Here is a 447,736-nt window from a genome sequence, read left to right on the forward strand (position 1 = left end):
GCCTGCGGTCAAAAAGATGCTGCCGTGGTTCGTCGGGACGGCGGGCCTTGGCCTTGCTGCCCTGACTTGGGCGCTGGTGGTGCCGGCACCGCAGCGCACGCTTTATTCCTCGCTCGGCGATGGCGAGCGGGCGGAAGTTGCCGCCGCGCTCGACCAGGCCGGGATCAACTATGAGATCGATCCGGGCACCGGCGCGGTGATGGTCGGCGAGGATGAACTCTATCGCGCCCGCATGACCGTTGCCTCGCAAGGCGCGCTCTCGATCCCTGAAAGCGGCTCGCAGATGCTCGACTCTTTGCCGATGGGGGCCAGCCGCACGCTCGAGGGCGACCGGCTGCGCGCCGCGCAAGAGCGCGAGCTGGAACTGACCATTGCCGAGATCGACGGTGTCGATACGGTGCGCGTCCATCTCGCCAAGGCCGACAAGTCGGTGTTCGTGCGCGAGAATGGTGACCCGACCGCTTCGGTGATGCTGCGCCTTGCCCGTGGCAAGTCGCTCTCTCAATCTCAGGTCGGTGCAATTGCCAACCTCGTTGCCGCCTCGGTGGTGGGCCTTACGCCCGACCGTGTGCGGATCGTCGATCAGAACGGGTCGCTGCTGTCTGACACGGCGAACCCCGATCTCGACGGGCTCGATCTTCAGGCCCGCACCGAAGCCAAGCTGCGTGAGCAGGTGATACAGTTGCTCACCCCGGTGGTGGGCGAGGGCGCCTTCTCGGCCGAAGTGCAGGTCAGCCTCGACATGAACGAGCAGACCCGCGCGCGCGAAAGCTATGAGCCCGAAGGCGTGGTTCGCTCCGAAACGGTGAGCGAGACCACCCAGGCGGAGCAGACGGCTGCCGGCGTTCCGGGCGCCACGACCAACATTCCGCCTGCCGATGATCAAGCCGCCAACCGCGCTCCCGAGGGTACCGAGGCCGCCGGTGGCGCAGTGCGCAACGGCGCCAGCAACGCCAGCCGCACATTCGATGTGGGCCGCGAGGTATCCGTCACCAGCACGCGCCCCGGCGCGATGAGCCGCTTGTCGGTTGCCGTCGCCGTCGACGAGTCGGCGCTTGGCGACAACCCCGAACAGGAATTGCAGAAGATCGAGGAACTGGTGGCCGCAGCCGTAGGCGCGGATCCCCAGCGCGGCGATATCGTGACCGTGCGTACCCGCGCGTTCAACCCCGCCGAGCTCGATGAACCCGCGTTCTGGGAAACCCCGTGGTTCGCCACGATCCTGCGCAACGTGGTGGCGCTGCTTTCGGTGCTGCTGGTGTTGTTGCTGGCCGTGCGCCCGCTGCTCAAGGCCGTGACCGGTCGGCTCGATCCTTCCCGCGCGGCCAAGGCCAGCGAAGACGGTGACGAGGCATCGGACGAGGACGAGGACAGCGATGAGGAGGGTGAGGGCGAAGCTCTGGCCAACCAGCCGAGCCCCGCACTGCTGCCCAGCGCCGCCGATTTCCCCGACACCGCGAACAACGAGGCGCTCACCCAGCAGATCGAGCTGGCGCGCCGCATCACCCGTGAACAACCCGACGATGCGCTGCAGGCGTTGCGCCGGATGCTGCGCGAAGCGCCGGCACCCGAAGCCGACGAGGCAGCAGCAGCATGACCGCAGTTACCCACCCACAGGCGGCCAACGCAGCCCTTATGGTGCTGCTGATGGACGACGACGAGGCCAGCGCCTTGCTTTCGCGGCTGACGCCGGAGGAGCTGGCGCTGCTCGGCCAGAACATGTGCGATCTCGGCGAGATTGCGGAGGATCGCGTCAGCGAGGCGATCCGCGACTTTGCCCAGGCCGCCAGCGAACGGGTCGTGTCCGCCGAGGGCCGCATGGACAAGGTCCGCTCGGTCATGACCAGCGCGGTCGGCCCGATCCGCGCGGATGGCGTGATGCGCCGCATCGTGGTCGAGGAACCGCGCGGCCTGACGGCGCTCGAGATCGCCCGCTGGCTGGAACCGGAAATCATCCTGAAGCTGATCGCTGACGAGTTTCCCCAGACCATTGCCGTGCTCCTGGTCCAGCTCGACCCGGTGGTCGCGGCGCAGGTGCTGGCGGGGCTGCCCGAAGAGGACCAGCCCGAGATCGTCCACCGCGTGGCCACGCTCGGCCCGGTTGCGCCCTCGGCACTGACCATGCTCGAAGAGCTGCTCGAAAGCCGCATCACCGAAAGCTTCGGCACCATGCCGCTGCGCCTCGGCGGGGTGCGCGAAGTGGCCGAAATCATCAACAGCGCTGGCAAGGCTGCCGAAAAGCGCATCCTTCCGGTCATCAACAAGCGCGACAAGGCGCTATACAAGCAGATCGAAAGCGAGCTGTTCAAGTTCGAGCACCTGTTCGTACTCGATCCAAAGTCGATGGGCGCGCTGCTGCGCGAGGTCGATTCGGACCTGCTTATCGACGCCCTCAAGGGCATCGACGAGACGCAGCGCGAGGTGTTCTTCGGCGCCATGTCGAGCCGTGCGGCCGATGGCCTCAAGGACGAGATCGAAACCCGTGGCCGCCTCAAGTTTGCCGAGGTGGACGCTGCGCAGAAGCGCATCATCGAGGTGGCCAAGCGGCTGATTGCCGATGGCACGATCATTCTTGGCGACGGCGACGAAGACTATGTCTAGCCGCGCCCTGCTTGCGCTCGCCTCCGATGGATTTTCGACCGATTGCCGGTTTGGCCGGGGAGCGCCGCCGCCTGTCGAAGAGACCGTTCCCGAAGAGCCTCAGCCCGATCCGCTGGAGGAAGCCTTCGCCCGTGGGGTGGAGGAGGGCGAGGCGCGTGCGCGTGCCGATTGCGAGGTCAAGCTTGCAGAACTTGAGGCACGCTACGCCGGGCTGGGTTGTGAACTGGCCGAACAGGCGATCGACGAAGGCGAACGACTGCGCTCGATGATGCGTGATACAGTGGTGGCCTTGTGCGAACAGGCAGTCGCGCCGTTCGCGCTTGACCACGAATTGCTCGCGCGCCGGGTGGAAAAGGCCGCCTCGATGCTGATGCGCGCGGCGGACGAACGGCGCATCCGCCTCAATCCGGCCGACAAGGAAGCCGTTGAAAGGCTGATCGCACCGGGGCTGGTGCTGGAGGAAGATTCCTCGCTGTTACCAGGCTGCATCCGTATCGAGACTGCCGATGGCGGGATCGAGGACGGTCCGCCGAGCTGGGCCGATGCCATTCGCGAAGCCGTGGGGCATTGCTGATTTCATGCTGAACTTGCTGGAGACGATCCGGGCTGATGGCACCGCGCTCGACCTGTCGCCGCGCCGCTATGGCAAGGTGAGCGCCTGCGATGGAACCATGATCGAGGTGACGGGGCTTTCGCTGCCGGTCGGCTCGCTGTGCACCATCGGCCACGGCCATGCCCGTTCGCACACGGCCGAGGTGATCGGTTTTCGCAACGGCCGCACACTGATGAGCCTACTGGGCGATGCGGTGCTGCTGCGCCCGGGCGCTTTTGTTCATCCGTTTGGCCGACCCGGCGCTCTGCCGGTGGGGCCGGGTTTTCTTGGCCGTGCCGTCGATGGCACCGGCCATCCGATTGACGGCCGCGATGCGGTGGCCGCGCGCGAATGGTGGCCTTCGGGCGGCGAGCGTAGCGGTGCACTCGAACGTTCGAGTGTCGAGCAACACTTCGTTACTGGCATTCGCGCTATCGACGCGACCTGCACCATGGGTGTGGGCCAGCGTATGGGCATTGTCGCGGGCTCGGGCGTGGGCAAGTCGGTGCTGATCGACATGATTGCGCAGGGCGCCAAGGCCGATGTCGTGGTGCTCGGCCTGATCGGTGAACGTGCACGCGAAGTGTCTGATTTCGTTGCCCGTCACATGCGCGGTGAGACCGCCCGGCGCACCGCGCTGGTGGCGGTTCCGGCCGATCATGCGCCTAATTTGCGGCTGCGCGGCGCGATGCTCGCCACCAGCCTTGCGGAATATTATCGCGCGCAGGGTTTGAAGGTCCTGCTGGTGCTCGACAGCCTCACGCGCGTGGCCCATGCGGCGCGCGAAATCGGCCTGTTGCTGGGCGAAAACGGCTCGGCGCGCGGCTATCCGCCCTCGGCCCTGGCGACGATCACCAAGCTGGTCGAACGCGCAGGCAATTCCGCCAAGTCGGGCGGCTCTATCACCGGGATCTACTCTGTTCTGGCCGATGGTGACGATCATAACGACCCCGTGGTCGACACCGCGCGCGCCATCCTCGACGGGCATATCGTGCTTAGCCGAGAAATCGCTCAGAACGGTCGTTATCCCGCGATCGACATATCCGCTTCACTCAGCCGCGTGATGGAAGATGTCGCGGGCGAGCAACATCGCAAGGCTGCGCGCGATCTGCGCGGGCTGGTCGCGCGCTATGAGGCGAACCGCGATCTCGTGCTGATGGGCGCCTATCAGCAGGGCCGCGATGCCGATATCGACCGCGCCATGGCCATGCACAAGCAGGTCGAGACCTTCCTTGGCCAACAGCGCGGCGAGCGGGCGGATTTCGACGAGACGGTCGGCCAGCTCATCGCGATGACCGGCCATGGGCAATAACGAGAAACGCCGCGCCAAGCTGATGGCGCGGATGCTGCGGCTGCGCGAGATCGAGCATCGGCGCGCCGCAGGCGAGGCCGCGCAAGCCCTGTCGGCAGCGCAGCGCAGCGAACAGCTCGCGGCGCGGGCGCGGGCACTGGCGGCGACCGAAATTCCGCGCGAGCAGGTGGATTACGGAGACGATCTCGCCCGGCGCCTCACCTCGGGCACGCGCCTGCGCGCCATTGCCCAGACGGTCGAGCAGCAGGCCGAACATGCGCAGAGCCACGCGCAGTTGCGCATGCAGCAAGAGCGCATCGCCAGCCGTCGCCGTGACCAGATCGAAGAGCGCCGCGCTGCGCTTGTCGAGCAGGCCGCGCAACGTCTGGCGGCGCGTGAAACGCAAAATTCTGCAAGCGGCCGCCGAATTGGCACGGATCGTGAATAGACCCTCACGGTAAACCAGAGAGGGACCATGCAGGTTTCATCGCAAATTCAAATTTCGAGCGACTCCGTCGTATCACCGTCTTCGCGGAGCAATGCTTCCGATAACGGCCAGTTCGCGGGCCTCGTATCGGCCAATTCGCCCCGCTCCGACGCGTCACGGGCGAGCACGTCCCAGCGCAATGGGCCTGAACGCGAGGCTTCGCGCCGCGACGAGCGGCCGAACAAGACGCTGGCTGACGATAGCGGAAGCACGCTGCAATCCGAACGGCCCGCAACGGCCGTGGTGCGCGCGGATTCCGAGAAGCAGTCGGAGCTTGTTGGCTCCCAGTCCCCTAACGAAAAGCAGCCTCACTTGCGGCTCCCCGTTGCCGGTGACCTGCCGCAGGGCGGCAAGGGTTTGCCGGTTGCCGGCGAGGGTGAAGCCGATCCGGCCCTCGTCCTCGATATCGACACTGGCGAAGTGCCAGAGGGCGAGGGAGAGGCAACAACCGAAGTCGTCTCTCTGGTGGCAGAGGTCGATGTCCCGCTTGTCGCTCCTGCCGCGCCGCCGGTGAAGGATCAGGTTCAGGCACCGGTGATCGCCAAGACTCCAGCCGAGGTCAGCCTCGCACTTGCTGATGGCGAGGAGGCGGCCGCATCGGGTGACGGTGCCGAGACCCCTGCAAGCCCAGCGCCCCTGCGCCAAGATGCCGCTCCGCGCCCAGGCGAATTGGAACAGTTGCGTGGTGGCCGGGCGCAGGGCCTGGCCTGGGAACAGGCGCAGCAGACGATCCTCGCCCCTGCGCGCCAATCGAACAACGCGACCGCGCAGCCCTCGCTGGGTGAAGCCGCTCTTGCGCCCGAGGCTGGCAAGGACGCGCGCGAAGGCGCCTCCACCGCCCAGCTGCTCGCCGGTGCCGATGGCGGTGAGAAGAGCGATCTGAAGTCGCTCAAGGAACTGCGCGAGGCGCGCCTCGCTGCCGCACCAGCGGCGGCGGCGGCCAAGGCCCCGGCTGCAGAACCTTCCTCCTCGCCGTTCGCCGACGCGGGCTCCGCCGTCAGGGTCGGATCGGCCCCGGTCCATCCGACCGGCGCAGCGCCGACCAGCCCGACCGATACTTCGCTCGCACAGTTGGTCGATCGGCTGATCGAAACGCGCGTCGCCGCGCGGTCCGAGCGCAGCCATATCGAATTGAGCCACCCCGACTTCGGCCGGGTCACGCTCGCAGTGGGCCTGCGCGCCGATGATCGGCTGAGCGTCGATCTGCCCGGTGCTCCGGCCGAACTGCGCCATGCCGTGGGGCAGGCGCTGGCCCAGTCGGGCGCAGCGCAAAGTTCGGGACAGAACACCGGCCAGAATACCGGCAACAACGGAAATCAGGCCTCCAGCCAACGCTCCGATGGGCAGGGGCAGGCCACCCTCGCAGGGGGCGAAAATTCGCAGAACAGCGCGGGTCATAATGGCGGATCAGGTAAAAATACGTATGAACCGGAAAATCCGCAATTATCCATATTCGCGCAATCACAGGCAGCAGGTTCTGACAGTGGGGCGGGCAGGTCTGCCGGCAGCACGGAATCGGGCAGCCGCCGCGGCGTGCTGGCATGACGGCTAAGGGAATTCGGCAATGAGCAAGGACAGGAAAGAGGGCGATGAGGGCGCCAAGAAGGGCGGCCTGATCGGCAAGATCGTTTTGCCGCTGGTCATGTTGGCGGCGGGTGGCGGCGGCGTGTTCGGCCTGATGGCGGCCGGCATCATCGGCGGCCATGCCGAGGCCCAGGAGGAAAAAGGCCCCAAGCTGGTCGAGAAGGGCGAAGAAGACCCCTATGCCAGCGCAGAGGGCGAGGGTGAGGGCGATGCCGCCTATGTGCCCGGCGAGAGCGGCAGCGAATATCGCACCGCCTACTACGACTTCGAGAACGAATTTACTTCGAACCTGCGCGGTTCTCCGGCCATGGTCCAGCTCGGCCTCGCTGCCTCCACGCGGCGTGACGGTCGTGTGCTGATGTGGCTGAAGAAGCACGAGACGGCGATCCGTTCGAAGATCCTGATCGAGCTTTCAGACACCGACGAGATGGAATTTGCCAGCCCGGTCGGCAAGGAACGGCTGCAGCAGCGCATGGTCGATGCGATCAACGATGTGCTCGAAGAGGAAGAAGGCTTCGGCGGCGTGGACAAGGTCTACTTCCGGAGCCTGATCGTCCAATGAACATGAACCAGTCCTTTGTGGCGGAACGGCGCGCGGCCATGCACTGCGCGGCGCTGGTCTCGGCGAAGCCCGATGCCGATAGCCGGCTGACCGCATTCAGCCGCCTTGGCAGCGCGCTCGAAGCCGCGCTTGCGACGCGTATGGCCACGGTTTTCAATTCCAGTGGCTGGACCTGCGAGGCGGGCGAGGCCGAGGTGATGCTGGCGCGCGACCTGGCCGAGAAGATCGACCCCGTTGCGGGCAATTTCATCCTGCCGGTTGGCGATGCGGGCGGGCGGCTGTTTGCCACCTTCGCCCTGCCGCCGATCCTCGCCCGGCTCGAAGCTATGTTCGGCGGCGACGCCGGAGCGGCCGATTTCAAGCCCGATAGGAAGCTGCCAAGCTCCATTGAATTGCTGCTCAAGCGGTTGGCGCGCGCGCTGACGCAGGCGCTCGGCACCTGTCTGGATGCCGCCGCGCTGCGTTCAGGCGAAGAGGCTACCTTCTCGACCGACTATGCCAAGCTGGCGGTGTTTCCCGGCCAGTCCGACGCGGTCGTCATGCCGCTGTCGGTTGTTGCGCCCGAGGGCCCGGCGATCACTCTGCGGCTTGCCTGCCGCCCTGGCACGGTGTCGCGCCTGCTGAATCATTTCAACGAGGGCGGGGCGCAGCCCAAGCCGGTCGTCCCGGAAATTCTGCCGGCCGCCATTGCCGATGTGCCGCTGGCGATGCGCGCGCGTCTGGCCGAGATGAAGGTGCCTGCGAGCAAGCTCATGAATCTCAAGCCCGGGCAGGTCTTGCCGATCGCCGTTGCGCGCTCGGTGCCGCTGTTCGTCGGCAAACACCGTGTCGCCAGCGGCGCCATGGGTGAACAGGACGATCGCGTCGCGCTGCAACTCGACCGCGTGATGCTGACAGGAGACAATGCGTGACCATTCCCTTTGCCAACCTTGGTATGCTGAAGGACATCGACGTTGCCGTTTCGGTCGAGCTGGGATCGTCGTCGATGCGCCTGCGCGATATCTGCGCGCTGGGCGAGGGCCAGGTGATCATGCTCGATCGGCTGATCGACGAACCGCTTGACCTGCTGGTCAACGGCAAGGTCGTGGCGCGTGGCGAGGTGGTGGCCGAGGGTAACCGGTTCGGTCTTCGCATCATCGAACTTGCGGGCGGTGAGGCGGAAGACGCGATCACTGCCACGCCCGCCGCTGACGGGCCGGTCGGAGGCCTGTGACGTGGGCTGGTATCTGCTCAAACTCGCGATCCTGCTGCCGCTGATTGCGGGTATGATCTGGGGCAGCCTCAAGCTGGCCAAGAAGCTGCAGACGCAGGTGGGCGCTGGTGGCGAGGGCCGTCAGCGCACGATCAAGGTCGTCGAGACGATGATGCTCTCGCCCGGCCAGCGGCTGGCGGTAATCGAATACAATGGGCGCGATATTCTCGTGGCCTCTTCGAAGAGCGGCTTCACCTGGCTGGCCGAATGCGCTGCGCAAAGCCGCGTTCAGGCTAAGGCCAAGGCAAAGGCCGAGCAGCAAAGCCTGGCCGACCTCGTGGAGAACGAGTTCACCCAATGACCATTTACGGTAAACGAGCGCTTGGCATTTTCGCTGCGCTCGGCGCACTGCTGACGCCCGCGCTGGCCCATGCGCAGGCGGCGACCGAGGCGGCGGTTCCCGGCGCGCTTGACCGTGCCTTTGGCGAGCTGTCGAACGGCCCGGACGGGGCGTTGAGCCTGTCGCTCCAGCTGCTGCTGGTGATGGGCCTGCTCACGGTCCTGCCCGCGCTGATCCTGATGATGACGAGCTTTACGCGCATCATCATCGTGCTGGCCATTCTGCGTCAGGCGCTGGGCCTGCAACAGTCGCCGCCTAATCAGGTGCTGATCGGGCTGTCGCTGTTTCTGTCGCTGTTCGTGATGGCGCCCACGCTGGAGCGGGTGAATGCCGAGGCGATCCAGCCTTATTCCGCTGACACCATCGGCGCCGAAGTGGCGATCGAGCGGGCAGGCAATGCCTTCCACGCCTTCATGATCCGCCAGACCCGCGAGACCGACCTCGCGATGTTCACCGACCTTGCCAAGCATCCCGGCTATACCTCCGAAGCAGAGGTGCCGTTTTCGATCCTGCTTCCGGCCTTCGTCACCAGCGAATTGAAGACTGCGTTCCAGATCGGCTTCATGCTGTTTTTGCCCTTTCTGGTGATCGATCTGGTCGTCTCCTCGGTGCTGATGAGCCTGGGCATGATGATGATGAGTCCGATGCTCGTCTCCTTGCCTTTCAAACTGTTACTGTTCGTTCTTGTCGACGGGTGGGCGCTCCTGATGGGCTCGCTCGCGGCCAGTTTCCTATAGCGCGGAGCGATGATCGATGGATGAAATGCCCGCCATGCTGGCGCTTGCCGACCGGATGCTGTGGACCACCGCGCTGATCGCCGCGCCAATCCTGATCGCCAGCCTTGCGGTCGGCCTTGTGGTCGGCCTGATCCAGGCGGCGACCTCGGTCAACGAGCAGACTTTGACCTTCGTGCCCAAGCTGGCCGCGATCTCGCTGGTGCTGGTGGTGCTCGGCGCGAGCATGATGGTGCTCCTGTCCGACTTCCTGAACGAAATCTTCAACCAGATTGCCATGATCGGGCGATGAGCGGCCTGTCGTTCGGCATCGGACCGCTCGAGGCCGAATTCTGGCGGGTGGTCTTCCTGATGACCCGGATCGGCGCGGCGATGCTCGCTGCGCCGATTTTCGGTGCGATGGCCGTGCCCGCGCAGGTGCGCGTGATCGCCGCCGGTGCCATCGCGGTGTTCGTAGCGGTATGGACCGACGTTTCCGCGCCTGCAGAGATATTCAGCCTCGCGGGCTTGCTTGCGGTTGCAGGCGAGGTGGTGCTGGGGCTGACGCTGGGCTTCGTGTTGCAGATCGCCTTTGCCGGGCCAGTGCTTGCCGCCGAGGTGATCGGCGGGGCGATGGGCCTTTCCATGGCCATGACCACCGATCCGCAGGCCGGAACGCAGATCACCGCCTTCGGCCAGTTCTTCACCATCGTGCTCACGCTTATCTTTCTAGCTCTAGGCGGACATCTCCAGTGGCTGGAGCTGGTGGTGCAGAGCTATGCCTCCTTTCCGCCCGGTGAGACCTGGCTCGGCGATGACCGCACGATGCTGATCGCCAGCTTCGGCACGCAGCTGTTCCAGTTCGGCCTGCTCATCTCGCTGCCGATCACGCTGGTGCTGCTGATGGTTCAGCTGTTGACCGGCATTCTCAGCCGCTCGGCGCCTTCGCTTAACCTGTTCGCTTTGGGCCTGCCCTCGGGCGTGCTGGCGGGGCTGGGCGCGCTGATCGTGGCCTCGCCGCTGATCTATGCCGAGTTCGAGACCATCGCCCGCACTGGCCTCGACAACGTAGCCCTGGTGATCACGCCATGAGCCAGGAGAGCAGCGGCGAAAAAACCTTTGCGCCAACCCCGCGCAAACGGCGCGAGGCGGCGAAGCAGGGCGATGTCCTGCGCAGCAAGGAGCTGGCCACCGCCGCCACCGTCATTACCGGGCTCGCCTGGATGATCGTGGCCGGGCCGTGGGTGCTCGACGAGTTGCGCAAGCTGGTCATCACCGCGCTCACCTTCGATGCCAATTCGCTGGAGCGGGGCGGGGCGGGTGACGTGCTTGCCATCATTCCCGATGTCGCAGTGCCGGTGGTGATCCTCGGCCTGATGGTGCCCGCCGCCTCGCTGGTGGCGCAGCTCTCGTTTGGCGAGGGGCGCTGGGTAACCGAGAACCTGCAGTTCAAGGGCAAGCGTATCAATCCGGTCTCCGGCCTCAAGCGCATCTTCGGACCGCAGGGCTGGATCGAGATGGGCAAGGGCCTGCTCAAGGTCGGCCTGCTGGGCACAATCGCCTATGTTTGGATGCGCATGACGCTGCCCGATATCTCCGAGCTCGGCCGCGTGACGCTGGCGCGGCAGCTCGAAATCGCGTGGAGCGCCTGTATCTCGTTGGTCGCGGCGCTGGCTGGCGGGCTCGTCATCATCGCGATGATTGACCTGCCGATCCAGTGGTTCCGGCGCGATCAACGGCTGAAAATGACGCATCAGGAAATGCGCGACGAGAACAAGGAAAGCGAAGGCTCGCCCGAGACGAAGGCCGCGCGCCGCCAGCGCCAGCGCGAGATTGCAACCGGTGCGCTTGGTCCCGCGATGAAGGACGCGCAGTTCGTCATCACCAACCCGACCCACTTCTCGGTTGCGCTGGCCTACGACCCCGAAAAGGCTTCCGCGCCGATCGTGATTGCCAAGGGGCGCGGCGAAAAGGCACTGGCGATCCGCGAAGTGGCGGCCGACATGCAGATTCCCGTGCTCGAATACCCGCCGCTGGCGCGTTCGCTGTTCTACACCACGCGTGAACGGCAGATGATCCGCGAGGAGCTTTACGCAGCAGTCGCCGCCATTGTTGCCTTCGTGCTGTCGATCCGCCGGGGCGAGACTCCGCCGATGCCGCAGGTCAGCGTTCCGGTTGACATGCAATTCGACGCCGATGGCCGTACATCGGCTTAATCGCAGCAGGGAAGGGCCGTTCTAGCAGTCATGGAAAGCACCTCAACCAGCAGTGCAAGCTCGATCATCACGACGCTTGGCGCAGGCAGCGGGATCAACATGACCCAGCTCGCCAGTGACCTGGCGGCGGCGCAGTTCGAGCAGCGCACCAACCGGCTAACCGCCAAGGGCGAGCTGCTTGAGCAGAAGATTACCGCTGCCTCGAACATCAAGAACGGCTTCTCCACCCTCGCAAGTTCGCTTGGCGACCTTGTGCGCACCGGCAATCTCGCTCCGCTGCCCAAGGTGGCGAACAGTTCGGTTGCCACGGCCAGCACCCCGCTCGGCACCATCGGCAAGGGCAGCTATTCACTGGAAGTGACGCAGCTGGCCAAGCGCCAGGTCCTCACCGGGCCGGCCATGGCCTCGGCCACCGATCCGGTTGGCGCCGGTTCGCTCACCATTCGCTTCGGCAAGATGGACGGCACGACCTTCACCGAGGATACCGGGCAGGCGGCGGTCGATATTACGATCGCCAGCGGCTCGACCCTCAACGACATCGCCAGCAGCATCAACGCGGCCGGAGCCGGTGTCTCGGCCTATGTCGCGCAGACCGTCAACGGCCCGCAACTGGTGTTCAAGGGCGCCGAGGGCGAGCAGAGCGGCTTCGTTATCGAAGCGACTGAGACGCCCGGCGAGGAAGGCCTTGCCGCGCTCGCCTGGAACCCTGCGGGCGGCGCTGCCGCGCAGCTCAAGGAAGTCTCGCAGGACGCGATGTTCACGCTCGACGGGCTGGAGATGACGAGCAAGAGCAACAGCACCGGGCAGATTGCGCCGGGCTTGCAGTTGACGCTCACCGGCACCAACATCGGCGCGCCCACGGATATTACCTTCGCCAACACCACTGGGGGCGTGCCGCAGACCATGTCCGATCTGGTCACGGCCCTGAACGAAGTGGTGTCCGAACTGAACCGCGCCACCGCCGTCCAGGGTGGTGAACTGCGCGGCGACCCGGGTGCGCGTTCGCTCAAGCTGGCGCTGTCGCAGCTGCCCGGCTCGATCGTGATGCCCAATGCCACCGGCAATGCCCCGCGCACGTTGAGCGACCTTGGCCTTGTTATCAACCGCGACGGCACCTTCAAGATCGACGATGATCGCCTCGCGGCGACGCTTGAGCGCGACCCCGATGGCGTTGCCGCGATGTTCACCACGGGCCTCTATGGCGTCTATTCGACCTTCGACAAGCTCGCCCGCAGCGCCAGCTCGACCGGCGATGCCAACTCGATTGCGTCTTCGATCAAGCGTTATCAGGGTCAGGCGGAGAAGGTCACCGAGATGACCGCCGAGATCGCCGAGAAGCAGGAAGCCCTGCGACTTCAAATGGTCTCGCGCTTCGCCAAGGCCGACGCCCGCGTCGCGGCGTCGCAGTCGACAATGTCGTTCCTGCAGCAGCAGATCGACGCCTGGAATGCGAGCAAGTAACGATGTTGATGCTCGGCCAGAACCCGCATGACGCCTATCGCAAGGTGCAGGTCAATGCCCGCATCCTCGGTTCGGACCACAAGGATCTCGTCGCGATCTGCTTCGAGCAGGTGGTGAGCGAACTGGGTCGCGCGATCCGCGCCAACGAGGCGGACGATACCACCACCCGCTCCGATGGGCTGACCCGCGCCATCGCCGCCATCACCGCACTGGAAATGGGCCTCGACCGCAGCAACCCCGTCGCTGGCGCGCTCGAGCACCTTTACACCGCCGCCCGCGAGACGATCCTCGATTGCGTGATGGCGTTCAATGCCGAGGCCTTGAGCGAAGTGCGCTCGGACTTTGCCGAGATCGGTGCTGCGCTCGCTACCTCGAACTAGCGGAACAGACGCGGCAGGAAACCCTTGAGATAGCGGCGCCAGTTGATCCAGGTGTGGCCGCCGCCGGTCTCGTTATAGTCCACGGTAATGCCCTGCTCGGCGAACATTGCGCGGGTGGGGGCAACGGTGCCGTAGAGGAAATCCTCGGTTCCCATCGCATAGTAGACCGGCTCGGACAAAGCCGCGCGGGCTTGCAGGGCATCGGTATTGGCCGCGACATAGTCCGCCACGTCAGAAGGGCCTGACAGCCCCAGACCCATCGAGAAGATGCCCACCTCGCCGAACAGGTCGGGCCGGGTCACGCCAAAGCGCAGCGTATGCGCGCCGCCCATCGACAGCCCGGCCATGGCCCGGTGATCGGCCTCGGCGATGGTGCGGAAATGGCTGTCGACAAAGGGGATCAGGTCGCGGGTGAGGTCGTCGCCGAAATCGGTGTTGGTGAGCATGTCCGCCCCCTCGCGGGCAGGCGTGTGGCCGAAGGGCATGACGATGATCATCCGCTCGGCCTCGCCCGCGGCGATCAGGTTGTCGGCGATGTAGTTGGCATGGCCGACGCTGGTCCAGCTATCGGCGCTGTCGCCCGCGCCATGGACCAGATAGAGCACGGGATAGCTGTCGCTACCGGTCATGTAACCGCTTGGCGTGTAGACGTAGGCCTCGCGCTTGGTATCGAGCGTGGACGACCAGTACTCGACGCGGCTGACCACGCCGTGCGCTATTGCCGGGTCATAGCTCTGGAATGCGCCCTCTGGGCCGATCACCTCGAAGGTAGAATTGATGCCACTGCGCTCGCGGCTGAAAGTGGTCGCGAGCGGATCGGGAACGCGCGCGCCATCGACCTCGAAATTGAAGCGATAGGTATCGGCTGGAACGGGCAGGGTGGTGGTGCCCGACCACAGTCCGCTCGCATCACGAGTCAGCGGCAAGCCGCGCGGACCGCCACCGAAGCCTGCCGGGATGATCGGATCGATGTCGGTACTGGTGACGCGAACCTCCTGCGCATCGGGCGCGCACAGGCGGAAGGTCACGCGCCCATCGGCCAGCACCTCGACCGAGGTATAGTCCATCTGCGCGAAGGGGCCTTGCGGGAGGCAAGTGGTAGGCGTCTCTGCTGTGTCCTGGGCGAATCCAGACGTCGCGGAGGCGCCGATCAATAGTGCAAGAACAATCGCGTGGTGCTTGGCCGACATTGGTTTTTCTCCCTTTGGTGAAGGGTGAAGCGTTCCGGCCGAACAAAGTCAATCGTCGGCGCAAAAACGAAAACGGGGGCCGCGCGGGCCCCCGTTCGTGTGTTCGATTGCGCTCTGGCTTAGTTGCCGGCGCGACGGGCCGCAGCGGCCACGGCCTCGGTGGTCGGGTTGCCGAGCGACAGCTCGCGACCGTTCGGGAAGCGGATTTCCGCAGCCGAAGCGCGGGTGTCGCCATCGCGCGCCTGGAAGGCGTCGACGATGATGTCGGTGCCCGCGGGCAACGAGTTTCTGTTCCAGCCACGACGCAGCAGAGCCGACGGCGCGCCACCTTCGATGCGCCAGCGTTCGGCCTTGCCATTGCGGTTCACGTCGATGTGAATCCAGGAGTGGGGATTAACCCACTCGAACATCACGACCTTGCCCGAAAGGCGGATCGGTTTGTTGCGGTCGAATTCGGTGGCGAACGAGTGGTGCGCGGCGGCGCCCACTGCGGTGATCGCCAGCACGGCGCCGATTGCGGCAGCGCTGAGCTTCTTGATCTGCATGGTTTACTCCTTGTCAAAATCCCCGGGTTTCGGACAATTTTCAAATTGACTTTGTCTACTTGCCCGACCCAACATTACTCTTCGATTAAGTCGCCGTAGAGCAGGTGCTCGGAGAACGGCACGCACTTGAATTCAAGCAGTTGCGCATTCTCTTCCATGTGGCGGTACAGCGGCATCTTGATGGTCCACGGCCGGGTGTAGATCGTCGGATCGTCGATCGTGGCTTCGTATTCGATGTGGTTCGGCCCCATTGGGGTGAAGCGTTCGGTCACCGTGGCGTGATTGGTAAGGTAGTTGCCGGTGCGATCGAGCCAAGTCACGCCGTCGATCATCTCGCCGCCGGGCAGCTTCACCAGACCCGGACCCTGCGCCAGTGTGGTGACGACGAGCGTATCGCCTTCCCACTGGCCGTAAGAGGTGCCCATCCAGGTGTCGATCGGCGGGATGCCGACTTCTTCCATGTGGATTACCCGGTTGGCCGAGGCATATTCATAAGCGATCAGGATATCGTCGCCATCGCCCTGGATGATCTGGAACGGGTGCGGCATGTAGGTCGCACGCGGAATGCCGGGCAGGTAACAGGCGGCTTCCGGATCCCAGCTGATCACGTTTTCGCGGTTCTGGTTGAGCCGCTCCAGTGCCTCGGGCTTATACGGAATCTCGCCGCCTTCGATCACGCCAAGACCGGCCGGGATCGCCCCGATTGCGCCGAGCAGGGTATCGCCTTCGGGCAGCGGATTCGGGCCGGCGCTGTGCGGCTCGAGGTTCCAGTTGGCCGAATTCATCACCTGCCACACACCGTTGATGTTCGGTGCATCGCCGATGCGCGCCGGGGCGCTGGCTTCGTGGTGCTCGGCAAGTGCCGGCGTGGCGGGCACGGTTGCGAAGCCGGTAAAGGCCAGCGCCGATGCCGCCATCAAGCTCAAATGTTTAATCCCCCGCATGACCTCTCCTGTATGCGATTACTGATTGAGTACGAAAGCCGCGATCATGCCGCCGGCATTGATTGCGACATACTGTCTGCCGTCGCGGCCCCGATAGGTCATCGGGTTCGCATTGGCGTTACCGTTAAGTACGCTCTCCCAGAGCTGCTCGCCAGTGGCAGCGTCGAAGGCGCGCAGGCGCTTATCGTTGGTGGCGCCGACGAACACAAGTCCGCCAGCGGTCACACTCGGCCCCGCGCTGCCTGAATTGCCGAGCACCTGGCGCCCTTCGGGCAGCTCCTCGAACAGACCGAGCGGCACCGCCCAGGCGATCTCACCGGTGTTGGCGTTTACGGCAGTGAGGCGCGCCCACGGCGGCTTGTAGCACGGCGCGCTGGTGCCGACCGGGCGACCGCGTTCGTCATATTTACCCGAAAGTGGAGCGCTGAAGGTAAAGAACGGGCCTTTGCCGTCGACGCTGGCACGGTCATACTCGGGCGCCGAAGTGGCGTCGAAGCTATAGGGCTTGCCGCCTTCCACTTTTTCGACCCAGCCCATCAGCGATGTGTCTTGCGCGTTCACATAGACGAGGCCGGTGGTCGGATCGGCTGCCGCGCCGCCCCAGTTCACGCCGCCGGTACCGCCCGGCAACTGGATCGTCGACAACGGCTCGGCATCGGTTTCCTTATAAAGGAAAGGCGTAAACGGGCCTGCGTTGAAAAAGCCGCCCGCCTTTTCCCACATGGCATAGCAGGCTGCCGAATGCTCGGGCGTGGTATCCTCAGGGCTGACGATGTCCTGATAGGTCATCTCGACCCGGCTCAGCGGCGGGGTGACGACCGGGAAGGGCTGGGTCGGGTGATAGTACTCACCCGGTACATTGCCAGGTGGAACGGGCCGCTCTTCGACCGGGTGCACCGGTTCGCCGGTTTCGGCATCGAGCAGGTAAAAGTAGCTGGACTTGCCGATATTGGCCAAGGCCATGTGGCCGCCCGTCTCTGTCTCGACCGGGATCAGCGGACCGGCATTGCTCATGTCGATATCCCACAGATCGTGGTGCACGGTCTGGAAATGCCACTTGTATTCACCGGTGCGCGCGTCGACCGCGACCACCGAATTGCCGTAGACGTTGGTGCCGGGGCGGTCGCCGCCGTAATAATTGTGCGCCGGGCCAGCGATGGGGAGATAGGCGATCCCGGTGCTGGCGTCGTAGGTCGCCTGGAAGCCCCACATGTTGGTGCCTCCGCGATCCTTCCAGCCATCGCCCCAGGTCTCGCTATAGGGCTGGCCTTCGTCGGGTGTGGTGTCGAACTCCCACAAGCGCTCGCCGGTGACGATGTCATAGCCGCGCGGATTGCCTGCTGGGCCTTGCGGGTTTTCGAGGGAGGCCGCACCGATGATCATGGTGTTGCCCGCTACCGTGGGCGTGCCGCCATAGCCCGGGCCGCCCATCGCAATCGAACCGCTGTCACCGAAATCGGCCACGGGCTCTCCCGTGGCGGCATCGAGCGCGTGGATACGGTCGCCCGCCGTCACCAGAATGCGCGGGCCATGGCTTGCGTCGCCCGGCCAGTAGCTGACGCCGCGCCCGGAGAATCCGTTCGGTCCGGGAGGCATGTCGCCTTCATGAGCCCAGATTTCTTCACCACTGGCGGCATCGAGCGCCACCACCCTGCTTTGCGCCGGAAAATACATCACGCCATCGATGACGATGGGGACAGCAGTGTTGAAAGCGCGCAGCGGATAGGACCAGGCCGAGGCCAGGTCGTCCACATTGCTGCGATTGATCTCGGTCAGCGGCGAATAACGGGTAGCGGCGGCGTCTCGCTGGATGCTGGGCCAGTCGCCATCGGCAGGCACGCCCTGTGCAACAAGGCCGCTGGCCGCAGTGCAGGCCAGCAAGGCAGCAGTTCCTGCCTTAAGCATTGCTCGCATAGCCATTGCTGCCGAATCACCCTCTCGCCTGATGTCGCTCTGCCGGTTCAGGCGACTTGTTGATTCTGTCCTAAACCGCAGGTCCAAGTTTGACAATGCCTTCTCGCGACGAAAAGCCGAGGCGGGACTTCGGCGCGAGGATAAACCCTCAACTGCAACGCAAAGCACGGGAAACAACGCCTTTATTCGACACGCAAACGCGTAAAAGCATAGAATACAAAAAATTGCAATTAGTAATGAAATATGGCAATTGGGCTTGGCGGAAGGACGGATGACCGCTAGCGGGTTTGCGCGAAATCAAGGTAAGGGGGCTTCGGACAGGATCAATCTGGCTGCGGCAACAAACCTTAACTACGAGCCAAAACAACGAGGGGTACAGGGCCGATGGGCGATTTACTTTTCAATATAACGGACTGGATGAGAGGCACGGTCCTTCTCGACTGGGCATTCTGGATGCAGGAAACCGCATTCAGTCTGTTCATGGTCGAGAATTTCTGGAACGTGCCTATCGCTCAGGCGATTCATATCCTTTCGATCGGCGCCGCTTTCGGGTCGGTGCTAATGATAGTGCTGCGGGTGAATGGCATGGCAGGTGCCGGACTTACCTTCGAGCAGACCGCTGCGCGCTTCGTGCCGTGGGTGCGCTGGGGGCTGGTGGTGATCGTGCTTTCCGGCCTTTCCATGATCATGGCCGAGCCGGTGCGCAACATGATTAACGCCGTGTTCTGGATAAAGATGATCGCGCTGGTCGTGATGGTCCTCGTCTCGCTTTCTTGGATAGGTTCGGTCCGCGCCGCCGCGCAGACTGCGGGCGTATCGTATGTCGGGACCGGCGGGGCGAAGGCCACCGGCTGGCTCATCATGGCGCTGTGGTGTCTGATCATCGTGTGCGGTCGCTGGATCGCCTACGTGCCGGTGTAAGGGGGAGTTTGTAAGACATGTATTATCCTGAACCGACGACGATCTGGGAATCGATCCAGTACACTCCGCTCGGCATCTTCATCGCCGAAAGCACCTGGGCCTTCCCAACAATCGAGACGATTCACGTGATCGCGCTCGTCACCGTGCTCGGCACGATCTTCGTGATGGATCTGCGCCTGCTCGGCGTCGCCTCGAAGAACTATCCGATCACCTCGATGAGCCGCGACACGCTGAAGTGGACATGGGGCGGCTTCATCCTTGCGGCGATTACCGGCACCTTGCTCTACATCTCGAAGACATCGAGCTACATGATCAACCCGTTCTTCATGGGCAAGATGGCCCTGCTGGCGATTGCTGGCCTCAACATGGCCTATTTCCACTTCGTGACGTGGAAGACGGTGGCCAACTGGGACACCTCGCCGGTCGTGCCGACGGGCGCCAAGGTGGCGGGCATTACCTCGCTGATCTTCTGGATCACCATTGTGTTCTTCGGCCGTGCGATTGGCTTCACGCTGGGTATCTACGATTGCTACATGGTGGGCCAGGGCGATGATGGCTTCATCGTCAGCATGCTGGCAGGGATCGCCTGCGCGGGCGCCTGAGCCGGATTTGAAAGCTACGAAAAAGGGGGCAGGCGGACCACGGTTCGCCTGCCCCCTTTTTCATGCTCGCGCAGATGGTTCACTCCGGCAGGGCGAAGACCGTGATGGCCGCCGATGGGACGGCGGGTGTCGCCAATTCAGGAGTGAATCCCGGTAGGCCGAACGAGAGCGGATTGCCCGCGCCCGCCACAACCGCGACATATTGCTTGCCGTCCACCGCATAGGTGATCGGCGAGCCATTTGGGACGCCGGTGAGCGCACTGCGCCACACTTGCGCGCCATTGTCCTGCCGATAGGCGAGGAAGTCGCCGTCCATCCCGCCGGTGAACAGCAACCCGCTGGCCGTGGCAAGCATCCCCATGTCGTAAGGTGCGCGGCGGCGGGTCTCCCACTTCACCTCGCCGCTTGCCATGTCGATGGCCTGGACGAAGCCGAAATTGCCGTCGGAACCTTCAGGCGCTGAATAGAACACGTTGACCCCGCTTGAGAGGAAGCCGCCTTCGGCCACCGGGCGCAGCTCCATGCAGGTGTCGCGCGCGTTGACGAACAGCGTGCCGCTGGCCTCGTTGAAGGCGGTGGGGCTCCAGTTGCGTCCGCCGCCTGCGTGCGGACACATGAAGACCGAAGGCTTGTCTCGCCCGGGCAGCTTGGTCGGATCTACGCTCTTGCGGCCCGTCACCGGATCGATGGCGGTGATGAAGTCCTGAAAGCCCATGTCGACGGTCGAGATATATTCGCCGGTCGAGGCGTCGAGCGTGTCGAACAGCCCTTCCTTGCCACCGGTCATCACCACATGGCGACGTTCGCCGTTCACGTCGAGATCGCCGATCACGCGCTCGAACACCCAGTCGAGATCGTACTGATCGTTCGGCATGTGCTGATAATACCACTTCAGCTCGCCGGTGCGCGGCACGAAAGCAAGGGTGGAATTGGTGAACAGCCCGTCGTTGTTCGCGCCGGGCAGAGCGTCGCGGTAGGGGCCGGTGTCGTAGGTCTGTGCCACACCCCAGAGCGCAAGGCCGGTTTCGGCATCATAGGTGCCGCTGGTCCAGACCGAGCCGCCGCGCCGCTCTTCATCAGGCACCCGGTTCCAGGTGTCGCCGCCCTCGGTGCCGGTCTTGGCGACGGTGTCGAAGGTCCATAGGTGCTCGCCCGTTTCGGCATCGAAAGCGGCGATTATTCCGCCGCCGGGCTCCTGTGTGGCGAGGCCTGTCATGATCACGCCATCGGCGGCCAGCGGTCCGCCGTTGCTGCGCATTCCGGCGCGGTCGGTGACTTTCACGTCCCACACCGGGCGCCCACTGCGCGCATCGAGCGCGACCAGCGCATTGTCCGAGGTCGCGACGTAGAGCTTGTCGCCATAGAGCGCGATCGCCTTCTTCGAGAGCGGCGCGACGTCGTCGGGCAAACGCCTGTCATAGCGCCACAACTGGCGGCCAGTGGCGGCATCGAACGCAAACACGCTGTCACCGAAGCCGAACACGTAGAGCACGCCGTCGCGCACCAGCGGTTCGTTCATTGTTGCGCCCGGCGGGAGCGCCTGTGACCAGGCGACTTGCATCGTGGCGATGTTCTCTGGGGTGATCTGCGCGAGCGGCGAATAGCCGTGCCCTTCATGGCCGCGACGCCAGCTCAGCCAGTTTTCCGGTGCCGGATCCGAGAGCATCGCCTCGGTCACGGGGGTGTAGTTCGCGAAGCGGTCTACCGGCTCGGGCGCAGCGGGAAAGGGATAACGGTCGGTAATGCCGCCGATGGCCAGTTCGTTGCCTTCTTCGGCAGGCGGGGCAGCGGGCAACTGCGGATCCGCGAACTGGCCACCGGCAAAGCCCAGCGCGGTTTCGCCCGTCACGCCGTTTTCCGAAAGGATCAAAGCGGTGAGGTCGAAATAGTCGCCCTCATCGAGTGCGCTGGAGCCGCCTGGCGGCATCGAACGGTGGATATAGTCGAACAGCTCGGCGGCGGGCACTTCGCCCCATTTGCCAAGGAAGGCTCCGCCCTTGAGCGCTCCGGCGAACTGGCCGCCCGCAAGATCGGCCCCGTGGCACATCGCGCATTGGGCTGCATAGGTCTGGCGCCCGCGTTCCACCTGCTCTGCGAAGCCATTGGCCGATTGTGCGGTAACCGCGCCAGCAAATCCCATCGCTGCCAAGCCAGCCGATGCCAGCAGCAGCGTCCCCATCTTACGTGTCATGCGCAGCTCTCCCAAAGCGCCTGTCCGGTTGTGCCCCCGGTTTCGTGCCGGTTGAGCGTGACCCGAACCTATCGGCGCGGTAGGGCGGGCGCAATTGCTAGTCGGCAAGGCCGAGCGGGGTTGCCACCTTGTCTTCGAACAGCTCATCGTAGAGCCGCACCTTGGCAGGTGAAATCCAGTCGCCGACGCCCGATTTCCCGGCATCGAGCACCATCACTTTGCCTTCAGGAATTTCATCGACCTCGGGCCATTGCGGCAGGCCCTCGCCGTTGGGATTGCCAGTTGCGGCGAAGTTCACCCAATACTGGCTGACGAGGTCGGCAAAGGCTTCCTCTTCCGGGTTGCCGCACATCTGCTCGACCGACGAGCCACCGGGGAAGGTGCGCGGGGCGCACAGGTTGTCGAACACGTAGGGGATTTCGCCCGTATGTGCGGCGCCGAGGTTTGCACGGCCCTCGTCATAGGGCGGATCGTGGCGGAACCAGTAGTGATAGGCCTTCTGGCCGAGTTCGGCCTGATATTCCGCGAACTGCTGGTGCAGCCAGCTCATGTTGTCGCCGAAGGGCTGGGTGGCGGTGGCCTGCGCCTCGGCATCGGTGCTGACCGGATAGGCTGCACGGCCCAGCTCGACCTGTTCGCCCCAGCGCATGGCCTCGCCCGCGTTCCAGCTTGCGAGCGTGGCGGGCGGGCCGAAGATGGCGGTGAAGCTGCCTTCGTCCTCGTTCGAGCCGGTCAGCACGTCTACCTTGAGCTGACGGCCTTCGGCAAAGGTCACCGAAAGGTCTTCGGGCACGATGTACCCGTCGATGATCATGCCCTGGCCGGGGATGGCGGTGAAAACTTCCTCGGCAGGCAATGCGCGCAGGTCTGCAAGGCTGGTAGTGCCAAGCTTCTCCTGCGCGGCGGCCATGCTGCGCTGCTCGGCTGCTTCGCGCGGGACCATGGGGGCGATGTTGAGGCCCATCCAGTTGCCGCTTTCGCTGATGACGCGGGTGATCAGGCCCTCAGCCGGAGGAGCGCCCGCCAGCGCGCCATTCATCGCCGCGCCCGCGCTTTCGCCAAAGATCGTCACGCGCGTGGGATCGCCGCCGAACGCCGCGATATTGTCGTGCACCCATTGCAGCGCGGCAATGGCATCGCCCATGGCCTGATTGCCCGAATGGCCGTTACGCGCGGTCAGCTCCGGGTGGGCGAAGAAGCCGAGTGAGCCGACGCGGTAGTTGAACGTGACCACGATCACGCCCTTCTGCGCCAGCTGGTCGCCCTGGCTGAACGGCGAAGAGCCGCCGCCTTCGTTGTAGGCTCCGCCATAGAGCCATACCATCACCGGCAAATCGGCATCGGTCTCGGTCGCAGGAGTCCAGACGTTCAGGTAAAGGCAGTCTTCCGACATTTCAGGGCTGTCGGGCATGTCGGTGGCCGAGTTGACCGGGAAGCGCTGGGGGGCGGGGTTCTGCACGCAGTTGTCGCCCCAGCTGTCTGCCTGTCGCACGCCGTCCCAATTTGCCGCTGGCTGCGGCTGCTCCCAGCGCAGATCGCCCACTGGCGGCGCGGCGAAGGGAATGCCCTTGAATACCGAGACACCGTCGAGCTTGCCTGCCGAGCCCTGCACAGCGCCGTTTTCGGTCATTGCCACTCGGTCGGCGAGCGATGCCGGCGTTTCCGAGGCGACTTGCGCAATCGCGCTGTCTGTCGTGGCACAGGCGACGAGGGCCAGACAGGCCGTGGCGGTGAGCGCGCTACGCGCAAGCGAGGTGAGCATCGGCTGGCATCCCTGTTAAGTCGCGGCCTTCTGCGGGCCGTAAAGCTGGTTGGCGGACGCCCATCCGAGCGCCCGCCAATCTCTGACGCTTAGTGCGAGGTGTTGCTCGCGGCGTCTTCTTCGCTCAGCGCCTCGAGCCCGGCGCGTGATGCGGTGATGTAGTTGCGCGGCTGCACGTTGCCTTCGTGGCAGGCATATTCGAAGAACGTGTAGTCGTTGTCCTGCGTCCAATCGAGGCGGGCGGTCCACTTGTCAGTGAAGACCTCGGGGTCATTGTAGGTCAGCTCATAAACAATGTGGCCCGGCTCGGTCATGGTGAGGCGCTCGGTCACCTTGGCGTTAACGCCGGTCGGGATGGTGTTGAACGGCGGCACGCCCATGGTCGCCATGTTGAGCGGCGAGGGCCCGCGGCTGTAGGTATCGTGCGGCACGCTGTCGCCGGCGACGATGTTGGTCGTCTCGACTACCAGCGTATTGCCTTCCCACCAGCCGATCGACTGGCCCATCCAGGCGCGCACGTCATCGGGCCAGCGCATGGCATCGGCGGCCGCCTTGTCGGCCACGATCGGAATAACGCGGGCATCGTGGATCATCTCGAGCTGGATGGTGACGAAGCCCGGCGCCTGCAGCACGCGGATGCCGTTGTTGTAGCGGAACGGGAACATCGAGGCGGGGAAGCCGCGCGTGATGCAGCGATCCCAGGTGTCGAAGTCGCCCAGCCACTCGAAGTTGGTGTTGGGCGTCCAGCTCGACCGGCCTGCCTCATAGCGCTTCTGCGCATCTTCGGTCAGCGAAGGAAGCTGGCCATTGGCGGGATGGACCAGCAGCGAAGTGCGGCGGCCCGAGGCATCCGATTCCACCCAGTGGCCCATGCCGATGGTGCCTGCTTCTTCCTCAGCAGCATAGGCAGCATCTGAGCGGCCCGCCTGCTCCTGCCGGGCAGCGAATTCCTCTTCGGTGAGGTAGAAGCGGTCGCCATACTGCGCGGGACGGTTCATCGGCAGGCTGGCGATGTTGTCGATCGGATAGGTGCCGCGCAGGTCCGGCGCGCCCCAGCTGGTCTTCGGCGGTTCATAATCGGTCGGCACCGGTGCGATGGTGGTCAGATCGTCGGGCACGACATTCTGCGCCGCAGCCGGCATCGCGAGCGCCAGCGAACTGGCTGACAGAACGAACAGCGTTCGTCCGAGCATGGTCTTCAAAGTGGTCATTGCGTTCTCTCCTGAAATCGGTTGGCGGCCGGACCCCTTTCCGGCCTCCTGGAAAATCAATCTTCGCGGCGCTTGAGGCCTCCGGCGGCCGGGTCCATCGCCGGAGGCGGCCCGGCATCTTCACCCACGGGTTCGAGCATCAGGCCACGGGCATATTCCTGCTCGCGCCGGGCGCGGTCGGAATTGATGTAGCCGCGCAGCTGCACGTTGCCTTCGTGGCAGGCGTATTCGAACATCTGGTAGTCGTCGTCGCGCGTCCAGTTGACGCGCAGGGTGAAGGGCGCGGTCCAGATCACTGGGTCTTCATAGGTCATTTCGTAGGTGATCGTGTCGGGGCCGACCATGGTGAAGCGTTCGACCACCTTGGCTTGCTCGCTGACCGGGGTGGTGTTGTTGCGCGGAACGCCAAGCGTGCCGTTCGAGAACACCGAAGCGCCGGTGGTGAGGTTGGTCGTTTCGACCTCAAGCGTGTTGTGATCGACCCAGCGACCCCGGCTCGACCCATACCAGCCGGTGACGGCCTCGGGCCAATGCCCGCCTTCGCCCACCGGAATAACGCGCGTGCCGAGCATCTCGATCACGATGGCGACCTGTCCGGGCGACTGGAAAATGCGCAGGCCATTGTTGTAGCGCGCGGGATACATGGCGGCGGGGAAGCCGCGTGTGATGCAGCGGTCGTAGGTGTCGAAGTCGTTGGTCCAGTCGTAGGTCTGCCCGATCGGCCAGCTCGACCGCATCAGCGCCGAGCGACGGCGGCCTTCGTCGGTCCAGTCGGGCAGGCGGCCATCGGTGGGTGAGACCACCATCGACGTGCGACGGACTCCGGCCTCGAACTCGATCCAGTGGCCAAGGCCGATGGTCGATTGCTCGTCCTCGACCTCATAGGCCTCTTCGAGGGCTTCGACCTTGCCCTGTTCGGCTGCCATTTCCTCTTCGGTCTTCCAGAACCGGTTACCATAACGCTCCGGACGATTGACCGGCAGGTCGGCGATGTCATTGATTGGCCAGCTGCCGCGCAGGTCAGGGTCGCCCCATGAGGTGAGGCCCGGCTGATAAGTATCGGATACCGGTGGCATCACGGTGAGGTCTTCCGGCGCGTCCTGGGCCGCGACGGGTAGCGCGAGCGCAAGGCTGGCGGCACCGATCAGAAAAAGTTTACGTGTCATTGCGCCTCTCCCCCTTCTTGCGTTTTACACGGGTTGCCCCCGCCATGATTACTGACTCTCTGGCAGGGCGAAGGTGACATACTTGCTCGGACCCGGCTCAGGCAGGCCGAGGCCACCGGCAAAGTGTCCCACGCCGCCCACAGGCACCGTGATATATTGGCGCCCGTTCAGCGAATAGATCGCCGGGACGCCCTCGGTCGCCGCATCGAAGCGGTATTCCCACAGGACTTCGCCGGTATCGGCATCGCGGGCGCGGAAGGCGCGGTCGGTCGCGGTGCCGACGAAGATCAGCCCGCCCGCCGTTGCCACCGGGCCGCCGCGCGGAGCCTGCGCGCCGACGCCGGTGATGCCCTGTTTCTCCAAAGTGAGGATCTCGCCGTTGGGCACTTCGTACAGCTTCTCACCCGTGGTCATATCATAGGCGGTGAGCAGCGAGAAAGGCGGCTCAATCGGCACCATGCCGTTGGACTGCAACCAGAAGTTGGTCGGCCAGCGGTAGGGCATGACATCGGGATCGCCGCTGTTGGGCATGGCCTCGAGCGCACTTTCGCGTTTGTCGGGCAGCAGGTTCAGCAGCAGCGGCAGCTCACGGCTGACGACATAGATGCGCTTCCTGACCGGGTCGCTCGCAACGCCGCCCCAGTTGACGCCGCCGTTGTGGCCGGGAAACGAGACCGAACCGGTGCCGAGGCTGGGCGGAGTGAACAGCCCTTCGTTGCGCGCGGTGGCAAGCTGTTCGCGCACCTTGGCCTGATCCGCCTCGGGGATATAGGGATTGATCATCGTGGCATCGAAGCGATCGCGGCCAAAGCGTTCGGGCCAGGTGGGCACGGGCTGCGTGGGCGAGCTGTGTTCGCCCGGCACGTCCGACTGCGGCACCGCGACTTCCTCGATCGGCCAGATCGGCGAGCAGTCGCGCCGGTCGAGCACGAACAGGAAGCCCTGCTTGCTCGGCTGGATCACGACTGGAACCTCGCGCCCGTCGTGCTCGATGGTCATCAGCTTGGGCGCGGTCGGCAGGTCGAAGTCCCACAGATCGTGGTGGACGGTCTGGAAGTGGCAGACGCGCTCGCCCGTTTCGGCATTGAGCGCCAGAACCGAGTTCGCGAACAGATTGTCGCCGGGGCGGTTGCCGCCGTAGAAATCATACCGCGCAGTACCGGTGGGGATATAGGCGATGCCCGTTTCCTCATCGACCGTGAATTCCGACCAGTTGTGCACGCCGCCGAATTTCTCGCGATCTTCGGTTGGCCATGTGTCCGAGCCAAACTCACCCTCGCGCGGGACGACGTGGAATACCCATTTCACCGCGCCTGTGCGCACGTCGTAGGCAGCAATATCGGCAGGAGAGGAGGCATAGTCATAATGACCGGCGGGCAAGGATATGATGATCGTATCCTTGTAGATCCGGCCAGGGTTATCGTTCATCAGCGGACCGTTGGGCGCGGTTCCGTCGGCTCGCAGGATGCCGCGCAGATCAACGCCGCCATCTTCGCCGAAGTCTTCGAAGAACGCACCCGTCTTGGCGTTGATCGCTCGCAGGCGGCCGTCGTTCTCGATCATCAGCCGCTCTTCCGTGCCATCGGCGCTGGCCCAGTAGTTGATGCCGCGCGCGCCGATGCGTCCCTCGATGTTCGAGCGCCACAGTTCGGCGCCGGTCGCGGGGTCGAGCGCGACAAGGTTACCATCGCCCGCCAGCACGATCATCCGCCCGCCGGCCACGATCGGGTTGAAGCGCGGCGGCCGGCCTTCGCCGGTGGGGAACTCCCAGACTACTTCGAGTTGATTGACGTTGTCGCGATTGACCTGATCGAGCGGAGAATACTGCGCCGAATCCTCGCCGCCGAGGTAAGCATCCCATTCCACATTGGCGAGCGAGACGGGGCGATCGTTCAGGCCTTCGCCCGGCGTGGTGGCACAGGCGCCCAAAGTTAGCGCCAGTGCGGTGCCCAGCATGAAGCCCGGTACGCGGCGCCAGCCCGGCTTGGTTTCGGTTGCCATAATCAATCCTGCTCCCACACTTCTGCGCAGCCGCTTTCGGCTGATCCCGAAAGCCTGCCTAGCCTCTTCACGGGGCATTCAACAAGGGGCAAAAAGGTAACGAGTTTGACAAAATCCGAAATAATGCCGGTCTGGCGCGAGTTGACCGTGTGCTATTGCTCGCCGCCCTCCGTCTGCATCTCATGCCCAGCCACTGTGCCCTCCGGGCTGGCCTGTGCGCCTGCCAGAGGGCGCTCGATTTCGGCATTGGCGGCGAAGATAGTTGAGTTTGTCATCCCGCCGCTAGCTTCGAGCTTCACGGTGACATTGTCCAGCGAGCGGTTTTGCCAGAACCAGCCGTGAATGCCGCTGAAAGCAGGCAGGTAGGTGCCCTGCATCCGGGTTGCATCGCCGATGCCGTAGCTCTCTGTCATTTCGGTGCCGCCATCGAACGGGTGGGCATGCATGTCGTAGTGCAGTTCGCCCGTGCCGCTCCAGCGGAAGGCGATCTTTTCGCCTTCGGGGATGGTGTACTTGAACTCCACCGATTCGAACGGGGCCAGCTCATATTCCCAGACGTCGGTCACGCCGTCGAGCGGGGCGGGTGCGGTGTCGGACAGCACCAGCACTTCCTGGTTCTCCATCCGTTCGTTGCCGCGCAGTGTTTCCTCGCCGACCGGATCGGCGATCTCGGTCAGCCCGAGCTTCGCCCCAACGCCGGTGGGGTCGTAGCCGGTTTCGGCAGGCAACACGAACAGCACCGCGATGGCGCCCACCAGCACCAGCAGGACCGCGACGATCCACGGGAGTTTCGACTTGGTGTCGGTCTGGGTCATGACGCAAGATATCCTGAAATTTGTACGAAAGTGAGAATACAGCCAACGCAGATCAGTGCCACGTTGGCTACCTTGGCGAAGGTGGCAAAGCCCGGCCGGTCACGCCAGGCGCCGAGCAGCAATACCACGAAGGTGAGCACGAGGACCTGCCCCAGCTCAACCCCGATATTGAACGATATCAGATTGATAAGCAGGCCATTGGAGGACATGTCGAGGTCTATTACCTTGGTGGCGAGACCCAGTCCGTGAAACAGCCCGAACACCAGCACCGCGATCCGGGTGTCGAAGGTCAGTCCCAGCCGGGCAAAGCCGCCGAGGTTCTCGACGCCCTTGTAGACCACCGAGAGCCCGATGATCGCGTCGATGATATAGGCGTTGCCACCGATCCCCAGCAGCACGCCGGCGAGCAAGGTGAGCGAATGGCCGATGGTGAACATCGAGACATAGAGCACCACATCCTTAAGCTGACGCAGAAAGAACACCACGCCGACGAGAAAGGCGATGTGATCGTATCCCGTCACCATATGCTTGGCGCCGAGATAGAGGAACGGCAGCGGTGCGGCACCGTCGATCGACTGGACGAAGGCCTTGTCCCCCTCGGCCACGTCATGCGCCAGCGCCGGTTCGGCCAGCATCAGGGCGACCAGCGTCAGCGCCGCAAGCGCGGCCAGCGGTGTGGTGGGGGTCTGCTCAGGAACTCTGGGCATCGCCAGCGGCCGTCTCCAGCTCGGCCGGTGGATACATCTGATGGCAGGCCGAGCATACGTTGTAGACAGTGCCGCCTACTTCGAAGACCGCATCCGGGTCTTTGTCGAGCGCGGCCTGTTCGGCTTTCTTGGAGACGTCATCGAGGCCCTTGGCAAAGACCAGCCAGTCTTCGCCGCGACCTTCGGCATAGCCTTGGGTCTGCAATTCCACGGCGAAGCTCTGGAGCTTGCGCGCAGCCTCGGCGACTTGCTCCCATTCGGCGTCGGTCTTCGGCTCGAATTCCTCCTCGGTCACCGACCCATCGGGTTCGAGCCTGCTTTCGAACCTGACCGCGCCCCAGTAGACGTCGGCGGTTGGTTGCACTTCGTTGGCCATCATCTGCTGGACGGTGCCATAGGCAAGATCGGCAGGCTCCTGCTCGCTCGAACATGCTGCAAGCGTCAGCAAAGGGAGGAGGGCGATGCGGCTCGTTCGAAAGGCTGGGAATCGGATCATGAAACGTCTTTTGTCCTCTCACTCTGTCACCAAGCTGACGGCATACGTTGACAATGTCTGTTTTTTTGCGTCAAGCCCCGTTGCGTAAATCTGCCATAAAGCTTGGATTGTCCATAGCTGGGCTTGTCAGATGCGAGGAATATTTTTATCTCGCATAATAATTACAATTAGGAAGGATTATAGGGATGGCATTCGAGACGACCGCACTTGGCAAATGGACCCGGGCCGGTATCGCGGCGATTGGGTTTGGTGCGCTGGCGGTGCCTGCCATTGGCGCGCTGGCCATGCCGAGCGACGAGACTGCGGAGCCGGTAACCACTGAGGCCACGCTGACCGAAGAGCAGATGGCTGAAAGCAAGGCCCTGTTCAGCCAGTTCGCCTGCGGCTCATGCCACGCTCTGGCCGAAGCTGGCGGCACCGGCCATATCGGCCCCGAATTCGATGGCAACGAAGGGCTCGACAAGGGCTACATCGTCAACATCGTCAACAACGGCCAGGGTGCCATGCCGAGCTTTGGCGGAATGATCGACGAAGGCCAGATCGACCAGCTTGCGGCCTATATCATTCAGGTCAAGAAGTAGGCTCGGCGCTGCAAACCCAGCACATGCGGGCCGGAAAAGCGATTGGCTTTTCCGGCCCTTCGTTTGTTCAGTCGGCCGGTGTAACCGGCGGCGTCGAGGCGCTGGTCTGGGCGAAGTAGTTGGTGACGCCATCGGGATCGTTGAGCCACACCGTGGTGAGGCCGAAGCCGGTAAGACGGTTGAGCGGGGTTTCCACCGGAATGTTGCGGTGCTTGCCACGCGCATCGACCAGAGCCGCATCGCTGACGACATATTGAATGCCGGAAGATCCGGTATCGGCAGGCAGGTTGTCGCCCATCTTGTAAAGCAGCACTACCGTCTCGCCCAGAGCATAGGGATAGATGGTGGTGCCAAGCAGAGGTGCTTCGTAAGCGGGCAGCTCTTCCAGCCCCACGAAGTCACGGTAGAACGCGCGGCTTTCCTCGATATCGGAGACGTGAATGCCAACCCCCACGCCGTCGTCGGAATGGTCGAGCGCATCGGGCGTGGCGATCAGGACGATGTCGAGCCCTGCCGGATCGCTGACCAGCGCCTGCTTCGCGCCATCGGGCCGTTCGACGAATACGGGCGCGTCGAAACCCGCCTCGATAAAGCGTTCGGCGACCAGCTCGGCATCGGGATAGCGCAACAGCAGAAAGCGAATTCCAGTGCCTCCGGCATAGCCGCCTTCGAGGTTATAGATCCGGTCGCCTTGCTGGCCGGCGGACAGCTTGATCTGCATCGAGCCAACCCCGGTCAGAATCATTTGCTGCGAGCTGGTGAGCTGGATCGGGTTCAGCGAATGCAAGGCCAGTGCTTCGGTGTAGAAGGCCACCATCCGGTCGGTCAGCTCGCGGGGGAAGCGGCGGAACACGTTCATTCCCTGAGCCGTGAAAAGCTCGGAATTGTCCGCTTCCAATTGAGCCTCGCTCAACTCGCCAGGCTTGTAGGCAAGATCCGGATCGGTATCGAGCACCGCGCCTTCTGGGGTCGTGACGACGTCCGCGTCTTGCGCCATCGCGCCACTTGTCGCGAGTGCGAGGGTGGCCACCCCCAGCAGGAATTTGCGCATCGTTCCTCTCCTAATCTTCCGGCAATGCCCAGACGATCACGCTCTCAGCATTGGCTGGAGCGCCGCTTTCGTCAAGCACCGGCGCGCCGGTGTTGCCGGTGGCGACCACCGCGAGATACTGCCGACCATCCTTGCCGAGATAGCTCATCGGGATCGTCTGCGCGGCATAGTCGAGCTGCTCGCTCCACACGAGATCGCCGGTCTGGCTGTCGAATGCGCGGAAGATACCGTCGCCAGTCGCGCCGATGAAGACCAGCCCGCCGGCGGTGACGGTGGCCCCGCCGATCCAGTTAATCGCGCCGGTCTCGCGCTTGCCCTCAGCCAGTTGCGGCGTGGTGCCGAGCGGAGTGGCCCAGGCGATTTCGCCCGTGTTGGCGTCGACCGCGATCATCCGGCCCCAGGGCGGACGGATGCAAGGCAGCCTGACATCGCGCCCGTTTGCGTCCTTGAAACTGGCGTTGAAGCCCGAATAGGCGCCCGGTCCGATCAGGCTGCCGCGATCATAGGGCTGGGTCGATCCGCGGGTGCCGTTGCCGTAGTTGCCTTCGGGATCGCGCTCCTCGATCCAGCCGATCGAACCGCCCTCGGAGATGTTGACGTAGACGTAGCCGGTAGTCGGATCAGCCGCGCTGCCGCCCCAGACAGAACCGCCATTGTGCGGCATGTTGATCGAGGCGCGGGGCGGATCGCCCTCCTTGTGCAGGAAGAACGGGGTGAACGGCCCGGCGTTAAAGAACTGGCCGCCGTAGCTATCGAGCAGGGCGCGGCAGGCGGCGGCATGTTCCTCGTTGGTGTCCTCGGCGGAAACGATATCGTCCGGGCTCCACCACATGCGCTGCAGTGGTTCCGGCTTGACCGGAATCGGCTGGGTCGGGGAGTACCATTCGCCCGGCACGTCGCCGCGCGCCACCAGCTGTTCGCGCACGCCATGGACTGGCTCACCGGTGTTGCGGTCGAGGATGTACATCAGGCCGTTCTTGCCCGTAAGCGCCAGCGCCCTGATCGGCGTGCCATCCTTCACCACATCGACCAGCACGGGCGGGGCGGGCAGGTCCCAGTCCCACAGCTCGTGGTGAATGGCCTGGAAGTGCCACTTGTATTCGCCGGTATCGATATCGACCGCGACAAGCGAATTGGCGAACAGGTTGTCGCCAGGACGGTCACCACCCCAGTAGTTCTGGCCGGGGCTGCCGAGCGTCATGTAGAGCGTGTTGGTCTCGATATCGGCGGTGGTGTACCAGATCCACATATTCGCGCCGGGGCGATCCTCCCAGCCATCGTCAAGCCAGGTGTCGTGGCCGAACTCGCCCGGATGCGGGATCGTGTTGAAAGCCCATTTGAATGCGCCGGTGACGGCATCGAAGGCGCGGGTGTCGCCGTCCGGACCCTTGTCGAGCTCGGGCGTGAACGCGCCGATCACCAGCGTATCGCGGAAGACGCTGGGCGGGTAGAGGTAGCTTGCGCCCTCGAACGGCGCCACGCCGTCGGTGCCGAAGCCTCGCGCCAGTTGCCCGTCCGAGGCATTGATTGCGACCAGCGCATTGCCGGTCGAATAAAACAGGCGTGGTTCGTGCGTTGAGTCGCCGGGCCAATAGGTGACGGCGCGGCGCACGGTTGCCCCATCCACCTGATGGCGCCAGATTTCGCGGCCTGTGTCGGCCTCAAGCGCGACCACGGCATCGCCTGTCGGAAGGTACATGCGTCCGTCGATCACCACCGGGACCGTGCCCGCCATGATCGACCCGCCACCTTGCGGGCGGATGCGGAATTCCCATGCCCGCTCAAGCTGGCCAACGGTTTCGCGCGAGATCTGGTCGAGCGGGACATAGCGCTGGCCGGAATGATCGCGAGCATAGAGTGGCCAGTCACCCGGAGCATATTCGCGCGAGATTGCCGGCAGCGGCTCCTGCGCATGCGCCGCAGCCAACCCCAAGAACGCGCTTGCCGTGACCAACGACTTCAAAACAATCCGCATATGCCCATCCCGGTTGATTATGTCTCCCGGCAATTAGTTACATTTGCTAATTATTTGTCAAGTGCTGATCTACCATCCAGTGAGAAAGGAGGGCGGCAATCTGGTCGCTGTTGCGCTCCAGTTGCATGGCGTGGCCGTTGCCTTGGATGCCGCGATCCTCCAGCCGCATGTGCTCCACCTGGCATCCAGCTTGAGCGAGAAAGTGGACGATGGCGTGGTTGTCGCCCGCCATCCAGCTTGCCTCGGCGGTGACGACGACAATCGGCATTTGCGCGAGGTTGGGGAGGCGGCGTGCCGGTTCGGCCTGCACCTTGTAGGCGACGAGGCCTTCTCCCGGTGAGGGCTGGTCGGCGCTGGCCAGAGTGTCGCCTTCGGCCAGCGGCGGGTCGAACATGAGCGGGGCATGGGTGATGCCATAGGGCAGCGCGCCGCTGATCGCGTCGAACGGAGGGCCGAGCGGCTCCACCGCTATCACGGCGCGCACCAGTTCGGGCCGCGCGTCGGCGATCAGCCAGCCGGGCGGGCCACCAGCCGAATGGGTGAGCAGCACCGCCGGGCCAATCAGGTCGAGCAGCTCGGCCCCGGCGCGCTGGGCGTCGATCTGGCTGGCGGCGTGGTCGGCGAGGGTGGGGCCGGTCCCGGCGAGGAACGAGAGGAAAGCCGGATCGCTCATCGTTCCATCGCCCGGCCACTGGCTGTGCAATTTGGCTTGCGGGTAGTTGTCGTCGAACTCACCGGGGCGGGTGAACAGCCGCTCGAGGAAATGGGTCGGGCCGGGTTTGCCCATCGCACCCTGAAACTCCGGGTTGAACGGGCTGCGGCCATGCTGTGGCCGGTCGACCAGATAGACCGCCCAGCCATGGCGCACGAACCAGTGGACCCAGCCTTCGCGCCCGTCGGCGGTGCCGAGAAAGTCCGTGCCCTGACCGCCGCCGCCGTGGATCATCACGATCGGCAGTTCGTGCTTCAGTTCGCGCGGGATCCAGTATTCGACATACTGTTGCCCGCGCATGGCCTTGCCTGCCGCCGGGTGGTCGATCAGCTCGCCGCCGGTCCAGAAGAAACCGTGCGCGGCCAGTTCGAGCGGGCTATCGGCTCCAGCCGCGTGCAGGTCGGCAGGGCGATAGGAGCGCGTCAATGAATCTGACCCTGCCGGTCACCGATGTTGATCGCGACCCGGTCGCTCGGATCGGCATCCTTCCAGCGCGAGCCGGGGCGCAGCACATCGCCGATCACCTTGTAGGCGAACAGCATCAGCAGTGCGCCGCTGTCGGGGTTGTCCTTCAGCGCCTTCACATGCTTGAGGTCTTCCTGCCGTTTGGCCGGGTCGGCCTCCTGCAGCATGCGCTTGTTCTCGGTTGCGGCGGGGGTGACCACATCCCAGAAGATGCGGCGGCGCTCGTCGGAGAAGCGATCGAGCACCTCCTCGCTCTCCTCGCCGCGCAGCACCGCGCCAAGCACGTCGGCCAGCACTACGCCCGTCCACACGCCCGAGGTCAGGCCAAGCCCGCCGCAGGGGTTGGTGGCATGGGCAGCGTCGCCGGCCAGCAACACGCGGCCCTTGTGCAGCGTTTCTGCCGCGCGCTGGTGCAGCATATAGGGGCTGGACGATCCGATTCGGTAGTCCTTGCGGCCTTGCATGAACCACTCGTAGCGCTGGTGAATACGCTCTTCGTAGCTCTCCAGGGGGAGGCTGGAGTCCTCCATATAGGTGCAGCGCCACAGGCCTTCGCGATCAAGCTGCGCGATCACCGCCATATTGACCGGGTCGCACACGAAATTGGCCTGCTGATAGCCCAGCTCGTTGAACGGGAAATAGACGTTGGTGGCGACGAACCGTTCGGGCCAGGTGTGGCCTTCGAATTCTATCCCGGCGAGTTTGCGCACCGTACTGCGGGCGCCATCGGCCCCGATCAGCCACTTGGCAGTGAACACCTGTTCGCCATCCGCGCCCGTAGTCGTGACCGACACTGTGTCGCCGTTCTCCTCAAGCGCGGCCACCTCGTGGCCGAACAGCACCTCAACGCCGAGCTTGCGGGCATGGTCCATCGCCACGCGGGCGACCTCGTGCTGGCCGACGTGGAGCTGGTAGTCGTAGGGAATACCCTCGATCTCCTCGGTCACCACCACGGCGGAATAGCCGAACTCGGGAATGTGAGTGCCGAAGGTATCGTTTGTGAAGCCGATCTTGAGCAGCTCGGGCAGCAGGCCCAGTTCTTCGAGGATGATCAGTGTGGAGGGGAAATAAACCGCCGCGCGCGGGCTGTCGATGATGTCGGCCTCCTTCTCGAGCACGCGGACGGAGGCGCCCGCCTGCGCCAGTGTGAGCGCGGTGAGCAGCCCCACCGGGCCTGCGCCGACGATCAGGACATCGGTGGGATCAGGGCTGGCCATCATTCCGCATCCTCTTCCTCTGCCGCGAGGCGTTCGGCCTCGCTCAGGACATAGGTGCGGATCGCCTCGGCCTGGTCGGCGTCGATCCACGGTGCGAAACTGATCATGCCCTTGTCCTTGAGCGCCCCGCCGATCACCACCTGCCGCCAGGCCTGAGCATTGGTGGCATAGGCGCTGCGCATCAGGTTGGGGTTGACCGGGCCATTGTGGCAGATGCTGCAAAAGGCGAAGAACTGCTTTTGCCCCTCCGCCAGTTGCGCCGGAGTGAACTCCTCATCGCTGCGGGCATAGGGGGCGGGCTTCCATTCAGGCAGCTTGGCAATCGTGCCCGTGCCGCCGATCCTGAACACCAGCAGCGTGCCGTTGGGCGGTGGGCGGCGCATCCAGTCTGTCTGCGTTGCCATACCCATCGAGCCGCCATAGCCCGCCATCACGGCAACATATTGCACGCCATCGACGCGGTAGGTGATCGGCCCGGCCATGATCCCGCGCTCGCCTTGCCAGCTCCACAGCTCTTCGCCCTTGTCGGCGCTGTAGGCCATGAAGCGGCCATCGGGCAGGCCCTGAAACACGAGGTTGCCGCCTGTCGCCAGCGTGCCGCCGTTCCACGGCCAGTCGCGGCGGATCTCCCACACCTTCTCTTGCTTGACCGGGTCCCAGGCGGTGAGCTTGCCGTAAGTGATCGAGGACAGGTAAGCGCGGCGCGCCTCGGGCGTGGTACCGGGCACAGAGCCTTCGGGCGGGGCCATGAAGGTGACGCCGGTGTTCCAGCGCCCGATATGCCGCTCGAAATCGCTATCGTCGGCATAGGCGTTGGGCACCTCCATCACCGGGATGTAAACAAGCCCGGTCTTGGGCGAATAGCTCATCGGGTGCCAGGCGTGGGCGCCGATCCCCATCGGGGTGATGAGATAGGGGCCATCGGCAAAGCGCGCCTCGGGCACTTCGACCGGGCGGCCCGTTTCAAGGTCGATCCTTTCGGCCCAGTTCTGCTCGGCATAAGGCTCGGCGCTGATCAGCTTTCCGGTCGCCCGGTCGATCACGTAGAAAAAGCCGTTCTTCGGTGCCTGCATGGCGACCTTACGCTCTTTCCCGTCGATTTCGAGCGTGGCGAGCGTGATCTGCTGGGTAGCGGTGAAGTCCCAGGTCTCGCCGGGGTTGATCTGATAGTGCCACTTGTAGGCCCCCGTATCCGGATCAAGCGCAAGAATTGAGGACAGGAACAGGTTGTCGCCCTTGCCATCGGAGCGGACGCGGTGATTCCAAGGGCTCCCGTTGCCAACCCCGATCAGCAACTGATTGAATTCGGCATCGTAAACGATCGAATCCCACACGGTGCCGCCGCCGCCCAGCTCCCAGTAGTCGCCGAACCATGTTTCGCCTGCAAATTCCGCGAAGGCTTCGTCGGAGGCTGCGCCATCGGGGCCATCGGCGGGGTTGCCGGGAACGGTGTAGAACCGCCAGACCAGCGCGCCATCGTTGGCATCGTAGGCCGAGATATAGCCGCGCACGCCCATCTCGGCACCTGAGTTGCCGATCAGCACCTTGCCGCGCACCACACGCGGCGCGCCGGTGATGGTATAGGGTTTGGACTGGTCGACCGTGACCACGTCCCACAGCTCTTCGCCGGTTTCGGCATCGAGCCCGATCAGCCGCCCGTCGATGGTGCCGACAAAGACCTTGCCATCCCATACGGCCACACCGCGATTGACCACGTCGCAGCAGGCGTCGGCACCCTTGGCGCCATCGACCTCGGGATCGTATGTCCACAGCACTTCGCCGGTGGCGGCATTCAGCGCCCAGACCTTCGACCAGGCAGTGGAGATGTACATCACCCCGTCGACGACGATGGGCGTCGCTTCCTGCCCGCGATTGGTGTCCAGCTCAACCGCATAGGCAAGGCTCAGTTCGCCGATATTGCTCTCGTTGATGTCCTCCAGCGGGCTGTAGCGCTGTTCGGCATAGGTCCGGCCATAGCTCAGCCAGTTATCGGGATCGCTTTCGGCGGCAAGCAGCCGGTCCTCGTCAATCGTGCCTGCATCGGCAGCGCTGCAACCCCATAGCATCGCCGCAGCAGAAAGGGCCACCAAACCCCTGGCAATCGCCACCATATATCACTCTCCCGATCCGGCCCGATTCTTAGCGGTGCCATCATCACAACTGTTAGGTTATCGAGCGCATTCCCTTGAGTCCATCGGGCAGGCGCAGCGGGCGCTGGTCGGAGCCGATTTCGAACAGGACATCGGCCCGTGCAGGCATTTCGGCGAGCTGGTGCCGGGTCAGCCGCTCGTAATGATCGAGGAAGCGGGTGAGGGCGGTCTCCCCCATAAGCCCCGGCGCGCCGGGATTGGCTTCGGCCAGCTTTGTCTCCTGCAAGCGGCGGTTGGCGGCGACGGCCTCGAACCCTTGTACCTTGAGCATCACCAGCAGGTCGATCTGCGCGAACAGGTCGGCATAGTCGCCCGCGAGGAAACGGTTCACGAGCCCGCGCCACACGCCGCCACGATCCTCCTCTTTTTCCAGATGATTGAGCGGCTCGGTGAGCGCGGCCTGATCCTGCGGCATAGCCCCCACGCACCAGCCTTCGAACAGCAGCACGTCGACCGGGCGGGTAATCGTCTCGCCCTCGGCCATTCGGTCGTCGATGGACTTGTCAAAGCGGGGCAGGGTGAAGCTGCGGCCCGCCTGCAAGTCCTCGATCAGACCAAGCGCCATGCTTACGTCATGCGTACCGGGCACCCCGCGTGTGGCGAACAGGGGGTGGACTTTCTCGGCCATCTCCGCCCGTTCGGCGCGGGTGCGGTAGAGGTCATCGAGCGAGAGTGTGGCGACGCGTAGCCCGCGCGGCTTTAGCAGCACCTCAAGGAAGCGGCACAAGGTGGACTTGCCAGACCCTTGCGCGCCGTTGACGCCGACGATCAGCGGCTTTTGGCGGCTGGCCTCGCGGGCGATGCGGTCGGCGAGCGGCTGCCAGAACTGCTCGACCACTTCGCGGTAGTCTTCGGGCAGCCGCTCGGCTGCGACCAGCGCCGCGACGGGATCGCTCATGCCACCGGATCGGGCAGCGACTTGCCCGCCGCAAAAGCCTCCACATTGGCGAGCGCGCGCATGCCCATCGCCTCGCGCGTCTCGGCATTGGCGCTGCCGAGGTGCGGCAGGAGCACCACGTTCTCCAGCCCGAGCAGGCATTCGGGCACCTGCGGCTCGGCGGGGTAAACATCGAGGCCTGCGCCCGCGAGCTGGCCGCTGCGCAGGGCCTCGGCCAGAGCCTCGTGATCGAGCACCCCGCCGCGCGCCGTGTTGATGAGGTAGCTGCCGCGCTTCATCGCCGCGAGAGCCGCCGCGTCTATGAGGTTGGCCGTTTCCGGCCCGCCCGGAATGTGCAGCGACACCACATCGGACACCGCCAGCAGCTGTTCGAGATCGGGATAGAACGTGCCGTCGACCTCGATCGCTTGCGGCATCTCACGGCGGGCATAATATCCCACCTTCATCCCGAACCCGTGATGCGCCCGCGCGGCGGTGGCCTGCCCGATCCGCCCGAACCCGACGCAGCCGAGCACCTTGTCCTTCAGCGCCGAGCCGACCATGTGCGTCGGACCCCAGCCGGTCCAGCGTCCGGCGCGCAGTTCGCGCTCGCCTTCGCCAGCGCGTCGTGTGGCCATCAGCATCAGCGTGAGCGCGAGATCGGCAGTGGCATCGGTCAGCACGCCGGGAGTGTTGCTGACGGCAATGCCCTTCGCCTTGGCGGCGGCGATGTCGATATGGTCAAACCCCACACCATAGTTGGCGATCAGACGCACCCGCTCGCCGCTCGCGATGACCCCGGCGTCGATGATGTCCGACACGGTGGGGCAGAGCACGTCGAACTCGCCCATGGCCGCAGCAAGATCGTTTTTAGACAAAGGTTTATCATCGCTGTTGAATGTAACGTCGAACTTGTAGGCGAGGGCCTTTTCGACCGCTTCGGGCCAGCGGCGCGTAACGAGAATGCGCAATGGGTAAGTCCTTGTTTCCACCTGTGGCAGGGGCTGGCGGTCGCCCTGTCAGGACGACGGCGATGGTCTCGCGCTCGGCCTGCTCCCCTCTCGAGCCATGTTTAGAATGCTATGGGTTCGCCGGGCAAAAGAAAAGGCGCTTGTGGAATCATCCCCACGAGCGCTCGGTTCGACTTTGCTGCGAAAATCGCAGCGGCCTCAGGAATCCGCCTTGTTGATGAACTTCGTTTCGGCCTGCGTCGACTGCGGTCCGGTGTTGCGCTTGAAAATGCCGCCAAGCCCGGCTGCGCGGTTGAACGGATCGACATCGCCTTCACGCTGTTCCAGCCCGTAAAGGTTGAACAGGCCCGGGTGCTGGCCGAGCCCGCCGAACAGGTCGCGCACGCGCTCGATCCAGTCGCGCAGCGGGTCGTCTTCCGCAAGCGGCGGGGTCTGCGCCAGCGAGGCCAGCCACAGGAAACCGCCAATGATACGATAGTCGGCATAGGTGGGCATGTCGCCGCCGAGGAACTTGTGTTCGCGCAGGCCAACGCGCAGCGGTTCAAGGCTGGCAGAGACCGCCGCCAGCCGATCCTCGCGGCCCGCCTGCAGGTCTTCCAGCTTGCCGCCCAGCATCACCTCTCGCGAGCTGGTGACATAGTCCTTGTCATGCTCGTAGCAGATATCGCGATAGTCGGCGCAATAGCTGCGCATCCACGGTCCTATCGCCGTGCTCCAGAACCAGGCGTCGAGCGTCTTGGTCATCACGGCCACGCTCTCGTGCGGGATAAGGCGCGGGCGTTCGGGGTAGGTCTCGTCGAGATATTCGACAATGCCCCAGCTATCGAGCACCCATTTGCCGTTGTCGACGATGGCAGGCAGACGCTCGGTCTTGCCGCCGGTGCGCTCGGCAATACCGGTGAAGCCGCCTTCCACCACATCGAGATCGAATCCCTTGTGGCGCACCGCGAACTTGGTAGCCCAGACGAAGGGGCTGATCGTTGCGCCGGTTGAGACCTGAAGGTCGTAAAAGGTGATTGCCTTCCTATCAGCCATGGTATCCTCTCGTTGATTTTGTCCGATGGGGTAATGCTTGCGCTGGGAAAAGGAAAGTGGGACGTGCAAAGCCGATGACACAGATCGCCACGCTTTCCTTGCGCCAGCCGCTTGACAGCCTTGCCAGCGGCCTCGGCCACTCGTTCTCCGAGACTGGGTTTGCCATCGTGCGCGACCATGGAATCGCACCCGAGACCGTCGCCCGCGCCGATGCTGCCATGCGGGCCTACTTTGCGCTGCCCGAGCCGGTGAAGCTCGCCTACCGGATCGCCGGGCAGGGCGGTGCGCGCGGATACACTCCGTTCGGCGCCGAGCATGCCAAGGATGCCGAGGTCCACGACCTCAAGGAGTTCTGGCACGTAGGGCGCGAACTGCCCGCAGGCGATCCGCTGGCGCGGTATATGCCCGAGAACGTGTGGCCCGTAGAGGTGCCCGATTTCCGCCCAGCAAGCCTCGCGCTGTTTGCCGAGTTCGAGACGGCGGGCGGGCACTTGCTGGAAGCGATTGCCGTGGCGCTGGGGCAGGAGCCGGGCTTCTTTTCCGCTTCGGTCGATCAGGGCAATTCGGTGCTGCGCTATCTGCACTATCCGCCCGTAGCGGCGGCGCGAGAGGGCGCGGTGCGCGCGGCGGCGCATGAGGATATCAACACCATCACGCTGTTGCTCGGGGCCGAGGAGGCGGGGCTAGAACTGCTCACCCGCGATGGCGAGTGGCTGGCGGTCAGCCCGCCCGAGGGTGCGCTGGTGGTGAACGTGGGCGACATGTTGCAGCGGCTGACGGCAGGGAAGCTGCGTTCGACCACGCATCGGGTGGTGAACCCCAAGGGTGAAGCGGCGGGGCGCTCGCGCTATTCGATGCCGTTCTTCCTGCACTTCCGGCCCGACTATGTGATTACGCCATTGGTTGAGGGCGGCGAGGAGCCGATTACGGCCGATGCCTATCTCCAGCAGCGGTTGCGCGAGATCGGGTTGGTTTAAAGTCTGATGACATTAGCCTGACTGACCTTGCCCCCTCCCCATGGGGAGGGGCTGGGGGTGGGGGGCTTGACGCTGGTGTGGAGCCCCATCCCAACCCTTCCCCAAGGGGAAGGGCTTTGCGGGTCAATAAGATGTCATCAGAATTTAGTCACAGCGGGGTGGGCGCTTTAAGCCAGCTTCGCCTCTTCCAGCTTCACCAGCCGCCACAAGGTCTTGAGCACCGGCGCCGAAAGGCCATTTGCCTCGGCTGCCTCGACGATCGCGCCGACGATGGCATCGACCTCGGTGCGCCTGCCGGCCTTGACGTCCTGAAGCATCGAGGCTTCGTGGTCGGCATGGTCCTTCATGCTGACTTCGGTCAGGTCGAGGATTGGCTGCGCATCGATCGTCACCCCGCTGGCGCGCGCGGCGGCGACGCCCTCGGCCACGGCTTCGCTGATAAGCGCGCGGCTTTCGGCATTGGCGCCGAGGAAACCGGGAGTGCGCAAGGTGAGCGCGCAGAGCGGGTTCATCGTCGCGTTGAATATCGCCTTGCCCCAGATAGCGGCATGAATCTGCGGATCCAGCTCGGCGGGCAGGCCGCCCTTCGTCATCGCTTCGACGACCTCGGCAGCAAAGGCGGGATCGCCCCCGAAAGCCGGGTATAGCCGCGAATAGCCCTCACCGTGGCTGCGCACTTTGCCGGGGCCAACGAGATCGCTGGGCAGCATCGAGGCACCGACCATCACGCGATCGTCGCTGACGAAGCCCGCTAGCCGCTTGTCGTTGCCGAGGCCGTTTTGCAGGCTGAGCAGATGGGTGTGCGAGCCGATGGCGGCGGTGATACCTTCCAACGCGCCCTGTGTGTGGAAAGTCTTGGTGAAGACCAGCACCAGGTCAACCGGCTCGCTTATGTCGCTGGGCAGGGCAGCGCGGATCGGCAGGTGCTCTACCCCATTGCGGTCGAGTTCGAGGCCATTGGCGTTGATCGCGTCGACATGCGCCTGATTGACGTCGCACAGGATCACCTCGTGTCCGGCACGGTGAAAGGCCGCGCCATAGAGGCAGCCCATCGCGCCCGATCCCAGAACCAGAACCTTCATCCGTTTTTCCCTCCCATAGCTGCGCCGAGCAGCAGCAGCATTTTTACGTCGATGGCCACCCCGCGCGCGCGCGCATCGGCGACGAACTGTTCAAGGTCGGCCCGGTTCACCCGGTGCACGATGATCTCCTCGTCCGCGACCCCGCCACCTTCGTCGACCTTGGTGAGTTCGCTCGCGCGCAGCAAGGTGAAGCTTTCGCTCACCATGCCGGGGCTGGAGAAATAGTCGCCCAGATTCTCCCACTTTGCAGCGGAATAGCCGGTCTCCTCGATCAACTCGCGATGGGCGGCATCGAGCGGGTCTTCGTTCTCCGAGCCGTCCTCGTCGCCGATCAGCCCGGCCGGAAGCTCGAGGCAGTTGCAGCCCAGCGGCACGCGATATTGCTCGACGAGGATCACGTCGTTGCCATCGAGCGGCAGGATCACTGCGGCCCGGATGCCGCGCGCGCGCTCGGCATATTCCCATTTGCCCCGACGCCTGGCGGTGATGAACCGGCCCGCCCACATCACCTCTTCGGGTGCATCCGCATCGTCTGGTGTCATGGCCGTGCGGACTATCTGAGAGCTACAGCTCGATCAAGCGATCGGGTAATTCGTTCACGTCGTCGTCGGCGCGGGGGAAGTGCGGGGAGAGCACCTTGCCTACATCGCGCACGCCCGCTGCGATCCCATCGGCGAGGCAGCCCTTGCGGACCTCCGCCAGCATGTCGGCCATGGCCTCGCCCCAGACTTCGGCGGGCACGAGTTCGGCAATGGCGCTGTCGGCGACAATTTCGGCGCGGTGCTCCTGCATCGACAGGTATAGCATTACGCCGGTGCGCCCATGGGTGCGGCTTTCCGCGCCGACCTTGAAGTGCCGCACCGCCGCATCGCGCACGCGGGCGCGCTTCAGCGGCCCCGGCACGAGCCGGAACTTCAGCGCGTCGATCTGCAACACCGCCCAGGTGGCGGCGAAGGCAACGACCCCCACACCCAGCATCAGCGTGGTGAATTCGCCGGTGGTCCAGTCATGCCCCCAGCCGCCGAAAGCGCCGTCCCACAGGTCAGTAATTGCCGTTGGAAAAGCAGCCATCACGCTCATCACGGTAAAAGCGATGGCGGCGCAATAGGCCAGCACGACATCGGAGTAGCTGTCCGACGCTTGGGTGAGCACGGGCACGATCTCGCCAGAGGTGGTGAGTTCGGCCTGGGCCACGGCATCGGACACGATCTTGTGCTGGGCTGGATCGAGTATCGCCATCGTTACCACCCCCCGGAGGCGCCGCCGCCCCCGAATGATCCGCCACCGCCGCCAAAGCCGCCGCCACCGCCGAAGCCGCCACCACCACCGAAGCCGCCACCGCCGCCCCAGTGATCGTCGCCCATGGCGCCGCGGGCGATTGCCTTGCCGGCTTCCCACAGCATGATGTCGCCAACCACGCCGCCGACACCGCCGCCGCGATAGCGCCGCCTGCGGCCACGCCCGAAGAAGGCGGGCAGCACGAAGAAGAACAGCAGGAACCCGAGCCAGATCAGCCCGCCCGCCGGAATGCCGCCTTCGCTCTTGCGTTGCTGGCTCGCCTCTTGCGCCACGCGCGCAGCCTCTTCCGGCGGCAGTTCGAGCTGGGAAATGATCCGCGCCGCGCCGAGCTTGATCCCCGCCGCATAGTCGCCGTCGCGGAAATAGGGCTTCATTTCCTCTACATAGTCGTAGGCTAGCCCATCGGGGATGATCCCCTCGAGCCCATAGCCGACCTCGATCCGCACCTTGCGCTCGTTCGGGGCGACGAGCAGGATGATGCCATCGTTGCGCTCGGCATCGCCCAGCGCCCATTCGCGGCCAAGCTGGTAGCCATAATCGGCAATATCGTAGCCATCGAGACTCTCGACCGTCGCGATCACGAACTGGCGCTGGTTGGCCTGCTCGAACTGGTCGAGCGCAGCGGTCAGCTCGGCTTCGGTCGCATCGTCGATGATGTTCGCCTGATCGACGACGGGCGCGGTGCCGCGTTCGGGAAAGGCGGGCTGGGCCGCAGCGGGCGCCGCCCACAGCGTTATCGCTGCGAGCAGCCCTGCAATCAGACGGAGGATGGGCATGGGTGAGATCAGTTCACGCCCATGTCGAGCGTCGGCGCAACTTCGGCGCCTTCGGTGGTCGCCTCGTAGGACACCATCGGTTCGGCGCCGTGGATGAGGTTCGCACCGATCGTATCGGGGAAGGTGCGGATCGTGGTGTTATACTGGCGCACCGCTTCGTTGTAGTCGCGGATGGCGACGCGGATGCGGTTTTCCTGCCCTTCGAACTGGGTCATGAAGCGGCCGAAGTTGTCCTGGCTGCGCAGCTCAGGGTAGGCCTCGACCGAGACCAGCAGGCGCGAAATCGCGCCGCCCAGCTCGTTCTGCGCGGCCTGATACTGCTGCATCTTGGCCGGATCGCTGAGGTCGTCGCCGTCGACCTGCACTTCGGGCCGGGTAGCTGAAGCACGGGCGGAAACTACTGCGTCGAGCGTGGCGCGTTCCTGCTCGGCAGAAGACATCACGATCTCCTGCAGATTGGGGATCAGGTTCGCGCGCTCCTGAAATGCGGCCTCGACGTCGGCCCATTTGGCCTTGGCGGTCTCCTCCGCCGCGGGGACCGAGTTGATGCCGCAGGAGGCCAGCAACAGCGTGCAGGCAACCACGAGAGCCTTGGGCAAGAATTTCATCTGACTGTTCCTCCAACAGGTGTGTTGCTCATGTAGCACGGCTATGCGTGGTTACAAGCATTGTGGCCTCGAACGCGGCGATGGGATCGAAACGGCGCCTGCCGCGTCGATGCGCGAGAAACGGTGAAGACAGCAGGGGAACGGACCATGTTCACAGAGTTCAAGAAGTTCATTGCGCGCGGCAACGTGCTCGATCTTGCGGTCGGTGTGATTATCGGCGCGGCCTTTGGCAAGATCGTGACATCGCTCAACGAAAGCATGATCATGCCGGTGATCGGCTGGATTTTCGGCGATGTCGACTTCTCGAACTGGTTCATCCTGCTCGGCGACATTCCCGCAGACTACACGGGCAGCAAGCAGAACTATGCCCAGTTGAAAGAGGCGGGCGTTCCGATGCTCGGCTATGGCGACTTTCTGACCCAGACGGTGGATTTCTTTATCGTGGCCTTCGCGCTGTTCCTGCTGCTGCGGACGGTCAACAAGCTGCTGGACGAGATGCAGGAGAAGGCCAAGGCGGCCAAGAACACCTCCGAAAGCGCCGAAGTGCCGACAGATCCCCAGCTCGACGTGCTGAAGCAAATCCTGGCCGAGATGCGCAGCCGTCCCGAGACGCGCACCGAGGCGAACATCGACTAGCAGCTGGCGAATTGCGGGAGCTTCTGCAATTGATGCCCAATTCAGGAGAACTGGGTTCAGGAAGAGCGGGAGCATCGGGAATGTTTGCAGAGTTCAAGAAATTCATCGCCAAGGGCAACGTCATGGATCTCGCGGTGGCGGTGATCATCGCGGGCGCTTTCGGCACGATCGTCACCTCGCTGACCGGCGACGTGATCATGCCGTTCGTTGGCTACATCTTCGGCGGGGCCGATTTCTCCAGCTACTTCATCCTGCTCTCCGCACCCGAAGGATACGAAGGCAGCATGACCGACTACGCTGCGCTGAAAGAGGCAGGCGCAGCCATGATCGGCTATGGCGCGCTGGTAACGGCGATCATCAATTTCGTGATCCTTGCCTTCATTATCTTCCTGCTGGTGCGCTATGCCAGCCGGATCAAGGCGCGCTATGAACAGCCGGAAGAGCCCGCCGCGCCCGCCGGGCCGAGCGAGATCGATCTGCTGATCGAGATTCGCGACGCTTTGAAGAAATAGGCGCGCAAGCGATCCATCCGCTCACTTCACATTCATTGCACAAGGCCTATATAGGGCCTGCCGGTTTCGACCGGATATGGCGATAAATGGCCTTGTGTAATAGATGCAGCGGACCCGGGGGCAGTACCCGGCGGCTCCACCAAGATCGGCGCAAATGCGCCAGTGTTGACGGGGCCGAACCAGGATCGACGTGTATTCAAAGACAAGGTTTTTGCCCGGGCTGAGTAACCCGTAAAACTGTTCAAAACCTATAAGTGCCAACGATAACGAAGCACTCGCCATCGCTGCGTAATTGATGGGCTAACGCCCTGATATTATTAGGCTATACAGCGCGGTTGGACCGACCGGGCAACAGAACGGATTCCGGGGCTCCGGGGGTAGCTAGCAACAGAAACCCCCACCTTCCAATTCACCACAGGCGTTCCTCATGCCGGCCTGCGAATGCACCTTCGCTGCGCTTCCGGTGTTCACGACCTGGAAGGTCGCTGCGCGCCGGTTCTCGCGGCTGCACATTCTCGGCTCAGCCTGAGCCAAGCCTGAGGCTAATTGCAGTACTATTCCGCCGGCAGGATCGTCGGCTTCTTCGCCGCCAGCTGGCCGCGCTCATACTTCAGGCAGTCGAGGATCTTTCCTCCGGCCATGAACACGGCGCCAGTGCAGGCGAGGAACAGCAGCTTGCCGCCCCAGCCCGGATACTGATCGAGATAGACAGCGCCGCGTTCAGTCGCGCCAAGCGCCAGGGCGTAAATGATCAGGAAGGCTTCAAGCCGCGTCTTGATGACGAACAGTCGAGAAATCTTGCGAAACATCAAAGGCCCTTTCCTTAACCTCTTCGTAAGCAACTGCCGTGCCAAGCACGCAGTTCCTTGCAGACGATGGTTAACGCTAGCGCCTCTGTAAGGCAATCCGACAGTCGGAAGGGTCAGGCAAGTTCGGTCAGGTCTAGCGCCTCAAGTAGCGCCGCTCGCGCTGAGAGCACGGTTTCGGCAAGTTCTGCCTTGCCGATGTCGGCCGGATCGATCTCATCCGGCCAATTGGCGGCGATCACCTTCTCAAGCAGGTCGGTCTTGGCTTCGGTCAGCAGGAACCGAGGGTCGATGGTCGCCGGATCGGCCACCACGCGCAACCGCAGGCAAGCCGGGCCGCCCCCATTTGCCATGCTTTCTCGCACATCGACCACCTTTACGGTGCGAATCGGGCCGTTGCTGGCGAGCATGTCGTCGAGCCAGCCTGAGACGGCTGCATTCTCGCGACACTCGCCAGGAACGACCAGCGTCATGCTGCCTTCGGGCATCGACAACAGTTGCGCATTGAACAGGTACGACGAAATCGCATCGGCAAGGCTTACACGTGCGGCGGGCACCTCGACCACCTCCAGCGCCGGGAACACCGCGCGAATGGCGTCGTAAGCACCTTCGCGATCGGCAAAGGCCTGTTCGTGGGCGAACAGCACCTGCGCATTGGCGACTGAAACCACGTCGTTATGGAAGGCACCGGCGGCGATGGCCTCGGGGCTTTGCTCGATGAACACCGCGCGGGCCGGATCAAGCCCATGGCTGCGCGCCACCACGCGGCTCGCCTGCTCGTGCTGGCGGGCGGGGAAGTGGCCCCCGGTGCGGCCGTAGACGAACACTTCGACGCCTTTGCTCTCGTGGCTTTCGCAAAAGCGCATGTGATTGGCCGCACCTTCGTCGCCAAAGCAGGGCGGGACCGGGCCGTGCACCGCAAAGTGCGCGCTGTCGGCAAAGGCGAGGCGCAGTTGGGCCAGCGTGTCGGGCCATTCCTGGCTGCGGTGCGGCATGGTGACGAGGTTTGCAACGGTGAGGTGGCAGCGCCCGTCGGCGCAATCGGGCGCGGGGCTGACGGTGGCGGCATTGGCCGTCCACATCGAACTGGCCGACCAGGCGCTGGCGACCAGCGCCGGGTCCATCGTCGCATTGACGGCAAGCGCCTCGAGCCATGCCGAATTGGGGCGGGGGAGCGGCAGGAAGACCCCCTGCGCGAGCCCTGCCGCCATATTGCCGCGCATCTTGGCGAGCCCCTGCAATGCCGCCTTGCGCGGCTGCGACACCTTGCCAGCGCTCTTAGTGGCCGCGAGGTTGCCAAGGCTCAGCCCGGCATAGTTGTGGCAGGGGCCGACGATGCCGTCGAAGTTGATCTCTTGCAGTGCCATTGTTCCCACACTCCGCTCGCCCTGAGCCTGTCGAAGGGCTGTCCTTCCTTTCAAGTGCCGCGCTTTGAAGAAAAGCAGTCCTTCGACAGGCTCAGGACATGCGGACGCAATTGCGGGACTACCGCCCGATACTCCACACGAGGTCGCCTTCGCCGACGCCGAGCAGGTCCGCCGCGTGAGCATCTATGGCGACACCGTCCGCCGTCTCGGCGCGGGCGCCATAGCAACAGCGGAAGCTGCCCAGCCTGCCGGTGGCGAGCAGCGCCTTGTCCCCCTTGTCGAGCTCGCAAGAGGTCACCGGCGCGCTCTTCGCATTGTTGATCGAGGTGACGTTATCGGTGCGCGCGGTCATGGTCGGGCCGCCGTCGAAGATGTCGACATAGCCCTCGTAGGAGAACCCCTCGCTTTCGAGCATCCGCATGGCAGCCCGGCCCGAGGGGTGGGGCAGGCCGATCACCTGCCGCGCCTGCTCGCCCAGCATCGCGAGGTAGACCGGGTGCTTGGGCATGAGGTCGGCAATGAACTGGTTGCCGTGGACGGCGTTGAACTCGTCGGCCTCCTGAAAGGCCATGTGGAAGAACTTGCCGCCAATCGCGTCCCAGAACGGTGAGCCGCCGCGCTCGTCGATGATGCCGCGCAGTTCGGCCAGTAGTTTATCGCCAAAGCGCGCGCGGTGCGCGGCGATGAACAGGTAGCGGCTGCGCGCGAGCAGCATGCCGAGCCCGCCCGCGCGCTCGCTGGGATGGAGGAACAGCCCGCCAACTTCGCTGGCGCCGCCCAGATCGTTGACCAGGCTGAGCAATTCGGCGGTGACGGTGCGCTCCAGCTCTTTCGAGTGCTGGGTGACGGTGGTGATGCGGTAGGAATAGAACGGCCACTTCTGCCCGATGGCGGAGAAGATCTGGCTGGTGCCGCGCACTTCGCCGGTCTCGACGTTTTCGAGCATCAGCACGAACAGGTCGTCGCCCAGTTCGTCATCGTCCCTGTCGCAGGCCGCTGCCGAACGTTCGAGCTTGGCCGTGAGCGAGGCGCGGTCGGGCGGCAGATTGGTGAAGCCGCCGCCAGTGAGCTTGGCCATCTCGTAAAGCGGCTGGACATCGCTGAGGCGAGCAGTGCGGATGACGAAACTCATAGCGGTGCTCCACTGGCGAGGCGATGCAGAACAAGCGCACTCAGCCGGGCGCGTTCGGTGAGCGAGGACACGATCATGAATTCCTCGATTGAATGTATTCTCCCCCCGCGAACGCCCATCGTATCGACCACCGGGACACCGCAGGCGGCAATATTGTTGCCATCGCAGACGCCGCCGCTGGGTTGCCAGCCGATGGTCTGGCCGAGATCGGCGCCGGCCTGTTTTACGATATCGAACAATTTTGCCGCCCGCGCGTCGACTGGCTTGGGCGGGCGCGAGATCCCGCCGGCGAGCGAGACTTTGACCTCATGTTCCTTGGCAATAGCGTCTGCTAAGTCATTTACGATATGTTTAAAATTGTCCGCTGCGCTGGTGGTCTTCGGGCGGATGTTGAAGCGCAACACTGCATGATCGGGCACGACGTTGTTGGCCGAGCCGCCGTCGATCTTCGCCGGATTTATCGGCAAGTCGTCATGCTGCATCCGCTTCAACGCGAGCGCGAAATCGGCAGCGGCCACCAGCGCGTTGCGACCGTCCTCAGGATTGCGTCCGGCGTGGGCAGATCGTCCTTTGAAAACAACAGCATAGTTTCCGGACCCGCCGCGTGCGTGGGCAAGCGTGCCATCGGGCAGAGCGCTCGGTTCGTAGGTGAGCGCGGCGGCTTTTCCGGCGGCAAGTTCGGCGATCAGCGCGGCGGATGAGAGCGAGCCGGTTTCCTCATCCGAATTGATCATCACGTCATAGCCGACCGACTGCGCCACATCGCTGGTCTCGAAGGCGGTCAGCGCTTCCAGAATAACCGCAATTCCGGCCTTCATGTCGGCGGTGCCCGGGCCGTTCAGCGTGTCGTCGTCGAGCCAGGTCAGCTCCTGAAACGGGTGCTCGGCGGGATAGACGGTGTCCATATGGCCGGTCAGCACGAAGCGGCGCTCGGCCTTCGGGCGCACGCTGAGGACAAGGTGGCGGCCATGTTCCAGCTCCACCTTGCGGCCTTCGGCATCGATGGCGGAAACGGGGGCGGGATCGCGCGGCGTAACCTTCCCGGGAAGCGCGGAAAACGCGTCGGCGAGCTTCTCCGCCATCGTCGCGAGACCGGCCATATTGCCCGTACCCGAATTGGTTCGAGCCCAGTCTTGCGTGCGTTCCAGCATCCGCGTCTGGTCGATGGCTTCGAACAGGGCGGCTTCGCTGGGGGAGGGCTGTTTCATCGGTAACGATCTGGCCTCTCAGCGCGGCCAAGTCAAATGCACCGCTGTCAGGACAGCGCCCGCGCCACAGCCACGAATTCGCCGATGGCCAGCGTTTCGGCTCGGCGCTGCGGATCGATCCCGCAAGCCTCCAGCGCATCGAGCGCGCCGGGCAGGCCCTTGAGGCTCTGGCGTAACATCTTGCGGCGCTGGCCGAAGGCGGCCTCGCTGAGTCGTTCGAGCATGCGCGCGGAGACGCCCTCGGGAGCCTCGGCGGGTGTAACGTGGACAATCGCGCTCATCACCTTGGGTGGCGGGGTGAAGGCGCTGCGGTGGACTTTCATCGCCAGCTTCGCGGTGCTGCGCCACTGCGCCAGCACGGCGAGGCGGCCATAGGCGCCAGAGCCCGGCGGGGCGACGATCCGTTGCGCCACCTCCTGCTGGAACATCAGCGTGAGCGACTGCCAGGCGGGCGGCCAGTTCTCGCCGCCGAGCCAGCGGGTGAACAGCACGGTGCCGACATTGTAGGGCAGGTTAGCGACCACATGGAACGGCTCACCCAGCAGCGCGGCGTGGTTCTCGGCCAGCGCATCGCCCTCGATCACGCGCAACTGGCCGGGAAAGGCGGCGGACAGCTCGGCCAGCGCGGGAATGCAGCGCGCATCGCGCTCGATGGCGGTGACGCGGGCTCCGGCGCGCAGCAGGGCGCGGGTCAGGCCACCGGGACCGGGTCCGATTTCGAGCACCGCCTTGCCCGACAGGTCGCCCGGAATGGCGGCGATGCGGCTCAGCAGTTGCTCGTCGAACAGGAAGTTCTGCCCCAGCGCTTTCGACGCGCTCAGCCCGTGGGTCGCGATCACTTCGCGCAGCGGAGGCAGATCGCTCATGCGGCGGCGGTGCGGCGGGCGGCGATCTCTCCGGCCATGCGGATCGCCGCGATCATCGCGTGCGGACGGGCCACGCCCTTGCCCGCGATGTCGAAGGCGGTGCCGTGGTCGGGCGAGGTGCGCACGATCGGCAGGCCGAGCGTGACGTTGACACCCTCGTCGAAGTCCAGCGTCTTCAGCGGGACCAGCGCCTGATCGTGATACATGGCCAGCGCCGCGTCGTAGCCGGTGCGCTTGTGCGGCGCGAACAACGTGTCTGCCGGGTGCGGGCCGGTCGCGTCGATACCCTCTGCGCGAAGCGCGGCGATGGCGGGCCTGATCGTCTCGATCTCCTCGCGGCCCATGCGCCCGTTCTCGCCTGCATGGGGGTTGAGCCCGGCGACCGCCACGTGCGGGCGGGCAATGCCATAGTCTTCTCGCAAGGCGCGCGCGAGTATGCGGCAGCGGTGGACAATCAGTTCCTGCGTCACCAGCCCCGGCACCTCGGCCAGCGCGCAGTGGACGGTGAGCGGCACGGTGCGCAGACTCGGCCCGGCGAGCATCATTACCGCGTCTTCCGCCGCAAGGCCGCAGTGTTGGGCGAGCAGTTCGGTCTGCCCGACGAAGCTGGGCTCGATACGCGCGATCTGCGCCTTGGAGACAGGTGCTGTCACCACCCCAGCAGCTTCGCCAGCCTTGGCCAGAGCAATCGCGCGTTCGAGCGAGGCGAAGGCGAGCTTGGCGCCGTCTCCGCTTGGAGCGCCCGGCTTGTAGGCACCGTCGGCCACAGCCAACACCGGCAATCCCTCGGCAAATACGCTTGCTGCGTCGGCGATCCTATCGATCTCGACCAGCGGCACATCGCTCTTTGCGCGGGAAGCAGCCGCGCGCAGCACCTCAAGCCCGCCGATGGCGGCGAAGACGGGCAAGTCCCGCTCAGCCCGCAAACGCCATGCCGCAAGGATCAGCTCAGGGCCGACGCCGGCCGGATCGCCGATCGAGACCGCGAGCGGCTTATCCATCGGCTCAGTTGTACTCGATCACCGCATCGCGGCGCAGGTCGCGCAGGTAGCGCTGGGCGCGCTTGTTGATGCGGTCGTCCTCCATCTGCGCCATCAGCTGGCGCATGTCCGGGCCTGCGGCGCTGGGCGGATCGTCGCGGCCGCACAGCATCAGCACGCGAATGCCTTCCTCCAGATCGCCGAAGGGCGGGGTGGCCTGCCCGATGTTGAGACCGAGAAGCACGTTCTGCAGCGCTTCGGGCAGGGCGCGGGCGGCGATCTCGTCGTTGTCGACCACATCAGCGCCGACCGCAGCGGCCTTGGCATTGGCATCGCCGCAGCCGTTCATCGAATCGATCGCGGCGACGAATTCGTTGCCATGCCGCTCGGCCTCGGCCTGGGTGGTGCCGGGTGCGAAGCTGATCGAAATCTGCTTGAGGCTGAGGACCGCATCGCGCGGATCGGGCATGCCGATCTGGCGCCGGTCGATCAGCAGGCCAATCCAGAGTCCTCCCGGAATCTCGACCGGCCCGACAAGTTGCCCGGGCAGCATTTCACCGACGATGCCTTCGAGCTGCGGATTCTGCAATTGCTCGACCTGAATCCAGCCGAGATCGCCGCCGACTGCGGCGGTGGTTGCCTGAGAGTACTGGCGGGCATAGGCCTGGAAGCTGCCCCCCTCGCGCAGTTGCTGCACGATCTGCTGGGCATTGGCGGCAACGGCGTCGCGGTTGGCGGGGGTCGACTGGAGGAAAATTTCGCCGAGGCGATATTCGGTCGAGCCACGCGATTCCTGCATCCGCTCAAACAGCTCGCTCACTTCCGCTTCCGAGACGTTGACGAAGGGCGCGACGTTGCGGCGCAGCAGCCGGTCCCAGGCGAGTTCGCCCTGAATCTGACGCTTGATCGTGCGCGGGCTGGATCCGATCGATTCGAGGTACTGCGCCAGTTCTTCGACCGTCATGTTGCGGCCCTGCTGGGCGAAGCGGGCATAGGCCTCGTCGACCTCGTCAGGCGTGACCGCCATGTCGAGCGCGGCGGCTTCCTGCACCTGCAAGGTCTCGTCGATCAGGTTGCGCAACACCTGCAAGCGCAGCCGCTGCAACTCGTCCTCAGGCATATCGACGCCTTCATTGGCTGCGAGAATCAGCGCCACGCGCTGATCGACGTCGGTGCCCGTGATGATGTTGCCGTTCACCCGCGCAGTGGCGCGGCGGACGTTCGGATCGCTCTGGCTGAGGAACGAGATGTCGTCCGGGATATTGAACGCGTCGCTCTGGGGGGCGATGGCCCGCGGGTTGGCAGCCTGGGCAAAGGCCCCGGTCGAGCCGGAGAGCAGCAGGGCGCTCGCAGCCGTGATATTTACGAGCTTTCGGGCAAACGCAATCACGTGATCGTTCTCTTTCATCCATGCGGCGCGAGGTCGTCTCGGGCCTGTCTGTGCATTCCGGCCATTACCCCGCCGGACTGAACCTTAGCTGAGTCAGTCGTTGCTGTGACCGCAGGGCTCTATCGAAAACGATGCGCGCTGCCAAATGCTTGAACACGGGCGGGAGGGCAAATCACCGAAAACTGAGGTTGCGCAGCGAGAAGTAGAGCTGGAACGAGTTGCCGCTGCGGGCGTCGGCCAGCTCGATGTAGTCGCGCCGCCAGGTGAAGCCCATTTCCAGGCAATCGTCGGCATAGGCAATGCCGAGGCGCGTGCGCAGCGCTTCGAACCCGTCGGACGCATTGGTCGGGTCTTCGGCGGCATCGGTCAGGTTGATCACGGCGGAACCGAACACCGACCAGTAGTTGGCAAAGGCGATGCGCCCGGCCACGCGCAATTCTTCGCGGTCCTGCAGATCCTCGAAATCGAAGTCGATGTTGCGGTTGAGGCGAAGGTAGCCCAGCTCGACATAGGTACGGTCGGAGCCGAGCGTGGCGTCGACTTCTGCGCGGCGGATGGCCAGGTTGTCCTTGTCGAGGCGGAAGCGGTGGACCAGCTTCAGGAAATCGCGATAGCGCACTTCGGTGCGCCCGACGAAGTCGGAGAAGCGCTCGGTCAGGCCGGTCCCGTCGGGGAACAGCACCGGTTCGGTGCTGAGCCGGTAGGACTGGCCGATGGTCGAGGAAATACGCCAGCCAGGGAAGTTGAGCTGCCAGTCGGCGCCGTAAGTCATGCGCGCGCCGTCTTCGACCCGGTCGTAACCCGGGAAGCGGTTAAGCGCGAAGAGGTTCGAATCCTCAAGGTCGATGGCGCGCGCATCCTCGTTGGGGATGGCGAGATTGCGGATCGAGGGCGCGGCGACCAACTGCACGCGCGGGGTGATGGTCTGCGTGCCGCCCATGAATTCGCCGATCAGCGGCCATTTTATGTCGATCGCGGCCATTGCAACGCCACGAGTCTGCCAGCCTTCGGTGCCGGCGTAGAGCGCGGTGGTGGTCAGATCGTTCTGGGCGGAATGGTAGACATCGCCGCGCACAAGAGCGGTGAATGACACTTCCTGTCCGAGCGAGGTAATCTTGCGCAGATTCCACTGGGCGCGGGCGAAGGCGCGCTGGGTGTCCTGCCCGTCGGTGCGGGTGATTGCGAGCGTGTTGCCCTGCACTTCGACCGTGCCGCCCAGCACTGGCTCTTCGATGCGCTGACGGTAGTCGATCAGGGGCAGGGCAATCGGCACCTGGCCCTGATCCTGATTGACCAGCAGCAGCTGTGTCGCCCAGCCAGCCACCGACAGATAGCTGTTATCGTCGATATGCTCGAGCGCGACCGTCGAGCGGATGCGATCCTCGCGGCTGATGTCGTAACGGCGCAGGAAGGTGCGGTCGCTGGCATAGCGCAGCGAGCCGGTCAGCGAGAGGTTCTCGTTGAACTGGAACCGACCGTTGGTGGTAAGGTAACCGCGAATGTCGTTGCGGCTTTCTCCGTTTTGCTGGCCGTTTGCGGTGAGCGGGAGTCGGCTGCCGTAGGTGCCATAGCCGGTGATCTGGAACGCGCCCTTTTCGGTCAGCTGGCGATACTTCGCGGAGACCATTGGCGCGGTGGCGGTGTAGATATAGCCGGTCAGCTCAAGGTCGCGGTTGTCCGCGATGCGCCAGTAGAAGCTGTCGGAAATCGAGACGCCGTTGGAGGCAGTCAGCTCGACTTCGGGAATGAAAAAGCCCGAATCGGCGCTGCCATCGGCGCGGATCGAGAGGCCGGGCAGCGGCAGCAGGCGGGTTCCGAACAGCTCGAGATAAGCACCGCGGAAGCGGATGCGCTGGGTCTCGCGGTCGTAATAGACGCGTTCGGCGGTGACGCGCCAGCTCGGGCTTTTGGGGCACCCGTCTTCATTCACGATCGAACAGGTGGAAAAGGCCGCCTTGTCGAGAGCGATATCGCCTTCTCCGTTGCGGCGCGCTTCGTTTGCGGCCAGCCTTGCGCCTTCGCGGAATACCAGCAGCAGGTTGCTCATCGCCGCCGCTTCGAGCTGGTCGGTCAGCACCAGTCGCTCGGTGAAAAGCTGGTTGCCGTCGGCATCGACAAAGCGGATCGACCCTTCGGCGACGATCTCGCCTGTCATCCGATTCCACACCACGCGCTCGGCACGGACCGACTGGTCGCCCGCTTCGAGAATCACGTCGCCCTGCGCGGTTACGGTGTCGGCGCCCTCGTCGTAGCGAATCTCGTCGGCCTCGAAATCGACCTCGCGCTCGCCGTCGAGCGCTTCGATCAGATCGGCGTTTGCGCCCTCGGATTCGCCTTGTTGCGCGGTGGTTTCCGGTGTGCCCTGAGCATAGGCAGGCTGCGCCGCGAACAAGGCAAACGCGGCCACGCCAAGCAGAGGCACGCTGCGCAATGAGGCCTTCGGAGGATAACGCCTGAGGGGGAGCATGGCTTGCCTATTGCACTGTGCGATCCTAATTCGCAACGCCAGCTTTGATCGCGGCGCATTCGACATGTCGGCGCTGTGCCTCAATCGCATCAGCATGACCGGAGTGACCATGAAAATTGCCTTTAGCCAAGCCTTCGACGCCAATTCGCCCCGCCTTGTTGCGCGCGTGGTCGAGCAGGGCGCTCTGCCGGGCGATCTGCCCGCGATCGTCGCCAGCGGCGCGGAATCCTCGCGCTTCAAGGGTAAGGCCGGGCAAACCTTCGAGGCGTTCTACGAGGGTGACCATGGTCCGGTGCGCCTCGCGCTGGCGGGTGCGGGCAAAAAGGACAAGGAGCGCCTGCCTTCGCTCGAAAAGGCTGGCGCTGCGTTGACCGCGAAGTTTCTCACCTCGGGCGAGACGGCGCTGGCGCTCGATTGCCGCGATGGCTTGCTGAACGCCGAGGAAGTGGCCGCCGTGCTGCTCGGCCTGAGGCTGCGGGCATGGCGCTGGGACACCTATCGCACCAAGCTGCGCGACGAGCAGAAGCCGACGCTGGCCGAAGTGGTGGTGGTTGGCGCGCCCGAGCGCACCGAAGCCGCCTGGAACGAGGCCGAGGCCCTCGCACGCGGCGTCGAATTCACCCGCGAGCTGGTCAGCGAACCGGCTAACGTGATTTACCCCGAGAGCTTCGTCGAACGCTGCCGCGAGCGGCTGAAGGGCACCGGCGTCGAGATCGAGGTGCTGGGCGAGGCCGAGATGGAAAAGCTCGGCATGGGCGCGCTGCTCGGCGTGAGCCAGGGCTCGGTGCGCGAGGGGCAACTGCTGGTCATGAAGTGGAACGGCGGTGAGGCGGATGCGGCTCCGACGGTGTTCGTCGGCAAGGGCGTGACCTTCGACACCGGCGGCATTTCACTGAAGCCCGGCGCGGGCATGGAAGACATGAAGTGGGACATGGGCGGCGCAGGCGCCGTGGCGGGCGCGATGGTGGCGCTGGCGGGCCGCAAGGCCAAGGCCAACGTGGTCGGCGTCTGCGGCCTTGTCGAGAACATGCCCGACGGCAACGCTCAGCGCCCCGGCGACGTGGTCACCACGATGAGCGGGCAGACGGTCGAGGTGATCAACACCGACGCCGAAGGTCGCCTCGTGCTGTGCGACGCGCTGACCTGGGCGCAGCGCGAGTTCAAGCCCAAGACCGTGGTCGACTTCGCTACGCTCACCGGTGCGATGCTGATTGCGCTTGGCCATGAGCACGGGGGCGTGTTCTCGAATTCGGACGAGTTGGCCGATGGCCTGCTGGCGGCGGGCAAGGAGAGCGGCGATAAACTGTGGCGCTTCCCGCTTTCGCCCGCTTACGATCGGCTGATCGACAGCCAGATCGCCGATATGAAGAATGTGGGCCCGCGCTGGGCCGGGTCGATCACCGCCGCGCAGTATCTCCAGCGTTATATCGAGGACGGCGTGAACTGGGCGCACTGCGACATTGCGGGCATGGTGTGGGCGGATAAGCCCGGCGCGACCTGGGACAAGGGCGCGACCGGCTATGGCGTGCGCCTGATCGACCGCTTCGTGCGCGATACCGCCGAGGGGTGATGCCAGGCGTGGTGCGCCCTTTGTCTTGCCCTCAGGCGGCAACGCGGTGGGGCAGAGGATCCCGCCCTCAAGCAGCAAAGCGATAGGGCGAAAAAAGCAATGCGCGTCGACTTCTACCTGCTCGAAACGGCCAGCGCTGAACAGGCCACCGCGCAACTCGCCCGCGCCACGCTTGGTGCGGGCGAGCGGCTGTTGGTGGTCGGCGCTGGTGACGACATGGACCGGGCGCTGTGGGAGGAGTTCCCGCAGCACTTCCTCGCCCATGGTCGCGCCGATGGCCCTCACGCCGAACGTCAGCCGATCCTGCTCGCGCCCGATTGCGCGGCAGCCAACGGCGCGCGTTACGTGCTGCTGGCCGATGGCCAGTGGCGCGAAGAGGCGCTTGGCTTTGCCCGCGCCTTCCTGCTGTTCGACGATACCACCCGCGCCGGCGCGCGCGATACCTGGCGCAGGTTGGGCAATGAGGCCGGGCTGGAGCGCAATTTCTGGCGACAGGAATCCGGGCGCTGGATCAAGCAGGCCTGATGGACTAGATCTCGGCCAGGATTGAGGAATTCGAGAGGGGATTTGGCAATGCGCGCACTCATGGTCATCGCCGCCACCGGGGCGCTTGCCGCCTGTGGATCAAGCGATTCGGGCACGATCGAAACCGAGGACGGCGACGTCACCTACACGGTCGATGAAAATGGCGGCGAAGCCGTTGCCACCGTGACCAATGCGGATGGCGAGACGGTGACGATGCGCAGCGGCGAAGGGGCGGCGGCGAACCTGCCCGATGGCTTCACGCTTTATCCCGGCTCCGCGGTCGTTTCGAGCACCAATGTCTCATCGGGAGGCAGCAACGGGGCGCTCGTGCAGCTCGAAAGTCCGGCGACGCCCGATGAGATCGTCGCGTTTTATCGCAAGGAGGCCGAGGCGGCGGGGATTGAGATCAAGATGGAGATGAAGGCCAACGAGGCGCAGATTGTCTCGGGGGAGAGCGCCGATGGACTGGTGTTCTCGATCAACGCCTCGCCCATCGACGACGGCGGAACCAGCGCCACGCTCACCATCGGCACGAAGAGCTGACCGCTCACCTGCTTGCCTGAGGCCGAGCTTGCGGCTAGGGGCGCGCGCGAAAGAGATATAAACCAACTTTCGCGAAGGAACTATCCATGGCGGTCACCCGCACGTTTTCGATCATCAAGCCCGATGCCACCCGCCGCAACCTGACCGGTGCGGTCACCAAGATGCTGGAAGAAGCCGGCCTGCGCGTCGTCGCTTCCAAGCGCATCCACATGACCCGCGAGCAGGCCGAAGGCTTCTACGCGGTCCACAAGGAACGCCCGTTCTTCGGCGAGCTGGTCGAGTTCATGATGAGCGAGCCGGTGGTGGTGCAGGTGCTCGAAGGCGAAGACGCCGTGACCCGCAACCGCGACATCATGGGCGCGACCAACCCGGCCGACGCCGCCGAGGGCACCATCCGCAAGGAACTGGCGCTGTCGATCGGTGAGAACACCGTTCACGGTTCGGACAGCGAAGAGAACGCCGCGATCGAGATCGCCTTTTTCTTCAAGCCGGAAGAAATCGTCGGCTGATTGTTCGCGCCGGCTATTTGCCAGCGCGTGGACAACAAGGCCCCGCCGGAGCGATCCGGCGGGGCTTTTGTTTGATCGAGAGCAAGGTATTGCCAGCGCCGCCGGGGCAAGCCCAAGCCTGCAACAACAGGAGAATGCCCCGATGAGCCACACCCCGCACGAACTCGCCGCCGAGTTTCCCGATGACGGCGAGCTGCTTCACCAGCTCAAACTGACCGACGCGCACTTTGTCCGTCTGGCCGACGAGTATCACAACGTGAACCGCGCAGTTCACCGAATCGAAAGCGAGGTCGAGGCCGCATCGGACGAGCGGGCCGAAGCGCTCAAGAAGCAGCGGCTTGGCTTGCTCGATGAGCTTTCAACGATTGTCACGAAGGCCCGCGAGGCCGCCTGAGCGATCAGGCCGAGGCCCCTACGGGCTGGTAGACGGCGCGGTGTCCGTGGTGGGGGCTGGTCTTGGCTCGCCCCTGCTCGGCCCGCATCGCCGCTATGGCTGGCTCGCTCAGCGACAGGCCTAACACGCGATAGACACCGGCGATCTCGCCCTCCCAGTCGGCGCCCAGCGCGTCGAACTCGACTTCTGCAACGTGGCCGGAGAAATCGGCCAGAGCCGCTTCCATGCGCGCCCTGCGCAGAGCCAGCTTGCGCCGCCATTCGGCTTCGATGCCATCAAGATCTACTTGGTCGGACTGGTAGGCCATCTGCCCGGCTACCACTGATAGCGTGCTTGCCAGCACATGTTCGTCGCAGCGCCGGGTGACGACCACGCGCGCCTTGGGAAACTGGGCCAGCAATGCGGGCAGATCCTCGGCATATTGCGGGCACTTGAGCACGCGCGGGCGCGCTGCGTTGCCCATCTGCGTCGCATCGGAACGCAAGACGCGGGCAAATTCGCGATAGATCGGCAAAGGGTTTCGCACCTCGCTGAACGCGACGAACGAAGGGATGCGGTACTGCGCCTCCAGCGCTGCGGGCGACAGCGCATAGGACAGCCAGGGCAGTTCCTCGTCGACCATCGTGGCACCAAATGGATGCTGCACGTCGATCCATGGGTTGATCTGGCGGGCCACCGCAATGCCGATCCGCGTCTTGACCGGCCGAAGCTCGGGTTGTTCGCGCAAGGGGTTCATCCCGCAGTAGAATGGCGTTCCGGCATGGGCAGGATCGGCCGCGAGCAGGCGGTGCATCCGCGTGGTCCCGGCGCGCATCTGGCCCACCACGATGATTGGCGGTGCTATATCGGTCTGCTCGATGCCGGGACTGGTGCGCCACAGGGCGCCAAGCCGATGCCGCATCCGGATCGCCGCGGTGATCTGGCCATAGGCCATTGTATGCCCAAGCGCGTTAAGCTGCGCCTCGCCACGCAACGATTGGCACAGGCGGTCGAGCCGAAGCCGGAAATCGGCCACGTCCTCGGCGCTACGGCCATGGTACTCGTCCGCTGGATTGCAGCCATTGGCACCGATAGCCCACAGCGCCTCAGGTTCCAGCGCGGGGCGCGGGTGCAGCCCGTTACGCCAGATCGCACCGATCGCGCGGTCGGCCAGCCGCGAGGCGCGAGAACGGGCGAGCAGATGAGGGCGGGGCGGGGGCGAACTGGCCAAGCGGTCAGGACCGGCCGACGTAGTCGGCGAACATGCGCGGGTAGAGCTGATATTCGGCGAGAATTACGCGCCGTGCCAGGCTTTCGGGCGTATCTTCGGGCAGGATCGCCACCGGCATCTGGCCAAGCAGCGGTCCGCCGTCGAGTTCGGCCGTCACCACGTGGACCGAGCAGCCCCCGAAAGCATCGCCCGCGGCGATTGCGCGGGCATGGGTGTCGAGCCCCTTGTATTTGGGCAGCAGCGAGGGGTGCGTGTTGACCATGCGGCCTTCCCACCCGGCCACGAAGTGTTCGGTCAGCACACGCATATAGCCGCACAGGGCGAGATATTCGGCACCCGATTCGCGCAGCGCCGCGTCCATCGCCTGCTCGTGTGCGGGCCGCTCCATCCCGCGATGGTCGAGCGCGAAGGTCGGTAGGCCCTCAGCGGCGGCGATCTTCAGGCCCGGCGCATCGGGCACGTTGCTCGCCACCAGCACGATCTCGTAAGGGCAGCCCGGCAGCTTCGAGGCATAGTGGAGCGCCGACATGGTCGTGCCGTTGCCCGAAAGCAGCGCCGCAACCTTGACCTTGGGCCGACTGGCCTCAGGCATCGTGACCCGCGTCCCAGTCTGCGTCTGCGCCCCATGTGCCGGCCGATCCGCGCACGGTGCAGCCGCGCTGGCCCGCCTCGATCACGCCGATCTCCAGCACGTCCTCGCCCGCCTTGGCGAGTGCTGCCTTCGCTTCGTCGAGCTTCGCTGGATCGACCGCCAGCACCATGCCGGTGCCGCAGTTGAAGGTGCGCGCCATTTCGCCGGGGGCAATGTTGCCCTCGTTCTGGAGGAAGGCCATCAGCGCAGGCTGTTCCCAGGTATCGGCATTCACCACGGCGCGCGCGCCTTCGGGCAGCACACGGGGGATGTTCTCAAGCAAACCGCCGCCGGTGATATGGGCCAGCGCGTCGATCAGGCCGGCGCGAACCGCAGGCAGCAGCGCCTTCACATAGATGCGGGTCGGCTCCATCAAAGCCTCGATCAGCGGGCGCGAGCCATCGAACGGGGCGGGGGCGTCAAGTTGCCAGCCTTTGTCCGCCGCGAGCCGCCGCACCAGCGAATAGCCGTTCGAATGGACGCCCGAACTTTTCAGCGCCAGCAGAACATGGCCCGGCGCGACCTTGTCGCCCGTCAATTGCTCGCCGCGCTCCACCGCGCCGACGCAGAAGCCTGCGAGGTCGTAGTCGCCTTCCGAATACATGCCCGGCATTTCCGCCGTTTCGCCGCCGATCAGCGCGCAGCCTGCCTGCACACAGCCCTCGGCGATTCCCGCGATCACCCGCTCGGCCACGCCGTTCTCCAGCTTGCCGGTGGCGAAGTAGTCGAGAAAGAACAGGGGTTCGGCGCCCTGCACGATCAGGTCATTCACGCACATGGCGACGAGGTCGATTCCCACCGTGTCGTGCTGTCCGCTGTCGATAGCGAGCTTGAGCTTGGTGCCCACGCCATCGTTGGCGGCGACGAGCAACGGATCGGAATAACCGGCCGCGCGCGGATCGAAGAAACCGCCGAAGCCGCCGATCTCGCCGTCGGCGCCGGGGCGGCGAGTCGCCTTGACCAGCGGCCCGATGGCCTTGACGAGGGCATTGCCCGCAGCGATGGAAACGCCCGCCTGGGCGTAGGTGTAGGAAGGCTTTTCTGAACTCATGGCTTCGACGCCATAAGCTTTCGCGCTTGGATTTCCACTCACCTTTGGGCAAAAGGCCCACGATTTCCCCCATGACCACACGCACACTCCTCCCCGCCAGCCTCACGCAGCGCCTCAATTTGCGGCTCGTGCTCGGCCTTGTTGCCGCCTTTGCCCTGGCGCTCGCTGCGGCGTTGATGGCGCAGGTTTCGGGCGATCGCGGCATTCCGCCGGTCGCCAGCTCCACCGATATCGAGGTGCGCGGGATCGAGGTGAACGTCACCGGCGACAATCCTGAAGATGCCCGCTCGAAGGGGTGGGTCGAGGCGACGCGCAAGGCATGGGAAAAGATCGACGGCCCCGAACTGCCCGATGCGCGACTCGAGTCGCTCGTCTCGGCCATCGTGGTCGAGGCGGAGAACATCGGCCCGCGTCGTTATGTTGCGCGACTGGGCGTGATTTTCGATCGTCAGCGGGCGGGGCCGCTGCTTGGTGGGGGCGGGGATCGCGCGCGGTCCGCGCCGATGCTGCTGATTCCGGTGATGATGAGCGGGGGCACAGCAACCACTTTTGAAACGCGCAATGCCTGGCAGCGCGCCTGGGCCGAATATCAGTTCGGATCGAGCGCGATCGATTATGTGCGCCCGGTTGGCTCGGGCTCCGATTCGCTGCTGCTGACCTTCGGCCAGACCGGGCGTCGCAGCCGCGCCTGGTGGAACAACCTGCTCGACCAGTTCGGCGCGGCCGACGTGCTGGTGCCGATCGCCGATCTGCGCCACGAATGGCCGGGCGGCCCCGTCGTCGGCACGTTCACGGCGCGCTACGGACCGGACGATCGCTATCTTGGCGAGTTCACAATGCGCGCCGAGAACGACGAGCAACTGCCGCGCATGTTGGTGCGCGCGGTCGAGCAGTTCAACACGATCTACACCCGCGCACTGGCGGAGGGTGCCCTGCGGCCTGATCCCACGCTTGAGCTGGACGGCTTCGAAATGACGCCCGAGATTCGCGCCCTGCTCGAAGAGGCACGCGCGGCCGAAGCTGCCGAAGCGGCGGCCGAGGCGGCGGCGGCACGGGCGCTGGCTGAAGGGGAGGTGGCTGCGCCCGAGGCGGCCGGTACTCCGGTTGCTCCGTCCACCGACACTCCCGCTGCTGCTCCGACGAGCTATACCGTCCAGATCGCCACGCCCAATGCTTCGGCCTTCGATGCGGCGCTGGGCGCGGTGCGCAGCACTCCGGGCGTGAGCGCATCGGCGGTCACCAGCACGGCCATCGGTGGCACTTCGGTGCTGCGCGTGACCTTTACGGGCAGCCTGTCGGACTTCGCTGCGGCGCTTAGGGCGCGCGGCTGGCAGGTGACCGAGGGCACGGGCGCGCTGTCGATCACGCGCTAGCCGCGCGGGAGCCCGGCCATGCAGCAGATCGCCCTTCCACTCAGCCTCCGTTCCAGCGGGCCTGCCTCCATTGTGATCGGCAATGCCAATGCGCGTGTGGCCGAAGCGCTCTCCGCGCCCGGCTCCTGGCCTTACCGCACCGCCGTGCTCACCGGCCCGCCGCGCTCGGGCAAGAGCCTGCTGGCGCGCTGGTTCGCCGACAGCGGGCAGGGCGAGGCTATCGACGATGCGCAGGAGCTGCCGGAAGATGCGATCTTCCACCGCTGGAACCGCGCGCAGGAGGCAGGCACGCAGCTGCTGATCGTGGGCGGCACCCCGCCGTGGGAGATAACCTTGCCCGACCTGCGTTCGCGGCTTGGCGCTGCCTTGCAGATCGAGATCGGCCAGCCCGACGATGCGATGGCCGCCGACCTCATCCATTCGCTGGCGCAGGAGCGCGGGCTGGCATTGGGGCCGGGCGCCGCGGACTATCTGGTGCCGCGCGCGGGCCGCTCGTGGGCCGAGCTTGAGCGGCTGGTACTGACAATCGACCGCTTGTCTCTCGAACGAAAGACCCCACCTACTCTCGGAATCTGGCGCGCCGCGCTGGAGGAAGTTAACGGTCCGCAGGAACCGCGCATGCTATGACCTTGCCCCTCGCGGGTTTTGGTGAGAAACTGGGCTGATTATGTTCGAGCGTCTGATCTCCTATCTGGACTCGGTCCGCGCGCGTGACCCGGCGCCGCGTTCGCGCTGGGAAATCCTGCTCTATCCCGGTTTCTGGGCGCTGGCGATGCACCGCGTGGCGCACTGGCTGTTTGAGGCGGAGATGTTTTTCCTCGCGCGGTTGGTGAACCATACCGCCCGCTGGATGACCGCGATCGACATCCATCCCGGTGCCACCATCGGCAAACATTTGTTTATCGATCATGGCTTCACCGTGATCGGCGAGACCGCCGTGATCGGCAACAATGTGACGATCTACCAGTGCGTGACGCTGGGCGGCACTAACCCCACCAACGGCAAGGGCGGCAAGCGCCACCCGACTCTGTCGGACAATGTCATCATCGGCGCGGGCGCGCAGATCATCGGGCCGATAACCGTGGGCGAACGCGCGCGCGTGGGCGCCAATGCAGTGGTGACCGACGACGTGCCCGAAGGGGCGACGATGATCGGGCTCAAGGCCCGCTCCACGTTGGTTCCGGCAGAGACCTGGCTGCGCGAATTCATCCCCTATGGCACCCCGTGCGAGGAGCCTTGCGAGCCCGCCCCAAGCGAGCGGGTGAAGGAGCTTGAGGACGAAGTGGCTGAACTGCGCCAGATGGTCGAGGCGATGGCGGCAGAACGCCAGCCGCACAAGGCACGCAAGAGCGGCACCGACTGCTGATGCAGCCGGGCGGCAGCGGGTCCACCATCGTTCCATTTCCGGGCGGGCGTCAGCCGCAGCAGGTCGGTTTCGACCGACTTGAACTCGCCCGCATCCTCGATCTTTATGGACGCATGGTCGCGGCGGGCGAATGGCGCGACTATGCGATGGATTTCTCGAAAGACTGCGCGAGCTTTGCCGCCTTCCGCCGCACTGCGGACGTGCCGCAGATGCGGATTGAGAAACGCCCGGCGTTGCGCCAGCGACAGGGCATGTGGGCGCTGTTTGGCGAACACGGGCAGGTGCTCAAGCGCGGCCACGAGTTGGCCGGTGTGCTTGCCCCGCTCGAACGGCGGCTGGTGAAAGCGGTGGAGAACTAGGCCAGCTTTTCGAGTGCCGGGATCAGGTGATCGAAATGCTCGATCATCACGTCGCCGCCCAGTTCGCTCACCGGCACATCGTGATAGCCGAAGCTCAGCGTCACAACCGGCACCTCGGCATTGCGTGCGGCGCGCACGTCATAAGTCGAATCGCCCACCATCGCGGCGCGAGTGCCACCGCAGTCCTTGATCGCTGCCAGCAGCATGTCGGGCTGGGGCTTGGAGCAATCAGGGCCGCAGGTGTCGCCGCCATAGATCGCGGTGAAGTGGTGCGTCATGCCGAGAGCATCGAGCAACTGGCGTGCTGGCTTCTCAAGCTTGTTGGTGCACACCGCCAGCTTGCAGCCCTTCGCGGCGAGGCCATCGAGCGTGGCGATCACTCCGTCAAACGGCACGGTGTTATCGGCGATATGCGCCCAATAATGCTTGAGCAGCACGTCGGTCAGCTCGGCCATGCGCTCTTCGCTTGGCTGCTCGCCCTTGGCTTCCAGCGCGCGCCGCAGCATCAGCGCTGCACCGCCGCCGATAAAATTGCGAATCTCGCTTTCGGCGATGGGTCCGTGCCCGGCATAGACCAGCGCGTGATTGACTGCCGGGGCAAGGTCACGGTTGGAATCGACAAGGGTGCCGTCGAGGTCGAACAGGATGGTGTCGAAAGGAAAGTGGCTCATGGGCAGGTCATGTGGCGAAGGCCGGTGGAAACCGCAATGGTTTGGTGGCATGGCCGCCGATAAGGAGAAAGCTACATGACGTCGATCGCCGCCATTGTTCTCGCCGCCGGCAAGGGCACGCGCATGAAGAGCGCGCGCCACAAGGTGCTGCACGAGATTGCCGGACGTGCGATGATCGAGCACCTGCTCGCCAGCGTCGAGGCGCTAGGACCGGAGCGGCTTGTCACCGTGGTCGGCGAGGCGCGCGAACAGGTGCGGCAGAAGCTGGGCGAGCGCTCGGCCTTCGCGGTGCAGGAGCCGCAGCTGGGCACAGGCCATGCGGTGCAACAGGCGCAAGATGCGCTGGCCGGGTTCAAGGGCATCGTGCTGGTGCTCTATGGCGACGTTCCTTTCGTGCGCACCGCCACGATGCAGGCGATGATCGCGCGGCTTGAGGCCGACGATGCCCCCGCCGCCGTGGTGCTCGGGTTCGAGCCTGACGATGCGCTGCGCTATGGCCGGGTCATTGCGGATGAGGCGGGAGCGATCTCCAAGATGGTCGAATACAAGGACGCGAGCGAGGATGAGCGCGCCTGCACCCTGTGCAATTCGGGCTTGCTTGCTGCTCGGGCGGACGAGCTGTTCGCGCTGCTCGCGCGGGTCGGCAACGACAATGCGCAGGCCGAGTTCTACCTGCCCGATATCGTCAACATTGCGATTGCCGATGGTCGCCCCTGCGCGGTCGTCACCACCGATACGCCTGACGAGGTCGCCGGGATCAACAGTCGCGCCGAACTCGCTGGCGCCGAGGCGCAGTGGCAGCAACTGAAGCGCGAGGAGGCCATGGCCGAGGGCGTGACCCTGCGCGCGCCCGAAACGGTATTCTTCAGCTGGGATACCGAGATCGCCGCCGACGTAGTGGTCGAGCAAAACGTGGTGTTTGGGCCGGGCGTGAGGATCGCCAGCGGGGCGCGCATCCGCGCTTTCTCGCACCTCGAAGGCGCCAGCGTGGGCGAGGATGTCGAGGTCGGCCCCTATGCCCGGTTGCGCCCCGGTGCCAGGCTGGAAGCGGGCAGCAAGGTGGGCAACTTCGTCGAGATCAAGAACGCGACGCTCGGTGCAGGCGCCAAGGCCAATCACCTTACCTATCTCGGCGATGCCACGGTGGGCGAGGGCGCCAACATCGGCGCGGGCACCATCACCTGCAACTATGACGGCTATTTCAAGCATCAGACTACTATCGGCCCGCGCGCCTTCGTCGGCTCGAATTCGGCGTTGATCGCTCCGGTGACGATTGGCGCGGACGCGATTGTCGCGGCGGGCAGCGCGGTCAGCCGCGATGTGGCCGACGGCGAATTGCGTATGGTCAGGGCGGAACAGTTGGTGAAGCCGGGCTGGGCGGACCGCTTCCACGACGCGATGAAGAAGAAAAAGAAGGATGCTTCGGGCAAGTAATATGGCGAGACCGGCAGGTTCGACGTTTCGGCTGGTTCTTGCAAGCAGCCTTGCGGTATTTCTGGTCGGCGCTTGCTCGGGCGAGGCGGACCAGCCTGTAGCCATTGCGTCGCAGGCTTCGTCGCATGCCGCTGCGGCTACGGCGGAGGAGGGCCCGGATGATGGCCGCGTTGCGCTTGCTGCCGATGCGAAGGCGGAGAACGCGACAACGCTGTGCAGCGCCGAGGAAGCACAGATATTCAGCTGCACGGTGCGCGGCGGCAAGATCGCATCGGTATGCCTGGCCAATGGCGCTGACGGCGAATTCGCGCAGTATCGCTTCGGGCGTCCGAGCGCCGAGCCGGAGCTGGTCTTTCCGACCGAAGCCAGCGAAAAGATCGAATGGGCCTCGGTACCCTATTCGGGGGGTGGTGAAGCGCAGTTGAGTTTCGCCGTGGGCGATGTGCGGTATGTGGTTTACAGCAAGGTCGTGCGAACAAACTTTACCGCGGGCGAAACCAACGATCCGGCGATTTCCGATGGGATCGTTGTTCTGCGTTCGGGCAAGGTCGAGAGCGCGTTTGCCTGCGATGGCACCGCGCTCAAGCCGGTTGATGTCAATGTGGCTGATGCCCATCTTGCCAAGGCGGATGATCTGTTCACCTATGATACCGAATAGGCGGCCTCGGATGAGGGCAAAATCGAAACGATTTTGCTGCTAATCTGCGTTCAGTTGCCCACTATTTCAGAGGTTTGGAGTTTTCGAATGTGCGGAATTATTGGCATCGTGGGCAATCAGCCGGTCGCCCCGCGGCTGGTCGAGGGGCTGCGGCGGATGGAGTATCGCGGCTATGACAGCGCCGGTGTATGCACCTATGACGATGGCCGACTGATCCGCCGCCGCGCCCAGGGCAAGCTTATGAACCTCGTCGCCGAGCTGGAGCGCAATCCGGCGCCGGGCACGGTCGGCATTGCCCACACCCGCTGGGCCACCCACGGCGCACCCACCGAGAGCAACGCCCATCCGCATGCCACGCCGCACGTTGCGCTGGTGCACAACGGGATTATCGAAAACTTCCGCGAACTGCGCGAGGAGCTGCGCGGCACCGGGCGCACCTTTGAGAGTGAGACCGACACCGAGGTTGTCGTTCATCTGGTCAGTCGCGAAATCGAGGCCGGCAAGACCCCGCAGGAAGCGGTGCAGACTGTCCTCCCGCGTCTGCGCGGAGCCTTCGCGCTGGCAATCCAGTTCTGCGACTACCCCGATCTGCTGATTGGCGCCCGGCTCGGGTCGCCGCTGGTGGTGGGCCATGCCGACGGCGAGACGTATCTCGGCTCCGATGCGCTGGCGCTCGCGCCGCTGACGCAGGACATCACCTATCTCGAAGAGGGCGACTGGGTGGTGGTTACCGGCGAGGGCGCGCAGATATTCGACGCCACAGGCGCTGAGGTCGAACGCGAGCAGACCCGCTCGGGCGCTTCGGCTGCCGCGATCGAGAAGGGCAACTATCGCCACTTCATGCAGAAGGAGATCTTCGAGCAGCCGACCGTGGTCGCACAGACGCTGCGGAGCTATCTGCGCCCTGTGGAGCAAAAAGTCGCCCTGCCGCAGATCGATTTCGACATTTCGGCGGTTAACCGCGTGACCATCGTCGCCTGCGGCACCTCCTACTACGCCGGGATGGTGGCGAAGTACTGGTTCGAACAGTTTGCGCGGGTGCCGGTCGATATCGATTTCGCCAGCGAGTTTCGCTACCGTGAGCCGGTGCTCGAGGATGGCGGGCTGGCGCTGTTCATTTCGCAGAGCGGCGAAACGGCCGATACGCTGGCGGCGCTCAAGCACTGCAAGGCCGAGGGGCAGGTCATCGCCGCCGTGGTCAACGTGCCGACCAGCTCGATGGCGCGCGAGGCTGATCTGTTGTTGCCGACCCACGCTGGGCCGGAAATCGGCGTCGCTTCGACCAAGGCCTTTACCTGCCAGCTGGCCGTGCTTGCCGCGCTCGCCGCGCACTTCGCGGTGAAGAAGGGACGGCTCGATGCTTCCGAAGAGGCCGAGATCGTGCGCCACCTGCTCGAAGCGCCTGCCGCGCTCAATGCCGCGCTTGACCATGACGAGACGATTGCCGCGATGGCCCACCTCGTCGCCCCGGCGCGTGACGTGCTCTATCTCGGGCGCGGGCCGGACTTCCCGCTGGCCTTGGAGGGGGCGCTAAAGCTCAAAGAGATCAGCTACATACATGCCGAGGGCTATGCTTCCGGGGAGATGAAGCACGGGCCGATAGCCCTGATCGATGACAAGGTGCCGGTAATCGTGCTGGCCCCCTCGGGTCCGCTGTTCGAGAAGACCGTTTCGAACATGCAGGAAGTGCAGGCACGTGGCGGTCAGGTGATCCTGATCTCCGACGAGGAAGGCATTGCCGAAGCTGGGGAGGGCTGCATCGCCACGATCCCGATGCCGAAGGTGCACCCGTTGATCGCTCCGCTGGTCTATGCCGTGCCGGTTCAGTTGCTTGCCTATCACGTCGCCTGTGCCAAGGGGACGGATGTCGATCAGCCGCGAAACCTCGCCAAATCGGTAACTGTCGAATAGACGCATTTTGTCTCTTCACGGGGCCAGTGCTTTACTGGGTACTAACCAATTGCCAGCTATTGGCAGGGCGTGAATGACGGGCATTCCGATTTGCCGAAACTACCGCTGCGGTTGAGTCCGCCGCAAGTTCTGGGCTTCAAGGACACCGCAGAGGGTGACTGGTCTCGCCTGCGTAGTCTGCAGTACTCCACGTTGCATAAGGAAGCGATTCTTCGTGCGGTCGCCAGCGTCGGGGCTTCGCTGGTGGCGATTTCCATCTACGCGCAACATGTAAGCATCATGCTGCTGGCCTTGTGGGGTTTCGCGCAGCTGGTTGCGACGTTGAATCTTCTCCGGATCGAGCAGAAGTTCGCTCATCTTGATGGTCGGCACATGAAGCGCAGCGAGTTTTGCGGCCACATGCTGGCCGTCGGCGCGCTGGCCAGCTTGTGGAGCTTCGCCTTGCTGGCATTCGTGCCGGCGGGACAGATGGTTGATCATTTCGCGTTGTGGGCAATCGTTGCCATGCTCGTGGCGGGCGCTTCCGCGACGTTGAATTCCGCTCCCGCCGGGCCGGCGCTGTTCGGCTTCGTGACAGGGATTGCGGGTACGATATCGTTCGCCCTGGCCGGCGAGTGGTATTTCGTGGTGGTCTGCGCGGCCTTTGCCGGAATCGCCGTCGGCAGCGCTATTTCGACGGGCAGCGTGTTCCTCGCCGCGCGAATCGCGGAGGTTGGGGTGGCGGAAAAGAGCGAGGTGGTGTCGCTGCTCTTGCGCGAGCACGAAGCCAACGACGCCGACTGGCTGTGGCAGATCGACATCAACCGCAAGGTTCGCTCTCCTTCTCCGCGCTTTGCCTATGCGCTCGGTCGCGATCGCGCAGTGGTGGAGGGCGAGAGCCTATTGCGCCTGATTGCGGGCGACATCACGGGTGACGTCAGCGAAGACGAGGGGCTACGCGAACTGGCCGAAAGCCTGAAACGACGCGCAACATTTTCCGACCTGCTGGTGCGGGTACAGGTGCCCGATGGCCGTCGCTGGTGGCAGCTCTCGGGCGCTCCCATTCTTGATGAGAAGGGCAATTTCCGCGGTTTTCGTGGCGTCGGTTCGGACGTAACGGCGCAGCGCGATCGCGACGAGAAAATCGCCTACCTTGCGCGCTACGACACGCTTTCGGGCCTCCCCAATCGCCTGATGCTGACCGAGGCGCTGGGCGATGCGTTGCGTTATTGCGAGCAGTGGAAGTCGCGCTGTGCGTTCCTGATGATCGATCTCGACCGCTTCAAGTCGATCAACGATTCGCTCGGCCACCAGATGGGCGACCGGCTGCTGGCCAAGGTTTCGCAGCGCTTGGCTTCGGTGCTGGGCGAGGGCGAGATGTGCGGCCGTCTCGGTGGCGACGAGTTCGCTGTGGTGATCCGCGATGCCGGCAAGATAGGCAATGTGGAGCGGATCTGCGAGGCGATCATCACCAGTCTTTCGAAGCCTTACAACCTCGACCACCACACGCTGTTCATCGGCGCCAGTGTCGGTTCCGCGATCGGACCGCGCGATGGATCGAGCGTTGAGACGCTGATGCGCAATGCCGACCTCGCGTTATATCGGGCGAAGGACGAGGGCGGCAATGTTCACTTCAGTTATGTGCCTTCGCTCCATGCCGAGGCCGAGGAGCGGCGGGTGCTCGAGGGCAGCCTGCGCCGGGCCATCGCCAACAACGAGTTGCAGCTCAACTTCCAGCCGGTGGTCGACGCCAACAGCGAGGATGTGGTCAGCTTCGAAGCGCTGTTGCGCTGGAACAGCGCCGAGCACGGCATGGTCAGCCCGGCCAAATTCATCCCGCTCGCCGAAGACACGCGCCTGATCGTTCCCATTGGCAACTGGGTGTTGCACAACGCCTGCCAGGAGGCGGTCAAATGGCCAGTCCAGGTCAGGATCGCCGTCAATGTTTCGGGCGAGCAGCTGCTCGAACCCGATTTTGCCGATGAAGTGGTGCGTGCACTTGCCGATTCTGGCCTGTCGCCGCAGCGGCTTGAGGTGGAGGTCACCGAAAGCGTATTCCTGCGCGACGGGCGCACCGCGCGCGAGACACTGGAGAAAATTCTGGCGCTCGGCTGCACGGTAGCGCTCGACGATTTCGGCACCGGTTACAGCTCGCTCGGCTATCTGCGTTCGCTGCGCTTCTCAACCATCAAGGTCGATCGCAGCTTCGTGCTCGGGGCGAGCGAGGGCAGCCAGGAAAGCGTGGCGATTATCAATGCCGTGGTCGCCATGGCCCGGAGCCTCAACATGACCACCACCGCCGAGGGTGTGGAGGACAAGGAACAGGCGCGCATGATCCGCGATCTTGGCTGCAACAAGATCCAGGGCTACTACTTCGGGCGACCCATGGTGGCCGAGGATGCACGCAAGTTGCTGCGGATGAAGCGCGAGGCGGCGTAGCTTGTCTTTCGATCGCCCATCCGGGCGATCGTCCTCGGTGCTGATCTCTCCACTACGTTTCGGGGCACCTGCGGGCGCGCTTGCGGCCCCGAAGGGGCCGTTTGCCGGTCGGCGGCCTGCTTGTGTTGGCGCTTAGGCGACCGCGAGGTTCGCGAAAATGCTCTCGAACATGGCGCGGCCATCGCTTCCGCCTTGCGCATCCTCGATGGCGCGCTCGGGGTGCGGCATCATGCCGAGCACGTTGCCCGCCTCGTTCAGCACGCCGGCAATATCGCGCTGCGAGCCATTGCAGGTCTCGCCATAGCGTAACGCCACCCGGCCTTCGCCTTCGATCCGGTCAAGCGTCGCGGCATCGGCGAAATAGTTGCCATCGTGGTGGGCAACCGGGATGCGGATCGTCGATCCGGCCTCATAGCCGCGGGTGAACAGGCTCTCGCCGTTCTCGACTGTGAGCGGTACGGTGCGGCAGATGAAGGTTTGCCCCGCATTGCGCATCAGCGCGCCCGGTAGCAGCCCTGCCTCGGTCAGCACCTGGAAGCCGTTGCACACGCCAAGCACAGGCACGCCGCGCCCTGCCGCCGCCGCCACGCTGCGCATGATCGGGCTGTTGGCCGCCATCGCGCCCGAGCGCAGATAGTCGCCATAGGAGAAGCCGCCGGGCAGGGCGATGAAGTCAAGCCTGTCGGGCAGCTCGGCATCGCCGTGCCAGACGCGCAGCGGCGCGGTACCCGAAACCTGTTCGATCGCCACCGCCATGTCGCGGTCGCAGTTCGAGCCGGGAAAGGTGACGACTGCGGCGCGCATCAGGCGGCAACCTTCTCAATGCGGTAGTTCTCGATCACCGTGTTGGCGAGCAGCTTCTCGCACATCTCGACCAACGCCTCGTCGGTGGTGCTATCGGCCACTTCCATCTCGATCAGGCGGCCGATGCGCACGTCCTCGATGCCGGTAAAGCCGAGGCCATCGAGCGCATGGTGCACGGCGCGACCTTGCGGATCGAGAACACCGGGCTTGAGGCTGACATGGATGCGGACTTTCATGGCTCTACTCGCGAATGGGATTTCGGACCGGGTGTGACCGGCCTATGGCTATTGCCGCGCCCGCGCACAAGAGGCGAGGTCGCTCCAGCCACAACAGTTTATTACAATTGCTCCGTTGTGCCGACAGTTCGCGGGTTCTACCACGAATGGCATCCAAACATGGAGGGTCGTATGAGCCAGTTGCACAAGAGCACCATCTCAGGGACCGGAGAGCGATTGAAGGGGCGGCCCCATCTATCGGCACGGGCTCGGCGGCAGAAGCTGTGGCTGGACGTGCACCGCTGGCTTGGCATAATCCTGCTTATCCCGATGGCGGTGCTGGGCGTGACCGGCTCGGCGCAGGTCTGGCCCGAGGAAACCGAGGCATTGCTCAACCCTGCGCGCGAGGTGACGGCCAGCGCCGATCCCGCAGCGCTGACCACGAACCACGTGGCAGCTGCACGTGCCGGTGCGAGCGACTATGGCCCGCTCACCGCAATCGAGATCGGTGATGTCGGCACTCCGCTGGTGGCGCGCACTGCGCCCTATGCCGAGCCGCTGCACGGCATTGCCGGGCCGGTTTCGCGGCTGATCTATGTCGACCCCGAGAGCGCGCAGGTGATCGACAGCGCCCCTTCTTCGGGCAGCTTCATGTGGTACATGCATTTTATCCACGGCCTGTTCCTGATCCCCGATGGTGGACGACAGGTGGTCGGCTGGATGGGTTGGTTCCTGCTGGTGTCTGCGGTGACGGGGCTGGTGGTATTCTGGCCTGGCAAGGGCCGCATCTTGGCCGCGTTGCGCTGGCGCAAGCGCGATGGCAAGGCGCTGAACCTGCACCGGCAATCTGGCTTCCTCCTGTCGTTGGTCATCATTGTCGAAGCGGTGACGGGAGCGTGGATCTCCTTTCCGCAGGCAATGGCCGCGCTGGTCGAGCCGGGTGTCGAGCAACCGCAACGCCGCCGCCCGCCGCCGCCCGGTGGCGATGGCGCACCGCTGGCGGTAAGCGACGAGGCCTGGCTGGCCGCGCTCGGCGAAGCGCAGATTGCGTTTCCCGGTCGCCCGACGGCCATCGTAGCGCCCACCAGGCGTCAGGGCGCATGGCAGGTGGAACTGACAGGCGAGGGCGTCGATGGCACGGTCAGCGTACCCGCCGATGGCGGCGAAGTGACAGTCGAGGAACGCGCGCAACGCGCAGGTCCGCCGCCGCCGAGCACTCGTGCGGGCGCGATCGCGACGGTCATGCGGCAGCTGCACTATGCCACCATTGGCGGTATCGTCTGGCAATTGCTGGTGTTCCTGAGCGGGTTCGCCCTAACCTTCCTCGCTGTCTCGGGCATCTACACCTGGGGCAAGCGCAAGCTGAACTGCTAGGGAGTCATTCGGTCGGGCGCGGCATCACTGCGATTTCAAGCCGCTCGTCGGGCATGAGGAAGCGTTGCGCCGTAGCGGTGAGATCGGCGGGCGTGAGCGCGGCAATCTTGTCGCGCCCGGTCAGGAACCGCTCGGTCCGCCAAGGCTCGGACTGGACCTCGTCGGCGATCTGCAGCCAGCCGTCGTTGGTGTCGAGCAGGTTGTCGTAGGCCTCCAGCATTGGCTGGCGCGCGCGCAGCAACAGGTCTTCGTCGGTCCCGCCATCGCGCAGCTTGGCCAGCGTTTCCAGCATGGCCTCGCGCGCTTCGTCGACATGCGCGGCATTGAGCGAGGCCGAGAAGCTGAAGGTGCCGTAGCCGGGATAGGTGCGCGACTGCTCCGCATTGGCCGAGGGCGAATAGGTCTGCCCCAGTTCCTCGCGAAGCGAATCGGTCAGTGCGATCCGCGCCACCCGCTGCAACAGTTCGAGCCGGAGGTTGGTTTCGTGATCCTTGTCGTCGGTGGTGGGCCAGATCATCGTCAGGCTGGCCTGATCGGCGGGGCCATCATGATAGACCACGCGCGGCGAACGATCCCGCGTGAAGCTGCGCGTGAGGTTCTCGGTGTAAGGCCGGAACGACGCCTCGCGCTGGGGCAGGGCGCCCAGCGTGCGAGCCACCAGCGCAATCGCGCGCTCTTCGTCGATGTCGCCGACGATGGTGAGTTCGATCGCACCGTGCTCCAGCCGGTCGGCAATATCGGCGCGCAGCTGATCGAAGGTCATGCCGAGATAAGCGTCTTCGTCCTGATAGGAGAAGCGCGGGTCGCCATCGCTGATTATGCGGCCGCGCGCGAAGCCGAGTGCTGCGGCGGGAGTGGCTGTGCGGCGCGCGAAGAAGGCGCGCACGTTCTGCCGCGACTGCGCTTCGCCTGCCGAGCGGAAGCCGGGATCGGAGATCGCGGCGGCGAACAGTTCGAGCTGCAATTCGAGATCCTCGGGCGTGGTGCCAGCACCCATCTGGAAGTGCGATTCGTTCGAGGCAAAGCCAAGCGAGACGTTGCGCCCGGCGAGGATCGAGAGCAGCTCGTCATAGCTGTGCGCGCCAAGCCCGCCCTGCGGCAGGAACGAGGCGAGCCCGGTTGCCAGCGGGTCCTCGCGGGTGTTGAGCAGGTCGCCGCCATCGAGGTTGAGCCGCAAGAGCACGCGGTCGGCCTGAAGGTCGGTGTGCTTGAGGTTGAGCATAACCCCGTTGGCGAATGTGATTTCGCGAATGCCGAGCTCGGGCACGCGCGCGTCCTTCACCACCGTGCCCGGTGTGCCGAAGTCCTGATAGGCAAACTCCGTCAGGGCTTCGTCGGCGGGCGGGCTGACCTCGCGCTCCAGGCCCTCGCTCCAGGCCGTGCGCAGCGCGTCGGCGCCGCCTTCAGGCGCGGCCTCGCCCTCGTAGCGGATCAGCGGATCGTCGAGCGGCACCACCTCGTCGCGCAAGGCCGCCAGCACCGTGTCGGGCGTGATTTCAGGGGCGTGGGCTGTGAAGCGTTCGAGCGCGCTTTCGGGCGTGGTCGGCACCTGTCCGTCGCGCAGCAGCGTGACTGCGCCGGTGACGAAGGTCGAATTGGGGCGGGTGGCCGCGCCTGCGGCATTGGCCGTGATGGCGGCACGATAGTTGGCGAGCTGCTCGGCCACTTCCGCTTCGGTGAAGCCGTAGGTCAGCGCGCGGCGATACTCTTCCTGCGCCGCCTCAAGTCCGCGCTCCCACGCACCCGAGATGGCGTAGACGGTGAGCGAGGTGGTGCGCCCTTCCTTGCCGAAGTCGCTGGTGGAGAGGCCCGCAGCGCGGAAGGGCGGATCGTCGAGCCGGGTCAGCCGTTCTAGCCGCCGGTTGATGATGTCGTAGCCGATGGCGCGCCGCAGCCGGATGCGCCGTGCCTCCTCGGTGTCGGGGCCGCCCAACCAGGGGCCATGGCGGCTGACGGTGATGCGCTGGGCGAGGGCGGGATCGAGATAGATGTCGGTCTTCCCGGCAAGGTCGAAGTCGACCGGCCCCATCGTGGCGGCTGTAGCCGGCGGTTCGGCCTGCCAGTCGCCGAAGCGCTCGCCGATCATCGCTTCGACCGTGTCGGGATCGTAGTCGCCCACCACGATCAGCGCGACGTTGTCGGGCCGATAGTTGCGGTCCCACAGCGCCCTTAACTCCGCACCAGTTGCCGCGCTTACCGTTTCAGGTAGACCGCCGGGAAAGCGCTCCGCCATGGCAGAACCGGGATAGCTGAAGGCAAGCGAATCCTTGGCCGAGCGCAGCTGATAGGTATCGCGCACCGAGATTTCGGAGAGGATGATCCCGCGTTCGCGTTCGACCGCTTCTTCATCGAAGGTAAGCTCGCTCGCAGTTTCGCGCATCAGCATCAGCGCGGTGTCGAGCAGCGCGGTGTCGTTGCGCGGGAGGTCGAGCCGGTACAGCGTGGTGTCGAACCCGGTCGAGGCATTGGTGTCGGCCCCGAAGGCCAGCCCCTCGCGCTCGAGCAGCTTGACCATCTCGCCTTCGGGAAGATTGGTCGAGCCGTTGAAGGCCATGTGCTCGATATAGTGCGCCCAGCCTTGCTGTTCCTCGGTCTCCGCGGCGGAACCGAAATCCACCCACAGCTGCACCAGCCCCTGTTCGGGCGGGGTGGCATTGGGACGGATGATGTAACGCATGCCGTTGGGTAGGACGCCGGTACGATAGGCAGGGTCTTTCGGCAGGTCGCTTGCGGCAAAGGGCCACGGGTCGGCCGCATCGATCGCCGGCGCGTCGATCGCATATTCGGGGGCCTGCGCAGCCGCCGGAGCGGTGATGGCAAGTGAGAGGGCGAGCGCGGGAGTGAGCGTCGCGAGAAGCCGCGCGCGATAGGCAGGACGTTTCATTGCCCCACCTTGTGGCGGCAATGAGCTGAACCTGCAATGATTGCCCAACGACAGCGCCAGGGGCGCTTACTTCTTCGGTTTGCCCGGTGTCGGCCGCATGCGCGAGCGCATCGCGTTCATGTCTACCACTTCGCCCGGACCGTTGTCGTCGTCCTGTAGCAGGCCGAGGCGGCGGGCGACCTCCTGATAGGCCTCCTGCTCGCCGCCCATGTCGCGGCGGAAGCGGTCCTTATCGAGCTTCTCGTTCGTCTCGAAATCCCAAAGGCGGCAGTTGTCGGGGCTGATCTCGTCGGCGAGGATCACGCGGCTGTAGTCGCCGTCGAAGATGCGCCCGAACTCGAGCTTGAAGTCGACCAGGCGGATACCGATTGCGGCGAACATCCCGCACATGAAATCGTTGATGCGGATGGCCATCGCGGCAATGTCCTGCATCTCTTCGGGGCCGGCCCAGTTGAAGCACGCGATGTGCTCCTCGGCCACCATGGGGTCGTTCAGCTCGTCGCTCTTGAGATAGTACTCGATCAAGGTGTGCGGCAGCGGCTCGCCTTCCTCGATCCCGAGGCGCTTGGAAATCGACCCGGCGGCCACGTTGCGCACCACCACCTCGAGCGGGATGATCTCCACCTGCCGCACCAGCTGCTCACGCATGTTCAGGCGGCGGATAAAATGGGTGGGAATGCCGATGTGGGCCAGCCGTGTGAACACGTGCTCGCTGATGCGGTTGTTGATCACGCCCTTGCCGTTGATCGTGCCCTTTTTGGCGGCGTTGAAGGCGGTGGCGTCATCCTTGAAGTACTGGATCAGCGTGCCCGGTTCGGGGCCTTCATAGAGGATCTTGGCCTTGCCTTCGTAGATCTGGCGGCGACGGGACATGGGGCAAACCTCGTGGTTGAAGAACAATGTCTGCGAACAAAAGCGAGCGCCCCGGCGAACGAAGACCCTTGTGTCTCCGCATCAGCCGGGGCGCGAAGCGGCACCCTATACACGCGGCTTGGCGCTCTGGCAATTGCGGCTTAGCGCCCTTGCGGCTAGGCGGCTGCGATCTATCAGGGGGTAAGCAATGAGATATTCACGCAAGGTCGCGATGGCGGCTGCTCTCTCTATCGGCCAGTTTGCCGCACCGGCGTTGGCACAGAGCGACGACACAGGCGACGGAGACGATGTCATCGTGGTCACCGTGAAGAACGAGCAGACCGCGCTGATCGACTATCCGGGTGCGGTCACCGCCATTGACCAAGGCGAGCTTCAGGCCCGCGCCATCGCCGATATCTCGCAGCTTTCTTATGCTGCACCGAACGTTGCGCTCGATACCGTGGGTACGTTCAAGGGCGTGGCGAACTTCTCGATCCGCGGGCTTGGCATCAATTCCTCGATCGCCTCGATCGACCCGGCGGTGGGCCTGATCGTCGACGGGGTCTATCTCGGCATCAATGGCGGCACGGTGTTCGATACTGTCGACCTGGCACGGGTCGATATCCTGCGCGGACCGCAGGGCGTGGCTTTCGGGCGCAACGTCACCGGCGGCGCGGTGCTGGTGGAAACCGGCGATCCGACCGACGAGTGGGAAGGGCATGCGCGCCTTGCTTACGAGGGGCCGGTCGATTCGGGCCGCGGCGCGGGCATGTGGAGCGCGCGCGGCGTGGTCTCCGGGCCGCTCACCGAAGCGGTGGCGATCCGGGTGGCCGCCCTGCACAGCGACGATGCGGGCTATTTCAAGAACCAGTTCGACGGCAGCAACTTCGGCAAGACCGAAACCACCGTGCTGCGCGGTGCGATCCGCGCCCGGCTCAGCCAGACCTTCACTCTGACCACCAAGGGCGAATATACCAAGATCATCGGTGAAGGCGCGGCGGCGCACAACAACGGCCTGTTCGCGCGCGATTCGTTCGGGCTTTCGATCGACGAGCGTGGCCGCCACGACAGCGAGACGGGCTTCGTGGTCGCGCGCGCAGAGCTTGAGCTGGGCGAGGGCAAGCTCACCAATATCTTCGGCTGGCGCTCTTACGATGTGTTCACCCGCAACGACATCGACAGCTCGCCCAATCCGATCTTCTCCTCGGACACGCTTACCACTCAGGAGCAGTTCTCGAATGAGCTGCTGTATTCGCTCGACAAGGAAGGGTGGCGCCTGTCGACGGGCGGATACTGGTTCACGCAGGATGTCGGCTACGACGAGATCCGCAATCTTGCCACGCCGCAATTCGGCGGCGGCAAGCAGACCCACGACGTGTTCGGCCTGTTCGGCCAACTGGGATTCGATCTGACCGAGCGGCTGACGCTCACCGCAGGCCTGCGCTGGTCGCGCGAGGTGAAGGATGCGCAGGTGACCTATGTCCGTCCGCGCGCCGAGTGTTCGGTGATCGCGGGCACCTGTCCTATCACCGGCCTGCGCGTGCCCGGCGAGAACAACGGCTTTGCCGACAAGCGCGCGTGGGAGAACTGGTCGCCCAAGCTCGTCGCCAGCTATGCTGCGAGCGACAACGCGCAGGTCTATGCAAGCTGGGCGCGCGGCTATCGGTCGGGCGGCTACAACTTCCGCATCACCCAGCCGGCCTCGTTCGAGGAGGTAGCCGCCGCGCTCGGCTCGCCCGCCTATGACGAGGAGCGGGTCGATACCTTCGAGCTGGGCGCAAAGTGGCAATCGCCAGACCGAGCGGTATTTGTGCAGGGTGCGCTGTTCCGTAGCGAGGTCGATAACATGCAGCGCGAAGTCGTGGTGAGCAGCCCCACTTCTGGTCTGGCGCAGTCGGTCTACAACACGGCGGATGCGCGCATTACCGGATTCGAGGGCGAAGTCACGGTCCGCGCGGCGCCGGGCTTCGATCTGGCCGCCAATGTCGGCTTTACCGATGCCGACTATGTGCGCGTGTTCTACGACATCTCGGGCGATGGCATGATCGACGCCGCCGATCTCGCGCTCGAACTGCCGCGCGCGCCGCGCTGGACTTACGGCGGCAGCCTCTCCTACGAGGCCGACCTGTGGGGCGACAAGTTCGTGCGCGCCTTCGCGACCTTCCAGCACCGCGACCGCTTCGCCTATTCGGACAACAATTTTGGCTACAACGACGCCGCCGACCGGGTTGACGCTTCGCTCGCCTTCGGGTGCCGCACCTGCGGGATCACGCTGAGCTTGTTCGGGCGCAACCTGCTCGACGAGGTGCAGTTCGGTGCCGATGCGGGTCTGCCGTTTTCGGGTGGGCCGTTTTCCGATGGCGACAACCGTCCGTTCGATCCGAGCCCGGCGCAGGGCACCTTCTCGCCGATGGCCAAGGGCCGTGTGCTGGGTGTGGCGCTCGACGCCGAGTTCTGACCGCTTCGGCTAGGTTTCAACGCAAAGAAAAACGGCGGGGAGCGATCCCCGCCGTTTTCGTATTCGGTGGCGCAGGCAGGGCCTAGAGGCCAACGATGCCGTCTGCGTCGCGCGTGACCACGACCACGGCCGAGCGCGGACGGCCCGAGGTGGTGCCGCCCTGGCTTTGCGGCCAGTTGCTGGTCGGCGCGTCGTAGGTGCCGCGCTCGCCGGGGTGCTGGATGCCGACGAACAGCGTGCGGCCATCGGGCGTGGTGTCCACACCGGTGATCTCGCACTCCACCGGCCCGACGAGGAAGCGCTTGAGCGTCGCCGCCGTGGCATCGGCACCGGCAATGGTCGTCTGCTGGGCGGTCGCGCCGGTCGAATCCATGTTGGTGATCGTGACATTGCCGCCATCGCCCACCTGGCCCGGCAGTGCGGCCAGCATCATGCAGTTGCTGCGATCGGTCATCGCGCCGTCGTCGGTCTGGATCCACAGCAACGGGTTGATCTGACCTGCCGCATTCTGCGCGCGCGAGAACCACAGGCCATCGGGGCTTGAGAAGTCGTTATCAGCGGTCAGCCCGGAAATGTTGACGTTGGCATCGGCATCGGCCGAGTCAGCGCCGAACAGATAGATATCCCAGGCAAAGCCGGTTGCCGCGCCGTCGTCACCCGCTTCGCGCAGGCGGATGATGTGGCCGTTGGGGTTGCCGTACTGGTCCTTTCCGTCCTTCGGGTCGTTGTAGTGACGCGGGTTTGCCGCATCGGTATCGTTCAGCGGACGGTTCGAGGCGTTGTTGTTGGTAAGCGTGAGGTAGACCTCGCCGGTGACCGGGTTCACCGCGGTCCACTCCGGGCGGTCCATCGGGGTTGCGCCGAGCGCGTCAGCCGCAAGGCGCGGGTTGACGAGGATGTCCGCCTGACTCTCGAACACATATTCGGGGAAGCCACCGGTCGCTGGACGGTTTGGCACCTGGCCGAAAACCAGCGGCAGCCATGCGCCGGTGCCATCGGCAGCGAACTTGGCGACATAGAGCGTGCCGTTGTCGAGATACTTGTCACCCACGGCGAGACGGTCGCTGGCGTTCTCGTCGGCGGCGTCCCAATTGGTGGCCGAGACGAACTTGTAGAGGTATTCGCGGCGCGAATCGTCACCCATGTAAACGGTGACCTTCTTGCCCGGCGTCAGCTTGCCCATCCACGCGCCTTCGTGGCCGAAGCGCCCCAGCGCGGTGCGCTTGCGGGGCGTTGAGGAGGGGCTGTAGGGATCGATCTCGACCACCCAGCCGAACTGGTTGGGCTCGTTGCGATAGTCCTCGGTCGCGGAACCGGTTCCGGCGCGGGCATCCCAACGGGTAAAGATGTCCTGCGTGGGCGTGGCGCTCGACCACGAGTAGTTGCCGTTGCTGCTGCGAACGCCGTAGCGGGCGAGCGCGGTCTGCTCGCGCGCGCTGCGGTTGGCTTCATCCGATTCCACACCCGAGTTGGGGCGCTTGAAATAGCCCGCCCAGTTTTCTTCGCAGGTCATGATCGTGCCCCAGGCGGCATAGCCGTTGGCGCAGTTGTTGATCGTGCCGCGACCGGCGGTGCCGGCGGGCGAGAACTTGGTCTTGAGGTAGTCGGTGCCGGCGACCGGGCCATTGAAGGTGGTCGGCGTGTTCGGGGTCACACGGCGGTTGAACGCGCTGTTCTGCTCGTAGGACCAGGCGCCGTTTCCATCGTCGCTCACTTCGACGAAGCTGAGGCCGTGGCACTCGATCTCCTTGATGGCTTCAGCAGCAGGGCGCGGACCGCCCGAAAGGTTGGTGGGGCCGTTGGGATGCAGGTATGTCTCGGTGATGTTCTCGTGGTTCTGCACCAGAATGCCCCTTGCGCTGGCACCGTAATCACGCTGGCCAGCGGCGTTGAGGCCGAAGAAGTGCAGTGCATCGCCATGGTCGCCGATGCGCGAGGCGAAATCGGTGTCGGTGCCGTCGTTTGCATAGGCAGGCGTGCCCGCGATGATCGGATCGCCCAGCGCGGTGAGCACGCTGACTGAATAGCCTGTGGGGACAGTGACAACGTCGTCGAGGTTCTTGGCCACCGCGTCGAAGTTGAGCGCGGCCGGGCTGACGGTGACAACGGTTTCGTCGCTCTTCAGGCCGTTCTCGGCCGAGAAACGGAAGGTGAGCGGGGTGGCCGAAGCGACGGCAGGCGCCACGAAGGTGGCCGTGTTCTGGTCGATCACAATAAGGTCGACTGCCACGCCGCTGACCTGCGACCAGCTGTTGCCACCGGTGCCGCCGGTGACATTGCCCTGCAGGGTAACATAGTTGCCCGAAGTGGTGGCGGCATCGGCACCCGCATTCACGGTGATCGCCGAGCCCTTGGGGGCGTCATCATCGTCGTCGAAGACGCAGGCCGAGAGTATCGCGGAGCCGAACACCGCGGCGGCACTGGCGCGCAGGCCCCCCAGCATGGTCTGCCGACGCGAGTAGCGTTCGTCGATGATAGCATTGAGCGAACGGTTGCCCGATTCGTTGGTATCGACGTCGCCGTCGCTGTAACCGATTGAGATATTGGACATTATGACCCCCATTCAGGATTGGTGTACCTGAATTAGGGGGGCATTTTGACGTGCCGAGGTCCGTTTGCCGGCAACTTGACGACAATTTGGTGTCCAATCGGTGTGCTCGGCTAGTTCGCGAGCTTGGCTGCCGTAGTGCCGACGCGCTTGCCCAGGTAGCGGGCACCGGCCAGTTCGGTCTCGCTCGGCTGGCGCTTGCCGTCCGGACCGGCAATGGTCGTTGCGCCATAGGGAGCGCCGCCCTTGACTTCATCGACCCCGTTCTGGCCTTCGAAGCCATAATCGAGCCCGATGATGGACATGCCGAAGTGGAGCATGTTGGTGATCATCGAGAACAGCGTGGTTTCCTGTCCGCCGTGCTGCGAGTTCGATGAGGTGAAGGCCGCGCCGGGCTTGCCGATCAGCGCGCCCGAGGCCCAGACGCCACCACATGTATCGAGGAAAGACGCCATCTGGCTCGGCAGGCGGCCGAACCGGGTAGGAGCGCCGAACACCACGCCATCGTAGCTGCCGAGCGCATCCGGCCCTTCGATCAGCGGGTGGTTCTCGTTGTGCGAGAAGCCGAAGTTTTCGACGATCTCGGTAGGGGCTGTTTCGGGCACGCGGCGAATGTCGCATTGGGCGCCGCTGTCGCGCACGCCTGCGGCGACGGCCTCAGCCATTTGCGACGTGTGACCGTAAGACGAATAATAGAGCACGAGAACGCGAGTCATGGAGTTTCCTTTGTTGGGGTTTGCCAGAGGCAATCGATGAAAGGCCATCAAGGTTCCGGCCTTGGCAAAATTTGTGGTTAGGGCAACAAAAGCGTTGGAAGGGCCTTGCCAAGCCCGCGCAGCTTCGCCATAGGGCCGCTTCCAATTTGCTCGCCGGGCGCTTCGAAGATGTCCGACGCAGGAGCAATGCCTGGGTAGCTCAGTGGTAGAGCAGACGATTGAAAATCGTCGTGTCGGTGGTTCGACTCCGCCCCCGGGCACCACTCCCTTCAGGGGAGCGGTGTGGATCAACCTTCCTTGGCGATGTCTTCAGGATCGGCCGGCGGGCCGGGTACGGCATAGCCGTCGCCGAACCACTGCGCGAGATCGCGGTCTCGGCAGCGGCTGGAGCAGAACGGGGAGAAGTCCTCGCTGCGGGGTTTCTTGCAGATCGGGCAGGGTCGTGTGCTTGCAGTCATGATGTGAGTAGCTGGGCCTGCGGGGCCTCCAGCGCAAGGGCCGGATCGGTTTCGAGGCGGACCTGCTTGCCCGTGCGCCGTGCCAGTTCGTCGAGCCATTCGGGCTTGAGCTTGGCTCTCAGCGCCGGATGGACGCGCAGGGCGAGCACAGCGCCGGTTCCCTCTGCCCTTTCGCCCACACGGCAAGCATAGCGCGCGGCAAGGCCCAAGCGGCTCGTGGCGAAGCGGTGCAGCAGCGATGGGCCTTCGAGCCGCGCCACGATATGCACGAAGCCGAAGCCGTTGATCGCGGTGCGCTCGTGCGGCCAGTCGGCCAGAGCCTGCCCCAGCGCCTCGTCGACCATCTTGCGATCGGCCTTGGCGGCGAGGGTCGGAAAGTCGATCCCGATTGAGCCGCCCAGATCGAGCAGCGGGAACGCCTGTGCCAATGCGGGAACAGCGGCCAGCGCCAGCTCGCGCGGCGGCAGGTCACCGTCGATATCGGCCAGCGTCATCGCGGGGGTGGCGCTGAACAATAGCGCGCCGCCGGGAAAGGCGATCTCGCCCGATGAGGCGCTGTGCCAGACCTCTTCCCATTGTCCGGCGGGGAAACGATGCACCTCGCGACCGGTGGAGAAGGGCGAGATGGCGATCTCCTGTCCCTCATAGAGCCGGCCCTGCGCGCGCTTCAGGCGACCACGTTCGGCGATGCGGGCGCGGGTTATGAGGACTTCGCAGGTGGAGCCTTCGGTCGCGCTGGCGGGCAGGCGGTCGACCAGCACCTCGGTGCCGCTGTCGGTGAGGGCGGTGCCGCGCCTGATCCCTGCCGCGCGGGCGACCAATTTGGCGGACACTACAGCGCCTGCCGCAAGCTCACCCGGCCATTGCATCTTTGCCGCCAGCACCCGGTCACCATCGACCAGCAATGCGCGGTCTTCGCCGATCCCGCGCTCGATCAGCCACTCAGCCAATGGCGAACCCGGCGGCCTTCAGCAAAGCGCGCGTCTCGTAAAGCGGCAGGCCCATCACGCCCGAATGGCTGCCCCTGATCCATTCGATCAGCGCTTCGGCGCGGCCCTGGATGGCATAGCCGCCCGCCTTGCCCTCCCACTCGCGGCTGGCGATGTAGGCTTCGATCTCCTCGTCGGAGAGGCGCTTGAACTTCAGCTGTGTCTCGTTCAGCCGCTCGCGCAGGCTGCCGTCGGGCGCCATCAGCGCCACGCTTGAAAGCACGCGATGGCGGCGGCCCGAGATCAGCGCCAGACACTTGCGCGCGGTCGCCTCGTCCTCGGCCTTGGGCAGGATGCGTCGTCCGCAGGAAACCACCGTATCGCCCGCGAGCACGAAGCCCGTGCCATCGTGCGCGGCCTGTGCCTTCTCGCGCGCCATCCGTTCGGCGTAGGGGCGGGGCAATTCGTCCTTCTGCGGGGTCTCGTCGATCTGCGCAGGCGCGACCGCATCGGGCGCAAGGCCAAGCCGACCCAGCAAGTCGTGCCGCCTCGGGCTGGCCGAAGCGAGGATCAGGCGCCGTTCGGGCGAGGAAGCTGGCGGGTGTGCGGCCATGCCGCGCGCCTTAGCCGGTGTAGCCGGGCGGGCCGCCGCGACCGGGCATGAAGCGATAGGTGATGCGCGCCTTCGTAAGGTCGTAAGGCGTAAGCTCGCAAAGCACCTCGTCGCCCACCAGCACGCGGATACGGTTCTTGCGCATGCGACCGGCGGTGTGCCCAAGCACCTCGTGACCGTTTTCGAGCTCTACCCGGAACATCGCGTTAGGCAGCAGTTCGACCACCTTGCCGCGCATTTCGAGGAGTTCTTCTTTGGCCATATGTCGTCCGGTGCTTTCTGTAACTCGGGAGGCGAGTGCGCGGCGCCATAGACTGCTGACGAGCAAAAGGAAAGAGGGTCGCGCAAATGCCATGCCATTCCTGCACGAGAGCTGATCGAGCGTGCAAGCCGCGATACAATTGCGACACTTTATTACCCAGCCTTGCTTGTGTCTTTTTGCACCGCAGCACATACGGCGCGACAGGGGATGGGAAACACTCTTTCAATTGCGTGAGGTAAGTTTGTCGTTCTCCCACCAAGTCAGCCTGCTGACCCTGGCCGTGGCGCTTGCTGCGGTTCCCGCAGCGCCGCTCGCGGCGCAAAGCGCGCCTTCCGCGCAGGCCGGCGACCAGCCAGAAATCGGTCCCGAACCCGAAGACCAGACCTATGACGAGAACACCATCGTCGTTAGCGGGGCGCGGGTGATCGGGCAGGTCGATGCGCCGCAGCCGCCGATCCTCGAACTCGATGCCGCCGATATCGCCGCCTATGGCGCAGGCTCGATTTCGGAGCTGATCGAGGCACTTGGCGCCGATGTTTCGAGCAGCCGTGGCCGTGGCGGCGGCGGGCCGGTGTTTCTGGTGGGCGGCATACGCATTGCCTCGTTCCGCGAAATGCGCAGTTTCCCGCCCGAAGCGATCGAAAAGGTCGAGGTGTTCAGCGAAGAAGTTGCGCAGCAATACGGCTATTCGCCCAACCAGCGCGTCGTGAACTTCATTCTGAAGGACAACTACTCCAGCTGGGAAATCGAAGTCGAATATGGCCAGCCGTTCGACGGCGGCTATTCGACGCAGGAGATCGAGGGCACCTATGTCCGCATCGACGGGCCGAGCCGTCTCAACCTGAACCTCGACTGGAACAATTCGAGCCTGCTCACCGAAGGCGAACGCGGTGTGCTGCAGGCAGAAAGCGCTGCGCCCACTCTCGCGAGCGATCCTGACCCGGCCGACTATCGCAGCCTGGTCGCTGACAGTGCGGATCTCGAGGCGACGCTCAACTGGGCGATGAGCCTTGGCGCGGGCACCTCGCTGAGCGTCAACGGCACCTTCGAGCGCGAGGATAGCTTGCGCCTGCAAGGCCTCGACGAGGTCACGCTGACCGATGGCACCGACACGGTGCGGCGTGCCTTCAATGAAGGCAATCCGATCACGGTCGACCGGCGGACGGAGACCTATTCGGGCGCGGCCACGCTCAACTTCGGGCTGGGCGACTGGGAGATGACGGGCACTGCCGATGCCACCTTTGCCCATGCGCGCAGCGTGATCGGGCAGCGGGTCGATACCACCGCTATTCAGGACGCGGCCGAAGCGGGCACGCTGGCGCTCGATGCCGACCTTGCGGGTCTGTTCGACCCTGCTGGCAGCGAGACTGCGCTGACCGACACCTACACCATCAACACGCTGCTGACCGCGCGGGGCCTGCCGCTCTATCTCCCGGCGGGCGATCTTTCGGTGACGCTCACCACTGGCTACCGCTGGAACGGCATCGACAGCGAGGATACACGCAACCCCGGCGTGACGACCGACCTCAACCGCGGGCGCTTGCAGGCAGGCGTCAACCTCGGCGTTCCTTTGACCAGCCGCGACGAGGACTTCCTTGGAGCGGTGGGCGACATCAGCCTCAACCTCAGCGCCGGGGTCGACGAGCTGACCGACTTCGGCACGCTCACCAACTGGACCGCGGGCGTGACCTGGGGGCTGACCGACAAGGTGACGCTCAACGCCAGCTACATCAACCGCGAAGACGCGCCTTCGCTCAGCGAATTGGGCAGCCCCGAGATCCGCACGCCCAATGTGCCGTTCTACGACCTTGCGCGCGAAGAGACGGTGCTTATCGAGACTATCTCGGGCGGCAACCCCAGCCTTGCCAAGCAGACGCAGAGCGACTGGAAGGTCGGCTTGCAATGGGAACTGCCCGTGTTCGACCGCTCGAACCTGACTGTCGACTACATTCGCAACCATTCTGAAAACGTCAGCGGCAGCTTCCCGACGCTGACCCCGGCAATCGAAGCTGCCTTTCCCGATCGCGTGACGCGCGACGCTATGAGCGGCCAGATCGTCAGCATTAACCAGCGCCCGGTGACTTTCGCAGAGCAAGACGTCGAGCGGATCGCGGTGGGGCTGAATTTCTCGGGCTCGATTGCTCCGCCGGAAGCGAGCCAGCCCGATAGCGCGCGCGGTGGTGCTGGCGGACCGGCACAGATGGCAGGCGGCCCGATTGGCGGCGGCGGCTTCGACCCCGCACGCATGGAGGCAATGCGAACCCAGTTCTGTGCCGCCGAGCCTGCCGATATGCTCGCGCTTCTTGACCGCGCGCTGGCCGCATCGGCCGCGGGCGAGCCCATGCCCGCCGGACCCGACGGCCAGCCGCTGACGATCCCCCCGCAGATGCTTGAGCGGCTGGCCGGGGCCGACGGCAAGGTCGATCCCGAGGGTTTTGCCCAGATGCGCGAGCGGATGTGTAACGGCGGCGGACCGGGCGGGGGCACGCAGGCGCGCGGCTCCGGTGGAGGGGGAGGCTTCCGTGGCTTCGGTCGTCCGGGAGGCGATGGCGGAGGGCGCTGGTTCTTCAACGTGAATTACCAGTTCGACCTCGCCAACACCGTGCTGATCGCGCCGGGCGTGCCCGTGCTCGACCTTCTCGACGGGGATGCGATAGCCGGCGGCGGGCAGGCCGAACATACGGTCAACCTGCGCTCGGGCGTGTTCTACAAGGGCTTCGGCCTGATCACTTTCTGGAACTATGCAAGCGCCACGCGGCTCGACGGCTCGGGTCTGCCCGGAAGCACCGACCTCTATTTCAGCGACCTGCTGACGATCAACTTCCGCGCCTTTGCCGATCTCGGTGCGCAGGAGAAGCTTGTCGCTGCCGTGCCGTTCCTCGAAAATGCGCGGGTCGGTCTCGGGGTGGATAACCTGTTCGACGCACGCCAGAGTGTGACCGATAGCAACGGCGTGGTGCCGCTGCGCTATCAGCCGCTATTGGTCGATCCGGTGGGGCGCAGCTTCGAGGTCGAGTTCCGCAAGTTGTTTTAAGGTGGACGGGCATCCTCCCGTTCGTGCCCTCCTCACCACCAACGGGGATTTGCCCTAGAGAGCCTGCGCCGCCGCGTGGGCGCTGGCCCAGGCCCACTGGAAGTTATAGCCGCCGAGCCAGCCCGTGACGTCCACCGCCTCGCCGATGGCATAGAGGCCTGGCAGCTTCTTGGCCTCCATCGACTGGCTCGAGAGTTCGGCGGTGGAAATGCCGCCGACCGTCACCTCGGCCTTGGCGAAGCCTTCGCTGCCGTTCGGGTGGAAGGTCCATCGGGCCAGCCGCGCTTCGGCTTCGGCCAGTTTGCGGTCGGGCAGATTGCCGAGATCGCCCGCCAGTGCGAGCTTTTCGGCCAGCGCATCGGCGAGCCGGGCAGGCAGGTGGCGGCGCAGCAGGGCGGCGAAGGTCAGGCTTGGTTCGGTGCGCTTGGTTTCGGTAAGCCAGCCGCTTGGCAGCTCAGGCAGGAAGTCGATCGCGATGGGCTTGCCCGGATACCAGTAGGAACTGACCTGCAGGATCGCCGGACCGGAAAGCCCCCTGTGCGTGAACAGCGCCGCCTCGCGGAACGCGGCCTTTTCGTAGGAGGCCTCGACGGGAGCGGACACGCCTGACAACTCACGGAACAGCAGGTCGTCCCCGCCCAGCGTCAGCGGAACGAGGGCAGGGCGTGGTTCGACCACCTTGAGGCCGAACTGCCGCGCCAGATCATAGGCAAAGTTCGAGGCTCCCATCTTGGGGATCGATGGCCCGCCGGTGGCGATCACGAGGCTTTGCGCCGAATACTCGCCGTCCTGCGTCGTCACCGTGAAGCGGCCCTCGGTATGGGTCACCGCGCCGACTTCCTGCCCGCACTTCACCTCCACATCGCCCTTCGCGCATTCGGCCAGCAGCATATCGACGATCTGCCGCGCCGAGCCATCGCAGAACAGCTGGCCGAGCGTCTTCTCATGCCAGGCGATGCCATAGGCCTCGACCAGATCGAGAAAGTCGCGCGGGGTGTAGCGGGCCAGCGCGCTCTTGGCGAAGTGGCGATTGGCCGAAAGATAGTTGGCTGGACCAGCGCCGATGTTGGTGAAATTGCACCGCCCCCCGCCCGAGATCAGGATTTTCTTACCCGGCTCGCTGGCCTTTTCGAGCACGCAGACACGCTTGCCGCGTTGTCCCGCCAGCCCGGCGCAGAACAGTCCCGCCGCCCCGCCGCCCAGAATGATTGTGTCGTAGTGCTCCATCGCGCCGGGGGTTAGCGCCGTGCGTCCGATTGGCAAGGGCGCTGCGCCTGCCTATCTCATGCGCCATGAGCCGCAGCGAAGCAGGAAGCCCCCACGATCCGCGTGGTGCAGGCCGATTCAACGAGGACCGTTCCGCCGCCACGGTGAAGGGCGCAAAGCTCGATCTTGAAGCGGGGCTGGCAGCGATCCGCGAGGTGCAGCGCACGCTCAAGCCCAAGCCGGGCGTTTACCGGATGCTCGATGCCAAGGGCGAGGTGCTCTATGTCGGCAAGGCGCGCAGCCTCAAGGCGCGGGTGGCGAACTATCTGCAACTGAAGGGCCTGACCAACCGGCTTCAGCGGATGATCAGCCAGACGCGCGCGATGGAGATCGTCACCACCAATTCCGAGGCCGAGGCGCTGCTGCTCGAAGCGCAGTTCATCAAGCGGTTCCGACCGCCGTTCAACGTGCTGCTGCGCGATGACAAAAGCTTCCCCTTCATCCTCCTGCGCGAGGGGCACGACTATCCGCGCATCATGAAGCACCGTGGCGCTCGGCGGCACAAGGGCAGCTATTTCGGGCCTTTTGCCAGCGCCGGTTCGGTCAACACCACGATCAACGCGCTGCAAAAACTGTTTCTGCTCAGGAGCTGCACCGACAGCTTCTTCTCCCGCCGCGACCGGCCGTGTCTGCTTTACCAGATCAAGCGCTGCTCGGCCCCTTGCGTGGGGCGGATCGACGAGGCGGGCTATGCCGAACTGGTGCGCGAGGCGAAGGATTTTCTGGGCGGCAAGTCGTCCGCCGTGCAGGCGCGGATCGAGGCGCAGATGGCGGAAGCGGCGGAAAAGCTCGACTTCGAGACCGCCGCGCTGCTGCGCGACCGGCTGCGCGCGGCGACCTTCATTCAAGGCTCGCAGGCGGTGAACGCGCAAGGGGTGGGCGATGCCGATGTGTTCGCGCTTGCTTCCAAGGGCGGCCAGATCGCGGTGCAGAGCTTCTTCGTGCGCGGCGGACAGAACTGGGGCCACCGCGCCTTCTTCCCGCGCCACATCACCGAAGTGGAGGAGGCTGAGGTGCTCGCCCGCGTACTGGCCCAGTTCTACGAAGAGGTGCCGCCACCGCCTACTATCCTGGTCGACCGCGAGCTGCCCGAACGCGCGCTGATCGAAGAAGCCTTCGCGGCACTGGCAGGCAAGAAGGTCGAGATTTCGGTCCCCCAGCGCGGCGACCGTCGCCGCCTGATGGAGCAGGCGAGCCGCAATGCCGCCGAGGCGCTCGACAGGCGGCTGGCGGAGACGGGCACCCAGGCCAAAATCCAGCGCGAAATGGCCGAATTCCTCGAACTGGCCGAGGTGCCGCAGCGGGTCGAGGTTTACGACAACAGCCATATTCAGGGCACCAAGGCGGTCGGCGCGATGATCGTTGCCGGGCCGGAGGGCTTCCTCAAGAACCAGTATCGCAAGTTCAACATCCGCGAGGCGCAGTCGAACGACGACTTCGCGATGATGCGCGAGGTGATGACCCGCCGCTTCGGCCGCGCCATGCAGGAAGACCCGGATCGCGAAGGCGGCATGTGGCCCGATCTTGTGCTGATCGATGGCGGTAAGGGCCAGATGAGCACGGTGAAGGATGCGCTGGAGGAACTCGGCGTCGAGGACGTGCCGCTGATCGCCATCGCCAAGGGGCCGCACCACGGGCGAGAGGGGCGCGAGGTGTTTCACTTCCCCGACGGGCGCGAGAAGATGCTGCCGGTCAATTCGCCGGTGTTGTTCTATCTCCAGCGGCTGCGCGATGAGGTCCACCGCTATGTGATCGGCGCCCACCGCGACAAGCGCAGCCGCGCCATTTCCGCTTCGCCATTGGATGAAATTCCCGGCATTGGCCCGGCCCGCAAGCGCGCGTTGCTGCTGCACTTCGGCACCGCGAGCAAGGTCCGCGCAGCCGCGCTCGAAGACCTCAAGCGCGCGCCCGGTGTTAGCGAAAGTGTGGCGCGCAAGATCTATGACTTTTATCACGCAAGCGGCTAATTGTTGCGCAAGGTCAAGGTCGAGAACCGCCGACCCTGACAAAAGTGACGGAAAAGGAGGATAGCCCCATGCGTTCGCTGCTGCTTCATGCTCACAACGATTCCGGTTTCGAGGCCCGCTTGCAGGTCGCGCTTGATCTTGCCCGCGCCTTCGATGCGCATCTCACCGTGCTTCAGCCGATTGCTTTCAACGTTGCCTTGCCGGGCGACGCCTATGGCATTTTCGCCGCCGAGACGGCGAGCTACGTGCGCGAACAGGCGGCGGAATTCCGCCAGAAGATCGAACCTCGGTTGCAGGCAGAAGATGTGCGGTGGGACTGGACCGACGCGGTCGGAATCGCCGAGGCCAGCCTGCTCGAATATGCGGCGCTGGCCGACCTGGCGATCATCGGTACGGGCCCGATCGAGGGCGATGCTGTCGGCCCTTCGCCGCTGGCGGGGATTCTCGCGGTGCATTGCCGCGCACCGATCCTGGTCGTGCCCGATAGTGGGAGCACAATGTTGCCGGGCGCTCCGGCGGTGGTGGCGTGGAATGGTTCGCTCGAAGCTTCGCGTGCGCTCAAGGCTGCGCTTCCGCTGCTGAAGGCGGCCGAGTCGGTCACGCTCGTGTCGGTGTCATCATCGGACGAAGAGCAAGCCGGTGAACTTCCGGCGCTTGCAGGCGCACGTTATCTCGACCGCCATGGCGTGAGCTGCGAACTGGTGGAAGTTCCGCAGGGTCAGCACAAGGTGGCCGAGGTGCTGGATGAGGTCGCCAGCGCGCGCGGAGCCGGGCTTGTGGCCATGGGCGCCTATGGCAAGCCGCGGCTGTTCGAGACGCTGTTCGGCGGGGTGACAGCCGGAATGCTGCGCAACCCGAAGGTCCCTTTGCTCCTGGCGCACTAGCGGCCCAGTACCGCGCGGTCAGTCGAGCAGGCGCAGCATGCCTTCCTGTGCCACGCTGGCCACCAACCGGCCGTCGCGGGTGAATACCTCACCCCGGCCAAAGCCGCGGCCATTGCCCGACCACGGGCTTTCGGTGACGTAAAGCAGCCACTCGTCGACCGAGAAATCGTCGTGGAACCACAAGGCGTGATCGAGGCTGGCACCTTTCACTTCGTTGCGCAGGAAGCTCTTTCCGTGCGGCTGGAGCGCCGTGGCGAGCAGCTGGAAGTCCGACACGAAGGCGAGCACCGCCCGGTGCAGTGCGGCGATCGGTGGCAGCGGCGCAACCACGCGGAACCACACGTGCGAAATCGGCTCGCGCGGCTGCGGGTGCATCCAGTCGCGCGGTTCGACCGAACGGAAATCGATCGGCTGCGGCCGCATCAGCAGCGTCTTCAGCGTCGAATCGGGCATCTGCTCGGCAGCGGCCCGGCCAAGCTTGGCGTCGGATACCAGCTCTTCGGGCGGAGGAACCTGCGGCATCTCGCGGAACTGGTGGCTGGCCCCGTCGCTCTGCCGCTGGAACGAAGCGACGAGGTTGAGGATCGGCACCCCTTCCTGGCTCGCCACGACGCGGCGATTGGAAAAGCTGCGGCCGTCGAGGTCGCGCTTCACGCGGTATTCGATCGGCAAGTCATCACTGCCGGGGCGCAGGAAATAGGCATGCAGCGAGTGGACCTCACGGTCATCCTCGATGGTGCGGCGGGCCGCGCTCAGCGCCTGGGCGATGGCCTGACCGCCGAAAACCCGGCCTGTCCCCAGCTCGCGCCGGCGGCCGATCCAGCGGTCACCACCTCGCGTTTCGAGATTGAGCAGGAGCACCAGGTCGGCGACCAACTGCTCGGGGGTGGGAGCGGAAGCGGAATCCTGCTGCATTGCTGGAGCCATGGCCTTCGCGAAGCGATCCGTCAAGAAATGCCCGGCATTCTGCGCAAGACCCGCCATGCCAATGACTTGGCGCGGTTTTTTCCCGGCCACCGCTGTGGTGGTGCCGGACGCAGGCCGATCGAGCGCAGCAACTTGTTGAACGCACGCGCATCCGACTCGGCAAAGCTCCATTCCGAGCGCCAGGTAATCGAGAGCGACAGGGAGACCGCGTTCTGATTACGCACGAAATGCGGCGCCATCACGGGCACGAATATTGCTTCGCCGGGCGCGAGGCTGAAGGTCTTTCCCGCGCGCAGAAAGGCGTCGTGCCAATGCAATTCGCGCGGGCCACCGGTGTGATAGGCCTCATGGACCTCGTCGGGGGCAAAACGCGAGTCGCCAGCGGGAAAGACGGTCATCTCCTTGGTCCCGCGCAATTGGAGCAGGATGTTGTGCTCCGGGTCGAAGTGATAGGGCGTGACCGCATTTGCGCTCGACACGAAGATGAAGCCCTGCCGCCGCATCATCTTGCCGGTGCGCTGGCAGATCGGGTCTTCGATTTCGCTCAGCAGGTCGTGCAGCAGATCGGCATAGGCGGGCACCTGCTCGATGTTCTTGAGCACGGCCCAGCTATTGGCGGTCTCGATGTTACGGATCGTCTCGCCAATCGACAGGCCGGTGGTTTCGGGCTTTCCCTCCACGCCAAGTGGCAGATCGCCGCGGTTATACTCGATGCTCTTTTCGGGCAGCGTTTCGGCCAGCTGCGCCAGTGCTTCAAGGTCGAGCAGCGGATGCGTACCGAGCGAATGTTCCAGCTTGTGCGGGCCTTCGGGATAGGACGACGCAAAGTTGGCCCGTGTCCGCATGGGGAATATGTTCGCGGGGGTGACGGTGACAGGTTGATCGTTCATGCGATGCCTTGGGGTGCACGGCCTGTTTCCAAGCGGTTGAGACAGGCGAACAGGGCGCGCCGCGCACTTCCGCCAATTGCGATGGAGTGGTGGGCGATGCGGCGCCGCTCGCGCCAGAAGTGGTCGATCATCGGGTGGTCGGCCCCCGCGCAGCTGTCGATCCAGTCGATGCCTTCGCGCTCGGCCAGGGCCAGCGCCTCGCGTTGCAACAGGACGCCAGGCGAAAAGCGGGCATAGTCCTCGGCGAAGGCAGTCTTGTACGAGAAGGCGCCCGAGGCGGCGGTAAAGGTGGCGAGCATGGCGATCGGCTGGCTGTCGAGCCGAATCGCGAGTCGCTCGAGCCGCCCCCGCGCTGCCGCTTCGGCCATCGCTTCGCGAAAGAGCGTGGCCGTTGGGCGGGCGCTGGCAAGCGCCGAGGCCGCGCGGCCTTTCCAACCGGAAGCTTCGAGCCTGAGGAACTCTTCAGTCCAGCGTTCGATATCTTCCGCGTCCTCGTGCCTGTCGACCGACAGCGTTCCCACTTCGGCGAGGCGGCGGTGCTGGCGGCGCAGCTCCTTGCGTTTCTTGGTCGAGAGCGAGGCTTCAAGATAGGCGTCGGGGGAAAGGTCGGTTTCCAGCAAGGCGCGTTCGCCCTCCAGCACGGTGCCGGCGGGGCGCGAATGATCCAATAGTTCGGCAGCGAGCGCTGTGTGGACTGGCCCGTCCGTGCCGACTTGCGGCAGGTGCGCGAACAGGGCGAACAGGGCGTGGCGATCAAGCCAGCCGAGCAGCGCATGCCAGAACGCCTGCTCGAATCCGCGCACAACCAGCGGCTGACCAAGAAAGCTGTTCTCGTGACACCAGATGCGCCAGTGCGGCAGCGGTTTGCCATAGTAGAAGGACTCCCACCTGAGCGGGATGAGGCCAAGCCACAGGCCGGACGCTTCAAGCACGGCGAGGCGCACGCTGCCAGCTGGATCGAGCGCGCGCAGCGAAGGGAGCAAGTACCAGCTTTCGAAGAAAGGATTCGGCTCGCTGGAGGTTGCGGCCAGCGCGTCCCAGGCTCGGATGTCGGCGGCATTGTCGCGTTCGCGCCAATCGCCCACCCACAGGTCCGCAGCCCCCGGAGAGGGAGAACCACTAACCTGCGCAACTGGCAATGCGTTCAAGGGTCCGGCCTTGTGCAAGAGCGTGGGTTAACCTTTGTGCCGATGCAGCCCCTCTGCACCGACATATGTTATAACCCACTGGCGGCCAAGGAACAGTTAATCGCATGAAATGAATAAGGCCCGCCCGCAGATTCTCGTTTGCGAGACTGCGGGCGGGCCCCTTGCGACCCTCCGGTACGGAGCGTGCCTTATCCGGCGAGCGCGGCCAGCAGCAGCAGCGCCACGATGTTGGTGATCTTGATCATCGGATTCACGGCGGGGCCGGCGGTGTCCTTGTAAGGATCGCCCACCGTATCGCCCGTGACGGCGGCGTGGTGAGCGTCTGAGCCCTTGCCGCCGTGGTTGCCGTCCTCGATATATTTCTTGGCGTTATCCCATGCGCCGCCACCGGCGGTCATCGAAAGCGCCACGAACAGCCCGCCCACGATCACGCCGAGCAAGAGCGCGCCAAGCGCGGCAAAGCCGTTCTGCTGGCCCGCCACCAGCGTGATCACGAAATAGACCACTATTGGAGCCAGCACGGGCAGCAGTGAGGGCACGATCATTTCCTTGATCGCGGCCTTGGTGACGAGATCGACCGTGCGCGCATAGTTGGGCTTGGATGTGCCCGCCATGATGCCCGGATCGCCCGCGAACTGGTCGCGCACATCTTTCACCACGTCGCCCGCCGCGCGGCCCACGGCGGTCATTCCCATGGCGCCGAACAGATAGGGCAGCAGCGCTCCCAGCAAGAGGCCGACGATCACGTAGGGGTTCTCCAGGCTGAAATCGACATCGAGCGTGGGGAAGAACTCCGCGAGATCGGCGGTGTAGGCGGCGAACAACACCAGCGCGGCCAGACCCGCCGAGCCGATGGCATAGCCCTTGGTCACGGCCTTGGTGGTGTTGCCCACGGCGTCGAGCAGGTCGGTCTTTTCGCGAACAGACTCGTCGAGGCCTGCCATTTCGGCGATGCCGCCTGCATTGTCGGTCACAGGGCCATAGGCGTCGAGCGCCACGACCATGCCCGCCAGCGCCAGCATCGCGGTGGCCGAATAGGCGATGCCCATGAGCCCGGCGAACTGATAGGCGATGATGATGCCTGCGACGATCACGATTGTCGGCAGCGCAGTCGCCTCAAGCGAGATCGCCAGCCCTTGGATCACATTGGTGCCATGGCCCGTTTCCGAAGCCTTGGCGATCGAGCGCACCGGGCGATACTTGGTGCCGGTGTAATACTCGGTGATCCAGATGATCAGCCCGGTGATGGCAAGGCCGAGCAGCGAGCAATAGAACAGATCCCAGCCGGTGAAGGTCGCGACCTGTTCGGACAGGCCTTCCTCGGCCAGCGGCGCGCCGCTGTCGATGCCGCTAACTGCGCCGCCGATCACGGTATCGATGCCGATGGCGTAGTCGGTTGCGAACCAGATCGCCGGGATCGCCAGCACTGCCGAGACGAGGAAGCCCTTGTACATCGCTCCCATCACGTTGGTTGCCCCAGCGCCACTGGAGCCCAGCCGCACGAAATAGGTGCCTATAATCGAGGTGACGATGCACACACCGCCGATCAGCAGCGGCAGCGCCATCAGCGGGGCGAGCACGTCTCCCGCGCTCTTCAGCAACAGCGCCGTCAGTACCATGGTTGCGCCCACGGTTACGACATAGGTCTCGAACAGGTCGGCGGCCATGCCCGCACAGTCGCCCACGTTGTCGCCCACATTGTCGGCGATCACGGCGGGGTTGCGCGGATCGTCTTCAGGAATGCCTGCCTCAACCTTGCCGACAAGATCGGCCCCGACGTCGGCGGCCTTGGTGAAGATGCCGCCTCCAAGCCGCGCGAAAATCGAGATCAGTGAGGCACCGAAGGCGAGGCCCACGAGGCCATCGACCACGGTGCGGTCAGCGCCGCCCACGCCGTGCCCGGCAATGGCAGTGAGGTAGTAATAAAACCCGGAAATCGCCAGCAGGGCGAGGCCCGCTACCAGCAGCCCGGTGATCGCGCCCGAACGGAAGGCGAGGGTGAGGCCCTGTTGCAGGCCCTTCTCGGCAGCGGCGGCGGTGCGCACATTGGCGCGGACCGAGATCTCCATGCCGGTGTAGCCTGCAACGCCCGACAGGATCGCGCCAAGCACGAAGCCGGCGGCAGGCACTAAGCCGAGGAACAGCGCCACCAGCACTGCGACGACAACGCCGACAATGGCGATGGTGGTATACTGGCGCTTCAGGTAGGCCTGCGCCCCTTCCTGAATGGCCGCAGCGATTTCCTGCATTTTGGCATTGCCGGCATCAGAGCCGAGCACCTGGCGACTGGTCACGAAGCCGTAAACAACGGCGAGCAGCCCCAGGACAATAGCGACAAGTGTTAGGTCCATAGCCCACTAGTCCTCTTCCCGTGTGAACGCGGCCCGATATTTTCCGGGTCCGCAAGGTGCCTATGGCTAACACATGTTCATCTTTGAGCAAGCCGCCTTGGTACTTAGGCCGCGAATCAGTGGCTGTAGCCGAGCCCTGCGGCGTTGAGCACCGGCTCCCTATCGAGAAACAGCGGGGCAAAGCCGCGTGGTTCGACCGTCCCGATACGGGTGGCCTGGCAGGGCGGCTCGGTGCCTTGGGGAAGGGCGGCGAGCAGCGCGTAGTCGTCGCCCCAGGTCAGGCATTCTAGACGGCGCTCGGGCGCGGCGACGGGTACCTGTGCGCCGTCGATGGCAAGCGTGACCTCAGAGGCCTCGGCCATGCGGAAGGCATCGAGCAGCAGGCCGTCGGATACATCCATCATGGCATGGGCTAGGGGGGCTAGCGCCTGACCTTCTTTGACGCGGGCGTGGGGCCGTGAGTAGGCCGCTTGGTCAGCCCCGGTGCCATCGCGCAGCGTCTCGAACCCGAGCATGGCAGCGCCGACCTCGCCGACCAGCCACAAGGTATCGCCCGGCTGCGCGCCATCGCGGGCGGGAACAGGGGTGCAGGTCGCACGACCGATGGCGGTGAGGCCGTGGGTGCGGGTGCCTTTGCCCGCCACGGTGTCGCCGCCCAGCAGCGGAACCTCGTAATGCGCGAGCACCTTGGCGAGGCCGGTCACGAAGCGCTCATCATCGCGGCCCAGCATATGGCCGATGAGGACACCCACTGGCTCCGCACCCTTGGCGGCAAGGTCGGAAAGGTTGGTGGCGACGAGCTTCCACGCGACATCGGCCATATCGGCCTCGGGCAGGTAGTGCGTGCCTTCGACCAGCATGTCGTGGGTGAGGATCAGTGTTTCACTGCCGAGGTCGAGCACGGCGCAGTCATCAGCCAGCCCGCGCGCGGCGGGGTGCGTGGGGAGCAGGCGCAGCGCTTCGATGAAGGCGGATTCGTTCATTCTTGTGGGTTCGCGGATTGGGTCACGGCCTATGGCCTAGCCGCGCAGGCCTCGGGTGCAAGACCCTATCATCACCCCCGCTCATCCTGAGCTTGTCGAAGGATCGTCCTTCCCCTTGAACCCCGCGCGCGGATCGCGAAGGAAAAGCAGCCCTTCGACAAGCTCAGGGCGAGCGGAACGAGGTCAGCGCACCTGCTTGGCCACGGCATCGAGCACGCCGTTGACAAACTTCGCCTCGCGGTCATCGAAGAAGGCCTTGGCCACGTCGACATATTCGCTGATCGCGGTGCCGGTGGAAATGTCCGACCGGGCCACCAGCTCGTAGGCCCCGCAGCGCAGGATTTGCAGCATCGTCTTGTCGAGCCGCGCCAGCGTCCAGCCCTCGGCGAGTTTGCTCACCAGCAGCGCGTCGATCTCCTCCTCGCGCGCGGCATAGCCGCTGACCACGTCGTCGAAGAACGGCACATCGGCCTCGGCGTACTGATCGTCCTCGATCTCCTTGCCGAGCCGGTGCTGGTGAAACTCGTCGAGCAGACGGGGCAGCGGGGTGCCTTCCATCTGGCGCTGATAAAGCGCCTGAACGGCGGCGAGACGCGCGGAGGAGCGGGTGCTCGAACGTTTGGATTTGCTCATTATAAACGGACCTTTACGCTTTCGCCATGGGCCGGAAGGCCCTCGATTTCGGCCAGCGTCACGGCCGCAGGGCCGATCGCGCCAAGCGCCTCTTCGTTCAGCGAAATGAAGCTCGTGCGCTTCATGAAATCGAGCACCGACAAGCCGCTGGCAAAGCGCGCGCGGCGGCCTGTGGGAAGGACGTGGTTCGGCCCGGCGACATAGTCACCGATGGCCTCAGGGGTGTGGCGGCCGAGGAAGACGCTGCCCGCATGGCGCAGGTTATCAAAAATAACCTCCGGATCGTCGGTGCTGATTTCGACGTGTTCGGCGGCAAGGCGGTTGGCCAGCGCCGGAGCCTCGGCGGCAAGGTCGCTGGCGACGATCACCACGCCGTAGTCCTGCCAGCTCCGCCGCGCCCGCTCGCCGGTGGCCAGCTTGCCGAGCAGCGCTTCGACCTCGGTCTCGACCCTGTCGGCGAAGGCCCCGTCGTCGGTGATGAGGATCGACTGCGAGCTGGGATCATGCTCGGCCTGGCTCAGCAGGTCGGCGGCGATCCACGCGGGGTTCGACTGGCCATCGGCAATCACCAGAATTTCGCTGGGCCCGGCCACCATGTCGATCCCGACCACGCCGTAAAGCTGGCGCTTGGCCTCGGCTACCCAGGCGTTGCCGGGGCCGGTGATGACGTCCACCCGCGCGATGGTCTCGGTGCCATAGGCGAGCGCGGCAATCGCCTGCGCACCGCCGATCCGCCACACCTCGTCGACCCCGCACAGGTGCGCGGCGGCCAGAACCAGCGGGTTAACCACGCCATCGGGGGTGGGGGTGGCGACCACCAGCCGCTCGACGCCCGCGACCTTGGCGGGGATCGCGTTCATCAGCAGGCTGGAGGGGTAAGCCGCATTGCCGCCGGGAACATAGAGCCCCGCCGCATCGACGGCAGACCAGCGCGCACCGAGGCGAACGCCCACATCGTCGCGATAGTCGCGGTCTTCGGGCAGTTGCGCCGCGTGATAGGCCCGGATGCGGTCCGCCGCGAGCGTAAGCGCGTTGCGCGCTTCGGGTTCGAGCGCTTCGAACGCCGCCTCGCAGTCGGCCGCGGGAATGCGCCAGTCGAGCTGGTGGCGGTCGTAAGTCTCGGTCAGCTCACGCACCGCCGCGTCGCCGCGCTGGCGCACGTCGGCGAGGATCTGCGCGACCTTGTCCGACACCCCGGCATCGCTTTCGCGCCGGTCATCGACGATGGCGGCGAACTTGCCTTCGAAATCGGCATCGCTGGTGGAAAGCCGCTGCATCAGGCGCTCGCTGTCTCTGGGCTCGCCACCTTGCGGAACCGCTCGACGAGTTCGCTCACGCGCGGGTCGGTCTTCAACGCCGCGCGGTTGACGATCAGGCGCGCCGAAATCTGCATGATCGTCTCTTTCTCGACCAGCCCGTTCGACTTCAGTGTGCTGCCGGTGGATACCAGATCGACGATCCGTCCGGCCAGCCCCAGCGAAGGCGCCAGCTCCATCGCGCCGTTCAGCTTCACGCACTCGGCCTGCACGCCCTGCTGTTCGAACCAGCGACTGGTGATGTTCGGATACTTGGTCGCCACGCGCATGTGGCTGGCGATCCCGGCGGAATAGTCGTTCGCCTCAGCAGGCTCGGCCACCGACAGACGGCAGGCGCCGATGCCGAGATCGACCGGGGCATAAAGCTCCGAATAGTCGAACTCCTCGATTACGTCGGAGCCGACAATCCCGACCTGCGCCGCGCCGAAGGCGACGAAGGTCGCCACGTCGAAAGCGCGCACGCGGATGATGCGCATCTTGCCATCTTCACTGGCAAAACTCAGCGAGCGGTCCATCTTGTCGTGGAACGCGCTTTCAGGCACGACGCCGCCGCGCGCCATCACCGGCAAGGCCTCGTCGAGAATACGCCCCTTGGGCACGGCAAATGTCAGCGGCTGGGTCATGGGCGCGCGATGTAGGGACAGCCAGGCGAAAGGGCAATCCACCAATGGCACAGACGGGCGAACAGGGGCGCGGCCTCATGGACATCACAGACGTTGCCGAGGGCATTCGCTGGCAGGCCGAACACGCGACGCGGGCGGGTGCGCCGATCACCGGCAAGATCATTCTGGCCACGCTCGCCATCGCCGAGGCTGCCGACACCGCCACCGGGCGGCGCATGGCGGCCTGGCAGGGCGCGGTGCTCGAAGATGCGATGCCGCTGCGCATCGCGGGCGCGCTGCACTTCCTCCACCTCACCGGCGAGGAGCCTCGCCTTGCACCGATCTATGGCGGGTTGGTGAGCGATCAGGGGCAGATCGACGCCATCGTGCTGGAGGCTGCCCGCAAATTCGATACCGTGCTGCTGCCGTGGCTCGACGGTCCGCCGCAGACCAATGAGGCTGGCCGCTCGGCCTCGGTGATGGGCGCGCTCTTGTGGCTGGCGCAGAAATTCGGGCCGAAGTTCCAGTTGATCGAGATCGGCGCGAGCGCGGGCATCAACACGATGATGGGGCGCTATTGCTACGATCTGGGCGGCACCACGGCGGGCCCGAGCCTTTCCAGCATGAAGATCGTGCCCGAATGGCGCGGCGACGCGCCGCCAGCGGGCGAGGTGGAGATTGTCGATGTCGCGGGCTGCGACCTCGCGCCGATCGACCTCACCGACGAGGCGCAGGCGATGCGTTTGAAGAGCTATATCTGGGCCGACGCGAAGGAGCGCATGGCGCGGATGGACACCGCCATCGCCATGGCCAAGCGCGCCGCGCCCGATCTGGTGCAGATGGACGCCGCCGAATTCGTCGCGCAGAAATTGGCGGAGCCGCAGGAAGAGGGCGTGACCCGCGTGCTGTTCCATACGGTGATGTGGCAATATCTGCCCGAAGCTTCGCGCGCCGCCATTACGGCGGCGATGGAGGAGGCGGGGGCTGCCGCGACGCCGGAACGCCCGCTGGCGTGGATCGCGGTCGAGACCAACCGGGCGACCTTCCGCCATGAGTTGAAGCTGCGGTATTGGCCCAAAAATGGCGAGCGGGGCGAGGAGGCGGTGCAGCTCGCCGAAGCGCACCCGCACGGAGCATGGGTTGAGTGGCAGGGCTAAAACCTGAAAAGCCCTTCCCCGTGGGGAAGGGTTGGGATGGGGGATCAGCCGTTGTAGCCCCCACCCTCGGCCCCTCCCCAAGGGGAGGGGAGTTGGCAAACCTAATCCTCGATCTCAAGCAGCTCGATCTCGAACCACAGCGTCGAGGCGGGCGGGATCGGACCGGCACCGCGCGGGCCATAGCCCATCTCGGCCGGCACCAGAATCTCGGCCGTGTCGCCCACGCCCATGTAGGGAATGGCGATTTGCCAGGCCTTCACCAGCCGCCCGAGCGGGAAGGTCGCCGGATCGCGACCACGGCTCGAATCGAAGGTCGTGCCGTCGGTCAGCTTGCCAGTGTAGTGCACCGTCACCGTGTCCTGCACGGTCGGCGCGGGGCCGGTGCCGTCACCGGCGGTGCGGCGGAACTTCACGCCGCCGTCGAGCGTGTACCAGCCATCGGCCTGCGTCGCTTCGGCAAGCGCCGCCTGTTGTTCGTTAAGCCAGGCGGAGGATTGGCCTTTGTTCACTGGGGTCTCCTGAGAATGTGCCGGAACGGAAATGAGGGCCGCTGCAAAGGCGGCGAAAAGGGCGGTGCGGATCATGGGATCGTGCCTTAGCCGTGGTTGCACGTCAGGGATAGCTCACGGTTTTGGGCCTTTCGGGGAGGGGTATAAACTCCTCCTCGTCGCCCGGAACCATGGGGAAGCGGCCTTCGCGCCAGTCTTCCTTGGCCTGATTGATCCGCTCGCGGTCGGAGCTGACGAAGTTCCAGAACACGTGGCGCCTTGTGGCAAAGGCCTCGCCGCCCATCAGCATGACCGTGCCGCCGGTGTCCGAGGCGAGCGTCATGGCCGCGCCAGGCTTGAGCAGCGTCAGCTCGTAAAGTCCGAGCGGTTGGCCGTCGATGGTGGCGGCGCCGCCCACCAACATCAGCGCGCGCTCGTCAGCCTCGGCGTCGATGGGGATCGAGCCGCCGCCTGCCAGCACGATCTCGGCGTTGATCGTCTCGGCATAGGTGGTGACCGGCGCGGTTCGGCCCCACAGGGAGCCCATGATCACGCGCGCCTTCACGCCGGAATCCTCGATTAGCGGCAGGTCGCTCACGGCCTCGAAGGCCGGGTCGATCTCCTCCTGCGCCTCGGGCAGGGCGAGCCAGGTCTGCATGCCGTAGAGCCCCGCGCCCTTCTGCCGCTCGTTCTGCGGGGAGCGTTCCGAATGAACGATGCCGCGTCCGGCGGTCATCAGGTTGACGGTGCCGGGGCGGATCGTGCTGAACGTGCCGAGGCTGTCGCGGTGCTCGATTGCGCCTGAAAAATTACCGGGGGCATGATCGCCGCCGAGCAGCCAGGTAACGGTCGCCAGGTTGATATGCGGGTGCGGGCGCACGTCCATCCCGTCACCGACATCGAGCCGGGCGGGGCCGAACTGGTCGATGAACACGAACGGCCCGACCATCCGGCACTGCGGGCTGGGCACGGCGCGGCGTACAGTAAAGCCGCCAAGGTCGTGGCTGACGGGGGTGACGGTCTGGATAATGCTCATCGCGGTTACTCCCCCGAGATACTGGTAGCCTGCCCGAAAATACGGGCGAGGCGATCGCTGGTTTCGCTCGGCAATGGCGGGGCGAGAATCGAAGCGACGTTCTCTTCGAGATGCGCTTCCTTGCCCGTTCCGGTCAGCACGACATGCGCGCCCGGTTCATAGCGGCAGAAGCGATAGGCGGCTTCGACCTGCGATTTGATCTCGGGATTTTCGGCGAGGAAGCCGAGAGGATCGGCCGGATCGACCAGCGCCGGGTCCACTTCGCCCAGTTCAATCAATTGTGCCACCGCTTCGGCGGCGTTTTCGGCGCTGTTGAGCGCGCGGCGTACGGCAAACATGATGAGCGTTCCGACATCCTGCTTGAGCGCAAGCGGGAAGACGGTTTTGCGAGCGCCGGCATTGATCAGGTTGAACCCCACCATCGCCACATCGAATTCCCCAGTCGGGAGCGCCTGTCGCAGCGTTTCGTGGTGCAGGTCCTCGCGGAAGGCCTCGGTGATGCCGATGAAGCGGATCTTGCCGAGATCACGCTGACGCTGCATTTCGGGCAGCAACTCGTTGTAAACATGGTCAAGCTGTTGCGGCGAGACACCGTGGACGTGCCATAGGTCGACATAGTCGGTGCCCAGTGTGCGCAGGCTCGTTTCCAGATTGGCGACGAAATCGGCCACGGGGAGCGGATCGGGGTTGCGGTTCGACAGATCGGTGCCGGCCCAGCTCTTGGTCGAGATGAACAGCTTGCTGCGATCGTGTCCGCGAATGCCGAGGCCGACCGCTTCTTCCGTGCCGTAAGACCTTGCCGTATCGAGGAAATTTACTCCCAGGTCGATAGCCTTGGCAACGATCCGGCTAGCTTCCTCGCTCGCCGCGCCATAGCTCATACCAAGCCGAGAGTGCCCGCCGCAGCCAAGCCCCGCCACGCTGACCATGGCTTCGGTGCGACCTAAGCGGACATAATCCATCAGAAATCAAGCTCCTACTGTTCGTCGAGTTCTTCGTAATGGCGGAAGATGCCATCCTCGTTGAACTCCATCCGCTGCTCGCTGGCGAGATAGGCGGTCAGGCCTTCGATATCGGGTACGGCGGCTTGCAAGGCCTCAAGATTGGCCCAGGTGCCCTGCATCTGCGCCATATAGTTGGGGAACGCGAAGTCGAGCCCCTCCATCAGCTGAAACAGACTGGTGTCGACATGGCTCCACTGCTCGCCCAGCATGAACGGGCCGCCATTGGCGGCCAGCGCATTATCGAAGTGAATCAGGTATTTGGGCAGCCGCGTGGCGCGCAGGTCGGCGGCCTTCTCGTAGGCCGCGTCCATCTGGTCGGCATAGTAGAGGCCGGGCGCGATGGGGTGGTGCGTGCCGTGGATCTCCTCGACCAGATCGGCAATGTCCATCTGCAGCTGCATCAGCTTCAGGTCGGTGGCGAGATCGCCCGAGCCGAGCCCCTCCTTGTCCGACAGATAGAGCAGGATCAGCGCGGTCTGCCCGATCACCACCTCGTCGTCGACCAGATAGGGCGGGGCGAAGGGGCGGATGCCCTCGCGTGCGTGCAGGTCTTCCACCAGCGCATCGGCGCCATCGGTGCGCGCGACGTCCTCATATTCGAGCTCGGCGGCTTCCATGAACAGGCGCACGAATTCACCGCGCCCAGGGATGCTTGGCCAGTAGAACAGCTGATAACTCATGCGGCTATTCTCCTGGCGCCGATGCCTTGATCGCGAGCGCGTGGACCCGGTCGCCGGGGATATCGCCAAGCGCCTGATTGACCATGCGCTGGCGCATCACGCGGCTCACACCGGCGAACTTGGGGCTCTCGATGATCACGGCGAAGTGCGATTCGCCGCTGCCATCGTCGCCCGAGTGGCCCGCATGGTGCGCGCTCTCGTTGATCACCTCGAGCCGGGTGGGTTGCAGGGCCTCGGTAAGGAGGGTTTCGATCTTGGATTGCATCGTTTCGGCCATGTGGCCCCATGTAGGGGGCTTTCCTTTGCCCGCCTAGGCCCCCATCATTATGCGAATGCGGCAAACGAAGTTTCATGGACGGATCGAGGACAGCGCTCGATCCTGCGACTACCCCGGATGCGAAGAACCGGGCGAATTTAGAGCACCCGGCTCGCGCGGGCACGGGTTCGACGGGCCGGGCGACTATCGCTGGTTCTGCCTCCAGCACGTGCGCGAGTTCAACGCGGGCTACGACTGGTTCGACGGCATGAGCGCCGACGAGATCTACGAAGCGCAGGCCCCGGCGGCGGGCTGGCGGCGCGAAAGCCCGAGCTTTCGCGGTGCGGCGCATTTCGCGACCCCGCGTTGGGCAGACTTCGAAGACCCGCTCGACGCTATCGGTGCGCGCGCGGAGGGCATCCGTAACGCCGCCCGTGCCCGCGGCGAGCGGGCGCAGGCCGAGGCGGCGCGCGCGGTCCGTTTCTCTGCCCGCGAACGCGAGGCGTTACAGGTGATGGGTCTCACGCAGGAGGCGGACAAACCGCAGCTTCGCCGCCGCTATTCCGAGCTGGTGCGCCGCTATCATCCCGACCGCAACGGCGGCGACCGAAGCCACGAAAACCGCCTTCAGCGCGTGGTGGAGGCCTATCAGGTGCTGCGCCGCGCGAACGGCTTTTCCTGAGCTATCAGGCGGGTATTGCGCCCATACTGCTGGCATAGGCCGGGCGCTCGCGCAGCCTTGCTGCATAGGCTTCGAGGTTCTCCCCAGCCGGGATCGAGCCGAACCGCAGCCCCCAGTCGACCTGGCTGCCGACATAGACATCCGCCATGGTGAAGCGCGCGCCGCAAACGTAGTCACGCTCGGCAAACCAGTCGTCGAGCATGGCCGCGACCCTTTCGAAGCTGCCGTAGCCAATGGTCATTTCGCCGCGTTCGCCCTCGGGCACCCAGCCTGCCGCCTTGTTCGACACTGCCGCTTCCACCGGCCCTGCGGCAAAGAACATCATGCGGAAATAGTCGGCCTTCTCGTCATCGCTCGGCAACAGCGCGGGCGCGGCCGTTTCGGCGAGATAGTGGCAGATTGCGGCACATTCGCTCACCGCAAGATCGCCCTCGGGCCGGTGGTGGAGGAGAGCGGGTACCTTACCGAGCGGATTGGCCGCGAACAGCTCGGCTGGTTTGTTGTCCCACTCAACAGGAAAAATGGCGTAATCGGCGCCTGCTTCCTCAAGCGCCCACTTGGCAATCAGTGCGCGGCTCATTGGATTGAAAAACAAAGTAAAATCGGCCATCGGACGCTCCGCGAATCAAGAAGAACAAATATGGAACAAGACTAGCGCTAGGAGGCTTCCGGTCAAGCCTGTGCCTTAGTCGCGGTCAGGCGCTCCGGGCGGGAACAGCTTGCGATAGGGGCGCGCTTCGTCGATGCAGTGGATCACCGGCTGGTACGACAGCAACTCCGCCCGCAGGCCTTTCACGCGTGCGCAGGCATCGGGAATGGGGCAGACCCAGTCGGCATAGAACAGGCTCGGTGCCGCAGCGCAACTCGCGAGCGAGAAATGCGCAGGCAGAAGGTTGCCCTCGAACCAGTTTTCGAGCCAGCCGTAAGCCCGCAACAGGCTCGCACTGGCGCCCTCGATCACCGCCGGATCGGTCGCTTCGGCCATATGGGCGAGCACGATCTCGGTCGTCGGTGCCATCACATAGTTGTCGAACACCCGGTCGAGCATGCGGGCGGCGACCGCGTCGTCCGGATCGGACGGGATCAGCGGCGCATCGCCGGGATGGGTCAGCGCCAGATATTCGATGATCGCGCTGCTCTCGATCACGATGGTGTCGCCGTCCTTGAGCACGGGGAACTTGCCCGCCGGGTGGGCAACGGCGACGAAGGCCGAATTGTCCGGATGGCCCGGATCGACCATCTTCAGGACGTGCGGCGTATTGTTGGCAAGCAGCGCAATGCGTGCTTTCCAGGTGTAGCTTGAGAAGGGGTGGCCGTAGAGTTCGAGCATCGCAAGGTCTCCGAGTGCGCCGAGTCTTTCGCTGCGACTGGCGCGACGATAGGCCGGTTGATCGGGATTTGCGTGCCAGAATTTGCCTAGGCCCCCTCGGCCACGAAAGCGAGAAGCGCGCCGCCGGGGTCTTTCGCCACAACAATGCTCTCGCTGCCCGGCACCGGGTCCGGTGCCATCACTACAGTGCCGCCGGTCGTTTCCACGGCAGTGCGGGTGGCGGCAAGATTGGCGACCCGGAAGTAGCACAGCCATGACGGCGGGAGGTCGGCAACGCCCATGGTGCTGATGGCGGCGATGCGCTGCTCGCCCGTGCCAACCATCCGATAGAAATGTCCTTCTGGCATGGGGATGGCGTCCAGCTCGGTCCAGTCGAACAGGTCGATGTAAAATGCAACCATGTTCTCGCCGGATACCTTGTTGCGCTCGTTCCAGGCACAGCGGCCGACAGCGCCGGGTGCGAACACCGTGCTTTTCGCATCGGGATCGTCAGCGGGTGGCTGGGGCTTCATGACATAGAATGGTACACCTTCAGGGTCGGACACCATGGCCATTGTTCCGACGCCCGTCATTGCCTGCACCATCCACACCTTGGCGCCCTTCGCCTCGGCCAGGTCGCACCAGGCCTGAACGTCATCGACGTCGAAATAGGGCAGCCAGCCGGGGCTTGCTCCACCCGCGAGCATTGCCTCGGTAAGAGTGAGGACCCCTCCCTGAAAGCTGCCATCGGAACGCGCAATCATGCGGTAATCGCTGCCGTTCGGCATGACATTGCCGCTAGCGGAAATGTCCCAGCCGAGTGTTGCCTTATAGAACGGCGCCACGGCGGCGGGTTCGGGAGTCATTAGTTCGTACCAGATCGGAAAGCCGACCACGATCAGCGCCCCATCGTGAAGATCGGAGTGAAACCATCGAAGATCATGCGCATCCCATCAAGTGGCAGGTCATCCATCGGTTCTTCCCAGAAGCCGTCGCTGGTCATCTTCTCGTGGCGGTATCGGCGGTCGCCTTGTCGGGCCAGACCATCCAAGAAAACACGATTTTCTCGCCCGCCTCGGCCTTCACCGATTTGCGGAAGTCGGTCACCTTGCCATCGGCGACGTCCTCCTCCCAGCACTCGGCTATCTCGGTCACGCCCAATTCGGCAAACTTGCGGCCGCTTTCTCGGCAAGCGCGAAGTAGGCCTCCTGCTTGCCTTCGGGTACGGGGATCAGGAATCCTTGGATGTACATCGATGTCCTCCCAATCAGGCCGGTGCGTTTTCGTCGGCGAAATCGGCGAGTTGCCCAGCGAGGGCACGCTGGTAGGCCGGGCGGGCCTTGCCTCGCTCGACATAGGCCACGAGGGCGGGGAAGGCTTCGATCAGCTTTCCGCCAATCGTGCGCAGGATGAAGGTCAGCATAATGTCCGCGATGCTGAACTCCTCTGCGATCCACTGATTGGCACCCAGGGCATCGGCCACGCGCGTAAGACGCTTCTCGGCAAAGGGCGCGAGCGCCTCAGAAGCGGGCGCGGCCCAATCGCTATCGCTATAAAACAGAGGAAACGTCGTGACGTTGCGCAATGGCGGTTCGACAGCGTTTACGGCGGCAAACAGCCAGCTTATTGCCTTGGCGCGACCAGCAGCATCGACGGGCAGGAACTGGCCCGATTTCTCGGCCAGATGTAGCAGGATCGCGGCCGCCTCGAAAATTTCGACCTCGTCGTCGCGATAGGCAGGCACTTGGTCGAACGGGTGCCAGCCGACGTATTCCGGACCGCGTGGAGTTTTCGCGTCGAGCAGTTCGACCTCATAGTCCCGCCCGATCTCCTCGAGCATCCAACGCACCGGAAGGTCGCGGACATTGCCACGTGCGAATTCGGGTGCCCATGAGAAGGCGGAAATGGTGATTGGGGCATTTGCAGTCTGCGGCATCGAGCGGCCTCCAAATACGTTCGTCTGATGAATGCGACCTCTCGCGAATCGTTCTGCTTGCCTTGATTGCGACCTGTGGTTACAGAATACAACTATGAAATTGGAAAAAACAAGTGATCGGTCGGAAAAGGTGCACGGGCGGTGGTACCGCGACGCCTGCGGCATGGCTATGACGCTGGAATTCCTGGGAGAACGTTGGTCGCTCCTGATTGTGCGAGAGCTGCTACTGGGGCCGCGCCGCTTCTCCGAACTGCGTGCCGACTTGCCCGCGATTTCCGCCCGGGTGCTCACCGAGCGGTTGAACGGGCTCGCGGAGACGGGTGTTTTGCAGAAAGTATCCTTGCCGCCTCCCGCCTCAACGGACGCCTACGAGCTGACCCAATGGGGCTATGAGGCCGAGCCGATCATTCGCGAGATGGTGCTGTGGGCGATGCGTTCCAGCCAGCATGACGGGCACCTCCCTATGAGCGCCACGGCCTTCGCGCTGACCTTGCCGATGACCTTCGATTCTGCTCGCGGCACGGAGTCTCGCGGGCTGACGCTGGGGCTGGAGATCGGACATCACCGTTTCATTGCCTGGGTCGCGGGGGGAACGATTATCGTCAAGCGCGGCGATACCTCGGCGCAGGACGTGATCGTGCGCGCCGAGAACGGAAATGCCATGCTCGCGCTGTTCTATGCCCGGATGCCGTTCGATGTCTGGCTCGCGGGAGCAGAAGGCAGGGCGATTTCGGGCAAGAGCGAGCAGCTTTCGCAGCTTATCGCGACGCTTGGCTGGCCCGAGAAGATCGCCGCTTGAACGTGTGCGCTGCAATAGCGTGTTGCGGCAACCATGCCGCATCGCTAGTCAACGCCACGAGATGAACGAAATCACCAAGACTCACGAAACCGACGGCACCGTGATGGCCGCTCCCGACATCGAGCTCGACGTGCGCGAGACCTTCGGGATCGATGTCGACATGAAAGTCCCGGCCTTTTCCAAGGCGGACGAGCGCGTGCCCGATACCGATCCGAACTACGTGTTCGACCCGGATACCACGCTGGCGATCCTCGCGGGCTTTGCGCATAACCGCCGGGTGATGGTGCAGGGCTATCACGGCACCGGCAAGTCGACCCATATCGAGCAGGTCGCCGCCCGCCTCAACTGGCCGTGTATCCGCATCAACCTCGATGCCCATATCAGCCGTATCGACCTCGTCGGCCGCGACGCCATCGTGTTGCGCGACGGCTTGCAGGTGACCGAATTCCGCGAGGGCCTGCTGCCTTGGGCACTCCAGCACCCGGTGGCGCTGGTGTTCGACGAGTATGATGCGGGTCGGCCTGACGTGATGTTCGTGATCCAGCGCGTGCTGGAGCAAGCGGGCAAGCTGACCCTGCTTGACCAGAATCGCGTGATCCGCCCCGATCCGAACTTTCGGCTGTTCGCCACGGCCAACACCGTGGGCTTAGGCGATACCAGCGGGCTTTATCACGGCACGCAGGCGATCAACCAGGGCCAGATGGACCGCTGGAACATTGTTGTCGGCCTGAACTATCTGCCCGCCGAGACCGAGCGCAAGATTGTTGGCGCCAAGACCAAGCTCGACGATGCGGTGGTGGCGAACATGATCCGCGTGGCCGATCTCTCGCGCCAAGGCTTCATCAACGGCGATATCTCGACCGTGATGAGCCCGCGTACCGTCATCACCTGGGCCGAGAACACCGAGATTTTCGGCAATGTCGGGCTCGCGTTCCGGCTCTCGTTCCTCAACAAGTGCGACGAGGCCGAACGGATGCTGGTGGCCGAATACTATCAGCGCGTGTTCGGCGAGGACTTGCCCGAGAGTGCGGTCCGTCAAGGCTGATCGTCCCGGGCCGTCTACGGGGCAGGGCAGTTCAGCCTTGCTTCAGACGGCGCGCGCCCATAGTGTGTTGCTGTGACAATACACTCGTCTGATCCCGATGTGGCCCTTTTCATCGTCGCGTAGGTCTGCGTCGGCGGGCGAGCGGCGCGTTCCGCGCGATCTTGCGCTCGAGGATGCGCCGTGGTCGCCCTATGCCGATCTCGACGACGATGACGATCTCGCGTATCGCCCACGCGGGCCGCGCCAACCGTCCTATCTGCCGCCGGCCCCGCCCAGACGTACGACGCTAAGAGGGCGGATCTGGGACCGGATCGCCGCGCGCGGCTGGCTCTGGTGGTTCGGACGGATCAGCGCGGCCGTGGCGCTGGTGTTCATCCTGCTGGTCGCCTGGCTCGCGATCACCGCGCCGCTCAGCAAGTCGCTGCAACCGATCGCCGCGCCGCAGGTCACGCTGCTCGCCGCTGACGGCACGCCGATTGCGCGCAAAGGCGCGGTGGTGGGCGAGCCGGTGGTGGTGGCGGATTTGCCGCCGCACGTGGTCGAAGCCTTCCTCGCCATAGAGGACCGGCGCTTCTATTCGCACTGGGGTGTCGACCCGCGTGGGATTGCCCGCGCCGCCCTCACCGGCACCGGTGGCGGCTCGACGATCACGCAGCAGCTTGCCAAGTTCACCTTCCTCAGCCCCGAGCGCACGCTCACCCGCAAGGCGCGCGAGGCGCTGATCGCGTTCTGGCTGGAGGCCTGGTTGACCAAGGACGAAATCCTCGAGCGCTACCTCTCGAACGCCTATTTCGGCGACAACATGTATGGCCTGCGCGCGGCCAGTTTGCATTATTTCTTCCGCAAGCCGGAAAACCTGAAGCCTGAGCAGGCGGCGATGCTGGCGGGCTTGCTTCAGGCGCCGAGCCGCCTTGCCCCCACGCGCAACCCCGATCTTGCCGCCGCGCGCTTCATGCTGGTGAAGAACGCGATGGTGGCCGCGGGCTATATCACGCAAGGCGAGGCTGATGCGATGAACGTGCCCAAGCTCGACGTGCGCGAGCGCGAGGAGATCCCCACCGGCACCTATTTCGCTGACTGGGCGCTGCCGCAGGCGCAGGCGAGCGGCGCGGAGGCCTATGCCAGCCGCACGATCACCACCACGCTCGATTCGCGCTTGCAGAACATCGCCCGCCGCGTCACCGAACGCGCGCCGCTCGGCTCTGCGCAGGTGGCGCTGGTGGCAATGCGGCCCAACGGCGAGGTCGTGGCGATGATCGGTGGCAAGGACTATGGGCAAAGCCCGTTCAACCGCGCCACGCAAGCGCGCCGCCAACCGGGCTCGACCTTCAAGCTGTTCGTCTATCTCGCCGCCCTTCGCGCGGGGTGGCACCCCGGCGATACCGTCGACAATACCGAGTTCACGACCGGCTCCTATCGCCCGGGCAATGCGGGTGGCCACTATTCACCGACGATCACGCTGGCCGATGCCTTTGCCCAAAGCTCGAATGTGGCGGCGGTGCGGCTGGCGCAGGAAGTGGGGATTGATGCGGTGATCGAGACTGCACGCGACCTCGGCGTGACCTCAGACCTTCCTGCTGGCGATCCGAGCCTGGCGCTGGGCACCAGCACCATGACGCTGCTCGAACTGACCAGTGCCTATGCCGGGGTGGCAGGCAATGCGTTCCCGGTCGAGGCCCATGCCTTCCCCGAGGAGGAAGAGGGCTGGTTCGACTGGTTGTGGAACGGGAAAAGCTCGCTCGGCTTCGGCGACCGTGAGGAGATGGAGACCTTGCTGCGCGGGGCGATCAACTCGGGCACGGGCCGCGCGGCGATGCTTTCCGGGCCGAACTTCGGCAAGACCGGCACCACGCAGGACAATCGCGACGCGCTGTTTGTCGGCTATGCGGGCGAGGGCGACGACCGGCTGGTGGTCGGTGTGTGGATCGGCAACGACGACAATTCGCCGCTCGACGGTGTCCACGGCGGGGGCCTGCCCGCACGCATCTGGCGCGACTTCATGACCAGCGCGATTGCAGGGCAGGGAGTGCCCGCACGCGAGATCCCGCGCCCCGATCCCTCCGGTCCGGTCCAGCCGCTCGATGTGCCGACCGATGGCGAGTTCCCGATGGGCGACGGCACCCGGCTCATTATCCGCGATGGCGAGGCGGTGATCGTGTCCGATGTCGATGGCGTGCCGGTCGAGGCGACCATCGGTGATGGCTCGCTATCGGTCGACATCGACGAGGAGGCGGTGGCCCGTCGCCTGGTCGAAGGCGCGCGCCAGCAGGCGGCGGAGCGGCTTGAAGATGCCCGTCAGCAGGGCGAGCGTGCGATAGACAACGCGCGTGAGCCTCCGGCCGAAAGCGGCGCGGGGCCTTAAGAACGCAAGCGCTGCTGCTATCGCGGCGCGCGCCTTACGAGTGCGGAACCTGGTTGCCGCCACCCGGGCGAACGGGCCGTCGGGACGGTTGCGGGGCCGGTGCGGGCTCGGCGCTGGCATTCCCTGCCATGGCCGTATCGACGGCGGACAAGCTGTCCGAAGTCTCGTCGCCAAGCGAGGACATCAGAGCGATCAGGCCGACTGCCACCAGGGCGGCAAGGGCCACATATTCGATGGCCGATGTGCCGGTCTCGTCGCACCAAATGCTGTTGTTCGTCATTGCCTTAGCTCCAGGTTGGCGTCCGTCTTGCCACAAGACGGTTAACGTTCCGCTAGGGGCTCACTCATTCAGCTTGTGGCGAAGGAGATTGGCTTGCTCGAAGCAATGCTGAGGCGGAAGGCAAGGGCTGGCGGTTTCCTCGCTTCCTTCGAACGGCGGAGCAGGCGCGAGAGAGGGAGTCTTCCGCGCCCACCCCACCTCCTGCGCTACTCGGAGCGCAAGGCGTCTATGGCATCGATTTGCTTCTGCAGTTTCCGTGCGCCCATCCTGCTGAGCAGCCACCAGCCGATAAAGGCAAGCGGTACGATGCTCACCTTGGCAAGCACGCCAAACCACTCGGACGAGCCGATCTCGGGAGACAGCGCCAGCGGCGCGAGCATCATCACCGTCAGGCCAGGCGCGAAGGGCAGCAGATACCAGAAGAAGATGTCACGCAGGGCATCGCGCTGGCGCACAAGCTGGCGGCGCTGATGATCGAGCACCGAGCTCAGGCCGCTGTCCGCGGGCGAGGCCAGCGGGTTGGTGCGACGATGCAATTGCCACAAGGCGACCACCGTCCCGACCATGAGCAGGCCAGCCCCCAGGCGAATAAGGTTGGGCGGAATGACGGTGGGCGTCCATGGAAACGGTCCGAACAGCGCTATCCAGCCAAACCACAGCAGCACGATCAGCCCGGCGATATATTCGCAAGCGTTGCGTCGGCGGATCTTGCGCTCGAACGCATCGCTCTTGGCGCGCAGGTCCTCTATCGATGGCATGGTCGTCTCTCCTCCAATTGCCTGCCAGGACTGACGAGCCGCTTCTTCGGGCGTCATGATCCGATCTCCTTGTCCGAGTAGGGTTTTGCCAGCAGCGCTTTCAGCCGGTGGACGCGGCTCGATACGGCGGTGGCGGAAAGGCCCGTGACCTCGCCGATTTCGGCAGCGGTCAGGTCTTCGAGGTACAGCAGCATGACCTGCCGGTCGGTCGGGGCGAGCCGGTGGATCGTGGCCATGAGCCGGGCGACCATTTGCGCTTCGCCGGTCTCGGCTTCGGGATCGTCGGGCGCAACCAGAGCGTCTAGCGCATCGAGCGTGATGGTGGCTGTCGCACGCGTTCTGCGGCTGCGCTGGACATGGGTGACCGCGACATTGTGCGCGATCCGATAGACTCAGCTGCGCAGCGAGCATTGCCTTTCGAAATAGGCGAAGCTGCGCCACAGGGCCGCGTGGATTTCCTGGACCAGATCACGCGCCAGTTCGCGGTCGGCTTCATAGCCGCGTGCGAGACGCTCGATCGCCGCGGCATATTGCTGCATCGCCGCGCGATACTGCTCGTCCTGTCCTGCCGCCGTCGAATGCACCGCACTCTGCCTCCTGTTTCAGGCAAGGTAGTCGCCCGGCAGCAGAGTTTGTCACAAGGTGGTGCGCAATATTTTTGGCGTGCGCTATCCGTCGATCAGATCGAGATAGGCCACGACATCGTTATCGGTGGCGAGGAACAGCGCGGCCTGCACCTCTTCGGGCTGCTGCGCGGCCATGGCCATCGCCTCTGCCAGCGTGCCGTACATCAGCGTTTCCGCCGCGCCGCCCTCTGCCTCGTGGTCGAGGTGATAGAGCCGCACCGTCGCTTCGGAATAGGTCGAGCGCATCAGTCGTCCTTCTCTCGCTTCGCCCCGTCGAGAAGATGCATGGCGCGGTCGCACTCCTGCTGGCGGAGAGCTTTCTCGGCCTTGGTCTGGCCGAACTTCGCACGGTTGGCCTCCGCCTCGCGGACCTTGTCGGCGCGCTGCTTCGCCTTGCGGGCGGTGCGCAGGTTGATCACTTCGGCCATCAGTCGCGGCCTTCGGGGTAGGAGATCGCCATCACCTCCCACTCCTTCTCGCCGCCTGGCAGGCGCACCGTCTTGAGGTCGCCCACCGCCGCACCGCGCAGCGCGCGGGCGATGGGGGTAGACCAGCCGACCAGCCCGCTCCCGGCGTCCTGCTCCTTGTCGCCGACAATGGTCAGCGTGCGTTCTTCATCGTCTTCATCGGCAATCGTAACCTTGGCACCGAAGAACACCCGGCTCTTGTCGGGCTGCTGCGCTGGATCGATCACGCGGGCATGTTTCATCACCCTGGCGAGATAGGACAGCTCGCGGTCGATCTCGCGCATGCGCTTGCGGCCATAGAGATAGTCGCCATTTTCGCTACGATCGCCGTTGCCAGCGGCCCAGCTGACGATCTCGACGATCTCGGGCCGCTCTGTGCCGAGCAGGTGATCGTAGCGCGCCTTGAGCGCGGAAAGACCGGCTGGCGTGATAGGGCTGGTCTTGTCGGGCGTCACGGCGAGCGCCTCCTTTTCTGAAGATAGCCGACTTTTTAAGCCATTATATATGCTTAGAAAACTGGGTCGGGTTTCTTAAGCTTTGTTACGCAAACCGGAAAGATGGTTTCTGTTTCGCCTCGCAAGTGTTCCGGCTGCAAAAACGGTGCGGCGTTTCCCTATGCGCTGCGAACCGCCTTTCAGCCCATCTATGATTTGAACGACGGGTCGGTCTTCGCCTATGAGGCGCTGGTGCGCGGCGAGCAAGGCCAGGGTGCGCCCGACGTACTGGCCTTGGTCGATGACGAGAATCTCTATGCTTTCGACCAAGCCTGCCGCGTCACCGCGATCAGGCAGGCCGTAGCCGCCGGGTTGCTTGATGGCGAGGCTCGGCTGTCGATCAACTTCATGCCCAACGCTGTATACTCGCCGATGGCCTGCATCCAGCTAACGCTGAAAACCGCGCGCGAGGTGGGCCTTGCCGAAGACCGTCTGATCTTCGAGCTTACCGAGAACGAACGCGTTGATACCGCTCACGTGAGTGAGATTGTCGCGGCCTATCGCGCGCTGGGCTTTGCCACCGCGATCGACGATTTTGGCGCAGGTTACGCAGGACTCAACCTGCTGGCGAATTTGCAGACCGATCTGGTCAAGCTCGACATGGAGCTCGTGCGCGGGATTGACCGTAGTGAGCCGCGTCGACAAATCGTCTACGCCATTGTGCGCCTGTGTGAACAAATGGGGCGCCAGATCATTGCCGAAGGGATTGAAACCAAGGCGGAGCTCGACGTGCTTCAGGCCATGGGGATCAACCTGGTGCAGGGCTACTATCTGGCGCGTCCGGCGCTGGGGCGCCTTGCCCCGCCACTGTCGCTGCAACCGAGGCGGCTGGCGGTCTAACGCAGGAACTCGCTCACCCCGCGCGGGTTCACATAGCTTGCCTGATCGGGATAGAGCTGCTCGTAGACCACGGCATTCTCGATCACGCGCTGGACGTAATTCTTGGTCTCGTAGAATTCGATCTTCTCGATCCATTCGAGCCAGTCGACCGCGCCGGTGCGTGGATCGCCGTTGCTGCGCAGCCACTTGTTCACGTTGCCCGGCCCGGCGTTGTAGGCAGCAATCGCCAGCGGATAGCTGCCGTTGTAATAGCGTATCAGCCGCTCGATATGGTTCGAACCGAGCTGAATCGAATACTGCGGATCGGAAATCAGCCGGTCGGCAGAGAAGGGCACTCCGGCAAAGCGGGCTTCCTCGCGCGCGGTGGCGGGCATGAACTGCATCAGGCCGCGTGCCCCGGCATGGCTGATCGCGTTCTCGGCAAACTGGCTCTCCTGCCGGGCGAGGGCATGGACCATGGTCCAGTTGACGCCCGCAGGGGTTTGCACACGCGGGTAGCCGGTGCGGGTGAAGCCCGAATAGCCGTCAGCCTGTGCGGCCTCGCCAAGGATCACGGCCAGATCGCGGCGACCGATATCGCGCGCAAGGTCCGCCACCAGCACATGGTCTTCGAGCGTTTCGGCCTGTTCGGCGATGGCGCGATAGAAGCGGATGCCAGTCGCCCAGGGCGCATCGCGCGCTACTTCAGCCACCGCCTGCGTCAGCGGCTGGGCGTTGAACCGCGCGCGCGCCTCGGGCGAGGGTGTGACAGCGGGCGTTCCGGCGAGCGTCGGGATTGGGCGCCCCATCCGCTCCAGCGCGAGCTGACCATAAAAGCGGTCGGGGTACTCCGCAGCCATCTCGTAGTAGCGCGTCGCCTCGGCGCTGTTGCCCGCCCGGCGCATCGCTTCGCCCGCCCAGAAAAAGCCTTTCGAGCGCGTCTGCGGCGTGCGCGCGGCGGCGCCATACTGGTAGAACAGCGGCGCGGAGGAAGTGCCATCGCCCAAGCGCCACAGCGCGTTGGTGCCGCCGGCCCACATCAGCGAGGTAAAGTCGTCGCGCAGGCGGTATTCGCCCTGCGAGATGTCGGTGCCCGGCGCAAAGGCTTCGAGCGCGCGGGTGGCGATCCGCACTGTGTCGCTGGACGAGGCGGCGCGACCGAGTGCGAGCAGTTCGGTGATCCAGGCGGTCTGGTCGAGCGGCAGGTGCGACAGGGCGGGGCCGTTCGCGACCATCGCGATGGCCTCCTCGGCGCGGCCTTCCTGGCGCAGTTCGCGGCTACGGTTGAACAGATAGCCCGGATCGCTGAGTGCGCCGGGCGCGTCGGTATAGCCATCGCCGCCTTGCAGGATCGCGAGGCGGGCGGCGAAAATGCGTCGTTTCGACGGAGCCACGCGGTCAAGCTGGCGTTCGGCGGCCTCCTTTTCGCGCTGCCAAAGCAGGGCATTCATGCGGCGGTCCTGATCGTCCTGCGTGAAGTGATGGCCGTTCATCGCCATCAGAGCGGCTTCGGCGGTCGCGCTCATCTCGCCGCCGCGCCATGCCTCGCGCGCCAGCATTTGCGACCGCGCCGGATCGCGCCCCATCAGCGCCAGCGCATAGTGCGCCTTGGCGAAGTTGGTGACCGGCGGATAGGTCGCGAAATATTCGAGCAGCGCCGCTTCGGGCACGAATTCGCCGCGCAGCCGCTTCTCTGCGCGTTCGCGCAGCGTTTCTTCATCAGGGAAACCGGGGTTGGCGAGCAGGAACGAGGAATATTCGGCAAAAGGCAAGTTGGCCTGCCGGTCGGCATAAAGCGCCTCCCAGCGACTGATCTGCGTGGCGATTCGCCCTGGCTGTGAGGCAACCAGCGTGGCGCGGGCACTGTCCCAGTCGGCAGCTCCCTGCGCCAGCGCCATGCCGGGGCACGAAATCGCCAGCGGGGCGATCAGCGAATAGATGGAATGTCGAACCATGCTGGACATTGTACCGGCCCTCTCCTTATCAGGCCCTGAATGACCGGCTCCGGACCTTGGTTCCGGACACCGGCCTTGATGATAACGAATTTGTGCAAGTGCGAGGAGCCAACCAATAATGTTTTCCGGATCAATTCCAGCCCTTGCCACGCCATTTGTCGACGATCGCGTCGATGAAGAGTCCTATCGCCGCTTTATCGAGTGGCAGATCGAGAGCGGCTCTTCGGCGCTGGTTCCCTGCGGCACCACTGGCGAAAGCGCCACGCTCGACAACGACGAGCATCACCGCGTGATCTCGATCTGCGCGGAAGTTGCCAACAAGCGCGTGCCGGTGATCGCCGGGGCGGGCTCGAACGACACGCAGACCGCGCTATGGCACATCAAGGAAGCCCAGCTTGCCGGGGCCGATGCGCTGCTGCTGGTCGCGCCCTATTACAACCGTCCTGGCCAGAAGGGCCTGCTTGCGCACTTCTCATATCTGGCCGAACGTGCCGACCTGCCGATCGTGCTTTATAACGTGCCGGGCCGCACCGTGACCGATATCCTGCCCGAGACAGTGATCGAACTGGCGCGGCGCTTCCCCGGCAAGATCGTGGCGCTGAAGGATGCCAGCGGCGATCTCACTCGCGTGGTGACGCAGCGGATGGGTGCAGGGCCGGACTTCTGCCAGCTTTCGGGCGACGATCCGCTGATGCTGGCGGGCTATGCGCTAGGGCAGGTCGGCTGCATCTCGGTGACGGCCAACGTCGCGCCGAAGCTGTGCGCCGATTTCCACGCGGCGGCAGCGGCAGGCGACTATGCGACCGCGCGAGAATTGAACGAGCGGCTCTATCCGCTGCACCGGGCGATGTTCGCCGATGCCAGCCCGTCGCCGGTCAAGTATGCGCTCTCCAGACTGTTCGACTGGTTCGCGCCCGAAACCCGCCTGCCGATCGCGCCGATCTCGGACGAGGCCAAGGCGGCGGTGGATGCGGCGATGGACGGGGCCGGGATCGCCTGATCCCTCGGCCCGATAGGTCGGCCTAGTCTGCGGGATTGTGCTCCTGCACGAAGGCCATGGTCTCGCTCAGCATCTGCTGCCGCGTGGCGGCGAGCGAGAGCCAGTGGTCTTCACCCTCCAGTTCGACCAGCCGGTAAGGCTTGCCTTCGTCTTTCAACGCGTCGGCCATCTTGGCGCTCTGCTCGAAATTGACGACCGTATCGTCGCGTCCGTGGATCAGAAGTACGGGCGCATCGGCCTGTGCGGCGAATTTGCGGGGGGAAATCGCGTCCCACCCGCTCGAATCGCCCAGTTCCTCGCGCAGGGAGCGCGAGAACAGGCGGTTTCGGCCCGATTCGCGGTTTTCGGTGCGGTACATCATGCCGATGTCGCCAATCCCTGCGACCGACACCGCGCAGCGATAGAGCCCCTGCTGCAAGGTCACGCCGGCAAGCGCGGCATAGCCGCCGTAGCTGGCGCCGACGATGCAGGCGCGCGCCGGGTCGACCACGCCCTGCTGCGCTAGTGCGGCAAGCGCGTCGGAGACGTCGGTCTGCATCTTGCGGCCCCATTCTCCATATCCGGCCTGCTCGAAGTCCGCCCCGTAGCCGGTGGAGCCGCGAAAATTGGGTTGGATCACCGCGTATCCGCGTGAGGCGAAGGCCTGCGCCCACCAGTCGAAGCCTTGCTCGTCGTGCGCGTGGGGGCCACCGTGCGGGAATACGATCACCGGCAGGTTCTCCGCCTCGCGGCCTGGCGGCAAAGTGACGATCGCCTCCATCTCCAGCCCGTCCTGCGCGGTATAGGCCATCGTGGAAATCGGGCCAACCTGCTCTGGCTGGATCGATGGACGGTCATACCCGATCGGATCGGCGCGGCGGGCAGCGAGGTTCACCCAGTACCAAGTGCCGGGATCGCCATTGCCATCGGTGCGCACCAGCACGACCGAGAAATCGGGTGTCCAGTCCATAAGTCGGGGGTTGCGGTCGGGAAAGGCGGCCAGAACCATGCGCGCACGCGTTTGCAGATCAGGATCGAACATGACCAGTCCGTCAGCTGCTTTGGCGTCGGCATCCTCGGCTTCATCTTCTGAGTAATAGCCGGTCAGCTGTCCAGTATCGCGGTCCCAATAGAGGCGATCAACCGATATGTCGTCGAGGAAGGGCTGAGGCTCGCCGCCGGCGAGGGGAACCGAATACCAATGGTGCTTACCCTCGTCTTGATCCTGCTCGGAATAGATGAGCGATGTGCCATCCGGCCCCAGGCCCACCAGGCCGACATCGCCCTCGCGCTCGACACCTTCGGCAATCGTGCGGTTGGCTGCGTTGCGAATGTCCCAATTGCCGCTCCGGTTCGAGATATTGAAGGTGGCGGCAACGTTGCCTTCACCATCGACGAGCCAGTCGCGGCGCGCACCTTCGGGCGGAGCCTGTGCGATACGCCGCTGTTCGCCGGTGGCAAAATCGTAGGAGTAGAGGAACGGACGGCCATGGCCGAAGCTCCACCCCGCCGTGCCGTTACGCCTGTTTTCGATCGCTCCGAAATAGCCGCGATAGCCATCGCCCGAGGGGCGGATGCCGTAGTTGCCGAAAACGGAGTTCATCAGGTTGGGGCGCTCGCCGAACACAACAGCTGCATCGCGCGCCGGATCCAGCGGCACCACCAGCGCTTGGGTGAGCTCGTAGCGGTCGGCGGCGAAGCCGAACCCCGCATCGACCGTCTGGCTGCGACTGATCAGCAGCGCGTCGTCGCCAATAAAGCTGAAGCCCCGAAACTTCATCTCGCCCACGGCGAACCTGTGAACGAATTGCTGTTCGCTGTCGAGCACCAGAACCTGCCGAAGGTCACGCAGGGTGGTGAACACGGCGAAATAGTCTCCCGAGCGCGAGATCGCCATGTCCTCGATGCCGGGCAAGTCGCCATAGGCTTCGAGCGGAGGTGCATCCTGGGCTAGCGCTGACGGAACCGCAAAAGTTGCCATGGCCAGCACGGCGAATGGCCGTGCGAGCCGGACGATTATTCTATTCATTGCGAAAGCAACCCCCGTTTCCGCCAATTGGTGAAATGTTGGACGATGATTACTTCCGATACAAGCGCTATCCATCGCTTCTGGCAGCCTCGGCCTGCATCTGCGCGAACACTTTGCAAAAGAGCCTTGCTCACCCTACATGCCACCACCTTATGGCGCGCCCTAAACCAACAGCATTCGACAAGCAGAAAATCGTCGCGGAAAACCGCAAGGCGAAGTTCAACTATCATATCGAGGATGTCTACGAGGCAGGCCTCGTGCTGAGCGGCACCGAGGTGAAGTCGTTGCGACAGGGCGAGGGCAATATTGCCGAAAGCTACGCCGAGGTGAAAGACGGAGAGGTCTGGCTGATCAACTCGAACATCCCCGAGTTCAGCCACGGCAACCGCTTCAACCATACGCCCAAGCGGCCGCGCAAGCTGCTGCTGTCGGGCCGCGAGATCGAAAAGATGTTCGGCGCGGTCGAGCGTAAGGGCATGACGCTCGTGCCGCTGAGCGTCTACTTCAATTCGCGCGGTCGGGCCAAGGTCGAGCTGGCGCTGGCCAAGGGCAAGCAGACGCATGACAAGCGCGCCGCGATCAAGGACCGCGACTGGCAGCGCGACAAGGCCCGCCTGATGCGCGAGAAGGGCTAGGCTCCGTACCCGGTCGGCTTGCGACCCGTTGGTGAGAAACACAACAGGCCCCGCAAGCGCACTCGCGGGGCCTTATTCAATCGTGCCTGGCGCGCGGTCAGCCTGCGGTGTTGGTGTAGGCGAGAGCGATGCGGCTGCGCGCTTCAAGCTGGCTCATGGCCTTTTCGGTGCCGTCGCGCACGCAGGCTTCGCGCTCGCTCGGGCGGGTTGCTTTGGCGCAGGCGGTAGCCACGGCGGCTTCGATCCGGTCGCGCATGATTGCGACATCCGACGCCTTGGAAAGGTCGAGGCCGTCGTGACTGATGGCGATCTGAACCTGGTCGGCGGCCGTGGCGGCGACCGAGGTGGTGGCAATAACAGCGGTGAGGCTGGCGATCAGGATTTTCTTCATGGTAGCGTCCTTTGCTAGGAGAAGTGATCGCCTTCCTGCATCATCTCATCTTGTCTTCTGTCCCACTGTTGTGCGGTGCATCATAATTCAACGCAAATGCGATTAGCGCACGCTAAATTGCAAACAATGCAACTTCGCCGTGATGACTTTTCAGCCTTTCGGGTACGTAGCGCGCAGGAAATAGAGCCCCTCGGGCGGCGCATTGAGACCGAGCGCCGAACGGTCTGCCGCCGCTAGCGCCTCGGCCACTTGCTCGATGCGCCATTGGCCCAGCCCCACCAGCGAGAGCGTGCCAACCATCGAGCGGACCTGATGATGGAGGAAGCTGCGCGCCTCGGCCTCGATAAGCACGTGATCGCCCTCGCGCCGCACGTCGAGCCGGTCGAGCGACTTCACGGGGCTCGCCGCCTGGCAGTGGGCGGAACGGAAGGTGGTGAAGTCATGCTGTCCGACCAGCGCCTGCGCCGCACGGTGCATGGCCTCGGCATCGAGCGGGCGGGCGACATGCCACGCGCGGTTCTTCTCCAGCGTCAGCGGTGCGCGGCGGTTGGCGATGCGGTAGACATAGGCGCGGCCCATGCACGAGAAGCGCGCGTGCCAGTCGTCCGGCACGATCTCGCAGCCGATCACCGCCACCGGGTCAGGGCGCAGGTGCGCATTCAAGGCCTCGGACAGGCGGAACGGCTCGATCTGTTTTTCGATATCGAGATGGCACCGCATGGCGAGCGCGTGGACCCCGCTGTCGGTGCGGCCGGCGCTGAAGAGCACCGGGTTTTCGCCCGTTACCTTGTGGGCGGCATCTTCGAGCGCCTGTTGCACCGTGGGGCCGTGGACCTGCCGTTGCAGGCCCATGAAGGGGGTGCCATCGAACTCGACCGTGAGCGCAAAGCGGGTCATGTAAGCACGGTGCCCTCGGCCACCGGATTGCCGCGCAGAAAATCATCGAGCGCCATGGCGGGCTTGCCTGCGCGTTGCAGCGTCACCGGGCGCAGCGCGCGGTCACCGCAGGCGATGGTCAGCCGCTCGTCAAGCACCGTGCCCGGTGCGCCGGCGCCGTCAACCACCTCGGCGCGCAGCAGCTTTATGCGGGCGTCGTCAAGCTCGAACCAGGCGCCGGGGAAGGGCGCAAAGGCGCGCACTTCGCGTTCGAGCAGGCCAGCCGGTTTGCTGAAATCGAGCCGGGCTTCGCTCTTGTCGATCTTGGCGGCATAGGTCGCGGCAACTTCGTCCTGCGGCAGCGGGGTGAGGGTGGTCAGGCGGTTGAGCGCATTCGCCATCAGCTTGGCACCCATCTGCGCGAGCTCGTCGTGCAGGTCGGCGCTGGTCTTGCCTGCGGTGGGAGTTTCGCCGCGCAGCAGCATGTCGCCGGTGTCGAGCCCACGTTCCATCTGCATGATCGTGACCCCGGTCATCGGATCGCCCGACTGGATCGCGCGCTGGATCGGCGCAGCCCCGCGCCAGCGCGGCAACAGCGAGGCGTGGACGTTCACGCAGCCAAGTCGCGGCGCGGTCAGCACCTCGACCGGCAGCAGCAGGCCATAGGCCACCACCACGGCAATATCGGCATCGAGCGCGGCGAAGGCCGTGCGATCTTCGGCGGCGGAGAAGTTCACCGGATGGCGCACCTCCAGCCCCAGTTCCTCGGCACGGGCCTGCACCGGCGAGGGGCGCAGCTTCTTTCCCCGGCCGGCCGGGCGCGGCGGCTGGGTATAGACCGCGCAGATGTCGTGTCCGGCCTCATGCAGGGCGTCGAGCACCGGAACCGAGAAATCCGGAGTCCCCATGAAAATTATGCGCACTTGTCGAATCCCGTGTGCCCCCCGATGTCCGCTCACTCTGAGCTTGTCGAAGAGTCGTATTTTCCTGAAAGGATGCGCTAGTAGAAAAGGCAAGGCTTCGACAAGCTCGGCATGAGCAGATAGTGGATTTGGAATGGCTTCCCCGGAGATCGAAAACCTTGCCTCTGCACTGGCCCGCCTGCCCGGCCTTGGGCCGCGCTCGGCGCGCCGCGCGGTGCTGTGGCTGGTCAAGCACCGGCAGACCGCGCTCGCGCAGCTGGTCGAGGCGTTGCAGGTGGTCGAGCGCAGGCTGGTCGAATGCTCCACTTGCGGCAATGTCGATACGACCGATCCGTGCAGCATCTGTGCCGATCCGCGCCGCGACGCCAAGGCAATCTGCGTGGTGGAGGACGTGGCCGACCTGTGGGCGCTCGACCGTGCCAAACTGTTCAGCGGCACGTTCCACGTGCTCGGTGGGCGACTCTCGGCGCTGGACGGGGTGCGGCCCGAAGACCTCTCCATCGACCGCCTGCTGGCGCGTGTCGAGGCGGGAGGCGTCGACGAGGTGGTGCTGGCGATGAACGCAACGCTCGAAGGGCAGACTACCGCGCATTACCTTGCCGAACGCCTTGACCAGTTCCCCGTGCGAATCACCCAGTTGGCGCACGGTTTGCCGGTCGGCGGCGAGCTGGATTATCTCGACGAGGGCACTCTGGCGCAGGCTTTGCGGGCGCGTCGCCCACTCGCTTGATTGGCGCGCATCTCGCGCCTATCTAGCGCCCATGGCTATCCGTGAGATCCTCGAAGTTCCCGATCCTGTCCTCAAGCAGGTCTCCACGCCCGTCGACAAATTCGACGACGAACTGAAGACGCTGGTCGAGGACATGTTCGAAACCATGTACGACGCCAATGGCATTGGCCTGGCCGCGATCCAGGTCGGCGTGCCGCAGCGCGTGCTGGTGATCGACCTCCAGCCCGAGGACCCGGATGCCGAGCCCGAGCCGTGCGATCACGATGGCCACCACCATCACCATCAGCCCACGAAGAAGGAACCGCGCATCTTCATCAACCCGGAGATTCTCGATCCGGCGGAAGAGCAGGCGACCTATCAGGAAGGCTGCCTCTCGGTGCCCGATATCTATGCCGATGTGGACCGTCCCAAGACGTGCCGCGTGCGCTGGCAGGATCTGGAAGGCAACACTCACGAAGAGCCGATGGACGGCCTGATGGCGATCTGCATCCAGCACGAGATGGACCATCTCAATGGCGTGCTGTTCATCGACCACCTGAGCCGCCTGAAGCGCAACATGGCGCTGAAAAAGCTCGAAAAGGCGCGCAAGGCGGCCTGATCGGCTAGTATCCTCCTGCGAGAAACGATTCGAGGAGGGGGATCATGAAGGTTCCCATGGCATTTGCTGTCGGCACGCTGGTGCTGCTTGCGGCCTGCGATCAAGCCGGCGGCGAGCCGGCGCCGGAAGTTCTCGACCAGGCTGACGAGCGCGCGCAGCTCGAAGCGAACAAGCGGCTTGTGCTCGATATGTGGCACGAGGTGCTCGACGGCCAGAACTTCGATGCAGTGCGCAGGTATATCTCGTCCGACTACATACAGCATAGCCCGGGAATCGAGGGCGGGCGCGACGGTCTTATCGAATATCTGGAAACGTCCAGGCCCGATGCCGAACCGCTTGAACCCGGCACCTATCCACTGACTGAGTTTGAATTCGTGCTGGCCGAGGGCGATCTCGTGCAATTGATGCACCAACGGCAATTGCCGAGCCGCGACGATCCCGACACGCTGGTTCCCGTCTGGTGGTACGACACTTATCGCATCGAAGACGGGATGATCGTGGAGCATTGGGATTCGATCCACCGCTAGGATCAGCGAGTGGGGAGCAGGTTGAAACTGCGATAGGGGATTGCCGCGGGCGCATTGCGCTGACGATCTGTATCCCTTGGAGTCGCATCAAGCGCAACATGGCGCTAAAAAAAGCTCGAAAGAGCCCCTGATCGTCTAGCTTTCCGCAGTCTCGGCTGTCGCTGCGTCCTCTGCGGCGGCGAGGCGTTCCAGACGTTCGCTGGCGGCCTTGGCGCGCGACTTTTCGATTTTCTTCGCCTGGTCGGCCAGTGCCCGCCAGGTTTTCTGCGACCGCAAGGCGCGTTCGCGCACATTGTCGAGCGTTGCCGCCTTGGCATCTCGCGCAGCCTCTTGGGCGCGGGCGTCGTAGAATGCAAAGGTCTGGCTCATAAGAATTTCCCTTGAAAGGGAGCGCCTCCCCCGCGCCTTGGCGGCAGGGGAGGTGAGCCCGTAAATTAGTCAGCGGGCGTGAGGTTCACAGCCGATGCCTTGCCGTTCTTGCCCTGCTCAACTTCGTAGTTGAGGCGCTGGTCGGCGTTCAGCGTGTCCATGCCGGCAGCCTGAACCGCGGTGATGTGGACGAAGCTGTCCGCCGAGCCATCGTCGGGCTGAATGAAACCATAGCCCTTGTCGGCATTGAAGAATTTGACGGAACCGGTCTTGCTCATGATTGCTTCCTTTCCAGAAGACAAAGTGCCCGGCGGCAAAAGCGCCACCGGGGTCGTGCGTCAGGTCGTGTGATGAAAGGAAGTCGTCGTCTGGCGGCGTGGCCGATTGGGTGGCCACGCTTAGTCAAAGGCCGAAGTCCGTCGCAAATGTCGACGTCAGCAAGCACCTTGTAACACGGTTGCGCGGAAAAGCTCAGCGCTTTCTTTCGTAAGGTTTACGAAAGCGCCGCTTCCTGCATTCCTTGCAGGGCCTTCACACAATCCTCGAAGCATTCACGGCACATCTTTTCGCACCGCTTGCAGTGGGCATTGTCGTGCTTGGCGCATTCTTCCGCGCAGATCTTGCAAGCGATCACGCAGGCTTCGAGCAGCGACTTGATGACCACGGTGTTGCCAGCAGTGCGGCGCGCGGCCACGCGGCTGACGGCCTGGCAAATGTCGGCGCAATCCATGCATTTGCGGATGCAGGTGGACATGTCCATCGGCTCGGCGGAGCAGGCATCGGCGCACGAATTGCAGATCGCCGCGCAATACATTGCATGCTTCACGGCTTCGGCGAGGTCTTCGTTGTAGTCGGCACCCACCTGCGGGTGCTCGCGTATCATTTCCTTGATCGACATGGGTCAGTCTCCTTCATGTGACCGACGCATGGGAGGGCGGGCTGGTTCCGACGAACTGTTCCCAGTGGGCAGGGACCAGCCCGGCAGATCAGTTGATCGCTTCCTCGCTGGTGTTGGCGACCGATTCCAGATCCTGGCCGACGCCGCGAACCGTGTTGCAGGCGGCAAGCGCCAGCGCGCAGGAGCCGATTGCGAGGGTGATCAGGGCTTTGCGGAACATCTCTTCGCTTCCTTATCAAGTGGCAGGCACGATACTGCCGCATTTCTAGTGACACTGGCATGAACGCCCGACAATCGAAAATAGCCATCTCCGCGCGGCGCAAACGAAAAGGGCCGCCCCATCGCTGGAGCGGCCCCTTCTGTCTGGCCTTAGGCCGGAAGGTTTAGAACAGGCCTTCGATCTGGCCATTCTCGTCGAGATAGATGTTCTCGGCCGAGGGGACCTTGGGCAGGCCCGGCATGGTCATGATGTCGCCCGCGATGGCGACCACGAAGCCGGCACCGGCCGACAGACGCACTTCGCGAATGGCGATCTCGTGACCTTCGGGCGCGCCCAGCGCGGTCGGGTCGGTCGAGAACGAGTACTGCGTCTTGGCCATGCAGACCGGGTAGTTGCCGTAGCCCATCTCTTCCCACTGCTTGAGCTGCTTGCGCACGGCAGAGGGGATCGCGACGTTCGCCGCACGATAGATCTCGGTGGCGACGGTCTCGATCTTCTCGGCCAGCGGCATTTCGCTGGGATAGAGCTGGTCGAAGTCGGGAGCACCGGTATCGGCCTTCTCGGCCACGATCTTCGCCAGGTCCTCGGCGCCCGCGCCGCCTTCGGCCCAGTGCTTGCAGATCACGGCATCGGCGCCATAGCTCTCGGCCATTTCCTTGATCACCGCGATCTCGGCGTCGGTGTCGAGATAGAAGTGGTTGATGGCGATCGTCGGGGTGATGCCGAACTTCTTCACGTTCTCGATGTGACGCTTGAGGTTCACGGCACCGGCGCGCACCGCTTCCACGTTCTCGCCTTCGGTCAGCTGGCCCTTGGGCACGCCGCCGTTCATCTTGAGCGAGCGCACGGTGGCCACCAGCACGATGGCATCGGGCTTGAGGCCCGCCATGCGGCACTTGATGTCCATGAACTTCTCGGCACCAAGGTCGGCACCGAAGCCCGCTTCGGTCACGACATAGTCGGCCATGCGCAGCGCGGTCTTGGTGGCGATCACCGAGTTACAGCCGTGCGCGATGTTGGCGAAGGGGCCGCCGTGGAGGAAGGCCGGACGGTTTTCCAGCGTCTGCACGAGGTTCGGCAGGATGGCGTCCTTGAGCAGCACGGTCATGGCGGGGTCCGCCTTGATGTCGCGGCAGAACACCGGGGTGCGATCGCGGCGATAGCCGATGATGATGTCGCCAAGGCGCTTCTGCAGGTCTTCGAGGTCCGAAGCCAGGCACAGGATGGCCATGATTTCCGAGGCCACGGTGATGTCGAAGCCGGTTTCGCGCGGGAAGCCGTTCGACACGCCGCCGAGCGGGCCGACGATCTGGCGCAGCGCACGGTCATTCATGTCGAGCACACGGCGCCAGGTGACGCGGCGCAGGTCGATGTCGTTCGGGTTGCCCCAGTAGATCGAGTTGTCGATCATGGCCGAGAGCAGGTTGTGCGCCGAGGTGATGGCGTGGAAATCGCCGGTGAAGTGGAGGTTGATCTCGTCCATCGGCATGACCTGCGACTTGCCGCCGCCGGCGCCGCCGCCCTTCACGCCGAAGCACGGGCCGAGCGAGGGTTCGCGCAGGCACAGCATGGTCTTCTTGCCGATGCGGTGGAGCGCATCCGAAAGGCCTACCGAGGTGGTGGTCTTGCCTTCGCCTGCCGGGGTGGGGTTGATGGCGGTGACGAGGATCAGCTTGCCGTTGCTGGTGGTGGGCAGGGTGGCGGTATCGACCTTGGCCTTGTACTTGCCATAGGGGATCAGCGCCTCGTCGGGCACGCCGGCGTTCTTCGCTACCTCGGTGATCGGAATGAGCGTCGCCTGGCGGGCGATTTCGATATCGGTGGGCATTAACCTGTCCTTTCCCGTGTTCGGCCGGCAGCGGATGTGCCGGATTTCGTAAGCGCGAATTTTTCGCGAATCTGAATTTGTAAGCAACCCATACGATTTTTTGGGCGCGATGCTCAAGCGGAAACTCGGGTGTCGTCGATGCTTTTCGCCTGAGTGGGGGATGAGCGCGTTGGGCCGCTTGTGCAAGGCGTTGTGGGCGGTTAGGTTCGTGTTTCGTTCCTTTTTCTTGCGAGTTTGTCGATGCTTGTTGAAGCGATTGTTACCGCGTTGGTCGCACTTGTGCTGGGCGCGGCGGTTGGATGGCTTGTGTGGGGGCGCGATCTCGCGCGGCTGCGTGACGAGCTGGCTGCGGCGACCTCGGCGGCCAAGGAGCTGGACGAGAAGTTCCGCCGCGCTGTCATCGATCTGGAAGGCGCGGTGGTCCGCGCCGAGCGGGCCGATGCGCTGGCGAACGAACTGGAGAAAGTCCGCGCCGAACGCGATGGCGCCTTGAACAGGCTCGCCACGCTGGAGGCGAACGAAGCCAATGCCGAAAAGCAGATCACGCTGCTCAAGGAAGCGCGTGAGGAACTGCTCCGCGAATTCAAGGTGACGGGCAGCGAGGTGCTCGGCAAGGCGCAGGAGAAGTTCATCGCCGATGCCGCCGCGCGGCTGGGCGATGCCGAGGCGAAGAACAAGGAGGCCGTCGCCAACCTGCTCAAGCCGGTGAGCGAGCGGCTGGAGAAGTACGAGCGCACGGTCGGCACTTTGGAGCAGCAGCGCGTCAATGCCTTTGGCGAGCTGAAGGGCCTGCTCGACCGGATGCACCTCAGCCAGGAGGAGGTGCGGCGCGAGGCGCAGCGGCTGGGCAATTCGCTCACCAACGCGCCCAAGGCGCGCGGGCGCTGGGGCGAGCGGGCCTTGCAGAACGTGCTCGAACAGTGCGGGCTCGCGCAGCACACCGATTTCCTGCTCGAACAGTCGATCGAGACCGATGACGGGCGTCTGCGGCCCGACGCCATCGTCAACGTGCCGGGGCAGAAGAAGCTGGTGATCGATGCCAAGGTCTCGCTCAACGCCTATCAGGCCGCGTTCGAGGCCGACGATGATGAGGAGCGCAAGCGCCACCTGAAGCTCCACGCGCAGTCAATGCGCAACCACGTGCAGACGCTGGGTACGAAGAGCTACCAGAGCCAGTTCGAGGACGCGCCGGATTATGTGGTGATGTTCGTGCCGGGCGAGCACTTCGTCGCCGCCGCGCTGGAGGCCGATCCCGAGCTGTGGGATTTCGCCTTCGAGAAGAAGGTGCTGCTGGCGACGCCGACCAACCTTGTCGCCATCGCGCGCACTGTGGCGCAGGTCTGGCGGCAGGATGCGCTTGCCAACGAGGCGCGCGAGATCGGCCGGATCGGGACCGAGCTTTACGGGCGGCTTGAGACAGCGGCTCAGCATCTGAAGCGCATGGGCGGCGGGCTCGAATCGGCGGTGAAGAACTACAACAGCTTCGTCGGCAGCTTCGAGCGCAACGTGCTCACTTCGGCGCGGCGGATGCAGGAAAAAGGCATCGAGATCGGCAAGCGCGAGATCGAGGAAGTGCCGTTCGTCGAAGGCGTTCCGCGCTATGTCGCCGCAGACCTTGCGTCAGAGCCAGAGGCAGCCCAGATTGGGGCCGACGAGCGAAGAGAGGAAGTCGAGCAATGAGGTCTGCACGTGCCCGCCGGGTTGGCTTGCTGTTGTTGGCAGGCGCCATGGTGCTGCAAGGGTGCAACCGAAACGACCCGCCTGCCAGTCAGGTCGAACAGGCGGTCGCCGATACGGTCGATCAGATCGAGGAAACGCCGCAGCCCGCCGGGCCCTATGCCCCGCGCGACGAGTGCGCCGAGGTGGCCGGTGCCTCGCCGTTCCTTGAAGATATCCGTAGCGCAGTCTCCGCCCGCGACACCGCGGCCTTCGTGGCGCTCGCAGCAGAAGACGTTAAGCTCGATTTCGGTGGCGGCGCGGGGCGCGACCAGCTCCGAAACATGCTTTCGTCCGACACGGCTCCGCTGTGGGCCAAGCTCGATGAGCTAATGACGCTCGGCTGCGCTTCCGATGGCGATGCGCTTATCACTCTGCCCTGGTATTTCGCGCAGGAAACCCGCGCCGATCCCTACCGAGGAATGATCGTTACGGGTTCGGGCGTGCCCATGCATGAAACCGCTGGCGAACAGGCTCCGGTGATCGCGGCCGTGTCGTGGGACGTGGTCGAGCTGGTCGATGGGGGCAGCGAGGATTCGGGCTTTGCCCATGTCCGCTGGCAGCGCCGCGAGTCGCCCGCGGGCAAACCGTCGGTGATCGAGGGCTATATCGATGCCAAGCGGCTGCGCAGCCTGATCGACTATCGGCTGCTGGCGGCAAGTCGCAATGGCAAGTGGCGGATCACCAGCCTGATCGCGGGCGATTAGTGGTTGAATAGACCGATCCCGGATCAAGTCCGGGATGACGTTGCGGGAGGTAAGTCGTCGTCCCGAACCTCGTCTGGGGCCGGGCTTGCAAACGCCTCAGCCCTCCAGCGAAGCCAATACCTCGTAACTGAGCACAGCCGCTGCCACCGCCGCGTTGAGACTGTCAGCGCGACCTTTCATCGGCATGGTCACGCGCAGGTCGCATGCCAGTTCATAGTCCACGGGCAGGCCGCGCGATTCGTTGCCGACCATAACGAAGCATGGCGCGGCATAAGGCGCACCGCGATAGGGCACCGCCTCGCGCAGGGAGGCTGCCACCAGTTGGCCCTCTCCCGCGCGCAGCCATGCCAAAAACTCGTCCCATCCGGCCTGCGCCAGCCCTTGCGTGAACACCGCGCCCATGCTCGCGCGCACGGCCTCGACGCTGAACGGATCGGCGCAGTCGTCGATCAGGATCAGCCCGCCGGCGCCCACCGCATCGCCGGTGCGCAACATCGTGCCGAGGTTGCCCGGATCGCGCAGCGCCTGCGCCACCAGCCAGATCTTCGCCGACGCCCGATCGAGCGCACCAAGCGAAGTGTCGAATTCGGCAAACACGCCCGCCACGCCCTGCGGATTGTCCTTGCCGGTGATCTTGGAGAGAATATCGGGGGTGGTTTCTATCACCCCGCCGCCGCTTGCCAGCACGTCGGCCTCCAGCGCTTCCAGCAGCGGGTGCGGATCGCGCGCAGTGGCCATCACCAGCATCTGCGGCAGCCGCCCACAGGCGCGCGCATCGGTCAGCAGGCGCAGCCCCTCGGCGAGGAACAGGCCTTCGCGTTTGCGGTGTTTCTTGTCGCGCAGGCTCTTCAGCAGCTTGACGGTAGGGTTGGAAAAACCTGTGATCTCGCGGCGCATCAGTCCTCGCCGAAACCGGCCTCGACCATCGCTACCAGCTCGGCGAGCCGCGCTTCGCAGTCGGCGCCCGCAACGCTGATCGTTACGGTGTCGCCCTTGGCCGCGCCGAGCATCATCAGGCTGAGGATGGAGCCGCCCGCAGCCTCATGCCCTTCCTTGTTGATCACGCTCACCTGCGTGCCTTCCATTCCCGATACGCAGGTGACGAACTTGGCGCTGGCGCGCGCGTGCAGGCCGCGCTTGTTCACGATCAGCACTTCGGCGCTAACGCTGTCGGTGGCGGTCTTGGTCATGCGTGCTGTCCGAGAAATTCGCTGGCGATGGTGATGTAGTTGCGGCCCGCCTCGCGCGCGGCTTCGGCGGCGGCATGCAGCGACAGTTCCTTGCGCGCACCGGCGAGACGGATCAGCATCGGCAGGTTGATCCCGGCGATCACTTCGGTGCGGCCCGGATCGAGCAGCGAGATTGCGAGATTTGAAGGCGTGCCGCCGAACAGATCGGTGAGGATGATTACGCCGGTGCCGGTGTCGACCTCGGCAATAGCATCTGCGATGTCCTTGCGGCGCACTTCCATATCGTCATGCGGTCCGATGCACACGGGCACCACGGCGGCCTGCTTGCCAACCACATGTTCCATCGCGGCGACGAATTCGCGGGCCAGCTGGCCGTGGGTTACCAGAATAAGCCCGATCATGCCGGAATGTCGCCTGTCGAGAAAATTTGCATAGGGTTTGCCACTAGAGTCACGGGTGTTGCGTGCCTTCGACAAGCTCGACCGCGCGCGAGCCCAGATTGCGGTGAATGACCGTGGGCGAAAAGCCAGCCTCACGCAAGACCTCCGCCAGCTTCTGCGCGCTGTATACACTGCGATGGCGGCCACCGGTGCAGCCGAAGGCGATGTTCACATAGGTCTTGCCCTGCGCCGCATAGCGCGGAAGCAGCTCGGTCACGAGGTCGGCGATCTTGGCAAAGGCGCTGGGAAAAGTCGGATCGCGCTCGATATGCTCGCCCACCGCGGCATCGAGCCCGGTGAGCGGTTTCAGCTCCTCGACCCAGTGCGGGTTGTCGATGAAGCGCATGTCGAACACCAGATCGGCAGAAGGCGGCATCCCGCGCGAAAAGCCGAAGCTGGAAACGGTGACGGTGAGCTGCTGCGATGCGGAGGGCGCGAAGCGTTCGCGCACCGCCAGCTTGAGGTCGTTGACCGTGAAATTGGTGGTGTCGATCAGCACTTCGGCCCAGCGGCGTAGCGGTGCGAGCAGCTCGCGCTCGGCGGCTATGCCCGAGGATACCGGCAGGTCGGCGGCGAGGAAGTGGCGGCGGCGCGTCTCGTTGAAACGGCGCTCCAACTCGTGCCCGGCGCAATCGAGAAAGACCGTGGTCAGTTCGATCCGGCCGTCTTCCAGCAGGGCCTTTGCCTGTTCGATAATGTCGACCGGAACGAACCCGCGCGTGCGGCAATCGCAGCCGATGGCGAGCGGGTAGCTTGCGCCGTCTGGGCCGATCAGGCGGTCGAGCAGGCGGACGGGGAAATTGTCGATCGCTTCCCAGCCAAGATCTTCCAGCTCGCGCAGAACGGTCGACTTGCCCGCGCCGAGCATGCCGGTGACCAGCAGGATACGCTGGGGATCGTCAGTTTGCGACGCGACCATCGGGCGCGCTCAATGCGCTTTTGCGACGCAAAAGGAAAGACCCTAAGCGCATGACGGGGTCGTCGTCCCATGATGGCGCAGTGCCCAGCGCGCGCGCAAGGGTACGGTGGCGGTGTCGGGATAGAGCGAAAGGCGGGGTACGGCGATGCCGCACCAGCGCGCCGTATGCGGCTCATCGGGCAGCCGCGGCGCTGCTTCGTCGAGCGCAATGGCCAGCGCCACCGGGGCGCTGGTGGTCGGCAACGAGACGAGGCCGACGCCGCGCACCTCGATCAGCCCGGCAATGTGCGGCGGCGGAGAAGCGATCAGTTGGTTGCCCTCGGCGGCAAGCGTGACCCCGTCGTCACCGATCAGCCGAGCCCCTTCTTCGATCAGGGCGAGCGCAAGGCTTGACTTGCCTGCGCCGGGCGGACCTTCGATCAACAGCGCCCGGCCATCGACGGCGACGCAGCTCACATTGGCAAGCACCATGCTCATGTGACGGGCAGCTCGAACATCAGGCAGGCCCCGCCGAGCGGGCTTTCGTCAGCGACCAGGAGCGTGCCGTCATGCGCCTCGATAATGGTGCGCGCGATCGCGAGCCCGAGCCCCGAATGGTTGCCGAAGTTCTCGTGATCGGGCCGCTGCGAATGGAACCGGCGAAACACCTTCTCGCGCTCGCCTTCGGGGATGCCTGGGCCCTGATCGCATACCAGTGTGGCAAGCCGGTTACCGTGGCGGCGGATCGTCACCGTGATGGTCCCGCCGGGCGGGGAGAACGACACGGCATTGTCGATCAGGTTTTCCGCCACCCGCTCCAGCCGCAGCGGCACACCGAGCACGCGCGCGTCATCCACTTGCTTTTCGACCGTCACCACGCAGTCGCGCACTTCGCCACGTGTCTGCTTGGTGGCGACGACATTGGCGAACAGCTCGGCCAGATCGACCAGTTCGAAAGTGGCGCGGCTCAGTTCGGCGTCGATCCGGCTGGCTTCCGAAATCTCGCTCACCAGCCGGTCGATTCGCCGCACGTCGTGCGCGGCGACTTCCTCGAGTTGCGCGCGCAGGCCGGGTTCGGTGACGCGGGGCAGCGATTCGATGGCGCTCCGCAGGCTCGCGAGCGGGTTCTTGATTTCGTGCGCGACATCGGCGGCGAAGCTCTCGACCGCGTCGATCCGGTGGCGCAGCGCGCCCGTCATGTCGGACACCGCGCGGGCGAGCAGGCCGATTTCGTCGGTGCGTTCATCCATGCGCGGCACCTCGATCTCGCGCTCGCGCCCTGCGCGCACCTTCACCGCCGCGCGTACCAGCCGCCGCAGCGGCTCGATGATCGTGGCGGCGAGATAGAGCGAGAGCACGATCGAGACCGCCAGAGCGATGAAGATGATCGTCAGAAGGCTGGTGCGGGCGCTGCGCACGGCCTGCGTGATATCGACCGCGTGGCGTGTCGTGAGCAGGCTGGCGCCGTTAAGCCCCACGGGCGCAGCGGCAGTGATCATCGGCGTGCCGTCGGGTGCGCGGCGCAGTTCGATCTGGGTGAATCCCTGCTGGCGCACGCGCGAAAGTTCGGGCCAGGCATCGGCGTTGAGATCATCGGGCTCGACATAGGGCGGGGCGGCATCGGCCCGCACCGCGAAGTTCACCGCCTGATCGGTCCACCGGGCAAGGTCATCGGTGAAGGGCGTGTCAGCGGGATCGGATAGCGTGAAGGCCGGGGCGTCGAGCGCGAAGCTATCGGCGATGAGTTTGCCCGCGGCGTCGTACATGCGCAGCCGCATGCGCTGTTCCTTGCCGATCTGCACCAGCAGTGCCTTCTGCCGCTCGGGCGTGGCCCCGGCCAGCGCCTCTGCCGTGATCTGCGCCTCGATGCGCGCGAGCTTATAGCGCTCGTCGAGCAGCTGGCGGCGGTAGGAATCGAGGAAGAACAGGCTCAGCGCGAGCACCAGCAGCGGGATCAGGTTCACCGCCAGAATGCGCGCGGTGAGCGAAGCGCCGAGCGGGAAGGCCAGCCGTTCGAGCCGACTGGCGCGCAGGTCTTCTTCAGCCATCGGAGAAGCTGTAGCCCGCGCCATAGAGCGTTTCGATGGCCGAGAACTCGGGATCGGCGGCGCGGAACTTGCGGCGCAGGCGCTTGATATGCGAATCGACCGTGCGGTCGTCGACGAAGATGTCGTCGGGGTAGGCCGCATCCATCAGCTGGTTGCGGCTTTTGATCACGCCGGGGCGCCGCGCCAGCTCTTCGAGGATCAGGAATTCGGTGACGGTGAGGCTGACCTCGCGCCCGTCCCAGGTCACCTGATGGCGCGCCGGATCCATCGCCAGCCGCCCGCGCGTGATGACGCCGCCTTCGGCCTCGGTCGGACGTTCGCGCGGCTCTTCGCCCGGCACCAGCGGCGCGGCGCGGCGCAGGATAGCGCCGATCCGGGCGAGCAGCAGGCGCTGGCTGAAGGGCTTGGCGATATAGTCGTCGGCCCCCATGGCGAGGCCGGCTGCTTCGTCCTCCTCCTCGTCCTTGCTGGTGAGGAAGATCACCGGCAGCGGCGAATGTTCGCGCAGCCGTCCGAGCAGCTCCATCCCGTCCATGCGCGGCATCTTGATATCGAACACCGCGAGGTCGGGCGGGTTGGACAGCAGCGCACCCAGGGCTGCTTCGCCATCGGAATAGACGCGGGTGGCATAGCCCTCGGCCTGCAAGGCGATGGAAAGCGTGGTGAGGATGTTGCGATCATCGTCGACCAGCGCGATCACACGTTGCGGCTCGCCCGAAGTCGGGTCTGTCACGCTTTCGCCGCCGCGCTGATCCTCTGTTGCTTCACTCATGCAATCACCTCGTTACCGGAGCGGACTACCGCGCCGGTACAACTTTCTCAATCATGCGCTGTTGCCAACTTACGCAATCGTGTAGCATTTCAGGTCAGTTGCTGCACCTTCGGCTTGCAGCAAATTGACCTTGCGAGGCGCTAGCCCTATGCGCCCTGCCAATAGCCCGGCGAACGCCCAAGAGCGCCATGACACAACCTGCGTGAGGAGACGCATGTGACACCCCTGAACGTTTCATTGTCCGAACAAGGCCTTTCGACCAAGGCGAAGATCCATCCCAACATGGGAACTGCCGCGCTGGTGGAGCATGCACTGGAACGCGGCGAGGGCAAGCTGGCGGCGCATGGCCCGCTGGTGGTCGAGACGGGGCGCTTCACCGGGCGCAGCGTGAAGGACAAGTTCGTGGTGCGCGATGCCACCACCGAGGACTCGATCAACTGGGGTGCCATCAACCAGCCGATGAGCCCCGAGCACTTCGCCAACCTCAAGGCCGATTTCCTTGCCGAACTGGAAGGCAAGGACGAGCTTTACGTGGCCGACCTGTTCGGCGGTTCGCAGCCGGAATACCGCGTGAACGTGCGCGTGATCACGCAGATGGCCTGGCACTCGCTGTTCGTGCGCACGCTGCTTGTGCGCCCGACGCAGGATGAGCTCGCCGACTTCACGCCCGAATATACGATCATCAACCTGCCCAGCTTCAAGGCCGATCCGGAACGCCACGGCTGCCGCAGTGACACCGTGATCGCGGTCAACTTCACCGAGAAGCTGATCCTGATCGGCAACACCGAATATTCGGGCGAGATGAAGAAGGGCGTGTTCGGCCTCCTGAATTATCTGCTCCCCGAACAGGGCGTGATGCCGATGCACTGCTCGGCCAACATCGGCGCCGACGGCAAGACGGCGATCTTCTTCGGCCTGTCGGGCACCGGCAAGACTACGCTTTCGGCCGATGCCAGCCGCACGCTGATCGGCGATGACGAGCATGGCTGGTCGGATTCGGCGGTCTTCAACTTCGAAGGCGGCTGTTATGCCAAGGTGATCGACCTTTCGGCCGAGGGCGAGCCGGAGATCTACGCCACCACCCGCATGTTCGGCACGATCCTCGAGAACGTCGCCATGGACGAGGGCACGCGCGAGATCGACTTCACCGACACCAGCAAGACCGAGAACACTCGCGGCGCCTATCCGATCGAGTTCATCCCGAACACCTCGGAAAAGAACCTCGGCCCGGTGCCGTCGAACGTGGTGATGCTGACCGCCGATGCCTTCGGCGTGATGCCCCCGATCGCGAAGCTGACGCCCGAGCAGGCGATGTACCACTTCCTCTCGGGCTACACTGCGAAGGTTGCCGGCACCGAGATCGGCGTGACTGAGCCCGAAGCCACCTTCTCGACCTGCTTCGGCGCCGCCTTCATGCCGCGCCACCCGTCGGTTTACGGCAACCTGCTCAAGAAGCGGATCGCCGAGGGCAATGCGCAGTGCTGGCTGTTCAACACCGGCTGGACCGGCGGCAAGTACGGCGTCGGCAACCGCATGCCACTGAAAGCGACGCGCGGGCTGCTGAACGCGGCACTCGATGGCAAGATGGACGGTGTCGAATATCGCACCGATCCGAACTTCGGTTTCGAAGTGCCGGTGTTCGTGCCCGCGCTGGAGGAACTGGGCATCGACCAGACGATCCTCGACCCGCGCTCGACCTGGGCCGACAAGGAAGCCTACGACGAAATGGCGCAGCATCTGGTGAAGCTGTTCGTCGGCAACTTCGAGCAGTTCGAGGCCTATGTCGACGACGCCGTGAAACAGGCCGCCCCGCAGCTCGCTGCGCAGCCTGCCTGAGGCAGTTCAGGACTGAAATTACGAGGTGTGACCCGGCGGCTAGGCCGGTTCGGGTTCCACCTCGGGTTCGTCGATCATGAGGGGCGGCATCCAGTGGAAGGGTGCCGCCTCTTCTGCATCCTTGGTGGCGTTCATGAAGAATTGCGCCAGTTTGCCCAGCTTCCCGCCATGCGGATCGAAGGCCAGCGGCGCGGCTAGTGTGCGGGCAAGGGCGATTCTGCCCTCGCTGGCGAGCATTGCCGCCACCTCGAGCGCAAGTGAGCGATCGAACGGCGCAAGTTGGCTCGCGCGCTCAAGCGCCTGACGGGCGAGCTCGGTCGGCTCTTTGCCTCTTTTCTGCAAGCTGCGATAGAAATGGATCAGCGGCAGCGGGTGGTCGGGCTCCCTCGCGTTTAGCGCGCTGAAAGGCGCCATGGCCGCGTGATAGGCTTCTTCGCGTTTGTTGGCAGAAGCATCTGCCGCCAGATTGAACAGCGCATAGCCTTTCTGCACGTAGGCATTTACCACCGAGGGATCGGCGGTGATGGCCGCGTCAGCCGCTGCTATCGCCTCGGCATCGTTGCCCGCGTCCAGCTCGGCTTCGGCCAGCGCGGCAAGAACACCGGCATCGTCAGGATAGGAGGCGGCGACCGCGCGCATCTCCGGCAGCAGCTCCACCGCCTGTTCGCGGGTCACCCCGCGTTTCGAGACGATCTGCAAGGGGAGAACCTCGTCCATGCCATCGCTGAGTTCGCTGACAGTGACGGCACCCGGCTCTACCATGGATGCGCGCAGGTTGAGCATCGTCAGACGGCGCCTTTGCAGATAACTGTCGAGGTCAGATTCCAGCTGATCGAGATCGCCGAACGCGTGCTCCGCAGCCGCCAGAGCGCCCATGCCGTTGCTCAGCGCATCCGTGTAGGCACGCAACTCGTCCGGGCGTTCGCCAGACAGGTTGAGATAGTGAAACAGCAGCCAGGAGCGGCCATAGAAAGCGTCGTGCCGGGTGCTCGTCCGCTGGGCGTAAAGGTCCGCGTCGAGCAATTCGCGGATCGGCACGTCGACCGCGTAAAAGAGATCTCCGGCGCGGTGCATCGCGGGGCGGCCGATCTCCACTCTGCCATCGGACGGAAAGCGGGCTGATGCGAAGAACTCCGCGCTTCCTTCGGACATCCACGGGGGCTGCGGAAACCGAGTGGCGATTGAGGCGAAATAGTGCGCATATTCGTGCAAAACGACGACGGCCGAGAAGGGCAGCTCGCCCGAGGTCGGGTAGGCATCCTGGACAAAGGCGACCGACCCTCCTGCGCGGGCGGAATAGAAGCCGGCGATTTTCTTGTCCCCGGCTAGTCGCCGCATATCTGCACTGCTGCCGACGGCATAGATGGTGACGCGGTTGGACGGGCTCGGCGTCTCGGTGGTTCTCCCCGTGATGAATTCAAGCGCCTGGTGGAACCGTTCCAGCATATTGCCGAACCGTTCGAGATCGCGCGCCGAATCGTCGGCATAGATAACAAAGTGCTCGCTTTCGGCCTTGCGCCAGCGCGCCTGCGCGGGTGTTGTTATCAGCGCGATGCAGCAGAGTGCGGCGATCAGCCTGTGCATGTTTGTCTTGTCCCCGTCCGTCCCGATTATGCGTGACGATGCCTCTCGCAGATCAAAGCTTCAAGGCGAAAGGCCAGGGCGACCATATGCAAACCCGTCCTTGTTTTTGCATCTTCGGAGGGCACTATTGGCCGCAGAGCAAAAGGAGACAGATCATGAGCATGCTTGATGGAATCCTGAAGACCATCGGGGGCGCGCCCGACGATGTGGTGAACCTCGCCGCCAAGGTCGGGATCGACCCGGCGATGGCCGAAAAGGCGATTGCCGCGCTTGGCCAGGCGCATCCCATGCAGGGCGACACCGTGGAACTCGCCTCGGCCAAGACCGGGCTCGACACTGGCACGCTGGCCCAGATCGTGGAGCAGATCGGCGGCGAAGGCTCGCTTGCCGAGTTCGCCAATGCGATCAGGAACGACCCCTCCAGCCTCGCCCACCTGCTTGACCGGGATGGTGACGGAAACCCGGTCAACGATGTGATGGGCATGGCCAAGGGCCTGTTCGGCAAGAACTGATCTTGCGCTCGCGCTATCGCGGGCGCCCGGCCTAGCCGGTCGCGCTCGCGATATAGCGGGTGATGTTGCCCGCCAGCACGTCGAGCGGGACGTTGCCGCCTTCGACCACCGTCATGTTGTAGTCCTTGAGGTCGTAACGTGGGCCGAGTGCATCGCGCGCACGGTCGCGTTGACGCAGGATTTCGAGCTTGCCCACCATGTAGCCGCAGGCCTGCCCCGGCCAGCTGCAATAGCGGTCGATCTCGCTCGCCATCTCGTCCACCCCGTCGCCGGTCTGTTCGGTGATGAAGGCGAGCGCCTCGGCGCGGCTCCAGCGCTTGGCGTGCATCCCCGAATCGACCACCAGACGGCAGGCGCGAAAGGCTGCATCCTGCAAATAGCCGAGTTGCCATGCGGGGTGGTCGGTATAGGCGCCGAGTTCGTCGGCAAGCTGTTCCGCATAAAGCGCCCAGCCTTCGCTGAAGGAATTAAAGGCGAGGATCGAACGGATCAGCGGGAGCTGGTTCGAATATTCGCCCTGCCACACGTGGCCGGGAATGGTTTCATGGTGGACCAGCGTGGGCAGGGTATATTTGCGGTGCAGAGCGGTGGTCAGCAGGTTGATCCACATCTTGCCGGGGATCGAGCCATCCTTCGAGCCCGCGCCGCCATAGGCGGTCGGTGCGCCTGGCTCTTCGGCGAGCGGCAGGCGGCGCACTTCGAGCGGGGCGGTTACGGTGCGGCTGAAGGCGCGCGGCATCTGCGCGCGGATCCAGTCGATGCGTTCGTGAATGAAGTCCATGATCTGCGCGCGGCCTTCGTCGCCCTCGGCAAACTGGAAGCGTTCGTCCTCGGAAAGCTGCTTCATGCGCTGGCCTGCCGTGCCCTCGGTATAGCCGAACGAGCGCAGGATCGGGTCCATCTCGGCGTGGATCGAGGCAAGCGTGTCGTGGCCCAGTTCGTGGACCTCTTGAGGGGTGAGGTCGGAGGTGGTGCTCGCCTTCAGTGCCCAGCGATAGTAGTCTGGCCCGCCGGGACGCGCCCACATACCGGCATCGGAGGTGGCAAGCGCGCGTTCGGCCTTCAGCTCTTCCAATTGCGCGGCGAGGGCGGGCGCAATGGCGCTCTGTGCGAGGCGCACCGCATGGGGCACTGCCGCCTTGGCTTCGGCCATGTCGGAGCGGCCGAGCGGCATCACCCAGGCGCCACCCTCCGCCGTATCGGCGATGGTCTGCTCCATCTGGCCAATGGCCTTGTCGAGCAGGAAGTCGGGCGCGACGAGGCCCATCTTGCGCGCCGACCGCATCCGGGTCAGCTCGCCCGCCAGCGCGGCGGGCACCTGCGCCAGCTTCGCCATGTAGAAATCGACATCGGCGCCATCGCGCAGCGGCTGATCCGAATCGAGGGCGCGCGGCAGGTCGAGATAGCTGCCCACGTTCTGGATCACGACATAGGGCGCATTGCGCCAGGATCCGACCGCAACGTCGCCATAGGGCTGGGCAAAGCCTTCGAGCGCGTTGGCATAGGCGCTTTTCACCACTTCAAGGCTGGTGCGGGTGGCAGGGGCTAGCCCGGCTTCGTCGACCGCGGATACGCGCGCCAGATCTTCGCGCAGGGTGGCGGCATAGGCCGCCTGGCCTTCGGGCGTCGTATCTTCTAGTTGCCCGCGCAGCGCCGCATGCACGCCGGTATCGGCCCCGAGCGACGTCGCGCGATCGGGCTCGTGCGCGAGCAGCCGCCAGGCGACATCGTCGAGCAGCGCATTGGCATCGGGAGTGGGGCTGGTGGCTGTGATGCAGCCGGGAAGCGTGGCGGCGATGGCGAGGCCCGAGGCGCCCTTCAGGGCCGCGCGGCGGGTGAGCATGGGGGTGGCGAAGCTGTGCATGACATCTGGTTACAGCCGCAACCGGGCAAGTCAAACCGCGACCATGCTCTTGGCGGCGAACGAGGCCTTGGCTAGACGGTGGTCATGTCCGACTTCGTGCTTTCACTTGTGATGCTCGCCGCCGCTGTGCTGGTAGGCGGGGCCTATTCGCTGTTCCGCAAGGGCAACACCCAGAAGGCGCTGCTGATGGCGATGCTGGCCTTCGTGATGATTGCCAATGTCGTGATCTGGGTGGTCCCCGCCAACGACGGCGGCGAAAGCCTTCAGGAAGCCGCCGCCGTCGAGGACTAGGGCTGTGCTCAGGGGATTTGCCAGGTCACCGCGCCGGTGAAGGTGCCGACCACCTGCGCGCCGCTGGTATCCTTGGCCGGTTCAAACCGCGCGCGGCGGCTGAGCAGGCGGCAAGTCTCGCCGTCGAGACCGCTGTGGCCCGAACTCTGCGTGACTTCGCAGGTCTCAACCCGGCCATTGCTCGCCACGACGAGGCGATAGCGCACCGTGCCTTCGTTGCCACGCATGAGGTCGCGGCGCGGATAGTCGTCGGTGGTGATCCAGCCGGCGGAGTTGTTGGATGCCCTCGGGCCGACGGCGGCGAAGCTCGGCGTGGGCGTGGGCAGGGCGAGGTTGTTATCGCCAACAGTGCTGCCCGGTAGCTTGGCCGGAATCGTGGGCATGATCGGTCCGTCGTCGAACCGCTCTGCCACCGAAGGGGTTTCGACCGGCAGGTCGATGATCCGGTCGGGCGCCTTGGGCGGGTTATAGGTTGGAACTATCGGGTCTTGCTCGGCTTTCTGTTCGGGTGGTGGCGGGTCGAGAGTCGGCACGGGGGTGGGTACGTTCCACGCGGTCACGATTTTCTTGGGCGGGGCGATCACACCGGTAATGGTCAAGCCGGTATAGACGCCGAGGGCCATGATCGCATGGATCGCGCCCACTCCGAGCAAGGCCCTCGCCCGGGCGCCGGGCGCGGATGTGCTGTCAACATAGGCCATATCAAACTCCCTCTTTGTAATGTTATTATGTAACACATTACCACGAGCCGAAGCCGGAGAAAAGCCACCAAATTCAGGCGCGACTTTCCGTCCGTCAAGTGACGGTCCTGGAGGGATTTACGGATGGAGAGCCGGCCAGGTTCCCGCCCGGCGCGCCGATCTGCGGTCAGCCGATCAGGTAATCGGGCAGGACGGATCGAGCCGGAAGTCGAGGTAGTTGTCGACCGAGGCCATCAGCTCGTCCATCTCGTTCTCGAAGAAGTGGTTCGCCCGCGGGATCTCGTCGTGATGGATCGTGATGTGCTTCTGCGTGCGCAGCTTGTCGACCAGCTTCTGGACGCTGTTGGGCTGCACCACCGTATCGGCCGTGCCCTGGATGAAGATGCCCGAGGCCGGGCAGGGCGCGAGGAATGAAAAATCGTACATGTTCGCGGGCGGCGCAACCGAGACGAAGCCGCGAATCTCCGGGCGGCGCATCAGCAGCTGCATCCCGATCAGCGCACCGAAGCTGACGCCGGCGACCCAGGTCACCTGCGCTTCGGGGTGGATCGACTGCACCCAGTCAAGCGCCGAGGCGGCGTCCGACAGCTCGCCAATGCCATTGTCGAAACTGCCCTGGCTCTTGCCGACGCCGCGGAAATTGAATCGCAGCGTGGCGAAGCCTCGGTCTGCGAAGGTTTTGTAGAGGCGCTGGACGATGCGGTCGTTCATGGTCCCGCCGCCCTGGCTATGCGGGTGGAGGATCATCGCCACGGGCGCGCGGGGGCGCGGGGCGGGAGAGAAGCGGCCTTCGAGACGGCCTTCGGGGCCGGGGAAAATAACGTGCGGCATGGGCGGATCGGCTCTGCTTTATTGGGTTTTGAAACCGCGCGGCTGGCGCGGGTGAAGTGGGCGGCTATATAGGGACGATGGCGTTATTCGCAATTCTTTCCGCATGACCCGTATCTATCTGGACCACGCCGCAACCTCGCCGCTGCGCCCGGAAGCGCGCACCGCGATCGACGAGGGCTTTGCGATCTGGGCCAATCCCAGCTCGCCGCACGCCGAAGGCCGCAAGGCCAAGGCGGCGCTTGAGGATGCGCGCGAACGGGTGAAAATGGTGCTCGGCTGGACTGGCGAGGTCATCTTCACATCGGGCGCAAGCGAGGCTCTGGCGCTGGGGCTGGGCCGCGCGAAAGCAAGCCGCCGCGTGGTCAGCGCGGTGGAGCACGACGCAGTGTTTCGCGCCGCGCCTGATGCGGAGGTCTATTCCGAGGATGTCACGCTTGATGGCGACACCGTGTTCGCGATCCAGCACGTCAACCCCGAGACCGGCACGATCAATCCAGTCGCGGACATGGCTGAGGTGCTGGGCGAGACAGGGGCCCTGGTGCTGTCCGACTGCTCGCAGAGCGCGGGCAAGCTGGCCTTGCCGCAGGTCGATATGGCGGTGATCTCTGCACACAAGTTTGGCGGGCCGATTGGTGTCGGCGCGCTGCTGGTGCGCGACTTAGCACTGCTTGAACCGATGGGCGGACACGAGCGCGGCTATCGCGCCGGAACCGAGAACCTGCCCGCGATCATGGGTATGGCCGCAGCGCTGGAGGCGGGCGACTGGGCGACCTCTGTGGCGGAACGCGCGGAGTTTCGCGAGGCGCTGGCGGGCGACGTTCTCGATCTGGGCGAGCAGGTGGATTACATCGTGCCGCTCACGCATCCGAGCATAAGCGCACAGGCGTTGCTGATCCGGCTCGATGCGATGGGCTTTGCGGTATCGGCTGGGAGTGCGTGCTCGTCGGGCACGCTGAAGAAGAGCCGCGTGCTCGATGCCTTCGGGTTGGAGGACGACGCGGCGCGGCGCACGATCCGGGTGTCGCTGGGGTGGAATACCACGGCGGCGGAGCTGGAGGACTTTGTGAAGGCTTGGCGGGGGCTTCAATAGCATTGACCGCTTGCCCTGAGCCGTTCGAAGGCCGTCCTTGTTTTTATGTCGGTCCACAATTCATCAAGAACAGCCGTCGTCGGGGCTTTGCCCGATCTGCAAATTCGACAGGCTCAGGGCGATGCAGACTATTCTTCCGGGGCGACAGCATTTTCGTATTCGGGATGGTCAGGCCCCACGCATTGACCCTGCACGCTGGCCTTTGAAAACAGAGGATTGTCTGACTTATGAGTTTCGCCTTGAAGAAACCGCATGTTGGGCCCCATCGAAGCGCACTGTGCGGCTAGGTCCGAGCGAGCTTCATTGGCCAGCATCGTTGAACAGCCGCTGACCGCAAGTGCCGCGATCATCAAGCATGTAATTCGCAAATTCGTATTCATTCATGCGTCCCCTGTCTGGAAATCACCTCTCCGACAGTCCTTCGAATCTGCGCTCGATTGGATTGAATGGAATATTCAACACAAGACTGTGCGGGCGCAAGCACGTTTTTATTAGGGCAACTTGGAGGCGGTATTACAAGACGATGCCGGGGGGCTCGCAATTTTTTCTTCCCCATTCTCGCCGTTTCCATTCCGCCCATGCGCTTGAAGATAAGCCCTCCCCACGCTCTCAGCCTCGAAGTGGCTTCGCACCGACTGCTGGCCTGGGCAGTTGCAGGCTCGTTCGAGCGGGGAATTCAGGTGGGCCACGCATCCGAGATGCGGGTCTTCAAGTTCGAAGCGGGCGATATCGACAATCTGCTGGCATGTCTCGAGGCGCTTCAAACAGCCCGGTAAGCGGTCAGCGCCCGCCGCGCTGAGCTTGTAATCGTCGCCCGCCGTCCCCATCTAAAACTCAGCTACCAGTCGCAATCGACGGTCACCGCTTCCACCTTCGGAAGCTCTTTCCTTCAGTTCCGCCTCCTAGTCGCAGCCGGGTCAATTCTGGCGCGCTGCACACTCGTACGAAGGAATGACAAATGTCACATTTTGGCAAGATCAAAAGCTACGACAGCAGCTCGGGCACCGGCTCGATCACCCCTGAAAAGGGTGGCGATGCACTCCGCTTCAAGAAGGCGGACCTGCAGCAGGAAGGCCAGATGCCCAAGGTCGATCAGCGCTTCAGCTATGAAACCAGCGAAGTCGATGGCGGCAAGAAGACTGCCGTGAACCTGCAGGCCCAGCAGGGCGATGGCCAGAACCAGAAGGATCAGGCCAGCGCCCAACAGGGCTGACGCCGACAAGCAGGCCGGGGGGGATCACTTCCCCCGGCTTACGCCCGCCCCCTCTTGCCAGGATTCGTTGCCATGCCGATGAACAAGTTTCTCTTCGATCACCAGCTTGCCGCGATGAAGGTCGACCGGTCGGGCACGGCTGAAGAACGCAAGGACGCCATCGATCTGTTGGGAGGGCGAGCCAAGCGGTTGGCCGAGTGGCGAAGGACGAATGGCCTGTCCGGTCAGGGCTGGCCTCGCGACGAACGTGGCCCCGCTGAGGAGGATGGATGACATGAGCATCGCACCAATCGCACCGAACCCCGATCAGCCTGGAACCGGCGCATGGGAAAGCGAAGGTGGTTCCCTGAAGCCCGATACGCCAGCCGCGCTGCCGGAAGGGATCATAGCCGTGACGTCCGTCCACTATCGCGTCGGGCAATATTCCTATGCGCGGCTTGAAGACGCTCTGGCCGAACATCGTCGCCACCACACCTAGCAGGCATTGCCGACCCTGATCGGATTTTTTGGGCAATGCTCGCCGTTTCGGCTCTGCCCAAGGTTCCTCGATAGCGCCCGGTCATCCAAACCCAAGCACCTCTCCACCGCCGCACAGTCCGGCAAGCTGACCCATGCTCCCGTCGCCGCAGTTTACTTGCGCCGATGAAGCATGTTCCGCTAGAGCTCCGCAAAAGACCAAAAGGAACTCTATCGTGCTCAAGCCTGTGCTGATTGTTGCTGGTGCGTTGCTCGTTACGGCTTGCGTAACCGATCGCGATGCGACTGGTCTTTCCGAAAGCGCCGCCAAGGGCCGGGCTTTCGCTGAGGCCAATTGTGCCAGCTGCCATGCGCTTGAAGATGGCACTTCCCCCAATCCCAACGCTCCCAGCCTCGAGGTGGCTTCGCACCGGTTGCCGGCGTGGGCGGTGGCAGGCTCGTTCGAGCGGGGAATTCAGGTTGGCCACACCTCCGAAATGCCGATCTTCAAGTTCGAAGAGGGCGATATCGAAAACTTGCTGGCCTATCTCGATGCGCTCAGGACAGCGCAGTAAGCGGCTGGCCTAGGTCGCACGCGGCTCTGCCACATCGTAGGCGCAAAGGTTGCGCTCGCCGATGCCGAGGTCCGGCCATGCCGCTCGCCATTCGGCCAGATGCGCTGTGGCGGTCGAGTGCGTGCTGATCGACCCACATCTCTTTTACATGGATCAGGCCGGGGTCGAACAGGTCTTCGGCGTAGCTGTATTCCGCGCAGCCTTCCTCGGCGCGGCTTGCCTCGGCCATGCGCTGCATGATCGGTCGGGCTGCCTCAAGGTTGTGGGCGGGCAGGCGAACGGTTCCGACGATCAGGAGCATGGCGGGACGGTATAGCAGGACGGGTGATCAAGCCATGCTCATGTCACTTGATCAAGCTTGGGCTGGGGGACGTACAGTCGGTGCTCCCACAGAAACACCGCTCGCCCTGAGCTTGTCGAAGGGCTGCTTTTCTGAATCGCGGTCTGACAAAACAAAGAAGAACGGCCCTTCGACAAGCTTAGGGCGAGCGGAAGAAGGGTCAGCCCTTTCCTACAGACGTCGAAAGCCCCACAAGGGGGCTATGAAGCGCACGGCCCACCCGGAAAAACTCCGCCAGACTGTCAACTTTACGGGCTGGCATAGAAATGGCGCAATTCTGAGGGATAACGCCGAGCAAGGACGCTTGTCGGGGTGTCAACTTCGTCATCTTATTAGCACGGCGGGCCGGGCATGATCTATCTCGACTATCAGGCCACCACCCCGCTTGCGCCCGAAGCGCGGGAGGCGATGGAGCCGTGGCTCGGCGGGCCGGGCAGCGCGCAGTTCGGCAACCCGCATTCGCCGCACCGGATGGGGCGTATGGCTGCTGCTGCGGTGAAGGTCGCGCGCGATCAGGTCGCGGCGCTGTTTCCGGCGGGTGGGCGCGTCATCTTCACCAGCGGCGCTACCGAGGCCATCAATCTGGCCATGCGCGGGGCCTTTGCTGCAAGGGCCGGGCCGGTGGCGTGCTCGGCCATCGAACATGCGGCCGTGCTCGATACGGCGCGGGCGCTGGGCCAGCACCGTGAACTGAAGGTCACGGGCGAGGGGCTTTGCGATCCGGCACAAGCGCTGCCCGAGGGAACGCGGCTGGTCGCGGTGATGCAGGCCAACAACGAGATCGGCACTGTCCAGCCGACCGCCGATTGGTTTGGCCGCGCGCAGGAGGCGGGCGCGCTCTATCTGTGCGATGCGGTGCAGGCCTATGGCAAGCTCGCCTGCGCCGAGGCCGACATGATCGCGGTCAGCGCGCACAAGCTGCACGGGCCGAAGGGCATTGGCGCCCTGTGGCTGCGCGACGGGGTGGAGCTGGCACCGATCTCTACCGGCGGCGGGCAGGAGCAGGGCCTGCGTTCGGGCACCTTGTCACCCATGCTGTGCGCCGGGTTCGGCGCGGCGGCGGCGCTGGCGGCTGATCGGATGGAGGAGGACGCGGCGCATGTCGAAGCGCTGTGGCAGCGCGCCCGCGAGCTGTTTGCCGGGTGGGCGCTGAACGGCGGCGCGGAGGAACGCTGGCACGGCAATATCAACCTGCGCCAGGAGGGGCTCGATGTCGCCCGGCTGATGAGCGACTGCCGCGATGTCATGTTCTCGGCCGGTTCGGCCTGCGCCAGCGGAAGCGGACGTTCCAGCCACGTGCTGCGCGCGATCGGGCTGAGCGGCGCGCAGGCAAAATCGTCGATCCGGCTGGGTTTCGGGCGCTACACCACGCTTTCCGAGCTTGAAGAGGCGGCTGAACGAATTATAGTTGCTGCGTCGCAACAAGGATAGACACCATCAAGGTCACCTTCATTACACGCGAGGGCGAAAAGTGCGCGGTCGAGGCCGCGCCGGGCGATAGCTTGCTCGAAGTGGGCCAGCGCGCCGGTATGCCGCTCGAAGGGACGTGCGAGGGCCAGATGGCCTGCTCGACCTGCCATGTAATCATCGCGCGCGAATGGTTCGGCCGCCTGTCCGAAGCCAGCGAGGAGGAAGAGGACATGCTCGACCTCGCCGCGGACGTGGAGGCGACCAGCCGCCTGTCATGCCAGATACTGCTCACCGAGGAGCTTGACGGGCTGGAGGTGCGCATTCCCGAGGCCAGCCACAACGCGCAAGGGTTCTAGCTCTCGGTGTCGGGTGCGGGGTTTTTCTTCGGCCTCCATCGCCTCCAGCCAAGCAGACCGAGCCATACGACAAGGCCGATCGGTATGGCAGCCGTGGCCAGCACGATCAGCGCTGCAATGACGTTGCCGAGCACCGAGCCGACCGAGCCGAATGCGTGCCGGATCGGCTCTGTGAAACCGCCGCCGGAAGGAGCACCGCTCTGATATTGCACATTGACCCGGCTGAAATCGACCCGCCCGCGCATCTCCGCAAGCCAGGAACGCGCCTGGTCGATTTCTTCGTTGACCTGGGCGACGGCGCGTTCAGCCTCGACCAGTTCAGCCACCGTCCCGCGCCGCGTCTCGAGCACTTCCATAAGCCGATCGCGCAAGGCGGTGCGCGCCCGCAGCCGCGCTTCGGTGTCGACGATTTGTTTGGAAAGATCTTCGCCGGTGATCGCGGACGATACCTGCTCGCCGCCCGCCTCACCAGCAGTCGCCGCGAGTTGCGCTCCGAATGCTCGCGCCTTGTCTGCCGCCACCGCGAGGTTGAGCGAGCCGTAGGCGTAGTCGCCCTCGTCACCCGAAGAGCGCATTTCCAGCACCCGGCATTGCTGAGGCCCCATGCTTTCGCACAGGGCTACGTGCCGCTCCTGCAAGGGCGCCATGTCGTTCGCCGCAAGGCGAAAACCATACTCATAAACGTAGGCGATCTGCGGGATAGAGACCGGAATTTCTCCGCTCGCCGCATCTTCCGCCGGAGCGGAAGGTTCGGCCATATCCATCGTCGTCAGACGCTCTTCGACCGCGCTGTACTCACCCTGCTGTCCGCAAGACGCGAGCGCCAGAGTTGCGCAACTCATTGCAAACAAACGCTTCATGATACGCTCTCCAGCCAGCTCATAGGGTGCGCCTTATTTTTGCCGTATTCTATGAGGCGACAATCCCATTTTGCAAGCGCCCATGCAAAAGGCCCCGCCGAATTGATCGACAGGGCCTATGGTTATCCGCTTCACGAACCGGCGTCAGACCATCTCGACCGCGTTCTTCAGCGCAGCAATCAGCGCATTGGTGAAGGCCGGGATATCGTCCGGGTTGCGGCTGGTGATGAGGTTGCCGTCAACGGCGGCTTCTTCGTCGACAACATTGGCGCCGGCATTGCGCAGGTCGGTCCGAATCGAGGGCCAGGAGGTAACGGTCTTGCCTTCGATCACGCCAGCTTCGACCAGCAGCCAAGGCCCGTGACAGATGGCTGCCACCGGCTTGCCGGCATCGACGAAGGTCTTCACCATCGCTACCGCATCCTTGTCCATGCGAAGGATATCGGGGTTCATTTGGCCGCCGGGCAGCAGCAGCGCATCGAAATCCCGAGCCTGGGCCTTGTCAAGCGTCAGGTCGACATTGACCGGGCTGCCCCAGTCCTTGTTGTCCCAGCCCTTGATCTGGCCGCTTTCGGGGCTGACGACCGTGGTCTTGTAACCGGCCTCTTCCAGCATCTGTTTGGGTTTCTCAAGCTCGCTTTGTTCAAAGCCGTTGGTGGCAAGAATCATAACATGTTGGGGCATCTGTCTATTCTCCGTAAAATTTTGCTCTCCCCCTTGCTACGCTTGGGGAAACCGCGCAGTTCCCTGCTGTCCCCCCAGCCGTGCCGCTGCTAGGCCGAACTGCATGTCGTCTGCCGAAACCGAAGACCACGATCCGTTCGACGCTATCGTCGATGCGCCGTTCGACAGCGCGCTGTCCGAGCGCTACCTCGTCTATGCCCTGTCGACGATCACCGCGCGGTCCTTGCCCGACCTGCGCGACGGGCTGAAGCCGGTCCACCGCCGCATCCTGTGGGGCATGCGCGGCCTGCGCCTCGGGCCGGATAGCGCGTTCAAGAAGTCGAGCCGCGTGGTCGGCGACGTGATGGGCAAATATCACCCGCACGGCGACAGCGCGCTTTACGATGCGATGGTGCGCCTCGCGCAGCCGTTCACCTTGCGCTATCCGCTGATCGAGGGGCAGGGCAACTTCGGCAATATCGACGGCGATAACGCCGCCGCCCAGCGTTACACCGAATGCCGCCTGACCAAGACCGCGCTGCAACTGATGGAAGGGCTCGACGAAGGCACGGTGGACTTCGTGCCGACCTACAACAACGAGGAGGAAGAGCCGGTCATCTTCCCCGGCCTGTTCCCCAACCTGCTCGCCAACGGGTCGAGCGGGATCGCGGTGGGCATGGCCACCAACATTCCCAGCCACAACGCCGCCGAGGTGATCGACGCCGCGCTGGAACTGATCGACAACCCGCATGTCGAGCACGCAAGGCTGATGGAGCTGGTGCAGGGGCCGGACTTTGCCACCGGCGGCCTGATTGTCGACAGCCCGGAGGCGATCTCAAATGCCTATGAGACCGGGCGCGGTTCGTTCCGGGTGCGCGGCCGCTTCCACGCCCCTGAGGCTGAGGATGCGGCTGACCGTGAGGCGGGGATAGAGCGTCACAAGGGTGGCGGCTATCAGCTTGTTATTTCGGAAATCCCCTATCAGGTTCCGAAGGGCAAGCTGATCGAGCAGATCGCCCAGGTGATCGCCGACAAGAAGCTGCCCCTGCTGGAAGATGTGCGCGACGAGAGTGATGAGAACATCCGCCTCGTGCTGGTGCCGCGCAGCCGCAATGTCGACCCCGAGATGCTCAAGGAGAGCGTCTACAAGCTGACCGATCTCGAAACGCGCTTTGGGCTGAACCTGAACGTGCTCGATTCCACCCGCACGCCTATGGTGATGGGTCTGAAGGAGCTGCTCGAAAACTGGCTGCGCCACCAGATCGAGATCCTGCAGAACCGCACCCGCCACCGGCTTGGCAAGATTGCCGACCGGCTGGAACTGGTCGAGGGCTATATCATTGCCTTCCTCAACCTCGACCGGGTGATCGAAATCATCCGCACCGAGGATGAGCCCAAGCCGATCATGATGGAGGAGTTCAATCTCACCGACCGGCAGGCCGAGGCGATCCTCAACATGCGGCTGCGCAGCTTGCGCAAGCTGGAGGAAATGCAGCTCAGGCAGGAAAAGGACGACCTGCTGGCCGAGAAGGACGAGCTGGAGAAACTGCTCGATAGCCCGGCCCGCCAGCGCACACGCCTCAAGAAAGACCTGCGCACGCTGCGCAAGGACTATGCCGAGGATACCGCGCTGGGCGCGCGCCGCACCACGATTGCCGAGGCCGCGCCGACCGTGGAGTTCGACCCCAGCGCGATGATCGAGAAAGAGCCGGTGACGGTGATCCTCAGCCAGAAGGGCTGGGTGCGCGCGGCCAAGGGCCACGTCGATCTGGGGCAGGATGGCTGCGGCGACTTCAAGTACAAGGAGGGCGATGGCCCGGCCTTCGCGGCCCACTGCCAGACCACCGACAAGTTGCTGCTTTGCGGCAGCGACGGGCGCTTCTTCACGCTCGGCGCGGACAAGCTGCCGGGCGCGCGCGGCTTTGGCGAGCCGGTACGCAACGGGCTCGATATCGATGCCGCGACGCAGATCAAGGCGATGATCGTCCACGCGCCGGGACGGCAGATCCTGCTCGCGGCCGATACCGGCAAGGGCTTTGTCGCGGTGACCGACGAGCTGCTCGCCGAAACGCGCAAAGGGCGGCAGGTGGTGAACCTGAAGGGCGATGCGAAGCTGGTGGTGGTGCGCCCGATCGCCGCCGAGCATGATCATGTCGCGGTGGTTGGCGAGAACCGCAAGCTGGTGGTGTTCAGTCTCGAAGAGATGCCGGTGATGACGCGTGGGCAGGGCGTGACACTGCAACGCTATCGCGACGGCGGGCTGTCTGATGCTACGACCTTCACGCTGGCCGAGGGGCTGAGCTGGCAGATGGGCGGCGACAGCGGGCGTACCCGTAACGAGACCGAGATCGGGATGTGGAAGGTGGCGCGCGGCGCGGCGGGCCGTCTGCCGCCGAACGGTTTTCCGAAGGATAACCGGTTCTAAACCGGTTCCGTTCGTGGTGAGGAGGGTGCGAGGTCGAAGACCGAGCACCCGTCTCGAACCACACGCGCGCAGATCTTAGAGGCCGGTCCTTCGAGACTGGCGCTCAGCCTGCGGCTTCGTGCTATCCTCAGGACGAGCGGAACGGGATTCAAAGCGGGATACGAGAAGGCCCGCGCGGACGGACATCCGCGCGGGCCTCTTGTAGTCTTGGGTTAGCCGCTTAGCTGGCCTGCGCAGCCGCGATGGCAGCGTCGAGGTCGGCCTTGGTGACCAGCACCATCAGCGAACCATCGGTGTCGAGCGCGAACATCTCGCGCGGCAGCGTCAGCGGCTCCTCGTCTTGCACCATGGTGATGCCAACGTCGGTCATCTCATCGATGGTGCCGAGCGACACGTCATCTGCCGTGGCGACTTCAGCGCCGACCACCAGGGCAGCGGCAAGCGCGGCTTGGCGGCGGGCCACCTCCTCGTCCATCATGGCGTCGAGTTCGGTCTTGGTGATGTTGAGCGTGTAGCCGTTGTCACCTTCGGCAAAGCTGTCGAGCGCCAGCGGCACCTTGTGCTTGCCGGTATCGACCACGGCGTTGGCACCGTCGTTAGCGGCGATCGTCCCGATCTGGACGCCGTCATTGCCCATCACCATCGCGCCCACTTCCTGAGCGTTGGCGGCACCAGCGCCGAAGGTGAGAGCGAGAGTGGCGGCAAGAGCGGTGAGTTTGTTAGTCATGCAAATTCCTCTTCCATCCAGCCAGCGGACAAGGCGGGGCCGGGAGCGATACAAAATCCGACAGCGCGCGATGCTGGGCCGGAAAAACGATGGAGGGCGGCACACCGCAAGGCGGCAGACACTTGTGAGGCAAAGCAGGCCTCGAACCCTTGAGAGCGATCTAGCAAGACCACTCTTAACCTTACCTGCACCAGATCGGCGGAGGATTTCAAGCGCGTTGGCGCAATTCCTCGTCGAGAAGCGCGCTCACGCGGTCTTCCGGCGGGAAATTCTCCGCGATCCAGCGCGCCTCGACTGCTTGCAGGATGCGCGCAACCTCCGGCCCCGCGCCTACGCCGCGGGCGACTATCTGCCCGCCCTTGAGCGGGAACACCGGCACGTCCCAGTCATCGAGCGCCTCGGCATCGCGCCCGGCAAGCAGCAGCAGGTCGCGTGCCATGGCCGGTCCTTCGCGATAGGCGAGGGCACGCGGGTCTGCGTCCTCGCCGCCGCGCTTTGCCATGCGGGAGAGCGCCTTCTTCTGCGCGGTGGAGAGCCGGAGCCGCGCGGCGACCTGTTCGGCAAGCTTGGGCTCGGCGGGCAGCATCGCCGCCAGCCTGCGCAGCGGCGCGGGCTTGGCGGACTGCAATGTTTCGAAAGCGATGAGCGCGGCAAGCTGCGCCATCCCTGCGGATGTCACCTCGGGCAGGACAACCGGCAGCACCCCGCGCGCGAACATCCGCTCGACCGTCGCCAGCGGCTCGGGCAGCGCGAGCAGGGCGAGCAGTTCGCCCGCCACCCGCTCGCGCGACAGGCCTTTCAGCGTCGCCGCCATATCGGCGCAGGCTTCCTCGGCCTCGCCATCCAGCATGGCCCCGAAGCGCGCCTGGAAGCGGTAGTAGCGCAGGATGCGCAGATGGTCCTCGGCGATCCGCTCATGCGCGTCGCCGATGAAGCGGACCTGGCGCGCGTCGAGGTCGGAAAGGCCCTCGAAATAGTCTGAAATTTCCAGGCTAAGTGGATGTGCATAAAGCGCATTGATGGTGAAGTCGCGGCGTGCGGCGTCTTCCGCCCAGTCTTCGGCGAAGGTGACGGTGGCGCGCCTTCCATCGGTGGCGACATCCTTGCGCAGCGTGGTGATCTCGACGTTGCCGCCCGGCAGCACGGCGGTGACGGTGCCGTGGTCGATGCCGGTGGGGATGACCTTGATCCCGGCCTCCTTCAACGCGGCCATCACCGCCTCAGGATGAAGTGTGGTGGCGGCGTCGATATCATGGACCTCGGCCCCGAGCAGGCTGTCGCGCACCGCGCCGCCGACCCAGCGCAAGTTTTCTGCGCCCAGCACCATGACCAGTCCCGCGAGGTCTTCGCGTGCGGCCCAGTCTGCCTCGAGTATCACCTGATCCATTGCCAACCCCACTAGCCAACCCCGCTCATCCTGAGCTTGTCGAAGGATCGTTCTGATTGTGGCTCCGTCGGCTAAGGGCAAAGCGACCCTTCGACAAGCTCAGGGTGAGCGGAGGGTGGGGATAGGGGCTGAGCGGAAGTTCGGCACAGGAGGAACGGCGGTGGTAGGGGGCAATGCCCTTTCGATCAATCTAGCAGGTCTTCCCAGGCCAGTCGGTGCGACAGGTTCGCCAGAATGCCTGCGGTGATCCCCCAGATGCGATAGTCCTGCCACAGGATTTCAGTGTAGTCTCTCTGGATACCGCGAAACAGGCCGCTTTTCGCCACGTGGTTGCGCTGGTCGAGCGCATAACGCAGCGGCACCTCGAACCAGCCCGCCACCTCGCGCGGGTCCGGCCGGATCGGCAGATCGTGCGGAACCAGCCCGAGCACCGGCGTTAGCTCGAAGCCCGAGCCGGTGACGAAACTCTGTGTCTGTCCGATCACGCGCACCGCGTCGGGCGCGATGGCCAGTTCTTCGTCGGCTTCGCGCAGCGCGGCGGCCACGGCGTCTTCGCCCGCTTCCAGCTTGCCGCCAGGGAAGGCCACCTGGCCGGGATGTTTGAGCATGGTGTCGGGCCGCTGGGTGAGCAGGATGCCCGGATCAGGCCGATCGGTCACCGCGATCAGAACGGCGGCGGGGCGCAGTTGGCCGCTGGTCACGTCGCTGTCGTCGCGCAGACCGGCAAAGCCGACGTCTCGGCTTTTGGCAAAGATGTGCGTGAGGCGGTCGAACAGTTCGCTCATCGCGGCACCAGCGAGAAGTTGGCGCCTGCGCTGGTGACGGCCAACTCCTCGCCGCCCTCAGCCAGCGCATGCTCGGCCAGCTGGAGCCAGGTCGCCCGGTCGAGCCGCGCCTCGGTGCCGTGGCGCACGGCCAGATAGATCGCCGGGCAATCGGAATCGCCCTCGGCGCGCAAGGGGTGGTCGGGACCAGCGACGACCAGCTCATCGGTGTTGAGGCGGAAGGCCAATGCGCCGCCTCCCACCTTCATATCGACCGCAAGGAAGGCGGCATCGTCGACCGCGATGGACTGGCGGCACTGCGGCGTCATCAGCCAATGCTGACCGCTCTCGTCCTTCACCAGCAGCGAGGAAAAGGCGCGCACCATCGCCGGGCGATTGATCGGACTGCCGTCATGAAACCATGTGCCGTCGGCAGCGATCCGCATCAGGCTGTCAATTTCCTCGCTCGGGCTCCAGCGCTCGACCGGCGGCAGGCGCCGTTCTTCCACCGCGCGGGCAATCTGTTCGAGCGAGAGAGAGGCAAGGTCGGGCGGGGCGTCGTATGGCATGGCTGTCAAAGCAGCGATGCCAGAGAGCGTCAGCCGATCCAAGGCCCCAGCGTGCCCTTTTCCGGCAATACACCCACATTGGGCGCGCGCACGAGCAGGCGGGCCTTGTCGTAAGGGCCGGGCAGGGTCCAGCCCTGCGTGGGCGCGGCGAAGAAGCCGAAGCGGCCATAGTAAGGCGCATCGCCGATCAGCACTTGCGGCAGCGCTGCGGCGGGATCGAGGCTGGAGGCCATCGCCATCATCAGCGTGGTTCCGAAACCTTCGGCCTGCCGTTCGGGCACCACGGCGACCGGGCCGACCATCAGCATGGGATGGCGACGGCCCGCCTCGTCGGTGAGGGCGATAGGATAGACCTGGATCGAGCCGACCAGCAATTCCTGCTCGTCGATCGCGGCAAAGCTCAGCGCGGGCAGCCATTCGGTTCCCTCGCGCACCTTGTAGGCGGTGCGCTCATGGCGGTCCGGCCCGAACGCACGATCGAGCAATTGCTCGACCAGAGCGGGGTCGACGGCGCTCAGCGGCACCATTGTGGCAGGGGCAAGAGAATCGGCCATGAGACGCGCGCGATTAGGAGCGCGCGCAACCGCCTGCAATCGATTTGTGTGCCTCAGCCCGCTGGCGTGAGGCGCAAAAGTCTGCCGTTGTCGCCGTCCTCGATTACCCAGATGGCGCCATCGCTCGCCTCGACGATGTCGCGCAGCCGCTTGGGGAAGGCATAGCGTGCTTCCTCGGTCGCGGCGTTGTTTGCAGCATCGAGAGCAACGCGCACGATGCTGGTGGTGGCGAGGTTGGCGATCAGGATTTGACCCTGCCAGTCGGCAAACATGTCGCCTTCGTAGAAGATCATGTCGCCAGGCGCGATGACCGGGGTCCAGAAGATCGCGGGCTTGGTGAAGCCATCGTCTGCCGTATGGTCGGGGATGTTGTCGCCGTTGTAGTTCACGCCGTTGGATCGGGCGGGCCAGCCGTAGTTCGCTCCTTCGACGACGAGGTTCAGCTCGTCACCGCCGCGCGGCCCGTGTTCAAGCTCCCACAGGTTGCCCGCCGCGTCGAACTTGAGGCCGAGGATGTTGCGCTGGCCATAGGTCCAGATCTGGTCGGTCGGGCTGCCTTCTTCGGCAAACGGGTTGCCCGCCGCCGGGGTGCCGTCGAGATTCAGGCGCAGCACAGCGCCGAGGTTGTTGGTGCGATCTTGCGCGGGGTCTTGCTGTTGGCGGTCGCCGCTGGAGAGGAACAGGTATTGTCCATCGGGCGCAAAGGCGATCTTGTGGCTGAAATGGCCGTTGCTCTCGATAGCGAGGCTTTGCTGCCAGATCTGGGTGAAGCATTCTAGCGCGCAGCTCTCCTCGCTGCAGACCAGTTTGCCCCGACCGAGCGCGGCGCGGCGCGCATCGCCTTCGTCGGCCTTGGCCCAGCTGAGGTAGACGGTGCCGCTCGTCGTATAATCCGGCGCAAAGACCACGTCGCCAAGCCCGCCCTGTCCGCCATAGGCGACCTCGGGAAGGCCGCTCGTAATCTCCAGCACGCTACCATCGGCGGGGCGGAACAGCTTGGCAGTGCCCGCCTTCTCGGTGATCAGGAGATTGCCGGTGCCCGGCTCCTCGGCAATGGCCCATGGCTCGGCAAATGTGCCGTGGCTGGTGGCGGTGAAGGGCGAGCCTTCCTCCAGCGCGACCACCTCCCCGGCGGAGAGGCCGGCGGGTTCCTGGGCGGTGCTATCCCCGGCGCCAAGCCCGCTACAGCTTGCGAGGATGAGCGACACGGTAAACAATGGGGTGGAAAGGATCGACTTGCGCATGACTTCCGGCTCTCCGTTATCAGGCTTCGAACGCCGCTTTGCCGTGCCCGGCTGCATTGCCGGGGTCGACGAGGCGGGGCGCGGGCCGCTGGCAGGGCCAGTTGTGGCCGCTGCCGTGGTCCTGTGCAAGCCTGCACCGGAAGGTTTGGGCGATTCCAAGAAGTTGACCGCCCGCCGCCGCGCCGTGCTCGAACAGGAAATCCGCCAGACCTGTGCCTTCGGGATCGGCGTGGTCGATGCCGAAACAATCGACCGGATCAACATCTTCGCCGCCACCATGCTGGCCATGGCGCAGGCGATGGAGCGGCTGTGCGCGGTGCTCGGCGCCGACCCTGCCGAGGCGCTGATCGACGGTAACCTCACGCCTGCCGGGCGCACCGAAAGCTGGCGCTGGCCAGCGCGCGCGATTGTGGGAGGCGACGGCAGCGAACCGGCCATCGGCGCGGCCTCGATCCTCGCCAAGGAATATCGCGACCGGCTCATGTGCGAAGCAGCCCTCGCGCACCCGCACTATGGGTGGGAGCGCAACAAGGGCTATGGCACGAAGGAACACAGCGAAGCGCTGCGCATTTATGGGCCAAGCCCGCTGCACCGCCGCAGCTTTGCCCCTGTCGCCCAGCTCGAAATGTTCCTGCAGGAAGCGTAACCAGATGATCTTTTCGATACTTGCCGTGCTCGGCGGTCTCGTCGCCCTCGCGCTGGGCGGCGAATTGCTGGTGCGTGGAGCCGTGGGCATTTCCCGAATGCTCGGCAATTCGCCGCTGATTACCGGCCTCGTGGTGGTCGGCGCGGCGACTTCGATGCCCGAACTGGTGGCGAGCGTGCAGGCGGCCATGCTCGGCTCTCCCGGGATCGCCTGGGGGAACATCGTTGGCTCGAACATCGCCAATTCGCTGTTGATCCTTGGCGCGGGTGCGTTGATCGCGCCGATTGCCATGCGCGGGATCGGCAAGCGCGACGCGTTGATCGGGCTGGTGGCGGGGCTGTTCCTCTGGCTGGCGACCTATGCGCAATGGGCCTCTCCCGCGCTGGGTGTGGCGCTGCTGGCGGCGCTGGTGGTCTACATCCTGTGGCGCCTGCGGCAACTGCCCGAAACCGGCGAGGACGATGGAGACGATGAGGGCGATCCGATCTGGTGGCTCGCGCTGCTGCAATTCGGTGGCGGCTTGGCCGCGCTGGTCGGCGGCGGTGACCTGCTGGTGGGCGGCGCGATCGAGCTGGCGCAGATGGCGGGCGTCTCGCAGACCGCCATCGGCCTCACCGTGGTAGCTGTCGGCACTTCACTGCCCGAACTCGCCGCCACTGCCGCAGCCGCCCTGCGCGGTCGCAGCGAACTGGCGATTGGCAATGTGGTCGGCTCCAACCTGTTCAACCTGCTGCTGATCGGCGGCGTCACCATGACCATCGCGCCGCAGCCGATTCCCTACGAACTGGTCGACATCGAATGGCCGGTGCTGGTGGCCAGCGCGGTCCTGATCCTGGGCCTGTGCCGCTATGCCAAGCGATTGGGACGCGGGCTGGGCGTGGCGCTGCTGGCCGCCTTTGCCGCCAATACCGGGCTGGTCTTCGCACTTTAGAAAAATAATTCGCGCGATTTCCGAAGCGCGAGTCTTGCTGGCCACACCCCATCATGTCGAGTCCGGCTGCCAGAGCGAGACTCAACATCTGGTGTCATTCCCCTTTCGTTCGCCCGAGTCGCACCCTGCATTTTGGGGTCTGGCCTCGCTCACGCTACCTTGACTGGCGAGTCGCAAGGACTCACAAGCCTGTGGATAAGCGAGGGATTGATTGTTCATGGGTGAATTGACGATAGTCCGGGCTCCGCGCCCGGCACGGGTAAAAGCTGCGCCGAAGGTCGAGCTGCCGCTGGGGCAGATCCTCGCGGGCGACTGCGTTTCGGAAATGCGCAAGCTGCCCGATGCGAGCATCGACCTCGTCTTCGCCGACCCGCCCTACAACCTCCAGCTCGGCGGCGACCTCAACCGCCCCGACGGCAGCCACGTCGACGCCGTCACCGACGACTGGGACCGCTTCGACAGTTTTGCGGCTTACGACGCCTTCACCCGCGAATGGCTGACCGAGTGCAAACGGATACTCAAACCCGATGGCGGGCTGTGGGTGATCGGCTCGTACCACAACATCTACCGCGTTGGCGCGATCATGCAGGACCTCGGGTTCTGGCTGCTTAACGACATCGTCTGGCGCAAGTCTAACCCGATGCCCAACTTCCGCGGCACCCGCTTCACCAATGCGCACGAGACGCTGCTGTGGGCGAGCCAGGGCGAAAAGGCGCGCTATCACTTCAACTATCGCGCGATGAAGACGCTGAACGACGAACTGCAGATGCGCAGCGACTGGGTGCTCCCGATCTGCTCGGGCGGCGAGCGGCTGAAGGGCGATGACGGCCACAAGGCCCACCCCACGCAGAAGCCCGAGAGCCTGCTGTACCGCGTGCTGCTCGCCACCACCGAGAAGGGCGATGTCGTGCTTGACCCGTTCTTCGGCACCGGCACCACCGGCGCGGTGGCCAAGCGCTTGGGCCGCGAGTGGATCGGCTGCGAGCGCGAGGCGGCCTACCGCAAAGTGGCGACGGCGCGGATCGCCAAAGAACTCCCCCTCGACGAAAGCGCGCTGACCACGATGCAGAGCGCCCGCAGCCAGCCGCGCGTGGCCTTTGGCGCGGTGGTCGAGGCGGGGCTGCTGCCGGCGGGGACCGAGGTGTTCGACAAGAAGCGCCGCTGGCGCGCGCAGGTGCGCGCCGATGGCTCGCTGCTGTGCGAGAAGGAAAGCGGCTCGATCCACCATGTCGGCAAGACACTGCAAGGCGCGCCGAGCTGCAACGGCTGGACCTTCTGGCACTACGAGCGCGATGGCGAGATCAAGCCGATCGATGCGGCGCGGCAGCTCTATTTGCTGAGCGTGGAGGATTGATCGAACACTGAAGGCGGCTCGCTCACGCGCGGGCAGGGCTGAACCCGGGGCGAACCACCCCGGCCGCCATCGCGATGGCGGCAAAGGCGATGATCGCCGTTCCCATACCGGGGCCGCCCAGCAGCAGGCCAAAGAGGGAAGCCCCGACAGTCTGCCCGATGGCAAGGGTCAGGAAACCGATCGTCAAGCCGGTTGCGGGGCGCTCCGGTAGGGCTTGCACGCCCCAGATTAGATAGACGCCGCTCAGCATGACGTAAGCGGCACCGAAAAGCGCTCCACTTGCCAGCACCAGTCCGGCCATTGCCACACCGGACCCGACTGCCGCGATGGTGGCTGCAACAGCACCGCAGAATAGCAGATGGATGCGCTGGAGGCCGAAGCGCGACACAAGGCTGCCGGCCCACGCCCCGATAATTCCTCCTGTCCCGATGCCGCTCCAAAGTATGGCCGTTCCGGTAGGGCCCCAACCCAAATTTTGCGAGACGAGTTGCCCGCCGAACGACCAGATCGCAGTGCTCGCCATGCCGATCAGGAAAGTGGCGACGATCAAGGAGCCGAGTGGCTTCGTAATCCTTGGCAGGCCGATTGAGGAAGCGCTGCCGCGGGTAGACGGCAAAGCGACGGAGGCGACAGCCGCCAGAACAACCGCCAATCCAGCGAAAATCGCAAATGTCGTTCGCCATTGCCCGTTCATGGCAAGCGCGATCGGGCCGGACAGGGCGACACCCGCGCTCGTCCCCGCATTGATAAACGTGTTCGTCGCATCTTGCCGGTCGGCTCGAACGGCGGCGACGACAGCCGCCGCCATCGGTGGAGAGGCAAGACCCGTGCTCAACCCGGCGACGATTACGGCAAATGCCAGGAAGGCAGGAGACGGAGCCAGTGCGATCCCGGCCATGCCAATCGCGGCGAGCATTGCCGCCGATATCGCCACGATACGCGCCCCAAGCCGTTCAGTGAGGGCCGCTGCAGCTATGATCGCAATACAGTAACCGGCAAACGACCCGCCCGAGATCACGCCGCTTAATGACGAGCCAAGGTCAAGCTCGGCATCGATCTGCGGCAGGAACAAGCCAAAGGCGAACCGCGCGAAGCCGTAGCACAGCGCGATCAAGCCAAATCCGGTCGCGCCTACGCGAAGCGTTGGGCTCATCGTCGCGCATCAACCAACAGACCAGCGGCGGAGCGAGCTGCCGATACTGCCGTTACGCCACGATACACTGCGGCGTGTGTTGCTCCCTCCGCGAGAATAAGAATCTGTTCGGCGAGAGCCGGATCCTCGTGGCCGAGGTCCGCAGCAACGATTTCATGAATGCGATGCCGGAACGCCGTCTTGTGAGCAGTGACAGCCGCGGCGATCTCGGGCGTATTGCCTCCGGTCTCGGCCAGTGAGCGCAGGAAAAGACACCCGCGCGCGCCCTCTGTCCGCACCCAATGCTCAACGGCGGAAAAAAGCGCATCCACGCTCTGAACCGCAATGGCTTCCATGAAGCGTCGATCACGCTCGGCCAGCACCCGGCCCATCAGCGCCGCCTTGCTGCCGACACGTTTATAGAGTGTCCGGCTCGACATACCGGCAGCCTGAGTCAAGCTGTCCATCCCGGTCGCGCTATAGCCGTTTGTGTCGAAAAGCCGCTCAGCGGCAATTGTGAGTTCATCGTTTGGCATGACCGAAAGCGTAACCGAACGCTGAAGCAATGTAAAACGCTCGTTTTACATTGCAGTCGGTGTCCACTGTGGGCGCAATTGCCGGCAATCCGATTCGCTGGTTGAGACGAGCCGCCAACCCCCTTTCCTACGCCCCGCCACCTGTGCTTGAACCGCGCGCGAACCGTCATGGGGTTACGCAGAACTGTGCACGAGAATGACCAGAGGGTTTTCTTCCCCTGTACTCTGTCACACCTGTAACACCCTTGCAGGAAAAGCCGCAGAAAGCTGAACGATGAGCCACACCGTCTACCTCCAGCCGCTGACCACCGTGACCGGGCCGCAGGCGGTCGAAGGTGATGCCGTTCGTCTCGGTGGATCAATGGTCTATGTGCGGGAGTTCGCAGTGATTGTGCGCTCTGGCGGCGCGGTGGTGTCACGTCAGGTCGTCACCCGCGAAGGCATGGACGCGGCGCTGGCGGAGCTGCCCGCTGGCCTAACAGGCGAAGGCGCGGCGCAGTGGGCCGACCTTCAGCGCGTCCACCCGCCGCTGCAATGCGGGGAGCGCACGATCCGGCTCGACCAGCCGCAGGTGATGGGCATCCTCAACGTGACGCCCGACAGCTTCTCCGACGGCGGCCAGTTCATGGACGACCCTGAGGCCATGCGAACGCAGGCCGCCACCATGCACGAGGCGGGCGCGGCCATTCTCGACATCGGCGGCGAGAGCACCCGTCCGGGCGCGGCCACCGTGTGGGAGGGCGACGAGATCAAGCGCGTCGTCCCCGCCATCGAGGTCTGCGCGGCGATGGGCGCGGCGGTGAGCGTGGACACCCGGCGACCGGCGGTGATGGAGGCGGCGCTTGGCTCTGGGGCACATGTGATCAACGATGTGTCCGCCCTGCGCCACGATCCGCGCAGCCTTGCCTATGCCGCTGCCAGCGGGGCGCCGGTGATCCTGATGCACGCGCCCGGCGCGAGCGTCGAGGCCGCCGAGGGGCTGCACAAGGATGGGAGCTATACAGCCGTCGCTTTCGACGTGTTCGACTGGCTGAAAGAGCGGCGCGATGCGGCGCTCGCGGCAGGGATTGCGCGCGAGAAGATCGTGCTCGATCCGGGCGTGGGCTTTGGCAAGACGCTGGCGGACAACCTCGCGCTGCTGAATGCGCTGCCGCTGTTCCACGCGCTCGGCCAGCCGCTGTTGCTAGGCGCGAGCCGCAAACGGATGATCGGCGCGCTGAGCAACGAGGCTGCCGCGTACCAGCGGCTGGGCGGCTCGCTGACGCTGGCGCAACTGGGGATGGACGCGGGCTATCACCTGCTGCGCGTGCACGACGTGTTCGAGACGGTGCAGGCGCGCAACGTGTGGCGCGGGCTGAGAGACGCGGCGCTCACTGACTTCAACGGGTTGGTGGCTTGACTCTGAGATCGACCCCACAGGGGTCGCAAGGGCAAGCGCCCGCCCGCAGGTGCCCCGCAGCAAAGCGGAGGGAACAGCACCGAGGACGAAAGCCCGGATGGGCTTTCGCAAAACCAATCAGGCCGCGTTGTCGATCCCGAGGTCGCTCAGCTTGCGATACAGCGTCGAGCGGCCGATCCCGAGGCGGCGCGCCACTTCGGTCATGCGGCCGCGATAGTGGCCGATGGCGAGGCGGATCACGTCGGCCTCGATCTCCTCGAGCGGGCGCAGGTTGCCGTCTTCGGTGTAAAGCATCACGCCCGCACTGTCGCGCATGGGCGAGCGCGCAACCTGCTCGATCTCGCCGACCAGTTCGCGCAGTTGCGGGAAGTCGTCCGCCGTCAGCGCATCGCCCTCGCAGAACACGGCGGCGCGGAACAGCACGGTCTGCAACTGACGGACGTTGCCCGGCCAGTCATACGCCCCGAACAGGCGTAGCGCATCGGAGGTGATGCCCAGTGGGCGCAGGCCCGGCTGCTGGCCGATCTGGTGCAGGAAATAGCGGGTCAGCGCGCCGATATCCCGGTTGCGTTCGCGCAAGGGCGGCAGATGAACGACGGTGCGCGAGATCAGTTCAAGCAGTTCCTGCCGGAAGTGGCCTGCATCGGTGAGATCGACGAGCGGGAGGTTGCTGGCCGAGATGATTCGCACGTCGATCTTGTAGGAATAGGTCGCACCGATCGGGCGGACCGAATTGTTGGTCATGACCTCGATCAGCCGGTCCTGCAGGTCAAGCGGGAGGCGGTCCACCTCGTCAAGCACGAGCGTGCCGCCGTCGCAGTTCTGCAAGGCGCCGACATGTTTGTCGAAGGCACCGGGAAAGGCGCCTTTCTCATGTCCGAACAACAGCGATTCAAGGCTGCTCGCCGAAACCCCGGCGATATTGACCATGCGGAAGGCGGTTTTCGCGCGCGGACTGGCGCTGTGCATCGCGCGCACCAGCATTTCCTTGCCTGTACCGCTCTCGCCCTCGATCAGGACCGGGCCGTGGCCGCGCGCGGCCTTGGCCGCCTTGGCCAGCGCATCGCGGAAAGTGGGCGCCGTGCCGACCATCGCGTCGAAGTCGAGGTCGGCGGGCATCTTCTCGGTGAGCGGGGTGAGTTCGTCGCGCGGGGCTTCCGCGTGGGTAGCGTTGCGCAGCGCCTGCATCATGCGGTCGGGCGCGACGGGCTTCACCAGATAGTCGGTGGCCCCCGCGCGCATGGCTTCCACCGCGAGCAGCGGCGATGTGCTGGCGGTCAGCATCAGAATGGGGAGGGCCGGGCGGCGCTTTTTCAGCTCTGCGATCAGCTCACAAGCCTCGTCGCCAGGCACCCATTGATCGAGAATAATGGCGGAAAGCTGCATGCCTTCGCGCGTGCCAAGGGTGGCGATGGCTTTTTCGGCGTCATCGACCACCAGCGTGCGCCATCCCTCGCGCGCAGCAAGCGCAGTGATAAGGCGGCTCTGCGCCGGCTCGTCGTCTATCAGCATCAACAGGCGCTGTTCAGGCTCGGCCATGGTTTCCTACTGTCCTCGCCCAAAGCGGGCCATTGTAAGAGAGCCTTTTAACCATGGCTGGTAAAAAGGCTCTTAAGCAGAGCTTGAGCACCGAGCCTTGCGGAGATAGAGCTAGGATCACAAAACATTCCATTGAGGACGAGACGAGACTATCCATGGCTCAACAACAAGACATGAACGACGCGCGTGATACCTATTCCGGCTTCATCAGCACGCTGAAGTGGACCGTGCCGCTGGTCGCGGCGCTGGTGGCGCTCGTCGTCATCCTGATCGCCTGATCGGGTCCGCGTGGAGAGGATGCGGATCGCGGTACTGAAAGAGCAGGCCGCCGGAGAGAGCCGAGTGGCCGCCTCGCCCGAGACGGTGAAAAAATTCATCGCGCTGGGGGCAACCATGGCAGTGGAGGAGGGGGCAGGAGCTTCCGCCTCCATCGCTGATTCCGCCTATCGTGAGGCCGGGGCCGAGGTGATTCCTGCCGCTGAGGCGGTGGCCGGGGCCGATATCGTGCTCGGCGTGCAGGCGCCCGACGTGGCGGCGTTGGCTGGGGCAAAGCCGGGCGCATGGGTGGCAGCAATGTTCGATCCGTTCGGTGAACGCGCGCGCATCGATGCTTATGCTGCGGGCGGATTCGAGGCGCTGGCGATGGAGTTCATGCCGCGCATCACCCGTGCGCAGAGCATGGACGTGTTGTCCAGCCAGTCGAACCTTGCCGGATACAAGGCGGTGTTGGCCGCGGCCAATCAGTATGGCCGCGCCTTTCCAATGATGATGACGGCGGCGGGCACAGTGTCTGCGGCCAAGTGCTTCGTGATGGGCGTGGGCGTCGCGGGCTTGCAGGCAATTGCGACCGCGCGCAGGCTCGGCGCGCAGGTCTCGGCGACCGATGTGCGTTCGGCCACCAAGGAGCAAATCCTCTCGCTCGGCGCGAAGCCGATCTTCGTCGAGAGCGTGGAGGGGATCGAGGGCGAGGGCTCGGGCGGCTATGCCACCGAGATGAGCGAGGAATACCAGCAGGCGCAGGCGGAGCTGGTTTCCAGCCATATCGCCAAGCAGGACATCGTGATCACCACCGCGCTGATTCCGGGGCGCGCGGCACCGCGCCTGATCTCGGACGCGCAGATCGCGACGATGAAGCCCGGCAGCGTGATTTTCGACCTTGCCGTGGCGCAGGGCGGGAACGTGGAGGGCTCGGTGCCCGATTCTGTGGTGGAGAAGCACGGCGTCTTCATCATGGGCTATGCCAACACGCCCGCGCACCTCGCGGCGGATGCCTCGGCGCTCTATGCGCGCAACCTGTTCAACTTCCTCAGCGCCTTCTGGGACAAGGACCAGGGCAAGCCCGTGCTCGACGAGGAGATTGGCGATGCCGTGCGGCTGACGCGCGGCGGCGCAGTGGTGAGCGAGAGGCTGAAGGGGTGAGCGAGGCGCGCCCGTCGCCATGGCCCGCTGCGGAAGCGCCAGAGGCCGATGGGCTGCACGATGCACCGATCATCTGGCGCAGCGATATGCCGCGCGCGGTGTTTTCCGGGATTATGGCGGTCATCTTGGCCGGGCTCGCTCTGGGCCTTGGGTTTTCCGCGGCTGTCACGCCGTTCGCCGCGATGAGCGTGATCGCCCGGATCGCGACCTTTGTGGTGCTGTTCGCCTTGTTCCTGCTGTGCGCGGGGCTTGCACAATATGTGTGGCGCAATGCGCGCGGTTTCTGGAAGGGCTGGGTGGCTGCCGATGCCGAAGGTATCGCCTACCACCTGCCGCGCGACCGGTCGCTGGTCCATCGCCCGCCCGCTGCCGAAGGGCGCTATGCCTGGGCGACGGTCGACCGGCTGGAGACGCGATTGGAAGGCTATCGCTCGCAACTGATGGCGATGGTTCAGCGCACCTACTGGCTTGTTCCGCGCGAAGGCACGAAACTGCTTTTGTTCGAAGATCGGGCGCTCGATACGCCCTATGCCATCCGCCGGGGTGAGGACGCCTTTGCCAAGCTCGCGCAGATCGGTGCGGTGCCGATGGTGGAGGCCGCCATGGTAGAAGGGCGCGGAGGTCTGCTCGGTGCTTGGTTCACTGCGCCGCCTGCCGACGACGCGCCAGCGCTTGGCCCGGACGGGGAGCGTAGCTTGTGGCGCCGCGCCGGCATGACGGGCCGCCTTGCCGGGCTGGCGCTGTTGGTGGTGCTGGTGGCGATGGCGCTGTCGAAATTGCTGTGATGATGGCTGCGAGCCAGTGAGGGGATAGGCACGAGATGGATTTCATAAGCATACTGAGCATCTTCGTGATGGCCTGCTTCGTGGGCTATTACGTCGTGTGGTCGGTCACGCCCGCGCTGCACACGCCGCTGATGGCGGTGACCAATGCGATTTCCTCGGTGATCATCGTCGGCGCGCTGATCGCTGCGGCCGAGGCCGGGAGCGGGCTGGCCAAATGGGTTGGCCTCGCCGCGGTGGTGCTGGCGAGCATCAACATCTTCGGCGGCTTTGCCGTAACCGAGCGCATGCTGGCGATGTACAAGAAGAAGGAGAAGAAGTGATGGCTCTCTCCTTCCTGACGGTCGGTGCTGCTGGCACCGGGGTGAACCCGTGGGTCGCCCTGGCCTATCTCGTGGCGGGGGTGTTCTTCATCCTCGCACTGCGCGGGCTTTCCAGCCCTGAAACGAGCCGCAAGGGCAACCGCTACAGCATGGTCGGCATGGCGATTGCCGTGGTCACCACGCTGGTCACGCACCAGATCGCGAACATCATCGAGATCGGCGTCGCGATCCTGATCGGCGCTATGATCGGCGTGACCATCGCCCGGCGCATCGCCATGACCGCTATGCCCGAACTGGTGGCAGGCTTTCACAGCCTAGTTGGCCTTGCGGCGGTGCTGGTGGGCTGGGCCGCTTATCTCAGCCCTGCGGCTTTCGGCCTGCTCGATGCGGATGGCGGGATCAACTCGGTCAGCAAGATCGAGATGGCGCTTGGCATTGCCATCGGCGCGATCACCTTCTCGGGCTCGGTCATCGCCTTTGCCAAGCTCTCTGGCCGGATGAAGGGCGCGCCGATCCTGCTGCCCGCGCGGCATGTGATCAACCTCGGCACGCTGGCTGCGATCCTCGTGCTGACCGCCATGTTCACCATGGCTGCGCCCGGTGCCACGATGCCGCTGATTGTCGGGCTGACGGTGCTCGCCTTCGTGATCGGCTTTCTGCTGATCATCCCCATCGGCGGGGCCGACATGCCGGTCGTGGTCTCGATGCTCAACTCCTACTCGGGCTGGGCGGCGGCGGCGATGGGCTTCACGCTCGGCAACACCGCGATGATCATTACCGGCGCGCTGGTCGGCGCTTCGGGGGCGATCCTGAGCTACATCATGTGCCGGGCGATGAACCGCCAGTTCCTCGCCGTGATCGCGGGTGGCTTCGGCGCCGACGCGGGCGGCGCAGGTAGCGGCGAGGCGCGCGAGCAGCGGCCCTACAAGCAAGGCAGCGCCGACGATGCCGCCTTCATGCTCAAGCAGGCCGAAAAGGTCATCGTCATTCCGGGCTACGGCATGGCTGTGGCGCAGGCGCAGCACGCGCTGCGCGAGATGACCGACCTGCTCGAAGAACAGGGCGTCGAGGTGAAGTTCGCGATCCACCCGGTGGCGGGCCGGATGCCGGGGCACATGAACGTGCTGCTCGCCGAAGCATCGGTGGACTATGACAAGGTGTTCGAGCTGGAGGACATCAACTCCGAGTTCGCCCAGTGCGACGTCGCCTTCATTATCGGCGCGAACGACGTGGTGAACCCCGCGGCGAAAACCGACAAGTCGAGCCCGATCTACGGGATGCCAGTGTTCGACGTCGACAAGGCGCGGCAGGTGTTCTTCATCAAGCGCTCGATGGGCGGCGTCGGCTATGCGGGCGTCGACAACGACGTGTTCTACATGGACCAGACCATGATGCTGCTCGCCGATGCCAAGAAGATGGTCGAGGAGATCAACAAGGCGCTGGGCGACTAATGCAGGGCACGCCGGTGGATAATCGGCGCGCGCCCAGCACGGGGTGACGAGGTTCACCAAGTGTTCCGGTTGCGGGGACAGGGCGCGCGCACTAGCGCTTGGCCCATGCCTCTTGCCCCCTATGCCGCCGATCCCGCCGCCTCGCGCGGTCGCGAATTTGCCCAGGAAGGGGACGGCGCGCGCGGTCCGCGCAGCGTGTTCCAGCGCGATCGCGACCGCATCATCCACTCGATCGCTTTCCGCCGCCTCGCGGGCAAGACGCAGGTGTTCGTTGCGCCCGATGGCGATCACTACCGGGTGCGGCTCACCCATAGCCTAGAAGTGGCGCAGATCGGCCGGGTGGTCGCGCGCCAGCTGGGGCTCGACGAGGATCTGACGGAGGCGCTGTGCCTCGCGCACGATCTCGGCCACCCGCCGTTCGGACACTCGGGCGAAGAGGCGCTCGACGCGTCGCTCGCACCACGCGGGGGCTTCGACCATAACGAACATGCGCTGCGGGTGCTGATGCGGCTCGACAGCCCCTATTGCGGGATTCCCGGGCTGAACCTTTCCTGGGAGCTGCTCGAAGGCATCGCCAAGCACAACGGCCCGGTGGCCGAGCCGCGCTGGGCCTTGCAAGAGCTGGACGCGGCCTTTCCGCTCGACCTCACCCAGTGGCCCTCGCTCGAAGCGCAGGTGGCGGCGCTGGCCGACGATATCGCCTACGACAACCACGACATCGACGACGGCTATCGCGCCGGGTTCCTCAAGCTCGACGATCTGCTGACGCTCGAATTCGTTGCCGACGAGTTCCGCGCCATCGAGCGCCGCTTTCCCGATGCCGATGAAAAGCAGCTGCTGCGCGAGCTGGTGCGCAGCCAGATCGGGCTAATGGTCAACGATCTGCTCGAAACCACGCGAGCGAACCTGCAAGGCATCGGCAGCGCCGAGGAAGTCCGCGCTGCGGGTGGGCCCATCGCGGCCTTTTCGCCCGAGATGCAGGCGCGTGAGCGTCGGCTCAAGAAGTTCATGTACGAGCGGCTCTACTACCACGAGGAGCAGACACGCACTGCCGGCCGCGCACGCGAGGTGATTGCCAAGCTCTATGCCGCTTACGATCAGGATCCCGCGCTGATGCCGCCCAGCTGGACCGACAGCCTGCCGCCGCAGGAACCGCAGCGCGCGCGGCATATCGCCGATTTCCTCGCCGGGATGACCGACCGCTATGCCATCGAGCAGTATCGCCGCATCTTCGGCGAAGTATCGGCGCGGCTGACTAATGTCTGACCCGACGCGAGTCCTGCTGGTCGGCGCGACCGGGCTGGTGGGGCGCGAAGTTATCGCGCAAGGACGCGATGTGCCGGGGCTGTCGCTGCTTGCCCTGGCGCGGCGCGAAGTGCCGCTGCCGCGCGGCGGGCGGATGGAGATGATGCTCGCGCCGGTAGAGAACTGGCCGCAGGCGATTGCCACCATTGCGCCCGATGCGGTGATCTGCGCGCTCGGCACCACGCAGGCGAAATCCGGGCGCACGGGTCTGCGCGAAGTCGACTGCGAACTCGTGCTGACTGTGGCCGAAGCAGCGCTGAAGGCGGGTGCGCGGCAGTTTGTACATCTCTCGTCGGTCGGAGCAGATCTGCATGCCAAGGCGCAGTATCTTGCCATGAAAGGCGAGGCGGAGCAGCGCTTGCGCCGACTTCGTTTCGCGCGATTGGATATTGTGCGGCCCGGTCTGTTGCGCGGCAAACGGGAGGGCGAGCGGCGCGCGCTAGAAGGGATCGGGCAACTTTTGTCGCCGCTGGCCGATCTGTTTCTGCATGGCTCGAAGCGGCGCTATCGGTCGGTTGCGGCGCGCGATGTGGCGGCTGCGTTGTTGCAGGCGACCCGCACGCCTGCACGCGGCACCTTCGAACACGATTATGGCTCGATCCAGCGCCTCGCCCGTGCTTTGGCTCAGGCGAAGACAGCGTGAAACGCTTTGCCCCTGCCACGGAGCGCAACCGCGCTCCGATTGCCGAAGTGCTGACAGGAGAACTGCCCGCCTCGGGTCTTGTGCTCGAAGTGGCGAGCGGGACGGGCGAGCACGGTGTGCACTTCGCCGGGCTTTTCCCGAAGCTCACCTGGCAACCGAGCGACCCCGATCCCGAGTCCCTCGACTCGATAGCGGCCTGGCGCGAGGACTATCCGGGCGATAACCTCCTCCCGCCAATCCAGCTCGATGCGAGCGCCACCGACTGGCCTATTGCGCGTGCCGATGCGATTTACTGCTCGAACATGGCGCATATCAGCCCGATATCCGCCACCGTAGGGCTCGTCGCGGCTGCAGGACGAATCCTTGGGCCCGGCGCGCCGCTGATCCTCTACGGCCCGTGGCGCGAAGCCGAGGTGGAGACTGCGCCGTCGAACCTCGCGTTCGATGACAGTCTGAAGGCACGCAATCCCGCCTGGGGCTTACGTAACCGGGAATGGCTTGACGACCTGTGCCGCGCGCAAGGGCTCACCCTCGCCACGCGGCACGTTATGCCTGCCAACAATCTGGTGCTCGTCTATCGCCGCGAGGGCTGACAGCGAGCACCGAGGCTTGCTCACATTTCGTCGGCGACGGTGTCAGAAGCGGACTGCAGGTCTTCGCCGGCGCCGCTCACGGTGTTGCAGGCGGTGGCGGCAAAGGCGAGCGCGGCGGTAGTAGCGGCGATGATCAGCTTGCGTGTCATGGCAATTCCTTTCCAGAAGCCCCAAGGTTCGCGGCTTTTCTGCGCCGCCGGGGTATTGCAGAAGAAACCGCCGAGCGGCCGTCAGGTTCCGGTCGCCTGCCGCTGATCGACGAAGGCGCGGCGAGACAGCACCCGTTCGCGCCATGCGATCACCAGCCCGGCCGCGATCACGATCGGCGCGCCGATAAAGGTCGTTGCGGGTGGCAGGTTGGAGAATATCAGCCACCCAAGCAGCGTTGCCCAGACGATGGCCGAATAGTCCATCACGATCACGCTCGCGACCTTGCCATAGCGTAGCGCCATGGTGATGAGGATCTGCCCCCAGGTTCCGGTCAGCCCGATGGCGAGCAACAGCAGCCAGTCCTGCCAGCCATGCGCCTTCATCGTGAAGGGCAGCAGCGGCGCGGTCAGCACGGCGCTGGTGAGCGCGAACCAGAATACGATCACGAAGGGCTTCTCGGTCTTGCCGAGATCGCGGATCTGGATCGAGATCAGGGCGATCATGAAGGCGCCGCCCAGCGCCACCAGCGCGCCTTCAAGCGCAATGTCGCTGTCGCCCGGGCGCGCGATCACGAGAATGCCGGCGAACCCCGCCAGTACTGCCGACCAGCGCCATATGCCGACTGATTCGCGCAGCAGCACCATGGAAAGGATCACGGCGAAGATCGGGGCAGAGAAGTTGATCGTCTGCGCCTCGGCCAGCGGCAGCAGGATCACCGCTCCAAAATTGCATAGCATGCCGACGATGCCGTAGAGGCTGCGCACCAGATGGGCCTTGGGCCGCTTTGTGGCGAGCAGGTGCAGACCGCCGGCATAGATCGCCCAGCCGGCAATCAGCGGCACCGAAACGAGCTGGCGCCAGAAGATGATCTCGGCAAGGTGTATCCCGCGCTGCGAAGCGAGTTTGATCAGCGCAGCCATCAGCGCAAAGCCCATGATTCCCGCCAGCCGCATGGCCAAAGCCATCATCGGCCGGTCGAGATCGCTATCGCTCATGCGCCTGCCTTAGAGACGATTGCGCCAGTGGCAAGCGATGCCCATATGGCGGCCCATGAAAGAGCCCGACTTCCTGCTTTTCGCCAGCGATGCGACCCTGATCGGGCTCGCCGGGCTGGCGATGCTGGTGCTTTCGTTCCTTGCCTTCATGGGCGAGCGCCGCCGCCGCAACCGGCGCGATATCGACGCGGTGGGCGTGCTGCCCTGGCGCGATATCGCCGCGCTGACGATGCTCCTTGGCATGATGCTGATGGCGCTGGCGATCAGCGGCTGGCTGAGGGGTTAGGCTGGGCTAGGCGGCGCTGGCACGGGCTGGCTCTACCGCCCCCGAGCCGGTCAGATAGGCCATGGTTGCCGAGGCGATCTCCGCCGTGACGCGTGCATTGTCGAACAGTTCGGGATCGTTCTGGATCGCGTGTTCGAACACCGAATGGCCGATGTTGCGGATCACGATCATGGCGACTTCGAGGTCGATACCCGGGCGCATCTCGTCGCGGTAACGCTCGAGAAAGGCGATAGTGAGCGTGGAGATACGCTCGTTCAGTTCCTGCTCCCACTCGGCGGCGTCGATCCGGGACGAGCAGTCGACTATGGCCCCGTGCCAGGTGAGGTTGTTGCGGTGGAGCTGCGCCATCGCCTCGACCGACAGGCGAATGACCTCGGCCAGCGGCAGCCCATCGGCCTGCTCCAGCACCCCGGCCATGACGGCGAAATTGTCGTCGGCGTTCTTCTGGAGCACGGCAGCGACCAGCGCCTCCTTTGAAGGAAAATACTGGTAAAGTGAGCCGATGCTGACCCCGGCTCGTTCGGCGACGTGGTTGGTGGTCATCCCTTCGTAGCCGTGCCTCAGCACAATGTGAGTGGTTGCCTCCAAAATAGCGTCCATCGTCGCGCGCGAGCGGGATTGGCGCGGATTCTTGCGTGTTTTCAAATGGCTGGGGAGGGGCACGGCGGGGCTCCGAAAGCGAGTACCAAATGCGGGCGAATGCGGCTTTTTTCTCGCAGCGCGGACGGCACGGGTGCTGGCTGCGCGATCCAAGACGAATCTGGCACGTTTTTACGGGAAATCTGCATGCGAGAATATGACAAGTTCGGTTTGCTCACAATCATGATCGGCCTTGGTGCCGCATCGCCCGCGCTGGCCGAAGACGGCGAGCGTGCTGGCACCGAAGGAGCACAACTGCACGGCTCGGTCTACGCCATGGCGGCGGCGGCACCCGACTATGTCGGTTCCGACGACTATCGTGCCGTGCCATTCGGCGGGGCCTACCTGCAATACGGGAATTTCTACTTCGTTACGGAGGGAAGCGGCGCATCGCTGAATGTCTCGCCAATCGCGCAGGTGATCGCGGGGCCTTCGGTGAACTATCGTTTCGGGCGGCAGGCCGAGGATATCGACAGCACGGCAGTGGCGGCGCTGGGCGATCTCGACGATGCCTTCGAGGCGGGCGGCTTTCTCGGCGTGCGGCTGAGCGGCTTGCTTTCTCCGCGCGACCGGTTGCAGGTCAGCGGCAAGGTGCTGTTCGATGTCAGCGACACCCACGATGGCCATGTCGGCGAGATCGCGGTGCAATACGATCTGCCCGTCAGCCGCAGCTTTTCGGTCACGGCGCAGGTCGACGGCAGCTGGGCGAGCGAGGAATTCATCGACTACCAGTTCGGGGTCGACGCGTTCAGCATCGCGGAAGCCGGTGCACCTGCTGCGGGCCTTAGCGAATACCACGGCAAGGCGGGATTCTACGAAGTGCGCAGCTCGCTGATCGGGCGTTATCTGGTGACCGACCACGTGGCCGTCATGGCCATCGGGTCTTACGGGCACTTGCTGGAGAATGCCGTCGACAGTCCGCTCGTGGAAATCGAGGGCAGCCAAAGCCAGGTCTTCGGTGGTCTTGGTCTCGCCTACATGTTCTGAGGCGAGGACAAGGGGAGGGGGCGGCTCTGGTCGCAGGTGGTCCCCTCTTCCTGTCAGAGGCAGGCCTCCAGATAGGCCTGATCGAACCCGAACTGGCGCGCCTTCTCGAGCGAGTAGGGGCGCAGGCCCGAACTGCGATATTCGCCGATGATCTTGCCGTCATCGCCCTCGTCGAGATATTCGAAGTTGAACAGCTCCTGCGTCACGATCACATCGCCCTCCATGCCTATCACCTCGGTGATGTTGGTGGTGCGGCGCGAACCGTCGCGCAGGCGCTTTACCTGCACGATCAGGTCGACCGATTCGGCGATCTGGCGGCTGATCGCTTCCTTCGGGATCTTGATGTCGCCCATCAGGATCATGTTTTCCATACGGCCAAGGCACTCGCGCGGGCTGTTGGCGTGCAGCGTACACATCGAGCCGTCGTGGCCGGTGTTCATCGCGGCGAGGAGGTCGAAACACTCCGCGCCGCGGATTTCGCCCAGGATGATCCGGTCAGGCCGCATACGCAGGGCGTTCTTCACCAGGTCACCGATGGTGATCGCGCCCTGACCTTCAAGGTTCGGCGGGCGCGTTTCCAGCGGCAGCCAGTGCGGCTGTTGCAAGCGCAGTTCGGCCGCGTCCTCGATGGTGAGAACGCGTTCGCCGGGGTCAATCATTTTCGACAATGCGTTGAGCATCGTCGTCTTACCTGAGCCCGTACCGCCCGAGATGACGATATTCATCCGGCTCGCGCCAGCAATCTTGAGTGCGGTCGCCATCTTCTCGTTCATGGAGCCGAAGCCCTTGAGCATGTCGATGGTGATCGGCTTTTCGGAAAACTTACGGATCGAGATCGCCGTGCCCTTGAGGCTGAGCGGCGGCACGATCACGTTGACACGAGAACCGTCCTTGAGGCGGGCGTCGGCCAGCGGCGTTGTCTGGTCGACGCGCCGGCCGACCTGGTTCACGATCCGCTGGGCGATCTGGAACAGGTGAGTCTCGTCGCGGAACTGGATCGGCGCAAGCTGCAGCTTGCCCTTGCGCTCGACGTAGGTCTGCTGCGGGCCGTTGACCATGATGTCCGAGATGTCGGGGTCGTTGAGCAGCTCTTCCAGCGGGCCGAAGCCGAGCAGTTCGTCGATCAGCACCTTTTCCAGCGCGAACTGTTCGCGTCGGTTAAGCGTGATCCGCAGCTCGGCCAGCACCTCCATGATGATCGGCCGGAATTCCTCCGACAGTTCCTCCTTGGTAAGCGTGGCCGCCGCTTCCGGATCAACGCGTTCGAGCAGGCGGGGAAGCACCTGTTCCTTGATCTTGTGAACCGACTGTTCGAACCCGCCGACTTCGCTGACGCCGGCCTCGCCCGAGGCGTTCACGCGATCGGCGAGGCGGCTCATTGCATCGGCGTGCGGGTTGGCCGCGGACAGGTCGTCACCAGCTTCCGCCGGCATGCCGGCGCCGGGCAACGGCGGGAATTGCTCGCCACCGGACACCTGGGTTCCGCTGCGTTCAGTCGGCGCGGGGGCGTTGCCATTGCGCATAGGCTTGGCAACTCCGAAGCTCGGGCGTGACCCGTTTCCGCCGCCCGGTCCACCGACGCCGTTTTTGCGTCCGAATGCGCTCATTGCCGTCCCTCTTGGTCTGTCCGGCCGCGCGAGAAGCGCGCCGACATCACGAAATCAGCCAGCTTTTCGGCAATCTTGGTAAAGATTTCGCAAAGGCGATGGCCGGCATCGCGGGTGGTGGCAAGAAAGGTGAACGATTGCATGGCCGCCGCCGCCCGCCTAGGCGGGTCGAACAAGCGGGGGATCAAGCCTTCATGCAAAATTCGGATCGCGCCGGCCTGCTCTATGCGCTCGCAGGTTTCTGCACGCTTTCGATTGGCGATGCCATCGTGAAGGGCATGATGGGCGCCTGGCCTGCTCCGGCGATGGCAGCAACGCGCTATGTTGTGGGCAGTGCGCTTCTGGCCGTGCTGCTGGCGCGTAGCGAGGGTCTGGGGGCGCTCGGCCTGCCGCGCGACAAGCTGCAATGGCTGCGTGGCCTGTCGATCAGCTGTTCGGCCATCGGCATGTTTTTCGCGGTATGGATCATGCCGCTGGCCGAAGCGACCACCATTGCCTTCACCCAACCGGTCATCACCGCGCTGCTGGCCATGGTGTTTCTGGGCGAGCGGGCGCGCAAGAGCACATGGATTGCCAGCGCCATGGCCTTTGTCGGCGTGATCATCGTGTTGCGGCCCAATTTCGAGGCTGCGGGCTGGGCGGTGCTGTTCCCGCTGATGGGGGCGGCGGGCATGGCAGTGACCATCATCGCCAACCGCAAGGTCCACGGGCGCGCCAGCGTGCTCGCGATGCAATATTATATGTCGATTACGGCGATGGTTTTTCTCTGCGTCGCAACATTTGCGGGCCAACTCAGCGGCATCGAGACTTTCTCGCTGTCCTGGCCGCACTGGTCGGTGCTGGCGCGGTGCGCTTTCATCGGCGTCAGCGCGACGCTGGCCCAGTGGCTGATCTACATGGGCACAGCCAAGGCGGGAGCGGGCACGATTGCGCCGATGACCTATGGCCAGCTCTTGATGGCGATCTCGCTCGGCTGGGTCTTCTTCGACGATGTTCCCGACGGGCTCGCCACATTGGGTGCGGCAATCATTATCGGCGCCGGGCTTTTCCTGTGGTATGATCGACGCACGCGATCTCCAGCCTAGCAAGGTTATTCGGAGCTCTTGCGCGCCCACGCTGTCAGCTTGCGCTTTTGCACATCGGCCGTGGCGATGGCGCGGTAGTGCGCTGCAAGCGCGGCCTCGACCAGCGCCTTAGCCTGCGGGTTCTGCGGGGTTACGGGACGATTGGCGGTCACAATGACACCCGGCCTTCTGGCGAGAATCCGGGCTACCTCGCCGGTTTGATCTACCCCGAGTGCCTCGGTTTCGAGCGCATTGTTGAGATGGTCGGGATAGACGAACCGGCTCGGTACGCAGGAGCCGGTCATCCGGTAAAGCGAGGTCGGGCCGTCGTACAGCCACAGGCAATTGGTCTGCGTGCCCACATGTGGTGCAATGGCTGCAGCGAAGCGCTGCACCTCGCCGCGCTCATGTTGCGACCGCTCGAAGCGGCCAGGCAGGTTGAGCAGGAATGCCAGGGCGCCCAAGAGGAGCAGACTGAACGTAATGCGCAGCGCGGCCCTGCTATCGAACAGCGGCACGGCCAGCAGCGCGGCCGACGCAGCGAACCCGGCGAAGTAGTATCCATAAACGGTCCCCGGCAGGAAAACCGAGCCGACCGAGCCGAGTGCGAAGAGGACGAAAAGCCGCCACACCGCCCAGTCGCGCGGAGGCGTCATGCGTAAGGCCGCGTAGATCCCCGACAGGGCGAGGATTGTTACCGGCCCGGCAAGGATGCTGTAGCCACTTTGCCAGCGACCCTGCTGCGCTGGAATACGATCAAAGAAACTTACGAAATTGGCGAAGTAGAAGGCGTCAAACCCGCCTGCGGCGAGATAGATCAGCGCCACGAGGATCGTCGGCAGCAGGCCCAGCGATACGAACAGGAGCGCGCGCTTCACGATCAAGCGCACGTCTGCCCCGCGCCGAAACTCCACCCACAGCGCATAGAGCCCGAAGACAAGGCAATGCGGAAGCACCGTATATTTCACCTGCAGGGCCAGTCCGCCGATTAGCATCGCAAAGGCGGCGCGCCGGGTGAACGCGTGGTGGTCGCGCTCGGCCAGCAGCCGCACCATAGCCAGCAGCAGCGGCGTGAAGAAGACCTCGCTCTGGCCAGAATGGCTGCCATAGGCCGCGAGCAGCATCACGGTCACCGCCCCGGCAAAGGTCGCCGCCAACCGTCCGCCGATCAGCCGGGCGTTGGCATAGGTCAGCCAACCCGCAGCAAAGGCCGCAAGCGCGCCGACAAGCTGGAAGGCAATCGGGCCCGGTCCGAACAGCGCATGAGCAAGACCGAAAATCGCGAACAGACCGAACGGCTTTCGGTCCCACCAATCGACGTAGGGCAGTTCGCCGTGTGTAAGCCGCCAGCCGATAAACGAATAGAGCTGCTCGTCGTAATCGGCGACGGGATCGCCGAACCAGATCGCGCGGGTTGCCACCACCACGGCCAGCAGCGCGAGCAGGCCGGGCCAGTTGTGGCGCAAGTAAGACATCAGTGCGAAGTCATGCGCGTCGTTTGCTGTGGCTTTGGTCAAGATCTGTGGGCTTTCCTGCTTGGCGTCGCTCGCCAATAGCGCCATGTGACGGCTCTATGGCTAAAAAATCCCTGCCACGGCCAAAGGACGCGGAGGAAGAGCAATCTGCCTGCTGGCTGTGCGGGCGTTCATTGGGGCACAAGGTGCAGCAGCATCACCTCGTCCCCAAGGCAAAGAAGGGCAAGGCGACCGTGCCTGTTCAGCCGATCTGCCACCGCGCGATACATGCCCATGCCACCAATGGCGAGCTGGCCCGCATGGAGGGCTCGCATGCCGAGCTGATGCAGCAGGAGGGCATCGCCAGGTTCGTAGGCTGGGTGGCTGACAAGCCGCCCGATTTCTATGCCCCGACGCGGCGAAGGCGGCAGGGTTAGAGGGGCAGGGTAACGCGGAGTTTACCAAGTTTTCCTAGTTCGGCAGGGGCCTTCAAATGATCCGGTGTATCCTCTGTTGTCGCAAAGCTCCTTGATCCGCGATTTTCCGCTGCGCTGGCTGGTATACTGGCTGCTGCTGCCTAATCTCGCGATTATGCTGATGTGGTTTGTCGGCGCCCCACCGATGACCCCAATGTTCGCGACCTTCGCTCTGGTAGGACTGGTCGCGGCGCAGCTGAAATGGCCCTGGGTAAAGCGCGCGATCCTCGCTGGTCTGATCCTCTATACCATCTACTATTACGTGCTGGTCCTGTTCAATCTGGGACCGGACGGGCTCTCCATGCTGTGGCCGTTCATTGTCGAGGTGAAGCCGTTGCGTTCGCCGGAATATCTGCTGGCGGCGCTTGTGCTGATGGTGTCCTGCACCATTGCCCTTTACAAGGCACCCAGCGTCAAGCCCTTCACCTCGCCGATGCCGTTCCTTCTCGCCATTTTCGCGGCCATGTTGGTGCTCGCAGTGGACTACTGGGCGACTGAATCGACCCGGAGCACTTACCGCCGCGAGGCCCCGGCAGGTGCTCCCGTGCAAGCTGCCACCTATGAGGCGCATCTCTTCCAACCGAAGGCCGGTGGACATCATCTGGTGGTGGTGATTGTCGAGGCGCTTGGCGTTCCGGTGGGCGAACAGGAAAAAGCAATCTTCGCGGCGGACTGGAACAGGGCTGCGTGGCGTCGCCGCTATGCCGTCGAGCATGGTGAGATTCCGTTCTACGGATCGACCACCAGCGGCGAGCTGCGCGAGCTGTGCCAAGTCCGCCAGAGCTACGACGATGTTACCGAGCCGATGCTGGGGTGCCTGCCCGCGCGCTATCGCAAGGCTGGCTACGAGACGCACGCCTACCACGGCTTCACCCCGAGCCTGTTTCAGCGCGACCGGTGGTATCCGTTGATTGGCTTCGATAGTTTCTTATTCCGCGATGACCTCTATGGTCTCGGGTTATCCCGCTGCAATGGCGTCTTCGCCGGAGCCTGTGACAAGCAGATACCCGGCCTGATCGCAGAGCGGCTGAAAGCGGCGACGAAGCCGCAAATGGTCTATTTCCTCACTCTGAACACGCATCTTCCGATCATGCGCGACAAGAGTATCGAGACGATGGAGTGTACGCTGGGCGATGGCAGCTGGGCGCAGGATAACCCGCAGCTTTGCCGGTTGTTCCTAATGCACCACTACCTTGCCGAGGCGATCGACGCACTGGCGATGGATCCGGATCTGCCGCCCACCGACTTTCTGATTGTCGGCGATCACTTTCCGCCATTCTTCGACCGTGTGGACCGCAACCGCTTCGTACCCGGTGTCGTCCCCTGGGTGCTGTTGCGACACAGCGACGAAGACAGTAGCTAGCGCACTTCCCGCTAACTGAGGTCAGGGGCAGGGCCGCCTACCTCGGCAGGCTTTTCATGCCTTTGGTGCGGCTGGTGAGGTGATAGTCGCGGCACAGCTGGCAGCGATAGGGGCGCAAGGTGATCTCGGCCTTGAGCGCCACGGCGATGGCTTCAGCCTCGCTGGAGAAGCGCCGTTTCCGGGCGCAGACGCCGGGGCGCGTGTTCACGCCCCGGCCTTCTGGTCAGTCGTCGACATGCTCGGCGAGCACGGTCAGACCCTTGTCGCCCACTTCGGCAAAGCCGCCGCGGACCATGATGCTTTCGGGCTGGGCGCCAGCGGTCTTGAAGACCTGCACCGCGCCGTCGGCAATCGTCGACATGAAGGGCGCGTGGCCCTCAAGCACGCCGAACTCGCCCTCGCTGCCGGGAACGACCACCATGTGGACCTCCTCGGAGCGAACCAGCTTTTCCGGCGTGACGAGTTCGAAATGCAGAGCCATTGTCTTTCCCTATACCCCCTCCCCGAGGGGAGGGGACTTAAAATCAGGCCTCTTCAGCCAGCTTCTTGGCCTTCTCGACCGCCTCGTCGATGCCGCCGACCATGTAGAAGGCTGCTTCGGGCAGGTGGTCGTATTCGCCTTCCACAACCGCCTTGAACGAGCGGATCGTGTCTTCGAGCTGCACGAACTTGCCGGGGATGTTGGTGAACACTTCGGCCACGTGGAACGGCTGCGAGAGGAAGCGCTGGATCTTGCGGGCACGGGCCACAGTCAGCTTATCTTCTTCGCTCAGCTCGTCCATGCCGAGAATGGCGATGATGTCCTGCAGGCTCTTGTACTTCTGCAGGATCTCCTGAACGCGGCGCGCGGTCTCGTAGTGCTCGGTGCCGACAACGCGCGGCTCGAGCACACGCGAGGTGGAGTCGAGCGGGTCGACCGCCGGGTAGATACCCAGCTCCGAAATCGCGCGGTTCAGCGTGGTGGTCGCGTCAAGGTGCGCGAACGAGGTGGCGGGCGCAGGGTCGGTCAAGTCGTCCGCGGGGACGTAAATGGCCTGCACCGAGGTGATCGAGCCCTTGGTGGTCGAGGTAATGCGTTCCTGCAGGTTGCCCATGTCGGTCGACAGGGTCGGCTGATAGCCCACCGCCGAAGGAATACGGCCGAGCAGCGCCGACACTTCCGAACCGGCTTGCGTGAAGCGGAAGATGTTGTCGACGAAGAACAGCACGTCCTGGCCTTCTTGGTCGCGGAAGTACTCGGCCATGGTCAGGCCCGAGAGCGCAACGCGGGCACGCGCGCCCGGCGGCTCGTTCATCTGGCCATAGACCAGCGCCACTTTCGAACCCTCGCTGGTGGCAACGCCGTTCTCGTCCTTGGCGATAACGCCGGCGTCGAGGAACTCGTGGTAGAGGTCGTTGCCCTCGCGAGTACGCTCACCCACACCGGCGAACACGGAAACGCCGCCGTGGCCCTTGGCGATGTTGTTGATCAGTTCCTGGATGAGCACGGTCTTGCCCACGCCGGCGCCGCCGAACAGGCCGATCTTGCCGCCCTTGGCGTAAGGCGCGAGCAGGTCGATGACCTTGATGCCGGTGACCAGAATGGCCGCTTCGGTCGACTGTTCGAGGAAGGGCGGGGCCTCGGCGTGGATCGGGGCGGTCATTTCCGCACCGATCGGGCCGAGTTCGTCGATCGGCGCGCCGACGACGTTCATGATGCGGCCGAGCGTCTTCGGGCCGACGGGGACCGAAATCTGCTTGCCGGTCGAGATCACTTCCTGACCGCGGGTCAGGCCGTCGGTGCCGTCCATCGCGATCGTGCGCACGGTGTTCTCGCCGAGGTGCTGGGCGACTTCGAGGACGAGCGTGGTGTCGCCGTTCTTGGTCTCCAGCGCGGAGAGGATTGAGGGCAGCTCGCCGGGGAAGGTCACGTCGACGACGGCGCCGATGACCTGGCTGATCGAGCCATTGGTGGTCTGATTGAGGACGGGTGCGGTAGCCATTGGTTTACCTCGGGTTCTTAGAGCGCTTCCGCGCCGGCAATGATTTCAACGAGTTCGGTGGTAATCGCAGCCTGGCGGCTGCGGTTGTACTGGACGGTCAGCTTGTCGATCAGCTCGCCCGCATTGCGGGTGGCGTTGTCCATCGCGGTCATCGAAGCGCCTTGCTCCGACGCTTCGCGTTCGAGCAGCGCGCCGAACAGCTGGGTCTTGATGTAGCGCGGCAGCAAGTCGGCGAGGATTTCCTCCTCGTTCGGCTCGTATTCGACCACGGCGCCGGTGTCGGTCACCTCTTCTGGTGCGGGGACGGGCACGATCTGCACGGTGGTGGGATCTTGCGCCAGCGCGCTCTTGAACACCGGGTAGATCAGCGAGGCGACGTCGAATTCGCCTTTCTCGAAGCGGCTGATGAGATCATCGGCAATCGCTTCGGCCTCGGTAAAGCCGATGTTGCGCACTTCGCTGGTGTCGAAGCCGTCGCCGATCTGGCTGGCATAGTCGCGCTTGAGCGGCGCGCGGCCCTTCTTGCCCACGAGGTAGAACGTGACCTGCTTGCCCGCTTGTTCGAGCGACCGGGCCTGCCGCTTGGCTTCCTTGACGATGTTGGCGTTCAGACCGCCGCACAGGCCCTTGTCGGTGTTGACCACGACGAGCAGATGCCGGTCGTCCTTACCGTTGCCCGCAAGCAGCAGCGGAGCATCGGCGCCGCTCACCTTGCTGGCGAGCGACCCCATCACACCGGCGAGACGCTCGGCATAGGGACGCGCGGCTTCGGCCGCAGCCTGAGCCTTGCGCAGCTTCGCCGCGGCGACCATCTGCTTCGCCTTGGTGATCTTCTGCGTCGACTTGACCGACTTGATGCGGTCTTTGAGTTCCTTGAGACTTGCCATGTTCTAGTCCCCTGATCCGTTCGCCCTGAGCTTGTCGAAGGGCTGCACTTACTTGGTCACGGTGCGCTTGAAGAAGAACGGTGCTTCGACAGGCTCAGCACGAGCGGAATGAGGGGTTAGCTCCTCTATCTCTTAGGCGAACTGCTTGGCGAAGGTGTCGAGACCGGCGACCACGGCATCCTTGTCCGCGCCTTCGAACTTGCCGCTCGAACGGATCGAGGCCAGCGTATCGGCGTGGTTCTGACGCATGAAGCTGAGCATCGCGGCTTCGTATTCGTTCACGCGGTTAACCGGGATCTTGTCGAGGTAGCCGTTGGTGCCGGCGAAGATCGACACGACCTGCTCTTCCACCGGCATCGGCGAGAACTGGGCCTGCTTCAGCAGCTCGGTCAGGCGCGCGCCGCGGTTGAGCAGCTTCTGCGTGGCCGGGTCGAGGTCCGAGCCGAACTGCGCGAAGGCCGCCATTTCGCGGTACTGCGCCAGCTCCAGCTTGATCGAGCCAGCGACCTTCTTCATCGCCTTGGTCTGCGCCGCACCGCCCACGCGCGACACAGATAGACCCACGTTAATGGCCGGACGGATGCCCTGATAGAACAGGTCGGTTTCAAGGAAGATCTGGCCGTCGGTGATCGAGATCACGTTGGTCGGAATGTAGGCCGACACGTCGCCAGCCTGCGTTTCGATGATTGGCAGCGCGGTGAGCGAGCCGCCACCGTTCTCGTCGTTCATCTTGGCCGCACGTTCGAGCAGGCGGCTGTGGAGATAGAACACGTCGCCCGGATAGGCTTCGCGGCCCGGCGGGCGGCGCAGCAGCAGCGACATCTGACGGTAGGCGACAGCCTGCTTCGACAGATCGTCATAAACGATCAGGCCATGCATGCCATTGTCGCGGAAGTATTCGCCCATCGTGGCGCCGGTGTAGGGCGCGAGGTACTGCAGCGGAGCGGGCTCCGAAGCGGTGGCGGCAACGACGATGGAATATTCCATCGCGCCGTTCTCTTCGAGCTGCTTCACGATCTGCGCCACGGTCGAGCGCTTCTGACCGATGGCGACATAGATGCAGTAGAGCTTCTTGCTCTCGTCGTCGCCGTTGTTCCAGCCCTTCTGGTTGATGAAGGTGTCAATGGCGACGGCGGACTTGCCGGTCTGGCGGTCGCCGATGATCAGCTCGCGCTGGCCACGGCCGACGGGGACGAGCGCGTCAATCGCCTTGAGGCCGGTCTGCACGGGTTCGTGCACCGACTTGCGCGGGATGATGCCGGGGGCCTTCTTCTCCACCCGCTCACGGGTAACGTCGGTGAGCGGGCCCTTGCCGTCGATCGGGTTGCCGAGCGCGTCGACCACGCGGCCAAGCAGGCCCTTGCCGACCGGAACGTCCACAATGGTGCCGGTGCGCTTGACGCTGTCGCCTTCCTTGATGTCGGCGTCCGAGCCGAAGATCACGACACCGACGTTGTCCGCTTCGAGGTTCAGGGCCATGCCCTGCGTGCCATTGGCGAAAGCGACCATTTCGCCTGCCTGCACATTGTCGAGCCCGTGGATGCGGGCGATGCCGTCACCAACCGACAGCACGGTGCCGACTTCGCTGACTTCGGCTTCGGTGCCGAAGTTGGCGATCTGGTCCTTGATGACCTTGGAGATTTCTGCGGCGCGGATTTCCATCATTGAGCCTTTCGGTAATCGGCGTTTCAGGCGCTCTTCATGGCCTGGGCAAGCGAGTTGAGACGGGTGCGGATCGAGCTATCGATGCGCTTGGAACCAATGGTGACGACAAGCCCGCCCAGAAGGTCGGGGTCGACGCGGGATTTCAGCTTCACCGTGCGGCCTTCGCGGGCGCGCAGGCGGCCTTCCAGCTCACCCAGCTGCGTATCGCTGAGGGGGTGGGCGGAGGCGACTTCGGCCTGCACTTCGCCGCGCTGGGCCGCCGCGATGGCGGCGAAGGCGCGGATCATGCCGGGCAGATCGGCCACGCGGCGATTGTTCGCCAGCACGCCGAGGAAGTTCTTGCTTAAGGCCGAAAGCTCAAGATGATCGGCAAGACCTGCCATCACATTGGCAATCTGCGACCGTTTGATCTCGGGATTGCGGATCAGTGCCCGCAGCTCGCCCGATTCGCGCAGTGCAGCATCGAGCTTGTCGACGTCGGATTCGACCGACGACACGGTGCCCGCGTCACTTGCGAGATCGAACAGGGCCGAGGCGTAACGCCCTGCCAGGCTGGCCTGAATACCGGCGGAAAGCTCCACGCGCGAAATATCCTTCAAACTGTCCGAGTAGACTGATGTGTGTTCCGCCGAAGAACAGGGCACTAGCAGCACCCTCCGGCAAACTCGGCGCGCGCCTAGCATCGGGTGGATTGGGATGCAAGGCCGGGGGGCAAGCCTTTGATGGGGAAAGTGTGTCCGCCGTCAGTCCGGGCCACTTTCGCTCAGGGTGCAGCGATAGACCAGCCGCTCGTTGGGTCGGTCGGGCAGGGCAGTCATCACCGCGCCCTGGTCGATCCCCAGTTTGCGCGCAGCCTGTTCACCGCCGCCGCATTGCGGGGCTTCGTATTGCTTGCGCAGTTCGCGTGCATTGCTCATGGCGTCACGGTCGAGCAGGTAGCGCTCGACCACATATTCGCTTGTCTCGGGATCGAACCGGTTGACGGACACCGCAGCCTCCGTCGATGGGACCAACACGCGGGTCCAGTCACCGGCGTTTAGACCATACTGGGTGCGCCCGTTGACGCAGCCTTGTGTGGACCAGTTGATTTCCAGATCCTGCTTGGGCGCGCTGGTCACACGGCTTCGCTGCTGATCGAGGACGCAGGAATAGGTCGCCTCTGACACGATCGCCCCGCTCGGTTGATTGCTGGGCTCTCCGGCGGGCAGTTCCGGGAACAGGGCAGCCGCAAGATCGCGCTCGATGTCGGCGAAGGTGGGGCGAGTGAGCCAGGCGATGGCTGCTCCCACCAACGCGACAACCGCCACGCTGCCGATAATCGCGCGCTGACGCATGTCGCCGCGCAGATGCATGAGGTAAGCTCCGCCGCCAGCGGCCAGCGCGATCACGAACAGAAGCAGGGCCAGTGCCATGCGGTTCGCGCGCGTATCGATGGTGCGATAGGTGAGATTGCGGCGCAATTCCTCCTCGCGCCTGGCCAGCTCGGCCTCGGCCTGTTCGGCGCGGCGCTGCTCGGCGGAGATCATCTGCTGGCGGCGCTCCTCGTCTTGCGCGTCCAGCTCGGCGAGCGAGCGGCACGCCAGCGCGTTGAGTTGGGGCTGGATATCGTTCGCACGCAGGAAAGGCAGCAGTTCGCGCGTGCTCACCGCGAAGAAAAACTCGGCCTCTGTCCCCTCGCTCTCGGCGCCGAACGAGTTGATCCCGATTACCCGTCCGCAATCGTCAACCAGCGGGCCACCCGAGTTGCCGCGCGCGATCGGCGCGGTGTGGAGCAGGGTGTCCATTTCGCGGCTCGGGCGGCGGCCCGAGAGGAACCCGGTGCTCATCACAGGAGGGGTGGCGCGGAACAGGTCGTTCTGATCGAGCCCCTGCGCGCGGTCGACGTTCATGGGGTAGCCGATGGCGGTGACGGCGCTTTGTCCGCTGACTGGATTGCCCGCGATGGTGAGCACGGGCAGGTTCATAGGCTTGGTGGTGGCGAGAATCGCCAAGTCGTTGCGCGGGCTCACCGAAATGGGCCGGGCATAGACCGCGTCGCCACCTTCGGGCGGGACGATCCCGATGGATAGGCGCTTGTCCTCGATGGCCGGGTTGATGACGTGGGCGTTGGTTATGATCCGCTCGTCCCCCACCACGAAGCCGGTGCCGTGGGCTATGGGGAAGATCTGATCGCCATCGCGCCCGATGATGACCACGCGCACCACACCGCGCGCGGCGGCGGCGATATCGGCCTCATCAGCTTGCGCCGGTGCCGTGACGATCATGGCGGCGAACAGAATGCTCAGCGTCAGGGCGAGCTTGCGGATTGAGTGCGCGATCATGGCCCCCTTTTGCCTGTCCTCGCTTTAAGCGCAAGATTCGGGAAGCATAGCTCACATTTCCGCCCTAGATAACGGACATGGACCTTTCGCTTGCCCAGATGGCTGAAGCCTTTGCGCGGCGCGACCGCACTTTCGACGGGCGTTTCGTGGTGGGCGTGACCTCGACGCGAATCTATTGCCGCCCCTCGTGCCCGGCGCGCAGGCCAAAGCCCGATAACTGCCGCTTCTTCAATACGGCCGCCGAAGCGGAAGGCGAGGGGTTTCGTCCCTGCAAGCGTTGCCGTCCCTGCGAAGTGGCGCGCGACGCGGCGGCGGTGGAACAGGCGCTGCTCCTGTTGCGAGCGCAGGCGCGGCCCGTGCCGTTGGCCGAGCTGGCCGAAGCCTGCGGCTATTCGCCGACGCATTTGCAGCGAGTATTCACACGCGCAACGGGGCTGTCACCGGCGGCCTTTGGCAGGGCGCTGCGGCAGGAGGCGGCGCGTGCCAGCCTGAGCGGCGAGGGCAAGGTTACAGAGGCGATTTACGCCGCTGGCTTCGAAGGGGCGAGCACCTTCTATGCTGCGATGGAGGGAACATTGGGCATGACACCAAGCGCTTGGGCGCGCGGCGGCGCGGGCGTGACGATTACCTGGGCGGTGGCCGCAACGAGCCTTGGCCCGATACTTGTGGCGGCGAGCGCGAAGGGCGTGTGCCGGATCTCATTCAACGAAGGAGAGGACGAGCTGCGCGCCCGTTTCCCGCGCGCCGAGCTGGTGAAGGGTGGGGCGGACTTTGCTGCCCTGTTGCAACAGGTGGTGGCAGCGATAGAGGAGCCGGGCACCGCGCCCGATATTCCGCTCGACGTGGCGGGCACCGCTTTCCAGCAGCGCGTGTGGGAGCAGCTGCGAGCAATCCCACCAGGCGAGACGCGCAGTTATGGCCAGATCGCCGCCGCGCTTGGCCAGCCGGGTGCCAGCCGAGCGGTGGGCAGCGCCAACGGTGCGAACCCGGTTGCCGTGCTGGTGCCGTGCCACCGGGTGGTGCAGGCCAGCGGCGCGCTGGGCGGCTATGCTTATGGCGAGGCGATCAAGCGCGAACTGCTGCGGCGCGAACGCAAGGGCTAGCGCTCTAGTAGTCGCTATTTACCGGTATCTTGAGAGCCGAGCGCAATCAGCGGAATGGTGATCGTGACCGTGGTGCCCTCGGTCCCGGTCTCGACGTCGATTGTGCCTTTGACCCGTCCGGTCAGATCGCGCACGATGCGCGCGCCAAGGTTGCCCGTGTTCGGCCAGTCGATACCATCAGGGATGCCGCTGCCGTTGTCGGCCACCTGGAGGCACGCGTGTTCGCCGCTCTCGTCGCACCATAGGCGTACGGAGACTTCGCCCGCCTCATCGTCGGCAAAGCCGTGTTGTAGCGCGTTCGTCAGCAGCTCGGAGACCAGCAGCCCCACTTGCGAGGCACTGTTGAGTGTGGCGCGCACCTCATCGGTCTCGAGGTTCATACGCACCTCGCGGTGACCGTCGATCATATTGAGCGCGCCGCACACGCGCCCCACATAGACACCGAGCGCGATCGAGCCTTCGCCCTGATCGCCCGAGCGGCTGAACTCCTCGTAGAGCATGTTCAGCGCTTCGACCCGGTTGGCGAGGACACCGAGCGCATCCTTGGTATCGGTCGTGCGGCGCGATTGGAGGCGAATAAGCGCGAGCAGCAGCGCGAGGTGATTTTTCACCCGGTGCTGCACCTCGCGCAATTGCTCATCGAGCCGGGCGGCTCGTTCGGCCAAGGCGCTGTCGGTAGGGTGCTCCGACTGGATGCCGAGGAAGTGGGTGACTGTCTCGCCATCGTGCATCGGCGAAATCAGCAGGCGATTGACGAAAGGTTCGCCATCTGCGCGATAGTTGAGGATATCGACGGTGATCTCGCGGCCTTCTTCCAGCGCATCGTGGATGAGCTGGCGATCGGCGGGGTTGGTGTCCGTGCCTTGCAGGAAGCGGCAGTTGCGTCCGATCACGAACTCCCGGCTGTAGCCGGTCACGCGTTCGAACGCACGATTGACATATACCAGCGGCATATCGGGCAATTGCGCATCGGCAATAACCAGCGAGAAGGGCAGCTCTTCCATCGTGTTGCGCGAGATGCCCTCGGGGATGGGCGGCGCATTGGTGTGGTCGAAACCTTTGGTGTTTTCGCCCAGCTGAGCGTCGTCCATGTCGTCAATTCCCGGTCGTCAGAGCAGCCTTGCTGGCTGTCTTAAAGGCACAATCGGCTGGCGACTAGATGGGTTTGCATCGGCGTGCATTAAACAAAGTTATAAGGATCGATATCTATTCCCACGCGCACGCCGGGCGGATGCTGCACCGCCGCAATCCACTGGCGGATGGTCTGTTGCAGCTGCGCGCTGCGCCGCGCGTTCACGAGCAGACGAAAGCGATAGCGGCCCCGCAGCAGAGCCATCGGTGCGGGCGCGGGGCCGTAAATTTGCAGGTCCGGAAGGCGTGGGCGCGTATCCCCGATACGGTTGGCGGCCATGCGCGCTTCGGCCTCGTCTTCCGAGGAAATGATGATGGCGGCCCAGCGCCCGAACGGCGGGGCATGGGCATGGCGGCGCGCCTCGGTTTCGGCTTCGTAGAACGCATCTCGGTCACCCGCTGCCAGGGCAGCGATGACAGGAGCGTCGGGATGGCGGGTCTGAATCAGCACCTCGCCGGGCTTGGCCCCGCGCCCGGCGCGCCCGGCAACCTGCGCGATCTGCTGATAGGTCCGCTCCGCCGCGCGCAGATCACCGCCCTCTAGGCCGAGGTCGGCGTCGATCACGCCGACCAGCGTCAACTCCGGAAAGTGGAAGCCCTTGGTGACTAGCTGGGTGCCAACGATCACGTCGATCGCGCCGTGTTCGGCCTCGGCCACGAACTGGGCGGCGCGTTCGGGTGAATTGAGCGTGTCCGAGGTGGCGACCGTCACCCGCGCATCGGGCAGGATCTGCGCGACCTCGTCCGCAATGCGTTCGACACCCGGGCCGCAGGGCACAAGGCTATCGGTCGCGCCGCATTCTGGGCAGGCTTTGGGCGGCGGCATTTCGTGGCCGCAATGGTGGCAGGCCAGCCGCGCAGAGAAGCGGTGCTCGACCATCCATGCGCTGCAATGGGGGCACTGCAACCGATGCCCGCAATCGCGGCAAAGCGTGAGCGGGGCATAGCCGCGCCGGTTGAGGAACAAGAGCGACTGCTCGCCCTTTTCGAGCCGATCGAACAGCGCGCGGCGCAGGGGCGGGGCGATCCACTCGCCGCGCTCGGGCGGTTCCTCGGTGAGGTCGATCAGCTGGATTGCGGGCATCTGCGCCCCGCCGAAGCGGCTCGGCAGCACCAGCCGCTCGTAAACCCCGCTGTCGGCCATGGCGAGGCTTTCGAGCGCGGGCGTGGCGCTGGCCAGCACCACCGGAATACGCTCGAACCGGGCGCGCATCACGGCGACGTCGCGGGCGTTGTAGCGCACGCCATCGTCCTGCTTGAAGCTGATCTCGTGCGCCTCGTCGACTACGATCAGGCCGAGATTGGCATAGGGCAGGAACAGGGCCGAGCGCGCGCCGACCACCACCTGCGCGGTGCCAGCCGCAATGGCGCGCCAGGCGCGGCGGCGCTCGGTCGCCTTGAGCGAGCTGTGCCACTGCACCGGCGCAGCGCCGAAGCGGTTCTCGAACCGGCGTAGGAAGGCCTCGGTCAGCGCGATTTCGGGCAGCAGTACCAGCACCTGCTGGCCGTGCTCGAGCGCGCTGGCGATGGCCTCGCAATAGGTCTCGGTTTTGCCCGAGCCGGTCACGCCGTCGAGCAGGAAGGGGGAGAAGCCGCCGCTCGCCGTCGCCTCGACCAGCCGCGCGGCGACCTCGGCCTGCTGCGGGCTGAGTTCGGGCACCGCATAGTCGGCGCGGGCCTGCGGGTAGGGGCGGTCGCAATCGACCTCGACCGGCTCCAGCGCGCCCTGATTGACGAGCCCGCGCAGCACCGCCTCGCTCACGCCAGCCATTTCGGCCAGTTCGCGCAGTGAGGCCTGTTCGCCCTCCAGCGCGGCCAGCGCCAGTTCGCGCTTGGCGGTCATGCGTTCGGGCATTCCGCCGGTGAGCCGGTATTCGGTCATGGTCGCCGCACCGCGCAGCGCCGCCGAGCTGGCGATCACCATCCGCGCCACCGACGCCATCGGAGCGCAATAGTAATCCGCGCACCATTCGATCAGCCGCCGCAGTTCCGCGCGGATCGGCGGCACGTCGCAGACGCCGAGCAGTGGCCGAAGCCGCGAATCGTCGATCCGCTCGGCCGGGAGGCGCTCTTCCTCCCACACGATTCCCAGCACCTGCCGCGGCCCCAGCGGCGCCACCACCACGGCGCCAGCGTTCACGTCCAGGCCATCGGGCACCCGATAGTCGAGCGGACCCAATGCGGCGTTCATCATCAGCAGGCGGACACGTCTTGCAGGCACGCAGGCAATATGGGAGCAGCCGCATAAGGCGGGCAAGGGCGAGGAGTGCGACTATGACCGATAATGTTCCTTCCACAGGTGGCCCGGGGCTTGGCAGAAGGTTGTTTCTGGGCGGTGCCGTGGGTGGCGCGGTACTGATGCTGCCGGGCTGCGCGAGCATGGGCGGCGGCTTCAGCCTCGAAGACGCGGTACGACGGTTGCTCTACCTTTCCTCCGAGAGGGCCTTTGCGAAGATGGCCGCCGAGGGCGGCTATTGGGACAATGCGGTGGACACGATCGGGCTTGAGAACCTCCTCGGTACGCGCGGCAATGTGCTGGCCTCGATCCTCACCTCCAACATCTTCAAGCAGCGGCTGAACGACAGCTTCGCCGATCTCGCTATCGATGCGGCCGACCGCGCTGCGCCGCTTGTTACCGACGCGGTGCGAACCATCGGTATCGCCAATGCGTTGGCGCTGGTGCGCGGCGGGCCGAGCGCGGCGACGAGCTACCTGCGCGGAGAGATGGGCAATGCGCTGATCGAGGCCATGGTGCCCGAGCTGGGCGAGGCCATGCGAATCGCGCAAGATCCGCTGGTGGGCGAATTGCTCACCGGGCTGACCGGGATCGATGTTGCGGGAGTGTCGCGCAATTTCTCCACCCGCATCAACGATGCGATCTGGAGCGAGATCGGCGGCGAGGAAAGCGCAATCCGTGCCAATCCGCGCGCGACCAACGACCCGCTGCTGATCGGCGTGTTCGGCGTGGGTGCGCAGATCTGACCGGCCTGCCGGTCAGGGCTTCCACGACAGCGTCAGAATGGCGACGTGGTTGAGCGTGTCGTTGCGCGTATCTCGCGGCGTGTAAATCGCGCGATAGGCCGTGCTCAGCGAAAACTCGTCGCTAAGGCGCTTTTGCAAACCGACTTCACCGCGCCACTGATCGCTCCTTTCCGTGTTCGCGCGATTCCGATTTTGCAGCGTGAAAAGTGCCTCGGCCGTGACTGAAGCCTTGATGTCTTCGGCAATCGGCTGCGAGAACTGCACATTCTGCCGCAGCCGCAGCTCGACCCGGTCGGCGCCTTCGAAAAACCGCTGCTCGAACCGCGTGCGCGCCGATATCGGCCCCGATGAATAGACCATCTGCTGGTGCGGCCGGATCTCATATCGGCCGCCCGATTCGATGTATGCACCGCCTGCGCCCAGTTTCAGACCATCGGCCGCTTGCGTTTCAAAGGTGGTCCGCAGTTGCAGAATGTCCGACCCCTCGCGCCAGCGCGGCGAAATTTCGGTGGTGTTGGTCACATTCTCGGCAATCGAAAAGCTGCCTTTGAGGTAAATGTAGAACTGCACATCCTCATCGGCCGCCACAGCAGCCGAGCTACAGATTGCAGCAGCAGCCAGGGGGACGAGCCGAAGCAGAGCAGCAGAGCGTTTCATGACAAAAAGACCTCTCGTTCGACAGGATACAAGTGCACCATTTGTGCAACCGTTCCTGTTTGTGTCCGAACTATGACAATGGCGCCCTTTAGTCGAACAGGCGCATGGGTCAAGGCGCGCGGGCGGTCTTTCCAGTGCGGCGGGCTTGGCACTTAAGCCGCGCTGCTCATATAGGCAGAAGCAATGGCTGACGAATCCCCTCTCGATCGCTTTAAGCTCGCGCTGACCGGCACCGCCCGCGCAATTGCGCGCGACCCGGAAACCGAGGTCAACTGGACCACTGACGCTCCCTTCGCGGCCGGCAAGACCATGCGCGTGCCCTCGCCGGGGCGTGAGGTCTCGCCAGCGCAAGCACGCGAGGCGCGCGGCTTTGCCGACAGTTTCTCGCTCAAGATGCGGCACCACAATGCCCGTTTGCACAAGGCGCATATGCCCGAGGATATCGAGGCGCGCGCCTGCTATGACGCGATCGAGCGCGCCCGCTACGAGGCTATCGGTGAGCGCGACTTCGCCGGAATGCGCGCGAACCTCGCCGCCATGACCGAGCAGCGCCTGTCAAGCGACGCCATCACGCGCGCCGCAGAAGCAGGTGAGGTGCCGATGCAGACCGCGCTTGCCCTGATGCTGCGCGAACAATTGACCGGGCAGCCCATTCCGGCCGCCGCGCGCGAGGGCGTGGACCTGGTGCGCGAACATATCGAAAGCCGCATCGGCGACGACTTCGAGCGGCTCACCGATGCGTTGGAAGATCAGGAGGCGTTCCAGACGCTGGCACTCGACATGCTGCGCCATCTCGACATGGTCCCGGTCGAGCAGGAGCCCGACGACGGCGGCGAGGAGGAGGAAAACCCCGACGAATCCGGTGACCAGCAGGACGAGACCGACGAGCAGGACGGCGCTGACCCGTCCGACCAGCCCGAGGTCGCCGCCGAAGGGGCTGAGGGCGAGGAAGGCGAGGGCGACGGCGAGGAGCAGGAGTCCGGCGAACAGGAGATGGGCGAGGGCGATCCCGGCGACGACGGCGAGGAGATGATGGTCCCCCAGCGCCGCAACGCGCCGTGGCAAGACCTGCCGGAGGGCTTCGACTACAAGGCCTTTACCACCTCGTTCGACGAAGTGGTCGAGGCGACCGAGCTGTGCGACTTCGACGAACTTGATCGGCTGCGCGCCTATCTCGACAGCCAGCTGGCGGGGCTTGCGGGCGTGGTGACGCGGCTCGCCAACCGGCTTCAGCGCCGCCTGATGGCGCAGCAGAACCGCAGCTGGGATTTCGATCAGGAAGAAGGCCTGCTCGACGCCGCGCGGCTGGCGCGCGTGGTAATCTCGCCGGGCCATTCGCTTAGCTACAAGGTCGAGCAGGAGCAGGAGTTCAAGGACACGGTCGTCACTCTGCTGATCGACAATTCCGGCTCGATGCGGGGCCGCCCGATCTCGATCGCCGCGATCAGCGCCGACATCATGGCGCGCACGCTGGAACGGTGCGGGGTGAAGGTCGAAATCCTCGGCTTCACCACTCGCGCATGGAAGGGCGGACAGAGCCGCGAGAAGTGGCTGGCCGATGGCAAGACGCCCAATCCGGGCCGCCTCAACGATCTGCGTCACATCATCTACAAGAAGGCCGACGAACCGATGCGCCGCGCGCGCCGCTCGCTGGGGCTGATGATGCGCGAGGGGCTGCTTAAGGAAAACATCGACGGCGAGGCGCTGCTGTGGGCACACGAGCGCTTGCTCGCCCGCCCCGAAGATCGCCGCATCCTGATGGTGATTTCCGACGGCGCGCCGGTCGATGATTCGACGCTGAGCGTGAACAGCGCGGGCTATCTCGAGCAGCACCTGCGCAAGGTGATCGACTGGATCGAGAAAAGCTCGCCTGTTCAGCTGGCCGCCATCGGTATCGGCCACGATGTTACGCGCTATTATAAGAAGTCGGTCACGATCATGGATGTGGAGCAGCTCGGCGGCACCATCATCGAGCAGCTGGCCGACCTGTTCGAGGTCGACTAGCGACCCGTTTCGCGAAAGGCACCCCCTCGATGCGTAAGCTTGTTCTGTTCATTCTCCTGGTGGCGCTAGCCTTTGGCGGCTGGTTCTATCTCTCGCCCTGGCTGGCGATGAAGGACCTTGCCGAGGCCGCCGAAGCGCGCAACACCGCCGAACTGGAAGCGTCCATCGACTTTCCTGCCCTGCGCGAGAACACCAGGGCGCAGCTCGATGCTTCGATCGCCCCTACTGGCGATGGCTTGATCGACGGTATCGGCGGGGCGATCCTCGGCACGGTCGGCGATGCGGCGGTCGATGCGCTGATCACGCCGGAGGGCATGGTGACGATCATCACCACCGGCGCGGTTGCGACCACGCTGCTCCCGCCCGCCCTGCGCAACCGGGAACTGAGCTGGAGTGTCGAGCGCGAAGACCTGTCGCATTTTCGCGGCGTAAGCACCTATGACGATGGCAGCGCTGGCCCGGTGCTGATGTTCGAACGGCGCGGGCTGGGCTGGCAGGTGGTTGCCATGGAGGTATCGCAATAGGCTGTCTGGCGATGGGCTCAGAGCGATAGAGCCCCGCCGCACGAAAGCAGCGGGGCTAAGGCGAGAAACTGGCTATTTTGCAGTCAGCTCTCAGGGTCGCATCGGTTCAACGCCTGATTGCGCGAAAAGGCTCCCAACCAAAGTGAAGAAATCTGACGGGCGGCCCTCGGCAAGCCGGCCATTGATTACTCGCCCCGCTTCGCGCATCAGGCGCGGCATATGACGCAGATGGTCCTGTTCAATTCGCTGACCCGGCAACTTGAGCCGTTTTCTCCCGTCCATGAGGGCGAGGCGCGGGTCTATACCTGCGGCCCGACCGTCTATAACTACCCGCACATCGGCAATATGCGCGCTTATGTGTTCGCCGATGTGCTGGGCCGGACGCTGAGCGCGCGCGGGCTGAAGCTCACCCATGTCATCAACATCACCGATGTGGGCCACCTCACCGACGATGCCGATGCGGGCGAGGACAAGATGGAGAAGATGGCGGCGCAGCGGGCGCAGTCGATCTGGGACATCGCCAAGCACTATACCGAGGCCTATTGGGCCGATGTGAAGGCGCTGAATATCCGCGCGCCCGCGCACTGGTCGGTGGCGACCGACTATATCGACGACATGCTCGCCTTCGCGAAGAGCATAGCCGCCGAGCATTGTTATGAGCTGGATAGCGGGCTCTATTTCGACGTTTCGACCGTGGCGGACTATGGTCGCCTTGCCCGCGCCGTGACCGAAGAGGGCGAGGGCCGGATCGAGGCGGTGGAAGGCAAGCGCAACGCCGCCGACTTCGCGATCTGGCGCAAGACCCCTCCCGGCGAGACCCGGCAGATGGAGTGGGATTCTCCCTGGGGCCGGGGCGCTCCGGGCTGGCATCTCGAATGCTCGGTGATGAGCGGAAAGCTGCTCGGCTTCCCGTTCGACATTCACACCGGCGGCATCGACCATCGCGAGATTCACCACCCCAACGAGATCGCGCAGAATCAGGCCTTCTGCGGTTGCGGCTCGCTGGCCGAGCCCGCCAACAGCGGCGCGCGGGTGTGGATGCATAACAACTTCCTCGTCGAGCGCAGCGGCAAGATGAGCAAGTCTTCGGGCGAGTTCCTGCGGCTGCAACTGCTGATCGACAAAGGCTACCACCCGCTCGCCTACCGCATGATGTGCCTGCAAGCGCACTACCGCAGCGAGCTGGAATTCTCGTGGGAGGGTCTGGAGGCCGCGCTCACCCGTCTGAAGCGGATGCTGATCGCGATCGACGTGCTGAAGGCCAAGCTCGATGCGCTGCCCGAGACGCCTGAAGGCGGCTGGACCTTTGCCGACGCGCGTGGAGAAGTGGGCGGGGCGTTCCTGCCCTTACTCGGCCGGTTTGAAAGCGCGGTGGAGGACGATCTCAATACGCCGCAGGCGCTGACCGTGCTCGAAGAGGTGCTGGGGCAGAAGAAGCTCGATCCGATGCACAAGGCGCAGGTGATCTCGGCGATGGATGCGGTCCTGGGGCTTGGCTTGCTAAGCCTCACCAGGGCAGACCTGCGCATCAGGCCGAAGCTGGCTACGATCACCGCCGCCGATATCGATGAACTGCTCGCCCGCCGCAAAGCAGCGCGCGCGGAGAAGGACTTTGCCACATCCGATGCGCTGCGCGACGAGCTCGCTGCGAAGGGCGTGGAGGTGATGGACGGAGATCCGCTGGGGTGGGAATGGAAGCTCTGAAGCGCCACTCGCAGTGACGATAAGAGAGGATAGAGAATGACAATCGCAGTTCTTCCGGGCGTTTACCGCGAGATGATCGAGCCGCATCTGCCGGACTGGATCGAGGCGCGCTTCTGGGAGGATGGCGAGGAGCTGAAGGCGCTCTCACCCGAAGCCGAGATCGGCTGGTTCGACATGTTCGATAAGACCGATGCGCTGGTGGCGCTGGAGCGGGCGGAGAAGCTCCAATGGCTCAACAGCCAGTTTGCCGGCGTGGACTGGATGCCGCTCGACATGCTCGCACAGCGCGGGGTGCGGCTCACCAATGGATCTGGCCTCAACGCCAATGCCGTAGCCGAATTCGCGGTGATGTCGATGCTCGCCGAGGCGCGCGGCTATGGCGACCTGATCCGCGCGCATGACCGCAAGGAATGGGCAAAGTGGCCCAGCTCGATGCGCGAGCTGAAGGGCAGTCGGGCGCTCATCATGGGCTATGGCGAGATCGGAAGCACCATCGGACGCATTCTCGAAGGGTTGCAAGTCGAGGTTACGCCGATGCGGCGCAGCGCACGCGATGGCGCGCTGGGCCCGGACCAGTGGCGCGCGCGATTAGGCGATTTCGACTGGGTGATCCTCGCCATGCCCGGCACGCCCGAGACTGCCGGGATGATCGGCTCGGCGGAACTCGCGGCGATGAAGCCCGAGGCGGTGCTGGTGAACTTTGCCCGCGCGGATATTATCGACCAGCGTTCACTGGCCGATGCGCTCCATGCCGGGCGCCTGGGCGGAGCGATCCTCGACCTCACCGACCCGGAGCCGATTGCTCCAGACCATTACCTGTGGGACTGCCCGAACATCCGCATCACCATGCATATGGCGGGCCTGCCCACACCGCAGATGCGCGAGGAGACCGCACGGCGCTTTCTGGCCAATTGTGAGGCCTGGAACGATGGCGCGCCGCTCGAGGCCGAGGTCGATCTCGCCCTCGGATACTAGCGGGCGGCGCTGCCACGTTGCCTGTGGAGCTGCGAGGAGTCCTAGCTCTCCTCCAACAACAGCAGTTCGCAGGTGACGCTCAGCACTGCCGGATCGAGGCAATGGTCGACCTCAATCACGGCAGCATCGGCGACCAGCTGCCCGGGTATGGCGAATTCGTGCTCGGGCAGAAGGGCGATGAAGTTCTCACCCGCTTCGATGGCTTCTGTACCGCGGAATTCCAGCGTGACACGATGGCGCGTCCCGGCAAAGGTGATGCTGGCCCAACTCGCCTCGTGGTGATGAGTCAGGCGCGACTTGTGTCGGGCAAGGTCTGCCAGCGCTGCGAGCAGCCTGCCCGAAGTGCCGGTACGGTGCTTGCGGGCAGGGCGTTGGGAGACGGCGGCATCATGCATGGCAAAAGGCTCCGAGCGAGGCTGGCTTATAGTTGTTCATGAAATGTTCCACACGTCCTGCGGTTTCGACCCGAGGACGGCGCCCATTGCGCAGATCAAGCACGAAGCGTGGGTCTTGCGCTGCCAGGCGGCCGAAGGTGGTGGGCGCCATGCGATTGAGGCGCAGGAAGATCTCTATCTCGCGAATGAGCACAGCCTGTTTCCCCTTAAAGTTCTTGTTTTGTTCTAACGTTGATCCGAATGCGATTCGGTGCCCGCCACGATAGAAAAAAATTGGCGCTTGTCTAGGAAAAATACTTCGTCTAGGAAAAATTACGCAAGGCCCGTAGGAAAATGATAATGGACCCTAGAACCCGCTTATCCGAGGCCGCCCGCCATAGGGGGTCGAGCCTGGCCGCGCTCTCGCGGATGATCGGGCGCAACCCGACCTATCTCCAGCAATATATCACAAAGGGTTCGCCGCGAAAGCTCGAAGAGGAGGATCGGCGCAAGCTTGCGCAGTTCCTTGGGCTGGACGAATCAGAGCTGGGCGGGCCGTCTGAGGTCGTGCCTGCGACGGGCAGCGACTGGGTCGAGGTCTCGCGGCTGAATATCGATGCTTCGGCAGGTCCCGGCGCGATGCATCATGTCGAGGAGGCGTTCGACTCCTTCCGCTTCAGCCGCCGCTGGCTGGCCGAGCAGGGGCTCGAAGGTGCGAAACTTTCCGCCATTCGTGTGGTTGGCGATTCGATGGAGCCGCTGCTGCGCGAGGGCGACGAGGTGCTGGTTGATTTGCGCGAGCAGCCGTTCCGTGATGGCGTTTATGTCGTCCGGCTCGATGATACGCTGCTGGTCAAGCGGCTGGCGAGCCAGGGCGGTGGGCGCTTCTCGTTATTGTCGCAGAATCTCGCCTATCCGCCGATTTCGGCCAATGCCGAGGATTTTGCGATTATCGGCCGCGTAGTGTGGAAGGGCGGGCGCGTTTAGCGCAGGCCTTGCCTATGGGCCGCCGAGGCCGCACATCGGGGCTATGACCAAAGAAGCCCCCTTGCGCGCCGCCATCGTTCCCGTGACCCCGTTCGAGCAGAACTGTTCGCTGGTCTGGTGTACGAAGACCATGAAGGGCGCGCTGATCGATCCTGGTGGCGATCTCGACAAGCTCAAGGATGCGGTGGCTCGCGCGGGCGTCACGCTTGAGAAGATCCTGATTACCCATGGCCATGCCGATCATTGCGGGCAGGCTGGAATACTCGCCGAAGAGCTGGGCCTTCCTATCGAAGGCCCGCACGAGGCAGACCGGTTCTGGATTTCGCGGCTCGACGAGGATGGCCCGCGCTTTGGGATCGCAACCAAGGTGTTCGAGCCGACCCGCTGGCTGAAGGACGGCGACACCGTCAGCGTTGGGGAGGTCACCTTCGAGGTGATCCATTGCCCCGGCCACACGCCTGGCCACGTGGTGTTCTTCCACCGCGAAACCAGTTTCGCCTTCGTTGGCGACGTGCTGTTCGCAGGATCGATCGGGCGGACTGATTTCCCCATGAGCAACCATCAGGACCTGCTTGATGCGATTACCGGCAAGCTGTGGCCCTTGGGCGACAATGTGACCTTCGTGCCTGGCCATGGCCCGCATTCGACCTTCGGGGCCGAGCGCAAGAGCAACCCTTATGTGGGCGACGCGGCTGTCAGATAAGTCCGAACGCGGCGAGCAGCGCTGCTGCAATCAGTCCGAGCAGCGGCAGGAAGGTCAGCGCCATGCCGGCCTGGCGCAAGGGGCCGGCGATGTCGGCATCCATGCCGAGCCCATGGCTGACCCGCCCGATGAGGAAAAGGCTTGCTGTCAGCGCCAGCGGCCATCCGGCATGCCCGGAAAGCTCGAGCCCCAACACGAGGAGAAGCGCGAAGGGGGTGTACTCCACGAAGTTTGCCTGGGCGCGCATGCGCTTCAGGAGAAGAGGATGTCCGCCGTCGCCGTGCATCGCCTTGGCTTCGATGCGCGCCTTGCCACAGCGGATCGCCAGCCACAGGTTAATGAGCGCGGCCACCCCAAGAGCGCCGAGCGAGATTGGAAGTTGAGCCATTGAATGCGCTTTCCCGTGAGGTGGGTATGGAATAAACCGCACAGGCCGTGCTTGCAACCTGCCCAGAAACCGCTATAGCGCGCGCCTTCGCCGCACTGCCAGGCACCTTCATTTTCTCTCACGCTTGCGTGGGCTGAACGCTTGGCCTAGTGCGCTGGCAACATTATTTGACGATTTAAGGAACAGGTGCCGCCATGGCTGTCCCTAAGAGAAAAGTTTCGCCGCATCGCCGTGGCAATCGGCGCTCTCACGATTCGCTGAAGGTCGAGGCCTTCCACGAATGCAACAACTGTGGCGAGCTCAAGCGCCCGCACAACCTTTGCCCGCACTGCGGCTTCTACAACGGTCGCGAGATCGTTTCGGTCGGGCTGTAAAGCCACCCACGAGTAACAGGGGTTTTCGGCATGAGTCTTCCGCGTATCGCGATCGATGCGATGGGCGGGGACGAGGGCGTGCGCGTGATGATCTCAGGCGCGGCGCTTGCGCGTCGCCGTCATGAGCAGTTCAAGTTCTTGCTGGTCGGCGATGAATCCCGCATCAGCAAGGCCTTGGAAGCGCACCCGAATATGCGCGAAGCCTCCGAAATCCTCCATTGCGAGGATGTGGTGGCGGGCGATGAAAAGCCCAGCCGCGCGTTGCGTCGCGCCAAGACCACCTCGATGGGCCTCGCCATTCAGGCCGTGAAAGAAGGCAAGTGTGGCGCCGCCGTCAGCGGCGGCAACACCGGCGCGTTGATGGCGATGAGCAAGCTCGCGCTGCGCACCATGCCCGGTATCGACCGGCCCGCGCTTGCAGCGCTCATGCCGACGCTCGAAGAGCACGACGTGATCATGCTCGATCTCGGGGCCAACACCGAATGCGATGCACGCAATCTCGTTCAGTTCGCGGTTATGGGCGCGGCCTATTCGCGCATCGTTTGCGCCAATGAAGCACCGCGTGTGCGCCTGCTGAACATCGGCACCGAAGACACCAAGGGCACCGACAAGCTTCAGGACGCGGCCCAGTTCCTGCGTGATGCGACTGGGCTGGCCATGCGTTTCGAGGGCTATGTCGAGGCCGACAAGATCAACCGCGGCGATGTCGACGTGGTGGTGACCGACGGCTTCTCGGGCAATATCGCCTTGAAGGCTATCGAGGGTTCGGCCCGTTTCGTGACCGACTTGCTGAAAACGGCGTTCCGCTCGTCGATTCGCTCGAAGATCGGCTTCCTTATTTCGCGCCCTGCGACCGAACTGCTGCGCCATCATCTCGACCCGAACAACCACAATGGCGGCGTCTTCCTTGGCCTCAACGGGGTTATCGTGAAGTCGCACGGCAGTGCCAATGCCCAAGGCGTGGCCAATGCCGTCGCCGTCGCTGCGCGCCTGCTCGAAGATGATCTGACCACACGCATCGCCGCCGATCTCGCCGCGCTCGACGATCGCGCGTTGAAGGGCAATGGCACCGCAGCAGCGCAGGGGCAGGGACAGCAATAATGATGCGTTCGGTTCTGATCGGCACCGGTTCGGCCTTGCCGGAGCGGTGTGTCACCAATGAAGAGCTGGCCGAGAAGGTCGACACCAGCGATGAGTGGATTCGCGAGCGCACTGGCATCCGGCAGCGCTATCTGGCAGCCGAGGGGGAAACTACCTCGAGCCTCGCGACCGCCGCTGCGCGCGCTGCGCTGGCCGATGCGGGTGTGGGCATCGACGGGATCGACCTCATCGTGCTGGCCACCTGCACGCCCGACCAGACCTTTCCCGCTACCGCCACCAAGGTCCAGCATGCGCTGGGTGGGGCCCGCTTTCCGGCCTTCGATGTCGCCGCAGTCTGTTCCGGTTTTCTTTACGCGATGAGCACTGCCGATGCCATGTTGCGCACCGGTATGGCGCGCCGGGCGCTAGTGATCGGCGCGGAAACGATGAGCCGCGTGCTCGATTGGGATGACCGTGGCACTTGCGTTCTGTTTGGCGACGGAGCGGGGGCTTTCGTACTTGAGGCGCGCGAGGTGGCAGAGGATGGTCCCGGCGTGCTTGCCAGCCGCCTTCATGCCGATGGCGCGCATAACGATCTGCTTTATGTGGATGGCGGTCCTTCGACCAGTGAGATGGTGGGCCATTTGCGGATGAAGGGGCGCGAAGTGTTCCGCCACGCAGTAAAGAACCTCGCCGAGGTGCTCGAAGAGGTGCTGGCGGAGGCGCAGGTCCCTGCCAGTGCACTTGATTGGGTGGTGCCGCATCAGGCGAACCTGCGCATTCTCGATGCCACCGCGCGCAAGCTCGGACTGGCGATGGATCAGGTGGTGGTGACCGTTGATCGCCATGCCAACACATCGGCAGCCTCGGTTCCGCTCGCCTTCGACGTCGCTCGCCGCGACGGCCGAATCCAGCCGGGACAGCTCGTCATGCTTGAGGCAATGGGGGGCGGGTTCACCTGGGGTGCAACATTGTTGCGTGTTTGACCTGTAGATAGGGGAAATTTCCTGCGCTTTTCCTTGCTATCCGTCAGTCTTTGCCCCAAGAGGCGCTCGGGGTAGTCAAACACAGCGATAGGAATGGGCGCATGGTAAATATGCGATCCGTCGGCACCCTCACCAGGGCCGATCTGGCAGAAACGATCAATCACAAGATGGGCTTTTCGCGGGCTGAAAGTCTCGCGCTGGTAGAGGAAATCCTCACCAAGATGTGCGATGCGATGGCCGATGGCGAGAACGTGAAGATTTCGGGCTTTGGCAGTTTCGTGCTGCGCGACAAGAAAGAACGGATCGGACGCAATCCGAAGACCGGCGTCGAAGTACCGATTACCCCGCGGCGCGTGCTGACCTTCCGCGCGAGCCAGAAGCTGAAGGACAGGATCGCTTCAAGCTGATGACAGAAATGCACGGACAGGTCCGTTTCAGCGACGGAAAGGCACCCGGCGCAATGCGAACCATCGGCGAAGTCTGCGAAGCGCTCGGCCTCAAGCCGCATGTACTGCGCTACTGGGAACAGCAATTCCCGATGCTCACCCCGCTCAAGCGCAGCGGCGGGCGCCGACTCTACCGCGCCGAAGATGTTGCCTTGGTTAGCCGTATCGACAAGCTCGTCAATGAAGAAGGCTATACGCTAAAGGGCGCGCGCAACGTGCTCGAGGGCAAGCAGCCTGATGCCGACAATGCTACCGCACGGCGCCGCCCATCGGCACAGAAGGCACCGACGGATGATAATCTGCTCGGGGAGTTGCAGGCCGTCCGTGCCAAGCTTGCCCGCAGCCTGGATAACTAAGCCCAGACGCCAATTGGCGTCATTCAGCTTACGCCGAGGGGACCCAGTTCGGGATCGAGGTCGCGTGGCCGCGCGAAATGCACGATGCGGCCGCAGCCCGGTGCGCAATCGGCCCAGTTGTCGATGGCGAGATCGAGCACGGCAAAGCCAGCGGTGGGGAACTTCGCGAGCACTTCGCTGAACAGCGCATTCTCGTTGGTCGCCCCGACAAGGTCGAGCGCGAGTTCCTGCAGGCCAGGGTTGTGCCCTGCCAGCATCACTGCCGCAGGATCGCCCTCGATGGCGGTGAGCATACCCATCAGCGTGGTGCTGTCAGCGAGATAGGCTGCATCGACGAATTCGACCGGCACGGCCAACGCGCTCGATTCAAGCGTAAGCCGGATGCGCTTGGCTGGGCTCGCCAGCACACGGTCCCACTTCGCTCCGTATTCGGAGATATGGCGACCCATCAGAGCCGCCCCGCGCCGGCCACGCGCATTAAGCCCGCGGTCGAAATCGCGCAGGCTCATGTCGTCCCAGTCGGACTTGGCATGGCGGAACAGGCCCAGCCGCTTCACCTTGGCCACTCTCCTTGCTCTGCCGCCGGATGCGGCATGGTTGTGTCGAGCGACAAAAGACCCTCTCCGAGCCGTTGTAAAGCGTCCTCAAGAGTCAACCGTGTGACCGGAACGCCTGGCGGAAAGGCCGTCAGCAGGCGCGAGGGGAAAGCTGGCGAAAGCACGACAAAGTGGCCGAAGTCGTCACGGCTGCGGATCAACCGTCCGAACGCCTGCGCGAGGCGGGCGCGGATCACGCGGTCGTCGTAGGCGCTGCCGCCGCCTGCCGCGCGGCGGGCGCGGTGGAGGATGCTCGGCTTGGACCAGGGCACCTGCTCCATCACCACGCAGCGCAGCGATTGCCCCGGCACGTCGACCCCGTCGCGCAGGGCATCGGTGCCGAGCAAGGAGGCGTGCGGATCGTCACGAAAGATGTCGACCAGCGTGCCGGTGTCGATTGGATCGACATGCTGGGCATAGAGCGGCAGGCCTGCGCGCGCGAGCCGGTCGGCGATGCGGCCGTGTACGCTGCGCAGGCGGCGGATCGCGGTGAACAGTCCGAGCACGCCCCCACCGCAGGTCTCGATAATCCGGGCATAGGCTCCGGCGAGCGCGGCAAGGTCGCCCTTGGGCACATCGGTGACGATCAGGATCTCGGCCCGCGCGGCATAGTCGAACGGGCTGCTGGCGGCGATGCGTTCGGTCGCGAGGCCGAGGTGGGTGGCGCCCGAGCGGGCCACGGCTTCGTCCCAGTCCGGCCCTTCGGCATCGCGGTCGCACAGGGTGGCGCTGGTCAGCATCACCCCGTGCGCGCCTTCGAGCACCGTTTGTGCGAAGGGCTGCATCGGGTCGAGGAAGTGGCGATAAAGCCCGACATCGTATTCGCGCGCATCGCCGCGCGCCACGGCGAGCCAATCGACGAATTGCGGGTCGGTCGGGCCGCCCAATCGTTCAAGCATGGCCTGCCACGAGGCCAGCGTGTCGATCCGCCAGACGAGCGAATGGCGCGCGCCCTCGATCCGCGCCCGGCCTTGCCCGTCGAGCCAGTCCGGGCCTTCTTCCAGCAGCGCCTCCAGCCGCAGGCCGAGCTTGATCAAGGGCTGCCGGATCGCGGCGAGCGCGGCCGAGCCCTCCTGTGCCAACTCCACCAGCGGGCCGTCGAGCTGGGCGGCCTCGGTTTCGATGCCGTAGCCTGCTTCCTGTCCGCCGCTTTCGTCGCGCGCATAGGTGACCGCGCGGATCGCGCCGAGCAGCGTTTCGATGGGGCCGGACGGCGCACTTTCGGCCAGCCGGTCAAGCCAGCCCGAACCGGGCAGGGCCTCGGCGGCATGGCGCGCTGCCTCTACCGCGTCTCCGGCTTCGTCGTCATAGCTCGCGACATCGGCGAGCCGCGCGGAAAGCCCGCGACGCCTGCCTTTGGAGCCGCGCTCGGGGCCGATGATCCAGCGCCGCAGTTCGATCGCCTCCATCCCGCTGAGTGCGGCGGAGAAGGTCGAATCGGCGGCGTCGAAGACGTGGTGGCCTTCGTCGAACACGATCCGCGTCGGGCGCTGCGCCGTATCGCGACCGCGCGCGGCGTTGATCATCACCAGCGCGTGGTTGGCGATCACAAGATCGGCCTGCGCCGAGGCCCGCGAGGCGCGCTCGATGAAGCATTTGCGGAAATGCGGGCACCCGGCATAGATGCATTCGCCGCGCTGGTCGGTAAGCGAGCGGATCGCGCGCTGGCGGAACAGCGTGCCGAGCCAACCGGGCAGGTCGCCGCCGATCATGTCGCCGTCCTGGCTATAGGCGGCCCAGCGCGCCACCAGTTGCGCGAGGATCGCGGGGCGGCCCGAGAAGCCGCCTTGCAGAGCGTCTTCGAGATTGAGCAAGCACAGATAGTTCTCGCGACCCTTGCGCACGACCACCGGCTGGCTGCCATCGGGCCTGCGTTCGGGCCAGGCGCGGCGGCTCTCCTCGCGCAGCTGCCGCTGTAGGTTCTTGGTGTAGGTCGAGACCCAGACCGTGCCGTGCGAGTTTTCCGACCAGAGCGAAGCGGGGGCGAGATAGCCAAGCGTCTTGCCGATGCCGGTGCCCGCCTGCGCCAGCAGCAGGTGCGGCTGTCCGCGTGCGAGCCGGGGCGCGAAGACGTGCGCGGCCTTACGTGAATAGAGGCGTTGCCCTTCGCGCCGCTCGGCCTCGCTGCCGGTCAGCACCGCAAGCCGCTGTTCGACTGCGTCCTCCGCCAGCGTGACCTGCGCCGGTTGCGGGCGTTCGGCGGCCTCTTCCCATTCGGGCAGGCGCGCGAACAGCCAGCGTTCGGCGCGTTCTGGCTTGGCCACATGTGGGGCGAGTACCGGAGCCCAGGTCCAGCGCAGCCGGACGAGCGATTGCAGCACGCTCCACGCGCCTTCGCGTTCCGCCCAGTCGGAGGCTTCGCACTGCGCGAGCAACGTGCCTGCCGCGCGCTGGAGAAATGTGGGCACCTCGGCATCGCTGGCAGGCTCTTCCAGCTCCAGCGCATGGGCGAGCCCGCGCGGGGTCGGCACACAGAAGCGCGCCGGGTGGACGAAGGCGAACAGCTCCAGCAGGTCGAGCCCGGAAAGATCAGGGTAGCCCAGCCGCGTCGCCACCAGCGGCGCGTTGAGCACCAGGTTAGGCGTATCGGCCGCCGCCATCACCGCTTGCCCGCGCCCGATCTGCGCGGTGTCGCCGCTAGCACCGCGCTGCCAGCAGCCCGAGTGGCTTGCATGCAGCGCGGGAAGGGGAAGGGGCTCGGCCATCAGCCCGACCCTAGAGGCAATCGGAACGAATGGTAAACGCCAGTGGCGCGGTTTTCGTCAGCTCTTGCGCGGCTCGCAGGTCCAGCTGGCCGGATTGTTGGTGTCACCTTCGCCCTTGTAATGCGCCACGTTGGGCCAAGCGCAATGCGGGCGGGTGAGCGAGCCATCGTCCTTTGTTCCGATCAGCCGTTCGGGCGCGGTGCCGCCGCTGGCCCACTCGTCCATCGCGCCCAGATAGTCGACCAGGTCCGCGCCCGGTCCACCCTGGCAGTGGCCGACGCCGGGGAGCAGGAAATAGCGGAACTGGTCGTTCGCCTGCGGGTTCGCGCCGAGCACCTGTAACGCGTAGTCGGTCGAGCCGACGGGGCTGGGGCCGGGATCGCTCTCGCCGTGCCACAGCATTAGCTTGCCGCCGCGTTCGAAGAAGGCCGAGAGGTCAGGGCTCTTCGCCTCGTATATTTCGGCAAAAGGGCTGGCGCGCACGGCGAGATAGTCGGAATTGTCTAAGCTGGCCAAGGTGGGGCTCTCGCCGCGCTCGAAGAACAACGGGAACAGGTTGCCGAGGCCACCACCGCCGGTGGGATCCTCGCCCGAACCGTCGGTGGCCATGAACAGCGACCATCCAGCCTCGCCGCCACGGCTCATCGGAAACATCGACCAGCTCTCGTCCGACGCGCGCTGGCCCGAATAGACCTGCTTGAGCGCGTTGACCTGCGGCCCCGAAAGGCAGCTTTCATCCTTCTCGCCCGTGCACTGCAGCTTCGCCGGATCGAAAGTGCATGCGCGCGGATCGTTGATCAGCCCATCTTCGAGCCCGTCGTTGCCGTCGCAGGCGGCGAGCGCGGCATCCTGCACCAGTTGCAGCTCGACCGGGGTGAAGCCCGCAGCGCCGTCATCCTGCGCAAAGGTCTGGTTGCGGAACACCGCGCTGGTCTGCACCTGCAAGGTATAGACGGGCGCACCGGCGATGATCGCGTCGTAATCCTCTGGGTAACGCTGCGCCTCCATCAGCGCCATGCGTCCGCCGGTGGAGCAGCCGTTGAAGTAGGCGCTCTCGTGTGCGGTGCCATAGAGGCTAGCGGCGACCTGTTTGCCCGCAACGGTCATCTCGTGGACGGCGCGGTGGCTGAAGTCTTCCGCCGCAACCGGCTTTTCGGCCACCCAGTCATTGGCCCACACATTGGTTCCGGCATTGCCGCCATTGGTCTGCATGGTGGCGAAGTTTTTGGCGAGCCCGTCTGCCGCGGCCTCGATCGTGACGTTCCCGGCCCAGCCACCACCACCGATTCCCAGAAGCTTGCCGTTCCATTCCGAGGGCAGGCGATAGACGACGCCGATGGCGGAGCCTTCGACCGGCGAGAGCGTGGCGGTGATCTCGCAATGGGCGGGCAGGCCTTCCGCCGCATCGACCCAGGTGGCCGTGCCTTCGCCGGTGCCAAGGGTGGAGACGTCGAAAGCGCTGCAGGCATCGGCGCTGGTGGCAATCAGCGCCGATGCTTCGGCCTCGGGCTCTGCTGGCGAGCAGGCCGTCAGGGCCAAGGTGGCAAGGCTGATCGATGCGGCTAGTTCTTTGATGCGGTTCACGTCCCACTCCAACTGCGGCCCCGTTGAGGCGGGGCTGTCATTCCCCCCGCGCCAGCTCGCTCGGGCAAGCTGGCGCGGAGTTTGGGTGAGGAATGGCACAGCTTTCGGCCGAGGCCAAGACAGCTAGGCCGCTTAGGTCACTTTCAATTGGTCGAGGCGGCTTTGGCGGTATCGTCGCCGGTGCTGCCCCGGTCCAGCGACAGGGCTTCGGGGAACATATTGGTGACGATAGGGAAAGGGATGTCGATCTCGGCTTCGTCCAGCTCGCGCTTGATCGCATAGATCACGTCGCGCTGGACGAGGAAATGGTTCTCGCGGTCGGTGTCGACCCACCAGCGGACCAGAAAATCGATCGAGCTGCCGCCGAATGCGCGGGGGAACGCATCGACGCTCTTCTCTTTCGAAATGCTTGCGACCGACTCGAGCGCGCGCAGGATGGCGGCCTCCGCTTCGGGCAGGCTGCAATCGTAGGATACGCCGACCATCAGGTCATACCGGCGCACCGGCTGGTCGGTGTGAATCTTCACCGCGTTCTTGAAGATCATGGAGTTGGGAAGGATCGTCAGCTCGCCCGAGAACTGGCGGATATGGGTTTCACGCAGGGTGATCTTCTCGACCGTTCCGCTCACCCCTTCGGCATCGACCCAGTCGCCGATGTTCATCTTGTCGCGCAGCATGATCAGCACGCCGGCGAGGAAATTCTCGAAGATATCCTGAAAGGCAAAACCGATGGCGAGCGCGCCCACGCCGAGCCCTGCAATAAGGCCTGCGGGAGTGAACCCGGGAACGGCCACCGCTGCCGCTATGAGCAGGCCGACAATCCAGATGAACAGCTTCACCGCAGTTGCGGTCAGTTTCTTGAGATCGGTGCGGACCTGGGTGTGGCCGACGATCCGGTCGGCGATCCGCACGGCAAACTTGGCGACCAACCAGGTCAGGATGAGTACGATGAAGGCCAGCGCGAGATTGGGGAGGATGGCGATAAATCCCATCCACATGGCTTCGACCTGATCCGTAATCGTCTTGACGTAGTTCAACTGCGGCCCCTCTTGGTGACGGTAAATTCCCTTTCCCAACGAGGCGGGCAGCGCCGGGTTCCGAAATGGCCTTCGCGCTTGCGAAAGCGCCCGTAATCCGCAAAGGGCCTAGGCCTATGTTCAGCCCCGATCTCATTGCCGCCGCCCGTTCGTCCAAAGCCTGGCCGTTTCAGGAGGCGCAGCGGCTCGCCAAACGTTTCCGTAACGGCAAGACCGGCGCGGACGGATCGCCCGAGCCCGTGGTGTTCGAAACCGGCTATGGCCCCTCGGGCCTGCCGCATATCGGCACCTTTCAGGAAGTGCTGCGCACCACGCTGGTGCGCCGGGCTTACGAGATCGTGGCCGCTGCCGAAGACGGCACGCCTGCGCCGACACGTCTGGTTGCCTTTTCGGATGACATGGACGGCCTGCGCAAGGTGCCCGACAACCTGCCCAATCAGGCGCTGCTCACGGAAAACCTAGGCAAGCCGCTGAGCCGCATTCCCGATCCCTTCGAGAAGTACGAAAGCTTCGCGCATCACAACAATGCGAAGTTGCGCGAATTCCTCGATCAGTTTGGGTTCGACTACGAGTTCATCGCCGCCTCCGACCGCTACAACTCCGGCGAGTTTGACGAGGCGCTCAAGCAGGTCTTGCGCAAGTACGACGATATTCAGGCGATCATGCTGCCCACACTACGCGAAGAGCGCCGCCAGACCTATTCGCCCGTACTCCCGATCAGCGCGAAGAGCGGGATCGTGCTGCAAGTGCCGATCGAGGTGGTCGATGCCGAGGCCGGGATCGTCCGCTTCGAGGATGAGGGCGAGATGGTTGAGCAGTCGATCCTTGGAGGCCAGTCGAAGCTGCAATGGAAGGTCGACTGGGCGATGCGCTGGTATGCGCTCGGCGTCGACTACGAGATGTGCGGCAAGGATCTGACCGACTCTGTCACCCAGTCGGGCAAGATCGTGCAGGTGCTTGGCGGGCGCAAGCCTGAGGGCATGATCTACGAGCTGTTCCTCGATGCCAATGGCGAGAAGATTTCCAAGTCCAAGGGCAACGGCCTCACCATCGAGGAATGGCTGACCTACGGCAGCGAGGAGAGCCTCGGGCACTATCTCTACGCCAACCCGAAGAGTGCCAAGCAGCTCCACGTCGGCGTGATCCCCAAGGCGGTCGACGAATACTGGCAGTTCCGCGCCGCCATCCCCGGCCAGCCGGTGGAAAAGCAGCTCGGCAACCCGGCCTGGCACCTGCTGCGCGCGGAGAGCCCCGATCAGGTTCAGCCGCCGCACGGCGCGGGCGACAGCCTACCGGTGACCTTCGGCCTGCTGCTCAACCTTGTCGGCGTTCTGGGTGCCGGGGCGACCGACGAGCAGGTCTGGTCATACCTCGGCAACTATGTCGAAGACGCCAGCGCCGAGAGCCATCCGGACCTTGCGCGGCTGGTCGCGGCGGCGCTTGCCTACAACCGCGACTTCGTGGCTCCCACGCTGTCGCGGCGGGCTCCGGCTGCGAACGAGGCAGAGGCTTTGCGCGCGCTCGATGCCTATCTGGCGGAGGTCGATCCGGCCACCAGCGCCGAGGATCTGCAAACGCAGGTCTACGAGATCGGCAAGCAGGAGCAGTACGGGTTCGAGAACCTGCGTGACTGGTTCAAGGCGCTTTACGAGACGCTGCTGGGATCGGCACAGGGACCGCGCATGGGCAGCTTCATTGCGCTTTACGGCGTGGAGAACTCGCGCAAACTGATCGCCGAGGCGCTGGCGCGCGCGTAACCTGTTTAAGAGGCCGTGCATAACCCGTTCGTCCTGAGGAGGGCACGAAGCCGCAGGCTGAGCGCCCATCTCGAAGGACCGGCGCGAAGGATCAGCGCGTGTGGTTCGAGGCGGGTACTCGGTCTTCGACCTCGTCCTCTCCTCACCACGAACGGATGGGGCGCATGACGCTATCTGCTCTCAGGTCCAAGTCTTGGTGCGATACCACTTGGTGATCACGTATTTGCAGCCCGTGATCACCGGGCGGCCCGCGTGCAGCGTATCGAGATTGGTGTGTCCGTCGGGCTTGGCGTTGTTCCAGATCAGCAGGACGCCCGGCTTGGGCTCGATGGCAATATCCAGCTCGACGAAATCGGTGGTACCGCCAGCCTCGACCTCGTTCAGGAACACCATGGTGGTGAAGCTGCGCTGCCCGCCGCGCGCCATTTCCATGTCCCAGTAGCTGGTGCCGTAATGGAACCAGTCGCAGTGCGGCTGGAACTCCTGCCCCGGCATATAGCGCTGCCCCTGGATCGTTTCGCCGAATTCGGGATCGATCCCGAGCAGGTCGTCGATCCGGCGGCTGATCTTGCGGATGAACGGATCGTTCGGATCGACATCGCCCGAATAGCTGGTGCGGTAGCCTTCCGAATAGTCGACGTCGAACACGTAGGAGGGCTTGGCCACAGCGTCGATCAGCGCCCGCATCTTCGTGCATTCCTCGGCGCTCATGAAGTCGCCCACGGCGAACAGCTCGGCCTTGTCGGTGGGCACCTTGTAGACGGCTGGGTTGGCCGCCAGTCGCTCGCGCACCTGCGCGCCGATGCGGCGCAGTGCGGGCAGGTCGGCGTTCTCGGCGTAGGGGCTCTTGGTCTGGCTCATCACGCAGCGATCTATTCCCAAGTCGCGCCACGAAGGCAAGCGCTGCGCCCATGCGGTCGAGCCCCCCACCCGAAGATGAGGGGCTCGCATCGCCGGTCACTCGCACTGGCGATGGAACGGGCGTATCACCAGAAGAAGTCGTGGATCACGTCGACCACTTCGCCGGTGTGCATGTCGACCAGCAGCACATCGTCGTAATAACGCACCCAGCGATAGGGTCCGTAAACCGAGGGCAGGCGATACTGCCACGGGTCGTTGATCCAGTAGCGGTTCGAATAGAACGGGCTATCGAGATGGATGCCGATGCTCAGGCGGCGATAGCTGTAGTTGCGATAGGGCGAATAGTAGCGGCCCAGCCGGTACAGCCTGCGGTTCTGATGGCGATAGCGGTTCCAGTCGTAACGCCGGTCACGCCGCCAGTTTTGCCGGTCCCAGCGGCGATAGTCGCGCCTCGCCTCGCGATAGTCCCGGCGATAATCGCGGTCGCTGCGATAGTCGCGGTTGCGGTTGTGGTCGCGATAGTCGCGATTGCGATCACGGTCTCGATAATCCCGGCGATCATTGTTGCGCCAGCGGTCGCGATCACGGCGGTCATTGTCACGCCAGCGATTGTCCTGCCGATCGCGCCAGCTTTGGGCGTTTTGGCCAAGCTCGCGCAGGGTTCCTACAGGCCGGTCACCCTGCCGCTCGGCGCGGTTGGCCCAGCCTTCGGAGCGCTCCTGAACGCGTGCGGCGCGGTTCTCGCCGCGGTTTTCGATCCGGGCGGCCTGGCGTTCGGCGCTTCGATCGACACGGCGCGCCTCCTGGCGGGCCTCGCGCATCGCCTGCGAGGCTTCCGTGCGCTCCTGCCGCCAGCCCGATGCGGACCGATTGCCCTGATTCCCACGATTGGCCTCGCGGCGGATGCTGCCCGAGCGGTTGGCGGCTGTGCCGCGATTGTTCGGGCGGTCTTCCCACTGCCGATCCTGCGCCGCCACGGGCGCGCTCAGCGTTGGCAGGGCGAGCGCAATGGCGACGGCGGCAAGCCCGCTCGATTTAAGAAGTCTGGCGATAAGCATGGTGTGAACTCCCGTCTGGACCATACCGCCCGAGTGCCGCGGTGAGGTTGTTTCCTTAAGCGCCGTTTTACCCATTCAGCCTGTCCGTTAACTGAACCGTGCGATAACCTTAACGTTTGTGTCGGCAAAGCGGCCCTTCGCCGGCGTGTCGGGATGCAACACGTGCCGTCTTTTTCGCCCGCAACTGGACGGCGGCCCGTGCAGGTCATAGAGCGCCATCATGCAGATATTCGGACCGCTCGCACGCTGGCTCGGCAAGAAGGTGCCGGATGATCTCGCGCGGGTTGACGACTGGACCCGCCGGGTTGCCACAATGGTCTCGGCGGTGCTGATCGGTCTGGTGGCGCTGGTCTTCGCCACGGTGGGCGACGGGGCGCAGGATCTGTTCCTCGATCTCACCGCCGAATACGGCTGGCTGCCATTGGTGCTGACGCCGGTGATGTTCGTGCTGATCGCGCTGCTCACGCGCAAGCTGGCACCCGAAGCACGCGGATCGGGCATTCCGCAGGTGATCGCAGCGGGCCGCCATCCCGATAGCGAGCAGACGCTGAAGCTGGTGTCGCTGCGCGCGGCGCTGGCGAAGATGGTGCTGACCGTGATGTCGCTGTTCGGCGGAGCTTCGGTCGGGCGCGAGGGGCCGACCGTGCAACTGGGCGCGGCGCTGATGGTGGCGGTGCACCGCGCCTTGCGCGTGAAGGTCAGCGCCGGGGTGCTGATCGCGGGAGGCGCGGCTGGCGTGGCCGCGGCTTTCAACACTCCGCTGGCGGGTATTGCCTTCGCCATCGAGGAACTGGCCGTTGCTTACGAACAGCGCGTGGCCGTACTGGTGATGGGCGCGGTGATGATTGCCGGTCTGACGGCGCAGGGGCTGGCGGGCAACTATGTCTATTTCGGCGAGATCGAAGGTTCTTTGCCGGTTACCTCGATCCTGATCGCGGCTCCGCTGGCGGGATTGGTCGGCGGCATTCTTGGCGGCCTGTTTTCGCGCCTGATGCTGGCCCTGCGCGGGCCGGACGGACGCTGGACTTCGCTGCTCGGCCAGCGTCCGCTGGTGACGGCGCTGGTCTGCGGCATCATCGTGGGCGTGCTGGGCTTCCTGACCGCCGGGCAGGTGTCGGGCACCGGATACGAAGCGACGCAGGCGCTGCTGGCGGGTGAGGAGGGCGACCTGTGGTTCGGCCCGGCCAAATTCGTCGCCGCGCTGGCGACCAGTGTGAGCGGCATTCCGGGCGGCATCTTCGCACCGTCTCTGGCGGCGGGTTCGGGCTTCGGGCACCTGCTGACGGTGCTGTTTCCGAGCGATCAGGCCGGGTTGATCGTGCTGATGGGCATGGCGGGATATTTCACCGGGGTGGTGCGAGCGCCGCTGACCACGGTGATCATTCTGAGCGAGACTACGGGCATGAGCGGAGCCATCGTGCCGCTGTTCGCCACCGCGCTGATCGGCGATTGGGCCGGATCGACGGTGTGCAAGGAGCGGCTTTATCACGCGCTGGCGAAGGATTTTCTGCCGAAGGGTGAGGCGAAGGCGGCCTGATCCGGACCCGGCACACGGCCTCCCATATCGTCGCCCCGGACTTGATCCGGGGCTGGGCTACTCTTTGGCAAACCAGACATCCCACAGGTCGCGCCAATCAGGATTCTCGTCCTCAATCAGTGCAAACTTCCATCCGCGCCGCCAGCGTTTGATCCGCTTTTCGCGGATGATGGCCTGTTCGATGTCGTCATGTCGTTCGGCGTAGACCAGCCTTGTCTTAGCCCTTTCGGCCACGTGCGCGGAACCTCCGCCGTGCCGGTGCTGGTGAACGCGTCGGACAAGGTCAGACGAGACACCAACATACACCCCGCCACGATAGCGGTTTGCCATGATATAAACCCAACCGCCCTTCTTCATGCGACAAGGGTCTCGCGGTGTCCAAGCCAAGAATAGCCCGATCCCGGCTCAAGGCCGGGATGACGAAGGCGGGTAATTGTCGCCCCGGGCCTGATCCGGAGCCGGACTTAAACTCAGCGCGTCAGCTTCTTGTACGCCACCCGGCTAGGCCGGTCGGCGGCATCGCCCAGACGGCGGCGCTTGTCTTCCTCGTAGGCTTCGAAGTTGCCCTCGAACCACTCCACGTGGCTGTTGCCCTCGAAGGCCAGAATGTGCGTCGCCAGACGGTCAAGGAAGAAGCGGTCGTGGCTGATGACCACGGCGCAGCCGGCGAAGTTCTCGATCGCCTCTTCCAGCGCGCCCAGCGTTTCCACGTCGAGGTCGTTGGTCGGTTCGTCGAGCAACAACACGTTGCCGCCCTGCTTCAGCATCTTGGCCATGTGCACGCGGTTGCGCTCGCCGCCCGACAGCTTGCCGACGTTCTTCTGCTGGTCGGCGCCCTTGAAGTTGAACGCGCCGACATAGGCACGCGTGCTCATGTCCTGGCCGTTGACCTTCATGTAGTCGAGACCGTCCGAAATCTCCTCCCACACGTTGTGCTTGGGATCGAGATGGTCGCGGCTCTGGTCGACATAGCCCAGCCGCACGGTCGAGCCCATTTCGACGGAGCCGCTGTCAGGCTCTTCCTTGCCGGTGAGGATCTTGAACAGCGTCGACTTACCCGCGCCGTTCGGCCCGATCACGCCGACAATTCCGCCCGGCGGAAGCATGAAGGAAAGGTCTTCGAACAATAGCTTGTCGCCATAGGCCTTCGAGATGTTGTTCACCTCGATCACCTTGCCGCCGAGGCGCTCGGGTACCTGAATGACGATCTGCGCCTTGCCGATGCCGCGGTTGTCCTGGCTGTTCTGTAGCTCCTCGAACTTGCGGATACGTGCCTTGCTCTTGGTCTGGCGGGCCGACGGGGTCTGCCGGATCCACTCGAGCTCGCGCGTCAGCGCCTTCTGCTTGCCGCTTTCCTCGCGGCTTTCCTGCTCGAGACGCTTGGCCTTCTTCTCGAGGTAGGTCGAGTAGTTGCCCTCGTAGGGATAGTAGGAACCGCGGTCGAGTTCGAGGATCCATTCGACCACGTTATCGAGGAAGTAGCGGTCGTGGGTGATCATCAGCACCGCGCCGGCATATTCCTTAAGGTGGTTTTCGAGCCACTTTACGCTTTCGGCGTCGAGGTGGTTGGTCGGTTCGTCGAGCAGCAGGATCGAGGGCTTCTGGATGAGCAGCCGGGTCAGCGCCACGCGGCGCTTTTCACCGCCCGACAGGTCGGTGACGGGCCAGTCGCCCGGCGGGCAGCGCAGCGCTTCCATCGCCACTTCGAGCTGATTGTCGAGCGTCCACCCGTCGACCGCGTCGATCTTGGCCTGCAACTCGCCCATTTCTTCCATCAGCGCGTCGAAATCGGTGTCGTCCTTCGGGTCGCCCATTTCAGCCGAAATGGCGTTAAAGCGCTCGACTAGGTCGGCCACTTCGCGCGCGCCGTCCTTGACGTTTTCGAGCACGGTCTTGCTCTCGTCCAGCTCCGGCTCCTGTTCGAGGTAGCCGACAGTGATGTTCTCGCCCGGCCAGGCTTCGCCGGTGAAGTCCTTGTCGATGCCGGCCATGATCTTGATCAGGGTCGACTTACCCGCGCCGTTGGGGCCGACGATGCCGATCTTGGCACCTTGGTAAAACTGGAGGTTGATATTCGAGAGCACCGGCTTTTGCGCACCGGGGAAGGTCTTGGTCATGTCCTTCATGACAAATGCGTATTGGGCGGCCATCTGGGGTCCTTCGAGCTCGGTGTTATCGGGGAATGAGTTGGGGCGCGAAATAGGCGTAGATCGGCCTCTCGGCAAGGTGCTTGCGCAGCTCGGCCTGTGCGGGCTATTGGCAGGTGGTGTCAAATGAAACTATATCACCTGCGCGCGACGAAACGCGCCACACTCTGCTCGAAGATGCCTATGCGCTGGTGACGGGCGCATGGCTGATCGCTTTCGGGCTGGTGTTGATGAAAGCGGCAGGGATCGTGACCGCGGGCGTTGCCGGGTTGGCGCTGCTGGCGAGTTATCATGTCCCGCTGGGGGTGGGGCTGCTGTTTTTCCTCATCAACATCCCGTTTTTCCTGATCGGGCTGATGAAGCTGGGCCGGGCCTTCATGGTGCGTACGATTATCGCCTGCGGGCTGATCTTCGTCTTTGCGGCCATAACCCGCACGTCGCTGGACATCGCGACAATCCACCCGGCCTTCGCCGCGCTGGGCGGAGGTACCGTGTCAGGCCTCGGCCTGCTGGCGCTGCTGCGGCACAAGACCGGGGTGGGCGGGGTGAACATCATCGCCGTGTGGATGCAGAATTCGCGCGGGTGGAGCGTGGGGCGGATGCACATGGCGCTAGATGCGATAATCCTGCTGGTAGCGCTGTCGTCGCTCGATCTCGCTTCGTTCGGCTGGTCGGTGCTGAGCATGTTGGCGATCAACATGACACTGGTCGTCTGGCACCGCCCGGGGCGCTATACCGGGCATTAGGCTTGCCTTCGCTGACCTTTGCCGTGCTAAGATGACGCTCACGGCAAAGGGAGATACAGTTTTGGGTAGAAGCGCGCTTGTTTCCACGGTCGCGATGTTGCTGGCGTCCTGCGCGAAGCAGGAGCTTCCCGCGCCCGAGCTGGAAAGCCGGGTGATACCGATCATTACCGAAGGCGGCGTAACCTTCCGCGATCTTGACCGCGACGGCGCGCTCACGCCATATGAGGACTGGCGCCTTGCCCCCGCCGAACGGGCCAAGGATCTCGCCGCGCGCATGACGCTCGAAGAAAAGGCAGGGTTGATGGTCGTCGCCACGCTCCCAGCTAACGCGCCTCCGGGCGAGCCTGCCAGCGGCTACGACATTGCCGCGCTGACCGAGGCCATGGGTAAGGCCCGCGCGACGCACTTCATTTCGCGCCTCGCCACCGAAAACCGCGCGCTGGCCGAAGCCAACAACGCGGTGCAGGAAGCCGCTGAGGGGCACCGTCTGGGCGTCCCCGCGCTGATCATGACCGATCCGCGCCACGGCTACACCGAACTGGCAGGCGCAAGCGTGGCGGGCGGCCAGTTCAGCCAGTGGCCCAACGGCGTGGCACTGGGCGCGCTTGACGATCCCGACTTCGCGCGCAGCTATGCGGAACTTGTGCGGGATGACCTGCGCGCGGTGGGCTTTGCCATGCTACTCGGCCCGCAGATCGACGTTGCGAGCGAGCCGCGCTGGCCGCGCAACTTCGATACCTTGGGGGAAGATCCGCAGGTCTCGGCGCGCGTGGGGCGGGCGCTGGTCGAAGGCTTGCAGGGCGGACCCGCCGGAGTTCAGCCGGGTGGCGTCGCTGCGACCATCAAGCATTTTGCCGGCTATTCCGCTTCGTCGACCGGGTTCGATGCGCATAACTATTATGGCCGGATGGCGAAGCTGAACATCACCGAGTGGCAGCAGGCGATCATCCCATTCACCGCCGCGCTGGAGGCAAAGCCCTCGGGCGTGATGCCTGCCTATTCGATCATCGAGGAACTGGAGCTGCGCGGGAAGAAGCTCGAGCCGGTGGGCGTCGCCTACCAGAAGGTGATCCTGACGGACATCCTGCGCGATCAGCTCCATTTCGATGGCGTGATCCTGTCCGACTGGGCAATCACCGCCGACTGCAACGAGCGCTGCATTGAGGGCGCGCCCGAGGGTGAGGAGCCCAGCTTCGCCGATATCTCCACCGGCTGGGGCGTACAGGAGCTGACCCGGCCCGAACGCTTCGCCAAGGCGCTTGATGCCGGGGTCGACCAGTTCGGCGGGGTCGACGATCCTGCACCTTTGCTTGAGGCGGTGCGGCTCGGCCTGGTGAGCGAGGAGCGGATCGACGAATCGGTCCGGCGCATCCTTACACAGAGCTTTGCCTTGGGCCTGTTCGAAGATCCCTATGTCGATCCCGCCCGCGCCGAGGCCGAGGTGGGCACGGCGGAGGAGAAGGCGCGTGGGCGCGAGGCCATGGCGCTGAGCATGGTCACGCTCGAAAACGATGGCTCGCTGCCGCTGAAGCAGGGCGCGAAGGTGCTGCTTTCCGGCCTGTCGGACGAGGCGGTGGAGGCAGCGGGGCTGGTGCCTGTGAGCGATCCCGCTGAGGCGGACTTCGCAATCCTGCGCACCCGCAGCCCGTCGGAAATGCTGCACCCCGGCTATGTGTTCGGGGCCATGCATCAGGAGGGCAGCCTTGCCTTCCCCGAAGACCACGAGGCGCTGCAATTCATGGAGAGCCTGCCCGAAGGCCTGCCGCTGGTGGCCGATGTGCAGCTAGACCGGCCCGCGATCCTCACCCCGTTCAAGCCCCGCGCCAACGTGCTGCTCGCCAGCTTCGGTGCGAGCGACGTGGCGCTGCTTGACGTGCTGATGGGAGCGGTCAGCCCACGCGGCAAGCTGCCGTTCGAACTGCCGGTGTCGATGGCAGCGGTCGAGGCGCAGCGGCCCGGTGCTCCGGCCGATAGCGAGGCTCCGCTCTATGCGCTGGGGTATCGCTGGCAGGCGCCTAGCCAGTGAAGCCGTTCTTGCGGTAAACCTCTGTACCACGGCGGAAAACTACCAGCTTTTCCAGCGTCACCGGGTGGAAGAAAGCCTCCAGCACCTGCCCCTGCTGGTTGCGAGCATAGACCTCGTAGCAATCGCCCTCGATGCGCGTCTCGATGATCTCCCAGCGTTCGAGCCAGGCGGCTTTCTTGAGGTCGTTGACCGGCTTCCAGTTCTCGCGCGGTCCGCCCGAACAGATGACATCGCCATCGGCCAGAGCGGGCTGGGCCACGCCGAGGGCGGCTCCGGCGATAGTAAGCGAGGCGGCGAGGCGGAGGTGGATGGTCATGCGAGGTGTTCCTTTTCTCTGGCCTTCTTCCGGGCGCGGCGGTTGCGTTTGATCACGCCGCGCAGTGCCCACAAGATAAGTAGCGGCGCAAGGTGAACCAGCGCTGGCCCCGCGTTGTTGTCGAGCCAGTACCAGTGCAGCGCGCCAATCAGCACCGCACCATAGACCGCATACTGCACGCGCTGCCACCACGGGCCAAGCACCTTCACCGCCCAGTCGGCGCTGATCGTGGCGGCGGCGAGCATCAGCGCGAAGCTCAGCCAGCCCGTCCAGATACCAGGCAGCCAGAACTCGTCGAGGATCGGTCCGATCGCGGCCATGTCCATCACGTAGAACACGAGGTGCAGCAGCCCGTAGATGAAGGCCGCGACCCCGATGTTGCGGCGCAGCGCCAGCCAGCCAAGCAGGAACCGGTTGCGCCCGAAAATCGCGATTAGCGGGCCGACCATCAGCGCCAGCACCATCAGCCGCAAGGCCAGCTCGCCGGTGGGGTGCAGCAACTTGAAGGCGAAGGTTTCGCCGCTCGCCAGCTGATAGAGCATCAGCAGCGCGGGCAGGGCGAGCAGGAGCCAGACCAGTGGGCGCAGCTTGCCAATCACACCTGCGCCCACTTGCGCAGGAGATTGTGATAGACGTGGATCAACCGGTCGATATCGGGATCGTCCTTGGCCTTGCCCGGCGTCAGCGCGCGGATCGAGCAATCGAGATCGTAAAGCAGCGCGCGGGCATCGGCATCGGGCACCGCGCTTTGAATCCAGGTGATCGCGCAGACGCGCTGGCCCCTTGTCACCGGGGTAACCTGATGCAGCGATGACGAAGGATAGAGCACCATATCGCCCGCCGCGAGCTTCACGGCCTGCGCGCCGAACGGCGTTTCGGCCAGCAGTTCGCCGCCGTCATAGTCATCCGGTTCGGTTAGGAAGATGGTGGCCGAAAGATCGCTGCGCACCGTCAGGTTCGCTTCGGGCAGACGCATCAGCGCGGCGTCGGAATGGGTGCCGTAGTGCCCGCCATCGCGATAGCAGTTGAACACCGGCGGCCAAATCTTCTCCGCCAAGCTCGCCGAGACGAATTCGGGATGCTGACCAAGCTTGCGCAGGATCGCATTGCCCAGTTCCTGCGCCAGCGGATCGGTGCGCGGTAATTGCAGGTTCTGCTTCACCGCCACCGAGCGTGTGCCCGCCGTGTCGGCGCCATCGAGCCAGCCCGATCCGTCGAGCTTGGTGCGCAGCGTAGCGACCTCGTCCTTGGTGAGCAGGTTTTCGATGACGATCAGCATGATGATGCCTTTAGGAAAGGAGTGGGGCGGCCGCAATCGCCGCCGCCCCACCTCGTTTGCGCTTAGTAGCGCAGGTTAAGCGTCGCCACGGCCTGGCGGGCATCGCCCTTGTAGAGGAACCCGCCCGAACGATAGACGGCGAGATAGTAGTTCTCGTCGAACACGTTGTTCACGTTCACCCGCAGGCTCATGTTGTTGCTGAAGCGATATTCGGCAAACAGGTCGGCCACAGTGTAGGCAGGTACCGGCTGGCTGTAGGCAAAGCCACCGTTCGGCAGCTCGGTGAAGCCTGCCGCCGTATCGGGCTGACCGCCATAACGCTCGCCCTTGTACTTCACTGCGCCGCCGATCGCGAAGGCGTCGGTCGCCTGATAGCGGGTCTGCAGCGAGGCTTGCCACTTGGCGGTGTTGGCCAGTTCCTTGCCCACGTTGGCAGCGTCGACCGCGCTTTCCAGCACCTCGGTATCGACGTAGGTGAGGCCGCCCTGCATCGACCATGCAGGCGTGATGTTGCCTGCTACGCCCAGTTCGAAGCCTCGGGTGCGGTTCTTGCCGGTGTTGCCGGTGCCATCGGGCGTGTAGCCGCCGCCCGAGCCTTCGAGCACGTCGCTCTTGGTGGTCTGGAACAAGGCGCCGGTGAGCAGGAACTTGTGATCGAACAGTTCGAGCTTTGTGCCCAGTTCCCAGTTTTCCGAACGCTCGGGCGAGCCGCCCCGGAATTCGCCATCGATGATGACGAGACCGCCATAGCCCGAGTTGGTGCCAAGGTCGCTTTCGCCGCCGTTGATGTCGGCTGCCGTGGCGAACGAACCATAGACCATGGCCCAGTCGTTCAGGCGGTAGGTTACACCGAGGTGGCCGTTCCAGAAGCTGTCGTCATAGGCGTAGGTTTCGAGCGTCGGCTCGGTACCGGCGGGGCTGCCCCGCGGCACGGACAATGTCGACAGCGTGAAGTCGAACGTATCCCAGCGCAGGCCGCCGAATACGGTGAGGCTTTCGGTGAGGTCGATCGTGTCCATAAGGTAGATCGAGAAAGTCTCAACCTGCCAGTCGGAGTCCCAGCGATCCTTGGTGATCTCGCGACCGAGCAAGTTGTTGAGACCCGACACCACCTGACCGTTCGGCCCAAGGCCGCAAAAGTTAGGAGCTGGGGTCGGGTTGAAGCGGTTGCCCGGAGTGATGCAGTTGGTCGCGCCGGTGTTGTTCACGTCATAGACGCCGTTTAGCACCTTGTGATCGGTATACTCGGCACCGAAAATAAGGTCGTTCTCGCCGCCCAGTGCCTCTGTTTCAATCAGCAGGTTAGCCTGGTTGGCGAAGTATTCGACATCCTGCCAGCCTTGATGGGTGGAGAGCGAGAAGGTGTCGTAGGCGCCGTTGGGATCGCTGGCATCGGTGGTGGTGCCGCGTGCGCCGGTGACGACATAGCCATTGTGGCTCTCGCCATAGCGGGCGCGGTTGGAGAAGCTGATGTTGTCGGTCAGCTGCCAGTTGAGGCGGCCGGTGACGACATCGACGTTCGACTTCTGGAAGTCCTGCTCCTGCATATAGGCCGGGGTTTCCACGGGTTCGCGGCTGTTGTCTGCGACATCGCCCGAAAGATAGTCGCCAAGGTCGGGCCGGTCTTTTGCGCGCAACAGGTAATAGTCGAGCGTGAGGTCGAAATCGTAGCTGGGCGACCAGGTGGCCGACAGCGCACCGCCCGAACGGCGGCGGTTGCCGGGTTCGCGGTCGGGGATGTCGGTGTAGCCATAAAGCCCGTTGGCGCGGATCGCGAAGGTCTCGTCGAGCGCGAGGTTCACGTCGCCGGTGAGGCGCACGAAGCGGTCGGTGCCGACGCCGATGGTGCCGTCGAAGAAGTCATAGTCGGTGGTGGCCGCCTTGGTGATGAGGTTCACCGCACCGCCTGCCGTGCCGCGACCGGCGAAGGTCGAGTTCGGGCCCTTGGTGATCTCGATCTGCTCCACCACGAAGCTTTCGCGGGTGGTCATGCCGGGATCGCGCAGGCCGTCGACGAACACATCGGAGCGCGCTTCCTGCCCGCGAATGATGTAGCGGTCGCCGAAGGCGTTGCCGTTCTCGCCGGTGCCGACGGTGATGCCGGGTTGCGCTTCGAGGATGCGCGAAAGGTCGGTGTAACCCGAATCGTCGATCTGGTTCTCGGTGAGCACCGTCATGGTGGTGGGGGTGTCGGCGATGGGCCGCGTGATGCGGATATCGCCCGAACGCTCGGCCTTATAGGGCGCGCCAGGGGTGGAATAGGGGTTCACATCGGCAGCGCGGTCTTCGATGCGCAGCGTGTCGAGCACGACCTCGCCATCGGCGTCCTGAGCCACGGCGGGGCTGGTCGCCACCACCGCGCCGAGCGCGAGGGCAGAGCCTGCGCGCCGCAGGCTGGCAGGCTTCCTTATATTGCTGGTGCGAGTCATTAACAATTTCCTCTTCTTTCTCGTCCCTGGGGCTGTGATTGGTTGGTTGGATTTCGGATCAGTCGCGGTCGAGCGAATATTCGATCGGCAAGGTGATGGTCATTGAATCGCGTTGCATCGATCGCGGCATTGCCGGGAACGGTGCGGTGCGTTGGACCAGCTCTACCGTCGCATCATCGAGCAATTGGTGCCCGCTGGAGCGGACAATCGACACGTTTGACACCCGTCCGCGCCGGTCGACGGTGAAGCGGACCGAAGGGGTGCCTTCCTGTCCTACCCGGCGCGCCTCTCGGGGGTAGCGTTTGCGACGCGCCAGGTGGCTGTTGACCAGTGATATCCAGTCGGCTTGATCGGCCTTGGCACGGGGGTTTTCGCCCGTTCCCGTTCCGGCGTTTGCACTCCCGGTGCCCGGCGTTGCCGGAGGCGGTGCGAGCTGGGCGGGAGCGGTACGAGGCGGCGCGAGCTGCGGGCGCGGTTGCACGGCAGCCCGGCTCCGCTGGACCACGGGCAACGGGGTAGGCACGGTCACCGGATCGCGCGACATCGGCGTCTCGACACGCGGAATGGGGAGCGGCGGGATCACCGTGTCGGGCAGGGTCTCTGCAACAGCTTGTTCCTGCTCCGGCTCTGCCATTGCCTGCGATGCCGGGGCCGGGGCAGCCCCAGCGGGTAGCTCGACGATCATCACCGGATCGGGCAACCGCTCACTTGGCTTTGCACGCTGCACAAGGATTGCTGCTCCCAGCGCGACATGGCCTGCCGCAGCGATAGCGAAGGCCACCTGCCAGTTGGGTATGCCCAAAGAGGAAGGGGCGGTTCTGGCCATCAGCGGACTTCCGAACCCTCCGCGCCCACCAGCGCCACACGCAGATAGCCTGCAGCGCGCAGGCCGTTCATCGCCTGCATCAGATTGTCGTATTCGACCGTCTTGTCGGCACGCAGAAAGATGCGCTGCTCGCGGTCCTCGCCGGTAATACGCAGAACCTCGGCGCCCAGTTGGGGCAGCGGCGTTTCGCGATCATTGACGGTCAGGCGGCCATTGGCCTCGATGGTAACGAACACCGGCTGATCGGGGCGCGGGGCGCTTTCGGCATTGGCGACCGGCAGGTCCACCCGCACATCAACCGTCGCGAGTGGCGCGGCGACCATGAAGATGATCAGCAACACCAGCATCACGTCGATAAAGGGCGTGACGTTGATCTCGCCGTTGAGCGGCAGGTCGTCATCGTCGGAGGTGCCGAGCTTGAAGGCCATCGCCTCAGAGATCCTTGGCGGCCACACCGCGCGACAGGTCACGCGAGGCGATGTTGAGGATCGCGGCGGCGCGATCAGCAGCGAGCGCGCGCTGTTCGGCGACCTTGCGGGCAAAGTGGTTGTAGATCACCACGGCGGGAATGGCGGCGAACAGGCCGACGCCGGTGGCCAGCAGCGCCTCGGCAATGCCGGGAGCAACTACGGCGAGGTTGGTGGTCTGCATTTCAGCGATGCCGATAAAAGCGTTCATGATGCCCCAGACTGTGCCGAACAAGCCGACGAAGGGAGCCGTCGCGCCGATCGTGGCGAGCACGTGGATGCCGCGCGCCAGCTTGCGCCCGGTCTCGGCTTCGAGCCGTGCGAAACGTGTGGCGATGCGTTCGCGGATGCCGTCCAGATCGTCCAGCGCATCGGCCGAGAGGGTGATTTCGAGCGCCGCTGCGTCAAGCAGGTCAGAGGCCTCAGGCGCTGCCTTGCGCGCATCGGCGAGGCTGCGGGCGCCGATCACCTTGGCGTTGAGCGCAAGCTGACGCTTGCCTTCCTTGCCCAGTTCCAGCCCCTTGGCGATGGCGATAGTCCAGGTGATCAGCGACGCCACGATCAGCCCGATCATGACCACTTTGACAACCCAGTCGGCTTCCATGAACATGGAGCCTACAGAAAGGCTCGCCGGAACGACGGGCTGTGCGAGAACAGGTGCTGGAATCAGCAAGGCAGACAAGCCTGCATAGAGTGCAGCCGAATGGCGTAATCGTATCATGTGTGCGTCCAACTCTTCCTTTGGGCGCCACTATGATTATTGCGAAGCGATTGCAATGCAGATTTTTCGTAGTGTTCTGTGATGTCTATGCGCCTGCGGCGTCTCCATTCTGTTCAGCGTTGGGTGTAAGCCGCGGAGGCCCAGGGGGTCGGCTGGGGAACCCTAACGGGGCCGCTCCGCTCCGCAGGGCCGGGAAGGGAAGTGCTACGGCTGTGGAGGCCTGCAAGGCAGGTGCTCACAGCCGGGCGGCAGAACTGGCTGGCGAGATCGAGGCGGTGCGGGCCGCTGGTGCCCACAGTGTCCGTGAGATTGCTGCAGCGCTGAACGAGCGGCACATTGCGGCACCTGGCACCCGTCTGGGGTCAAGCGGCTGCTGGAGCGTCTGGGGGCTTGAGGCCCTGCATTTTTCTACCTAGCATCCTCTGATCTTAAGCGCCGCATCTAAGAGCGCAATAACTGGAGGGTCTTGCCAAACGAAACTTTCAGAGCGCACTCGATTTGCGATCTCCTGCAAGTATGCCAGCTCTTCGTCAGAGTACCCGTTATCGTACCCTACTTTCAGTGGCGAACATCCATACTCGGAAGTCGCGAGGGAGGAGGCTTCAAGAGCCAGACCGGCGAAGTCGGCAGCGGCGGCAACTTCCTCTTCGGTTGGTTCGATTGGCCAAAGCATTATGCCCTTGAGCCAGCCGCCCCTACGCACCTTCGTGTTGGCCCAGTGATCATATCTAAGGGCTTTTGAAAGCGCACTTGCCCTTTGTTCTATTCCGGTTTTCGAGTCTATCGATGCGCCTAGATCGACCGCCGTGGCTACACGGGTTCCAAAGTAACCTATCAATAAGGCTGCGCCCAAGATGAATGGCAGTGCCTTAAGAAACTTCCGGGTTGATGGACTTCTACCAGCCTCCTTCTCCAGTTTTGGCAGAAGGTTCGCCTCCAAGTACTCCAAGGCCGGTATCCAAGAGGCGTCTGCGCGTTCTTTCAGGCCTTGTATCGCGGTTTGCGTTTCTCCGAGGGCGTGGGCATGCGATTCGTCGTCAACCAGAACAGCGTCGATGAACTTCGTTCTTTCCGCTGCGAACTCTTCCTGAAGTGCCTCGTACCTTCGCTTTGCTTGCTTCCACTCGCCGCTCATTTTGTGCCGGTCTTCGTTGGCCTCGAGCGACATGATCTCAGTAGCCAGATCAAGAAGGTTTTCGAAGTGAATGTTCATAAGGTTCCCCCGGCCTATCCCCATCGTTGTCCGGGCTTCGTAGTTTATCCTCCGCGCCTAAAGAAGGCCTCGGCCCAGCCAAATCTGTGTGGCGCATCCACCGCAAGACTGCTACACCTCTGCCCACAGTCACGGTAGAAAAGTTTCGCTTTTCCGCGCTTTATGGCTGGACTCCTGCAGTCCAGCCTTGTCCACTCCCACCTAGGATTTCTTACTTAGGTAGCAGTAAGGTCTTTACGCCCTAACCGTTAGTAAGTTCGCGCTGCCTACGCGCGGCTGCATCCGAACCTGCCCTACAAAGCTGCCCACACGGGACGCCTTGTGGCGATTAAGTTCATGATATTGTTAAAGTGGTCGGGGAGAGAGGATTCGAACCTCCGGCCCCTGCCTCCCGAAGACAGTGCTCTACCAGGCTGAGCTACTCCCCGACCGGAGCCAACAGACGTTGTGCTGTGAGGCAGGAGCGCGCCTATATGCAGGGCGCTCGCAGCACGCAAGGGGTTTGTTGCAATATCGCCCGAACATTTGGTCGATCTGCTCGGCAAATCTGGCCGACCATCGGCAGAACCGGTTCGATCTCGTACAGGTTTGGGCATGCCGGTTGCATTCCTCCTCGGGTTTGGCGCAAGGGGGTAAGCTATCTCACAGCCTTCGGCGCGCGGCTTTTTCCTCGCGCGGGAATATCTTTTCAGGAGCGATTATGCGGGTTTTGATCACGGGTGCGGCCGGGTTCATCGGGGCCGAACTGGCTATGCGCCTGCTGGCGCGCGGCGACGAGGTTCTCGGCATCGACAACTTCAACGACTACTACCAGACCTCGCTCAAATACGACCGGCGCGATCGCTGGCTGGCCGCGGGTGGCGAGCGCGCAAAGTGCCTCACGCTCGACTTCTCCGATCACGCCCAGCTCGAACGTGCTCTCGAAGATCAGCAATTTGATCGCATCGTACATCTGGGTGCGCAGGCAGGGGTGCGCTATTCGATCGAGAATCCGCGCGCCTATGCCCAGTCGAACCTGGTCGGGCATCTCAACATGCTGGAGATCGCGCGCCACCGGCAGCTCGACCATATGGTCTATGCCAGCTCGTCGTCGGTTTATGGCGGCAACGACAAGCTGCCCTTCGCGGTGGAGGACCGGGTAGACCACCCGCTCAGCCTCTATGCCGCCACCAAGAAAGCCGACGAACTGATGAGTGAGACCTACGCCCATCTTTATCGTCTGCCGCTGACGGGGCTGCGGTTTTTCACCGTTTATGGCCCCTGGGGTCGGCCCGACATGATGATGTGGATATTCACCCGCAAGATTCTGGCCGGAGAACCAATTCCGGTGTTCAATAACGGCGAGATGTTCCGCGACTTCACCTTCATCGACGACATCGTGTCCGGCGTTGTAGCCAGCCTCGACAATCCGCCCGCCGATGACGGCGAGGCCAAGGCCGGGGGCAGCGTGAAGCCGCATGCCCTCTACAATATCGGCAACCACCGCAGCGAGCATCTGATGAAGGTGATCGGCCTTCTCGAAGAGGCTTGCGGGCGCAAGGCCGAGATCGATATGAAGCCGATGCAGAAGGGCGATGTCGAGCGGACTTATGCCGATATTGACGCCATCCAGAACGATCTCGGCTATCAACCGACCACCAGTATCGAGACGGGCGTGCCCGCCTTCGTGCAGTGGTTCCGTGACTACCACAAGATCTGACGCGAGGAGCGCGCAATGAGTCACCCCGAGCAACAATATCTCGATCTCATGCGCCGCATCTGGACCGAGGGCGACGAGCGGATCGACCGCACCGGCATCGGCACCCGCTCGGTGTTCGGCCCGCAATTGCGGTTCGATCTTGGCGACGAGCGAGTTCCGTTGCTCACCACCAAGCGGGTGTTCTGGAAAGCCGCGGCGCGCGAGATGCTGTGGTTCCTCACTGGCGAGACGAACATTCGCCCGCTGCTCGAACAGAAGGTGACGATCTGGACCGACTGGCCCTTGGCGAAATACCGCAAGGCGACGGGCGACCAGATCACTCAGGAAGCGTTCGAGGCGCGGATCGTGGACGATGCGGAGTTTGCTGCCGAATGGGGCGATCTGGGGCCGGTCTACGGCAAGCAATGGGTCGACTGGCCGACCTATGAGGCTCAGGACGACGGGACCTATCGTGCCGGGCCGGGAATCAACCAGGTCGCCCGGCTGGTGGAGGACCTCAAGAGCAATCCCGGAAGCCGCCGTCACATCATCGAGGGCTGGAACGTTGCAGAGCTTGACCGGATGGCGCTGCCGCCGTGCCACAAGACCTACCAGTTTCACGTCGGGGCAGGGGGTACGCGGCTCAATTGCCAGCTTTACCAGCGCAGCTGCGATGTGGCGCTGGGTCTGCCGTTCAACCTGTTCGGCGCGGCGCTGCTGACTCGCATGGTGGCGCAGCAGGCGGGCTTGGAGCCGGGCGAGCTGGTGTGGACCGGGGGCGACACGCACCTTTATCTCAACCACGAGGAACTGATCGACGCGCAACTGGCGCGGCTGCCCGAGGGCGAGCCGAAGCTGGCGATCCTTCGCCGCCCAGAGAGCATTTTCGACTATCGGATCGAGGATTTCGAAGTCCGCGACTATGCGCCGCAAGGTACGCTGAGGGCGCCGGTAGCGGTCTAATTTCTTGTGTCGCGAAAAAGTGGTATGATGAGCGTTGACAGCCCCGAAACGGTGGCCTAGAGGCGCGCTTCCCAAGAGGCGCTGCCGCCGCAAAATGCGCGGGTGTAGCTCAGTTGGTTAGAGTATCGGCCTGTCACGCCGAGGGTCGCGGGTTCGAGTCCCGTCACTCGCGCCACTTGGGACTTCCCTTCGAGAGAAGGGCTATGAGGGCGACCTTCGGGTCGCCCTTTTTGCGTTGCGCTCAAGACTGGCTGAGGGCGAGGCAAGTTCGAATGCCCTTGTCGGCAAGATCAGGGTGGCAAGCGGGCGTTTCGCTGAAGCGCGGAACAACAGTTATTAAGCGGGATTTGTTCAACGTGTCCGATCTAGGCTTATGGCAATGGCTCGCAGATAACAGCGAAGTGATCAGCATTTTGCTGAGCCTGTTCATGCTCGTCGTGTGGGCGACCTATCTGCAGCTCATTCTTGTTCAGTATCGCGCCACGAGGCGGTCCTCCATCCTGATTACCCGTGCGGCGGGGAAAGGTATCCGAAGTCGGTGCCTCATCACCAACATGAGCAGTTTGCCGATCTACGTGACGAGCCTGATCGGAAAGCTGCACATTGGCGAGCGTGAGATCGAATTGCCGCTTACCGACCTTCAGGAGCACCCGGAAGATCTCGGGAACGATCCCCGTTCGAGTATGGCGCAAGGCAGTCTGAACACTGGCGAGTATCTAAACATCGGCCATTTCGACGACATCATTCGGCGCATGCTTGAGGCCAACGACGAGGGAGATATTCAGGTCACCGACGTCGACCGGATCGAGCTTACGGTTGTCGCCTTCCATGGATGGCGCGACTTGCCTGTTGGCGCCGTTCGCAACTTCAAGATCGAGCTAAGCAGTGGGGGTGTGCCCAAAATCCTCCCCCTTAGCCTTGCAACCGAGCAGATCAGCCAGCGTCACCGTCGGCGTCAATTGTCGCGGAAACTGGAAGCGCATCTATAGAGCGCAGCCAGATTGGTCGTCGTTCTCAACCCCGTCGCAGATCGAGTGCCTTCAGCCCCAACGCCCGGTTTCCATCCAAACAAGGAAGCGCTTCAAGGGCAGCAGCCAGACCAACCCCAGCACGATATATATCGGGGTTTGCAGCAAGGCATGCCAGCCGCCGATCAGTTCCGGCACATAGCGCGCCACCACCAGCGCATAGATGCCAATGGCGATGGTCAGGCCGATCACCCCCACGGGGATGCGCCAGGTTGGCTCGGTACGCATCAGAACGGCCCGTAGATGCGGGTGGAGGTGACGATGGCCTTCAGCGGCATGTCGTGGTCCTCCACCGGCAGTTGGTCTACGCGCTGGATGTCCCAGGCCATGCCGATGGCCAGCGTCTCGGGGTGCGCGGCCAGCCAGCGGTCGTAGAAGCCGCCGCCTTGCCCCAGTCGGTCGCCATCGGCGGTGAAGCCGACCAGCGGCATGAACAGCACCTCGGGCACGACGACAGGCGCATCCTCGGCCGGCTGGCGCAGGCCGAGCGGTCCGGCCACGAGGTCGCTTTCCTCGTAGGGGTCGGTGTGCAGGTGAAACTGCATCGGCGCGTCCAGCGTGGTTACGCGGGGGAGGGCGATTGGATGGCCGCGCTCGTGGAAGAACCGGATGTAGCCGCCAGCCGGCGCCTCGCCCGTATCGGCACGGTAAAGTCCGATGGTCGCGCCCTCGGGCACCATGTCTAGCACAGGGGCGGGCGGACGCGCGAAAACCAGCGCGGAGACTTCGCGCGGAAGCGCGGCGGCATGGTCCCGGCGGGCCTTACGCAGCTCTTTGCGCAGCGCGGCTTTCTGTTCGGCTACATTCGTCACAAAAGGGGCACCCGCATTATCACCTTTGTCCGCTCATCCTGAGCTTGTCGAAGGATCGTCCTTGCTCTTGCTCCTAGCGCATGAAGAAAAAGCAGCCCTTCGACAAGCTCAGGGCGCGCGCTTTCTGGATATCTTCCGCTGGAGGAGGTAGATCGAGTGGCGGAACCATCATGGGTCGTTTGCCGCGAAATCCTCTGACGCCTTCACGTCAGGTGGGCGCCGTATATCCGGAACCAGGGTTCCAGTAGGGACAGCTCCCTTGGATTGCTTATAGCCTCAGGGATGTTCATGGGCTCGTGCCGGACAGTCCCGCCAGCACCTATTTAGGAGTGCTGGTCGGCATTCTCAAGCTGTCCCGCAAGTGCTTCGAGCCGTGCAGCGGTTGCCTCGTAATCAAGCGCCTGGGCTTCTTCCATTGTTTTTGCCCGCTCGTTCGCTTCTTGCAGTTCGTCGGCGAGCAGCAAGGCGGCATAGAGCAACAGGCGCGCCTCGGACTGGCCGGAGGTGTTGCCCATGCCGGCCAGCTTGCCGTTGATCAGCGCGCCAAGCCCTTCGACATGGGCTTCCTCACCCGCGCCGCAGGCGACGGTGTACTGCCGCCCGGCAATGGCAATTGTCACATTGCTCATGGTTGGGGCCTCGTCGATGCATCGGGATCTTCGAAGTTGTCCGGATCGAGTCGCGTTATCAGCATGTCAAGTCCGGCCAACGCTTCCTCCGCCTCGGCGCGCAAGGCGTTGTAGCGCGCTTCCAGTTCCGGATCGCCGACCATCTGACGTGCGCCCGCCAATTCACCTGCGGCGGCCTCGATCCGAGCCGCTGCCGCCTCGATCCGGGCTCTGGCCCGCGAGATGCGATCACCTTCCATTAACGCTATATAGCGGCCAAAGCGCGGGCTAAGCAAAGGCGTCTCGCGCAAATGTGTGAATAATCGGAGAGGGTGCCGGGAAAGCACATCATTTCGAACACGGCCCTCCTGCGCTTGACGAGGGGCCTGTGTCTGCTCACACAGCCGCCATCCGATTCGGCCACCTTATACCTTGCGGCCAGAACCAACCGGGGAACTAGCGAATGAGCGAAAAGGAAGTCAGCTTCACGGATATGGCCAATGCCATCCGCGCGCTGTCGATGGACGCGGTCGAGGCCGCCAATATTGGTCATCCGGGGATGCCGATGGGCATGGCCGATGTCGCGACAGTGCTCTATTCCGACTTCCTGAAATATGATCCCGCCGATCCGGCCTGGCCCGACCGCGACCGCTTCGTGCTGTCGGCAGGCCACGGCTCGATGCTGATCTATTCGCTGCTCTATCTGACCGGTTACGAATCGCCGACGCTTGAGGATATCAAGAACTTCCGCCAGCTTGGCAGCCCTTGCGCCGGCCACCCGGAAAACTTCCTGATCGACGGCGTCGAATGCACCACCGGCCCGCTGGGGCAGGGCCTTGCGATGGGCGTGGGCATGGCGATTGCCGAGCGGCACCTCAACGCCAAGTTCGGCAACGAGGTGATCGACCACAAGACCTGGGTGCTGGCGGGCGACGGCTGCCTGATGGAAGGCATCAACCACGAGGCGATCGGCCTTGCGGGTCACTTGAAGCTTGGCAACCTCAACGTGCTGTGGGACGACAACAACGTCACTATCGACGGCAAGGTGGGCTTGTCCTCGTCGGAAGACGTGCTCGCGCGCTATCAGGCGACCGGCTGGCACACCACCAGCTGCGACGGCCACGATCCGGCTGACATCAAGCGCGCACTGGCCGAGGCTGCGGCCGATCCGCGTCCGTCGATCATCGCCTGCAAGACCGTGATCGGCAAGGGCGCGCCCAACAAGCAGGGCACAAGCGGCATTCACGGCTCGCCGCTCGGCGCTGACGAGATCGCCGCCGCGCGTGTCGAGCTGAACTGGCCGCACGATCCTTTCGTTATTCCCGAGGAAATCGTCTCCGCCTGGCGCAAGCTGGGTGCGCATGGCGCGGAAACGCGTCGTGCCTGGGAAGATCGCCTCGCTCAGAGCGGCGAGAAAGACGCGCTGGTAGCGCAGCTCGCCTCTGTGGCCGACAAGGCTGCACCGGCATTGCAGGATCATATCCGCGCGCTTGCCGCAGAGCCGCCCAAGGTCGCCAGCCGCAAGGCCAGCGAGATGGCGCTCGGCCCGCTGACGGAGAAGATCGAGCAGCTGATCGGCGGCTCGGCGGACCTCACCGGCTCGAACAACACCAAGACCAAGGCCACCACCCCGCTCACGGCGGAAGACTATGCCGGGCGCTATGTCTATTACGGCATTCGCGAGTTCGGCATGGCCGCAGCGATGAACGGCATGTTCCTACATGGGGGCGTGGTGCCCTATGGCGGCACCTTCCTGATCTTCTCCGACTATGCGCGCAACGCGATCCGTCTGTCGGCGCTGCAGCAGGCTGGCGTGGTCTATGTGCTGACGCATGACAGCATTGGCCTGGGCGAAGACGGGCCGACCCACCAGCCGGTCGAGCAGGTCATGAGCCTGCGCCTGATCCCGAACCTCAACGTGTTCCGCCCGGCGGACGCCATCGAGACGGCCGAATGCTGGGCGCTTGCCTTGCAGACGCCTGCCACGCCGTCGGTGCTGGCGCTGTCGCGTCAGAACCTGCCGCCGGTGCGCGGCGAAGGTGATGCCGAGTGGACCCCGGAGAGCAACCGCTCGGCCAAGGGCGCCTATCGCCTCAAGGCTGCCGAGGGCGCGCGCAAGGTTGTGCTGATCGCGACCGGTTCGGAAGTTGCCGTGGCGCTCGACACCGCCAAAGCGCTCGAAGAGCAGGGCGTTGGGGCCGACGTGGTTAGCGCGCCGTGCCTTGACCTGTTCGGCGCGCAGGACGCTGCCTACCAGGACGAACTGCTGCCCGCCGATGCGCTGATCGTCTCGATCGAGGCGGGCGTGACGCAGGGCTGGGAGCGCTTTACCGGGCGCAATGGCCTCAACATCGGGCTCGATCGCTTCGGCGCTTCGGCCCCGGCAGCGACCCTGTTCGAATATTTCGGTTTCAGCGCGGACAAGATCGTCCCGCAGATCATCAACAAATTATAAGACATAAGCAGGAGTTCTTCACATGGCGACTAAGGTTTCGATCAACGGTTTCGGACGCATCGGTCGGCTCGTTGCGCGCGCCATTCTCGAGCGCAACGACCACGATCTCGAACTGGTGGCGATCAATGATCTGTCGGACACCAATGCGAACGCACTGCTGTTCGGCTTCGACAGCACCCATGGCCGTTTCCCTGGCACCGTTTCCGTCGATGGCGACAAGCTGGTCGTGAACGGCAAGTCCATCGCCGTCACGTCCGAGCGCGATCCGGGTAAGCTTCCGCACAAGGACATGGGCATCGATATCGTGCTGGAATGCACGGGCTTCTTCCAGAGCCACGATGCCGCCAAGCCGCACCTCGATGCAGGCGCCAAGCGTGTGCTGATCTCGGCCCCGGCCACCGGCGTTTCGGCCACCGTGGTTTACGGCGTGAACCATGAGGTTCTGACCGCCGACGACATCATCGTCTCGAATGCAAGCTGCACCACCAACTGCCTCTCGCCGGTTGCCAAGGTGCTGAACGACCTCGTCGGGATCGAGCGCGGTTTCATGACCACGATCCACAGCTACACCAACGATCAGCGTATGCTCGATCAGATCCACAAGGACCTGCGCCGTGCCCGTGGCGGCGCGCAGAACATGATCCCGACCACCACCGGCGCTGCCCGTGCGGTCGGCCTGGTGCTGCCCGAGCTGAAGGGCAAGCTCGATGGCTCGTCGGTGCGCGTGCCGACGCCGAACGTCAGCCTCGTCGACCTCGTCTTCACCCCCGGCCGCGATACCACTGCCGAGGAACTGAACGAAGCGCTGAAGGCTGCTGCCGAAGGTGCGATGAAGGGCGTACTCGATTATACGGATCAGCCGCTGGTCAGCTCGGACTTCAACCACCACCCGGCCAGCTCGACTGTCGACAGCCTTGAAACCTCGGTGATGGAGGGCAAGCTCGCCCGCGTGGTGAGCTGGTACGACAACGAGTGGGGCTTCTCGAACCGCATGATCGACACTGCCAGCGTGATGGCGAAGTTCCTGTAAAAACGCCCGCTCGTCCTGAGCCGGTCGAAGGACTGCTTTTCTTCGGCACTAAGTTGCAAAGGAAGGGCGCCCCTTCGACAAGCTCAGGGTGAGCGGAGTATTTTATGGCTGATTTCAAAACCCTCGACGACCTTCCTGACGATCTTTCCGCCCAGCGCGCGCTGGTGCGGGTCGATCTCAACCTGCCGATGGCGGACGGGCTGGCGACCGACCTCACCCGCGCCCGCGCGGTCGCGCCGACGATCCTCGAACTGGCTGATCGCGGTGCCAAGGTGCTGCTACTCGCCCACTTCGGCCGCCCAAAGGGCCAGCGCAATTCGACCATGTCGATGAGCATGGTGCAGGGCGCGATCGAGGACGTGCTCGGGCGCGAGGTCATGTTTATTCCCGAGGTCGCCGGGCCAGTCGCGGCGCAGGCCATCGATATCCTCGGACCGGGCGACATCGGGATGCTCGAAAACACCCGCTTCTGGCTGGGTGAAGAGGCGAACGATGCCGAGTTCGCCAAGGCCATCGCGGAGAACGGCGACTTCTACGTCAACGATGCCTTCTCCGCCGCGCACCGCGCCCATGCCAGCACAGAAGGCCTCGCGCACCTGCTGCCCGCCTATGCCGGGCGCTCGATGCAGAAAGAGCTGGAAGCGCTCGACGCAGCGCTTGGCAACCCGGAGCCGCCGGTTGCAGCGGTGGTCGGCGGGGCCAAGGTCAGCTCGAAGCTGGCAGTGCTTGAGAACCTCTCGGCCAAGGTCCAGCACCTGATTATCGGCGGCGGCATGGCCAACACCTTCCTCGCCGCCAAGGGCGTCGATGTCGGCAAGAGCCTGTGCGAGCACGATCTGGTCGATACCGCCAATACGATCATGGAGGCCGCCGACCGTTCCGGCTGCACTATCCACCTGCCTTACGATGTGGCCGTGGCAAAGGAATTTGCCGCCAATCCCGATAGCTTCCGCGTCTGTAACGTCCACGAGGTGGCCGCAGACGAGATGATCCTCGATGTCGGGCCACAAGCGGTCGAGGCGTTGGGCGATGTGCTCAAGACCTGCCGCACGCTGGTCTGGAACGGCCCTCTGGGCGCGTTCGAGATGGAGCCGTTCGATGCGGCGACCGTGACCTTGGCGCGCACGGCAGCGGCGCTGACGCAGGAAGGCTCGCTCATTTCGGTAGCGGGCGGCGGTGATACCGTGGCTGCCATGGCCCATGCTGGCGTGACCGAGCAGGTGACCTATATCTCGACTGCGGGCGGCGCGTTCCTCGAATGGATGGAAGGCAAGGAATTGCCTGGCGTTGCGGCGCTTCAGCGCGGCTGACAGGCGTCTGCCCCGAAGTTGATTGTGTCCGCCGAACTGTCCCGTCACCACACTGGAAAGGCGGCGGTCATCTGCCCGGTTGTGCAGGCGCGAAATGCGCCATAACAGGCCCGTGCCAATTACTTGAGGAGAAGTAGGCGCAATGAATACCGATCAGATCACGCAGAAGATTGCTGCCGGGCAGGGCTTTATCGCCGCGCTCGACCAATCGGGCGGCTCCACCCCCAAGGCGCTGCGCGCTTATGGCGTGGACGATGACGAGTGGAACGGCGACGACGAGATGTTCGCCAAGATCCACGAAATGCGCTCGCGCATCATTTCGAGCCCGGCTTTCACCGGCGACAAGATTCTCGGCGCGATCCTGTTCGAAAAAACCATGGACGGTGAAGTCGGGGGCAAGCCGACACCCACCGCGCTGCTCGACAAAGGCGTCGCGCCCTTCATCAAGATCGACAAGGGCCTTGAGGACGAGGCGAGCGGCGTCCAGCTGATGAAGCCGATGCCCGATCTCGATGCGCTGCTGACCCGAGCCAAGATGCTCGGCGTCTATGGCACCAAGGAACGTTCGGTTATCAATTCCGCCAACCCCGAGGGCATTGCCGCGATCGTCGCGCAGCAGTTTGCCGTCGGCGAGCAGGTGATCGCGCACGGTATGATGCCGATCCTCGAGCCCGAATACACCATCACCGCCGACGACCGCGAGGCGGGCGAGGACATCCTCAAGGCCGAGATCCTCAAGCAGCTCGACGCGATGGACGATGGCAAGCAGGTCATGCTGAAACTGTCGATCCCGGCCAGGGCGAACCAGTACAAGGAGCTGGTCGATCACCCGAAGGTGCTCAAGGTCGTGGCGCTCTCGGGCGGGTTCACCCGCGACGAGGCCTGCGCCGAGCTGGCCAAGAACACCGGCATGATCGCAAGCTTCAGCCGCGCGCTGCTGGGCGACCTGCGTGCGCAGATGAGCGACGCTGAGTTCGACGCTGCTCTGGGCGAAGCGATCGGCTCGATCTGCGACGCTTCGATTGCCGGGTAATTACTCGGCCAGCTCGTAAGTGAAACGGTAGTCGCGTGCGGCGAGGGTGGTGTTGGTCATCCTCGTCGGCGTGACGCTCGATAGCAGCACCGGGTAGCCGAAGGCCTCCACTGTTTCGCCCAATGTGAGGTCGACCGTGCTGGTGGTGTTGCCGTCGCTGAGGCGGGTGGTGACGATGGCGTCTCCGGCGCGGATGCACCGCGCGTTCATCGGGCAGCGACTGTCTTCCACCACCTTGAGCGGAGTCGCTATAAGCGGACCCACCGTGACGCTCTCGTTCAGCGCGACATCGCTGCCTGTTGGCAACACCGGCGTGCTGGCCTGGGGGATGATCGCGCAGCCACTCATGGCGGCGGCGAGGGCGATTGGCGCCAGAAGAGTCTTGAAGGTCATTTGCCTGTCGCTGCCCGATTGCTAATGGCCTGAGGATGAACGCACCAACACCTAGCTGCTCGCTCTATCTGATTTCGCCGCTTGATGTGGCGGGAGATTTTCCCGCCCGGCTCGAACGCGCGCTCGATGCAGGCCCGGTCGCAGCCTTCCAGTTCCGGGTGAAAGATGTCGACCAGCACGAGGCGGCGCGCCTTGCCGCGCCCTTGCAGGAGATTTGCCGTGCGCGCGATGTGGCCTTCGTGGTCAATGATTCGGTGGCGCTGGCCAAGCGGATCAAGGCCGACGGCGTCCATCTGGGGCAGGGCGACGGCGACCCGCGCGAGGCCCGCGAGGAACTGGGCCGCGAGGTCCAGATCGGTGTCACCTGTCACGCCAGCCGTCACCTCGCGATGGAAGCGGGCGATGCGGGGGCCGACTATGTCGCCTTCGGCGCCTTCTTCCCCAGCACCACCAAGCAGAGCGAACACAAGCCAGACCTCGATCTCTTGCGCTGGTGGTCGAACCTGTTCGAGATTCCCTGTGTTGCCATCGGTGGGATCACGCCCGACAACGCGTCGGCGCTCATCGAGGCGGGGGCCGATTTCCTCGCCGTTTCGGGCGCGGTATGGAATGGCGACGAGGTCGAGGCCGTGAAGGCCTTCACCAAATTGCTGAAGTGACGCGCCGCTGGCTGGGCGGGCTGGCCGGCCTCGCGCTGGTCTGGCTAGCTTTGGTTTTGGGCTGGATTTGGCAGGGACCGAAGACCGTTCCCGATGCACGGGCTGATATGGCGCTGGTGCTTGGCGCGGCGGTTGACGATGATGCGCCCTCGCCGGTGTTCGCCGCGCGGATCGACCACGCCATTGCGCTGTGGAAGGATGGTCGGGTCAAACGCATCGTAATTACCGGCGGTCGCGCGGAGGGTGATCGGCTCGGCGAGGCGCAGGCAGCGCGGGCGCTGACTGTCGCAGCGGGTGTGCCCGATGACGCGATTCTCACCGAAGAGGCTTCGCAAACGACGATGGAAAACCTCGTCTTTGCGCAGCCGGGCAATATGGGCCGAACGGGTGGAAGCGTGTTGCTGGTGACCGATCCGCTGCATATGCGCCGGGCGCTGATCATGGCCCGTGATCTGGGCTATGACGCTCAGCCCGCGCCGACACCGCTTACACGCTATCGTTCGCTCGGCACCAAGGTGCCCTTCGCGCTAAGCGAGCTGTGGCTGATCCACCGTTACTGGCTTATCGGCGAGTAGGTCAGCGCCCCCGGCGAATGCAGCGCAGCTTGCCGGGCGTTCCGTCGGCATCGAGCAGGCGCAAGAAGTTGCGGCTCATCATGCGATAGGCATCGCCGTTACGCGGGCCGCTGGTCATGCGCACTTCGTCACCGCGGCGCAGATAGGTGCCTTCGCCCTGGGGGCTGGAATAGCGCGATGCGCTGATGATCGAGAAGTTCGCTTCAGGTTGCGCAATGCCAGCCGCCCCGCGCACATCGCCGGGCAGTTCGCAGATGTAGGTTCCGCGCTCGATCGTGCCGATCTCGTTCTGCGCCATGGCAGGCGCGGCGAGTATGGCCGAGGCCAGCGCCAGCGTGGTGAGCGTTCTGTGCATGAGCGGCCCTCTATGCGAATTGCGCTGAACCTGAGCTTGACGGGCCATCAATCGAACATCCAGCCGCGTTCGCCGTGGCTGGTCTGGTCGAGGCCTTCGACTTCCTCTTCAGCACTCACCCGCATCGGAATGAACAGCGAAACCGCCAGCGCGACAAGCGCGGTGACAATCGCCGAGAACAACGCCACCACGCCCACGGCAACCACCTGCACTGCCAGCATCCGGGCCATGCTCACGCCTTCGGCATAGCCGGTGCCGCCGAGATCAACCGATAGGAACAGGGCCAGCAGCACTGAACCGAGCATCCCGCCCACACCGTGGACAGCGAAGACATCGAGCGAATCGTCGATCCGGAGGCGGTTTTTGACCAGCGTGATGGCCCAGAAGCAGATCATCGCGCCCAGCGCGCCGAACAGGATCGCCGCACCGGGCGAAACGAACCCGGCGGCAGGCGTGATTGTGGCCAGCCCGGCGATGGCGCCGGTGGCAAAGCCCACTGTTGTCGGCTTCCCGAACTTGATCTTCTCGATCAGGACCCACGTCAGCGCGGCCACCGCAGCGGCGGTATGCGTGGCGATGATCGCGCTCGCCGCATCGTCGGTGGCGGTAAGCGCCGAGCCGCCGTTAAAGCCGAACCACCCGACCCACAGCAGCATCGCGCCGAGCATCGTCATCCCCGGAGCATGGGGGAGCAGCGAGGCGGTCGGGAAGCCCTGCCGCCGTCCGAGCAGCAGCGCGACGATCAGCGCCGAAACGCCTGCGGTGGTGTGAACCACAATGCCGCCGGCAAAGTCGAGCGCGCCGAGTTCGGCAAGCCAGCCGCCGCCCCAGATCCAATGGGCCACGGGCGCATAGACCAGCAGGCCCCACAGCGCGGTGAAGGCCATGACCCAGCCGAATCGCGCGCGGTCGACCCAGGCGCCGACCATCAGCGCCGGCGTGATCGCGGCGAAGGTCATCTGGAACAGCGCAAAGGTGCTTTCGGGAATAGTCAGCCCGCTGCGCACAGCGCCAAGGTCGATCAGCATCCATGCGCGACCGTTGCCGAGCACGCCGCCGGTGGTTTCACCAAAGGCCAGCGTATAGCCCACGATCACCCAGAGCACCGAGGCGAGGCCCGCTACGGCGGCGACCTGAATCAGCACCGAGAGGAAGTTCTTGGCCCGCACCAGTCCGCCGTAAAACAGGCCGAGGCCGGGCAGGCACATCAGCAGCACCAGCGCCGAGGATACGAGAATCCAGGCCGTATCACCGCTATCGCCTACGGCGGGCACGAGGTCTTGCGCCAAGGCAGCGTCGGATAGGGCCGCGAGCCACAGGCCGGTAGCAACTTTACGAAACATGTGATGATCTTCCCCTGCAATCCGCCCCGGCACGCTGCTCTGTCGGCGGTACTCTCCCGTGGACGCGCCTGTTAGAGCACAAAGGACGTTGCGGGCAAGATCGCGTAGCCTGTTGCGCCCATTGTGCGCACAGGCCTATCACGAGGGAATGTTTACAAGGCAGATCATTCCGGCGGTTTTGGCTATCGGCTGCGCGCTCGGGGCAGGGGTATCGGCCGCTGCCGTTTCGGCGCAAACCAGCGAGACGCCCTATTGGGCGAGCATCTCCGTCAGCAAAGTATACATGCGCGTCGGCCCGAGCATGAATTACCCGATCGAATGGGTCTATCAGCGCGAAGGGCTGCCGGTGAAGGTGCTGCGCGTGAACGAGGGCTGGCGCTATGTCGAAGACCCTGATGGCATGCGCGGCTGGATGGCCGCCCGCCTGCTTACGCGGACGCGCGGGGCCATCGTGATCGGCGAGGGCGCAGCGGATATAAGGGGTGAGGGCAGTGCCTCTGCGCCTTTGCGTTGGCATGTCGAGCCGGGCGTTGTTGGCGAACTGGGAGAATGCACCGGCGGCTGGTGCGAATTTTCGGTGCGCGGCCACCGCGGCTTTGTGAATGCCGAACGGCTGTGGGGCGACGGCGTGCCCTGATCCGGGCGGAGGACTGGCGAAACGAAAAAGGGCGGCACCATGGCCGCCCTTTTCCTTTTGTGCTGACGCTGGCGACTTACTCGTCGCCTGCCGTAATCGCCTCTTCAGCCGGAGCGGGGCGCACGGTCGAAACGTTGCCCTCGTCCGACGTGGTCTGCATCGAGCCGTCTTCCTGCACCGGGCCATCGGTGAAGCAGCTGTGGCCTTCCACGCCTTCGACCACGAAGCAGGTCTTGCCGTCCTGCATGAAGATCGTCCCGCCCGTGGGTGTGCCATCGGCGGCGATGCGCGAGAAGGTCATGCCGGGGTGGATGGTGATCGTATCGACGTCGCCGTTGGCACGCTCGACGGTGTAGGTGCCGGGAGCTACGGCCTCGAAGCCAGGTTCCTCGCCGGTCAGCATATCGCTGCTATCGCTGGCCGCGGCTTCTGGCGCATCGGCAGGCGCCTCTGCTTCGCTACAGGCGGCCAGTGTTAGCACCGCGACGGCGGCGAAAACGGTATTCTTCATGTCCATGCTCCCTCTGTTCGGCGGCACAATCGTTGATTATGTCCGACCGGTCAACGGATAACCCGTCAGACCAGTTCCACCGCAATCGCCGTGCCTTCGCCTCCGCCGATGCAGAGCGAGGCCACGCCGCGCTTCTTGCCCTGCTGCTTCAGCGCATTGATGAGGGTAACGATGATGCGTGCGCCGCTGGCACCGATCGGGTGCCCGAGAGCGGTGCCGCCGCCGTTCACGTTGATCTTGTCGTGCGCGATGCCGATGTCCTTCATCGCGAACATGGCGACGCAGGCAAAGGCCTCGTTCACTTCCCACAGGTCGACATCCTCGACGCTCCAGCCGGCCTTTTCGAGCACCTTGTTAATCGCGCCCACAGGGGCGGTGGTGAAGGCGGCCGGGTCTTGCGCATGGGCAGCTGTGGCGATGACGGTCGCGACGGGGCTGAGGCCCTTCTCGTCGGCCACACTCTTGCGGGTGAGCACCAGCGCTGCCGCGCCGTCGGAGATCGACGAGGAGGTGGCGGCGGTGATCGTGCCGTCCTTGGCGAAGGCGGGGCGCAGCTGCGGAATCTTGTCGGGGCGGCCATTGCCGGGGCCTTCGTCGGTATCGACCATCACCTCGCCCTTACGGGTGGTGTAGGTGACCGGGACGATCTCATCTGCAAAGGCACCGTTGGCGATGGCGGCATTGGCGCGTTCGAGCGAGGTGATCGAATAGCTGTCCATGTCCTCGCGGGTGAGTTGGTACTCGTTGGCCATGTCCTGCGCATAGGCGCCCATGGCGGTGCCCGCCTTGTAGGCATCTTCAAGCCCGTCGAGGAACATGTGGTCATAGGCGGTGTCGTGGCCGAGGCGTGCGCCGCCACGGTGCTTCTTGAGCAGGTAGGGCGCATTCGTCATGCTCTCCATGCCGCCTGTCACGATCATGTCGGCCCCGCCGGCGGCGAGCGCTTCGGAGCCCATGATCACGGTCTGCATGCCGCTGCCGCAGACCTTGTTCACGGTGGTCGCCTGTGCCGAAAGCGGCAGACCGGCCTTCAGCGCCGCTTGGCGTGCCGGTGCCTGGCCGAGACCGGCGGGCAGCACGCAGCCCATGTAGACCCGGTCCACATCCTCACCCGCAATACCCGCGCGCTCCATCGCTGCCTTGACCGCTGTCGCCCCTAGATCGGTGGCGGCAACTTCGGACAGCGCGCCCTGCATCCCGCCCATCGGGGTGCGGGCATAGGACAGGATAACGATAGGATCGGCGGAATTGAAAGTGGCCATTGGACGGTCGCTCCGTTGCGGTGAAATGCGAAAGATAAGTGGCTTTGGTAACCTCTTAACGGCTAGGCACATGGTGGCCAAGCGCCATGGTCGCAATGACTTGTCGAGCAGTGAATCCTTGCGAACGATTCGCATCATGCTGCTTTGCGGCAAGAAACGCACAGGAAGGCCTGAAATCTGGGCCTTGGGTGCCTTGCGCTTGGGCCGACCATTGCCTAGACGCGCTCAAATCGTCGCGCCGAACAACCGAGTCCGTACCCTATGGCTACACCCATTGATCTGACCGAATATCTGCCGATCCTAATCTTCCTGGGAATCGCAGTGGTTCTGTCTGCCGCCTTCGTGTTTTTGCCCATGGGCGTGGCCCGGCTGACCGGGGCTCACAAGCCGACTGCGGCCAAGCTCAGCGAATATGAATGCGGCTTTCCCGCCTTCGAAGATCCGCGCAGCCAGTTCGACGTGCGCTTCTATCTGGTCGCGATCCTGTTCATCATCTTCGATCTGGAAGCGGCCTTCCTGTTTCCGTGGGCGGTCAGCCTCGATCTCACCGGCTGGCCCGGCTGGATCACCATGATGGTGTTCCTCGGTGAACTCGCCATTGGCCTGGCCTATGCCTGGAAGAAAGGAGCTCTCGAATGGGAGTGAACGAAACGCTCGCTCCGGCGGCGGCTCAGGGCGGCGAAGTGCGCCAGCCTGATCAGGACTATTTCAATGCCCTGTCCACCGAGGTGAACGACAAGGGCTTCCTCGTCACCAGCACCGAGGACCTGTTCCAGTGGGCGCGCACCGGCTCGCTGTGGTGGATGACCTTCGGGCTCGCCTGCTGCGCGGTGGAGATGATCCACGTCAACATGCCGCGCTATGACATGGAGCGGTTCGGCGTCGCCCCGCGCGCGTCGCCGCGTCAGTCGGACGTGATGATCGTGGCGGGCACGCTGTGCAACAAGATGGCCCCGGCGCTGCGCCGGGTTTACGACCAGATGTCGAACCCGAAATATGTGATTTCGATGGGCAGCTGCGCCAATGGCGGCGGCTACTATCACTATAGCTATTCGGTGGTGCGCGGGTGTGATCGCATCGTGCCGGTCGACATTTACATTCCCGGCTGCCCGCCGACAGCCGAAGCCCTGCTTTACGGCGTGATGCAATTGCAGCGGAAGATCCGCCGCTCCGGGACGATCGAGCGTTAAGATGGCCGCTGTCCTTCACTCCGCCCCCCGCATCGCCTCCAACGAGGGTGTGCTCGACACGCTGACCGCCGCGCTTGGTGACAAGGTGGTGGCCAGCAAGGAAGAGCATGGCGAAGTCGTCCTCACCGTCGCGCGCGGCGAGATCGAGAACGCGCTGCGCGCCTTGCGCGACGAGCACGCATACCAGCAGCTGATGGAAATCGCCGGAGCGGACTATCCGGGGCGCGCCGAGCGGTTCGAAGTTGTCTATATGCTGCTGAGCCTGACCAAGAACCACCGCATCATGGTGAAGGTTCAGGCCGCCGAGGATACTCCGGTGCCGACCGTCACCACGCTGTGGCCGGTTGCCGGATGGCTCGAACGCGAGGTGTTCGACATGTACGGCGTGCTGTTCGAGGGCAACACCGACCTGCGCCGTATCCTCACCGACTATGGCTTCGAGGGACATCCCTTCCGCAAGGACTTCCCGCTCACCGGCTATCAGGAGCTGCGCTATTCCGAAGAGGAAGGGCGTGTGGTCTACGAGCCGGTCGAACTGGCGCAGGACTTCCGCAGCTTCGACTTCATGAGCCCGTGGGAAGGGGCGGAATATATCCTTCCCGGCGACGAGAAGGCGAGCGAAACCCCCGCGCCGCCGCCGGTCGACAAGCCCAAGACGACCGAAAACGCCAAGGATACCGGCGCCGGTGCCAAGGCCGAAGAGAAGGCCGCGAAGGACACCGAAGCCGATCCTCCGGCCATGAAAGACAAGAAGGAGGAGGGCAAATGAGCGGCCTCGTCCAGGAAACCTCGCCCACCACCGGCGACGAGGAAATCACCAACTACACGATCAACTTCGGCCCGCAGCACCCTGCCGCACACGGCGTGCTGCGCATGGTGATGGAGCTTGACGGCGAAATTATCGAGCGGATCGATCCGCATGTCGGCCTGCTGCATCGCGGCACCGAAAAGCTGATCGAGTACAAGACCTACCTCCAGGCGCTGCCCTATTTCGACCGGCTCGACTATTGCTCGCCGCTCGGGATGGAGCACTCCTATGTGCTCGCGATCGAGAAGCTGCTCAATCTCGAAGTGCCTCTGCGCGGTCAGTATCTGCGCGTGATGTTCGCCGAGTTGACGCGCATCTGCAACCACATGCTCAACATGGGCAGCCACGTGATGGACGTCGGTGCGATGACGCCGAACCTGTGGATGTTCGAGCTGCGCGAAGACTGCCTCAACTTCTTCGAGCGGGCTTCGGGCGCGCGCATGCATTCGGCCTGGTTCCGCCCCGGCGGCGTGCATCAGGACGTGCCGCTAAAGCTGCTGACCGACATTGCCGACTGGTGCGACAACCGTCTGCCCGAGCTGTTCGGCGATGCGATGAGCCTCGTTATCGACAACCGCATCTTCAAGCAGCGCAACGTCGATATCGCCGTGGTGAGCCAGGAAGACGCGATCGCATGGGGCTTTTCCGGCCCGATGATCCGCGCCGCCGGCATTCCGTGGGATCTGCGCAAGAGCCAGCCCTACGACGTCTATGACCGGATGGAGTTCGACATTCCCGTCGGCACCAATTCGGACTGCTATGACCGCTTCATGGTCCGCATGCAGGAAGTCTATCAGTCGGCGCGCATTATCAAGCAGTGCGTGGCCGAAATGCCCGATGGCCCGGTTGCCAGCACCGACCGCAAGATCGTTCCGCCGAAGCGCGGCGAGATGAAGCAGTCGATGGAAGCGCTGATCCACCACTTCAAGCTCTATACCGAAGGCTTCCACGTGCCCGCCGGTGAAGTTTACGTGGCGACCGAAAGCCCGAAGGGTGAGTTCGGCGTCTATCTGGTGAGCGATGGCTCGAACAAGCCCTATCGCTGCAAGATCCGCCCGACCGCGTTCAGCCACCTTCAGGCGATGGACTTCATGTGCAAGGGCCACATGCTGCCTGACGCAACCGCCATCCTCGGCGCAATCGACGTGGTGTTCGGGGAGTGTGATCGGTGAGTCGGGAATTCAATCCTTACGACGTGCTGATTGGTTTTGGCTTTGGTATCGCGATCTGCATGCTGGTCTTGCGCCTGTCTGGGGTCATTGACAGCGAAGTGAGCGTTTGGGGACAGGTCATCCTGGTTCCGACTGTGGGGTTGGCTATTGCGCGTCAGGTCCGGCAGGCGGCGCTCGCCAAGGCTGGTGAAAAAGTGGCGCAAGGAGAAGTGCGATGAGCGCCAACCTCGTAACCGCCGAAAAGATGATCGCAGCCTACAACGCGCAGGACGTGGACACCTACGTCTCGTACATGACCGACGACGCCTGCGAAGCGAACTATCGCGGCGCGGTTGTGCGCGAAGGCAAGGAGGGCACCCGCTCGGGGCTCGCCGCCGCTTTTGCCAAGTGGCCGCAGAACCATGCCGAGATCGTCGAGAAGCAGGCCATCGGCGACTTCGTGATCTTCCGCGAGCACGTCACGCGCGGCCCAGCTTCCGATGGCTCGGAGCTGGTCGAGCCGTTCGATGTGGTCGCGGTGTACAGCTTCGCGGGCGACAAGTGCAGCCGCGTGGAGTTCATCCGCTGATGCTGCGCGAGATCATCATCCTCATCGCCGCGCTGGCTGGTTTTGCCGCTGCGGTTGCGGGCTATCTCGCCGTGTTCCATGGCGAGGCGCCGCTCAAGGAAACCCTGTCCACCGCTTTTGCGGCGGTGATCGGCCTCTATGCGGGCCGCTATCTGGAACGGAGGCTGGCCGATGGCCGCGCGTAAGATCGCCCCTGATACGCCCGAACTGCGCGAGCGGTGGGGCAGCTGGACCTTCAACGAAGAGACGAAGGACAAGGCCGACAAGGCTATCGCCCGTTACCCTGAGGGTCGCCAGCGCTCGGCCACGATGCCGCTGCTCGATCTCGCCCAGCGTCAGGTCGGTGTCGAGACGAACACCCAAGGCTGGCTGCCGCTGCCGGTGATCGAATATGTCGCCGCCTATCTCGATCAGCCGGTGATCCGCGTGCTCGAAGTGGCGACGTTCTACACGATGTATAACCTCGAGCCGGTGGGCAAATACCACGTGCAGGTCTGCGGCACGACGCCGTGTATGCTGCGCGGCTCGGACGAGATCATCGCCACCTGCAAGAAGCGCGGGATGACAGCGGGGCACGTCTCGGACGATGGCCTCTGGTCGTTCACCGAGGTCGAGTGCATGGGCAACTGCGCCACCGCGCCAATGGTCCAAATCAACGACGACAACTACGAAGACCTGACCGCAGAGCGGATGGACGCCGTGCTTGATGCTCTGGCCAAGGGCGAGCAGCCCAAGACCGGCACGCAGGAGCCGGGTCGCCACACCAGCGAGCCCGCCGGCGCGCTGTCGAGCCTCAAGCAGATGGTCGAGGAAAACCACGACTATCGGGGTGAGTGGTGATGTCTGTGTTGTCGCGTGTCGGACCGTTTCTTCCGTTCCTGGCAGGAATTCTTGCAGCGATTATCATGCAAGAATTTGAAACTCCGTTTCCCGTGCGCCTGCTTGTCTATGCAGGTGTTGGTCTGACATTATTCGCTGCCTATCGCTGGACCAAAGCAAGGGCGAATGGTGAAGCCTCGTCGTCAAAGCTAAGCTGATGGATCAGGTAATTCCCATCTTGATCGCGCTCCTGCTGGTGGTGATCGCGTGGAAGGTGCTCACGGGCATCGTCAAGACGGTGGCGCTGGTGGTCATTCTGGCACTAGCCGCAGCATTTGTATTCGGAGGACTGGGCGCATGAGCCTGGCTGACAAAGATCGTATCTTCACCAATGTGTACGGGTTCCAGGACTGGGGCCTGAAAGCGGCGCAGGCGCGCGGTGACTGGGACGATACGAAGAAGCTGATGGAAGTCGGGCAAGACGCCATCATCGACGAGATCAAGGCCTCGGGCCTCCGCGGCCGGGGCGGGGCGGGCTTTCCCACCGGTATGAAGTGGAGCTTCATGCCCAAGGAAAGCAAGGACGGTCGTCCCAGCTTCCTCGTCATCAACGCCGACGAATCCGAACCCGGCTCGTGCAAGGACCGCGAGATCATCCGCCACGATCCGCACAAGCTGATCGAAGGCGCGCTGATCGCCGGTTTCGCCATGCGCGCGCGGGCTGCTTATATCTACATTCGCGGCGAATATATCCGCGAGGCCGAGACGCTGTTTGCCGCCGTTGAGCAGGCCTATGACGCGGGCCTGCTGGGCAAGAGCGCTGCTGGGTCTGGCTACGACTTCGACATCTACGTCCATCGCGGCGCGGGGGCCTACATCTGCGGCGAAGAGACCGCGATGATCGAGAGCCTCGAAGGCAAGAAGGGCCAGCCGCGTCTCAAGCCGCCGTTCCCGGCGGGTGCGGGTCTCTATGGCTGCCCGACCACGGTCAACAACGTGGAATCGATCGCGGTGGTGCCCACAATCCTGCGCCGCGGTGCCTCGTGGTTCGCGTCCTTCGGGCGCGAGAACAACAAGGGCACCAAGCTGTTCCAGATCTCGGGGCATGTGAACAAGCCCTGCGTCGTCGAAGAGGCGATGAGCATCTCGTTCGAGGAGCTGATCGAGAAGCACTGCGGCGGCATTCGCGGCGGGTGGGACAACCTGCTGGCCGTGATCCCCGGCGGCTCGTCGGTGCCGCTGGTGCCGGGCGAACAAATCCGCAATGCCTTCATGGACTTCGACGGGCTGAAAGAGCTTGGCTCGGGCCTGGGCACGGCGGGCGTGATCGTGATGGACAAGAGCACCGACGTGGTGCGCGCGATCAGTCGCCTGAGCTATTTCTACAAGCACGAGAGTTGCGGCCAGTGCACCCCCTGCCGCGAGGGCACGGGCTGGATGTGGCGCGTGATGAAGCGGCTTGAGACCGGCGATGCCGCAATCGAAGAGATCGACATGCTGCAACAGGTCACCAAGCAGGTAGAAGGCCACACGATCTGCGCGCTCGGCGATGCCGCCGCCTGGCCGATCCAGGGCCTGATCCGCCACTTCCGCCCCGAAATCGAGCGCCGCATCGTTGAGCGTGCGGGCGCTATGCAAGAGGCAGCCGAATAATGCCTAAAGTCACCGTAGACGGACAGGAAATCGAGGTTCCCGCTGGCGCCACCGTGCTCCAGGCGTGCGAGCTGGCAGGCAAGGAAATCCCGCGGTTCTGTTACCACGAACGTCTTTCCATCGCTGGCAACTGCCGCATGTGTCTCGTCGAGGTGAAGCCGGGGCCGCCCAAGCCGCAGGCGTCGTGCGCGCTGCCCGCCACCGATGGGCAGGAAATCCGCACCGATAGCGAGATGGTCAAGAAGGCGCGCGAAGGTGTGATGGAGTTTCTCCTCATCAACCACCCGCTCGACTGCCCGATCTGCGACCAAGGCGGCGAGTGCGACTTGCAGGACCAGTCGGTAGCCTATGGCCGCGGCGGTTCGCGCTATCACGAGAGCAAGCGCGCGGTGACGGCCAAGAACATGGGCCCGCTGATCAAGACGATCATGACCCGCTGCATTCACTGCACCCGCTGCGTGCGCTTCTCGGAAGAGATCGCCGGCGTGGACGAGATCGGCGCGCTCTATCGCGGCGAGGACATGCAGATCACGACCTATCTCGAACAGGCTGCCAAGCACGAGATGAGCGCCAATGTGATCGATCTGTGCCCGGTCGGTGCGCTTACCAGCAGGCCCTATGCCTACGAAGCGCGCCCGTGGGAGCTGAAGAAGACGCTCAGCATCGACGTGTCCGACGCGATCGGCGCGAACATCCGGCTCGACAGCCGTGGCCGCGAAGTGCTGCGCGCGCTGCCGCGTGTGAACGACGACGTTAACGAGGAGTGGATCAGCGACAAGGCGCGCTATCAGGTCGATGGCCTGACCCGCCGCCGCCTCGACAAGGTGTGGGTCCGCAAGGATGGCAAGCTGGCACAGGCAAGCTGGGCCGAGGCCTTCGACGCCATCGCCGCCGTTAATCCCGGTGCTTCGATTGCCGCCGTGGCTGGCGACCTGCTCGACTGCGAGACGATGTTCGCGGCCAAGGCGCTGCTGAAGGCTGCGGGTTCCTCGCTGATCGAAAGCCGTCAGACCGGCATGGACTACGATTGCGCGAACCTCGCGGCGATCAATTTCAATTCGACGCTGGCCGGGATCGAGACCGCCGACGCGGTGCTGATCATCGGTGCGAACCTGCGCTGGGAAGCGCCGCTGGTTAACGTGCGGCTGCGCAAGGCGGCCAAGCGCGGAGCCAAGGTCTTCGTGGTCGGTCCCGAGTGGGAAACGACCTATCCGGCGACCTTCCTCGGGTCCGACGCCTCGGCGCTGGGCAATCTGCCCGCCGAGCTGACCGACGCGTTCAAGGCTGCCGAGCGTCCCGCCGTGATCCTCGGCGCGGGTGGCTTTGCCGCTGGTGCCCATGCCAGGGCTTTGAGCCTCGCGCATGAGCTGGGCTGCGTGAAAGACGGCTGGAACGGCTTCAACGCGCTGCACATCGCGGCGGCGCGGATGGGCGCGGTGATGCTCGGTTTCGCGCAGAAGGGCGGCATCGCCGATCTGGTCGCGGCCAAGCCCAAGGTGCTGCTGGCGCTGGGTGCGGACGAGGTCGACTTCGCCAAGTTCGATGGCAGCCTCAAGGTCTATGTCGGCCACCATGGCGACAAGGGCGCTCATGCTGCCGACATCATCCTGCCCGCCTCGGCTTTCTCCGAGAAGGCTGGCACCTATGTGAACACCGAAGGGCGCGTGCAGATGGCCGACAAAGCCGTCTTCGCGCCGGGTGATGCGCGCGAGGACTGGACGATCCTGCGTGCTCTGGCTGACGCTTTGGGCGTTACGGTCGCTTTCGAGAACTTCGACCAGCTGCGCGCGGCAATGATCGCCGAAGTTCCGGCGCTGGGCGAGGAAGGGCTGGCCGACTATGGCGCGCTTGCCGCTTCGGTTGCTGGCGACACGTCGCCCTCGGGCGAAATCCCGAGCCCGATCAAGGATTTTTACCTCACCAACCCGATCGCCCGCGCCAGCGTGGTGATGCAGCAGTGCTCGAACGAACTGCTGGGTGACGCCCTGAAGGAGGCCGCGGAATGACGCAGTTCTTCGTCGATCTCGGCATGGACGCCGGCTGGGCGATGATCGTCTCGGCTATCATCGGCTCGCTGCTCATCGCATTGCCGCTGATGCTGGCCGTGGCCATGATCATTTATGTCGACCGCAAGGTCTGGGCTGCGATCAACTTGCGGCGCGGGCCGAACGTGGTCGGCCCCTTTGGCCTGCTGCAGAGCTTCGCCGACGGCCTCAAGGTTATGCTGCAGGAAACCATCATTCCTTCGGCAGCGAATAAGGGCATCTTCCTGATCGCTCCTATCGTCACCTTCACCGTGGCGCTGGCGGCATGGGCAGTGATCCCGTTCGACGCCGGCGTGGTGCTGGCCGATATCAACGTCGGCCTGCTCTACATCCTCGCGATCAGCTCGCTGTCGGTTTATGGCGTGGTGATGAGCGGCTGGGCGTCGAACTCGAAGTATCCGTTCTTCTCCGCCATGCGCGCCTCGGCGCAGATGATTTCCTATGAAGTTTCGATCGGCTTCATCCTCGTCTGCGTGGTGCTCTATGCTGGTTCCTTCAACCTCTCGGCCATCGTCGAGGCGCAGAAGGGCCACGGGCTTGGGATCATCAACGGCTACTGGTTCAACCTGCTGCTGTTCCCGATCTGGGTGATGTTCTTCATCTCGGCGCTGGCGGAAACGCAGCGCGTGCCGTTCGACCTCACCGAGGCCGAAAGCGAGCTGGTCGCTGGTTACCAGACCGAGTATTCGTCGATGAGCTTCGCGCTGTTCTGGCTTGGCGAATATGCGAACATCCTGCTGATGTGCTCGCTGAACACGCTGCTGTTCTGGGGTGGCTGGCTGCCGCCGCTGGATATCCCGGTGCTGTATTATGTGCCCGGCATCATCTGGTTCCTGCTGAAGACGTTCTTCTTCTTCTTCATGTTCAGCTGGGTGATGGCGACGGTTCCGCGCTACCGGTATGACCAGCTGATGCGGCTGGGCTGGAAGGTGTTCCTACCGCTGAGCCTGTTCTTCGTGGTCGCCATCTCGGGCTGGCTGATGTTTACGAGGTACGGGTGATGTTGGCTTTTGTCGCGGCAATCCTGAGCTGTCATCTTTCGCAAGGAGCGCTCGCTGCACCTGACGATCGCTTATACGCAGCGCCAAAGATACCTCTAACCGATGAACAGTTCGCAGATTTGCAACAACCTGCTCCAGCGCCTGCACCGATCTCGTTTTCTGGAGAGGAGCCGAACCAACTAGAATGGGTGGTTGGCATTCGGGACACACAGGCTGGGAAGCTGCGGGTCGTGCGACTTGTTCGTAGCGATCAGATTGTATGGGACTTTGACGCTCGGCTAGGCGATGTCGCTGTGATTAGTGATGGCGTTGTCGACTATTCTGAAATCATGACTGGTGCTTGCAGATTGGAGCACGACGGCAGGAACGAAACACAATGACCGCCGCACAACTCATCAAGAGCTTCACCCTGTGGGAATTCGTGAAGGCCCACATGCTGACGCTGAAGTATTTCTTCAAACCGAAGGTGACGATCAACTATCCCTTCGAGAAGAATCCGCTTTCCCCGCGTTTTCGGGGCGAGCACGCGCTGCGGCGTTATCCGAACGGCGAGGAGCGCTGCATCGCCTGCAAGCTGTGCGAGGCGGTCTGCCCGGCGCAGGCCATTACCATCGAGGCCGAACCGCGTGACGATGGCAGCCGCCGCACCACGCGCTACGACATCGATATGACCAAGTGCATCTACTGCGGCTTCTGTCAGGAAGCCTGCCCAGTGGACGCCATCGTCGAGGGGCCGAACTTCGAATACGCGACCGAAACGCGCGAAGAACTGCTTTACGACAAGGCAAAATTGCTGGCGAACGGGGACAAGTGGGAGCGGGCCATCGCCGCGAACCTTGAAGCCGACGCGCCCTACCGCTAACCGCGCGACCAGACTGACGGGGCACCATGCTACAGATCATCGCCTTTTACCTGTTCGCCGCGCTGGTGATCGCCAGCGGAGCGATGACCATAATGTCGCGCAACCCGGTTCATTCGGTGTTGTGGCTGATTCTCGCCTTCTTCAACGCAGCGGGCCTGATGGTGCTCGTGGGTGCCGAATTCATCGCCATGCTGCTGGTGATCGTTTATGTCGGCGCGGTCGCGGTGCTGTTTCTGTTCGTCGTGATGATGCTCAACATCGACTTTGCCGAACTGCGCGCCGGGTTCGTGAAGAATGCGCCGCTGGGCCTGGTCATCGCGCTGGTGCTTGTGTGCGAACTGGTGCTCGGCCTCGGCGCCTACCGCGCCGGCATCATTGAATTGGGTACACCTTCGGGCGAGGTTCTGCTGGGTGAGACCAACATTGCCCAGATCGGCGAGCTTCTCTATGGCCGCTACCTGTTCCTGTTCGAGAGCGCTGGCATCATCCTGCTCGTGGCGATGATCGGCGCGATCGTGTTGACACACCGCGAACAGCGCAGCCCGCGTGGCCACCAGAACATTGCCAAGCAGAACGCGCGCCGTCCTGAAGAGGCGACCGAACTCAAGCAGCCCGTCAGCGGGCAGGGGGTCGAGCTGTGATTGGAATCGAACACTATATCGTCGTCAGCTCGATCCTGTTCGTGCTGGGCGTTCTGGGGATTTTCCTCAACCGCAAGAACATCATCGTGATCCTGATGGCGATCGAGCTCATCTTGCTCAGCGTAAACATCAACCTGGTGGCCTTCAGCGCCTTCCTGGGCGACCTCACCGGGCAGATCTTCGCCATGTTTGTGCTCACCGTTGCGGCGGGCGAGGCGGCCATCGGGCTTGCCATTCTCGTTACTTACTTCCGTTCGCGCGGCACGATCGCGGTGGACGATGTCAACCGGATGAAGGGATAGACCTTTGCAGACCTCCATCCTGATAATTGTGTTTGCGCCCTTGCTGGCGGCGATCATCGCCGGGCTGGGCAACCGCAAGCTCGGCAACATGCCCGCCAAGGTGATTACCACCGGCGGCCTGTTCCTGTCGTGCGCGCTGAGCTGGCCGATTTTCCTCCAGTTCCTCGGCGGCGATGTTGCGGCGACCGTCGTGCCGGTGCTCAAGTGGGTACAGTCGGGCACGATGAGCTTCGACTGGGTGCTGCGGGTTGATACGCTGACCGCGATTATGCTGGTCGTGATCACCAGCGTTTCGGCGCTCGTCCACCTCTACAGCTGGGGCTACATGTCCGACGACCCGGACCAGCCGCGTTTCTTCGCCTACTTGTCGCTGTTCACCTTCGCGATGCTGATGCTGGTGACCGCGAACAACCTCGTGCAGATGTTCTTCGGTTGGGAGGGCGTGGGCCTCGCCTCGTATCTGCTGATCGGTTTCTGGTTCCAGAGGCCCTCGGCCGGTGCCGCCGCGATCAAGGCCTTCGTGGTCAACCGCGTGGGCGACCTTGGCTTCATGCTGGGCATCTTCGGCACGTTTCTGGTGTTCCAGACCACCTCAATCCCCGAGATCCTCGAAGCCGCGCCTGCAATGGCTGGCAGCACGATCACCTTCATGGGCGCGCGCTGGGATACGATGACGATCCTTTGCCTGCTGCTGTTCATCGGTGCGATGGGCAAGTCGGCGCAGCTCGGCCTGCACACCTGGCTGCCCGACGCCATGGAAGGCCCGACCCCTGTCTCGGCCCTGATCCACGCCGCCACCATGGTGACGGCGGGCGTGTTCATGGTCTGCCGCCTGTCGCCGATGTTCGAGGCTGCGCCTGCCGCGCTCACGGTCGTGACCGTTGTCGGCGCTGCCACCTGCTTCTTCGCCGCCACTATCGGCACCACGCAGTGGGACATCAAGCGCGTGATCGCCTATTCGACCTGCTCGCAGCTCGGCTATATGTTCTTTGCCGCCGGTGTCGGCGCCTATGGCGCGGCGATGTTCCACCTGTTCACGCACGCCTTCTTCAAGGCGCTGCTGTTCCTTGGTGCAGGCTCGGTGATCCACGCGATGCACCACGAGCAGGACATGCGCTATTATGGCGGCCTGCGTAAGCACATCCCGATCACCTTTTGGGCGATGATGGCGGGCACGCTCGCGATCACGGGGCTTGGTGTCTATCACCTCGGTGCTGGGTTTGCGGGCTTCTGGTCGAAGGACGCGATTCTCGAGGCGGCCTATGCTTCGGGCACTTCGGCGGGCAATGCCGCCTTCTGGCTCGGCACCACTGCCGCGCTGCTCACCAGCTTCTATTCGTGGCGCCTGATGTTTCTCACCTTCTGGGGCAGGCCGCGCTGGATCGAGAGTGAGCACATCCAGCACACGGTCCACAAGACGCCGGAACAGGCTGGGGCGGACACCACCGGCGGCTATCACCCGCATGAGAGCCCGTGGGTCATGCTGACCCCGTTGGTCGTGCTCAGCGTGGGTGCGGTGCTGGCCGGGCAGATGTTCCACACCCAGTTCATCGATACCGAAGCGTTCTGGAACGGTGCCATCGCCTATAACGAGCATCTGATCCACGCGATGCATGAGGTGCCGACGCTGGTGAAATATGCCGCCTTTATCGTGATGGTGCTCGGCTTCATCGGCGCCTGGTATGCCTATATCCGCAAGCCTTCGGTGCCTGCGGCGGTGGCCCAGCAGCTCGGCCCGATTTACCGCTTCGTCTACCGCAAGTGGATGTTCGACGAGCTTTACAACTACGTGTTCGTGAAGCCTGCCTTCTGGCTCGGGCGCCTGTTCTGGAAGGCCGGTGACGAGGGTACGATCAACCGCTTCGGCCCGGATGGCGCGGCATGGCTTGTCATGCGCGGCTCGGGCCTCGCCGCCCGCGTGCAATCGGGCTATCTCACCAGCTATGCGCTGATCATGCTGCTCGGCCTTGTTGCCGCCATCACCTGGGTGTTGTTCTGATGGGGGGCTTTCCGATCCTTTCCGCCATGTTGCTGGTACCGCTCGCCGGTGCCATCGCCTGCCTGTTTTCCGAGGCCAAGACGGCGCGCGTGATCGCGCTTGTCGCCACGCTGATCGACCTTGCCCTCGGCATCGTGCTGTGGATGAATTTCGACGTGGGCGGTGCCCAGTGGCAGTTCACCGAACGCGCCGCGCTGTTTGCGGGCTTCGACTATGCGCTCGGCATCGACGGCATAGCCCTGATGCTGATCATGCTCAGCGTGTTCCTGATGCCCGTCTGCATCGGGGCCAGCTGGTCTTCGATCACCAAGCGCGTGGGCGAATACATGGCCGCCTTCCTGCTGATGGAAGTGCTGATGATCGGCGTCTTTGCGGCGCAGGACATCCTGCTGTTCTACATCTTCTTCGAAGCTGGCCTCATCCCGATGTATCTGATCATCGGCATCTGGGGCGGCGACAACCGCATCTACGCTTCGTACAAGTTCTTCCTCTATACGCTGCTCGGCTCGGTGGTGATGCTGATCGCCATGCTGTGGATGGTGATCGAGGCCGGTACCACCAGCGTTCCCGCGTTGATGGTCTATGACTTCCCGCCCGCAGCGCAGACCTGGCTGTGGCTTGCCTTCTTTGCCAGTTTCGCGGTGAAGATGCCGATGTGGCCGGTCCACACCTGGCTGCCCGACGCGCACGTTCAGGCGCCCACCGCCGGCTCGGTGATCCTGGCGGGCGTGCTGCTCAAGCTTGGCGGCTACGGCATGATCCGCTTCAGCCTGCCGATGTTCCCTGAAGCGAGCGCGCAGTTCATGTGGCTGGTGCTCGGCCTTTCGATGGTGGCCGTGGTGGTCACCAGCCTCATCGCGCTCGTTCAGCACGACATGAAGAAGCTGATCGCCTATTCGTCGGTCGCGCATATGGGCATCGTGACGGCGGGCCTGTTCGCGTTCAACACCCAGGGGCTTGAAGGCGCCATGGTGATGATGCTGAGCCACGGCCTCGTCTCGGGCGCGCTGTTCCTGTGCGTGGGCGTGATCTACGACCGCCTGCACACCCGCGAGATTTCGCGCTACGGCGGCATCGCGATCAACATGCCGGCCTATGCCACCGTGTTCCTGTTCTTCACCATGGCCTCGATCGGCCTGCCGGGCACCAGCGGCTTCGTCGCCGAGTTCCTGAGCCTCGCGGGGGTTTACCAGATTTCGAGCTGGGCCGCCTTCGTGTGCACCACCGGCATCATTCTGGGCGCTGCCTACATGCTTTACCTCTATCGCCGCGTCGCCTTTGGCCCGCAGGTCAACGAAGACGCCGCAGCCATGCCCGACCTTTCGATGCGCGAATATCTCCTGCTGGTTCCGATCGCGCTCGCCGCCTTGTGGATGGGTGTTTACCCCGAGAGCTTCCTCGCCCCGATGCGGCAGGACATCGCCGTGCTCGACGCGCGCCTGTCGCGCGCCGCGCCCGAGGGTGACGCCGACTTCGCCAAGGGAGAGGGCATGCCTGCCGCCGAAGCCCATGCTGAAGGGGAGGCCCACTGATGGAACTCTCGAACTCGCTCGGCCTCGTCCTGCCCGAACTGATCCTGTCGCTGTCGGGCCTGGTCATGCTGCTGTTCGCCGCCTGGGGCGGTGATCGGCTCTCCAGTGCCATTTCGATTGCCTGCTGCGTGGCGCTTGGCGCTGCCTTTGCGCTGGTCGCGCCCTCGGTCTGTGCCGGGGCTTCGGGGCCGGATACCATTGCTTTCTTCGGCCAGTTCCGTGCCGATGCCTATGCCGGCATGGCCAAGCTGATGATCTATGCCGCGAGCGGCGCGGCCTTGATCGTCGCCCCGCGCTATTTCGACCGGCTTGGCGAGATGCGCGCCGAATATCCGGTGCTGGTGCTGTTCGCCGCGCTTGGCATGAGCATCATGGTTTCGGCCAGCGATCTGCTCACGCTGTATATCGGGCTCGAACTGAACTCGCTGTCGGCCTACGTGCTGGCGAGCTTCCTGCGCACCAACGAGAAGTCGGCCGAAGCGGGCCTCAAGTACTTCGTGCTGGGCGCGCTGGCCTCGGGCATTCTGCTGTTCGGTATGAGCCTGACCTACGGCTTCACCGGTGGCACCAGCTTCGCTGCGATCCAGGCTGCGGCTGCTGCGGGCGAGTTGAGCACGGGTATGCTGTTCGGCCTGATCTTCGTTCTGGCGGGCCTCGCCTTCAAGATCAGCGCTGTGCCGTTCCACATGTGGACGCCCGACGTCTATGAAGGCGCGCCGACGCCGGTGACGGCGTTCTTCGCCAGTGCGCCCAAGGTGGCGGCGGTGGCACTGCTCGGCCGGGTCGCGGTCGAGGCCTTTGGTTCGCAAGCCGATGCTTGGCGGCAGGTTGTGATCTTCGCTGCGCTCGCTTCGATCGTGGTCGGTGCGCTGGGCGCGATCGGACAGCAGAACCTCAAGCGCCTGCTTGCCTATTCGTCGATCAACAACGTCGGCTTCCTGCTGATCGGCCTTGCCGCCGCGACGCAAGCGGGGCTTGCTGCTATGCTCGTCTACCTTGCGATCTACGTGGTGATGACCATTGGCAGCTTTGCCGCGCTGCTGCTGCTGCGCGACGCCGAGGGCAACCAGTTGGAGACCTTCGCCGATATTGCCGGTCTTTCCACGACCCGTCCGGCGCTGGCCTGGTGCTTGCTGCTGATCATGTTCTCGCTTGCCGGTATCCCGCCGCTGATGGGCTTCTGGGGCAAGCTGGTGGTGTTCTGGGCTGCGGTCGAGGCTGACCTGCTCGCGCTTGCCGTGCTCGGCATGGCGGCCTCCGTGATTGGCGCATTCTACTACCTCAAGTTCGTGAAGGTGATGTTCTTCGACGAGCCGGCCGACCGGGTGAAGGGCGAAGCCGACACCGCGCACTGGGTGCTGCTGGCGATCTGTGCGGTGCTCATCTCGCCGATCGGCTATCTGCTCACGGGCTGGCTTGTCTCGATTGCCAACAAGGCCGCAGGATCGCTGCCGCTGGCGGGATAGGGCGCTGGTGCAAATCGACACCATCGGCGAAACCGGCAGCACCAACGCCGATCTCGCCGCGCGCCTCGCCAGCGGGGACGTGCTGGCCGAGGGCTACTGGCTGGTCGCCGACCGCCAGACCGCCGGACGCGGTCGGCAAGGGCGCCAGTGGTTCGATACGCCGGGCAATTTCATGGGCTCGACCGTGGTTGAGCTGCGCGTCAGCGATCCTCCAGCGATGCTGCTCAGCATGGTCGCCGCCTTGGCGCTGCTCGAAACGGTGTTGCAACGCTTGCCCGATCCTTTGCGGGTGCGGCTCAAGTGGCCGAACGACGTTCTGCTCGATGGTGCCAAGTTCTGCGGCATTTTGCTTGAACGAGTGAAGGGCCATGCGGTTATCGGCATGGGGGTGAACCTCGTATCCGCACCATCCATCGATGGGCGCGATACGCGGTCGCTCTCGGCGCTTGGTCCGGCTCCGCAGCGCGATGCCTTCGCGTGCGAACTGGCCGCCGCCTTTGCCAAGGAAGTTGCGCGCTGGCGCTCGCACGGCGGCGGCGATTTGCGCACCCGTTGGCAAGCTGCCGCGCACCCGCTCGGCACGGTGCTTTCCGTTCATGACGAGCACGGCGCCGTGGTTTCGGGCCAGTTCGCAGGCCTTGCCGAAGACGGCGCGCTGATCCTTCGCTTGGACGATGGCAGCCAACGTGTCATTCACGCAGGCGACGTGACCGAGGAGAAAGCCTGATGCTGCTCGCGATTGATGTGGGCAATACCAATGTCGTGTTCGCGCTGGTCGAATACGGGGAGGGCGGACACACGATCCGCACCCGCTGGCGTATCGCCACCGACGCGCGCCGCACGGCCGACGAATATGCCGTGTGGCTGGTGCAGCTGATGGCAATCGAGGGGATCGACCGTTCGCAGGTGAACGATGTGATGATCGGCTCGGTCGTGCCGCGCGCGGACCATAACCTCACCGTGCTGGCGCAGAAGTACTTTGGCGTTGAGCCGCTGTTCGCCGGGCAGGGAAAGGCCGCCTGGCAGTTCGAAATCGACGTCGAACAGCCCAGCTCGCTAGGCGCTGACCGGGCGCTCAACTGCATCGCGGCACACGCGCTGATCGGCGGTGACCTGATTGTGGTCGACTTCGGCACCGCCACCAAGTTTGAGGCGGTCGATTTCAACGGTGCCTACAAGGGCGGCATCATCGCGCCGGGCATCAACCTCTCGCTCGACGCGCTGGTTGGCAAGACCGCCAAGCTACCGCGTATTGCTATCACCGCGCCGCCAACTGACGGCGTGATCGGCCGCAACACCGAGAGCCAGATGCAGATCGGCGTCTATTGGGGCTATGTCGCGATGATGGAGGGACTGATCGGGCGTATGAAGGAAGAGATCGGGCGGCCGGTAAAGGTACTGGCCACCGGGGGGCTCGCCGTTCTGTTCGACGAACACACCCAGGTATTTGACATGATCGAGCCCGAGCTGACTCTCCACGGGCTTGCCATTCTCGCAAAGCAGGCAAAAGCCACATGAAAAAAGACTTCACCCCCGAAGACGAATTGCTGTTCCTCGCGCTCGGCGGATCGGGCGAGATCGGGATGAACCTCAACCTTTATGGGTGCCGCGGCAAGTGGCTGATGGTCGATCTCGGCATGAGTTTTGGCGCGGCGGAATATCCGGGCACCGAGCTGATGTTCCCCGATCCGGACTTCATCGAGGACCGGCTCGACGACCTTATCGGCATCGTCCTCACCCATGCGCACGAGGACCATATCGGCGCGATTCCCTATTTCGCCGCCGATTTCGGCGTGCCGCTTTATGCCACCCCGTTCACCGCCGACCTGATCCTGCGCAAGCTGGAAGAGGCGGGGCTGGTCGATGCGGTCGAGCTGAACGTGATCCCCGACGATCATGGCTCGATCACGCTCGATCCCTTCACGATCACCTATATCCCGCTCGCGCACTCGATCGCCGAGGGCAACGCGCTGCTGATCGAGACGCCTTTCGGCCACGTGTTCCACACCGGCGACTGGAAGCTAGACGACGAACCGCAGATCGGCACCCCCGCCACCGAGGACGAGCTGACCGAGATCGGTAACGAGGGTGTGTTGGCGCTCGTTTGCGATTCGACCAACGTGTTCAACGAGGCCACGTCGGGCTCGGAAGGCGAGGTCTATCGCGGGCTGCTGGAAGAGGTTTCGCTTCACCGGGGCAAGCGGGTGCTGGTCACCACCTTCGCCTCCAACGTGGCGCGGTTGCAGACGCTCGGTGCAATTGCCGAACAGACCGGGCGGCGGCTCTGCGTGGCAGGACGCTCGCTTGATCGGATCATCGAGGTCGCGCAAGACAATGGCTATCTCGAAGACCTGCCCGAACTGGTCGATTTCGACACGGCGATGGGCCTGCCGCGCGGCGAAGTGCTGATCCTTGCCACCGGCGGGCAGGGTGAACCGCGCGCAGCCCTTGCGCGGATTGCGGAGGACAACCACCCGCTGCAACTGGTGTCGGGCGACGTGGTGTTGTTCTCCAGCCGCCAGATCCCCGGGAATGAGCTGGCGATTGGGCGCGTGCAGAACATGTTGGCCGAACGCGGGATCAAGATGGTGACCGACCGCCAGAGCGAGATCCACGTTTCGGGCCATCCCGGACGGCCCGACCTGAAGGCGCTCTATGGCTGGCTGCGTCCGGAAATTCTCGTGCCCGTGCACGGAGAAATACGGCACATGCAGGAGCAGGCCCGGTTCGGCGAGCGCTGCGGCATCGAGCACAATGTGTTCCAGAAGAACGGCGATATCGTCCGCCTTGCCCCTGGTGCGCCGGGCAAGGTCGGCGAGATCCACACCGGGCGTCTCGTCCTCGATGGCGACATCCTCGTGCCCGCAGACGGCGACGCGGTCACCATGCGCCGCCGCCTTGCGCGCGACGGTATCCTGATCGTGGTGCTCGGCGATGGTGACGGAGTCCGTGTAGAGGGAATCGGCTTGCCGCTGGATGAGGACTATCCTGCCTTCGTCACCGAAGCGCGGACCGATGTGCTGGCCGCCATCGGCAAGCTGCGCGGTTCCGAGCGCAAGAGCGAGGAGGCCATTTCCGAGGCCGCGCGCCTTGCCGCGCGCCGTTGTGCACAGCGCTGGTCTGGCAAGAAGCCGCAGACGCGGGTGATCCTCGCGAAATCAGCGGAAGCATGACATGCAACTGACCTCGATAATCGCGATCTATGGCCTGTTCTGGGTACTGAGCGCCTTCCTGATGCTGCCGCTCGGCGTGAAGACTGCCGACGAGGTAGGCGCCGAGAAAGTCCCCGGTCAGGCCGACAGCGCGCCTGCGAACTTCAACGGGCGAAAAGTGGTCTGGCGCGCGACACTTCTCGCCGCCGTGCTGTGCGGGCTGTTCGTGGCCAACTACGTCGAGGAATGGATCGTCATGGACGACATCAACCTGTTTGGCCAACCGCCCGAATAGGGTGATGTCGTCCGCGCCAGATCTGGCCAGCTAGTCCCGCAGACGGTCGATTGCCTGCGCGAGCATCACGTAGAGCTTGCCGACGTCCGAAGACAGCAGCGTCACAGCCACGGCATTGCCATCGCGGGTGGACAGCACGTTGCGCAGCATCGCCTCGAAGTCGTGGATGTAGCGGTTGACCGTTTCGCGGAATTCGCTGTCGTCAGAATAAATGTCGTGGACCGAGCGCGCCTCCTGCTTGTCGAGCAGCCGCACCGCGCGCCGGGTGAAGATGCCGCGATCGCCACGCAGATATTGTGCCCACTGCGTGTCGGCGACTTCGTCTTCGAAGGCGCGCGAGATGTCGATGGCCGACGAGTTGAGCGCCTCGGTGATCGCGGCCATGCGGCGGGTGAAGTCGTGGTCGACCTTCTCCTCCGCCTTTTCGCGCGCGGTGGCGACACGTTGTTCGAGATTGCCCGTCAGTTCGTTGACCGCAGCCAGCTGATCGCGCAGCTCGCGCGCACTTTCGCGGCTGGCGTCGCTGGCGCGCTGGGCAGCCCCCTCCAGTTCGGCAATGGTCGACTGTGCCTCCCGCCCAAGCGCTTCGGCGATGGCGGTATTGCTGTCGCGGGCGATGGTTTCAGCCACCTCGCGGACGGCTTCGCCCTGTTCGGTGCGCAGGCCTTCCACCGCCGCTTGCGCGCCTGCGGTGAGCGCAGCGATGGCCTCCTGCAGCTCGCCGCGAGTCTGTTCGGCAAGCGCCTTCGAGCGCTCCGCCACTTCGGCCAGTTGCGTTTCGAGCCGCTGCAGCAGATCGACCGCGCCGCTGCCGTCATTCCGCGCGGTTGCAATATGGCGGGCGACAACAGCGCCGCGTGCCTCGGCATCCTGTAGCAGGGTTCCCAGTTGCTCGGCGTGTTCGTGGAAACCGGTTAGCCGTTCGTGAGCCTCGGCAATGGCGCCACTCAGCTCGTTCTGGGTATGGTGCTTGCTCGATTGCAGGATCTCGAGCATCCGGACGCTTTCACCGGTTAGTTCGGCAACTGCCCGGCTATTGTCGTCGAGTGTCCGGCGGCTGCTGTGGAGGCGTCCTTCGAGCTGTTCGATCGAGCTGGCGATATCGCTATTCGTTTCGCTGAAGTGAGTGCCGAGGCTGGCAATATCGGCATCAATGGCGGCCAGCCGCTCGGCAAGGTTTTCGCCCCGCTGCGCGAGTTGCTCCACATGGGCAAGGTGGGCTTCTTCTCGTCCGCCGATCTGCTCGTCGAAACGCGCGATGCGGTGCTCAAGTGCGGCGAGCGCTTCGCGTTCACGCTGTTCGGCTTCTTCGCGTCGGCGCGCGAGGTCGGTCTCGAAACTCGCGACCCCCTGGGCAAGCGAGGCATCGAGCCGCGCTGCTTCCTCGGCCAGCGCGGAGAGGCGCGAACGGGCGTTGGTCAGTGCCGTGGTGTCTGTCTCCGCTACCCGTTCGATCGCCTCGGAAAGGCGGACTTCAAGCGCGTCGATCATGTCGGAAAGCTCGGTGCCGGCCTTTTCGCGGCTGTCATTCATGCGCAGCAGAATGTTGTCGCATTCGGATGCCAGGATGTTCACCCGCTCGCGGATCTGGGCGATGTTGCGTTCTTCGATGTCGATCAGCTTGGCGTTGCGGCTTTCGAGGAACTCGGCAAACTTGTCTGCCCGCGCTTCGGTTTCGGCGAGCACCTCCTTGTCGCGCTCGAAAATCTGGCGTTGGAAGTCCTCGCTCTGGCGGTTGATGTCGGCGAAGGTCTCCAGCGCGCCGCTACCGAGATGACCAGACCGTTCTTCAAACTCGGCGATGGTTTCGGCCAGAAGAACGCTGATTTTCTCGACATGGGCCGCGCCTGCTTCGCCGTGATCCTCGAGTTTCTGCATCGCGGTGACGAGACAATCCACCTGATGGTTGGCGACGTTGCCGACGCTGCCAATCTGGTTGGTCATGTCCCGCGCCGAATTCGCAAGGACCGGGAGCTGATCGCGCAACTGCTCCATATTCGCAACCGCCGTCTCGCTGACCTTGCCGATCCGATCAACTCGGTCGCCGTTGGTTGCGATCAGTTCTTGCAAGGTATCGGCACTGCCAGACAGTCGTTCGGCAGCGACGCGTCCAAGCGCCTCGAGGTCGCGCGACTGCGAGGCGATAAAGTCGCGCGCAAGGCTGAGTTCGCGGTTGATGACGGACAGCCGTGTTTCCAGCACCGAGCTTTCGGCGGCAAGCGTGCGCGCAGTATCGGCGAAGCGGCTCTGCTCCGCGCGCCCGGTGCGCAGCAGCGCCTGCCACAACAGCGCCAGCAGCAACACCGGCACGAGCAGCTCGAACAGGCTCGACACCCAGGCAGACGGAGCGGTCGCGGCATCGAAGCTGTCGAGTCGTGCCCAGATGAACAGCCCGGTCCACCCTGCCATCAGGAGGATGAAGAGAACTGTCAGCAACCGGTCGCGGGCAGAGGCGCTGGGCAGGTCTTCTTCCATCCAGGTTTCCTCGTCGGCGGGGTGATCGTCCTGCGCGGGCTCCTCAGCTGCGTGCTCGTCGCTGGTCGTATCTGTTGTCCCGGCGGTGTCGGCCGAACTTTCGGTCATGTCTGAATCGCCTAGTACGAGGACTCGTTTTCGGTGCGTCATCGTGTCAGGTTATCACACCGGACCTGCGGAGAAACCCCGACTTAACATCTGATCCCCATATTAACTGGAATGGCTTACGAATCAGGTAGCTTCGAAGCGGCTATCGCCGCTGCCTCGGGAGAGGATGCCGATCTGCGCGCGCAGATCGTCGCCGGTTATGTCGAGAGCGTGGTTATCCAGATTGACCTGCTTGGCCGCGCCAGGTGCGACGGCAACTGGGAAGTGGCAGCTCAACGCCTGAAAGGGCTGGGCGCGAGTTTCCACGACGGCGAGCTGGTGGCGCTCGCCGAACGGGCGCTCGAAAGCGCTCCGGGCGATCCGGTGGCTGTGCGTCATCTTATGGATTACTCGGCCCGGCTCACCGCGAAGACCTAAGCAATCGGGGTGCTTGGCAGCGGCTGGGCAAGCGCCTAGCTAGGCGCGCATGAATTGCCCCGAGGCTTGTTGAATGCGTGCCGCTCTGATTATCCTCCAACCCGTGGGCGCGGAGCCCGCACCCGAAGTGCTGGGCCGCAACCTTGCCCTGCGCCAGCTGGATTTCGCGCGTCACTGCGATTGCGACGTGGTCCTGCTGCTCGCACGCGGGGTCACCGGCGAAGCCAACGAGCTGCGCCATGCGGCAGAGGATGCCGGGATGCGTGTGCAATTGCTTGGCAGTGCGGAGGCGCTATCGGGCGTTGTCCAACCGGGTGACAGCCTGCTGGTGATGCAGGACGATTTGCTGCCGTTCTGCCACGAGGCATCTTCGGCGTTGGCACAGGGCAACTGCGTTGTGATCCTCGACGCGGGGCCGGGTACGCGCGCGGGTTTCGAGCGCATCGATATCGACAGGGCCTGGGGCGGGGCGCTGGCCGTCGATGGTGCGGCGCTGCGCCGCCTGTCGGCGCTTCACGAGGACTTTGCCCCTGCCTCTGCGCTGTTGCGGATTGCCTTGCAGCAAGGTGTACGCCAGCAGCGGCTCGATGCGGGCACGCTCCGCAGCGGCGAGTGGCAACTGGTAAGAAGCGATGAGGATGCGGCAGGGATCGAGCAACTGTGGCTCGATCATATGCTCGAACGACCGAGCTTGCTGCGCCCGACGGCCTGGATCGCCCATCGCCTGCTCAGGCCCTTTGCCGCGCGGCTCGCGAGCCGTCCCTCAGCCCGCGGCGGGATTGCCGGCCTCACGCTGCTGGCGCTGCTCGCGGCGCTGGCTGCTGTGTACATGGGGCATGTTGCAGGCGGACTTGGCGCGATCCTCGCCGCCACGCTTCTGCCTGAGTTTGCGCGCCAGTTGTCGCAGATCAGCGCAAGGCCCTCCGCCCCTCCACGCACCTGGCCCTGGCTGGGCTGGCTGGTCGACGGCGCATTGGTGGGCGCGCTGGCGCTCTCGATATCGGAGCCGTGGTATCGCATGGCCTTCGCGCCCTTGATGGCGGGGGCAGCGCTGATCCTGCTCGATCGGGCTACTGGGCCGAAGTGGCTGGCATTGGCGTGCGATCGCGGCATGGTAACCGCTGTGGCCTTGATTGCGAGCCTGTTTCTTCCCGCTGAAGTGGCCGCCATGGTGCTCGCCGCACTGCTGATGGCCTTCTTGCTGGTGTCTTGCGCTCGAGAACGGGCATAACGCAGACTTAACCAAAAACGTCTAAGGCCGGTGCAATGAGCGGAGATTCCCCCTGCACGCCATCGATCGACCAGGTCGAGGACGTGATGCGCTTCGAGCTGGCGCGCGGCGATGCCTTGCTTGCGTCGGCGCAGCCTGTGCTCTCGCATCTGCTCACCAGCGGCGATCAGGTGCAGTTCGGCGATGAGATCATCGCGCGCATTCGGGGGATGGCAAACCACGCTGCCCGCCAGCTGCTCGATGCGGTGGCCGAGGCCGACGACACGCTTGACCGCGATGCCTTGCTGGCCCGCCACGCCGAAGCGCTGGCCGAGGCGATCCTTGGCGATGGCGGCTTTCTTTCTCATGCCCATGCCCTAGCGCTCGAAATACACTGGGCTGACAAGCTGCACCATCGCTGCGGGCTCGACGCGGTGCTGACGCCGTTCCTGCAGGAGCTGGCCGCTTCGCCCGATGGCGAGATCGCGAGCGCTGCCATGCACGTTATGGCGGCACAGGCGCGGTTCGTGCAGCAGCAGCGCCGCATGGAGCTGGCGCTGGGTGAATTGCCGGGTGACCTGTTCCATCGACTGTTGCTCGCCATGCGCGGCTGCGATGAGCTGCCCGAACCGGCGGGCGAACAGGCCGAAGCCCACCTGCGCAGCACGTTCGACGAGGCGAAAGGCCGGGCCGGCCACATGGCGCGCCTGCTGCTCGCGCTTGGTCACAAGGCCGACCGGGCGCTCGCCATCGATCATGCAGGGCTTGCCCTGTTCGCGAGCGCGCTGGCGCTTGCCTCCGGCCTGAGCCGTGAGCATGCAATTTATGCGCTGGGCGAGAACCAGCTCGCCCGGCTAGCCCTCGCGTTGCGCGCGGCCGGGCTGCCGCAAAGCGCGTTGGAAGCGCAGTTCCTCCTGCTTCATCCCGAGATCACCCTGCCACCCGGCTTCGACGGTCTTAGCGCAGAGCGTGCTGCTGCTCTGTTGACCCTGGCGCAGGACTGAGGCGATGGTCGGCAGCTCCACCTTGCAGACTTTTGCGCGCACCGACGGAGCTGACCGTCTTATCGCGGCGCAGGAGCCTTTGGCAGGACTGCACGCGCGCTGCGGGGGCGAACTGCCCGGTGAGATAATTGCTCCGGCCTTGCGTGAAGTGGTCCAGATGGCGCGCGAATATGGCCTCAGGCTGGCACGGCGCCTGCGCATGGCCGATGACCGCGAGGTCTTCAGCATGTGGGTGGAGGTCGAGCCCGAAGGCGAGGGGTGTCAGGTTGCGATCTCGAACTGGCGCAGCGAGGGCGCTCCGCCGTCGAGCGTGAGCGGCGATGAGCACCGGATAGCGATGGCGCGCCACATGGCCGGGCTCAGCGCCCGGCTCGGGCCACGACAGGAACTGCTCGCCATCGAGCACCATGATGCGGATCTTGCCGGACTTGCACGGGCCATGACGGCAGGGGTTGGCCGCCCTTGGACCGACTTCGTAGCTTTGGAAGGTAATGTCCACCAGCAACCGCTACACTGGCGGCTCCTTGATGGAGCGCGACTGCGCGTAGCTGGTTTGCCGCAGCTATGGACTGCGCATCTGATGCCGCTTGGCGGCGGCGATCCAGGCAGCGGCGGCTTCGAACTGTTGCTGGTCTCCGATTCGGTCCCACCCGCTACGGCAAAGCCAGCGCCCGCTCTGGAACAGCGCCTGAACGGGATCGACCGCAAGATCGCGCCCGTACTGCGGCAGCCTGTATCGCGCATCATCGCCAATGCCGAGACCATTCGCTCGCAACTCTCAGGCCCGTTGGCCGACGAATACACTGGCTATGCAGCCGATATCACGGCAGCGGGCGAACACCTGTTGGCGCTCATCGACGACCTCACCACGTTGGAGATGATCGACGACGACAGCTTTGCGCCCGCGCCCGACCAGATTGACCTCGCTGACGTTGCGCGCCGCGCTGCGGGTATCCTCGGGATGCGCGCAAGCGAGCGGCAGATTGCGGTCGATGCACCGAAGCATGGAGAGAGCGTCCCGGCCATTGGCGAGTTCCGGCGGGTCTTGCAGATCCTCCTGAACCTGCTCGGCAATGCGATCCGCTATTCGCCCGAGGGCTCGTCGATCTGGCTCCGCGCCGAAAGTGAGGGCGGCCTGGCCAGCATTACCGTCGCCGATCAGGGCGAGGGGCTGAGCGCCGAAGAGATCGCGCGCGTCTTTACCAAGTTCGAGCGGCTTGGCCGTAGCGACGACGGCGGCTCGGGGCTGGGCCTCTATATCTCGCGCCGTCTGGCCGAGGCGATGGGTGGGACCCTGACAGTCGAAAGCGCGAAGGGGCAGGGTGCCCGCTTCACGCTTTCGTTACCGGCGGACGAAGCCGCCACTTCCTGATTTTTTATGGGGCGCCGCAGCGCCCCACCGATCAGCGCTTCTCGACCGGCACGTAGTCGCGCTGCGTCGGCCCGGTGTAGAGCTGACGCGGACGGCCGATTTTCTGGCCGGGGTCGGAGATCATCTCGTTCCATTGCGCCACCCAGCCCACGGTGCGGGCGAGCGCGAAGAGCGCGGTGAACATCGTGGTCGGGAAGCCGATCGCGCTCAGGATGATGCCCGAGTAGAAGTCGACGTTCGGGAACAGCTTCTTCTCGGCGAAATAGTCGTCCGACAGCGCCAGTTCTTCCAGTCGCAGCGCGGTTTCGAACACCGGATCGGTGACCTTGAGCGCATCGAACACCTCGCGCACGGTCTTCTGCATTACCGTCGCACGCGGGTCGTAGTTCTTGTACACGCGGTGGCCGAAGCCCATCAGGCGGAACGGGTCGTTCTTGTCCTTGGCGCGCTCGATATAGTGCGGAATGCGATCGGGCGTGCCGATTTCCTTCAGCATGTTGAGCGCCGCCTCGTTGGCGCCGCCATGCGCCGGGCCCCACAGACAGGCGATGCCGGCAGCGGTACAGGCGAAAGGGTTCGCGCCCGAGGAACCGGCAAGGCGCACGGTGCTGGTCGAGGCGTTCTGCTCGTGATCGGCGTGGAGGATGAAGATCCGGTCCATCGCCTTTTCGACCGCCGGGATCACCTCGTATTCCTCGGCCGGAACGCCGAAGGTCATCTTGAGGAAGTTGCCGGTGTAGCTCAACGAGTTGTCCGGGTAGAGGAAGGGCTGACCGACCGAATACTTGTAAGCCATGGCGGCGATCGTTGGCATCTTGGCGATCAGGCGATGGCTCGAAATCCGGCGGTGAACCGGGTCGGAGATGTCGGTGCTGTCGTGATAGAAGGCCGAAAGCGCGCCGACCACTCCGCACATGATTGCCATCGGGTGCGCATCGCGACGGAAGCCACGATAGAAGGTCATCAGCTGCTCGTGCAGCATGGTGTGGTGGGTGATCGTGTCTTCGAAGGTTTCCAGCTCGCCCTTGCTCGGCAGTTCGCCATTCAGCAGCAGGTAGGAAACTTCCATGAAGCTGGAATGCTCGGCCAGCTGGCCGATCGGATAGCCCCGGTGCAGCAGCACGCCTTCTTCGCCATCGATGAAGGTCAGTGCGCTTTCGCAGCTGGCGGTCGAGGTGAAGCCGGGATCGTATGTGAAGGCACCCGTGGTGCCATAGAGCTTGCGGATATCGACGACGTCGGGTCCGCAGCTTCCCTGCAGCACCGGAAGTTCGAGCGAGTTGCCGCCGAGTTCGAGGTTCGCTTGCTTGTCCGCCAAAGCCTGTACTCCTGTGTTAATAGTTGCGACCCTGCCGTCAGGACCGGGCCTGCGCGTCGATCCGCGCGAGGCTTTCGTCCCTGCCGAGCAGGACCAGCACATCGAAAATTCCGGGCGAAGTCGTTTGTCCCGTCAAAGCAGCGCGCAACGGCTGCGCCAGCTTGCCGAGGCCGAGCCCCAAGTCTTCTGCGTAGGCCTTGAGATTGGCCTCCAGAGCCTCGGTTGTCCAGTCCTTCTCGGCGCTCAAACGCTGTGAAATTGTGGCCAGACGGCCGCGTGCCTCGTCGTCGAGAAGTTGTGTTGCTTTTTCGGTCAGTTCGAGCGGGCGCTGCACAAACAGGAAGCGCGCGCCATCGGCCAGCTCACCCAGATCGCGCGCACGTGTTTTCAGCACGGGCATGGCCTCGGTCAGCAGCTTTTCGTCGGCCTCCGACCCGATCCGCCCGGCCACCAGACCGGCGAGGCGCGCATCGTCGGCCTCGCGAATGAAGTTGCCGTTCATATTGGCAAGCTTCTTCATGTCGAACCGGCTCGGCCCCTTGTTAACACCGCTGAGGTTGAACAGCGCGATGGCTTCCTCGCGGGTGAACTCTTCCTTGTCGCCGTGACCCCAGCCGAGGCGCAGAAGGTAATTGAACAGCGTTTCAGGCAGGATGCCCAGCTCGTCGCGATAGGCATCGACGCCGAGCGCGCCATGCCGCTTGGAAAGCTTGGCGCCATCGTTGCCGTGGATCAGCGGGATATGGGCATAGACGGGCTCGTCCCAGCCTTCCTCAATCCCCTGCATCGCCCGGATCAGCTGGATCTGGCGGAAAGCATTGTTGAGGTGATCGTCGCCTCGGATGATGTGGGTGACGCCCATATCGACATCGTCAACCACCACGGCCAGCATATAGGTGGGGGTGCCATCGGCGCGCAGGAGGATGAAGTCGTCGATCTCCTTGTTGGCGACCTTGACGCGGCCCTGCACGGCATCCTCGATCACAGTGTCACCGCCTGTCTCCGCCTTCAGGCGGATCACGAAGGGGGCGCCCTCGGGTGCTTCTGAGGGATCGCGATCGCGCCAGCGCCCGTCATAGCGCATCGGCTGCTTGTTCGCCCGCTGCTGCTCGCGCATTTCGGCGAGTTCTTCGGGCGAAGCGAAGCACTTGTAGGCCTTGCCCGCTTCGAGCAGCTTCATAGCCACTTCGGCATGGCGCGGCGCGCGCTCGGACTGGAACACCGGCTCGCCGTCGAACTCAAGCCCTAGCCAGTTCAGACCGTCGAAGATGACGTCGATGGCTTCCTGGGTGCTGCGCTGCTTGTCGGTATCCTCGATCCTCAGCAATGCCTTGCCGCCGCAATGGCGGGCATAGAGCCATGAGAACAACCCGGTGCGGGCGTTGCCGATGTGGAGAAAGCCGGTCGGGCTGGGCGCGAAGCGGGTGACGACCGGACGGTCTGCCGTGCTGCCTGCGCTTGCCATATTCACGTAATCCTGTCCTAATCTCATTGATGGCCACGCATTCGCCACCGCCGGTCCCGATGGGGGACGACACGGGCAATGCTGCGACGCAGCAGCCGCATTGGCTCAGCCGTGTCTCTTTGTCCAGTCTTGGCGACGGGGCCGAGGAATTCCTTGCCGATGCAGGCTTCGATCGCGGACCGTGGCTGGCAGTGGCCTTTGCCGGGGGCGTGGCCGCCTGGTTCGTGCTGCCAGGGCCTGCCGCCTGGATTGGCGCGATGGCGGCGGGAGCCATGGCGGCGCTGGGAGCGCTTGCCGCATGGCGCGGGCGCGAGGACCGGGCGCGGCTTTTGCTCGCGATTGTCACTGTCGGTCTGCTGATCGCGGCCGGGGTGGCGACGGGGTGGGCGCGCTCGGCATTGGTCGGGACGGAGGCGTTCGAACGCCCGCTGTCGGCCGACCTCGAGGGGCGGGTGCTCGAAAGGATCGAACAACCGGCGGACGAACGGGTGCGGCTTGTGCTCGCCATCCGCGATCCCGACACAGGCGAACCCGCCAAGGTGCGCATCAACGTCCCGCTTGCCGACGACGACCCGGCCTATCGCGAAGGCGCTCTGATCGCTTTCACGGCGCGCCTGATGCCGCCAGCCTCGCCGATGTTGCCTGGCGGCTACGACTTCGCGCGCAGCGCCTGGTTCACCGGCTATGCAGCCACCGGCAGCGTGCAGGGTGACATCGCGCTGGTCGAACCGGCAACCGGCGGAGAGGGCTGGCTGGCCGAAGTGCAGCGACGCCTCTCGGCCCATGTGCGTGGGCAGCTTGGCGGAGCCTCGGGCACCATCGCTGCCGCCTTTGCCAGCGGCGATCGCGGCGCAATTGGCGCGGCCGACGAGATTGCGATGCGCGATGCCGGGCTTACCCATCTGCTTTCGATCAGCGGGCTTCACGTCAGCGCTGTGATCGCGGGGACTTACTTGCTCGCCATTCGCCTGCTGGCGCTGTGGCCCTGGCTGACCTTGCGGATGCGACTTCCGGTGGGCGCTGCTGCGCTCGCAGCGTTGGCGGGGGCCGGGTACACGCTGCTGACCGGCGCTCAGGTCCCCACCGTCCGCAGCTGCGTGGCCGCATTGCTGGTGCTGGGCGCGCTGGCCTTGGGCCGGGCGCCGCTGTCGCTGCGGATGGTGGCGGTGGCGGCGGTGATCGTGCTTCTGCTGTGGCCCGAATCCATAGTCGGACCCAGCTTCCAGATGAGTTTTGCCGCCGTGATCGCGATTGTCGCGCTGCACAACTGCGGCTGGGCCAAGGCCTTCCTCGCCCCGCGCGAGGAGCGACGCCTGACGCGGCTCGGGCGGCAGACCGCGATGTTGCTCATCACCGGCTTCGTCATCGAACTGGCGCTGATGCCGATCGTGCTGTTCCACTTCCATCGGGCCGGGGTCTACGGCGCGCTGGCCAATGTGATCGCCATTCCCCTGGTCACCTTCGTCTCCATGCCACTCATCGCGCTGGCTCTCGTGCTCGACCTGATCGGGGCGGGGGCGCCCGTGTGGTGGCTGGCCGGCCAGTCGCTTGACCTCATGCTTGCCATCGCCCACTTCACCGCCGCTCAGCCCGGTGCGGTGAAGCTGTTTCCGCATCCCGGTGCCTGGACCATGGCACTGTTCGTCGCCGGCGGGCTTTGGCTCGCTCTTTGGCAGGGCCGGGCGCGCGCCTGGGGCCTTGCGCCGGTGGCGCTTGCGACCGTGTTGATGCTCGCCACGCGCGTTCCCGACGTACTCGTTTCGAGCGACGGGCGACATGTGGGCATCACCACCGCCGACCGGCGGCTCATCATGCTGCGCGACACCGACAGCGCCTATACCCGCGACAACCTGATGCAACTGGCCGGGGTCGAGGCAGAGCCGGTGGCGCTGGCTGATTGGCCCGGCGCACGGTGCAGCCCCGAGTTCTGCTCGGTCACGCTCGAACGCGCAGGGCGGGCCTGGCATTTGCTGCTCGCGCGCAGCGACCTCATCGTGGAGGAGCGGGCGCTGGCTGCGGCATGCCAGCGCGCCGATATCGTCGTCGCTGACCGGTGGTTGCCGCGCTCATGCCAGCCGCGCTGGCTCAAGGCCGACCGGCGGATGCTCGCGGCAAGCGGTGGCCTTGCCATCCTGCTCGATCCGCCCGAAGTCACCACCGTAGCGCAGGGGCAGGGCGAACACGGATGGTGGCGCGGCGAGGCCGAGGATTAATCGGCCCGCCAACGCCACCAAACTGGTCAATTAGTGGTAACGCCGCAGGAGCCCGGCGAGCTTACCCTGCACTTCGACTTCGGTATCGGCATAGACCTGCGGTTGCAGAGCCGAGTTTGCCGGATCGAGCCGGATCTTGCCACCATCGTGATGCAAGTACTTGAGCGTTGCCTCTTCACCGCGAATAAGCGCGACCACGATCTCACCATCGCGCGCGGTGTTGGTCTTCTTCACGAGAGCGAAGTCGCCATCGAAGATGCCCGCTTCGATCATCGAATCGCCCGATACTTCCAGCGCATAGTGATCGCCCGAGCCGAGCAGAGCGGCGGGGACGGGCAGACTACGGCTATCCTCCAGCGCTTCAATCGGTTGCCCCGCGGCGATCTTGCCGTGAAGCGGAATCTCGATCACGTCGTTTGCCGGAGCAGGCGCGGCAGCTGGCGGTGTGGTCGCCTTGGCCACGGCATCCTTAGCGGTGCGACCGGCAGCCATGTTCTCAGGCATCTTCACCACTTCGAGCGCACGCGCGCGGTTGGCGAGACGCTGGATGAAGCCGCGCTCTTCCAGAGCTGAGATCAGTCGGTGTACGCCCGACTTGCTCTTCAGGTCGAGCGCCTCCTTCATCTCTTCGAAACTGGGCGAAATGCCCGTTTCCTCAAGCCGGTGGTGGATGAATAGCAAAAGCTCGTGCTGTTTCGCGGTCAACATGGGCCACTCCGTCAAACAGTCCCAAATCGGGAACCAATGCGGAACATCTATGGAACGATTGCGGCCAAGTCAAGTCCATCCGCCACCGCTCAGCAGATAGACGGCGACCATGTCGCCCGCCTTTGCTTCGCCCGCATGGGCAGGGCGCGCAATCAGCGCCTCACTCGCGGCGAGCGCGCGCAGCGCCGAGGAGTCCTGCTGGCCGAGCAGCGTCACGCCGCCATCGCCCATCCTGGCACGCACGAGCTCGGCGCGTCCGCCCGTCGCGGGCAGAGCATCAAGCGTGGGGAGGGTGATCGCACGCGGCAGAGGTTGGGCCGCGCCCGCAAGGCGTCGCAGCAGAGGGAGCAGGAACAGGTAGGCCGTGACCATGCTGGAGACCGGATTGCCCGGCAGGCCCACCACGAACTGCGCGCCCTTGCGCGCGATCAGCAGCGGCTTGCCCGGCTTCATCGCGATCCGCCAGAAAGCGATTTCCGCTTCCCATTCCTCCAGCGCCGGGCGGACGAGGTCGTGGTCGCCCACCGAGGCTCCGCCGCTGGTGACGAGCACATCGGCGGCATCCGCCTGTGCCAGCGCGGCGCGCATCGCCTCCATCGTGTCGGGCACGGGGCCGAGCCGGTCGATCTCGCTGACCAGCCCCTTGCACATGGCCGCAAGCATTGCACCGTTGCTGGCGGGGATCTGGTGCGGAGCGACGGATTCCGGATCGGCGGCAAGCTCGTCGCCGCTATCGAGTACGGCGATGCGGGGAAGGCGGCCCACGTCAAGGGTGCCATGTCCGCCGGACAGCGCCAGCGCCACGGCTGCGGGCGAGAGCCTTGTGCCTGCGTCCAGCAGTGCGTCGCCTTGCGCGAAGTCGAGCCCGTTGCGGCGCACGTGGCGCGGCGTTGCCGCGTCCTCGCCGTTCAGACGCAGGGCATTACCCTCGCGCTCAGCGTTCTCCTGCAACAGCACCGCCGCCTCTCCCTGAGGCATCAGCGCTCCGGTCGATATGCGGATAGCCTCGCCCGGGGCCAAGGCCCTGTCGAACGGATGGCCCGCCGCGCTTTCGCCCACCACCTGCCACGGGCCGGTCAGCTCGTCGGCACGCACGGCATAGCCGTCCATCGCCGACAGGTCCGCAGGGGGTTGTGTGCGGCGCGCCAGCAGCGGGGCGGCGAGATAGCGCCCCGCAGTGTCGCCCGTGGGCCGACGTTCGCTGCCGAGCGGCGCGGCCATGGCGAGCAGCCGTGCTTGCGCCTCCTCGTGCGGGATGGGCGGGGGGAGGCTCACTCGGCGTACCAGTCGCCGCTCTTGCCGCCAGTCTTGGCGAGCAGGCGGATTTCGGAGATGATCATGCCCTTCTCGAGTGCCTTGGCCATGTCGTAGATCGTCAGCAGCGCTACCGAGACGGCGGTGAGCGCCTCCATCTCGACGCCGGTCTTGCCGGTCAGCGCGGCGCGCGCGGTGACCGCGATGCCGTCGTCTTCGAAAGCGAAGTCAACGCTCACCGTATCGAGCGCGAGCGGGTGGCACAGCGGGATCAGCTCTCCGGTCTTCTTGGCCGCCATGATCCCGGCGATCCGCGCGGCGGCCAGCACGTCGCCCTTGGGGCCGGAGCCATCGCGCACCGCCTGAAGCGTTGCGGGTTGCATTTCGATGAAGCCGCTTGCCGTAGCCGAGCGAACGGTTGGTGCCTTGTGGCCGACATCGACCATCCGCGCCGCGCCAGTTTCGTCGAGGTGGGTGAGCTTGCTCATCGGCTTGCGGCCTTCATCGCTGTTGCATTCGGTGCAAGGTGGTACAGGTGTGACACCGTCCTGGAGAGAAATTTCCTGCCGCGCGCAAGAGGGCTGTAGCGCGATCCTGCGAGCAGCTTATGAAAGGCGTTCGTCATACCACTGTCGTGGCACAGGATAGCAATGTAGGACAGGGCACTGTCGTTCGCCGGATATCGAGCGCCAGTACGGCTCTTGCTAGATCAGGCGCGCGATGAAATAGCCGACAGCTCCGACCAGCAGCCAGGTGGTAACGGTGAGGCCGCCAAGGATTACTACGCGCGTCCGGCGGCTCAACTTTCCCACGTCGGGTTCAGGGATCGCCTCATCCTGCAACACCGGATTGGCAAGCGCCGGGGCGGCGAGCAAGGCCGCGCTGACGGCGGCCTGGGTAATCGGCACGTGAAACTCGGCACCGTACTCGGTTTCGTGATCGACCCGCGCGCTGCGCACGATTGTCGCGGACACGGTTCCGGCCTCGGGGAGCGCAACCTCGAAGGTTTCGCCCATGGCAAGCTTGGCCGACGACCGGATGCGCAAGCCTGTCTGCGAGAGGTCCAGAATGACGACAGGCGTCGTTCCCGGCCCGTCGGATGCGTCGAAGCTGAGCGTGAAGGTCCGGCGACTGGCACTTCTCCGGTCAAGAAAAGGCGTCGGGTGAGAAAGGGCGGCAACTCTGGGCAGCATGATAGACCTCCATGCCCGCCATCCACGATTATGTTTGAGAAGCGGTAAAGGCGAGCAGAAAGATTGCCACGTAGCCGGGGTAAATCTGCGTCAGGCCTTCTGCTAGAACAGCCGCGCCCCGTTCGCCACGGGCTTGTCAGGCGCGAACAACGCCACCTCGCCATCGGCATCGGGAAAGCCGAGCACCAGCACTTCGCTCATCATCGGGCCGATCTGGCGCGGCGGGAAGTTGACCACGGCGGCGACCTGCCGCCCCACCAGTTCCTCGCACGTGTAGTTGACGGTGATCTGCGCCGAGCTTTTCTTCTCGCCAATGACGGGGCCGAAATCGAGCGTGAGCCGGAAAGCAGGCTTGCGCGCCTTTTCGAAAGGCTCGGCTGCGATGATCGTGCCCACGCGGATATCGACGGCGAGGAACTGGTCGAAGCCGATCTGTTCGGCAATCGGGGCATCGGCATCGTGCAGCAGGTGCATGGCCCTATCCCTCGAGCAACTTGTGTGTTGCCGCCGCCACATCATCCTGTCGCATCAGGCTTTCACCGACGAGGAAGCAGCGCACCCCCGCTGCGGCGAGGCGCTGGCAGTCGGCATGATCGCGGATGCCGCTTTCGCCCACCAGCAGCGAGCCCTCCGGCGCCAGCGCGGCGAGTCGCTCGGTCGTGGCGAGATCGGTGCTGAAGGTCTTCAGGTTGCGGTTGTTGACCCCGATCAGGCGCGAGGTGAGGTGCTTGGCCGCGCGCTCCATCTCGGCCTCGTCGTGAACTTCGATCAGAACGTCCATCTGATGCGCCAGCGCGGCTTGTTCGATGTCGGCCATCAGCCCATCGTCCAGCGCGGCGACGATGATCAGGATCGCGTCGGCCCCGATGCTGCGCGCCTCGGTCACCTGCCAGGGGTCGACCATGAAATCCTTGCGCAGGACGGGCAGGTCGCAGGCAGCACGGGCTTCCTTGAGATAGTCTTCGTGGCCCTGGAAATAGGGCGCGTCGGTCAGCACCGAGAGGCAGGCCGCGCCGCCAGCGGCATAGTCGCGCGCGTGAGTAGCGGGGTGGAAATCCTCGCGGATGAGGCCTTTCGACGGGCTCGCCTTCTTGACCTCGGCGATGAGGCCGAAACCGCTTTCGGCCTTGGTACGCAATGCCCGTTCAAACCCGCGCGGGGCTGTTTGCTGTGCCGCGGCTTCCTCCAGCGTGGCAAGGCTCATGTCTGCCTTGCGGGCGGCGACTTCGTCGCGCTTGGTGGCGCAGATTTCCTGTAACTTGTCCAAAACCAGTCTCCGGCTAGGCCTAACCCTTGCTCGCGGCAATCCAGCAGTCGAGCAGCGCCTTGGCCAGCCCCTTGTCGATCGCTTCGGCGGCCTCTTCCACGCCGTCGCGCAGGCTCGCCACGTCGCCCGCCACGACCAGCGCGGCAGCCGCGTTAAGCAGCACGGCATCGCGATAGGCACCCTCTTCGCCTTGCAACAGGCGGGTCAGCGCAGCCGCGTTATGGTCCGCATCGCCGCCCCGGATCGCTTCGAGCGAGTGGCGCGGCAGACCTGCATCCTCGGGCGTGATTTCCTCGCCGATGCCCTCGATCCCGAGCGTCGCTACGCGGCTGGGGCCAGCGATGGAAAGCTCGTCGAGCCCCTCCAGCCCGGAAACGATCATCACCTTGTCCATGCCCAGCAGCTGCATCGCGTCACGGTAAATCGGCACATAGTCGGGCCGGGCGATGCCGATAAGCTGGCGCTGCACACCTGCCGGGTTGGCGATGGGGCCAATCAGGTTGAAGATCGTCCGCCGACCCAGCGCCTTGCGGATCGGCATCACGTATTTCATCGCCGGGTGGTGCGTCTGTGCGAAGAGGAAGGCGATCCCGATCTCGTTCAGCGTCAGCTCGGCATGGTGGCCCGCGCCATCGAGATCGAGTCCAAGCGCCTCCAGCGTGTCGGCCGCACCCGCCTTCGAGCTGGCCGCGCGGTTGCCGTGCTTGGCGACCGGCACTTCGCAGGCCGCGACCACGATGGCGACGGCGGTGGAGATGTTGAGCGAATGCTGTCCGTCGCCGCCGGTGCCGCAGACATCGATGGCGTTGGCCGGAGCTTTCACGCGCCGCATGGTTTCGCGCATGGCCTGCGCGGCCCCGGCGATTTCCTCGGCAGTCTCGCCGCGTTCGGTCAGCGTGAGCAGCACATCGCGAATCTCATTGTCGCCCAGCTCGCCGTTCAACATGCGCGTGAACAGCGCGTGGCTTTCGGGCATCGTCATGCTCATGAGCCGGCGTCGTTTCTGGCCTTCGGCTCCAGCCCCGCGATGCGCAGGAAATTCGCCAGCAGCGCGTGGCCGTGTTCGGTGGCGATGCTCTCGGGGTGGAACTGCACACCGTGGATCGGCAGGTTCTCGTGGCGGAAACCCATCACTGCCGTGCCGTCGATCCCTGGCGTCTCACTGGTCGCATTGATCAGCAGGCACTCGGGAATGTCTTCCACGATCAGTGAATGATAGCGGGTAGCGATGTATGGCGAGGGCAGGCCTGCAAACAGGCCGCTGCCGTCATGCGTGACGGCGCTGGTCTTGCCGTGCATAAGCCCGCCGCGCGTTACCGTGCCGCCAAAGTGCTGACCGATCGACTGGTGGCCAAGGCACACGCCCATCAGCGGGCGCGCCGCATCGGCGCAGGCCGCGACGAGATCGAGCGAGATGCCCGCTTCGTTCGGCGTGCAGGGGCCGGGCGAGATCAGGATGCCTTTGGCCCCCGTCGCCAGCGCCTTGGCGGCGGTGAGCGCATCGTTGCGCACCACTTCGACCTTCGCCCCCAGTTCCATCACGTAGTGGACAAGGTTGAAGGTGAAGCTGTCGTAGTTGTCGACAACGAGGATGTCGGGCTGGCTCATGGTTGTGCTCTTGCCTTGTTTTTCACCACGATCAAGGGGCCGAGCGGGGCGCGTTGGTCCATGCGGTCGGCCACCGGGTCCCACAAGCTCGATACCGAGCCATCGAGGAACAGCGCGTTGGGCGTCTTGAGCCGATCACGATAGAGGCGCGCGATCACGCCGAAGCTGATCGGGCCTTGCGAGATGACGAAGTGCGCGCGGCCCTGCCCGTCGACGCCGACCGCGTTGCGCAGCAGGCGGCTGGGGCCGTTCTCTGTGATCTCGGGGTGAATCTCGCCGTCGATCACCAGCATCGGGCCGCTCTGGGTGCCGAACTGCGGGCGTTCAAGCACGGTGCTGTAGAATTCTTCTGTGTCGAGCACCTGCCAGGTGCTACCGCTGCCGAAGAACACGCCGTTGGGTTTCAGGTGGAAGTTGCCCACTCCATTGGCGCGGCTCAGCTCTTTCAGCCTTTCGCCATTTTCCACGAAGTATCCGACCGGCATGCCCGCATCGTCGAACATGCCGCCGTTCATGGCGAAGGCGACATCGGCTTGCGGGTTCGCCTTGCGGAAGGCCGCGAAGGAGCGGAACGGCGCGCCGCCCGACGGGCTGAGCGCGGTGGCGATGGTGTGATCCGCAGGATCGGCGATGCAGTCGACGAACCGCTGCTTCTCGAAGGTGATGACCTCGCAGGCATCGAACGCCGCGGCTGATGACGATGCGCTGGGCGAGGCCGCCCCGCCATCCTCGCTGCCGCCATCGAGCGCGATGCGCACCACGGGCTCGCCGCCTTGCGGTGCATCGCCACAGCCTGCCAGCAGCAGGAGCGCGGCCAGCAGTGGCGCGCGGGTCACTGGCCGAAGCCCGGTTCGCTCGCGACCCGCACGGCCTCGCGCGCAGCGGCAATCAGGGCACCGGCCTTGTGGCGGCACTCGGCCGCTTCATAGGCCGGATCGCTGTCGGCGACGATCCCGGCGCCCGCCTGCACGTTCATCACCCCGTCCTTGATGACGGCGGTGCGCAGAACGATGCAGCTATCGACCGAGCCATCGGGCGCAAAGTAGCCGACGCCGCCAGCATAGGGCCCGCGCGTTTCGGGTTCGAGTTCGGCGATCACCTGACAGGCGCGAATCTTCGGCGCGCCCGATACAGTTCCGGCAGGGAAGCCTGCGAACATCGCGTCGATAGCGTCGTGATCGGGCGAGAGCTTGCCCACCACGTTCGAGACGATGTGCATCACATGGCTGTAACGCTCGACAATAGAGCGGGCCGTGACCCGCACCGAATCCGCCGCCGCCACCCGGCCAACGTCGTTGCGGCCCAGGTCGAGCAGCATCAGGTGCTCGGCGCATTCCTTCGGGTCGGCGAGCAGGCTTTGCTCATTGGCCACATCCTCTTCGGGCGTCTTGCCGCGCGGACGGGTGCCCGCGATGGGCCGGATCGTCACTTCGCCATCGCGCACCCGCACGAGGATTTCCGGGCTCGATCCGACCACGGCGAAGCCGGGCAGGTCGAGGAAATAGAGGAACGGCGAGGGGTTCACCCGCCTCAGCGAGCGATAGAGCGCAATCGGTGGTACCGGCAGCGGGCAGGTGAAGCGCTGCGCCAGCACGACCTGGAAGATGTCGCCCGCCGAGATGTATTCCTTCGCGGCCAGCACGATCCGTTCGTACTCGGCCTCGTCCATTACCGGCTCAAGCTCGAGATCGGGCGGCACGGCCAACTGCCGCGAGGGCGGTACCGCGCCCGAAAGCTGGCGCAGGGCCTCGTCGATCCGCTCGCCCGCGCGCTCGATCAGCATATCGGGCTCGCCGGCACCCGCCCACAGCGGGGCGATCACGAACAGCGCGTCGGTCAGCGAATCGAACACCAGCACCAGCGTGGGGCGCGCAAACAGCATGTCGGGCAGGGCCAGCTCGCTCTGCGGCGCGCGCGGGAGTTTCTCCACCAGCCCGATGGTCTCGTAGCCGAAATAGCCCACCACGCAGGCAAGCGCAGGCGGCAGCTCGGCAGGAACGTCGATCCGGCAGCAAGCGACCAGATTGCGCAGCTCGCTCAGCGCATCGCCCGAAAGCGGTGTATAGGCCTCGCGGTCATGCTGCCACTTGCGGTTGACCTCGGCGCTATGCCCGGTGGCGCGGAACATCAGATCGGGATCGAGCCCGAGCAGCGAATAGCGCCCGCGCACCTCGCCACCTTCGACCGATTCGAGCAGGAAGTCGCCCCGGCCCGGCTCGATCAGCTTGAGCGCGGCCCCGATCGGGGTCTCGGTATCGGCCACGACCCGGCGCCAGACGAGCGCATTCTCGCCAGCGGCAAGACTGGCGCGCGCCTGCGCAGCGTTGAGCGGCTGTGCGCCCAAATTCACCTCCCTTACTACTGGTTCTGGCCGGTGAGCTGCGCAATCACAGCGTCGACCGCCGACTGGTTGGTCTCGACTTCGAGGCTCCGTTCGATCGCGCGCACCAGCTGCTCGGTATATTCCTCGCCCGCATTGCCCGAGAGCTGCTGGCGGGTCGCGCCGACCAGCGGATCGTCCGCCGCGATTTCGGGAGTCTCGATCTTGTCGAGCGACACGACGAACCACGCCGACGAGGGCGCCTGTTCGATGCGCTTGGTGGTGCCTTCGGCCATCGAGAAGAACAGCATGGTCGTGGGCGTTACCTGCTGCTGCTGGGCCAGCTCGCGACGGTTCAGGGTGACCGACTGGGGCTGAGGCAGATTTTCGGTCTCGGCGGCGACGGCGGCGGTCAGCGTGCTGCCGTCCTCGACCCGCTTGAGGATGCGCGCAGCGGCGGCGCCAGCGGCCTTCATGCCCTCGTCACGGCGCCAGGACAGCGTCACATCCTCGCGTATTTCGGCGAGCGGGGCCGGGGCCGAAGCGGTGATCTCGTTCACCTCGAACAGTACGAGGTTCTCTCCGGCAACGGTCTCGGCCAGCTGCGGATCGCTTTCGTCCACATCGAAGGCCAGTTCGAGCACGGGGGCAAGTTCGATCGGGGCCGACTCGCCGGTGCCGTAGATGCGGCCATCGGCGGTGAGCGGCTGGGTGGAAGTCAGCTCCAGATCATATTCGTCGGCGATGTCCGACAGGCTGCGGCCATCCGCGAAACCGTCGTCGATTGCTTCTGCCGCAGCGATGAAGGCCTGGCGGCGCTGCTCGGTCTTGAGCTGTTCGGCAATCTCGCCACTGACCTGCGCAAGCGGTCTCGCCGCGCGGTTGCTGACGCTGTCGACACGCATGACATACCAGCCGAGCGGCCCCTGCGCGGGGGCGGATAGCGCGCCCTGCCTTGCGGCGAAGGCGGCATTGGCGACAGCCTGCGAGGTGCGCGTGGCCAGCGCTTCCTTGCTCAGCTCCTCGACTGGCGAGACGGCAAGTCCCTTGGCCTGCACTGCCGCTTCGAGCGAGGTGCCGCCGTTGACTTCGGTAACGATGGCCTGCGCGGCGGCCTGGGTCGGCACGACGAGCTGGGTCAAGCCACGCATTTCGAGCGCGGCGTATTGATCCTCATCGCGTTCATAGCGGGCGGCAATCTGCGCCTGGGTGGGCGCGGGCAGCGTGCCAAGTGCGGCATCGTTGAAAACCGCATAGCGCAACACACGGCGCTCCGGCCGGATGAAGCGCGATTGCTTCTCGTTGTAATAGGCCTGCAATTGCTCGTCGGTCGGATCGCCATCGGGCGCGAAGGCGGCGGCGGGAATTGGAGCGATGGCGCCCGTGCGGCTTTCGCCGAGTAGCTGCGCATAGCGTTGCGCGAGCGCGGTCGGCACGCGCGAGGCAAGCGAGGCCGGGGTCACCAGCTGGCGCGCCATGAGGCCCATGGCCAGATCATCGCGCACGGCGCTTTCGCTCAGGCCCCGCTGGGTGAGGGCACCACGGAAGGCCTCCTCGGAGAACTTGCCATCCACTCCGCGAAAGGCCGGGATCGAAACGATTTCGCTATCGACCAGCCTGTCGCCCGCGCGCAGGCCCAGCTTTTCAGCGAAGTCGGCAATGCTCCAACGGCTGATCATGCGCTGGAGCACGTTTGCAACGCCGCCTTCGGCCGCAAAGCTCTGAATAGTGAGGGTCGGGTTCTGCTGGCGCAGCTGCTCGACCTCGTTGCTAACATTGGTGGACAGGTCCGAGGTGCTGATTCGCCGGTCGCCGACCCGCGCAACACGGTCGCCTCCCGATACACCGCCGAACACACCGGTGCTCGATACGTCCATGCTGGCAAAGGCCAGCGCAATCAGGCCAAGAAAGCCCAGTGTCACCACCACGCCGACCTTGGACTTGAAGAAATTACGGAAGAAAGTGAGCATGAAGCAGCTTTATCTGTGGCCTGCGATCCGAGGGATCTGTTGGGAATTGGTCGCGCCCCCCGCTTGAGGGCACACTGGCTGCGCCTTATCCCGGCTGCGACCCGCCCGCAACAGCCAGTGTGTGGATTGTCGTTCGGGGAAAAAGCGGCTTTGACAAGCTCGCCGCGTCTGACTAGCCGCTTTGAGCCTGATGGCGATGCAGCTGCTATAGCCGCCTCGCTCGACACACACAGATTACAGGAATTTCAATGGCCCAGCGCCCTTACATCGTTGGAAACTGGAAGATGCACGGCACACGTGCCATGCTCTCCGAAGCCCGCGCAATCGACCGTGCCGCCGAACGGATGGTGAAGGTCGAGGTCGCGCTGGCCCCGCCGTTCACACTTATCCACGCCACGCGCAAGGAAGCCGAACTGATAGCCGTCGGCGCGCAGGACTGCCATGCCGCGGAAGGCGGGGCGCATACCGGCGATATCTCGGCTGCCATGCTCAAGGATGCCGGGGCCGGATTCGTGATCGTCGGCCATTCCGAGCGTCGCGCCGATCACTGCGAGACGGACGAGATGGTGCGTAGCAAGGCGGATGCCGCCATCGCTGCGAATATGAACGTGATCGTCTGCGTCGGTGAAACCGAAGCTCAGCGCGATGCCGGAGAAGCTGAGGCGGTCGTGACCGCGCAACTCGCCGCCTCGCTGCCGAGTGGTGAACAGGCCGCCGAGAGGCTTACCGTAGCCTATGAGCCGGTCTGGGCGATTGGCACAGGGCGCACCCCGACGGTTGACGATGTCAGCGCCATGCACCGGGCCATCCGCGCCAAGCTGGTAGAACTGCTGGGCGAAGCGGGTGAGGCTGTTCGCATCCTCTATGGCGGCTCGGTCAAACCCGACAACGCTTCGGAGCTGCTCTCGGCTGACGAGGTTGGCGGAGCACTGGTGGGCGGCGCGAGCCTGACCGCCGAGAGCTTCCTCGGCATCATCATCGCCGCCGCAGAAGCCCAGGATAGCTAAGGTTCAGCCACAGCAGGGCGGGGCGCTCGGGGGCGGTGACTTGTGCAAACGGGTCGAAACGCCTAGATCGCCCGCTTTGATACAGGCGCGCAGGCGCCCAGCAGCAAAGAAGTCATAATGGGTCTTTTCCTCTTCCTCACCGTAGTGCAGGCCATTGTCGCCTTTGTGCTCGTGATCCTCGTGCTGATGCAGCGGTCTGAGGGCGGCGGCCTCGGCATGGGCGGCGGTGGCAGCCCCGGCGGCGTGATGAGCGCGCGCGGCGCGGCCGATTTCCTCACCCGCGCCACCAAGTGGTCGGCGGTGCTGTTTGTGGTGCTGGCGATCGTGCTGGCGGCGGTGGCGGTCGATGCCTCGGGTACGCGCACGATCGACGATTCGCTGGACCGCTCGGTGACCGAGCCGGCTGGCGGCGCGACCGAGGGTGTTCCTTCGGCGCCGTCCGCAACAGAAGAGGCCCCCGCTCAGGCTCCGTCCGACGATCCGCTGGCGGGCGTCAGCGAGTAATCCTTCACCAATCGGCGCAGTTATCCCCCGCGGGCCGGGCCTGACGGGGGATTATTGCAAGCTTTGCGCTTGCGCCGAATCCATGAGGCAGCTTAAGGCCCACCTCCCATGGCGCGGTACATTTTCATCACCGGCGGCGTGGTCTCCTCGCTCGGAAAAGGTCTCATGGCGGCAAGTCTTGCCGCCCTTTTGCAAGCGCGTGGCTACAAGGTCCGCATCCGCAAGTTCGATCCCTATCTGAACGTCGATCCGGGCACCATGAGCCCCTATCAGCACGGCGAGGTCTACGTGACCGACGACGGCGCCGAGACCGACCTCGATCTCGGCCACTACGAACGCTACACCGGCGTCTCCGCGCGGCAGAGCGACAATATCACTAGCGGACGCGTCTATCGCGACATCATCGCCAAGGAACGGCGCGGCGACTATCTCGGCGCGACTGTGCAGGTGATCCCGCACGTGACCGATGCGATCAAGGAATTCGCGCTCGCCGATCAGGAAGATCTCGACTTCGTGCTGTGCGAAATCGGCGGCACCGTCGGTGATATCGAGAGCCTGCCCTTCATCGAAACGATCCGCCAGCTCCGCAATGAGCTGGAGCCTGACCAGTCGTGCCTGATCCACGTGACGCTGGTGCCCTATGTCTCGGCGGCGGGCGAACTGAAGACCAAGCCCACGCAGCACTCGGTGCGCGAGTTGACCAGCCTTGGCGTGCAGCCCAACCTGTTGCTGTGCCGCTGCGAACACCCGCTGCCTGAAACCGAGCGCGCCAAGATTGCGCTGTTCTGCAACGTGCGCAAGGAAGCGGTGATCCAGGCGCTCGACGCGTCCAGCATCTATGCCGTACCCCTGCAGTATCATCGCGAGGGGCTGGACGAGGAGGTGCTGCGCCACTTCGGGATGCTGTCCAAGTCGCCGCAGCCCAACCTGGCGGTGTGGGACGATATCATCGACCGCTACGATAATCCTGAGGGCGAAGTGACCATCGGCGTGGTCGGCAAGTATGTCGGCCTGCCCGATGCCTACAAGAGCCTCAACGAGGCGCTGGTACACGGGGGGATGGCGAACCGCGTGAAGGTCAACATCCGCTGGATCGACGCCGAGGTGTTCGAACTCGACGATGCCGACATCGCCGCCCAGCTTGAGCCGTTGCACGGTATTCTCGTGCCCGGCGGGTTTGGCGAGCGCGGCAGCGAAGGCAAGATCGCCAGCGTCCGCTTCGCGCGCGAGCGCAAGGTGCCGTTCTTCGGGATCTGCCTCGGCATGCAGATGGCCTGCATCGAGGGTGCGCGCAACACGGCAGGAATTGCCACTGCGTCGTCCACAGAGTTTGGAGAGACCGACGAGCCGGTGGTTGGCATCATCACGGAGTGGATGAGCAAGGAAGGCCTCCAACAACGCAGCGCCGCCACCGATCTCGGTGGCACGATGCGTCTCGGCGCCTACGACGCGGTTCTGGCCGCCAACAGCCACGTGTCGCGCATCTATGGCGGCGAGACCGACATTTCCGAGCGCCACCGCCACCGCTACGAGGTCAACTCGGCTTACAAGGAACGGCTCGAGGCTGGCGGGCTGATCTTTTCAGGCATGAGCCCCGATGGCCTGCTGCCCGAGATTGTCGAGCGGCCCGATCATCCGTGGTTCGTGGGCGTGCAGTTCCACCCTGAACTCAAGAGCAAGCCGTTCGATCCGCATCCGCTGTTTGCAAAGTTCATCGCTGCCGCGCTGGAGCAATCGCGCCTCGTTTGATCGCCCGGTTTGATTGGCCCCCGGTTTTTGCGCTTGTTTTTGCTGAAGATCACGCTTGCCCGTCGCCTGGATCCGGGCGATATTCTCGTAGTACCTTGAGAATCCGCATCAATGTGCTGCTTATACAAGTGTCAGCCCGATGCGTTGAGCTTGCCACTCGAATGTCCGCCCTTCGCGACCCAGGGCCGGTATTTGTGGGGGCGAGTCGGCCACTGAGCCGAGGGGGCGGATGCCCATGAACCCGCCCCCAAACTCATAAACAGTCAGATCAGCTTGGGATCAGGCCGCGTCGGCGGACTTGTCCTCGCTGTTGTCGCTGACGACTTCGAGCGTGCTGCCACCGATGGCAATTTTCTTGGGCTTCATCGCGTCGGGCACTTCGCGCACCAGATCGATCACCAGCAGGCCATCGGCGAGATCGGCATTGTCGACCCGCACATAGTCGGCCAGTTCGAAGCGCCGCTCGAACCCGCGGTTGGCGATGCCGACGTGCAGCATGTCGCCCTCGGCGTTCTCGGCGCGCTTACGGCCCTGCACCACGAGCAGGTTCTGCTGCGCGGTAATGTCGAGATCCTCGCGCTTGAACCCCGCCACGGCGACAGTGATGCGATAGGCATCTTCGCTGCGACGCTCGATATTAAACGGGGGATAGTTGTCGCCGCCAGCGTTGCGGGCGTTGTTCTCGAGCAGGTCGAACAGACGGTCGAACCCGACGGTGGAACGGCGATAGGGGGTAAGATCGAAACGATTCATGTGAAACAAATCCTCTGTTGAGCAATTTGACAATGTGCGGGCCCGGTTGCGGCGCCCGCAGCAAAAAAATAGGATCGGCCAAACCGCTTTCAAGAGGAAGCGGGCCACCAGAAAGGACCAGAGACCATGAGCACGCCGCGCGTGGAAATCTACACCAAGGCCTATTGCGGCTACTGCCACCGCGCCAAGCGACTGCTCGACAGCAAGGGCGTCGACTATGAAGAGTACGACATCACGATGGGCGGCGAGAAGCGCAAGGAGATGATCGCACGCAACCCCGATGCCAGCACGGTGCCGCAGATATTCATCGACGATGAGATCATCGGTGGCTCGGACGAGCTGGCCGCGCTTGAGGCGGCGGGCAAGCTCGATCCGATGCTCGGGCTATAGGCTGACGCTGTGAGCGATCCCACCCGCATTGCGGTCCTGCAGATGACCACCGGCATCGATCCCGATGCCAACGCGCGCGCCATTGCCGCAGGAATGGAGCGTGCGGCGGGGGAAGGGGGGCGGATGGTCTTCACCCCCGAGATGGCACTGCTGCTTGATCGCAACCGCCAGCGAGCAGCCGACCATGTCGTGCCCGAGGCGGACAACCGGCAACTCGCGCAGCTGCGCGATTGCGCGGCGCGCTACGGGATCTGGCTGGCGCTTGGCTCGCTGCCGGTGCAGCGACTGGAGGACGAGCGCTGGGCCAACCGCAGCCTGGTGATTGACGACAAGGGCGAGATTCGCGCCCGCTACGACAAGATTCATATGTTTGATGTCTCGCTCGCGAGTGGCGAAAGCTGGCGCGAATCGGCGCAATATGCTCCCGGTGAAAAGGTCGTGGTGGTGCCCGATACGCCGGTAGGCCGCCTTGGCCTTGCGGTGTGCTACGACATTCGCTTCCCTGCGCTGTTCGAGGCGCTGGGTCGCGCCAAGTGCGACTGCATCTCTATTCCTGCCGCCTTCACCGTGCCGACGGGCGAGGCGCATTGGCACCTCCTCCAGCGCGCCCGCGCGGTCGAGGCGAGCGCCTACGTCGTGGCGGCGGCGCAGGTGGGCGAGCATGCCGACGGGCGCAAGACCTTCGGGCACTCGCTGGTGGTCGACCCATGGGGAGAAGTCGTGCTCGATATGGGGGCAAGCGAGCAGGATCAGCCCGGGTTCGCCGATATCGACCCACTGCGCATCACCGAGGTGCGCGCGCAGCTGCCGAGTCTTGCCAATCGGCGCGATCTGCCTAGATGACAAAACGATGATAGTGTTCGAACTCAGCTGCGATCAGGGCCACGCCTTCGAAGGCTGGTTCCGCTCGTCCGAAGATTTTGCCATGCAGCAGGACAAGGGTCTGCTGTGCTGCCCGCAGTGCGGCTCGAGCGCGATCGACAAGGCGCCCATGGCGCCCGCCGTGCCGCGAAAGGGCAACCAGATCGTGGAGCGGGCCATGACCGCCGAACCGCAAGGGCCTGCTGAGCCGCAAGCGCCGGTCGCCAATGCGCCGATGCCGCCGAAGGTTGCGGCGGCGCTGGAGCAACTGGCCAAGGCCCAGGCTGATGCGCTGAAGAACAGCACCTGGGTCGGCAAGGGATTTGCCGAGCAATCGCGCGCAATGCACTATGGCGAGCGTGAGCAGGCCGCAATCCACGGCGAAGCGAGCATCGACGAGGCGCGCGAATTGCTGGAGGAAGGCGTGCCGATCGCACCGCTCCCGCTGCCGGTGGCACCGCCTGAGGAATTGAACTGAGCCGGTAGTCACGCTGGCCGGCAAATTCGGGAAGTGGTGCGCCCGACAGGATTCGAACCTGTGGCCCCCGGATTAGGAATCCGATGCTCTATCCTGCTGAGCTACGGGCGCACGCCCAGCGCGCTTTAATCGCAGCGTTAGAACCGCACAACCACCTTGCCGACCTGTTGGTTCGATTCAAGGAAGGCATTGGCCTCGGGCAAAGCCTCAAGCCCGTCGAAGGTCTTGGCGATAACCGGCTGCAAATGCCCGTTCGCGAGCCCTTGCTCGATTCGCTTGCGCGCGCGTTCGAAGCGTTCGGGGTGGTTCCAGATCTCGCTCGCCACCCAGCCGCGCATCGAGCAGCCCTTGAACGCCATAGGCCAATGCGGATAGGGCGTAGGTTCGCCCGATAGGCCACCGTAAACGAACAGAATTCCACGTGGGGCCAGCGCTCGTGCCAGTGTGTCGACATAAGGCCCGCCAACCGGGTCGAACGCACAGCGCGCGCCTTCGCCGCTGGTAATGTCCATCACCCGCTCAACGAGATCTTCCTCTTCGGTCGCGATTACGTGCTGTGCGCCCAGAGCCCTGAGCGCCTCGGCCTTGGCGCTGGTGCGGGTGGCCGCAATCGAGACGCCGCCCGCCCAGTTCGACAGCTGGATCGCGGCCAGGCCCACGCTGGAGGACGCCGCTGGAATGATCGCCGCCTCGCCCACGCCGAGCTCCGCCACTTCGATGATCGCGAAGGCGGTCATGTACTGCATCCAGATCGCCGCCGCCTGCTCATCGCTCAGGCCTTCGGGCGCGGGCAGCAGGATGCGCGCCGGCACGATCGCCTCCTCGGCCCAGATACCATAGTCGCCTTGCGAAATCATCGGCAGCACGCAAACCCGCTGGCCGACAGCATAGTCGTTCACGCCTTCGCCAAGCGCGATGATCGTGCCGACGCCCTCGTAGCCGATCAGGCTGGGGAGCGTGGGTTGCACCGGGTATTTTCCGGCGCGGTACATCGCCTCGGCCCGGTTAAGCCCGACCGCTGACACTGTGAGCCGCACTTCGCCGGGGCCGGGCGCACCGAGCGGCAAGTCTTCGATAGTGAGCTGTTCGGGGCCGCCGGTGGTGTGAAAGCGGATAGCGCGGGTCATGGGGTCTCCTCTCAAGGGCAGGGTGCAGGAGTAGCGCCGCAAAGAAAAGGGGCCGCTCCCGATGGAAGCGACCCCCGATCTTTTGGCTAGGCCAGTCGATTAGAACGCGGCGGTGAAGCCGACATAGAAACGACGGCCAAGCACGTCATAGTTGTTGGCGTTATAGTTGGGGGCGTTGTTACCGCCGCCGGGCAGTTGGAAGAATGCCGGGTTGGCAGTCGTGCTCAGGTTGCCCAAGGGCGGCGCCTTGTCGAACAGATTGTCGACGCCAAAGCGCATTCGCGTGTTGTCGCTCACTTGATACGACGCGTTCAGGTTGAACAGGTCGTAGGCGGCAAAGCCGGTGTTGGTCGTGCCTGAAGCGATCGCGGGGAGGTGCTGCCACTGCAGGCCGACGCCGAAGGCATCACGCGAGTAGTTGAGACTGGTGAGCAGCTTCCAGCGATAGGCGCCGTTCGCGTTAAGCCCCGCTCCCGGATCGGCAAAGGTTCCGGCATAGTCCTCAAACGGGGTCTGCTGAGCTTCGGGCACCCCCGAGTAGAATGGCGAGGAACTCATTTCGATCAAGTAGTTGAACACAGTGTTCAGCGCGAGGCGACCGGTACCAACATCGACAGCCCAATCGAGCTGAGCGTCGATGCCCGAGGTCTTGAAGGCGGCGCTGTTGGTGTAGGCTAGCCGCACCGCACCGATGCCGCCACCCGTTCCGCGCTGGAAGTTGTTACAGGCAAACGAGTTCGGATCGAACGTCGGGTTAAACACCGGATCCAGGCACAGCTGCTGCAGCGTCTGACCTGACAGGAGCCCGATCGCATCGTCCACCTGGATGTTATAGTAATCGACCGCGAGGCGCATGTTGCTGAATGGGCCACTGTCGAGCGGAGACTCTAGCACGACGCCAACGGTCCAGGTCTTGGCATTCTCGTTGGTCAAGTTCGGGTTGCCCACATAGTATGGGAAAGCAACACCCGGAGCCGTCGAAGTACTTTGGGAGGGAGCCGATGGTGCAATGTAGTCCGGATCGCCGGGGTTACCGCGGCCATAAAATACATCCGAGTTTGCGGGCTGGCCGGGGATGTTGGTCTTGTCCATGAGCTGGCGGCAGAGGGCTTCCACCTGAGCGCCGTTCGCGTTGTTTGGGTTCGCCGAATAGGGGAACGGATTGCCTACCGAACAACCGTCACCGCCAGTCAGAAGACCGAAGTTCTGCGTCAGCGAATAAAGCTCACCAACGTTGGGAGCGCGCTCAGCCTTGTTGTACCCGCCACGAAGGCGGAGCCACTCGGTCACTTCCCAGTTTGCTTCAATCTTCCAGGTGGTGGAACCGCCGGTGATGTTCGAATCAGCATAGCGGATACCGCCGACCAGTTCGAGAAGGTCGATGCCCGGTACGTTGTGCAACACCGGCACCGATATTTCGCCATAGATTTCATGGCTCATAAGCTTCGCGTCGATGCTCTGCGCCGGATAGATACCGAGGGCTTGGTCGAGAAAGCTACTGTTGCGTTCCTTAAGCGTGTCTTCGCGGAAAATATAATGATTATCGCGATAGGTGGCACCTACGGCAGTGAGCACCTCGCCTGCGGGCAGTTCGAACAGTCCACCTTGGAGGTTTGCCTCGAAGACCGTTTGCCTCATTATGCCAGTCTCCTTGAGATCGGCATTGACGGCCTGGACGCAGTCCGCCGACGGGGTTGCGCCGGTGAATGGGTTGAGGCCCGTAGTACAGGTACCTTGGCCGGCACCGAAGAAGCCGCCGGTGGGATTGCCCGTCTGCGAGAAGCCGGCACCGAAGTTCGGCGCCGACATGACCGCACGAAGACGCTGAAGCGAAGCAACGCCGGTGGTGAGGAAGTTGGTGACCGATTCGCCGCGCTGGCCCGTGATATCCCACGACCAGCTCGAGTTCGGGATCGTACCTTCGAAACCCGCGAGGAGGTTGTAGGTATAGTTGTCGGTGATCGTTTCGCGATTGCCAAGGCCTGGCACATAGCCGGTGATCGAGTAGGGCGCGGTTGGATCGGTGCGTGCGTCGAGCAACGATACCAGGGTCGACGGAAGCCAGTCCGCGTCGTTGTATGTCACGCCATTTACGGTGTCGGGACCAGCGCGGCCCAGATAGCGCGGGATCACGACGTTCCAGCCGCCGACGATCGGACCAGGCTGCTGTACAGTTTCGGAGTGGGTGGTGCTGAAATAGCCCTGCGCGATGAACGAGATATTATCGCTGATGTCGTAGTTGCCGCGGGTATAGAAGTTATACCGGCTCAGCGGCAGGTTGATGTAGTCTTCCTGGAAATTCTGTGTGAGCGTGCCGAGCGAGGAACGCACGGTCAGCTGACCGTCGATCAGTTCTTCAGGGAAGTTCGACACGCCGGAAGCACCTGCCGCGCTGTTCCCGAAGGTGAAGGGCAGGTCGCCGAGAAAATAGAGATTGCCCGTGGCGGAGACGTTGCCTGTCCGATCTGGGAAATAGCTGTTGAGCAAGTCCTGATAGGCCTGGTTTTCGCCGGTCTGCTGAATGCCCGAATATATCGGGAAGAAATAGTTGCCTTGCACATCCGGGTTGGCCCACAGCTCTTGATACCACGGGCGGTCGGTTCGGTACGAAGCATTGCGATCGCTGGTCGACACAGCGAGGCTGATATTGCCGCGACCATCGGCAAAGTTCGTGCCCATGATTGCGCTGAGCTGGTATTCCCCGCCATCGCCGCGCTCGGTCATGTTGTATTGACCGCTGACCTCAAGACCCTCGAAGTTCTTCTTGAGGATGAAGTTCACAACGCCGCCCACGGCGTCGGCGCCGTAGGTCGAGGAGGCACCGCCCGAGATGATCTCGACGCGCTCGATTGCGGCCGAGGGAATAGTGTTGATGTCCACCGCCATGCTGGCGTTGCCGGGGGTGGCGCGGCGACCATCGAGCAGCACGAGGTTGCGGTTCGAGCCGATACCGCGCAGCGACACGGTTGCCGAACCCGGCGTGTTCGTCGGAGTGGCTTGAATGTCGCCACCGAGCGTCGGGGTCTTTTCGGGCACGAACTGCGGAAGGCGGTTGAGGTTCACTTCAACCGACGAGGTGCTCGAGTTTTCGAGGAGTTCGCTCCCGACGGTCACGATCGGGCTATTGGACTGGTAATCCTGACGCTGAATACGCGAACCCGTCACGACGATGCGGGCTTCTTCCTCGCTGGTGTCGTTATCCTGCGCCAGCGCGGGGCTGGCCGCGAGCAGCACGCTGGTGCCGCTCGCCATGAGTGCAGCCTTGTATACTGCCTGCTTGGTAAATTTCCTCACTTCGTGCTCCCTTCACAAAGATTGCGGAGCCGGCGAATCCGGTCACGCAAACCAAATTCTTATTCTCCGGCGCGGCTCTCGCGGCCCGCGCAACTCAGCGCATGCCGACTATGCAAAAGCTGCACCGGATGAATATCGTTCATGGGACTGACACGAGTTGACCTCGCCGTCTGGCAACGGCCGTCGCTCGAGCGTAAAGACGCCATACATCCTCCCATGTGCCGGAACTTGACTCTGTCCCGATCTGCGAGTGAATTCATATTCAGGGAAATTGATAGTGTCTAGGCTCACTTGCTACCAAAGCTGGCAAAATTCCACATTTTAACACTTTGGAAGCCCCTCGTCGGCGCGATCTGGCATAGGCCCGCTCACGGTCGATATCTTGGAAATGGAAATATTAAAGCGATATAACAAAAGGATAAGGTGCATTCCGACTTTGCCTTCGCGTGGGGTGTTGCGCTGTTGCATCGCCTTTCTGAAACATGAATGAACATGTCGCTGATCGTTGATCATGTCCGCTAAGGACAGAAGGCGGCGCACCGTGTTCGGTGTGATTGATCAAGTCTGCAAGGCGTGCTCGTGCCAGCAAAGCCGGGCGCCGATGAGTGGCGGAGAACGGTAAAAGTGGGGGCGTGCTGCGAGTATGCTTTTCTTTTGCTCTTCCTTGCGCAATACCTCCTGCACTGGGAATGCGGCGCACCATGTCGGTAGCCGCAAGTAATCCGGGGGATGAGTGGAAGACCGCAAGGAAGCTTGGCGTCGCGTACTCGCCGATCTGGCGCGCAGTTGTTATCTGACGGGCGCCGAAGGGAAGGGCAAGCCTGCCGGAGACGATGCGCTTGTGCTCGCAAAGTCACTCGGGCCACTGGCCGAAGAGGCGGTGCAGATCGTAGAAGCCTATGCGATTGGCGTTCGTACCTTGGGCAACGGTGAAGCGGACGAGCTTCCGCCGGGGTTCGAGGCGCGGCTGGCCATCATTCTCAACGGTCTCGTTCCCACCACCGAGGAAGAACCGGAAGAGATTGAAGACGACCCGCCCGTATTCCAGAGCGAACTATGGCAATTGCTCACCAAGGTGCGGGAGAGCGCCGAGCTATCTTATGCTCGCGAGATTGCTCTCGTCGAGCTTGACCGTCGCATCCTGCTGCTTCTGGGCACCGCCGGTCCGCTGGTTCCGGCGGAGCTGTCGAACGGGGCAGGGGTCGATAAGGCGCAGGTCAGCCGTTCGGTGAAGCGCTTGCTTGAGATCAAGATGGTTGAACGTCGCCAGATCCGTTCGCCGGTCAACCTGACCCGCAACGGCAAGGCGCTCGCCGACCGACTGTTGCGGCTGGCTGAACTGCGCAACCGCGAGCTGACGGTCGATATCCCCGACGCAGAGCTGGCCGACTTCCGGCGCGTGGTGGAAAAACTGCTCGAAAGGGCCGTCTCGCTCTATGATCAGGAGCGCGCGCTGGCGAACGAAGAGCCGAACGCACCCAGCCGCTTTCCCGTCGTGCCGCAGGACGAGCCGGGCAAGCCAATTGTACTCGACCGCGATCGGATCATCTCGCCGTTGATGACATTATCGGCCTATTTCAGCCGCTCGGCCGCGCTGATCTTCAAGCGCCGAACCGGCTTGTCGAACTTCGAAACCTGGGTGCTGAACGAGATTGGCCGCGATCAGCCGATCGAGTGGAACACGCTGGTGGAGCGGTTGGACCGCGATCACAGCCAGGCCGGCCGGACCGTCAACAGCCTGATCGAGCGCGCGCTGGTCGACCGGCAGGGTCGCCCTGGGCGGCGCCACGGGCGCTTTTCGCTGACCGAAGAGGGGGAGCGGATGTACGAGATCATCCAGGACGCCAGCCGTCAGCGCAGCGCCTATCTGATGGCTCCGCTCAGCGGCGACGAGCGTAGCCGTTTCCTCGCCACGTTTGAAAAGGTGCATCGCAACGCCGCCGTTCAGCTGGAGCGCGAGAGGGCCTTCGAGGAGATGGCACACCGCTGACGGCGACCATGCGGAAGCAACGATGTCAGCGGATGCGGCGCACCCGCACTGACATCTGGTTGTCGAACACCATCAGGAAGCTGCCCAGAGCCGCGCGGTCGATGGTGACGACCGACCCTTCGCGCGGCGGACGATAGGAATTGGGGACGCTTTCGGAGAACTGCCACTCGGCGCCGTCTTCCAGTGTGAGACGATAGACTCCCGGTTGCTGCATACGCACGGCAGTCACGCGGGTGGTCAGCTCGTCGAGCTGGCCGGCGGGTGTGCTGTCGAAGCGGTCAGATCTGCGCACGTCCTCGCTGCCGAAGCCGCGCACGGCGGGGGCTGCGGAGCTAGCTTGCGGCGCGGCTATCTGGCCGGGCACCGTGTTGCGTGCAGGCGAAGCGCCGGCCGACCGCACGTTGTTGTCATAACAGGCGAGGCGGGCGCTGGCATCGTCAATACGCGCGCACTGGCGCATGATCTCAAGCACGATCGCATCGTCGACCTGCGCGTGGGCCGGTTGGGGCAGTGCCGCCAGCGGCAGGGTCAGGCCAGCGGCCAGGGCGGCTAGGCGATAGGCTTGCATGCTTTCAATACTCCCTCTCTATTGCCGCTATCCATGACGCGGCGTGGGCATCGGCGCAAGGGGAGCTTGCAACTCTGCGCGCGCCACTTGTGCCCCGCAGCATCAGGGCATCCACGCAAAAATTCACTCGACTTGTGACTTGCTGCTTGAAACGCTTGGATTCGTGTGATTCAAGGGGGATATGATTATGTCCCCCCGCAAAGCTGATACCGGCAAAGTGAATGTCGGCGAGCGCTTGGCCAGTGCCATGGCGCTGGTCGTGCTGCTGTTGATCGGGGCGCTGGCGCTGTTCGGCCCGGCGGGCGTCATCGCCTGGGGTGAGGATGCGGCGCTGCTCGATGCGCATGACAAGCGGATCGCCGAATTGCGCGAGACCAAGGCTGCGCTGGAGAATCGGGTGCGGCTCCTCGATCCCGACAATGTCGATCCCGATCTCGGTTCCGAACTGGTGCGCCAGAACCTCGGCGTCATGCACCCTGACGAATATGTGATCGAACTGGACATGGCGGATAAGACTGCCGGAGATTAACCTATCTGGTTTTCCAGATCGGAATTTCTTCCCATATCGGTATTTCTCCATGCGATCACGTTGCGTGCTCTGGAATTAGCAGCCATAGGCCGTTGTCAGATGCGCGCGCCAACCGCGCCGCCCCGCGAAACAGAGGAAACCCTGAGCCTTGGCCAAATCCCCCAGCGCCCGTTCCGCCTCGTCCAAGCGCAGCCCTGCGCCCAAGGCGAGCGCCGCCGAAAGCAATACCTCGCTCGATGTGCTACAAAAAGAGTTCGAGAAGGATAAACGGTTTAAGGCCGATACCGATACGCTGCTTCACCTATACGAGCAGATGCTGCTGATCCGCCGTTTCGAAGAGAAGGCCGGCCAGCTTTACGGCCTCGGCCTGATCGGCGGCTTCTGCCACCTCTATATCGGTCAGGAAGCCGTCGCCATCGGCCTGCAGAGCGCGGCCGAGCCGGGCAAGGATTCGGTCATCACCGGCTATCGTGACCATGGTCACATGCTCGCCTACGGTATCGATCCCAATGTCATCATGGCCGAGCTGACCGGTCGCCAGGCCGGGATCAGCCACGGCAAGGGCGGCTCGATGCATATGTTCAGCACCGAGCACAAGTTCTTCGGCGGCCACGGCATCGTCGGCGCGCAGGTCTCGCTCGGCGGTGGCCTCGCTTTTGCCCATAAGTACAACGAGGACGGCGGCCTGTGCATCGCCTATTTCGGCGATGGCGCGGCCAACCAGGGCCAGGTTTACGAGACGATGAACATGGCGGCCCTGTGGGATCTGCCAATCGTGTTCGTGGTCGAGAACAACCAGTATGCGATGGGCACGGCGGTCAAGCGCAGCTCGGCGGAAGTGGAGTTCTACAAGCGCGGTGCGGCCTTCCGCATCCCCGGCATGGACGTTGACGGCATGGACGTGCTCGAGGTGCGTCAGGCTGCCGAGGTTGCCTTCAAATATGTACGTGAGGGCAATGGCCCGGTGCTGATCGAGTGCAACACCTATCGCTATCGCGGACATTCGATGTCCGACCCGGCCAAGTACCGCACCCGCGAGGAAGTGCAGGACATGCGCGAGAAGCACGACCCGATCGAGCGCGCCAAGGCCGATCTGCTCGAACTGGGCGTCGAAGAGGACAAGTTGAAAGAGATGGACAAGGCCATTCGCGCGCGCATCGGCGAGGCGGCAGACTTTGCGGAGAATTCGCCGCAGCCCGAGCCGAGCGAACTCTACACCGATGTTCTGGTGGAGGAGTATTGAGCCATGGCGATTGAACTGAAGATGCCCGCGCTCTCGCCCACCATGGAGGAAGGCACGCTGGCCAAGTGGCTGGTGAAAGAAGGCGACACCGTCAGCTCGGGCGACGTGCTTGCCGAGATCGAGACCGACAAGGCGACGATGGAATTTGAATCCATCGACGAAGGCACGGTCGGCAAAATCCTCGTGGCCGAAGGCACCGAAGAGGTGAAGGTCGGCACCGTGATCGCGATCCTCGCCGCCGAGGGTGAAGACGTCTCCGACGCCGAACCTGCGCCGACGCCGTCTCCCGCTCCTGCCGAGAGCGAAGGCAAGGCCGAAGAACCCGCCAACCCGCTTCCGGTCTCATCCCCCGAGGCCAAGCCGCGCAAGGACGACCCGGAAATTCCCGCCGGCACCAATATGGTCACACTCACCGTGCGCGAAGCGCTGCGCGATGCCATGGCCGAGGAAATGCGCCGCGACGACCGCGTGTTCGTGATGGGTGAGGAAGTCGCCGAATATCAGGGTGCCTACAAGGTTACGCAGGGCCTGCTCGACGAGTTCGGCGCCAAGCGCGTGATCGACACCCCGATCACCGAATATGGTTTCGCCGGTATCGGTACGGGCGCGGCCATGGGTGGGCTTCGTCCCGTGGTCGAGTTCATGACCTTCAACTTCGCGATGCAGGCGATCGACCACCTGATCAACTCTGCCGCCAAGACGAACTACATGTCGGGCGGTCAGATGCGTTGCCCGGTGGTGTTCCGCGGCCCCAACGGCGCGGCCAGCCGCGTTGCCGCGCAGCACAGCCAGAACTATGCGCCTTGGTATGCCAGCGTGCCCGGGCTGGTGGTGATCGCGCCTTATGACGCGTCGGACTGCAAGGGCCTGCTGAAGGCCGCGATCCGTTCCGAAGATCCGGTGATCTTCCTCGAAAACGAGCTGGTCTACGGCGAAAAGTTCGAGGTTGCCCAGCTGGATGACCACGTCCTTCCCATCGGCAAGGCGCGGATCATGCGTGAAGGCGCGGATGTCACCATCGTCAGCTATTCGATTGCCGTGGGTATCGCGCTCAAGGCTGCCGACGAGCTGGCGGGCGAGGGCATCGACGCTGAGGTGATCGACCTGCGCACAATCCGTCCGCTCGACAAGCAGGCCGTGCTCGACAGCCTGGCCAAGACCAACCGCGTCGTGATCGCCGAAGAAGGCTGGCCGACCTGCTCCGTCGCCTCGGAAATCGTCGCGCTGTGCATGGAAGAAGGCTTCGACCACCTCGATGCACCGGTCACCCGCGTGTGCAACGAGGACGTGCCGCTGCCCTATGCCTCCAACCTCGAAAAGCTCGCGCTGATCGACAAGGACAAGGTGATCGCGGCGGTGAAGAAGGTCTGTTACCGCTGACCAGTCTGGCGGCGCCTGGCCTGAAGGTCAGGCGTCGCAGTCGGCGACCGGATCGGGGGTGTTGGCGTTGCGCTGTTTAACGCCCGAAAGGTCGCGGTTGTTGCGCACGTTGAAAGCGGCGATGGCCACGATTGGTTCGGAGGCATCGAACAGGTCGACAGCTATCGGCTGATAGACCATTGCCACCTCGACGAACATCACCGCTTCGCCCTTGAAGGCGTAAATCTCCTCGCCGGGTGGACCCATGCCTTCGATGCTGGTGAACTCACCATCGCCTGCCTCGCCGTAACTTGAGGCATGGTCGAGATTGCCTATGCAGCGTTGCCAGTGGATAAATTGCTGGTCTTCGCTGTCTTCCAGAACTTCCAGGCTCGACAGGATGATGCGTCCGTTATCCAGCAGGCCGAATTTTTCGCCCGCCTGAATATCCGCGCCGAGGAAGATATCGTTGATGTCGCTCTCGTAAACGGTCACCTCGCCCAGCAGCGAGTTCTCGCCGATTCGGCTTGCATTATCGGCCACCAGCACCGCAAGCTGGTTGACGCGCAGCTGCGTGACGGCGCGGTTGGCGGCTTCCGCGCCGAACAGCCCGATGGTCAGCAGCAGCGGTGCGGCCAGCGCGAATTCGAGCATCGCGGTGGCTCGTGTGTCGCGCAGCAGCCTGCATAGCGAGACGCGAAAAGTCACAGGCATCGGGCCGTTACCGCAATGACTTCCTGACCGTCGTAAGGCTGGTTGCGCAGCACGGTAGAGGCCTCGAACTCGACCTCGTCGGAAAAGCCGAACAGCTTGCTTATCCCGAACGCGCGCGGATAGCTGACCGTAACCCTGTAAAGCACCACGTCACGGGCACCGCCCATGCCTTCCTTGCCTCGGTCCTCGTCCCAAATGCCGTTGCCGTTGGCATCCTCAAACTGTTCGCCATCGTTGCAGGTGCCGTTTCCATCGAGATCGGTAAAGTCCTCGGCCTGCGCGATCTGCGAGAACGTGGCGTAGGACTTGCGCGAAAAATCGACCTTGGCAGAGGGGGCGATATCCGTGACGGCCTTTTCCACCCGCGCGTCGATAGCTGCTTTGCCCTTGCCGGCATTTTCGATCGTGGAGGCGCGTGCGGCCTTCTGGATCGTGCCTTGCAGCTGGGCCTGCGTATAAAGATTGTAGCCGATTTCGAACAGGCCAAGCAGCATCGCGACAAGAACCGGCGCGATCAGGGCGAACTCGACCAGCGCGGCGCCGCGGTCGTTACTGGCAAGACGGGGCGGGGATTGCGTCACTCCACGATCCTCAGTTCGCTCACGTTTCTGGCGATTGCGCCGAAGGCCAGGTTCAGTTCGGCGGCGTCGGCGGCTTCGAAAAAGTGCCCATCGCCAGCGCAGTCGCGCATGATCTGGTTGAGATCGACTCCGAAGCCGATGACCCACACGGTTATCCCGCGTTTCTTAACCTCCGAACAGGCGAACTCGAACCGCTTCTCGATGGTTTCGACAAGCGTATACCGGGAGGTGGGCGACCAGCGGCGCTGATCGACCGGCTCGAAGCCGTAGGTTCCATAGCTGATATCGAGCGCGGAGGTTTCGCCGTCGGTCAGGAAGATAAGATTACGGCTTGTGGGCGACCCAGCTGCGACATCGCCGTTCTCCGCTGCGAACAGGCCGGTCGGTGAAATCATCCGTCCGCCCCAGATCATGCCGATATCATGGTAGGTGCTGCCATTGGCGTGGAGTGTCGCGAGGTAGCTGTCCAGCTCTCTCTCGGTCATGGTCGATAGCTTGGCGGCGGGGGCAGGGCATGCGTCGGTGCCCATCAGGCGGGGGGAGATGAATTCCGTAGCGGTCTGCCTCCTGCGTTGGCTGAAGCTGCCAGCTCCGTTGTATTCCTTCTCGCGACCGTAGATCCAGTCGGGATACATCGGGCGCCATTTGGTGACGGCGCCATTGTCGAACTGGACCCTGGTGCCGTCGCCCACGGGAAGATCGAACACACGCGCCGTCAGATCCTCGACGACGCTGATACCGAGCGCAGCCGGATTGTCGGTTGGCACCAGGTCGATGTTGAGGTCGAGCGCCTTTCTCAGGTCGACATTGCTGTAGTCGTCGATTTCGTAGGTCTGGCGTTCTTCGATGCAGCCGTAGGTTTCATCACGCCAATTCGTGACATCGTTCGCAATGCGGTCGTAGACCCACTTGCCGTTTCTGTCCCACGAGGGCTCGGTGATGATGGCGTAGGTGTCCTTGTAGGAGCTGTAGCTGGTCCGGATGACGGTGCAGGTCGACCCGTCGAGCGTGACCTCGAAAGAGTCGCCGTTGCGAGTGCGTTCGTATGTTTTGGTGTTACGCGTGCCAGGAGGCGGACCGACCACGGGCTCATTCGTTTCGCCGGTTTTGGTGGTGGACGAGGAAACGGTATCATAGGGACGGTTGGTGCAGCGCTTGTTGCCCCAGTAATCCGTGCTTGCCGGGTAGGTTTCCTGGCTGGACTTGGTCAGACTGCCCGAGATCGGGCTGCTGGCGGTCGCGAAAGAGGTGGTGGTCACTCCGCCGGTTTGCCGCAACTGGCGCGACTGGTAGCCCCATTTGTCGACCACCCATTCATCTTTCAGAATGCCGCCTACGTTGACGTTGGTGGAATAGGGCAGGAAGCCATAGCGGATGCGCGAGCCTGCCTCGGCCGTCGCCTGGAGCTGCTGGTGAAAGGTGCGGATCGTACCTTTGAGGACTTCGAGGCGCGAGGCAGTGTCGCCCGGGTTGTTGGTCGCCATCGAGCCGGTGACGTCGAGCACCATCATCACATCGGTGTTCGCAAAGTTGAGCTGGGCGCTGCATTCCACCCGCACGTCGATGGTGTCTTCGCCGAATATTCCCATCAGCGTGGTGGGTGTCTTCACGCTGGCGACGCCGGTGACGGAATAGTCTTCCTCCAGCGCCATCTGGAAGCGGCGCTCGGTCGATCCGTAAGCGCCGACCTTGAAGTTGGTGCGGAAGAAGCGGTCGCCGATCTCCGCCGTCTGGCTGGGCAGTTCGCCCGACACTACGGTTTCGGTTCCCAGCCGCTTGCGCGCGGCTAGTACACCTGCGTCGCAGGCCTGCTGGAGGCGCGCCTGGACGAGGTATCCACGACCGATATCGAGACCGCCACCGACCATGCCGACCAGCGGCAGAAGCGCGGCGGCAATGATCATAAGCGCATTGCCCGCCTGGTCATGAACCAGACGGTGCAGAAAGGGTGACCCGGTACCCGCTCGGGTTGAGGCAAAGGCCATACTGCATGTAATAGCCAAAGATGCTTAGCACATCGTCTGCGGACGTGGTTGTGAAAGCCAAGCCAGTGCCCAGTAGCATTTCACGTAAACGCAGTTAAAGCGTTGGTAATGAAAGCACCACCTGTCGCAGTGGCACTTATTAGAGCGGCAAAGCGAGCGGAAGTCACTAGGCGTTTTCACTTGGTGGTGGACAAGCCTTTGCTCAAATCGGAAGTTTATAGCAAAGATTCACACGTTCCTGATGGGTGGGCCGCCAATACAGCACGACGCCATCGTCTCAGCACATGGGACGAACTATCCGTGATTTGCAGAAAACTGCGAATATTTACGAAATTCTAAGGAAAATTTCGGATTTTGGCGGCTGGAGAAAGCTCGCCATGGCCACAGTGCACGATCCTGTTCCCGACACCCCGTCGCCCGCGCGGCGGCGGCCTGCTCTGCTGCGTGATTGCAGCGGCGCGGTTATGGTGGAATTCGCGATCGTCGGCACGGCGTTCATTGCCCTGCTTCTGGCCACTCTTCACCTGCTCATGGTCTATCTGGCCCAGCAGATGCTGGAGACCGCGTCCGAGGGGGCTGCTCGTATGTTCCTGACCGGCGTTGCACAGACCTCGACGCTCGCGAACGGAAACGTCGGCATGAACAGCGCGGACTTCAAGGACGCGATTTGCAACGGGGCCAGTGGAACCGATGTCAATGGCGATGCTTTCAGTTTCGGCCCGCTGCTGCCACCCATGTTGAACTGTTCGCGGCTGACGGTGAACGTCAGCACTGCCTCTGCCTACAGCGCCAGCGCGGCCGACCGACCCACCTTCGCTTACGACGGTAGTGGCAACATCGTCTCAACTGGCACCGGCTACACCTACACCGCGGCAGGATCGGGCAAGAACCGGATCGTTGCCGTGCAGCTCATCTATCTTTGGCCGACCGGCACCGGTGCGCTTGGCAGCAGCCTTATCAACGAGCCGAACGATAACCGCATGCTGACCGCCACATCGGTGTTCACCACCGAGGACTACGCTTGCAATGCGAGCCAGTCCTCATGTTGATGCGCCTGCTCTCCTGTACCCGCGGCGTTGCGCTCATCGAGTTCGCCTACATCCTGCCGTTGATGATGCTGCTCTACTTCGGCGGGATGACCGTTTCCGAGCTGATCGCTGTCGATCGGAAGGTGACAACGGCGGCCCGTGCGCTCGCCGATCTGGCCAGCCGCAGCATCTCGCCCGCGATTATCTACAACGATCCTGACGCTGTCAGCGCCAGTAGCTTTCTCAGCGCGAGCGCGATCTCGCTTGCTCCCTACAAGCTCGACAAGGCGACCCAGCAGATCTCGCTGCTGCGTGTGTGCGATGACAGCCATGCCTACGTGGTGTGGACGCGCGCGCGCACCCAGAACGCTGACGGAACCGTAAGTTCGGTAATTGCATCAAGCGACACGTCAGGCACCCTGCCGACGGTTGAGACGCAGTCGGCTGATACGGTGGTGACCATTCCCAACGATATGGTTTCGGCAAACATGATTCCCACCTCGCCCGACGGGTCGAACGTGTGCGGCAACCTCGATCCAGGCACTAGCACCACGACCCAGGTCGGGACTGCCGGCGCCTTCCTGTACCGTGGCACTGTGACCTACACCTACTCGCCGCCGATCAGTTTCATGTCGTTCGGCACCACGGAGCTTTCCGACACGATCTACATGGCTCCGCGCCTTTACTAGGAATCGGCAGATGTTTGGACGCCTCACCAGCAAGACCAGGAAGTCGATCGGCGGATTCCTTCAGCGCCTGAGATCCGATTGCAGTGGCAACGTGCTGATGATTTTCGGCTTTGCCATAATTCCGCTCACCTTCGTGGCGGGGTTCGGAGTGGACTATGGGCGGGCGATGCGCCTGCAGACCCAGCTTAACGCAGCGGCTGACGCAGCCGCTCTGGCGGCGGTTTCGCCAACGATGATGTTCGAATCGCGCGAAGCCTCCGATGGGGCGGCGCGCAAGATGTTCAATTCGCAGGCGGCGGCGTTACCAGGCCATCGCAATCTGGTGATGCAGCCGAACATCGAGAACGTCACCACGGGCAGCGGCAGCACGCTGGGCTTCTTGCGCAAGGCGACGGTCAGCTACACGGCGGAGTCTATCAATATCTTCGGCGGCGTGCTCGGCGCGGAGACGCTAGAGATATCTGGCTCCGCAGCTGCGAGCGCGGCACAGCCGCCCAACGTCGATTTCTACCTCGCGATGGACAATTCTCCGTCGATGCTGCTGCCTGCGACCAATGACGGCATTTCCAAGGTCATCGCCGCCACCAAGAATTCGCACAATTCCTCGGGCTGTGCCTATGCCTGTCATGCGCAGCTCCCGCACACCGATCACATCTATGTCGAGGATACCAGCGGTCGCGATGTGCTGCTGTCGACGAGCTACTACAACGCAGGTTCTTCGAAGAGTGGCTGGTGGTATCGCTGGGATGCCAGTGGCAGCCAGCTTTACGACAGCAACGGCAACCCGATGAATTCGAATACGACGGTTACCGGCCCAACCGAAACTAACACAGAGCGGCACAGCAATACCTATCGATGTGGTGGCTACTGGTGGAATCCGCGATACTGTACCGACGAATATACGATCACGACCACGGCGACCACGACGACCGAAACGATTGTCAGATACTCCATCGTCGATAGCACCAGTGGGCCGGTGGAGATCAGGCGGACTGTCAGCACCAACACGACAACGTCAGGAACCGTTACCGACTCGCGCTACAACAATCCGCAACCGTACAGCAACAGCAGTCCTAGCGGGCCATCCACAAGCGTCTACGACTACGGCTATTGGGCCGACGGCTACTGGCTGACGCACAACTATGGCAAGATTTTTGGCAGTCCTACGCGCCTCACGCTGCGCAAGGACGCGATGGTGGCGGCGGCCACGCAGCTTATCCCTTTCGCCGCAAACCAGGCGAGCGACTACCACGTGACATATCAGATGCAGCTGTTCTCGTTCGACTGGACCCGGTCCGGCCAGAGCTCGCCGGTGCGGCAGCTCACGAGCCTCACCGACGTTGGCACCTTTACCAGCGGGTTCTCGGTGGAATCGGTCTTCCCGACCGATGACTACTGGTACAAGAACAATATGCCGACGAGCAGCCTGAACATCGGCGACCGGGCGACCGAAATGCTGAACATGCTCAACTACATGAACAACAATATTCCCAATGCCGGTAACGGTGCGCCAGGCCAGACCCCGCAGAAGATTCTGTTCCTTATCACCGACGGCATGCTCGATCAGCCTGACGGTTCGCGTGTGATGGGTCCCATGCGCAGCGCTGCCAACAAGGAGCTCGCCAAGTGCAGTGCGCTGAAGGCGCGTGGTATCAAGATCGCGATTCTTTATACGCAATATCTGCCCGAATCGCTGGTCGGCGACAGCTGGTCGCAGAGTAACGTGGCACCTTGGCTCCCGCCGCCACCGTCGCCCTATCCCGCGGGCAATGCGGGCAGTTCCGATCAGATTCTCACCGCCCTGCAAAGCTGTGCTTCACCCGGAAACGACGGCAATCCGTTGGTGCAGACCGTCACCTCGGACGACGATATCAGCACCGCGCTTCGGACGTTGTTTTCGACCACGCTACAGACGGCCCGTCTGATCAGGTAAGCTCGAAAGCTGCATTGTTGGCTGCGTGGACGTGAACGGGCTTGCATTCCGTCCCGGCGGTTGGAATTGAGCTGGACGATGTCCGTCGATCTGCTCGAAACCTTGCCCCTTCCGCAGCGGCTGGCGCTGTCCTACGCCCCGGCCACAGCGCGCCCGGCTACGCTTACGTTGCTCGCGCTCGATACGCGGCTGGCGGGCGTGGTGCTGGGTGGCGGCGAGCCGATGATCGCACAGATCAAGCTAGCCTGGTGGCGCGACCGGCTGCGCGAGGCGCCTGCCAAATGGCCGAAAGGCGAGCCGCTGCTGGCGGCCTTGCATGAGGCCGTGGGCGATGGCTCCGGCCTTGGTGCTCTGGTCGATGGCTGGGAAGGCCTGCTGGCGGAACACCCCGGTGAGCGGGAGTGGCAAGAGTTTGCGACGGGGCGCGCCTCGCTGTGGGAGGAAGTCGCGCGCAAGCTCGGCGAGGAGGCACAGGGCATTGCAGGCTCCGCGCGGACCTGGGCGTTAGCTGATCTGGCGTTGGGGCTGGAGCCCGGTGACGAGCGAACCTCCATCATCAGCGTCGCTGAAGAAGCACCGGACCACCATGCGCGGTTGCCGCGTGTCTTGCGCCCGTTGGCGGTGCTCCGCGCGCTGGCGGGGCGGGCGCTGTCGGATAACCGTAAGGCGCTGCTCGACGGGCCGGGCGCGATGCTTGTGGCAATGAGGGTTGGCATTTCGGGCCTCTAAGATACTCTGCGCAAGTCTCTGGGGCGTTTAGGGAGACGGCGATGAATCGCCTGATTTTGGGTGCGGTGAGCACGCTGTTGCTAGTTGGTGTTGGCTTGTTCTGGATTCAGGGCAGGGCCGAGGTTGAGCGTGCAGCGCCGCCACCCGATCCCGAGGTGCTGGCGCAAGAAAGCCCCGACCCCGAGGCCCTGCCGACTGCTTACGTCGCCGATATGGTCGGACCCGAGCCGCCTGAGGCAAGCGAACTGACACGCGAACAGCGCCGCTTCTTCCGCTACGATCGCAATCGCGATCTCAAGATCACGCGCCAGGAAATGCTCTCCAGCAGGACGGATGGCTTCCGCAAGCTCGATGTTGACGGCAACAACCTGCTCACCTTTGAGGAATGGGCGATTACGACTTCGACACGGTTCGATGAAATGGACGCCGATGGCAACCGCGAGCTGACCGCCGCCGAGTTCGCCACCAGCGCACCAAAGCGACGGCCCAGGCCGCGCTGCGACTGCTAAGCCCAGACCCGCTTAGAGCGAGCGCTCGGTAACTTCAGGCGGACACCTGCTGCAAGGTGTCGAGCCATTCGCCTAAGTCGGCCTTGGCACGCTCGGTATAGGCTTCCTTGCGGCGCTTCTTGTGAACCTCGTGCAGTGGCGGAAACAGGCCGAAGTTGATATTCATCGGCTGGTAGCTCGAAGCCTCGGCGTCGCCCGTGATGTGCGAGAGCAGGGCGCCCAGCGCCGAGGTCTGCGGGGGCGGCGTCCAGTCGGTGCCTGCCAGTTCGGCCGCCGCCATCATGCCGGCCACCAGCCCGACGGCCGAGCTTTCGACATAGCCTTCGCAGCCCGTCACTTGCCCCGCAAAGCGGATATGCGGCGCGCGCTTCAGCCGCAGCTGGCGATCAAGCAGGTCGGGCGAGTTGATGAAGGTGTTGCGGTGCATCCCGCCCAGCCGCGCGAATTCAGCGTTTTCGAGGCCCGGAATGGTGCGGAACAGTTCGACCTGCGCGCCGTATTTCATCTTGGTCTGGAAGCCGACCATGTTCCACAAGGTGCCCAGCTTGTTGTCTTGCCGCAGTTGCACCACGGCATAGGGCCAGCGGCCCTGCGGGTGTTCCTCATTCGTATCGTAGGGATTATCGAGCCCCACGCCCTTCATCGGGCCATAGCGCAGCGTTTCCACGCCGCGCTCGGCCATGACCTCGATCGGCATGCAGCCGTCGAAATAGGGGGTGTCGGCCTCCCATTCCTTGAAGTCGCCCTTTTCGGCGTCGAGCAGGCCCTGGTGAAAGGCGAGGTACTGCTCCTTCGTCATCGGGCAGTTGATATAGTCGCCGTCCTCGTTCGAAGCCTCGGTGCGCTTGTTCCAGCGGCTCTGGATCCAGCACTTCGACATATCGATCGAATCGCGGTGAACGATGGGGGCAATGGCGTCGAAGAAGGCGAGCCGATCCTCGCCCGTGGCGTTCACGATGGAGCTGGCCAGCTCGGCGGCTGTGAGCGGTCCGGTAGCGACGATGGTGAGTCCGCTGTCGGGCAATGCCTCGACCTTTTCGCGCACGATCTCGACATTGGGATGTTCGCTCAGCACGCGCTCTACTTCGGCGGAGAACACGTCGCGGTCCACGGCCATGGCGCTGCCCGCCGGAACGCGTGCCTTTTCGCCCGCTTGCATGACTAACGAATCCAGCCGGCGCATCTCGTGGTGCAACAGGCCGACCGCGTTCTTGGTGTCGTCGTCGGAGCGAAACGAGTTGGAGCAGACCAGTTCGGCGAGCCCCTCGGTTTCGTGCGCAGGGGTGGAGCCGCCGCCGCCGCGCATTTCCGAGAGGCGCACCTTTACGCCGCGCTGGGCCAGCTGAAACGCCGCTTCCGATCCGGCGAGGCCGCCGCCGATGATATGTACCTGATGAGTCATGGCACGCCAGATAGGCGCTTCACGCGCTGGCGCAAAGGGCTCGGCGCGGCTAGAGCATCGCGCATGCCCAAACGCGCGCTGGCCCAGAAACGCCCCTTCCTGCTGCTGTCCATCGCGGCGGCGCTGGCATTTTACTATCTGCGCGTAAGCCAGCTACCCGAATTTTACCTCGTTCCGCTGAAGGGGAGCGCGGTGGCCTTGCTGGCGATCTATGCATTTGTGCGCCATGCGAGCCCCGATGCGCGGCTCTATGTCTGGGCGCTGGGCGCGGCCTCGCTGGGCGATATGGCGATCGAAATCGACGTGACGATTGGAGGATTGCTGTTCTTCCTTCACCACGTGCTGGCGATGGGCCTGTTTCTCAAGCATCGCCGCCCGGCCACCGGCATTCACAGCTGGATCTGCGGGGTGACGCTCATCTGCGTGCCGCTGGCGGGCTACTTGCTGCCTTACGATCCCGATGCGAAATTGCAGACTGCGCTCTATGCGCTGTCACTTGGCGCCATGGCGGCGAGCGCCTGGGCGAGCGACTTTCCGCGGTTCCGGGTTGGGGCGGGTGGCTTGCTGTTCGTGGCTAGCGACCTGATGCTCTTTGCCGAGATGGGGCCGCTGTCTGGTACGCAATGGCCGCAGCTGCTGGTCTGGCCGCTGTACTATCTCGGCATGTTCCTGATGTGCACCGGGGTAATTCAGACGCTTAGCAAGCGTGATCCGCAATTGCGGGCGGTAAAGTAGGGCGGGCCGAATCACTCCAACGTCACCAACGCGACCCGAGACTTGATGCGGTGTCGGACTGCGTTCGCGCCGCGCTCGACTAGGCCCTGGCCCGGTTAAAGCCGGGAATATGAGGGCGAGTCACTATTGGTAACCTAAGCCAGGTTACTTCTCGTAACCTAAGTTACTTTAAATAACCTCCGAGAGGTGCGCGGCATTATCTTTTGTAACCCCGCGCCTACCTAAGGAGGCGCTTACGCCTCGCCTTCGTCACCCTCATCCTGCGGCCCGACCGCATCGTCGCCATCGCGGCGGTCGATCATCTCCTCGATCACGGCCTCTTCCGCGAGGTTCTCGGGCGCTTCTTCCTCGTCGATGCGCACGGCCGAGACGACATGCTCGTCCTTGCCGACATCGAACAGGCGCACGCCCGCGCTGTTGCGGCCGATGATGCGCATCGTATCGAGACCGATACGGATAAGCTTGGCCTTGTCAGTCACCAGCATCAGCTGATCGGCGCGGGTAGCGGGGAAGCTCGCCACCACCGGGCCGTTACGCTTGATGTTGTCGATGTTCGTGATGCCCATGCCGCCACGGCCCGACTGGCGATATTCGTAGCTTGAGCTGATCTTGCCATAGCCATTGGCGCAGACGGTGAGGATGAACTGTTCGTCCGCCGCCATCGCCTCATGCTCGGGCGAAAGCGGGGCCGCGTCTTCGTCAGCCTTCCACGGTGCCACGCGCAGGTAAGCGTCGCGCTCCTCAGGCGTGGCCGAGCCAGCCCCAAGGATCGACAGCGAGACGACCTCGTCGCCTGCCTCCTTGAACTTCATGCCGCGCACACCGGTTGAGGTGCGGGACACGAACTCGCGCACGTCTTCGCCCGAAAAGCGGATCGCCTTGCCCATCCTGGTGGACAGCATCACGTCGTCGCCGGGATTGAGCAGTTGCACGCCGATCAGGCGGTCTGCGCTGCCTTCTTCGAACTTCATCGCGAACTTGCCGTTCGAGGGGATGTTGGTGAAGGCATCCATCGAATTGCGGCGCACATTGCCGAGCGCCGTGGCGAAGACCACGTTCAGTGCGCCCCAACTATCCTCGTCTTCGGGCAGCGGGAGCACCTGCGCGATGGTCTCGTCCTTCTCCAGCGGGAGCAGGTTGATGATCGGCCGCCCACGCGTGTTCGCCGCGCCCTCGGGCAGCTTCCACACCTTGATGCGGTAAACCTTGCCGTGGGTGGAGAAGAACAGCACCGGATTGTGCGTCGAGGTGACGAACATAGTCGAAACCGCATCGGCATCCTTCGTGCTCATCCCCGCGCGGCCCTTGCCGCCACGGTTCTGCGCGCGGAAGGTGGAGAGCGGGGTGCGCTTGATGTAGCCATCGAGAGTCACGGTCACGACCATATCGTCGCGTTCGATCAGGTCTTCGTCTTCGAGGCCATCCCAGGCAGGCGCGATCTCGCTCTGGCGCGGAGTGGCGAACTGGTCGCGCACTTCCTGCAATTCGGCGCGCATCACGCCGTAAAGCTTCAACCGGTCGGCGAGGATCGAAAGATAGTATTCGATCTTGTCGGCCAGTTCCTGCAGTTCGCCGCCCAGTTCCTCGCGGCCCAGCGCGGTGAGGCGGTGCAGACGCAGGTCGAGGATCGCCTTCACCTGCCGCTCGGACAGCTGATAGGTGCCGCCGCTTTCGTCTTCGCTCGGGTCGATCGCTTCGACGAGGCGGATATATTGCGCGATGTCGCCAATCGGCCATTGCTTGTTCAGCAGCTTGCCGCGCGCTTCGGCCGGGTTCTTCGAGCCACGGATCATCGCCACCACCTCGTCGAGGTTGGAGACGGCGACCACGAGGCCGAGCAACACGTGCGCCCGGTCACGCGCCTTGTTCAGCTCGAACTTGGTGCGGCGGGTGATCACTTCCTCGCGGAAGGAAATGAACGCCTGGATGAAATCGCGCAGCGTCAGCGTTTCAGGGCGGCCACCACGGATCGCCAGCATGTTGGCCGGGAAGCTCGCCTGCGCGGGGGTGTGCCGCCACAGCTGGTTGAGCACCACTTCGGCCGTGGCATCGCGCTTGAGGTCGATGACCACGCGCACGCCGCCACGGTTGGAGCTTTCGTCACGGATGTCGGCAATGCCTTCGATCCGCTTTTCCTTCGCGGCGTCGGCGATTTTTTCGACCAGACCGGCCTTGCCGACCTGATAGGGAATCGAAGTCAGCACGATCGACTGGCGGTCACCGCGCGAGGTTTCGATCTCGTGGCGGCAGCGCATCAGGATCGAGCCGCGCCCGGTGGTATAGGCCTGCCGCGCGCCCGCCTTGCCGAGAATCAGCGGCGCTGTCGGGAAGTCCGGGCCCGGAATGATTTCGTGCAGCTGATCCGACGTAATGCCCGGATCGTCCATATAGGCAAAGCAGCCGTCGATCACTTCGCCGAGGTTGTGCGGCGGAATGTTGGTCGCCATGCCGACCGCGATGCCGCCCGCACCGTTGATGAGCAGGTTAGGGAACCGCGCCGGGAGCACCGAAGGCTCCTTGCGGCTGCCATCGTAGTTATCGACGAAGTCTACCGTGTCCTTGTCGAGATCGTCGAGCAGCGAATTGGCCACGCGCGCCAGCCGGCTCTCGGTGTAACGCATGGCAGCCGGCGGATCGGGGTCCATCGAGCCGAAGTTGCCCTGACCATCGACCAGCGGAACGCGCAGCGACCACGGCTGCACCATGCGGGCGAGCGCATCGTAAATCGCGCTGTCGCCGTGCGGGTGGTATTTACCCATCACGTCGCCGACAATGTTGGCCGACTTGCGATAGGGCCGCCCGGCGACATAGCCGCCTTCCTGAGCGGCATAGAGAATGCGGCGATGGACGGGCTTCAGGCCGTCGCGCACATCGGGCAGCGCGCGGCTCACGATCACGCTCATCGCGTAATCGAGATAGCTCGTCTTCATTTCATCGACGATGTCGATCCGCTCGAATTCGGGCGGAGACATGGGATTGGGGTTAGGGGTGTCCTCGTCGCTCACTGCGATGGATAATCCGTTGTTGTTCTGGTTGCCAACGGACTAGGCCATGGGGCAGCAAACCGCCAGTTACGGGTGGCCCCAGCGGACGAAAGCACGCGCTTTTTCCACATTTGCGCGCGCCTGTGTCGTCAATATGCTGCAAAGAGCGTTCAAATGCAGTTCACCAGCCCTTGTTTAGGAGCGATTTGCAATCTCGGGCATTCCTATGCACTACGCACAACCGGGAGCGACGATGGCCCCCATGGCCTGTGTTTCGCCACTTCAGGAGAGATTATCAATGATTCACAAGTTCGCCTTTAGCCGCTTCACTTCGCGCGCCGCGATGGCGCTGGCTTTGGCCGGTGGCGCGCTGTTCGCCACTTCGGCGCAGGCGCAAGACTATTCGCGCGGTTTCCGTGAGGCCTATGTTCCGGTTGCCGAGATCACCAGCGGCGAGGAAGCCGACTGGGCTGCTGCACGCGACCAGTTCGACAGCGTGCTTGCCGCGATCGAGAACGATGACGACCGCAACGCAGCCGGCAACATGGCGCTGATGATCGGCAACAACCTCAACGATCCAGTGTGGCAGCGCCGCGGCCTCGAGCTGATGCTCGAAAGCGGCAAGGTCGAGCCGGAGCGCATTGGCCAGTTCCAGTTCTTTGTCGGTAACCTCGCCTATAACGCTAAAGACTATGCCGAGGCGCGCGCGGCGCTGGAGGCCGCACTCGCGGCTGGCTATACCGAGAACGACCCGCAGGGTCTCATCATCGAGACCTATCTGCAGGAAGACAATGTTCCCGGAGCGGTCGCCTACATCGAGAAGCTGCAGCCGGAGTTCGCCGCTGCGGGCCGCACGATCCCGGTCACCTGGATCGAGCGCACACTCGGCGCGGCATACAGCAACGATATGTACGACGAATCGATCGCGCTGGCGAAGGCGCTGGTGAAGGCGGACCCGAGCAGCGCTGGCTGGCTCAAGTCGCTTCAGGTGGTTGGCGCGATCCGTCAGCTTGAACCGCAGGTCGAACTCGATCTGCTGCGTCTGATGCGCGAGACCGATGCGTTGTCGAACCGCGCCGAGTACATTCGCTACATCGAAGCGCTCGATCCGCGCATCATGTCGAACGAGGTGCTTCCGGTGATGGCCGAGGCTGTCGAAGCCGGGCTGATCGACACTGGCGACAATTACTATGTCGAGGTGAAGTCGATTGCCGACTCGCGTGCGGCGACCGATCGCAGCGACCCCGATGGGACCTTCGCCGAAGGCCAGAGCGGCGATGCGCTCGACGCTATGGGTTCGGCCAACGTGCTGTGGTCGCTGGGTGACTATGCAAGGGCCGAGACGCTCTATCAGGCCGCTGCCGACAAGGGCGGCGACTTGAACGAGGCGATGACCCGCAAGGGCATGGCGCAGGTGATGCAGGGCAAGTACGACGAGGGCATTGCGACGCTGGGTCAGGTGACCGGCCCGCGCAAGCCCGTAGCCGACATGTGGGTGCTCTACGCTGAGCAGAAGGCGGGCTAAGCCCCCTTCGAAACCCAGACAGCAAGCGGCGCGGGAGCTTCGGTTCCCGCGCCGTTCTTGTTTGTGCCGCTGTAATCAGACGCTGTAATCAGACGTTGAACTTGAACATCATAACGTCGCCATCCTGCACGACGTAGTCCTTGCCTTCCTGCCGCAGCTTGCCGGCCTCGCGCGCGCCGCTTTCGCCGCCGAGCGTGATGTAGTCGTCAAAAGCAATTGTCTCGGCCCGGATGAACCCGCGTTCGAAATCGGTGTGGATCTCGCCCGCTGCCTGCGGAGCGCGGGCGCCATCATGGAAAGTCCAGGCGCGCGCTTCCTTGGGGCCGACGGTGAAGAAGGTCTTGAGGCCGAGCAGCTCGTATCCGGCGCGGATCACCCGGGCGAGGCCCGATTCCTCCAGCCCCAGTTCGGCGAGAAACTCGGCGCGGTCCTCGGGCTCCATCGCCACGATCTCGCTCTCGATAGCGGCCGAGACGACCACCGCCTGCGCCCCTTCAGCCGAGGCCTTTTCGAACACCTTGGCCGACAGCTCATTGCCGGTCGCGGCATCGCCTTCGCCCACGTTGCACACGTAGAGCACCGGCTTGGCGGTGAGCAGCTGGGCCTGTTCGAACAGGCGCTCTTCGTCGTCGCCATTGGGCTCGGTGAGGCGCGCGGGCTTGCCGTCGCGCAGCAGCTCGAGCGCCTGCCCCAGCACCGAGGCGAGCGCCTTGGCTTCCTTGTCCCCCGCCGTGGCGCGGCGCTTGGCGTTGTCGACCCGCTTTTCTAGGCTTTCGAGGTCAGCGAGCATCAACTCGGTTTCCACGACTTCGGCATCGGCCAGCGGGTCGACCTTGTTGGCGACGTGCTGGATGTCGTCATCCTCGAAGCAGCGCAGCACGTGGACGATGGCATCGACCTCGCGGATATTGCCGAGGAACTGGTTGCCCAGACCTTCGCCCGCGCTGGCACCCTTCACGAGGCCGGCGATGTCGACGAACGAAAGCTGGGTGTGGATGACCTTGGCGCTTTTCGAGATCGCGGCGAGCTTATCGAGCCGCGGGTCGGGCACGGCGACCTGGCCCACGTTCGGCTCGATGGTGCAGAACGGGTAGTTCGCGGCCTGCGCGGCCTGCGTTTCGGTGAGAGCGTTGAACAGGGTCGACTTGCCGACGTTGGGCAGGCCGACGATCCCGCATTTGAAGCCCATGGGGCTGATCCTTCGTATTGTGGCGCCGATTGGCGCGGATGACAGGCCGTGGCCCTTAGCCGCGCATAGGCCGCTTGGCCAGCTTCGGGATGGAGCGGGGCGGGGCATCTTTCATCGATTCTTTCCGCTTTTCGGTTAATAAGCGCGGCCATGATGACCAATCGCCCCTTTGCCGCCCTGACACTCGCGCTGCTGCTTGCTGCTTGCGACAGCCCCGCTGCCGACCACTCTGGCGATGCCGAAACGGCATATTCCGAGCAGCAATACTTCGCCGCGCGCGATGCTGCGCAGCAGGCGCTGCGCGATAACCCCGAGGACGCCGCCGCGCTGGAAATTCTGGCGCGCGCGCAGATTGCGTTGGGGCTGGGCGGTGACGCACTGATTACGCTCGACCGTCTGGCCAACCTCGGGTCAGGCCCGGCAGACGAGACCATGCTGCGGGCAGAAGCGCGGTTGCAGGCGGGCGATACGCGCGAAGCGGTGGCGCTGCTCCGCGATGACCAGAGTGCGGATGCCTGGCGGCTGCGCGCGCTGGCTGCAGGTCAGGACGGCGACGAAGCGCAAATGCTGGCCGACTTTGCCAAGGGCCGCGAGGCCCCGGGCGACAAGTTCAAGCTGATCGTCTCCGAGGCTGCGTGGTATATTTCTCAGGGCAATGCCGAAGCGGCGCGTCCGCGCGTTGCCCAGGTGCAGAGGGAGGCGCCGGAGCGCATCGAGACATTGTTTGTCACCGCCAGGCTTGCACAGCTCGACGAAGACAGCGAACTGGCCTCGCGCGCTTACCTGGGCATTCTCGATATCACCCCGCTTGACCGGCCCGCGCTGCTCGGGGCGATTGTGGAGATGGGCAAGCTTGGCCGCATCGACCTGTTACGTCCGTTGGTCGCACGGGGGCTCGAGGCCTATCCGAACGATGTCGAGTTCATCTACCTCGATGCCCGGGTAAAGGCCGAGGACGGCAAGTGGGAGGCTGTGCGCGACGAGCTTCAAAAGCACGAAAGCGCAATTGCCGGTCATCCCGATGCAAGGGGCCTCTATGGCGAAGCGCTACGGCGGCTTGGTCAGTTCGAACTGGCCCGCGCGCAGCTCGCGCCGGTCTTGCGTCTGACACCTGACGACGAAAGTGTGCGCCGCAGCTACGCCGAGGTGTTGCTCGAGACCGGCGACAAGGCCGAGGCGCGCCGCGTGATCGAGCCCTTGGCGAATGGCCCCGAAGGCACCGAAGAGGATCGCGCACTGCTCGCCAAGACGAGCTGAACCGGTCTTTTCGGTTCCCGTAAAACAACAAAGGCCCGCACTCCTGCACCGCGTCCGTCATCGACGAATCGGGGTGCGGGAGGCGGGCCGATGCCTACCGGAGATCTTGAAGGGCGATCAGGCCCCTTGGGCGCTTAGTTGCCCTTGTTCCGACGGCGACGGGCGAAACCGATGCCGATGGCCGCAGCGCCGAATAGGCCCAGAGCGCCCGGAGCCGGAACCGGGGTGCCGCCCGACGAACCACCCGACGAACCACCAGTGCTGGTGGTGGTCGAACCGCCCGAGGTGCTGCTCGAAGACGAGGAACTGCTGCTCGACGAGCTGCTGTGGCCGCAGCCGTTGTAGTGCTTGTGGCCCCAGCCACCCCAGCCCCAAGTGGCGTGAGCCGGAGCCGAAACGACAAGCGCGCTCAGGGCGAGTGCGACGGCGGAAGCAGTAGTCTTGATCTTCATTGTAATTCCCCCCTTTGGGTTAAAAATCATCTGGTTGAGGGTAACGCAATCACCGTGCCAATCGCAGTTTTCTGCGGCACTCGCTGGTTAACGGCTGTTGACCTACGCTGCAGGTGTAAAAAGTTCCGACGAAGTTTCGCCGGTCAGCCCTGTTGGCGTAGCGCCACATCGTTCATGAAGCGTGCATCGTCGCCCGCCGCGAGCCATTCGGCCTCGGCCGCGACCGCTCCGAGCATGTCAGCCAGCCCGTCCTGTTCGGCCTTGGCATAGTTACCCAGAACATAGCCATGAACGCGGTCCTTATGGCCGGGATGGCCGATCCCGAGCCGCACCCGGCGAAACTCCGCCCCGCAATGCTGGTCGATCGAACGCAACCCGTTGTGCCCGGCATGACCGCCGCCGTGTTTCACCTTGACCTTGAACGGGGCCAGGTCCAGCTCGTCATGCCAGACGGTGAGCTGCTCGGGCGCGAGCTTGTAGAAGCGCATGGCCTCGCCGACCGAGCGACCGCTTTCATTCATGAAGGTAGCGGGTTTGAGCAGCAGGATCTTCTCGCGCCCGATCCTTCCTTCCTGCAACCAGCCAGAGAACTTCTTCTGCACCGGGCCGAAGCCGTGCATGTCGGCAATGACGTCCACCGCCATGAAGCCGACGTTATGCCGGTTCATCGCATATTGCGGACCGGGATTTCCAAGGCCAACCCAAAGCTGCATCGCGCTGCGCCCTTAGTCCAAATGCCCTGAAATGCAAATTGCCGGGCAAAGCAAAACGCCGGACCTCTCGCGAGGCCCGGCGCTTGATGTGTGTCCCGATAAAGGGGCGCAGGATTACTCCTCGCCTTCCTTCTCTTCGCTCTCTTCTTCGCCATCTTCAGAGGCGGCTTCGTTGGTCGCACGCTTGAGGGCCGAGGGGGCCACCACGGTGGCGATGGTGAAGTCACGATCGGTGATCGCGCTTTCAGCGCCTTCGGGCAGCTTCACATGGCTGATGTGGATCGAATCGCCGACTTCGAGGCCAGTCACATCGATCTCGATCTCGGACGGGATCTTGCTGGCTTCGCACAGCAGCTGCAGTTCGTGGCGCACCATGTTGAGCACGGCGCCCTTCTTCAGGCCGGGGCTGGCTTCCTCGTTGATGAAGACCACCGGAATCGCGACTTCGATCTTTGCGTCCTTGGCAAGACGCAGGAAGTCGGCGTGGAGCGGACGGTCGCTGACCGGATGCAGCGCCACGTCCTTGGGCAGCGTGCGGACGGTCTTGCCGTCAACCTCGAGCATCACGATCGAGTTCATGAAGTGGCCCGTGCCAAGCTGGCGCGAGAGCAACTTTTCCTCGATGTGGATCGGAGTGGGTTCTTCGTTGCCGCCATAGATGACGGCGGGTACACGGCCTTCGCGACGCAGCGCACGGGAGGCTCCCTTGCCAGCCCGTTCGCGCAGCTCGGCCGGCAGGTTCAGAGCGTCGCTCATGAGGAATGCCTTTCGGTTGCGTTGAGTTATCTTCCCGCCACGCCTCCAGGGATGACCATGGCCGGAAGTGCGCGCCTATAGCCAGATCGGGCGCAAATGCAACTACTGGATGCGACGGACACGCATTCCGCGCGCCTCCAGCAACGTCGGCAAACCCTGTTCGCCCAGCATATGCGCCGCGCCGACCGCGACGAGGGGTTTGCGCCCAGCCTCGATCAAAGGTGCGATCTGTTCGGCCCATGCCCGGTTGCGCTGTTCCAGCAGAGCCGCGCGCAGGCCCGGTTCGGCCAGCATCCCGGTCATGGCAAGATGCGTCAGCGCATCGAGATTGCCAGTGAGCCAAGCCGCGCGCATCGCCGCTTCGTCTTCCGCGCTGTCGTCGTCGACCACCGCGCGCAGCAACGCCTTCTGGTCGGCAGGCGAAAGCGCGTCGAAGATGCCGAACTGCGCGGCATAGCTTTCGAGCCCCACCACCGGCTTGCTCCCTGCCATCAGCGCCCGGTCGACGCCGTTTTCGCCGGTATCCTCGGCCGAGGCGCTGGCGATCTGGAGCGCGGCGGCCCAGTCCTCGATGTCTGATGGAAGGATGTCTTTGTTGTCGCCGATCTTCGCATCGAGCCGCTCGTTGAACGCCCGGTCCTGCCGGGCGCGGAACGGGCCGAGGCCGCGGGTATAGGCAAGCTTGCCGAAAGCCTCCGCCGCCGCCTTGGCATCGCCGAGGTCGGCAATTTCGACCACCAGCAGGTCTGCCTCGTCGAAAGCGCTATCGAGCGCGGTGCTGTGCCAGCGGGCGCCATCGGGCAGGGCGTGGATGGTGCCGAACAGCCAGGCCTTCTGGCCGCCGTCTGCGGTCACTTCCCATAAGGCGGGGGCAGGGGCGCCCGGAGCGATCTGCTTGGGGTCGGTGTCCAGCAGGTCGCACGCGGCCAGCCCGAAGGCCAGCAACAGGGCGGCAAACAAGGCGCGGATCAATGGACCCGCTCGACCTTGTATCCGCGCTTGGCCAACTGGTCCTGCACGCTGCCGTCGCCTGCCAGATGGCCTGCGCCCACGGCGATGAACACGGTGCCCGGCTCGGCCAGACGGTGCTCGATCCACCCGGCCCAGTTGGCATTCCGGTCGATCAACAGCCGCTGGTAAAGTGCCGGATCTTCGAGCCCCTCGTTCATCTTGGCGGCAAGGCCCACAGCATCGCCGACCACCCACAGGTCGATCAGCTCGCGCAACGACTTTGCGGCCTCGGGCACGGCCTCGACGGTCGCGTCGAGGAAGGTCAGCTGAGCGGAGATCGGCATATCGTCGAACAGCGCGACCTGCTCCTCGAGCGTTTCGAGCGCATCCTTGCGCTTGCTCGCGCCCGCGCGGGTGAGCGCCATGTCGACGCCGGCGGCCGGGTCGATCCCCGCCTGCATCAGCGGCAGGACCGAGAGGTTCATGGCCGCATACCACGGCTCGACCGGATCGAGCGCGCCCGGCGGCAAGCCGAGGTCGATCATGGCCTGCTCGTATTCCTTGCGGTCCTCGGGCGTCATCATCTCGCGCAGGTTCTGCCCGTCAGCCAGCATGGCCGACCCGGTGAGCGCCTGGGTGAGGGCGAGCTGGTCGTCCATGGCGATTTCGGTGACGAGTTCGTCGGACTCTTCGAAAGCGGCGGCGATATGCCCGTCATACCAATTCACATCGCTGGGCAGGGCGTGGACCGTGCCGAACAGATAGATCGTGGTGTCCTCGTCGGCGAGCTTCCACAACGCAGGGCCGTGATTGGCGGGCGCGGCGGCGACCTGCGGATCGGCATCCGCCGACGCGCAGCCGCCCGTGAACATGAGGGCGAGGGTGCCAGCGGCGCGGGCGAGGGACTTGAGGAGCTGCATGGGGCGGTTAATCCAGACTGACCCGAGCGAGATAGGGGGTTAGGAGCTGGGTTTCCAGTGGGTTGGCTTGGGAGTTGCGGATCAGGTTTGTGCGTGGTCAAATATATCTTTAGTTAGCATGGTGAACAGGCGCGAAGCACGGATAGCTTCCGGGCGCAGCTAATTTGCGGCGTCAACGGGCCGCATATTTGCGGCAATTAGAAGCACCTATGGAAAGATCTGAACGAGTTTGAGTTTCGTCCCAACCGCTGGGATCGTCCGCAGACGACGCTTGCTATATTAATGGTGAGTAGGGCGGACCATTGCTTTCAGACGGCGTCCAAGCGGCTAGAGGGTTTGGTTACTCGTAAGTTCTTTAGCCCGTTCTTTTGCCTCTTTCACGTGGCCAGCACGTAACAAAGGCTCAAGCGAACTGAAAAATTCATCAAGCCTTTCCAAGGCCTTTTGCTCATCTTCGGGCAATTCAGGAACCATGAAGCCATTCTTGCTGAATGTAATCAGCGCGGCTTCTCCTTTAAGAAGAACCCTCTTTCTGGCCCTCGATGCACTATTCCAAGACGTTCTGGCGTGGATTCTAGCTAAAACATGATCTGCGGCGACTAATAATGCCCAGCCGGGCGGCTCACCCTTCGTATTTTGCGCGGGATTGCGAAGGTTGAACCGCCAGAAAAAATGGTTCTGCAGAAATGGGTTAACAAATGGCCAGACTATAGCTCCAGACACCAATGACAGCCCTAGCCAAACGAGTACCGGCTCAAAAGGATCTGGCACCACACTCGGTCCAAATGTACTTAAAAGGCCGCCTCCGACGGCGACGCATAGCCGCTGAAACGGCTGTTCGGCGATCTTTCCCATGCACCGCTTATATCACTGCACTTCATGTTTCGTGAGCGGCCGGCGTCTATCTCTGTGGATACTTATTGTAAGGAGATATCTTGCTGAGTAATGGCCACGCGGTGTCAGACGGTCTCACCTCACTCTATCCGCTCCGCCCGCAACCCCCGCGCCTCAAGCATAGCCAGCACCGAGCGCGGCCCGTCGAAATGCCCTGCTCCCACCGCCACCAGTACGGTGCCCGGCTGCTCCAGCCGCGCGTCGAGCCATCCGGCCCAGGCGCGATTTCGGCCAGCTAGCAACACATTGTCGAACGCCGCCGCCAGCTTGCCGTGACCGAGCCCGAGGTCAAACTCCTCCCCGACCACGCCGCGCGCCCAGTCGTGTTCGATCTGCCAGGTCTCGGGCTCGTAGAGGAAGGCCCCAGCGCCATGATAGCCTGAAGGCGACTTGCCGCCCCAATGCGCAAGGTCGGCCTCCAGCTCGCCGATCAGCGCGCGTTCGTCGATCCGCATCAGGCTGAGCAGCACCGCGCCGTGGTCCTCGATCGAGCCTACCGGCTTGCCCGCCGCCGCGAACTCGGCTTCGAGCACGCTCTCCACGCCCAATTCCGGCCGTGACAGGCTCGGCTGGCCCACGCTCGTATAGCCGAGGCCCATTGCCATCAGGGGCAGGGGCAGAACGTCGACCTCGTCGAACAATGCGCCGGAGCTCTCGATCAGGCTGCGCCACTTGCCGCGCACCGCGGGCGAAAGCTGCTGCGAGGTCGGCACGCGCGATGCTCCGATGGCGTCATACTTGCTCTCGTGCGCGGCGAGGCTTGCTGCGGCATCCTCGGTGCTGCTTTCGAGCACCAGTTCGTCGGCCTCCTCGACGATGGCGTCGAACAGCGGACTGCGCCAGCGGAAGCCCGGCGGCAGCAGGTGGATCGTGCCAAACAGGTAGATCGTGGTGTCCTCGTCAGACAGGCGCCAGATTGCAGGTGACGGCTCGTAGTCCTGCGGCACGGCGACGGGCGGTTGTGCGCGCAGCGGGCTTGCCGCCAGCGCTCCGCAGAGCAGCAGCAGGGCGCTCAGTCGGGCCAGCAGGGAAAGTGCGCGCGGCATGGATATGCGAGGGAACTGCAACAGTCCCGGCCTGTCAAGCGCAAGCGCGGTGGTGGCCCATTGACGCCCCCGCGCGCTTGAGCCATGCGCCGCTGCCATGATGGCCGAGACCGCGCGCAACCCGCAAACCAGCTTTCAGGACATGATCCTGACGCTGCACGACTTCTGGAGCCGTAATGGCTGCCTGATCCTCCAGCCTTATGATATGCGTATGGGCGCGGGCACGTTCAATCCCGCCACCACCCTGCGCGCGCTCGGGCCGGAGCCGTGGAACGCCGCCTATGTCCAGCCGTGCCGCCGCCCGACCGACGGCCGCTATGGCGAGAACCCGAACCGGCTTCAGCACTACTATCAGTATCAGGTGATCCTGAAACCGAGCCCGCCGAATATTCAGGAGCTTTATCTCGAAAGCCTGAAACTGATCGGGATCGACCCGCTGGCGCACGATATCCGCTTCGTGGAAGACGACTGGGAATCGCCGACGCTCGGTGCCTGGGGGCTGGGCTGGGAAGTCTGGTGCGACGGCATGGAGGTCACCCAGTTCACCTATTTCCAGCAGATGGGCGGGTTCGACTGCAAGCCGGTAGCGGGCGAACTGACCTACGGGCTTGAGCGGCTGGCGATGTATATTCAGGGCGTCGACAACGTTTACGATCTGAACTTCGACGGGCGCGGCGTTTTTTATGGCGACGTGTTTCTCGAAAACGAGAAGCAGATGTCGAAGTGGAACTTCGAGGTCGCCGAGACCGAGGCTTTGTTCGACCTGTTCGAGAAGGCCGAGGCCGAGTGCAAGCTGAGCCTTGAAAACAACGTCCCCATCGCGGCTTACGAGCAGGCGATCGAGGCGAGCCACGTGTTCAACCTGTTGCAGGCGCGCGGTGTGATCTCGGTGCAGGAACGCGCCAGCTACATGAGCCGCGTGCGCGATCTAGCGCGCGGCAGTTGCGAAAAATATGCCGAGAAACTGATGCCCGAATGGCAGGCAAAATATCCGGAGTGGAGCCTGTGAGCGATTTCCTTCTCGAACTGCGCTGCGAGGAAATTCCCGCCCGGATGCAAGCTGGCGCGCGCGCTGAACTGCAAAAACTGTTCGCCCGCGAGATGGACGCCGCCGGTGTGTCGGTGGGCGAGGTGCAGGTCTTCTCGACCCCGCGCCGCCTAGCATTGATCGCCAAGGGCCTGCCGCAGGCGACTGAGGCGGTGCGCGAGGAGGCCAAGGGGCCGCCGGTCGGCGCGCCCGATGCCGCTGTCGACGGGTTCTGCAACAAGAATGGCGTCACCCGCGACCAGCTCGAAGAGCGCGACGTCAAGGGCCGTGCCACGTGGTTCGCCGTGATCGAGAAGCCGGGCCGTGCGACCAGCGAAGTGCTGGCGGCTGCGATCCCGGCGATTATCCGCGATTTCTCGTGGCCAAAGTCGATGCGCTGGGGCGCTGCCTCGCTTTCGACCGAAAGTTTGCGCTGGGTGCGCCCGTTGTCGGGCATCGTGGCGCTGCTGGGTGACGAACTGGTCGCCTGCGAAGTGGGCGGCATCGCCTCGGGTCATGTGACGCGCGGACACCGGTTCCACGCTTCGGGTGACATCGCGATTGCCAACGCGGGCGACTATGCCGCGAAGTTGCGCGCTGCCCATGTGATCGTCGACCACGAGGAACGGCAGGACATTATTCGCGAGGGTGCCGCCAAGGCTGCTGCCGAGGCGGGCCTGACGCTGGTCGCCGACGAGGGGCTGGTTGTCGAGAACGCTGGCCTCACCGAATGGCCGGTGCCGCTGCTGGGCCGCTTCGACGAGGCGTTTCTCGATGTGCCGCCCGAGGTGATCCAGCTGACGGCGCGGGTGAACCAGAAGTACTTTGTCTGCGAGGATGCGGGCGGCAAGCTTGCCAATGCCTTCGTTTGCACCGCCAATATCGTGGCCTCCGACGGCGGCGCGGCAATTGTCGACGGCAACCGGAAGGTGCTGGCGGCGCGGCTGAGCGATGCGCGGTTCTTCTGGGAACTTGATCAGAAGACCAAGCTGCGCGAACAGGCGAAGAAGCTGGAACGGATCACGTTCCATGAGAAGCTCGGCACCGTTGCCGACAAGGTCGACCGGGTGGCGAAGCTGGCTGCGTGGCTTGTGTCCGATGCGCGTGCGCCCAATGGCGACCACAACCTCGCGCGGCAGGCTGCCGAGCTATGCAAGTCTGACCTCGTCACCGAAATGGTAGGCGAATTCCCCGAACTGCAAGGCCTGATGGGCGGCTACTACGCGGAAAAGGAAGGTCTGCCGCAGGAAGTGGCCGAGGCAATTCGCGATCATTACAAGCCGGTCGGACAGGACGACGAGGTGCCGACCGCACCGCTCACCGTCGCGGTGAGCCTTGCCGACAAGCTCGACAACCTGTTCAGCTTTTTCAACATCGATATTGTGCCGACCGGATCGAAAGATCCCTTCGCGTTGCGTCGTGCAGCCCTGGGCTATTTGCGGCTTGTGCAGGCCAACGGACTTGAGTTGTCGCTGGAGCAGGCAGCGCAAGCCTGGGGTGGCCTTGGCCGGGCGAAGCTCGGCACCCGTGTTTCGGAGTTCCTGTCTGACCGCCTTGCCGTGCAGTTACGCGACGAAGGCGTGCGCCACGACTACATCTCAGCCTCGCGCGAATGGAAAGGCCAGCCTGACAGCCGCACCGACCGGATCGAAGCGCGCGCGCGTGCGCTGACATCGTTCCTCGAAACCGAAGACGGCACCAACCTGCTCGCCGGCTACAAGCGCGCGGCCAACATCCTCAAGAAAGAGGACTGGGACGCAACCGCCCCGCAGGCGACCGGCGACGAAGACCCGCTCGAAAATGTCGACGATCCGCAGATGCGCGAAATCTACGCCGAGCAGGCCAAGGCGACGCTCGCCTACGAACCCGAGCCAGCCGAAGCCGCGCTGATCGCAGCGCTCGCCGAAGCCGAACCGCGCGCCGCCATGGCAGTCGCCAACGAGGACTTCGCCGTCGCCATGGCCGCGCTCGCCTCCTTGCGCGCACCGATCGACGCATTCTTTGACAATGTCACCGTAAACGACCCGGATCAGGACAAGCGCAAGGCGCGCCTTGACCTGCTTGCGCAATTCCGTGTTGCGGTGCACAAAGTTGCGGATTTCTCGAAGATCGAGGGCTGATCACACGGCCACTCGGCCAATTCGCAGACATAAACAGAAACAAGAAGCAGGATAGGGCACCAGCATGACCCAGTCGGTCTACACCTTCGGCGGCAATGCCGACCATTCGGACCCGCGTCAGAAGGACAAGACGATCACCGGCGGCAAGGGCGCGAACCTTGCCGAGATGGCAGGGATCGGCCTGCCGGTGCCCCCCGGCTTTACCATCACCACCGAAGAATGCGTGCGCTACCTTGCCGAGGGGGCCGACTTCTCGGCTGACCTTCGCGCCGAAGTCGCAGCCGCGCTCGCCCATATCGAGAAGGCGGTCGGCAAGAGCTTCGGCGATGCGGCCGATCCGCTGCTGGTCTCGGTCCGCTCGGGCGCGCGCGTCTCGATGCCGGGGATGATGGATACCGTGCTTAACCTCGGCCTCAATTCCGAGACCGTGGAAGGCCTCGCCTCCGCCAGCGGCGACGACCGCTTCGCCTGGGACAGCTATCGCCGCTTCATCCAGATGTACTCCGACGTGGTGCTGGGCCTCGACCATGGCCTGTTCGAAGAAGCACTCGAAATCGCCAAGGAAGACAACGGCTACTTCGCCGACACCGAGATGACCGCCGACGACTGGCGCAAGGTCGTGGCCGAATATACGAAGATCGTCGAGCGCGAGCAGGGCAAGCCGTTCCCGCAGGACGTGAACGAGCAGCTGTGGGGAGCGATTGCTGCCGTGTTCGACAGCTGGGATTCGGACCGCGCGAAGGTCTATCGCCGCCTGAACGGCATTCCGGGCGACTGGGGCACGGCGGTCAACGTGCAGGCGATGGTGTTCGGCAACATGGGCGAGACCAGCGCCACCGGCGTCGCCTTCACCCGCGATCCGAGCACCGGTGAGAACGCCTATTACGGCGAATTCCTCGTCAACGCGCAGGGCGAGGACGTGGTGGCGGGCATTCGCACCCCGCAGTATCTCACCAAGGCCGCGCGCGAGAAGGCGGGCGCCCAGTCGCCGAGCATGGAAGAGATCATGCCCGAGGCCTATGGCGAGCTGGCCCGCGTGTTCGACCTGCTCGAAACGCACTACAAGGACATGCAGGACATCGAGTTCACGGTGCAGCAGGGCAAGCTGTGGATGCTGCAGACCCGCTCGGGCAAGCGCACCGCCAAGGCTGCGCTGCGCATGGCGGTGGACATGGTGGACGAAGGCCTGATCGACGAGAAGACCGCGATCCTGCGTGTCGATCCTATGGCGCTCGACCAGCTGCTGCACCCCACGCTTGATCCCGATGCACCGCGCAACGTGCTCTCGAAGATCGGCTTGCCGGCTTCGCCCGGTGCGGCCTCGGGCCAGATCGTGCTCGATTCGGACAAGGCCGAGAAGCTCGCCGAACATGGGATCGCCGTGATCCTCGTGCGCGTGGAAACCTCGCCTGAAGACATTCACGGGATGCACGCGGCGCGGGGCATTCTCACCGCGCGCGGCGGCATGACCAGCCACGCCGCCGTGGTGGCGCGCGGGATGGGCCGCGCCTGCGTCTCGGGCGCGTCGGACGTCTCGATCCGGCTGGCCGACCGCACGCTGCGCATCGGCACCACCGAGCTGAAGGAAGGCGATATCATCACGCTCGATGGCAGCACCGGCGAGGTCATGCTCGGCGAAGTGCCCACGATCGAGCCTGAACTGGCGGGCGATTTCGGCATTCTGATGGAGTGGGCCGACAAGCACCGCCGCATGAAGGTGCGCACCAATGCCGAGACTCCGGCCGACTGCCGCACCGCGCGCGGCTTCGGGGCCGAGGGGATCGGGCTGTGCCGCACCGAACACATGTTCTTTGATGCCGACCGCATTCTGCACGTGCGCGCAATGATCCTCGCGGATGACGAGGCGGGGCGGCGTGCGGCGCTCCAGAATCTGCTGCCGGCGCAGCGGGCTGATTTCACCGAGATCTTCCAGACGATGGCAGGGTTGCCCTGTACGATCCGGCTGCTCGATCCGCCGCTCCACGAGTTCCTGCCGCAGGGCGATGCCGAGTTCGCTGACCTCGCCGACAAGTTGGGCGTAGGCGAAGACCACCTGCGCCGCCGCGCGGGCGAGCTGCACGAGTTCAACCCGATGCTCGGCCATCGCGGTTGCCGCTTGGGCATCACCTTCCCCGAAATATACGAGATGCAGGCACGCGCGATCTTCGAGGCGGCTTGCGATGTCACCGCCGAGGGCGGCGATCCGGTCGTGCCCGAGGTGATGATCCCGCTGGTGGCGACGAAGCGCGAGCTAGAGATCCTGCGCAAGCTGGTCGATGAGGTGGCCGCGCAGGTCTTTGCCGAGAAGGGCCGTACGCTTGACTATCTCGTCGGCACGATGATCGAACTGCCGCGTGCTGCGCTGATGGCGGGTGAGATTGCCGAGGAAGCAACCTTCTTCAGCTTCGGCACCAACGACCTGACCCAGACCACGCTCGGCGTCAGCCGCGACGATGCTGCGCGCTTCCTCGCACCCTATGTCGAGAAGGGCATCTATGCCCGCGACCCGTTCGTCAGCCTCGATGTAGATGGCGTGGGCCAGCTGGTGAGCCTCGCCGTCGAGCGCGGCCGCGCGACCCGGCCAGAGATCAAACTCGGCATCTGCGGCGAGCACGGCGGCGACCCGGCCTCGATTGCGTTCTGCGAAGAGACCGGCCTCGATTACGTCAGCGCCTCGCCCTACCGCGTGCCGATCGCACGGCTGGCGGCGGCGCAGGCAGCGCTGAAGTAAGCCCTACTTGCGGAACCCGCTGAGCGTCAGGATCTCGAATTCTTCGGTCCGGCGCTCGGCTCCGTCCATGAAGGTGGTGGCGGCTAGCGCGGCCTGAGCCCGGCTGAGCCTCGGCACCTGCGAGGCCAGCGCGCGGCTTAGCCCCTGCGCGCGTAGATCGCGCAATAGCTGGGCGAAGCTGCGGTAGCTGACCGTAAGCGGGCGCGAATCCACCACCGGGCTGGCAAAGCCGCAGCGCGTCATCAGCTGGCCGCCCGCGCGCACGTCGACCATCGGGTGCATATGCGCAGCGGGCCGCTCGCCATCGGCGGCAAGCATTGCTTCGCGCAAGGCGGGCAGGCTGCCTGCGCCGGGAAAGCTGGCGATCATCAGACCACCGGGCGAGAGCGCAGCGCGCAGATGGATCAGTGCGCCAGGCAGATCGTTCACCGTGTCGAGCGTGCCGAAGCTGGCGATGAGGTCGAACCCGCCGACGGGGAAGGGGGCCTCTTCGTCGAACCCCTCCTCCGGGTGGACAGAGGCCACCTCGCAGGCAGGCGGCAACTGCGGCGCCAGCTGGGCCGACCATTCGCCGATCAACAGCGCGCGCGCGGGCACGTGGCGCAGGAAAGCGAGGCGTTCGACCACGTCCTCGACCATATCGTCGAGCAGGAAGCGGGCCTCGTCGCCCTGGGCTTGCATGGCGCGCATGCGGTGGCGAATGGCGAGGCGACGGGTGGGCGAAAAGATTGTCGGGACGGGGGCAGTCATGGCGCTTGCCTACAGCCACTCTGACGCGCAGCATAGGTGCGATGACTGTCGCGCAGGCCCTTGCTCCGCTCGTCGACCTGATCTGGCCGCCACGCTGTCCGCTGTGCGGCGAGGGGATTGGCGCGCAGACCGGGCTGTGCACCACCTGCTGGTCGAGCCTCGAATTTCCCGAGGCCGAGGACGGAGTCATCGCCGCTGTCGCTTATAACGATCCGGCGCGCGAACTGGTGCTGGCTTTCAAGCGCGGCGGGAGGATTTCGCTCGCGCCGGTGCTGGCACGGATGATGGCGGCGCGGCTCGGACCGTTGGACGGAGGCTGGCTGGCCGTGCCCGTCCCGCTCCACCGCTGGCGGCTATGGCAGCGCGGCTATAACCAGTCGGCCTTGCTCGCAAACGACCTGGCGGGGCTGACCGGTGCGCGGCTGGTGGTCGATGCGCTGGTGCGACGCAAGCATACGCCGAGTCTCGGAAACCTCGGTAGCGCTGCACGGGCGCATGTGCTCGAAGGAGCCATCGCGGCAAACCCCTCGCGAATGGAGCAATTGGCAGGGGCGAATGTCTTGCTGGTCGATGATGTGCTCACCAGCGGGGCGACGACCCGAGCCTGCATCGCGGCCCTAGAAGCGGCCGGCGCGGCGCGGGTCAAAGTGATCTGCTTCGCGCGGGTTAGCCTCGACTAGCCAACAAAAACGCCCGGAGGCGCAGCCCCCGGGCGTTAGCGTGACGAATTTTCTAGAAGCTCGCGCTGCTCCCCCCTCAAGGCGCGCGCCGCTTCTAACCCTCATGAACTGGCGGTTGCCGCCAAATTCCCCCCATTTCCCTGGCCTTGGCCTGAAATGAAGACGACCCGTCCAAGCCGCGAGAGCATGATTCCACTTGCGGCCCTCGTGTGAAACACTCATCGCACCGCAGCAACGATTTTGCCGTAAGGCTGTGGTCATACTGCAACAAACTAATGCATGGAGCGCCGCAAAAGCGCCCAATTCGGAGGAAACGACCATTTCTAAGAACGATTTGGACCGAGAGAGCGGCACTGCCTTCCTGCCCCGGTTCGATGCTCAAGGGCTTGCCGGGGCAATCGTGCAGGACGAAGTAACGGGCGAAGTGCTGATGTTCGCCTTCATGGACCAGGAGGCGCTCGACGCCACCCGTGCGACCGGCTTTGCGCACTTTCATTCGCGCAGCCGTGGCAAGCTGTGGAAGAAGGGCGAGACATCGGGCCATTTGCTCGAGGTCAAGGCGATGCTGGTCGATTGCGATCAGGACGCCTTTGTGCTGAAGGTGCGCCCGCATGGCCCGGCCTGCCACACTGGCGAGCGTAGCTGTTTCTATCGGCAGCTCGGCCCTGGGGGCCTGAGCCGACTGGACTGAACCTAGCCCGGAGATACCGAGTGACGCCTTATTATCCGCCTGTGCGCGATACCCTGTTCGTGATCGAGGATGTGCTCGAATTCGAGAAATTCCGCGGCATTGAAGCCTTCTCGCTGGTGGATGCCGAGACGATGGAAGCGGTGGTTAGCGAGGCAGGCAAGTTCTGCGCCGAGATCATCGCGCCGCTTAACCAGAACGCCGATGCACAAGGGTGCACCCGCCATGAGGATGGCTCCGTTACCACGCCTGATGGTTTCAAGGAGGCCTATGCTTCGTTGGTCGAGGCCGGGTGGGGCACGCTCGCCCAGCCCGAGGAATTCGGCGGGCAGGGCATGCCGCATGTGCTCAACTCGGTATTCGAGGAATATATGAACGGCGCCTGCGCCGGCTTCACGATGTTCTCAGGGATCATGCACGGCGCGGTGGCGACCGTGAACAGCGCGGGCAGTGAAGAATTGAAGGCCGCCTATCTGCCCAAGATGGTGTCTGGTGAGTGGCTGGCCACGATGGCGCTGACCGAGGCTCACGCCGGGACCGACCTCGGCCTGATGCGCACGCGGGCCGAAAAGCAGGATGATGGCAGCTACAGTATCACCGGCGAGAAAGTGTTCATTTCGGGAGGTGAGCATGACCTGACCGACAACATCGTTCACCTCGTCCTGGCCCGTGTGCCCGATGCGCCGGTGGGCACGCGCGGGATCTCGCTGTTCCTCGTCCCCAAGGTGCTTGATGATGGCTCGCGCAACGGGGTCAGCTGCGGCTCGATCGAGCACAAGATGGGCCTGCACGGCTCGGCCACCTGCGTAATGAATTTCGATGCCGCCAAAGGTTGGCTGCTCGGTGAGGAGAACATGGGACTGGCCGCCATGTTCATCATGATGAACGCTGCGCGCCTTGGAGTGGGCACGCAGGGGCTCGGCCATGCCGAGAACTCGTACCAGAAGGCAGCAGCCTATGCGCTCGACCGCAAGCAGGGGCGCGGGCTGGGCGAGCGCGACAAGTCTGCAGCGGCAGACCCGCTGATCGTCCACCCCGACGTGCGCCGGATGCTGATGGACGCGCGCGCCTTTGCTGAAGGGTTCCGCGCACTGGTCCTGTGGACCGCGCTTCACCTCGATCTCGCACATCACGCCGAATCCGAGGAGGAACGCAAGCAGGCCGACGCCGTGGTTTCGTTCATGACCCCGGTGCTCAAGGGCTTCGGCACCGATCGCGGGTTTGAGGTCGCGGTCAACATGCAGCAGGTTTACGGCGGGCACGGCTATGTCTCCGAGTGGGGCATGGAGCAGATCGTGCGCGATGCGCGCATTGCCATGATCTATGAGGGCGCGAACGGCGTGCAGGCGCTGGACCTTGCCGGTCGCAAGACCGCCAAGGACGGCGGCGCGGTGGCCATGGCCTTCCTCGCCCAGATCGCTGCCGACTGCGATGCGGCGGACAACGAGCTGGCCTTTATTGCCGATCCGCTCGGCAAGGCCGTTCACCATGGCGAGGCGGCGGCCAAGATGCTGGTCGAGCAAGGTGCGTCGAACCCGCAGGATATGGCGGGCGCGTCCTATGCCTGGATGCAGCTTGTGGGCGTGCTCGCGCTCGGCTGGATGTGGCTGAAGCAGGCGAAGGTCGCTAAGGCCAAGCTTGCTGCGGGCGAGGGCGATGCGCGCTTCCTCAAGGCCAAGCTGGCGACGGCCGAGTTCTATGCCGAGCAGCAGTTACCGCTCTGCACCGCGCTGCGCCACCGGGTGAAGGCAGGCGCTGGCGCGATGCTGGCGATGGAGCCCGAGCAGTTCCTGCGCAGCTTGTGAGAAGTTGAGAGCTGGGCCGCCTCAGTGCTGGCCCAGCACCTCGTCGAACAGGGAATGCATCGCGGCCCAGCTCTGCCGGTCGGCACTGGCGTCGTAGGCGGTGGCTGGGTTGTCGGTCGGCGCAGGGTTGGTGAAGCCGTGCTTCACGCCCGAATAGGAGTGGAAATGCCAGTTGGCCCCGGCATCGTCCATTTCCTCCCAGAATTCCACCACCTGGCTGCGTGGAACCATCGGATCGGCATCGCCGTGGCACACGAGAATGCGCGCACGCACGTCGCCCTTTTCCGCCGGGTGATCTGTGCCGAGCAAGCCGTGGAAACTCACCGCCGCGAACAGCGGCGCGCCCTCGCGGGCCAGTTCGAGCGCGGCTTGGCCGCCCATGCAGAACCCGATGGCACCCACAGGCAGGCCCGCCGCCTCAGGCAGTTGCACCAGCGCGCGCAGGTTTGCCCGCAGGCGCTGGCGGTATAGCTCCACCGTGCCCCGGACTTCCATCGCCAGATCGCGCGCTGCGGCGAAGTCATCGGGCATTTGGCCGTAGAAATCGGCCACCAGCGCGACATAGCCTGCCTCGGCCAAAGCCTGGGCCTTGGCCTCGACCGAGGGGGTGATGTTCATGATCGTCGGCAGCACCAGCACGGCGGCGCGCGCCGGACCATGCGGGCGGGCAACGTGTCCGGTCAGCGCGGTGTCGCCATCGGTATAGGATACGGGTGCGAGCATAGGCGACGCTCCTATTCGGTGGGCAGGAAGTCGGGCACCGAAAGGTAGCGCTCGCCGGTATCGTAGTTGAAGCCGAGCACGCGGGTGCCCGGTTCGCATTCCTTCAGCTTCTCGGCAATCGCCGCCAGCGTTGCGCCCGAGGAGATGCCGACCAGCAACCCTTCCTCGGCGGCAGAGCGGCGCGCCATCTCCTTGGCGGCTTCGGCATCGACCTTGATTACGCCGTCAATCGCCTGGGTGTGCAGGTTGCCAGGAATGAAGCCGGCGCCAATGCCCTGAATCGGGTGCGGGCCCGGCTGCCCGCCCGAGATCACCGGCGACAGTTCCGGCTCCACGGCAAAGGCCTTGAGGTCGCCCCAGTGCTTCTTCAGCGCTTCGGCGCAGCCGGTCAGGTGGCCGCCGGTGCCAACGCCCGTGATCATGAGCTGCGGCGGCGCGTCGGCGAAGTCGGCGAGGATCTCTTTGGCGGTCGTCTCGACATGGACCGAGACGTTGGCCGGATTCTCGAATTGCTGCGGCATCCATGCGCCGTCGATCTCGCCGACCAGTTCTTCAGCCCGCGCGATAGCGCCCTTCATGCCCTTTTCCTTGGGCGTGAGATCGAAGCTCGCGCCATAGGCGAGCATCAGTCGGCGGCGCTCGATGCTCATGCTCTCGGGCATGACCAGCACCAGCTTGTAACCCTTCACGGCCGCGACCATCGCGAGGCCAACACCGGTGTTGCCGCTGGTCGGCTCGACGATAGTGCCGCCGGGCTTTAACGCGCCGGATTTCTCGGCAGCCTCGATCATGGCGAGAGCAATGCGATCCTTGATCGAACCGCCCGGATTGCCGCGCTCGCTCTTAACCCACACCTCATGGTCGGGGAACAGGCGAGACAGGCGAATATGCGGGGTGTTGCCGATGGCGCCCAGGACGTTGTCGAATTTCATGCGCTTTTCCTCTCAGCTATTTGCTTTGCGCGAGTCACGATTAGTCTAGCAGATCGCGCGGCGGATCGAAGGTCTTCGTGTTGCGCAGGACCGGGAACAGCTTGGTCCAAGCCGCGACGGTGGCGATCGCTCCCGCGCCGCCCACTACCACTGCGGCCACCGGGCCGATCAGGAAGGCAAGGCTGCCGGAGAAGAAATCGCCGAACTCGTTGGAGGCCGAAATCGTCATCTGCGACACGGCCGAAACGCGGCCGCGCTTTTCATCCGGCGTATGAAGCTGGATCAGCGACTGGCGGATATAGACGCTGAACATGTCGGCCGCGCCCACGATCACCAGCATGGCAAGGCTCAGTGGCATCCAGCGCGAGAAGCCGAAAACGATGGTTGCCCCGCCGAAGGCGGCCACGGCCAGCAACATTTTCAGCCCGACATTGTTCTTCAGCGGGCGGAAGGAGAACCACAGCGCCACGATCGCCGCGCCGATGGCAGGCGCCATGGCCAACTGCGACAACCCGCGCGAACCAACTTCGAGAATGTCGCGCGCGAACACCGGAAACAGCGCCGTCGCGCCGGCGAGGAACACAGCGAACAGGTCCAGCGTGATCGAGCCGAGCACCATCTTGTTGTGTACGACATAGGCCAGCCCTTCGCGCACCTGCTTGAGCGGTCGCCCGGTCGAGCGCGCCGGTTGCGGCACCTTGCCGATCAGTGACAGCAGCACGATGGTGAGCACGAACAGCCCTGCCGAGGCGGCATAGGGTATCCATTCTCCCGACACATAGAGATAGCCGCCCAGAGCCGGGCCGATGATCATGCCGCTCTGCCAGCTGATCGAGGAGAGCGCGATGGCATTGGGCAGGATCTGTTTGGGCACCAGGTTGGGCGCCAGCGAGGATAGCGCCGGGCCGGAAAAGGCCCGCGCCACACCCAGCAGCACCGCCACGGAAAAGATGATCCACAGGTCGATATGCCCGTGATAGGTCGCAAAGGCGAGCGCGGCGGCGCAGAGCAGTTGCAGGCCCACGGTGATCCGCGCCAGGCTCCGGCGGTCGAAGCGGTCTGCGGCGAGGCCGGAAAAGGGTGTCAGCACGAACAACGGCACGAATTGCAGAAGGCCGATCATGGCGAGCTGGCCCGAGGCGTCGCCCACGCTCATCCCGTCGGCGCGCGCGATGTTGTAGGTCTGCCAGCCGATGATCAGCATCATCGAATATTGCGACAGCGTCATGCACAGGCGCGCCGCCCAGAACGCGCGATAGTTGTGGATGCGGAACGGGTGGCTGGGAATGGCGGTCGCGGTATTCACAAGGGGTGCCATGGCAGGGCGGACAGGCCTTGCCAAGATAATCGCAATTGACGCGCTGACAGCTTTGCTACCTTAGCGTCGGAGGCAGCCAGAAGGTTACCCGCGTCGGCGCAGGGCGGGGTTGGGCTGCAGTTCCTTGATCATCTTGGAGAAGTCGTCGACCCGGATGATCCGCTCGAACTGGAAGCCGGCGCGATCCTCGACATTCCAGATGCAATAGGCCTCTATCCGCCCGACCACGGGCAGGCGCACGATCATCCGGTCGCCACGCTCGACACTGGTGGCGGCCTTGTCGATCATGAATCCATGCGACGAGATGTTGGCAATGTGCAGCTTGAGATCGCCCTGCCGAAAGGACTCGGCAATCACCGAATAGCTCACGGGATGCCGCGTTGAGCGACGCATGTCGGTGACACTTAGCTGTGCGCCAGATGCCATTGTGCGATTCCCTCCATTTGGTGCGGCTGGGAATCGTGTTCGCAGACAATGCTGGAGATAGTCTTAATCCACCCTACTGCGTAACAACGCATGTCGCTTTTTTCCGAGACTCAATCGGGCTTCCGTTCCGGGCTCCAATACGATCAGCTGGCCGGGATCAGAAACCACCTCATCGTTCAACTTCACGGCGTTTTCGGCGATCTTGCGCTTGGCCTCTCCGCCCGAGGCGGTGAACCCCAGCGCGGTCAGTGCGGCGCCGATGCGCATGCCTTCGGCGGGTAGGTCGAGGCTCGGCAGGTCGGCACCCATTCCGCCACCGGCGAAAGTCTGCTCGGCAGTGGTCCGGGCTGCCGTGGCGGCGGCCTCTCCGCGCACCAGCTTCGTGACCTCATCGGCGAGGACGACCTTGGCATCGTTGATCGCACTGCCTTCAAGCGTTTCGAGGCGGGCGATCTCGTCAAGCGGAAGGTCGGTGAACAGGCGCAGGAACTTGCCCACGTCGCGATCATCGACGTTGCGCCAGTATTGCCAGAAATCGTAGGCGGGCAGTTGGTCTTCGTTGAGCCAGACGGCTCCGGCAGCGGTCTTGCCCATCTTGGCGCCGTCAGCCGTGGTCAGCAGCGGGGTGGTGAGCCCAAACAGCTCGGCTCCGTCCATCCGGCGGCCCAGCTCCATGCCGTTGACGATGTTGCCCCACTGGTCGGAGCCGCCCATTTGCAGGCGCACGCCCATGTCGCGCGAGAGATGGCGGAAATCGTAGCCCTGCAGGATCATGTAGTTGAATTCGAGGAAGGTCATCGGCTGCTCACGCTCAAGGCGCAGTTTGACCGAATCGAAGGTCAGCATCCGGTTGACCGTGAAGTGCGTGCCCACTTCCTGCAGCAGCTCGATATAGCCGAGCTTGCCGAGCCAGTCCTGGTTGTTGACCATCACCGCATCGGTCGGCCCGTCGCCGAAGGTGAGCAGCTTGTCGAACACGGTGAAGATGCCGCGGATGTTCGCTTCGATGGTCTCGTCGGAGAGCATCTTGCGGCTTTCGTCGCGCCCGGTGGGGTCGCCGATGCGCGTGGTTCCGCCGCCCATCAGCACGATCGGCTTGTGTCCGGTCTGCTGCAACCGGCGCAGCATCATGATCTGTACGAGGCTGCCGATGTGCAGCGAAGGGGCCGTGGCGTCGAAGCCGATATAGCCCGGAACGATCTGCCGCGCGGCAAGGGCATCCAGTCCCGCCGCGTCCGTCATCTGGTGGACATAGCCGCGTTCGTCTAGCAGGCGCAGCAAATCGGATTTGTAGCTCGTCATCGTTCCCTCGTTTTGGCGGTGGCGGCGCTTAGCACGAGGACCCCTGCTTGCAAACGTACCAACTTGTTTCCCACCCGTCCCATCCTCCTCTTGCCGTGGCCCGTGTCGAAGCCCGGATGATCTCGGCCAGCGACAACTGGCTGAGGGTCCGCTGGCGTGTCGACGGGGTGACGAAGCTGATTGTCCCCCCCTTTGCCGGCAAGGGACGGGCCGATAATCTCTGGCAGACCACCTGCTTCGAGCTGTTCATGCAGCCCGACGGTGCGACCGGCTATTCGGAGTTCAACCTGTCGCCGTCAGAGCGATGGGCCGCCTACGACTTCACCGGTTTGCGCGAAGGCATGACCGAGCGCCGCTTCGAGCGCGAGCCGACCTGCACCATGCGGATGGGCACGGCGATGGCGATTTTCGATGCCGAACTGCCGCGCGCGCAGATGCCCGATCCGCCGTGCTCGATGGGCTTTGCCGCAGTGATCGAGGAGCAGGGCGGAGTGAAGAGCTATTGGGCGCTGTCCCATGGCAATTCCGAGCAGCCCGACTTTCACGATCCTGCTTGCTTCACGGCGGAGTTTGCGCGAACCCGCGCCGCATGACTTTCGGTATCGACCGCCTCATCGCCGACCCTGCGCTGCGCGCGCCGCTCGAAGGCAAGCGCATTTCGCTTGTCGCGCACCCTGCCAGCGTCACCGCCGAGCTGACTCACAGCCTCGATGCGCTGATCGCGGCGGGCGTGAACGTCACGAGTGCCTTCGGCCCGCAACACGGGCTGAAGGGCGACAAACAGGACAACATGATGGAAACCGAGGATGAGATCGATCCCGTCCTCGGCATCCCCGTATTCAGCCTCTATGGCGAGGTGCGGCGGCCCACGGCGGCGATGATGGACACAGCAGACGTGTTCCTGTTCGACCTGCAAGACCTTGGTTGCCGAATTTATACCTTTGTCACTACGCTGCTGTACCTGCTCGAAGAGGCTGCGAAGGCGGGCAAGACGGTGTGGGTGCTTGACCGGCCCAACCCGGCGGGCCGACCGGAAGAGGGCACGTTGCTGGTGCCGGGGCAGGAGAGTTTCGTCGGTGCAGCGCCGATGCCGATGCGGCACGGGCTGACCATGGGCGAGATGGGGCACTGGTTCGTGCGCCACTTCAATCTTGACGTCGATTACCGCGTGATCGCGATGGAGGGTTGGGAGCCCGAGGCGAGGCCGGGCTACGGCTGGCCGACCAGCCGCATCTGGATCAACCCGAGCCCCAATGCCGCCAGCCTCAACATGGCGCGCGCCTATGCCGGAACGGTGATGATCGAGGGTGCAACACTGTCCGAAGGGCGGGGCACCACCCGCCCGCTCGAAGTGCTGTTCGGCGCGCCCGATGTCGATGCAAAGGCCGTGCTGGCGGAAATGCGCGCGTTCGCGCCCGAATGGCTGGCGGGCTGCGCACTGCGCGAATGCTGGTTCACCCCGACCTTCCACAAGCACGTGGGCGAGCTGTGCCACGGGCTGATGATCCACGCAGAGGGCCGGTTCTACGACCACCACGCCTTCCGTCCGTGGCGCTTGCAGGCGCTGGCGTTCAAGGCGATCCGGCGGCTTTATCCCGATTACGAAATCTGGCGCGATTTCCCCTACGAATACGAGCTGGAGCGGCTCGCGATCGATGTGATCAACGGTGGGTCGGCCCTACGCGAATGGGTGGACGACATGGCAAGCGAGGCAGGCGACCTCGACCGGCTTGCGAGCATTGACGAAGCGCAATGGCGCGAAGAGGTTCGCCCGTTACTGCTGTACTGACACACACACATCGCATGTGGGAGAGAAAGCATGCTGACCTATTATAGCTTCGGACCCGCTGCCAATTCGCTGAAACCGATGCTGGCGCTCTACGAGAAGGGGCTGGAGTTCGAGCACAAGCTGCTCAACCCTGCCAAGTTCGAGCATCACGAGGCATGGTACAAGGCGATCAACCCTCGTGGACAGGTGCCTGCGCTCGACGATGGCGGCAGGATCGTCACCGAAAGCACGGTGATCTGCGAATATCTCGAGGACGCGCACCCCACAGCGCTGAAACTGCGCCCCGACAACCATTTCGACCGCGCGCAGATGCGGATCTGGACCAAGTGGGTCGATGAATATTTCTGCTGGTGCGTCTCGACCATCGGCTGGTCGCGGCACGTCAGCAAAATGGTGGAGAAGCTGTCGGACGCCGAGTTCGACGAGGTGGTTGCCCGCATCCCGGTGCCCGAGCAGCAGGTGAAATGGCGCCGCGCGCGCGAGGGGTTCCCGCAAGAGATGCTTGACGAGGAAATGCGCAAGATCGGTGTGTCGGTGCGCAAGCTCGACGATCACCTTGCCGATCACGAGTGGCTGGCAGGCGGGATGTATTCGCTGGCCGACATCTGCAACTTCTCGATCGCGAACGGCATGCAGTTCGGTTTTGCCGAGCATGTGAACAAGGATGATACTCCGCACCTTGTGCGCTGGATCGAGCAGATCAACGAGCGGCCAGCGGTGAAGGCCGTGTTCGCGGAGGTGCCAAGGGAGTTCTAGCCGTCCGTCAGCGGGCGGGGTTTCGCTACCAGCGTCACCAGCACGAAGCTGATATACATCAGCAGATACCAGCTCCCCAGCTTGGCCGGGCTGACCATCTGCCAGCCGTCGTGCTGGTCGGGGTAGGTCCAGGCATTGGCGAAGGTCGCCATGTTCTCGGCGAACCAGATGAACAGCGCCACGAGCAGCCAGCCCACCAGCAGCGGCATCCAGCGCGGCTCGCGCCAGCAGGTGAAGTAGATGCGCGTGCGACAGAACAGCAGTGCCACGGCGGCAAACAGCAGATAGCGCACATCGGGCAGATAGTGGTGCGCGAAGAAGTTGGCGTAGATCGCCACCGCCAGCAGCCAGGTAAGCCATGCGCGCGGGTAGGCGGAAAAGCGAAAGTCGAAGATGCGCCAGACGCGAGCGATATAACTGCCGACAGCGGCATACATGAAGCCAGAGAACAGCGGCACCCCGCCGATCCGAAGCAGCGCTGCCTCGGGATAGACCCACGATCCGGCGGCGGTCTTGAACACCTCCATCGCGGTGCCAATCATGTGAAAGGCGAGGATGACCTTCGCCTCATCGAGTGTTTCCAGCCGCAAGGCCAGCATCGCCAGCTGGATCGCCAGTGCGGCAATGGTGAGGAAGTCGTAGCGGTTTAGCGCCGCGTCGTCGGGGTAGAACAGGTGCGTCGCCAGCAGCAGCGCCAGCATCAGCCCGCCGAAGAGACAGGCCCAGGCCTGCTTGAATCCGAACAGCGCGAATTCATAGAGCCAGCTGGCGGGGCCGGGTGGAGGCGCGAATTGTTCGAGCTGCGCGCGGACCTGCGCGAAGCGGGTGTGGCGCAATGGCGTGGTCATTGCGCGTGGCCCCTCGAAAGGCTCAGTGCGGCCATGTCTTTTACTGACATATTTCACCAAGTCCGCTCATCCTGAGCCTGTCGAAGGATCAAGCGTCGATCATCTCGCGATCAATCTCACCGGCGCGGTTCTGGATAAAGTTGAAGCGATGCTCCGGGTTACGGCCCATCAGCTGGTCGACCAGCTCCTTCACCGCGAAGCGCTGCTCGTTCTGTTCGGGCAGGGTAATCCGCACGAGGCTGCGCGTCTCAGGTGCCATCGTGGTTTCGCGCAATTGGCCGGGGTTCATCTCGCCCAGACCCTTGAAGCGGCTGACCTCGACCTTCTTGCCCTTGAACGGACCGTTCTCGATTTCGAGCCGGTGCTCGTCGTCGTGGGCGTAGATGCTCTGCTTGTTCGCGGTCAGGCGATAGAGCGGTGGCTGCGCGAGGTAGAGGTGCCCGCGCCGGACCAGCTCGGGCATTTCCTGAAAGAAGAACGTCATCAGCAGCGTCGCGATATGCGCGCCGTCGACATCGGCGTCGGTCATGATGATGATGCGGTCGTAGCGCAGCTGTTCGGGATCGCAGTCCTTGCGCGTGCCGCATCCGAGCGCCAGCGAGAGGTCGGCGATTTCGGAGTTGGCGCGGATCTTGTCGGCGCTGGCGCTGGCGACGTTCAAAATCTTGCCGCGGATCGGCAGGATCGCCTGCGTCTTGCGGTTGCGCGCCTGCTTGGCGCTGCCGCCCGCGCTGTCACCCTCGACAATGAAAAGCTCGGTCTCGCCCTCACCATCGCCGGAACAATCGGTGAGCTTTCCGGGCAGGCGCAGCTTCTTCGCGTTGGTGGCGGTCTTACGCTTGATCTCGCGTTCCTGCTTGCGGCGCAGGCGCTCGTCCATCCGCTCCATCACCGCGCCCAATAGCGCGCGGCCGCGGTCCATGTTGTCGGACAGGAACATGTCGAAGTGATCGCGCACCGCATTTTCCACCAGCCTTGCGGCTTCGGGCGAGGTCAGGCGGTCCTTGGTCTGGCTCTGGAACTGCGGGTCGCGGATAAACACCGAGAGCATGATTTCCGAGCCGGTCATCACGTCGTCGGCGGTGATGTCCTTGGCCTTTTTCTGGCTGGTCAGCTCGCCAAACGCGCGCAGGCCCTTGGTGAGCGCAGCGCGCAGGCCCTGCTCGTGGGTGCCGCCGTCGGGGGTGGGCACGGTGTTGCAGTACCAGCTGGTCGAGCCATCGGACCACAGCGGCCAGGCAATCGCCCATTCGACGCGGCCTTGCGACACGCCTTCCTCGTTCTCGGGAAAGTCCTGATTGCCGGCGAAGAAATCGGTGGTGACGCATTCGCGAGTGCCCACCTCTTCCTTGAGGTGATCGGCAAGGCCACCGGGGAACTGGAACACGGCCTCAGCCGGCACCTCGTCGCTGGAAAGCGCCTCGGCGCATTTCCAGCGGATTTCGACGCCCGCGAACAGATAAGCCTTCGACCGGGCCAGCTTGAACAGGCGCTTGGCGGAGAACTTGCGTTCGCCGAAAATCTCGGGGTCGGGAATGAAGGTGACCGAAGTACCGCGCCGGTTGGGCGTATCGCCGATCTTGGCGATGGGGCCCTGCGGCACGCCCTTCGAAAACTCCTGCGCATGGACCTCGCGGTTGCGCGCTACTTCCACGCGTGTCAGCACTGAAAGCGCATTGACCACCGAGACGCCGACCCCGTGCAGGCCGCCCGAGGTGGCGTAGGCCTTGCCCGAGAACTTGCCACCCGAGTGCAACGTGGTGAGGATCACCTCCAGCGTCGACTTGCCGGGGAATTTGGGGTGCTCGTCGATCGGCATGCCGCGCCCGTTATCGGTGATGGTGAGCTTGCCGGCGGTGCCGGGAGGGCCTTCTTCCAGCACCATCTCGATTCGGTTTGCATGGCCTGCCACGGCCTCGTCCATCGAGTTGTCGAGCACCTCGGCGGCGAGGTGGTGCAAGGCACGGTCGTCGGTCCCGCCGATATACATCCCGGGGCGACGGCGTACAGGCTCCAGCCCCTCCAGCACCTCAATGGAGGAGGAATCGTAGTCGCCGCCGGTGGCCGGGGCATTGTCGAACAGGTTGTCGCTCATAAGAGCGGACTATAGGGCCTGACGATTCCTCGCCACAAGCGGGTCAGCGCACTTATCCGACCCGCATGTGACCTTTTTAGAAGCGCGTGGGGGCCGGATCGGCCACCGAGAAGGTGCCGTTGCCGACCTGACGTACTTCCATTGCCCGCTCGCCAACGCCGGTGCCGAGGAAGCGGAATGCCCCGTCGAGCCCGATGAAGCCGCCTTCGTCGGTCAGACGTTCCGTGGGGAACTGGGTGCCGGGCCGCCAGTCGCGCGCGATGCGCAGTGACAGCAGTACGGCATCGTAGCCAAGCGTCGAGATGCGATAAGGCTGCGAACCGAAGCGGCTCTCGTAGCTTTGCGCGAACTGGCGATACCGCTCGTCGGGCACGGCGGAAAACCATGCGCCGCGCATCTCCGGGTTTTGCGTAAGGTCGATCTCACCCGCCCACAGTTCGGTTCCGATGAGTGATGGCAGTGCACTGCCTGCATCTTTCAGCTCGCCCGCCGCCATGATCGCGAGGCGCGCCCCGTCGCCGATCAGCACGGTGTCATAGCTGCCACGCTCGCGCAGACGACCCGCCGCGCTGATGATCGAGCGGTTGCCTCGGTCGAATCGTTCGAGCGCTACAAGCCGGGCGTTGCGCGTCTCCAGCGTCAGGCGCAGCGCGGCCAGCACGCGCTCACCGTATTCGCCTGTGGGCACCAGCGCGGCGAAGTTGCGCGCACCTTGGTCGATGGCGAAGTTGGCCGTCCGCTCCACCGACTGTTCGGGCGCGTGACCCATCACGAACACGTCTCCACGGGCGACCGAGAGGTCGTTCGAGAAGGTGATCAGCGGCACATTGGCCGGGCGCGCCTGCGCCAGCACCGCGCCGACATTGTCGCGCAGCAGCGGGCCGAGGATCAGCTTGTTGCCATCGGCCAGCGCACGGCGCGCTGCGGCTTCGGCCCCGCCAGCGGTATCATAGGTGGTGATGCGAAGGCTGTCGGCACTGGTATCGAGCAGGGCCATGGTGGTGGCATTGGCGATCGACTGGCCCACCTCGCCATTGGCGCCCGACAGCGGCACCAGCAGCGCCACCCGGTGGCGTGCCTCGTCGTCGGGCAGCGCCTCTGCATCGGGCAGACCGGCGTTCGGCCCATCGACCGGCGGAGCTGTATCGACTGGCCCGCCGCCCGGGATGACCTGACAGGCCGCCAGTGTGAGCGTAGCCATCGCCACCGCAAGACTGCGCTTCAAATACCCAAACATTGCTTGTCGTCTCCGCCAATTCTGGTCATGACCGCGCCTGTGATCGACGATGCGACAGATGCGATAAGTGGTAAACCCGATGCTCTAGCTGCCGGGCTCTATATTGTCGCCACCCCGATTGGCAATCTTGGCGACATCACCTTGCGCGCTATTCGCGTCCTCACCGCCTGCGAGCTGGTCGCCTGCGAGGATACGCGGGTCACGGGCAAGTTGCTGAACCACCTCGGTATTGCGAAAAAGATGTGGCGCTATGATGACCATAGCGAAGCGGGCACGCGGGCCGGACTGATCGAGCGGATGCGCGCCGGGCCGGTGGCGCTGGTGTCGGATGCGGGGATGCCGCTGGTGTCTGATCCGGGCTATCGTCTGGTCGAGGATGCGCGGGCGGCAGGCGTTGCGGTAACGGTGGTGCCGGGGCCGAGCGCGCCGCTTGCCGCGCTGGCGCTGTCGGGAATGCCGAACGACCGGTTTCTTTTCGCCGGGTTCCTGCCCGCGAAGGACAAGGCGCGCGGCGAGGTGCTGGCCGAGCTGGCCCCGGTAAAAACCACGCTGATTTTCTTCGAGACAGCGCCAAGGCTGGGGAAAAGTCTCGCTGCGATAGCGGAGATGCTGCCGGGCCGCGAGGTCGCCGTGGCGCGCGAGCTGACCAAGTTCTACGAGGAGTGTCGGCGAGGGAGCGCCGAAGAGGTCCTCGCCCATTTCGAGGCGCACCCGCCCAAAGGCGAAATCGTGCTGCTGGTCGGCCCGCCGGTCGAGGTCGAACCGAGCGCCGACGATGCCGACGCCATGCTTCGCGACCTCCTGAAGACCGAGAAACCCTCGCGCGCGGCGGGAGTGGTGGCCAAGGCGACAGGGCTCGACCGCAAGGCGCTCTATGCGCGCGCAATGGAACTGAAGGGCGAATGAAGCGCCAGCTGGCAGAGGCGCGCGGCCGCAAGGCCGAGAACGAGGCGGCGCATTTCCTTGAGGCGCAGGGATTCGAAATTCTCGCACGGCGCGTGAAGGTGAAGGTGGGCGAGATCGACCTTGTTGCGCGCGCAGCGGGATTGGTGGTCTTCGTCGAAGTGAAGTTCCGGCGCACCGTTGCCGATCTCGATCTCGCCATTGACGAACGCCGCCTTGCACGGGTTGCTGCGGCGGTGGAGGCGGTGGCTCATGATTATGTTTCCGATGGTGAAGACATAAGGATCGACGTGATCCTGCTTGCGCCGGGCGCTGAGCCTCGCCACATCGTCAACGCCTGGATGCCTTAGGAGTATTGTATGTCCCTGCGCGTCGCGGTCCAGATGGATCCGCTCGAATCGATCAACATCGCCGGGGATTCGAGCTTTGCCCTGATGCTCTCGGCGCAAGAGCGCGGGTACGAAGTGTTCCACTACGACGTGGAGACGCTCGGCTACGATGAAGGGCGCATTATCGCCTGGGGCCATCAGGTGACGCTGCGTCGCGAGCTGGGCAACCACTTCGACAAGGGCGAGAAGCGCCGCCTAGACCTTGCCGAGGATATCGACGTGATCCTGATGCGGCAGGATCCGCCGTTCCACCTCGGCTATATCAGCGCTGCCTTGCTGCTTGACCGGCTGAAGGGGCAGACGCTCGTTTCCAACGATCCGCGCGAGGTCATCAACGCGCCCGAGAAAATGTTCGTGCTCGACTATGCGCGCTTCATGCCGCCGACGCTGGTCACGCGTCAGCTCGACGATGTGCGCGCGTTTATGGAGAAGCATGGCTCCGTAGTGGTGAAGCCGCTGCACGGCAATGGCGGCAAGGCGATCTTCAAGCTCGACGCCGAGGGCACGAACCTGTCGGCGCTATTCGAGGTGTTCAATCAGACCTGGACCGAGCCGCATATGGTCCAGCCGTTCCTGCCCAGCGTGGCGCAAGGCGACAAGCGTATCGTGCTGGTCGATGGCGAATATGCCGGCGCAATCAACCGCAAGCCGGGCGAGGGTGAGTTCCGCAGCAACCTGGCCCAGGGCGGGTCGGCCGAAGCGACCGGTCTGACCGCGCGCGAGGAAGAGATCTGCGCCGCCATGGGCCCGGAGCTCAAACGGCGCGGGCTCGTGTTCGTCGGCATCGACGTGATCGGCGGCGAATACCTCACCGAGATCAACGTCACCAGCCCGACCGGGATCGTCGCCATCGACAAATTCAACGGCACCGACACGGCCGGTCGCATCTGGGACGCGCTCGAACGCCGCCACGCCGAGATGCTGGCGCAGGCTTGAGAACTTCTGCGCCTCTCGCGCATTGCTGAGCCATGGCAGAACTCATTATCCGGGCAATCGAACAGGGAGGCTATCTTGGCATCTTCCTGCTGATGGCGCTCGAGAACATTATCCCGCCGGTCCCCTCCGAGGTCATCATGGGGGTCGGCGGGGTGTTGGTGCATCGCGGCACCATGGACTTCTGGCCGCTGCTGCTGATCGGCACGGCGGGCACGGTAGCTGGCAACTGGTTCTGGTTCTGGCTCGGCGAGACCTTTGCGCGCAACCGGCTCGAGCCCTTCGTGGAACGCTGGGGACGCTGGCTGACGATGGAGTGGGAGGATGTCGAGAAGGCGCAGTCTTACTTCAAGAAGCATGGCCACTGGGTGGTTTTCTTCCTGCGCTTCTCGCCCTTTCTGCGCACGATCATCTCGTTGCCGGCGGGCCTCGCACATATGCCGAAGTGGAAGTTCGCCGCGTTCACCTTCGCCGGGTCGTTGGTGTGGAACGCGCTGCTGATCAAGGGCGGCGAGTGGCTCGGGCACTGGCTGGCCGATTCGCAGGAATGGCTCGGCTATATCCTGGTGGGCTGCATCGCGTTGATGGCTGTGGGCTATGGGTACCGTGTGATCACCTGGAAGCCGCGCGTCGAGCGTTAGCGGCTATCCGTTCGTCCTGAGGAGGGCGCTCAGCCTGCGGCATTGCCTCCTCCTCACCACGAACGGATGAGGGATTAGTCGCGCTCCCTCGGATGGGCGGCGCGATAGGTCTCCAGCATCTGTGCCGCATCGACCCGCGTGTAGATCTGCGTCGAACCCAGGCTGGCGTGGCCGAGCAGCTCCTGCAAACTGCGTAGGTCTGCGCCGGCGCTCAGCAAGTGCGTCGCGAACGAGTGACGCAGCGCATGGGGTGTGGCGCTTGAAGGCAGACCCAGAGCCTTGCGTGCCCGCGCCATCGCCTTTTGCACCATACCCTGCGCTAGCGGACCGCCCTTCGCGCCGCGAAACAGCGGCGCCTTGGCGGCGAGCGGGTAAGGGCAGGCCTTGGTATAGGCAGCCACCGCCTCGCGCACGATGGGCAGCAGTGGGACCAGCCGCTGCTTCGAACCCTTGCCGGTGATGGTGACGGTCTCACCGAGCGGGAGCATGTCGCCGGTCAGCGAGAGGGCTTCGGCGATGCGCATCCCCGCGCCGTACATCAGCAGCAGCACGGCGGCATCGCGCAGGCCGATCCATTCGTCCTTCGCATCGGCTGCGACCAGATCGGCGATATTGGCCACATCGTCGGGCGTGACCGGGCGGGGCAGGCCCTTCTTCAGCCTCGGCCCGCGCATCCGGGGCGCGTCACCCGGTTCGCCGCCGGACTGTTCGCGCGCATAGGCGATGAAGGCTTTGAGCGCCGACAGCTCGCGCGCCGCCGAGGCATTGCCGATCCCCTCCGCACGGCGCGCGGCGAGATGTCCGCGCAGGTCACGCGCCTCCAGCGCGCCGACATCCGCCCAGTCGGTGACGTCGCGCTGGCGCAACAACCGCTCCGCCGCTGCGACATAGGCGCGCACCGTGTGCGGTGAGCGGCGGCGGGCGAGCGCGAGATGGTCGCGCCATTGTTCGAGCAGGTCGTGCCGCGTCATGCCGCGACCAGCGATGCCGAGACGATCTCGCCCAGCACCGCATCAAGAACGCCCATGCCATCGGGTGTGATGGCGATCCGTGAGCCCTGCTGTTTGAGCAGACCAAGCTTTTGGCATCGCTCCGCAGCGCCAAGATCGACCAGCTCACCCGGCGCAAAGCCGAACCGCTTTGAGAGTTCGGCAAGGTCCACGCCCTCAGCCAGCCGCAGCCCCATCAGCAGCGCCTCGCTCGCCTGCTCGCTGACACCGAGCGCGCGCTCTTCCTGCGTGCCGTGGCCGTTGCGCTCGATGGCGGCGAGCCAGTTCTCGGGCTTCTTGTGCCGCGTGGTGGCAAAGCCGCCGCGCCGTCCGTGCGCGCCGGGGCCGATACCGGCATAGTCGTGGTAGCGCCAGTAGGTGAGGTTGTGGCGGCTCTCCTCACCGGGACGGGCGTGGTTGCTGATCTCGTAGGCGGGCAGGCCTGCCGCGCGCATGGCCTCTTGCGTGAAGGCGAAGAGGTCGGCGGCATCGTCATCGTCAAGCGGGGTGAACTCGCCCCGCCGCACCATGCTTTCAAACCGCGTCCCCGGCTCGATTGTGAGTTGGTACAGCGACATATGCGTGGTTCCGAAGCCGAGCGCGCGGGCCAGCTCCTCGCGCCAGAGGGTGAGAGTTTGCTCGGGGCGGGCATAGATGAGGTCGAACGAGACTCGGCCGAACGCCTGCTGCGCGATTGTGAGCGCCTCAAGACTTTCCAAGACATTGTGCAGCCGCCCGAGGAAGCGCAGCGTCCGGTCGTCCAGAGCCTGCAACCCGAGCGAGGCGCGATTCACGCCAGCAGCGGCGATCCCGGCAAACTTCTCCGCCTCGACCGAGGAGGGGTTGGCCTCAAGCGTAATCTCGATGCCCTCGGCAAATCCCCAGAGGCGCTCGGCCTCCTCCAGCAGCGCTGCCACCAGCGCGGGCGGCATCAGCGAAGGGGTGCCGCCGCCGAAGAAGATTGAGGTGAGAGTTTCGCCACTGGCAAGTTCGGCCTCGTGCCGCATGTCCGCGAGCAAAGCCTTGCGCCACAGGTCCACATCCACGCTGTCGCGCACATGCGAGTTGAAGTCGCAATAGGGGCACTTGGCGAGGCAAAAGGGCCAGTGGATGTAAAGCGCGCGCGCCATGCGCAGCCTTTTAGCCGCCGAACTGGTCCGCGACCAGCTTGGCGAAGGCATCGGCGCGGTGGCTGACTTTATGTTTCTCCTCGGGCGCGATCTCGGCGAAGGTCAGCTTGCTGCCCGTCGGTACGAACACCGGATCATAACCAAAGCCCATTTCCCCGCGCGGGGGCCAAGTCAGCGTGCCATCGACGCGGCCTTCGTAAACGGTGTTTTCGCCCTCGGGCCAGGCGATAGCGAGCACGCAGGAGAACCATGCGTCGCGCGCGGTATCAGGCCCGAGCGCCTGCAAACACCCCTCGACCTTGCCCATCGCCATATACCAGTCGCGCCCCGGCTCGCCCTCGAACCACTGCCGCTGCGCCCAGTCGGCGGTATAGACCCCCGGCTTGCCATCAAGCGCCGCGACCGACAGGCCGGAGTCATCGGCCAAGGCGGGCAGGCCCGAGGCCTTGGCGGCGGCCTCGGCCTTGATCAGCGCGTTTTCGATGAAGGTGGTGCCCGTCTCCGCCGGTTCTGGCAGGCCAAGCGCGCCAGCCGCAATGCACTCCAGCCCATAGGGCGCGAGCAGAGCCGAAATCTCTTTCAGCTTGCCCGCGTTATGGGTGGCGATAACGAGCTTGCCGCCGCCGAGCTTCATCAGCGTCCAGTCGCCTTGTCCTGCGCCTTGAAAATCTCGCCGCAACCCATCTGCGCGAGGCGCAGCAGGCGCAGCAGAGCCTCTTCGTCATAAGTCGCGCCTTCGGCGGTGGCCTGCACCTCTGCGATGCGCCCGCCGTCGATCAGCACGAAGTTCGCATCGGCATCGGCGCTCGAATCCTCGTCATAGTCGAGGTCGAGCACCGGGGTGCCCTGATAGATGCCGCAGGAGACGGCAGCGATCTTGGCGCTGATCGGGTCGTCCTTGATCTCGCCCGCTTCCATCAGCTTGTCGACCGCCATGCGCATGGCCACCCAGGCGCCCGAGATCGAAGCGGTGCGGGTGCCGCCATCGGCCTGAATCACGTCGCAATCGAGCGTGATCTGGCGCTCGCCGAGCTTTTTCATGTCGACCACGGCGCGCAAGGAGCGGCCGATCAAACGCTGGATTTCCTGCGTGCGGCCCGATTGCTTGCCGCGTGCGGCCTCGCGGCTGCCGCGCGTGTGGGTGGCGCGTGGGAGCATCGAATATTCGCCGGTGACCCAGCCTTCGCCCTTGCCGCGCAGCCACGGCGGCAGCGACTTTTCGACGCTGGCGGTGCAGATCACCTTAGTATCGCCGAAGCCGATCAGCACAGAGCCTTCGGCATGGCGGGTAAAGCCGCTTTCGATGGTGATGGCGCGCATTTCGTCAGGCGCACGGCCGGAAGGTCGCATGAATTTCTCCGCTTGGAATCACGATTTGGATGTCCGCGCCCTAGCGACTAGATAAGACACTGTCATGGTTTCTCCGCCGATCACCGAACTGACCACCCGTGCGCGCGACATTTTCCGGCTCGTGGTCGAGGGCTATCTCGAAAGCGGGCAGCCGGTTGGCTCGAAGGCGCTGGCCGGTTCGGGCGTGATCGACCTGTCGCCGGCGTCGATCCGCTCGGTGCTCAGCGATCTTGAGCAACTCGGCCTGCTTGCCGCTCCACACACCAGCGCCGGGCGCCTGCCCACGGAGCAGGGTTTGCGCCTCTTCGTCGACGGCATCATGCAGATGGCCGAGCCTTCGCCAGAAGAGCGCGCGGTGATCGAGCAGCAGATGCGCGAACCCGGTCCGATCGAGCAGGCGCTGGAGGCGACCAGCGCGCTTTTGTCCAACCTTTCGGGCGCAGCGGGCATGGTGATGGTGCCACAACGCGAAAGCCGGATCGCGCAGATCAGCCTTGTTCCGCTCGATGAAAGGCGCGCGCTGGTGGTGCTGGTCGGCACCGACGGACACGTCGAAAATCGCGTGCTGGAATTGCCGCAAGGCGTGTCTACAGGCGATCTGCAGCAGGCGACCAATTATGTCACTGCGCGGCTGGCCGGGCGCACTTTGGCTGAGGCCTCACGCGATATGAGCGCCGAGATTGCCTCGGGTCGCAGCGCGCTCGACGAGGCCGGGCGGCGGCTGGTCGAAGCGGGGCTGGCGGTGTGGAGCGAGGATGCCGCCGCGCGCCCGGTGCTGATTGTGCGCGGACAGGCCAAGCTGCTCGACGAGAGCGCGCTGACCGATATTGAACGGGTCCGCTCGCTGATTGACGATCTCGAAAACAAGCAGCAGGTGGCCCAATTGCTCGACAGCGCGCGCGAGGCAGAATCGGCGCGTATCTTCATCGGCGCGGAGAACCGGCTCTTTTCTCTGTCGGGTTCTTCTGTCATTGCGGCGCCCTATCGCAACAGCGAGGGCAGGGTGGTCGGCGTGCTCGGCGTGATCGGCCCTACGCGGTTGAATTACGCGAGAGTGGTTCCCATGGTGGACTTTACCGCCCGCTCGCTGGGCCGAAGACTTGGATAATTGGACGACATAACGGTGATGGAAAAGACAAACGAACCTCGTGACGAAGCGGCCGAGAAGGAACTCGCAGGCGTTCCCGAAGAGCTGCTTGTCGATGGCGAGGACTCTTCCGGCGAAGATGCGGCCGCGCAGAAGATCGCCCAGCTCGAAGCCGAGCTGGAGACGGCGAAGCAGGACGTGCTCTATGCCCGCGCCGATACGCAGAATGTGCGCCGCCGGCTGGAAAAAGATGTTTCCGATGCGCGCAACTATGCCGCCAGCGGCTTTGCCCGTGACATTCTTTCGGTGGCCGACAACCTTGCACGCGCGATCCAGTCTGTGCCTGCCGAGCTGCGCGAGGACGACAAGTTCAAGGGGCTGGTTGCCGGGATCGAAGCCACCCAGCGCGAGCTCGACAAGGTGTTCGGACAACACGGAATCAGCCGCATTGCCGCAATGGGCATGCCGCTCGATCCGAACCAGCATCAGGCGATGATGGAAGTCCCCAGCGATGCCGAGCCGGGCACGATCGTGCAGGAGATGCAGGCTGGCTACATGATCAAGGACCGCCTGCTGCGCCCGGCCATGGTCGGCGTGGCAAAGAAGGCTGACTGATATCGCACGGTTCCCCGCACGGTGCTTCGCTATTGGCGGGGAACCGTGCGGGGATCGCGCTGTGCTGAGCAGGCGTGAGGAACCATCAGATCGCCGTTCCGTAGGTAATTCACAGTTACCTATCGGAGGATCACATGAAAAATCGGATCGCAACAGTCTCGGCCGCCATCGTCGCTTCGCTGTCATTGGCAGCCTGTGCGGATAACTATGCCGTCGAAGGCGGCTTGGCCGGTGCCGCCGCCGGTGCGGGGATCGGCGCCGTTACGGGTGGCGACGTTGCCACGGGCGCCGCTATCGGTGCTGCTGCAGGCGCCGCAGGTGGCTCGCTCATCAAGAAGGACGGCAAATGCTACCGCGTGGATTCGCGCGGGCGTGAATATGAGGTGCGCTGCGACTAGGCGCATGGAGGTCCGACGGGCCCCGGCCGTCGGACCATCTGCCTCGCCGATATCACTGGCTCCTGCTGCGAAGCGTAATGCTGACCGGCGGGAGCTATTCTTGGTTGAGGAAGTTGCTGTTCTCGCTGACGACGATCAACGCGTCGGGGGCCTCCTCTTCCTTGGCGTCGGTTCCAACCCAAATAAGGTAGTTGCCTGACTGGGGATTGGAGAAGCTGATGATTGGGTCACCGTCGCCCTAACTGTCGTGGACGCAATGCATGGATTCATCCGGGGCTGCCACGATAACCAATGTATCGCTGTCCGATATCGCACCGATGATGAGCGGAAAGGTCGATCTCGCCGTAAAGCTAATGCGAACGTCTGGCGCGGGGTTTATAAACGCGGGACATGAAGGGTAATCCTCCGCGAGAGACACGCTCCCCCCGGCAAACCTCGACTGTGAACGGATCTGGTTCAAAGCCGGTTTCAAGCGCATGCGTGCCGAACGTCGGTATCATATCGTCTGGCTTCATCTGTGCCGATGCGGGCGCGCCTAACGAAATGGCCGTGGCCACTAGCGGAAGTGTCAGACGTTTCGGCATTGATAAAACCTTGGAAGTTGTTGCGTCGACCCCACGTCCCGCAAGAGGGATCGGGTTCGCAAGTCACGGAATCTTCGGCAATATCGCGGGCTGCTATCGTCAGTTTACTTCGGGCGGATTTTTAGCCTCGTCAGCCATGTTTGGAGAATCACGCCATCGCGAACGGCAGGATCGCGCGATAGGTCTCCAGCGGCGGCGCACCCGGCACCTTCCCGCCCTCGCGCAGGATGAAGGCATGCTGGACGATCATTGCCTGCTGCTCGATACCATAGCGAGAGAGCCTCCAGCCCGGCTTGATCGCATAGTCGTAACGGCACCAGGGATGGCGATTGAGTACCAGATACCATTCGCCCTTGGTCTGGGTTTGCCAGACGTGGGTCATCTCATGGACGAATAATGCCCTTCGCGCGAGCGAGGCCGAGGCGAAGTCTTCGCAATAGACACTGCCAAGCGGATGGAAATGGATATGGCCGCGCGGGGCCATTGTTACCTTTCGCGGCTGAAACGGGAAGAACTTGCGGCGCCGGATCGTCACCGGCGCGGTCTCTATCGCATCACCAAAAACCGACGCGGCAAGCGCAACCTCACCCGGCGTAAGCGTCCGCTCGCCGCCAACGGGGCAGGGGGCGTGCCCCGCGTGCACCTGGCTTACATGCCCTCCATTGCCGAATGGTCCATGTCGGCCGTGCCCGGTGCCATCAGTTCGGCCGGGAAGCTCACCTTGTCACCGTTGACGAAGATCAGCGTCACTTCGGTTTCACCGCCTGGGGCGAGGTCGTCGTCGAGGTCGAAGGCCATCACATGCTTGCCGCCCGGTTCGAACACCATTTCGGCGCCCGGCGGGACCGGAAGCTGAAACAGCTCCTGCATGTCTATTTGCTTGTTCCATTCGCTGGTTTCATGAAGCTGCGCGCTGGCCGCGCCTGCCACATCGACGGCGCGAATCGTTACCGGCTCTTCGCTGACGTTACGGATGGTGAAATAGATCGCTGCCGGATTGCCCTGCACCGCCGGAAGCGACATGCGCCCATCGGTTACCGAAATGCCCGCCGGTGCCTCGGGCGCGGTCGTCTCGGCCATTTCGTCGCCTCCGCCCGAACAGGCCGCCGTGCCCAGCGCAAGCGTAATGGCGGCGAGTGTGGTGGCGAAGGTCTTGTTGGTCATGGTATTCCTCATCTGAGACAGGTCGGCTTTCTAGTCACCCACCTCCCTTGTGCCAAGCAAAAGCGCGCCTATATCGCGCTTCGAAACACACCCTTTTAACGAGCTGCCGAAGCGGACTTGCCGCCTTGCGGGGGACCCGAAAGCGCAGCGTCAGACCTGAAGGAAGAGAACGGGAAATATGAGCAAGATTATCGGCATCGACCTTGGCACGACCAACAGCTGCGTAGCGGTGATGGAAGGGGGCAAGCCCAAGGTTATCGAGAATTCGGAAGGTGCGCGCACCACGCCCTCGATCGTCGCCTTCACCAAGGATGGCGAACGTCTGATCGGCCAGCCCGCCAAGCGCCAGGCAGTGACCAACCCTGACAACACCCTGTTCGCGATCAAGCGCCTGATCGGTCGCCGGTTCGAAGATCCGACGACGAAGAAGGACATGGACCTCGTCCCCTACAACATCGTCGCGGGCAAGAACGGCGATGCCTGGGTGAACGCTGGTGGTGAAGACTATTCGCCTTCGCAGATTTCGGCCTTCATCCTGCAGAAGATGAAGGAAACCGCCGAAAGCTATCTTGGCGAAACGGTCACCAAGGCCGTGATCACCGTGCCCGCCTACTTCAACGACGCGCAGCGCCAGGCGACCAAGGACGCCGGCCAGATCGCCGGGCTTGAGGTCGAGCGCATCATCAACGAGCCGACTGCTGCGGCGCTCGCCTATGGCATGGACAAGGACGACGGCAAGACCATCGCTGTCTATGACCTCGGCGGCGGTACCTTTGACATCTCGGTTCTCGAAATCGGCGATGGCGTATTCGAAGTGAAGTCGACCAACGGCGATACGTTCCTCGGCGGTGAAGACTTCGACAACGTGCTGGTCGAATATCTGGCCGACGAGTTCAAGAAGAAGGAGAACATGGATCTCCGTTCGGACAAGCTCGCTCTGCAACGCCTCAAGGAAGCGGCGGAAAAGGCCAAGATCGAGCTGAGCTCCAGCCAGCAGACCGAAGTCAACCTGCCTTTCATCACCGCGCGCATGGAAGGTGGCTCGTCCACCCCGCTGCACCTGGTCGAGACGCTGACCCGTTCGAAGCTCGAACAGCTGGTCGGCGACCTGATCAAGCGCACTCTCGCACCCTGCAAGAAGGCGATGGAGGACGCTGGCGTCTCCAAGGACCAGATCGACGAGGTGATTCTTGTCGGCGGCATGACCCGCATGCCCAAGGTGCGCGAAGTGGTCGAGGACTTCTTCGGCTCGAAGCCGCACACCGGCGTTAACCCCGATGAAGTCGTGGCCATGGGTGCTGCCATTCAGGCCGGCGTGCTGCAGGGCGACGTCAAGGACGTACTGCTGCTCGACGTGACCCCGCTGTCGCTGGGCATCGAGACGCTGGGCGGCGTGTTCACCCGTATGATCGACCGCAACACCACGATCCCGACCAAGAAGGCGCAGGTCTATTCGACGGCTGAAGATAACCAGCAGGCCGTTACGATCCGTGTGTTCCAGGGCGAGCGCGAAATGGCGGCGGACAACAAGCTGCTCGGCCAGTTCGATCTCGTCGGCATTCCGCCAGCCCCGCGCGGCGTGCCGCAGGTGGAAGTGACCTTCGACATCGACGCCAACGGCATCGTGAACGTCAGTGCGAAGGACAAGGGCACCGGCAAGGAACAGCAAATTCGCATCCAGGCCTCTGGCGGTCTTTCGGATTCCGACATCGAGCAGATGGTGCAGGATGCCGAAAAGTTCGCTGACGAGGACAAGAAGCGGCGCGAATCGGCTGAAGTCCGCAACAACACCGACAGCCTGATCCACGCGACCGAGAAGCAGCTCGAAGAGCATGGTGACAAGGTTGACGCAGGCCTCAAGTCGCAGATCGAGGCGGCCGTGGCAGAAGCCAAGACGGCGCTCGAAGGCGACGATCTCGAAGCGATGAAGGCCAAGAGCCAGGCGCTGACCGATGTCGCCATGAAGATGGGCCAGCAGATCTACGAAGCCGATCAGGCCAGTGCCAATGCGGCTCAGGCGGATGCGGCTGCGGCGGAAGGACAGGCCGAGGACGACGAGGTGGTCGACGCCGAGTTCTCCGAAGTAGACGACGAAAAGAAGGGCTGAGCCCCCGATTGAAAATCCGGGCTGCTGCTGCTGCCTGAGCCGCCGTTGCGCATGGCGCGGCGCAGTCCGGACTTTTACGGAGAAGCTGAATGTCCTCTGCTGAAGTTGATTTTTACGAGCTGCTCGGGGTCGACCGGGCTGCCGATGGCGCGACGATCAAGTCCGCCTATCGCAAGCTCGCGATGAAGTACCATCCCGATCGAAATCCCGGCTGCGCCGATAGCGAGGCCCGGTTCAAGGCGATCAGCGTTGCCTACGATTGCCTGAAGGATCCGCAGAAGCGGGCAGCCTACGACCAGTACGGCCACGAAGCCTTTACCCAAGGCATGTCGGGCGGTCGGGGCGGCGCTGGGCACGCCGATTTTGGCGATCTTGGCGATATTTTCGAGACCATTTTCGGCAGCGCCTTCGGTGGCGGTGCCGGGCGCGCACGCCCCCGGCGCGGCGCCGACCTGCGTTACGACATGGAAATTTCGCTCGACGATGCATTCCATGGCAGGAATTCCGAGATCGAGGTCGAAGTCGCTGCCTCATGTGACACCTGCGAAGGTACGGGCGCAAAGCCCGGCACCTCGGCCAAGCGTTGTGGCACCTGCGGCGGCCACGGCAAGGTGCGCGCGCAGCAGGGCCTTTTCGTGATTGAGCGCCCGTGCCCCGCCTGCCACGCGCGCGGCGAGGTTCTCGAAAGCCCCTGTGCCGATTGTCGCGGCGAAGGCCGGGTCGACAAGCTCAGCAAGATGACGGTCGAGATTCCACCGGGCGTCGATAATGGCACCCGCATTCGTCTCACGGGCAAGGGAGAGGCCGGGCCATATGGTGCGCCTCCGGGCGACCTGTACATCTTCATCCACGTGAAACCGCACCCGGTGTTCCAGCGGGAGGGAACGACGCTCGCCACCCGCGTGCCGATCAGTTTCACGACCGCCGCGCTGGGCGAGACCATCGAAATTCCCGGTCTCGACGGCACGTCGCATGCGATCGACATTCCGGCTGGTGTGCAGTCGGGTCATCAACTGCGCAAGCGCGGCGCGGGGATGCCCGTGCTCCAAGGGCGCGGACGGGGCGATCTCGTGGTCGAGGTGTCGGTCGAAACACCGACCAGGCTCTCCGCCCGCCAGAAAGAGCTGTTGGCAGAATTCCGCGAAACCGAGACTGGCGAGGAATGCCCCGAAAGCCGCGGCTTCTTCGACCGGTTGAAGGGTGCGTTTTCAGTTTGAAGTTGACGGGAAAAGCTTTCCCTTCGCCCCGAGAAGGCCCTGAAGCCGGAGGCTTAGGCGCCCTTCTCGAAGGGCCCTGGCCGATGCTTCGAGACGGGCTCAGACGACGTCTTCACGCTCCTCGGTATGAACGGATTAGTTGTGTAACCGCGCTTCGATCTCTGCTCGCAGGCCATCGATCAGCTTTGCGTTGCATATCGCCCGATCCGCTTCCTCATCGCAGATGGCGAGGAACAGCTCACGCTTGAACTGTACGATCTCGCCTTCCGGCAGGTGATCGGGCAGGGTCGAGCAGACGAGGTCGACCATCCGTTCGGCTCCGTGCAGCCGGCCCCAGAGATAGTCGTTTTCGCGATAGGCGCGGCTGAAAAAACCGCCGAAGTTGAAGAACTCGGTGCCGCGCAAGGTGGCGCTGGTGCCACCTGGGCGGATCGAGCGGGCATCTTCCGGGCTGATGCGGTCCACCTTCACTGGGTCGAACTCGGTCAGCCCTTCGTTGCGCAGCAGCGGCAAGGTAGCGACATCGTAAAACGGAAAGCCGAGATAGGCCATCAGCACCCGGCGCCGGAGGTTGGGGGGCATCGCGTCCAGCGCATCGGACAGGATCTGCTCGGCGGCAAGGTCTGTCGCTGGAAGGTCGCGCGCCTTTGCCAGCCAGTCGAGAGCTTCGCCCGGTTCGTCCATCGCCCTTCCAGCGATCAAGCCGAACTCCGGCCCCAGCGGCTCGGCGCTCTCGTGTTCGAAGTAGAGTGACAGCGCGCGGTAAATCGCGTCGCGTGCCTCTTCGAGCCCCTCGTCGTCCAACTCGGGATCAGCCTCCCAGTCGCGCGAGAGCCGCCGCGCAATCAGTCGCAGGCGGCGAATGCGGAAGGCCAGATCGTGCGCGCGCAGAAAGGTGATAGCGTCTTCCGATGCGCCCGTGCCCTTTTCCGCCGCCAGCGATGCAAGGCCGCGCCGGTCCAGCTCGCTGCGAATCCGCGCGGCCAGCTCCTCGATATCTTCGCCGCCGGGCTCGCCAAGTCCCGCACAAAGCAGGCGCGCGAGCTGCTCGACCACCAGCGCCATCTTAGCCTGGGCATAGGACTGAAACGCATAGCCCGCCTGTTGGGCTGCCGCCTGCTGCGCCTTGGTGCGCCAACTGGCAAGCCGTTTGGGCGTGGGGCGGTCAAGAAACAGCGTGCGACCGAACAGCCTGTCGACCACCGCCTCGATCTCGGGTCGGAGCGTATGCACCATCTGTCGCAATCGCGCGGCCTCGCGCGATTGCCGTTCGAGCTGTTCGAGGTTGTCGCGGATCGGCTGCTCGCGCGGGATCGTCGAAAGCGAGCCGAAGATCGCGGAGAAGAAACCGACTGGCTGCGTAATGTCATGTTGCAGCGCTCTGACGCGGTCGGGGCGAGGATCGATATAGGCGATCCGGCGGTCGACCTCGCGCTGTGCCGGGCGCGCGGGCAGGGCGTTTATCGCGCTGCGAAAAGGCGCATTGACCAGCACCGAACCGTCAATCAGCGAAACCTGTTCGCTTGTGCCCTGATCGATGTGGCTGGGCATGATCCGGCGCAGGAAAGCCTCACGTCCCGGCCAACCGCCTTCTCCAGCGGTGCGTTCGACCATGTCGTCGATCTCAGCCAGGCGCAGCGGCGGGAAGGCACCGGGAAAGCTAGCGGTGGCGCGCGCGGCAAAGGTCAGTTCGCAGCGTTCGGCCAGGTTCTGGCCCGACGCGGCGGGAGTGCGCTTGCGGAACCCGATCGGCATGCGGTGCTCGCTTTCCTCCACCACTGGCGGGCTGTTCATCCGCAGCAGCTCGCGGTGGCCGCGAAAGTCGGTCGCGGTAACCACCAGATCGAGCGGATGGCCAGGCGGCAGCAGCGGCTTGCTGGCCGGGGCCGCTGCCATTGCCTCCAGGGCATCGTGGATCAGACGCGAGAAGTGCGGGCCGGAGAAGGGCGGCTCGAACCAGCGCCCCCGCACCAGATGCGACACCTTGCGGCGGACTTCGGCGCGCGTTTCCGGCGCGACGCTTTCGCTCACCGCGCTATCAGGCTGGCGCAGCATGTAGAGCACAACGGGCATGAACCAGAATTTGGCGGCCTTCGACCACGGCCGCGCCTCAGGTGCGATCAGCTCCTCGACGTCCGCATTGTCGAGCCACAGTTCGGTCAGCGGTTCAAGGCTCTGGCCCGAATGGATAGCCTGGGCGAGGAACACCGCGTTGATCCCGCCCGCGCTGGCCCCTGTCAGAATGTCAGGCAACACCCTCAGGCGCAGGCCGCATTCCTCTTCGATCTGGCGGAGCCAGCGCTGCCATACCCTTTCGACCGGCCCGGAGGCGGGTTCGTGCGCGTGATATGCGCGGCTGGCGCGGGCGAGCTTCCACAGTTCTTTGGTGACGCCATGCATATAGACCGCAAGGCTCACCCCGCCATAGCACACCAGCGCGATCCGCAGTTCCTTCTGCCGCATGACATGGTTCCTGCCAGATGGTGCGGGAATTGGCTAGGAGTGCTTGCGTTCCGTTTTCGTTCCGGTTAGCGCATTTAGATGGCCAAGCCGAAGAAACGCTATGTCTGTTCCGAATGCGGCAGCGTGTCGACGCGCTGGCAGGGACAGTGCCCCGATTGCTCGGAGTGGAACACGCTGGTGGAAGAGGTGGGCGAGACAAAGTTCGCCGCCCGGCACGATCTGTCGGGAGGCGGGCGCACGATCCGCTTTGAAACACTCGATGCGCCAACCGCGCCGTTGGAGCGCCGGACCACGGGCCTTGCCGAGTTCGACCGCGCACTGGGCGGCGGTATCGTTCCGGGCAGCGCCATCCTGATGGGCGGCGAGCCGGGCATCGGCAAATCGACCCTGTTGCTGCAGGCCGCCGCGCGGATCGCCAAGGCGGGTGGTGAGGTCGTCTATATCAGCGGCGAGGAAGCGACCGGCCAGATCCGCATGCGCGCGTCGCGCCTCGGTGTTTCCGACAGCCCGTTGAGGCTTGCCGCAGCCACTTCGGTGCGCGATATTCTCACCACGCTGGGCCACGGCGCGCCGCCGCAACTGCTTATCGTCGATTCGATCCAGACGATGCATTCGGATCAGATCGAAGGCGCACCCGGCACGGTCAGCCAGGTGCGCGCCTCGGCCTTCGAGCTGATCCGCTATGCCAAGGAACAGGGCTGCTGCCTCGTGCTGGTCGGGCACGTGACGAAAGACGGCAATATCGCGGGGCCACGCGTGCTTGAGCACATGGTCGATACCGTGATGAGCTTCGAGGGCGAGCGCAGCCACCAGTATCGTATCCTGAGGTGCCTGAAGAACCGTTTCGGCGCGGTCGACGAGATTGGCGTGTTCGCGATGGAAAGCGAGGGGCTGGCCGAAGTCGCCAATCCTTCCACGTTGTTCCTCTCGGGCCGGGAGGAAGCGATAGCGGGAAGCGCAGTGTTCCCCGCCATTGAGGGTACACGCCCGGTGCTGGTCGAGATTCAGGCGCTGATCGTGCGACTGCAATCGGGTGCGACGCCCCGGCGCGCGGTGGTGGGCTGGGATTCGGGCCGCCTAGCCATGCTGCTGGCGGTGCTCGAATCGCGCTGTGGGCTGAGCTTCTCCACCGCCGAGGTCTATCTCAATGTTGCGGGCGGCTACCGGCTGACCGACCCGGCGGCCGACCTTGCCGTGGCCGCCGCGCTGGTCTCAGCGCTGGCCGACAAGCCTCTCGCTGCCGACAGCCTGTGGCTGGGCGAGCTATCGCTTTCGGGCGATGTCCGACCCGTCGCCCATGGTGCGCTGCGTTTGAAGGAGGCCGAAAAGCTTGGTTTTCGCCGCGCTACCGGCCCCGAAATGACCGGGCGGGGCAAGAGTGCCCTTACTTATGGCGCGATAGCCAGCGTCAACGCGCTCGTTGACCGGGTAATGGGCGCGGCCTAGATTTCTGGCTATGGTCGGGTTCGACATAATCGTTCTGGTGATCGTGGGCCTCTGCGCGATCGGCGGCTTCCTGCGCGGCTTCGTGCAGGAGGTGCTGTCGCTTGGCGCTTGGGCGGTGGCGATCCTCGCGATCCGCTTCCTGCATCCTGACCTGACCGCGACGATCTATGCCTTCATCGGTTCCCCCACCACGGCGGCCATCCTTGCCTTCGCGCTGTTGCTGCTGGTTCCCTTGGCGGTGGTCAGGTTCGGCGCGCAGTGGCTGGGTCGGAGGTCGCGCGCGTCGGTGCTTGGCCCGCTTGATCGGGTGCTGGGTTTCGGGTTCGGTGCCTTGAAGGGTGTGGTGATCACCGTGATCGCCTTCTCGCTTCTGGTGCTGGGCTATGACATGGTGTGGGGAGCAGCGGGGCGGCCGCTGTGGATCGTCGAGGCGCGCAGCTATCAGTTCGTCGATGCGTCGTCGAAGGCGCTGGTGGAAATCATCGCCGAACGCCGTGCCAGCATGGCGGCCAGCGAAGGCGAGGGCAATCTGTGAGCGCGGAGAAGCTATATACCCCGGATCTTCTCGCAGCGACGCTCGAACTGGTCCACTATCCCCCACTCGAGAGCGCTACGCTGCGCGGCGATGCGCGGTCACCCACCTGTGGCTCCACGCTGGCGATGGACCTCATGCTTGCGAGCGACGGCAGCCTCGAGCGGATCGGCCTGACAGTGCGTGCCTGCGCGGTGGGACAGGCCTCGGCGGCGGTGTTTGCACGGCACGCGGCGGGACGCAGCGACGCCGAAATCCTCGCCACTGCCGAGAGGTTCGCAGCCTGGCTGGAGGACGAAGCGCCTATTCCCGGCTGGCCCGACATGACACTGATCGCCCCCGCGCAATCCTATCCGGCGCGCCATGGCGCCATGCTATTGCCCTGGAAGGCAGCAATCACCGCCCTTTCTCCTCACTCCGGTGCGCGCTAAGCCCGTACCAGAACAGGGAAACGAGGGGATAATCATGGCAACCAGCGCCGCCGCAGCGCATCACGAGCCGAGCAAGAGTGAAATTCGCATGGTCATCGCCGCATCAAGCGCGGGGACCGTGTTCGAGTGGTATGACTTCTTCATTTACGGCACCCTGGCCGTGTTCATCAGCCAGGCGTTCTTTCCCACCGGTAATGAGACGCTCTCGTTGCTTCTGACCTGGGCGGGCTTTGCCATCGGCTTCGGCTTCCGGCCACTGGGCGCGATCCTATTTGGCTACCTCGGCGACCGGCTCGGGCGAAAATACACGTTTCTGGTTACTGTGACGCTGATGGGGATCGCCACCGCTGGCGTGGGCTTCGTGCCCAGCGAGGCGAGCATCGGGATTGCCGCACCGATCATCATCATCGTGCTGCGAATCGCGCAAGGTCTGGCATTGGGCGGGGAATATGGCGGCGCGGCGATCTACGTGGCCGAACACGCCCCTGCCGACAAGCGCGGATTGTACACCAGCTTCATCCAGGCAGCGGTGGTAGGCGGCTTCGTGCTGAGCCTGATCGTCGTGCTCGGCTGCCGGTTCCTGATCCCTGCCGATGCCTTTGCCGAGTGGGGTTGGCGCGTTCCGTTCCTCATTTCGATCGTGCTGCTCGCCGTGTCGCTGTGGATGCGGCTGAAGCTCAACGAGAGCCCCGTGTTCCGCGCGATGAAGGAAGAGGGGGAAATCTCGCACAATCCGTTGCTCGAAAGCTTCACCTATCCCGGCAACAAGAAGCGCATCTTCATTGCCCTGTTCGGGGTCGCCTGCGGCCTAACCATCGTGTTCTACACTGCATTCTTTTCCACCCTCACGTTCCTGAAAGGGCCGATGCGGGTGGATGACACTGCGGCCGAGCTGATCGTGGGCCTTTCGTCGCTATCCGCTGTGGCGGCGCTGATCTGGTTCGGCCATCTGTCGGACAGGGTAGGGCGCAAGGCGCCGATCGTCTGGGGCTATGCGGCGTGCCTCGTGCTGCTGTTCCCGCTGTTCTGGGGCATCGGAGCGCTGGCCAACCCGTCGCTCGCCGAGGCGCACCGGTCAGCCCCAATCACCATCGCCGGGCCCGATTGCCATTATGATCCGCTGGCCGCCGAGCAGGCCAGCGAATGCGGACGCCTGATGGCGGAGCTGACCGACAAGGGCATCCCCTATTCCATCGGCGAGGAAGCGGCGCTGTCTTTTGCTGTCGGCGATGCACGGCTGAACCTGGACGCTGAGCCGGGAAGCGAAAGCAATCGCGCGCAAATAGCCGATGCGCTCGCGGCGCAGGGCTATGATGGGGCCAAGCAGATTCCGCCGGTTCTCAACATTGTCGGTATCGTGACCATTCTCGTGGTGTTCGGCTTGCTCGTCGGGGCAACCTATGGCCCGGTCGCGAGTCTGCTCGCGGAGATGTTCCCGCCGAAAATCCGCTATTCCTCGATGAGCATTCCCTACCATATTGGTGCGGGCTATTTCGGAGGTTTCCTGCCGTTGATCGCGGGCTATATCGTGGCGCGCAGCGGCGACATTTACGCCGGTCTGTGGTACACTTGGGTGTTGCTGGTGGTCGCTCTGGCGACCGCCTGGTGGGGCCTCAAGGGCGGCCCCCCACGTGACTTCGCCGATGACCACTCCTGAACTGCCTCCGCCAACCCTTCGCCTCAAGGTTGACCGTGCGGCGCTGGCTTCCAACTGGCGCGCGCTTGACCGCCTATCGGGCGGCGCGGCGGCGGGCGCAGCGGTCAAGGCAGATGCCTACGGATTGGGCGTGGCGAGCGTTGTTCCCACGCTGCTCGATGCTGGCGCGCGGCAGTTTTTCGTAGCGCACTGGAGTGAGGTTGCTGCGGTGCTGGCGGCGGGGGCTGCGCCCAATCAGCTTGCGGTGCTGCACGGGGTGAACACGCCCGCCGATGCCGCCTATGCTCGCGAGACGGGCGTGCGTCCGGTGATCAACTCGCTGCGTCAGGCGCAGCTCTGGCACGAGGCTGGCGGCGACCATTGCCACCTTATGATCGACACCGGCATGAACCGGCTCGGCCTGCCGCCAGGCGACATTGGCGACCCGGCGATTGCTGCGCTGGATATCGACATCGTCATGTCGCACCTTGCCTCGGCGGAGGACGAGACCGACCAGAGCGCGCAGCAACTCGCGCTGTTCGAGAGCGCCAGAAGCGGGGTCGCAGCCCGCCGCGCGAGCCTTGCCAACAGCGCAGGGATCGCGTTGGGCAGTGCCTATCACTTTGACCTCACCCGCCCCGGCCTTGCGCTTTATGGCGGTGTACCGTGCGATGCACTGGCCAGTGAACTGACGCAGGTTGCCTTTCCACAGGCGATGGTGATGCAGATCCGCTCCGTGCCGACAGACGGCCTGGTAGGATACAACGCCACGTTCCGCGCACCCCATCCCATGCGAACGGCCACGCTGTCGCTTGGATATGCCGACGGTATCCTGCGCTGCTGGGGCGAGGGCGGAGCTCTGTCGCACGAGGGCCGTACCCTCAAGATCATCGGGCGGGTCTCTATGGACATGATCGTGGTCGACAGCACCGATGCGCCAGACCTTGCCGAGGGTGACTTCTGCGACCTGCCGTATAACCTTGTGGCGGCAGCACAATCCACCGGCCTGTCGCAATACGAACTGCTGACCCTGCTGGGCAATCGTTTTGCACGCTAAAAATATCGTTGCGCAATTGCCAGCCTCATGCTGCAAGTGCTAAAGCTGGTGCGCCGCACAATGGGATGCAGGTCGCGAAGAGGATTGTCGCCCGATGGCAGATGAATCGAATACCGCCGATGACACCATCATCATCAAGAAGTACGCCAACCGGCGGCTCTACAACACCAAGTCGTCGAGCTACATCACGCTTGACGATCTGGCCAAAATGACGCGCAACGGTGTCGATTTTCAGGTGCTCGATGCCAAGACGGGCTCCGACATCACCCATTCGATCCTCACCCAGATTATCATGGACGAAGAAAGCCAGGGCGAGCAGCATATGCTGCCGGTCAGTTTCCTGCGGCAGTTGATCGGGATGTATGGCAATTCGATGCAGGCCATGATGCCGAGCTATCTCGAAGCCTCGATGGAAACCTTCCGCGCCAATCAGGCCAAGCTGCAGGAAACCTTCAGCGCCAGCGTCGGTCCGCAGGCTTTCGCCAAGCTGGCCGAGAACAACATCGCCATGTTCGAAGCTGCCACGCGCGCTTTCATGCCCAAGGCTGGCGAAGAGACGTCTGTCGATGCTGCCTCATCGGGCGAAGATCTCGAGGCGCTCAAGGCGCAGATGGCGGCGATGCAGGCCAAGCTCGACAAGCTCGGCGATTAGTCCGGAGGGCAAGCTGGCTCTCGACTTGGCGAGGCTTCCTCGCCATGGGGGCGGGATTGATTCTCAGCCAGATTGCAGGATTTTCCGACTATGCCCGCCATACGCCACGCCCTGAACACCAAGCGCGAAGACGACTTTGCTGCATGGTATCAGGAGGTGATTTCCGCCGCCGACATGGCCGAGGAATCGGGCGTGCGCGGGTGCATGGTGATCAAGCCCTGGGGCTACGGCATCTGGGAGCGCATCCAGCGCCTGATGGACGACCGGATCAAGGCTGCGGGTGTTCAGAACTGCTATTTCCCGATCTTCATTCCACTGGCGAACTTCACCCGTGAGGCCGAGCACGTCGAGGGGTTTGCCAAGGAAATGGCCGTGGTCACGCACCATCGTCTGATTTCTGATGGCAAGGGCGGGCTGATTCCCGATCCCGCCGCCAAGCTCGAAGAGCCGCTGGTGGTGCGGCCGACTTCGGAAACGATCATCGGCGATGCCATGGCGCGCTGGATCCAAAGCTGGCGCGACCTGCCGATGCTTACCAACCAGTGGGCCAACGTGGTGCGCTGGGAGATGCGCACCCGCATGTTCCTGCGCACCAGCGAATTCCTGTGGCAGGAGGGCCATACTGCGCACGAGGGCCGCGATGATGCCCTGGCCGAAACGCACCGCGCGCTCGAAATGTATCGCGCCTGCGCCGAGGACGATCTCGCCATGCCGGTGGTGGCGGGCGAGAAGCCGGAGAACGAGCGCTTCCCCGGCGCGGTTGAGACGTGGTCGATCGAGGCCATGATGCAGGATGGCAAGGCGCTGCAGGCGGGCACCAGCCACTATCTCGGAACCAATTTCGCCCAGGCGGCCGGCATCAAGTATCAGGACCGCGAGGGCACCGAGACGCTTTGCCACACCACCAGCTGGGGCGTTTCCACCCGACTCGTGGGCGGTGTCATCATGACGCACGGTGACGATGATGGCCTGCGCGTGCCGCCGAAGATTGCGCCGCACCAGATCGTCGTTCTGCCCATGCTGCGGGACAAACCCGAGGACGAGCCGCTGCTAGCCTATTGCGAGGAAGTGCGCGCGGCGCTGGCCGGGCTTTCCGCGCTGGGCGAGCCGGTCCGCGTGTTGCTCGACAAGCGGCCAGGCAAGGCGGCGGCGAAGCGCTGGGATTGGGTGCGTAAGGGCGCTCCGGTGATTATCGAGGTCGGCTCGCGCGACATGGAAGGCGGGAAGCTGGCCGTGCTGCGGCGTGATGCGATCTGGAACATGGAAACGGGCAAGAGCGCCTTCACCTACCCCCAGCGCGAGGACTTTGTCGCCGGGGCAGCTGATCTGCTGGTCGAGATCCAGCAGGCGCTCTATGTCGAGGCTGCCGAGCGGCGCGATGCGAACATCACCCGCGGAGTAACCTCGATGGATGAGGTTGCCGCGCACTTTGCCGAGGATGTTAAGTATCCGGGTTGGCTCGAAGTGCAGTGGTCGAAGCCGACCGGAGCCGCGCTGGACAAGGTGGTCGAGCAGCTGAAGGCGCTGAAGCTCACCCTACGCAATGTGCCGCGCGATGCCGAACCGGCGGACGGAGCCTGCATTTTTACCGGCGGGCCTGCGGTCGAGCGGGTGCTGGTGGCGCGGGCTTACTAGCCGCCCACCAATTCCGCTCATCCTGAGCTTGTCGAAGGATTGTCCTTTACTTCAAGCCTCTTGCGACACCGAAGAGAAAGCAGCCCTTCGACAAGCTCAGGGCGAGCGGGGTGTGGGGATCAGTCCACCAGCCCCTTTTCCAGCTCCTCGCGATAGGCATCGAGGCTCACGTCGCGGCCCAGAAAATCGCGCAGCAATTCGGAGGCAGGCTTCGTCCCGCCGGGCGCAAGCACCGCACGGCGATAGTCGGCCGCCGTTTGCGGGTTGCGCAGGCCCTCGGCGGTGAAGCGGGTGAACAGGTCGTCGGCGATCACCTTCGACCAGCGATAGGTATAGTAGATCGCCGAATAGCCATCGAGGTGGCTAAATGCGTCCTGAAACTGCACGTAGTCGGGCATCGGCGCCATCAGATACTCGTTCGCCCAGCCGCGCGTGGCCGCGCCCAAATCCTCGGGCACCGGCCGCATGTGGAACTGCAAGGAGACATTGGTGTAGCCAAGCTGCCCCATGTCGCCCGCGCCCTGATCGAAATAGCGCGCGGCGTTCATCTTATCGACCAGCTCGCGCGGTATCGTCTCGCCTTGCGCATTGCGGGCGAAGGTCGCCAGCGTGTCGTAGTCGTAGACCCAATTCTCCAGCATCTGCGACGGAGCCTCGACGAAGTCCCACTCGGTGGAAATGCCCGCATGGCCGAACCACTGCTGCGTGCCGCCAAACATGCCGTGCAGCATGTGGCCGAACTCGTGCAGCAGGGTGGTTACGTCGCCGTGCTCCATCAGGCCGGTCTCGTGCATGCCCTTGGGCAGGTTCTGCACCAACGCGCCGACTGGCACCTCGTCAGCCTCACCGGGGACGCCGGGATAGATCGGGATCATATTGGCGTGGGTATATTTGCCGGGGCGCGGATGGTTGTCAAAATAGAAGCGGCCGATCACGGTGCCATCGGCATCGGCCATCTCGTAGGTCTCCACATCCTCGTGCCAGACGGGCGTATCCCAGTGCGAGATGGTGACGCCGAACAGGTCTTCGGTCAGCTTGAGCACGCCGTCGCGCACCAGATCATAGGTGAAATACTGGCGCGCTTCCTGCGGGTCGTAGGAATAGAAATACTCCTGCGCCTTGGGGGCGAGCCAGCCGCTTTCCCAATAGCGGATCTCCGTCGCGCCGGGGCGATATTGCTGCAACACCTCAAGGTTGCGAGCATAGTCACGCTCGGCCACCGGGCGGGCGATGGCGGCCATGTCGGCAATCAGCGTCTCGACCTTCTCGGGCGTGTCGAGCATCTTGTCCTCAAGCACCAGCGCCGCGTAATTCGGGCGGCCGAGCAGCTCGGCCAGCTCCTGCCGCAGGGTGAACATCCGCTTCAGCAGCGGATCGTTCTGCGGATAGGCGCGCTGGGCATAGACTTCCGAGAACCGGCGGCGCAGTTCGTCGCTGTTCGCATAGCGCATTACCGGGCGATAGTCGGGGTAGGCAGTGGTGAGCGTGATGAGGCCATCCTCGCCCGTCGGGTGCGCGGCGAGGAAGTCGGCGGGCAGGCCCTCCAGTTCTTCGGGCCTCACTGTAATCTCACGCTGGTCCTCGGCGATGTTGCGCGCGAACTCGGTGGAGATTTGCGACAGCTCCTCGTTAATCGCCTGCGCTCGCGCCCGACCGGCATCGTCCAGCGCAACACCCGCGCGGCGATATTGGTCGAGCACTTCATACAGCATGAAGCGCGCCTGATCGTCGGCCCCTTCGGTGGGGATCGCGGAGAGCCGGTCGTAGATCGGGCGCGAGAGGTTCAGTTCGCTGTCTACCGTGGAGAGCCGTACCTGACAGGCCGCGCCTGCATCGCGCAGCTCCGGTGTGCCGAGCACCTGCTGGTAAAGCGTGAACTCGCCTTGCCCGGCATTGATGAGCGCTTTCATCTGGTCGTAAGCGGCGAGCGTGGTCTCTATGGAGGGTTGGCCTTCGCCGCGTTCGAGAAGCGCCCGGCGCGCCGCAATGGCCTCCATGTAGCTATCGCATTTGGCGTCAATCTCGGCCGGATCGGCAGCATCGGTGAGGATCGACCCCATGATCGCGCGCGTTTCGCTGGCGCTGGCAGGGGCGGTGAGGGAAGTGCTGGCAATGGCGACTGACATGACGAACGACTTCATAGTTGGCCCCGCGACGGTGAAAAGAGATAAAGCCGTTTCATTGGAAACCTTGCTCCGATGCGTCAAGTGTGGGACGCCCGCATTCGAGAGCATTTCACGAAGGGATCGACCAATGCGCTACTTCGCTCTGCTGGCGGCTTTGGTGGCCGCTCCAGCCTTGGGGCAGGCCTCGCCCGAGCGGTTGCGGAGCGATGTCGCGACTCTGGTTGGCTTCGGCACGCGTCATACCTTGTCGGAAACAGACAGCGACACAAGCGGCATCGGTGCAGCTCGGCGCTGGGGCCGGGCGCAGTTCGAGCAGACGAGCGCAGCGTGCGGCGGGTGCCTTGAGGTGGTCGAGCCCGAGCGAGTCTTCACCGGCAACCGCATCCCCGTTGGCGTGCTGATCCGCAACGTGGTGGCGATCCAGCGCGGCAGCGAGCGGCCCGACGAGGTCGTGATCATCATGGGTCATATCGACAGCCGCGCCTCCGACGTAATGGATGCGGTGAGCGACGCTCCCGGAGCGAACGACAACGCCAGCGGCAGCGCGCTGGTGCTCGAAGCGGCGCGAGTGCTGAGCAAGCAGCGCTACCCCTCGACCATCGTCTATGCGCTGCTTTCTGGCGAGGAGCAGGGGCTCTACGGCGGGCGGCTGCTGGCCGACTACGCGAAACAGCAGGGCTGGACGGTGAAGGCGGCGTTGAACAACGATATCGTCGGCGGCTCCTGCGGGTCGGACGGGGTTTGCGACAATGCCCATGTGCGGGTGTTCTCCGAGGGCCTGCGCGCCGATGCCAGCGAGCAGGACGCGGCCCGGATGCGCTCGCTCGGCGGACAGGACGACAGCCCCAGCCGCAATATCTCGCGTTGGCTTGACGGGCTGGCCGACGACTTCATCGGTGGGCTCGACGTGCGGCAAGTTTTCCGTGCCGACCGGATGGGGCGCGGCGGAGATCACCTGCCGTTTCTCGAAGCGGGCTTTCCAGCCGTGCGCTTCTCGGTCGCCATCGAAGACTACGAACACCAGCATGAGGATGTGCGGGTCGAGAACGGGGTCTCGTATGGCGACACCGTCGACGAGATGGACTTTCCTTATCTCGCTAGCGTGACAGATCTCAACATCCGTGCCGCCGACAGGCTAGCGCAGGCGCCAATGCCGCCAGTGGTTTCGGCTGACGGGCTGGTCCGCCCTGACGTGCTGCTCGAATGGGAGCCGGTGGCGGGGGCGACGCTTTACCGTATCTGGCGCCGGGCGACCGACCAGCGCGATTGGCAATGGCGGATGGACCTGCCGGCTGACCTTGCGGCGGACCTCAATTCCGTTGTGCTCGCGCCCGATCGCGGCGACGACTGGATCTTCGGCGTCAGCACTGTGGCCTCGGATGGGGCGGAAAGCCCGGTCTCCAGCGCCGTGCCGGGTGGCCAGTTCGCGCCGCTGCCGGTGGTGGAGTAGTCCCACTTTCCGCTCGCCCTGAGCTTGTCGAAGGGCCGCCCTTCCTTCACAGCGGCCACAAAGACACCCACGTGGGCTTCGAAAAGCTCAGCCCGAACGGATATTTGATGTGAACAAGAAGCCCTCCAAGCGCCGCGCCGGCCTGCCCAGCAAAGAGCAGGTCATGGAATTCATCCGCTCGTCCGAAGTGCCGGTCGGCAAGCGCGAGATCGCCAAGCACTTTCGCCTCACCGCGCAGGACAAGATCCTGCTGAAGGCGCTGCTCAAGGATATGGCCGAGGAAGGCCTGATCGACGGCAAGAAGAGCGCCTATCACCGCATGGGCGGCGTGCCCAAGGTGACGGTGCTGCGCGTGGTCGATATCGAGGGCGGCGAGGCCATCGCCATTCCGGACACCTGGCAGCCTGACGATGGCGCCCCACCGCCGCGCCTGCGGGTGCTCGAAAAGAAAGGCCGCTTCGCTGCGCTGCGCAAGGGCGATCGGGTGCTCGCGCGCACCGAGGAGGCCGGGCGCGGCATGGTCGCGCACCCGATGAAGAAGTTGCCCACGCGCGAGGACTCGCTGCTCGGGGTGATCGAACTGGATAACGCGGGCGGTGTCTGGCTGGCGCCGGTGGACAAGCGTATCCGCAATTCGACCCGTGTCTCGGATCGCGGGGAGGCCGAAGAGGGGCAGCTGGTGTTGGCCGAGCCGGTCGGGCGCGGTGCGCGCTCGACGGCGAAGGTGGTCGAGGTGCTGGGCGATCCGCTGGCGCCGCGCAGCTATTCGCTGATCGCGATCCACAAGCACGGCATCCCGAACATTTTCCCCGAGGAGACGCTGGCTGAGGCCCAGGCCGCCGCGAAGATCCCGCTCAGCGAGGACAAGCGCGAAGACCTGCGGCACCTGCCCATCGTCGCCATCGACCCCGCCGACGCCCGCGACCATGACGACGCGATCTGGGCCGAACCCGATGACAAGGGCGGCTTCCGCGCCGTGGTAGCGATTGCCGACGTGTCGTTCTATGTCCGCCCCGGCGGTGAGCTGGACCGCGAGGCGAGGAAGCGCGGCAACTCGGTCTATTTCCCCGACCGGGTGGTGCCGATGCTGCCCGAGGTTCTCTCGGCCGATGTCTGTTCGCTCAAGGAGGGCGTGGACCGCGCCGCGATGGCCTGCCACCTGACGATCGCTCCGGACGGCAAGATCACCGACTGGCGCTTCACCCGCGCGCTGGTACGAATTTCCGAGGTGATCGCTTACGAGGATGCGCAAACGCGGATCGACGAGGGCAAGGCGACTGAGAACCTGCAACACCTCTGGGCCGCGTGGAAGCTGCTCGCGGCAGCGCGCGATTCGCGTGATCCGCTTGAGCTTGACCTGCCCGAGCGGCGCGTGGTGCTCGATGCCAAGGGGCGCATTGCCGATATCGTCGTGCGCGAGCGGCTCGATGCGCACCGCGTGGTCGAAGACTTCATGATCTCGGCCAACGTTGCCGCGGCCAAGGCGCTGGAAAGCAAGGCCTCGCCCGTGGTTTACCGCGTTCACGAGCCGCCCACCCGCGACAAGCTGATCGCCCTGCGTGACTATTTCGACTCCATCGGCAAGAATCTCGCGCTCGGTCAGGTGATTACGCCTGGCCTGTTCAACCGGATGATCAAGGACGTGTCCGATCCCGGCGAAAAGGCATTGGTGATGGAAGCCGTGCTGCGCAGCCAGACACAGGCCTATTACGGGCCGAAAAACGCGGGGCATTTCGGTCTGGCGCTCGGCTCCTATGCACACTTCACCTCGCCGATCCGCCGCTATTCCGACCTGCTGGTCCACCGCGCGCTGGTCGATACCTTCGGCCTCGAACAGCCTGCGCCCAAGGGCTCTATCCCCGACAAGTCCGGCCTTGCGGAACAGGATCGGGGCGACCTCTCAAAGATCACCGATGCGATTTCGCAGACCGAACGCCGCGCGATGGAGGCCGAGCGCGACACCATCGACCGCTATGTCGCGGCTTGGCTGTCGGGCAAGGTCGGCGAGGTGTTCCGCACCCGCATCACGGGGGTTCAAAAGTTTGGCTTCTTCGCCACTATCGTCGAACTGGGCGGCGACGGGCTGGTGCCGGTCTCCACGTTAGGCCGCGAATATTTCTCGCATGACGAAGGCGGCCACCGGCTGGTCGGCGAAGACAGCGGGACCGTCTATGCGGTGGGTGACGTGCTCGAACTTCGGCTGGCCGAGGCGAACCCGCTCACCGGCGCGCTGAAGTTCGAACTGCCTGAGGGCGGCTATGGCGGCAAGCGGGTGGAACCGCGCGGCAAGCGACCGGAAAAGAAGGTGCGCCACAATCGCGACAAGCAAGGTAAGCACCAGGTCGGCCAACGCGGGCGGCCGGGCAATATCCGCCACCAGGGGCGCGGCAAGAAGAAGTAGGCGTCAGCCTGCGGGCCGCGTCCAGGTCTGGGGCCAGTGGTGAAAATCGTGACCCATCGCGATCCGGCCATCCGCAGCGAAGCAGAGCAGGGCAAATTCGGGCGGGTCCGGCCAGCCAAACCAGTCGCGCGAGACGATGAACCAATGTTCGTCGCCCTCGGGGCGATAGGCCACAACGGCGTCACCGAAGCGATGGATTGGCCGGAATTGCGCGTGGATGTCTCCAGGATAGCTTGCCGGGTCTTGCCAGGTGAGCGGCACTTTGCGCAGGCGGCGGAAGGTTATCAGCGCGTGCAGGTCATTGGCCAAAGTCTGGCCATACCCATCCTCCGAGGAGGCCGATCCAAGGACAACTTCGCGCAGGCCCTTACACCAGCGCGCCATCATCAGCTTAGCCGTTCGAGATCTTCCGCGCTCATTCCGCCGGGCACGATGAACAGCGGGCAGGGCAGACTACCTGATCTCGCGGTGAAATGCGTTACCAGCGGCCCCGGCGGGCCTTCCGCCGCCGCGCCCAGCACCAGGGCAGCGATTTCGGGATGCTCGGCCAGATATTCGGTGATCACGCCTTCCTCGTTCGTGCGCACCGCGATTTGCGGCATCTTGCCCATCTCGTCCATCAGCTCACCCGCCGCGCTTGAGGCCAGCACCTCGGCCCGGTCGCGCGCTTCTTCCTCGATCGTGGCCTGAACGCCGCCGAAGGCGTTGAAACCCTGCTTCGGCACAAGAGCAAGAATCTGCACAAGGCCGCCGGTCTTGGCCGCGCGCCGCGCCGCAAAGTGCAGCGATACCCGCGATTCCTCGGTTTCGTCGACAATAGCCAGATAGACGCGCATCGTAATCGTTCTCTCTTCCCCGGTGCGTGAATATCGAACCAAATCGGTGTTTACGCAAGATGCGATGCTGCAGACTGGCTCTCCCCCTTGCTTGGCGGGCGCAAATTGGCCAGAGGGGAGCAGCGACAAAATCCAGCAGGGAAACGCTCCAGACCATGCCGATTGCGATCAAGATGCCCGCCCTTTCGCCCACGATGGAAGAAGGGACGCTGGCCAAGTGGCTAGTGAAGGTGGGTGACAGTGTCTCCGCCGGTGACATCATGGCCGAAATCGAAACCGATAAGGCGACGATGGAATTCGAAGCCGTGGATGAAGGCGTGATCGCCCATATCCAGGTCGAGGAAGGCGCCGAGGGTGTGAAGGTCGGCACGATCATCGCTACGCTCGCGGAAGAGGGTGAGGACGCCGGTTCGGTTGAGCCGATGGGTGATGGCTCTGCCGCGCCTGCTCCCACGCCGGCCCCGGCTGCCGAAGAAACGCCCGCGCCATCGCCAGCTCCCGCCGCTGCACCGGCTCCGGCCTCTGCTTCTGCCCCGGCACCTTCGGGTGAGCGCATCATCGCGTCGCCGCTGGCCCGGCGCATTGCCGAACAGAAAGGCGTCGATCTGGCGGGCGTGAAGGGTTCCGGCCCCAACGGCCGCATCGTGAAGGCCGACGTCGAGAACGCGAAGCCCGGCGAAGCAGCGCCTCCGGCGGATTCCGCCCCGGCTGCCTCGCCCGGACCCACTCCGGCTCCGGCCGCCGCGCAGGACTTCGGCATCCCGCACGAGGTCGAGAAGCTGTCCAGCATGCGCAAGACGATTGCGCGCCGCCTCACCGAGAGCAAGCAGACCGTCCCGCACATCTATCTCACCGTCGATATTCAGCTCGACAAGCTGCTCAAGCTGCGCGGCGAGCTGAACAAGGCGCTCGAGCCGCAGGGCGTGAAGCTGTCGGTCAACGACATGCTGATCAAGGCGCTGGCCAAGTCGCTCGAAACGGTGCCGGTGTGCAACGTGCAGTTCGCGGGCGACAGCCTGCTGAAGTTCGAGCGCGCTGATATTTCGGTTGCGGTCTCGATCCCCAATGGCCTCATCACCCCGATCATCAAGGACGCGGGTGCCAAGGCCATGAGCAAGATCAGCACCGAGATGAAGGATCTTGCCACTCGCGCGAAGGAAGGCAAGCTCCAGCCCGAGGAATATCAGGGCGGCACCGCCAGCCTTTCGAACATGGGCATGTTCGGGATCAAGCAGTTCGAAGCGGTGATCAACCCGCCGCAGGCGATGATCATGGCCATCGGTGCGGGCGAGAAGCGCCCCTATATCGTTGACGATGCGCTGGGCGTCGCCACTGTAATGAGCGCCACCGGAAGCTTCGACCATCGCGCCATCGACGGTGCGGATGGCGCGCAGCTGATGAAGGTGTTCAAGGAACTGATCGAAAGCCCGCTGGGGCTGGTGGCCTGATGTGGTCCCCCTGGGCTGTGCGCGGCTTCTTGTCATCGCGTTGGGCGTAGCTGAAGTTGCAACGATCTTCGTGGTATTCGATCTGGTAATTCCGATGGCTATTCCAGAGGGCGGCTCAAGCACGTTGGGAATCGTAAAGGTGGCGACATTGGTTGCCGGGGTCTTGGTCGTACCGACAGCTGCCGTAGCTCACGCATACCTCGCCGAATCTGGCAAGTCTGTCGCAATTGCTGCAGCGGTCCTTGTTGCTCTGCCGGTGATTATTCTTATGCTGGGAGCCCTTCGATGACCGACGCTGAAATCCACGTGGGGCGGGATCCCGCCATCCGCGTCACCGCCATGCCGCGTGACACCAACGCCTATGGCGACATTTTCGGCGGCTGGCTGGTCTCGATCATGGACAACGCCGCCGGTCTCGCCGCGGCGCGCCATTCGAAGGGCCGTGCGGTTACCGTGGCGATGGACGGGATGCAGTTCCTCCAGCCGGTGAAGGTTGGCTGCGAGGTCTCGGTCTATACCGAGATTGAGAAGGTCGGCCGCAGCTCGATGGTGATCGCGGTCGAGGCCTGGCGGCGCGAGCGGCATTCGGAAGAGGCCTGCAAGGTGACGCAGGCGAAGTTTACTTTCGTGGCGGTGGACGACGAAGGGCGTCCGCGCCTTATCGCCAAGTGAACAAACCCCCGTTCGTCCTGAGCCTGTCGAAGGACTGCTTTGGTTTCGAGTGGGGCGTTGAAAAAACAGGGCAGGGCTTCGACAAGCTCAGCCCGAGCGGAAACTGAGAACTGGGAAAAGAGTTATGGCAGAGCAGTATGACGTTATCGTCCTCGGCAGCGGCCCTGGCGGCTATGTGGCCGCCATTCGCGCCTCGCAGCTGGGCCTGAAGACCGCCATTGTCGAGCGCGAACTGCTCGGCGGGATTTGCCTTAACTGGGGCTGTATCCCCACCAAGGCGCTGCTGCGCTCGGCGGAAATCCTGCACTATGCCCAGCACGCCAAGGACTATGGCCTGAAGATCGCCGGCGCTATCGAGGCCGATCTGGAAGCCGTGGTGAAGCGCAGCCGCGGCGTTGCCAAACAGCTCAATCAGGGCGTCACGCACCTGATGAAGAAGAACAAGATCACCGTCCACATGGGCGAGGGCACCCTGAAGAGCGCGACCTCCATCGAGGTGAAGGGCGAGAAGGGCACCGAGACGATCAGTGCCAAACATGTGATCGTCGCCACCGGGGCGCGGGCGCGCGAACTGCCCTTCGCCCCGGTCGATGGCAAGCGCGTGTGGACCTATCGCCACGCGATGACACCCAAGGAAATGCCGACGAAGCTGCTCGTCATGGGGTCGGGCGCCATTGGTGTCGAGTTCGCGAGCTTCTACAACGATATGGGCGTCGATGTCACCGTCGTCGAGATGCTCGACCGGATCATGCCGGTGGAGGACAAGGACGTCTCCACATTCATGACCAAGGCGCTCACCAAGCAGGGCATGACGATCCTCACCGAGGCGGCTGTGCAAGAAGTGAAGGCCTCCGATAAAGAGGTGAAGGTCACGATCAAGGACAAGGCCGGCAAAGTCACCACCGAGACCTACAGCCATGTGATCTCGGCGGTCGGCATCGTGCCCAACACCGAGAATATCGGCGTGGAGAAATATGCCGAGCTTGATCGCGGCTTCATCCAGATCGACGATCTCGGCCGCACCAAGGCAAAGGGCCTGTGGGCGATTGGCGACTGCACCCCTGGCCCGTGGCTGGCGCACAAGGCGAGCCACGAAGGCGTGACCGCTGCCGAAGCCATCGCGCAGGAGCTGGGCAACAAGGATGTCCACCCGCACGGGCTCGATCGCAACAACATCCCGGGCTGCACTTACTGCCACCCGCAGGTGGCGTCGGTTGGCATGACCGAGGCCAAGGCCAAGGAAGCGGGCTACAAGGTGAAGGTCGGCAATTTCCCCTTCATCGGCAACGGCAAGGCGATTGCGCTGGGCGAGCCGGAGGGGGTCGTGAAGACCGTGTTCGATGCTGCCACTGGCGAGCTGCTGGGTGCGCACATGGTAGGCGCCGAAGTGACCGAGATGATCCAGGGCTATGTTATCGGCAAGACGCTTGAGACTACCGAGGCCGAGCTGATGCAGGCGGTGTTCCCGCACCCGACGATTTCCGAATCGATGCACGAAAGCGTGCTCGCGGCTTATGGGCGGGTGATCCACGTGTGATCGGGAGAGGCTCCACGCACCCAAGCAGTAGAAGGCGTTGGCGGACAGGGTGTCCCCCAAACTACATGCCGGATGTGTTCGGATTTATCCCTTCAATCCGCACAATACCTGATGTTTTTGGCCAAAATGGTAGATTGGCCGTCCGCATGTGTCCCGTTGCGTTCCCATAAAACCGCGCTATTATCGGGGAGCGGTTATGGGAACGACTGCTATTTCCGCCAAACTGGCAGGGCGCTGGCAGGTTCGATTCCCTGACAGGGAGCCGAAATGCCAAGGAAGCTGCACAACGCGCTAACCCCTCTTACGGTGAAGAACGCAAAGCCGGGACGCCATGCTGATGGCGGTGGGCTGCATTTGCTGGTGAAGCCGACCGGCGCGCGCTCATGGGTCTATCGCTTCATGCTAAATGGCAAGTCGCGGGACGTTGGAATAGGCGCGGCTGGACAAGGTGGCATGTCGCTTGCCGATGCGCGCAACGAAGCGGCAGCGCTGCGCCTCAGGGTCAAGGCGGGCATTGATCCGCTGGAGGAAAGGGACAGGGAGGCTGCTCAGGCGCTTGCGGCGGCTCAGGCTGCCAAGGTGGCCAGAACCACATTCAAGGACGCTGCTACCGCCTATATCGCGGCAAATGAGGATAGCTGGCGGAACCCCAAGCATCGCCAGCAATGGCGGAACACGCTCGACACCTATGTTTATCCAGTGATCGGTGATTTGCCGGTTGCCGAGGTCGAAACCACGCATGTGCTCAAAATCCTTGAGCCAATCTGGAAAGGGAAAGCCGAGACTGCCAGCCGCATTCGGGGGCGAATTGAAACCGTGCTCGATAGTGCCAAGGCGCGCGGCTATCGGCAAGGTGAAAACCCGGCGCGCTGGCGCGGGCACCTCGCGCAAATCCTGCCCGCTCGCACCCGGCTTTCGCGGGGCCATCACAAGGCAATTGCCTATGAGCAAATCCCGGCATTTGTCCGCGCGCTGCACAAGCGGGAGGCCGTGGCGGCGCTTGCGCTGGAATATACGATCCTCACCGCTGCCCGCTCTGGCGAATTGATTGGCGCAATTTGGGCAGAGGTCGATCTGCAAAAGGCAATCTGGACGATCCCAGCTGAGCGCATGAAGGCCGCGAAAGAGCATCGCGTGCCGCTGTCCCCGCGCGCTGTTGCCATTCTCGAAAGCCTCCAGCCGCTTGGCAGCCACTATCTGTTCCCCGGTGCGAAAGGCGGCAAGCTGTCCGGCATGGCCATGGGAATGCTCATGCGCCGCATGAAGGTTGACGCGACCGTGCACGGCTTCCGTTCGGGCTTCCGCGATTGGGCCGCCGAATGCACCGGCTATGCACATGAGGTTGCCGAAATGGCGCTGGCCCACGCAATCGAAAACAAGGTTGAGCGGGCCTATCGGCGCGGCGATCTTTTCGACAAGCGGCGGCAGCTCATGGACGATTGGGCGGCCTATTGCGCCAGTGACGGCGCGGCTGGTGCTAGGGTGACGCCAATGAGGCGAGCAAGCAATTCCTGAGGGACTGAAAAATGCGGAACGTCAATCATACTCGCCCCCAGCTCCGTCTCATGGACAACATGAGAAGAGAGTTGGGCAAGATTCCAGACAATCCGGCAAAACCTAAAGTCGACGAAACTTGGCCCCCATACTTGCGTCCGGTCGTTTTGCGTAAGGATGCGCACCTTGCACTCTCCAAACTGTTCCAAGCCATCGATGCGTGGTCAGATAGCGAGGGGCCTATTTCGTTCTCAGACTTTCCCGAGCAATTGAGAAATGCTGTACGCGCGTTCGCGGATGTTCGCGTCCATCACGATTATGACAACCAATATCGTGGCAGGAACTGGGTGGCCGATCTGAGGAGGTCGGAAAATGACCAAGCGCGGGCATGGGGCGAATTTCTGGCATCTTTCGTGACCACTGAAAGTGGTCAATCATAGCCAGAGTTTCACCGGGCACACCGGCCACGTCGTGCTTGACCGTGGCGCGGGCTGCCCAATCAGCGATCCCGGCGAAAATGAGGATGGTTTCTGAGTGCGGCTGGCAAGCTGCCGCTTGAGGCCATAGAATGCGGGCGAGGATAGGCAGGCCAGCCGATAAGCGCGCATCCCACGTGCTTCCCCGCCTCACCTTGGGAGCCGCTAGGGAGGCGGTATGGCGCGAAAAGACGAGCGGGGTGTAATGATCCCTGCTCCCGTTCAATTCAATAATCCGGCGTCTGCGAGCCTGCCGCGCTATGATGACGAGCATCGCGGTCCAGCCGTCACCGATTCCTATGAGCTATCGCATTGCAGGATCGATCTTGCGGAGCGTTCGGAAGGTTGGCCTACTCCCGCAAATCTGCCTTCCCGGATGGTAGATTTTGCACAATCCGTTCCAGAGGATCAGCGGGCGAACTGGCTCAGGCGGCAAGCCAATATCGAGGAAGCGGAGAGGCACATTGCCAACGCCATGCAATCCGGGGAACTGCCAATATGGGTTGCTCCAATTGGGGAACCGGAACGTTTGGTAGCTCCCGGCGCGTTTGTTGAAGTTGACCACGCGACGGTTGTTTCCGGCGTCTATCGTCCCCGGAATGATCGCGGCTGGCTCTATGGCAGACCGCTTTTTGTGAAGCGTGACGACTGGGCAATATTCGCCGCGCGGATTGATGCCGCGAAGAAGCCCATGCGGAAATACGGTAAATCGCAGTCGCGCTCCCATGACGGCGACGAAAGGCAATGGCTGCGAATATCGAAGGCCGTTTGTATCTTGCAGCGTATCCTGAGAACGCGGCTGGCAGGGCAGGAACCGGCCCCGTGGATTGATCCGCCAGCCGACCCGTTCGATGCTGAGTGCGAGAACGCAACGCATCGGCATAGGCGCACTGCCCGCACGTCTCTTACCATGCGCCGGGCCTTGCTGGCGGGCGATTTAACGGCACATCTGGTAAAAGATGGCCGCTCTCATCCGCTTCCAGGCTGGGCTTGGGAAAATGCGAGTGCGGCAGAGAACGCCTTTTATTTCGATCGGCTTCCGCTCGATCCGCTGCTGGATCACAACTTGGGGGAATTTAGCGATTGGCGCTGCTTTGTCTCACATAACGAGTTGAAGAAATGGCTTGCCCGACCTGAAATTGCAGAAATTGGCGATCTGCCGACGCTTCCCGAACCTTTCGACCACAAGGTGCAGCCCGTTCAGCTTTCATATCGGGAACCGCCAAACAGGCCGTATGTCGAGCTCACTCAAGCGGTGACGTGGATAGCATTTGCCATCTCATTAAGCCGCGATGAGTTTGATTGTATTGAGTCATTCGGATTCGGCCCAGCTGCGAAGGGACATTGGCAAGAGGCTCTGGGCGACGCGATGACCAGACTGGCCGCTATCGCAAGCGACGGTACAATTGGCTTCCGTGGCAGGTATCTGACGAACGTAGCAATAGACCAAAATACGGTCCTGACCGAACTAATTGACCCGGTGCGACTAGAGGATTTTGCGCAGTTCGACAATGTAAGAGATGGATTACGCTACGGGGCAGGCCTGACTTGGAGCCGGGAAAACAATACGATTGAGAGGGCCTTACAGGGACGTCGGGATGCCTTTGTCTCGGTTCGAGTAAACCGCGCCGAACTGCTCACTGCATTTCCGCCGAAAACGGCCAGCCTCACAACCAAAGGCATTGCCACCGACGCACCTGAGACTCCAGCTCATCAAGTAGGAGTCGCTTGCGAATTGAGTGTGTCGAGCAAGTTAAATGAGGCTGCCCCAAAGTTGAGGAAGGGAAGGGCAAAGGGAACAGGCTATCAGCAAGCCGACGCACCGCTGCTGGAAAAGATGAGGGAGGCGATTGCGAAGAATCCTGCACTTAACGCAACCTCCGCTGCAAAGTTAGTTGCGAACGAAGCTGTAGGAGCGAGTTTTGAGGCGAAGGTTGACCGCCTCTCTCGCGCGTTTCGTGCCGGGAGAAATAGGAGATAATTCGGCTCCCGCTTTATCCCAATTCTTCACGATTCAAGGCCGGACCGAACCGGCCTAATTGGTTGCCCCACGAACGCTGGCACCCCGCCAGTGGTATGGGGAGCATTCCGAATGCACACCGAAAACAACGATCCAATAAAGATCGCCTATTCCATCAAGGAAGCCTGCAAGGCGTCCAGCTTGGGGCGAACGACGATCTATTCTCACATTTCCAGTGGACGCCTGCGCGCTGTCCGCATCGCTGGCCGCACGGTTATCCCGGCAGAAAGCCTCCACGCGCTATTGTCCGGGGAGGCATGAGCCATGTCTCAAAGGCAAAACCCGACCGCCAAGGGCGACCGGGTTCTGTGGAATAGCTTGGTCGGCGCTTCCACGGAATCCCTTACCCTTTCGGCCTACCGTGCTCAATATCTGATTGGCAACTACAGTCTTCGCCCGGAAACGGCAGACATGCTCGCAATCCTAGCTTTTGGGGGTGTGGCGATGGCTGATCGCTATCCAGAAATTCCTGGCGCGAAAGGAATGGACGGAACGAGCCAGAACTCTGCCCAGTGCATCGCCCCTACCGTCTCGCACCTTCGCCGCCTTGCCATGCGTTCGCTGGCACGGCTGGGGGAGGCAACCCCATTGGAGGCCGTGGCAATATCCGGCGTAACGCGGGAATCGCTCCAGCCGCGCTTTTCGGAACTTCGGGCCATGGGCCTTGTGGAACCGACCGGCGCACGGCGGCGCAACCCCAGCGGCAAGAGCGCATCCGTGCTCAGGCTCACCGACAAAGGGAGGGCCGCGCTGTGATCGTCGATATTGAAGCGATAGCGCGCCACTATGGCGGCAAGATCTGCAAGGGCAATGCGCTGATCCCGACACCGGGCCATTCGCGGCGCGACCGGGGGACGGCAATCAAGGTCAGCGCGCACGCTCCCGATGGGTGCCTTGTCGCGTGCTACAATGGCACTCAAGCTGATGCGCTGGCAGTCAAGGAAATGCTGCGCGCGGACGGGTTTCTTGCGCATTCCGCGCACGCGCGCGCGTTATCTATGCAGGAACGGCGCTCCATCCAGCAGGCCGATCTTGCCCGCAAGCGCGAGCGGCTGGAGGCTGAGCAAGTGGCGGCACGGTGCGCGGCGGACCTATGGGCCAATGCCAGCCGCGCCGATCCTGCGCACCCCTACCTTGTCGCCAAGGCGCTGGAGCCGTTCGGCATCCGGCAGGCCGGGCGCGATTTGCTGGTGCCGATGTTCAATCCCGGCTTTCGTCTGTGGAACGTGCAGCGCATCCGGCCCGATGGTCTCAAGCTGTTCGGCAAGGATGCTCGCACGGCTGGCCTGTTCTGGCCCCATGGCGTGCACATGCAGGACGGGAGGCCATCGGCTGGTCCACTGGTGATCGGGGAAGGCTTCGCCACAATGGCCGCTGTCCATTCGGCAACCGGCTTTGGAGTTGTCGCTGCCATGTCCGCGCGCAATCTCGAAACCGTGGCGCGGGCCATGCGCAAGTTATTCCCGGCACGCAAACTTGTGATCGCGGCGGACGATGACCGTCACCTAGCGGAGAATATCGGGCTGGGCGTCGCCAGAAAGGCCGCTCAGGCCGTTGGCGGGGTTGTCGCCACACCAAGGCCAGAGACGTGCCCAGCGGACTCCAGCGCCGATTTTGCGGACATTCCGCGCGACGATGTTGCCGGGCGTATCGAAGCGGCGCGGCTGGGGGAGTGACGATGGCAGCAACCGCACCTCAGCCCATGGACTATGCCGCAATCCATCCAGACGACGCGGCGGCGCGCATCAATGGGCATTCCGCCTTGCGCGCCACGCCTTACCGCTGGCCCGATCCCGCTTCGCTGCCACGGCGGCAATGGCTGCTTGGCCATTGGCTGCTTCGCGGCGAAGTGACCGCGATCATTGCACCGGGTGGCACCGGCAAGAGCACGATAGGCAACACGATTGCGCTTTGCCTCGCCAGCGGACAGCCGCTCTTGGGCAAGCCCCTGCATCGCGGGCCGCAAGCGGTGTGGATTTTCAACCTTGAAGACGGGACCGACGAACTGGAGCGGCAATTGTCCGCTGCTTGCGCCTATCATGGCATAGGCCCCGACGATTGCGGGGACCGGCTCCACCTCGATAGTGGGCTAGTCCAGCCGCTTTGCACGGCAAGCGAGGACCGGGACGGGTTTGCGCTGGCAGAGGACGTGTTTGCCCAGCTCGCCGCCACGATCCGCGAACGGCGGATTGCAACGGTGATCGTCGATCCTTTCGTTTCCAGCCATGCCGTGCGCGAAAGCTCGAATGAAGCAATCGACGCCATTGCCAAGCGGTGGAAGCGGCTGGCCCAGGAAGCCGGCTGCGCGGTCGTGCTGGTGCACCATACCCGCAAGCTAGGCGGGCGCGAGGTGACGGCAGAGGACGGGCGAGGAGCGGTGGCCTTGCGCGATGCTGCCCGCGTCGTGCTCCCGCTCAATCCCATCGGCGACAAGGATGCCGAGGAACTTGGGATTGCGGACCCGGCGTTGCGCCGCTCGCTGGTGCGCATCGACACCGGCAAGGCTAACCGTGCGCCTCCAGATTCCGCCACATGGATCAAGCTGGTAAGCCAGAGCCTTGACAATGGCGATGGGCTGGAGCCGTCCGATTTTGTCGGTGTGGCAACGCTCTGGGAAAAGCCGGACGTGTTCCACGGGCTGACAACGTGGCACCTCTACACCGTCCAGCAACGCCTTGCGGCTGGTGACTGGCGCGAGAGCGTGCAGGCCAAGGATTGGGTTGGCCATCTTGTCGCCAACATAGCGGGCTTGTCTGTTGAAACGGACAAGGGCCGCATCAAAGCTATCATTCGGACGTGGCGCAAAAATGGTGCGCTGGAGGTTGAAACCCGGCCCGACAAGAACGGGGACGAGCGACCATTCGTGATCGTCGGCAAGGCAGTTGACCCCAGCGAGATTGGCCCACGTCCACACCTTGAAAGGTGCGGTGCGGAAAGTGCGGAAAGTGCGGGTGCTGACCCGCTTTGAATCCCATCCGCACTACCCGCACCCTCTATTTATAGAGGTGCGGGTGCGGGTGCGGGTGAAGGCTGGCGAGGATCAATTTTGAAGGTACGGGAATTATGACTGACACGAACAAGTCGAAGCGCAAGCAACCGGCGCGCAAGGGCAAGGCTGGTGCCCAGCCGCGAGAGCGGACTGTGACGATCCCAATTCCCGACACAGAAAACGAGGAAGAGGCTAATCGCATATTGGCGAAAGAGGTTCCCGGCTGGGACAAACTCGACAAGGGCGAGCGAGCGGAACTGACGCGGTTGGCCTGCGACTTTCGAAAGCGAAGCTCACCGCCGAAGGTCAAAATGACCCGCAAACCCGATGGCGGCTGGAGTATAGAGCCGACCGGAAAAAGCGAAGCGTTGGCGCTGCTCAAGCTGCACGATGCTTTTTCGGCCAATTCGATTGACCCCGTGAATGCGCGAGCAGCCGAACTGCTCAAATATCTCGGCTCAGTCGGGGCAGACAATGAAGGGCGCTACAATGCGGCGCTGTCATTCATCGAGAGCATGAAGCCGCACGATCAGGCCGAGGCGCTGTTGCTGGTGCAGATGTATTGCACCCATGACGCAGCAATCCGGGCATTGAGCATGATGGGTAGCGCGGACTGGGTGCCGCAGGTGCAGACGTTCGGGAACCTCGCCGCGAAGCTGTTGGGCACTTCTCAGCGGCAAATGGAAACGCTGGCCCGGATGCGCCGGGGCGGAGAACAGGTGGTGAAGCATATCCACGTCGATAACCGGGGCGGGCAGGCCGTAATTGCCGAGAACGTCAATCAGGGGGGGCAAAAACCGAAGAATGAGGATCAATGCCATGCAACCGGAAATTCTGGCAGCGGCCCCGCGTTGCTTGGCCATGACGCGCAGGGGAACGGCGTGCCAATCCCCAGCCGTGAAAGGGCGGAAACGGTGCCGTATGCACGGCGGGACGAACCCCGGCGCGCCTAAGGGCAATCAAAATGCCCGCAAGCATGGCGGCTATTCGGCCAAAACGCTGGAAGCGGTGCGATATGTGAAGGCGATTGCGCGGATTGTGCGAGAAACTGAATAGTTACCTCACTACGCAATCGCCGATCATGAGCCTGCCCCTCGCTTGCTCGCTTTGACCGAGTAGTGTGCTTATTTCGCCAGAACCAAGGCTCATGCCTGTGGACATCACCATTTGCCATTCCGGCCAAATCTCGCCAGTCTTAGCAAAAGAAAATGTAGTGAAATTTACATTTCCATCGGGAGCATGACTGCCATCATAAACGGCAGCGATCATGAAACGGTCTTTTTCGCCAACGCTAATGTACCCGCCTGATTCGTCCAGCCCATAGGAATCAATTCGGAAGCCGTCTGCCCTATATGCCTTTGCAAAGGTCTCGCCAGCTGGAACAATATCAATCTGGCCATCGTCCGAAACGACAAAATCGAACACTGAACCACCGTAACCGTCTCGATTGACGCCCCCGAGGGAGCCTCCACCAGTGCCTGCGCTAACACCTTTTATGTTCCAGCATTTGGCTAAGAGACGACCGCTCGAATTGCTATCAATCATTGGCATTGATGGCGCGCTATCTCCTCGGCCAACCCAAACCGCTGGCTGAAACAATCCGGCGTATATGCTTGTCGGAATCACGATCGCCGCGGCTCCGAGCACTGCGGCAATATTGAATTTCGAAGCTCCCACGTGCTCTACCAGCACAGGAGCGGGACCGAACCTATTTTCACCTTTCTCGCCACGCCACATGGCTATCAGTAGCGGCATCGCGAAGACCAAAGGGACAATTATGCCGAGTATTGAGTATGCGTCTGCACTCTCGTCTTGGAGGTATCGGTAATTAGTATAAATTTCAGCAGCCTCAATGACTAGGCAAGGCAGCGCCAAAACGAACAAAACTGCCCAAAAGCCGCGTAGACCAATGTCATGCAGGCGTTTTATATATGCACTAGCTAAACCCAGAGCACATACGGCTAGAAATACAAGAGAGAGGGCAAGGTATGCGTCTTTCAGCGTCTTGGATGATGTGCTGAGAAACGAGCTCAAGGGAGCAGACACAATCCAAACTGAGCCGACAATTATAGCGACCCGGATTACAAAGCTTGTTCGAGCAATTCGGCCACCAAAAAGAGAATGATACGTTTTAGCGCCTGCGTTCTTTGCCGTTGCCAACTCGAATTGCACGCTAGCCCCCGTGAATTATCTAGGAAGCCACCTTAAGGTGTGATGTTGCGACTTTCCAGCCGCTCGCGTTCGCCTCAAGCGCCGGGTCTATCGGGGAGCGGTTATGGGAAGCGGCGCGTTCTCTTGGAAAAATACCAATTAAATCAATGCAAAATGGCGGACAGGGTGGGATTCGAACCCACGGAGGACTTGCATCCTCGCCGGTTTTCAAGACCGGTGCATTCAACCGCTCTGCCACCTGTCCGTGGAGCCGGTCGAGGCGCGCTAGCGGCAATTCAGGCAATTGTCATCAGGCCTGTTGAAAATGCCTGGAGGAGGCGGTCTGGACAAGGTCAACTTGTTGGTGACAGAGGTTTGCCCATTGGTTATCCATTGGCGTGAAGGGCCAAGTCGCCCCACGAGGATTCAGCGCATCAAAATGCGCAAAGAGAGGAAGATACCAATCATGGTTCGCAAGATATCTGGATTCCTTTTCGCCGGCGCGGCCATGGCCGTGGCTACACCCGCTGCTGCACAGGGCGGTTGCGACCGCGCCATGCTACAGGGCATTGCCGATGACTGGGTCGAGGGGATCGAGCAGGGCACGATGATGACGATGAAGCTCGGCGAATGGGTTGATTACAGTGAGAACGGCAAGCGCTCTTCGCTGGGCAGCTTCCTCTATCCCGAGCGCGCGGTGGACTGGCACATGGCCTTGCTCGATACCACCCAGTGCAAAGTTTATGTCGAAAGCGTGATGCTCGATGAGGAACGCCCAATCGTTGCGGCGACACAGATCAGCAATGGTTTCTTCGGCGTCGGTCCGTTCGACAACATCGTAACCGACGAGGGTGACTGGCTGTTCGATGCCAAGGCGACTTACGAATATGCCCGCCGCGAAGACTGGAGCGAAATCCCCGAGGCAGAGCGGAACACGCGCGAAGAGCTGATCGCTGCTGCCGATGCCTATCTCGACCTGTTCAACGACCCCGCCGTTGAGGTTCCATGGGGCACTCCCTGCGCGCGGCTCGAAGGCGGCGTCTACTCCGGGCGCGGCGAACCGACCGACACCTGCAACGTGGGCGTGCCTTCCGGCGTGGAGCTGATCAATCGCCGCTATATCGTCGACGAGGCAAAGGGCGCGGTGAACGTTTTCCTCGATTTCGGTGGCGAAGACGGCATGCCCGATAGCCACACCTTCCGCATCGAGGATGGCAAGATTCGCTATGTTCACACAGTAACCTACTGTGAGGAAGACAACTGCGGCTTCAAACCCTTCGCAGAGATGCTGGCCGAAAATCCGGACATGCAGCCGCCTTACGCGGACTGACCGGAGTTTGCGACGAACCGGGCGGCTGAGGGCAATTACCCGTTTGCCCAGCCTGCCCGGCAGCCTAAGATCGTGGTCATGACAATCAGATTGCTTGCTTCGGCCGCCGTTTTTTCGCTTTTCGCCTCGCTCGGAAGTGCCGCTTCCGCCCAGCAGGAAAGCTTTGGCGCTTATCTCGAAAGCGTGGGCCAGAAGGCGCGCGCGGAAGGCGTGCGCGATGCCACGATTTCCAATGTGTTTGCAGGATTGACGCCGAACGAACGGGTCATGGCGCTTGACCGCGACAACCTTTCGTCGAGTGGCAGCACCACCAGCACCGGCTTTCCCTCGATGGCGAACTATATCGCTCGCCACAATTCGCAGGCGCGCATCGACGGCGGGCGCTCGGCCTATCGTTCGCTTGGTTCGCTGGCCACCGAGGTGGAGCGCGAATATGGCGTTCCCGCACAATATCTTGTCGCGATCTGGGGCCATGAGACGGCCTATGGCGCGGTGAAGGGCTCGTTCGATCTGCCGCGTTCATTGGCGACGCTGGCTTGGGAAGGCCGCCGCCGTGAGCTGTTCGAGCGCGAGCTGATCGACGTGCTCAAGATTGCTGATAGCGGCATTGCGCGCGCCAGTCTTGTCGGAAGCTGGGCCGGGGCCTTTGGTAACCCGCAATTCCTGCCCAGCGTCTATCTTCGTCTTGCGCGTGACGGCGATGGCGACGGCGTGCGCGATATCTGGAACTCGCGCGCCGATACGCTCCATTCTATCGCCAACTATTTTCGCGATGCCGGATGGCGCCCGGGGCAGCCTTGGGCGGTACGTGCCTATGTCCCCAATACGGCAGATCGCAGCGGGATCGAAAGCGACACCGTTGCGCCCGTCTGTCCACGCGTTCACGGACGCCACAGCCGATGGCTGACCGTCCGCGAATGGAAGGAGCGCGGCATCACCCCGATGGCGCCGATTGGCGATGATGTGCTCACCGCGCTGTTCGAACCAGACGGGCCGGCCGAGCCGGGATATCTCTTAACGCAGAATTATAGGGTTATCCTCGAATATAACTGCTCGAATTACTACGCAATGAGTGTGGGGTTGCTTGCAGATGAGATTATCCGATGACAGGCGCACCCGCCTGCTGGTGGGGCTGACTGCCGCTACTGGGCTGGCCATGTTGACGGGGTGCTCTGCCATATCCGGCGGCGCAGGCCCGGTGGTGGCGAGTGCCAATACCTCGACCAACGGACCGCAGGCCGACTATCCTGTGCTGGTGGGCGAACCCTATACCATCGACGGAACCACCTTCACGCCCAACGATGTGCTGAACTACGACGAGGTCGGCTACCTCGCCGCCCAGACTGACGCGCAAGGGATAACCGCTGCGCACCACACGCTGCCGGTGCCGAGCTACATCGAAGTTACCTCGCTTGAGACGGGCCGTACAATCCTCGCCCGGGTCGAACAGCGCGGACCGATGGACTCGACCAAGCTGTTGGCCCTTTCGCCCGCCGCCATGGCCCAGCTCGGCTCCAGCGCGGATACACCGGTGCGCGTGCGCCGGGTCAATCCGCCCGAGGAGCAGCGCGCGGCGCTGCGCGCTGGGGCTGAGGCGCCGCTACGGATGGATACCCCAATGTCGCTGGTCGCCGTGCTCAAGCGGCAATTGCCCGCAGTTCCCACGAGCGTCGAGACAGCGCCGGAAATGGTCGCGGAGGAGCCGCTGCCCCTCGGACCTGAACCGCAAGCTGTCGCGCCCGAATCCGAGCACGAGCCGGCACCGGAGTACGTCAACACCGCCATCGTGCAGGCGGAACCCGAAACACCCGCCACTGCCCCGGCTGTGCCGCTGACCGACGGGTTCGTCGTCCAGGCGGCGTCGTTCTCCAATCAGGACAATGCGGAACGCGCGGCGCGCGTACTTGATGGTATGGTCTCGCAATCGGACCGTTACTATCGCGTGCGAACCGGTCCCTTCGCCAGCCGTGCAGAAGCCGAGGCCTCGCTCGCCAAGGTGCGGGCTGCGGGCTATAGCGACGCACGAATCTTCACCAACGACTGAGCGGCGACCGCCATGCGTCCGCCGCAGTGCAATGCGGAGTGGGCGTGAAAAAAGTTAAGGGTTGGTTTGTTGTTTTTGCCGTCGGCGTGTCGCTGACGGCTCCTGCCTGTGCCCAGCCAGCCACGCCCGCCCCGGTGCCCGATGAGATCCCGGTCGCGCTGCTGGTTGATCTGTGGACCGGGCAGCAGCTCTATGCGCGCGAACCGAGCCGGCGCTTCGTGCCTGCCTCCGTGACCAAGGTGATGACCGCCTATACCGCCTTCAAGCTGGTGGGCGAGGACAAGCTCAGGCTCGATCGGCACTTCCTCTATACCCAGGCGCTGGAAGAGGAATGGTACGCCGAAGGCTCGAACATGTTCCTGCGCGCGGGCGAGCGGCCGACCATCGGCCAGTTGCTGCTCGGGATCACCACCGTTTCCGGCAACGATGCCAGCATGGCCTTGGCCGAAGCCGCCACCGGCTCGACCGGCGCATGGCTTGAGCTGATGAATGCCAATGCCGCCGCGCTCGGCATGAGCGATAGCCATTTCGGCTCGCCCAACGGCTATCCCGATGGCGGCAAGACCTACACTACGGCTGATGATCTCGTGAAGCTGGGGCGGGCAGTCACTATGGACTATCCTGTGCTGTTCCGCCGCTTCTTCGGTCACCGGCGGCTGAAATGGGGGGATATCACGCAGGCCAACCACGATCCGATCACCGGACAGGTGGAGGGCGGGGACGGCCTCAAGACCGGTTATACCTCCGAGGCGGGCTACACTCTGCTCGGCACGGCGGAGCGCGGTGGGCGCAGGCTGATTGTAGTGATCGCGGGCTCGCCGACAGCGCGCATGCGTGATGCGGCGGGGCGCAACCTCATCGAATGGGGCTTTCGCGACTTTGCGCCCGAGCGCCTGTTTGCGGCCGGCTCCGAGATGGGCCGTGCGCAGGTTCAGGACGGCGAGGCGCGTTCGGTCGGCCTTGCGCTGGACAAGGACTTTGCCGCCGCGCTGCCCGCCGATCCTGCGAATACAATGAAGCTCGCCATCTCCTATCGCGGCCCGGTTGAGGCTCCGATTGTCAAGGGCGATCCGGTCGCGCGACTGCAGTTGCACGACGCAAGCGGAACGGTGGTGGTCGACGCGCCTTTGGTGGCGACCGAGGATGTGCCCAAGGCGGGCCTGTTCCGCCGCATCGGCAATGCCTTTGCCAAGTGGTTCGGCTGATGCGCGGACGGTTCATCACACTTGAGGGTGGGGAGGGCGTCGGCAAGTCGACGCAGGCACGCATGCTCGCCGGTGCGCTGGAGGCGAGCGGGCACAACCCGCTGCTCACCCGCGAGCCCGGTGGCACTCCCGGTGCCGAAGCAATCCGCGCGCTGCTGCTTGACCCGGCGCAGCACTTCGGCCCGGCTAGCGAGACGCTGCTGTTCGCGGCAGCACGCGCCGACCATGTGGCAGAAGCGATCGAGCCTGCGCTCGCTGCGGGCAGGTGGGTGGTGTGCGACCGGTTCCTCGACTCGACCCGCGCCTATCAGGGTGGGGAAGGGGGCATGACCGACGCGGAAATCTGCACCCTCCACGCCGTTGGTTCGCGCGGCCTTCTGCCTGACCTCACCTTGTTATTGAGCGCCGCACCCGAGCAGGTCGCCGAACGCCTCGCCGCGCGCGATGGCGACAACAGTGACCGGATCGGCGGTCGCCCGGCAGACTATCACCGCGCGGTTGCCGGTCGCTTCGCCGCGCTGGCTGCAATGGAGCCCGAGCGCTTCCGCGTAATCGCGGCAACGGGCACGCCTGAGGAGGTCCATGCCCGGGTCATGGACGCAGTCGGGGCGCTAGCGTGAGCTACATCGGCCACGAGGAGGCCTGGGCCGAGTGGCGCCGCGCGCTCTCGGGCAGCCGGATGCATCATGGGTGGATTCTCTCAGGCCGACGCGGTGTGGGCAAATCGGCCTTCGCGCTAGCTGCCGCGCGCGAGCTGGTGGCCGAGCCGGGTTTGCCGCAACCTGCTGGTGAGCATCCCGATGTCCTCTACGTCACCCATCCGCCAAAGGATGATAAAGAAGCGCGCAAGAAGGCGGACGGCAAGCCGTTTGAACTCGCGCGCAATATCAAGATCGACCAGATCCGCGCCCTGCAACACCGGCTCAACACCCGCCCGAGCCTGGGGAGCCGCCGTGCGGTCATCATCGACCCGGCCGACGACATGGAGACCCCCACCGCCAACGCGCTCCTCAAGAGCCTTGAGGAGCCGCCCGTCGGCACCTTCTTCCTGCTCGTTGCTCATCGCCTGAGCCGCTTGCTGCCGACGATCCGCTCTCGCTGCCGGGTGCTGCGCTTCCCCGAAGTTGGCCCGCAGGATATGGAGGCGGTGTTGGTGCGAGAGGCTCCGCAGGCCGATGCCGCGATGCGCGCCGCCGCCATTGCAGCTGCAGGCGGATCGCCCGGTGTGGCGATCGACTTCGTCGAGCTGGACCTCGGCTCCATCCATCAGTTGATGCAGCGCATCCTCCTCGAAGGAGACCGCGACTTCGCGCTGCGTGGCAGGCTCGCCACGGCGATGGGCGCGCGGCCCGACCGGAAGCGTCAGCAAGCCGCCATAGAACTGGCCCGCGCGGTTGTCGCCGAACATATGCACCATGTGAGCCGCGCGGAAATCCCCGCACTGGTGGAGGCGCACAGCGAACTCGTGCGCCTGGCCGGCGAAGTTCCGACCTATAATTTCGACCCGGGCCTGCTGGTAATGGAGATCGGCACCTTGCTCAGCCAGTTCGCCGCTTCTAGAGCATCGGCCAATGGCTGATCCCTTCTATCTCACCACCGCGATTCACTATCCCAACGGCAAGCCGCATATCGGCCACGCCTACGAGACGATCGCTGCCGACGTACTCGCGCGTTTCCATCGCCAGATGGGACGCGAGGTCCGGTTTCAGACCGGCACCGACGAGCACGGTCTCAAGATGGCGCAAAAGGCGCGTGATATGGGGCAGACACCGCGCGAACTTGCTGACGAAATGTCAGGGTATTTCCGGAGCCTGTTCGACAATCTTGATATTTCGTATGATCGCTTCATCCGCACGACGGAGCCCGACCACCACCGCGCCAGCCAGGCGATCTGGCAAGCGATGGAGGCCAATGGCGACCTCTACCTCGATCGTTACGAAGGCTGGTACTCGGTACGTGACGAGGCCTACTATGACGAAAGCGAGTTGACCGAGGGCGAGGGCGGAGAAAAGCTCTCGCCGCAGGGCACGCCGGTTGAGTGGACGGTCGAGGAGAGCTGGTTCTTCAAGCTTTCTGAATACGGTGACAGGCTGCTGGCGCTTTACAACGAAAATCCCGATTTCATCCGCCCGGAAAGCCGCCGCAACGAGGTTATGCGCTTTGTCGAAGGTGGCCTGCGCGATCTTTCGGTGAGCCGCACCAGCTTCGACTGGGGCGTGAAGGTGCCGGGCTCGGACGAGCACGTAATGTACGTGTGGGTCGATGCGCTGACAAACTATCTCACGGGCGTCGGCTATCCTGATGATTGCGAGGACTTTGCCAAGTTCTGGCCGGCCGATCTCCACCTGATCGGCAAGGACATCACGCGCTTCCACACGGTCTATTGGCCCGCCTTCCTGATGAGCGCGGGGATCGCGCTGCCGAAGCAGGTATTCGCCCATGGCTTCCTGCTCAACCGCGGGGTGAAGGAATCGAAGTCGCTCGGCAATGTCACCGATCCGGGCGAGCTGGCTAACCTCTATGGCGTGGATACGCTGCGCTACTTCCTGCTGCGCGAGTTCAGCTTCGGACAGGATGGCGGATGGTCTCGAGAAGCGATTGTAAACCGCAACAATTCGGAATTGGCCAACAGCTTCGGCAATCTCGCCCAGCGTACGCTGAGCCAGGTATTCAAGAACTGCGAAGGTGTTTTGCCGCCGGTCAACGGCCATACCGAGGCCGACGAGGCGTTACTCGCCAATGTGGCGCGCGTTGTCACCGAAGAGATGCCCGCGCACTACACTGACCTCGCCTTTTCACAGGCGCTTGAGGCGTGGATGGGCGCAGTCTTCGCCTGCAACGCCTATATCGATGCTGAGGCGCCGTGGGCGCTGAAGAAGACCGACTTTGCCCGGATGGAGACGGTATTGGCCGTGCTCTATCGCTGCATCGCACAACTCGCGGTGGCAGTGGTTCCGGTCATGCCGGGCTCCATGGGCCGCCTGCTCGATGCGATGGGCGTGGGCGAGGATCTGCGCTGTTTCGCGACCATCTGCTCCGACTGGTACGCGCCGCTCGCTGCCAGCGAGTTCCGCCTTGCCAAGCCCGAGGGGCAGTTCCCGCGCCTCGACATGCCGCAGGCCGAAGGCGAGCCCACGTGAGCCTGATCGACAGCCATTGTCACCTGAATTACAAAGGGTTGGTTGAACAACAGGATGCGGTGTTGAGCCGCGCTCGCGAAGCGGGTGTCACCGGGTTCCTCAACATCTCGACCCGCCAAAGCGAATGGCAGGATGTTGTCGCCACCGCCGAGCGTGAAAGCGATGTCTGGGGTACGGTCGGCATCCACCCGCACGAGGCCGACCATCATGCCGACCTTGGCCGCGAGGTATTGCTTGAAGCCACCCGCCACCCGCGCGTGATCGGGATCGGCGAAAGCGGGCTCGACTACTATTACGACAAGTCCGACCGCGCGGTGCAACAGGCGCTGTTTCGTATGCACATCGGTGTCGCGCGCGAGACCGGCCTGCCGTTGGTGATCCATACGCGCGATGCCGACGACGACACCGCCGCGATCCTGGCCGAAGAAATGGGGCAGGGGGCCTTCCCCGCGTTGATCCACTGCTTCACCGCTTCTCCCGAATTTGGCCGCAAGGTTATGGAGCTTGGACTGACGATCTCGATCTCCGGCATCGTGACTTTCAAGAACGCGACTGATCTGCAGGAATTTGTGACAGAGATCCCGGCTGAGCGGCTGCTGGTGGAGACCGACAGCCCTTTCCTCGCGCCGGTCCCGCACCGCGGCAAACCGTGCGAGCCCGGCTTCGTGCGTGAGACCGCGCAATTCGTGGCCGATTTGCGTGGCGAAGATGTTGCCGACCTCGCCGCCAGCACCAGCGCCAACTTTTTCCGCCTGTTTTCCAAGGCTGCTCCATGAAGCTGGTGATGCTCGGTTCCGGCACCTCCACCGGCGTTCCGCGCTTGGGCAACAACTGGGGCGAGTGCGACCCGGTTGAACCAAAAAATCGCCGCACGCGCGTGTCGATCGCGGTCGAGAGCGCCGAGGGCACGCGTTTGCTCGTCGACACCTCGACCGACCTGCGCCAACAGCTCCTCGCCAATGGGATCGACCGGCTCGACGGCGTGTTCTGGACCCACGATCATGCCGATCATTGCCACGGCATCGATGACCTGCGCCCGCTGCGCTATGGCCGTGCGGCGGCGATTCCGGGCTTTGCCTCGCAGGAGACGGCGCGTCGGCTGCGCCGCCGGTTCGACTATGTCTTTGCAGGCCAGCATGGCTATCCGACAATCGTGGAGCTCAACACGCTCGAAACGTTACGCATCCATGCTGGGTTCAAGGTCGGTTCGGTCGAAATGCCGCATGGACCAACCTTCAGCACCGGTTATCGTTTCGATGCAGACGGAAAGTCCATCGTTTATGCGACTGATTTCAGTGATATTACGGATGAGATGGTGGCACTGTTCGCGGGCGCCGATATCCTCGTGTGCGACTGCCTGCGTCGCGCGCCGCACCCCACGCATTGCCATCTAGATATGGCGGTGGAGTTCGGCAGGCGCATTGGCGCCGGGAAGACTGTTCTGACGCATCTCGATTTCAGCATGGATTATCAGACACTGTGCGCCGAAGTACCGGCCGGTGTTCTGGTCGGTTACGACGGGCTTGAGTTGGCGGCATGAGCGAAGGAAGCGTTCTCCAGATCGTCTTGCTGCTCGGATGGCTGGCGCTGGTGGTGACCGGATACCGCAGCTGGCGCGTCAGTCGTGGCAAGATGCTGGCGATGGCTCTGGTGTGGTTGGTGATCTTCGGCGTTGCGGCCCTGATTTTCGGGGCGATCAGCTGATCATCATCTGCTTATGACCGCACGATATTTAACATAATATATATTATCAGTCTTTAGGTAATCAGGAAGAGGTCCCGTGTCCGAGCAACTCACCCGCCTCCTCACGATCATGGCCACGCTTCGCGATCCCGAGCGGGGCTGCGACTGGGACAAGGTCCAGACCTTCTCCACGATCGCACCGTACACGATCGAAGAAGCCTATGAGGTCGCCGACGCAATCGAGCGCGAGGCCATGGACGAGCTGCGCGGCGAACTCGGCGACCTGTTGTTCCAGGTCGTGTTCCACGCGCGCATGGCCGAGGAAGCCGGTCATTTCGCGTTTGACGACGTTGCCCGTGCCATTGCCGCAAAGATGGAGGCCCGCCATCCGCACATCTTCGGTGACGAAGGCGGAAAAATGGACAAGAAGCGCTGGGAGGACATCAAGGCTGCCGAACGTCGGTCCGAAGGTGCCACCAGCGCGCTTGACGGCGTAGCGCGCGCGCTCCCGGCGCTGATGCGCGCCGAGAAGCTACAAAAACGTGCCGCCCGTGTTGGGTTCGACTGGCCGGACACCAGTGCCCCGAAAGCAAAACTCGCCGAAGAGCTGGCCGAACTCGATGCTGCCGAAACAGAGGATGACCGCTTGCTCGAGGCAGGCGACGTGCTGTTCGCCGCGGTGAATGTGGTGCGCCGCTATGGCGTTGATGCGGAACAGGCGCTCAAGGCCACCAACGCGAAGTTCGAGCGGCGCTTTCACGCAATGGAAGCGATGTCCGCCGCAGATGGTGCCGATTTCGCAAGCCTCTCGCTCGATGAGCAGGAGGAATACTGGCAGCGCGCCAAGCGTGCCGAACGTCACAAAGACTCTTAGGGTGAGCCCTCAAGTGCCTCGAACCGCCCGAGTTCCTTCTCGGTAAGGCGAACGCAGATCTTCCGCAGCGGCCCCTGCTCACCCTCGCCGCCGTCACCGACTTCGAGCACCTCGCCGTGGGCGTGCAGCCAGGCGATACGCTGGCCGTCCGACGCGAGCAGTACCATTTCGTGAAGGCGCGCGCCCTCGGTCAGCAACTGTCCCAAACGCGCCAGCAGATCGTTGATGCCAAGCCCTGTCATGGCCGAGATCGGGACCACATTCTCATCACTTGCGGCAAGACCTTCGAGCTCCGTGCGACGCTCCTCGTCGATCAGATCCCACTTGTTCCACACCTCGACGATGGGCATGTCCCCCTCGTCGTCCCCGTCGATTACGTCGAGGTCGGCTAGCACGTCGAGCACATGGCGTTTCTGCGCGCTACTGTCGGGGTTAGCCATGTCGCGTACATGAAGAACGATGTCTGCAGCGGTCACCTCTTCGAGCGTGGCGCGGAACGCTGCGACGAGCTGGGTCGGTAGGTCGGAGATGAATCCCACGGTGTCCGACAGGATCGCCTTTTCCACCCCCGGCAGGCTAATCGCGCGCATGGTCGGATCGAGCGTGGCGAAGAGCATGTCTTCCGCCATAACCCCCGCCCCGGTGAGGCGGTTGAACAGCGTCGACTTGCCCGCATTGGTATAGCCCACCAGCGCCACCACTGGCCACGGCGCCCTTCCCCGACGCTTGCGATGCAGCTCGCGCGTCTTGCGGACCTGTTCGAGTTCGCGCCGCAGCCTGGCCATCCGGTCGCGGATCATGCGACGGTCCGCCTCGATCTGGGTTTCGCCAGGACCACCGAGGAAGCCGAAGCCACCGCGCTGGCGTTCAAGGTGGGTCCAGCTGCGCACGAGGCGGCTCTGCTGGTAGTCTAGGTGCGCCAGCTCGACCTGCAACCGGCCTTCTGCCGTGGCTGCGCGCTCGCCGAAGATCTCGAGGATCAGCCCGGTACGGTCGATCACCTTGCGCTTGAGCTTTTCCTCAAGATTGCGCTGCTGGATGGCCGTAAGCGCGCCGTCCACGACGACCAGATCGGCCTCGTGCAACTCGCAGTCGGTGGCGATGCGCTGTACCTGCCCCTCGCCGAATAGCGTGTTGGGGCGAATCTCGCGAATGGGGATGATGGCCGCGTCCGCAACCACCAGCCCGATCGCCAGCGCCAGGCCCTTCGCCTCTTCGAGACGCGCTTCGGGGTCGGCGCCAGAGCGGTCACGCCTGATATCGGGGCATACGACGAGTGCCCGCGCTCCGCGGGTTACTTCGCCGGCAATCTCGTCGTTTTCGAAAATGGGGTTTACCTAGTCCTCGTCACCATCGTTGCCGAAGTCTCCGGACAGGTCGACCGGGCTCGCGGGTTGAATGGTGGACACTGCATGCTTGTAGGCCAGCTGTACATAGCCTTCGCGTTCGAGCAGCATGCAGAACAGGTCGAACGAAGCGATCCGGCCCTGCAACATTACGCCGTTCACAAGGAACATCGTCACCTGAACGCCTGCCTCGCGCACGCGGGTCAGAAACACGTCCTGCAACAGCCGCTGCTTGCGGTTGCCCTCGGCACTCGAGAATTGCTCGGCATCGACCGGGTCGCCGGGCATGATTGTCGAGATCGCGTGCTTGTAAACAAGCTGCGACTGGCCATCGCGGCGAAGCAGGATCGAGAAATTGTCGAACCAGGTCACAATGCCCTGCAGCTTCACGCCTTTGACCAGGAACATGGTCACCGGCATTTTCTCACGGCGCAGGTGATTGAGGAACTGGTCCTGAAGGTTGCCCCCGCCATTGCTCTTGGCAGGCGTGGGTGCAGGCTTTTCCACCTTCGGTTCGGCTTCGGGTTCCTTGCTGATGCGTGCGGAAAGTGTGCCCTTGGTCATTCTTATGACTCCATCGTCATTATAGTCTTGGCAACCGTTCCGGCATTGGGCCGTTCGGGTTACAGTCTGGCGCGCCGCTATTCCAAAGTTCGGTCACGCCGGAAATCGGTGTTAGCAGATGCAGCATTCCCAACGCACTTGCAACAAACTTTGTGATTACTCCGCCCCGCCTCCGTCGCGCTCGGTCATGCCGAGCAGCTTCAGTTTGCGATGCAACGCCGAGCGCTCCATGCCGATGAAACTCGCGGTGCGCGAAATATTTCCCGAGAATCTGCGAATCTGGATGCGCAGGTATTCACGCTCGAAGCTTTCGCGCGCTTCGCGCAGCGGCGCGCCCATCAGCGCGGCGATGCCGCCCCCACCCTCGCCCGACGAACCGGTGACTTCGGGCGGCAGCATGTCGGCGCTGATGGTAGAGAATTTTTCGCGTGGGGCCAGGATCACGGTGCGCTCGATGACATTGCGAAGCTGGCGCACGTTGCCGGGCCAATCGTATGCTTGAAGCGCGGCATTGGCTTCGTCCTCGATCGCGCCGGGTTCGAGCCCCTGTTCGCGCGCATAGCGGGTGAAAAAGTGATCGGCGAGCGCGGGAATGTCCTCGCGTCGTTCCGAAAGCGCGGGAATAGCGATCGGCACGACATTCAGGCGATAGAACAGATCTTCGCGAAAACGCTTCTCGGCGATCTCGGCTTCGAGGTCGCGCGCGGTGGAAGAAACCACGCGTACGTCCACGCCGACCTGCCGGTTGCCGCCCACGCGCACAAAGCTCTGGTCGGTCAGCACCCGCAGTATGCGAGCCTGGGTGCTTTCAGGCATGTCGGCAATCTCGTCGAGGTGCAGTGTTCCGCCATGCGCCATTTCAAGCAGGCCAGGCCTTACCAGCTTGCCGTCGACCTCTTCGCCAAACAGCTCCTGTTCGAAGCGTTCGGGTGTGATGCGTGCGCAGTTCACCGAAACGAACGACTTGTCGGCGCGCGGGCTCCAAGCGTGGAGCAGGCGTGCGGCAACTTCCTTGCCCGAGCCGGCGGGACCGCTCACCAGCACCCGGCTGCCGGTTCCCGCAACGCGCTTCAAGGTAGCACGCAACTGGTTGATGATGGAGGAGTTGCCGGTGAATTCCTCGAGCGAAGCAAGATCCTCACGCAGCCGGGCGTTTTCGCGGCGCAGGCGCTCAGTCTCGGTGGCGCGGGCCACCAGGTGCAGCAGCCGCTCAGCCTCAAACGGTTTCTCGATGAAGTCCATCGCCCCGCGGCTCACGGCGGCGACGGCGGTGTCGATATTGCCATGGCCGGAGAACACGATCACCGGCAGATCGGGTTCACGGGCCTTGATCGCTTCGAGCACCTCGAGTCCGTCCATCGGGCTGCCGTGCAGCCACACGTCAAGCAACACGAGACTGGGGCGGCTCTCGTCGATCATTGCCAGTGCGCTCACGCTGTCACCCGCAGTGCGGCTGTCGTAGCCTTCATCGCTGAGCACGCCTGCTACCAGGTCGCGAATGTCGCGTTCGTCGTCCACCACAAGGATATCGAGCGCCATGTCAGATTACTCCGCTGCTAATCATTCCACCGCCTCGTTGTCGGGGCTGCGGTCGGGCGCGGCCGGATCGACCGCAAAACGCAAGGTGGCCTTGGCTCCGCCCTCGGGCAGGTTGCAAAAGCTGAGATCGCCGCCGTGTTCCTCGACGATCTTCTTCACGATCGCGAGGCCGAGCCCGGTGCCTTTCTCGCGCGTCGTCACATAGGGTTCGATGATGTTGTCGCGCCCTTGTGGCAGGCCGATGCCGTTGTCGCACACATCAATCTGGAGCGTTTGGCCATCGAGGCTGACCTCGACCTCGACGCGCCCGCGCCAGTCTATAGGAGCATCACGGCGGCGCGCGTCGATCGCCTCACAGGCGTTCTTGAGCACGTTGGTCATCGCCTGGCCGAACTGGTGCCGGTCGCAGGCGATGTGCGGGATCGCGTCTGCTGCCTGGAAAGTATAGGTAATCTCGGGGTGGGCGACTTCCTGCAGGAACAACGCCTGACGGGCGAGATCGAGCGGGTCTTCCGGGCGAAACACGGGCTTGGGCAGCCGGGCAAAGCTGGAGAACTCGTCGACCATCTTGCGCAGGTCGCCCACCTGCCGGATGATCGTGCCGGTAAGCTCATCGAACAGTTCCACGTCTTGCTCGATCTGGCGACCATAGCGGCGCTTCAGACGCTCGGTCGCGAGCTGGATCGGGGTGAGCGGGTTCTTGATCTCGTGCGCGATACGGCGTGCGACATCCGACCAGGCTGCCTGCCGCTGGTCGAGAAGCTGGCGGGTGATATCCTCAAAGGTAATCACAGGGCCACCCGCCGATCGGGTGAGCTTCACCGCTAGCGTGAGAAGTTCGTTATCGCGGCTGATCTGGAGGATGCCACTGTCCTTGCCGCTTTCAACCAGCTCGGCAAACTGTGGGGCCACATCGGCCAGCGCGGCACCGATAGGCGGTTCCCCTTCCCCGCTCACCACCAGTTCCTGCGCCGACTGGTTCATCAGCAGCACCTTACCCGCCGGATCGACCGAAATGATTCCGGCGGTGATTGATTGCAGCACCGCCTCGATGAAGGTGCGCCGCTCGTCGAGCTGGTGGTTGGCGCCGATCAAGGCGTCGGTCTGGCGTTCGATCTGCTGGCTCATGCGGTTGAAGGCACGGTTCAGGAGGCCGATCTCGTCCGGGCCGGTGCGCCCATCGACGCGGATGGCATAGTTACCGCTGCCGATCTCGCGCGCCGCGGCAGCCAGCTCGGCCAGCGGTTTCACCTGCCGGTCGGCAAACCGCAAGGCGGCCCAAACCGCAATGCCCACCAGGGCCAGCGACATTGCAAACAGCGCAAGGTTATAGCGCAGCTGCAACGAGCGCATCCGGGCGATCAGTGCGTCGTAATCGCTGACCACATTTTCGGCCCGGCTGTAGAGCGCCATCACGTCGGGATCGGAATTGCGCGCGGCATAGAGATAGACGCCGAGGTCCGCATCGAGCGTGCTCACTGCCTCAACCCGTTCGGGTGTGGCGTTGATCACCACCGGCTCGCCGCTTTGCAGCCGCTCGATCGTAGCTGGCGTGACGCGCACACGGTCGGGGTCGTCCTGCGGATCGACGATGGCCGCGGTGCGCAAGGTGCCGTCGGGCGCGAGTTGGAGGATCGCGCTCTCGTTCAGCTCGCGATAGTAGACCTGGAGCCCGAAGAACTCCTCGAACTCGGGGCTCGTGACGGAGTCTTCTTCGAGGAAATACCTAAGATCGACCGCCATTGCGGTGGTGTTGTTGCCGACGTCCAACTGGTTCTCGTTGTAGAACCCTTCTGCCACCCGGTTCGCGTTCTCCATGATCCCGCGCGAATCGCTCGAAAACCAGAACTCCACCCCCGACTGGAACAGCAGGCTGGCGAACACCGCCACGATCAGCGTCGGGATTGCCGCCACCAGCGAGAAGAAGAACACCATGTTGACGTGGAGGCGCGCGGTCGTGCCACCGGCGCGGCGGATCGCGATGCGCCGGCCCCAGAGCACCACAAGCGTCAGCGCGGGTATGAGCGTGCCGACCAGCAGCATCGCCGCTTCGACCGAAGGCACCAGTTCGTCCGGGTCCGAGCGTCCGGTAAGATAGAACCAGGCAGCACCCAGCATTGCGACCAGCGAGACCGCAGCCAGCACTTCGAGCCACAGAAACAGATTCATCCGTCGCGCAGCAATCTGAGTGCGCCGCCACCAACGTGGCGAGCGCCGACCGACGGCTGGAGAGGGGCTAACAGGACTCACGTTGCAATCGTACAACACTACTGTTGCCGATGAGCAAGTAATTTCTTTGTGCAGTGCGGCTAGCCCTGCGAATAGTGCTCGGGATCGATGTCCAGTTCGCCGAGTCGCTTGCGTAGAGTGTTGCGATTAATTCCAAGCAGTTGCGCGGCTTTTAGCTGGTTACCGCCAGTACGGCGAAGGGCATGGCGCATTAGCGGTCGTTCAAACTGCGCGAGCGCCTCTTGATAAAGCACGCCCTCGCCGAACTGCTCCTGCGCGAGCCAGCGTTCGACCGTGGATGCGAAGTCGGCGGGCTGCTCTGGGCCGCCCGGATCGTTGTCATCGACCAGCAATTCCTTGATGGTTGCGGCGTCGATCTCGTCCTGCCGGGCGAGCAGCGCGGCGCGATAGACAAAGTTCTGCAACTCGCGAACGTTCCCGCGCCATGGCTGGCTGGCAAGCAGCGCCGCCGCCTCGCGCGACAGGCCCCGCCGGGGCAGGCCTTCGTCCGCAGCCCGAGCGAGAAAGTGGCGGGCCAGCGGTTCAATGTCGTCCTTGCGGTCGCGCAGCGGAGGTAGGCGGATCGGCACGACGTTGAGGCGGTAGAACAGATCTTCGCGGAATGCGCCCGAGGCGATCATCGGCGCAAGGTCGCGGTTGGTGGCGGCGACGATACGCACATCGACCGCGACTTCCTCGCTTCCGCCCACGCGCCGGATGCGGCCCGATTGGAGCGCTCGCAGCAGCCGCGTCTGTGCTTCGGCGGGCATGTCGCCGATCTCGTCGAGAAACAGCGTACCGCCATGCGCCTGCTCGAACTTGCCGACGCTACGCGCGGTTGCGCCGGTAAAAGCCCCCTTCTCGTGACCGAACAGCTCGCTCTCGATCAGCTCGCGCGGAATGGCGGCGGCGTTAAGCGCGACGAACGGCCCGTTCTTGCGCTTGCCGAGCTGGTGGATCGCCTCGGCAACCAATTCCTTGCCGGTGCCGCTTTCGCCGAGCACCAGCACCGACAGATCGTTGCCCAGCAGGCGCGAGATCAGACGATAAACCTCTTGCATTGCCAGGCTTCGTCCGATCAAGGGGAGCCCGTCGCCCGCATCTTCTCCCGGTGCTTCGCTCGCCTTTCTGGTGGCGATCGCCTGACTGGCCGCGCGGACCAGCTCGTCGAGATCGAACGGCTTGGGGAAATACTCGAAGGCCCCGCCACTGGTGGCGCGCACGGCGGTGTCGAGCGTGTTCTGGGCTGAGAGGATGATGACCGGCATATCGGCAAAGGCCTCGCGCACCGCATCGAGCGTGGCGATCCCATCGCCGTCGGTCAGCATCACATCGGTGAGCATCACGCCATAGGCATCGCCAGCGAGTAGCCGGTCGCGTTCGGCAATACTGTCGCATGTATCAACCGCGAACCCTTCGTCTTCGAGCGCGCTGCGGATCACGGTGGCAATGGCGTTATCGTCTTCGACCAACAGGGCCTTGCGGTTCATGCAGCCTTCTCCGGTTTAGCCATTGGCAGGTGGATGCGGAAGTGGGTCCAGCCCTCTGTTTCGTCGCGCTCGTGAGTGATGCGCCCATCCATATCGCGGACCAGTTTCTGCACCAGTGCGAGTCCGAGACCCTGCCCGTTCGGCTTGCTGGAGACGAAGGGTTCGAAAATATGGTCGCGCAGGCCGGCGTCGATCCCCGGCCCGTTGTCGCTCACGGTGATCTCGATGGGAAGTTTGATCGAGCGGCCCAGCCGCATCACGTTCATCACCAGCCCGCTGACAAAGCGGGTGCGGATCACGATCTGCGGATAGTCGGCGGACGCGCAAGCATCGCGGGCATTGGCCATCAGGTTGACCAGCACCTGCACCAGCGCCCCCTCGTTGGCCATCACGGGCGGCAGCGAAGGATCGAATTCCTCGCGCCAGGTGACCGAGAGATCGGTTGCGATCTGCACCGTCTCGTAAGCGCGGTGAATTGCGGTGTGGAGGTTCACCGGGCCGATAGGCTCGGCCCGCTCGCGGCCTAGCCGCTGCATCCGGTCGATCAGCGCGGCGATACGATCGACCTCGTCGGCGATCAGGCGTGTCCAGGCCAATTCGCCCTCTTTCGCCTTGCGGCCAAGCAACTGGGCAGCCCCGCGGATTGCGGCAAGCGGGTTCTTGATTTCGTGCGCAAGCACAGCCGGCCCGCGCAGGTTTGCCCGGCGTTCCTCGTCGTTGAGCTGCTCGCCCTGCCCCATTTCCGAAAGTGTGACGACGCGCCAGCCGGGATGGACCGGCATCGGAGAGACGGTAAGATTGGTGCGGATCCGCGCGTCGCCAAGTTTAAGCTCTAGCCCGCGTACGATCAGTTGGGTTTCGCCCTTGCGCAGCTTGTCGACAAGGTGCTGCTGTTCGAAGTTCACAATCTCGAGCAGGCTGCGACCCATTAGCCGACGCGCGCTAATCCCGATCATGCTCTCGGCGGCCGGATTGGCCTCTGCGATGGCGAGATCGGGGCCGACGAGCAGCATCGCGAAGCCGACGCCGGCGATCTGGTCGCGCGCGCCGGGGCGTGGGCCGAAGTTCTCGTTCACGCGGCCCTTCGGTGCAAGAAGGGATCGTAAAACGCGGCGAGATCGGACAGCACCTGACGCGGATCGTCGACGAAGTTCACCTTGTTGCGGAACTCGGCCGAGCCGTGCATCCCCTTCGTGTACCAGCCCAGATGCTTGCGCGCGATCTTCACGCCGACATCCTCACCATAGTGATCGAGCATCATGATGTAGTGCTCGACCACGAGGCGATATTGCTCGTCGAAACTGGGTGTCTCGCGCTTTTCGCCGGTTTGCCACCAATGCATGATCTGCCCCAGCAACCACGGCCTGCCATAGGCACCGCGCCCGATCATGATGCCGTCGGCCCCCGACTGGTCGAGCGCCTTGGCCGCATCGTCGATGGTGCAGATGTCGCCGTTGGCGATGACGGGAATCGTCACTGCGTCCTTCACCTTGCGGATGAAAGCCCAGTCGGCGCTGCCCTTGTACATCTGATTGCGAGTGCGGCCGTGCACAGTGATGAGCTGGACGCCCAAGTCCTGCGCGATGCGGGCAAGCTCGGGCGCGTTGAGGCTCGCGTGGTCCCAGCCCATTCGCATCTTGACCGTGACCGGCACCTTCACGGCCTTCACCGTCGCTTCCATCAGCTTGATGGCGAGCGGCACCTCGCGCATCAGCGCGCTGCCCGCATACTGGCCCACGACCTTGCGTACCGGGCAGCCGAAGTTGATGTCGATAATCGCAGCGCCGTTGCCCTCTTGCAGCTTGGCCGCCTCGGCCATGCTGGCGGGATCGCAGCCCACGAGCTGCATAGAAACCGGCTCCTCGGTCGCGTGCCAGGCCGCCTTCTGTACCGACTGGCGCGTTTCACGGATGGCGGCCTCGCTGGCGATCATTTCGGTGACATTAAGCCCCGAGCCATAGCGGCGCACGATCCGCCGGAACGGCAGGTCGGTTACACCGGTCATTGGCGCAAGCACGACCGGACAGCCGACCTCGACGGGGCCGACCATGATCGGCTTCAGGGCCGGTGGAGTGGGCAAAGTGCTCATGGGAAAGGGTGTGCCTAAAATATGGGCAGGCGCATAGTGGATTGCGAGCGACGCGGCAAGTCGCTAGCCCGCTCAGCCTCTAACATGGCACACGATAGCGACCATACCTTGCCAACCTTCTCAGCCGTGATCGTCGCGGCGGGAAAGGGGCTGCGCGCTGGAGGCGAAGTTCCCAAGCAATTCCGCCCGTGGCAAGGCAAGCCGCTCATCCGCCATTCGGTCGAGGCGCTCCTGGCGCAGGGAGCACAGTTCGTCTGCGTAGTCATTCCTCTCGGTGGAGAAGTGATGGCTCGGGAGGCTCTCGCAGGGCTCGATCGGGTGGTTTTGGCTCCCGGTGGCAAGACCCGCCAAGATTCGGTGATGCATGGTTTGCTGACATTAGCCGGGCCGGATATCGAGCGTGTGCTGATCCATGATGCCGCCAGACCCGAACTGCCGCGCGAGGTAACCGCCAGACTGCTTCACGCGCTCGACCATGCGCCCGGGGCGATCCCGGTTCTGCCGGTAGTCGACAGCCTTGCAATAGCGGCAGAAGGGTTGATGGCGGGGCACGCTCCGCGCGAGCAATTGCGCCGGGTCCAGACCCCACAAGCCTTCCGGTTCGAGGACATCATCTCCGCGCACGAGAGCTGGAAGGGACCGAGGGATGCCGGCGACGATGCGCAGGTCCTGCGCGCCGCCGGTCACGATGTGGCGCTTGTCGAGGGAGATGAGCGCCTGAAGAAGTTCACCTTCAAGGAGGATTTCGTGGACCAGCAAGCAAGCGCCCTGCCCCCGGTTCGCACCGGCATGGGTTATGACGTCCATCGTCTCGCCGCTGGTGAGGAGCTGTGGCTGTGCGGGGTCAAAATCGAGCACGACAAGGGCCTTGCGGGCCATTCGGATGCCGACGTGGCGATCCACGCGCTGGTCGATGCGATCCTCGGCGCCGTGGCGGAGGGCGATATCGGCCAGCATTTCCCGCCATCCGATCCGCAGTGGAAGGGCGCTTCGTCCGACCTTTTTCTTGTTCACGCGGTAAAGCTGGCGCAGCAGCGCGGCTATGGTATCGGCAATGTCGACGTTACCATAGTCTGCGAGGCGCCGAAGATTGGCCCACACCGCGATGCGATGCGGGCGCGACTGGCCGAGCTGTTGGGCGTTGCGCAAGAGTTTGTTGCCGTGAAGGCAACCACCACCGAAAGACTGGGCTTTGCCGGACGCGGCGAAGGTATCGCCGCGCAGGCGATTGCCACCATGGTGCGGCTGTGAAAGGATGGTTCTTATGAGTATCGCAAAGTCCTGTGCGCTTGCGCTGGCGGCCCTTGCGTTGACCTCGCAGCCCGCGCTTGCCGAGACGCAGGGCGAATGTCTCAGCGAGGCAGAAGTCAGTTCTCTGGTGATCTATGCTGTTCCCCACGCCCTGCGCGGAGTGCGCAATCGATGCGAGGCAAACCTTGCCCCAGACGGCTTTTTCGCCACCGAAGGCGCCCAGTTTTCCCGGCGTTATGCCGCCTTGGCCGACGCCAACTGGCCCAATGCGCTAAGCGCGCTCACCCGGATGACTGAAGCCGGTATGGGCGCCGCCAAGGGCGGGCTCCAGCTGGACCAGCTTCCGCCCGAGTTCGTGCGCCCCTTGTTTGACGAGATGATCGCGCAGAAGATCGGCCAAGAAGTGGCTGTGGCCGATTGCCGCCGGATCGAGCGTACGGCAGCGGCCTTGGCTCCGCTGGAACCCGAGGAACTGGGGCAAGTATCTGCCGTTGTCATGAGTCTGGTCGGCGTGGACAAACCCAAGATTTGTACGGTGAACTGATTATGCCCGATACGGTCCTTCCCAAGCAAATCGCCGATCTGGCGGAGCGTGTAGTCGCCGAAAATGCCGCTGTCGGTCGCAAGGTCGTGCTGGCGGAGAGCTGCACCGGGGGGCTCGTCGCCGCCGCGCTCACCGAGGTGCCCGGCTCCTCCGCCGTGCTGGAGCGCGGTTACGTCACCTACTCGAACACAGCTAAGATCGGTGATCTCGGTGTTTCGCAGGATATTATCGACGCCTTCGGGGCTGTTTCGGTGGCCTGCGTCTATGCGATGGCGCAGGGTGCGCTCGAGCGTAGCGAGGCAGCGGATGTCGCTGTGGCGATCAGCGGCATTGCGGGGCCGGATGGCGGTTCTGCCACCAAGCCGGTCGGCACCGTGGTGTTTGCGCGCATGGTGCGCGGCGAAGAACAGCCGACCGCCGAAGAACGTCTGTTCGATGAGCACACCCGCGCCGGGGTGCGCTTTCAGGCGACGCTGTGTGCGCTGGAGCTGTTGCTGCCGTAAAGCTCGGCGGCGCGCGTTTCGAACGCGGTTACCATCTTGCGGAATGCCCGGTCCACATATTGCCCGGCGAGGGCCTCAAACATGCGGTTCTTGAACGCGAAATCGACGCTGAAGTCGATTTCGCAACCAGCCTCGCCCTTGTCGTGGAACAGCCAGCAATTCTCTAGGTCGCGCATTGGGCCATCGACATAGTGCACCTCGATCCTGTTCGGACGATCAAGTGTCACGCGCGAGGTAAACTTTTCACGCAGTGCCTTGAAGCCCACCAGCATGTCGGCGGTCATGCCCTCTTCGGTGCGGTCGCGCACGCGCGTGGCCACGACCCACGGCAGGAACTTACTGTAGTTCCCGACATCTGCCACGAGGTCGAACATCTGCTCTGCGCTGTAGGGCAGCGCGCGGGTCTCGCGAATGGACGGCATCAGCTGCTCTTTTGCGCCTGCTTTGCCAGCTTCGCTTCACGCGCGGCGCGCATTTCGGCAAAGTCTTCGCCCGCGTGATAGCTTGAGCGGGTGAGTGGGCTGGAAGCGACCTGGAGGAAGCCCTTGGCCCGCGCGATGGAGCCATAGGCATCGAAGGTCTTGGGCTCGACGAACTCGATCACCGACGTGTGCTTCGGCGTCGGCTGGAGATATTGGCCCATGGTGAGGAAATCGACCTCGGCCGAGCGCATGTCGTCCATCACCTGATGTACTTCGAGCCTCTGCTCGCCCAGCCCCAGCATGATGCCCGACTTTGTGAAGATCATCGGATCGTGCCGCTTCACCTCTTCGAGCAGCCGCAGCGAGGCATAATAGCGCGCGCCTGGGCGGATCGTAGGATAGAGACGCGGCACCGTTTCGAGATTGTGATTATAGACGTCCGGACCCGCAGCGCAGATAGCCTCGACGCTCGCGCGCATCTTGCCGCGGAAGTCGGGGGTTAGGATTTCGATGGTGGTGTTCGGCGTCTCGCGGCGCAGCGCCTCGATTACCTTGACGAACTGCCCCGCCCCGCCATCGGGCAGGTCGTCGCGGTCGACGCTGGTGATGACGATATGTTCGAGCCCCAATTCGGCGGCGGCGGTAGCGACATGCTCGGGCTCGAGCGGGTCGACCATGCGCGGCATGCCTGTCTTCACGTTGCAGAAAGCGCAGGCGCGGGTGCACACGTCGCCCAGAATCATCACCGTGGCGTGCTTCTTGGTCCAGCACTCGCCGATGTTTGGGCAGGCAGCCTCTTCGCACACCGTGTTAAGGCCGAGATTGCGCATCAGTTTGCGCGTCTCGTTATAGCCCTTGGACACGGGAGCCTTGACGCGAATCCAGTCGGGCTTGCGTCGTCTTTCGGGGTTCGGTGCAGCGGAGAGGTCGTTCATCACGCACCCACTTAAGCAAGCCTCTTGCCATAGGCAATGCCGCTGGGGCACAGGATAGCCCCATGACCAAGCTCACGCCCGATTTTGCCGCCCTCCTCGATGGCTACACACGCTTCCGCAAGAATGGTTATGTCGAAAGCCGCGAACGGTGGGAGGCGTTGCGCGAAGGGCAGGAGCCCAAGGTGATGATCATCGCCTGTTCCGACAGCCGGGTCGATCCGACACAGATCTTCGACGTCTCGCCGGGGGAGATTTTCGTGGTGCGCAATGTCGCCGCGCTCGTCCCCCCGTTCGAGACGACGCCGGGCCAGCACGGCGTCTCTGCTGCGCTCGAATTCGCGGTGCAGTTCCTCAAGGTGACCGAGATACTGGTGATGGGCCACGGCATGTGCGGCGGCTGCAACGCGGCGCTGACGCAGGCGCTCCATGGCAATCGGCTGGGCGAAGGTGGTTTCGTTGCCTCGTGGATTTCTATGCTCGACTCGGTGCGCGAGCCCATCGTTGCCGAACACGGAACGAGCGGGCGCCCGGCGGAACGGGCGATGGAGCACGAGGCGGTCAAGGTAAGCCTCGCCAACCTGCGCACATTCCCTTGTGTGCAGGAGAAGGAGCCGATCGGCGAACTGACCCTGCGCGGGGCTTACTTCTCGATCAACGAAGGCGTTCTGCATCTGCTTGACGAGACGGATGGAAAGTTCAAGCCTGCCTGAGCTTTATCGCGCTTGCCTTTGCGGCGAGCCAAGGCCATTTGGGCGGCATGCCTGAAGCAGCTCTGAAAAACATCGCCCTCCTGATCGACGCCGACAACGCCAGCCACGCCGGGATCGATCCCGTGCTGACGGTGCTGGCGGAACTCGGGCAGGTCAATATCCGCCGCGCCTATGGCAACTGGGCCAAGCCCGCGCTTTCCAAGTGGAGCAAGATCACCCACCGCTTCGGGCTCCAGCCGATGCAGCAGTTCGACCTCACCAAGGGCAAGAACGCCACCGATATGGCCATGACGATCGATGCAGTTGACCTGCTCTATCGCGGCAAGGTCGACGGGTTCGGCATCATGAGCTCAGACAGCGACTTCACCCCGCTCGTCACACGGCTGAGGCAGGACGGTTTGATTGTCTACGGTTTCGGCGGTGAAAAGGCCCCCGAGGCCTTTCGCACTGCCTGCACTCGCTATATCGACGTGGATCGCCTCATCCGCACCGCTGCCAAGGAAGACGACGACCGGACCGAGCAGGAGCCCGAAAGCGAGACGCTCGATGCTGACGTAATCGAACTGCTGGGCAGTGCCTGGAAGGCGGCAACCCGCGATGAGAACGGCTTTGCCCGCTTGCAGGAAGTCGGCCAGATCGCCGGCAACCGTTCAAGCTTTGACGTGCGCAACCACGGCTACAAGAAGCTGGCCGATCTGGTCCGTGCCAAGAGTGATCGCTTCAAGCTCGAGAGGCGCGACAACGGGCAGCTCTATGTAAAGCGGCTGCGCTGAGGCACCATTTCGTCCGTCGAACGTAAGTTCCCCAAGTATCAGGGGAATTGACTATGGTCGACAAGTCCGAAAAGTTCGAGTGGCTGGTGCGGGTAGGCTATCTCAGCCGCGCCATACTTTATGCGGTGCTCGGCCTCATTGCTCTCACCAGCGCTGGCCAGATCAGCCGCGGGACCGAAGGGATCTTCGCCGCAGTCGAAGACTTTGCGCTGGGCCAGTTCGTGCTCTGGATCATGGTTCTGGGATTGTGCGCCTATGCGCTGTTCCGTCTTGCCTCGACTTTTTTCGACATCGAACACAACGGCAGTGACACCAAGGGCTGGGCAAAGCGCATCGGTCATGCGGGCAGTGCCATCGGCCACTTTGCCCTCGCGTGGACTGCCTATGAGTTTGCTTCAGGCCCCAATGCGGGTGGCGGTGGCAGCGGCGCGCAAGATGCTGCGGCGGGCCTCATGAGCATGAGCTTCGGCCCCGGCTTGCTTGCCCTGTTGGGCGTCGCCTTCGGCCTTACCGCGCTTTTCCAGCTCAAGAAGGCTATCTCAGGTGAGTTCATGCACCGCATCAGCGCCCGCGCGCCCTCGGCCACCCGGTGGCTCGGCGGCCTTGGCTACGGCGCAAGGGCCGTGGTTTATGGCGTGATCGCCTGGTCGCTGGTGAAGGCCGGCATCCTGTCGGGAGGGAGTGACCAGATCAAGACGCTCGGCGATGCGGTGGCAAGCCTTGCTGACGAGGGGGCTGTGTTCACGATCACCGCACTTGGCCTGTTGATGTTCGGGCTCTTCAGTCTGGTTCTCGCGCGCTACCGGATCATCCCCGACCTCGAATCGAGTGGAAAGGTTCCGGAGTTCCGCGCGTGAGTTCTCAAACCCCGCAGCTCACCGTGCCGCTGCCGGTATAGACATCGCGATCCCACCGGTCGCGCAGCCAGATCGTGCCCTCGTACAGCGTGCTCTCGCTGGCGTTGGGATCGTCCCGTCCTTCGCCATCGATTTCGAGGCGGAGCGAGAACTGTCGGCCATTGTAGAGCGAGCCAGTGCGGTTCGCCAACTGCCGCGCGCCCGGGTCGACTGCGAAGCGCACCATCTCACCGTCGATTTTCATATAGGCGTCGGCTTCACGCGCGATAACTCGGGTGCCCATGCTGGTGCCCGGTGCATAGGCGCATGAGGACCCGAACAGATCCTCCTTCTCGATGTCGGGATAAAGGATCGCTTCGGGGATCACCTCCTCGATCGGCGGCGGCGCTTCGTTTGCGGCGCGCACCATCTCGACGACCTCCTTATCTTCGGCGGCCTGCTCCTCGGGGCTTGGTTCGTCCGAGCAACCGGCGACAGCGAGGGCAAGACCAATCAGCAAAGCGATGCGCATCAGTGTCTCCCGAAGAGTTTTTCGACATCGGCCAGCGACAGGCGCACCCAGGTCGGGCGTCCGTGATTGCATTGGCCTGAACGCGGGGTCGCTTCCATTTCGCGCAGCAGCGCGTTCATCTCGGCAACGTTCAGTACCCGCCCTGCCCTTACCGAACCGTGGCAGGCCATGGTTGCCAGCACATGCTCGATCCGTTCACCTAACAGCAGCGCACCGCCATTCGCGGCGATGTCGTCAGCGATGTCGCTAAGGAGCTTGGCCGGGTCGGCCTTCTTGAGCGACGCGGGCATCGCACGCACCAGCATGGCCCCCGGGCCGAAGCGCTCGACCGCAAGGCCCAGCTTGGCGAGATCCTCGGCACAGTCCTCGATCCGGTCGCAGGCGGGTTCGTCGAGTTCGACCACTTCGGGCATCAACAGCGCCTGGCTGGCGGCAACCTTGTCGCCCACGCCAGCCGCGCGCAGCCGTTCGAGCACGATCCGCTCGTGCGCGGCGTGCTGGTCGACGAGGATCAGCCCCTCCGCCGATTCGGCGACGATATAGGTGTTGGCCACCTGCCCGCGTGCGATGCCGAGCGGATAGTCGGCCTCTTTCTCGCCGATAGGTTCGGCCGCTTCGGCGCGGCCTTGGGGGGCGTCGAGCACAGGGGCAGCGCCACCGAACATCGCTGGCCGTTCGGCGACTGACGAAGACGAGGAGGACGGCGCGGACCAGTCACGCCCGGTGAAGAGCGAATGCAGCGCAGGCGCGGGCGTCGTCGGTTCGGCCTGCCACCGCCCCATCGCCTCGGCATCGGGCGCCTGGGCGCTGCGCCGGTCGCCGGTCGCAAGAGCCTGTCTCAGACCAGAGACGATGAAACCGCGAATACCGTTAGAATCGCGGAAACGGACCTCGGTCTTGGCTGGATGGACGTTCACGTCGACGTCTTCCGGCGGCAGGTCGAGAAACAGCGCTAGGACCGCGTGTCGATCACGTGCGAGCATGTCGGCATAGGCCCCGCGCACGGCCCCGGTCAGCAGCCGGTCTTTCACCGGGCGGCCGTTGACGAACAGATACTGGTGATCGGCCACACCGCGATTGTAAGTCGGCAGGCCCGCGATTCCCGACAGGCGTATGTCGCCGCGTTCGAAATCTATCGCGACGCCATTGTCCTTCAGCTCGCGCGCAACAATCTGCGCGACCCTGGTTTCGGTCCCCTCCCCGCCTTGAACCGAGAAGATCCGCCGCCCGCCGTGCTCGAAGGTGAAGGCAATGTCGGGCCGCGCCATGGCGAGGCGGCGCAACACCTCGTGGCAGGCGCCATACTCGCTGCGCGCGGTGCGCAGGAACTTGCGCCGGGCCGGAACCTTGGCGAACAAATTTTCCATTCTCACCCGCGTTCCCGGCGGGAGGGCGGCAGGCTCATCGGCGATAACCACGCCGTGATCGATCACCCGACGCCACCCTTGTGCACTGCCATGCGGGCGGCTTTCGAGCGTCAGGCGGGCAACACTGGCAATCGAGGGCAAGGCCTCGCCCCGGAAGCCGAGCGTGGCAACCTGTTCGATGGCTTCGTCGGGAAGTTTCGATGTGGCATGTCGCTCTAGCGCCAGCGACATTTCCTCCGGCGTCATCCCGCAGCCGTCGTCGGTCACCTCGATGGAGCCCAGCCCGCCCTCCTCGATGGCGACGAGCACCCGCGACGCCCCGGCATCGATGGCATTTTCGACCAGTTCCTTAAGCGCGGAAGCCGGGCGTTCGACTACCTCACCGGCAGCGATCCGGTTAACAAGGTGCTCGGGTAGACGACGGATTTTCGACATTGCCGGGCACATCTAACGCTTCATGCGTAGCAATTCGAGCCGAGACGGGGCAAAACTACGATGTTCTCGACAAAAATTTTGGCCTTTGCCGCCGAGCCGCGCTAAGGACCGCCACTTCCACCACCCGGTCGGTTGACTGCTCCACTGAGTCTGGGCCGCCTGCCACTTATCGCATGGATAGCTTGATGAGTTCGTTCCTCTCCAAAATGTTCAAATTCGGTTCCCAGAACATGGCCATCGACCTCGGCACGGCCAATACGCTGGTCTATGTCCAGGACCGCGGAATCGTGCTCAACGAGCCCTCGGTGGTGGCTATTGAGACGCTGAACGGCGTGAAGCGCGTGAAGGCCGTCGGTGAAGACGCCAAGATGATGATGGGCAAGACCCCGGATTCGATCGAGGCCATCCGACCGCTGCGCGACGGCGTGATCGCCGACATCGAAATCGCGGAAGAGATGATCAAACACTTCATCCGCAAGGTCCACGGCAAGCGCACCCTGCTGCGCTACCCCGAGATCGTGATCTGCGTGCCCTCGGGCTCGACTTCGGTTGAACGCCGCGCGATTCGCGATGCCGCCAGCAATGCCGGTGCTTCGGAAGTTTTCCTCATTCTCGAACCGATGGCCGCCGCTATTGGCGCGGATATGCCGGTGACCGAGCCGGTCGGCTCGATGGTGGTCGATATCGGCGGCGGCACCACCGAGGTCGCCGTGCTCAGCTTGCGCGGTCTGGCTTACACCACTTCGGTCCGCACCGGCGGCGACAAGATGGATGAAGCCATCGTCTCCTATGTGCGCCGCCACCATAATCTGCTGATCGGCGATGCCACGGCTGAACGGATCAAGAAGGACTATGGAGTCGCCATCGTGCCGAAGGACGGCGTCGGCGAGACCATCGTGCTCAAGGGCCGCGACCTGGTGAACGGCGTGCCGAAGGAAATCCAGATCAATCAGGCGCACATCGCCGAAGCGCTGTCCGAACCGATTGGCGCCATCGTCGAGGGCGTGCGCATCGCGCTTGAGAACACCGCGCCCGAACTCGCGGCCGACATCGTCGACCAGGGTATAGTGCTTACCGGTGGTGGCGCGCTGATCCGCAGTCTCGACGAGCACATCCGCGACGAAACCGGCCTGCCTGTCTCGGTGGCGGAAGATCCCCTGTCATGCGTGGCGCTGGGCACGGGTCGGGCCATGGAAGACCCGATGTACCGCGGCGTATTGATGACCGCCTAAGGGCGGCTGAAGCAAGGAGAGCGCGCGGGCCATGGCATCGCCGGCGGCACAGCGCAGCGGCACTAATCGCAGGGCGCAATTCGGCGTCTTCGCGGGCTATTTGCTCGCGTCGGCCGGCGCGGCGATTGGCGCGCTGCTCCTAATTGTATCGTTGCTCAGACCCGAAGCCTTCGCCGGCTTGCGGACCATGGCGAGCGATGTCACCGCCTCGGTTGGCGAGGCGGGCGCGGCTGGCCGCGTCGGTACCAGCAATTTCTTCGACGCCATCGCCGGGTACTACGAAGCAGGCAGCAAGAACGCGCAGATGAAGGAAGAGATTGCCATCGCGCGCGTAAAGCTCGCCGAGGCGCGCGCGCTTGAACAGGAGAACGAACAGCTCAAGGCGGTGCTCGGCCTCGCGCAGGACGAGCGCAAGCCCGTTGCTATCGCACGCCTGATCGGCTCCACCTCGGTTAGCGCGCGACGCTTCGCTTATCTCTCGGCCGGGCGGGACGACGGGGTAAAGGTCGGCATGCCGGTGACCTCACCGATGGGCCTCGTGGGTCGCGTGCTTGAAGTTGGGCGCACCAGTTCACGCGTACTGCTGCTGACCGATAGCGAATCGATCGTGCCGGTCCGCCGGGCTACCGACAATGTGGTAGCCTTTGCCGAGGGACGCGCAGACGGCTCGCTGCGGTTGCGGCTACTCACGCTCGGGGTCAACCCGCTGGAGATCGGCGACGTGTTCGTGACCTCGGGTTCTGGTGGGATGTTCCGTCCCGGCATTGCGGTGGCCATGGTGACCGAACTCAACGACGACGGCGGCATCGCACGGCTGCTGAGCAACCCGGCAGCGACCGATGTGGTGCTGGTCGAGCCGGTGTGGCAGCCCGAGGCGGTCGCGATGCTCGAGCGCCCGCCTTCCGGCCCGACCGAGCAAGGCATCGAGGAAGTCGCAGCCGCCTTGCCCGAGCCTCCGGTCTCTCCTCCACCCCCGCCCGTGGCGCCATCAGGAGCGGCCGCGCCGGACGAATGATGGAAAAGCTCAACCCCACTGCGCGCAGGGATCTGTTCGGAAGCAAGATCAATCGTGATCACTCGCCTGCGCTCGTTTACGGGGTGCCGTGGCTCTCGATCGTCTTGGCCTCATTGGTGCCAATGCTACCCGTGATTGCCCCGGCCCCTGTGGTACCGCCGCTCGCCTTCATGTTCCTGCTCGCCTGGCGCCTGCTGCGGCCAGGCCTGCTACCGCTATGGGCGGGTTTTCCGCTCGGGCTGATCGACGACCTTCTGTCGGGCCAGCCGCTCGGCAGCAGCATCCTGCTTTTCTCGCTTACGCTCATCGCGCTTGACCTGTTCGAGCTGCGCTTCCCCTGGCGCGGCTTCTGGCAGGACTGGATCGTCGCCGCAGTGCTGATTACGCTGTTTCTGCTTTTGTCGGCGGTGTTTTCCGCGGCCAGGCTCGATCTGCTGCATTTCTGGTTGCTTGCCCCGCAGCTCTTGCTCTCCTTGGTGCTCTTTCCCATTATTGTAGGTGTAGTGGTCATATTGGATCGCATGCGCTTGCTCCGCGTGAGGCGGATCGACTGAGTGATGGAACCGAGAATTAGCAGTAACTCCCTGAAGGAGACGTTCGACCGCCGCAGTTTCGTGGTGGGCGCGGTTCAGGGCGGCGTGGGCCTGTTGCTGGCAGCACGCATGGGCTACATCGCCGTGGCCGAAAACGAGAAGTACGAGATGGAAGCGGAGAGCAACCGCGTTAATCTCTCGCTCATTCCGCCTCGGCGTGGCTGGATTCTCGACCGCAACGGATCACCGCTTGCCTCCAACCGCAGCGACTTCCGCGTCGATATCATACCCGAACGGCTGCATGACCGCGAGGCGACCATCGACCTGCTCTCCAAGGTGCTCGCTTTCGACGATCTCGAGCGCAAGGACCTGGTCGAGCGCATCGAGAATGCGTCGAGCTATCAGGTCGTGCCTGTGGCGAGCGGGCTCGACTTCGAGAAATATGCGGCGCTGACCGTGCGCCTGCCCGAGCTTCCGGGCGTGCTCCCGCAGCAATCCTATGCGCGGTACTATCCCACCGGCAGCTCAGTCGGCCACCTGATCGGCTATGTTGGCGCACCCAGCCGCGAAGAGTATGATCTTGAGCCGCAGCCGCTGCTGCTTACGCCCGGCTTCAAGATGGGCAAGGACGGGCTCGAAAAGCAGTTCGAGCAGGAGCTGCGCGGTGTACCAGGTGCTCGGCGCGTGGAGGTCACCGCCTCGGGCCGCCGTGTGCGCGATCTGGAAACGCGCGAGGACATACCGGGCGACCCGATCCGGCTGACCATCGACGGGCCGCTTCAGGACTATGCCGCGCGTCGGATCGGGCTTGAATCCGGCTCGGTGGTGGTGATCGACTGCCTGACCGGCGACCTCATGTGCATGGCCTCGATGCCCAGCTTCGACCCCAACAGCTTTTCCGACGGGATCGGCCGAGTCGAATATTCGATGCTGAGCGAGAACGACCGGGTGCCCTTGCGCAACAAGGTGCTGCAGGGCCTTTACCCGCCCGGCTCGACGGTGAAGCCAATGGTGGCCATGGCCTTCCTGGAAGCGGGATTGTCACCCGATGCGAGCGTGGTTTGCAACGGTGGCCTGCGCGTCGGCAACCGCGTGTTCCACTGCTGGAACCGGCGCGGGCACGGCAGTGTCGATATGGCCAAGGGCATCTATCAAAGCTGCGACGTCTATTTCTATCACTTCGCCCAGCAGCTCGGGATGAACGTGATCTCCGACATGGCCCGCCGCTGCGGGCTGGGTCAGGAGTTCCCGCTGCCAGTGGCAAGCCAGTTTTACGGCACCGTGCCCGATCCGGAGTGGAAGCTGGAGAAGTATGGCCGGGAATGGCAAGCCTTCGATACGGTGAACGCCACGATTGGCCAGGGCTACATGCTGTTCAATCCGCTGCAACTTGCCGTCTATGCCGCGCGCATCGCTACCGGCAGGACCGTGATGCCGCGTCTGATCATGGATGGAAAGATCCCGAAGTTCGGGAGCATGAATTTCCACGGCGATCACGTGCAGGTCATTCAGAACGCGATGAGCGACGTCATTAACGGCCCGGGCACTGCCGGGCGCGCACGGCTTCCGATTGACGACTTGCTGATGGCCGGCAAGACGGGCACGGCGCAGGTTGTTTCGCTTGCTCTGTCCAACGGCAAGACGGGCCCCTGGAAATATCGCGACCATGGCCTTTTCATCTGCTTCGCCCCGTTCAACAATCCGCGCTACGCCTGCGCGGTGGTAATCGAACACGGTGGCGGTTCGGGATCTGCCTATCCGATCGCGCGTGACGTCATGACCTTTCTGTTCGATCCGGGCAAAGCGCTGGATGCACTGCACGGTTTTGAGAAGCAGTGGGGCGGGACCGCGCAGCAGCGGCTCGAACAGTCCTATGCGGCCTATGCGGCCGCTGCCGGGGTCGATCTGCCCCCCGCCCCCGCGCCCATCCAGCTCGCCGAAAAGGTCGATGCCGAGGCGCGCGCCGCGATCGCCGAACCCGAGACTCCGGTGACCGATGCTCTCGTACCGCGTGAAGACCCGGTCGCCAGCGCCAATGGCAATCTGACGTGAGGCGCGCCGTAGCCTTGCCGGCCCCGCTGGCGCAGTTTCCCTGGCAGGTCATTCTGCCCATTGCCTTGCTGGTCGCCTTTGGCGGCGCTGTGCTCTACTCGGCTGCTGGGGGATCGATGTCGCCCTACGCCAGTTCGCACCTGCTGCGCTTCGGCGTGACGCTGTCGATGGCGCTGGTGATGTCGTTCTTCCCGGTCAACCTTGCCAAGCTAGCGGCGCTGCCGATCTATGCTGCCGTAGTGTTCCTGCTGATGCTCGTGGAGGCGCTGGGGGCCATCGGCGGGGGAAGCCAGCGCTGGCTGAACCTCGGCTTCATGGTATTGCAGCCGTCGGAGTTGATGAAGCCGGCGATCGTCCTGGTTCTGGCCTGGTTCTATCATGGTCTGCCAGTGGGCCTGATCGGCACCTGGCGGGCGATTGTTCCAGCCGCTGCGATGATAGGCTTGCCGATGCTGCTCGTCCTGCTCCAGCCCGATCTCGGGACGGCACTGGCGATTGTCTTCGGCGGCGCAGTGGTGATGTTTCTGGCGGGCCTTCCTACCAAGTGGTTCGTCGGTGGCGGGATCGCGGCGCTGGTGGCCATTCCATTGGCCTATTTCTTCGGCCTGCAGGACTATCAGCGGCGGCGCGTGACCACCTTCCTCGATCCGGAAAGCGATCCACTCGGCGCGGGCTATCACATCACCCAGTCGAAGATCGCGATTGGGTCGGGCGGCCTGTTTGGCAAAGGGTTCGGCAACGGCTCGCAAAGTTCGCTCGACTATCTGCCCGAGCCGCACACCGACTTTGTCTTCGCGACCATGGCGGAGGAATGGGGACTGGCGGGCGGGCTGTTCGTGCTCCTGATTTTCGGGCTCGTACTGCGCTGGGGCCTGGGCGTAGCGCGCGATGCAAAAGACCGTTTCGCGCGCCTGCTGGCTGGCGGCATGGTGGCGACGATCTTCTTTTACGCGGCGGTCAATCTGCTGATGGTTATGGGCATGGCACCGGTGGTTGGTATTCCCTTGCCGTTCATGAGCCATGGTGGTTCGTCGATGCTCACGAACATGATTTGCGTGGGTACGCTGATGATGGTGGATCGCTGGAACAAGCAGCCCGGTGGAAACTATTAGAGCGGAGGCAAGAAACCTCTTTTCAAGCGCGCGACAATCGCTATTAGACGCCTCTCCGCGATTCGCGGTGCCCCGGAAAAACCACCGGAATGGACGCATAGCTCAGTTGGTAGAGCAGCTGACTCTTAATCAGCGGGTCCTAGGTTCGAGCCCTAGTGCGTCCACCATTTTTCTTCCTTCATAATCAAGAGTTTACGTCGAGGCCGGCGACAAGCTTGAGCCGCGGACGGCTCTCACTGTGACCATTTTTGTGACCTGAGCTTTCCAGCTTTTCCGGGCAGTTAGACTTTTTCGTGTCTGTGACCGGATTAATCAGCGGGTCTGTGCCCGGCAAAATCAGCTGGTCGGCATAGGGCTGGAGATGCTTCACCGACATGTGCGCATAACGCCGCACCATCGACTCCGATTTCCATCCCCCCAGCTCCTGAAGCACCCAGGTGGGCACATCATTCTGCCGGAGCCAGGTCGCCCAGGTGTGCCGCAGATCGTGCCAGCGGAAATCCTCGATCCCGCAGGCCTTCAAAGCCGCACGCCAGGTCCGCGTATTCGCATTGGCAAGGCGCTTGCCCCGAAATGTGAACACATGAACCGGATGTTTGCCCTTCTGCCGCCGTAACACGCCAAGGGCTGCCTCGTTCAGGGGAACGCCGAGCGCTTCCCCGTTCTTGGTCTCGCCATATCCGATCGTGACGATGCGCCGGGTCATATCGACCTGATCCCATCGCAGATGGAGTATGTTGCCCTGACGCAGGCCGGTCGACAAAGCGAACAGCACCACCTCGCGCTGGTGTTCAGGAAGCCGACCCATGAGCTCGGCGGCCTGATCATGGGTGAGAAACCGCACCCTGACCCGGCCACTGCGCGCATAGGTCTTGAACGCCGGCACATGCGCGATCCATTCCCATTCCCGCATCGCCTTCCGGAAGATCGCGCGGATGAGCGCGACATAGAGATCCTTGGTGCGATCGCTCTTGCGGGCGAAATGGCGCGATATGAGCCGGTCGATCATGTCCCTGCTCACCTGATCCAATGTCTTGCCACGCAGATGCTTAGTGAACCACCGGATCCGGCTCACATCGTCCCGGTAGGACTTCTTGTGTGCCTTCTCCTTCAGCCACCGCAAAGCCGCCTCGTCCCAGGTCCGTTTCGGCTTCTGCTTCAGCCTGGCAAGGTCCCACAGCTCGGCCTTCAGCTTGTCGTGAAATTCGAGCGCCTTCAGCCTGTCGGTCGTTCCAGTAGAGCGTCTAATGAGCGTTCCGTCAGGTGCTGTGAGCTTGACGTAGTATTTTCCTGCACGTTTCCAGAGTGCCATAATGCCTCCTTTGTTGGGGCACCTGACTGCATTCGTGCAGGCGCAGGGTAGCCCGAGCGAATCCACGCGACAAGTTCGCCTTCCAGAAAGCGCCACTGGCGCCCGACCCGGGCCGCCGGAATGCGGCCCTCGGCCAGCAAATTGCGGATGGTGTTGGGGTGCACCTTGAGCAGCGCCGCCGCTTCCCGGATGGTCAGAACGCGCTCGGCTCCTTCGCCCATGGTTAGACCTGCAGCACCAGCTGCGCGGTCATGCCTTCCGCGTCGGGGAACAGCATGGCGCTGAGCGGACAGAAGGGATCGTCGATCCGCACCCGCCAATATTCACGGGGAGGCTCAGTGCGCGACAGGCGCTCCCAGGCGTCACCGATATGCTGCCAGCCCAGCATGACCCGGAACGCCGGGGCGCTGTCGCTGACCCTATTGTCGTTGGGAACCAGACGGATCGCACGCTGGATCGACAGGGTGTTGATCTCCCCTTCCCATCCGCCCTGCTTCGAGCGCCGGAAGCGGCCGATCGTCCGCTTGCGCGTCATGTCCCGGCCTCCATGTCCTTGCGCGCCTTGGCAAAGACGCGATCGCTGGCCAGGAAGCTGTCGAGCATGGCGGGCACAAGCTCCGCCACTTCGGCCTTGTCGCCATAGGTCCGGTTGTAGATCGTCGCATAGTCGCCGAGCGCATGGGCGAGATCGGGCGTGATGGTGATGGCCAGTTTGACCGGTGTCCGGTCCGGCAATTTTGCAAGCTTGAGCATCGCGGCTCTCCTTGTCTAGCGAGCGCCCGCCCAGGGCCGCAGCACGATGTCCTTGTGGACGATCACGCGCAGCGGCCATCCGGGACGGACGGTGATGGTGGGCTGGATATTGAGGTTCTTCGAGACGATCTGCTGACCCGCCTGATTGGCGGATTGCTGGGTCGATTGGCGTATCGCGCGGACAAGATCGCTCTCGTCACTGCCCAGCGTGAGTTCGGTGCCGACGCCGAGCAGCGTCGAGAGCGCGACGCCCTTGAGCAATTGCCAGCTATGGAAGTCGACCTTGTCGGCCAGCCCCGCATAACCGGCGCTGTCGGTGGCCGGCAGATTGTCGATCTGAACCGAACTGCCATCGGGCAGGATGATCCGCTGCCACACCAGCAAGGCACGCCGCTGGCCGAAAGCCACGACGCTGTCATAGCTGCCGATCAGCCGCGAGCCTTGCGGGATGAGCAGGATACGCCCCGTGACGGTATCGAAGACCGGTTCGGTCACTTGCGCCACCACCATGCCCGGAAGATCGGAATTGAGCCCCGTCATCAGGCTGGCGGCGATGACACTGCCTGCCATCAGCTGATAGGGCGATGCCGGTGTCTGGAGCGCGTGGGCATTGGTGATGCCGGCCGACGCTTGGCTCCCGACAAAGTCGAGCTTGCGCTGCTGGTTGTTCTGATCCCGCTCTGGATCCAGTGCGAGACGCGCTGTCTGCTCGCTCTGGCCTGGCGCGGCACTGCCTGTGGGCGTGCTATCCGCGCCTGCAGTCGGCGCCACAGCACCCCGCCTGGACGACTGGACCATCACGTCGGCCTCGCGGGCCTGCGCTGCCTGACCAATGATCCGTTGACGCTCGGCCTCGGCGGCCTGCTCCTCCATGGTCATGGACGGCGGTATGGCACCCGGATCGGTTGCCGGATCGATGCCGAGACCGCGCTGGTGCTCGAGGATCGGCCGCCCGAGATCGCCGGGCAGCGGGTAGCCCAGCACCGGAACACCCGATGGCAGCTCACCATAGGTTCCGGGCAGATTGGCGACGGCATCGGCCGGAGTTCGCCGGTCCGCGACGGCCTTCTCATCAGCGGTCGCGACCACCTGCAACGTCTTCGGCCCCAGCGCCATCCAGGCGACACCGGCGATGGCGAGCGAAACACAAGCGGCTCCGCCGATGATCACGCTGCGCCGGAACCGGACGACACGCCGGGGTGCGGCGCGCAGGACGAGCTTTTCGGCACTCAGCCTGGCCGGCTCAGGCGGGGGCGCTGTCGGCTCCCCATCAGCACGCGGGACCGGGGCAGCATCATGCTTGTCGGGACCGCTCATGGGCGTGCCCTCCCCTGCGCCGCATCGGTGCGGGAAATGCGCACGACAGCCTGCGGGGTTTCGCCAAGTCGCAGCTCGGCCGCGCCGAAGAGGCGATCGACGATATAGTGATTGCCGCTGACACGATAATTGACCAGCTGGCTCTGCCCGAGCGGCCCAACCACGAACAGGGGCGGCGCCTCCCCTTGGTCGAGCCGGGCCGGAAACTCGATATAGACCTTGTTACCATCATCCCATGCCCGGACGGGGCGCCAGGGCGGATTGTCGCCGGTAATGGCATAGCGGAAGCGCAGATTGGTGAGCGCGACATTGTCCGCCACCGGCCGCGCCTCCTCGGCACGTTCGTTCTGCCGCTGCAAGGCCAGCAGGCGATCCTGCGGGTAAGTCCAGCTGATCGCCGCCATCGCGGTCTTGTCGGTGCTTTCGAGCGCCAGATGATAGGCGCGCCGGTCGGTGGTGATGACCATATTGGTTTTGAGCCCCGGTGCGTAGGGCTTGACCAATATGTGCGCCCGTGCGGTTTCACCGGCCCCGCTTGAGGTGTCGCCGATGACCCAGCGCACAGTATCGCCTGCCGAGACCGCCACGAGCTTCTCGCCGGGCTGGAGCGCGATGTCGCTCACCTGTTCCGGAGCGGCATAGAGACGATAGAGCGCGCCGTCGGTCCAGGGGTAGACCTGCACGGCATTGATATAGCCTGCACTCGACGGTTCGCGCGTGGCCGCACGGTTCGCCGCTTCAACCCGAGCCGTAGGAGGTCCGACCTCAGTCCTGACCGACGGCGGCGGGAGAAGCTGGCCCGGCAAAGGCAGCGGCACGGGTGTTTCGACGATCTCGACAGGCTTGGCTGGTTCAGCTTCAAGCACGGCAGGCCGAAACTGCACGCTGTCGAGCGCGATCGCAGGCGGCGGCGTCTTCCCAGCGCAGGCGGACAGCAGCACCACTACGGGAAGAGACAGGGAAAGACGGGCAATCATGGACGGACTCCTTTCTGTTCTGGGTCGGCAGCCATCGGGGGCGCGGCGGCAGAGGCTGCGGGCACAGCAAGGTCTGGCGTCTGGACCTGCCGCGGAGATGGGGATGGCTGGCCATCGAGTTCGCGGGCCCAGTCGATCGCATTGACGAACAGGCCGAGCGGGTTCTTGCGCAGGGCATCTGCCGTTTTCGGCGGCTGCATCGTCACGGTGAGCATGGCCGTCCAGCGCTCGGTCTTCGCGAGACTCCCGCGCTCATAAATGCTCTCGGTCCATTTGGCCTGAAAGCTGCTGTCCGAAGCGCGCACTACGCTCGTCACCTGGACCGAAACGCTGCGCTGGCCGATACCAGCGAAAGGGTCGTTGGCCCTTGCATATTCGTTGAGGAAGATCGCCGCGCGGTCGGTGGCGAAGTCATAGGCATCGAGCCAGTTGCGTTTCACCAGCACCGGGTCGGTCGAGACCGAGCGGACATTCGATATGAAGCGCCCCAGATGCCAGGCGACCTGCCCGTCCGTGGGCTGGTAATTCTGGATTGCCGGGGCGACGCTGCGCGCTTCGCCGAGACGATCCACTTCCACCACATAGGGCGCGACGCGGCTCTGCATCGACTGCCAGACATTCGCACCGATCAGGACGCCGGTAAGACCGAGGCAGGTAAAGGCGACAAGCCGCCAGTTCCGGGCCTGGACGCGGGCCGAGCCGATACGCTCATCCCAGAGCTGACCGGCACGCTGATAGGGTGTCTCGGGCTGGGGCGTCACTCCATAGCGCTGGATCGATCGCTTGAAGATCATGGGGTTTACTCCTTCTCGCTGAGGTTGGGATTTGCGCCGCTGCCGGGCCGGTCTCCGTCGCGCAGCGCCTGCATCGCCATGTGCCGGCGATGACGGGCGCTTTGCTCGGAGCGCAGGCTCTGCGCCCAGGCCGGCGTGCCGGCAGGTGATGCACCCGCCCCCGCCGCCGGCCCTGTGCCGGAGGCGGGCGATGAGGCGGGCGGTGTCGATGAGGGTTGCCCGGCGTTCCAGGCGGCCTGTCGGCCCTTCTCCACGCTGGATTTGAGTGGGGTTGCGATGCGCGAAGCGGCCGCTCTTGCGCCTTGCGATGCAGCACCTCCGGCAGCAGTGGCCAAACCGCCAAGGCCGGCACCGATGCTTGCGCTTCCGGCGGTTTCCTGACCGAGCCGGTAGGCGTTCGACGCAGCCGAACCCATCGCGGTTCCGGCCCGGATCGCGCCCATGCCGCCCCGTCCCGCCATCATCGCGCCGCGCGCACCGAGCATTGCAGCGCCGCCGGACATGATCGCAGCGCCCGCCACCGTGCCGACAGCGGCACCCGCACCAAGCTGCGGGGCACCGGAAACAAGGCCCGCTGCAATGCCGGGACCGAAGATGCCAAGGCCAAACAGGGTGAGCGCGCCCATCAGCAAGCTAAGCGCCTCGGCAATGTCCGGTTCGCTACCGACGAGCGCGGTCAGTTCGTCGAAGAGGTTGGTGCCGATCCCGACGATGACCGCGAGCACCATGACCTTGATGCCCGCAGACACGACATTGCCGAGCACACGTTCAGCAAGGAAGCTGGTCTTGTTCCAAAGTGCGAAAGGCACGAGGACGAAGCCTGCCAATGCCGTCAGCTTGAACTCCAAGATGGTGATGAAGAGCTGGATCGCGAGGATGAAGAAGGCCAGCACCACCAGGAGCCAGCAGATGAGCAGCACCGCGATCGAGAGGAAATTGCCGAAGAATTCCGGAAATCCCGACAGCTCGGAGACCTGATCGAGCAGCGGATGCGCCGCCTCGAAGCCGGTCCCGGCAATTGCACCGGGATGCATCAGATCGTCGGCCGAGAGGCCTCCCCCGCCCGCGGTGATCCCGAGGCCGGAAAAACTCCTGAAGATGATCTCGGCAAGCGTGCTGAACTGGCCGATGATGAAGGCGAAGGCCCCGACGTAGAGGACCTTCTTGATGAGCTTGCCCAGAACATCCTGGTCATTGTCCATCGCCCACCAGAGCGCCGCGAGCGTCACGTCGATGCCGATCAGCACGCTGGTAAGAAACGCGACATCGCCCGAGAGAAGCCCGAAGCCGCTGTCGATGTAGCTGATGAAGGCTTCAAGAAAGCCGTCGATGATGTTGAGGTCGGGGTTCATGGGCCAGGCCGCCTTCCGGATGCCGTCAGTCGCGCGTGTAGATGCGGGCCGAGCCGATGAAGCGCCGGGTCTGCTCGCGGGCGGCTTCCATGGCCTGCTGCTGCCTTGCACGCTCGAGCGCTTCGGCGCGATATTGCGCCGCCATCATCTGCTGGATCTGAAGCTGTTGCTTGGCCGACAGCGCGATGAGCTGGTTGGTCGCCTGAGCCGCCTGCAAACTGCCAGTCGCGGACTGGCTTTGGGATACCAGTTGCGCGAGGAGGTCGGCGTCCTCGTCGATATTCTCGACCACCTGCGCCTGGACCCGCATGGTCTGGCGATAGCCCTGCATCGACGCCGCAAAGCGGGTCCGCGCCTGCGCTACGATCTCGCTGGTCGACAGCGCCGTGTCGAAGGCAGCGGGAAACTGCCGGCGCAGCGCCTCGTCGGTTGAGGCAAGGTCGAAGGCGATGCCCTCGGCCTGATCCATCAGCGTGCCGATCTTTTGCATCGACCGGGTGATCTGCGTCAGCGACGAGAAATCGAGGCGCTGGAGATGCTTTGCCATATTGGTCAGCATCGACGCCTGATTTTGCAGCGCCTGGATCTGATTGTTTATCTGCTGCAGCGTGCGCGCAGCTGTCAGCACATTCTGCGCATAATTGCTGGGGTCGAACACGACGCCGCCGAACTGGGCATGTGCCGGCGCGAGCGGAATGATGACTGCGCCAGCGCAGGCAATGCTTGCAAGGATGGACGCGAGAATAGGCAATTTCATGAGAAGAGCTCCTTCTGCTGGGGTTGGACGGGGTCTCCCCCGGCGCTGTTCGCACCGGGGAAGTCTCGGAGAAGCTCGGCGGCCCAGGCGAGGCCGCGCGCCTCTAGAAAGGCGGCGGGGAACGCGGCCTGCCGATGTTCGGTAAGCAGCCGCTCGATCAGCTGCTGTGTTTCCGGATCGGAAGCCCCGCACAGGCTGAGCGCGACAGGCCCGAGGGCCAGCTCGAACAGGCGATTGCCCCGCCGGGATTGCAGACAATAATGCCGCTTGGGCGTGGCGCGGGCGATCAGTTCGATCTGCCGGTCATTGAGCCCGAAGCGTTCATATGCGGCACGCCCTTGCGGTTCGATCGCGCGGTCGTTGGCGAGGAAGATGCGCTGTGGGCAGCTCTCGATGATTGCCGGGGCAATGCTGCTGTCCGCGATATCGGCAAGGCTCTGCGTGGCGAACACCACGCTGACATTCTTCTTGCGCAGGACTTTGAGCCATTCGCGGATGCGCTGGGCGAAGACCGGATTGTCGAGAAAGACCCAGGCTTCGTCGAGCACCAGCAATGTCGGCCTGCCGTCGAACCGCTCTTCGAGCCGGTGAAACAGATAGGTGAGCACGGGCAGCACCACGCCTGCCGAGTGCATGAGCGCCTCGGTTTCGAAACACTGCATGGTCCCGAGCGCTAGGCTGTTTTCGGCGGCATCGAGGAGCCGCCCGAACGGCCCTTCCAGCGTATACGGCATGAGCGCGGCCTTGAGCGCGTTGGACTGGAGCAGAACCGAAAGACCGGTGAGCGTCCGCTCTTCGACGGGCGCGCTCGCAAGGCTGGTCAGCGCCGACCAGAGCGCTTCCTTCACCTCGGCCGTTACCTCCACCTTCTCGTGAACCAGCAGCGAAGCGATCCACTCGGCCGCCCAGGCTCGCTCACTCTCATCGTCGACAGCCTTCAGGGGCTGGAAGGCGAGACCATCGCCCTCGCCCAGCGCATGATGTTCGCCGCCGCAGGCCAGCACAGCGGCGCGGGCCGACAGTCCTTTGTCGAAGATATAGACCTGCGATCCGGGGTAGCGACGGAATTGCAGGGCGAGCAGCGCCAGCAGTACCGACTTGCCGGCACCGGTCGGTCCGACGATCAGCATATGCCCGACGTCGCCGACATGGGTCGAAAGGCGGAACGGTGTCGATCCGCTGGTTTCCGCATAGAGCAGCGGCGGGCCTGCGAGATGCTCGTTGCGCGCCGGCCCTGCCCAGACGCTCGACAAGGGCATCAAATGAGCAAGGTTCAGCGTATGGACCAGCGGCTGCCGGACATTGGCATAGACATGGCCGGGCAGCGACCCCAGCCAGGCTTCCACCGCGTTCACGCTCTCGCGAATGCAGGTGAAGCCGAGGCCATTGACTATGCGCTCGACGATGCGGACTTTTTCGTCCGCCGCAGCGCGATCCGTATCGGACACGGTGATGGTGGCGGTGTAATATCCAAAGGCCACATGGTCGCCGCCCAGCGCCTGCAGCGCGAGATCGGCATCGGCGACCTTGTTGTCGGCGTCGCTGTCGGTGAGCGGTACCGGCTCGTTCATCATCACCTCGCGCATGAGCTGCGCGATCGACTTGCGCTTGTTGAACCATTGCCGACGGATGCGGGTCAGGGTCTTGTTCGCGGCGGTCTTGTCGAGCGCGATGAAGCGGGTGACCCAGCGATAGGCGAAGCCCTGATGGTTGAGCGCATCGAGAATGCCCGGCCGGGTGGCGTTGGGGAAACCCATGACCGTGACGGTCCGCAGATGCTGGTCCCCTAGCATGGGCTCGATCCCGCCCGAAAGCGGCGTGTCGACCAGCAACCCGTCGAGATAGATCGGCGTTTCCGGGACCGCGACGACATGCCGCTTCGTCGAGATGCTGCCGTGGAGGAATGTCAGCGTCTCGGCATCGTCGAGCGCTCTGACTTCGTCCATGAAGCCGGCCAGCAGATCGAGCACCCGGTCGGTCTCGGCGACAAACGCGCGCAGTTCCTGCCGCCAGTCTCGTCCTTGCTGCGGAACATCGCGCTCGAGGAGCGCCCGTTCGGCCCGGCTCACTTGATCGGCAGGCGGCAGATAGCAGAGGGTCAGGTGATAGCGGCTCTCGAAATGCTCGGCGCGCCGTCCATCGAAATGGGCCCGGCGTTCCTCATCGACTAGCCATGATGCTGCATCGGGAAAGTCGCTTGCAGGGTAGCCCAGCGCCTGCAAGCGTTCGGCATCGAAGAACAGCGCCCAGCCCGAGCCCATTCGCCGCAGCGTGTTATTGGCTCGCGCGCAGACTGAAACTAGTTCGGCGTCGGTTGCGCTTTCGAGATCGGGGCCGCGAAAGCGTAGGGTCCGCTGAAAACTGCCATCCTTGTTGAGCACCACGCCCGGGGCAACCAGTGCGGCCCAGGGCAGATGATCGGCAAGCCGATCGGCGGTCCCACGATATTCCTTCAGGCTCAGCATGAGAGATAGGCCTTCTGCCGGAGGTGGCGAGCAAGGACGGTGGCGAAATCGGGATCGCGTTTGGCAGCGAACACCGCGAGGCTGTGCCCGGCGAGCCAGAGCAGAAGCCCCGCGATCCACTGCTGAAGTCCCAGCCCCATCGCGGCGGCGAGCGTTCCATTGAGGATCGCGATGCCGCGCGGCGCTCCGCCCAAGAGGATCGGTTCGGTAAGCGCGCGGTGCAACGGGACCTCGAAGCCCTCGACCTGCCCTGCCGCCGCGATGGAGCCGGCACCGACCATCAGACCAGCGCTCCGCCGCCGAAGCTGAAGAAGGACAGGAAGAAGGAACTGGCAGCGAAGGCGATCGAGAGGCCGAAGACGATCTGGATCAGCTTGCGAAAGCCGCCCGATGTCTCCCCAAAGGCCAGCGCCAGCCCGGTCGTGATAATGATGATGACCGCGACGATCTTGGCGACAGGCCCCTGAACGGATTCAAGAATCTGCTGGAGCGGTTCTTCCCATGGCATGCCGGAACCCGAGGCCATGGCGACGGCGGGGAAGACGAGAGCCGCCGCGGCTATGAGGAGCGGAGTCGGCAGATGGCGGATAACCGATGGATAGCGGACGTGCATGATTTCAATCTCCTGTGCTGTTGGGAATGGCGAGGTCGGTGACGGCAAAATCACCGTCGGCATCGAGCCCGCTGACCTCGGCCACAGTCTCGATCCTGCGACCGGTGCCCCGGCCGGAAATGAACACGACAATGTCGATCGCTTCGGCGATCAGACGGCGCGGAACTGTGACCACGCATTCGGCGACGAGCTGCTCGATCCGATAAAGCGCGGAACGCGCGGAATTGGCGTGGACCGTGGCGATTCCGCCCGGATGCCCGGTGTTCCACGCCTTGAGCATGTCTAGCGCTTCGCCGCCGCGCACTTCGCCGACGATGATACGATCGGGACGCAGCCGCAGGGTCGAACGGACCAGGTCAGCCATGGTGACGACGCCGGGCCTGGTCCGCAGCGCCACGGTATCGGCTGCGGCGCATTGCAGCTCGCGCGTATCCTCGATCAAAATGACCCGCTCATCGAGCGTGGCCATCTCGTTCAGCAGCGCGTTGGCGAGCGTCGTCTTGCCTGACGAGGTCCCGCCCGCGACAAGGATGTTCTTGCGCTCGACCACCGCCATGGAGAGCGCCAGCGCGACTTCGGCGCGCATGATGCCATCCGCGACATAGTCGATCAGCCTGTGGATGCGGGCCGCTGGCTTGCGGATCGAAAAGCACGGCCCACTCGCAACCGGTGGCAGCAGGCCTTCGAAGCGTTCACCGCCTTCAGGCAGTTCCGCGCTCACGATCGGCGCACCGGCATGGACTTCGGTGCGAACATGGCTGGCGACCAGACGAATGATGCGTTCCGCTTCCGCCGGTTCTACCCGTAGTTCCGTATCGACGCGGCCTTCGCCCAGGAGGTCAAGCCGGAGAGACCCATCGGGGTTGACCATGATCTCAATGACGCGCGGATCGCCAAGTGCAGCCGCAATAGCAGGGCCCATGGCGGTGCGCAGCATGGCGCGGCGGCGGCCCTCCGCCTGGCTGTTGACGCCGCTCATTGGCCAGCCTCCTCGGAAGCCGCAGCACCAATGGACCGCCCCGTCGCCAACTGCCGGCCGACCTGATCGACGAACCGGCGAAAGCGCTCCCGACCTATCGCCTGCGCCGCCTTGTCTCCCTCAGGAAGCGGTGCGGTAACGGTGAGCTGGTAGCGCACGAACAGCGAGAGCGTTTCGAGCAGCACAAGGCTGTCGCGCTCTATCCGACCGAGCTGTGTGCTCATCCGGTCGAGCCGGACTTTCAGAAGATCGTCGACCTGGCGGGTGGCGCGCCGGTTGAGATAGTCGCGCAGCGCATCCGCAACGATGGCTGACTTGGATGTGCCCGGCTTCGAACCCAAGCGTTCCAGCTGGGCCGTCAGTTCGTCGTCGAGATAGAGGTGATGGCGGGGTTTCACAGGCGGCCCTCCCCTCAGAAGCTCGGCAGCAGATCGTCACCACGATCGGCTTCATTCATCGCATGGGCTCGCTGGACAGCGCCGAGACCCCGCAGCCGGTCCATGGCCTGTCGGTCCGCGCCCGCATCGCTGTCATCCTCGATGCCGGGGATCATGTCCGCGCCAGGTTCAGTGACTGGCTCGGGCCGTTCTTCGGCAAGGCCGGGATGGCGCTGCTGTTGCAGGCCGCCTTCGGCTTCCTCATCGAAAGACGCGCCTTCCTGATCAGCGGTCGCTACCAGCCCTTCATGCAGACCGCGCACCTCGCTGCCCCAGTCATCGGGCCGCGGGCTGGGGCGATCGGCGTAGACGCCATCATCAGGACCGAGGCTGGGTGGCGGGAGGACACGAGCAGTGAAATTGGCGTCTTCAAAATAGCGAAGCTTTTTCGCGCGGATCGGCGCGAGGCCCGAAACGAGCACCAGTTCATCTGTCGGTGGCAGTTGCATCACCTCACCCGGGGTCAGCAGCGGACGGGCGGTTTCCTGCCGCGACACCATGACATGGCTGAGCCAGGGTGCGAGCCGGTGCCCGGCATAATTGCGCTGCGCACGCAGTTCGGTCGCTGTGCCCAGTGCATCGCTGATCCGCTTCGCCGTTCTCTCGTCGTTCGAGGAAAAGGCGATGCGGACATGGCAATTGTCGAGAATGGCGTTGTTTTCGCCATAAGCCTTCGAAATCTGGTTGAGGCTCTGGGCGATCAGGTACGCGCGGATGCCATAGCCCGCCATGAAGGCCAGTGCGGTCTCGAAAAAGTCGAGCCGGCCGAGCGCCGGAAATTCATCCAGCATCATCAGAAGCTGATGCTTGCGGCTCTTGTGCGGATCGCCCTCCAGGCGCTCGGTCAGACGGCGCCCGATCTGGTTGAGGACGAGACGGACCAGCGGCTTGGTCCGCGAAATATCGGACGGTGGAATGACCAGATAGAGTGAGACCGGATGGGCAGCATCGACGAGGTCGCTGATCCGCCAGTCGCAGGCCGCGGTATTGCGCGCCACGATCGGATCCCGGTACAGACCAAGGAACGACATAGCGGTTGAAAGTACGCCGCTGCGCTCATTTTCCGACTTGTTCAGTACCTCGCGCGCTGCGCTCGCAACCACCGGGTGAACCTGCGGCTGTTCCTTGGTCCCCAGATGGTTCGTGGCCATCATCCGCCGCAGCGTATGCGCGAAGGAACGCTGGGGGTCGGACAGGAAGGTCGCTACCCGCGCTAGGGTCTTTTCTTCCTCGGCATAGAGCACATGGAGGATCGCGCCGACGAGCAGCGAATGCGAGGTCTTTTCCCAATGCGAGCGGCGTTCGAGCGCGCCTTCGGGATCGACGAGAATATCGGCGATGTTCTGAACATCGCGCACTTCGTCCGGGCCTTTGCGGACCTCGAGCAGCGGATTATAGCGCGCCGAGCGCGGATCGGTCGGGTTGAACAGCAGGCAATGCGAAAAGCGCGAGCGCCAACCGGCCGTGAGCTGCCAGTTCTCGCCCTTGATATCGTGAACTACGGTGCTGCCGGTCCATGACAGCAGCGATGGCACCACCAGTCCAACCCCCTTGCCCGACCGGGTCGGCGCAAAGGCCATGACATGTTCCGGACCATCATGGCGCAGATAATCGCCTCGATAGCGGCCAAGAAACACGCCTGCATCGCGGAACAGCCCGGCCTTGCCGATCTCGCCACGCGATGCCCAGCGTGAAGACCCATAGGTAGTGACATGCCGGTTCTGCCGGGCCCGCCAGAGCGAACCGGCAATCGCCGAAGCGCAACCGAGGAAGCCACTGGCCCCCGCGAGCGTGCCTGCTTTGTCGAAGACCTCCGGCGCATAGGCTTCGTAGTGATACCACCATGCAAAGAGCTGCCACGGCCGATAGACCGGATACCCGAACGCCATCGCCCAGGGCTGCCCAAGCTGAGTCTGATAGCCGAGCATAGCGGCCGCCCATTGGGTCGCAGCCCAGACGCCCAGAATGACGATAGCAAAAACGACGAAAATCTGGCCGACAAGCAGCTTGGTGGGGGTCATGATCGAGGCTCCGACTCACGGGCCGCAACAGGCGGCACGAACGAAGCCGAAGCTGGATCAGTTCAGGGGGTCAGCGTGATGCCCGCAACCATCCTTGATGGCCCCTCCCCTTCCCGGTCTTCGCTACGAAGGGCACATTGTGAAATGTGCCAGTTGGACGCTCCTCGCTGCCCCTGCGCCGTAAGCCCCAGCTTCCAATGCCTATGACCGCCGACCTAGCCGCTATTCATGATGAGGGATCTGGGCGTCGAAACCAATCGTTGGTCACCGTCGTCAGGGTGAACCGGAGTGGCGTGGTCTGGGGACGATCCGGAACGGCGTCTTTTAGGACCTAGATTGGGATAGCGGACGTTTCTGGTAGCGTATTCGCGAGGCAGCTTCGCGCCCCAAGTAGGACGCTCAGCCGTAGATCGGCGCCACCCGAAAGCGGACGAAATTCATTAAGGTAGCCTCACGACCAGCGAACAATTCGAATCTTTTCGGCGCGCCAAATGCCGCGGTCTTCTACGCAGGCCCTGCAGCGGCTACGACCGATGAGATCGCTCGCAGTTCAACGCAGTAAGGGCGGCGGTGCGCTTCGACGATTCCGTTCGAATCGTCCCGGGTAAAGCGAACTTAACGGGCATCATTCACCTTCGAGGCGCTCCTGCACTTCTGTCACGAAGCGTGAAGGGTTGTGCTGCCCGTGCATGAGATGGATTTCATGCCTTGCTCGCGTGAAGCCGACATAGAACAGCCGTCGCGCTTCCCTGATCTCTCCATCGCTTGCATTGTTTCGGGGAAGGCGTCCTTCCTCCATCCCGAACAGGATCACCGCGTCGAACTCGCGTCCTTTGGCGCTGTGCAAGGTGGACAGATTGATCCGGTCGAGACCGGTGCCGATGCCGGCGAACTCGCCGAGCGGGAAATCCTCCACATCACCGGTCGGTCCAAACCGGTTGATGAAGGTGTTCAGCGTCTCGAACTCATCTGCCAGCGATCGGGCACGATCGATGCGCGGTTTAATAATCTCGTCGCGCAGGGAGACGAGCCAGTCGTGCAGACTGAGAGTGTCGTCACGACGATCCCAGAGGGTTGCGATCAAGTCGCGCTGAAATTCCAGCCGGTCGTCATCGGTCGCGAGCAGTTCATGGAACAGGCGGGCACCTTCGGCTATTACGCGGGATACCTGAGGCTGGCCTGACCGCCAGCCACCGCAGCACCACATCGCGCATTGCTCGAGCCAGCGCATTAGACGGCTGCCGCGAGGATACAGCGCGTTGCCGTCGGTGCGGATCACGCCATAGCCGTTGTTGGCCGCGGCGGTCGCGACCTCGTCGCCGATGAAGGCTGCGGGGTAGAGGATGGCGATTTCGCCAACGTTCAGATCGGGGCGCCGCGCGCGTATCTCGGGGATCAACTGTTCGATCAAATATCGCGCCTGCGCCGCATAGCCGCCGGTGCAGGGATGAAAATAGATCGTGCCCTCATGCGCGCCGTCCGGTGCCCGATAGCCGCGCGCTTCGCCAAGGGCGTATTCGGAGGCAGTAACGATCTGCGACCCGCAGCGATAGTTGAGCCCGAGCCGGACGGTTTCGACATCGTCGCGCTCCGACAGTTTCTTCAGCAATTCGGGGTTCGCGCCGGTGAAGCCGTAGATCGACTGATCGACATCGCCGACCGCGAACAGGCGGATGCCGGCGCTGAAGCACAGCCCCATCACCATCGCGTGCAAAGCCCGGCCGAGATCCTGATATTCGTCGACCGCCAGTATCGGATATTTGGCGGCGATCGCCTTGCGCAGCCAGGCGTTGGTCGCGAGCGCGCGCAAGGCGAGAAGCGGCATGTCGTCAAAGTCGATAACGCCCATCTGGCGCAGTTCGGCTTCATAGGCCTCGACGAGCCTGGTCAGTTGCGGATCGACGGTTTTCCAGGCGTCGACGTCCCGGTTGAGGAATCGGCGGCGGTGCTGCCCAAGCCGGAAATCCCAGGTCTGCGGATTCTCCGGCCCCTTGATCACCTTGGCATGGGCATTTTCGAGCGCGGCGCGCGTCTGGCGCCGGGTCGCCACTTGGAAATCATCCGGGAGACCCAACCCCGCGACCTTCGCATAGGGCAGGAGGATCTGGGTCAGCGAGAAGCTGTGCACGGTGCCGATGAAGACGCGGCCGCCCGGCGCAATACCGAGGCCATCGAGCCGCATCTCGAGCTCGCGAGCACATTCGTTATTGTAGGTGATACAGGCAAAGCCGCGGGGATCCTCGACATCCTCGCTGAGCATGCGCGCGAGCTTGACTGTCAGCGTTTTGGTCTTGCCGCTGCCTGGCCCGGCCAGCAGCACGCAGTGGCCGCCGGATTCATAGGCCTGCCACTGTTTGTCGTTGGGCCGCAGATCTTCCGCGGCCTTCAGATAGAGCGCACGATCAGACAAGGCCGATCACATGGTTGATCGCGTTGGCGATATAATGCGGCACAGTCAGGCCTTTGATGCGCGATGCCAAGCGCTGCGCGAACCGGCCTTTGCCCATCTGCTCGATCATCTTGATCAGGATCTTGGCATCGACGTCGGACGGCTTGGTTTCCCAGGCATCAAGGAGCGCCAGCCGCTCGGCGCTGAAATTATGTTCGCGCAGGGTCGCGATCATCGCCTCGGCATAGTCGCCCCCGAACATCTCGGTTTCCAGCGTGCTGTCGTTGACGAACAGGCCGAAATCCTCGAACTTTTCATAGGTCTCGTCATAATTGTCGATCGCCTTGATCGCCGCGATCAGGCCGTCCGTATCAGCGCCCCCCCGCGCGGTATCGATTGTACGGGTGAGCTTTAGGCACCGCTTGTAGGACCGGGGTCTTCCGTCGATCATGTCGAAATCGGTGATGACGGCAAAGGGAATGCCGAGCGCGCATAGCAGCTTCACATAGGGCTGGAAATTGGTGCCAGCGACCGAACAGACCGACACGCCATGCTCGTCGAGCGAAATGTCGAGTTCTTCGGCTAACGTGGGGATGAGGAACCGTTCGGCGTCACCCTCGACCAATAGCACTCCGCGGGCGAACACCATCTCGGCTCGGGTTACATCGAGATAGCGGCTCAAATCCTCCTCTTCGGCTTCGGTGAAATCCGTCGCCGCCGTCGAATAGCCCCAAGTTCCCTGATCCGCGTCCGCCCGTAGCAACAGGAGCGATTCGAGCGGCGCGACGCTGGCGATGTGGGGCGAATGAGTCGTCAGGATCACCGACATCGGCTCGCCCTCGTCCGCGCCGGTGTCCTCTTCCTCGGTTTCAGCATCTTCCGCCGCCGCGCCTTTGACGATCGTCTCGAACAAATGCTTGTACACCAGCCGCTGGAGATGCGGATGAAGATGCGCTTCCGGTTCCTCGATCGCGAGCAGGGAATGGTCGCGCTTGTTGGTCTCAATCAGCCGTTGAAGGTCGAGCAGCTTGAGCGTCAGGAAGATGAGATTGGCTGATCCCAGGCTAGCATCGGCAACGCCGCGCCGCCCTTCGTCGATGAGCAGACGGATCTGGCGATTGATGCGGGCGGCATCGGTCGCAGAAAAGCCAAGCGATGGCTTCACGTCCTGCTTAGCGCCCGCCATCGCGAGAAACAGCTCGGCAATCCGGCCTTCGAGCGCCTTCACCTCGCCGAACTCGATCGCGGCCTTGCTTGCTTCCGCGATCTTCTCGCCGATCTCCTTGAGCTTTGCCGCGTCGATCGCGACGAACGCATCTTCGACCAGTGGACGAAGCGGCGAACGGCGCCAAGCGGCGAGGTCACCCTCGGCATCACGAAGCGCCGGCAACAGGTCCATCGTGATCCGCCGCCGCAAATCATGGCCAAAGCGCTTGGCTTCGCTTTCCCCGCCGAAACAGATGAACGAGAAATCGTCATCACTGGCGGGTGCATGATCGAGCCCCGGCGTCGCGCGTAACTTGTAGGTCAGGCGGACGGTATCGGGATCGTCGTCGAGCCTGAAGTCGGTCAGGACGGCAAGCACATCGGGGTCGTCCTCGAAATCCTTGATCTCGACCGAGACGGTCATGATCGTCTCGGAAGTAATCTCCTCCAGCCCGTCCCAGAAGTCAGCGAGACCGAGCTGCCGACTGCTATCCGGCAGTGAGGGGTCGAAGATCAGGCGCAAGCCAAAGAGCAAATTGCTCTTCCCGACGCGGTTCTCTCCGACAATGACGACGTTGCCGCCTAGCGCTACGTCGAGGTCGCGGAAGTTACGGAAGTTCTCGATTCTAATTCGTGAAAGATACATCCTGCCCGCTCCATCTCATCGGCCGCAGTTTACTTTCTATGCGGAAAAATATCAGCACGGTTTTGTCCCATCCGGCGCAAGTCATGAGATTAGCCGGTCAAGCGCGAAGCCTCCGATTGCCGCCATGCTGCGGGCAGGCTGCGGCACTCGCGGCAACGATCCGGTCCTAGGAGTTCACAGACGTCGGCAAGATGGCGGTCCGGGACACGCATGCGTGCGACCGTCAGCGCAAGAAACAAACATTCGCTGAGACCATCGGCCTGAAAGGACGACACGATCGGATCGGCAAGAAGCAGATCCGTCGTGCTCATGACGATAAGCGCTGGATAGCGGTCGGCACACAAGTCGGTGGCTTTACGCTCATCGATCAGCGCGCCCGCTCCGGAACCGAGCGCATATGCGATTGTTGCCGCCTCGCCATCATCAAGTGTGAGGCTTGTCGGACCCGCGACGAGGTCCAGAAACACGGCTTCATCGGTAGAACTGAGCGAAACCTCACGGATCAAACCTACCTCGATCAGCCTCGCAACCTCGGCGGCAGTTTGCCGACCTTTCGCGCGCCCATTTTCAAGCTCGCCGAGCGCGGTCGTCGTGATGACGAGTTCCGCCGGCGACGATCGAAGAATGTCCTCAGCGCAGCCCGTCGCGACGAGGTTGATCCAGACGCTGGCATCGCCGACGAGCGATGCCGCCCGCTCAAGCCAGGAGGATTGGCGACTCATCGTCGACCGCTCCTTCAGCTTCAAAATCGTCGATCATCTCGCGTGCTTCGACGCGGTCAATATGAAGAAGGCGCGCCAACTGCCCTTCGCTCAGAAGACCGCGCCGCCACGCTTCACTCGCCAGGAGGCTCATGCGCATCGACACTTGCCGTGCGGCATCGGTCTTAGCTGGATCGGGCGGTATCGCGTCGCCGAGCACTTCGCGCGCTTGCTCGTCCGTGATGCCGCCGTGCTCCTTAAACCAGTCCCAGGTGCCGGATTTAGTGAGGCCGAGTTCCTCAAGTCTCCGCACCATTGCTTCGCGCGACACACCGAAGGCGTGTGCAAGAATAATGATATGGCGGCGAGTGAGCCGCGCGGCACCGGCCGTGACATCTTGAAAGCGGGCGGCAACCGCTCGGGCGGGCGTTAGAAAGCAGCGCGCGAAAGCGTTAGCGTAGCGCTCTTCCCGCGAAGCTTCAGGCGAATCCGCATAAAGCGCATCCGGTGCGCGGCGGGTGGAAATGAAATGGCCGGTCTCATGGGCACCGGTCTGCGTGCGCCGGTCGCGAGGATGCAACGCGTTCAACAGAATGCAGGCACCGGCAACTTCGTCGAACGCATAGAGCCCCGAAATCCGGGCCGGCAACTGCCGGACGAAGACGCGCGCCCCCAGTTGGACTTCCAGCAGGCTGACCATATCGTGGACCGGTGCCATGCCAAGCCCTAGCCACTGGCGCAGCTCGCTCGCGTCCTGTTCGGCTTGGAGCAAGACGTTGCCGGGCAGCAGGGGCCGCTCCGGCGGGTCGTTGCGCGCCCGCTGGATACCGAGCAGGTTTTCCAGTTCCAGCTCCGCCTGGACGAGGCTGTTAAGCAAAGCGACCGCCTCTTCGACTTCTGCATCGCCTTCACCGGCCCGCCGGAAGCGGGGCCGCAAATCGACCTTCGCACTGCCCTGGCGCAGCAAGACGTTGAGTGAGACGCGATACAGGGCGGCGAGCTTCTGAAGCTCTTCGAGGCGCGCACGGCGCTGTCCTTGCTCGATGGCGACCAACGTGGTGCGCGCGACATTCAGTGCCTGCGCCGCCGCAGCCTGGGTCAGCTTCGCATTCTCCCTGGCGTCGCGTAGCAGCTC

447 protein-coding genes, 6 tRNA genes and 1 other RNA gene (2 of these 454 running past the window's edge) are annotated in these 447,736 nt (G+C 64.0%); 221 read left to right on the top strand and 233 right to left on the bottom strand.

What is annotated here, in order from left to right; translation table 11 throughout:
- The 16 genes from fliF to ABDJ38_RS06550 all read left to right on the top strand — a co-directional run.
- On the top strand, positions 1–1,597 hold the 3' portion of the coding sequence (fliF, locus tag ABDJ38_RS06475; RefSeq protein WP_346784263.1) for a flagellar basal-body MS-ring/collar protein FliF. The gene continues 92 nt to the left of window position 1, outside the view; only the last 1,597 of its 1,689 coding nucleotides appear in the window; its start codon lies beyond the left edge, outside the window; the stop codon is at positions 1,595–1,597.
- A complete protein-coding gene (gene fliG / locus ABDJ38_RS06480) occupies positions 1,594–2,601 on the top strand; it encodes a flagellar motor switch protein FliG (protein WP_346784264.1) in 1,008 nt (335 codons plus the stop codon). Before fliF ends, fliG begins: the two co-directional genes overlap by 4 nt.
- Complete coding sequence (locus ABDJ38_RS06485; RefSeq protein ID WP_346784265.1) at positions 2,594–3,175, top strand: FliH/SctL family protein; 582 nt, start codon at positions 2,594–2,596, stop codon at positions 3,173–3,175. The genes fliG and ABDJ38_RS06485 overlap by 8 nt, the downstream gene beginning before the upstream one ends.
- 4 nt (positions 3,176–3,179) lie before the next feature.
- Positions 3,180–4,505 carry a FliI/YscN family ATPase gene (locus ABDJ38_RS06490; protein ID WP_346784266.1) on the top strand — a complete coding sequence of 442 codons (1,326 nt, stop codon included), beginning with the start codon at positions 3,180–3,182 and terminating at the stop codon, positions 4,503–4,505.
- On the top strand, positions 4,495–4,932 hold the full coding sequence (locus ABDJ38_RS06495; RefSeq protein WP_346784267.1) for a hypothetical protein: 438 nt from the start codon (positions 4,495–4,497) through the stop codon (positions 4,930–4,932). The genes ABDJ38_RS06490 and ABDJ38_RS06495 overlap by 11 nt, the downstream gene beginning before the upstream one ends.
- Before the next feature lie 351 nt (positions 4,933–5,283).
- Positions 5,284–6,516, top strand: coding sequence for a hypothetical protein (locus ABDJ38_RS06500; protein ID WP_346784268.1), 1,233 nt, complete (start codon positions 5,284–5,286; stop codon positions 6,514–6,516).
- Between the two features lie 19 nt (positions 6,517–6,535).
- The gene (locus ABDJ38_RS06505; protein WP_346784269.1) at positions 6,536–7,117 is read left to right on the top strand and encodes a flagellar basal body-associated FliL family protein; all 582 of its coding nucleotides are present in this window, start codon (positions 6,536–6,538) and stop codon (positions 7,115–7,117) included.
- A 2-nt stretch (positions 7,118–7,119) separates the two neighbouring features.
- Positions 7,120–8,028: a FliM/FliN family flagellar motor switch protein gene (locus tag ABDJ38_RS06510; protein ID WP_346784270.1), complete on the top strand. Its 909-nt coding sequence runs from the start codon at positions 7,120–7,122 to the stop codon at positions 8,026–8,028.
- Positions 8,025–8,330: a flagellar motor switch protein FliN gene (fliN, locus tag ABDJ38_RS06515; protein ID WP_346784271.1), complete on the top strand. Its 306-nt coding sequence runs from the start codon at positions 8,025–8,027 to the stop codon at positions 8,328–8,330. The genes ABDJ38_RS06510 and fliN overlap by 4 nt, the downstream gene beginning before the upstream one ends.
- A 1-nt stretch (position 8,331) precedes the next feature.
- Complete coding sequence (locus ABDJ38_RS06520) at positions 8,332–8,670, top strand: flagellar biosynthetic protein FliO (RefSeq protein WP_346784272.1); 339 nt, start codon at positions 8,332–8,334, stop codon at positions 8,668–8,670.
- A complete protein-coding gene (gene fliP / locus ABDJ38_RS06525; RefSeq protein ID WP_346784273.1) occupies positions 8,667–9,446 on the top strand; it encodes a flagellar type III secretion system pore protein FliP in 780 nt (259 codons plus the stop codon). The genes ABDJ38_RS06520 and fliP overlap by 4 nt, the downstream gene beginning before the upstream one ends.
- A 16-nt stretch (positions 9,447–9,462) precedes the next feature.
- Complete coding sequence (locus ABDJ38_RS06530) at positions 9,463–9,735, top strand: flagellar biosynthetic protein FliQ (RefSeq protein WP_137681391.1); 273 nt, start codon at positions 9,463–9,465, stop codon at positions 9,733–9,735.
- Complete coding sequence (gene fliR / locus ABDJ38_RS06535) at positions 9,732–10,514, top strand: flagellar biosynthetic protein FliR (RefSeq protein WP_346784274.1); 783 nt, start codon at positions 9,732–9,734, stop codon at positions 10,512–10,514. The genes ABDJ38_RS06530 and fliR overlap by 4 nt, the downstream gene beginning before the upstream one ends.
- Positions 10,511–11,638: an EscU/YscU/HrcU family type III secretion system export apparatus switch protein gene (locus ABDJ38_RS06540; protein WP_346784275.1), complete on the top strand. Its 1,128-nt coding sequence runs from the start codon at positions 10,511–10,513 to the stop codon at positions 11,636–11,638. Before fliR ends, ABDJ38_RS06540 begins: the two co-directional genes overlap by 4 nt.
- Positions 11,639–11,668: 30 nt before the next feature.
- Positions 11,669–13,099, top strand: coding sequence for a flagellar filament capping protein FliD (gene fliD, locus ABDJ38_RS06545; RefSeq protein WP_346784276.1), 1,431 nt, complete (start codon positions 11,669–11,671; stop codon positions 13,097–13,099).
- 2 nt (positions 13,100–13,101) lie between these two features.
- Positions 13,102–13,479, top strand: a complete 378-nt coding sequence (locus ABDJ38_RS06550; protein WP_346784277.1) for a flagellar protein FliS — start codon at positions 13,102–13,104, stop codon at positions 13,477–13,479.
- Here ABDJ38_RS06550 and ABDJ38_RS06555 read toward each other — a convergent pair.
- From ABDJ38_RS06555 to ABDJ38_RS06570, 4 genes are all read right to left on the bottom strand, one after another.
- On the bottom strand, positions 13,476–14,546 hold the full coding sequence (locus tag ABDJ38_RS06555; RefSeq protein ID WP_346784278.1) for an alpha/beta hydrolase: 1,071 nt from the start codon (positions 14,544–14,546) through the stop codon (positions 13,476–13,478). The genes ABDJ38_RS06550 and ABDJ38_RS06555 overlap by 4 nt on opposite strands.
- Positions 14,547–14,788: 242 nt before the next feature.
- Positions 14,789–15,214: a DUF6152 family protein gene (locus ABDJ38_RS06560; protein WP_346784279.1), complete on the bottom strand. Its 426-nt coding sequence runs from the start codon at positions 15,212–15,214 to the stop codon at positions 14,789–14,791.
- A 74-nt stretch (positions 15,215–15,288) separates the two neighbouring features.
- Entirely contained in the window at positions 15,289–16,140 is an 852-nt protein-coding gene (locus tag ABDJ38_RS06565) for a hypothetical protein (RefSeq protein WP_346784280.1), read from the bottom strand.
- Between the two features lie 36 nt (positions 16,141–16,176).
- On the bottom strand, positions 16,177–18,063 hold the full coding sequence (locus ABDJ38_RS06570; protein ID WP_346784281.1) for an outer membrane protein assembly factor BamB family protein: 1,887 nt from the start codon (positions 18,061–18,063) through the stop codon (positions 16,177–16,179).
- A gap of 426 nt (positions 18,064–18,489) precedes the next feature.
- Here ABDJ38_RS06570 and ABDJ38_RS06575 point away from each other — a divergent pair, with 426 nt between their 5' ends.
- Both ABDJ38_RS06575 and ABDJ38_RS06580 read left to right on the top strand, forming a co-directional pair.
- Entirely contained in the window at positions 18,490–18,993 is a 504-nt protein-coding gene (locus tag ABDJ38_RS06575) for a DUF6644 family protein (RefSeq protein WP_346784282.1), read from the top strand.
- Positions 18,994–19,010: 17 nt separating this feature from the next.
- On the top strand, positions 19,011–19,595 hold the full coding sequence (locus ABDJ38_RS06580) for a DUF6644 family protein (RefSeq protein WP_346784283.1): 585 nt from the start codon (positions 19,011–19,013) through the stop codon (positions 19,593–19,595).
- A 79-nt stretch (positions 19,596–19,674) separates the two neighbouring features.
- On the opposite strand, the gene ABDJ38_RS06585 is transcribed toward ABDJ38_RS06580, so the two are convergent.
- The 8 genes from ABDJ38_RS06585 to ABDJ38_RS06620 all read right to left on the bottom strand — a co-directional run bounded on the left by ABDJ38_RS06585 (position 19,675) and on the right by ABDJ38_RS06620 (position 29,944).
- Entirely contained in the window at positions 19,675–21,786 is a 2,112-nt protein-coding gene (locus ABDJ38_RS06585; RefSeq protein ID WP_346784284.1) for an outer membrane protein assembly factor BamB family protein, read from the bottom strand.
- 97 nt (positions 21,787–21,883) lie between these two features.
- Positions 21,884–23,548: a carboxylesterase/lipase family protein gene (locus ABDJ38_RS06590; RefSeq protein WP_346784285.1), complete on the bottom strand. Its 1,665-nt coding sequence runs from the start codon at positions 23,546–23,548 to the stop codon at positions 21,884–21,886.
- Between the two features lie 89 nt (positions 23,549–23,637).
- Complete coding sequence (locus ABDJ38_RS06595; protein WP_346784286.1) at positions 23,638–24,759, bottom strand: hypothetical protein; 1,122 nt, start codon at positions 24,757–24,759, stop codon at positions 23,638–23,640.
- A 56-nt stretch (positions 24,760–24,815) separates the two neighbouring features.
- Positions 24,816–25,925: a hypothetical protein gene (locus ABDJ38_RS06600; protein WP_346784287.1), complete on the bottom strand. Its 1,110-nt coding sequence runs from the start codon at positions 25,923–25,925 to the stop codon at positions 24,816–24,818.
- 48 nt (positions 25,926–25,973) lie between these two features.
- Positions 25,974–27,926, bottom strand: coding sequence for an outer membrane protein assembly factor BamB family protein (locus ABDJ38_RS06605; protein WP_346784288.1), 1,953 nt, complete (start codon positions 27,924–27,926; stop codon positions 25,974–25,976).
- Positions 27,927–28,078: 152 nt separating this feature from the next.
- The gene (locus ABDJ38_RS06610) at positions 28,079–28,741 is read right to left on the bottom strand and encodes a hypothetical protein (protein WP_346784289.1); all 663 of its coding nucleotides are present in this window, start codon (positions 28,739–28,741) and stop codon (positions 28,079–28,081) included.
- Entirely contained in the window at positions 28,738–29,448 is a 711-nt protein-coding gene (locus tag ABDJ38_RS06615) for a HupE/UreJ family protein (protein WP_346784290.1), read from the bottom strand. The genes ABDJ38_RS06610 and ABDJ38_RS06615 overlap by 4 nt, the downstream gene beginning before the upstream one ends.
- Entirely contained in the window at positions 29,432–29,944 is a 513-nt protein-coding gene (locus ABDJ38_RS06620) for a hypothetical protein (RefSeq protein WP_346784291.1), read from the bottom strand. The genes ABDJ38_RS06615 and ABDJ38_RS06620 overlap by 17 nt, the downstream gene beginning before the upstream one ends.
- Positions 29,945–30,129: 185 nt before the next feature.
- Here ABDJ38_RS06620 and ABDJ38_RS06625 point away from each other — a divergent pair, with 185 nt between their 5' ends.
- Positions 30,130–30,525 (top strand): c-type cytochrome, encoded by a 396-nt coding sequence (locus ABDJ38_RS06625; protein ID WP_346784292.1) that lies wholly within the window; start codon positions 30,130–30,132, stop codon positions 30,523–30,525.
- Positions 30,526–30,592: 67 nt separating this feature from the next.
- Here ABDJ38_RS06625 and ABDJ38_RS06630 read toward each other — a convergent pair whose 3' ends face one another.
- From ABDJ38_RS06630 to ABDJ38_RS06665, 8 genes are all read right to left on the bottom strand, one after another.
- Positions 30,593–31,576, bottom strand: coding sequence for a VOC family protein (locus ABDJ38_RS06630; RefSeq protein ID WP_346784293.1), 984 nt, complete (start codon positions 31,574–31,576; stop codon positions 30,593–30,595).
- A gap of 10 nt (positions 31,577–31,586) precedes the next feature.
- Positions 31,587–33,551, bottom strand: coding sequence for an outer membrane protein assembly factor BamB family protein (locus ABDJ38_RS06635; protein WP_346784294.1), 1,965 nt, complete (start codon positions 33,549–33,551; stop codon positions 31,587–31,589).
- A gap of 46 nt (positions 33,552–33,597) precedes the next feature.
- Complete coding sequence (locus ABDJ38_RS06640) at positions 33,598–34,689, bottom strand: alpha/beta hydrolase (protein WP_346784295.1); 1,092 nt, start codon at positions 34,687–34,689, stop codon at positions 33,598–33,600.
- Positions 34,686–35,948 carry an FAD-dependent oxidoreductase gene (locus ABDJ38_RS06645; protein WP_346784296.1) on the bottom strand — a complete coding sequence of 421 codons (1,263 nt, stop codon included), beginning with the start codon at positions 35,946–35,948 and terminating at the stop codon, positions 34,686–34,688. Before ABDJ38_RS06645 ends, ABDJ38_RS06640 begins: the two co-directional genes overlap by 4 nt.
- Complete coding sequence (locus tag ABDJ38_RS06650; RefSeq protein ID WP_346784297.1) at positions 35,945–38,056, bottom strand: PQQ-dependent dehydrogenase, methanol/ethanol family; 2,112 nt, start codon at positions 38,054–38,056, stop codon at positions 35,945–35,947. Before ABDJ38_RS06650 ends, ABDJ38_RS06645 begins: the two co-directional genes overlap by 4 nt.
- A gap of 52 nt (positions 38,057–38,108) precedes the next feature.
- Positions 38,109–38,993: a kinase gene (locus ABDJ38_RS06655; protein ID WP_346784298.1), complete on the bottom strand. Its 885-nt coding sequence runs from the start codon at positions 38,991–38,993 to the stop codon at positions 38,109–38,111.
- A complete protein-coding gene (locus tag ABDJ38_RS06660) occupies positions 38,990–39,943 on the bottom strand; it encodes a 2-hydroxyacid dehydrogenase (protein ID WP_346784299.1) in 954 nt (317 codons plus the stop codon). Before ABDJ38_RS06660 ends, ABDJ38_RS06655 begins: the two co-directional genes overlap by 4 nt.
- Positions 39,944–40,141: 198 nt before the next feature.
- Positions 40,142–40,978 carry a beta-etherase gene (locus ABDJ38_RS06665; RefSeq protein WP_346784300.1) on the bottom strand — a complete coding sequence of 279 codons (837 nt, stop codon included), beginning with the start codon at positions 40,976–40,978 and terminating at the stop codon, positions 40,142–40,144.
- Positions 40,979–41,052: 74 nt separating this feature from the next.
- Between ABDJ38_RS06665 and ABDJ38_RS06670 the strand changes: the two genes are divergently transcribed.
- A complete protein-coding gene (locus tag ABDJ38_RS06670; RefSeq protein ID WP_346784301.1) occupies positions 41,053–41,955 on the top strand; it encodes an isopenicillin N synthase family dioxygenase in 903 nt (300 codons plus the stop codon).
- 167 nt (positions 41,956–42,122) lie between these two features.
- Here the strand turns inward: ABDJ38_RS06670 and ABDJ38_RS06675 are convergent, their stop codons facing one another.
- The 5 genes from ABDJ38_RS06675 to ABDJ38_RS06695 are packed head-to-tail and all read right to left on the bottom strand — an operon-like array spanning position 42,123 to position 45,720.
- Complete coding sequence (locus ABDJ38_RS06675; RefSeq protein ID WP_346784302.1) at positions 42,123–43,037, bottom strand: ketopantoate reductase family protein; 915 nt, start codon at positions 43,035–43,037, stop codon at positions 42,123–42,125.
- Positions 43,034–43,579 carry an NUDIX hydrolase gene (locus ABDJ38_RS06680; RefSeq protein WP_346784303.1) on the bottom strand — a complete coding sequence of 182 codons (546 nt, stop codon included), beginning with the start codon at positions 43,577–43,579 and terminating at the stop codon, positions 43,034–43,036. The genes ABDJ38_RS06675 and ABDJ38_RS06680 overlap by 4 nt, the downstream gene beginning before the upstream one ends.
- A gap of 22 nt (positions 43,580–43,601) precedes the next feature.
- A complete protein-coding gene (locus tag ABDJ38_RS06685) occupies positions 43,602–44,276 on the bottom strand; it encodes a TPM domain-containing protein (RefSeq protein WP_346784304.1) in 675 nt (224 codons plus the stop codon).
- Between the two features lie 2 nt (positions 44,277–44,278).
- Positions 44,279–45,112, bottom strand: a complete 834-nt coding sequence (locus tag ABDJ38_RS06690; RefSeq protein WP_346784305.1) for a TPM domain-containing protein — start codon at positions 45,110–45,112, stop codon at positions 44,279–44,281.
- Positions 45,113–45,120: 8 nt separating this feature from the next.
- Positions 45,121–45,720: a LemA family protein gene (locus ABDJ38_RS06695; RefSeq protein ID WP_346784306.1), complete on the bottom strand. Its 600-nt coding sequence runs from the start codon at positions 45,718–45,720 to the stop codon at positions 45,121–45,123.
- 147 nt (positions 45,721–45,867) lie between these two features.
- Here ABDJ38_RS06695 and mscL (ABDJ38_RS06700) point away from each other — a divergent pair, with 147 nt between their 5' ends.
- The 3 genes from mscL (ABDJ38_RS06700) (at position 45,868) to ssrA (ending at position 47,234) form a co-directional block, all read left to right on the top strand.
- On the top strand, positions 45,868–46,356 hold the full coding sequence (mscL, locus tag ABDJ38_RS06700) for a large conductance mechanosensitive channel protein MscL (RefSeq protein WP_346784307.1): 489 nt from the start codon (positions 45,868–45,870) through the stop codon (positions 46,354–46,356).
- 80 nt (positions 46,357–46,436) lie between these two features.
- Positions 46,437–46,868, top strand: coding sequence for a large conductance mechanosensitive channel protein MscL (gene mscL, locus ABDJ38_RS06705; RefSeq protein ID WP_346784308.1), 432 nt, complete (start codon positions 46,437–46,439; stop codon positions 46,866–46,868).
- 21 nt (positions 46,869–46,889) lie between these two features.
- Positions 46,890–47,234: a transfer-messenger RNA gene (gene ssrA, locus ABDJ38_RS06710) on the top strand.
- Positions 47,235–47,422: 188 nt separating this feature from the next.
- Here ssrA and ABDJ38_RS06715 read toward each other — a convergent pair.
- The 8 genes from ABDJ38_RS06715 to ABDJ38_RS06750 form a co-directional block, all read right to left on the bottom strand.
- On the bottom strand, positions 47,423–47,677 hold the full coding sequence (locus tag ABDJ38_RS06715) for a hypothetical protein (RefSeq protein WP_346784309.1): 255 nt from the start codon (positions 47,675–47,677) through the stop codon (positions 47,423–47,425).
- A gap of 113 nt (positions 47,678–47,790) precedes the next feature.
- Positions 47,791–49,041, bottom strand: coding sequence for an N-succinylarginine dihydrolase (locus ABDJ38_RS06720; protein WP_346784310.1), 1,251 nt, complete (start codon positions 49,039–49,041; stop codon positions 47,791–47,793).
- A gap of 118 nt (positions 49,042–49,159) precedes the next feature.
- Positions 49,160–50,173: an arginine N-succinyltransferase gene (locus ABDJ38_RS06725; protein WP_346784311.1), complete on the bottom strand. Its 1,014-nt coding sequence runs from the start codon at positions 50,171–50,173 to the stop codon at positions 49,160–49,162.
- Entirely contained in the window at positions 50,170–51,381 is a 1,212-nt protein-coding gene (locus ABDJ38_RS06730; protein WP_346784312.1) for a hydrolase, read from the bottom strand. The genes ABDJ38_RS06725 and ABDJ38_RS06730 overlap by 4 nt, the downstream gene beginning before the upstream one ends.
- Before the next feature lie 47 nt (positions 51,382–51,428).
- Positions 51,429–52,247 carry a 16S rRNA (adenine(1518)-N(6)/adenine(1519)-N(6))-dimethyltransferase RsmA gene (gene rsmA / locus ABDJ38_RS06735; RefSeq protein WP_346784313.1) on the bottom strand — a complete coding sequence of 273 codons (819 nt, stop codon included), beginning with the start codon at positions 52,245–52,247 and terminating at the stop codon, positions 51,429–51,431.
- On the bottom strand, positions 52,244–53,248 hold the full coding sequence (gene pdxA / locus ABDJ38_RS06740; RefSeq protein WP_346784314.1) for a 4-hydroxythreonine-4-phosphate dehydrogenase PdxA: 1,005 nt from the start codon (positions 53,246–53,248) through the stop codon (positions 52,244–52,246). The genes rsmA and pdxA overlap by 4 nt, the downstream gene beginning before the upstream one ends.
- 4 nt (positions 53,249–53,252) lie before the next feature.
- Entirely contained in the window at positions 53,253–54,617 is a 1,365-nt protein-coding gene (locus ABDJ38_RS06745) for a peptidylprolyl isomerase (RefSeq protein WP_346784315.1), read from the bottom strand.
- 172 nt (positions 54,618–54,789) lie between these two features.
- A complete protein-coding gene (locus tag ABDJ38_RS06750) occupies positions 54,790–57,084 on the bottom strand; it encodes an LPS-assembly protein LptD (RefSeq protein WP_346784316.1) in 2,295 nt (764 codons plus the stop codon).
- Positions 57,085–57,193: 109 nt separating this feature from the next.
- On the opposite strand from ABDJ38_RS06750, the gene ABDJ38_RS06755 reads away from it, so the two are divergent.
- The 5 genes from ABDJ38_RS06755 (at position 57,194) to ABDJ38_RS06775 (ending at position 60,625) form a co-directional block, all read left to right on the top strand.
- Entirely contained in the window at positions 57,194–58,654 is a 1,461-nt protein-coding gene (locus tag ABDJ38_RS06755) for a leucyl aminopeptidase (RefSeq protein WP_346784762.1), read from the top strand.
- A gap of 99 nt (positions 58,655–58,753) precedes the next feature.
- On the top strand, positions 58,754–59,179 hold the full coding sequence (locus tag ABDJ38_RS06760; protein WP_346784317.1) for a DNA polymerase III subunit chi: 426 nt from the start codon (positions 58,754–58,756) through the stop codon (positions 59,177–59,179).
- A 48-nt stretch (positions 59,180–59,227) separates the two neighbouring features.
- A complete protein-coding gene (locus ABDJ38_RS06765; protein WP_346784318.1) occupies positions 59,228–59,722 on the top strand; it encodes a hypothetical protein in 495 nt (164 codons plus the stop codon).
- Between the two features lie 86 nt (positions 59,723–59,808).
- Positions 59,809–60,231: a nucleoside-diphosphate kinase gene (gene ndk / locus ABDJ38_RS06770; RefSeq protein ID WP_346784319.1), complete on the top strand. Its 423-nt coding sequence runs from the start codon at positions 59,809–59,811 to the stop codon at positions 60,229–60,231.
- Positions 60,232–60,373: 142 nt separating this feature from the next.
- Positions 60,374–60,625, top strand: a complete 252-nt coding sequence (locus ABDJ38_RS06775; RefSeq protein ID WP_346784320.1) for an HP1242/YdcH family protein — start codon at positions 60,374–60,376, stop codon at positions 60,623–60,625.
- A 4-nt stretch (positions 60,626–60,629) separates the two neighbouring features.
- Here the strand turns inward: ABDJ38_RS06775 and ABDJ38_RS06780 are convergent, their stop codons facing one another.
- Genes ABDJ38_RS06780 through purM form a run of 3 tightly spaced genes read right to left on the bottom strand, consistent with a single transcriptional unit; the run spans position 60,630 to position 63,517 of the window.
- Positions 60,630–61,835 (bottom strand): sulfotransferase family protein, encoded by a 1,206-nt coding sequence (locus ABDJ38_RS06780; protein ID WP_346784321.1) that lies wholly within the window; start codon positions 61,833–61,835, stop codon positions 60,630–60,632.
- 4 nt (positions 61,836–61,839) lie between these two features.
- Entirely contained in the window at positions 61,840–62,427 is a 588-nt protein-coding gene (purN, locus tag ABDJ38_RS06785) for a phosphoribosylglycinamide formyltransferase (protein ID WP_346784322.1), read from the bottom strand.
- Entirely contained in the window at positions 62,420–63,517 is a 1,098-nt protein-coding gene (purM, locus tag ABDJ38_RS06790; RefSeq protein WP_346784323.1) for a phosphoribosylformylglycinamidine cyclo-ligase, read from the bottom strand. The genes purN and purM overlap by 8 nt, the downstream gene beginning before the upstream one ends.
- 71 nt (positions 63,518–63,588) lie before the next feature.
- Between purM and ABDJ38_RS06795 the strand changes: the two genes are divergently transcribed.
- From ABDJ38_RS06795 to ABDJ38_RS06810, 4 genes are read left to right on the top strand one after another with little or no spacing between them, the layout of a single operon-like run.
- Positions 63,589–64,890, top strand: a complete 1,302-nt coding sequence (locus ABDJ38_RS06795) for a heavy-metal-associated domain-containing protein (protein WP_346784324.1) — start codon at positions 63,589–63,591, stop codon at positions 64,888–64,890.
- 18 nt (positions 64,891–64,908) lie between these two features.
- Entirely contained in the window at positions 64,909–65,517 is a 609-nt protein-coding gene (locus tag ABDJ38_RS06800; protein ID WP_346784325.1) for a P-loop NTPase family protein, read from the top strand.
- A 40-nt stretch (positions 65,518–65,557) separates the two neighbouring features.
- Positions 65,558–66,256, top strand: coding sequence for a serine O-acetyltransferase EpsC (gene epsC, locus ABDJ38_RS06805; protein WP_346784326.1), 699 nt, complete (start codon positions 65,558–65,560; stop codon positions 66,254–66,256).
- The gene (locus ABDJ38_RS06810; RefSeq protein WP_346784327.1) at positions 66,256–66,615 is read left to right on the top strand and encodes a DUF2794 domain-containing protein; all 360 of its coding nucleotides are present in this window, start codon (positions 66,256–66,258) and stop codon (positions 66,613–66,615) included. Before epsC ends, ABDJ38_RS06810 begins: the two co-directional genes overlap by 1 nt.
- Here the strand turns inward: ABDJ38_RS06810 and ABDJ38_RS06815 are convergent.
- Positions 66,612–67,286, bottom strand: a complete 675-nt coding sequence (locus tag ABDJ38_RS06815) for an HAD-IA family hydrolase (protein ID WP_346784328.1) — start codon at positions 67,284–67,286, stop codon at positions 66,612–66,614. The two genes, ABDJ38_RS06810 and ABDJ38_RS06815, sit on opposite strands and share 4 nt — an antisense overlap.
- A 75-nt stretch (positions 67,287–67,361) precedes the next feature.
- Between ABDJ38_RS06815 and glmU the strand changes: the two genes are divergently transcribed.
- The 4 genes from glmU (at position 67,362) to ABDJ38_RS06835 (ending at position 73,707) form a co-directional block, all read left to right on the top strand.
- Positions 67,362–68,720 (top strand): bifunctional UDP-N-acetylglucosamine diphosphorylase/glucosamine-1-phosphate N-acetyltransferase GlmU, encoded by a 1,359-nt coding sequence (gene glmU, locus ABDJ38_RS06820; RefSeq protein WP_346784329.1) that lies wholly within the window; start codon positions 67,362–67,364, stop codon positions 68,718–68,720.
- Between the two features lies 1 nt (position 68,721).
- Positions 68,722–69,378, top strand: coding sequence for a hypothetical protein (locus tag ABDJ38_RS06825; protein ID WP_346784330.1), 657 nt, complete (start codon positions 68,722–68,724; stop codon positions 69,376–69,378).
- Positions 69,379–69,465: 87 nt separating this feature from the next.
- On the top strand, positions 69,466–71,289 hold the full coding sequence (glmS, locus tag ABDJ38_RS06830) for a glutamine--fructose-6-phosphate transaminase (isomerizing) (protein WP_346784331.1): 1,824 nt from the start codon (positions 69,466–69,468) through the stop codon (positions 71,287–71,289).
- Between the two features lie 90 nt (positions 71,290–71,379).
- Positions 71,380–73,707, top strand: a complete 2,328-nt coding sequence (locus ABDJ38_RS06835) for a putative bifunctional diguanylate cyclase/phosphodiesterase (RefSeq protein ID WP_346784332.1) — start codon at positions 71,380–71,382, stop codon at positions 73,705–73,707.
- 132 nt (positions 73,708–73,839) lie between these two features.
- Here ABDJ38_RS06835 and purQ read toward each other — a convergent pair whose 3' ends face one another.
- Together purQ and purS are read right to left on the bottom strand one after the other, a co-directional pair.
- Positions 73,840–74,511 (bottom strand): phosphoribosylformylglycinamidine synthase subunit PurQ, encoded by a 672-nt coding sequence (gene purQ, locus ABDJ38_RS06840; protein WP_346784333.1) that lies wholly within the window; start codon positions 74,509–74,511, stop codon positions 73,840–73,842.
- Positions 74,511–74,747 carry a phosphoribosylformylglycinamidine synthase subunit PurS gene (gene purS, locus ABDJ38_RS06845; RefSeq protein ID WP_346784334.1) on the bottom strand — a complete coding sequence of 79 codons (237 nt, stop codon included), beginning with the start codon at positions 74,745–74,747 and terminating at the stop codon, positions 74,511–74,513. Before purS ends, purQ begins: the two co-directional genes overlap by 1 nt.
- Positions 74,748–74,918: 171 nt before the next feature.
- Here purS and ABDJ38_RS06850 point away from each other — a divergent pair, with 171 nt between their 5' ends.
- Complete coding sequence (locus ABDJ38_RS06850; RefSeq protein ID WP_346784335.1) at positions 74,919–76,100, top strand: PepSY-associated TM helix domain-containing protein; 1,182 nt, start codon at positions 74,919–74,921, stop codon at positions 76,098–76,100.
- A gap of 4 nt (positions 76,101–76,104) precedes the next feature.
- On the opposite strand, the gene ABDJ38_RS06855 is transcribed toward ABDJ38_RS06850, so the two are convergent.
- Both ABDJ38_RS06855 and purC read right to left on the bottom strand, forming a co-directional pair.
- A complete protein-coding gene (locus ABDJ38_RS06855; protein WP_346784336.1) occupies positions 76,105–78,984 on the bottom strand; it encodes a M16 family metallopeptidase in 2,880 nt (959 codons plus the stop codon).
- Between the two features lie 66 nt (positions 78,985–79,050).
- Positions 79,051–79,857 carry a phosphoribosylaminoimidazolesuccinocarboxamide synthase gene (gene purC / locus ABDJ38_RS06860; protein WP_346784337.1) on the bottom strand — a complete coding sequence of 269 codons (807 nt, stop codon included), beginning with the start codon at positions 79,855–79,857 and terminating at the stop codon, positions 79,051–79,053.
- A gap of 187 nt (positions 79,858–80,044) precedes the next feature.
- Between purC and ABDJ38_RS06865 the strand changes: the two genes are divergently transcribed.
- A complete protein-coding gene (locus ABDJ38_RS06865; RefSeq protein WP_346784338.1) occupies positions 80,045–82,294 on the top strand; it encodes a TonB-dependent receptor in 2,250 nt (749 codons plus the stop codon).
- A gap of 82 nt (positions 82,295–82,376) precedes the next feature.
- Here ABDJ38_RS06865 and ABDJ38_RS06870 read toward each other — a convergent pair whose 3' ends face one another.
- Positions 82,377–84,845, bottom strand: a complete 2,469-nt coding sequence (locus ABDJ38_RS06870) for a PhoX family protein (protein WP_346784339.1) — start codon at positions 84,843–84,845, stop codon at positions 82,377–82,379.
- A 110-nt stretch (positions 84,846–84,955) separates the two neighbouring features.
- The gene (gene wrbA / locus ABDJ38_RS06875; RefSeq protein WP_346784340.1) at positions 84,956–85,558 is read right to left on the bottom strand and encodes an NAD(P)H:quinone oxidoreductase; all 603 of its coding nucleotides are present in this window, start codon (positions 85,556–85,558) and stop codon (positions 84,956–84,958) included.
- A gap of 188 nt (positions 85,559–85,746) precedes the next feature.
- Here wrbA and ABDJ38_RS06880 point away from each other — a divergent pair.
- A tRNA-Phe gene (locus ABDJ38_RS06880) sits at positions 85,747–85,821 on the top strand.
- A gap of 24 nt (positions 85,822–85,845) precedes the next feature.
- Here ABDJ38_RS06880 and ABDJ38_RS06885 read toward each other — a convergent pair.
- Genes ABDJ38_RS06885 through infA form a run of 4 tightly spaced genes read right to left on the bottom strand, consistent with a single transcriptional unit; the run spans position 85,846 to position 87,820 of the window.
- On the bottom strand, positions 85,846–86,016 hold the full coding sequence (locus tag ABDJ38_RS06885; protein ID WP_346784341.1) for a DNA gyrase inhibitor YacG: 171 nt from the start codon (positions 86,014–86,016) through the stop codon (positions 85,846–85,848).
- Complete coding sequence (locus ABDJ38_RS06890) at positions 86,013–86,966, bottom strand: ribonuclease (RefSeq protein ID WP_346784342.1); 954 nt, start codon at positions 86,964–86,966, stop codon at positions 86,013–86,015. The genes ABDJ38_RS06885 and ABDJ38_RS06890 overlap by 4 nt, the downstream gene beginning before the upstream one ends.
- Positions 86,959–87,558, bottom strand: a complete 600-nt coding sequence (locus tag ABDJ38_RS06895; RefSeq protein WP_346784343.1) for a Maf family protein — start codon at positions 87,556–87,558, stop codon at positions 86,959–86,961. The genes ABDJ38_RS06890 and ABDJ38_RS06895 overlap by 8 nt, the downstream gene beginning before the upstream one ends.
- Positions 87,559–87,568: 10 nt before the next feature.
- Positions 87,569–87,820 carry a translation initiation factor IF-1 gene (infA, locus tag ABDJ38_RS06900; protein ID WP_119592050.1) on the bottom strand — a complete coding sequence of 84 codons (252 nt, stop codon included), beginning with the start codon at positions 87,818–87,820 and terminating at the stop codon, positions 87,569–87,571.
- Between the two features lie 241 nt (positions 87,821–88,061).
- On the opposite strand from infA, the gene ABDJ38_RS06905 reads away from it, so the two are divergent.
- Positions 88,062–90,854: a porin family protein gene (locus tag ABDJ38_RS06905; protein ID WP_346784344.1), complete on the top strand. Its 2,793-nt coding sequence runs from the start codon at positions 88,062–88,064 to the stop codon at positions 90,852–90,854.
- Positions 90,855–90,908: 54 nt separating this feature from the next.
- On the opposite strand, the gene ABDJ38_RS06910 is transcribed toward ABDJ38_RS06905, so the two are convergent.
- Positions 90,909–92,081, bottom strand: a complete 1,173-nt coding sequence (locus tag ABDJ38_RS06910; RefSeq protein ID WP_346784763.1) for a BaiN/RdsA family NAD(P)/FAD-dependent oxidoreductase — start codon at positions 92,079–92,081, stop codon at positions 90,909–90,911.
- A gap of 65 nt (positions 92,082–92,146) precedes the next feature.
- On the opposite strand from ABDJ38_RS06910, the gene uvrC reads away from it, so the two are divergent.
- Both uvrC and ABDJ38_RS06920 read left to right on the top strand, forming a co-directional pair.
- Positions 92,147–94,087, top strand: coding sequence for an excinuclease ABC subunit UvrC (gene uvrC / locus ABDJ38_RS06915; RefSeq protein WP_346784345.1), 1,941 nt, complete (start codon positions 92,147–92,149; stop codon positions 94,085–94,087).
- A 68-nt stretch (positions 94,088–94,155) separates the two neighbouring features.
- Entirely contained in the window at positions 94,156–94,971 is an 816-nt protein-coding gene (locus tag ABDJ38_RS06920) for a universal stress protein (protein ID WP_346784346.1), read from the top strand.
- An 18-nt stretch (positions 94,972–94,989) separates the two neighbouring features.
- On the opposite strand, the gene ABDJ38_RS06925 is transcribed toward ABDJ38_RS06920, so the two are convergent.
- From ABDJ38_RS06925 to hisG, 8 genes are all read right to left on the bottom strand, one after another.
- Positions 94,990–95,886, bottom strand: coding sequence for an acyl-CoA thioesterase (locus ABDJ38_RS06925; protein ID WP_346784347.1), 897 nt, complete (start codon positions 95,884–95,886; stop codon positions 94,990–94,992).
- Between the two features lie 32 nt (positions 95,887–95,918).
- Positions 95,919–96,788 (bottom strand): cupin-like domain-containing protein, encoded by an 870-nt coding sequence (locus ABDJ38_RS06930; protein ID WP_346784348.1) that lies wholly within the window; start codon positions 96,786–96,788, stop codon positions 95,919–95,921.
- Complete coding sequence (locus tag ABDJ38_RS06935; RefSeq protein ID WP_346784349.1) at positions 96,785–97,936, bottom strand: GNAT family N-acetyltransferase; 1,152 nt, start codon at positions 97,934–97,936, stop codon at positions 96,785–96,787. The genes ABDJ38_RS06930 and ABDJ38_RS06935 overlap by 4 nt, the downstream gene beginning before the upstream one ends.
- A gap of 188 nt (positions 97,937–98,124) precedes the next feature.
- Positions 98,125–100,287 carry a sodium-translocating pyrophosphatase gene (locus ABDJ38_RS06940; RefSeq protein ID WP_346784350.1) on the bottom strand — a complete coding sequence of 721 codons (2,163 nt, stop codon included), beginning with the start codon at positions 100,285–100,287 and terminating at the stop codon, positions 98,125–98,127.
- Between the two features lie 116 nt (positions 100,288–100,403).
- Entirely contained in the window at positions 100,404–101,270 is an 867-nt protein-coding gene (gene thiL, locus ABDJ38_RS06945; RefSeq protein ID WP_346784351.1) for a thiamine-phosphate kinase, read from the bottom strand.
- Between the two features lie 183 nt (positions 101,271–101,453).
- Complete coding sequence (nusB, locus tag ABDJ38_RS06950; protein WP_346784352.1) at positions 101,454–101,903, bottom strand: transcription antitermination factor NusB; 450 nt, start codon at positions 101,901–101,903, stop codon at positions 101,454–101,456.
- The gene (hisD, locus tag ABDJ38_RS06955) at positions 101,903–103,180 is read right to left on the bottom strand and encodes a histidinol dehydrogenase (protein ID WP_346784353.1); all 1,278 of its coding nucleotides are present in this window, start codon (positions 103,178–103,180) and stop codon (positions 101,903–101,905) included. Before hisD ends, nusB begins: the two co-directional genes overlap by 1 nt.
- Positions 103,180–103,842, bottom strand: a complete 663-nt coding sequence (hisG, locus tag ABDJ38_RS06960) for an ATP phosphoribosyltransferase (RefSeq protein WP_346784354.1) — start codon at positions 103,840–103,842, stop codon at positions 103,180–103,182. Before hisG ends, hisD begins: the two co-directional genes overlap by 1 nt.
- 44 nt (positions 103,843–103,886) lie before the next feature.
- On the opposite strand from hisG, the gene ABDJ38_RS06965 reads away from it, so the two are divergent.
- Positions 103,887–104,978: a DUF2332 domain-containing protein gene (locus ABDJ38_RS06965; RefSeq protein WP_346784355.1), complete on the top strand. Its 1,092-nt coding sequence runs from the start codon at positions 103,887–103,889 to the stop codon at positions 104,976–104,978.
- Between the two features lie 101 nt (positions 104,979–105,079).
- On the opposite strand, the gene ABDJ38_RS06970 is transcribed toward ABDJ38_RS06965, so the two are convergent.
- From ABDJ38_RS06970 to ABDJ38_RS06990, 5 genes are all read right to left on the bottom strand, one after another.
- The gene (locus ABDJ38_RS06970) at positions 105,080–105,487 is read right to left on the bottom strand and encodes an FKBP-type peptidyl-prolyl cis-trans isomerase (protein WP_346784356.1); all 408 of its coding nucleotides are present in this window, start codon (positions 105,485–105,487) and stop codon (positions 105,080–105,082) included.
- A 103-nt stretch (positions 105,488–105,590) separates the two neighbouring features.
- Positions 105,591–106,502 carry a pirin family protein gene (locus tag ABDJ38_RS06975; RefSeq protein WP_346784358.1) on the bottom strand — a complete coding sequence of 304 codons (912 nt, stop codon included), beginning with the start codon at positions 106,500–106,502 and terminating at the stop codon, positions 105,591–105,593.
- A 5-nt stretch (positions 106,503–106,507) separates the two neighbouring features.
- A complete protein-coding gene (locus ABDJ38_RS06980; RefSeq protein WP_346784359.1) occupies positions 106,508–107,464 on the bottom strand; it encodes an aldo/keto reductase in 957 nt (318 codons plus the stop codon).
- Positions 107,465–107,478: 14 nt separating this feature from the next.
- Complete coding sequence (locus ABDJ38_RS06985; RefSeq protein WP_346784360.1) at positions 107,479–108,186, bottom strand: glutathione S-transferase; 708 nt, start codon at positions 108,184–108,186, stop codon at positions 107,479–107,481.
- Between the two features lie 4 nt (positions 108,187–108,190).
- Positions 108,191–108,463 (bottom strand): BolA family protein, encoded by a 273-nt coding sequence (locus ABDJ38_RS06990; RefSeq protein ID WP_346784362.1) that lies wholly within the window; start codon positions 108,461–108,463, stop codon positions 108,191–108,193.
- 55 nt (positions 108,464–108,518) lie between these two features.
- On the opposite strand from ABDJ38_RS06990, the gene ABDJ38_RS06995 reads away from it, so the two are divergent.
- Positions 108,519–109,124 carry a J domain-containing protein gene (locus ABDJ38_RS06995; protein WP_346784363.1) on the top strand — a complete coding sequence of 202 codons (606 nt, stop codon included), beginning with the start codon at positions 108,519–108,521 and terminating at the stop codon, positions 109,122–109,124.
- 4 nt (positions 109,125–109,128) lie between these two features.
- Here the strand turns inward: ABDJ38_RS06995 and ABDJ38_RS07000 are convergent, their stop codons facing one another.
- The 5 genes from ABDJ38_RS07000 to ABDJ38_RS07020 form a co-directional block, all read right to left on the bottom strand.
- Positions 109,129–109,734 (bottom strand): glutathione S-transferase family protein, encoded by a 606-nt coding sequence (locus tag ABDJ38_RS07000; protein WP_346784364.1) that lies wholly within the window; start codon positions 109,732–109,734, stop codon positions 109,129–109,131.
- 75 nt (positions 109,735–109,809) lie between these two features.
- Entirely contained in the window at positions 109,810–110,454 is a 645-nt protein-coding gene (locus tag ABDJ38_RS07005) for a glutathione S-transferase family protein (RefSeq protein ID WP_346784365.1), read from the bottom strand.
- Positions 110,455–110,540: 86 nt separating this feature from the next.
- Positions 110,541–111,329: a VOC family protein gene (locus ABDJ38_RS07010; RefSeq protein ID WP_346784366.1), complete on the bottom strand. Its 789-nt coding sequence runs from the start codon at positions 111,327–111,329 to the stop codon at positions 110,541–110,543.
- Positions 111,330–111,432: 103 nt separating this feature from the next.
- Positions 111,433–111,588: a DUF1428 family protein gene (locus tag ABDJ38_RS07015; protein WP_346784367.1), complete on the bottom strand. Its 156-nt coding sequence runs from the start codon at positions 111,586–111,588 to the stop codon at positions 111,433–111,435.
- A gap of 112 nt (positions 111,589–111,700) precedes the next feature.
- Positions 111,701–112,369: a glutathione S-transferase family protein gene (locus tag ABDJ38_RS07020; RefSeq protein ID WP_346784368.1), complete on the bottom strand. Its 669-nt coding sequence runs from the start codon at positions 112,367–112,369 to the stop codon at positions 111,701–111,703.
- A gap of 163 nt (positions 112,370–112,532) precedes the next feature.
- On the opposite strand from ABDJ38_RS07020, the gene ABDJ38_RS07025 reads away from it, so the two are divergent.
- The 3 genes from ABDJ38_RS07025 to ABDJ38_RS07035 all read left to right on the top strand — a co-directional run bounded on the left by ABDJ38_RS07025 (position 112,533) and on the right by ABDJ38_RS07035 (position 116,575).
- Positions 112,533–113,168 (top strand): winged helix-turn-helix transcriptional regulator, encoded by a 636-nt coding sequence (locus ABDJ38_RS07025; RefSeq protein WP_346784369.1) that lies wholly within the window; start codon positions 112,533–112,535, stop codon positions 113,166–113,168.
- Positions 113,169–113,229: 61 nt separating this feature from the next.
- Positions 113,230–114,213, top strand: a complete 984-nt coding sequence (gene cobS, locus ABDJ38_RS07030) for a cobaltochelatase subunit CobS (RefSeq protein ID WP_346784370.1) — start codon at positions 113,230–113,232, stop codon at positions 114,211–114,213.
- Positions 114,214–114,310: 97 nt separating this feature from the next.
- Positions 114,311–116,575 (top strand): transglycosylase domain-containing protein, encoded by a 2,265-nt coding sequence (locus ABDJ38_RS07035; protein ID WP_346784371.1) that lies wholly within the window; start codon positions 114,311–114,313, stop codon positions 116,573–116,575.
- A gap of 34 nt (positions 116,576–116,609) precedes the next feature.
- Here the strand turns inward: ABDJ38_RS07035 and ABDJ38_RS07040 are convergent, their stop codons facing one another.
- The 7 genes from ABDJ38_RS07040 to ABDJ38_RS07070 all read right to left on the bottom strand — a co-directional run bounded on the left by ABDJ38_RS07040 (position 116,610) and on the right by ABDJ38_RS07070 (position 119,161).
- On the bottom strand, positions 116,610–116,855 hold the full coding sequence (locus ABDJ38_RS07040; RefSeq protein WP_346784372.1) for a Flp family type IVb pilin: 246 nt from the start codon (positions 116,853–116,855) through the stop codon (positions 116,610–116,612).
- 206 nt (positions 116,856–117,061) lie between these two features.
- Positions 117,062–117,670 (bottom strand): hypothetical protein, encoded by a 609-nt coding sequence (locus ABDJ38_RS07045; protein ID WP_346784373.1) that lies wholly within the window; start codon positions 117,668–117,670, stop codon positions 117,062–117,064.
- A complete protein-coding gene (locus ABDJ38_RS07050; RefSeq protein ID WP_346784374.1) occupies positions 117,667–117,864 on the bottom strand; it encodes an RNA polymerase sigma factor in 198 nt (65 codons plus the stop codon). Before ABDJ38_RS07050 ends, ABDJ38_RS07045 begins: the two co-directional genes overlap by 4 nt.
- 141 nt (positions 117,865–118,005) lie before the next feature.
- Complete coding sequence (locus ABDJ38_RS07055) at positions 118,006–118,197, bottom strand: sigma factor (RefSeq protein WP_346784375.1); 192 nt, start codon at positions 118,195–118,197, stop codon at positions 118,006–118,008.
- 84 nt (positions 118,198–118,281) lie between these two features.
- Positions 118,282–118,485, bottom strand: coding sequence for a hypothetical protein (locus ABDJ38_RS07060; protein ID WP_346784376.1), 204 nt, complete (start codon positions 118,483–118,485; stop codon positions 118,282–118,284).
- Complete coding sequence (locus ABDJ38_RS07065) at positions 118,485–118,667, bottom strand: DUF4169 family protein (RefSeq protein ID WP_346784377.1); 183 nt, start codon at positions 118,665–118,667, stop codon at positions 118,485–118,487. Before ABDJ38_RS07065 ends, ABDJ38_RS07060 begins: the two co-directional genes overlap by 1 nt.
- Positions 118,667–119,161: a GreA/GreB family elongation factor gene (locus ABDJ38_RS07070; RefSeq protein ID WP_346784378.1), complete on the bottom strand. Its 495-nt coding sequence runs from the start codon at positions 119,159–119,161 to the stop codon at positions 118,667–118,669. Before ABDJ38_RS07070 ends, ABDJ38_RS07065 begins: the two co-directional genes overlap by 1 nt.
- Before the next feature lie 102 nt (positions 119,162–119,263).
- Here ABDJ38_RS07070 and ABDJ38_RS07075 point away from each other — a divergent pair, with 102 nt between their 5' ends.
- On the top strand, positions 119,264–120,040 hold the full coding sequence (locus tag ABDJ38_RS07075) for an EAL domain-containing protein (protein WP_346784379.1): 777 nt from the start codon (positions 119,264–119,266) through the stop codon (positions 120,038–120,040).
- Here the strand turns inward: ABDJ38_RS07075 and ABDJ38_RS07080 are convergent.
- Positions 120,037–121,983: a lytic transglycosylase domain-containing protein gene (locus ABDJ38_RS07080; RefSeq protein WP_346784380.1), complete on the bottom strand. Its 1,947-nt coding sequence runs from the start codon at positions 121,981–121,983 to the stop codon at positions 120,037–120,039. The two genes, ABDJ38_RS07075 and ABDJ38_RS07080, sit on opposite strands and share 4 nt — an antisense overlap.
- Before the next feature lie 109 nt (positions 121,984–122,092).
- On the opposite strand from ABDJ38_RS07080, the gene dapA reads away from it, so the two are divergent.
- Positions 122,093–122,974, top strand: coding sequence for a 4-hydroxy-tetrahydrodipicolinate synthase (gene dapA / locus ABDJ38_RS07085; protein ID WP_346784381.1), 882 nt, complete (start codon positions 122,093–122,095; stop codon positions 122,972–122,974).
- A gap of 22 nt (positions 122,975–122,996) precedes the next feature.
- Here the strand turns inward: dapA and ABDJ38_RS07090 are convergent, their stop codons facing one another.
- On the bottom strand, positions 122,997–124,982 hold the full coding sequence (locus ABDJ38_RS07090) for a S9 family peptidase (protein WP_346784382.1): 1,986 nt from the start codon (positions 124,980–124,982) through the stop codon (positions 122,997–122,999).
- Between the two features lie 152 nt (positions 124,983–125,134).
- Here ABDJ38_RS07090 and smpB point away from each other — a divergent pair, with 152 nt between their 5' ends.
- Positions 125,135–125,617 carry an SsrA-binding protein SmpB gene (smpB, locus tag ABDJ38_RS07095; RefSeq protein WP_346784383.1) on the top strand — a complete coding sequence of 161 codons (483 nt, stop codon included), beginning with the start codon at positions 125,135–125,137 and terminating at the stop codon, positions 125,615–125,617.
- A 97-nt stretch (positions 125,618–125,714) separates the two neighbouring features.
- On the opposite strand, the gene ABDJ38_RS07100 is transcribed toward smpB, so the two are convergent.
- From ABDJ38_RS07100 to fmt, 3 genes are all read right to left on the bottom strand, one after another.
- On the bottom strand, positions 125,715–126,008 hold the full coding sequence (locus ABDJ38_RS07100; protein ID WP_346784384.1) for a UrcA family protein: 294 nt from the start codon (positions 126,006–126,008) through the stop codon (positions 125,715–125,717).
- A 150-nt stretch (positions 126,009–126,158) separates the two neighbouring features.
- On the bottom strand, positions 126,159–126,905 hold the full coding sequence (gene truA / locus ABDJ38_RS07105; protein ID WP_346784385.1) for a tRNA pseudouridine(38-40) synthase TruA: 747 nt from the start codon (positions 126,903–126,905) through the stop codon (positions 126,159–126,161).
- On the bottom strand, positions 126,902–127,807 hold the full coding sequence (fmt, locus tag ABDJ38_RS07110; RefSeq protein ID WP_346784386.1) for a methionyl-tRNA formyltransferase: 906 nt from the start codon (positions 127,805–127,807) through the stop codon (positions 126,902–126,904). The genes truA and fmt overlap by 4 nt, the downstream gene beginning before the upstream one ends.
- Before the next feature lie 133 nt (positions 127,808–127,940).
- Between fmt and recR the strand changes: the two genes are divergently transcribed.
- From recR to ABDJ38_RS07125, 3 genes are read left to right on the top strand one after another with little or no spacing between them, the layout of a single operon-like run.
- Positions 127,941–128,537 (top strand): recombination mediator RecR, encoded by a 597-nt coding sequence (gene recR, locus ABDJ38_RS07115; protein ID WP_346784387.1) that lies wholly within the window; start codon positions 127,941–127,943, stop codon positions 128,535–128,537.
- Positions 128,538–128,568: 31 nt separating this feature from the next.
- Complete coding sequence (gene def, locus ABDJ38_RS07120; protein ID WP_346784388.1) at positions 128,569–129,135, top strand: peptide deformylase; 567 nt, start codon at positions 128,569–128,571, stop codon at positions 129,133–129,135.
- Positions 129,136–129,179: 44 nt separating this feature from the next.
- The gene (locus tag ABDJ38_RS07125) at positions 129,180–129,662 is read left to right on the top strand and encodes a nuclear transport factor 2 family protein (protein WP_346784389.1); all 483 of its coding nucleotides are present in this window, start codon (positions 129,180–129,182) and stop codon (positions 129,660–129,662) included.
- Positions 129,663–129,797: 135 nt separating this feature from the next.
- On the opposite strand, the gene ABDJ38_RS07130 is transcribed toward ABDJ38_RS07125, so the two are convergent.
- The 5 genes from ABDJ38_RS07130 to ABDJ38_RS07150 all read right to left on the bottom strand — a co-directional run bounded on the left by ABDJ38_RS07130 (position 129,798) and on the right by ABDJ38_RS07150 (position 132,977).
- Complete coding sequence (locus ABDJ38_RS07130) at positions 129,798–130,031, bottom strand: hypothetical protein (protein WP_346784390.1); 234 nt, start codon at positions 130,029–130,031, stop codon at positions 129,798–129,800.
- 65 nt (positions 130,032–130,096) lie between these two features.
- The gene (locus ABDJ38_RS07135) at positions 130,097–130,309 is read right to left on the bottom strand and encodes a cold-shock protein (protein WP_346784391.1); all 213 of its coding nucleotides are present in this window, start codon (positions 130,307–130,309) and stop codon (positions 130,097–130,099) included.
- Positions 130,310–130,524: 215 nt separating this feature from the next.
- Positions 130,525–130,929, bottom strand: coding sequence for a four-helix bundle copper-binding protein (locus ABDJ38_RS07140; RefSeq protein ID WP_346784392.1), 405 nt, complete (start codon positions 130,927–130,929; stop codon positions 130,525–130,527).
- 88 nt (positions 130,930–131,017) lie between these two features.
- Positions 131,018–131,149 (bottom strand): hypothetical protein, encoded by a 132-nt coding sequence (locus ABDJ38_RS07145; RefSeq protein WP_346784393.1) that lies wholly within the window; start codon positions 131,147–131,149, stop codon positions 131,018–131,020.
- A 163-nt stretch (positions 131,150–131,312) separates the two neighbouring features.
- Positions 131,313–132,977: a formate--tetrahydrofolate ligase gene (locus ABDJ38_RS07150; RefSeq protein ID WP_346784394.1), complete on the bottom strand. Its 1,665-nt coding sequence runs from the start codon at positions 132,975–132,977 to the stop codon at positions 131,313–131,315.
- 240 nt (positions 132,978–133,217) lie between these two features.
- Here ABDJ38_RS07150 and ABDJ38_RS07155 point away from each other — a divergent pair, with 240 nt between their 5' ends.
- Together ABDJ38_RS07155 and ABDJ38_RS07160 are read left to right on the top strand one after the other, a co-directional pair.
- Positions 133,218–134,657 (top strand): DNA recombination protein RmuC, encoded by a 1,440-nt coding sequence (locus ABDJ38_RS07155; protein WP_346784395.1) that lies wholly within the window; start codon positions 133,218–133,220, stop codon positions 134,655–134,657.
- Positions 134,654–135,400, top strand: a complete 747-nt coding sequence (locus tag ABDJ38_RS07160; RefSeq protein ID WP_346784396.1) for a hypothetical protein — start codon at positions 134,654–134,656, stop codon at positions 135,398–135,400. The genes ABDJ38_RS07155 and ABDJ38_RS07160 overlap by 4 nt, the downstream gene beginning before the upstream one ends.
- 96 nt (positions 135,401–135,496) lie before the next feature.
- Here ABDJ38_RS07160 and ABDJ38_RS07165 read toward each other — a convergent pair whose 3' ends face one another.
- From ABDJ38_RS07165 to ABDJ38_RS07195, 7 genes are read right to left on the bottom strand one after another with little or no spacing between them, the layout of a single operon-like run.
- Positions 135,497–136,297, bottom strand: coding sequence for a TrmH family RNA methyltransferase (locus ABDJ38_RS07165; protein ID WP_346784397.1), 801 nt, complete (start codon positions 136,295–136,297; stop codon positions 135,497–135,499).
- Positions 136,297–136,590 (bottom strand): HPr family phosphocarrier protein, encoded by a 294-nt coding sequence (locus ABDJ38_RS07170; protein ID WP_346784398.1) that lies wholly within the window; start codon positions 136,588–136,590, stop codon positions 136,297–136,299. Before ABDJ38_RS07170 ends, ABDJ38_RS07165 begins: the two co-directional genes overlap by 1 nt.
- Positions 136,587–136,991 (bottom strand): PTS sugar transporter subunit IIA, encoded by a 405-nt coding sequence (locus ABDJ38_RS07175; RefSeq protein WP_346784399.1) that lies wholly within the window; start codon positions 136,989–136,991, stop codon positions 136,587–136,589. The genes ABDJ38_RS07170 and ABDJ38_RS07175 overlap by 4 nt, the downstream gene beginning before the upstream one ends.
- Before the next feature lie 49 nt (positions 136,992–137,040).
- Positions 137,041–137,949 carry an RNase adapter RapZ gene (gene rapZ / locus ABDJ38_RS07180; protein ID WP_346784400.1) on the bottom strand — a complete coding sequence of 303 codons (909 nt, stop codon included), beginning with the start codon at positions 137,947–137,949 and terminating at the stop codon, positions 137,041–137,043.
- A gap of 42 nt (positions 137,950–137,991) precedes the next feature.
- A complete protein-coding gene (locus ABDJ38_RS07185) occupies positions 137,992–138,426 on the bottom strand; it encodes an HPr kinase/phosphorylase (RefSeq protein ID WP_346784401.1) in 435 nt (144 codons plus the stop codon).
- Positions 138,423–139,976 carry a stimulus-sensing domain-containing protein gene (locus ABDJ38_RS07190; RefSeq protein ID WP_346784402.1) on the bottom strand — a complete coding sequence of 518 codons (1,554 nt, stop codon included), beginning with the start codon at positions 139,974–139,976 and terminating at the stop codon, positions 138,423–138,425. Before ABDJ38_RS07190 ends, ABDJ38_RS07185 begins: the two co-directional genes overlap by 4 nt.
- Positions 139,969–140,748, bottom strand: a complete 780-nt coding sequence (locus tag ABDJ38_RS07195) for a response regulator transcription factor (protein WP_346784403.1) — start codon at positions 140,746–140,748, stop codon at positions 139,969–139,971. The genes ABDJ38_RS07190 and ABDJ38_RS07195 overlap by 8 nt, the downstream gene beginning before the upstream one ends.
- A 216-nt stretch (positions 140,749–140,964) precedes the next feature.
- On the opposite strand from ABDJ38_RS07195, the gene ABDJ38_RS07200 reads away from it, so the two are divergent.
- Positions 140,965–142,584, top strand: coding sequence for a phosphoenolpyruvate carboxykinase (locus tag ABDJ38_RS07200; RefSeq protein WP_346784404.1), 1,620 nt, complete (start codon positions 140,965–140,967; stop codon positions 142,582–142,584).
- Positions 142,585–142,623: 39 nt separating this feature from the next.
- Here the strand turns inward: ABDJ38_RS07200 and ABDJ38_RS07205 are convergent, their stop codons facing one another.
- Positions 142,624–144,168: a hypothetical protein gene (locus ABDJ38_RS07205; protein WP_346784405.1), complete on the bottom strand. Its 1,545-nt coding sequence runs from the start codon at positions 144,166–144,168 to the stop codon at positions 142,624–142,626.
- A gap of 155 nt (positions 144,169–144,323) precedes the next feature.
- On the opposite strand from ABDJ38_RS07205, the gene ABDJ38_RS07210 reads away from it, so the two are divergent.
- Positions 144,324–144,680, top strand: coding sequence for a hypothetical protein (locus ABDJ38_RS07210; protein ID WP_346784406.1), 357 nt, complete (start codon positions 144,324–144,326; stop codon positions 144,678–144,680).
- Positions 144,681–144,711: 31 nt separating this feature from the next.
- On the opposite strand, the gene ABDJ38_RS07215 is transcribed toward ABDJ38_RS07210, so the two are convergent.
- Complete coding sequence (locus ABDJ38_RS07215) at positions 144,712–146,544, bottom strand: DUF885 domain-containing protein (protein ID WP_346784407.1); 1,833 nt, start codon at positions 146,542–146,544, stop codon at positions 144,712–144,714.
- An 84-nt stretch (positions 146,545–146,628) separates the two neighbouring features.
- Here ABDJ38_RS07215 and ABDJ38_RS07220 point away from each other — a divergent pair, with 84 nt between their 5' ends.
- Positions 146,629–146,835, top strand: a complete 207-nt coding sequence (locus ABDJ38_RS07220; protein WP_346784408.1) for a hypothetical protein — start codon at positions 146,629–146,631, stop codon at positions 146,833–146,835.
- 8 nt (positions 146,836–146,843) lie between these two features.
- Here the strand turns inward: ABDJ38_RS07220 and ABDJ38_RS07225 are convergent, their stop codons facing one another.
- Positions 146,844–147,536 carry an energy transducer TonB gene (locus ABDJ38_RS07225; protein WP_346784409.1) on the bottom strand — a complete coding sequence of 231 codons (693 nt, stop codon included), beginning with the start codon at positions 147,534–147,536 and terminating at the stop codon, positions 146,844–146,846.
- Positions 147,537–147,710: 174 nt separating this feature from the next.
- A complete protein-coding gene (locus tag ABDJ38_RS07230; RefSeq protein WP_346784410.1) occupies positions 147,711–148,367 on the bottom strand; it encodes an alpha/beta hydrolase in 657 nt (218 codons plus the stop codon).
- A gap of 103 nt (positions 148,368–148,470) precedes the next feature.
- On the opposite strand from ABDJ38_RS07230, the gene ABDJ38_RS07235 reads away from it, so the two are divergent.
- The gene (locus ABDJ38_RS07235; protein ID WP_346784411.1) at positions 148,471–149,457 is read left to right on the top strand and encodes a cysteine desulfurase family protein; all 987 of its coding nucleotides are present in this window, start codon (positions 148,471–148,473) and stop codon (positions 149,455–149,457) included.
- 128 nt (positions 149,458–149,585) lie between these two features.
- Here ABDJ38_RS07235 and ABDJ38_RS07240 read toward each other — a convergent pair whose 3' ends face one another.
- Positions 149,586–149,837, bottom strand: a complete 252-nt coding sequence (locus ABDJ38_RS07240; RefSeq protein WP_346784412.1) for a hypothetical protein — start codon at positions 149,835–149,837, stop codon at positions 149,586–149,588.
- Between the two features lie 66 nt (positions 149,838–149,903).
- Here ABDJ38_RS07240 and ABDJ38_RS07245 point away from each other — a divergent pair, with 66 nt between their 5' ends.
- The 5 genes from ABDJ38_RS07245 (at position 149,904) to ABDJ38_RS07265 (ending at position 151,701) form a co-directional block, all read left to right on the top strand.
- Entirely contained in the window at positions 149,904–150,233 is a 330-nt protein-coding gene (locus tag ABDJ38_RS07245) for a hypothetical protein (protein ID WP_346784413.1), read from the top strand.
- Positions 150,234–150,415: 182 nt separating this feature from the next.
- Positions 150,416–150,670, top strand: a complete 255-nt coding sequence (locus ABDJ38_RS07250) for a cold-shock protein (RefSeq protein ID WP_346784414.1) — start codon at positions 150,416–150,418, stop codon at positions 150,668–150,670.
- Positions 150,671–150,748: 78 nt separating this feature from the next.
- Positions 150,749–150,943, top strand: a complete 195-nt coding sequence (locus ABDJ38_RS07255) for a hypothetical protein (protein WP_346784415.1) — start codon at positions 150,749–150,751, stop codon at positions 150,941–150,943.
- A 1-nt stretch (position 150,944) separates the two neighbouring features.
- Entirely contained in the window at positions 150,945–151,148 is a 204-nt protein-coding gene (locus ABDJ38_RS07260) for a hypothetical protein (RefSeq protein WP_346784416.1), read from the top strand.
- Between the two features lie 214 nt (positions 151,149–151,362).
- Entirely contained in the window at positions 151,363–151,701 is a 339-nt protein-coding gene (locus ABDJ38_RS07265) for a c-type cytochrome (RefSeq protein ID WP_346784417.1), read from the top strand.
- On the opposite strand, the gene ABDJ38_RS07270 is transcribed toward ABDJ38_RS07265, so the two are convergent.
- A complete protein-coding gene (locus ABDJ38_RS07270) occupies positions 151,685–152,002 on the bottom strand; it encodes a putative quinol monooxygenase (protein ID WP_346784418.1) in 318 nt (105 codons plus the stop codon). The genes ABDJ38_RS07265 and ABDJ38_RS07270 overlap by 17 nt on opposite strands.
- A gap of 390 nt (positions 152,003–152,392) precedes the next feature.
- Between ABDJ38_RS07270 and ABDJ38_RS07275 the strand changes: the two genes are divergently transcribed.
- The gene (locus tag ABDJ38_RS07275; protein WP_346784419.1) at positions 152,393–153,472 is read left to right on the top strand and encodes a cysteine desulfurase family protein; all 1,080 of its coding nucleotides are present in this window, start codon (positions 152,393–152,395) and stop codon (positions 153,470–153,472) included.
- A gap of 5 nt (positions 153,473–153,477) precedes the next feature.
- Positions 153,478–153,807 (top strand): 2Fe-2S iron-sulfur cluster-binding protein, encoded by a 330-nt coding sequence (locus ABDJ38_RS07280; RefSeq protein WP_346784764.1) that lies wholly within the window; start codon positions 153,478–153,480, stop codon positions 153,805–153,807.
- Here the strand turns inward: ABDJ38_RS07280 and ABDJ38_RS07285 are convergent.
- On the bottom strand, positions 153,804–154,667 hold the full coding sequence (locus ABDJ38_RS07285) for a DUF4349 domain-containing protein (RefSeq protein WP_346784420.1): 864 nt from the start codon (positions 154,665–154,667) through the stop codon (positions 153,804–153,806). The genes ABDJ38_RS07280 and ABDJ38_RS07285 overlap by 4 nt on opposite strands.
- A gap of 144 nt (positions 154,668–154,811) precedes the next feature.
- Positions 154,812–155,351 carry a type 1 glutamine amidotransferase domain-containing protein gene (locus ABDJ38_RS07290; RefSeq protein ID WP_346784421.1) on the bottom strand — a complete coding sequence of 180 codons (540 nt, stop codon included), beginning with the start codon at positions 155,349–155,351 and terminating at the stop codon, positions 154,812–154,814.
- A 103-nt stretch (positions 155,352–155,454) separates the two neighbouring features.
- On the opposite strand from ABDJ38_RS07290, the gene parC reads away from it, so the two are divergent.
- The gene (gene parC / locus ABDJ38_RS07295) at positions 155,455–157,755 is read left to right on the top strand and encodes a DNA topoisomerase IV subunit A (protein WP_346784422.1); all 2,301 of its coding nucleotides are present in this window, start codon (positions 155,455–155,457) and stop codon (positions 157,753–157,755) included.
- Between the two features lie 220 nt (positions 157,756–157,975).
- On the opposite strand, the gene ABDJ38_RS07300 is transcribed toward parC, so the two are convergent.
- From ABDJ38_RS07300 to ABDJ38_RS07325, 6 genes are all read right to left on the bottom strand, one after another.
- Positions 157,976–158,482 carry a hypothetical protein gene (locus ABDJ38_RS07300; protein WP_346784423.1) on the bottom strand — a complete coding sequence of 169 codons (507 nt, stop codon included), beginning with the start codon at positions 158,480–158,482 and terminating at the stop codon, positions 157,976–157,978.
- Positions 158,483–158,690: 208 nt separating this feature from the next.
- The gene (locus ABDJ38_RS07305; RefSeq protein ID WP_346784424.1) at positions 158,691–159,869 is read right to left on the bottom strand and encodes a CCA tRNA nucleotidyltransferase; all 1,179 of its coding nucleotides are present in this window, start codon (positions 159,867–159,869) and stop codon (positions 158,691–158,693) included.
- Positions 159,870–160,054: 185 nt separating this feature from the next.
- The gene (locus tag ABDJ38_RS07310; RefSeq protein ID WP_346784425.1) at positions 160,055–160,654 is read right to left on the bottom strand and encodes a CoA pyrophosphatase; all 600 of its coding nucleotides are present in this window, start codon (positions 160,652–160,654) and stop codon (positions 160,055–160,057) included.
- Positions 160,651–161,202 carry a DUF1285 domain-containing protein gene (locus ABDJ38_RS07315; protein ID WP_346784426.1) on the bottom strand — a complete coding sequence of 184 codons (552 nt, stop codon included), beginning with the start codon at positions 161,200–161,202 and terminating at the stop codon, positions 160,651–160,653. The genes ABDJ38_RS07310 and ABDJ38_RS07315 overlap by 4 nt, the downstream gene beginning before the upstream one ends.
- 29 nt (positions 161,203–161,231) lie before the next feature.
- Entirely contained in the window at positions 161,232–161,756 is a 525-nt protein-coding gene (locus ABDJ38_RS07320; RefSeq protein WP_346784427.1) for a GNAT family N-acetyltransferase, read from the bottom strand.
- Positions 161,757–161,809: 53 nt separating this feature from the next.
- Positions 161,810–163,000: a PQQ-dependent sugar dehydrogenase gene (locus tag ABDJ38_RS07325; protein WP_346784428.1), complete on the bottom strand. Its 1,191-nt coding sequence runs from the start codon at positions 162,998–163,000 to the stop codon at positions 161,810–161,812.
- Between ABDJ38_RS07325 and rnhB the strand changes: the two genes are divergently transcribed.
- The 3 genes from rnhB to ABDJ38_RS07340 all read left to right on the top strand — a co-directional run bounded on the left by rnhB (position 162,999) and on the right by ABDJ38_RS07340 (position 165,931).
- Positions 162,999–163,646: a ribonuclease HII gene (rnhB, locus tag ABDJ38_RS07330; protein ID WP_346784429.1), complete on the top strand. Its 648-nt coding sequence runs from the start codon at positions 162,999–163,001 to the stop codon at positions 163,644–163,646. The two genes, ABDJ38_RS07325 and rnhB, sit on opposite strands and share 2 nt — an antisense overlap.
- A 4-nt stretch (positions 163,647–163,650) precedes the next feature.
- Entirely contained in the window at positions 163,651–164,577 is a 927-nt protein-coding gene (locus ABDJ38_RS07335; RefSeq protein WP_346784430.1) for a calcium/sodium antiporter, read from the top strand.
- A 217-nt stretch (positions 164,578–164,794) separates the two neighbouring features.
- Entirely contained in the window at positions 164,795–165,931 is a 1,137-nt protein-coding gene (locus ABDJ38_RS07340; protein ID WP_346784431.1) for a site-specific DNA-methyltransferase, read from the top strand.
- Between the two features lie 22 nt (positions 165,932–165,953).
- On the opposite strand, the gene ABDJ38_RS07345 is transcribed toward ABDJ38_RS07340, so the two are convergent.
- Both ABDJ38_RS07345 and ABDJ38_RS07350 read right to left on the bottom strand, forming a co-directional pair.
- A complete protein-coding gene (locus ABDJ38_RS07345) occupies positions 165,954–167,084 on the bottom strand; it encodes an MFS transporter (RefSeq protein WP_346784432.1) in 1,131 nt (376 codons plus the stop codon).
- Complete coding sequence (locus tag ABDJ38_RS07350) at positions 167,081–167,629, bottom strand: TetR/AcrR family transcriptional regulator (protein WP_346784434.1); 549 nt, start codon at positions 167,627–167,629, stop codon at positions 167,081–167,083. The genes ABDJ38_RS07345 and ABDJ38_RS07350 overlap by 4 nt, the downstream gene beginning before the upstream one ends.
- A 244-nt stretch (positions 167,630–167,873) precedes the next feature.
- Here ABDJ38_RS07350 and folP point away from each other — a divergent pair, with 244 nt between their 5' ends.
- Positions 167,874–168,998 (top strand): dihydropteroate synthase, encoded by a 1,125-nt coding sequence (gene folP / locus ABDJ38_RS07355; RefSeq protein ID WP_346784435.1) that lies wholly within the window; start codon positions 167,874–167,876, stop codon positions 168,996–168,998.
- 117 nt (positions 168,999–169,115) lie between these two features.
- Here folP and ABDJ38_RS07360 read toward each other — a convergent pair whose 3' ends face one another.
- Entirely contained in the window at positions 169,116–170,537 is a 1,422-nt protein-coding gene (locus ABDJ38_RS07360; RefSeq protein WP_346784437.1) for a sigma-54-dependent transcriptional regulator, read from the bottom strand.
- 155 nt (positions 170,538–170,692) lie between these two features.
- Between ABDJ38_RS07360 and ABDJ38_RS07365 the strand changes: the two genes are divergently transcribed.
- From ABDJ38_RS07365 to ABDJ38_RS07400, 8 genes are all read left to right on the top strand, one after another.
- Positions 170,693–170,815 (top strand): hypothetical protein, encoded by a 123-nt coding sequence (locus tag ABDJ38_RS07365; RefSeq protein ID WP_346784438.1) that lies wholly within the window; start codon positions 170,693–170,695, stop codon positions 170,813–170,815.
- Between the two features lie 19 nt (positions 170,816–170,834).
- Positions 170,835–171,956, top strand: coding sequence for an NAD(P) transhydrogenase subunit alpha (locus ABDJ38_RS07370; protein WP_346784439.1), 1,122 nt, complete (start codon positions 170,835–170,837; stop codon positions 171,954–171,956).
- A complete protein-coding gene (locus tag ABDJ38_RS07375) occupies positions 171,953–172,741 on the top strand; it encodes a hypothetical protein (protein ID WP_346784440.1) in 789 nt (262 codons plus the stop codon). Before ABDJ38_RS07370 ends, ABDJ38_RS07375 begins: the two co-directional genes overlap by 4 nt.
- A gap of 35 nt (positions 172,742–172,776) precedes the next feature.
- Positions 172,777–173,061 (top strand): NAD(P) transhydrogenase subunit alpha part 2, encoded by a 285-nt coding sequence (locus ABDJ38_RS07380; protein ID WP_346784441.1) that lies wholly within the window; start codon positions 172,777–172,779, stop codon positions 173,059–173,061.
- Positions 173,061–174,512, top strand: coding sequence for an NAD(P)(+) transhydrogenase (Re/Si-specific) subunit beta (locus ABDJ38_RS07385; protein ID WP_346784442.1), 1,452 nt, complete (start codon positions 173,061–173,063; stop codon positions 174,510–174,512). The genes ABDJ38_RS07380 and ABDJ38_RS07385 overlap by 1 nt, the downstream gene beginning before the upstream one ends.
- A 105-nt stretch (positions 174,513–174,617) precedes the next feature.
- Positions 174,618–175,778: a deoxyguanosinetriphosphate triphosphohydrolase gene (locus ABDJ38_RS07390; protein WP_346784443.1), complete on the top strand. Its 1,161-nt coding sequence runs from the start codon at positions 174,618–174,620 to the stop codon at positions 175,776–175,778.
- Entirely contained in the window at positions 175,771–176,460 is a 690-nt protein-coding gene (locus tag ABDJ38_RS07395) for an NAD(P)H-binding protein (protein ID WP_346784444.1), read from the top strand. The genes ABDJ38_RS07390 and ABDJ38_RS07395 overlap by 8 nt, the downstream gene beginning before the upstream one ends.
- Complete coding sequence (locus ABDJ38_RS07400) at positions 176,457–177,053, top strand: DUF938 domain-containing protein (protein ID WP_346784445.1); 597 nt, start codon at positions 176,457–176,459, stop codon at positions 177,051–177,053. The genes ABDJ38_RS07395 and ABDJ38_RS07400 overlap by 4 nt, the downstream gene beginning before the upstream one ends.
- A gap of 20 nt (positions 177,054–177,073) precedes the next feature.
- On the opposite strand, the gene ABDJ38_RS07405 is transcribed toward ABDJ38_RS07400, so the two are convergent.
- Entirely contained in the window at positions 177,074–177,202 is a 129-nt protein-coding gene (locus ABDJ38_RS07405; RefSeq protein WP_346784446.1) for a hypothetical protein, read from the bottom strand.
- Between the two features lie 81 nt (positions 177,203–177,283).
- Positions 177,284–178,198 (bottom strand): DMT family transporter, encoded by a 915-nt coding sequence (locus ABDJ38_RS07410; RefSeq protein WP_346784447.1) that lies wholly within the window; start codon positions 178,196–178,198, stop codon positions 177,284–177,286.
- Between the two features lie 55 nt (positions 178,199–178,253).
- Here ABDJ38_RS07410 and ABDJ38_RS07415 point away from each other — a divergent pair, with 55 nt between their 5' ends.
- Positions 178,254–178,484, top strand: coding sequence for a hypothetical protein (locus tag ABDJ38_RS07415; RefSeq protein ID WP_346784448.1), 231 nt, complete (start codon positions 178,254–178,256; stop codon positions 178,482–178,484).
- Positions 178,485–178,490: 6 nt separating this feature from the next.
- Here ABDJ38_RS07415 and ABDJ38_RS07420 read toward each other — a convergent pair whose 3' ends face one another.
- Positions 178,491–179,072, bottom strand: a complete 582-nt coding sequence (locus tag ABDJ38_RS07420; protein WP_346784449.1) for a TetR/AcrR family transcriptional regulator — start codon at positions 179,070–179,072, stop codon at positions 178,491–178,493.
- Positions 179,073–179,270: 198 nt separating this feature from the next.
- Between ABDJ38_RS07420 and ABDJ38_RS07425 the strand changes: the two genes are divergently transcribed.
- Complete coding sequence (locus tag ABDJ38_RS07425) at positions 179,271–180,110, top strand: MipA/OmpV family protein (RefSeq protein ID WP_346784450.1); 840 nt, start codon at positions 179,271–179,273, stop codon at positions 180,108–180,110.
- Positions 180,111–180,163: 53 nt separating this feature from the next.
- Here ABDJ38_RS07425 and ABDJ38_RS07430 read toward each other — a convergent pair whose 3' ends face one another.
- A complete protein-coding gene (locus tag ABDJ38_RS07430) occupies positions 180,164–181,717 on the bottom strand; it encodes a TadA family conjugal transfer-associated ATPase (protein ID WP_346784451.1) in 1,554 nt (517 codons plus the stop codon).
- Between the two features lie 194 nt (positions 181,718–181,911).
- On the opposite strand from ABDJ38_RS07430, the gene ABDJ38_RS07435 reads away from it, so the two are divergent.
- Complete coding sequence (locus ABDJ38_RS07435; protein WP_346784452.1) at positions 181,912–182,802, top strand: DMT family transporter; 891 nt, start codon at positions 181,912–181,914, stop codon at positions 182,800–182,802.
- A gap of 5 nt (positions 182,803–182,807) precedes the next feature.
- Here the strand turns inward: ABDJ38_RS07435 and ABDJ38_RS07440 are convergent, their stop codons facing one another.
- Positions 182,808–184,298 carry an ArnT family glycosyltransferase gene (locus tag ABDJ38_RS07440; protein ID WP_346784453.1) on the bottom strand — a complete coding sequence of 497 codons (1,491 nt, stop codon included), beginning with the start codon at positions 184,296–184,298 and terminating at the stop codon, positions 182,808–182,810.
- A gap of 56 nt (positions 184,299–184,354) precedes the next feature.
- Between ABDJ38_RS07440 and ABDJ38_RS07445 the strand changes: the two genes are divergently transcribed.
- Entirely contained in the window at positions 184,355–184,672 is a 318-nt protein-coding gene (locus ABDJ38_RS07445) for an HNH endonuclease (RefSeq protein ID WP_346784454.1), read from the top strand.
- Between the two features lie 91 nt (positions 184,673–184,763).
- Complete coding sequence (locus ABDJ38_RS07450) at positions 184,764–186,074, top strand: sulfatase-like hydrolase/transferase (RefSeq protein ID WP_346784455.1); 1,311 nt, start codon at positions 184,764–184,766, stop codon at positions 186,072–186,074.
- Between the two features lie 37 nt (positions 186,075–186,111).
- Here ABDJ38_RS07450 and ABDJ38_RS07455 read toward each other — a convergent pair whose 3' ends face one another.
- From ABDJ38_RS07455 to ABDJ38_RS07485, 7 genes are all read right to left on the bottom strand, one after another.
- On the bottom strand, positions 186,112–186,282 hold the full coding sequence (locus ABDJ38_RS07455; RefSeq protein WP_346784456.1) for a hypothetical protein: 171 nt from the start codon (positions 186,280–186,282) through the stop codon (positions 186,112–186,114).
- Between the two features lie 15 nt (positions 186,283–186,297).
- A complete protein-coding gene (locus ABDJ38_RS07460) occupies positions 186,298–186,555 on the bottom strand; it encodes an ATP synthase F1 subunit epsilon (RefSeq protein WP_346784457.1) in 258 nt (85 codons plus the stop codon).
- Between the two features lie 43 nt (positions 186,556–186,598).
- On the bottom strand, positions 186,599–188,056 hold the full coding sequence (gene atpD, locus ABDJ38_RS07465; RefSeq protein WP_346784458.1) for a F0F1 ATP synthase subunit beta: 1,458 nt from the start codon (positions 188,054–188,056) through the stop codon (positions 186,599–186,601).
- A gap of 17 nt (positions 188,057–188,073) precedes the next feature.
- Positions 188,074–188,943, bottom strand: coding sequence for a F0F1 ATP synthase subunit gamma (locus tag ABDJ38_RS07470; protein ID WP_346784459.1), 870 nt, complete (start codon positions 188,941–188,943; stop codon positions 188,074–188,076).
- 132 nt (positions 188,944–189,075) lie between these two features.
- Entirely contained in the window at positions 189,076–190,605 is a 1,530-nt protein-coding gene (gene atpA / locus ABDJ38_RS07475; RefSeq protein ID WP_346784460.1) for a F0F1 ATP synthase subunit alpha, read from the bottom strand.
- Between the two features lie 26 nt (positions 190,606–190,631).
- On the bottom strand, positions 190,632–191,189 hold the full coding sequence (locus ABDJ38_RS07480) for a F0F1 ATP synthase subunit delta (RefSeq protein ID WP_346784461.1): 558 nt from the start codon (positions 191,187–191,189) through the stop codon (positions 190,632–190,634).
- 162 nt (positions 191,190–191,351) lie between these two features.
- On the bottom strand, positions 191,352–192,929 hold the full coding sequence (locus ABDJ38_RS07485; RefSeq protein WP_346784462.1) for a S1 family peptidase: 1,578 nt from the start codon (positions 192,927–192,929) through the stop codon (positions 191,352–191,354).
- Positions 192,930–193,006: 77 nt separating this feature from the next.
- Here ABDJ38_RS07485 and ABDJ38_RS07490 point away from each other — a divergent pair, with 77 nt between their 5' ends.
- Positions 193,007–194,032: a bifunctional transcriptional activator/DNA repair enzyme AdaA gene (locus ABDJ38_RS07490; protein ID WP_346784463.1), complete on the top strand. Its 1,026-nt coding sequence runs from the start codon at positions 193,007–193,009 to the stop codon at positions 194,030–194,032.
- Positions 194,033–194,046: 14 nt separating this feature from the next.
- Here ABDJ38_RS07490 and ABDJ38_RS07495 read toward each other — a convergent pair whose 3' ends face one another.
- Complete coding sequence (locus ABDJ38_RS07495) at positions 194,047–195,123, bottom strand: PAS domain-containing protein (RefSeq protein ID WP_346784464.1); 1,077 nt, start codon at positions 195,121–195,123, stop codon at positions 194,047–194,049.
- A gap of 89 nt (positions 195,124–195,212) precedes the next feature.
- Positions 195,213–197,384: a primosomal protein N' gene (locus ABDJ38_RS07500; protein WP_346784465.1), complete on the bottom strand. Its 2,172-nt coding sequence runs from the start codon at positions 197,382–197,384 to the stop codon at positions 195,213–195,215.
- A gap of 53 nt (positions 197,385–197,437) precedes the next feature.
- Here ABDJ38_RS07500 and ABDJ38_RS07505 point away from each other — a divergent pair, with 53 nt between their 5' ends.
- Positions 197,438–198,145, top strand: coding sequence for a DUF4197 domain-containing protein (locus ABDJ38_RS07505; RefSeq protein WP_346784466.1), 708 nt, complete (start codon positions 197,438–197,440; stop codon positions 198,143–198,145).
- A 12-nt stretch (positions 198,146–198,157) separates the two neighbouring features.
- Here ABDJ38_RS07505 and ABDJ38_RS07510 read toward each other — a convergent pair whose 3' ends face one another.
- On the bottom strand, positions 198,158–198,802 hold the full coding sequence (locus tag ABDJ38_RS07510) for a DUF2490 domain-containing protein (protein ID WP_346784467.1): 645 nt from the start codon (positions 198,800–198,802) through the stop codon (positions 198,158–198,160).
- 183 nt (positions 198,803–198,985) lie between these two features.
- Between ABDJ38_RS07510 and cobT the strand changes: the two genes are divergently transcribed.
- From cobT to ABDJ38_RS07530, 4 genes are all read left to right on the top strand, one after another.
- Positions 198,986–200,806 (top strand): cobaltochelatase subunit CobT, encoded by a 1,821-nt coding sequence (gene cobT / locus ABDJ38_RS07515; protein WP_346784468.1) that lies wholly within the window; start codon positions 198,986–198,988, stop codon positions 200,804–200,806.
- A gap of 29 nt (positions 200,807–200,835) precedes the next feature.
- On the top strand, positions 200,836–201,330 hold the full coding sequence (locus tag ABDJ38_RS07520) for a DUF2939 domain-containing protein (protein ID WP_346784469.1): 495 nt from the start codon (positions 200,836–200,838) through the stop codon (positions 201,328–201,330).
- A 219-nt stretch (positions 201,331–201,549) separates the two neighbouring features.
- Positions 201,550–203,034: a cysteine--tRNA ligase gene (gene cysS, locus ABDJ38_RS07525; RefSeq protein ID WP_346784470.1), complete on the top strand. Its 1,485-nt coding sequence runs from the start codon at positions 201,550–201,552 to the stop codon at positions 203,032–203,034.
- A gap of 36 nt (positions 203,035–203,070) precedes the next feature.
- A complete protein-coding gene (locus ABDJ38_RS07530; protein ID WP_346784471.1) occupies positions 203,071–204,009 on the top strand; it encodes a D-2-hydroxyacid dehydrogenase in 939 nt (312 codons plus the stop codon).
- Between the two features lie 41 nt (positions 204,010–204,050).
- Here the strand turns inward: ABDJ38_RS07530 and ABDJ38_RS07535 are convergent, their stop codons facing one another.
- Positions 204,051–204,404, bottom strand: coding sequence for a hypothetical protein (locus ABDJ38_RS07535; RefSeq protein ID WP_346784472.1), 354 nt, complete (start codon positions 204,402–204,404; stop codon positions 204,051–204,053).
- Between ABDJ38_RS07535 and ABDJ38_RS07540 the strand changes: the two genes are divergently transcribed.
- The 3 genes from ABDJ38_RS07540 to ABDJ38_RS07550 all read left to right on the top strand — a co-directional run bounded on the left by ABDJ38_RS07540 (position 204,403) and on the right by ABDJ38_RS07550 (position 206,073).
- Positions 204,403–204,633, top strand: a complete 231-nt coding sequence (locus tag ABDJ38_RS07540) for a hypothetical protein (protein WP_346784473.1) — start codon at positions 204,403–204,405, stop codon at positions 204,631–204,633. The genes ABDJ38_RS07535 and ABDJ38_RS07540 overlap by 2 nt on opposite strands.
- 110 nt (positions 204,634–204,743) lie before the next feature.
- The gene (locus tag ABDJ38_RS07545) at positions 204,744–205,370 is read left to right on the top strand and encodes a LexA family transcriptional regulator (RefSeq protein ID WP_346784474.1); all 627 of its coding nucleotides are present in this window, start codon (positions 204,744–204,746) and stop codon (positions 205,368–205,370) included.
- Between the two features lie 43 nt (positions 205,371–205,413).
- Positions 205,414–206,073 (top strand): MBL fold metallo-hydrolase, encoded by a 660-nt coding sequence (locus ABDJ38_RS07550; protein WP_346784475.1) that lies wholly within the window; start codon positions 205,414–205,416, stop codon positions 206,071–206,073.
- Here the strand turns inward: ABDJ38_RS07550 and ABDJ38_RS07555 are convergent.
- Positions 206,066–206,461 carry an MAPEG family protein gene (locus ABDJ38_RS07555; protein WP_488167848.1) on the bottom strand — a complete coding sequence of 132 codons (396 nt, stop codon included), beginning with the start codon at positions 206,459–206,461 and terminating at the stop codon, positions 206,066–206,068. The genes ABDJ38_RS07550 and ABDJ38_RS07555 overlap by 8 nt on opposite strands.
- A gap of 194 nt (positions 206,462–206,655) precedes the next feature.
- On the opposite strand from ABDJ38_RS07555, the gene rpmF reads away from it, so the two are divergent.
- The 5 genes from rpmF to ABDJ38_RS07580 all read left to right on the top strand — a co-directional run bounded on the left by rpmF (position 206,656) and on the right by ABDJ38_RS07580 (position 209,703).
- Entirely contained in the window at positions 206,656–206,835 is a 180-nt protein-coding gene (gene rpmF, locus ABDJ38_RS07560) for a 50S ribosomal protein L32 (RefSeq protein WP_137678909.1), read from the top strand.
- Positions 206,836–206,865: 30 nt separating this feature from the next.
- Complete coding sequence (gene plsX, locus ABDJ38_RS07565) at positions 206,866–207,936, top strand: phosphate acyltransferase PlsX (RefSeq protein WP_346784477.1); 1,071 nt, start codon at positions 206,866–206,868, stop codon at positions 207,934–207,936.
- On the top strand, positions 207,936–208,901 hold the full coding sequence (locus ABDJ38_RS07570) for a beta-ketoacyl-ACP synthase III (RefSeq protein ID WP_346784478.1): 966 nt from the start codon (positions 207,936–207,938) through the stop codon (positions 208,899–208,901). The genes plsX and ABDJ38_RS07570 overlap by 1 nt, the downstream gene beginning before the upstream one ends.
- A gap of 110 nt (positions 208,902–209,011) precedes the next feature.
- Complete coding sequence (locus ABDJ38_RS07575; protein WP_488167849.1) at positions 209,012–209,308, top strand: integration host factor subunit alpha; 297 nt, start codon at positions 209,012–209,014, stop codon at positions 209,306–209,308.
- A gap of 53 nt (positions 209,309–209,361) precedes the next feature.
- A complete protein-coding gene (locus ABDJ38_RS07580) occupies positions 209,362–209,703 on the top strand; it encodes a MerR family transcriptional regulator (RefSeq protein WP_429771092.1) in 342 nt (113 codons plus the stop codon).
- A 23-nt stretch (positions 209,704–209,726) separates the two neighbouring features.
- Here ABDJ38_RS07580 and ABDJ38_RS07585 read toward each other — a convergent pair whose 3' ends face one another.
- The 4 genes from ABDJ38_RS07585 to ABDJ38_RS07600 all read right to left on the bottom strand — a co-directional run bounded on the left by ABDJ38_RS07585 (position 209,727) and on the right by ABDJ38_RS07600 (position 215,625).
- Positions 209,727–210,269 (bottom strand): SixA phosphatase family protein, encoded by a 543-nt coding sequence (locus tag ABDJ38_RS07585; protein ID WP_346784481.1) that lies wholly within the window; start codon positions 210,267–210,269, stop codon positions 209,727–209,729.
- The gene (locus tag ABDJ38_RS07590; RefSeq protein ID WP_346784482.1) at positions 210,257–213,004 is read right to left on the bottom strand and encodes an ATP-dependent DNA helicase; all 2,748 of its coding nucleotides are present in this window, start codon (positions 213,002–213,004) and stop codon (positions 210,257–210,259) included. The genes ABDJ38_RS07585 and ABDJ38_RS07590 overlap by 13 nt, the downstream gene beginning before the upstream one ends.
- 57 nt (positions 213,005–213,061) lie before the next feature.
- A complete protein-coding gene (locus ABDJ38_RS07595) occupies positions 213,062–214,588 on the bottom strand; it encodes a tannase/feruloyl esterase family alpha/beta hydrolase (protein WP_346784483.1) in 1,527 nt (508 codons plus the stop codon).
- Between the two features lie 143 nt (positions 214,589–214,731).
- Positions 214,732–215,625, bottom strand: a complete 894-nt coding sequence (locus ABDJ38_RS07600; RefSeq protein ID WP_346784484.1) for a mechanosensitive ion channel family protein — start codon at positions 215,623–215,625, stop codon at positions 214,732–214,734.
- 116 nt (positions 215,626–215,741) lie between these two features.
- Between ABDJ38_RS07600 and ABDJ38_RS07605 the strand changes: the two genes are divergently transcribed.
- Positions 215,742–217,382, top strand: a complete 1,641-nt coding sequence (locus ABDJ38_RS07605; protein WP_346784485.1) for a lysine--tRNA ligase — start codon at positions 215,742–215,744, stop codon at positions 217,380–217,382.
- A gap of 180 nt (positions 217,383–217,562) precedes the next feature.
- Here the strand turns inward: ABDJ38_RS07605 and ABDJ38_RS07610 are convergent, their stop codons facing one another.
- Complete coding sequence (locus tag ABDJ38_RS07610) at positions 217,563–218,243, bottom strand: prolyl hydroxylase family protein (RefSeq protein ID WP_346784486.1); 681 nt, start codon at positions 218,241–218,243, stop codon at positions 217,563–217,565.
- A gap of 125 nt (positions 218,244–218,368) precedes the next feature.
- Positions 218,369–219,301, bottom strand: coding sequence for an RcnB family protein (locus tag ABDJ38_RS07615; protein ID WP_346784487.1), 933 nt, complete (start codon positions 219,299–219,301; stop codon positions 218,369–218,371).
- Positions 219,302–219,521: 220 nt separating this feature from the next.
- On the opposite strand from ABDJ38_RS07615, the gene ABDJ38_RS07620 reads away from it, so the two are divergent.
- Positions 219,522–220,838: a chloride channel protein gene (locus ABDJ38_RS07620; RefSeq protein ID WP_346784488.1), complete on the top strand. Its 1,317-nt coding sequence runs from the start codon at positions 219,522–219,524 to the stop codon at positions 220,836–220,838.
- 57 nt (positions 220,839–220,895) lie between these two features.
- Here the strand turns inward: ABDJ38_RS07620 and ABDJ38_RS07625 are convergent, their stop codons facing one another.
- Together ABDJ38_RS07625 and ettA are read right to left on the bottom strand one after the other, a co-directional pair.
- Positions 220,896–221,195: a GIY-YIG nuclease family protein gene (locus ABDJ38_RS07625; protein WP_346784489.1), complete on the bottom strand. Its 300-nt coding sequence runs from the start codon at positions 221,193–221,195 to the stop codon at positions 220,896–220,898.
- A gap of 113 nt (positions 221,196–221,308) precedes the next feature.
- Complete coding sequence (gene ettA, locus ABDJ38_RS07630) at positions 221,309–222,988, bottom strand: energy-dependent translational throttle protein EttA (protein ID WP_346784490.1); 1,680 nt, start codon at positions 222,986–222,988, stop codon at positions 221,309–221,311.
- A gap of 116 nt (positions 222,989–223,104) precedes the next feature.
- On the opposite strand from ettA, the gene ABDJ38_RS07635 reads away from it, so the two are divergent.
- Both ABDJ38_RS07635 and ABDJ38_RS07640 read left to right on the top strand, forming a co-directional pair.
- Entirely contained in the window at positions 223,105–223,731 is a 627-nt protein-coding gene (locus ABDJ38_RS07635) for a YitT family protein (protein WP_346784491.1), read from the top strand.
- A gap of 61 nt (positions 223,732–223,792) precedes the next feature.
- Entirely contained in the window at positions 223,793–225,757 is a 1,965-nt protein-coding gene (locus ABDJ38_RS07640) for a glycoside hydrolase family 3 protein (RefSeq protein WP_346784492.1), read from the top strand.
- Here the strand turns inward: ABDJ38_RS07640 and ABDJ38_RS07645 are convergent.
- From ABDJ38_RS07645 to ABDJ38_RS07685, 9 genes are all read right to left on the bottom strand, one after another.
- On the bottom strand, positions 225,747–226,073 hold the full coding sequence (locus tag ABDJ38_RS07645) for a PepSY domain-containing protein (RefSeq protein WP_346784493.1): 327 nt from the start codon (positions 226,071–226,073) through the stop codon (positions 225,747–225,749). The two genes, ABDJ38_RS07640 and ABDJ38_RS07645, sit on opposite strands and share 11 nt — an antisense overlap.
- A complete protein-coding gene (locus ABDJ38_RS07650) occupies positions 226,070–226,672 on the bottom strand; it encodes a ferric reductase-like transmembrane domain-containing protein (RefSeq protein ID WP_346784494.1) in 603 nt (200 codons plus the stop codon). Before ABDJ38_RS07650 ends, ABDJ38_RS07645 begins: the two co-directional genes overlap by 4 nt.
- On the bottom strand, positions 226,669–227,352 hold the full coding sequence (locus tag ABDJ38_RS07655) for a Fe2+-dependent dioxygenase (protein WP_346784495.1): 684 nt from the start codon (positions 227,350–227,352) through the stop codon (positions 226,669–226,671). The genes ABDJ38_RS07650 and ABDJ38_RS07655 overlap by 4 nt, the downstream gene beginning before the upstream one ends.
- A 62-nt stretch (positions 227,353–227,414) precedes the next feature.
- Positions 227,415–229,781, bottom strand: coding sequence for a TonB-dependent receptor (locus tag ABDJ38_RS07660; protein ID WP_346784497.1), 2,367 nt, complete (start codon positions 229,779–229,781; stop codon positions 227,415–227,417).
- 58 nt (positions 229,782–229,839) lie between these two features.
- Positions 229,840–230,607: an energy transducer TonB gene (locus tag ABDJ38_RS07665; RefSeq protein WP_346784498.1), complete on the bottom strand. Its 768-nt coding sequence runs from the start codon at positions 230,605–230,607 to the stop codon at positions 229,840–229,842.
- The gene (gene exbD, locus ABDJ38_RS07670) at positions 230,607–231,035 is read right to left on the bottom strand and encodes a TonB system transport protein ExbD (protein ID WP_346784499.1); all 429 of its coding nucleotides are present in this window, start codon (positions 231,033–231,035) and stop codon (positions 230,607–230,609) included. The genes ABDJ38_RS07665 and exbD overlap by 1 nt, the downstream gene beginning before the upstream one ends.
- 4 nt (positions 231,036–231,039) lie before the next feature.
- Entirely contained in the window at positions 231,040–231,795 is a 756-nt protein-coding gene (gene exbB / locus ABDJ38_RS07675; protein WP_346784500.1) for a tonB-system energizer ExbB, read from the bottom strand.
- Positions 231,796–232,207: 412 nt separating this feature from the next.
- Entirely contained in the window at positions 232,208–233,008 is an 801-nt protein-coding gene (locus ABDJ38_RS07680) for a hypothetical protein (RefSeq protein ID WP_346784501.1), read from the bottom strand.
- A gap of 351 nt (positions 233,009–233,359) precedes the next feature.
- Positions 233,360–233,436 (bottom strand) — tRNA-Pro (locus ABDJ38_RS07685).
- Positions 233,437–233,708: 272 nt separating this feature from the next.
- On the opposite strand from ABDJ38_RS07685, the gene ABDJ38_RS07690 reads away from it, so the two are divergent.
- From ABDJ38_RS07690 to ABDJ38_RS07705, 4 genes are all read left to right on the top strand, one after another.
- Positions 233,709–234,707 carry a GDP-mannose 4,6-dehydratase gene (locus ABDJ38_RS07690; protein ID WP_346784502.1) on the top strand — a complete coding sequence of 333 codons (999 nt, stop codon included), beginning with the start codon at positions 233,709–233,711 and terminating at the stop codon, positions 234,705–234,707.
- Between the two features lie 15 nt (positions 234,708–234,722).
- Positions 234,723–235,649 (top strand): thymidylate synthase, encoded by a 927-nt coding sequence (gene thyA / locus ABDJ38_RS07695; RefSeq protein ID WP_346784503.1) that lies wholly within the window; start codon positions 234,723–234,725, stop codon positions 235,647–235,649.
- 98 nt (positions 235,650–235,747) lie between these two features.
- A tRNA-Asp gene (locus tag ABDJ38_RS07700) sits at positions 235,748–235,824 on the top strand.
- A gap of 97 nt (positions 235,825–235,921) precedes the next feature.
- Positions 235,922–236,638 carry a hypothetical protein gene (locus ABDJ38_RS07705; protein WP_346784504.1) on the top strand — a complete coding sequence of 239 codons (717 nt, stop codon included), beginning with the start codon at positions 235,922–235,924 and terminating at the stop codon, positions 236,636–236,638.
- Between the two features lie 51 nt (positions 236,639–236,689).
- Here ABDJ38_RS07705 and ABDJ38_RS07710 read toward each other — a convergent pair whose 3' ends face one another.
- The 4 genes from ABDJ38_RS07710 to ABDJ38_RS07725 form a co-directional block, all read right to left on the bottom strand.
- On the bottom strand, positions 236,690–236,905 hold the full coding sequence (locus ABDJ38_RS07710) for a DUF2842 domain-containing protein (RefSeq protein WP_346784506.1): 216 nt from the start codon (positions 236,903–236,905) through the stop codon (positions 236,690–236,692).
- Positions 236,905–237,489: a 5-formyltetrahydrofolate cyclo-ligase gene (locus ABDJ38_RS07715; RefSeq protein ID WP_346784507.1), complete on the bottom strand. Its 585-nt coding sequence runs from the start codon at positions 237,487–237,489 to the stop codon at positions 236,905–236,907. The genes ABDJ38_RS07710 and ABDJ38_RS07715 overlap by 1 nt, the downstream gene beginning before the upstream one ends.
- Before the next feature lie 323 nt (positions 237,490–237,812).
- The gene (locus ABDJ38_RS07720) at positions 237,813–238,118 is read right to left on the bottom strand and encodes a cell division protein ZapA (protein WP_346784508.1); all 306 of its coding nucleotides are present in this window, start codon (positions 238,116–238,118) and stop codon (positions 237,813–237,815) included.
- On the bottom strand, positions 238,115–238,357 hold the full coding sequence (locus tag ABDJ38_RS07725) for a hypothetical protein (protein ID WP_346784509.1): 243 nt from the start codon (positions 238,355–238,357) through the stop codon (positions 238,115–238,117). The genes ABDJ38_RS07720 and ABDJ38_RS07725 overlap by 4 nt, the downstream gene beginning before the upstream one ends.
- Positions 238,358–238,560: 203 nt before the next feature.
- Between ABDJ38_RS07725 and tkt the strand changes: the two genes are divergently transcribed.
- The 4 genes from tkt to ABDJ38_RS07745 all read left to right on the top strand — a co-directional run bounded on the left by tkt (position 238,561) and on the right by ABDJ38_RS07745 (position 243,925).
- Positions 238,561–240,552, top strand: a complete 1,992-nt coding sequence (gene tkt / locus ABDJ38_RS07730) for a transketolase (protein WP_346784510.1) — start codon at positions 238,561–238,563, stop codon at positions 240,550–240,552.
- A 22-nt stretch (positions 240,553–240,574) separates the two neighbouring features.
- Positions 240,575–241,582 (top strand): type I glyceraldehyde-3-phosphate dehydrogenase, encoded by a 1,008-nt coding sequence (gene gap / locus ABDJ38_RS07735; protein ID WP_346784511.1) that lies wholly within the window; start codon positions 240,575–240,577, stop codon positions 241,580–241,582.
- Between the two features lie 104 nt (positions 241,583–241,686).
- Positions 241,687–242,892, top strand: coding sequence for a phosphoglycerate kinase (locus tag ABDJ38_RS07740; protein WP_346784512.1), 1,206 nt, complete (start codon positions 241,687–241,689; stop codon positions 242,890–242,892).
- A 142-nt stretch (positions 242,893–243,034) separates the two neighbouring features.
- Positions 243,035–243,925, top strand: a complete 891-nt coding sequence (locus ABDJ38_RS07745; protein WP_346784513.1) for a fructose bisphosphate aldolase — start codon at positions 243,035–243,037, stop codon at positions 243,923–243,925.
- Here ABDJ38_RS07745 and ABDJ38_RS07750 read toward each other — a convergent pair whose 3' ends face one another.
- Complete coding sequence (locus ABDJ38_RS07750; protein ID WP_346784514.1) at positions 243,926–244,318, bottom strand: hypothetical protein; 393 nt, start codon at positions 244,316–244,318, stop codon at positions 243,926–243,928.
- Between the two features lie 35 nt (positions 244,319–244,353).
- Here ABDJ38_RS07750 and thiE point away from each other — a divergent pair, with 35 nt between their 5' ends.
- Both thiE and ABDJ38_RS07760 read left to right on the top strand, forming a co-directional pair.
- Positions 244,354–244,977, top strand: a complete 624-nt coding sequence (thiE, locus tag ABDJ38_RS07755; protein WP_346784515.1) for a thiamine phosphate synthase — start codon at positions 244,354–244,356, stop codon at positions 244,975–244,977.
- Positions 244,974–245,552 (top strand): YdcF family protein, encoded by a 579-nt coding sequence (locus ABDJ38_RS07760; RefSeq protein WP_346784516.1) that lies wholly within the window; start codon positions 244,974–244,976, stop codon positions 245,550–245,552. The genes thiE and ABDJ38_RS07760 overlap by 4 nt, the downstream gene beginning before the upstream one ends.
- A gap of 1 nt (position 245,553) precedes the next feature.
- Here ABDJ38_RS07760 and ABDJ38_RS07765 read toward each other — a convergent pair whose 3' ends face one another.
- The gene (locus ABDJ38_RS07765) at positions 245,554–245,907 is read right to left on the bottom strand and encodes an elongation factor P (protein WP_346784517.1); all 354 of its coding nucleotides are present in this window, start codon (positions 245,905–245,907) and stop codon (positions 245,554–245,556) included.
- Between the two features lie 47 nt (positions 245,908–245,954).
- Entirely contained in the window at positions 245,955–247,250 is a 1,296-nt protein-coding gene (locus ABDJ38_RS07770) for an ammonium transporter (protein WP_346784518.1), read from the bottom strand.
- A gap of 148 nt (positions 247,251–247,398) precedes the next feature.
- Between ABDJ38_RS07770 and ABDJ38_RS07775 the strand changes: the two genes are divergently transcribed.
- Positions 247,399–247,887: an SH3 domain-containing protein gene (locus tag ABDJ38_RS07775; protein ID WP_346784519.1), complete on the top strand. Its 489-nt coding sequence runs from the start codon at positions 247,399–247,401 to the stop codon at positions 247,885–247,887.
- A gap of 76 nt (positions 247,888–247,963) precedes the next feature.
- On the opposite strand, the gene ABDJ38_RS07780 is transcribed toward ABDJ38_RS07775, so the two are convergent.
- Both ABDJ38_RS07780 and ABDJ38_RS07785 read right to left on the bottom strand, forming a co-directional pair.
- On the bottom strand, positions 247,964–248,398 hold the full coding sequence (locus tag ABDJ38_RS07780; protein ID WP_346784520.1) for a hypothetical protein: 435 nt from the start codon (positions 248,396–248,398) through the stop codon (positions 247,964–247,966).
- A 65-nt stretch (positions 248,399–248,463) separates the two neighbouring features.
- The gene (locus ABDJ38_RS07785) at positions 248,464–249,660 is read right to left on the bottom strand and encodes a thiolase family protein (protein ID WP_346784521.1); all 1,197 of its coding nucleotides are present in this window, start codon (positions 249,658–249,660) and stop codon (positions 248,464–248,466) included.
- Positions 249,661–249,921: 261 nt separating this feature from the next.
- Here ABDJ38_RS07785 and ndhC point away from each other — a divergent pair, with 261 nt between their 5' ends.
- From ndhC to ABDJ38_RS07900, 23 genes are all read left to right on the top strand, one after another.
- The gene (gene ndhC, locus ABDJ38_RS07790) at positions 249,922–250,305 is read left to right on the top strand and encodes an NADH-quinone oxidoreductase subunit A (RefSeq protein ID WP_137679350.1); all 384 of its coding nucleotides are present in this window, start codon (positions 249,922–249,924) and stop codon (positions 250,303–250,305) included.
- On the top strand, positions 250,296–250,850 hold the full coding sequence (locus ABDJ38_RS07795) for a NuoB/complex I 20 kDa subunit family protein (RefSeq protein WP_346784522.1): 555 nt from the start codon (positions 250,296–250,298) through the stop codon (positions 250,848–250,850). The genes ndhC and ABDJ38_RS07795 overlap by 10 nt, the downstream gene beginning before the upstream one ends.
- Before the next feature lies 1 nt (position 250,851).
- Positions 250,852–251,619: an NADH-quinone oxidoreductase subunit C gene (locus ABDJ38_RS07800; protein WP_346784523.1), complete on the top strand. Its 768-nt coding sequence runs from the start codon at positions 250,852–250,854 to the stop codon at positions 251,617–251,619.
- Positions 251,616–252,830 carry an NADH-quinone oxidoreductase subunit D gene (locus ABDJ38_RS07805; RefSeq protein ID WP_346784524.1) on the top strand — a complete coding sequence of 405 codons (1,215 nt, stop codon included), beginning with the start codon at positions 251,616–251,618 and terminating at the stop codon, positions 252,828–252,830. Before ABDJ38_RS07800 ends, ABDJ38_RS07805 begins: the two co-directional genes overlap by 4 nt.
- On the top strand, positions 252,827–253,048 hold the full coding sequence (locus ABDJ38_RS07810) for a hypothetical protein (protein WP_346784525.1): 222 nt from the start codon (positions 252,827–252,829) through the stop codon (positions 253,046–253,048). The genes ABDJ38_RS07805 and ABDJ38_RS07810 overlap by 4 nt, the downstream gene beginning before the upstream one ends.
- Entirely contained in the window at positions 253,045–253,398 is a 354-nt protein-coding gene (locus ABDJ38_RS07815) for a nuclear transport factor 2 family protein (protein ID WP_346784526.1), read from the top strand. The genes ABDJ38_RS07810 and ABDJ38_RS07815 overlap by 4 nt, the downstream gene beginning before the upstream one ends.
- On the top strand, positions 253,398–253,583 hold the full coding sequence (locus ABDJ38_RS07820) for a hypothetical protein (RefSeq protein WP_137679345.1): 186 nt from the start codon (positions 253,398–253,400) through the stop codon (positions 253,581–253,583). Before ABDJ38_RS07815 ends, ABDJ38_RS07820 begins: the two co-directional genes overlap by 1 nt.
- On the top strand, positions 253,570–254,238 hold the full coding sequence (locus tag ABDJ38_RS07825; RefSeq protein WP_346784527.1) for a complex I 24 kDa subunit family protein: 669 nt from the start codon (positions 253,570–253,572) through the stop codon (positions 254,236–254,238). Before ABDJ38_RS07820 ends, ABDJ38_RS07825 begins: the two co-directional genes overlap by 14 nt.
- Positions 254,238–254,435, top strand: a complete 198-nt coding sequence (locus tag ABDJ38_RS07830) for a hypothetical protein (protein ID WP_346784528.1) — start codon at positions 254,238–254,240, stop codon at positions 254,433–254,435. The genes ABDJ38_RS07825 and ABDJ38_RS07830 overlap by 1 nt, the downstream gene beginning before the upstream one ends.
- A complete protein-coding gene (locus ABDJ38_RS07835; RefSeq protein ID WP_346784529.1) occupies positions 254,435–254,578 on the top strand; it encodes a hypothetical protein in 144 nt (47 codons plus the stop codon). The genes ABDJ38_RS07830 and ABDJ38_RS07835 overlap by 1 nt, the downstream gene beginning before the upstream one ends.
- Complete coding sequence (gene nuoF, locus ABDJ38_RS07840) at positions 254,575–255,870, top strand: NADH-quinone oxidoreductase subunit NuoF (protein WP_346784530.1); 1,296 nt, start codon at positions 254,575–254,577, stop codon at positions 255,868–255,870. Before ABDJ38_RS07835 ends, nuoF begins: the two co-directional genes overlap by 4 nt.
- Positions 255,870–257,876, top strand: a complete 2,007-nt coding sequence (gene nuoG, locus ABDJ38_RS07845; RefSeq protein ID WP_346784531.1) for an NADH-quinone oxidoreductase subunit NuoG — start codon at positions 255,870–255,872, stop codon at positions 257,874–257,876. The genes nuoF and nuoG overlap by 1 nt, the downstream gene beginning before the upstream one ends.
- Positions 257,873–258,916 (top strand): NADH-quinone oxidoreductase subunit NuoH, encoded by a 1,044-nt coding sequence (gene nuoH / locus ABDJ38_RS07850; RefSeq protein WP_346784532.1) that lies wholly within the window; start codon positions 257,873–257,875, stop codon positions 258,914–258,916. Before nuoG ends, nuoH begins: the two co-directional genes overlap by 4 nt.
- Before the next feature lie 376 nt (positions 258,917–259,292).
- Positions 259,293–259,778, top strand: a complete 486-nt coding sequence (nuoI, locus tag ABDJ38_RS07855; RefSeq protein WP_136693013.1) for an NADH-quinone oxidoreductase subunit NuoI — start codon at positions 259,293–259,295, stop codon at positions 259,776–259,778.
- A gap of 26 nt (positions 259,779–259,804) precedes the next feature.
- Positions 259,805–260,419, top strand: a complete 615-nt coding sequence (locus ABDJ38_RS07860; protein ID WP_346784534.1) for an NADH-quinone oxidoreductase subunit J — start codon at positions 259,805–259,807, stop codon at positions 260,417–260,419.
- Positions 260,416–260,721: an NADH-quinone oxidoreductase subunit NuoK gene (nuoK, locus tag ABDJ38_RS07865; RefSeq protein WP_346784535.1), complete on the top strand. Its 306-nt coding sequence runs from the start codon at positions 260,416–260,418 to the stop codon at positions 260,719–260,721. Before ABDJ38_RS07860 ends, nuoK begins: the two co-directional genes overlap by 4 nt.
- A gap of 4 nt (positions 260,722–260,725) precedes the next feature.
- Positions 260,726–262,720 carry an NADH-quinone oxidoreductase subunit L gene (gene nuoL / locus ABDJ38_RS07870; RefSeq protein ID WP_346784536.1) on the top strand — a complete coding sequence of 665 codons (1,995 nt, stop codon included), beginning with the start codon at positions 260,726–260,728 and terminating at the stop codon, positions 262,718–262,720.
- A complete protein-coding gene (locus ABDJ38_RS07875; protein WP_346784537.1) occupies positions 262,720–264,252 on the top strand; it encodes an NADH-quinone oxidoreductase subunit M in 1,533 nt (510 codons plus the stop codon). Before nuoL ends, ABDJ38_RS07875 begins: the two co-directional genes overlap by 1 nt.
- Positions 264,252–265,718, top strand: coding sequence for an NADH-quinone oxidoreductase subunit NuoN (gene nuoN, locus ABDJ38_RS07880; RefSeq protein ID WP_346784538.1), 1,467 nt, complete (start codon positions 264,252–264,254; stop codon positions 265,716–265,718). Before ABDJ38_RS07875 ends, nuoN begins: the two co-directional genes overlap by 1 nt.
- A 7-nt stretch (positions 265,719–265,725) precedes the next feature.
- Positions 265,726–266,445: a biotin--[acetyl-CoA-carboxylase] ligase gene (locus ABDJ38_RS07885; protein ID WP_346784539.1), complete on the top strand. Its 720-nt coding sequence runs from the start codon at positions 265,726–265,728 to the stop codon at positions 266,443–266,445.
- Positions 266,445–267,236 carry a type III pantothenate kinase gene (locus ABDJ38_RS07890; protein ID WP_346784540.1) on the top strand — a complete coding sequence of 264 codons (792 nt, stop codon included), beginning with the start codon at positions 266,445–266,447 and terminating at the stop codon, positions 267,234–267,236. The genes ABDJ38_RS07885 and ABDJ38_RS07890 overlap by 1 nt, the downstream gene beginning before the upstream one ends.
- Complete coding sequence (locus ABDJ38_RS07895; RefSeq protein WP_346784541.1) at positions 267,233–268,891, top strand: ribonuclease J; 1,659 nt, start codon at positions 267,233–267,235, stop codon at positions 268,889–268,891. The genes ABDJ38_RS07890 and ABDJ38_RS07895 overlap by 4 nt, the downstream gene beginning before the upstream one ends.
- A gap of 1 nt (position 268,892) precedes the next feature.
- Entirely contained in the window at positions 268,893–269,165 is a 273-nt protein-coding gene (locus tag ABDJ38_RS07900; protein ID WP_346784542.1) for a DUF1467 family protein, read from the top strand.
- Between the two features lie 30 nt (positions 269,166–269,195).
- Here ABDJ38_RS07900 and ABDJ38_RS07905 read toward each other — a convergent pair whose 3' ends face one another.
- Positions 269,196–271,748, bottom strand: a complete 2,553-nt coding sequence (locus ABDJ38_RS07905) for a coiled-coil domain-containing protein (protein ID WP_346784543.1) — start codon at positions 271,746–271,748, stop codon at positions 269,196–269,198.
- Positions 271,749–271,859: 111 nt separating this feature from the next.
- On the opposite strand from ABDJ38_RS07905, the gene ABDJ38_RS07910 reads away from it, so the two are divergent.
- The 4 genes from ABDJ38_RS07910 (at position 271,860) to ABDJ38_RS07925 (ending at position 275,751) form a co-directional block, all read left to right on the top strand.
- Entirely contained in the window at positions 271,860–272,165 is a 306-nt protein-coding gene (locus ABDJ38_RS07910; protein ID WP_346784544.1) for an Hpt domain-containing protein, read from the top strand.
- 73 nt (positions 272,166–272,238) lie between these two features.
- Positions 272,239–273,396, top strand: coding sequence for a hypothetical protein (locus ABDJ38_RS07915; RefSeq protein ID WP_346784545.1), 1,158 nt, complete (start codon positions 272,239–272,241; stop codon positions 273,394–273,396).
- Positions 273,397–273,431: 35 nt separating this feature from the next.
- A complete protein-coding gene (locus tag ABDJ38_RS07920) occupies positions 273,432–274,379 on the top strand; it encodes a hypothetical protein (RefSeq protein ID WP_346784546.1) in 948 nt (315 codons plus the stop codon).
- Positions 274,380–274,383: 4 nt separating this feature from the next.
- The gene (locus ABDJ38_RS07925) at positions 274,384–275,751 is read left to right on the top strand and encodes a sensor histidine kinase (protein ID WP_346784547.1); all 1,368 of its coding nucleotides are present in this window, start codon (positions 274,384–274,386) and stop codon (positions 275,749–275,751) included.
- A 31-nt stretch (positions 275,752–275,782) separates the two neighbouring features.
- Here ABDJ38_RS07925 and ABDJ38_RS07930 read toward each other — a convergent pair whose 3' ends face one another.
- Both ABDJ38_RS07930 and gltX read right to left on the bottom strand, forming a co-directional pair.
- On the bottom strand, positions 275,783–277,069 hold the full coding sequence (locus ABDJ38_RS07930; RefSeq protein WP_346784548.1) for a citrate synthase: 1,287 nt from the start codon (positions 277,067–277,069) through the stop codon (positions 275,783–275,785).
- Positions 277,070–277,106: 37 nt separating this feature from the next.
- On the bottom strand, positions 277,107–278,534 hold the full coding sequence (gene gltX, locus ABDJ38_RS07935; RefSeq protein WP_346784549.1) for a glutamate--tRNA ligase: 1,428 nt from the start codon (positions 278,532–278,534) through the stop codon (positions 277,107–277,109).
- Positions 278,535–278,563: 29 nt separating this feature from the next.
- Between gltX and ABDJ38_RS07940 the strand changes: the two genes are divergently transcribed.
- Entirely contained in the window at positions 278,564–280,747 is a 2,184-nt protein-coding gene (locus tag ABDJ38_RS07940) for a ComEC/Rec2 family competence protein (protein WP_346784550.1), read from the top strand.
- A 30-nt stretch (positions 280,748–280,777) separates the two neighbouring features.
- Here ABDJ38_RS07940 and lexA read toward each other — a convergent pair whose 3' ends face one another.
- The 11 genes from lexA to ABDJ38_RS07995 form a co-directional block, all read right to left on the bottom strand.
- On the bottom strand, positions 280,778–281,455 hold the full coding sequence (gene lexA, locus ABDJ38_RS07945; RefSeq protein WP_346784551.1) for a transcriptional repressor LexA: 678 nt from the start codon (positions 281,453–281,455) through the stop codon (positions 280,778–280,780).
- A gap of 69 nt (positions 281,456–281,524) precedes the next feature.
- Entirely contained in the window at positions 281,525–282,730 is a 1,206-nt protein-coding gene (locus ABDJ38_RS07950) for a molybdopterin molybdotransferase MoeA (RefSeq protein WP_346784552.1), read from the bottom strand.
- On the bottom strand, positions 282,727–283,197 hold the full coding sequence (moaC, locus tag ABDJ38_RS07955) for a cyclic pyranopterin monophosphate synthase MoaC (RefSeq protein ID WP_346784553.1): 471 nt from the start codon (positions 283,195–283,197) through the stop codon (positions 282,727–282,729). Before moaC ends, ABDJ38_RS07950 begins: the two co-directional genes overlap by 4 nt.
- 216 nt (positions 283,198–283,413) lie before the next feature.
- Entirely contained in the window at positions 283,414–283,902 is a 489-nt protein-coding gene (locus ABDJ38_RS07960; protein WP_346784554.1) for a PilZ domain-containing protein, read from the bottom strand.
- A 102-nt stretch (positions 283,903–284,004) separates the two neighbouring features.
- Complete coding sequence (locus tag ABDJ38_RS07965; protein WP_346784555.1) at positions 284,005–284,376, bottom strand: tRNA-binding protein; 372 nt, start codon at positions 284,374–284,376, stop codon at positions 284,005–284,007.
- A 4-nt stretch (positions 284,377–284,380) separates the two neighbouring features.
- A complete protein-coding gene (gene trpC, locus ABDJ38_RS07970; RefSeq protein ID WP_346784556.1) occupies positions 284,381–285,169 on the bottom strand; it encodes an indole-3-glycerol phosphate synthase TrpC in 789 nt (262 codons plus the stop codon).
- Between the two features lie 19 nt (positions 285,170–285,188).
- Positions 285,189–286,157 (bottom strand): anthranilate phosphoribosyltransferase, encoded by a 969-nt coding sequence (trpD, locus tag ABDJ38_RS07975; RefSeq protein WP_346784557.1) that lies wholly within the window; start codon positions 286,155–286,157, stop codon positions 285,189–285,191.
- Positions 286,154–286,777 carry an anthranilate synthase component II gene (locus ABDJ38_RS07980; RefSeq protein WP_346784558.1) on the bottom strand — a complete coding sequence of 208 codons (624 nt, stop codon included), beginning with the start codon at positions 286,775–286,777 and terminating at the stop codon, positions 286,154–286,156. The genes trpD and ABDJ38_RS07980 overlap by 4 nt, the downstream gene beginning before the upstream one ends.
- The gene (locus ABDJ38_RS07985) at positions 286,774–287,613 is read right to left on the bottom strand and encodes a phosphodiester glycosidase family protein (RefSeq protein ID WP_346784559.1); all 840 of its coding nucleotides are present in this window, start codon (positions 287,611–287,613) and stop codon (positions 286,774–286,776) included. The genes ABDJ38_RS07980 and ABDJ38_RS07985 overlap by 4 nt, the downstream gene beginning before the upstream one ends.
- The gene (gene trpE / locus ABDJ38_RS07990; RefSeq protein ID WP_346784560.1) at positions 287,610–289,121 is read right to left on the bottom strand and encodes an anthranilate synthase component I; all 1,512 of its coding nucleotides are present in this window, start codon (positions 289,119–289,121) and stop codon (positions 287,610–287,612) included. Before trpE ends, ABDJ38_RS07985 begins: the two co-directional genes overlap by 4 nt.
- A gap of 14 nt (positions 289,122–289,135) precedes the next feature.
- Complete coding sequence (locus ABDJ38_RS07995) at positions 289,136–291,067, bottom strand: peptidylprolyl isomerase (RefSeq protein ID WP_346784561.1); 1,932 nt, start codon at positions 291,065–291,067, stop codon at positions 289,136–289,138.
- Between the two features lie 248 nt (positions 291,068–291,315).
- Between ABDJ38_RS07995 and tpiA the strand changes: the two genes are divergently transcribed.
- From tpiA to pyrG, 3 genes are all read left to right on the top strand, one after another.
- A complete protein-coding gene (gene tpiA / locus ABDJ38_RS08000; protein ID WP_346784562.1) occupies positions 291,316–292,074 on the top strand; it encodes a triose-phosphate isomerase in 759 nt (252 codons plus the stop codon).
- Positions 292,075–292,191: 117 nt separating this feature from the next.
- On the top strand, positions 292,192–292,578 hold the full coding sequence (gene secG / locus ABDJ38_RS08005) for a preprotein translocase subunit SecG (protein ID WP_346784563.1): 387 nt from the start codon (positions 292,192–292,194) through the stop codon (positions 292,576–292,578).
- Positions 292,579–292,686: 108 nt separating this feature from the next.
- Positions 292,687–294,327, top strand: coding sequence for a CTP synthase (gene pyrG, locus ABDJ38_RS08010; protein WP_346784564.1), 1,641 nt, complete (start codon positions 292,687–292,689; stop codon positions 294,325–294,327).
- 279 nt (positions 294,328–294,606) lie between these two features.
- On the opposite strand, the gene ABDJ38_RS08015 is transcribed toward pyrG, so the two are convergent.
- Positions 294,607–295,080, bottom strand: coding sequence for an Hsp20 family protein (locus ABDJ38_RS08015; protein ID WP_346784565.1), 474 nt, complete (start codon positions 295,078–295,080; stop codon positions 294,607–294,609).
- 126 nt (positions 295,081–295,206) lie between these two features.
- Here ABDJ38_RS08015 and grxC point away from each other — a divergent pair, with 126 nt between their 5' ends.
- From grxC to ABDJ38_RS08030, 3 genes are read left to right on the top strand one after another with little or no spacing between them, the layout of a single operon-like run.
- On the top strand, positions 295,207–295,470 hold the full coding sequence (gene grxC / locus ABDJ38_RS08020) for a glutaredoxin 3 (RefSeq protein WP_346784566.1): 264 nt from the start codon (positions 295,207–295,209) through the stop codon (positions 295,468–295,470).
- Positions 295,471–295,512: 42 nt separating this feature from the next.
- The gene (locus ABDJ38_RS08025; RefSeq protein ID WP_429771098.1) at positions 295,513–296,313 is read left to right on the top strand and encodes a carbon-nitrogen hydrolase family protein; all 801 of its coding nucleotides are present in this window, start codon (positions 295,513–295,515) and stop codon (positions 296,311–296,313) included.
- Between the two features lie 7 nt (positions 296,314–296,320).
- On the top strand, positions 296,321–296,809 hold the full coding sequence (locus ABDJ38_RS08030; protein WP_346784568.1) for a DUF1178 family protein: 489 nt from the start codon (positions 296,321–296,323) through the stop codon (positions 296,807–296,809).
- Positions 296,810–296,843: 34 nt separating this feature from the next.
- Here the strand turns inward: ABDJ38_RS08030 and ABDJ38_RS08035 are convergent.
- The 3 genes from ABDJ38_RS08035 to ABDJ38_RS08045 all read right to left on the bottom strand — a co-directional run bounded on the left by ABDJ38_RS08035 (position 296,844) and on the right by ABDJ38_RS08045 (position 301,230).
- Positions 296,844–296,920 (bottom strand) — tRNA-Arg (locus tag ABDJ38_RS08035).
- A gap of 26 nt (positions 296,921–296,946) precedes the next feature.
- Positions 296,947–297,936: a zinc-dependent alcohol dehydrogenase family protein gene (locus ABDJ38_RS08040; protein WP_346784569.1), complete on the bottom strand. Its 990-nt coding sequence runs from the start codon at positions 297,934–297,936 to the stop codon at positions 296,947–296,949.
- A gap of 99 nt (positions 297,937–298,035) precedes the next feature.
- Positions 298,036–301,230 (bottom strand): TonB-dependent receptor domain-containing protein, encoded by a 3,195-nt coding sequence (locus ABDJ38_RS08045; protein ID WP_346784570.1) that lies wholly within the window; start codon positions 301,228–301,230, stop codon positions 298,036–298,038.
- 733 nt (positions 301,231–301,963) lie between these two features.
- Between ABDJ38_RS08045 and ABDJ38_RS08050 the strand changes: the two genes are divergently transcribed.
- Positions 301,964–303,220 (top strand): MarR family winged helix-turn-helix transcriptional regulator, encoded by a 1,257-nt coding sequence (locus ABDJ38_RS08050; protein WP_346784571.1) that lies wholly within the window; start codon positions 301,964–301,966, stop codon positions 303,218–303,220.
- Between the two features lie 25 nt (positions 303,221–303,245).
- Here ABDJ38_RS08050 and ABDJ38_RS08055 read toward each other — a convergent pair whose 3' ends face one another.
- Positions 303,246–303,788 (bottom strand): hypothetical protein, encoded by a 543-nt coding sequence (locus ABDJ38_RS08055; protein ID WP_346784572.1) that lies wholly within the window; start codon positions 303,786–303,788, stop codon positions 303,246–303,248.
- Positions 303,789–303,975: 187 nt separating this feature from the next.
- On the opposite strand from ABDJ38_RS08055, the gene ABDJ38_RS08060 reads away from it, so the two are divergent.
- The 3 genes from ABDJ38_RS08060 (at position 303,976) to ABDJ38_RS08070 (ending at position 306,940) form a co-directional block, all read left to right on the top strand.
- On the top strand, positions 303,976–304,317 hold the full coding sequence (locus ABDJ38_RS08060) for an FtsB family cell division protein (RefSeq protein ID WP_346784573.1): 342 nt from the start codon (positions 303,976–303,978) through the stop codon (positions 304,315–304,317).
- A gap of 148 nt (positions 304,318–304,465) precedes the next feature.
- A complete protein-coding gene (gene pdhA, locus ABDJ38_RS08065) occupies positions 304,466–305,560 on the top strand; it encodes a pyruvate dehydrogenase (acetyl-transferring) E1 component subunit alpha (protein ID WP_346784574.1) in 1,095 nt (364 codons plus the stop codon).
- Positions 305,561–305,563: 3 nt separating this feature from the next.
- Complete coding sequence (locus tag ABDJ38_RS08070) at positions 305,564–306,940, top strand: pyruvate dehydrogenase complex E1 component subunit beta (protein ID WP_346784575.1); 1,377 nt, start codon at positions 305,564–305,566, stop codon at positions 306,938–306,940.
- A 27-nt stretch (positions 306,941–306,967) separates the two neighbouring features.
- Here the strand turns inward: ABDJ38_RS08070 and ABDJ38_RS08075 are convergent, their stop codons facing one another.
- From ABDJ38_RS08075 to ABDJ38_RS08085, 3 genes are read right to left on the bottom strand one after another with little or no spacing between them, the layout of a single operon-like run.
- On the bottom strand, positions 306,968–307,633 hold the full coding sequence (locus ABDJ38_RS08075; protein ID WP_346784576.1) for a TadE/TadG family type IV pilus assembly protein: 666 nt from the start codon (positions 307,631–307,633) through the stop codon (positions 306,968–306,970).
- Entirely contained in the window at positions 307,624–308,214 is a 591-nt protein-coding gene (locus tag ABDJ38_RS08080; RefSeq protein ID WP_346784577.1) for a TadE/TadG family type IV pilus assembly protein, read from the bottom strand. The genes ABDJ38_RS08075 and ABDJ38_RS08080 overlap by 10 nt, the downstream gene beginning before the upstream one ends.
- Positions 308,211–310,118 (bottom strand): pilus assembly protein TadG-related protein, encoded by a 1,908-nt coding sequence (locus ABDJ38_RS08085; RefSeq protein ID WP_346784578.1) that lies wholly within the window; start codon positions 310,116–310,118, stop codon positions 308,211–308,213. Before ABDJ38_RS08085 ends, ABDJ38_RS08080 begins: the two co-directional genes overlap by 4 nt.
- A gap of 458 nt (positions 310,119–310,576) precedes the next feature.
- Here ABDJ38_RS08085 and ABDJ38_RS08090 point away from each other — a divergent pair, with 458 nt between their 5' ends.
- The 5 genes from ABDJ38_RS08090 to ABDJ38_RS08110 all read left to right on the top strand — a co-directional run bounded on the left by ABDJ38_RS08090 (position 310,577) and on the right by ABDJ38_RS08110 (position 315,087).
- Positions 310,577–311,248 carry a TadE/TadG family type IV pilus assembly protein gene (locus tag ABDJ38_RS08090; RefSeq protein WP_346784579.1) on the top strand — a complete coding sequence of 224 codons (672 nt, stop codon included), beginning with the start codon at positions 310,577–310,579 and terminating at the stop codon, positions 311,246–311,248.
- Positions 311,242–311,916 carry a TadE/TadG family type IV pilus assembly protein gene (locus tag ABDJ38_RS08095; protein WP_346784580.1) on the top strand — a complete coding sequence of 225 codons (675 nt, stop codon included), beginning with the start codon at positions 311,242–311,244 and terminating at the stop codon, positions 311,914–311,916. The genes ABDJ38_RS08090 and ABDJ38_RS08095 overlap by 7 nt, the downstream gene beginning before the upstream one ends.
- A 10-nt stretch (positions 311,917–311,926) precedes the next feature.
- On the top strand, positions 311,927–313,849 hold the full coding sequence (locus ABDJ38_RS08100; RefSeq protein WP_346784581.1) for a TadE/TadG family type IV pilus assembly protein: 1,923 nt from the start codon (positions 311,927–311,929) through the stop codon (positions 313,847–313,849).
- 78 nt (positions 313,850–313,927) lie between these two features.
- Positions 313,928–314,578: a squalene/phytoene synthase family protein gene (locus tag ABDJ38_RS08105; RefSeq protein ID WP_346784582.1), complete on the top strand. Its 651-nt coding sequence runs from the start codon at positions 313,928–313,930 to the stop codon at positions 314,576–314,578.
- Between the two features lie 41 nt (positions 314,579–314,619).
- Positions 314,620–315,087 (top strand): EF-hand domain-containing protein, encoded by a 468-nt coding sequence (locus ABDJ38_RS08110; RefSeq protein ID WP_346784583.1) that lies wholly within the window; start codon positions 314,620–314,622, stop codon positions 315,085–315,087.
- Positions 315,088–315,121: 34 nt separating this feature from the next.
- Here the strand turns inward: ABDJ38_RS08110 and trmFO are convergent, their stop codons facing one another.
- On the bottom strand, positions 315,122–316,489 hold the full coding sequence (gene trmFO / locus ABDJ38_RS08115; protein ID WP_346784584.1) for a methylenetetrahydrofolate--tRNA-(uracil(54)-C(5))-methyltransferase (FADH(2)-oxidizing) TrmFO: 1,368 nt from the start codon (positions 316,487–316,489) through the stop codon (positions 315,122–315,124).
- 63 nt (positions 316,490–316,552) lie between these two features.
- Between trmFO and ABDJ38_RS08120 the strand changes: the two genes are divergently transcribed.
- Entirely contained in the window at positions 316,553–317,224 is a 672-nt protein-coding gene (locus ABDJ38_RS08120; protein ID WP_346784585.1) for a lysoplasmalogenase family protein, read from the top strand.
- Between the two features lie 233 nt (positions 317,225–317,457).
- On the opposite strand, the gene gyrA is transcribed toward ABDJ38_RS08120, so the two are convergent.
- The gene (gyrA, locus tag ABDJ38_RS08125) at positions 317,458–320,196 is read right to left on the bottom strand and encodes a DNA gyrase subunit A (protein WP_346784765.1); all 2,739 of its coding nucleotides are present in this window, start codon (positions 320,194–320,196) and stop codon (positions 317,458–317,460) included.
- A gap of 310 nt (positions 320,197–320,506) precedes the next feature.
- On the opposite strand from gyrA, the gene ABDJ38_RS08130 reads away from it, so the two are divergent.
- Positions 320,507–321,733 carry a tetratricopeptide repeat protein gene (locus ABDJ38_RS08130; RefSeq protein ID WP_346784586.1) on the top strand — a complete coding sequence of 409 codons (1,227 nt, stop codon included), beginning with the start codon at positions 320,507–320,509 and terminating at the stop codon, positions 321,731–321,733.
- 88 nt (positions 321,734–321,821) lie between these two features.
- Here the strand turns inward: ABDJ38_RS08130 and ychF are convergent, their stop codons facing one another.
- The gene (gene ychF / locus ABDJ38_RS08135; protein ID WP_346784587.1) at positions 321,822–322,922 is read right to left on the bottom strand and encodes a redox-regulated ATPase YchF; all 1,101 of its coding nucleotides are present in this window, start codon (positions 322,920–322,922) and stop codon (positions 321,822–321,824) included.
- A 150-nt stretch (positions 322,923–323,072) separates the two neighbouring features.
- Here ychF and ABDJ38_RS08140 point away from each other — a divergent pair, with 150 nt between their 5' ends.
- Positions 323,073–324,179, top strand: coding sequence for a tetratricopeptide repeat protein (locus ABDJ38_RS08140; RefSeq protein ID WP_346784588.1), 1,107 nt, complete (start codon positions 323,073–323,075; stop codon positions 324,177–324,179).
- Positions 324,180–324,313: 134 nt separating this feature from the next.
- Here the strand turns inward: ABDJ38_RS08140 and ABDJ38_RS08145 are convergent, their stop codons facing one another.
- The 7 genes from ABDJ38_RS08145 to ABDJ38_RS08175 form a co-directional block, all read right to left on the bottom strand.
- The gene (locus ABDJ38_RS08145) at positions 324,314–324,631 is read right to left on the bottom strand and encodes a PEP-CTERM sorting domain-containing protein (RefSeq protein WP_346784589.1); all 318 of its coding nucleotides are present in this window, start codon (positions 324,629–324,631) and stop codon (positions 324,314–324,316) included.
- Between the two features lie 143 nt (positions 324,632–324,774).
- Positions 324,775–325,344 carry an aminoacyl-tRNA hydrolase gene (pth, locus tag ABDJ38_RS08150; protein ID WP_346784590.1) on the bottom strand — a complete coding sequence of 190 codons (570 nt, stop codon included), beginning with the start codon at positions 325,342–325,344 and terminating at the stop codon, positions 324,775–324,777.
- Between the two features lie 114 nt (positions 325,345–325,458).
- Positions 325,459–326,100, bottom strand: coding sequence for a 50S ribosomal protein L25/general stress protein Ctc (locus tag ABDJ38_RS08155; protein WP_346784591.1), 642 nt, complete (start codon positions 326,098–326,100; stop codon positions 325,459–325,461).
- Between the two features lie 102 nt (positions 326,101–326,202).
- Complete coding sequence (locus tag ABDJ38_RS08160) at positions 326,203–327,072, bottom strand: TraB/GumN family protein (protein WP_346784592.1); 870 nt, start codon at positions 327,070–327,072, stop codon at positions 326,203–326,205.
- Positions 327,069–327,971 carry a TraB/GumN family protein gene (locus ABDJ38_RS08165; protein WP_346784593.1) on the bottom strand — a complete coding sequence of 301 codons (903 nt, stop codon included), beginning with the start codon at positions 327,969–327,971 and terminating at the stop codon, positions 327,069–327,071. The genes ABDJ38_RS08160 and ABDJ38_RS08165 overlap by 4 nt, the downstream gene beginning before the upstream one ends.
- 327 nt (positions 327,972–328,298) lie before the next feature.
- Positions 328,299–328,826: a hypothetical protein gene (locus ABDJ38_RS08170; RefSeq protein WP_346784594.1), complete on the bottom strand. Its 528-nt coding sequence runs from the start codon at positions 328,824–328,826 to the stop codon at positions 328,299–328,301.
- Positions 328,827–328,945: 119 nt separating this feature from the next.
- Positions 328,946–329,932, bottom strand: coding sequence for a TraB/GumN family protein (locus tag ABDJ38_RS08175; protein WP_346784595.1), 987 nt, complete (start codon positions 329,930–329,932; stop codon positions 328,946–328,948).
- A gap of 79 nt (positions 329,933–330,011) precedes the next feature.
- Between ABDJ38_RS08175 and ABDJ38_RS08180 the strand changes: the two genes are divergently transcribed.
- From ABDJ38_RS08180 to ppdK, 3 genes are all read left to right on the top strand, one after another.
- Positions 330,012–330,920, top strand: a complete 909-nt coding sequence (locus ABDJ38_RS08180; RefSeq protein ID WP_346784766.1) for a glycine--tRNA ligase subunit alpha — start codon at positions 330,012–330,014, stop codon at positions 330,918–330,920.
- Positions 330,917–333,058 (top strand): glycine--tRNA ligase subunit beta, encoded by a 2,142-nt coding sequence (glyS, locus tag ABDJ38_RS08185; protein ID WP_346784596.1) that lies wholly within the window; start codon positions 330,917–330,919, stop codon positions 333,056–333,058. The genes ABDJ38_RS08180 and glyS overlap by 4 nt, the downstream gene beginning before the upstream one ends.
- Positions 333,059–333,122: 64 nt before the next feature.
- Positions 333,123–335,789, top strand: coding sequence for a pyruvate, phosphate dikinase (gene ppdK, locus ABDJ38_RS08190; protein WP_346784597.1), 2,667 nt, complete (start codon positions 333,123–333,125; stop codon positions 335,787–335,789).
- A gap of 3 nt (positions 335,790–335,792) precedes the next feature.
- Here ppdK and ABDJ38_RS08195 read toward each other — a convergent pair whose 3' ends face one another.
- Positions 335,793–336,539, bottom strand: a complete 747-nt coding sequence (locus ABDJ38_RS08195; protein WP_346784598.1) for a methyltransferase domain-containing protein — start codon at positions 336,537–336,539, stop codon at positions 335,793–335,795.
- Positions 336,540–336,580: 41 nt separating this feature from the next.
- Between ABDJ38_RS08195 and ABDJ38_RS08200 the strand changes: the two genes are divergently transcribed.
- The 3 genes from ABDJ38_RS08200 to ABDJ38_RS08210 all read left to right on the top strand — a co-directional run bounded on the left by ABDJ38_RS08200 (position 336,581) and on the right by ABDJ38_RS08210 (position 339,712).
- Positions 336,581–337,219, top strand: a complete 639-nt coding sequence (locus tag ABDJ38_RS08200) for a ComF family protein (protein ID WP_346784599.1) — start codon at positions 336,581–336,583, stop codon at positions 337,217–337,219.
- Between the two features lie 334 nt (positions 337,220–337,553).
- Positions 337,554–337,910, top strand: a complete 357-nt coding sequence (hisI, locus tag ABDJ38_RS08205; RefSeq protein ID WP_346784600.1) for a phosphoribosyl-AMP cyclohydrolase — start codon at positions 337,554–337,556, stop codon at positions 337,908–337,910.
- A 20-nt stretch (positions 337,911–337,930) separates the two neighbouring features.
- Complete coding sequence (locus ABDJ38_RS08210; RefSeq protein ID WP_346784601.1) at positions 337,931–339,712, top strand: acyl-CoA dehydrogenase family protein; 1,782 nt, start codon at positions 337,931–337,933, stop codon at positions 339,710–339,712.
- Positions 339,713–339,733: 21 nt separating this feature from the next.
- Here ABDJ38_RS08210 and ABDJ38_RS08215 read toward each other — a convergent pair whose 3' ends face one another.
- From ABDJ38_RS08215 to tyrS, 5 genes are all read right to left on the bottom strand, one after another.
- Entirely contained in the window at positions 339,734–340,435 is a 702-nt protein-coding gene (locus ABDJ38_RS08215; RefSeq protein WP_346784602.1) for a dienelactone hydrolase family protein, read from the bottom strand.
- Between the two features lie 11 nt (positions 340,436–340,446).
- Complete coding sequence (gene cysK / locus ABDJ38_RS08220) at positions 340,447–341,367, bottom strand: cysteine synthase A (RefSeq protein WP_346784603.1); 921 nt, start codon at positions 341,365–341,367, stop codon at positions 340,447–340,449.
- Positions 341,368–341,407: 40 nt separating this feature from the next.
- Positions 341,408–342,685 carry an MFS transporter gene (locus ABDJ38_RS08225; protein ID WP_429771093.1) on the bottom strand — a complete coding sequence of 426 codons (1,278 nt, stop codon included), beginning with the start codon at positions 342,683–342,685 and terminating at the stop codon, positions 341,408–341,410.
- A gap of 84 nt (positions 342,686–342,769) precedes the next feature.
- Positions 342,770–343,111, bottom strand: a complete 342-nt coding sequence (locus tag ABDJ38_RS08230; protein WP_346784605.1) for a PilZ domain-containing protein — start codon at positions 343,109–343,111, stop codon at positions 342,770–342,772.
- Positions 343,112–343,174: 63 nt separating this feature from the next.
- Positions 343,175–344,413 carry a tyrosine--tRNA ligase gene (tyrS, locus tag ABDJ38_RS08235; RefSeq protein ID WP_346784606.1) on the bottom strand — a complete coding sequence of 413 codons (1,239 nt, stop codon included), beginning with the start codon at positions 344,411–344,413 and terminating at the stop codon, positions 343,175–343,177.
- 47 nt (positions 344,414–344,460) lie between these two features.
- On the opposite strand from tyrS, the gene ABDJ38_RS08240 reads away from it, so the two are divergent.
- Genes ABDJ38_RS08240 through ABDJ38_RS08250 form a run of 3 tightly spaced genes read left to right on the top strand, consistent with a single transcriptional unit; the run spans position 344,461 to position 346,958 of the window.
- Positions 344,461–345,006 carry a DOMON-like domain-containing protein gene (locus tag ABDJ38_RS08240; RefSeq protein ID WP_346784607.1) on the top strand — a complete coding sequence of 182 codons (546 nt, stop codon included), beginning with the start codon at positions 344,461–344,463 and terminating at the stop codon, positions 345,004–345,006.
- The gene (locus tag ABDJ38_RS08245) at positions 345,003–346,202 is read left to right on the top strand and encodes an exo-beta-N-acetylmuramidase NamZ family protein (protein WP_346784608.1); all 1,200 of its coding nucleotides are present in this window, start codon (positions 345,003–345,005) and stop codon (positions 346,200–346,202) included. Before ABDJ38_RS08240 ends, ABDJ38_RS08245 begins: the two co-directional genes overlap by 4 nt.
- Before the next feature lie 30 nt (positions 346,203–346,232).
- Positions 346,233–346,958, top strand: a complete 726-nt coding sequence (locus tag ABDJ38_RS08250) for a glutathione S-transferase family protein (RefSeq protein WP_346784609.1) — start codon at positions 346,233–346,235, stop codon at positions 346,956–346,958.
- Here ABDJ38_RS08250 and ABDJ38_RS08255 read toward each other — a convergent pair.
- The 3 genes from ABDJ38_RS08255 to ABDJ38_RS08265 form a co-directional block, all read right to left on the bottom strand.
- Positions 346,955–347,806: a DUF817 domain-containing protein gene (locus ABDJ38_RS08255; protein WP_346784610.1), complete on the bottom strand. Its 852-nt coding sequence runs from the start codon at positions 347,804–347,806 to the stop codon at positions 346,955–346,957. The genes ABDJ38_RS08250 and ABDJ38_RS08255 overlap by 4 nt on opposite strands.
- 88 nt (positions 347,807–347,894) lie before the next feature.
- Entirely contained in the window at positions 347,895–349,901 is a 2,007-nt protein-coding gene (parE, locus tag ABDJ38_RS08260) for a DNA topoisomerase IV subunit B (protein ID WP_346784611.1), read from the bottom strand.
- A gap of 76 nt (positions 349,902–349,977) precedes the next feature.
- Entirely contained in the window at positions 349,978–351,138 is a 1,161-nt protein-coding gene (locus ABDJ38_RS08265; RefSeq protein ID WP_346784612.1) for a penicillin-binding protein activator, read from the bottom strand.
- A gap of 27 nt (positions 351,139–351,165) precedes the next feature.
- Between ABDJ38_RS08265 and rsmI the strand changes: the two genes are divergently transcribed.
- Genes rsmI through ABDJ38_RS08285 form a run of 4 tightly spaced genes read left to right on the top strand, consistent with a single transcriptional unit; the run spans position 351,166 to position 354,004 of the window.
- Complete coding sequence (gene rsmI, locus ABDJ38_RS08270; RefSeq protein ID WP_346784613.1) at positions 351,166–352,044, top strand: 16S rRNA (cytidine(1402)-2'-O)-methyltransferase; 879 nt, start codon at positions 351,166–351,168, stop codon at positions 352,042–352,044.
- Positions 352,041–352,391: a YraN family protein gene (locus ABDJ38_RS08275; protein WP_346784614.1), complete on the top strand. Its 351-nt coding sequence runs from the start codon at positions 352,041–352,043 to the stop codon at positions 352,389–352,391. The genes rsmI and ABDJ38_RS08275 overlap by 4 nt, the downstream gene beginning before the upstream one ends.
- 9 nt (positions 352,392–352,400) lie before the next feature.
- Complete coding sequence (gene gshB / locus ABDJ38_RS08280; protein WP_346784615.1) at positions 352,401–353,366, top strand: glutathione synthase; 966 nt, start codon at positions 352,401–352,403, stop codon at positions 353,364–353,366.
- Positions 353,367–353,398: 32 nt separating this feature from the next.
- A complete protein-coding gene (locus ABDJ38_RS08285; protein WP_346784616.1) occupies positions 353,399–354,004 on the top strand; it encodes a DedA family protein in 606 nt (201 codons plus the stop codon).
- A 74-nt stretch (positions 354,005–354,078) separates the two neighbouring features.
- Here ABDJ38_RS08285 and ABDJ38_RS08290 read toward each other — a convergent pair whose 3' ends face one another.
- Genes ABDJ38_RS08290 through rph form a run of 4 tightly spaced genes read right to left on the bottom strand, consistent with a single transcriptional unit; the run spans position 354,079 to position 357,473 of the window.
- On the bottom strand, positions 354,079–354,975 hold the full coding sequence (locus tag ABDJ38_RS08290; protein ID WP_346784617.1) for a tyrosine recombinase XerC: 897 nt from the start codon (positions 354,973–354,975) through the stop codon (positions 354,079–354,081).
- Positions 354,972–356,123: a radical SAM family heme chaperone HemW gene (hemW, locus tag ABDJ38_RS08295; protein ID WP_346784618.1), complete on the bottom strand. Its 1,152-nt coding sequence runs from the start codon at positions 356,121–356,123 to the stop codon at positions 354,972–354,974. The genes ABDJ38_RS08290 and hemW overlap by 4 nt, the downstream gene beginning before the upstream one ends.
- Before the next feature lie 10 nt (positions 356,124–356,133).
- A complete protein-coding gene (gene rdgB, locus ABDJ38_RS08300) occupies positions 356,134–356,757 on the bottom strand; it encodes an RdgB/HAM1 family non-canonical purine NTP pyrophosphatase (protein WP_346784619.1) in 624 nt (207 codons plus the stop codon).
- Positions 356,757–357,473, bottom strand: coding sequence for a ribonuclease PH (gene rph, locus ABDJ38_RS08305; RefSeq protein ID WP_346784620.1), 717 nt, complete (start codon positions 357,471–357,473; stop codon positions 356,757–356,759). The genes rdgB and rph overlap by 1 nt, the downstream gene beginning before the upstream one ends.
- Positions 357,474–357,537: 64 nt before the next feature.
- Between rph and hrcA the strand changes: the two genes are divergently transcribed.
- The 3 genes from hrcA to ABDJ38_RS08320 all read left to right on the top strand — a co-directional run bounded on the left by hrcA (position 357,538) and on the right by ABDJ38_RS08320 (position 359,573).
- Positions 357,538–358,581: a heat-inducible transcriptional repressor HrcA gene (gene hrcA / locus ABDJ38_RS08310; protein ID WP_346784621.1), complete on the top strand. Its 1,044-nt coding sequence runs from the start codon at positions 357,538–357,540 to the stop codon at positions 358,579–358,581.
- An 18-nt stretch (positions 358,582–358,599) separates the two neighbouring features.
- Positions 358,600–359,175 (top strand): nucleotide exchange factor GrpE, encoded by a 576-nt coding sequence (grpE, locus tag ABDJ38_RS08315; protein WP_346784622.1) that lies wholly within the window; start codon positions 358,600–358,602, stop codon positions 359,173–359,175.
- 134 nt (positions 359,176–359,309) lie between these two features.
- Positions 359,310–359,573: a YMGG-like glycine zipper-containing protein gene (locus ABDJ38_RS08320; protein ID WP_346784623.1), complete on the top strand. Its 264-nt coding sequence runs from the start codon at positions 359,310–359,312 to the stop codon at positions 359,571–359,573.
- 732 nt (positions 359,574–360,305) lie between these two features.
- On the opposite strand, the gene ABDJ38_RS08325 is transcribed toward ABDJ38_RS08320, so the two are convergent.
- Positions 360,306–360,800 carry a vgr related protein gene (locus tag ABDJ38_RS08325; protein WP_346784624.1) on the bottom strand — a complete coding sequence of 165 codons (495 nt, stop codon included), beginning with the start codon at positions 360,798–360,800 and terminating at the stop codon, positions 360,306–360,308.
- A gap of 5 nt (positions 360,801–360,805) precedes the next feature.
- Positions 360,806–361,321, bottom strand: coding sequence for a copper chaperone PCu(A)C (locus tag ABDJ38_RS08330; RefSeq protein ID WP_346784625.1), 516 nt, complete (start codon positions 361,319–361,321; stop codon positions 360,806–360,808).
- A gap of 178 nt (positions 361,322–361,499) precedes the next feature.
- Here ABDJ38_RS08330 and dnaK point away from each other — a divergent pair, with 178 nt between their 5' ends.
- Positions 361,500–363,428 carry a molecular chaperone DnaK gene (dnaK, locus tag ABDJ38_RS08335; RefSeq protein ID WP_346784626.1) on the top strand — a complete coding sequence of 643 codons (1,929 nt, stop codon included), beginning with the start codon at positions 361,500–361,502 and terminating at the stop codon, positions 363,426–363,428.
- An 89-nt stretch (positions 363,429–363,517) separates the two neighbouring features.
- Positions 363,518–364,645, top strand: coding sequence for a molecular chaperone DnaJ (gene dnaJ / locus ABDJ38_RS08340; protein WP_346784627.1), 1,128 nt, complete (start codon positions 363,518–363,520; stop codon positions 364,643–364,645).
- Positions 364,646–364,780: 135 nt separating this feature from the next.
- On the opposite strand, the gene ABDJ38_RS08345 is transcribed toward dnaJ, so the two are convergent.
- Positions 364,781–367,108, bottom strand: coding sequence for a patatin-like protein (locus ABDJ38_RS08345; protein ID WP_346784628.1), 2,328 nt, complete (start codon positions 367,106–367,108; stop codon positions 364,781–364,783).
- Positions 367,109–367,186: 78 nt separating this feature from the next.
- Between ABDJ38_RS08345 and radA the strand changes: the two genes are divergently transcribed.
- The 7 genes from radA to ABDJ38_RS08380 all read left to right on the top strand — a co-directional run bounded on the left by radA (position 367,187) and on the right by ABDJ38_RS08380 (position 374,497).
- Positions 367,187–368,554: a DNA repair protein RadA gene (gene radA, locus ABDJ38_RS08350; RefSeq protein ID WP_346784629.1), complete on the top strand. Its 1,368-nt coding sequence runs from the start codon at positions 367,187–367,189 to the stop codon at positions 368,552–368,554.
- Between the two features lie 10 nt (positions 368,555–368,564).
- Positions 368,565–369,089, top strand: a complete 525-nt coding sequence (locus ABDJ38_RS08355; protein ID WP_346784630.1) for a CvpA family protein — start codon at positions 368,565–368,567, stop codon at positions 369,087–369,089.
- Positions 369,086–369,517: an iron-sulfur cluster assembly scaffold protein gene (locus tag ABDJ38_RS08360; protein WP_346784631.1), complete on the top strand. Its 432-nt coding sequence runs from the start codon at positions 369,086–369,088 to the stop codon at positions 369,515–369,517. The genes ABDJ38_RS08355 and ABDJ38_RS08360 overlap by 4 nt, the downstream gene beginning before the upstream one ends.
- 34 nt (positions 369,518–369,551) lie before the next feature.
- Positions 369,552–371,174 carry an MFS transporter gene (locus ABDJ38_RS08365; RefSeq protein ID WP_346784632.1) on the top strand — a complete coding sequence of 541 codons (1,623 nt, stop codon included), beginning with the start codon at positions 369,552–369,554 and terminating at the stop codon, positions 371,172–371,174.
- The gene (gene alr, locus ABDJ38_RS08370; protein ID WP_346784633.1) at positions 371,161–372,210 is read left to right on the top strand and encodes an alanine racemase; all 1,050 of its coding nucleotides are present in this window, start codon (positions 371,161–371,163) and stop codon (positions 372,208–372,210) included. Before ABDJ38_RS08365 ends, alr begins: the two co-directional genes overlap by 14 nt.
- 94 nt (positions 372,211–372,304) lie before the next feature.
- Complete coding sequence (phaR, locus tag ABDJ38_RS08375) at positions 372,305–372,862, top strand: polyhydroxyalkanoate synthesis repressor PhaR (protein WP_346784634.1); 558 nt, start codon at positions 372,305–372,307, stop codon at positions 372,860–372,862.
- A 90-nt stretch (positions 372,863–372,952) separates the two neighbouring features.
- Positions 372,953–374,497, top strand: a complete 1,545-nt coding sequence (locus ABDJ38_RS08380; RefSeq protein WP_346784635.1) for an aminoacyl--tRNA ligase-related protein — start codon at positions 372,953–372,955, stop codon at positions 374,495–374,497.
- A gap of 119 nt (positions 374,498–374,616) precedes the next feature.
- Here ABDJ38_RS08380 and ABDJ38_RS08385 read toward each other — a convergent pair whose 3' ends face one another.
- The gene (locus ABDJ38_RS08385; protein WP_346784636.1) at positions 374,617–376,638 is read right to left on the bottom strand and encodes a M3 family metallopeptidase; all 2,022 of its coding nucleotides are present in this window, start codon (positions 376,636–376,638) and stop codon (positions 374,617–374,619) included.
- 112 nt (positions 376,639–376,750) lie between these two features.
- Here ABDJ38_RS08385 and ABDJ38_RS08390 point away from each other — a divergent pair, with 112 nt between their 5' ends.
- Together ABDJ38_RS08390 and rnr are read left to right on the top strand one after the other, a co-directional pair.
- Positions 376,751–378,073 carry a M28 family peptidase gene (locus tag ABDJ38_RS08390; protein WP_346784637.1) on the top strand — a complete coding sequence of 441 codons (1,323 nt, stop codon included), beginning with the start codon at positions 376,751–376,753 and terminating at the stop codon, positions 378,071–378,073.
- Between the two features lie 100 nt (positions 378,074–378,173).
- Positions 378,174–380,474, top strand: coding sequence for a ribonuclease R (gene rnr, locus ABDJ38_RS08395; protein ID WP_429771099.1), 2,301 nt, complete (start codon positions 378,174–378,176; stop codon positions 380,472–380,474).
- A gap of 3 nt (positions 380,475–380,477) precedes the next feature.
- On the opposite strand, the gene ABDJ38_RS08400 is transcribed toward rnr, so the two are convergent.
- Both ABDJ38_RS08400 and ABDJ38_RS08405 read right to left on the bottom strand, forming a co-directional pair.
- Positions 380,478–380,861 (bottom strand): hypothetical protein, encoded by a 384-nt coding sequence (locus tag ABDJ38_RS08400; RefSeq protein WP_346784639.1) that lies wholly within the window; start codon positions 380,859–380,861, stop codon positions 380,478–380,480.
- Positions 380,861–381,310 carry a universal stress protein gene (locus ABDJ38_RS08405; RefSeq protein WP_346784640.1) on the bottom strand — a complete coding sequence of 150 codons (450 nt, stop codon included), beginning with the start codon at positions 381,308–381,310 and terminating at the stop codon, positions 380,861–380,863. The genes ABDJ38_RS08400 and ABDJ38_RS08405 overlap by 1 nt, the downstream gene beginning before the upstream one ends.
- 155 nt (positions 381,311–381,465) lie before the next feature.
- Here ABDJ38_RS08405 and ABDJ38_RS08410 point away from each other — a divergent pair, with 155 nt between their 5' ends.
- From ABDJ38_RS08410 to ABDJ38_RS16950, 12 genes are all read left to right on the top strand, one after another.
- Positions 381,466–382,758 carry a pyruvate dehydrogenase complex dihydrolipoamide acetyltransferase gene (locus ABDJ38_RS08410; RefSeq protein ID WP_346784641.1) on the top strand — a complete coding sequence of 431 codons (1,293 nt, stop codon included), beginning with the start codon at positions 381,466–381,468 and terminating at the stop codon, positions 382,756–382,758.
- 285 nt (positions 382,759–383,043) lie between these two features.
- The gene (locus ABDJ38_RS08415; protein WP_346784642.1) at positions 383,044–383,430 is read left to right on the top strand and encodes an acyl-CoA thioesterase; all 387 of its coding nucleotides are present in this window, start codon (positions 383,044–383,046) and stop codon (positions 383,428–383,430) included.
- Positions 383,431–383,554: 124 nt separating this feature from the next.
- Complete coding sequence (gene lpdA, locus ABDJ38_RS08420; protein ID WP_346784643.1) at positions 383,555–384,967, top strand: dihydrolipoyl dehydrogenase; 1,413 nt, start codon at positions 383,555–383,557, stop codon at positions 384,965–384,967.
- Between the two features lie 267 nt (positions 384,968–385,234).
- Positions 385,235–386,482, top strand: coding sequence for a tyrosine-type recombinase/integrase (locus ABDJ38_RS08425; RefSeq protein WP_346784644.1), 1,248 nt, complete (start codon positions 385,235–385,237; stop codon positions 386,480–386,482).
- 11 nt (positions 386,483–386,493) lie between these two features.
- On the top strand, positions 386,494–386,901 hold the full coding sequence (locus ABDJ38_RS08430; RefSeq protein ID WP_346784645.1) for a hypothetical protein: 408 nt from the start codon (positions 386,494–386,496) through the stop codon (positions 386,899–386,901).
- A gap of 214 nt (positions 386,902–387,115) precedes the next feature.
- A complete protein-coding gene (locus ABDJ38_RS08435) occupies positions 387,116–388,918 on the top strand; it encodes a hypothetical protein (protein WP_346784646.1) in 1,803 nt (600 codons plus the stop codon).
- A gap of 111 nt (positions 388,919–389,029) precedes the next feature.
- On the top strand, positions 389,030–389,218 hold the full coding sequence (locus tag ABDJ38_RS08440) for a helix-turn-helix domain-containing protein (RefSeq protein ID WP_346784647.1): 189 nt from the start codon (positions 389,030–389,032) through the stop codon (positions 389,216–389,218).
- Between the two features lie 183 nt (positions 389,219–389,401).
- Positions 389,402–389,713 carry a MarR family winged helix-turn-helix transcriptional regulator gene (locus ABDJ38_RS08445; protein WP_346784648.1) on the top strand — a complete coding sequence of 104 codons (312 nt, stop codon included), beginning with the start codon at positions 389,402–389,404 and terminating at the stop codon, positions 389,711–389,713.
- A complete protein-coding gene (locus ABDJ38_RS08450) occupies positions 389,710–390,633 on the top strand; it encodes a toprim domain-containing protein (protein ID WP_346784649.1) in 924 nt (307 codons plus the stop codon). The genes ABDJ38_RS08445 and ABDJ38_RS08450 overlap by 4 nt, the downstream gene beginning before the upstream one ends.
- A 2-nt stretch (positions 390,634–390,635) precedes the next feature.
- Positions 390,636–391,925 (top strand): AAA family ATPase, encoded by a 1,290-nt coding sequence (locus tag ABDJ38_RS08455; RefSeq protein ID WP_346784650.1) that lies wholly within the window; start codon positions 390,636–390,638, stop codon positions 391,923–391,925.
- A gap of 173 nt (positions 391,926–392,098) precedes the next feature.
- Positions 392,099–392,899, top strand: coding sequence for a hypothetical protein (locus ABDJ38_RS08460; protein ID WP_346784651.1), 801 nt, complete (start codon positions 392,099–392,101; stop codon positions 392,897–392,899).
- A complete protein-coding gene (locus ABDJ38_RS16950) occupies positions 392,808–393,002 on the top strand; it encodes an HGGxSTG domain-containing protein (RefSeq protein WP_429771100.1) in 195 nt (64 codons plus the stop codon). Before ABDJ38_RS08460 ends, ABDJ38_RS16950 begins: the two co-directional genes overlap by 92 nt.
- On the opposite strand, the gene ABDJ38_RS08465 is transcribed toward ABDJ38_RS16950, so the two are convergent.
- Positions 393,003–394,118: a DUF805 domain-containing protein gene (locus ABDJ38_RS08465; RefSeq protein ID WP_346784652.1), complete on the bottom strand. Its 1,116-nt coding sequence runs from the start codon at positions 394,116–394,118 to the stop codon at positions 393,003–393,005.
- Between the two features lie 154 nt (positions 394,119–394,272).
- Positions 394,273–394,362 (bottom strand) — tRNA-Ser (locus ABDJ38_RS08470).
- A 201-nt stretch (positions 394,363–394,563) separates the two neighbouring features.
- Here ABDJ38_RS08470 and ABDJ38_RS08475 point away from each other — a divergent pair.
- The 11 genes from ABDJ38_RS08475 to mazG all read left to right on the top strand — a co-directional run bounded on the left by ABDJ38_RS08475 (position 394,564) and on the right by mazG (position 404,373).
- Positions 394,564–395,427 (top strand): DUF8021 domain-containing protein, encoded by an 864-nt coding sequence (locus ABDJ38_RS08475; protein WP_346784653.1) that lies wholly within the window; start codon positions 394,564–394,566, stop codon positions 395,425–395,427.
- 78 nt (positions 395,428–395,505) lie between these two features.
- Positions 395,506–396,534, top strand: a complete 1,029-nt coding sequence (locus ABDJ38_RS08480) for a lytic murein transglycosylase (RefSeq protein ID WP_346784654.1) — start codon at positions 395,506–395,508, stop codon at positions 396,532–396,534.
- On the top strand, positions 396,518–397,471 hold the full coding sequence (locus ABDJ38_RS08485) for an SPOR domain-containing protein (RefSeq protein ID WP_346784655.1): 954 nt from the start codon (positions 396,518–396,520) through the stop codon (positions 397,469–397,471). Before ABDJ38_RS08480 ends, ABDJ38_RS08485 begins: the two co-directional genes overlap by 17 nt.
- 44 nt (positions 397,472–397,515) lie before the next feature.
- Positions 397,516–398,676: a D-alanyl-D-alanine carboxypeptidase family protein gene (locus ABDJ38_RS08490; protein WP_346784656.1), complete on the top strand. Its 1,161-nt coding sequence runs from the start codon at positions 397,516–397,518 to the stop codon at positions 398,674–398,676.
- Positions 398,673–399,296, top strand: coding sequence for a dTMP kinase (gene tmk / locus ABDJ38_RS08495; RefSeq protein WP_346784767.1), 624 nt, complete (start codon positions 398,673–398,675; stop codon positions 399,294–399,296). The genes ABDJ38_RS08490 and tmk overlap by 4 nt, the downstream gene beginning before the upstream one ends.
- The gene (locus tag ABDJ38_RS08500) at positions 399,293–400,255 is read left to right on the top strand and encodes a DNA polymerase III subunit delta' (protein WP_346784657.1); all 963 of its coding nucleotides are present in this window, start codon (positions 399,293–399,295) and stop codon (positions 400,253–400,255) included. The genes tmk and ABDJ38_RS08500 overlap by 4 nt, the downstream gene beginning before the upstream one ends.
- On the top strand, positions 400,248–401,816 hold the full coding sequence (metG, locus tag ABDJ38_RS08505) for a methionine--tRNA ligase (protein WP_346784658.1): 1,569 nt from the start codon (positions 400,248–400,250) through the stop codon (positions 401,814–401,816). Before ABDJ38_RS08500 ends, metG begins: the two co-directional genes overlap by 8 nt.
- A complete protein-coding gene (locus ABDJ38_RS08510) occupies positions 401,813–402,592 on the top strand; it encodes a TatD family hydrolase (protein WP_346784659.1) in 780 nt (259 codons plus the stop codon). The genes metG and ABDJ38_RS08510 overlap by 4 nt, the downstream gene beginning before the upstream one ends.
- Positions 402,589–403,356, top strand: a complete 768-nt coding sequence (locus ABDJ38_RS08515; RefSeq protein WP_346784660.1) for an MBL fold metallo-hydrolase — start codon at positions 402,589–402,591, stop codon at positions 403,354–403,356. Before ABDJ38_RS08510 ends, ABDJ38_RS08515 begins: the two co-directional genes overlap by 4 nt.
- Positions 403,353–403,520, top strand: a complete 168-nt coding sequence (locus tag ABDJ38_RS08520; RefSeq protein WP_346784661.1) for a hypothetical protein — start codon at positions 403,353–403,355, stop codon at positions 403,518–403,520. The genes ABDJ38_RS08515 and ABDJ38_RS08520 overlap by 4 nt, the downstream gene beginning before the upstream one ends.
- Before the next feature lie 76 nt (positions 403,521–403,596).
- Positions 403,597–404,373, top strand: coding sequence for a nucleoside triphosphate pyrophosphohydrolase (gene mazG, locus ABDJ38_RS08525; protein WP_346784662.1), 777 nt, complete (start codon positions 403,597–403,599; stop codon positions 404,371–404,373).
- Here the strand turns inward: mazG and hflX are convergent.
- From hflX to dusB, 7 genes are all read right to left on the bottom strand, one after another.
- Positions 404,370–405,701, bottom strand: coding sequence for a GTPase HflX (gene hflX, locus ABDJ38_RS08530; protein WP_346784768.1), 1,332 nt, complete (start codon positions 405,699–405,701; stop codon positions 404,370–404,372). The two genes, mazG and hflX, sit on opposite strands and share 4 nt — an antisense overlap.
- 9 nt (positions 405,702–405,710) lie before the next feature.
- Positions 405,711–406,283, bottom strand: a complete 573-nt coding sequence (hfq, locus tag ABDJ38_RS08535) for an RNA chaperone Hfq (protein WP_346784663.1) — start codon at positions 406,281–406,283, stop codon at positions 405,711–405,713.
- 156 nt (positions 406,284–406,439) lie between these two features.
- Positions 406,440–407,822, bottom strand: a complete 1,383-nt coding sequence (gene ntrX, locus ABDJ38_RS08540) for a nitrogen assimilation response regulator NtrX (protein ID WP_346784664.1) — start codon at positions 407,820–407,822, stop codon at positions 406,440–406,442.
- A gap of 21 nt (positions 407,823–407,843) precedes the next feature.
- Positions 407,844–409,991 carry a sensor histidine kinase gene (locus ABDJ38_RS08545; protein WP_346784665.1) on the bottom strand — a complete coding sequence of 716 codons (2,148 nt, stop codon included), beginning with the start codon at positions 409,989–409,991 and terminating at the stop codon, positions 407,844–407,846.
- A 140-nt stretch (positions 409,992–410,131) separates the two neighbouring features.
- Positions 410,132–411,541: a sigma 54-interacting transcriptional regulator gene (locus ABDJ38_RS08550; RefSeq protein ID WP_346784666.1), complete on the bottom strand. Its 1,410-nt coding sequence runs from the start codon at positions 411,539–411,541 to the stop codon at positions 410,132–410,134.
- Positions 411,538–412,617 carry a two-component system sensor histidine kinase NtrB gene (locus ABDJ38_RS08555; RefSeq protein ID WP_346784667.1) on the bottom strand — a complete coding sequence of 360 codons (1,080 nt, stop codon included), beginning with the start codon at positions 412,615–412,617 and terminating at the stop codon, positions 411,538–411,540. The genes ABDJ38_RS08550 and ABDJ38_RS08555 overlap by 4 nt, the downstream gene beginning before the upstream one ends.
- Entirely contained in the window at positions 412,614–413,630 is a 1,017-nt protein-coding gene (dusB, locus tag ABDJ38_RS08560; RefSeq protein ID WP_346784669.1) for a tRNA dihydrouridine synthase DusB, read from the bottom strand. Before dusB ends, ABDJ38_RS08555 begins: the two co-directional genes overlap by 4 nt.
- An 84-nt stretch (positions 413,631–413,714) precedes the next feature.
- Here dusB and ABDJ38_RS08565 point away from each other — a divergent pair, with 84 nt between their 5' ends.
- Genes ABDJ38_RS08565 through ABDJ38_RS08575 form a run of 3 tightly spaced genes read left to right on the top strand, consistent with a single transcriptional unit; the run spans position 413,715 to position 415,928 of the window.
- Positions 413,715–414,881, top strand: a complete 1,167-nt coding sequence (locus tag ABDJ38_RS08565) for a bifunctional 2-C-methyl-D-erythritol 4-phosphate cytidylyltransferase/2-C-methyl-D-erythritol 2,4-cyclodiphosphate synthase (protein ID WP_346784670.1) — start codon at positions 413,715–413,717, stop codon at positions 414,879–414,881.
- 13 nt (positions 414,882–414,894) lie between these two features.
- Entirely contained in the window at positions 414,895–415,425 is a 531-nt protein-coding gene (locus ABDJ38_RS08570; RefSeq protein WP_346784671.1) for a hypothetical protein, read from the top strand.
- 2 nt (positions 415,426–415,427) lie between these two features.
- The gene (locus tag ABDJ38_RS08575) at positions 415,428–415,928 is read left to right on the top strand and encodes a CinA family protein (RefSeq protein ID WP_346784672.1); all 501 of its coding nucleotides are present in this window, start codon (positions 415,428–415,430) and stop codon (positions 415,926–415,928) included.
- On the opposite strand, the gene ABDJ38_RS08580 is transcribed toward ABDJ38_RS08575, so the two are convergent.
- Together ABDJ38_RS08580 and lipA are read right to left on the bottom strand one after the other, a co-directional pair.
- Complete coding sequence (locus ABDJ38_RS08580) at positions 415,889–416,350, bottom strand: type II toxin-antitoxin system RatA family toxin (RefSeq protein WP_346784673.1); 462 nt, start codon at positions 416,348–416,350, stop codon at positions 415,889–415,891. The genes ABDJ38_RS08575 and ABDJ38_RS08580 overlap by 40 nt on opposite strands.
- Positions 416,350–417,285, bottom strand: a complete 936-nt coding sequence (gene lipA / locus ABDJ38_RS08585; protein WP_346784674.1) for a lipoyl synthase — start codon at positions 417,283–417,285, stop codon at positions 416,350–416,352. Before lipA ends, ABDJ38_RS08580 begins: the two co-directional genes overlap by 1 nt.
- A gap of 62 nt (positions 417,286–417,347) precedes the next feature.
- Between lipA and ABDJ38_RS08590 the strand changes: the two genes are divergently transcribed.
- From ABDJ38_RS08590 to ABDJ38_RS08600, 3 genes are read left to right on the top strand one after another with little or no spacing between them, the layout of a single operon-like run.
- On the top strand, positions 417,348–417,995 hold the full coding sequence (locus ABDJ38_RS08590; RefSeq protein WP_346784675.1) for a carbonic anhydrase: 648 nt from the start codon (positions 417,348–417,350) through the stop codon (positions 417,993–417,995).
- Positions 417,996–418,042: 47 nt separating this feature from the next.
- Entirely contained in the window at positions 418,043–418,768 is a 726-nt protein-coding gene (locus ABDJ38_RS08595; protein ID WP_346784676.1) for an NYN domain-containing protein, read from the top strand.
- A 53-nt stretch (positions 418,769–418,821) separates the two neighbouring features.
- A complete protein-coding gene (locus ABDJ38_RS08600; protein WP_346784677.1) occupies positions 418,822–419,625 on the top strand; it encodes a DUF1206 domain-containing protein in 804 nt (267 codons plus the stop codon).
- Positions 419,626–419,629: 4 nt separating this feature from the next.
- On the opposite strand, the gene ABDJ38_RS08605 is transcribed toward ABDJ38_RS08600, so the two are convergent.
- Positions 419,630–420,136 (bottom strand): hypothetical protein, encoded by a 507-nt coding sequence (locus ABDJ38_RS08605; protein WP_346784678.1) that lies wholly within the window; start codon positions 420,134–420,136, stop codon positions 419,630–419,632.
- Positions 420,136–421,938 (bottom strand): DNA mismatch repair endonuclease MutL, encoded by a 1,803-nt coding sequence (gene mutL, locus ABDJ38_RS08610; protein ID WP_346784679.1) that lies wholly within the window; start codon positions 421,936–421,938, stop codon positions 420,136–420,138. The genes ABDJ38_RS08605 and mutL overlap by 1 nt, the downstream gene beginning before the upstream one ends.
- A gap of 185 nt (positions 421,939–422,123) precedes the next feature.
- On the opposite strand from mutL, the gene ABDJ38_RS08615 reads away from it, so the two are divergent.
- The 6 genes from ABDJ38_RS08615 (at position 422,124) to ABDJ38_RS08640 (ending at position 428,049) form a co-directional block, all read left to right on the top strand.
- On the top strand, positions 422,124–423,170 hold the full coding sequence (locus tag ABDJ38_RS08615) for a rod shape-determining protein (RefSeq protein WP_119594701.1): 1,047 nt from the start codon (positions 422,124–422,126) through the stop codon (positions 423,168–423,170).
- 31 nt (positions 423,171–423,201) lie between these two features.
- Entirely contained in the window at positions 423,202–424,185 is a 984-nt protein-coding gene (locus ABDJ38_RS08620; protein WP_346784680.1) for a rod shape-determining protein MreC, read from the top strand.
- Positions 424,185–424,739 carry a rod shape-determining protein MreD gene (mreD, locus tag ABDJ38_RS08625; protein ID WP_346784681.1) on the top strand — a complete coding sequence of 185 codons (555 nt, stop codon included), beginning with the start codon at positions 424,185–424,187 and terminating at the stop codon, positions 424,737–424,739. The genes ABDJ38_RS08620 and mreD overlap by 1 nt, the downstream gene beginning before the upstream one ends.
- 3 nt (positions 424,740–424,742) lie before the next feature.
- The gene (gene mrdA / locus ABDJ38_RS08630; protein ID WP_346784682.1) at positions 424,743–426,770 is read left to right on the top strand and encodes a penicillin-binding protein 2; all 2,028 of its coding nucleotides are present in this window, start codon (positions 424,743–424,745) and stop codon (positions 426,768–426,770) included.
- Positions 426,767–427,882 (top strand): rod shape-determining protein RodA, encoded by a 1,116-nt coding sequence (gene rodA / locus ABDJ38_RS08635; protein ID WP_346784683.1) that lies wholly within the window; start codon positions 426,767–426,769, stop codon positions 427,880–427,882. The genes mrdA and rodA overlap by 4 nt, the downstream gene beginning before the upstream one ends.
- 91 nt (positions 427,883–427,973) lie before the next feature.
- A tRNA-Lys gene (locus tag ABDJ38_RS08640) sits at positions 427,974–428,049 on the top strand.
- Between the two features lie 17 nt (positions 428,050–428,066).
- Here the strand turns inward: ABDJ38_RS08640 and ABDJ38_RS08645 are convergent.
- The 19 genes from ABDJ38_RS08645 to ABDJ38_RS08730 form a co-directional block, all read right to left on the bottom strand.
- Entirely contained in the window at positions 428,067–429,194 is a 1,128-nt protein-coding gene (locus ABDJ38_RS08645; protein ID WP_346784684.1) for a tyrosine-type recombinase/integrase, read from the bottom strand.
- Complete coding sequence (locus ABDJ38_RS16955) at positions 429,098–429,415, bottom strand: helix-turn-helix domain-containing protein (protein ID WP_429771094.1); 318 nt, start codon at positions 429,413–429,415, stop codon at positions 429,098–429,100. The genes ABDJ38_RS08645 and ABDJ38_RS16955 overlap by 97 nt, the downstream gene beginning before the upstream one ends.
- 2 nt (positions 429,416–429,417) lie before the next feature.
- Positions 429,418–429,729, bottom strand: coding sequence for a DUF736 domain-containing protein (locus ABDJ38_RS08650; protein WP_346784685.1), 312 nt, complete (start codon positions 429,727–429,729; stop codon positions 429,418–429,420).
- A complete protein-coding gene (locus tag ABDJ38_RS08655) occupies positions 429,726–429,947 on the bottom strand; it encodes a DUF2274 domain-containing protein (protein ID WP_107124003.1) in 222 nt (73 codons plus the stop codon). The genes ABDJ38_RS08650 and ABDJ38_RS08655 overlap by 4 nt, the downstream gene beginning before the upstream one ends.
- Positions 429,948–429,962: 15 nt before the next feature.
- A complete protein-coding gene (locus ABDJ38_RS08660; protein WP_346784686.1) occupies positions 429,963–431,264 on the bottom strand; it encodes a TraB/TrbI/VirB10 family type IV secretion system protein in 1,302 nt (433 codons plus the stop codon).
- Positions 431,261–432,241 carry a P-type conjugative transfer protein TrbG gene (gene trbG, locus ABDJ38_RS08665; protein ID WP_346784687.1) on the bottom strand — a complete coding sequence of 327 codons (981 nt, stop codon included), beginning with the start codon at positions 432,239–432,241 and terminating at the stop codon, positions 431,261–431,263. The genes ABDJ38_RS08660 and trbG overlap by 4 nt, the downstream gene beginning before the upstream one ends.
- On the bottom strand, positions 432,238–433,035 hold the full coding sequence (gene trbF, locus ABDJ38_RS08670) for a conjugal transfer protein TrbF (RefSeq protein ID WP_346784688.1): 798 nt from the start codon (positions 433,033–433,035) through the stop codon (positions 432,238–432,240). Before trbF ends, trbG begins: the two co-directional genes overlap by 4 nt.
- Positions 433,036–433,040: 5 nt before the next feature.
- Entirely contained in the window at positions 433,041–434,387 is a 1,347-nt protein-coding gene (gene trbL / locus ABDJ38_RS08675; protein WP_346784689.1) for a P-type conjugative transfer protein TrbL, read from the bottom strand.
- Positions 434,388–434,412: 25 nt separating this feature from the next.
- Entirely contained in the window at positions 434,413–435,144 is a 732-nt protein-coding gene (gene trbJ / locus ABDJ38_RS08680) for a P-type conjugative transfer protein TrbJ (RefSeq protein WP_346784690.1), read from the bottom strand.
- Positions 435,141–437,609, bottom strand: coding sequence for a conjugal transfer protein TrbE (gene trbE, locus ABDJ38_RS08685; RefSeq protein WP_346784691.1), 2,469 nt, complete (start codon positions 437,607–437,609; stop codon positions 435,141–435,143). The genes trbJ and trbE overlap by 4 nt, the downstream gene beginning before the upstream one ends.
- Positions 437,603–437,890 carry a VirB3 family type IV secretion system protein gene (locus tag ABDJ38_RS08690; RefSeq protein ID WP_346784692.1) on the bottom strand — a complete coding sequence of 96 codons (288 nt, stop codon included), beginning with the start codon at positions 437,888–437,890 and terminating at the stop codon, positions 437,603–437,605. The genes trbE and ABDJ38_RS08690 overlap by 7 nt, the downstream gene beginning before the upstream one ends.
- On the bottom strand, positions 437,890–438,222 hold the full coding sequence (locus tag ABDJ38_RS08695; protein WP_346784693.1) for a TrbC/VirB2 family type IV secretion system protein: 333 nt from the start codon (positions 438,220–438,222) through the stop codon (positions 437,890–437,892). The genes ABDJ38_RS08690 and ABDJ38_RS08695 overlap by 1 nt, the downstream gene beginning before the upstream one ends.
- A 4-nt stretch (positions 438,223–438,226) precedes the next feature.
- Positions 438,227–439,201, bottom strand: a complete 975-nt coding sequence (gene trbB, locus ABDJ38_RS08700) for a P-type conjugative transfer ATPase TrbB (RefSeq protein WP_346784694.1) — start codon at positions 439,199–439,201, stop codon at positions 438,227–438,229.
- The gene (locus ABDJ38_RS08705; protein ID WP_346784695.1) at positions 439,198–439,599 is read right to left on the bottom strand and encodes a ribbon-helix-helix domain-containing protein; all 402 of its coding nucleotides are present in this window, start codon (positions 439,597–439,599) and stop codon (positions 439,198–439,200) included. The genes trbB and ABDJ38_RS08705 overlap by 4 nt, the downstream gene beginning before the upstream one ends.
- A gap of 14 nt (positions 439,600–439,613) precedes the next feature.
- Positions 439,614–441,659 (bottom strand): conjugal transfer protein TraG, encoded by a 2,046-nt coding sequence (locus tag ABDJ38_RS08710; protein WP_346784696.1) that lies wholly within the window; start codon positions 441,657–441,659, stop codon positions 439,614–439,616.
- A gap of 625 nt (positions 441,660–442,284) precedes the next feature.
- The gene (locus ABDJ38_RS08715; protein WP_346784697.1) at positions 442,285–444,069 is read right to left on the bottom strand and encodes an ATP-dependent helicase; all 1,785 of its coding nucleotides are present in this window, start codon (positions 444,067–444,069) and stop codon (positions 442,285–442,287) included.
- Positions 444,062–445,900 (bottom strand): ATP-dependent nuclease, encoded by a 1,839-nt coding sequence (locus tag ABDJ38_RS08720; RefSeq protein ID WP_346784698.1) that lies wholly within the window; start codon positions 445,898–445,900, stop codon positions 444,062–444,064. Before ABDJ38_RS08720 ends, ABDJ38_RS08715 begins: the two co-directional genes overlap by 8 nt.
- 89 nt (positions 445,901–445,989) lie before the next feature.
- Positions 445,990–446,622: a PIN domain-containing protein gene (locus ABDJ38_RS08725; RefSeq protein WP_346784699.1), complete on the bottom strand. Its 633-nt coding sequence runs from the start codon at positions 446,620–446,622 to the stop codon at positions 445,990–445,992.
- A protein-coding gene (locus tag ABDJ38_RS08730) for a helix-turn-helix domain-containing protein (RefSeq protein ID WP_346784700.1) crosses the window boundary here: on the bottom strand, positions 446,597–447,736 show its 3' portion. Its footprint extends 42 nt past the window's final position; 1,140 of the gene's 1,182 nt are visible here — the last part of the coding sequence; its start codon lies off the right edge, out of view — the gene reads right to left on this strand; it ends in the stop codon at positions 446,597–446,599. Before ABDJ38_RS08730 ends, ABDJ38_RS08725 begins: the two co-directional genes overlap by 26 nt.

Origin of the sequence: Aurantiacibacter flavus, assembly GCF_039710615.1 — a bacterium.
Taxonomy (GTDB): domain Bacteria; phylum Pseudomonadota; class Alphaproteobacteria; order Sphingomonadales; family Sphingomonadaceae; genus Alteraurantiacibacter; species Alteraurantiacibacter flavus.

Coding starts and splice junctions, on each gene's coding strand:
- ABDJ38_RS07340 (WP_346784431.1), top strand. CDS start 164,795: ATGGGTGAATTGACGATAGTCCGGGCTCCGCGCCCGGCACGGGTAAAA.
- ABDJ38_RS08245 (WP_346784608.1), top strand. CDS start 345,003: ATGACTTTCGGTATCGACCGCCTCATCGCCGACCCTGCGCTGCGCGCG.
- ABDJ38_RS06605 (WP_346784288.1), bottom strand. CDS start 27,926: ATGGCAACCGAAACCAAGCCGGGCTGGCGCCGCGTACCGGGCTTCATG.
- ABDJ38_RS08155 (WP_346784591.1), bottom strand. CDS start 326,100: ATGAGCGACGCTCTGAACCTGCCGGCCGAGCTGCGCGAACGGGCTGGC.
- fliD (WP_346784276.1), top strand. CDS start 11,669: ATGGAAAGCACCTCAACCAGCAGTGCAAGCTCGATCATCACGACGCTT.
- gltX (WP_346784549.1), bottom strand. CDS start 278,534: ATGGCAAGCGCAGGCAGCACGGCAGACCGTCCGGTCGTCACCCGCTTC.
- ABDJ38_RS07300 (WP_346784423.1), bottom strand. CDS start 158,482: ATGACTAACAAACTCACCGCTCTTGCCGCCACTCTCGCTCTCACCTTC.
- hrcA (WP_346784621.1), top strand. CDS start 357,538: ATGGTTTCTCCGCCGATCACCGAACTGACCACCCGTGCGCGCGACATT.
- ABDJ38_RS07510 (WP_346784467.1), bottom strand. CDS start 198,802: ATGAAACGCTCTGCTGCTCTGCTTCGGCTCGTCCCCCTGGCTGCTGCT.
- epsC (WP_346784326.1), top strand. CDS start 65,558: ATGTTCGAGCGTCTGATCTCCTATCTGGACTCGGTCCGCGCGCGTGAC.
- ABDJ38_RS08195 (WP_346784598.1), bottom strand. CDS start 336,539: ATGACTGCCCCCGTCCCGACAATCTTTTCGCCCACCCGTCGCCTCGCC.
- nuoH (WP_346784532.1), top strand. CDS start 257,873: ATGACGCAGTTCTTCGTCGATCTCGGCATGGACGCCGGCTGGGCGATG.
- ABDJ38_RS06495 (WP_346784267.1), top strand. CDS start 4,495: ATGGGCAATAACGAGAAACGCCGCGCCAAGCTGATGGCGCGGATGCTG.
- ABDJ38_RS08230 (WP_346784605.1), bottom strand. CDS start 343,111: ATGGCATCTGGCGCACAGCTAAGTGTCACCGACATGCGTCGCTCAACG.
- ABDJ38_RS08100 (WP_346784581.1), top strand. CDS start 311,927: ATGTTTGGACGCCTCACCAGCAAGACCAGGAAGTCGATCGGCGGATTC.
- ABDJ38_RS08290 (WP_346784617.1), bottom strand. CDS start 354,975: ATGACGCGGCACGACCTGCTCGAACAATGGCGCGACCATCTCGCGCTC.
- dnaJ (WP_346784627.1), top strand. CDS start 363,518: ATGTCCTCTGCTGAAGTTGATTTTTACGAGCTGCTCGGGGTCGACCGG.
- ABDJ38_RS08025 (WP_429771098.1), top strand. CDS start 295,513: ATGACCACCGGCATCGATCCCGATGCCAACGCGCGCGCCATTGCCGCA.
- def (WP_346784388.1), top strand. CDS start 128,569: ATGGCTATCCGTGAGATCCTCGAAGTTCCCGATCCTGTCCTCAAGCAG.
- exbB (WP_346784500.1), bottom strand. CDS start 231,795: ATGATACGATTACGCCATTCGGCTGCACTCTATGCAGGCTTGTCTGCC.
- ABDJ38_RS07365 (WP_346784438.1), top strand. CDS start 170,693: ATGGCTCAACAACAAGACATGAACGACGCGCGTGATACCTATTCCGGC.
- ABDJ38_RS08405 (WP_346784640.1), bottom strand. CDS start 381,310: ATGCGCGTCTATCTGGCTATTGTCGACGAAACCGAGGAATCGCGGGTA.
- ABDJ38_RS06650 (WP_346784297.1), bottom strand. CDS start 38,056: ATGGTGGCGATTGCCAGGGGTTTGGTGGCCCTTTCTGCTGCGGCGATG.
- ABDJ38_RS07920 (WP_346784546.1), top strand. CDS start 273,432: ATGAGCGGAGATTCCCCCTGCACGCCATCGATCGACCAGGTCGAGGAC.
- fliG (WP_346784264.1), top strand. CDS start 1,594: ATGACCGCAGTTACCCACCCACAGGCGGCCAACGCAGCCCTTATGGTG.
- trbB (WP_346784694.1), bottom strand. CDS start 439,201: ATGAGCGGCGTCAACAGCCAGGCGGAGGGCCGCCGCCGCGCCATGCTG.
- ABDJ38_RS06910 (WP_346784763.1), bottom strand. CDS start 92,081: ATGGAGCACTACGACACAATCATTCTGGGCGGCGGGGCGGCGGGACTG.
- ABDJ38_RS08130 (WP_346784586.1), top strand. CDS start 320,507: ATGATTCACAAGTTCGCCTTTAGCCGCTTCACTTCGCGCGCCGCGATG.
- ABDJ38_RS08595 (WP_346784676.1), top strand. CDS start 418,043: ATGCCTGAAGCAGCTCTGAAAAACATCGCCCTCCTGATCGACGCCGAC.
- ABDJ38_RS07720 (WP_346784508.1), bottom strand. CDS start 238,118: ATGAGCAATGTGACAATTGCCATTGCCGGGCGGCAGTACACCGTCGCC.
- ABDJ38_RS07665 (WP_346784498.1), bottom strand. CDS start 230,607: ATGGCCAGAACCGCCCCTTCCTCTTTGGGCATACCCAACTGGCAGGTG.
- ABDJ38_RS07325 (WP_346784428.1), bottom strand. CDS start 163,000: ATGCGCAAGTCGATCCTTTCCACCCCATTGTTTACCGTGTCGCTCATC.
- ABDJ38_RS06670 (WP_346784301.1), top strand. CDS start 41,053: ATGACACAGATCGCCACGCTTTCCTTGCGCCAGCCGCTTGACAGCCTT.
- ndk (WP_346784319.1), top strand. CDS start 59,809: ATGGCGGTCACCCGCACGTTTTCGATCATCAAGCCCGATGCCACCCGC.
- gyrA (WP_346784765.1), bottom strand. CDS start 320,196: ATGTCTCCGCCCGAATTCGAGCGGATCGACATCGTCGATGAAATGAAG.
- ABDJ38_RS06530 (WP_137681391.1), top strand. CDS start 9,463: ATGGATGAAATGCCCGCCATGCTGGCGCTTGCCGACCGGATGCTGTGG.
- ABDJ38_RS08275 (WP_346784614.1), top strand. CDS start 352,041: ATGAAGCGCCAGCTGGCAGAGGCGCGCGGCCGCAAGGCCGAGAACGAG.
- ABDJ38_RS07890 (WP_346784540.1), top strand. CDS start 266,445: ATGCTGCTCGCGATTGATGTGGGCAATACCAATGTCGTGTTCGCGCTG.
- ABDJ38_RS07290 (WP_346784421.1), bottom strand. CDS start 155,351: ATGCCCCAACATGTTATGATTCTTGCCACCAACGGCTTTGAACAAAGC.
- ABDJ38_RS06980 (WP_346784359.1), bottom strand. CDS start 107,464: ATGGATTATGTCCGCTTAGGTCGCACCGAAGCCATGGTCAGCGTGGCG.
- atpA (WP_346784460.1), bottom strand. CDS start 190,605: ATGGAAATCCGCGCCGCAGAAATCTCCAAGGTCATCAAGGACCAGATC.
- thyA (WP_346784503.1), top strand. CDS start 234,723: ATGAGTCACCCCGAGCAACAATATCTCGATCTCATGCGCCGCATCTGG.
- ABDJ38_RS08365 (WP_346784632.1), top strand. CDS start 369,552: ATGGCAACCAGCGCCGCCGCAGCGCATCACGAGCCGAGCAAGAGTGAA.
- ABDJ38_RS08570 (WP_346784671.1), top strand. CDS start 414,895: ATGAGTATCGCAAAGTCCTGTGCGCTTGCGCTGGCGGCCCTTGCGTTG.
- ABDJ38_RS07100 (WP_346784384.1), bottom strand. CDS start 126,008: ATGAAGAAAATCCTGATCGCCAGCCTCACCGCTGTTATTGCCACCACC.
- plsX (WP_346784477.1), top strand. CDS start 206,866: ATGAGTCTTCCGCGTATCGCGATCGATGCGATGGGCGGGGACGAGGGC.
- ABDJ38_RS08145 (WP_346784589.1), bottom strand. CDS start 324,631: ATGAAGATCAAGACTACTGCTTCCGCCGTCGCACTCGCCCTGAGCGCG.
- ABDJ38_RS07090 (WP_346784382.1), bottom strand. CDS start 124,982: ATGAATAGAATAATCGTCCGGCTCGCACGGCCATTCGCCGTGCTGGCC.
- ABDJ38_RS08415 (WP_346784642.1), top strand. CDS start 383,044: ATGACCGACGCTGAAATCCACGTGGGGCGGGATCCCGCCATCCGCGTC.
- ABDJ38_RS16955 (WP_429771094.1), bottom strand. CDS start 429,415: ATGGGCGAAGGAGCCGAGCGCGTTCTGACCATCCGGGAAGCGGCGGCG.
- ABDJ38_RS07725 (WP_346784509.1), bottom strand. CDS start 238,357: ATGGAAGGTGATCGCATCTCGCGGGCCAGAGCCCGGATCGAGGCGGCA.
- ABDJ38_RS08090 (WP_346784579.1), top strand. CDS start 310,577: ATGGCCACAGTGCACGATCCTGTTCCCGACACCCCGTCGCCCGCGCGG.
- ABDJ38_RS06855 (WP_346784336.1), bottom strand. CDS start 78,984: ATGAAACGTCCTGCCTATCGCGCGCGGCTTCTCGCGACGCTCACTCCC.
- ABDJ38_RS06570 (WP_346784281.1), bottom strand. CDS start 18,063: ATGCTTAAGGCAGGAACTGCTGCCTTGCTGGCCTGCACTGCGGCCAGC.
- ABDJ38_RS06870 (WP_346784339.1), bottom strand. CDS start 84,845: ATGTCCAATATCTCAATCGGTTACAGCGACGGCGACGTCGATACCAAC.
- cysK (WP_346784603.1), bottom strand. CDS start 341,367: ATGAAATTCGACAACGTCCTGGGCGCCATCGGCAACACCCCGCATATT.
- ABDJ38_RS07210 (WP_346784406.1), top strand. CDS start 144,324: ATGAGCATGCTTGATGGAATCCTGAAGACCATCGGGGGCGCGCCCGAC.
- lipA (WP_346784674.1), bottom strand. CDS start 417,285: ATGAACGACCTCTCCGCTGCACCGAACCCCGAAAGACGACGCAAGCCC.
- rapZ (WP_346784400.1), bottom strand. CDS start 137,949: ATGGTCGCGTCGCAAACTGACGATCCCCAGCGTATCCTGCTGGTCACC.
- ABDJ38_RS08455 (WP_346784650.1), top strand. CDS start 390,636: ATGGCAGCAACCGCACCTCAGCCCATGGACTATGCCGCAATCCATCCA.
- ABDJ38_RS07590 (WP_346784482.1), bottom strand. CDS start 213,004: ATGGCCGAGCCCCTTCCCCTTCCCGCGCTGCATGCAAGCCACTCGGGC.
- alr (WP_346784633.1), top strand. CDS start 371,161: ATGACCACTCCTGAACTGCCTCCGCCAACCCTTCGCCTCAAGGTTGAC.
- ABDJ38_RS07835 (WP_346784529.1), top strand. CDS start 254,435: ATGGATCAGGTAATTCCCATCTTGATCGCGCTCCTGCTGGTGGTGATC.
- dusB (WP_346784669.1), bottom strand. CDS start 413,630: ATGAGCACTTTGCCCACTCCACCGGCCCTGAAGCCGATCATGGTCGGC.
- ABDJ38_RS08095 (WP_346784580.1), top strand. CDS start 311,242: ATGTTGATGCGCCTGCTCTCCTGTACCCGCGGCGTTGCGCTCATCGAG.
- ABDJ38_RS08550 (WP_346784666.1), bottom strand. CDS start 411,541: ATGAACCGCAAGGCCCTGTTGGTCGAAGACGATAACGCCATTGCCACC.
- ABDJ38_RS07130 (WP_346784390.1), bottom strand. CDS start 130,031: ATGAGCCAGACCTTTGCATTCTACGACGCCCGCGCCCAAGAGGCTGCG.
- rsmA (WP_346784313.1), bottom strand. CDS start 52,247: ATGAGCGATCTGCCTCCGCTGCGCGAAGTGATCGCGACCCACGGGCTG.
- ABDJ38_RS07395 (WP_346784444.1), top strand. CDS start 175,771: ATGTCTGACCCGACGCGAGTCCTGCTGGTCGGCGCGACCGGGCTGGTG.
- ABDJ38_RS06925 (WP_346784347.1), bottom strand. CDS start 95,886: ATGCAGCAGGATTCCGCTTCCGCTCCCACCCCCGAGCAGTTGGTCGCC.
- parE (WP_346784611.1), bottom strand. CDS start 349,901: ATGAGCGACAACCTGTTCGACAATGCCCCGGCCACCGGCGGCGACTAC.
- metG (WP_346784658.1), top strand. CDS start 400,248: ATGGCTGATCCCTTCTATCTCACCACCGCGATTCACTATCCCAACGGC.
- ABDJ38_RS07415 (WP_346784448.1), top strand. CDS start 178,254: ATGAAAGAGCCCGACTTCCTGCTTTTCGCCAGCGATGCGACCCTGATC.
- folP (WP_346784435.1), top strand. CDS start 167,874: ATGAGCCACACCGTCTACCTCCAGCCGCTGACCACCGTGACCGGGCCG.
- trpD (WP_346784557.1), bottom strand. CDS start 286,157: ATGAGCATGACGATGCCCGAAAGCCACGCGCTGTTCACGCGCATGTTG.
- ABDJ38_RS06750 (WP_346784316.1), bottom strand. CDS start 57,084: ATGCTCCCCCTCAGGCGTTATCCTCCGAAGGCCTCATTGCGCAGCGTG.
- ABDJ38_RS07895 (WP_346784541.1), top strand. CDS start 267,233: ATGAAAAAAGACTTCACCCCCGAAGACGAATTGCTGTTCCTCGCGCTC.
- ABDJ38_RS08345 (WP_346784628.1), bottom strand. CDS start 367,108: ATGCGGCAGAAGGAACTGCGGATCGCGCTGGTGTGCTATGGCGGGGTG.
- trbJ (WP_346784690.1), bottom strand. CDS start 435,144: ATGAAATTGCCTATTCTCGCGTCCATCCTTGCAAGCATTGCCTGCGCT.
- ABDJ38_RS08410 (WP_346784641.1), top strand. CDS start 381,466: ATGCCGATTGCGATCAAGATGCCCGCCCTTTCGCCCACGATGGAAGAA.
- fliP (WP_346784273.1), top strand. CDS start 8,667: ATGACCATTTACGGTAAACGAGCGCTTGGCATTTTCGCTGCGCTCGGC.
- ABDJ38_RS07305 (WP_346784424.1), bottom strand. CDS start 159,869: ATGGATCAGGTGATACTCGAGGCAGACTGGGCCGCACGCGAAGACCTC.
- purQ (WP_346784333.1), bottom strand. CDS start 74,511: ATGCGCGCCGCAGTCGTCACCTTTCCCGGCTCGAACTGCGACCGCGAC.
- ABDJ38_RS07645 (WP_346784493.1), bottom strand. CDS start 226,073: ATGACCATCCACCTCCGCCTCGCCGCCTCGCTTACTATCGCCGGAGCC.
- ABDJ38_RS07460 (WP_346784457.1), bottom strand. CDS start 186,555: ATGGCTCTGCATTTCGAACTCGTCACGCCGGAAAAGCTGGTTCGCTCC.
- ABDJ38_RS08565 (WP_346784670.1), top strand. CDS start 413,715: ATGGCACACGATAGCGACCATACCTTGCCAACCTTCTCAGCCGTGATC.
- ABDJ38_RS07610 (WP_346784486.1), bottom strand. CDS start 218,243: ATGAGCCAGACCAAGAGCCCCTACGCCGAGAACGCCGACCTGCCCGCA.
- ABDJ38_RS08355 (WP_346784630.1), top strand. CDS start 368,565: ATGGTCGGGTTCGACATAATCGTTCTGGTGATCGTGGGCCTCTGCGCG.
- ABDJ38_RS06720 (WP_346784310.1), bottom strand. CDS start 49,041: ATGGCACTGCAAGAGATCAACTTCGACGGCATCGTCGGCCCCTGCCAC.
- ABDJ38_RS06485 (WP_346784265.1), top strand. CDS start 2,594: ATGTCTAGCCGCGCCCTGCTTGCGCTCGCCTCCGATGGATTTTCGACC.
- ABDJ38_RS06610 (WP_346784289.1), bottom strand. CDS start 28,741: ATGACCCAGACCGACACCAAGTCGAAACTCCCGTGGATCGTCGCGGTC.
- ABDJ38_RS07410 (WP_346784447.1), bottom strand. CDS start 178,198: ATGAGCGATAGCGATCTCGACCGGCCGATGATGGCTTTGGCCATGCGG.
- ABDJ38_RS08225 (WP_429771093.1), bottom strand. CDS start 342,685: ATGGCACCCCTTGTGAATACCGCGACCGCCATTCCCAGCCACCCGTTC.
- ABDJ38_RS08330 (WP_346784625.1), bottom strand. CDS start 361,321: ATGACCAACAAGACCTTCGCCACCACACTCGCCGCCATTACGCTTGCG.
- ABDJ38_RS06615 (WP_346784290.1), bottom strand. CDS start 29,448: ATGCCCAGAGTTCCTGAGCAGACCCCCACCACACCGCTGGCCGCGCTT.
- ABDJ38_RS06885 (WP_346784341.1), bottom strand. CDS start 86,016: ATGACTGCAAGCACACGACCCTGCCCGATCTGCAAGAAACCCCGCAGC.
- ABDJ38_RS08615 (WP_119594701.1), top strand. CDS start 422,124: ATGAGTTCGTTCCTCTCCAAAATGTTCAAATTCGGTTCCCAGAACATG.
- ABDJ38_RS07225 (WP_346784409.1), bottom strand. CDS start 147,536: ATGGCCTATGTTGACAGCACATCCGCGCCCGGCGCCCGGGCGAGGGCC.
- ABDJ38_RS08385 (WP_346784636.1), bottom strand. CDS start 376,638: ATGAAGTCGTTCGTCATGTCAGTCGCCATTGCCAGCACTTCCCTCACC.
- ABDJ38_RS08030 (WP_346784568.1), top strand. CDS start 296,321: ATGATAGTGTTCGAACTCAGCTGCGATCAGGGCCACGCCTTCGAAGGC.
- ABDJ38_RS07540 (WP_346784473.1), top strand. CDS start 204,403: ATGGCAAAAGGCTCCGAGCGAGGCTGGCTTATAGTTGTTCATGAAATG.
- recR (WP_346784387.1), top strand. CDS start 127,941: ATGGCTTCCCCGGAGATCGAAAACCTTGCCTCTGCACTGGCCCGCCTG.
- ABDJ38_RS06810 (WP_346784327.1), top strand. CDS start 66,256: ATGCAGCCGGGCGGCAGCGGGTCCACCATCGTTCCATTTCCGGGCGGG.
- ABDJ38_RS07625 (WP_346784489.1), bottom strand. CDS start 221,195: ATGAAGAAGGGCGGTTGGGTTTATATCATGGCAAACCGCTATCGTGGC.
- ABDJ38_RS16950 (WP_429771100.1), top strand. CDS start 392,808: ATGACGCGCAGGGGAACGGCGTGCCAATCCCCAGCCGTGAAAGGGCGG.
- ABDJ38_RS07005 (WP_346784365.1), bottom strand. CDS start 110,454: ATGCTCGAACTCTACGGCCACCCCTTCTCAAGCTACACCTGGAAAGCA.
- ABDJ38_RS07555 (WP_488167848.1), bottom strand. CDS start 206,461: ATGGCTCAACTTCCAATCTCGCTCGGCGCTCTTGGGGTGGCCGCGCTC.
- cobT (WP_346784468.1), top strand. CDS start 198,986: ATGGCTGACGAATCCCCTCTCGATCGCTTTAAGCTCGCGCTGACCGGC.
- ABDJ38_RS07620 (WP_346784488.1), top strand. CDS start 219,522: ATGCAGATATTCGGACCGCTCGCACGCTGGCTCGGCAAGAAGGTGCCG.
- ABDJ38_RS06985 (WP_346784360.1), bottom strand. CDS start 108,186: ATGAGTTATCAGCTGTTCTACTGGCCAAGCATCCCTGGGCGCGGTGAA.
- ABDJ38_RS07245 (WP_346784413.1), top strand. CDS start 149,904: ATGGAATATTCAACACAAGACTGTGCGGGCGCAAGCACGTTTTTATTA.
- infA (WP_119592050.1), bottom strand. CDS start 87,820: ATGGCCAAAGAAGAACTCCTCGAAATGCGCGGCAAGGTGGTCGAACTG.
- ntrX (WP_346784664.1), bottom strand. CDS start 407,822: ATGGCGCTCGATATCCTTGTGGTGGACGACGAACGCGACATTCGCGAC.
- ABDJ38_RS07550 (WP_346784475.1), top strand. CDS start 205,414: ATGACCAAAGAAGCCCCCTTGCGCGCCGCCATCGTTCCCGTGACCCCG.
- ABDJ38_RS08120 (WP_346784585.1), top strand. CDS start 316,553: ATGCCCAAACGCGCGCTGGCCCAGAAACGCCCCTTCCTGCTGCTGTCC.
- ABDJ38_RS06680 (WP_346784303.1), bottom strand. CDS start 43,579: ATGACACCAGACGATGCGGATGCACCCGAAGAGGTGATGTGGGCGGGC.
- ABDJ38_RS08320 (WP_346784623.1), top strand. CDS start 359,310: ATGAAAAATCGGATCGCAACAGTCTCGGCCGCCATCGTCGCTTCGCTG.
- ABDJ38_RS08720 (WP_346784698.1), bottom strand. CDS start 445,900: ATGTATCTTTCACGAATTAGAATCGAGAACTTCCGTAACTTCCGCGAC.
- ABDJ38_RS07820 (WP_137679345.1), top strand. CDS start 253,398: ATGCTGCGCGAGATCATCATCCTCATCGCCGCGCTGGCTGGTTTTGCC.
- ABDJ38_RS06600 (WP_346784287.1), bottom strand. CDS start 25,925: ATGACACGTAAACTTTTTCTGATCGGTGCCGCCAGCCTTGCGCTCGCG.
- nuoG (WP_346784531.1), top strand. CDS start 255,870: ATGCCTAAAGTCACCGTAGACGGACAGGAAATCGAGGTTCCCGCTGGC.
- ABDJ38_RS07660 (WP_346784497.1), bottom strand. CDS start 229,781: ATGACTCGCACCAGCAATATAAGGAAGCCTGCCAGCCTGCGGCGCGCA.
- wrbA (WP_346784340.1), bottom strand. CDS start 85,558: ATGACTCGCGTTCTCGTGCTCTATTATTCGTCTTACGGTCACACGTCG.
- mutL (WP_346784679.1), bottom strand. CDS start 421,938: ATGTCGAAAATCCGTCGTCTACCCGAGCACCTTGTTAACCGGATCGCT.
- ABDJ38_RS06815 (WP_346784328.1), bottom strand. CDS start 67,286: ATGAGCCACTTTCCTTTCGACACCATCCTGTTCGACCTCGACGGCACC.
- ABDJ38_RS08390 (WP_346784637.1), top strand. CDS start 376,751: ATGCGCTACTTCGCTCTGCTGGCGGCTTTGGTGGCCGCTCCAGCCTTG.
- trbF (WP_346784688.1), bottom strand. CDS start 433,035: ATGATCTTCAAGCGATCGATCCAGCGCTATGGAGTGACGCCCCAGCCC.
- moaC (WP_346784553.1), bottom strand. CDS start 283,197: ATGAGCAAGCTCACCCACCTCGACGAAACTGGCGCGGCGCGGATGGTC.
- fliR (WP_346784274.1), top strand. CDS start 9,732: ATGAGCGGCCTGTCGTTCGGCATCGGACCGCTCGAGGCCGAATTCTGG.
- ABDJ38_RS08645 (WP_346784684.1), bottom strand. CDS start 429,194: ATGGCACTCTGGAAACGTGCAGGAAAATACTACGTCAAGCTCACAGCA.
- purM (WP_346784323.1), bottom strand. CDS start 63,517: ATGAGTTCAGAAAAGCCTTCCTACACCTACGCCCAGGCGGGCGTTTCC.
- ABDJ38_RS07385 (WP_346784442.1), top strand. CDS start 173,061: ATGGCTCTCTCCTTCCTGACGGTCGGTGCTGCTGGCACCGGGGTGAAC.
- ABDJ38_RS08655 (WP_107124003.1), bottom strand. CDS start 429,947: ATGCTCAAGCTTGCAAAATTGCCGGACCGGACACCGGTCAAACTGGCC.
- ABDJ38_RS06550 (WP_346784277.1), top strand. CDS start 13,102: ATGTTGATGCTCGGCCAGAACCCGCATGACGCCTATCGCAAGGTGCAG.
- ABDJ38_RS07170 (WP_346784398.1), bottom strand. CDS start 136,590: ATGACCAAGACCGCCACCGACAGCGTTAGCGCCGAAGTGCTGATCGTG.
- ABDJ38_RS07860 (WP_346784534.1), top strand. CDS start 259,805: ATGCTACAGATCATCGCCTTTTACCTGTTCGCCGCGCTGGTGATCGCC.
- pth (WP_346784590.1), bottom strand. CDS start 325,344: ATGCAGCTTTGGGTTGGCCTTGGAAATCCCGGTCCGCAATATGCGATG.
- ABDJ38_RS08590 (WP_346784675.1), top strand. CDS start 417,348: ATGACCAAGCTCACGCCCGATTTTGCCGCCCTCCTCGATGGCTACACA.
- ABDJ38_RS07270 (WP_346784418.1), bottom strand. CDS start 152,002: ATGCTCCTGATCGTCGGAACCGTTCGCCTGCCCGCCCACAACCTTGAG.
- ABDJ38_RS06555 (WP_346784278.1), bottom strand. CDS start 14,546: ATGGACTATACCTCGGTCGAGGTGCTGGCCGATGGGCGCGTGACCTTC.
- ABDJ38_RS06930 (WP_346784348.1), bottom strand. CDS start 96,788: ATGAACGATCAACCTGTCACCGTCACCCCCGCGAACATATTCCCCATG.
- ABDJ38_RS06505 (WP_346784269.1), top strand. CDS start 6,536: ATGAGCAAGGACAGGAAAGAGGGCGATGAGGGCGCCAAGAAGGGCGGC.
- ABDJ38_RS07150 (WP_346784394.1), bottom strand. CDS start 132,977: ATGCCCACCGATATCGAAATCGCCCGCCAGGCGACGCTCATTCCGATC.
- ABDJ38_RS06730 (WP_346784312.1), bottom strand. CDS start 51,381: ATGAAACAGCCCTCCCCCAGCGAAGCCGCCCTGTTCGAAGCCATCGAC.
- ABDJ38_RS07530 (WP_346784471.1), top strand. CDS start 203,071: ATGACAATCGCAGTTCTTCCGGGCGTTTACCGCGAGATGATCGAGCCG.
- ABDJ38_RS08650 (WP_346784685.1), bottom strand. CDS start 429,729: ATGACGCGCAAGCGGACGATCGGCCGCTTCCGGCGCTCGAAGCAGGGC.
- ABDJ38_RS07250 (WP_346784414.1), top strand. CDS start 150,416: ATGTCACATTTTGGCAAGATCAAAAGCTACGACAGCAGCTCGGGCACC.
- ABDJ38_RS08070 (WP_346784575.1), top strand. CDS start 305,564: ATGGCGATTGAACTGAAGATGCCCGCGCTCTCGCCCACCATGGAGGAA.
- truA (WP_346784385.1), bottom strand. CDS start 126,905: ATGACCCGCTTTGCGCTCACGGTCGAGTTCGATGGCACCCCCTTCATG.
- ABDJ38_RS07825 (WP_346784527.1), top strand. CDS start 253,570: ATGGCCGCGCGTAAGATCGCCCCTGATACGCCCGAACTGCGCGAGCGG.
- ABDJ38_RS08215 (WP_346784602.1), bottom strand. CDS start 340,435: ATGCTCGCACCCGTATCCTATACCGATGGCGACACCGCGCTGACCGGA.
- ABDJ38_RS07615 (WP_346784487.1), bottom strand. CDS start 219,301: ATGCTTATCGCCAGACTTCTTAAATCGAGCGGGCTTGCCGCCGTCGCC.
- ABDJ38_RS06695 (WP_346784306.1), bottom strand. CDS start 45,720: ATGAAATTCTTGCCCAAGGCTCTCGTGGTTGCCTGCACGCTGTTGCTG.
- ABDJ38_RS07275 (WP_346784419.1), top strand. CDS start 152,393: ATGATCTATCTCGACTATCAGGCCACCACCCCGCTTGCGCCCGAAGCG.
- ABDJ38_RS06865 (WP_346784338.1), top strand. CDS start 80,045: ATGAGATATTCACGCAAGGTCGCGATGGCGGCTGCTCTCTCTATCGGC.
- purC (WP_346784337.1), bottom strand. CDS start 79,857: ATGTCCCGTCGCCGCCAGATCTACGAAGGCAAGGCCAAGATCCTCTAT.
- ABDJ38_RS07710 (WP_346784506.1), bottom strand. CDS start 236,905: ATGCGTACCGAGCCAACCTGGCGCATCCCCGTGGGGGTGATCGGCCTG.
- hfq (WP_346784663.1), bottom strand. CDS start 406,283: ATGACCAAGGGCACACTTTCCGCACGCATCAGCAAGGAACCCGAAGCC.
- ABDJ38_RS08110 (WP_346784583.1), top strand. CDS start 314,620: ATGAATCGCCTGATTTTGGGTGCGGTGAGCACGCTGTTGCTAGTTGGT.
- ABDJ38_RS07485 (WP_346784462.1), bottom strand. CDS start 192,929: ATGATCGCGCACTCAATCCGCAAGCTCGCCCTGACGCTGAGCATTCTG.
- ABDJ38_RS07370 (WP_346784439.1), top strand. CDS start 170,835: ATGCGGATCGCGGTACTGAAAGAGCAGGCCGCCGGAGAGAGCCGAGTG.
- ABDJ38_RS07345 (WP_346784432.1), bottom strand. CDS start 167,084: ATGAGCCCAACGCTTCGCGTAGGCGCGACCGGATTTGGCTTGATCGCG.
- ABDJ38_RS08440 (WP_346784647.1), top strand. CDS start 389,030: ATGCACACCGAAAACAACGATCCAATAAAGATCGCCTATTCCATCAAG.
- ABDJ38_RS08620 (WP_346784680.1), top strand. CDS start 423,202: ATGGCATCGCCGGCGGCACAGCGCAGCGGCACTAATCGCAGGGCGCAA.
- ABDJ38_RS08400 (WP_346784639.1), bottom strand. CDS start 380,861: ATGATGGCGCGCTGGTGTAAGGGCCTGCGCGAAGTTGTCCTTGGATCG.
- parC (WP_346784422.1), top strand. CDS start 155,455: ATGTCGTCTGCCGAAACCGAAGACCACGATCCGTTCGACGCTATCGTC.
- ABDJ38_RS07185 (WP_346784401.1), bottom strand. CDS start 138,426: ATGAGCATGGTGCTTGCCAATGTGAGCTGCGTCGCCGTCGATGGCCGG.
- ABDJ38_RS07495 (WP_346784464.1), bottom strand. CDS start 195,123: ATGGACGACGCTCAGCTGGGCGAAAACACCAAAGGTTTCGACCACACC.
- ABDJ38_RS06685 (WP_346784304.1), bottom strand. CDS start 44,276: ATGGCGATACTCGATCCAGCCCAGCACAAGATCGTGTCCGATGCCGTG.
- ABDJ38_RS07380 (WP_346784441.1), top strand. CDS start 172,777: ATGGATTTCATAAGCATACTGAGCATCTTCGTGATGGCCTGCTTCGTG.
- ABDJ38_RS06585 (WP_346784284.1), bottom strand. CDS start 21,786: ATGACACGTAAGATGGGGACGCTGCTGCTGGCATCGGCTGGCTTGGCA.
- ABDJ38_RS06795 (WP_346784324.1), top strand. CDS start 63,589: ATGACCACACGCACACTCCTCCCCGCCAGCCTCACGCAGCGCCTCAAT.
- ABDJ38_RS07335 (WP_346784430.1), top strand. CDS start 163,651: ATGATCTTTTCGATACTTGCCGTGCTCGGCGGTCTCGTCGCCCTCGCG.
- cobS (WP_346784370.1), top strand. CDS start 113,230: ATGAACGAAATCACCAAGACTCACGAAACCGACGGCACCGTGATGGCC.
- trbE (WP_346784691.1), bottom strand. CDS start 437,609: ATGCTGAGCCTGAAGGAATATCGTGGGACCGCCGATCGGCTTGCCGAT.
- ABDJ38_RS06775 (WP_346784320.1), top strand. CDS start 60,374: ATGAGCCACACCCCGCACGAACTCGCCGCCGAGTTTCCCGATGACGGC.
- ABDJ38_RS07680 (WP_346784501.1), bottom strand. CDS start 233,008: ATGAACATTCACTTCGAAAACCTTCTTGATCTGGCTACTGAGATCATG.
- ABDJ38_RS06580 (WP_346784283.1), top strand. CDS start 19,011: ATGTATTATCCTGAACCGACGACGATCTGGGAATCGATCCAGTACACT.
- ABDJ38_RS07785 (WP_346784521.1), bottom strand. CDS start 249,660: ATGGCCACTTTCAATTCCGCCGATCCTATCGTTATCCTGTCCTATGCC.
- purN (WP_346784322.1), bottom strand. CDS start 62,427: ATGCCTGAGGCCAGTCGGCCCAAGGTCAAGGTTGCGGCGCTGCTTTCG.
- nusB (WP_346784352.1), bottom strand. CDS start 101,903: ATGAGCAAATCCAAACGTTCGAGCACCCGCTCCTCCGCGCGTCTCGCC.
- nuoF (WP_346784530.1), top strand. CDS start 254,575: ATGAGCCTGGCTGACAAAGATCGTATCTTCACCAATGTGTACGGGTTC.
- ABDJ38_RS07190 (WP_346784402.1), bottom strand. CDS start 139,976: ATGGCTGAAGAAGACCTGCGCGCCAGTCGGCTCGAACGGCTGGCCTTC.
- gap (WP_346784511.1), top strand. CDS start 240,575: ATGGCGACTAAGGTTTCGATCAACGGTTTCGGACGCATCGGTCGGCTC.
- ABDJ38_RS07430 (WP_346784451.1), bottom strand. CDS start 181,717: ATGAGCGCATTCGGACGCAAAAACGGCGTCGGTGGACCGGGCGGCGGA.
- ABDJ38_RS07580 (WP_429771092.1), top strand. CDS start 209,362: ATGCGAACCATCGGCGAAGTCTGCGAAGCGCTCGGCCTCAAGCCGCAT.
- ABDJ38_RS06490 (WP_346784266.1), top strand. CDS start 3,180: ATGCTGAACTTGCTGGAGACGATCCGGGCTGATGGCACCGCGCTCGAC.
- ABDJ38_RS06765 (WP_346784318.1), top strand. CDS start 59,228: ATGCGCGCACTCATGGTCATCGCCGCCACCGGGGCGCTTGCCGCCTGT.
- ABDJ38_RS06630 (WP_346784293.1), bottom strand. CDS start 31,576: ATGCGCAAATTCCTGCTGGGGGTGGCCACCCTCGCACTCGCGACAAGT.
- dapA (WP_346784381.1), top strand. CDS start 122,093: ATGTTTTCCGGATCAATTCCAGCCCTTGCCACGCCATTTGTCGACGAT.
- hisD (WP_346784353.1), bottom strand. CDS start 103,180: ATGCAGCGGCTTTCCACCAGCGATGCCGATTTCGAAGGCAAGTTCGCC.
- ABDJ38_RS08055 (WP_346784572.1), bottom strand. CDS start 303,788: ATGCAAGCCTATCGCCTAGCCGCCCTGGCCGCTGGCCTGACCCTGCCG.
- ABDJ38_RS07905 (WP_346784543.1), bottom strand. CDS start 271,748: ATGACCGAAAGTTCGGCCGACACCGCCGGGACAACAGATACGACCAGC.
- ABDJ38_RS07035 (WP_346784371.1), top strand. CDS start 114,311: ATGTGGCCCTTTTCATCGTCGCGTAGGTCTGCGTCGGCGGGCGAGCGG.
- ABDJ38_RS08515 (WP_346784660.1), top strand. CDS start 402,589: ATGAAGCTGGTGATGCTCGGTTCCGGCACCTCCACCGGCGTTCCGCGC.
- ABDJ38_RS06975 (WP_346784358.1), bottom strand. CDS start 106,502: ATGAGCATTATCCAGACCGTCACCCCCGTCAGCCACGACCTTGGCGGC.
- ABDJ38_RS06920 (WP_346784346.1), top strand. CDS start 94,156: ATGCGTTCGCTGCTGCTTCATGCTCACAACGATTCCGGTTTCGAGGCC.
- ABDJ38_RS07690 (WP_346784502.1), top strand. CDS start 233,709: ATGCGGGTTTTGATCACGGGTGCGGCCGGGTTCATCGGGGCCGAACTG.
- ABDJ38_RS07220 (WP_346784408.1), top strand. CDS start 146,629: ATGTCCGACTTCGTGCTTTCACTTGTGATGCTCGCCGCCGCTGTGCTG.
- ABDJ38_RS07655 (WP_346784495.1), bottom strand. CDS start 227,352: ATGCTGATCGTCATCGAAAACCTGCTCACCAAGGACGAGGTCGCTACG.
- ABDJ38_RS07910 (WP_346784544.1), top strand. CDS start 271,860: ATGGCTTACGAATCAGGTAGCTTCGAAGCGGCTATCGCCGCTGCCTCG.
- ABDJ38_RS06725 (WP_346784311.1), bottom strand. CDS start 50,173: ATGAGTTTCGTCATCCGCACTGCTCGCCTCAGCGATGTCCAGCCGCTT.
- ABDJ38_RS06850 (WP_346784335.1), top strand. CDS start 74,919: ATGAGCCAGTTGCACAAGAGCACCATCTCAGGGACCGGAGAGCGATTG.
- ABDJ38_RS08600 (WP_346784677.1), top strand. CDS start 418,822: ATGGTCGACAAGTCCGAAAAGTTCGAGTGGCTGGTGCGGGTAGGCTAT.
- mrdA (WP_346784682.1), top strand. CDS start 424,743: ATGGAACCGAGAATTAGCAGTAACTCCCTGAAGGAGACGTTCGACCGC.
- ABDJ38_RS07805 (WP_346784524.1), top strand. CDS start 251,616: ATGAGCGGCCTCGTCCAGGAAACCTCGCCCACCACCGGCGACGAGGAA.
- ABDJ38_RS08285 (WP_346784616.1), top strand. CDS start 353,399: ATGGCAGAACTCATTATCCGGGCAATCGAACAGGGAGGCTATCTTGGC.
- ABDJ38_RS08060 (WP_346784573.1), top strand. CDS start 303,976: ATGTCCCCCCGCAAAGCTGATACCGGCAAAGTGAATGTCGGCGAGCGC.
- tkt (WP_346784510.1), top strand. CDS start 238,561: ATGAGCGAAAAGGAAGTCAGCTTCACGGATATGGCCAATGCCATCCGC.
- ABDJ38_RS07445 (WP_346784454.1), top strand. CDS start 184,355: ATGGCTAAAAAATCCCTGCCACGGCCAAAGGACGCGGAGGAAGAGCAA.
- ABDJ38_RS07750 (WP_346784514.1), bottom strand. CDS start 244,318: ATGACCTTCAAGACTCTTCTGGCGCCAATCGCCCTCGCCGCCGCCATG.
- ABDJ38_RS07980 (WP_346784558.1), bottom strand. CDS start 286,777: ATGAGCCAGCCCGACATCCTCGTTGTCGACAACTACGACAGCTTCACC.
- ABDJ38_RS06625 (WP_346784292.1), top strand. CDS start 30,130: ATGGCATTCGAGACGACCGCACTTGGCAAATGGACCCGGGCCGGTATC.
- ABDJ38_RS07315 (WP_346784426.1), bottom strand. CDS start 161,202: ATGCCATACGACGCCCCGCCCGACCTTGCCTCTCTCTCGCTCGAACAG.
- ABDJ38_RS08140 (WP_346784588.1), top strand. CDS start 323,073: ATGATGACCAATCGCCCCTTTGCCGCCCTGACACTCGCGCTGCTGCTT.
- ABDJ38_RS07505 (WP_346784466.1), top strand. CDS start 197,438: ATGACCGATAATGTTCCTTCCACAGGTGGCCCGGGGCTTGGCAGAAGG.
- rpmF (WP_137678909.1), top strand. CDS start 206,656: ATGGCTGTCCCTAAGAGAAAAGTTTCGCCGCATCGCCGTGGCAATCGG.
- ABDJ38_RS07705 (WP_346784504.1), top strand. CDS start 235,922: ATGCCCTTGTCGGCAAGATCAGGGTGGCAAGCGGGCGTTTCGCTGAAG.
- grxC (WP_346784566.1), top strand. CDS start 295,207: ATGAGCACGCCGCGCGTGGAAATCTACACCAAGGCCTATTGCGGCTAC.
- rdgB (WP_346784619.1), bottom strand. CDS start 356,757: ATGAAGCTCGGCGGCGGCAAGCTCGTTATCGCCACCCATAACGCGGGC.
- ABDJ38_RS07000 (WP_346784364.1), bottom strand. CDS start 109,734: ATGGCCGATTTTACTTTGTTTTTCAATCCAATGAGCCGCGCACTGATT.
- ABDJ38_RS07765 (WP_346784517.1), bottom strand. CDS start 245,907: ATGCACAGAACGCTCACCACGCTGGCGCTGGCCTCGGCCATACTCGCC.
- trmFO (WP_346784584.1), bottom strand. CDS start 316,489: ATGACTCATCAGGTACATATCATCGGCGGCGGCCTCGCCGGATCGGAA.
- purS (WP_346784334.1), bottom strand. CDS start 74,747: ATGAAAGTCCGCATCCATGTCAGCCTCAAGCCCGGTGTTCTCGATCCG.
- dnaK (WP_346784626.1), top strand. CDS start 361,500: ATGAGCAAGATTATCGGCATCGACCTTGGCACGACCAACAGCTGCGTA.
- ABDJ38_RS08085 (WP_346784578.1), bottom strand. CDS start 310,118: ATGATCATTGCCGCCGCGCTTCTGCCGCTGGTCGGCATGGTCGGTGGC.
- ABDJ38_RS08180 (WP_346784766.1), top strand. CDS start 330,012: ATGGCCGAGACCGCGCGCAACCCGCAAACCAGCTTTCAGGACATGATC.
- ABDJ38_RS07205 (WP_346784405.1), bottom strand. CDS start 144,168: ATGCACAGGCTGATCGCCGCACTCTGCTGCATCGCGCTGATAACAACA.
- ABDJ38_RS08520 (WP_346784661.1), top strand. CDS start 403,353: ATGAGCGAAGGAAGCGTTCTCCAGATCGTCTTGCTGCTCGGATGGCTG.
- ABDJ38_RS07045 (WP_346784373.1), bottom strand. CDS start 117,670: ATGACGCCCGAAGAAGCGGCTCGTCAGTCCTGGCAGGCAATTGGAGGA.
- hisG (WP_346784354.1), bottom strand. CDS start 103,842: ATGACCCAGCCGCTGACATTTGCCGTGCCCAAGGGGCGTATTCTCGAC.
- ABDJ38_RS07135 (WP_346784391.1), bottom strand. CDS start 130,309: ATGAGCAAGACCGGTTCCGTCAAATTCTTCAATGCCGACAAGGGCTAT.
- ABDJ38_RS07745 (WP_346784513.1), top strand. CDS start 243,035: ATGAATACCGATCAGATCACGCAGAAGATTGCTGCCGGGCAGGGCTTT.
- ABDJ38_RS08690 (WP_346784692.1), bottom strand. CDS start 437,890: ATGGTCGGTGCCGGCTCCATCGCGGCGGCAGGGCAGGTCGAGGGCTTC.
- ABDJ38_RS08575 (WP_346784672.1), top strand. CDS start 415,428: ATGCCCGATACGGTCCTTCCCAAGCAAATCGCCGATCTGGCGGAGCGT.
- ABDJ38_RS07080 (WP_346784380.1), bottom strand. CDS start 121,983: ATGTCCAGCATGGTTCGACATTCCATCTATTCGCTGATCGCCCCGCTG.
- cysS (WP_346784470.1), top strand. CDS start 201,550: ATGACGCAGATGGTCCTGTTCAATTCGCTGACCCGGCAACTTGAGCCG.
- ABDJ38_RS08165 (WP_346784593.1), bottom strand. CDS start 327,971: ATGCAGCTCCTCAAGTCCCTCGCCCGCGCCGCTGGCACCCTCGCCCTC.
- grpE (WP_346784622.1), top strand. CDS start 358,600: ATGGAAAAGACAAACGAACCTCGTGACGAAGCGGCCGAGAAGGAACTC.
- ABDJ38_RS06895 (WP_346784343.1), bottom strand. CDS start 87,558: ATGGCCGCACACCCGCCAGCTTCCTCGCCCGAACGGCGCCTGATCCTC.
- ABDJ38_RS06965 (WP_346784355.1), top strand. CDS start 103,887: ATGGCACAGACGGGCGAACAGGGGCGCGGCCTCATGGACATCACAGAC.
- ABDJ38_RS07605 (WP_346784485.1), top strand. CDS start 215,742: ATGTTCAGCCCCGATCTCATTGCCGCCGCCCGTTCGTCCAAAGCCTGG.
- ABDJ38_RS07815 (WP_346784526.1), top strand. CDS start 253,045: ATGAGCGCCAACCTCGTAACCGCCGAAAAGATGATCGCAGCCTACAAC.
- ABDJ38_RS07235 (WP_346784411.1), top strand. CDS start 148,471: ATGACCCGTATCTATCTGGACCACGCCGCAACCTCGCCGCTGCGCCCG.
- phaR (WP_346784634.1), top strand. CDS start 372,305: ATGGCAGATGAATCGAATACCGCCGATGACACCATCATCATCAAGAAG.
- lpdA (WP_346784643.1), top strand. CDS start 383,555: ATGGCAGAGCAGTATGACGTTATCGTCCTCGGCAGCGGCCCTGGCGGC.
- ABDJ38_RS08380 (WP_346784635.1), top strand. CDS start 372,953: ATGCCCGCCATACGCCACGCCCTGAACACCAAGCGCGAAGACGACTTT.
- ABDJ38_RS07900 (WP_346784542.1), top strand. CDS start 268,893: ATGCAACTGACCTCGATAATCGCGATCTATGGCCTGTTCTGGGTACTG.
- ABDJ38_RS08710 (WP_346784696.1), bottom strand. CDS start 441,659: ATGACCCCCACCAAGCTGCTTGTCGGCCAGATTTTCGTCGTTTTTGCT.
- ABDJ38_RS07140 (WP_346784392.1), bottom strand. CDS start 130,929: ATGTCGATCAAGGAAATGATACGCGAGCACCCGCAGGTGGGTGCCGAC.
- ABDJ38_RS08475 (WP_346784653.1), top strand. CDS start 394,564: ATGGTTCGCAAGATATCTGGATTCCTTTTCGCCGGCGCGGCCATGGCC.
- ABDJ38_RS08425 (WP_346784644.1), top strand. CDS start 385,235: ATGCCAAGGAAGCTGCACAACGCGCTAACCCCTCTTACGGTGAAGAAC.
- ABDJ38_RS06635 (WP_346784294.1), bottom strand. CDS start 33,551: ATGCGGATTGTTTTGAAGTCGTTGGTCACGGCAAGCGCGTTCTTGGGG.
- ABDJ38_RS06800 (WP_346784325.1), top strand. CDS start 64,909: ATGCAGCAGATCGCCCTTCCACTCAGCCTCCGTTCCAGCGGGCCTGCC.
- secG (WP_346784563.1), top strand. CDS start 292,192: ATGGGTCTTTTCCTCTTCCTCACCGTAGTGCAGGCCATTGTCGCCTTT.
- ABDJ38_RS07230 (WP_346784410.1), bottom strand. CDS start 148,367: ATGCCGCACGTTATTTTCCCCGGCCCCGAAGGCCGTCTCGAAGGCCGC.
- ABDJ38_RS07165 (WP_346784397.1), bottom strand. CDS start 136,297: ATGCGCCGCGAGATCACAGGTTTTTCCAACCCTACCGTCAAGCTGCTG.
- glmS (WP_346784331.1), top strand. CDS start 69,466: ATGTGCGGAATTATTGGCATCGTGGGCAATCAGCCGGTCGCCCCGCGG.
- ABDJ38_RS06620 (WP_346784291.1), bottom strand. CDS start 29,944: ATGATCCGATTCCCAGCCTTTCGAACGAGCCGCATCGCCCTCCTCCCT.
- mreD (WP_346784681.1), top strand. CDS start 424,185: ATGGAAAAGCTCAACCCCACTGCGCGCAGGGATCTGTTCGGAAGCAAG.
- smpB (WP_346784383.1), top strand. CDS start 125,135: ATGGCGCGCCCTAAACCAACAGCATTCGACAAGCAGAAAATCGTCGCG.
- ABDJ38_RS07800 (WP_346784523.1), top strand. CDS start 250,852: ATGGCCGCTGTCCTTCACTCCGCCCCCCGCATCGCCTCCAACGAGGGT.
- thiE (WP_346784515.1), top strand. CDS start 244,354: ATGAACGCACCAACACCTAGCTGCTCGCTCTATCTGATTTCGCCGCTT.
- ABDJ38_RS07310 (WP_346784425.1), bottom strand. CDS start 160,654: ATGAGCGAACTGTTCGACCGCCTCACGCACATCTTTGCCAAAAGCCGA.
- ABDJ38_RS06755 (WP_346784762.1), top strand. CDS start 57,194: ATGAAAATTGCCTTTAGCCAAGCCTTCGACGCCAATTCGCCCCGCCTT.
- gshB (WP_346784615.1), top strand. CDS start 352,401: ATGTCCCTGCGCGTCGCGGTCCAGATGGATCCGCTCGAATCGATCAAC.
- ABDJ38_RS06560 (WP_346784279.1), bottom strand. CDS start 15,214: ATGCAGATCAAGAAGCTCAGCGCTGCCGCAATCGGCGCCGTGCTGGCG.
- ABDJ38_RS08200 (WP_346784599.1), top strand. CDS start 336,581: ATGACTGTCGCGCAGGCCCTTGCTCCGCTCGTCGACCTGATCTGGCCG.
- ABDJ38_RS07405 (WP_346784446.1), bottom strand. CDS start 177,202: ATGACACGCAAGCTGATCATCGCCGCTACTACCGCCGCGCTCGCCTTT.
- ABDJ38_RS08695 (WP_346784693.1), bottom strand. CDS start 438,222: ATGCACGTCCGCTATCCATCGGTTATCCGCCATCTGCCGACTCCGCTC.
- ABDJ38_RS06595 (WP_346784286.1), bottom strand. CDS start 24,759: ATGACCACTTTGAAGACCATGCTCGGACGAACGCTGTTCGTTCTGTCA.
- ABDJ38_RS08170 (WP_346784594.1), bottom strand. CDS start 328,826: ATGGGAAAGATCGCCGAACAGCCGTTTCAGCGGCTATGCGTCGCCGTC.
- ABDJ38_RS07040 (WP_346784372.1), bottom strand. CDS start 116,855: ATGACGAACAACAGCATTTGGTGCGACGAGACCGGCACATCGGCCATC.
- ABDJ38_RS07215 (WP_346784407.1), bottom strand. CDS start 146,544: ATGCACAGCTTCGCCACCCCCATGCTCACCCGCCGCGCGGCCCTGAAG.
- ABDJ38_RS07360 (WP_346784437.1), bottom strand. CDS start 170,537: ATGGCCGAGCCTGAACAGCGCCTGTTGATGCTGATAGACGACGAGCCG.
- ABDJ38_RS07020 (WP_346784368.1), bottom strand. CDS start 112,369: ATGCCGCAGACTGCAAATGCCCCAATCACCATTTCCGCCTTCTCATGG.
- rph (WP_346784620.1), bottom strand. CDS start 357,473: ATGCGACCTTCCGGCCGTGCGCCTGACGAAATGCGCGCCATCACCATC.
- ABDJ38_RS06760 (WP_346784317.1), top strand. CDS start 58,754: ATGCGCGTCGACTTCTACCTGCTCGAAACGGCCAGCGCTGAACAGGCC.
- ABDJ38_RS06510 (WP_346784270.1), top strand. CDS start 7,120: ATGAACCAGTCCTTTGTGGCGGAACGGCGCGCGGCCATGCACTGCGCG.
- ABDJ38_RS07770 (WP_346784518.1), bottom strand. CDS start 247,250: ATGTTTCGTAAAGTTGCTACCGGCCTGTGGCTCGCGGCCCTATCCGAC.
- ABDJ38_RS07155 (WP_346784395.1), top strand. CDS start 133,218: ATGCTTGTTGAAGCGATTGTTACCGCGTTGGTCGCACTTGTGCTGGGC.
- ABDJ38_RS06590 (WP_346784285.1), bottom strand. CDS start 23,548: ATGCTCACCTCGCTTGCGCGTAGCGCGCTCACCGCCACGGCCTGTCTG.
- ABDJ38_RS08605 (WP_346784678.1), bottom strand. CDS start 420,136: ATGCGCATCGCTTTGCTGATTGGTCTTGCCCTCGCTGTCGCCGGTTGC.
- ABDJ38_RS06825 (WP_346784330.1), top strand. CDS start 68,722: ATGGCGAGACCGGCAGGTTCGACGTTTCGGCTGGTTCTTGCAAGCAGC.
- ABDJ38_RS07875 (WP_346784537.1), top strand. CDS start 262,720: ATGGGGGGCTTTCCGATCCTTTCCGCCATGTTGCTGGTACCGCTCGCC.
- ABDJ38_RS07240 (WP_346784412.1), bottom strand. CDS start 149,837: ATGAATACGAATTTGCGAATTACATGCTTGATGATCGCGGCACTTGCG.
- radA (WP_346784629.1), top strand. CDS start 367,187: ATGGCCAAGCCGAAGAAACGCTATGTCTGTTCCGAATGCGGCAGCGTG.
- ABDJ38_RS07470 (WP_346784459.1), bottom strand. CDS start 188,943: ATGGCAAGTCTCAAGGAACTCAAAGACCGCATCAAGTCGGTCAAGTCG.
- ABDJ38_RS07535 (WP_346784472.1), bottom strand. CDS start 204,404: ATGCATGATGCCGCCGTCTCCCAACGCCCTGCCCGCAAGCACCGTACC.
- ABDJ38_RS07830 (WP_346784528.1), top strand. CDS start 254,238: ATGTCTGTGTTGTCGCGTGTCGGACCGTTTCTTCCGTTCCTGGCAGGA.
- ABDJ38_RS07575 (WP_488167849.1), top strand. CDS start 209,012: ATGCGATCCGTCGGCACCCTCACCAGGGCCGATCTGGCAGAAACGATC.
- ABDJ38_RS07775 (WP_346784519.1), top strand. CDS start 247,399: ATGTTTACAAGGCAGATCATTCCGGCGGTTTTGGCTATCGGCTGCGCG.
- thiL (WP_346784351.1), bottom strand. CDS start 101,270: ATGAACGAATCCGCCTTCATCGAAGCGCTGCGCCTGCTCCCCACGCAC.
- nuoN (WP_346784538.1), top strand. CDS start 264,252: ATGGAACTCTCGAACTCGCTCGGCCTCGTCCTGCCCGAACTGATCCTG.
- ABDJ38_RS07570 (WP_346784478.1), top strand. CDS start 207,936: ATGATGCGTTCGGTTCTGATCGGCACCGGTTCGGCCTTGCCGGAGCGG.
- ABDJ38_RS08015 (WP_346784565.1), bottom strand. CDS start 295,080: ATGAATCGTTTCGATCTTACCCCCTATCGCCGTTCCACCGTCGGGTTC.
- ABDJ38_RS06665 (WP_346784300.1), bottom strand. CDS start 40,978: ATGGCTGATAGGAAGGCAATCACCTTTTACGACCTTCAGGTCTCAACC.
- glmU (WP_346784329.1), top strand. CDS start 67,362: ATGACGTCGATCGCCGCCATTGTTCTCGCCGCCGGCAAGGGCACGCGC.
- ABDJ38_RS07915 (WP_346784545.1), top strand. CDS start 272,239: ATGCGTGCCGCTCTGATTATCCTCCAACCCGTGGGCGCGGAGCCCGCA.
- ABDJ38_RS06690 (WP_346784305.1), bottom strand. CDS start 45,112: ATGCCCATCCTCCGTCTGATTGCAGGGCTGCTCGCAGCGATAACGCTG.
- ABDJ38_RS08445 (WP_346784648.1), top strand. CDS start 389,402: ATGGCTGATCGCTATCCAGAAATTCCTGGCGCGAAAGGAATGGACGGA.
- ABDJ38_RS08725 (WP_346784699.1), bottom strand. CDS start 446,622: ATGAGTCGCCAATCCTCCTGGCTTGAGCGGGCGGCATCGCTCGTCGGC.
- ABDJ38_RS06655 (WP_346784298.1), bottom strand. CDS start 38,993: ATGAGCGATCCCGTCGCGGCGCTGGTCGCAGCCGAGCGGCTGCCCGAA.
- rsmI (WP_346784613.1), top strand. CDS start 351,166: ATGACCGCGCCTGTGATCGACGATGCGACAGATGCGATAAGTGGTAAA.
- ABDJ38_RS07390 (WP_346784443.1), top strand. CDS start 174,618: ATGCCTCTTGCCCCCTATGCCGCCGATCCCGCCGCCTCGCGCGGTCGC.
- ABDJ38_RS07145 (WP_346784393.1), bottom strand. CDS start 131,149: ATGTTCCGCAAAGCCCTGATCACCCTCGCAATCGGCTCCTGCGCGCTG.
- ABDJ38_RS08660 (WP_346784686.1), bottom strand. CDS start 431,264: ATGAGCGGTCCCGACAAGCATGATGCTGCCCCGGTCCCGCGTGCTGAT.
- ppdK (WP_346784597.1), top strand. CDS start 333,123: ATGACCCAGTCGGTCTACACCTTCGGCGGCAATGCCGACCATTCGGAC.
- ABDJ38_RS06575 (WP_346784282.1), top strand. CDS start 18,490: ATGAGAGGCACGGTCCTTCTCGACTGGGCATTCTGGATGCAGGAAACC.
- ABDJ38_RS07545 (WP_346784474.1), top strand. CDS start 204,744: ATGGACCCTAGAACCCGCTTATCCGAGGCCGCCCGCCATAGGGGGTCG.
- ABDJ38_RS07795 (WP_346784522.1), top strand. CDS start 250,296: ATGGGAGTGAACGAAACGCTCGCTCCGGCGGCGGCTCAGGGCGGCGAA.
- ABDJ38_RS07780 (WP_346784520.1), bottom strand. CDS start 248,398: ATGAAGAATACCGTTTTCGCCGCCGTCGCGGTGCTAACACTGGCCGCC.
- ABDJ38_RS08545 (WP_346784665.1), bottom strand. CDS start 409,991: ATGAATCTGTTTCTGTGGCTCGAAGTGCTGGCTGCGGTCTCGCTGGTC.
- ABDJ38_RS08265 (WP_346784612.1), bottom strand. CDS start 351,138: ATGTTTGGGTATTTGAAGCGCAGTCTTGCGGTGGCGATGGCTACGCTC.
- ABDJ38_RS07260 (WP_346784416.1), top strand. CDS start 150,945: ATGAGCATCGCACCAATCGCACCGAACCCCGATCAGCCTGGAACCGGC.
- ABDJ38_RS08040 (WP_346784569.1), bottom strand. CDS start 297,936: ATGACCCGCGCTATCCGCTTTCACACCACCGGCGGCCCCGAACAGCTC.
- ABDJ38_RS07925 (WP_346784547.1), top strand. CDS start 274,384: ATGGTCGGCAGCTCCACCTTGCAGACTTTTGCGCGCACCGACGGAGCT.
- ABDJ38_RS07050 (WP_346784374.1), bottom strand. CDS start 117,864: ATGGTCGCCCGGCTCATGGCCACGATCCACCGGCTCGCCCCGACCGAC.
- ABDJ38_RS08430 (WP_346784645.1), top strand. CDS start 386,494: ATGCGGAACGTCAATCATACTCGCCCCCAGCTCCGTCTCATGGACAAC.
- ABDJ38_RS06645 (WP_346784296.1), bottom strand. CDS start 35,948: ATGATGGCCAGCCCTGATCCCACCGATGTCCTGATCGTCGGCGCAGGC.
- ABDJ38_RS07175 (WP_346784399.1), bottom strand. CDS start 136,991: ATGATCGGGCTTATTCTGGTAACCCACGGCCAGCTGGCCCGCGAATTC.
- pyrG (WP_346784564.1), top strand. CDS start 292,687: ATGGCGCGGTACATTTTCATCACCGGCGGCGTGGTCTCCTCGCTCGGA.
- ettA (WP_346784490.1), bottom strand. CDS start 222,988: ATGGCCGCCCAATACGCATTTGTCATGAAGGACATGACCAAGACCTTC.
- nuoI (WP_136693013.1), top strand. CDS start 259,293: ATGACCGCCGCACAACTCATCAAGAGCTTCACCCTGTGGGAATTCGTG.
- ndhC (WP_137679350.1), top strand. CDS start 249,922: ATGGCTACACCCATTGATCTGACCGAATATCTGCCGATCCTAATCTTC.
- ABDJ38_RS07025 (WP_346784369.1), top strand. CDS start 112,533: ATGGCTATGACGCTGGAATTCCTGGGAGAACGTTGGTCGCTCCTGATT.
- tyrS (WP_346784606.1), bottom strand. CDS start 344,413: ATGACGAGCTACAAATCCGATTTGCTGCGCCTGCTAGACGAACGCGGC.
- tpiA (WP_346784562.1), top strand. CDS start 291,316: ATGGCCCAGCGCCCTTACATCGTTGGAAACTGGAAGATGCACGGCACA.
- uvrC (WP_346784345.1), top strand. CDS start 92,147: ATGAGCCGCAGCGAAGCAGGAAGCCCCCACGATCCGCGTGGTGCAGGC.
- atpD (WP_346784458.1), bottom strand. CDS start 188,056: ATGGCTACCGCACCCGTCCTCAATCAGACCACCAATGGCTCGATCAGC.
- ABDJ38_RS07965 (WP_346784555.1), bottom strand. CDS start 284,376: ATGCACCTGCTGCACGATGCCGATGCCCCGATTGCCGAACAGATCGGC.
- ABDJ38_RS07255 (WP_346784415.1), top strand. CDS start 150,749: ATGAACAAGTTTCTCTTCGATCACCAGCTTGCCGCGATGAAGGTCGAC.
- ABDJ38_RS07490 (WP_346784463.1), top strand. CDS start 193,007: ATGGACCTTTCGCTTGCCCAGATGGCTGAAGCCTTTGCGCGGCGCGAC.
- trbL (WP_346784689.1), bottom strand. CDS start 434,387: ATGAACCCCGACCTCAACATCATCGACGGCTTTCTTGAAGCCTTCATC.
- ychF (WP_346784587.1), bottom strand. CDS start 322,922: ATGGGCTTCAAATGCGGGATCGTCGGCCTGCCCAACGTCGGCAAGTCG.
- ABDJ38_RS07285 (WP_346784420.1), bottom strand. CDS start 154,667: ATGAAGCGTTTGTTTGCAATGAGTTGCGCAACTCTGGCGCTCGCGTCT.
- hemW (WP_346784618.1), bottom strand. CDS start 356,123: ATGGCGCGCGCGCTTTACATCCACTGGCCCTTTTGCCTCGCCAAGTGC.
- lexA (WP_346784551.1), bottom strand. CDS start 281,455: ATGTTGACCGCGAAACAGCACGAGCTTTTGCTATTCATCCACCACCGG.
- ABDJ38_RS08255 (WP_346784610.1), bottom strand. CDS start 347,806: ATGACCACGCCATTGCGCCACACCCGCTTCGCGCAGGTCCGCGCGCAG.
- ABDJ38_RS07940 (WP_346784550.1), top strand. CDS start 278,564: ATGGCCACGCATTCGCCACCGCCGGTCCCGATGGGGGACGACACGGGC.
- ABDJ38_RS06940 (WP_346784350.1), bottom strand. CDS start 100,287: ATGGACCTAACACTTGTCGCTATTGTCCTGGGGCTGCTCGCCGTTGTT.
- ABDJ38_RS08435 (WP_346784646.1), top strand. CDS start 387,116: ATGGCGCGAAAAGACGAGCGGGGTGTAATGATCCCTGCTCCCGTTCAA.
- exbD (WP_346784499.1), bottom strand. CDS start 231,035: ATGGCCTTCAAGCTCGGCACCTCCGACGATGACGACCTGCCGCTCAAC.
- ABDJ38_RS07425 (WP_346784450.1), top strand. CDS start 179,271: ATGCGAGAATATGACAAGTTCGGTTTGCTCACAATCATGATCGGCCTT.
- ABDJ38_RS08480 (WP_346784654.1), top strand. CDS start 395,506: ATGACAATCAGATTGCTTGCTTCGGCCGCCGTTTTTTCGCTTTTCGCC.
- mscL (WP_346784307.1), top strand. CDS start 45,868: ATGTTCACAGAGTTCAAGAAGTTCATTGCGCGCGGCAACGTGCTCGAT.
- ABDJ38_RS07160 (WP_346784396.1), top strand. CDS start 134,654: ATGAGGTCTGCACGTGCCCGCCGGGTTGGCTTGCTGTTGTTGGCAGGC.
- trbG (WP_346784687.1), bottom strand. CDS start 432,241: ATGATTGCCCGTCTTTCCCTGTCTCTTCCCGTAGTGGTGCTGCTGTCC.
- ABDJ38_RS06675 (WP_346784302.1), bottom strand. CDS start 43,037: ATGAAGGTTCTGGTTCTGGGATCGGGCGCGATGGGCTGCCTCTATGGC.
- ABDJ38_RS07060 (WP_346784376.1), bottom strand. CDS start 118,485: ATGCGCTCGACCTATTCCGAAGCGACGGTGCGGCTCTATCACCTCGAC.
- ABDJ38_RS07435 (WP_346784452.1), top strand. CDS start 181,912: ATGCAAAATTCGGATCGCGCCGGCCTGCTCTATGCGCTCGCAGGTTTC.
- ABDJ38_RS07520 (WP_346784469.1), top strand. CDS start 200,836: ATGCGTAAGCTTGTTCTGTTCATTCTCCTGGTGGCGCTAGCCTTTGGC.
- ABDJ38_RS08485 (WP_346784655.1), top strand. CDS start 396,518: ATGAGATTATCCGATGACAGGCGCACCCGCCTGCTGGTGGGGCTGACT.
- ABDJ38_RS06540 (WP_346784275.1), top strand. CDS start 10,511: ATGAGCCAGGAGAGCAGCGGCGAAAAAACCTTTGCGCCAACCCCGCGC.
- ABDJ38_RS06990 (WP_346784362.1), bottom strand. CDS start 108,463: ATGGCCGAAACGATGCAATCCAAGATCGAAACCCTCCTTACCGAGGCC.
- ABDJ38_RS07195 (WP_346784403.1), bottom strand. CDS start 140,748: ATGAGTGAAGCAACAGAGGATCAGCGCGGCGGCGAAAGCGTGACAGAC.
- ABDJ38_RS08250 (WP_346784609.1), top strand. CDS start 346,233: ATGCTGACCTATTATAGCTTCGGACCCGCTGCCAATTCGCTGAAACCG.
- ABDJ38_RS07740 (WP_346784512.1), top strand. CDS start 241,687: ATGGCTGATTTCAAAACCCTCGACGACCTTCCTGACGATCTTTCCGCC.
- ABDJ38_RS07125 (WP_346784389.1), top strand. CDS start 129,180: ATGAAGGTTCCCATGGCATTTGCTGTCGGCACGCTGGTGCTGCTTGCG.
- ABDJ38_RS08105 (WP_346784582.1), top strand. CDS start 313,928: ATGTCCGTCGATCTGCTCGAAACCTTGCCCCTTCCGCAGCGGCTGGCG.
- ABDJ38_RS07995 (WP_346784561.1), bottom strand. CDS start 291,067: ATGCTCACTTTCTTCCGTAATTTCTTCAAGTCCAAGGTCGGCGTGGTG.
- ABDJ38_RS08075 (WP_346784576.1), bottom strand. CDS start 307,633: ATGCCTGTGACTTTTCGCGTCTCGCTATGCAGGCTGCTGCGCGACACA.
- ABDJ38_RS07320 (WP_346784427.1), bottom strand. CDS start 161,756: ATGGCCGATTCTCTTGCCCCTGCCACAATGGTGCCGCTGAGCGCCGTC.
- ABDJ38_RS07960 (WP_346784554.1), bottom strand. CDS start 283,902: ATGCTGCCCAGAGTTGCCGCCCTTTCTCACCCGACGCCTTTTCTTGAC.
- mscL (WP_346784308.1), top strand. CDS start 46,437: ATGTTTGCAGAGTTCAAGAAATTCATCGCCAAGGGCAACGTCATGGAT.
- rnhB (WP_346784429.1), top strand. CDS start 162,999: ATGACTTCCGGCTCTCCGTTATCAGGCTTCGAACGCCGCTTTGCCGTG.
- ABDJ38_RS08580 (WP_346784673.1), bottom strand. CDS start 416,350: ATGCCGTCCATTCGCGAGACCCGCGCGCTGCCCTACAGCGCAGAGCAG.
- ABDJ38_RS06715 (WP_346784309.1), bottom strand. CDS start 47,677: ATGTTTCGCAAGATTTCTCGACTGTTCGTCATCAAGACGCGGCTTGAA.
- pdxA (WP_346784314.1), bottom strand. CDS start 53,248: ATGGATAAGCCGCTCGCGGTCTCGATCGGCGATCCGGCCGGCGTCGGC.
- ABDJ38_RS06995 (WP_346784363.1), top strand. CDS start 108,519: ATGCGGCAAACGAAGTTTCATGGACGGATCGAGGACAGCGCTCGATCC.
- ABDJ38_RS07065 (WP_346784377.1), bottom strand. CDS start 118,667: ATGGCCGAAGTGATCAACCTGCGCACCGCCCGCAAGGCGAAGCAGCGC.
- ABDJ38_RS07075 (WP_346784379.1), top strand. CDS start 119,264: ATGGTTTCTGTTTCGCCTCGCAAGTGTTCCGGCTGCAAAAACGGTGCG.